Genomic DNA, 461,373 nt, shown 5'->3' on the forward strand with positions numbered 1-461,373 from the left:
GCCGGAGCGGCAGATCATTCTTGAGGTGCTCGAAGCGAACGGCTGGAATCGCAACGCGACCGCGGACTCGCTCGGCGTCAATCGCACGACGCTCTATAAGAAGATGAAGCGGCTCGGGCTTGAGGACGAGCAACTGGCGGAGCACTAAAGTCGTTGTTCAATTCTCAGCTTCAGAGAAAACGAAACGATGAGGTCCCCTCCCCTTGAGGGGGAGGGTTAGGGAGGGGTGAGTGAAGCGGGTACCAGGGTTCCACCCCCTCCCCAGCCCTCCCCTCAAGGGGGAGGGAGCCGCAACATTCACATTGGCGGCGCAAGTTGCCGCTACCGGAATCGGATGCTCCCGGAGGCAGGTGTGCCTCCGACTATCAGGCGTCCGCTCAGCACGGCGCGCGCCCGCAAAACGAGCCCATTTTCGGCCCGGTTGTGACGGTTCTGCCGCCTGCCGAGGCCGTTGCTTGACACTCTTCGGCAACGCGCCTACCGTGAATTAAGTTCTCGCCGCCGCTCGACTTCGGTTTCCGGCCGGCGAGGCGGTTTTATCTTCGTCTCTTCGAGATTGATTCATGACGCGTTTGTATGTTCCTGTCGCCGTCGCCGTAGTTCTCATTCTGTCGATGACGGCCTGGGAAAGCGTTTACTCCGATCGTTGGAACGGCTCCAGCATCAGTGATGAGCAGTTCCACCAAAAGTTCGCGAGTTTGCCTAAGAAGGTGGGCCCCTGGGTTGGCGTCGACAAGCCTGTTCCTGAGGAGACGTTGAAAACGGCAGGCGCCGTGAGTCACATTTCGCGACTTTACAAGAACGAAGAGACGGGCGAAGAAGTCGATCTGTGGCTGATCGTCGGTCATGCCCGCGACATTTCGCGCCACACGCCCGACGTCTGCTATCCAAGCCAAGGCTTTGCGATGGACGGCACGCAGTTGCAGCAGCGCATCAAGGCTGAGGGAACCGGCAAGGAAGGCGAGTTCCACACCGCGCGGTTCCGCAAGGAAGCCGCTCTCGGCGCCGGCGGGCCGCTGGTTCGCGTCTTCTGGGCGTGGAATCCCAACACCGGCGACCAAAAGGATTGGGTGGCGCCCGACGCCACTCGCTTGGCCTTCGGCAACAACACGGCGCTCTACAAGATGTACTTCACCGCGCCGATGAAGGAACGCGACGAGTCGGTCACCGACAACGTCGCCTACAAGTTCGCTCAAGCCATGTTGCCGAAGGTAAATGAGACGCTGTTCGCCGCCCCAGGCGCAACGCCGCTCGATGCCCCGGCCGAGGGCGCTGAAGGCGCCGCCGACGCTCCGGCTGCGGAAGCACCGGCGACCGAACCGGCCGCTGCTCCCGCTGCCTAACGCGAGCAGCGTTCACTGCAGGTGACCACGATTCGCCAAGGATGCTGCGCTCGTGTTCATTCAGACCGACTTGCTGTCGAAGCGCTATGGGCAGCTCGCCGCGCTCTCCGACTGCACCTTCGGCGTGCCACGCGGCGAGATTCTCGGCCTGCTCGGCCCTAATGGCGCTGGCAAGACGACGCTGCTGCGGTTACTGCTTGGCTACCTGAAGCCCACCAGCGGCACCGCCCGCATCGACGGGCTCGATTGTTACGCCGAATCGGTCGCCGTCCATAAACAGCTGGCTTACTTGCCGGGCGACGCGCGGCTCTTCCGCCAGCTGAACGGCCGGCAAACGCTCGCCTTTTTCGCGAAGCTGCGGCATGCTTCGCTGGAGCGCTCGCTCCGGCTCGCCGAGCGGTTGCAACTCGATCTCACCCGTCGCGTGCGGCATATGTCGACCGGCATGCGGCAGAAGCTCGCCCTCGCGGTGACGCTCACCCCCAACGTGCCGCTGGTGATTCTCGACGAGCCGACGGCGAACCTCGATCCCACGGTCCGCCGCGACGTCGTCGAACTCATCCGCGATGCCCGTAACGAAGGGAAGACGGTCCTCTTTTCGTCGCATGTCCTCTCGGAGGTCGAAGACGTTTGCGATCGCGTGTTGGTGCTGAAAGCGGGCCGCCTTGTCGATGCGGTTCGCGTCATCGACGTGCGGCGACAGCATCGCATCCAGGCGGTGATTACAGGGCCCCTTTCCCCTGCTCCGCCGCAGTTGGCCGAGTCGATCGAAATGCACGCCGGCCGCGATCAGGCGGTCTCGATCATCACCCGCGGCGAACTCGCCCCGCTGCTCGGCTGGCTCGCCGAACAGCCGCTCGCGCAACTGCAGATTGAGCCGATCGGACTCCGCAGCGTCTACGAACGCCATCACCCGGCGATCGGCGGTGACGAATGAACCGCGTGCTGCTCGGCAGATCGTTCCGCGACAGTTGGCTGCTGATGACGTGCTGCGCGCTACTAGCGCTCGGCTTCACCTGGCTGCGAGTGTGGGTGGCGTCGCACATCAAGGTCGATGCGTTCATCAAGTTTTTCTCCGAGGGGCTGCAGATCTTCCAAGGCCTGCTGCCGGTGCCGATCGAAGACCTCGCCTCGCCGCTCGGCCGAGTGGCGTTCAGCTTCGAGGAGTTTGGCCTGCTGATGTTGCTCGGGCTGTGGACCGTCACCCGTTCGACCGATTGCCTGGCCGGCCGCATCGGCGCCGGCACGATGGAAATGCTGCTCGCTCAACCGGTCCGCCGGCTGACGCTCGTGACGACGCACACCGCCGTGACGCTGTTCGGCGTGTTGCTGATGGCGGCCGCGAGTTGGCTCGGCGTGAAGCTGGGGCTGGAGTTCAGCAAGTTCGAAGACCCGCCGGCGTGGAACCAGGTGGCGCCTGCGGCGATCAACTTTGCCTGCCTCGGCGTCTTCATCACCGGCGCCGCGACGCTGATCTCGGCGCTCGTGCGCAGCCGCTCGCAAGCGGTGGGACTGGTGATCGGATTCTACGTCGTCGAACTGACGCTAATGATCATCGGCCGACTCAACAACCGCTTCGAGTGGATGAATAAACTCACGATTTTGTCGGTGTACGAACCGACGCTGCTGACGATCGGCATCCATCGCGATCCGGCGGCGTTCTGGCCTCTGTTCTGGCAGTACAACGGCTGCTTGCTGGGGCTTGGCTGCGGAGCCCTCGCCGCCAGCGCCGCGATTTTCTGCAATCGCGACGTTCCCGCCCCGTTGTAATTCGCCGCGCGAATTAGCCCCCGGTTCTTCAAACCGGGGGGCGTGCGCCGTCACCCCATCGCGCCGCAAACTCAAATCACCCCCGGTTTGAAGAACCGGGGGCTAAAACGCTCAACTACGGCAACTCATCGACATAGCGCTGCAGCTGCGCCGACAACAACGCGAGATCCTTCCCAAACGCCGACGTAAAATCTGCCATCCGCTCCTGCGGCGTGTAATCGCTAAACGCCGGTCGCGCGGCCACGCGTGCCAAGTAATTGCTGTACTCCTGCGGCCGCGTCTCGCACAAGTAGAACGTCAGCATCCACGCCTCGGCATACGCGCTGACGGCATGGCTCTGAAACGGCGCATCGCTCGCCACGAGCCGCGTCAGCCAATCGGCCGGGCGGTTTTTCGCGCCGCTGCGGAAGTCGCCGAGGCGTTCTTGATTGATCCGCGCCGCCTGTTGCTGCAGCGAAGCGTTGTCCCACACGCCGCGGGCTTCGAACATCATCGCCAGCCCTTCCAACAGCCACCGCGGCTGCACGGCAAAGCGACGATGCACGCCGACGTTGTAGGCCGTTTGATGCGTCGCTTCGTGGATGATCGTTTCAGCATTCGTCGACCAGTCGGCGTCGCCGTTGTTCTCGGCCGTATCGAACAAGAAGACGCGGTTGCTGATCGGCGAGTAGTGCCCCAGCGTGCCGGCCGGCAGCGGCGTGCCGTCGGCGGCGGCGTGGCGGTAATAGTCTTCCTGCGTGCGGAAGACGACCGCCACCAGCGGCGTCGCCGGTTCGGTGAGTCGAAAGCCGCGGACGCTCATGTAGTGGGTGAACGAACGGTAGAGCGCTTCCAGCCGCTCGCCCCACTCGCGCCACTCGCCATGCGGATGGACGACCACAAAGTGGGGCGTCATTGAGATCTCGAAGCTGCGGTCGAACTCGTCGCGCAGCTTGTTCTTCAGCTCTTGAGCACTGTAGCCGACGAAGCCCTTGCCGTAGCGCTTCGCATTCTTGGCGTCGCTTGGCTTGAATTCGTTGAGGGCGCCGTCGCGGCCGAGTAAATACATCTGCTGGTCGTTCCAAACGAGCGGCTGGCCGTCGACGGGTTTGCCCGCGACCATCGCCTGCATCATGAACGGCGCCGGAATGCTCGCCACTTGCTCGGCGCCAGCGGCCATGCAGGCCCAGAGGCTGCCGAGAACAATCGCGCCGATTGAGATTCGCCGGGTCGGTTTCATGTTCAACTCTAGATCATTTCCGCCGGGCGGCGTGCGTCCCGGCGGCGATTGACGGTACAATCGGTGCGACCCCACTCGTCGCCGGCCCGCCGCCGGCCCCGTCCCCTTTCGCACCGTTGGGCCTGCACGACTCCTATGCGATTCGCCACTCCCCTCCCCTGGGCTGCCCTGTTTTGCTCGATCGCGCTGCTGGCCGCGTCGATCTCACGGGCCGATGAACCCGCCGCTGAGAAGCCAGTTGCCGAAGAGTCTACCGCCGCTGAGAAGAGCGAAGCGGCGCCGGCCGACGACCCGCAGGTCGACAAAGCAGCGGTGGAAAAGCTCGTCGAGCAACTCGACGCCGCCGACAAAGCCGCTCGCGACGCGGCAGAGCAACAACTAATCGAATTGGGCGCGAAAAACGGCGTCGCTGCCGCGAGCGAGGCGTTCGTCAACCTGCTCCCCCAGCCCAACGACGAGATGCCGCAAGAAGTCCAAGTGCGGCTCGCGCGGATCGCCAACGAAATACGCCTCCGCATCGCCCAGCGGGCGATCGAGGGGACGACGCTGACGCTCGACGTCGCCGACGTCCCGTTGGCCGACGTGTTCAAGCAAATCGAAAAACAAACGGGCAACCGCCTGATCGACTACCGCGACGAGTTCGGCCAGCCCGACGCGGAGAAGAAGGTCACCTACCGCGGCGCGAAGGAGCCGTTCTGGAAGGCCGTCGATACGATCCTCGATAGCGTGCAAATGTCGCCCTACAGCGACGCGGGCGGCGAATCGCTCGCGATCATCGACCGCGATCAGGGCGTGCTCCGCCGCGGCGCCGGGCGGGCCGTTTACTCAGGCCCCTTCCGCATCGAACCGACTGGCGCCTCGTCGCAACGCGGCATCCGCAATCCCGACCAGAGCGGCCTGTCGATCGATCTCGAAATTTCGTGGGAGCCGCGGCTGCGGCCGATTGGCCTCTCGATGCGGGCCGAGGATCTCAAAGCGACGTGCGACGATGGCCGCCCCACGCCGGTCGTCTCGGAAGACATCGTGTTCGACGTCGAGGTCCAAGCCGAAAGCCGCGCCGTCGACGTCGTCGCCTCGCTGCAGCTGCCGGCCCGCACCTCGCAAAAGCTCGCCACCGTCGAAGGACGGATGACCGCGCTCGTGCCGGGACGGTTGGCAGAGCTGAAGTTCGACAACCTCGCCACTGCGAAAGACGTCACGAAGCGGGCTGGCGAAGTGGCCGTGACCATCGAACGCGTCACGAAGAATCAGGCCCTGTGGGAAATCTACATGCGGCTCAAAGTCGAGGGGAGCGACGCCGGCCTCAGCGCCGACGGCGGCTGGGTCTTTCAGAACACCGCGAAGCTCGTCGACAAGAAAGGCCAATCGCTCGACAACGCCGGATTCGAAACGACGATGCAAACCGAAGACGAAATCTGCTTCGCGTTCTTCTACGAACTCCCCGAAGGCCGCGAGCTGAAAGACTACGACTGGGTCTACCGCACCCCGGCGTCGGTGGTCTCGGTGCCTGTCGATTTCAAACTCGAAAACGTGCCGCTGCCGTAGTCAGAAATGACGAATGCTTAAATGACGAATGAAGGACGCAAGCGTATTGCATTCGTCATTCGTCATTCGTCATTCGATCATTACCTGCTTGCGGCAGAATGAGCCCGCCAAGTTCCACGATCGGCGCCCCCGCCGTGCGGATTTCGTCGATCCACCCGCCGAGGCCAAGCGGATCGCTCGGGTCGCAGCGGAGCAGGTGTTCGATCACCTCAAGCGCCATGTCGCGCTTGCCAAGTTCCGCGAGGCACCACGCCAACCCGCGGCCGGCGTCGAAGAAGGGGCGATTCGCCGGATGGAGCGCCGGCACCGGCGTCGGGTGCTTCGCCTTCGCAAGGACGCGCTGCCCCACCTGATAGCCAAATCCAAAGTGCCCGCGGCCGAGGGCCACGTCGCCCATCGATTCGACGGCGAGCTTGCCCAGTAGGTAATGGGCCTCGATCATCTCGGGGCACGTTTCGACCAGCCAGCGGAGTTCGTCGACCGCCACGTCGGCTTCCCCGACGGCGATCATCTCGCGAACTTCTTCGAGATCTTCGGCGCACTCCATCACGTCGCGCGGATGGACGAGCACATACCCCTGCCCGCTGCGCATCCGTTCAACGGAAACGTGCGAGCTAGAGCGTGAAGATTTCCCTGAACGGCGTTTCGCCATCAATAACTGGTTCCCATGTCCCTCGAATCAAATGTGGCGAGGGGTTAAATGCGTTGCCCGCGAATGACGCGAATGTACGCTAATGAATTGAACTCAAATACTTTCAACACAGAGGACACAGAGATCACGGAGAAGTGCACCGAACTTAACGCCGCAAGTCTTCTCCGAGTCCTCTGTGCTCTCTGTGTTAAATCTCCCCCGCATTTCTTTCGCGACCATTCGCGTCATTCGCGGGCTATTCCTAAAGCTCTTTCCCAATCGCATAAATCTCATCCGCATCGAGCACCAGGTCGTTGCGGGTAAACAGCTTCGCGATCGCCGCTTTGTGAATCTTCATTTTCGTCCCGCCGACGCCGAGGGCGCCGTAGCAGACGATGGCGCCATGGTGCGTCGCCTTATCGGTTGGCGCCACGTCGCCCAGGCCGTGGGCCGGCACGGCGTTCAAGTCGATCGCCGCCTGCAGGCCCGCCGCTTGGGCGAGGTAGCCCTTCGGCAGCAGCTCCACCCCGGGCGGGCCGCAGGCGATCACCGCCTGGGCGCCTTCCACCGCCGTCGCCGCGGCCATCGCGTTTTCGTTCGTCCATGCCGTGAGATCGGCGCCCGGCACGATCCGGCTGATCTTGTCGCACGTCCCCTCGGCATGCGTCAACTTGCGAGAAGCCACCCGCACGCGAGCCCCTTCGCTCGCCAGCAGCCGCACCACTCGCCGACCGACGGCGCCCGTCCCAGCCAGCACGGTGACGATCGCTCCCGAGAGCGGCACATGCCGCCGCGCCGCAAGCACCGCCGCGGCCGCCGTCGTGTTCGCCCCGTTGGCGTCGAGCATCACCGACACCCGCATCGGCCCGAAGAACGCCTCGGTCGCCGCCTTGAGCAGCCCTTCGGCCACTGTTACGTCCGACCCGCCAATAAACACGGCCGTATTCTTCAGCTCCTGCGGCCCGCGCGTGAACATGGCGCCGTACACCAAGTCGCGCACCTGAGCCGCCGCCACGCCGCCATGGCGAAACAAAAAGTCGACGCCCGAATCAACCGCCACCACGCCGTCAAACACGCTCGGCTGCGGATCAGCGTCGAGGCAGACCAGAATCTTTTTGAGAGACATAGATGTGAGTGACTGGTAACTAGTGACTGGTAGCCGCGGGTCAACGACCCGCCGGAGCGACTTCAAATGGGGAATGTCGAATGTGGAATGGGGAGCAGCATCCCCTCCCCCATTCCACATTCAGCATTCCCCACTAAATAAAAAAGCCACGCGCCGCGCCCAGCGCGACGCGTGGCCCATTCTCATTTCCAAGCAGCTGACTGCTGAACGCTGACAGCTGATCGCTTGATTTAGAACCCACGGAACGGATGCGCCGCCGCATCCTTCCCAGCGAGCATTTCGTCGACGTTCGGCTTCCCTTCCATGGCGTTCTTGATCGCCATGACGGTCGCTTCGTAGTTGTAGTCGTAAATCTTCTTGTCGTCGGCCGCTTCCCAGTGGATGAACACGCCGCAGACGATCACCAGGTTCTCGACGTCGCCCTTCTTGATCACGCCGTTGGCGACCGAGTCGGCCACGGCCTTGGCAACGGCGGCTTGGGCCGGGCCGAACATTTGCACGGCTTGCTTGGCGCCCTTGATTGTCACCTTGGTGATCATCACGGTCGCGGGCTTCACAGCCAGGTTCGGCGTGAGCACGGCCAGCAGGTTGCTGTGACCTTCGCTCTGACGGGCCAAGGCGTTGGCGAACGCCACGCCGACCGGACCGGCCTTGTCGCCGATCAGCAGGTCGATATGGGCAATTTCATTTCCTTCGCCAGCCAGTGCCTCTCCGATGAACATCGACATTCCTAGATTCTCCCACGCGAAAGGTAAGTTCGTTGATCGGCGAGCCGGCGATCGGCTCCCGGCTTCTGCCAGAGCGTCGCGGCCAGTCCCCGAGTCATTCGCCGGGGTAGCCTCCAGAGCCTCCGCCGCATCGCGGCGAGCCTAGCAGGATACCAGGGCCTGCGGGCGGTGTTAAGGATGCCGGTATTGGCGGCATTTTCGGCAAGGTTTCACGAAACGCCGCCCCGCCGCAACGGTTTTTAGCCCCCGGTTATTCAAACCGGGGGCGTGCGCGACTGCCCGATCGCGCCGGTGGCCCAAATCACCCCCGGTTTGAAGAACCGGGGGCTAATCCCCAATCGACGCCACGCTCCAATCGCGTCGCGCTCCCTCCGAACGATTCGCCCCCTTAATTTCCCGCCACTTATCCAAATAAAGTTGACGCGCAACGCCGATCTGTGAAATACTCCCGCCAGCAAGCGTCCGATCGGCTGGTAATTCTTTGGACAGAGGCCCAGCCGCGACGCGCTCGCGCCACATTCTTATCTCTCCAACGGAACAGGGAGTACAAACATGGCACATCGTGTCCGGGGGCGCCGCTGCGCCTTCACCTTGGTAGAACTGCTGGTGGTGATCGCCATCATCGGCACGCTCATGGGCTTATTGCTGCCCGCCGTGCAGAACGCTCGCGAGTCTGGACGCTCGAACGCTTGCCGATCGAACTTGGCGAACATTCAAAAAGCGATGACGACCTACGAGGTCGCCAACAAAGAGTATCCCGGTTACATCAATCCCATCGGAATCATGGGCGACGGCCGAGCCAGTTGGGGGGCGATGATGCTGCCCTATATCGAGCAAACGCAATTGTGGGACGAACTGGTCGCGGGCCGACAGGCGGCCGCCCCAATCGACGTTTACATTTGTCCCAGCAACCCGCCTCGCACCGAGGGCGGGCCCGCGATGTCCTATCTGGCCAATACGGGGTCGATTCAGGATGAGAAAATCAAAGATGAAAACGACGATTGCAGTATCGTCGAGAACCCCGGCAACGGGCTCTTCTTCGATCGAACCCGCAGCATCGGCCCGCCAGATGTCCGCGATCTGGAGCCAGACTGTCAGAAGCCCCAACGCGATCCGATCATTCGCATGACGGCCGCCAGCGTTCAGGCGCAGGGCGACGGCTCAACCCACACGCTGATGTTCTCCGAAGGGATCAACGCCCTCGCGTGGACCGGGCTCGCCCAGTCCGATAAAGCTTGGCACTACGGCTTTTGCTGGGAAGATCCGCTGACGATCAAAAACGCCACGACCAACGGCGTTAGTTCGCCCGAACTCGTCGCCGATGCAAGCTACCGCGTGATCAACGGCGTCAAGGAGATCCTGCCGGAGTATCAAGGCGATAAGGCGCCAAACACGGGCGTCGCCTCAAGTTTTCACCCAGGCGGCGTCAACGTCGCCTTCGTCGGCGGAGCCGTCCTGTTCCTGAGCGACCGGATCAGCCCGATCGTCTACGCCCAACTGATGACGTCGAACCGGAAACTCTCGGACCTGGCCTACGGCGGTAAGCACGACCGCGATATGCCGACTCCGGGGCCGGACGACTACTGATCTGCCGCGTTTTGGGCCTCGGCGGCTTGCCTCGCCGCCAGGCGATCTCCAGATTCCCGCAAAGCCGCGGCTGACTTCTCCGTCAGCTGCGGATTTGCTGGACTTTCCCCCCGCTATTTGCGACAATTTGGAATGCAGGGTCGCGCACCCGGTGCGCCATTATTTCTCGTGTATCCTCGACCTGCGCGACCCAGGCCAGGGGCACTCGTCATTCGGACAGAACAGGGAGAATCGCAGAGATGAGGCTATCTAACCGTAAAGCATTTACGCTCGTCGAGCTACTGGTGGTGATCGCCATCATCGGCACCCTCGTCGGCTTGCTGCTCCCCGCTGTCCAAGCGGCCCGCGAAGCAGCTCGCCGTAACACCTGCGCGGCGAATCTGACGCAGCTGTCGAAGGCGCTGGCGATTCGCGAGACGTCGACCAAGGATCTGCCCGGCTACATCAATACGCTGGGGATCAAAGGCAGCACGAAGATGGTTCGCGCCCCGTGGTACGTCACTATCTTCCCGCAGCTCGAGCAGAATCAGCTCTACCAGAACTGGAGTTCTGGAAACATGAGCTTCGACTTGGTGGAAGGCGGCAATTTCGCTGCACTGGAAATTCTCAATTGCCCGAGCAACCCGCCCGTGATGCAAGGTCAGCCGCTCACGTCGTACGTAGCCAATACCGGTTGGCGTAATAAAGAGGGCTTCACCGGAAAGTCGGGCCACGTGAATCTTGAGAACGCCGCCAACGGCTTATTCTTCGACCGTACTCGGACGAGTGATTTGAAGAACCAGACGCCAACTCCGAACTGGGTGACCTCGCAGGATTACCGCGACTCGAACGGCGCCCCGAAGGTGACCATGTCTTTCGCCTACGTACAGGGCAAGGGCGACGGCAGCACGAAGACGTTGATGCTCTCGGAAAGCTTGGCGTCGCTCTACTGGGCGTATGCCAATAGCAACGATTACACCACGGTCCAGGATCAGCCCTACCATTTCGGTTTCGGTTGGGAGCGTCCGGATTACATCGCCACCGACTTGAAGTCGCGAATCAACGGGTCGCGTGATCCAATTGCTTACGACAGCTACGCGCAGTCGTCTCAAGGGATGGATCAAATGTTTAATACCGCCCCGTCAACGGGGGATTTGAATCCTCGTCCCGGCACAGCGTCGAGTAACCACCCCGGCGGCGTGAATGTCGCGTTCATGGCCGGCCAGGTCGAACTGCTCACCGATCAGATCGACCCGTTCGTCTTCGGCCAGCTGATGACGTCGAATCATAAGCAGTCAGATTTGCCGACGGACGCTGTCTCCGTCGAACCGAGCGACGACGCCTTCTAAGACGTCGCCGCGTTGCAGATCAACCAACGACCCACGGGGCGCCCACTCGGCGCCCCGTGGTTTTTTGTGCGCCCTAACGACCGCACGCGTCATTCCCTAGCCCGGGGCTCTGCCCGAGGGACGGCACCCATTCCGACAGGCCTCACTGCGCGCAAAAGCCATCCCCGGGCAAAGCCCGGGGCTATTTTTTTCGGCCCACTTTTGTGTTGAAACTGGGCCACCCATTTCGCTAGCCTGAATTAACGCTCTCGCCTCGTTCCCACGCTCCGCGTGGGAACGACCTGTCCGACGCTCCGCGTCGCGGGCCGAAGCCGGGCAGAGAGAGGCCCAAAGGGCGCCATGTCGTCGCGCAGCGTCGACATGCGAACGATCGTTGGATGTCGAGGCGCAGAGGGGCGACTGCGGCTCCCGCTCAGGCAGGACGCGACGCAGCGCGTCGACTCAAACGTTCCCACGCGGAGCGTGGGAACGAGCAGCCAGACGGCTCTTTGACAACCGATTCGCCGCTGTCGCCGGCCCCCCCCGAACGGAGGGTAAAAGCGACACGACACGCGACACTAAACTCGCAAAGCGAGCACGGGGAAGAACTTACCGCGAGCGCTTAGTGTCGCCTAAAATACGTTTTTCGCACGGACGCGACGCGACACGACATCAACGCGGCCCGCGACGCAGCTCCGCACCCCCGTCGCCATCGGCCTGAGTCGCTTCAGCGACTAGGCGGCGCCACGCCGCGCGCAGCCTCATGCTCACGCCGGAGTACCGCCGAGAGCATACCACCCGGCCGTCGAGGACGCCCCACCGCCCTATGAGAGCGTTTGGCGAACCATCCCGCTAACCGCGAACATGAACGCTGAAAGCGTTCCAGCATCCAGCCCGGGGTTGATTGCGCAGCAATCTACCCCGGGACAGCGGCGCCCCGGATACCAACCCTGAAAGGGTTGCAGAAGCTTCAACCCTTACAGGGTTGTGCGGCTCGTTGGGCAACGTCCCCGGGGTAGATCGCACCGCGATCAACCCCGGGCTGGGTGATGAAACGCTTACAGCGTTGAAGAAGCAGCCAGACTGACCAGGCCGCCTCTTGGGGGGGACAGCACGCGACGCAGAGCGTCGCTCACGACGTTCCCACGCAGAGCGTGGGAACGAGGCGACAAGGCATTTCCTGAACCCCGAACCCTCGCCCCTGAACCCTGCCGACCGCTTTAGCGGTCGGCAATCGCTGGAATCGGCCGTTCGGTCGGCCCGGTGTATACCTGCCGCGGACGGCAGATCTTCTTCGCCGGGTTGGCGTGCATCTCGACCCAGTGAGCAATCCACCCCGGCAGCCGGCCGATGGCGAACAGTACGGTGAACATCTGCTCCGGAATGCCGATGGCGCGATAGACCACGCCCGAGTAGAAGTCGACGTTCGGGTAGAGCTTCCGCTCGATGAAGTAGGGGTCGTTGAGGGCGACCTGCTCGAGCTCCAACGCAATGTCGAAGATCGGATCCTTGATCGCCTGCTTCTTGAGGATCCGGTGGCAGGCCGCCTTAATGATCGTCGCCCGCGGGTCGAAGTTCTTGTAAACGCGGTGGCCGAAGCCCATCAGGCGGAAGTTGTTGTTCTTGTCCTTCGCCATGTCGACGTACTTCTTGACGTTCGAGCCGTCGCGGCGGATCTGTTCGAGCATCTGGACGCAGGCCTCGTTCGCCCCGCCGTGCAGCGGGCCCCACAAGGCGCTGATGCCGGCCGAAATCGAGGCGAACAGGTTGGCGTTCGACGAGCCGACCATCCGCACCGTCGAGGTGCTGCAGTTCTGCTCGTGGTCGGCGTGGACGATCAGCAGCAGGTTGAGGGCGTCGACGAAGTCCTGGTCGACCTCGTAGTTTTCGCTCGGCACGGCGAACATCATCCGCAAGAAGTTCGCACAGTAGTCGAGCGAATTCTGCGGGTACATTTGCGGCTGGCCGACCGACTTCTTGTAGGCAAAGGCGGCGATCGTCGGCAGCTTCGCGACGAGGCGAACGATCGAGGCGTCGACTTGTTCCGGATCGTGCGGGTCGAGCGAATCTTGGTAGAAGGTCGACATCGCCCCGACAACCGAGCCAAGGATCGCCATCGGGTGGGCGTCGCGGGGGAAGCCGTTGTAGAACAGGCTCATGTCCTCGTGCAGCATCGTGTGCCGCGAGAGGGTGTCCCGGAAGTGGTCGAGTTTGGCCTGCGTCGGCAGTTCGCCGTAGATCAGCAGGTAGGCGACCTCGATGAAGGTGCACTTGGCGGCGAGTTCTTCGATCGGATAGCCGCGGTACCGCAGGATCCCCTTCTCGCCGTCGAGAAAGGTGATCGCGCTCGTCGTGGCGCCCGTGTTGACGTAGCCCTCGTCGAGGGTGATATACCCGGTCGAGCCGAGGAGCTTGCTGATGTCGACCGCCCGCTCTTGCTCGGTACCGACGACGACGGGGAGCTCGAGTTGCTTGCCGTCGGGGGTAGAGAGCTTGGCAACCTCAGACATCGGACGATCCTTTCGGCGAACACGGCGGGCTAGACAGGCAGATGGGAGTTCCGCAGAAGAACCGTTGCCTGGAGAGGCGAAACGGGGCGAAATTGCGGAGCTATGAAGTTTACCGGCCCTACGGAGCCGGTTCAATCCGCGACGAAAGGGTTCAGGCGGGAGGGTTCAGGGTTCAGGAAATACGGCTTGTACCTCGCCAACGGCCTCGTTCCCACGCTCCGCGTAGGAACGGACTATTCGACGCTCCGCGTCATTTTCCTGCTACCTGACGACGTTGTAATCCAGCCATCCGGATGGCCGCAGAGCGGCGGGGGCGGCGTTCCCACGCGGAGCGTGGGAACGAGGGGAGCGTGGAGAACCCGCATAGGAGCAAGGGTTCAGCTGTCCTCCCCGAACCCTGAACCCCGATAACTGAACCCTCGCTCAACGCCTCACCGGCTTGTTGTCGAGCAGTTCGGTTAACCGCGGCCCGTTGAGATCGCCGTGGAAGATCGTCCAGACGCGGGCGTTCTTGCGGAGCTTAACCAGTTCCTCGGCAACGAGGACTTCCTTCTGCTCCGCTTCGAGGAGTTCGCGAATCTTGGCCTGAGCCTCGGTAAACGGCGTCCGCCCCGGCGGCTTGCGATCCAGCACGCGCACAATGTGGAAGCCTTGCGCGCTTTCGATCGGGTTGCTCATCCGGCCTAGTTCAAGCGTTTCGAGCGCCGAGTTCAGCTCCTCGCACATCAGCGAGCCGGGGGAAGTTTCCTGCAGACCCCCTTCGGCGGCCGTGAATCCTTGCGACTTTGCCTTCGCCACGTTGGCGAAGACGGGGCCTCGCAAACCGGGGGTGATCTTCACGATCGCCCAAACTTCATTCCCCATGCCGGCGAGCTGTTGCCAGGCCTGATCGCGATCGCCGCCGCAGCGGTCGAAGCGAACCATCAGCTCTTCCCACTTGATGCTGCCGGGGTATTCGTACTCTTTCAGATGATCCTGGTAGTAGGCGACCATTTCCTCTTGAGTGACGACTTTGAGCTTCGGCATCCGCTGCCGCAGCCATTCGCCGGCGACTTGCTTCTCGACGTACTGCCGCTGAACGTCTTTGAGCGACGAACCATGAACGGCAAGCGCCGCGTCCAGTTGCACGCGGTCCTTCACGCCGTAGACTTCGTAAAGCTTCGGGAGTTCGTTCGCTTCAAACGGCTCGGCCAGCGTCTTTTCGACGTGGGCGAGATTTTCCGGCGGCAACGTCCGGCGGAAATCGGCGAACAGCAGCTTGGTGTCGATCAGGTTCGTCACCATCTTTTCGAGGTAGAGCCGCTCGACCTGGGCCCGCTGCTCGGGCGGCACCTTCATGTTCTTCGACTTCTCGGCCGAGTCGATCAGGCGGTGGACTTGCCACAGCACGTCGCTGGCGAGAATCACTTGGTCTTCAACGCGGGCGACGATCTCGCTGCCGGTGATCGGTTGAGCGTCGGTCGGGACGATCGGCGGACCGAGCGGTTCGGTCGCCGCCACTGACGCTTGGCTCGGGGCGACGAAGGTTGCAGCTGGGGCGCCCGCGGCGCCGGCGGGCATTGCCGGGCTCTTCATCGGATCGACGTTGTCTTGCACGCCGCGAACGGCCGAGGCGCTCGGCGACGACGGGCCCGCCGCCATCGAACTAGGCACCGGCGGCGGTTCAAACGACGACTGTCCGCGCGCAGCAAGCGGCAATAGCGCTGCCGCTAACCAACCGCCGATCAAGATGAGAGTTCGTCGCAGCACGAAGCTGTTCTCAGTTCAAACAATGGACGACAAGCCGCGAACGCCGCCGGAACAGGCGGCGATGATCGCGCGCAGGATCGCTGAAAGACTCCGCCGGGGAGCCCAAGGCGGCGGGATTCTAGGGAGCGACCCCCTCTGGCCGCAAGAGAGATTTCAGCCGCGATAGCACCCGCTCCGGCTCGTCGGCGTCGGGGCCCAGCACGAGGTACGCCGAACGGGCGTCCGCGACCCGCAACATCCCGCCGCTCCGCTCCACCAGTCGGCTCAGCGGGCCGCGATTCGTGTAGGTGAGGACGGCGTACTTCCCTTCGAGGTGGATCGCCTCAAGCAGGTTCTGGTGAGCCCAAATTCGCAGGCGGGCCAGTTCCACCAGTTGCTCGACCGGCGGCGGCACTTCGCCGAAGCGGTCGGCCAGTTCGGCGTGCAGGTCGTCGAGGTCGCCTTCCGAACCGATCCGCGCCAGGCGGCGGTAGAGATCGATCTTCGTCCGCATGTCGGGAAGATACCGCTCCGGGAAGTAAGCGGCGACTGGCAGATCGATCGAAACATCGACCGAATCCTTCGGCGGCAGCTTCTTCAGTTCGCGGACCGCCTTCTCCAGCAGCGCGCAGTAAAGCTCATAGCCCACGGCCGCGATGTGGCCGCTCTGCTGGGTGCCGAGCAAATTGCCGGCGCCGCGGAGTTCAAGGTCCCGCATGGCGAGCGCGAAGCCGGCGCCCATTTGGCTGAACTCCTCAATCGCCCGCAGCCGCCGCGCCGCCTCCGGCGAGAGGTGCTTCTTCTGGTCGACCAGCAGGTAGCAGTAGGCCCGATGCTTGTACCGCCCCACCCTGCCCCGCAGCTGGTGCAAGTCGGCCAAACCGTAGCGGTCGGCGTCGTCGATGAAGATCGTGTTCGCGTTGGGAATGTCGAGGCCGCTCTCGACGATCGTCGTGGCGAGCAGGATGTCGAACTCGTGCCGCACGAAGCCGAGCATCACCTCCTCAAGCTCGGTTTCGTGCATCTGGCCGTGCCCGATGCCGATGGTCGCTTCGGGGACGATCCGCTGGAGCTCGTGAGCGACCTTCTGGATATCGTGAATCCGGTTGTGAACGAAGTAGGCTTGCCCGCCGCGATTCAGCTCCCGCAAGATCGCGTGGCGGATCAGCGTATCGTCGAAGCGGGCGATCCGCGTTTCGACGGCGAGGCGATCCTTCGGCGCCGTCTCGAGGTTCGAGATGCTTCGCACACCAAGGAGCGACATGTGGAGCGTTCGCGGGATTGGCGTGGCGGTCATCGTCAGCACGTCGACGCTCGCGCGGAGGGCTTTCAATCGTTCCTTCACCGCGACGCCGAAGCGTTGCTCTTCGTCGATGATCACGAGCCCCAGATTCTGGAACTGCACGTCGGCCGACGCGAGGCGGTGGGTGCCGATCAGCAGATCGATCGTGCCGTCTGCTGTCTTCTTGAGAATCTCGCGTTCTTCTTTCGCGGTGCAGAACCGCGAGACGGCGCCGATCTGGAACGGGAACTCGGCCATCCGCTGCGTGAACGTGCGGCGATGCTGCTCGGCGAGGATCGTCGTCGGCACGAGCACGGCCACCTGGTAGCCAGCGTCGATGGCTTTGAAGGCGGCGCGGATCGCCATCTCGGTTTTGCCGAAGCCGACGTCGCCGCACAGGAGGCGGTCCATCGGCTTAGCGAGCTGCATGTCTTGCTTGATCGCCGCGATCGCGGTGAGTTGGTCGGGCGTTTCCTGGTAGGGAAACGCGGCGTCGAATTCTTGCTGCCACGGCGTATCGGCGGGAAACGAAATGCCGGGCCGTGCTTCGCGGGCCGCCTGCACCTGCAGCATGTCGACGGCGAGGTCTTCGACCGCCCGCTCTGCCGCCTTCTTGTGCCGCAGCCACGCCGTGCCGCCGATCTTGGCGAGCATCGGCTTCGCCTTGCGGCCGCCGACGTACTTCTGCACGAGCTCGATCTTGCTCGTGGGGACGAAGATCCGCGTCCCTTCGGCGTATTCGAGTTCGAGATGCTCCTCAGCGCCCGCCTCTTTGTCGAGCAGCTTCAGCCCGCGATAGCGGCCGATGCCGTGGGCGAGATGGACGACGAGGTCGCCCTCGCGGAGTTGCAGGAAGCTGTCGATCGCGCGGCCGGTGGGCCGCTGCGAGGGACGCGAGAGTTCGGTGCGATGGAAGAGCTCGGCGGCACTGACGAGGATCAGGCCTGTTTGATTTGCAACACGCTCTGAGTTGATGGCCGCATCCGCTTCTGCCCCCCTCCCCAACCCTCCCCTCGAGGGGGAGGGAGCCTCAGGGTTCACGCTGATCACACGAAAGCCATGGCTCAGCCGTCCCCGCGCGAAGTGGAGCCGGCCCTCTTGCGCGAGCCGCGTCTCGCGGAAAACCTCGCCGAGGCGTTCGACCTCGGCGTCGGTATCGCACACGAGGTAAACGTGCTGGCCGACCGAGGCCGATTCGAGTTCGCCGCGGACGCGGGCGACGTCGCCGCTGAATTGCTCGACCGATTCGAACTGCAAGTGGGCCGTTGTTTCGTAGGAACCGGCCGGCACGCCCGCGGCAGTCACCGACGGGAACTTTAGCATCTCGGTCATCGCCACCGACGTGGCGAAGTACTCCTCGGGATGCTCAAGCCGGCGATGGTAATGCTTGCCCTCTTCGTCGAGGTCGGTCGGCTCGACGAGCATGAACCAGCTTCCTTCGGGCAGGTAGCTGGCATAGTGCGTGCGGAGTTTGACGTCGGCCGTCAGCACGGTGACGTCGGCGGTCGGCAGGCTGGCGAGACTCCGCTGCGTCGCAACGTCGAACGTGCGGATCGATTCGACCTCTTCGTCGAACAGCTCGATCCGCAGCGGATCGGTGGCGTCGGGCGGAAAGACGTCGAGGATGCCGCCGCGGAGGGAGAACTCGCCCGGCAGTTCGACGGCGGTCGTTCCCTGGCAGCCTCGCTCGGCGAGCCAATGGGTGAACGCATTGAGGTCGAGCCGCTGCCCGACGGCGATGCGGTGGTTGGCCGCGTCGAGTTGCTCCTCGCTCGGCAGCGGCTGCAGCAGCGACTGAATCGAGGTGACCACGATCGACGGCGCGTTGGCGGCAGCGAGCCGTTTGATGAGCCGTTGCCGCTGGCCGAAGTTCTCGTCCTGCACGATCCGATTGCCGGCGTCGGCTTCAGTGGCGGGAAAGGCTTCCGCGGCAGCGTCGGTAAAGACGGCGAGGTCGTCGATGAGTTGATCAACGTCGGCCGCGTGAGGCAGGACGACCGTGAGCGTCCGCGGACAGCGGCGGGAGAGCGCCGCGGCGACCAGCGCGCGAGAAGACCCCCAGACTCCGCCGAGCGTCCCCGCCTGGCCGTTGGCCAAGCTCGTCAGGACTTCGGAAAAGTCGGGATGCGTCTCAAGTTGAGCGGGCAACCCCCGCAACGCCGCTGCGGCGTCGGCGAGTTCCCCCGCGGCAGTTTCCATCGCCACGGAGGTGATTGTAGGCGGCTACGCGCGAGATGAGTAGCCGCGGCTCAACGAGCCGCCGGAGCGAACTCGAATGGGGAATGCGGAATGTGGAATGGGGAGTTGGATAGCTACCGCAACGATGGAGTGGAGAGCAACGCTCGCCCCATTCCACATTCAGCATTCGCCATTTACTCAGCACCGCTCCGGCGGGGCGTTGACCCGCGGCTCACGCGGCGCGGCGTTCGGCTTTGGCGATCGCTTCGGGTTCGACGTCCTTTTGCTGCAGACCGTGGTGGAGTTCCCACAGGCGAGCCTGCTTCATAAATGTGTAGAACGCGCTCATCCACGAGATCTGCAGCCCCACCATGCCGTCGAGGCAGCCGCGGTGGAGGATGTAGTCGCGGAAGAATCGTAGCGGCGGCGAGAATAGCATGCGGGCGTAGCTTGGCCGGCGGCCACGAGCATACCATTGCTCCGCTTGCACGCGGGTGTAGCGATCGAACTTGTGAAGATAGGTCGCCCACGACCAGAGCGTGTAGTGATCGAGCAATGCGGTGAGCGAGCCGCAGCGTTCGCTCCGCACTTTCACATTGCCGTGATCGCTGGGGCCTTCGTAGCGGCCCTGATCGCGGCGGAAGAGCCGCACGAGTTGATCGCGAGCCCAGTCGGTGTAGTGGACGCGGTGACCCATGAGGTGGTTGGCTCGGCCGAGCCAATAACCATCGCAGTCGGGATTGCTGTCGATGGCTTTACGGATCTCGGCGGCCAGCGCTGGCGAGACGCGCTCGTCGGCGTCGATGATGAGCACCCACTCGCAGCTGGCTTGGGGAATCGCCCAGTTTTTGAAATCGCCGGCCGTGATGTATTCGCGCTCGATGACGCGGCAGTCGGGTCGGCTGCGGGCATACTCCAGCGTGCCGTCCGTCGAGCCCGAGTCGGCCACCAGAATCTCGTCGGCCAGTCCAGCGACGCTATCGAGGCAGGGGCCGATGTTCGACCGTTCATCCTTGCAGGTGAGTAGAACGGTTAGCTTGGCTGGCATGCGCCGGTCTCGCGAGGAGGGAGGACGAGGGAGTTCGAGGCGTCGCGATGCTACCGATTGTCTACTGGCGGCTCAATATGAGCTGGCCGGCAATTGGTTGCCGGACAATCGGCACAGGTGGCGTAAGCGGTTTGGGAGGGTCAAGAACTCGTTGGGGAGGCGGGCGGCCTGGGTTCAGGACGCTAGCACTCCCTTCCGATATCAATTGATGGAAGCCGCGGATCTAGGACCCCCTTTGGTCCCGCCGGCGGCCCCTCCCCTCGGCATGGAGTCCCGACCAATGTTTCGCTCAATGTTTCTGGCGCTCGGCGTTTACAGCTGCCTGCTGGGAGTCGAGGCGTTGGCTGTCGAACGAGCCGTTCTGAAGAAGCCCGAAGGCGTCCCGTCGGCCGAGCAGAAAGTGGTCGTGCCGCCCGATTGGGCGCCCTGGAGCCTGATGGGCGGCGGAGCGGTGGTCGTCCTCTACTCCTTCACGATTCCCCGTCGGGTTAACGGCTAGCCCCTGCCGGGCCGCACTGGCTCCCCTGCCCCGAACCTTCTGCCGGCGGCCCGCCTCCCTCTCCGTACCGCCGAAAAGTCCCGTGGTGCGGGATTTTCCGGCCCCGGCATCCCCCGAGTTGCCGCTAGCCGCCAGGGCTGGAAGGTTGTTTCCGGCCACCCATCCGTTTACCATAAACAGGTTTACGGAGCACTTTGCCGCGGCTACTGCCGCCGTCGCTCCCCGTCCTATCCCGTTTTCGAAGACCTGAGGCGCCTCCTATGGCAACGATCGAGAAACCCCGCGTGAAAGAAGAATTAGTCAGTGGCGCCGATATCTTGGTGCAATCGCTGGTTAATCACGGGGTAGAGACGATCTTCGCGTACCCTGGCGGCTGCAGCATGCCGCTGCATCAGGCCCTCACTCGCTTTGGCGATAAGCTGCGGACGATCCTCCCTCGCCACGAACAAGGCGGCGCGTTCGCCGCGCAAGGTTGGGCGCGCAGCACCGGCCAAGTCGGCGTTTGTATGGCGACCAGCGGTCCTGGCGCGACGAACCTCGTCACCGCGATCGCCGACGCGAAGCTCGATAGCATTCCGCTCATCGCGATCACCGGCCAAGTCCCGACCGCCGTCATCGGCACCGATGCGTTCCAAGAGACGCCGATCGTCGAAGTCTGCCGCGGTATCACGAAGCATCACTACTTGGTGACCGATGTGAACGATCTCGCCCGCGTCGTGCGCGAGGCGTTCATCATCGCCACCACCGGCCGTCCTGGCCCGGTGTTGATCGACATGCCGAAGAACGTCCAGATGGACTCGTGCGTGCCGAACTACCACGAGCCGCTGAACCTCCCCGGCTACAAGGTCGAATCGCCGAAAGCTCGCCCTGAACAGATCAACCAAATGGCGGCCGCGATCAAGCGGGCCCGTCGGCCGATCATCTACGCCGGCGGCGGCATCGTCACTGCCGAGGCGAAAGAGGCGCTCCGCAAGCTCGTCGCCAAGACCGGCATTCCGATCACCACGACGGTGATGGGGCTCGGCATCTACCCGTCGACCGATCCGCTCTGCCTCGACATGCTCGGCATGCACGGGTCGATCTACGCGAACTACGCCGTCGATCAGGCCGACCTGTTGATCGCGCTCGGCGTCCGCTTCGACGACCGCGTTACCGGCAAGGTCGAAGAGTTCTGCAAGCATGGCAAGATCATCCACGTCGACATCGACGCGTCGGAACTCAACAAGAACAAGCCGGCTCACATTCCGGTCTGCAGCGACGTGAAGTTCGCCCTCGACGAACTGAACAAGATCGTCGAAGCCCCGGAAGATATCTCTGAGTGGGTCGACCAGTGCATGCGTTGGAAGAACGACGAGCCGTTCAAGTACAACGAGCAGTACCCCGGCATTCTCCAGCAGCACGCGATTCGCACGCTGTGGGAAATGACGATCGAAAAGGATCCGGTCATTGCCGTGGGCGTCGGCCAGCATCAGATGTGGGCCGCACAGTTTTACAAGTTCCTCGAACCGCGTCGTTGGCTCTGCAGCAGCGGCCTCGGCACGATGGGCTTCGGCCTGCCCGCCGCGATGGGCGCTCAGGCTGCGAACCCCGGCCGCCTTTGCTTCGACATCGACGGCGACGGCAGCTTCCTGATGAACATCCAAGAACTCGCCACCTGCGTTTGCGAAAAGCTGCCAGTGAAGGTGCTGCTGCTCAACAACCAGCACCTCGGCATGGTGGTGCAGTGGGAAGACCGGTTCATGCAGGGCAACCGCGCCCACACCTACCTCGGTCCGATCGATAACCCCGAATGGTCGGGCCAAGGCGACGGCATCGGTTCGCTGAACCACGCCGAGCGCTATCCGAACTTCGTCGGCATCGCCAAAGGCTTCGGCTGCGGCGCCGCGTACGTCGACAAGAAGTCCGACCTGCCGGCGGCGATCGAAGAGATGATTGCCTATGACGGGCCGTACGTCCTCGACGTGGCTGCTCCTTATCAAGAGCACGTGCTGCCGATGATCCCTGGCGGGAAGACGGTGCGGGATCTCATTAAAGAATAATTTTCCTCACGTATAGCGTACTAAAACGGCTCGCTGCGATTCGATCGCGGCGAGCCGTTTTTCGTTTCACGAGATTCACAGCGATGAGCTCCGGGTGCGCACGCTCGCATTCGATGATCGCATTTGCTTGAGCGGATCTTAGAATCACAGACCGCCGTGGGGAGAAAATCATGTAGACTACTGGTCATCTGCCACCGCTAATGCATGCCGTAGGAAGGAAACCGACCATGCCCGCCGCCGTCAATCAGCCGCAAACGAAGAATCGCGAACTCCTTGCCTGGGTCGACGAGTTTGCCGCTCTCTGCCAGCCCGAAAAGATTTACTGGTGCGATGGTTCGCAGGCTGAATACGACCGCCTGTGCGAGGAGATGGTCGCCAGCGGGACGATGATTCGGCTGAACCCGAAGCTGCGGCCCAAGAGTTTTCTCGCCCGCAGCCATCCGAGCGACGTGGCTCGCGTCGAGGATCGCACGTACATCTGCTCAGTGCATCAAGGCGACGCGGGGCCGACGAATAACTGGATGGCGCCGCCGGAGATGAAGGCGCTGCTAACGCCAAAGTTCGCCGGCTGCATGCGCGGGCGGACGATGTACGTCATTCCGTTCAGCATGGGGCCGGTCGGTTCGCCGATCGCGCACATCGGCGTGCAGCTGACCGATTCGCCGTATGTCGTGGCGAACATGCGGATCATGACTCGCATGGGCGGGCGCGTGCTGGAGGTGCTGGGCGACGGGGAGTTCGTGAAATGCCTCCACTCGGTCGGAGCGCCGTTGCAACCAGGCGATACGGATGTCGCGTGGCCTTGCCAGGCCGATCCGAAGAACAAGTACATCGTTCATTTTCCTGAAGAGCGATCGATCTGGAGCTACGGATCCGGCTACGGCGGCAACGCCCTGCTTGGCAAGAAGTGCTTTGCACTGCGGATTGCCTCAGTGATGGCTCGCGACGAGGGGTGGCTTGCCGAGCATATGCTGATCTCGGGCGTGAAGAGCCCCGACGGCGAGAAGAGCTACGTCGCCGCCGCGTTCCCCAGCGCCTGCGGCAAAACGAACTTCGCGATGCTCATTCCGCCCAAGCACTTCAAACAAGAAGGCTGGGAGGTGACCACCGTCGGCGACGACATTGCGTGGATCAAACCGGGAAAAGACGGCCGGCTCTATGCGATCAATCCGGAGGCGGGTTTCTTCGGAGTCGCTCCGGGGACGAATGAAGAGACCAATCCCAACGCGATGGCTTCGATTCGCGAGAACACGATCTTCACCAACGTCGCGCTTACCGACGACGGCGATGTCTGGTGGGAGGGAATGACCGCGGAACCGCCGGCGCATCTCATCGACTGGCAAGGGCACGATTGGACGCCGGCAAGCGAAGGGAAGTCGTCGCATCCGAACTCGCGGTTCACGGCGCCGTTCGACCAATGCCCTTCGGCCGACCCCGCCCACAACGACCCGGCTGGCGTGCCGATCACGGCGTTCATCTTCGGCGGTCGCCGGCAGACGACGCAGCCGCTGATCACGCAGTCGTTCAATTGGCAGTTCGGCGTGTACGGCGCCGCGACGATCGGTTCCGAGCAAACGGCCGCTGCCTTCGGCAAGATCGGCCAAGTGCGTCGCGATCCGTTCGCAATGCTGCCGTTCTGCGGCTATCACATGGCCGACTATTTCAGCCACTGGCTCAGCTTTGGCCAACAGCTGCAGAACCCGCCGCGGATTTTCATCGTCAACTGGTTTCGCAAAGACGCCGAGGGGAATTACCTGTGGCCAGGCTTTGGCGACAACATGCGGATTCTGCAGTGGATCGTTCGCCGCGCGAAAGGCCAAGCGCGGGCGTTCGAAGGTCCGCTCGGCTGGACGCCGAAGTATAGCGATATCGACTGGCGCGGCCTCGACTACACGAAGGCGCAGTTCGACGAAGCGATGCATGTGAACCGCGACGAGTGGTTTCAGGAGATCGCGTCGCACAACGAGCTGTTCTTCAAGCTGTACGATCGCCTGCCGCGCGATCTGACGGCGATTCGAGATTTGCTGCTCGCGTCGCTCTGCCGCATTCCGGAGAAGTGGGCGAAGGGCTGAGCTTCGTCTGATCGAACACGATGGATCATCAACTCCACGACATCGCGCTGCCGGGAGCGAGCGAGCCGCCGCAGGTCCTCGACCCGGTCTGCGGCATGACCGTCAATCCGGCGACGGCAAAGCTGCATGCTGAGCACGCGGGGCAGACTTATTACTTTTGCAGTCGCGGTTGTTTGGAGAAGTTCACCGCTGATCCGGCGAAGTATCTCGATCCATCGCGAGCAAAGACGGAAGCGGGCCACGGCAGTTGCTGCCACGGCGGCGAGTCGAAGCGCATGCCGAAGCCGGCCGGCGGGCATGCCGCGTCGGGACAGTACACCTGCCCGATGCATCCCGAGATTGTGAACGACGGCCCCGGCGACTGCCCGCTCTGCGGCATGGCGCTGGAGCCGATGATGGTCGCCGCGAGCGACGAGCCAAATGCCGAACTCGTCGACATGATGCGGCGGTTCTGGATTTGTGCGGCGCTCACGGTGCCGCTGGTTGCGCTCGCCATGGCGCGGATGTTTTTCGTAGAGCAGTTCCACGCGTGGTTTCCAGGCCGTGCGTTGCCGCTGGTGGAACTTGCCCTCGCGACGCCGGTCGTGCTGTGGGGCGGCTGGCCGTTCTTCGTGCGGGCATGGCGATCAATCGAGAATCGCGCGCTCAATATGTTCACGCTCATCGGCGTCGGCACGGGAACGGCGTACGTTTACAGCGTCTTCGCTGCGTTGGCGCCGCAGTGGTTTCCTGAATCGTTCCACATGCACGGCGAGGCGGCCCTCTATTTTGAAGCGGCCGCGACGATCGTCACGCTCGTGCTGCTGGGGCAAGTGCTGGAGCTACGGGCGCGCCATCAAACGGGCGCTGCGATTCGTGCGTTGCTCGACTTGGCGCCGAAGCAGGCTCGCCGCATCGGCGCTGACGGTCGTGAAGAGGATGTGCCGCTCGACGAAGTGGCCGCTGGCGACCGGCTGCGTGTTCGGCCGGGCGAGAAAGTGCCGGTCGACGGGCAAGTTGTCTACGGTTCGAGCTATGTCGACGAATCGATGATCACCGGCGAGCCGATTCCTGTGGAGAAAGCTATCGGCGCCCGCGTCATCGGCGGTACGGTCAATGGGACCGGTTCGCTGGTGATGACGGCTGAGCGCGTCGGCAGCGAAACGATGCTGGCGCAGATCATTCAAATGGTCGGCCAAGCGCAGCGGAGCCGGGCCCCGATTCAACGGCTGGCCGATCAAGTGGCAGCCTACTTCGTGCCGGCGGTGCTCGCCGTGGCGGTCGTCACGTTCATCGCGTGGGCGACGATTGGTCCGCAGCCTCGGTTGGCGTATGCATTGGTGAACGCGGTGGCCGTGTTGATTATCGCCTGCCCTTGTGCGCTCGGACTTGCCACGCCGATGTCGATCATGGTGGCTGTGGGCCGCGGCGCCCGCGCCGGGGTGCTGGTTCGTGACGCCGAGGCGTTGCAGACGCTGGAGCGAGTCGACGCTCTCGTCGTCGATAAGACAGGGACGCTGACCGAAGGAAAACCGCGGCTTGTGGCGGTAACTCCAAGCGAAGGTTGGAATGAAGCGGATCTGCTGCGGCTCGCCGCCAGCGTCGAGCGGAGCAGCGAACACCCGGTCGCAGCGGCGATCGTTCACGGCGCCGAGGAACGCGGTCTCGAGGCGCCCGCAGCGAGCGACTTCCAATCAACCACCGGCCGCGGCGTGGTCGCCGTTGTCGACGGTCTCCGCGTTGCCGTCGGCAATGCGTCGTTGATGACTGCGGAGCACGCTGCGATCGATGCCGTGCAGGAACTTGCCGAGCGTGGCCGCCGCGAGGGGCAGACGGTGATGTTTGTTGCCGTCGATGGCCAGTTGGCGGGGCTGCTCGGCGTTGCCGATCCAGTGAAGGAATCGACGGTCGAGGCCCTGCGGATGCTTCGCGAGGAAGGGATTGAGATCGTGATGCTTACGGGGGATAGTCGCGGGACCGCTGAAGCGGTCGCCGCCAAGCTGGGGATCACGCGGGTTGAAGCAGAGGTGCTGCCCGAGCAAAAAGTTGACGCGGTGCGGCGTCTCAAGAGCGAAGGTCGCACGGTGGCGATGGCAGGCGACGGCGTCAACGACGCCCCTGCCCTGGCGGCCGCCGCCGTCGGTATCGCGATGGGAACCGGCACCGACGTCGCCATGGAGAGCGCCGGCGTCACGCTCGTGAAAGGCGACCTTCGCGGCATCGTCCGCGCCCGCCGACTGAGCGAACATACGATGAGCAACATTCGCCAGAACCTGTTCTTCGCGTTCGTTTACAACGGCCTCGGCGTCCCGCTCGCCGCCGGCGTGCTGTACCCGGTTTTCGGCTGGCTGCTGAGCCCGATGATCGCCGCTGCGGCAATGAGCCTTAGTTCCGTGTCGGTGATTGCGAACGCCCTCAGACTGCGGCGAATCGACCTGTAATCAGAGGGCGAGCAGTAGCTCTCGATCGTTTAACTGCCGTTTTCGTCGCTAGCCGGCTCGATTAGATTGATCTCCGTGGCGGAGGGCCGTTTCGTTCCGACGCCCAGCATTTCACCAGGGAGGGAGCAGCAATGAAACGATCTTCTTATTGCCTCATAGCGAGCATTCTGGCAGTGAGCGTCGCAGCCATTGGCGGCGATACCATCGCTCAGGTGGTCGTCGAAACCCCTGCGGTCGTTGAGGCGCCGGTCGTCGTGGAAGCGCCGACCGTGGTTGAAACGCCGGTTGTTGCCGCTCCCGCAGTGATCGAGCCAGTAGTCGTCTCGCCGACGTACATTCCGGTTCCAGCGCCGCAGCAGGAAGTGATTACTCCGGCGCCTTCGACGGGCGGCGTCTGGGTGGCGGGGCATTGGGATCGTACGCCGGATCAATGGGTCTGGAATCAAGGCGCCTGGGTGGAGCCGCCGTTCAGCAATGCGTATTGGACGCCGGGATACTGGCAACATCAAAATGGCCAGTACGTGTGGGAGGACGCTCACTGGGCCGCGGCGAATCAAGGCGTCGTCGTGGCGAAGCCGGTGGCCGTTCCCGAAGCGTACGAGGAAGTTGTGCCGGCGGCTCCCGCAGCGTCGACCGCGATGACCTGGCAGCCTGGCCATTGGGAATGGCGCGGCACCTGGGTGTGGATCCCCGGCGCCTACGTGGCGACTGCCGTGCCGGCCACGACTTGGGTGAACGGCGCCTGGGTCGAGGGCGTCGACGGCTGGCATTGGATGCCGGGGCATTGGCAGGAGTAGGCCGGCCGGATTGCTCCAACCGCAGGTCAATCAATCCGCGAATCGCTTGACGGCTGATTGCCGGCACGATCCACGGTAGGCTGAATTCGGATGCACAACCAATAAAGTCGATTTATACTGCGTGCCGCAGTCGGCTAGAGTTAGCGCTGCGATCGGCGATTCGTCGAAAGCCCCCTGGCCTCGCAAGGCAAATCGAAGGTGCGTGCAAATGAGCCTTGAGTCATCCCTCGCAAGAGCCATCGTTCGCCTGATTTACGAGCAGCACGGCGAGAAGGTCGCCGCTGGGTGGATGTCGTCTGCATGTGAGATCTGCGGACGGCAGCGACCGTGCGAAGCTGAAGAGTACACTGGGTACACGCGATGGCTGTGGAACCGAACTGAGCGTCGCTGGGTATTTCTGCATTGCGATTTCTGCGGAAAGAAGTTCAAGCTGATTCCGGAAGGGCCTGTTTCGCTTGAGCGGAATTGGACTTCGCGCGGGGAGACCGCGGCCCAGTTCGCATCGCGGACGCAGCCGCCAGGCCTCGTGAATAGCGGGCCTGAAACCAACGCCGTTCTTTTGTCGGCGCTTAAGCAAGCCGGGAAGAATAAAGATCGTTGGAAGGGAACAATTCAGCTTAGCTGGATCGGAGCGGGGGTGGGATTGGTATTGGGCGTTGGCGTCTCGCTCGCCATCCACTTTACTGGGCTAGATAAGTTGTGGCAGTTTGAGGATGAGAGCGGCAGTCCGCTGCATTTCCTCATTCTCCCTGGATTTGTCATCGCTGGAATGCTGATGGGCGCCAAAGACGTCGGGCCCACAATTCAGCGAGAAAAGTTAGAATCTCTCATCAAGAGATATGATCTTGATACGACGAGATTGCTGGACTTAGCGAAGCAGCATGGGCTGTCCGGCGCGGAAAAAGTGCTTAGGGAACTTCGCCAGCGACAATCGTAGGAACCTGTTCAATCGGCGATGAGTCGACGCCGTCGCATCGCTAACGCGGAGCGGTCATCGTACTTTTTTGCGGCCTTTTTTGCATGGAACACAGACGCCTCCGCAAAGAGCAAGTTTGGCTGGCCGTCGGGTCGTTGATGATCCTGGCCACCGTCGCCCTGGCGTTTGCGCTTGCTTACACGCGCGACGTGATGATTCCGTTCGTGCTGGCGATCTTCATCACGACGGTAGTGGCGCCTTTTTTTGACTACCAGGTGACGCGGCTGCGCTTTCCGCGATGGATCGCGGTGGTGACGACGCTCTTGGTGGTCGCTGCGTTGATATCGCTGCTCAGTCTGGCGTTCGTCGCCGCGTTTCAAGCGATGGTCGCCGTTGCCAGCGACTACGGGCAGCAGGTCGGCGATCTGAGCGAACGGCTGTTCGACAGTTTGCAGTCGCGGCACATTCAAATCGATCAGGCGAAGGTCGTCTCGCTGATCGAGGAGCGCGTGCCGCAGTACGTCACGCAAAGCGCCGGTCTGCTGATGGGGGTGATCTCGCACACGCTGCTGGTGATTATCTTCGTCGTGTTCCTCCTGTTCGGGCGCGATTCCCATAAGCGCCGCACGGGCATCATGGCCGACATCGAGCGGACGTTTCGCGAATATCTGGTCGAAATGACCATCATCTCCACGCTCACGGCGACGCTGGTCGGTTGCGTGCTGTGGATGCTGGGCCTGCCGATGGCGTGGCTCTTTGCGTTTCTGGTGTTCATCCTCACGTATATTCCGAACATCGGCGGGATCGTCTCGACGCTCTTGCCGATTCCGATCGCCTTCGCGGCGTTCAACAACCCGTGGCTGATCGTCGCCGTCGTGGCCATTCCCGCGGCAATTCACGTCGTCATTGGGAGCTTCGTGGCGCCTCGGTTGATGTCGCACGGCCTGGAACTTCACCCGGTAACGATCCTGCTGTCGCTCGCGTTCTGGGGGTTGCTGTGGGGGATCGTCGGCATGTTCTTGGCGGTGCCGATCATGGCGATGCTCCGCATCGTGCTGGCGGAGTTCGAGACGACGCGGCCGCTCGCGGAACTGCTGAGCGGGCGATTGCCGGGGCGAGATGCAGCGCGCCGTTAACCGGCGCGTCGGCGGATGCTTGAACCCATGGCCGCTGCAACCAACCAGCAAGCGAGGCACGCAGCGCTCGGTTCGGGGACTGCAGTCGTCGTAGCGGAGCCGGTTCGCGCGACGCTGGACGCTGGCTGATAGTTCCGCTGCCAAACTAAAAAGTCGGCCCCGTCCGTATCGCCGTCGCCGTCTGCGTCAGCCTGATTGCCAACGCCAAAGTTAGTCTTCCAGCGGGTGAGGTCGTCGCCGTCGACGTCGCCGTCATGATCGAAGTCGCCGGGCGTCGCCGTGCTGAGCACCGCCATCGGATCCCAAAAATTGCCGGTCACGGCGAGCAGCGATTGCAGCGTCACGGCGTCGCCGTAGTAGTCGCCCGTATTGTGCGATTGGTAAACGCGACTGTAGAGGCTGTTGAGCCACTGCTGATCGACGGCGCCCTCGCCGGTCATCGCGGCCACGGCCAGCGGGGCGATGAAGAAGATGTCTTGCCAGCTGTTGAGCGGCGTGCCGTCGAGCTTATACCCGCCGCGAACTTTGTTGGGGTCGCCGCCGGTGCTCGTGCGAGCCCAGTCGGAGATCTTTTGCACTTGCGCCAGCGTGACGGGATCGTTGTTGAGGATGGCGTCGACGCCGAGCCGCCACGGATCTCGACCGGCGTTGTACCAGTAGTTGCCGTCGTTGGCGCCTTCGAGCAAGTTCGGCGCGGGTTGCGGATCGCGCGAGGCGCCGACGAGCTTGATGAAGTCGGGGAGCAGGCCGGTGTTGGCCGACTCGTTCGACTGGATGTCGGTGACGACGTTTTGCGTCGCGGTGACGACGCTGTTCCAGAACGCGGGATCGCCGGTGGCCTCGCCATACGCGCGGAAATGGCCCGGCATGAAGTCGGACGATCGCGTGGTCCACTGGCTGTAGGTCGAACCGTTCGGACTGACCCAATCGCCGAGCATTGGCAGCCGGCTTTGCGGGCCGATGGTCGAGGCGCGGATGCCGGCGATCACATTTCTCGCGGCAGCGAGATAATCAATAGCGCCGCTGCTGCCCCATTGGGCGTGGGCCATCAGCAGGCCGTAAGCGATGTCGGCGTCGCCGTCGAAGGCGCTGTCGTTGCCGTCCGGATTGGGGACTTCCCAGTCCATGAGGCGACTGTCGATTGTACTGGGGTGCGCGAGCCGGAACTTCCACAGGCCGTCGAAGATCGTTTTGGCTTGCGGATCGTGCCCGGCCATCGCGGCGACGATCACCATGCCGTATCCCTGTCCTTCGGAGACGGTGCGGCCTGAGGAGTCGGACTTCACGCGCCAGCCGCTGCTGGCAGAATCGGCGGCGAGCCAGCGGCCCTTCCAGACGTCGTAATAGTTGGCGACCTGTTGGTTGAGCTGCGTGCGCGTGAAGTTGGTGGGGGTGAGAGTTCCCGGGCGGTAGGCTTGATGCTGCGTTCCGAAAGGAAACTGCTGAGCGTGAGCGCTCATTGCTAACAAGGGAATCGAGCAGAACAGAATGGCGAACAACAGAGCGCGCTGCAGACGAGCGCGCACAGCCCCCGTGAGCGGGGCGAGACGTGGCGACGATGGCATGACGAGCAATCCTAGATGGGTCGGCGATTGCGCGGTTTGCCGAATTGAGGAGACGAGGAGTTTTGGAACGGTTTTCCAGTATAGCTAGCCTGGAGACGGGGGTGTGAACGACGAATTTCGTCGAGAAAATCGCCTCCATTGGGAGGCTTCATCAAGTTTGACGCGCAATTTCTCGCAAATGCGCATTCGCGGGAAAGTAAATTTGACAGGAGCGCGTTATGTCGAGAGGATGCGTCGCGACGGCTCGGCTTCGGCGGCCACGACGAGCGATTCGGTTGTGCAGATTTCATTCCTCACGGCTTTCTTGCGAGTTGGCACATGAAGATTTCTCCGCTGCGCGTTTGCATCTGTCTCGCCGCGTTAACGCTTGGGGCAGCTAGTGCCAGGGCACAAGTTCTGTTCAGCGACAACTTCAACGTCAATTCGAGCGCTTCGTGGACAATCAACGCCGGGCCGGCGGCGAGCATCCCGAAGCAATCGGCGACGTTCGCGTTTGACTACAGCGCACTCGGTATTCCGGCGGCCCCGGGATCGGGCGATACGCTCGGCCTACGGTTGCGGGCGAACATACCCGGCACGCCTGAAGCTCCGGTGACGACGCGGCCGACTGGTACGATTTCGGGCCTCTCGTTGTCGCCGACTGGGAAGAGCTTTGGGACGAGCTACAAGTTGGAGTTTTATGCCTGGGCCAACTACTTTGGCTACAACGGCAACCTCGGCGATAACGTCAATTCCCAGGGCGGGACAAACAACGTCTATTTCGGCGTAGGAACTGCGGGGGCTACCCCGACGGTTTTCGGTCAGCCAGGGGCAATAGCTACGGGAACCACCGATGGCGTCGCATTCGCGACGACAGGCGACGGCGGCATTGCCGATGACTATCGCGCATTTTTGCCAGGCGTGACGGCGCCAATCGCTGGAACAACGGCGGGCGTCTACGCGGCAGGCGCCGCTGCAGATGCTCTGAAAAGCGACAGTGCATTCTATACGAACCTGTTCCCTCCGGTCTCAGCTCCGGCGGTGCAGCAGACCATTGCTGCGAATGAGTACACGGAACCTACCACGCCGACCCCGATCGCCAACCCAATGATTGGGAATTCTGCAGCTGGTTCGATCGGCTTTGCCTGGCAGAAGATCACGGTGACCAAGGATGGCAATACCGTCACCTGGACGATCAATGATAATTTGATCGCCACGGTGGATGCGGCAAGCGTCACGCTCGGTGGTCAGAACATTCTGATTGGCGCTTCCGACGTGAACACCAGCACCGCTCGTTACCCATCGTTGGTCTTCACGTTGTTCGATAACCTGACCGTTACCAGTCTAGCGCCTCCTGGACTGGCTGGCGATTTCAACAGCGACAACAAGGTGGACGGCGCCGACTTCCTCGTCTGGCAGCGCGGCGGCTCGCCGACGCCGACCAGCCCCGCCGATCTAGCGACGTGGAAGGCGAACTTTGGCCAAACCGCGCCGCCGGTGGCCGCAGTGCCGGAGCCGGGAACCATCGGCCTCAGCCTACTCGGCGTCGCTGCTCTTAGGCTGGCCGCTCGTCGGCGGAGCTAGTCGCTGAGCAAGCTCTCGTTGGATAAGTTCTGGTTGCGCGCGTCGCGGGCGTTTGGGGAACGCCCGCGACGCGACCAGGCTTCTCGCAAGATCGCTGCGTCGCATTCTGCTCAACGCAGCGAATGAGTGAAGCGAGTTCTAAGCTCGCTCGGCTCCCGGGCGACCTGCGGCAACGGCGAACGTCGCCAACTTCTCGACTTTGCTATCGGCCTGCGTGACGTCGTCGACCACGAAGTAGTCGCTTCGCCACTCGTCGGCGTTGAGCTCGCAGGCAACGTAGCCGCGTTGGCGGTCGTGGAACTTCACGCAGGCGTTCTCGCGCTGCAGTTGCTCCATCGCCTTCGAGTCCTTCGGGCCGTTGCCGCCGCTGGAGATCGACGTGCCGACGAATTCAGTCGCCACGACGGGGGCGCCGGCGTCGAAGTCGTCAACGCGCAGATCGTTCACCCAGTTCGAGTGAATGTCGCCGGTAATGACGACGGGGTTCGGGACGCGCCGCTCGGCGAGGAACGACATCAGGCCGTTTCGCTCGTGGAGGTAGCCGGCCCACTGGTCCATCGCGAACTCTTGCTTTTCGCCTTTTTGATGGTCGACGGTTCCCATCATCACCTGTTGAGCCAGGACGTTCCATGTTGACTGCGACTGCAGCAGCGATGACTCGAGCCATTGGCGTTGTGATTGGCCGAGCATCGTCGCGTCGGGCGACCGGCAATCGTCGTTGATCGCGTGGCCGCGATCGTCGTTAGGTTGGTCGCTGCGATACTGCCGCGTGTCGAGGACTAGCATGTCGGCGAGATTGCCGAACGACAGCTTGCGATAGAGCCGCATGTCGGGGCCGGTGGGCAATGAACGCCGCCGCAGCGGCATCGCTTCGTAGTAGGCTTGGTAGGAGTTCGCGCGGCGAATCAAAAATTCGATTGGATCGACGCCGTGCTTCTCTGAGATCGCTCCGGCGTAGTTGTTGTCGAACTCGTGATCGTCCCAAGTAACCATCCACGGGCACTGCTGATGCATCGCCTGCAGCAGCGGATCGCTGCGATAGAGGGCGTGCCGGATGCGGTAGTCGTCAAGCGATTCAATTTCCTTGCCGACGTGGCGCCGGACGCCGTCGTTGCCGGCCTTGCCTTCGTAGATGTAGTCGCCGAGGTGGACCACCATGTCGAGATCTTGCTCGGCCATGTGGCGATAGGCGGCGTAGTGGCCCGATTCGTAATGTTGGCACGAGGCGAAGGCGAACTTGAAGCGGTCGGGAGTCACGTGAGCCGCCGGCGTAGTGCGCGTGCGACCGACGGGGCTCACCTCGTCGCCGACCATGAAGCGGTAGTGGTACCAACGATCGGGCTGCAGCCCGTCGGCGGCGACGTGGACCGAGTGGCCGAGTTGCGGCGTCGCGGTGACGCGGCCTTTGTTGACGACCTTGGCGAACTTATCGTCCTCGGCGATCTCCCAGCGAACTTGCACGGGCTCGGGCTTCATTCCGCCAGCGGGCTTGAGCGGCTGCGGCGCGAGTCGCGTCCAGAGCAGCACGCTGCTGGCGTCGGGATCCCCCGAGGCGACGCCGAGCTGAAACGGATTGTCGCCAAGCGGGGAACGAGAGCCAATTAAATCGGCCGCTCGCACGAGGGGCGCGGCGGTGAGGCTGCCGACGAAGGCCATGAACAGACGACGGTCGACGCCGCCTGAGCGGCGAGCGTGGCGGCGAAAATCTTCAGCGGAAAGCATCTTGCGATCAGCCTGGGGCGACGAAGTGGTGAAGAACACTTCTCAGCCTAGCCGGGCAAGATGAAGAGAATGCGAACGTGGCGCGAAGGACGTTCGTCGCTTAGCCCGCTTCACGCATCGGCGGCCCGTTGTTGCTGGGCGTCGAGATAATCCTGGCCGTGAGCGTAGCGCGTGTTCACCGGAACGCCCGCTCGACACAGGGGGCATTCGGCCGCAGTCCAATCGGGAATGTCATATTCCATGAGGTAGCGGTACTCTGGCACGCTAAGCCCCGCCGCGTCGACGTTGCCGCGATGGACGAGCGCCGCTGCTGCCACGACCTCGCCGCCGGCGGCTTGCACGGCGGCGACGGTTTGTCGAACGGAGAGCCCCGTGTTGACGACGTCGTCGACGACGAGCACGCGGCGCCCCGTTACGAGGCGATCGTAGCCGCGGTGGAACGTAAACTCGCCGCGCAGCTGCTGCGAGGTGCGCGGTTGCGTGTGCTCGGCAAAGACGGCGGGCAGGCCAAGTTCGTAAGCCGTCCACTGCGCGACGATCAAGCCGCCGGTCGCCGGGCCGCAGAGGATCTCAGTCTTGAGGTCGCGGACGGCGGCGGCTAGTAACTGCGTGAGCTGCCGGACTCGCTGTAAGTCGACGAAGATCGCGTCTTTGTCGACCCAGCCGCTGCCGTGATCGCCGGAGATGTACACGAAGTGATCGTCGGCGAGCAGCGCTCGGCACTCGACGAGCATCTGTTGCGTTTCAGCGGCGGCCTGCGCGGCGTCTGATTGATCTGGCATGAAAAGCTCGAAGAGTGCGTGGAGTGATTGAAGGTCATTCTAACAAGCGAGAGCCTGCCCGTTTCCAAGCCGGCGCCGGCTACTTCCAGCGCCGGCGAACGAGCGCGGCAATCGCCAGCGGTACCGCAATGCTCGCGGCAAGTGCGATAGGGAGCCAGCCTCCCGAAGCGGCTTGAACGCCAAGGACCGAGTACCCCGCGGCGATCGCGATATTGCTGACGACGACCGGCGGCAGGAAGGTTCGCCACGACATTTGCAGCGCTCCGAGTACCAAGGCCGCCGCTTCGGCGATGATCGGCAGCGGTCGCGTGAATGCGAGTACCCACGGGCCGTGCTCCTGGCACGCGCGATCGGCGTCGGCGAGGGCTGCCGGCGAGGCGAAGCGCTCCGCCAGCGGTCTGCCCCAACGTCGCGCGAGGGCGAAGGCAATCGCGGCGCCGAGCGTCATGCCAAGCGCCGATGCCGCCGTCCCCAGCGCGAAGCCGAGTTGGCTCCCCGCGAGCGTGCTCACCGGGCCTGAGGGAATCGGCAGCAGGACGTCGCTGGCGAGGATGGCGACGACGGCCAGGGCGAGCATCGGCCGCGGCGGGGGATCGTCCCGCCATTTCTGCAGAGCGTCGGCGTACGCCTCGCCGTGAAACGCGAGGATCGCCAGCGGCAGAACCAGCACGACCGTCACGAGCAGCAGCGGTTTCAGCAGAGAGCGGTCGATCATGCGCGGCAGGCGGCGTCGGTTTTTGACTTGGGTTGGCGAGGTTCTAACTTTGTGCAACTGCGAGCAACGAGTGGCGATGCGCACCGATCGTCGGTCGGTGCGTGCGGATGTTGCCCGCGGTATTAATTTGAGCGGAAAGTGCGGGGACGGAAATCCCCAATCTGTCTCGCGCACGAGCGGGAGCGGGCAAGGAAACGCGGCGAGGATGGCCAATCAGCGATGGCGAGGGCAACAATGAGTGAGAGAATGACGACGATTGTGAGCGCCTTGGTGGCGCTCGGAATCTTGGGCCTAGGCGTGACGGCGCAGCCGACTGGCGAGGGAGACGGCGTCCGCGTCGAATCGCTCGCGTCGGACGTGCGGTTCCAGATCGAAATGTCGTGGCGACACGATGGGCGGACGCGGACGGCGCGGCAAGCTGAGTTGGAACAGACGCTCGCAGCCTTCGCGAAGTCGCCGCAGTCGCCGGCCGATGCGCAGCTGCTAGAGCAGTGGCTGCGGGCCGCGGTTGTAGCCTCGTTGCCGGGCGAGAGCGGGAAGTTTCCCGCGACGCCGGCGTTCGGCAAGCCAGTCGTCGTTGCTGAGCTGCCTGCGACCGACTCTCCTGTCCCGGCGCCTCCGACAGCTGCAGCAGCGAAGGCGCCCGCTGCGCAGCCAGCACAACCTCCGCGCGACGTTACCCTGAAACCGAATCAAGCGTACACGCCGCCGCGAGCGAAAGAGATTCGTTTGACGCCGCGATCGCACCAGGCGGAAGCGTCTGCTCAGCCGGAGGCGCCGCCAAAGCGCATCGTCGCGGCGAAGCCGGTCGTTCCTGCACCGGCGCCAACTTCCCCTCCGACTTCAGCTCCAGCGGAAAAGCCACGAGTCGCGCTTGCTAAGGAGACTCCGCGCCAAGCCCCCCCTGCCCCGACGCCGCCGGTGGTTGCTGCCGCACCGCAGCAGCGCGCGAGCGAGAACGCGCAGCCGCTCGAACAACCGCCGGTGATGAAACCTGCCGCCCCCGCACCGGCTGCCGTGGCAGAACGGTCGACGCCCGCAGCAGCGCCCGCCGAGACGCAGCTGAACGAACTCACTGCTCCAGCGAAGACCGTCGTCGAAGCGACGCCAACGCCGACGACCCCGGTCACGCCCAAGGTTGCCGCGAAGCCGCCAGTCGTCCCGCCAGCTCCAGCGGAGCCGGTGACCGTCAACTTGGCCGAGCTCAACGCCCAGATCCGCGGCTATCACGAAGGTCTCAATGAAATCGACGCCACGATCGTCGCCCGTCGCGGCCAGCTGAGCGAAGGCGAGATCGCACGATTCGTCGAGCAACTCGAACAGCTGGCGGCGCACCGCTCGTTCGTGCGGCTTTACTACGACGGGCTCAGCAAGAGCGAACGCCGTTTCGTCGCCGCGCCGCGAGCACTGCACGAGACGGTCGAGCTCGTGCGGAACGAACTTGCCGCTATCAATGCCGAGGAAGAGGATTTTTTGACGTCGCTCGAAGGGGCGGCCGAAGAGGATGAGCTCACCCGGCGGTTGGATGCGCTCACGAAGGACGCCGACCAGGAAGATAACGAAGCGCCGGCCGCGAAGGGCGAGCGCTAGCGGTCGGAGTCGCAGGACGCGGCGATTGCCGCGGGCGAACGCCGGTGGCTTTTCATCGCCAGGAGGGTGGAGTAGACTTGGATAGTCTTGCGGGTGTAGTTCAATGGTAGAACGAAAGCTTCCCAAGCTTTAGGCGAGGGTTCGATTCCCTTCACCCGCTCTTGGCCGCTTGATGATTCGGGGTTAGATGGCCGCGATCAAATGCCCGCGATCGACGATCGCGGCTTTTTTATGCGCGGATGGATCGCGGCTATTGCGATGATGGCCAGCGTGGCGGCGACGGGTTCGGGGATTGGTTGAACCGCTGACGCCGCCGCCCCGCCGAACGCGGCCTTCCAGATGTTGAGATCCGCCGCATCGATCTTGCCGTCGAGATTCGCGTCGCCCTCTTGATGCGTCGCATTCGCGGCGAGCCCTGCACCCCGCTGCCACTGCAAGAAATCGGCGCCGTCGATCGCTCCGTCGGCGTTGAAGTCTGCCGAGGGAACGAGGTGCGCCGTGAACGCGACGAGCGTGTTGCCGCTGGAACCATCGCCGTTGTCGACGACGCCGATGAGCGACCAGTCGCCGTTAGGGAGTCGCGGGCCGAGCGTCAGCCCTTCCATGTTTTGGCCGAGGCCGGCGTCGATGGCGCCCGACCAGAGCAGCGACTTGCCGACGGCAGTGAACGATTTTCCTGAGAGCCCCGCATCGTAGGGAGCAACGCTGACGTCGGTAACGCCGGTGAAATCGACTTCGTAAATTCGATCGCGGTAGATTGGCGTCGTCACGGCGACCGAGCGTTCGAGCGCGAGCAGCGTGCCGTCGGGCATGAGCGTCAGGTCGGAGAGTCCGCTCTGCGGCGAGCCGAGCGTTGACGTCCCGTGAATCGGATCAACCTGGTAAGCGAATTGCGAGCTGGGCGTCACGGCGTTGCCGTCGACATTCAGCTTCAAGAGTCGCACCGTCGTTCCAGCCGCGGCGGTCGCCGTCGGGCCGTCGACCGTGAGGGCTTGCTCGTTGGCGGTCCACATCGCTCGGCCGTCGGCGGCACGGGTGAGCGATTCAAAGCTCAGATTCGCCCGGGCGTTGGCGAATACTGCGGGGAGCGTGACGTTCTGCAGATTGGCGCCGGTCGCAAGGCTGACTTCGCGGAGGCCGACGCCATTCTCCGAGGCGAGGAAGACGCTGTTGCGAGCCGGGTTCGTGTACGCGATCCCCTCAAAATCGTTTGTGGCGACGAGATCGATCGGCGTGATGTTCGTAACGCTGGCGATGCCGCCCGCAGCGTTGAACGCGAGATCGAACTGGATGAGTTCGCCCTTCGTTTCTTCAGCGGCGATGAATCGGGAGAGGCCGTCGACCTCGCCGACGTAAGTGACGCCGCTCATCTCGGCGACGGTGACGCCAGTCGGCGGCGTGAGCAGCGTGTGATTGACGCGGGTGACCGCCCAATTGGCGGCGTGACCGAGCTCCGCGCACGCGGCGGTCAGCAGCAGAGCGAGAGTCGAGCAGGTGGTGAAGCGAGCCGCTGGCATGGTTTGATTCTAGCTGAAGCGAACCATTCCGGCTGCCAGCGAGCACGCAGCTGAGAGTTACTTCGGCTCTTCCAGCGGCGGGAGACTTCCTGGCCCCGGTTTGCCTTCCGGTTTCGGCGTTGCTGGCGGCGGGGTCGGAGCTTCCCCTTCCTTGGGCGGCAGCGGCGTTGGCTTTATTGGGACGGGAGCTGGAGCCGGGAGGGGCGCCGTGGGATCGGCCTCTTTCATCGGCTGATCGGGGACGGCGCCGGGAGCGGTCGGCGACGGCGGGGCCGGCGCGCTGGGCTGAGCGGGCGCCGCGCCGGCCGCAGGCGCGCCGGCGGCTGGTTGCCCTGCTGCCGCCGCTGCGGCAGGATCGATCGCGGGATCTTCTTGCTCCACCGGTCGCCAGCCGGCGTCGACGACCAAGTAGCCCGCCCAGAAGAAGGGGTGCTTGGCGGTGAACTCGACTGGTTCCTTACCCTCCTTCACTCGCAATTCCGCGGCGGGGTCGACGGGCGTTTCACGGATGAGTTGCACGCTCCGTTGCCAGGCGCTCGCCGCGGCGTTGTGGGGTAGATCTTGGATAAACTCGCGCACTAAATCGAGCGTCGTTTGCCCGCCGACGCGCCAGCGGCTGAGCAGCAGCGTATCGGCTCCGGCCGACATCAGTCCGCAACTCGCGAAGAACAACTCGTCGCCGGGGGCCACGGCGTCGTCGCCGCCGCGGCGCCGACGCGACGCTTTGCCGCCGCGCTCAGCGGCTGTGTGCATCCCTGGCAGCAGGATGCGTTGCGGTCCGTCGCCGGGAATCGCCATCCACTGATCGAGAAAACCTTGTTGCGCCACGCGGTCGATTGGCAGCGGCGACCAAGAAAGCGGATCAGCGCCAAGTGCGTCGATTTCATCGAGCACGACGAGCGCATCGAGCAACGTCGCCAACAGCGGCGTGGCGGCGGGCGCTGGCGTTGTAAGCGGCATCGGGCCCGGAATCGCCTCCTGCAGTGCGGCAAGCGCCTCTTTCTCTTGCTCAGGTTCGTCGCCCGGAATCATGGCGCCGGCGACGAGACCGGTGCGCTGGATCCGCCGCCACGAGCCGTCGAAGCTGAACGCCAGCGCCGCGGTGGGGGCGTAACGAATCGTCGCGATCTCCGACAGCAGCTTCGGTTGCGAGTCGACCTTCGCGATGAGCGCTTCAAATGGCACATACCACAGAACGCCGTCGGGGATAACGATCAACTCTTTGAGCGCCGCCGGATCAATTGAGGCGCCGGTGAAGATTGCTTTGTAGAGTTCGGCGCTGCTCGCCTGCCATTTGTCGGAGGCGAGCTCTTCAACGGGAACCTCGTGATTCGCGTCGACGTTGCCGATCGCGCGGAGGAATTCCGATACCTGACCTCCGAGTCGACTCGAGGGGCCGAGGTTCCAATTCGTGACCGCCTTGTTCGTGAGCAGGATGGCGAGCATACCGTCTGGCGTATCGTGGAAGACGAGTAGCGCCTTGCCGGGTTGGAGATTCGACTGGAAATCGATCGGAGCCATTGTCGGCGGGAAGGAGACGTCAGCCGGCATGCGAGCCAAGCCCACGTTGGCGATAATATCTTCGCGGCGGGCGACGGCGTCGCCGTAGTCGCTCCAAAGGCGCGGCAGACGCTTCATGGCGGCCTCGTCGGCGCCGGGGGTCCAGGCAGCGCTCAACTGCTGCTGCAGGCGGGCCGCTTCGGCGGCCGCATCGGCCAGCGCTGGGTACCGTGCAAATATCTCGGTTTGCTGCTGGTGCTGTTGCGGAGTCAGGCGATTGACGGGAGCCAGCGCCACGTCGCGGAGCGCAGCGAGCCGGCCTCCCCAAGCGAGATTGCTGTGGAAGCGGCGGCGCTTGGCGAAGTCTGTGACCTCTAAAACGGCGGCGATGTTCTTGCGATCAATGGCTGCCAAAATCCACCGGTCGAAGGCCTGCGGTTGCGCCGTCGCCGCGGCAGCGATCGTTTCGATCGGCCGCGTCATGACGTCGATCGGCCGTGGATCGGAGAGCAGGACTTCGTAGATCGACGACGCCGAACGCATCGGGAGAGTTTGGTCGTCGAACATCCGGTTCGCGAGACCAATCTGAAAGAGCTGATGCGAGATCTTCTGCTGGCCGGTGATCGCCGTGGCCATGGCCGCATCGGCCGAGCCGCGACCCTGGGCGAACTGCAGGCGCGCGTCGAGATACTGAGCGTAATTGCCAAGAATGCCGGTGCGGGCGTCGCGCAGCAGCGCCACGCCGGCGGTGAGTGCGACCGCCGCATTTTTGACGTCCCCGGCCGTCAGCAGTTCGTCGGCCATCGAGAGACTGAGCCGCGCCGAGATCAAGTCGTAGCGTTCTCGCCGCGCCCAAGCGGCGGCGTTGACGAGCGGTTGGTTCGGATCGACGACGCCCGCCGCGAAGCGCGCGAGCTCTCTGTTGCGCAGAGCGTCGTCGACGAGGCCGACGTCGCGAAATAGGTACGCGGAGTAACTGGCTTCCGTGAAGAAGTCGGCCGCTGCCGCGGCGTCGCCTTGATCGAGCGCCAGCCGTCCTTGTTCCAGGAGCGCCACGCATGTGAGCGGGTGATCGAATTGGCCAGCCACGAGCATGCCGCGTTCGAGGCGCTGCTGCGCTTGCTCGCGATCGCCGACGCCGACCAGCGCGATGCCGTAGAGAACGTCGGTCCAAGCGCCCGACCAATGGTTGGGCGGATGCCCGCCGCGGGCGAGCGCGGCCGCCACGTTTTTCGAGATGGCGTCATGCGGTCCGAGCGGTCCCAGGATCTCGTTGCGGCGACGCAGAGCGAGCGCCGTGCAGCGAACGACCTCGACGACGTCGACGGGCCACAACTGAGGCGCCTGAACGACGCCGCCCTGTTGGATCTGCTGACTGGCATCGACTTGTCCCTGCGAGATCGGGAGCGTTGTCGGATACTTGCCCGGGACGAACCGGCGCTGGGGAACGCCCCAAGGAATGACGACCCGCGTCAGCGACGCATCGGCATTGATTTGTGGATTGAATTGCACCCGCATCATCCACCGCGGGTATTGCAGGAAGAGCGTGCAGGCTTGGTCGAACTGCTGCAGAGCCAGCTGCGGTTGCCCCCAGTGATAGAGGGTTTCGCCGAGCATCGCGTGATAGCAGATCGCGTCGATCCAACGAATCGTGCCCGTCGGACCGAGCGTCTTCACGCTTCCGGTGAACGATCGGGTGAAGGTGCGCTGCGCATCGCGCAGGTTGCCGCGGTAGAGCTCGTCGATGCCGTTGTAGTACGCGCGCGACGGTATCGTGTCGCCAAGCTGAGCCTGCGCCGTGCGGGAACTGGCGGCGATCATTATCGCCGCCAGGACTGTCCAAGGCGCGAGCTTCAGCCCGCTAGCTGATGCTTGCATGATTGTTTTCTCTGTTCCGGGGCCGAGGCGGCCCGCTTCCATCAAGTCGGCGAAGGAGCGGAGGCGTCAGCAATGGCGCCAAGGCGAATGCGGGGAGCGCTTGGCACTGGCTTTCATTCTAGCAATCCGCCGTAGAAATGCTTGCAATTAGGGCTTAATAGAGGGATTCAAGCGGGTGAATCAGCATGCTGGCTGCGGGTGATTCGGAACCGTCATTGACGAGCGATGGTTGGCCTGAGGGCTGGGCGTCACGGCCAAGAAGCAAAAATTATGGCGGAAGTGAAAGTTTGCGGGTCGTGCCGCCGATAACGGTTGTAAGGTTTGTCGTCGCCACGCTGGCGCCGCGAGCTACGGGGCACGCCGGAAGCGGCGACCGTGATAGAACAGACTCCTGTTGGGAGCCCATCGTGAACATTTCGACTTCCAATCGCTCGGGGCGGTTTCAAATGCTGGCAGGCGGCTTGCTGCTGCTAGCGTGCGGCATGTCGACCGGGTGTCAGATCGACGTGGCGGGGCAAACGCTCCCCAGCCCCTACCATCTGACTGATGACGTGCAGTACTACGCTCCTGGTCCTGAGTTCAAACTCGCGAACGAGGCGGCGGCCTTGTCCGAGGCGCGGGCTCAGGAAATGAGCGAACCGCAGGCGGCGCAGAAGCCGTAACGTCGCAATCGTGCGGCACGCTTCTCGCAGCATTCAATTCACGCCCCTTAAGCCGCGGAGTTCGCTCCGCGCGCCAGCCGTCATCGCTCGGCCCGTGGGTGCACAATGTTCGTTGCAGGCAGGTCGGAACCGGTACGGTTCCGTTTTGGTGGGTTCAACGCCAGTCGCCAGTGGTTGCGCACGCCTGCGCGGCCGTTGGCGACAACTCGGGGGGGTGGCGCCTAGCGTGGCAGGCGTCTGAGGGGTCGTAGCGCTGGAAACAGCGCGGCGCCCCTCAGGCGTCTTTGCCCGCGGGGCCAGCAGAGGGTTCAGCCGTCGGGGTTCAGGGTTCAGGAAGGAACTCTGAGCGAGCCGGGGCGTCCTCGCCCCCGGCCATGTCCCAGGTCGCGACGCTGCCCCAACCCGCAGATCGCACTGCCCGCATCTTGAGCCTTCCGGCCGTAGCGTTCATGCTGAACGCACTCTTTGGCCCCTCCCCTACCCTTCGTTGCTGATTGGATCTCAATCGTGGCAACTGTTCCCGACGATTCCGCGGTAGCTTGGCCTGCCGTTGCCGCGCAAATTCATGCGAGCGGCCGGCAAATGGTGCTCGCCGTGACCGGCGGCGGCACGGGCGCCGTGAGCGCCTTGCTCCAAACGCCGGGAGCGTCGCGCACAATGCTTGAGGCGGTGGTTCCGTATGCCCATGCGGCGCTCGTCGACTGGATCGGCGCCATGCCCGAGCAAGCCTGCAGCGCGGCCACCGCGCGAGCGATGGCGATGGCGTCGTTCATGCGGGCGCGCGAACTCGCTCCCACGGCCGATCAGCGTTTGCTGCTGGGAGTCGGGGCGACGGCGAGTCTTGCGACCGATCGGCCGAAGTTGGGTGGCCGGCGGATTCACGTCGCTTGGCAAAGCGCGGAGCAGACGTGGGTCGAGTCTTACTGCCTGGCGGACATTGCGCCGAATCGCGCCGACGACGAACGCGCGTCAACGAGTTTCCTGTTGTGGATTATCGCCGGAGCCTGCGGCGTCAAAGACGCCAAGCTCTACCAATCGCTGCCGACGAGCCGCCAAGACGAACTTCTGCAGGTAAGCGGCGGCCGCGGCGAATTGCCACAGCAAGAACTGTTGATGGGGAAGCGGCGGCTCGCCGTATTGAAGGCGGAATCGTCGTTCAACTACTTCCCGGAGTCGGAGAGTCCCGCGGTGGGCATCGTCTTTCCGGGGGCATTCAATCCTCCGCACGCCGGGCATCTGCGGATGATGGAAATTGCCGAGCAGCGCGTGAAAGCGCCGGCTGCTTGGGAGCTTTCGATCACGAACGTCGACAAGTTGCCGCTCGATTTCATGTCGATGAAGGAACGCATCACCGCGATTCGGGCGAGCGACGACAAACGGCTGGTCGCGTTGACGCGCGCCCCCACGTTCCGAGAGAAGTCGGAGTTGTTTCCGCGAGCGACGTTTGTCGTCGGCATCGACACGCTCGCGCGGATCGCGGAGCCGCGCTACTACGACGGCGACGAAGTCCGCCGCGACGCGGCGATCGCGGAGATCGCCGCGCATGGCTGCCGGTTCCTGGCGTTTGGCCGGATGATTGAGGGTAAGTTCACGGTGCTCAGCGACCTAGAACTGCCGCCGGCGCTCACCGCGATTTGCGATGAAGTTTCTGCCGGCGAGTTTCGCGAGGACGTTTCCTCAAGTGAATTACGCTCAATGTCTGCCGATGCGTAACGCCCGTTTAGCCCCGCCGCTCGCGGCGGGTTCGCGGTCTGTCGCCCGCGGCTAAATGGCGTTGGCGGGATGGAGCGCTGGTTACCACTCTGCCCCTGGTCCCAGCCGGTGTATTGCGTGACGGGCCGCCGCCGCGGCGATAGAATGGGTGGCTGTTCTCCACAGCGTTCTCCCTCGGCTTTCGTGCCCGGAGTCTCTGATGCGATTCGCACTCGTCACGCTCGTTGCCCTTGGTTGGCAGTCCTCAGTCGTCGCTGGTGACAACTGGCCGCAGTGGCGCGGGCCGAATGCCGCGGGGGTTGCCGACAAAGGCAACTACCCTGTCGAGTTTTCCGGTGACGATGGCGTCGTATGGAAAATCGACGTGCCGGGCGTGGGCAGCTCCTCGCCTGTAGTATGGGACGACGCGATCTTCCTCACCACGAGCGACGGCGGGCAGGACGTTCTGCTGTGCTACGGCTTCGACGGCAAGGAGCGTTGGTCGAAGACGCTCGGCCCTGGCGACGAGGGCAAGCATCCGAAGGGGAGCGGCGCCAATTCCTCGCCCCTCACCGACGGTAAGATCGTCGTCACCTACTTCAAGGGTGGCCGCGTCGCTTGCCACGATCTTGCGGGCAACGAGAAGTGGCAGTTCAACCTGCAGGAACGCTATGGCGAAGACACGCTGTGGTGGGACCTCGGCACGTCGCCGATCTTTGCGGCGGGGAACATCGTCATCGCGGTCATTCAAGCGGGCGACTCATATCTCGTCGCGTTCGATCCGAAGAACGGCGAGGAAGTTTGGAAGGTGAAGCGGCAGTATGAACGGCCTGAGGAGTCGGATCAGGCGTACACGACGCCGCAGGTGGCGAACATCGGCGGCCGCGAAGTGATCGTCACATGGGGCGCCGACCATCTCACTGGCCACGACGCGAAGACGGGCGAACTGATTTGGGAGAGCGCAGGTTTCAACCCGAAGGACGAAGGGATGTGGCGCGTGATCGCCTCCCACGCGATGAACGACAAGGTCGCCGTCGTGCCGTTTGGCCGCGGCAAGTTCCTGGCGGGCGTCAAGCTCGACGGTTCAGGCGACGTTACCGAATCGAACCGCTTGTGGGAAGAAGAAGTCGAAGGCCCCGACGTGCCGACGCCGATCATTGCCAACGAAAAAGTCTACACACTTTCGGACAAAGGCAGGCTGGAGTGCCGCGACGTCAACACGGGTGAGGAATTGTGGTCTGGCGCGCTGCCCAAGGGAGGCGACAAGTATTTCGCCTCGCCGGTGCTGGCCGGCGAGATTCTCTACTGCGTGCGGGAGGATGGGACGGCGTTCGTCGTCGACGTGAGCGATGGCTTCAAGCTGCTGACCGACAAGAAAGGAAATGAACTCGGCGAGCGCGTCGTGGCGACCCCGGTGCCGGTGCGAGATCGCTTGCTCATCCGCGGCGATGATCACCTCTTCTGCTTTGGCGCCGACGAAGACGGCCCCGCCGCCAGCAAGTAGCCGCGCCCATGTAGCCGCTGGTCAACGACCGGCCGGAGCGGGAGACGAATGCTGAATGGTGAGGAAACTCGCGGCTTACAGCGACTCTTTTCCCCATTCCCCATTCAGCATTCGACATTTCTTTACCACTGCTCCGGCGGCTCGTTGAGCCGCGGCTACAGTCACGATGCGATCGCCAGTTCTCGCAGCTGTTCGTCGCGGATGACCGACAGCTCTAACGGCTCGCCTGCCGGGGCGAGCGACACGATCCGCGTGAGGTCGTCGACAGTCATCGTCACGCGTCCCGCGGCGGCGACGATCAGATCGCCCGCTTGCAACCCCGCGCGGGCGGCGGGGCCGTTGGGATCAACGCTGAGCACTTCGATCGCTTCATCGGCCAGTAGATCGAGTTCGCGGACCAGACTTCGCGGCAAGCCAACCGTCGTCCCCGCGATGCCAAGCCAGCGCCGGCGGACCTCGCCATGAGCGAGCAATTCGCCGACCACCCAGTGCGCAGTATTCGACGGCACCGAGAACCCGAGCCCTTGGGCCATCGCGATGATCGCCGTGTTGACGCCAACGACGCGGCCGCGGGTATCAACGAGCGGACCGCCCGAGTTGCCAGGGTTCAATGGCGCGGTGTGCTGAATCACGTTCTCAATCAGCCGTCCACCGACGCCGCGCATCGCCCGGCCTGTGGCACTGACGACGCCGGTCGAAACGGTCGAGCGAAAGCCGAGCGGATTGCCCATCGCGATCACGAGTTGGCCGACGCGCAAGCCGTCGCTGTCGCCGAGTTCCGCGAACGGCAGATCGCGAGCGGCGAGTCGCACCAGCGCTAAGTCGGTGAGCGGATCGTCGCCAACCAGTTCGGCGTCGAGGCGGTCCCCTTCTTCGGTCACGGCGGTAAGTTTGCTCCGCCCGTTCGCGACGTGGCTGTTCGTGAGGGCGTAGCCGTCGGGAGTCAGCAGCACGCCCGAGCCGCTGCCGCCGCGGGTATCGCCGCGCGGGCCTTCGATGCAAAGCACGGTCGGGCCGAGGCCCTCGACGACGCCAATCACGGCGCGAGAGTAGGCGTCGAGCAGGTCGAGATCGCTAGCAGCGGCGGCGTCCCCTTCGGGACGAGCCGGCTGCGGACGGTCGGCAGAGGGCGAATCGCCGGCGGCGAATTGCCAATTGGGGGAGATGGGGCGGGGCATGGCGGGGGTCCAAAGGCGGGTGTACGAATGTTTAACTGGGGAATTGTACGGAGCAGTCAAGCCAAAGGTGCGGCGAAGCAGCCGCCGGTCACCGCTCCGGCGGGTCGTTGACCCGCGGCTCCACGCTCGAATTGCGGGTCTGCCACCCCCCCCGTATACTGGCTGGCTTGCTCGAATTCCCTTGATTGACAGTAGTTGCGGCGATTTCCTCTCCCGGGCTTGCGATGGCTGACACCTCTCAATTTCTCACCGCGGCGGCTGCTCGGCGGCCTCTGCTGGTTGGCGTCGACGTCGGCGGCACGAACATCAAGATTGGGATCGTCGACGATGGCGGCCGGCCGGTCGCTTATCGGTCGATCCCGACTCACGAAGAGCGCGGTCCGGCCGACGCGGCCGATCGCATCGGCGCCGCCGTCCGGTCGTTGGTGGACGAGTCAGGCCTGCATCAAGGCGACGTCGCGCGGGTCGGGCTCGCCACGCCTGGGCCGATGGACCTCAAGGCCGGCATGCTGCTGGGCCCTGGCAACTTGCCCCATTGGCACAACTCGCCGATCCGCGATCTGGTGAGCCGCGCCTGCGGTTATCCGGTTACCTACGTGAACGACGCCAACGCCGCCGCCTACGGCGAGTACTGGGCCGGCGCCGGGCGCGAGTATCGCAGCATGGTACTGTTCACGATGGGCACCGGCATCGGCGGCGGCATCATCGTCGAAGAAATGCTGGTTGAAGGCGTCCACAGCTGCGGCGGCGAACTGGGCCACATCATCATCGACTGCCACCCCGAGGCGCCGATCAACTCGCTCGGCATCCGCGGCACGCTCGAAGGCTACTGCGGGGCATACGCGTTCATCCGCCGGGCGGAGGAAGCCCTGTCGCACGGCACGCCGAGTGCGTTGCGGGCCCGCATTGAACGCGGCGAAGAGCTCACGCCGAAGATGATTGCCGAGGAAGGCGAGCGCGGCGACCAGCTCTGCCTCGACCTGATCATGGAGACGGCCCGCTACATGGCGATTGGTCTCGTCACGGCTGTCCACTCGATCGATCCGGAAAGCGTCGTCATTGGCGGGGCGATGACCTTCGGCGGCGACGGCAATCCGCTGGGCGAACGGTTCATGTCGCGTCTTCGCGAAGAGGCGACTTCGCGGATGATCCACAGCCTGCGCGGTAATATTCACATCGACTTCGCCCACCTCGGCGGCGACGCCGGGTACATCGGCGCGGCGGGCTGGGCTGGGCGGGAGTACCTGCTAGCAGCAACGGCGAGGTAGGAAGGAAAATGACGAATGACGAAATCCGAATGACGAATGAAGCGCTCATCGCGCCGAGTTGCCTTCGTCTCCCATTCGTCATTCGTCATTCTGGTTTCGTCATTAAATCGTAATCGCTCCGGCGGCTCGTTGAGCCGCGGCTACTATATCGACGTTATATGATTGATCCAAAGTTCATTCGCAATTTCTCGATCGTCGCTCACATCGACCACGGCAAGAGTACGCTTGCCGATCGGTTAATGGAGATCACCGGCGCGGTGAGCAAGCGTGAGTCGAAGGAGCAGATGCTCGACGACATGGCGATCGAGCGGCAGCGCGGCATCACGATCAAGGCCCGCGCCGTCACGATGCACTACACGTACAACGGCCAGAAGTACGAGCTGAACCTGATCGACACGCCAGGCCACGTCGACTTCCACTACGAAGTCTCGCGGTCGCTTGCCTGCTGCGAGGGCGCGGTGCTGCTCGTCGATGCCTTCCAAGGGGTCGAAGCCCAGACGGTCGCCAACGCCTTCGCGGCGATGGAGCATGATCTCACCATCGTCCCGGCGATGAACAAGATCGACCTGAACCACGCGCGGCCCGATCAGGTCCGCGAGGAAATGGTGCAGACGCTCGGCCTCGACGCCGACGAAGTGCTCGGCTGCAGCGGCAAGACGGGGCTTGGCTGCGAGGACGTCATCAAGGCAGTAATCGATCGCGTCCCGGCGCCGACGGGCGATCCGAAGGCGACGCTTCAGGCGATGGTCTTCGACGCCCACTACGACGAATTCCGCGGCGCCATCACCTACGTTCGCGTCATGAACGGCACGGTGAAGAAGGGCCAAAAGATCAAGTTCATTCAGCAGGGAACCACTCACGAAGTCGTCGAACTGGGCCACTTCGCGCCGCAGCGCAAGGCCGCCAACCAACTGAGCGCCGGCCAGGTGGGCTACCTGGTCTGCAACATCAAGTCGCTCGGCAACGTGCAAATCGGCGACACCGTGACGGTTCCCGGCGATCACCCGGCGGAAGCCCTCCCCGGCTACGAAGAGCCGAAGCGGATGGTCTTTTGCGGCCTCTATCCGTCCGATGGCCAGGACTTCAAGCAACTCCGCGAAGCGCTCGAAAAGCTGCAGATCAACGATCCCAGCTTCGACTTCGAACCGGAAACGAGTGACGCGCTCGGCTTCGGCTTCCGCTGCGGCTTTCTCGGCCTACTGCATATGGAAATCGTGCAGCAACGGCTTGAAGAGGAAGCCGACATCGACCTCGTGCAGACGGCGCCGAACGTCACCTACGAGATCCTCACCAAGGCAGGCGAGACGCTTGAAGTCCACACGCCGCAACGCGTGCCTGAGCACGGCGACATTGAAGAGTTCCGCCAGCCGATCGTGCGCGTGAACTTCATTCTGCCGACCGAGTATATCGGCGGCATCATGAAAATCTGCGCCGATCGTCGCGGCATTTACGTGCGGACCGAATACCTTTCGCCGACGCGGGCGATGCTCGTCTACGATCTCGCGCTCGCGGACGTGATCTACGACATGCACGACAAGCTGAAGAGCACCACCCGCGGCTACGGCACGATGGATTACGAAATCCTCGGCTACCGCGCCGACGACCTCTGCCGCATGGACATCCTCGTGAAGGGCGAGCGGATCGACGCGCTCAGCATCGTCTGCAACCGCGGCGACGCGGATTCCCGCGGCCGGGCGATCATCAAGAAGCTCAAGGAAGAAATTCCGCGGCACATGTTCGAAGTATCGCTGCAAGCGGCTATCGGCACACGGATCGTCGCCCGCGAGAACATCTCCGCAATGCGGAAGAACGTTACCGCCAAGTGCTACGGCGGCGACATCAGCCGCAAACGCAAGCTGTGGGAAAAGCAGAAGGAAGGCAAGAAGCGGATGAAGTCGATCGGCCAGGTCGACATCCCGCAGAAGGCGTTCCTCGCGGTGCTGGAAACGGGCGAGGAAACGGGGCAGAAGAAGTAGAAGTAGAAGTAAATGACGAATGACAGAAGCACGAATGACGAATGAATCAAAACATTCGTCATTCGGTATTAACTTAGCTGCTCGATCATCAGCTTCGTCGCCGCTTCCACCGCTCGCTGCCAATGCTGATCGCCGAATTGCTCGGCGTATTCTTTTCGCGCGTGAGCGAAGATAATCCCGCGGCTGTTGTTGATCACCGCGCCGAGGCCGCCCGAGTCGAACGCCGGGGCGACGTCTTTGGCTGCACCCCCCTGGCTGCCGAAGCCAGGGACCAAAAACCAGGTGTGAGGCATCGCGGCGCGGAGCTCGGCGAGTTGCTCGGGGTAGGTGGCGCCGACGACGGCGCCGGCGAGGCCGTAGCCTGATTCGCCTGCGGTCTCGGCGGAGAGTTTTTCGACCAGCGACGCGACGTGGCGATAGACTGTTTGCTCGTTCGCAACGAGATCTTGCAGCAGGCCGCCGCCCGGATTGGAGGTTTTTACCAGGACGAAGAGACCGGCGCCGCGATCGCGGGCGACTTCGACGAACGGCGTGAGGCTATCTTCGCCGAGGTAGGGGCTTACCGTCAGGCAGTCGGCGCCCCACGGACTCACGCCGCGGCCGAGCAGCCCGCGGGCGTAGGCTTCGGCGGTCGAGCCAATGTCGTTCCGCTTGCCGTCGAGGATCACCAGCAGCCCGCGCTCCTGGGCGTAGCGAATCACCTCGGCCAGGGCCGTCATCCCGCTGGGGCCGAGCTCCTCAAAAAACGCCATCTGCGGCTTCACGACCGGCACGAGCGGCGCGACGACGTCGATCACCCCGCAGCAGAAGTCGAGGTAGGCGTCGGCATGTCCGTTCGGCTCGTTCTCGCGGCCGGTGGTAATCGGCCAGGGAAGTTGTTCCCAGCGAGGGTCGAGGCCCACGCAAACGGCGTTTCCGGTGCGCCGAACGGCGGCGGCGAGTTGGTCAGTGAAGTGGGGCACGGCAGGCGTCGATCTAGTACGAGGCAAACGGCGCCGTGATCTCCCCAGGCAATACGGGAATAAGAGCCACGCGGCGCTGCAAGGGCTGAGGAAATCGGGCGATGAAACCGCCCGTTAGTCCTTGAACTCTTGCACGGTGCGATTGTACTGCCGGGCCTTGGCGAGTGCAGCCCGCGATTCGGCGGCTTTGCCCTGCTTCGCGAGAACATAAGCGCGGGCTGCGTAAACCTGATCTAGGTTTGGAGCGTTTGCCTCCAATCGCGTCAATTCATTGAGCGCTTCTTGGTGCTTTCCTTCCGCACCCCAGCAAACAGTCCGCTTAACTGTTGCGGCACCATAACTGTCGGAACTCAGTCCATGCTCAATGGCGGTCGAAAAAAGCTTGGAAGCTTCCGCGAAATTACCCGCTGCAAAAGCGGTTTCAGCGCCTTCAAAGGCTTGAATTGCGAGCTGCCGGGAGTTCCCGCTTTGAACAGGAACACGATTGCACCCGAGTGCTGAATATAGAATTGCCAAATGGCACGTTACCGCCAGTCGGAATGCAGAGCTTTCTTGCAACATCACCTACCCGTAGCCGCCTTAGAACTGTGCGTCGATGGACTCTTCTCCATTCCGAGTACCGATTGCGCGCCAGACCACTAAGTCGACTGAGTCGGTCATAATCGCGGTGTGGCCGTCGCCAAAAGCGACTACAACGCTTCCGGGGTGCTCGCTTCGAGGGGCAATAATCGCATGCTCGCCCGGAGTGTCAGAGATTGCGCTGTAGAGGCCACAGTCCTGCCCCGCCCAGTTGGGCGGAGCGACGTGATTGTATTGGGTATTTGCATAACCAGCGAATGGCCAACCGTTTGAGAAGTCTTCGCCGTCAGCCCATCGCCCCGGGGTTAGGAAATTGAAGCTATCAGCCACGGGAGCGTAGGTCTGGCAGGCTGTGAAGTGCTTATCGCGAAACGCGGCGAGCGTGCTTGAAGTAGGAAATCCGGCTTCGCGCTGCGGCGAGGTAACCATGTCCGATTTTGCTGGCGAAGCGCTAGCGGCGGCGCCTCCCGTGCCTTTGGTGCGTTCTGAAAAGAATACGGTGTTGGATAGGCCGTCCGTGTACTCGCTAGCTCGAAGCCCTTCGGTTCCGATGCTGAAGGCCCCGTTACCGCTAGCTGGAACGCCATCCGCAGTGGTCGCCGTGTAGTTGCTCTGGGCAGAATTTGAGAGCGCTCCTCCGAATGGAGTAGAACCGCCGAAATTAGCACGGTAATTGTTTTCTGAAATCACTCTGCCTGTGAACGGGTCGCTTGGGCAGATAAAGAGGCCTGCTGCTGTGGCGTAGGCGTTATAGTTGACGTTAAACGGCGTCGTTCCTCCGCCGGTCGTCATTTGTAGGACTTGGCCGACTTTAAAGTTGATCATGTTGTATATATTTGCCTGCTCCATATAGGGCAAAAGCCAGATATGTACGGAGTAAAATCCAGTTTTCGTGCTGGCGTTCTGCTGGACGGAATTGTAGTTCGTGTAAGAGCCCTGGGCTGCGCCATTGACAGCCCAGTCAGGCGACAGCCGCCCTGGCGGGAATGCCTTTTTGGCCGACTCGTAGTTGGCGGCGCCGAGCGCCATTTGTTTGACGTTGTTAACGCACTGTGTGCGACGCGCCGCTTCACGCGCGGCCTGAACGGCTGGAAGTAGCAACGCCACAAGGACGCCGATGATTGCGATGACGACCAGCAACTCGACCAGGGTGAATCCGTGCGCGGCTCGCTTGTGGCTCATACTTACTCGCGTGGGTCTATTCCGCGCGACCAGCGCGGAGGCGTCTTGAATTGATTTCGAAAGAAGGGCGTCACGCAGGCCGTCGCTGCCGCGGCGCCGACCCGGCGTAGTCGCCACCCATCCTAAGGGAGGTGGCGAAATTCGCCAAACGATTTTTCGCGACGCGGATTGCCGCAGAGTCGATCGGCGACACGGTTCTCGGACGTCAGTCTTTGAACTCTTGCACGGTGCGATTGAACTGGCGGGCCTTGGCCAGGGCGGCGCGCGATTCGGCGGCCTTTCCTTGTTTAGCGAGAGCATAACTTCGCGCGGCGTAGATTTGATCAAGATTGGGAGCGCCTGGCTCCAGCCGATCGAGTTCGCCTATCGCTTCGGTCGTCTTGCCGGTTGCCACCCAGCAGACTGCTCGCTTGACGGTTGCATCGCAGTAAAGATCAGGGTTAAGTCCGCCGATTGTCAATGCGGCGTTGAACTTCTGTCCTGCTGCAGAGTAGTTCCGCGCAGCAAAATCGGTTGCGGCGCTATCATACTGCTCCTGAGCAGAACGGCGCACGTCTTCAAGCTTATCTGCAGGCGAACTGCAGCCGTTAACGCCTATCGCCATACCTGCGAATAGCATCGTAGGGCCGAGCAAAAGTGCTTTCAGCTTCATCGGCCATTACAATTCGTTGTCAATTGTTTCGGCGCCATTGCGAGTTCCGACTGCGCGCCACACTGCCAAGTCGATGCCGTCGCTCACGATCGCCGTATGCCCGTCGCCGAAAGCGACCACAACGCTGCCGTTGTGCTCGCCGCGAGCGGAAATAATGGCATGCTCTTCCGGCGTATCGGGAATGCCGCTATTGCTTCCACAATCCTGTCCTTGCCAATTTGGCGGCGCCACATGATTGTATTGCGAGCAATCATAACCGGCGAAAGGCCAGCCATTGGACCAATTGTCGCCGGGGAGCCATCGGCCGGCTCCTCCGAGGTTTCGGCCGTCGGCGACTGGCTTGTAATTGAGGCATTGCGTAAAGAGGGACTCGACGCGAATTCCAGAAACATTGTTGCCGCTTCCCATCCCCACAACATCAAACTTTGTTGGCGGGGTCGAGCCAACATCAATTCCGCTGCCTTTAGTTCTCTCAGAGAAAAACGCAGTCTTAGAGAGGCCGTCAGTGAAGTCCTTCGCCCCTAATCCTTTTGCGCCGAATGAGAAGGCGCCGTTGCCTCCTGATTCAAATCCTTCGGGATTCTGTATTGTCGAGTCACGAGTTCCCGCTTGAACTCCGGCAAACGGAGTCGATCCTCCGAAATTGCAGCGGTAGTTGTTCTCTGAAATCACGACGCCTGTATTAGGACAGCTAGGGCAAATGAACAGTCCCTGCGCTGTCGCGTATGCTTGGTAGTGGGGATTGATCGGCGTTGTGCCATTCGTCATTTGCTTCGACTGGCCTTTGCTGAAGTCGATTAGGTTGTAGACGTTGGTCGCTTCCATGTACGGAAGAATGCGTACGTGAACCGAGAAGTTTTGATACCGAGTAGTTGTACTGCCACTCCAAGGCGGGTAGCTGGAGCCCGATGAGGCCGCCGGAACCCATGCGCCGCCGCTCTTCGTTTCGTAATCAGGGTTGTTTCTGCCCTGAGGGAAATAGCCCTTCGCAGACTCGTAATTTGCTGCCCCGAGCGCCATCTGTTTCACGTTGTTAACGCACTGAGTGCGTCGCGCCGCTTCGCGCGCGGCTTGAACCGCAGGGAGCAACAGTGCAACTAGCACTCCGATGATGGCAATCACCACCAAGAGTTCAACGAGCGTGAATCCGCGTAAGCGACGCGATTGCATGGCCTTGTCCTTTGAGTGTCAAAGCCGCCCTGACGATGCACGAAGTTTTATCCGATTTCGTCGAGCGGCTGCCTGGGACCGCCCTGCATCGTAACCGGTCTATGTTAAGGGAACGTGCGGAGATCGCAAAACGTTTTCTTGTTAGCAAGCTGCAACATTTGGCGGCTACAACTCAAGGTCGACCCAGACTAGGCGGTGGTCGGAACTCGGGAACGGGTGGGTTCCCACCAGTGGAAAGAGCGGGTCGTCTGCCGTCGGCCAAAAGACTCCGGATGCGGTGACTTTGAGGTCTGCCGACGGTAGGGCGTAGTCGATGTGGAGATTGCCGGGGCCGGGATCGTCGGCGGGGTCGCAGGTGTCGTGGGCCGGGTCGCCCCGGTGGCGGGCGTTGGTGCCTCCTTGAAGTTTGGCCTGCTCGACGGCGCCGAGTGAGGCGGGGGGCGAATATTTCAATAGCTGCGGGGCTGCCAACAGCGCGGCAATACCAGCGGGGCCGTCGCCGTCGAGCGGGTCGCCGTTGAGGTCGCCGAGAATGACGAACGAGGCGCCGGGGGCGGGACGCGCCTGCTCGCTTTGGGGAGCAGCGAGGCCGCCTTTCGCGCCGTGGTCGTCCACGATGTAGGCGCCCTGCTCCGCCGGTCCTATGTAGTCGACCCAGAAGCGAATTTCGTCGTGATTTCGCTTGCCGTTGCGATCTTCGGGGCCATCGAACGTCGGCGGCGTCGGGTGTGATGCGAGCAGGTGAATCGTGCGACCGTTGACGACGATCGGCACGTCCCAGTGGCTCTTCGAGGAGAGCGGAAACTGTTCCAGCGCCGCAGCAGAGTACCAGTCGTGCGGTTCTGGCGTCGCCGGATCATCGGGTAGCTGGGCGTCGGGCATGTCGCGCCAGTGGAAGTTCTGGAACGTGCGAATCTTCGCCTCGTCGATTGGATAGCGAGAGAGAATCGCCATGGCGTACTGCCCTGCGTATCGGCCGTAGCCCCAGGCGTCGGCCCCGTAGGCATCGCTCCCCGGCGTGGCGTCGATCGTGCCGTTGCGGCCGAGGTCGAAACCGGAATGTCGGCCGGTGTTTACGGCAGCGGTGTAGCGATAAGGGTATTGGATTGCTTCGGCGGGCCCAGCGGGTGACTGCGACGCGTGCTGCGGGACGGTGAGGTAATTGTCGCAAAAGGCTTTGAGAACGGCGCCGTCCGGATCGTGGTCGATTTCGTTGAGGAGGATAACGTCGGGCCGAACTCGTTGAATGATTTCCGCGAGATGCTGGGCCTGAGGATCAGTTTTGGACTGCAATCTGGCCAGAATTTCCCCGCCAGTTTGGCCGTACAGCGAGAGGTTGAACGTGGCGATGCGGAGGGATGGAGCAGCGTTCGCAGCGCAGGGGGTGCTGAAGACCAAGCACGCTGCCAGCAGCATCGGCAGGGCGTAGCAGCGGTCTCTTGACGGAAAGATGGCGGGGCGGTCCATGGGAGCCTGCGGTTGAGTTCGTGCCTTGATGCGTTGCGGCGTTTGCTGGGAGAACAGGCACGCGAGGGTCAATCTGCGTGGTGAAGCGACCAGCCGTCGATTCTACCAGCGAATAGTTAACAAACCGCGTGGCTGGAGGGGCTTCCGTTAAGCCCTTTTCCGCCAACACGTTACGGTTTGCCAGCCCATTCGACGGAGTGGGGCGAACGGCGACGAGAGCTCATGCAGGACCCTAAACGGTCACGCGGGCATACCCTTTGCTGCAACTGGAGGGCCGATTCGTCGCGATGATGCGCGCCGAGCGGCAGGCGTGCGTTGAGGCGGGCTATTCTCGCGGCAGCTCGTAAAAAGGTTGCTTCGTCTTCATCAAGATGACACAACTTCCAAGTAGAACAGGCTGGGGCCGGATTTGCCCGCAGCCCACGGCGTTGGCGGATACTTCCGCCGGCGCGATGACTTGTTGGGCGAACGCCGCGTTGATTGTTCAAATTTACGGACCTGTTCAGGCTGGGAGTTCGATACTCGTCGCGACTATCGAAGCACTGCCGTGAACAGGCAATATCTCGAATAAAGTACCTCGAATCGCTATTACGATGCAGTCGAAGTCATCGCAACATTAGAAGTGAGGAATCGTCGATGAGTCAGAGATTTGTTTCCGCGTGTGTGTTGAGTCTTTTCGCCTTGGCGACGGTCTGTTCCGCGCAGGCTGCCGTCTATATCGAGGATGATTTTAACTATCCCGATGGCCAACTCACGAGCGCCGACGCGACCAGCACTGGCACCGGGGCGAACGTATCCGGCGGACTTTGGGCCTCTCACAGCGGCACGCAAGAGTTCATGCAGGCTGCGGGCGGGAAGGCGATCGTCCAGATGTTCGGAACTGAAGACATCAATCGCGCCACCTCGGGCGGGCAAGTTTTGGCTGACGGCGATACTTGGTACTACGCCCTGAAATTCACGGTGAAAGACATGCGACCCGAAGGCGATATCGCAACCGCTATCGGCAGCAACTACTTCATTCACTTCAAGGACACCGGGACGTTCAACTTCCTCGGTCGCCTGTATGTCGCTGCGCCGACCGACCTGCTGCAGGACAAGTTCACGCTTGAACTTTCATCCTATTCGGTAAACGGCACCGGCGGGCAGCGTGTGCGTTGGGGAACCGACTTGTCCTTCGACACGGAGTACACCGCAGTCGTGTCGTTCACGGCCCCAGATGACGACGCGGGCACGACGACCGACGGCTACTCGTCGCTATGGGTTAATCCGACGACCGAAAGCAGCACGTCGATTACCGACACGATGCCGCACCCCGATTTGTTCATTCAGCCTGATCGCGACGACGTTTCGCAAATCGCTTTGCGGCAGGCCAACGCAGGGAATACTCAGCCGCAGGTGGAAATCGACAAGCTAGCCTTGGGCGATAGCTTCGCGGACGTGTTGGCTTCCGTCGCCGGCGGCGGGACGTTCAGCCCTGCCGACTTTGACCATAACGGCTTCGTTGACGCCAACGATCTTGCCACCTGGAAAACTGCCTACGGCTCGACGCCCGCCGGCGATGCGAATGGCGATAACGTCACCAACGGCGCCGATTTCCTGATTTGGCAGCAACAGTTCACCGGTGCGGCCCCGCCAGTGGCGTCGGTTCCCGAGCCGGCAACCATTTCGATCGGCCTGGCCGCAGCCGCCGGGCTGATTGCGGCCAGCCGTCGCCGCCGGGCCTCGTAGCAACCGGGCGACTGCCGAAAAACTGAAACCGCAGTTCGGGCCCCGTCTACTTCGGACGGGGCCCTTTTCGTGCGCTGTTCCGCTGCGGTTAACCGAGCGCGAATGGCTTGCGGATTTTCGAGAGTGTGAATTTCCTTTCAGGAGCCTTGTCCGGCAGGTATACTGTGGCTCGCGTAGCCAACCGCCCCGCGTTGCCCGCCGCCGGCAACATTCCCCACGATCCCCCACGTGCTTCGCATACGGAGCATGCCGGTCGCCTCTCGGGCGATTGAGTTTCTGGAAAGGGGATTCCCGCCGTCCACGCGCTCTCGCAGATGCTTGAGAGTTTTCAACAAGCAGTCGAGGCACGATCGCTCCGCTGCTGAGGCGCATGGATCGCGAAGAGTCGACAAGATCGTCGGGATCAATCGTTCAGCGAACATGATGAATGCATACGTGTCGTGATCAATCGTTTTGAGTCCGGTGGGAGAGATCGATGAGCAAGAGTGCATGGAAACAAAAGTTAGTTCAGTTAACGCTGGGCGTCGTGGCGTCGGGTCTGATCGCCGATGGCGCCGTAGCTGATTTGTACGTGGTGCGCGTCGGCGATGGCGCTGCGGCGTTGTCGAGCGGTGCAACCGCCACGTTTGTGGAGAAATTTGCGGACGCCGGCGGCTCCCCGCTCTCGACCATTGCGATGCCGACGACGGCTTCGGGCGGGAATTTCAGTCTCACGAATTCTGGTACGGCGACGTCCGAAGGATTTCTGTCACTGTCGGGTAACGGGCAGTACTTGCTACTGGGCGGTTACAACGCAACCATTCCCACGGCCAGCGTGGCTACCACGGATTCGGCAACGGTGAATCGGGTCGTCGGGCGCATCAACCTCTCGACTAATGCGATCGACACCACGACGGCGTTTTCGGATAGCTCCTTCACGGGCGGCAACCTCCGGAGCGTCGCCTCCAGCGACGGCGTCAATCTGTGGATGACCGGTACCGGCAGCACCCCGAGTTCGAACGGCGGTTTGCGGTACGCCACGTTGGGAGCGACGACTTCGACGGCAATCATCTCAACGCCCACTAACGTACGCGTCGCCAAAATTGCCAACGGGCAATTGTATATCAGCAGCGCCGCTCAGTCGGTGATGGGCGTGAGCAAGGTGGGAGAGGGCTTGCCGACGGAGGCCGGTCAAACTGCCACTTCGGTGACGGGCCCCGCAGAAACCAATTCGAGCTATGATTTCTGGTTTAAGGACGCTGATACGTTATACGTTGCCGGCGATGCGAATGCTGCGAATGGCGGCGGCATCCAGAAGTGGACGCAGAGCGGCGGGACTTGGTCTTTCCAGTACACTCTGCTCAATTCAGGCGCCGCGACGACTAGCGTTCGTGGTCTGACTGGCGCCGTCGACGTTAACGGCAACGCCGTCTTGTACGCGACGACGACGGCGACGAGCGCGAATCAATTGATCTCGGTGATCGACACCAGCGCTGCGGCAACGGCCACAACGATTGCAACCGCGTCGGCCAACACCGCATTTCGCGGCTTGGCGTTTGTCTCCTCCGGCGTCACCCCGCCGGCGAACAACGCCGACTTCAACGGCGACAACGTCGTCGACGGCAAGGATTTCCTCGTCTGGCAGCGCGGCTTCGGTCTGACTGGCCAGCCGAATAAGTCGACGGGCGACGCCAACGGCGACGGCAACGTCAACGCCGCCGATCTCACCATTTGGAAGTCGAAGTTCGGTGGTCCACCGGCCGAAGTGGCGGTCGGCGCCGTGCCGGAGCCGGCGACCTTGAGCATGATCGGCGTCGCGCTTGCAGTCTTTGCCGGCGTTCGTCGCCGTGCCAAGTAGTTGCCGATTGCGATCGTTGTGATTTCAATGAGATGGGCCGCACCTGTCGTTCGATAAGCGACCGGTGCGGCCGTTTCTATTTCATGAGCGTGAATTCAATGCGTCGTGCTGGCAGATTGGCGAAGTGCGTGGCAGCGCTCGGCGCCGCGATGATTTACTTGTGCGTCGCTTCGCCAGCGACTGCTCAACTGAGGATTGTCACTTACAACACCGCGACGGGGCAGAATCCCGGAACTCAGACGGCGCGGCCTGAGACGTCGATCATCCTGCAAGCGATCGGGGCCGAACTGAAGGCGGGGATCTCAAAGCCAATCGACGTCCTGCTGCTGCAAGAGCAGTTTTCGATGCAAGTCACGACGCAGTCGTTCGTTGACATGCTCAACGGTATCTACGGCGCCGGCGTCTACGCGCGCAGCACCATCAATGGATCGACCAGCGACCCGCAGGCGCGCGCTGGGCGGCCGGGATTGGTCTACAACACGCAAACGGTCCAGCTTGTCAGCGAAATCGCCTTCGGCAACGTCGGTACGAACGACGGCCTCGACGGCAATCCGGCTCAGCAGCCGCGCTCGACGATGCGGTACCAGTTGCGGCCGATCGGCTACGATTCTTCAGCCGACTTTTACGCTTACGACAGCCACTACAAGAGCGATACCGGCACCGACAACAACAATCGGCGACTGGTTGAAGCTCAGGCGATACGGACAAACTCCGACGCTCTGGGCGAAGGGACGCATGCCATTTACGTCGGCGACTACAACATTCAGTCGAGTAGCCAGGCGATGTATCAGCACCTGCTTTCCGCGGGGCCGGGGCAAGCGTTCGATCCGATCAACTCGCCGGGCAGTTGGACGAGCAATTCAAACTTCACGTCGATCCATACGCAAAGTCCGTCAAACTCGACGCAATTCTCGGGGCAAACGATCGGCGGCGTCGATGATCGTTTTGATTTCCAACTGATGACGGGCGAGATGCTCGACAACGAAGGCTTAAGCTACATTCCTGGCACGTACCGCGCGTTCGGCAACAACGGCACGCATGGTTGCTGCAACAATTCGATTGCCGACGGGACGGGAGCGGCGCCGGCAGTGCTCGATGCCCTGACAAAGGCGAGCGATCATCTGCCCGTCGTCGCCGACTATCAACTGCCGGCGATCATGGGCGTCCAAGTGGCGGCGATGCCGACGACGGTGACGCTGGGGGCGTCGATCTCCGTCGGCATTACGATCTCGAACATTGCCAACGTCGTTGCCGTGAATGGCGCCGACGAACTCGACTACACCCTGAGCGTCAGCGGCGACCTATTCGGCGGGGCGACGGGGATCGACTTCGCGATAGGCGGCGGGAATGTGCATCAAGTCGGTTTAAACACCGCGACCCCCGGCATGAAGAGCGGCGTGATCACGGTTTCAAGCAGCAGCCAAGGCGCCGCCCATGCACTGCAAACGTTCCCCGTGAGCTTCGAGGTTCTGGCGCCCTTTCTGGCCGCCGATTTCAACGAGGACGGCTTCGTCGACGGAGCCGATCTAACAACCTGGAAAACGAGCTTCGGGCTGGCAAGCGGAGCGACCAAAGCGACTGGCGACGCGAATCTCGACGGCGCCGTCGATGGCGCCGACTACTTAACGTGGCAGCGGCAATTTAACGCGGCCGGCAGTGCGGCGGTATCTTCAACCGTGCCAGAACCTGCAGCCGGCGTGATGCTTGTGGCGGGATTCGCCCTGCTCTTCCAGCGGCGACGCTCGCACAGGTAACGAGCGAGATAAAATCCAGCCGGAGGCCCACGGCCTCCGGGCTGTAGCGGCGACGACTAACCTCGCCGGTTTGTGGCCAGGCGCGAAGCGTTGGCTAGGCTTCGCCCGGACCGCGTGGCGGTCCGGCTAGCGGGCAACGTGCGAGAACCTTGCTCAGGGCATTCCTTGAGAATGCCGCGGCGGATCCTAGTCCTGCCCGCCGGCGGAGGGATCATACTCGAAGTCGCGCCACTTCATCGCCCGGCGGAATGGTTCGATGCGCAGCATCACTTCGCCGTTCTGAAACAAGCGAACCGTGCCGTTCGACTCGCTGACGCTAATGGCGATTGCCTGTGTTGCGCGGCTGATCGACGCCGCGGCCCAATGGCGGGCGCCGAGGCCCTTGCTGAGCGTGATATCAGCAGCCGGCGCCGAGACGTGCTGGCAGGCGGCGACCACGGTGCCGTCCGAGGCGACGACGAACGCGCCGTCGAGTTGCGCGATTTCTTTGATCGCTTCCCGGACCTTCGAATCGTTGAGCTGTCGTTCGTGCGTGCCGTAACCCTTCACCGGGTCGAAGCCGAGCGGATGGCAATGCTTCAGCACCATGCGGTGGTCGCCGACGACGAACAGCGTGCCGACCGGCTTGCCCTCGCGCCCTTCGCGGCCGATGGCGACGGCCAAGTCGACGGTCGTCTTAAGCGTATCGAGCGGGACGCGAGTTTCGAGCTGCCGCAGGTCCTGCGCGGTGAGGCGGCCGAGATGCTCGTCGAGCCGAATGACGCTCAGCGAGTCGATCACCCCGGCTTCGAAGCCGCTGTACATCGCGAGGACGCAGGCGGCCGGATTGAGCAGATCGTCGGCGACGCTTTCGAGCAACGCGCGGGTGAGCTGTTCGTAAACGGGGCTGTCGCCGGCGACGAGCTGGATGACGCTAAACCCCGCATCGGCGGCGCCGGCGAGATCAGCGGCCCGGTCGGCGGCGAGGAGGACGTTGAGCCCTTCCGTGGCTTGGCGGAGACGCGCCCAGTCGAGAGGCGACTCCAGTAAGAACAGGAGCGAGTCGGCTTCGGCGGTCTTGGCAATCTGCCGCGCCACGTCGCAAAACGTGGCGAGCTGATCAGAGAATTTGGGTGGAGGTGACATCGCAGCGCCGCCTAAGGGACGAAAGCCAGGACGGTGCGTCCCCCCGTGGCGAAAGCGATTGCGAGACTCGGCGCCAGCAGCGGCGTCGGCCGAGGTTGCCCCACGCGATCGGCGGCGAGAGAGAGCATGCCGTCGAGATGCTGCAGTGTAGGCGAGCTGGAGCGTTCGTTCAATGGCGAGTCGACTGTCAGGAGTTCAGCAATAGGGAGTTATGCGCGCCCCGGTTCACCCGTCGAACCACTAAGTAGCCGAATCTGGACTTATCTAAGCCACCGGCTTTGTCGGCGGACGAACTGCCAGTTCGCCGTGCTTTTGCTGCGTCCACCGGCGGAGCCGGTGGGTTGTATTGCCAAACCTCAACGCCCGCGAGCTACCGCTGAGCCGTGCCCGGCTTCTGAGCGACAGGCGTCGGTTGGGGCGCCGCGTCGTACGGGCCGAAGGCGAGCCGATCGTACAGCACCAAGGCGTGGACGGCGTGGCCCAGCGGGCCGGCTTCCCAGTCGCGCGTGCGGTTGGCGTGCATGATATTCGTGAGATAGTTGACGGCGCGAACGGTGCGGTAGTTGTGCAGTTGTTCGTCCGAGCCAGCGTACATCAGCAGTTCTAGTTGATGGCCGGTAGTCTTCAGGCGGCGATCGATGTCGGGATCGGCGCCGGGGCCTTTGAACCAGTCGGTGCTAAAACTGCCGTCGCTGTTTTGCAGGCGGTAGCAGTAGTTTTGGTAGTTGGCGACGAACTTTTGAGCGGCGGCGTACTGGCCGTCGATCGGCTGCCCTGAGGCTTTGCGTTTCTTGACCGCCAGCGCCAGGCCAGCCAACCGATGCGTGCCGCCGCAGGCCGCGGTGCGGACCGGCTGAGCCATTTCCTCAGCGATCAGCTTGGGGAAGTCCCACTGCATGCCTTGGTCGTTGACCCAGGTGTCGTTGATGTCGAGGTAACGTTGCAGGCCAATCAGCTTGAACGTCAGTTCCGTCTTCGGGTAGCAGGTGAGTTTCTCGACTTCGATGAGATCTTGAACGGTGAAGTCTTTGCCCTCGACTTTCAACGGATAGTCGGAGCGAACGCGAGCTTGGGCCAGAATGGCGAGCAATTGGCCATGATGGCCTTGCAGCGCCGGACCGACTTTCGCGCGCAGATCGCCGTCCTCGTTGAGGTACATCAGCGTGCGGTTCTCGCACGGCTGATTGAAGCAGAGCCAACCGACCGCTGTGATCGGTTGCTTGCCGGTCCCTTGCAGCACGCGGCTGTGGACTTCAAAGGCCAGCATGCCGTGCATCACTTCCCATGGGCTCCGTTCCGCGGCGTTCAGCGGACGGCTGTAGTAGTACTTCAGCACCTGGCGGACTTTGTTCCGCAGCATGATCTGATTTTTCGTGAGCGGCGGCAACGCTCGTTGCTGCTGAGCCGGAGTCGTCGGTTCGTCTGAGTCTTCGTAATCCTTGGCGTCGGTCGGATTCTCCACGCGGTCGCTGGGACGAGAATAGCGGTCGGGTTCACCGAGTGCGATGTTGCCGGCGGTGGAGCTCGTTTTGGGAGCTTCGCTGAGCGGCCGGGCGGAACCGGCCGACGGGTCGGCGACGGCGGCGCCGGTCATCTCTGGTTCCTGCGGATCACCCGGGGCGTCGGTATCGGGCGCTGGCGTCTCTGAAAGTTCGTCGATCGGCGCGAGGTCGTCCTCCGCAGCGTCGTCATCGGCGCCAGGCGACGGAGCGACCGTGGGGCCGCTGAACTTGATCGGTGCGTGGAGGCGAGCGCCTCCCTGCTCTGCCGGCGCCGTCTTCGGCTCGGCGGGCGTGGTGGGCAGCGTCGGCGTCGATGCCGTCGGGGCGGCGAGCTGCGGTGCAGGCGCGGCGGCTGCGGGCGCCAACGAGAACGAAGGGCCTTCGCTCGGCGCGGCGACAGCCGGCTCCGGCGTCGTCGGTAGCGATGGGAACTGCGGTTCGGAGAAAGCCTCCTCAGCCGCTTTTTGATTTTTCAGGCTGCTCGAACCGGCCGGGCGCCATTGCCCGGAAGCCGTTTCGGCCGGGGCGTTGGCGGCGACGCGCTGCGGTTGCAGTGTGGGAGCGGGCGTCGTTGGCGCGGCTGCCGACGGGAGCGTGAGCACCGGCGTTGATGCTGTTGGCAGCGTCGGAAACGACGGTTCCGGCGTTGGCTGTGCGACCGTTGCGGAAGTCGTCGGCTTCGATGCCGCAGCCGGCGTCTGCGTTTGCGACGACGAATGAGCTGGACGCAAATCGGGCAGCTTGCCGCGACTGACCATCGACGCAATTGTCGCGTCGAGATCGTTCGACTTGGGCGCTACTTGGGGCGCGAGCGTCGAGGGCGCATGGAACGAATCGTCGATCGCATAGCCGCTTGGCAACGTCCCGGCGAGAATTCCCGCCGTCGCCATGAGCCAACCTGCACGAACGTTCTTCAATGCAAATCGTGAGCGCACCGACTTCATCGTTCCCCCCTCAAGCAACTTCCCAATCGAGTGCGCGACGACGTTGCGGCTGACGAGGCGCCGCTGCCATGGCGGCAGCGAAGCGTAGTGCCGACAACCATGCGGCGTTTTCGCCTAGCATCCCTTCCGAGGATGGCAGGCACGCACGATCGCGCAGCGGGCCGAATTTAATCCCGCCTCCTTGGTATCGGGCGGCGCAGGCCTGAAATTCAACCTGATTGGGGGTGAGAACTCGGGGGTTACAGAGAAGTAACTCGCTGGAGAGGGCGGAGCCGCGCGTCTGTCGCGCGGCGCAGCAAATTGCCGGGAAATATGCTGCTTGCCATACCTCTCAGAGACCAGCCGAACCAGTTTGAGGTCGCTGGCTTCGTTAGATTGCCGAGGCTGCCTCGCCTCGCGCAGTTCTCAACGCACGATAAACGCTTGGCAATCGTCGCGTCGACGAAGAGACGGTTATTTTATTTAACCGTCGTGTCGGCAGGCTGAGTTGCGATGCTAGCGGCCGGCGCCGGCCCGGCGATGCGGTCTGCGTATTGACGCCATGCTTGCACGTCGTTGCCGAGGTCTTCGTCGGAGACTTTCTTCATGGCCTCGACGCCAGCATACTGCATCGCGGGGTCGCGATCTTTGAGCGCCGCGGCAAGGCTGGCGATGCTTTCTTTCGTTTTCATCGCGCCCAGGGCGTCGACGGCCGCCAGGCGAACGTCGAGATCGGCGTCCTTGGCGACAAGGTTGCCTAGCGGGGCGATCGCCTTCGGTTCCTTGCGTTTGCCGAGTTCGCGGCAGCAAGTGACTTTGACGTCGCGGTCTTCGTCGTTGAGGCCGGCGATGAGCATCGCGCTGGCCATCGGCGTCTCAAAATCGGCGACGGTTTCTTGGATCGCGCGGCGAACGATTGGATCGGGCTCTGTGCGGATCTGCAGGGCAAGCTGCTCGCAAGCCTTCGTCTGAGCTTCGCTATCGCCATCTTTCGCGCGGGGGCCCATCTCGCGGATCGACGCCGCCCGCATGCCGGGAGTGATAATCGTCGTGTTTTCTTTCGGATCCCACGGCCAAAGCATGCAACCCGGCGTCGACGCTAGCAGCGCGACGAGAGCCGCGTGCGGGGCTGCCGCGCGGAGAGTCGTCAGAAGTCTCGTCGACATGGTAGATCGGCGTGCTTCGGGCATGGTTGGCTGGAGCGAAAGCGGCGTTTTGGTACGAGCGGGCGGACCGTAACAAAACCGCGAAAGCGTCGCCAGGGCAGGTTGAGTGCGGCGCGCTGACCCACCCCTGCTGCTATCGCCATGCAACGCATTGCCGGCTGCCGCCCCACAACGCCCATTTAGCCTCGTCGCTCGCGGCGGGCATTTACGCCCCAAGTGCCTGATCCAAATCGGCGATGAGATCGCGCACATCCTCAATCCCGCACGAGTAACGCACCAGCGTTTCCGGAATGCCGAGCGCCGCGCGCTGCTCAGCGGTCAGCTCAACGTGAGAGCCAGTCGCCGGCGGAGCGACGACTGTTTCGACGGCGCCGAGATTCGCGGCACGGTGCGCCAGCTGCAGTCGTGGCAGGAACCGCTTCACGGCGTCGAATTCGCCATGCAACTGAAAGCTCAGCACGCCGCCAAATCCGCCCGTCATCTGTCGCTTGGCGACGTCGTGGTTCGGATGGTCTTCGAGGCCAGGGTAGAACACTTGAGCGACGCGCGGGTGCTGCTGCAAATGCCGCGCGACGGTGAGGGCGTTGAAATTCTGCCGCTCGACGCGGAGCGCCAGCGTCTTCATGCCGCGCAGCAGCAGATACGCCGCTTCTGGGTGGAGCGTCGCTCCGGTGATCTCGCGGCGTTGGTAAACGCTGCGGACAAGTTCCGCGTCGCCCGCCAGCACGCCGCCGAGCGCGTCGGCATGCCCTCCCAAAAACTTCGTGGCGCTATGGATCACTAAGTCGGCGCCAAGCTGCAGCGGCTGCTGATTGATCGGCGTCGCGAAGGTATTGTCGACGACGACAATCGCTCCGCGCTCGTGCGCCCGCTGGGCGAGCCGCGCGAGATCGAGCACCTTACAGGTCGGGTTCGTGGGCGTCTCGAGATAGAGCACCCGCAACCCTCCATCGATCGCCCGTTCGATCGCTTCCGCATCCTCGGTTTGGCAGAGCTCGACGACGACGCCGACTCGGGGCAAGAATTCGCTGAAGAGTCGGTTGGTGCCGCCGTAGGTGTCGACGACCGAAACGACGCGATCGCCCGGCGCCAGTAGCGTGAAGAGCGTGTCACTGATCGCGGCCATGCCGGTGGCGAAGCTTGTCGCCGCCGCGGCCCCTTCGAGCAGACGGACTTTTTCCTCAAACACCTGCACGGTGGGGTTGGTGTTCCGTCCGTAGATGTGGCCCGGCGTTTCGCCGAGGGCGACGCTCCGCCATTCGTCGCAATCGCCGTAGCCAAACGAGACGCTGTTGACGACCGGCGTCTGAGTCGCACGTTGCCAGGTCGTGCCCCCCTCCCCTCCCCAGATGGCTTGCGTCGCGCGTTGAGCGGAGGCGAGTGGATTTGGTTGGTCGGCGGGTGGCTGCGGCGAATGGCTCACGGCGGCAGAATTCCTGGGCGATCGTTTGGCAAGGGAAGGTCAGCATTGGCCGGCAAACGATCTGCAGGCGTGCAGACAATTTAAGCGACGGCCAGGATCCCATGAAGTGGGCCGCAGGTGCGGGTGGGCGTAAGTCGAGGCCTGCAAACGGGACGGGCGAGGAAAGAACGGCGCCGCCAGCATTCCAGATGCCGACGCATGTATCTGGACGGGGAACTCGCTAGAATCAGACGGCACGGAATCGTTTTCGCGTTGGAGAAGCAGAGATGAGGAGTGAGAGCCGTCGAACGTCGAGCGCTAGTGCTGCGCTATGCCGATGTTGGCTGCTCCTGCTCTTGATCTTCGCTCCCGTGGCGTCGCTTGCCGGCTGCGGCGGGTGCAGTCAGCAAACCCCGGCCCAGCAAGCGGCCGAACGCAAAGCTCGCGAGCTCAAAGAAATCGAGGAAGCGAAGAAGCGGCTCGAAGAGGAACGCAAGAGCAAGCCGTTCATCGTCGGACATCTGACGCCCCTGTTGAGCGAGAATCTCATCGAGGCGGAAGCGGGCGTCTCGCTGCGATTGGCGAAGCCGGGACACTGGGCGACGACGGTTCAGCCGATGAAGGCGAACCTTGGCGACTTCGAGGGACGCATCACCGTCGCCGCCGTCGATGCCCGCGGCAACCCTCTGCCGATTCCCCACACCTCGTACGAGATGACCTCAAGTCGCCCCGCCGTGCTCGCGAAGGGAATCTCGAAGCGCGTAGAGAACGAACTGCTCGTCCCCAGTGCCGTCGAGAAGTTGAACGTTTCCTCGGAGCTGATCAACGCCGGCGGCAGCATTGCCGACGCGCCGGCGACCGAAGCGTGGACGCTGATGCCGTCGCATCAGTATTTCCTCATGGTGCTCGCCCGCGAGCCAACGCGATATGCGTTCCTGAAAGTCACTGACTCGGTGCAAGCTCCTTACGAAGACATCAACGGCACGGAGTTGCCTCACTACCGCGTCGTGCTCGCCGACGGTAACAAGCCGCTGCCGTTGCCGCCGAACGTGCTGACGTGGACGAGCGTCGCTTACGTCGTGTGGGATGAGGTGAATCTCGACCAACTCGATCCCTCGCAGCGCGAGGCGCTCGTCGATTGGATTCACTGGGGGGGCCGGCTGATCATCAACGGCCCCGATTCGCTCGACGCGCTGCGGGGAAGTTTTCTGAAAGAATATCTTCCGGCGGATGCGGGCGAGCGGACGACGTTCGATCTGCAGTCGCTGGAAGAGTTCTCCACTGGCTGGGGCGCGCGAGCGAACGGCAAGCCGACGGCGGCGATCTCCGTCACGCGGCCGTGGTCGGGCGTCGAGTTGCAACCACGGCCCGGCGCCAAGGCGTTGCCATTCGCCGACAAGTTGTTCTACGAGCGTTCGGTTGGCGCGGGGAGCATCGTCGTCTCTGCGGTGCAACTGGCGGAGCGCGACCTGGTGAACTGGCCTGGATTCGACGGCTTCTTGAACGGCGCCCTGCTCCGCCGCCCGCCGCGAGAATTCAGCGTGGAGGAGGGTGGCGCTTGGACGGGGTTGCAAACGCGTTGGGCTGGCGCTCGCGACCGCGTCCGCGACGCTCACTTCACGACGCCGCTGCGGTGGTTCGCCCGTGACGCCGCGACGAAGGCGAACGCTCGCAACGTTTCCGGCCCCGTCGATAGCTCTGCGAACGCACAATTTACCTACCCAATGAACGCCCAATTCGCCGAGACGCGGCTCGAGGTCGATCGCGCGGGCGGGCTCGGCGATTGGGATGAGTTTGGTCCCGTGGCCACTGCCGGCCGAGACTCGTTGGTCGAAGCCGCTGGCGTCCGCGTGCCGGCCGCCAGTTTCGTGCTCATCTGCCTGGCGATTTACCTGGTTGTGCTTGTGCCGCTCAATTGGATGGTCTTCTACGCGCTGGGCCGCGTCGAGTGGGCTTGGATCAGTGCACCGCTCATTGCGTTGGTCGGCACGCTCGCTGTCGTCCGGCAGGCGCAGCTTGATATTGGCTTCGTCCGTTCGCAAACCGAGATCGCAGTGATGGAACTGCAGGGCGATTTGCCGCGCGGGCACTTAACACGCTTCACCGCGATCTATTCGTCGCTCTCCGATACATACGATTTGGAGTTTGAGAACAGCTCAGCCGTCGCCTCGCCGTTTCCACGCGACGATCGTTGGAATCCCGCGATCGGCGATGTGTTGTCGACCGTTGCGTTCGAGAAGTACGACCAGCCGCGGTTGCGCGGCGTCGAAGTTTCTTCCGCGACGACGCAGATGATCCACAGCGAACAGATGTTGCCGCTCGACGGCCCGATTCGGCTTTCGTCGCAAAGCAACAATCCGCGCCTGCTGCAGGTCGACAATAAGTCGGGCTTCGATTTGACGGACGTGGCGATTGTCTTCCGCGATGGTTCTACCGCCGTGGAGCCTGCCGCATCAGATTCTGCCGCAGAAGCGCAGCGGAAGAGTTGGAGCAAGCTAAAAGGCTTTTGGATCGGCGACTTGGCGAGCGGCGACGGCCGGTTGCTGCAGAAGCTTGAAACGCTGTCGGTGGCCGAAGGCGAGCTGCCGTTCGCCGAAGAGCGGGCGGCCGCGAACGAACTGACGAGCCGCAAACCACTAAACGTCGACCCGCTGCTGCGACTGGCGTTCTGGTTCCCGCAGCTTGACGACCCGATCCACGGGGCTCGCGACGAGTACCGCCTGATCGGTCGCATTAATAAGGTCCTGCCCGGCAGCGTCGTTTCGCCGAGTGCCTCGCAATCGACTGGTTCGACAGTGGTGATCGCCCACCTCCGCTTGGGAGAAGCCGCCGCCGCCGAACCCGACCGCAACAGCCCCCGCGACGTGCAGCCGGCTGGGCAAAAGAATGCTTATGAGGAAGAGCCGCCTACTGAGGATCCTCCGGCAGAAGAACAGGAACAATAGCGAGGCCGTCAGTTGTCCGTGGTCAGTTGTCAGTTGCTTGGGACTTGGACTCGCGAAGAAACAACTGACAACGGACAACTGACGACGGACCATCTTCACATGATCGAACTAAAAAACTTCGGCAAGCAATACGGCGACTTCACCGCCGTCGAGAACCTCAATCTCAAAATTGAGGCGGGGGAAATGTTCGGCTTCATCGGGCCGAACGGCGCCGGGAAGAGCACGACGATTCGCTTCCTCGCGACGCTGCTCAAGGCGAGCCATGGCGAGGGGACCGTCAACGGCCACAGCGTGACGAAAGACCCGATCGCCGTGCGGCGGAGCGTCGGCTACATGCCCGACAACTTCGGCGTTTACGACGGCATGAAGGTCTGGGAGTTTCTCGACTTCTTCGCCGTCGCCTACCAGGTGCCGAAGTCGCGCCGCAAGGCGGTGCTAACCGACGTGCTCGAACTGCTGGACCTCACGCACAAGCGGGACGACTTCGTCAACGGCCTGTCGCGCGGTATGAAGCAACGGCTCTGCCTCGCGAAGACGCTCGTGCACGATCCACCTGTACTGATTCTCGACGAGCCGTCGAGCGGCCTTGACCCGCGGGCTCGCTTGGAAGTGAAGGCGTTGCTCAAAGAATTGCGGCGGATGGGCAAGACGATCCTCATTTCTAGCCATATCCTCACCGAACTCGCCGACTGCTGCACGTCGATCGGCATCATCGAACGCGGTCAGTTGCTGCTCCACGGGCCAATTGAAAAGGTCTACCGCCAGATCCAGCGCAACCGCACGCTCGAGGTCCGCTTCTCCGGCGACCCCGCGGCCGGAGTGAGCTTGATTCGCAGCGATCCGAAGGTGCGGCAGGTGATCGAGGATACGCGCAGCTGCACGGTGGAACTCGACGGCGGCGACGACGACGTCCAGCGGCTGCTGCGTCAGCTCGCGCTCGCCGAGTGCGGGCTCGTGTCGTTCGCCGACAAAGAGCCGACGCTGGAAGACGTGTTCATGCTCGTCACCAAAGGTCTGGTGACTTAACAAGGGGCATGAAAGCCACCGGCTCCGCCGGTGGACGAAGTGCCCCACAGCGTAGCGTGCTCGCGAGCCTTGCCTCTGTTCCGTCCACCGGCTCCGCCGGTGGCTTTTAAGTGATCCCAGCCAACTCGCGTACCTTTGCGGCAATCGCCGCGATATCGCTGCGCGGCACGCGCGGAATCGGCAAGTCAATCGCGTCGTCGCTCACAATCGCCCGGATCTGCGGATCGTGCGGCGCCATCGGCTCTGAACCGACTACGGCTCGCCAAACCTCGATCTTCGTTCCCTCGCAGGTCGTGTCTCCTTCGACGAGCACAAGATCGCAGCCGGCGAAGTGGGGCGCAAATTCCGCGTATCGATCGTAGGTTCCCTTTGCAGCCGCTTCCTCGCGCGGCCGCTCCGGCGGCCAGAAGACGGCGTTCATCGACCGCGACAAGATCGCCGAAACGCAGGCCCCTGCTTCGCGATGCCGGTGCGAATCTTTTCCTGGCGTATCGAGTTCATGCGCGTGATGCGTGTGTTTGATCGTGCCGACCCGCAGCCCGCACGCCGTGAGATGGGCGACGAGCTCGACCATCAGCGTCGTCTTACCGTTGTTCTTGCGGCCAAGGATATGGATGCGCTTCATCGATCGAAATAGCGAAATTTGCAGAGAGGATCAGCGATTGCGGATTGCCGGGAGGCTCGTTTTGCGGGCGATTTGCTGCGATCGGTCGGGTTGACGCGATTGTGCGGGCACGCCTCAAGATAAGCGTCGCGGCTCCCCTACGGTATTCCACTTGTAACCTAAGTTTACATCACTGGAGATTGTTGCTCCCCCTGGCGGACATCGTATGCGCGCAAGCACCCTGGAACCACCCAAAGACGACCTGCTCGAGTCGCTGCTAGGCGGCGATGCGTACCGACCTCCCGAGCCGCAAACGCTCGAGGAAACGGGCCTATCGCCCGTGGTGATTGAGACGCTCATCCTGAAGTATTTGCTGCAGGTCGGCTCGGCCTCGGGCCGCGAGATCGCCGCCCGCATTTGCCTGCCGTTCCGTCTGCTGGAAGAGCTGCTGCTTAGCCTCCGCAGTCGGCAAATGGTGGTTCACAAAGGCCAGTCGCAATTGAGCGACTACTACTACGCCCTCACCGACGTCGCTCAGGAGCGTGCTCGCGTGGCGGCTGCGGCCTGCGCTTACGTCGGCCCGGCGCCAGTGCCGCTCGACGACTACATCATGTCGGTCGAGGCCCAAACGATTCGCGCTGAAGCGGTCCGCCGTCGCGACGTCGAACAGGCCTTCGGCGACGTCTCGGTCGACGGCCCGACGATGGAACTCCTGGGGCCCGCGATCAACTCCGGAGCCGGCCTGTTCCTCTACGGCTTCCCCGGCAACGGTAAGACGACGATCGCCAAGCGGATCACGCGCTGCTTCGGCCAGCACATGTGGATTCCGCAGACGATCGTTGAGGATGGCCAGATCGTCAAGTTGTATGACGCAGCGTTCCACGAAGCGGTGCGGACGACCGAGTCGAATATCATCAAAGTCGCTGCTCACGATCAACGGTGGATCAAAATTCGCCGCCCCACGGTCGTCGTCGGCGGCGAGTTGACGATGGACAGCCTCGAAATTCGTCACGACGCGAACACCAACGTCAGCGAAGCGTCGCTGCAAATGAAGAGCAACGGCGGCTGCTTGCTGATCGACGACTTCGGTCGGCAGCGGATCGAGCCTGCGGCGCTCCTTAATCGCTGGATCGTCCCGCTCGAAAATCGACACGACTACCTGACGCTCGCCACTGGCAAGAAGATCCAAGTTCCGTTCGATCAGCTGATCATCTTTTCGACCAATCTCGAACCGACAGATCTGGCTGACGAGGCGTTCTTGCGGCGTATTCCCTACAAGATCGAGATCGTCGACCCTTCGATCGAAGAGTTCCGCAAGCTCTTCCAGTCAGCTTGCCTGGCGATGGGCTGCCCCTATCAGCCGCAGGCGGTCGATTACCTCGTACAGACCCATTACCGGCCGTATGGCCGACCGCTCCGCCGTTGTCATGCTCGCGACTTGCTCGCGGCGGCGGCGAATTACTGTGTGTTCAACGACACGCCGATGCAGTTGACGCCGCAGCTGCTCGACCGCGTCGCCAAGAGTTACTTCACCGCCCTCAACGGTTAACCAACCACCGCTGGACGCTTTCGTGAACGATCCCGACCGCCAACCGCCGACATTGCCTGGCTACACGCTGACCGCGCGCCTCGGTGCGGGCGGCTATGGCGAGGTTTGGCTTGCGCAGGCGCCGGGCGGCGTGCCGAAGGCCGTGAAGTTCATCTTTGGCTCGTTCAACGACCGTCGCGCGGAGCATGAACTGCGCGCTCTGCATCGCATTAAGTCGGTGCGGCATCCATTCTTGCTGTCGCTTGAGCGGATTGAAGTGGCCGACGACCGACTGGCGATCGTCACGGAACTCGCTGATTCGAGCTTGAAAGATCGCTACGACGAATGCCGTCGGCAAGGCCTGCCCGGTATTCCGCGCGCAGAACTGCTCGGCTACATGCACGATGCGGCCGAAGCGCTCGACTATCTCAGCGAACGGCATTCGCTGCAGCATCTCGATGTGAAGCCCGAAAATCTGTTGCTGGTCGCCGGCCATGTGAAGGTCGCTGACTTCGGCCTGGTGAAAGAGGTCGGCAAGACGCAGGCGTCGCTTGTCGGCGGATTGACGCCGCTCTACTCGTCGCCCGAAGTCTTCCAAGGCATGCCGGGGGCCCGCAGCGACCAGTACAGCCTCGCGGTCGTCTACCAGGAAATGCTCACCGGCATGCCGCCGCTGGCTGGCGCCAATGCCGCGGAGCTGACGATGCAGCATCTGCAGGGCGAGGCAAACCTCACGCCACTGCCGATGCAAGATCGGTTTGCCGTCGCCCGCGCACTTGCGAAAGATCCGACGCAGCGATTTTCGAACTGCTGCGCGATGGTCGATGCGCTGCTCGCTCAGCCCGGTGACGGTGGTCACGCGACAGGCGAGTCGCAGTTCGCAGGGGCCGAGATTGCAGATGAGCGAACCTTTGGCGATTTCGGTTCCGCACTCCCGGAACGCCGCGCCGAACAACGGCCTGGGCCGATTGAACCACTGTTCGCCGGTCCGCATGCCGAGACGCAGTTTGAAGGGGCATGGGGCGAGCCTGCCAGCGACTGGGGCGCGGCTGAATCGTCGCCTGCCGAACCTGCGGAGCCGCAGTGCGTTGAATCGGTCGAGTTCAACACAGCTGATTTTGCCAGTCGCCCGACGCTAGTGATTGGCATCGGCGGGGCTGCCGCTAGCGTCATGCGACGTTTCCGGGCACGGTTGGTGCGCGAGCTAAGCGAAGAAGCCGCCGAGGCGGTGCAGTTGCTGCTCTTCGACAGCGATCCGCGCGAGATCGCCGCGGCGATGCAACCGAACGGGCGGTCCGCGCTCCGACCAAGCGAAGCGCTGGCGTTGCCGCTGCGTCGGCCGCAAGAATATCGCGAAGACTCCGCGCTGCTTATGCGGTGGCTGAGCCGTCGCTGGCTCTACAACATTCCGAAATCGCTGCGGACCGAGGGGCTGCGGCCGCTCGGACGGCTCGCGTTCGTCGATCACGCGCAGCGCGTCGAAGAACGGCTGATTGCCGCGATCCAGGGAGCGGTCTCCGCCAGCGGCGCCATTCAAGGTCCGCCGCGGATCTACCTAGTCTCGAGCGTGTCGGGCGGCACCGGCAGCGGAATGTCGCTCGACCTCGGCTACGCCGTGCGTGCGGCGCTGGCGACGCTCGGTATCGACAATGGCGAAGTTGTCGGGCTCTTTCTCCATTCCACCCCGCGCGACCCGAGGCAGGCGGAGCTTGCCCGCGTGAACTCGTGCGCCTGGCTACGCGAATACAATCACTATCATCGCGCCGCCGGCGCCTACCCAGGCGACGAAGCTTGTGGCTTGGCGCCGCTCGCACCGACGTGCAAGGCGTTCGATGCGGCGTACTTCCTCAACCTGGGGAGCGGACTCGAGGACGCGGCGTGGAGCGAAGCGATCGCCGACGTCGCGGAATACCTTTACCTCGACGCGGTGACGCCCGCACAACGATTCTTCGACGCCTGTCGGAACCAGGCTGAACCTGGCGAAGAGGCCGTCTTGCGGTCGTTCGCCGTGACGACGGTTTCCGCAGCCGCAGACGACGCGATCGACGCGGCAGCTCAGCTCATCAGCCGAGCCGTCATCTGTCGCTGGCTAGGCCTGAAAGTGGGCGGCGACGGCGCCAAGTTCGCGGCAACCGCGGCTGACGCTTCAGCTGGCGGCAAGCTTCCAAATCTCGAACAACTGGCGTCGCAAACCCGCGAGCTGATCGCACAAGCGATCGGCGTCGTCGCTGAACGCCAACCCGCAGAAGAACTCGGGCTGCGCGAGCGGATCGCCGCGATCGACGCCGACTTCATACCGCCCGACGATCGACCCGGTGCATTCGCGGGTGGCCGGCCGTTGGAAGAAGTCGCCGCGCCCATCGCTCAGCGAATCGCCGCGACGATGGCGGCCGAAGTGCTGGGGCAGATCAACGCGTTCGGCCAACGCTTACCGGGAGCTGAACTCGCGATCGGCGGCTGGCGCGGCGAACTGCAGCAGCTTGACGCCGAGGCGTCGCGGCTAGCGTCGGCACTCGCGCAGCAAGCAGCAGCGATGGCCATGCAGATCGATCGTTGGCAGCGCGAGCGAACGAGCGCCAGCGCCACCACAGCCCGCGAGCAAGAGCTGTGCGAAGGCTACCGCGGGCTCCGCACGGACCAGCATTCGCTCGTGGCGGCGGCGTTGGTCGCCAAGCGACTGCTGGCCGAGTTGCGTGCGGTCGGCGATCGCACCGGCGAACTCGCACGGCATCTCAAGGGAATGCTCGCTCGGTTCCCAGCGCCAGCCGAAGAGATCGAACAGGGCGCTTTTGCCGAACTCGTGGCGATGCAACTCGGGTCGCTCGGCGAGCGCGTCGACGAGCGGTTGGAACAAACATTCATCAATCCATCGGGCGGGCTGATTGCCGTCACGATGGGGAGCCCGCGGGTGCGCGACCAACTGCTCGCTGAACTAGCGAAACTGGCGACGCGACAAGCCGAGCAACTGGCAAGCTCGCCCTCGTTTGCTGCAGGCGCATCGTTCGTCGAAGCGGCTGTTGGCGGCAGCGACGGCGTCGACGCAAGCCAATATCCCGCGGTGTTGCCGGTGGGCTCGACGTACGCTGTCCTCGAAACTCGCCCCAGCGCTGTGGCGGGACTCGCGGTGCAGCAAGCAAGCGCCGACGGTATGACGACGCTCGTCGGCGTCGGTTCCCAGACAGTTCGCTGCATTGAATCGTGGAATCTCTCGCCGTCGCGGACGGCGTTCGAGTTGGTCGATCGTCGCCGCGATTGCCTGGAGTTCGCCGATCGAGTGAGCAGTCGCTGCGACGTCGATTGGACGCCGTTGCTTGCCCCGCCGCGTCGCGTGCCTGCGCCGGCTGCCGTTTCGTTTACTGCATCGCCGATGGCGATGACGCAAGTCTTGTAGATCGCATCGATGAAGAACTCGCCGACTATTTCGCCGCGCAACGACGTGACTTGGCTGCTGACAGGACAGCTGGGAGCGGACCAGGTTGCGCGCACCGTGACGATCGCGAGTTGGCCCTTCGTCATTGGACGCAGCCCCAGCGTGACGCTGACGATTGCCAGCCCGACGGTATCGAGCCAGCATGCCGAGTTGCGTTTGGAAGATGGCGGATTGCTCGTCCGCGATTTGGGAAGCACCAACGGCACCTTCGTCAACGGCACGCGCGTCGCGGGCGAAGCCGCGGTCCATGCCGGAGACCTGTTGCAGATTGCCGAGATCGTGTTCCGCGTAACCGAGCAGCGCGGCTACGTAGATTGCAAAACAATCGCGGGCGACTCGACCGATCGCGCGCTAGCGATGATTCAGTTCGACAAACTCATTGCCGAACGCGCCGTGCTGCCGCACTACCAGCCGATTGTGGAGATGAACAGCCAACAGACGATTGGCTTTGAGGTACTGGGGAGAAGTCCGCTGTTCGGGCTCAAGACGCCGCACGCGATGTTCTCGGCGGCGGCGTTGCTTGATCTTGAGGGCGAACTCAGTCGGATGCTGCGCGACGAAGGGGTCCGTTCAGCCCTGTCGCTGCCCTCCAATCCTTTGGTGTTCGTGAACACCCATCCCGCCGAGTTGGAAGATGCGTCGCTGCTGGAGAAGTCGCTACGCGAACTGCGCGCAGCGGCCCCGCGTGCGGCTCTCGTCTTAGAGATTCACGAAGCCGCGGCGACCAGCGTTCCGCAAATGCGAGCGTTACGGCAGCTACTCACCGAACTCGGCATGCAACTCGCTTACGACGACTTCGGCGCCGGGCAAGCAAGGTTGGTGGAACTCGGCGACGCCCCGCCCGATTTTCTCAAGTTCGACATCCAGCTGGTGCGCGGGATCGACCACGCGAGCGCCGAACGGCAAAGAATGCTGGAAAGTTTAGTGAAGATTGTCGCCGATCTCGGCATCGTCAGCCTGGCCGAAGGCGTCGAGACGGCTGAAGAGCACGCCGTCTGCAAGGGCATGGGCTTCGTTTACGGCCAAGGGTTCTACTACGGCACGCCCGCATCGGCCGGGACGTTCACGACGTGCGAGGCCCGCGTCACGCCCTGGCGACTATAGGCCCGAGGCTTGGCAACCGTTATCTTGGAGGGAACTTTTGCTTTCCCCCACAGGCGGTCTGCTGAGAGGAACCTCGATGAAGCCGTGGTCGTTAATTGTCACCGTCGCCCTGTCGTTCGTTGCCTCTGCGGCATGGGCTCAGCCCGCGATTGCTCCCGAAGAAGGCCGCCCTGTCGTCATGTGGGAAGACGCGCGGCCGTTAGTCGGACAGGTCGCGTACGTTTGCGGCAAAGTGATCGGCGTGCCGACCGTCGGCAAGATCACCTTCATCAACTTCGACGCGCAGCGGCCCGTTCGCTTTGCCGGCGTGATCTTCTCAGACAAGTTGACGAATTTCCCGAAGCCCCCCAGCGAAATGTACAACGGCAAGATCGTCAAAATCCGCGGCACGGTTTCGATGTTCAAGGACCAACCGCAGATTGTGGTGACGAGTCCCGAGCAGATTGAGATCCTCGACTCGATGCCGAAGACGACGAAGCCGAAGCAAAACGCGGCGATCGCTTCGAAGCCAGGCGAAGTCGTCGTGGCGGCGTATAACATTCTCAATCTGTTCGACGAGCATGACGACCCCTACAAGGAAGATGAGGGCACGCCAGCCAAGCCACGCGCTCAATTGGAGCACTTGGCGGCAAGCATTCGTGCACTCAACGCCGACGTGATCGCCGTCGAGGAAGTCGAGAATCGGTTTTACTTGGAACGGTTCGTCAATACGTTCCTGCCCGAGATGGGCTACCGCGACGTGGTGCTGTTCGAAGGCAACGACGGCCGCGGCATCGACGTCGGATTAATTTCGCGCATCCCCGTCGGCGAAGTCCGTTCGCGGCGTCATCTGCGCTTCGAGGGACACGACGGCGGCGAAGCTCGCTTCAATCGCGATGTGCTGGCGGTGACGCTCGAACCAAAGGATGCGAAGCCGTTTGAGGTGTGGGTCGTTCACTTGAAGAGCAACTCGGGCGGCCGAGAGGCGGCCGAACCAATCCGGCTTGCCGAAGCCCGCGAAGTCCGCCGTTTGCTCGACGCAGATCTGGCCGAGAATCCCGAGGCCCGCATCATCGTCACCGGCGACTTCAACGACACGCCGGAGAGCGCCACGCTGCAGACGATCGTCGGCAACGGCGATAAGGCGCTCTGGTCGGCGGGCAGCGACCAGCAAGACCCCGAAGCGGTGACCTACAACACGGGCCAGTACCGCTCGGTCATCGACTTCATTCTCTGCTCGCCCGCGATGCAAAAGCAGTACATCAAGGGCTCGCTCCGCATGCCGCAAGGTTCGATCGAATCGAGCGGTTCGGATCACAATCCGATCTCGGCGACGTTCAAGCTGAACTGAAATCAGCGAGGCGTAGCTTCCGGGCGCATGCGATATCCGAGCGGCAATCGGCTGTAGGATCCGTCAGGTTAATCTTCGGCGAGCGCAGCCGGGGTGCGCCTGTGCGCAAAATTGCAAGAATTGAGGGTGGCCGTGACGTGTATTTGGCGGTAGTTGCGTAGAATCGGCTAAAGAGCCCCGCACCGCCCAACGATCGCCCGCCCCTGGAACAGATATGCGTTTTTCGGTCCGCCTGTTGTCAGCCGCTTGCGCCGTCCTCGCCGTTCATGTAGTCCATAGCACCTGCCACGCGCAGTACACCTATGGAATCGACGTCTCCAACTATCAGTCGAGTGCGAACTGGACCTCGCTGAAAAACGCGGGCACGATGTTCGCCTTCGTCAAGGCGACCGAAGGCGTTGATTTCATCGACGCCAGCTTCACGAAGCACATGACAAACGCCAGTAACGCAGGCGTTTACGTCGGTCCTTACCACTTCGGGCGCATCAACAGCAACACGTCGAATCCCAACGACGCGATTGACGAGGCCAATGATTTCGTTGACGCGATTGCACCGTACTATCAGCAGCCAGGACGGTTCTTAAGACCGGTGCTCGACGTCGAAAATACTCCCGGCTTGAGTACGACCGCCGCGAACAAAGCGTACATCTCCGAATGGGTGCGAGATTTTATCGGAGTGGTGCAGGACCGGCTGGGAATGGATCCAATTATCTATTGCAATACCAGCTACGCCTCGACTTACTTCACGACGGATCTTACGCAGTACGATCTTTGGGTCGCCAACTACAACTACGCCCCGCCCGCCATTCCGCCCGCCTCGATCGACGGCGTTTGGAACGGCTGGGATCTCTGGCAGTACACCGACTCGGGCGCCGTTTCCGGAATTACGGGCGGCGTGGATCGCGACGTCTACCAAGGCACGATGGATGAGTTTCTGACGCAATTTCTCGCTGTGCCGCCGACCGGCGACTTCAACAAGGATGGCAGCGTCGATGGCAATGATTTCCTTATCTGGCAACGCAATTTGGGACGCACCTCGGGAGTGTCGCTCGCCACCGGCGATGCGAACGGCGACAAACTGGTGAACGACGCCGATCTCCAAATTTGGAAGACCGGATTCAGCGGAGCGGCGGCCGTTGCCAGCGTGGCGGCGGTTCCCGAACCGGCGACAATGGCCTTGGCGATGGCCGCGGGTCTGGCGATGCTGAATCTCCGCCGTCGCAGAATGTAGCATCGACCGTTCCGGGAGACGCTAGTCGACTGCCGCCCGTTGGCTTACGCTATCGGCAGTCTTTCACTCGTCTCTTGGGAGCATTCTCGATGCCGCACGAAGAATCACTCAGCCCGCGCTCCGCGCTTTCTCGCCGTCACTTCGCCGCCATTGGGGCCGCGACGCTTGCCGCGGCCCACGGCCTGCAAGGCCGCGCGCAAGGAGCGGAAGCTACCGGCGGCTCGCCGTTGAAGCCCGGTATCACGCTCCTTTTCCAGGGCGACTCGATTACCGACGCCGGCCGCAGTCGCGAAGCGGCGGGCGAGGCGAACTCGCAGCCCGCTCTTGGCAACGGCTACGCTTGGCTGGCCGCATCGCAGTTGCTCGTCGATCGCCCTGGCGATGGCATCAAAATCTTCAATCGGGGTATCAGCGGCAACAAGGTGCCCAACCTCGACGAACGCTGGCAGGCCGACTGCGTCGACCTGAAGCCGAACGTGCTGAGTATCCTCATTGGCGTCAACGACATATGGCGGACGTTCGACCGGGGCGAGAAGGGGACCGCTGAGATCTACGAAGAGGGGTACCACGCCCTTATCAAGAAGACGAAAGCAGCGCTCCCCGACACGACGCTCGTCATCTGCGAACCATTCGTCTTGAAGTGCGGCGCCGTCACCGACGCGTGGTTTCCGAAGTTCGACGGCTACCGCACCGCGGCCAAACGCGTCGCCGAACAAGCCGGGGCGATCTTCGTGCCGTTCCAGACGATGTTCGACGAAGCGTCGAAGATCGCACCTCCAGAACGCTGGGCCGGCGACGGCGTCCATCCCTCGGCCGACGGCGCGGCCCTGATGGCGCACACTTGGCGCCGCGTCGTCGACGGCGGCGGGGTGTGAGCTTTCATGAATCATCACAAGCGAGCCGAGTCGTCCCGACCCCGGCGCGCTCGGGATGTTCCAATAAGACGATCGAGCCAAGAATAAAAAACGCCGGGGGCGAGACGCCCCGGCTCGCTGTTCTCGCTTTGCTTATCAACCAAACAGCAGCGGCGCATCGCCGTCGCTCTCGTGCTGCTCCCACTGCCGCCGGACTTCGCCGAGCCCATAGACGCAAAGCTCAAAATTGTCGCTCAGCCGTTTGAGCACCTCGTCCGTCGCTGGTTCCTCCACCGCGGGCGGCAGCGTGCTCGCTAGCAGGTAGTTCCGCTTGCCTTGATCGCGGTAGTCGATCAGGCTGTCTGCCCTTCCCTGCCGCATCCGCTTGGCAATCTCTGGATAGACGCCCAGCCAGAAGAGCGTGAAATCGCCGATGTGGCGATGCGCTCGCCGCCGGGCCGAGCCTTGCCTCGCTTGCGCCTCGGCCAACATGTCGGCCACCTGCATCAGTCGCTCGCCGCGCGGCGTTCGCATGCCGTACATTGCATCGTTGCGAACGAATCGCACGAGCATCTCGGCGACATAGTCAACGAGCGGCGGGTCGGCGACCCCCATGCGAACCGCGAAGGCGTGCTCCGTGACGCCGGCGAAGAACCGGCGCAGCAGCTCATTTCGGTCGGGCAGATCGGCAGTCATCGGCAGACGCTCCCAAGGCGGTGGCGGAACGTGTCAGTACCGCGACCCAGGCGCCTTTGGTCCCTCAGGCGTCTCCGGTGGTGAGCGTCGAACAGAAGCGGACGACCCAACCACCGGATGGTGGGTCGCTATATAGGGCGGGATCGAGCCGACTCGCGATCCACGCGAGAGGCCCAACCCGCTCAATTATAATTTCGGTCCGCTGCGGAGGTCAAATCCAGTTTTGCTGCGTGACCGCATTGAAGACTGGACAGGATCACAGGATATCGCGGATCGACGGGATGAAAGACAAGTCAGATGCCTGTTCCCGAGACGGCTTTGACCTTACTCGCATCAAATCCTGTCAATCCATGACATCCTGTTATCCTGTCAATAATCAGCAGACTCAGCCTGCCGGCAGCGCCTTAATAAGAGTCTCGACGTAGTCGCCGACTTCTTTGAGAACTTCCTCACGCGGCCGCTCAGCAGCCGTCGCGATGCGGCGGACGATCGCCGAGCCGACAATGAGCCCGTCGGCGGCGGGGGCGAGCAACCGCACATGCTCCGGCTGGCTGACGCCGAAGCCGATGCAAATTGGCAGCTTCGTCTGCTCGCGGAGCCAGGCGACGTTCTCCGCCAGTTCCGGCGGCAGTTGCGTTCGTTCGCCGGTGATGCCGGCGACCGAGACGTAGTAGACGAAGCCGGTCGAGGTCTCGCAAATCCGCAGCGCCCGGTCGCGCGGCGTCAGCGGCGTCACTAACTGAATCAGGCTCAGCCCGCGCTCGGTGCAGATTTTCAAGAGTTGCGGCGACTCCTCCACCGGTAGGTCGGGAACAATGAGCCCAGCCACCCCGGCCGCCTTCGCGTCGTCGCAGTACTTCTCGACGCCGTGGCGATAGACGATCGCGTAGCTGACCATCGTCACCGCGGGCGCCGCGAGCTTCGGCGTCGTCTCGCCAAGCATCGTCAGGATGTCGCGCAGCTTGATCTTCTTCTCCAGCGCCCGCGTGTAGGACGCTTGAATCACCGGCCCGTCGGCGATCGGATCGCTGTAAGGGATGCCGACCTCGCACATGTGGGCGCCCCGCTTCACCAGTTCCTGCAACACGGCGGAGGTGAACGCCACGTCGGGATCGCCGGCGGTGATGAACGGCATCAGCGCCTTACGGTTTTCGGAGCGGAGCTTGGCGAAGAGTTGGTCGATCGAGGACATATTTTTTAGGAAAGCAGAAGCTTATAGATTCTTACGGTTAGGGATTACCCGAAATCCGGCATGGGTGAAGTCATCGTCGAACGTGAAAACATCGCTTATCCCCAGCCGTTGCATTAGGGAGAAAGAAATGCAATCGGTAAAGCTAGCCTTCACGCCAGCCATGCGTTCAAACCACGCGACTGCGTCGATTTCACTTTGCTCCGTAGCTCGCAGAATGGTGAACTGCGTCGACGCGTAGAGTCTGCGGGCCCGCTCGGCAGCGAATTTGTAGTCGGTGCGTCGTCCCAGTAACGTTAGCGTCTCGACGACGACATGGCAGCTGGTCACGAGCATTGTTTCGCTTGAAAGAAGTTCTGCCCAACATTCGCGAGCGGCAGCGAAATGTTGATCACGCTCCACGTACCGGGCCAACAAAGCACTTGTATCGATGAAGATCATTCTGACTCGCCGTAGAGATAGTCATCGTGACGCTCTGACAAATCAGACGGCGCATCGCCTCGAAAGACATCCAAATCCGCAAAGAATGGATCTGATGCGCGGTTTCCTTGTCCTAGGGTTGCCACGACGCAGTGTCTAACAAATTCGTCAAGTGACAGTCCACGGTCCGTGGCTGCACTCTGCGCTTGATCTTTTAGATCTTCCGGCAGAGGGACAATTATATTGACCATTGTTAGCCCCAAAAGAATGATGCGACAGTCGCTACTGGCAATTATACCCTACCCAAACTTCACGCCCTTAATCCTCGCAATCTCGCTCGCATCCTTATCCCCACGCCCGCTGAGGCACACCACGATGACGTCGTCCTTCGCCCGCCCCTTCGCTAGCTCCATCCCCTTGGCGATCGCGTGCGAACTCTCAAGCGCCGGCATGATTCCCTCGGTCGAGGCTAGCGCATCGAACGCCCGCATCGCCTCGTCGTCGCGGCAGCTGGTATAGCGAACGCGACCGGCATCCTTCCAGTAGCTGTGCTCCGGGCCGACGCCAGGATAATCGAGCCCCGCCGACATCGAGTGGACGTCGCTCGTCTGTCCGTCTTCGTCCTGCATCACATAGCTGAAGCTACCGTGCAACACGCCGGGGCTACCGTAGGTGAGTGGCGCCGCATGCTCGCCGGGATCGTTGCTCCGGCCGCCCGCTTCAACGCCAACGAGTTCGACGTCTTTGTGCTCAACGAACGGGTAGAACATCCCCGCCGCGTTGCTGCCGCCGCCGACGCAGGCGACCGCCATGTTCGGCAGTCGACCGATCCGGGCGATCGACTGCTCGATCGTCTCGCGACCGATGATCGCCTGGAAGTCGCGGACGATCATCGGGAACGGATGCGGCCCTACCACCGAGCCGAGAATGTAGTGCGTATCGCCGACGCTCGACATCCAGTCGCGCATCGCCTCGTTCACCGCATCGCGCAGCGTCCGGCTGCCGCTGGTCACCGGGCGCACCTCGGCGCCGAGCAGCTTCATCGAAAACACATTCGGCGCCTGTCGGCGGATATCTTCCTCGCCCATGTAGACGACGCATGGCAGGCCGAAGTGAGCGCACGCCGTCGCTGTGGCGACCCCATGCTGCCCGGCGCCCGTCTCGGCGATGACCCGCTTCTTGCCCATTCGCAGGGTGAGCAGCGCCTGGCCGATCGTGTTGTTGATCTTGTGGGCGCCCGTGTGGTTCAGGTCTTCCCGCTTCAGCCAGATTTGGGCCCCGCCCACCTGCTCGCTCAGCCGTTTGGCGTGGTATAGCGGCGACGGCCGGCCGACGAAGTACTTCAGCAACTCGTCGAGTTCCGCCTGAAAGGCCGCATCGGCCCGCGCTTTCTTGTATTCGGCCTCAAGCTGGTCGAGGGCGTAGACAAGCGTTTCCGGGACATATCGTCCGCCGAAGCTGCCAAACCGCCCCTGATTGTCGGGGACGGTCGCCGCGGAGTCACGCTTGGTAGCGCTGTTTGTTATATTGGTGCTCACCGTTCAGATTCCTCCAACCCCCGATTGTCGATGGCGGCCGACGATCTAGCAAGGCGTGGGGGTAGCCGCGGGTCAACGACCCGCCGGAGCGACCCGGAAAAGGCAACCGCCAAGAGCCAGATCCCGAAGAAATACGGGGAGATTAACCACGAAACACACGAATCACACCAAAGAACTCAGCACGAGCGGCGCCAAGCCGTTTCACATTTTGTGTGCTTCGTGTGTTTCGTGGTAAAAAGCATTCCTCTCGGCACTCTCGGGCTCTTTGGCGGTTCAAAGGATACCTGTTTTGATAGGTCTTTTGAGGATCAACGCTCGCATCGAACCCACTCCAGTAAGGCTAGAAAACGCCATGACGATAGTCGGGCGCGATGAACTGACCGCAGCGGGCTTTCGAGTTCTTCGTGGAGCGTGGGCCCTCGCTTTGGCGTTGGTGCTGTTTGGCCATTCCCTTGAGGCAATCGCTCAAACCCCGCCCCCCGTCGACGCCGACATTCTCCTCCGCGGGGGACAAGTCCTCGACGGCACAGGTTCGCCCGCCGTGGCTGCCGACGTCGCCATCATCGGCGACCGCATCGTGGCCGTCGGCCAACTCACGCCGGGCAAAATCGGCGAAACGATCGACTGCACCGGCCTGATCGTGGCCCCCGGGTTCATCGACCTCCACAACCACAGCGACGAGTCGATCGTCGCCGACGACACCCGCACCGCGGAGAACTACATTCGCCAAGGCTGCACGACGCTGGTCACCGGCAACTGCGGCGGCGGGGCGGTCGACGTCGCCAAGTATCTCGCCGAGATCGACGCCCACGGCGCCGGCACGAACATCGCCCACCTCATTCCGCACGGTTCCACTCGAGCCTTGGTGCTCGGCCGACGACAAGTCGATCCGACGCCCGAAGAGTTGGCCAGGCTGCAAGAACTCGTCGACAAGGGGATGCGCGAAGGCGCCTGGGGCATCGCGACCGGCCTCATTTACATCCCGGGAGCGTATTCGAAGATCGACGAACTCGCCGCGATGACCGAGCCGGTCGGCCGCCACGGCGGCTTCTACGCCAGCCACATTCGCAGCGAAGACAACGCCCTGCTCGAAGCGGTCAGCGAGGCGATCGAAATTGGCCGCCGCGCGAATACGCCTGTCCACATCTCGCACCTGAAGGCCTCCGGCAAACCCTACTGGGGCATGGTCCGCGCGGCCGCGAAGCTGATCGAAGACGCCCAAGCCGCGGGGCAGCGCGTCACCGCCGATCAGTACCCCTACACGGCGAGTAGCACCTCGCTTGAAGCGATGCTTCTCCCCGACTGGGCTCGCGAAGGTGGCCGCGAAGCGACCATGGCGAGGCTCGCCGATCCAGCGCAGCTCGAAAAGATCCGCCCTGCCCTTCAAATCGCGCTCGACGAACGCCCCCACGTTCGCATCGTCTCGTACGGTCCGAAGCCCGAGTACACCGGCAAGGCGATCCACGAAATCGCCGCTGCCGAGGACCGGCCCCAGATCGAAGTCGCCATCGAACTGCTGAGAGACGGCAGCCCCGCTGCGATCAACTTCGGCATGACGGAAGAAGACGTTCGCTTCGTGATGCAGCGCCCCTGGGTCGCGACAGCTTCCGATGGCTCGGTGAAAGAACCAAGCGGCGACATGGTTCACCCGCGTAGTTTCGGCACGTTCCCGCGGAAGATTGGCTTCTACGCCATCAAAGAAAAGGTGCTGCCGCTTGAGCAAGCGGTAAGAAGTGCGAGCGGCTTGCCCGCAGACGTGCTCGGCTTCGTCGACCGTGGCTATCTGAAGCCCGGCCAATTCGCCGATGTGGTTGTCTTCAACCCAGAGACGATCATCGACGGGGCAACGTTCGACCAGCCGTTCGAAGCGCCACAGGGAATTCCGTGGGTCTTCGTGAACGGCAAAGCAGCCGTTAAAAACGGCGAGCCGACAAAGTCGCTCTCGGGGCGGGCGCTGCGACATCCGTCGAAGCTTCCGCACTAAGAGCAACTCGTCGGCTCAACCTTCTCTGTTATTTCTATTGCTGTGCGTTTGTCGCACTAGCTCTGGTCGCTAGACAACTGGCGGACGACGTCCCGCCACCAAGCTCACCAGGAACAGCACGATGAAGACGATGAACAGTACCTTGGCGATCCAAGCGGCCGTGCCGGCTACCGCACCGAGGCTTAGCGCCCCTGCCACCAGAGCCACGATCAGAAAAATAAGTGCCCAGCGTAACATGGCGTCCTCCGAAGCAAGCGCTAAGTGACGCCGTGGTCGATGTCGGGGCCATGCCCGATCTTTTCCATCGCCGCGGCGTTGATTGCTAGCGGACGCAATCGCCGTGCCATTCCGCGGAGCCGTCGCTTCTCCCGGATAACCGTCACCGGCCCGAAGTTTGCATAGCCGCTGAGCGTTCTCCAACCAAGGAGTTCCCTTCTAACTGGTTTCCAATCGAGCAACGGAGTCGTGCCATGGGCACTGTCGGCGCCATTATTTCCTGGATCGTGTTTGGGTTTGTCGTAGGGCTCCTCGCCCGGGCCCTCTACCCCGGGAAGCAGAAAATTGGCGTCCCGAACACCATCGCCCTCGGCATCGGCGGCTCGATCGTCGGCGGTCTGATCGCCTGGGCCCTCGGCTATCGGCCAGATGGCGGGGCGTTTCAAGGCGCGGGTTGGATCATGTCGATCGTCGGGGCCTTGATCGTCGTGTGGGGAGCCACCGCGATGGGGGGTAAACGAGCAGAATAGCGGCCGAACCCGCCGGCCATTCCTGCGTACAACGCATTGACTTGGGGCGTAACCCCGGCGGCGAACGCCCGGGGCGGCGGAGAGCGTACGTGCCGGCATACGGTATGCACTCGCGGTTCATTAGATGCGGTTGCTCTTAGGCGGGCTTCCACTCTTTTCGCGCTTCACCTCCAGATTTAGGCAGCTTGAGCAGTGGTCGCCGCAACGGAGCAACACATGGCGGAACAGGGGGCAAGACGCGTCAAAATCGCGCTGGCCGATGACGAACCCGACCTGCGCTCAACGATGGCGCGGCTACTCGGGCTGCTTGGCCACGAAGTCGTCTACACTGCGGCCAACGGAGCGGAACTCCTGCAGGCATGCGCGGAGCAGCCGGTCGATCTGGTGATCCTCGACCTCGATATGCCGGTGATGGACGGACTCACCGCGGCGGAAGAGCTCGCCGAGCGCGGCATCCCCGCGGTGCTCGTCTCGGGCCATCCCGACATCGAAGAAGTCGTGCTTGAACACGAGCCGGTCGTCACTCGCATCATGAAGCCGGCGACGGTCGACAAACTTCGCGATGCTATCCGCATTGCGCTGTTGCGACGATAGCACTCCCTTGTCATCCTCGCTCCCCTGTCATTCCGAGCGGAGCGAGGAATCTCGAAGTTTATTTGAGCCACTAGATCCCTCGCTCCGCTAGGGATGACAGAGCTCCGCTCGGGGTAACAGGTGCCACGCTCAGCCGAAGATCACTCTAGGCATTGCGCAGCGCCGCGGCCGTAGCCGCCACGCTATTCTGCACAACGACGCGATACTCTGCGCCGTGAAAGAAGCGTTGATCGCACAGATTGATCGACGCCGTCGGCGCGATCGACCGATCGTCCGCCGGCCCCGAAGCCCCGATGTGAACTTGCCGCAGGCCGGACGCGGATAGCACGTCGCCAACATTGTCGGCGTTGATGCCGCCCCCTGCCATCAACTCGATTCGTCCCGCGGCTCGCGTCGCCAGTTCACGCAGCTTCGCACTGCCAGCCAGTGCCGCCGGTTCGCCGCCGCTGGTGAGGATGCGCGTCGCCTTCAATTCGATGAGCGCCTCAAGCGTCGCGAATTGATCTGCCGTGAAGTCGAACGCCCGATGCATTACCGTTTCGCGCGTTCCCGCGCGGGCAACGATCTCGCGCGAGCGGGCGACGTCGAGTCGGCCTTGCTGGTCGAGGATCCCAAACGCTACGCCTGCCGCCCCCGCCGCCAGAAACCGCTCGGCGTCGCGGAGCATCGCCGCGAACTCGTCGGCATCGTAACAAAACCCGCCCGCCCGCGGCCGCAACATCGCAATCACTGGCACGCTGCTCGCCGCGACCACTGTCTCGACCAAGCCGATCGAGGGCGTTAGCCCGCCGACCTCGAGTCCCGAGCAAAGCTCCAATCGGTCGGCGCCTGCGGCGATCGCGGCCCGCGCATCGGCCACCGAGCCGACGCAAACTTCCAGGGTGATTTTTTCGGCAGGTACGGCGGTCGTCATAGCGTCGGCGGCTCAGTAGGCGGCGTGGGGCGAAGCAGAGCGAGACAATATATCGCCTGCTCCCGCCCGCCGACGAGTCCCCGACCGCCCCTCACGCCTCCGCGGCTGCGAGTTCCGCCTTCGGCCCGAAAAACTCGTAGTGAATCCGCGCGTCGTCGACTCCCTCCGCCCGCAGGCAGCGGATCACGCTCGACATAAACAGCTTCGGCCCGCAGATGTAATACTCGGCGTCGAGCGCAGGAGCGATCGATTTCAGTAGCGCGGCATCGACGACGCCGGTGCTGTCGCAGCGCCGCTCAACAACGTCGTCTGCGAGCGGAGCATCGTAGCGGACGTGCACCGACACGTTCGGCGCGGCGGCCGCCAAACGGCGAACCTCGTCGACATGCGAATGCACTCGACTATTCCGTGCGGCGTGGACAAAGTGCAGCGGCCGCGTGGCGCCCTCGGCCGCGAGCGCGTGGGCCATCGACAATAGCGGCGTGATCCCGATGCCCCCCGAGAGCAACACCACCGGCGTCGTTGTAGCAGTGTCGGAAGCAAGCGTGAACTCGCCGCACGGCGGCCCGACGTTCAGCGTTTCCCCCACGCGCACATTGTCGTGCAGATAGTTCGAAATCAGCCCGCCCGGCGCGCCTGCCGCAGGGCTCGCTTCGCGCTTCACGCTAATGCGATAGTAGTCGCGCCCCGGCCGATCAGAGAGGCTGTAGTTCCGGGGCGACGTCGGCGTCACCGGGTGATCGATCTGCACGGTGATGTACTGCCCAGGCTTGAACGCCGCGATCGGTCGGCCGTCCGCCGGCTTCAAGTAGAGCGACACGACGACGTCGCTCTCAACCTCGCGGCGATCGACGACGAACGGTCGATAGCCATTCCAGCCGCCCGGCGTCGCCGCTTGCTCGCGATAGATCTCCGCTTCGCGATTGATGAAAATCTCAGCGAGGAATCCATATGCTTCCCCCCACGCCGCCAGGACTTCCTCAGTCGCGGCGTCGCCAAGGATGTCGACGATCGCCAACAGCAGATACTTGCCGACAATCGGGTAGTGTCCTGGCTGGATGCCAAGCGAGCAATGCTTCTGGGCGATTAGCTCGACCGCGGGACCGAGGGCGCCGAGGTTATCAATGTTCGCGGCATACGCGCAGATCGCGCCGGCGAGGGCCCGCTGTTGGCCGCCCGAATGTTGGTGGGCCTGATTGAAAAAGGCCTTCACTTCAGGGTTCCCCGCGAACATCTGCGCGTAGAAGCGGCGGGTGATCGCCTCGGCATTCGCGGCGACCGCGGGGGCAGTCTGCTTAACAATCGCAATCGTCTGGTCGGTGAGCATGGCAACCTGCTGCGTTGAAGGTGCGAAAGAAAATGACGCAATGGTCGCCGGCCGGCTGTCTCTGAATGATAGAATGAAAATACTTCACGTCAATATGCAGATTTGGTTGAGGCGATTCTTTCTCGCTACGACAAATGCCGCCGCTCACCTAGAATTGAGGAAAGCCGGTCGCCCTCCGCCCTGCCCCACAGACTGACGATGCTCTCGAAAACCGCCGAATACGCCCTCCGCGCCGCCGTCTGGATGGCGAGCGCCGAGCGACCTGCCGCTGCCGATCAATTGGCCGAGGTGACGAAGGTGCCGCGGCGCTATCTCCACAAGGTGCTGCAGGATCTGGTGAAGGCCGGCCTAGTGCGCTCGCAGCCGGGGCCTGGCGGCGGCTATTCGCTAGCGGTCGCCGCCGAGGAAGTGACGATCCTCGCCGTCGTCACCGCGGTCGCGCCGCTCGAGCGCATCACCCACTGCCCGCTCGGGTTGCCGTCGCACACCAAGCTCTGCCCGCTCCACAAGGAACTCGACCGCGTCTACGCCTACGCCGAAGAAAGCCTCGGCCGCGTGACGCTCGCGCAGCTGGTCAACTCGAAGAGCAAGATCGTGCCGCTGTGCGACATCAAGCTCTAAGTCGGCCGTCGCGCCTAGCGCGTAAAGTTATCTCCTAGCGCGTAAAATCATCGGGCCGCAACGCCACGCGCTCGCTCGACTCCGCCGCAGCGCCATCGCGCTCGTCGCTGGAGTTCGACTCGGGCAGTTCGTCCTTGCCTTCAAACTTAGCGACGACGTGGATGCCGGTCATCTGGTGATCGACGGCAATCTCCGCCGTCTTGCATCCGCTCAGATAACTGCAAGTGGTCGTCGTTGCTAGCAGTAGCCACGTACGCATGGCTCCCCTCCTTTGCTGGCACAGCCCGTCTGGGCTGGCGAAACGGAGTGATGCACGTCGCGTGCCGTGTAGCGGATATTGTTGTCCGCCAATGGTTTCCTGCCGAGGGAGGCTGTGTTTCGCCTTTAGGAGACGCGCAGCGATGCTCGCAGAACTCTCACGACGTGCGCCAACCGTCCAATCGCCGGGGATTTCCGTAAAAATCGTCCCCGATCGATGAAAGATTAAAGTGAGCGCCGCTCGTCTGCCGACGAGCCGGCGCTACTTCTTCGCTTTGGCTTCGAGCCGTTTCTCGCGTCGCTGCAACTCGCGTCGCGCCTGCTTCGCGAACGAACGATCTAGCCGCGCCAGCCGCATGCGGCGAACGTCGAGCACCTTCCCCTCTCGCTGCGGCGTCTTCACCAAGACGAACGGCAGGCAAATGCTGACCACTTCCAACGGCTCCGCTTCGTCGCACGGCACGCTGCGGATGCGCACGAGTTCGTCGCGCGGGTGGAGCGCATCGTCATCGTCCCAGTACCACGACGGCCACTCGCTCACGACGTGTAGCGCCGTCACGTAATCGCCACGGCGGATTTCTTCCGGCGCGAGCGACTTCGCTAGCGAGGCGGCGCCACGCGTCGTCGAGGTGTCAGCGGTATCGGAACAACGGCCCATGCCGAGCAGACAGCCGGCGCACCGCGAAAGTTCGCGGCGCCCCGCCGGCTTTTACTCGAAGGGCGCTAGCACGATCCTGTTTAATCCCAACTTAGCGTCGACGCACTCTGGTACTCCGTCACGCGCGTCTCGAAAAAATTCTTCTCCTTCGCTAGGTCCATCGTCTCGCTCATCCAAGGGAATGGATTAGACGACCCATACTGTGGCGCGAGGCCGATCCGTTCCAAACGACGATCGGCAATGAACTGCACGTAGTCGCGGAACAGATCGCCGTTGAGCCCCAGAATGCCCCGCGGCAGCACGTCGTGGGCATAGGCAATTTCCAGTTCCACGGCGAGGCGTACGCGCTCGATCATCGCCTCCTGAAATTCCGGCGTCCACAGCTCGGGGTTCTCGTAGCGGATCCCGTTGATGAGATCGATGCCGAAGTTCAGGTGAATCGACTCGTCGCGCAAGATGTACTGAAACTGCTCGCCGATGCCGGTCATCAGGTTCCGGCGATGGAACGACAGCACCATCACGAAGCCTGTGTAGAAGAAGATCCCCTCCATGATCAGGTAGTAGCCGATCAGGTTCTTCAGAAACGCTTGCGCCCCTTCGAACGTATCGGTCGTGAAGTCGGGGCTGAGAATCTCTGCCGTCAGCTCCATTTCTAGCTCGTCCTTGCGGGCGATCGACGGCACCTCGTGGTACATGTTGAAGACTTCGCCCTCGTTGAGCCCAAGGCTTTCGACAATGTAGAGGAACGTGTGCGAGTGCACCGCCTCTTCAAACGCCTGCCGCAGCAGATACTGCCGGCACTCGGCGTTGGTCACGTGACGGAAGATCGCCAGCACTAGGTTGTTGCCAACCAAGCTCTCGGCCGTCGAGAAGAAACCGAGGTTGCGGAGGATCACGCGGCGTTCATCGTCGGTCAGCTTGCTCGACTTCCACGTTTCGATGTCTTTGTGCATCGGCACTTCGGTCGGCATCCAGTGGTTCGCGCACCCGTTGAGGTAGTGTTCCCACGCCCAGCGGTACTTCAGCGGCATCAGCTGGTTGACGTCGACTTCGTTGCAGTTGATCAGCCGCTTCGCACGGGCGTCGACGCGGCCAGTGGCTGGAGCAGCGGGGAGAGAGTTCGGGGCATCGGCAGTCAGAAACATATCGAGAATCGCTTTCGCTGATAATTTTTGAAGTATGTGATGGAGCGGAACTGGAAGTCGCCAGCCCGTTTACTGGCAGGCTTCGCACGTCGGATCGTCGAGGCTGCACGCCGCCGTGGCGACCGGCTCGCTCTCACGGTGAATCTCGACGTCGCTCGAAGCGCTCCGGTTCTTCATCCACTTCGGCTGCACGCCGAACCGATTGACGTCGAGCGTCGACTTTTCGACCTGCGTTGCCGCGAGCGTCCGCAGGTAGTAGGTCGTCTTGAGCCCCAGCTCCCACGCCAACTGGTACATGTCGTGCATCTTGCGGCCGCTCGGTTCGGAGAGATATAGGTTGAGCGACTGCCCTTGGTCGATCCACTTCTGCCGCCGAGCGGCGCACGCGATGAGCCACTTCGGCGCCACTTCAAACGCCGTGAGGAATCGTTGCCGCAGTTCGAGCGGAATCCGGCCGATGTTCTGCAGCTGGCCATCGTGGTACTTCAGTTCGTCGAGCATCGCCCCATCCCACAGGCCGCGGCGCTTGAGCTCCGCCACCAGCGGCTCGCTCACTTGCGTGAACTCGCCCGAGAGGTTGCTCTTCGCGTAGAGGTGCTTGTACGCCGGCTCGATCGATTGCGAGACGCCAATGATCGTCGAGATCGTCGCCGTCGGCGCGATCGCCAGCACGTTGCTGTTCCGCATGCCGTGCGCCGCGATCGACGCGCGGACCGGCGACCAATCGAACCACCCCGCGCGGTCGATCGGAATCGGCACGTCCCGCGCTTCTTCGAGCAGTTGCAACGTATCAATCGGCAGCAGCCCGCGATCCCACTTCGAACCAGGGTAACTCTGGTAGGCGCCTCGCTCCGCCGCGAGTTGCGACGACGCGAGCAGTGCGTAGTACGAGATTGCCTCCATGCTTCGGTCGGCAAAGGCCACCGCGTCGTCGCTGGCGTAGCTCAGCCCGAGCGCGTAGAGGGCGTCCTGAAAACCCATCAGCCCCAGCCCCACCGGGCGATGCCGCTGGTTCGAGTTGGCCGCCTCAGGCGTCGGGTAAAAGTTGACGTCGATCACGTTGTCGAGCATCCGCACCGCGACGGTGACGGTCGCTTCGAGCTTCGCCAGATCGAGCGCCCCGTCAACGATGTGCGCTGCCAAGTTGACCGACCCGAGGTTGCACACGGCCGTTTCGTCGGCCGAGGTGTTCAGCAAAATTTCCGTGCAGAGGTTGCTGCTATGCACCACGCCCACATGGTCTTGCGGTGAGCGGATGTTCGACGGATCTTTGAATGTGATCCAAGGGTGCCCCGTTTCGAACAGCCGCGTCAGCATCTTGCGCCACAAGTCGGCGGCGGGGACGCGGCGGAAGAGTTCGATCTCCCCCTCGTCGGTCATCCGCTCGTACTGCTCGTAGCGAGCTTCGAACTCGCGGCCGTACAAATCGTGCAGGTCGCTCACTTCGTTGGGGCTGAAGAGCGTCCAATCGGCCTTCTGCCGCACGCGCTTCATGAACAGGTCGGGAATCCAGTTGGCCGTGTGCATGTCGTGCGTGCGGCGGCGATCGTCGCCGGTGTTCTTCCGCAATTCGAGGAACTCCTCGACGTCGAGATGCCACGTCTCAAGATAGCTGCAGACGGCGCCCTTCCGCTTGCCGCCTTGGTTCACTGCCACCGCGGCGTCGTTCACCACCTTCAGGAACGGAATCACCCCCTGGCTGCGGCCGTTCGTGCCGCGGATGTGGGAGTTGGTGGCGCGAATGTTCGTCCAGTCGTTCCCGAGCCCGCCGGCCCATTTTGATAGCAGCGCGTTGTCGGACACCACTTTGAAGATATGTCCCAGATCGTCGCTTACGGTGCTGAGGTAGCACGAGCTCAGCTGCGGATGCGGCGTGCCGGCGTTGAACAACGTCGGCGTTGCTGAAGTAAACCGGAACGTCGACAGAATCTCGTAGAACTCGATCGCCCGCTCTTCGCGGGCCGCTTCCCGCAGCGCGACGCCCATCGCCACCCGCATCCAAAAGTACTGCGGCGTTTCGATCCGCCGGCCGTTCACGTGGAGCAAGTAGCGGTCGTAGATCGCCTGCAGGCCGAGGTAATGGAACTGCGCGTCCCGCTCCGGCTTCATCGCCGCGGCGAGTTTTTCTATATCGAACTCGCGCAGCTCCGCCGACAGCCGTCCGGCACGAATGCCGTCGATGATGTAGTGCTCGAACTGATGCTGGTGGAGCCGGTCGAGCGATCGCGCATCGGGCGTTTCGCCGAGCGCTTCCTGGTAGATAACGTTGCGCATCAGCCGCGAGGTGACGACGTCGTAGGCTGGATCGCGTTCAATCCGCGAGCGTGCGGCCAGAATCTGCGCCCGGTAAATCTCGTTGATCGAGATCCCGTCGAAGACCGATCGCAGCACCTCGTCGACAAGTTCGTCGACGTCGACCACCGCTTCCCAGCCGGCCGCCGCTTCGGCGAGCCGCTTGCGAATCCGCCGCGCATCGAACGGCACGCGGCTGCCGTCGGCGAGCGTCACCTGCACGGTCGGCGGCGCCTGAATGATCGCTTCGCCCCGAATCGCTCTCATTTTGGCGTGTTCGGCGCGGTAGATGATGTACCGCCGCGCGACGCGATAATGCCCGCGGGCCATCAGCTCCATCTCGACGATGTCTTGAATCCGCTCGACGCTGACCCCTTCGCCCTGATTCACCAGCGGCGAGACGTCGTCGGAGACCGACTGCAGCACGCCCGCCACGTCGGCGGCCACGTCGTCGTCGAGCGGCGCACTGGCGGCGATGTTCAGTTCCGCGCGAAACGCATTGGCGATCGCGCCGCGGATGCGGTCGAGTTCAAACGGAACGTGACGACCGTCGCGTTTGCGGACAATCCATTCGTGGGGGGCGCACAGCATGAGAGTGACTCCTCTCCCTATCGACCCGATAGGGGACAGCGGGTTTCCCGGAACCAAACCGGTGAACGCCGATCGAGGAATCGTGCGAGAGTGCAGTCGCGAGAGTGCCAGCGCTCAACGGCGAGCGGAAGCCAGCGAGTAATGACTGCGCGCAGCAGAATATCAACATCCTCGACCGTCCTTTCCCGAGAAGGTTCGGTAGACAAGCGGCCCAGTCCGATGACATCCGGTCATCGCAATCCTGTAATTCTGAACCGCTCAGTCGCTGGCAGGTCTTCGGACTTGCGGACTGGCCGGCGGGCCTCGAAAGGTCCTCCGGCACCTACTAGCCGTCGCTTCCCAGCCCTTGCGAGCCAGTGCTTAATGACGGCGTTCGTTTCCGCTTACCGCTGCGGGGCAGCCCTGGATTTGCACCAGGTTCCCTCTTGTCGCGACCACAATCGCTTGTGGTCGACCAGCAACGGGCGTCAACATACTGCGGGTCGGGAGCGATGTCCAGCGTGTTCGGGGAGAAGTTTTTTGAGCTTGGTTTTAAGCTCTGCGAACAACCGAGCGACTCTTTCGATCACGCTGACTGCGCGCCGTTGACCGGTGACGCACATGCGCTGGTCTCGCTACTTCGCCTTCCCTGCGTTCAACTTCACCGCCGCGCGGATGAGCGCCTTGAACGGGGTCGCCTTCACTTTGTCTCCTTCAAAAAAATCGATCGCCCGTCGCGCGTTGCCGTCGAGGCTCGAATTAAACAGACCGCTCGGATCGGGGAGCGCCGCCCCCTTGGCGAACGTCACCTTCACTTTGTCTTTGTACGTCTCGCCGGTGCAGAGAATCCCGCCTTGCGACCAAGTCGGCACGCCCGCGGGGTTCGACGGCTTCCGCCATTTTACTTCTTCGACCGCATCGGGCGCGGCTTGCGCGATGAGCTCGCGAATCCGTTCGAGCGTTTCAGTTCGCCAATCGTCGAGATTATCGGATGCTTTACTCGCCATATGATTTCTCCGTGGATTGATTACATCCGCTCCAGTGGCAACTTACTCGCCTGCTTCACCCACTTGGCGAACTGCGCTTCATCAAGCTCGTCGTCCTCGTGGATATCTAGATACCGCACCTCCTTCTGCTTCGACTCGCCCGGCGGCAGCGGCCGCAGCGCGGCGCCTTTGAAGAACGCGACTTTCACGTACTTCGCGAAGCAGTGGAAGCTGAGGAACCACCCTTCCCCGTCGCGGCCATAGAACGGCGAGTTCCACTTCACCGCCTTCGCCACGTCGGGCAGCGTCCGCGTGATGATCGCATCGAGCCGTTCGCCGAGCTCGCGCTTCCACTCTGGCATTGCCGCGATGTAGGCCTGCACCGGTTCGTCGCCGTAGCCCTTGGCGATTTGAGGATTACCGCCGGAGAGGAGCTTTGGTTTTGTGGCGGCAGGCTTCGCACTGGCACGCTTGGGCGCGGGCTTCTTTGGCGTTTTCTTGGCCATGCGATTTTCTCTCTGTCACGCTAGGTAGATCGATCTCGCCTGATTGCTAGGCGCCAGCCGCGCTGGTCGAACCGCGGGAAAGCAATCGCCGCACGACATGGCCCTTCCACATCCACAGTCCCGACAGGACGAGGAGCGGCAGGAAGACGTATCTCGTCGCGGGGGCGTAGTTGGGAATCTCTTCGAACGGGCTGTAGACGTAGCCGATAATCGGCACGCTGAAAACGATGTGGATCCAGCGGAGGATCGTCCGCTTCGTGCTTTGGGTCATGTGGATGATCCTTCGGAGGTTTGGCTGTCGGTGTTCGTGAGGATGGCGACGAGCTGCTTGAGCATCTTCGCCCACCCGTACTCGGCGCCCTTGAATGCTTGCTCGCCCCATGGCGCCGCGAGGTCGAAGCCAGCGTGTTCGAGCCGCAGTCGCGTCCCCGCGCCTTCTTCTTCAAGCTCGAAGGAGACGCGGGTGTCGACCAGTCCGCCGGCGGTCCACGAAAACGCGAGCCGGCGGGGAGGTTCGCACTCCAGTACGGTGCAGCGAACAGTGAGCCCGTCGAAATTCGCCTGGGGATTGGGCGGTACTTCGAACGTAAACTGCCGGCCGACTTGCGGTGCGAAGTCGTTGGGGAACATCCACTCGGCAAGCGTGGCGCTGTCGGTGACGGCCTGCCAGACCTCTTCGCGCGACTGTGGAATCAGGATTTCTTTGCGAATCATACGGCTCATTGTTTGCCCTTCTTCTTCGCGAGCACATTCTGCAGCTTCTGCAGACGATCGTCCCAAAACCGCTCGTAGAGCGCGAGCCAATCTCGCACGGGGGCGAGACGCTCAGGAATGAAGTGATAGCGGCGTTCGCGTCCGTGCCGCTCCTCGGTCACGAGGCCCGCGTCGAGCAAGATGCGGAGGTGCTGCGAGATCGCCGGGCGACTGATTTCGAAGTGCGACGCGATCGCACTGACGGATCGATCGGACTCTGCAAGCAGATCGAGAATGTGCCTTCTGGCGGGATGGCCGATGGCTCCGAAGACGTCGGCATCGGGGTTTCGCGTGCTCACCATGCCGCCACTATAGGTAAGTGATTGCTTACGAGTCAAGCGGGCTGGTTGCGGGGCCAGCTTTTTTATATTGAAGAGGGGCGTGGTTCCTAGGGCGGAACTGTGTCACGCGGTTGGCTGCGGTCGCGCTGGCCGCGGCGATACGATGAATTGACTGGCGAGCCGAGAGCCACCGCTCGCAGCGACGGATGACGATGAATGAGCGCTGAGACCTACTCCCCCGGACCGAGTCCCGACACCGTCCGCGCTCCGGACGGAACCTTGCTGACGGCCCCTGCCGATTGGTCGCTGCTGCCGCCGGGCGATGCGGCGCTGACCCGCCGCGTGAAGGCCGCGGGCGACCATTGGGTCGTCGCGGAGAAGCGGGGCCGCAAGATGTTCTCGCGCGGCGTCTGGGCGCCTGCGGCGACGATCGCGCGGATTCAAGCCGATCTCGAAACGGAGCGTTCGACCGAGAGCTTTGCGAAGCGGAAGGTGGCCGATGCTCAGCGACGGGAGAAAGTTCAGGCGGAATACGTCGAAGATTTTCATGGTGCGGTCGTCTCGTTTCTTGCGTTTCACTCGGCCCATGCGCCGCTTGCTCAGCGATTCGCCACTGCCGTCACCGAGCATGCCACGCCGGTCGGCAGCGGCACGGTGGCCCGCACGAAGCGGATTCCGATTGAGCGCCGCGCCGAAGCGGCGGTCATCGCCTGGATGCGGCACCAAACGACGGCGTACGATTCGATGAAGATCCCGCGCGAGAAAGGGAAGCGGCGCGAGGTACGGCGGATGCTGGCGCAGCGGTCGAAAGAATTGCTTGAGCAATATCGCCGCGGCGTTGGCGCTGGCGGGCCTTGCCCGCTGCTGACGGCGCTGCAAGCCTCGCTCGCCGATCATTAGAGCCCTCCACGCTATCTATCGAAACAACTTTGCAACAACACTTTGAGGTCCCCTCCCCTTGAGGGGGAGGGTTAGGGAGGGGTGAAAGTAGCGGGTACCAGGGTTCCATCCCCCTCCCCAGCCCTCCCCTCCAGGGGGAGGGAGCCACACGTTTCTTTAATCCGTAAAATCCGCACTCTCATCGCTTCCAAGCCTCACTTCTTCCGCCGGCGATGCTCAGCTACGGCCCATACTCGCAACTCGCCAAATAGCTTCGCCAACGCCGCCGGTTGATAGTGCGCATTGAGTCCGCTCGGGTTCGGCAGCACCCACGCGTGGCTGCCGCCGAAGAGGTCTTTTTGTATGCCGACGCTCGCATCCTTCACGCCGGAGACGATGCGGTACGGGCCGATGCCGACGAAGGCGACGACGGTTGGTTGCCAGCGTTTGACTTTCGCTGCGAGTCGCTTGCCGCCGGCGCGGAGTTCGTCGTTCGTGAGTTCGTCGGCGCGAGCGGTGGCGCGCGAGACGACGTTGGTGATGCCGAGGTGGAGGTCGAGGAGCGAGTCGCTTTCAAACGGCGAGAAGAGTCGTGGCGTAAAACCGCCGCCGTAGAGCGCGGGCCAAAAGCGATTGCCGGGCCGGCCGAAGTGGCGGCCGATCGCGGCGGTGTAGAGCCCGGGATTGATCCCCGCGAAGAGGACGATGAGATCCTTCGCGAGCAGGTCGGGGACGCGCTTGTTCTGCGCGGCGGCGAGTTGGGCCTTCGTGGGCTTCCAGGGTTCTTGAGCTTTGCGTTTCATGGACGTTGGTTGCGGTGAGTCGCACTCTTGCGGCGCGGCTGTCGGGCTGAAAGACCAACCTACCCGGCGTTGCGTCGTCTGGAGGCTGCGGCGCGCTTCTTGGCGGCTTTTTCTTGCTTCGCGAGCTGCCGCTGCTTCCGTCGCGTCGTGATGTCGGTGGATGTCGCGTTGCTTGGTGTCGCTTTTTCTATTTTAGGCGACAGCTGCGCGGCGGATGAGTGGGGGCTCGCGATTGCGGGGAGAAGACGAGCGGTGTTTCGTGGCGATTTGGGCGCCGTTGCATCGTTTGGCTTCGTGTCGTCATCTGTCGCCTCGGCGATTTTAGGCGACAGTTCCGCGACGGCTTCCGCCGCTTCGTCGGCGAGCGGCGTGGCGGGGAATTGGGCGTGCTTCGGGCTCTCGCAGCGATCGGGTTGTGGAAAGCATTTGTGAAATGCTTGCTCGACGGCGGCGACGACTGGTTGGTAGAGCGCGGCTCGCTGTTCGGGGGGCGTTGCGGCGAGGGCGGCTTCGAGCACCAGGTCGAGCGCGGCCTCGACTTCGTGCTTGCGGGCCGTGTTGGCGCGGCGGCGGCCGAAGCGGTCGGGACGTTCGCGTTCGAGGAGCCACGCGGCGGCCCGCCAGTGGGTGCGGGCGGCGCTTTCCATCAGCAGCAGCGGGTTGGGGTGCGACTGTTGGGCGGCGCGGACGTCGCGATCGAACGCTTCGTCGCGTTGGCGTTCGCGCTGCACGGTGCGGAGGGAAACGTCGAGCTGCTCGGCGGCTTCCTCGAGCGAGTAGCTGTCGCGGACGAGCTCGCAGAAGCGCTGCTTTTTCGAGGCGTCGATGATGCGGCGACTGGCGTAGCTGGTGGCTTGCATGAGATCGGTCCTCCTCGGTGAGCGCGCGGGTGCGCTGGGAAACGTGGCGTGGCGCCGTGCCCCCGGTTTGAAGAACCGGGGGCTAAGGGAATGCGCAGCACGGTGGTTTACGTTAGAGGAATGGGTGGCCTAGTTTCAACACAAAAGTTGTGGGAATTATTTTGGAGGTTCTGGGGAGAATTTTGGGGGGCGCGGCAGATTTTGGGAGGGGTGCGTGCGGATTTGCCGCGCGGGATGGAGAGCGGTGGGCGCTGCCGACTGGTCGCTGAAGCGATCGGTCCCGGCTATCGCGTTTGGAGTTTGCGAGTGCGGCCGCGGGTTGCGAGAACGGGGGCGGCGGCGAGGAGGAGGAGCACTGCGGCGGCGGGTTCGGGGACGACTTCGCCGGCGGTGAGCGTGAACTGCAGGATGTTTCCCTTGTACGCGAAGACGCCGTCGAGGCCGTGGCTGTTGGTGAACTTGAAGTCGGCGATCGCGATCGTCGTTGAGTCGAAGTTCACCAGGTCGTAGGTCGTGCCGATGTTCCAGTTGTTGTTCGTGAAGGTGAATGCGTAGGTGGAAGCGAAGCCTTGCAGACCGCCGACGGTGAGGGAGTCGGACTGAGCCGGCGTGGCGCCGAGGTCGAAGACGAGGTTGCCGGAGGTCCAGAGGAGGTTGCTGGCCGTGAGCGTGCCGGCAGAGTTACCGGCGACGAGGTTGCCGGGGGCGAGGTTGCCGCCGTTGAGGGAGACGTTGCCGACGAGGCCGCTGCCGCCGAGCGTGGCGCCGGCGTTGACCGTGGCGCTGCCGAAGCCGAACGAGAGCGAACCGTTTACTAGGAGCGTGCCCGCGTTGACCGTCGTGCCGCCGATGAACGCGGTTTGGCCGGAGAGGGTGAGCGTGCCGTTTGAATCTTTCACGAGGCCGCCGTTGCCGGCGATGTTGCCGGCGAAGTTGCCGGCGTCGACGACGAGCATGGTCGCTGCATTGGAGCCAATGTTCACCGTGCCGGCGCCGAAGAGGGCGCGGACGCCGCCGGTGGAGAGATGGTCTTGGAAGTTGAGCGTGGCGCCGCTCGCGACGGTGGTCGACGCGGCGATCGAGGTGATGAATTCGAGGCCGCCATTGTCGGCGACGAGTGTTCCCGCGGCGACGTTGAGGGTCGCCTCGGCAGTGAGCGCCACCGCGCCGGTGGGGGCGAAGACGACGGAACCGGTTTGGCCGCTGCTGCCGACTTGCATCGTGGCGCCTTCGACGAGGAGGAAGTCGAGCGGCGCGAGCGTGAGCGTTTGGTTCGGCGCTGCCGAGAAGACGCCGGTTTGGTTGGCGGCGACGGAGACGAGTTGGATGCCGCCGTTGAGATTGCCGGCGAGGGTGGCGCTCGCGTGGGCGCGTAACTCGGCGGAGCCGAGGGCGACGTTGCCGGCGCCGAGGGCGGCGTTGTTCGTGACTTCGAGCAGGCCGGCTGAGACGGTGGTGCCGCCAGCGTACGTGTTCGGCGCGGTGAGCCGGAGCCGGCCGGCGCCCGTTTTCGTGAGGCCGCCGGCGCCGCTGAGGATCGTGGGGATTTGAGCGTTGCCGCCTTGCGTGTCGACGGTGAGCCCCCCTGCCCCGATGACCGCCGCATCGGCGGCGAAGCCATCGATGAGGGCCGTATCGACGACCGACGATCCGCCGAGGAGTTTTAGTTGGACGCCTGAGAGTGAAAGCGACGCCGTGCCGGCTCCGCGGATGATGTTCTCTGTGGTGATCGTTGTGTTGACCGCGCTGAGCAAGCCCGTGACGTTTGCGCTCTCGGCGAGTTCGATCGTTTGCGCCGTCACGTTCGCGCCGTTGGTCGCGTAGAACTCGCCGCCGTTGCCGCCGACGCCGATGGTGAGCGTTTGCTCGGTCGTCCAACTGGCGTTGCCGACGTTGACGACGCCGAGCGAATCGCCGGAGAGGCCGACTTGCGCCCACTTCGAGGAGATGGTGCCGCCGGTCATCGTGAGCGTTCCGCCGCCGTTGACGCCGACCGCGAGCGTGTTGGTCATTGCCCACGAACCGCCGGTGACGTTGACTTCGCCTTCGCCGGTCGCGTCTTGGCCGATGTAGCCGCTCTCGCTGTTGATGACGCCGCCGGCGCCGAGGTTGAGCGTCCCCTTGCCGGCAGCGCCGACGAAGATCGCGAGCTTGTTGGTCCACGTGGCGTCGAGGACGTCGATCGTGCCGGTGGAGCCCACGGCGAAGCCGATGTTCGCTTTGTTGGTTTCGAGCGTGCCGCCGCCATCGAGCGTGAACGTGCCGGCGCCGCCGTAGCCGACGTGGAACTCGCCGGAGATTGCCAACTCGCCGCCGGAGAACGTGGCCGTGCCGGTCGAGCCGCCATTTTGGGCGACGAAGAGTTCGGGAGCGGCGAAGTCGGCGTCGGTCGCGTCGAGCGTGCCGTTGCCGTTGAAGCCGATCGCGGCGACGCCCATCACCTGGACGGAGGCCAGGTTGGTGAGCGTGAGACTGCCCGTCCCCGCGGCGCCAACGGTGAGGTTTTCCGCAGTGGTGATGTTGCCGCCGTCGGCAGAGACGTCGCCGGTGGAACCTGCGTTGGCGGCGAGGATGAGGTTGTTTACCGAGAGGAGCGAGCTCGTGGCGTGGACTTCGCCCTTGCCGCTCACGCCGACCGTGACGTCGCGGGGAATGCTTTGGTTCTCGGCCTTCCAGGTGCTGCTCAAAAGATTCACGACGCCGTGCGAGCCGGCGGAGTAGCCGACGTAGCCGGTGGTGCTTTGCAGCGTCGAGGCGTTTTCGAGCGTGACCGTCGCGTTGCCGCCGTAGCCGAAGTAGACGGTGAAAGGAGATAAGTAGCTACCGTTCAAGTTGACGGTGCCGGTCGCGCCTTGATTGTAGCCAGCCCAGAAATCGCTCGTGCCGATGAACGCTTGCGTTCCGGCGGTAAGCGTGCCCTGTCCGCTGTAGCCGACGTAGAACTCGTTCGCCTGCAACTGCGTGTTGTTGCCGGAACCGAGTTCGATGGCGCCGGAGCCGGCTTGCCCGAGCGTGACGGTGCTGACCACGTAGCCGTTCGCGCCGGCGATTTGCGCCGTGCCGCCGTTGGCGATGACGATCGACTCGCCTTGGATGGGGACGGCGCCGCCGCTCCAGTTGGCGCCGGCGCCGAAGTTACCAGTGCCGCCGATCCAGTTGATGTCGGCGTGCGCGGGGGCGAGCGTGAGCGAAGAGATGGCCGCGAGGGCGAGCGCGATCGCGCGAGGGCGTCGAGCGTGGGCGGTGCGGCGGGCGAGGTTCAGGCAGCGCTGGGAACGGCGGAGGATTCGGTGAGGCATGGAGGACTGGCGTGGGCTCGGTGCGCTACGGCGGCGGTGGGAAGCAGGCGAGGGAGTGCGAATCTGCTAGGCATCGAATCTGCCAGGCATCCAGGATAGTTGGTTGAAATTGGCGGTCAATTTACTGGGGCGGTTCGTGGTTTTACGCGCTGTTGGCTCTGGTACGGTTGTGCGCGTTGGGCGGTTCGAGGCTTTGGTTGCTCTGCGGGTTGGATGTGGAGGAGCGGGTGTGATGGCGTTGCCTCTTGCGGCTGCGCCGCCCTGGTAGGCGAGTACGCCAACCAGGGCTACCCTGCGGAGAAGTTGGCGTTACCGCGTGATGTTCATGAACGGTCGCGGGAAGCCCCATGCGGCGGCCAATGCGTCGGCGGCTTCTTCGGGATCGAGGATGTCGCCCCAGGAGCCGTTTCGTAGATACGCATGGGCGAATTCGTGCGCGATCACGTAATGAGCGAACGACTCGTCGCAATCGGAGAGTCGCGGTCTGAGCACCACGCTGCGGCTGCTGATGCCGGCATCGTGCGGGGCGGCCATGAAGACCGACGAGCCCTCGCCCGGGACGTAGTTGTCGAGGGAGACCGTGAAGGAGGCGTCATTCACGAAGTCTTGCTGAACTTCCGTCGGTAGTGCCTCAAGTACCAGCAGGACGCGCTGGCCCAGCGGTTGGTGACGCTCGAATGATTGAAGGTAGGCGGCGAACATTTTCGGGCGGGCGTTTAGAGATGCACTGGAACGTAACGGATTTGCTCGTGCTCAAGTGGCGGCGGAGGGGGATCGATCCACGGCATTGTCTGCTGCTGTTCGTGCATTTTCGCGACGCGCGATTTGAACTCGCGAGTTAGTTTGAACAGCACGTCGCGTTCGGAATTGCCGTTGGCGACGATTTCGCCTGCGTCGCCGCCGGCGAGGTTTGCGACGCGACCGTTCATTGAGCCGTCAGCGGTTTTGCTGACGTAAATGATGCATGAGAAGGCTGGGACGGGAGGCTTGGCGCCGCCGGTGATCTCAAGTGGTTTGGGGGCGGCGGGGTTAGGTCCACTTGCGCTCGATGGTGTGGTCATTGTTGTACGTTCGATCTGCGAAATTAGCTTGCTGTACTCGGGGGCGTGCCAGCGACTGGAGGCGCAGGACATTGGCGGTGGCTTGCCTCTTGCGGCTGCGCCGCCCTGGTAGGCGAGTACGCCAACCAGGGCTACCCACTCAATCGTCCTCGGCACGCAGCACGGCGATGAACGCTTTTTGCGGGATGTTCACGCTGCCAAACAGCTTCATTTTGGCCTTTCCCTTCTTCTGCTTCTCGAGCAGCTTTTTCTTGCGCGTTACGTCGCCGCCGTAGAGTTTCTCGGTGACGTCTTTGCGATACGGGTCGACCGTGGTGCGGGCGATGATCTCGCCGCCGATGGCGCCTTGGATCGGGATTTTGAATTGATGCCGCGGGATTTCCTTGGCCAGCTGTTCGCAGTAGTGGAGCGCCCGCGTGCGGGCCTTGTCGCGGTGGACCAGGTACGAGAGCGTGTCGACCGGTTCCTTGTTCACCAAGATGTCGACCTTCACCACGTCGGTCTGGCGGTACTCGATCGGCTTGTAGTCGAACGAGCCGTAGCCTCGCGTCAGCATTTTCAGCTTGCCGTAGAAGTCGAAGAGGACCTCGCCGAGCGGCATGACGCTGGTGACTTCCATCCGCTTGGCGGAGAGGTAGTCCATCGTTTGGCTTTCCGAGCGGTGCTCGCGGCAGAGTTCCATCACGCCGCCGACATATTCTTCGGGGGTGATGATCGAAGCCTTGATGTACGGCTCGCTGGCCGATTCGATCGACATCGGGTCGGGCCAGTACGTCGGATTGTCGACTTCCATTTCCGAACCGTCGCGCAGCTGCAGCTTGTACTTCACCGACGGCGCGGAGATGACCAGGCCGATATCGAACTCTCGCTGCAGTCGCTCTTGGATCACGTCGAGATGGAGCAGGCCGAGGAATCCGCAGCGGAAGCCAAACCCGAGCGCCGCCGAGCTGTCTTTCTCGAAGGTGAGCGCGGCGTCGTTGATCGAGAGTTTTTCAAGCGCCTTCGTGAGTTCCTGATACTCGCCGGTATCCATCGGGTAAATCGATGAGAAGACGACCTGCCGCGCCGCTTGATAGCCGGGGATCGGTTCGTCGGCTGGCCGATCGAGCAGCGTGAGCGTGTCGCCGATTTCGATGTCTTGCACGCTCTTCACGCCGGCGACGATGTAGCCGACTTCGCCGGCGCTGAGTTGCTGACGCGGCACGAGTTGGAACTGGTTGTAGCCGACCTCGTCGACCTTGAAGTCGCGATTCGCGTGCATGAAGTGGATCGTATCGCGCGGCTTGAGCGTCCCCTCCACCACGCGGCATTGCAAGATCACGCCGCGGAACTTGTCGAAGTGAGCGTCGAAGACGAGCGCCTTCAGCGGCGCGTCGGGATCGCCGGTCGGGGGCGGCAGCTTTTCGACGATGCCTTCGAGGACTTGGTCGATGTTCACGCCGTTTCGGGCGGAGATCGGAATCGCAGCGAACGGATCGAGACCAAGTTCGGCGTCGATCGCTTCTTGAGCGCGGTCGATGTCGGCGGATGGCAAGTCGATCTTGTTGATGATCGGCAGCAGTTCCAAATTGTGTTCCATCGCCATGTAGAGATTGGCGACCGTTTGGGCCTCGACCCCCTGCGACGCGTCGACGACGATCAACGCCCCTTCGCACGCCATCAGCGAGCGGCGGACTTCGTGCGAAAAATCGACGTGGCCAGGCGTGTCGATGAGATTCAGCAGGTAGTCTTTGCCGTTGAGAGCGCGATAGTTGAGCGTGATCGTGTTGCTCTTGATGGTGATGCCGCGCTCGCGTTCGATGTCCATCGAATCGAGCATCTGCTCGTGGAGATCGCGCTGCGCGATGCCGTTGCAGTTCTGGATGAGCCGGTCGGCCAGCGTCGACTTGCCGTGATCGATGTGGGCGATAATGCAGAAATTGCGAATGTGTTCCATGCTGCAATTTTAGCAGGATACGCCGTGCCGCAGCAGGGCCGACCTGGTTGTCCTGCGACTTCACGCGTGTGGCGCAGCCTTATGCGGTAGTACTGCGGCGATGGTTTGGCTTCTTGCGGCTTCGCCGCCCTGGTAGGCGGGTATGCCAACCAAGGCTACCCACTTCGCGCTTGCTGATTAGCTTGGCGCTTGGGCGAGGTCCCACACGTAGCCGAACGGGTCGCGCAGTCGTGAGCGTAGGTCTCCCCAGATCTCTGTGCGCGGCGGGAAGATTTCCGCGGCGCCCTGCTCTTTCATCCGCGCGCTCGTCGCGGCGACGTCGTCGACGTAGAGGTAAAACTGAAACGGCGGCGCGTGGCTGGAGTCGGCCGGCGGTTGGCCGTCGAAATCCCAACCGGTTTTGTTGAGGGTGAAGTTGCAACCGCGGTAGCGCATCCGCGCGAAGAGGAGTTCGCCGTTCTCGCCCGGCAGTTCGAAAATCGCGACGAAGGACAACGCCTGCGCGTAGAAGTCGACCGCCCGCCGCACGTCCGCACACGCTATCGCGGTGGTGAGCCAATTAAGCCCCGGCCAGGGGTGGGGGCGATGCTCGACGTTGTCGAACCAGTTCAGGTTGTCGGCGCTCATGTTGGTTTTCGTCTATTGAGTGTGGTCGTTGGCTGGGCGATGCTGTGCAGCGGTCGGAATCGCAGCTGATCAGTCCGTTGCGAATTAGAGGCTCTCGGTGACGTCTCAGCTAGCGTGAGCGCTGCGCATGTTACCGTCGCCTCTTGCGGCTGCGCCAGCCTGTGGCAGGCGAGTACGCCAACCAGGGCTACCCGCTGGATTCCGCAGCAGGAAGTAAGCTCACCGCCCCACCCTGCTCTTGCGATGGCCACCCATAATCGGCATTGATCTAACTACTAATTGTTTAGTAAATAGTGGCGCGACCGGCGGAAATGGTAACGCTGCCAGGAGATCCACGGACTTCGTGCGGGACTTTCCAGCGCGTCTGGGACGACGCTTTCGTTGCATTATTAAGCTCGCGCGGCTGGCCACTGGCCATCACGTTGCATTCGGTTTTCAAAAAAGAATCGTGCTTATGTGTAATAGTCGAATTTAAGTTCAGTACCTGCGGTTGGGCCGACAGCTGGGAACTGAGGAAGCGCGTTGCATCTTAGATTTTCGTACGTCCCGTTTTACGCGATTTGCCGATAACCAATAGTCGGCGTGTAGTGCCCAGCTTTCCAAGTACTTGACCCGCATGGATGCGAGGTATGTTTCAAAACTCAAGCAAAGCGTTAGCAAGGGCAGCGACTCCGACGTCAAACGGCATTTCGCTCGTCCTACCTGCATGGAATGAAGCTGAATCAATCGAGCGCGCCGTTAGTGAAGCTGAAGCCGCACTGGCGACCGTTTCAGACTGCTTCGAAGTCATTGTTGTAGACGATGGGAGTTCTGACGAAACTGCCGTACGCGTGACAGCGATGGCAGCCACAAGACCTTCCGTGAGGCTGATTCGGCATGAAGCGAATCGCGGGTACGGCGCTGCATTGCGATCTGGATTTGAGGCGGCCAACTTCGAGCTGGTCGCATTTACTGACGCCGACTGCCAGTTCCACTTAACTGAATTAGATCGCTTCGTTTTGCTCTCACGAGACTACGAAATCGTTTGCGGTTATCGAATTGATCGCAAAGATTCGCCGCTTCGTTGCCTCTACTCTCGCGTCTACAACCAACTGGTGAGATTGCTGCTTGATACAGGCGTGCGAGACGTCGATTGCGCTTTGAAGATGTTCCGGCGCGAGACGTTGAACGAGTGCGACATCACGGAGAATGGATTTCTGGTCAATGCGGAAATCATCTCACAGGCTCGACGGCAAGGGCGATCCATCGTCGAAGTTGGCGTTTCGCACCGGCCGCGCGAGGCCGGGACGAGTACGGTGTCGATTGCGCACATACCTGTAGTGTTGGCGAGTCTGGTTCGACACTGGTGGAATAAGGTGCAGTTTTCAGCAGCTGACGGCCAATCAGCAGTGGAAGCGAAACTATCGCCAGAGAAGGCTGCAAGCGACCGCCGCTTTCGCTTTGCAGAATTTATTTTGATTTTGGTTGCCGCGATACTCCTGCTCTCAAATCTCAACTATCCTCTGATCGATCGAGATGAAACTCGCTACGGCGAAATACCTCGTGAGATGATTGAGTCAGGCGACTGGACGCTGCCAACGCTCAATTTCCAGCCGTACTACGATAAGCCGGTATTGCTCTATTGGTTGTGCGCGACGAGCTATTCAATATTCGGAGTGTCGCCAGGAGCCGCTCGGATCATTCCAGCAATTTGCGGTTTGGCGACGCTGCTCGCGACAGTCTGGTTGGGAAATCGGGTATTCGGACGCCGAGCAGGATTCTTTGCGGGGCTGGCGCTCTTCCTTTCCGTTGGATTCTTGGGAGGAAGTCGAATTCTGTTGCTCGACGGGTTACTGACGTGCTTCACGACCATTTCGTTTGTGGCCGCATATGAAGCAGTGAAGAGTGACAAGCTAAATTGGAAATGGTGGACGATAACGGCGCTTGCAGCCGGGCTTGGGTTTTTGTGCAAAGGCCCAATATCCGTCGTGCTACTGGCTCCGCCGCTCGTTATGCATTGTTGGCTAACGAAGAATCCCGCGCGTTTACTAGTGCGACACTGGGCGTATCTATTTGCGATCGTCGTCTTCGTGAACGCTCCTTGGTTCTACGCTGTTTCGCAGCGAGACCCGGCGTTTATTGGCGAGTTTTTCTACCGTCATAATCTGCAACGGTTCGCTGGCGCATTTCATGCTGAGCCGTTCTGGTACTTTGTGCCTATTTTGCTTGTCGCCGGGCATCCCTGGACGTTCATGGCAATTCCGTATGCGAGTTTTCTGTGGTCCAAGAAAGACCCGATCCGGAAGCTCAGGTCTCGATCACTTAGCTTCCCCGTACTTTGGAGCGCTTGGTGCTTCGCTTTTTTCTCGATGTCGAGTTGCAAGCTGCCAACCTACATACTGCCGGCCGCTCCAGCTTTTGCTTTGATGATTGGGCATTATCTAGATCGTGCAGTGTTTGCGTCGATCGGCGAAATTGGCGCTGAATTCTCAAGGCGCTGGTCGCCTTGGCTCGCGAGCATGGCGACTTGCTTGGGTGGAATTGGGTTCACCATTTTCATGCTGATGAGCGGCCTAGAATCCTGGACTGCAGGAGCGGCAATCTCGAGCCTCTGGATTCTTCTGGCGGCCGGAGCGGTTCTTTCAATGCGGCGCTGGCCGACGCCGGCATTCCAGTGGTCTGTCTGCGTTTCAGTCACGCTCATTCTCAGCGCGGTTGTGCTGCACCGAAATATCCCGCGCTTCGCGTTCGCAGAGACAGTATTTGGAAGTGGTTCGCCGGTCGCGTTGGACGTGAGGGGCACGATCCCAATGGCGACGATCGGTCACGAGTGGTCGTCCGTGCCATTTGATCTCGACCGAAACGACGTTCAGCACTTCGAAGCGAATTGCATGAGCGACTTGATCGAGTACGCGGGGCAGCACGAGCAGGCGATTTTAGTCTTGAAGACGGACCAGCAAGTTGAATACCTGCGGAAATCGCTTCCTCCTGGCAAGCATCTGATAAAGGTCGCCGATCGAGGACCGGCCAAAGTGGTACTGGCCGTAATGGACGCGCCTGGAGAGGCCGCCCTGATTGGCGCAAAACCGGTCGCCAACATCAAGAATATTCGTTGAGCCATTGGCGCAGGAGACTGCGCGCAGTGCACTCTTCCGACGCGAGCTTTGTCGCGAGGCCAATCCGTCGCGCTGGCCCCGACGCTCGGGCGCGGACCGCGCCCCATCGACCAACGCATTGTCGGCCGCGTGTCGGGGTCGCGCCAGCGACAGGAGGCGTATGGCATTGACGCCGCTTTGCTTCTTGTTGGCTTCGGCAACACCGACACGCTGGCGTTTGTGCGTTGGCGGTAGCCGACGGCTGTGCGCCAGAATGTCGTCGCTACCCGCGTGGCCTCTTGCGGCTGCGCCGCCCTGGTAGGCGAGTACGCCAACCAGGGCTACCCGCTAGGGCTACCAGCTCCTTTATCTATGGTCCCCGTCGAGCGGGCGACGCTCAGCGAGTTGGCGCCCTAGCGCTCATGCAAGCAGCGGCAGGCTCTGGTAAAGCGGGTGCTGAAGTAGGATGTTGCCCGAAATCGCCTTCGTACCCCGCGATCGGCCGGTTCCGATTGTAACGGCATGGGATTCGCTTTCCGTGCGCTCTGTGCCTGTTACGGCAGGGATGCACCGCCCAGGCACGAAGCGAAATTCCTTCTTTTTGCCGATTTCGGCCAAGGAATACTCAAGTGGAACTCGGTCTTAAGTTTGGAAATCAATTGAGCGTACGCTCCGCAATGACTTGGCTGCGTTCTAACCTCCCGGTGACAGCAGCGTCGCGGATTGCCGTACAGATTTCTCCGGAGCTTTGGGAAAGCACTCGCCGCAAGCTTGGCAAGAGCTCCGCCGGCAAGAATGGGTTGCGCGATTATGTGCAGACCCGCGCGGCGCAACTTGCTCAAGTCAAAGTCGATGAGATGGTTCGCTCCAAATCATCTCTCTCGGGTCGCGCCGCGAACAAGCTGATTTTGAAAGCGGCGAACGCGGCGACGAAGATGACGCTCGAGAAGGCCGCTCACTACTTGAACTGAGCTGACTACCCGGGAGCCGGGAGGAAGCCTCAGAGCTATTGATTGCGGCGACGGCGCTTGTTGGCGAAGAGGGCTAGAGCTGAGCCGCACATGCTGGCAAGACCTAGCGTGGCGGGCTCGGGGATGCTGGCGTTCGCAGGCGTGGCGGCGACGCCGCTGCCGAATTGTCGTTGCCACAGAAGAAAATCAGCGCCGTCGATGAGATTGTCGCCGTTCGCGTCGCCTGCGTTGCGGCCGCCTGCGGCGCCGTAGCCCGTTTTCCAGATCGCCAGGTCGGCAGCGTCGACTTGGCCGTTGGAGTCGAAGTCGGCCGTGAAGCTCGGCGCGAGCGAGATCGTGCCGGTCGTGAGCAATCGCGACGTGTTCCACGCGAAGCCGTCGACGTTCGGCAGGCTGAGCGCGTTGAAGTTGCCGGCGACCGTGCCCCAATCGAAGAGATCGAACGACAGTGGGCTGGCGGGCGTGAAGCCATTGATGAACTGCACGGCGATCGCGCCGCCGAGGGTGAGCTTGCCGGCTACGTCGAGATGGTCGTACTCGGTTCCCTGATCATCGCCGCCGATTTCCATCAGCAGCAGCGAGGTGTTGGCGAGCGTGGCGTCGCCGGCAAACGAGACCGCCGCGGCGCTGTTGCCGGGGCTGAAGGCGCCATCGAATTGGACGGCGCCGGCGTAGGAGCCAGCGCCGCTGACGGAGCCGGTGAGGCGAATGCCCCCGCCGCCGGCGGCGCCGTTGACGGTTCCTTGGTTCTTGAAGGCGCCGTTGATCGTGCCGTTACCGGCGACCGTGCTGCCGGAGTCGAGCTGAATGCCATGGAGACTGGAGAGCGAGCCGCCGGCAAGCGTGGTCGTTGCGCCAAGCTTGGCGACGCCGGCGCTAAGCAGATTGACCTGCTGCGCGCCCGTGTTGAGCGTGCCCTGGAAGGCGTCGAAGCCCGTCGCAAGTTTGGCGTCGCCGAGGGTTAGCGGTCCGCCCGCTGCGGTGATGGAACTCGTAGGTGCGCCAGTGATGCGAGAGTAGATGGCGCCGTAGCCAGTAGCCGCTCCGGTGAGGGTGACTCCGGCGTCGGCGACGATCGAGCCGCCGGCGAGCGTGGCGGAACCCACGGCGACGGCTTGGGTGGCGGTGAAAGCGTGCCCGCCGATGGTCAGCTCGCCGCTGATCGCGGTAGTCCCGGTGACGGTGGCTGGGCCGATGAGCGCGACGGAACTCGTCGGGTTGCTTTGAAGATTGGCGTTAATGGCGCCTTTGATCTGCAGCGTTCCCGCCGTCACGTTGAGCGCCGGCGCCGTGATGCCCTGGTTCAAGACGGCGACTCCGGCCGTGGTTTTGTTCACGGCGCTCGCGGCGATGACGGGGGCGTCGATCGTGCCAGACTGGAGGGCGAGCGTGGCGGGGACGAGAACGCTGCCGACGGCGCCGCCGACCGTTCCGCCCTGCAGCGTCAGCGTGCCGGTTTGCTGAACGTTTCCGGCGAGATTGAGCGTGCCTCCAGCGACGTTGACCGGTGCGGTCGAAGCGAGCGCGTTGGCAGTCGCCAAGCTGAGCGTGCCGGCTTCGATGCGCGTGCCGCCGGTGTAGGTTTGCTGCTTGGTGAAGATCTGCTCGCCCGGCCCTTGCTTGACGATGCCGCCGGGGCCGCTGGCGGCGTTCGAGATGACGCCGTCGAACGTAGCTGGGCCGGGCAGCGATGCCGGCGTGGTGATGGTCAGGGCGGGCGTGTCGCCGTTGTTATCGAGTTTGATGCTGCCGACGACGCCCGCTTCGTTAGTCAACGCGCCAATGCTGGCGGTAGCAGAGTCGACGGTGAGCGAGCTCGTAGACGAGAAAAACCTCAATTCGCCGGAAACAGTCAGAGAGGCGCGGTCGCTGATTGTCGCCGTGCCCGTGCCCCCCTTCTGGGCGGAGTTGTAACCGCCTAAGGCGAGGGAATTCGTTGTGAGCGCCGACGAGGCATCCTCGACCGTGAGCGTGCCGGTGACGCCCGTGAGCATGCCAACGGCCATGGCGCCTGTATTCACCGTGGCCGCACTGGAGACCGTAACGGTCGCGCTGCCATTGAAGCCGGCGACAAACAAGCCGATGTCCCGCACCTTCGCGTCCTTGGTGACGGTGAGGCTGTTGCCGCTCGTGCCGCTCGCGCCCATGAAGAGCTGGTTGAAGGTGGCGACCTCCGTCTGCTCGTCGCGGATGATCAGGTTCGAGCTGCCGGCGCCGGCAGATTGCAGGACGAGATTTCCCCCGCTGGTTCCTTTCAGCTTCGCGCGGTGGGAAACGGTGACCGTTCCCTCGGCCATATACATGGCCGAGGCGGCGTCGAACGACGTGCTCGTGAGCGTGTAGGTTCCTTCGAAGAACTCAGCGCTCCCAGCTTGGTGCAGATAGTTCTTGATGACGTTCGTCGCGCCTTGGTTGAGAAAATCGAGCGAACCGGCGCCCGTCTTGTTGATGCCGAAGGCGTTGCCCGCGGTGGAGTTCACCGACCCGTACACGGACAGCTTGCCGCTGGCGATATTCCAATCGGCCTCGCCGCCGAGAAGGACGTTGCTGTCGATACGATGATTGCCCTGTAGGCTCGTGACGTCGCCGCTGGCAATCGTCAGCTGATCGTTCATGAGGCGGTAGGCGTTACTGCTGTTGAACGTCACATCGGCGACGGTGCGATTCCCGGACAAGCTGATGGTGCGGTTACCGCCGGCGGTGGGGAACTCAACGGAATCTCCGCTCGCGGGGGCGCCTATGGGCGACCAGTTGCCAACGAGACTCCAATCGCTGTTCGTGCCGCCCGTCCAGGTTTTTGTTGCGGCGCGAGCGCTGCCGGCCGTGGCGGCGCTGGCGAGCAAGGCTGTGAGGAGGAGCAGCAGGCGAGCGCGCACCGGGAGCGAGGCAGCGGATGGCGAGACGAGCATCGAAGAGTTCTCAAAAAGGAGGGACGGACGGGCGGGATTGGCGTCGTCCCGGCGGCTGAGGGAAGCATTGAAGTTAGTCGGACGGTCGCGCCGGTTCAATCGTGAGTCGGGAGGTGGCCGATGGGTCTCTTGCGGCTGCGCCGCCCTGGTAGGCGAGTACGCCAACCAGGGCTACCCGCTCTACCCGCTGAATGCGAAAAAGCCCGTCCCGACGTCTTACGAGCGTTGGAACGGGCTTTTGCAGGACTTAGCGGACTTTTCAGTCGAGTGGAGGCGGCGGGAATCGAACCCGCCGCCAAACTCAACAAAGCCCCAGAAGGAGCGCAATTCTGGAACGTGACGCACTCCAGGACGCACGCGGTTTGCGTCCCATCTAGTCAACCGAAGATCTACGGGCACTCGGTTTCGGAGAATCGCTATCGACTGGGAAAAGCCGCTGCCTGCAGGAGGACGAGCAAGTCGATGGACTCCAGTGGCGGGATGCCAGCGGCCGACAGGGTACCGAACTTGTGGACCACCTGGACATGCGAGTTGACTCAACTCGCGGTAGGGTATGACCCTCATATTATCGTATCACCTGCAAAAGCTCTCGACCCAAAGTCGCGGTCGTTCACGCCCAGAAGGGCGCAGGTAAGAACTGCTTCTGAGCTGCCTCAGATTCCCGCACCACCCACCAAGAAGGCGTCGGTTAAACTGCCTCCGCTGCACGGCTGGAACTCAGATCGCTTGGCCGAGAGTACTTTAACGAACGCTGTACGAGCTACATTGATAGTCATCCCGAGTCTATTCCCGATAAGGTCTGATCGCTATACGAAGAAGCCCCGCTCTACCCGGGAACTCGACGTCGTCATGATCGAATGTGATTGGAAGTTCCCACGTAAGGAAGGGGGCACAAAGATGTTCATCGATCACGGGATTTGTCTGAGGTTGTCGAAATCCACATTTCCAATAAGGAGCCCGAATTGTGGCATGCAGCTTACCGCGACCATAGCTGCGAGTCGAAGCTCTAGTATGCATTGAGACGTTCATCGTGATGGTGAGAATTGGAGCAATCCGTCTCGCAAGAACTTCAGGAGTTCGGGATGTCCGCTCCCTCCCCAGAATGGAGTGTTATTCACATCGATGACAAAGTATGAATTCGGAGGTTCAAACACAATATCGAGGGCACCGTATTCGAGCTGAAAAGCAGCCAGAAAGGTGAATAACGTTTGCAGCAAACTTCGCGGGCACTCGAACTGCCCCGCCACCAGTGCTAACGCAGTCGGCTTCAGCAAGAATGTTGCCGTCTGCCGCTCGATTCCAACGGGCATTTTTTTGATCGGTTTTGGATCAATCACCTTTGAAACAGCGACGTGTCGCCCCGCGACATACACTCTGTAGAAAATGTGGTCTGGATTCTCCACAAATCGCTCAATGCACAGCTCTGGTCGATTCCACCATGCGTCCGGAATATTGCGTCGGGGGACAACTTTATATTTCTTAGCGTTTAACACAACGTTTGAAATGCAGGTGAGACCCAGAAGCGTTCTCAGCTCCGCGGATAAGGCACGTTCATTATTTGCGCCATAATTGTAGTTGGTTTTCACAATGAGCTGCTGGGTGGGCGGGCTATCCCGCGTCGCTTCGGCTACCGGTAAGTCGGCCGCCCGACACACATCCTGGATGTGTCGCTTTGTAACATCGAATACATGCTCGTTCACGACGGCAACCCTGCGATCTCTCAGGGCACTTAACAAGTGGTCCCGCCGAAGTGGAAAAGCATGAGTTTGGGATACCGCTAGGTGGAGAATAAAGCGGTCAACGGATTGCGGCAGGCGATTGATGACTTCCACACTATCTTCACCGGGAATTGCTTGAATGAATGTCGCCTCGGGAATCAGTGATGACAATAGGAAGCCAGATCGTGACTGCCAGTAGTAAACAGTAGTGCCGGTCTCACTACTCGGTGGTGTATCTTCGTGCATCTTTCGAGAACCTATAGGGGAAGATCGATAGCCACTACGTATCCTTGACGGCATTTCATCGCCAGCTCGAACTCATCTCCAGCCTTTGTTCCTTATTTTACGGCGATTCATTTTTTGCCGCTGTGACGACGATCGCATGACGACCGGTACGCAGATGGGCTGGAGCTGCAATCAATCCGGCTAGGCCAGCAGCGCCTGCTGGCCATGAGTTGATAGCGGCGAACGAAGATAGTTGACTCGCAGCGTCACTCAATTGGGCATCAGTAACTTCAATCGCCCCTCCGCCGCTTTCACGCACTAGCCGTACGACGTCCTCAGCATGCGCCGACCTCCAGCTTATGAGCGGTTCGTTGAAGCTAGTCGGGCAGATATCAGCGGGCTGTAATTCCACAACCATTCCAGCCGCTACGCTGGCACATGCAGCATTGTTCCCAGCACTGCTAACGGCATACATCCGGGCAACTTTGTTCTTTGCTCGGAACCCTTCGTAAATACCCGTGATCGTCGTTCCATCTCCGACGGGAACCCATACTGCAGTAATTCCATGGACTTGTTCATGCAACTCGGCGGCAATAGCCCTGTAGGAACGGAGGATTAAGTCGTCCGCAAAACCGCTGGCGTTGCAGTCATACGCGCCAGATTGAACCGCGAATTCTCGGCTGGAGGCTACGGCATCTTCGTACGTGCCTTCGACGAAATGAACTTCAGCGCCGTATTCGAGCATCTCTGCCGTTCTCGATCGCGCATAATTTGACGGAACAAAGACGTGGCAACTCGCGCGACTGGCAGCCGCCTCGAATGCTATCGCAGCGCCATAGTTTCCGCAGGAACCGACTGTCACGACGGCAAATTGACTGCGTACAGCATGGCGAATCACCGATCGGGCGGCGCGGTGCTTGTGCGTTCCTGTCGGGTGAACACCTTCGAATTTCAAGTAGACCGCGTCGGCGCCGATGATAGCCGCCAGTTCGGGAACATCAATCACAGGGGATGCATTGCTCATGCTTCTGGCGCGATACTTGCAAAGCGTTGCCCATCCAGGCTGCTTCGAAGGCGCGCGGCCCGTCCTTTGGAAAAGGCGAATAGCAGTGAGTCGTGACATGGTCACGTCACCTTCGCAGGACCAATTGCGAGTGGTGTCGTTCGACTGCCACTAGACGATATCCCGAGTATAGAAGTCCCTGAGAAGATAGATGCGCGCGTTTTCCAGCCAATAGGGCAATTAGCGAAATTCCGTTTGTTACCTGATGCGTATTGCTAGCGTATGTAGTGCGTGCAAGAGGTTTCCAGCCAACAGCCACGAAAGCGGCTCTGGCTTGACGACGAATCGTGCGTCAGGCTAAGCCGAACGCAAAAGGTCACGCCTGGAGCGACCACTTCGTCGATGATCGCACAGCGATGGCTGATCGATTCGCATGTTGATGGATCGACGAGTGACGCGCGAATGTTTAGCGATCGACCTGGCTCGAAGCCTTCAAGAGCGAGGAAGCTGGACCGATCGAGCGATGTCTTCGCCCGTGACGTCCCCCCGTTTCTTCGTCCACGCGGAATGCAAGATTTTAGTAAACTTGCATTCTGAAGGAGTGCCGCAAGCTATGCCGAGAAAGTGTTTTACAGAGGAGAAGATCGCGTTCGCGCTGCGTCAGCACTAGGGCGGCGCCCAGGTCGCGGATATCATTCGCAAGCTGGGGCGACGGAGCAGACGCTTTACCGCTGGAAGAAGAAGTTCGCGGGCTTAGGCGTCGCTGAGCTACGTCGCCTGCGGCAGCTTGAGGAAGAGAACAAAAAGCTCATGGCCCTCGTGGCCGACCTGAGTCTCGACAAGAAGATGCTGCAGGACGTCGTCTCGGGAAAGGTCCAAGGCCCGATCGTCGGAAGATCATGGTGAAGCGGCTGCAAGCCGTTTACTGCATCAGCGAACGTCGCACATGCCGAGCGTTGGGCTTCCCTCGTTCGACGCATCGCCACGTGGGCGTTCGTAACGGTCGGGCCGAACTTCGGATCAGACTTCGCGACTTGGCCGCCAGCCGCGTAAGGTACGGCTACCGCCGTCTCCATACGCTGCTGAAGCGCGAAGGCTGGTAGGTCAATCACAATCTGGTGTATCGGCGGTACATCGAAGAAGGCTTGCAGGTGCGGATCAAGACGCCCCGACGACGCAAGAGTTGCCGAGCCCGGGTACGTTAGTCGATAACTTTACCAGGGAGAGTCTGGCGATCCGGCTCGGCCAGCGGCTCACCTGGGACGACGTCTTGGCAGTTCTGGAGCACCTTCAAGCCGATCGAGGCACGCCGCAGTCGATTCGCGTCGAAAACGGCCCGGAGTTCATCTCGAAGTCGCTCGATTGATGGGCATACTTCAACGAGGTAACACTCGACTCCAGTCGGCTCGGCAAGCCCACCGATAATCCGTTCATCGAGTCATTCAACGGTCGACTGCGGCAGGAATGCCTCAACCAACACTGGTTCCAAGACCTGCCAGAAGCCGCGGCGACGGTCGAAGCTTGCAGTGTCGATTTTAACGAGTAACGTCCCCACAGTAGTCTTGGGGACCGCACTCCGAAAGAGTTCGCGGCTTGCTTCGCTTCGGCTACGCCTCAGCGAAGTAAGCCGATTCCTAGCATTCCGACTGGATCAGGATTCGGGTGAGGGTCAAACGACTTGGATTGTCGCTCCAAGCGTGGGCTCTTTTGAAGGGGGAAGGTCATACCTCCGTTGCGGCCACGGCGCAAGAGACTGCGGATAGACACTCTAGTCGATGCCTTGATCAAGGAGAGTCTTGCGATTCAGCTCCACCACGGCTCAAGGGAGGCGACGTCGTGACAGATCTAGGGCAACTTTAGGCCCAGCATGGCGAGCCGCGGTCGATCCGCGTCGTCAGTAAGTTTCGACCTTATAGTCGAGTTCCCTCGCAGTCACCAGCTCGCGACGTCAATTGAGCGGGCTGCGTCGATCAGAGCAATCTCGGTTAAGCACTCCGCCTGGGGGAGGTGGGAAAGAAATCCTATGCATAACCAGCATCGGTTGATGTTTTGTCTATTTGAGTCATGTTTGTGTTGTATGGCAGGCAGATTTGTCGCGATACTGAATCGCCTCATTCAATGCGATTAAGTACAAGTCTTTGGATTGCTACGATAGCAATCGCAACTAAAACTCCAGCAGGTATGCCCACAAAAACCGCACTGGTCGTGATCTCAGTCGTAGACAATTGAGGGGGCATAGGGTGTGCCATATGTCGCAGTTGCAAGAGCGATACGGCCACGAACGTGCTACCAAATGCGCAACTGATTATCGAGCACAAGTAAATGCCGCCGAGTTTAAGCGACGTTACAGCACCCGCCCCCCACGCCCCCAGCAACAGCATGCCCATAATGGACAATTCTGCTTTCGCCGCGGCTAACATAGCGATCGTTAGAATCGCCAACCATCCGAACAGTTCCAGTATTGAGTGACGCATGATATTTTAACCGAATCCGTCAACAATGTACCTTGCTGGCGATCCAAGGATCGAGTGAACGTTAGCTTTGGTAATCTCTACTGCGGCTGTCCGGCTGGAGCGTTCGATTTCGCGACTTATCGCTCGGTTCACGGGAGTGCCCGAATGAGAATCCTCCGATGGAAAAATCCGCTGATTGTAGACTCAAATACGGCACCAGGCCTCGCGTCACGATTGGTGATGCTTCGGGTCGCCGAATAAGTCCCGTTCGCTTTTCGATTATAGCTATGGAACCAATGAATGCCACCATAGACAGAAATATCCGTTAAGTCCTGCGACATAATGCCGAAATCGGTGCTGGTCGTCACCTTGATGTCATCCGGCGCCCCAGCTTGGCCAACACAAGCAACATAAGTTTCAAATTCTTGCTTGAAGCTCGACACAACTACCGTTCCCCATAATCCTGGGTAAGTAGGTATAACCCCTGGAACATCCTCTATTGAAAGGTGGGGGGTGCTTTGCGGATTACCTCTCACCGGGCCTGGCAATATGTCGCTGTTATATAAGTAAGTTGGATCTGTCGTGCTGGGTGTATCAACCTTCCACGAGTAATTGTGTGCGTAATTGGCTGGGTTTGAGTTGGTGTTTGCCGTCTGCTTGACAATTTGAACTATACCGATCTCGGAGCAGGATGAACAACCATTTGCACCGAAGGCGGATGTATCGACGTCCCATCCCGCATTCATGAAGGATTGAAGGGACTTTAGCCCCAGTCCTCCATCGAGGCGGGGCGGCAGCGGGATCACTGAAGCGGACGAAAGCGTCACCCGCCCCTCCTTGAAATGGACAGTAACTGTGCCACTGGGGTCAGTAGCTAGGCATGGTGTCGAATTCGCGTAAGCGTACAAGTTCGGCCAACTTCCTTGATACCCCACCGGGTCACGGGCTACCCAACGTCCCAATTGCAAATGTAAATGCCGCATGCGATTTATCTGCAAGCCGCTCTCTAGGTCGAGCTTTCTTCCAGTAAACCTATGCTCCCACTCGTAGTCCGTTCCTGAATCGGAGGTGAAGTCGGGGGCGAGCGATTCACTGTGTCCGTAGGGCCGGTACGAAAAACGCTCCTGAACGATAGCATTGGTGTCAGTGAGGGCGACCACGCTGAACAGCACATCCTGCAAAGCATATAGCCGCTCGGTGGGGCGATCCCGCAGTACGAGGTCGTCGACATAGCGTATTCCCCACACAAATTGCTGTTCCGCGTCCTCAGAGGAACCAACTCGCTCTTCAAGCACTTGCCAGGCATCTGAGAAATAGTACCGCCTCGCCTCCACGGGGGTGCCCGATGTATAGGTCACCTTAACCGAACGTCTGTTCAATCCATCGTACTGATAGCTAGCGATGGGTCGGAACGAGCTTAACGAATACTCCTCTTCAAGCTCAACCAATCGGCCCCATGCATCCCAGGTCGCTCGATAGACGTCTTCGAGATCGTCTGGCCTCGGGATTGCCACCATGTTGCCGGCGTGATCGTATTGCGGATCAGCCCAATTGGAGATTGAGGCAATTTCATTCGTCTTCGAATGCGTGCGGCTTTGAGTAAAATCCCAGCCACTAGTTCCGTCAACATCTTCCCTAAACTGACTCCAGTTTCCAGGGGAATCCAACTCCCACTCCAGTACTGCTTTCCTGGAGCCGCCAACGAGCCCTGTCCTCGTACCATTAAGTGTGCCGCGATCCATCGACTTCAATCGACCTGCCTCGTCGTATCCGTACAGTTCATCGTAGTGCTTGCCGTGGCTTTTTGCCCTGAGATCTTCCCTGTAAACACGACTTCCGAGCAAATCATAGCCGTACCTTAGGTGCACTAACTCTGCATCAGGGTCGCCAGATCCAACATCTAAGTTCTTGAACCAGCAGTGATCGACAACGCGATCGAATCTGTCCAAGCCAGAGTATGCGAAATTCCCGTCTGGATCGTACGTGAGCATGACGCCAGGTTTATGTAATTCAGTGACAACGGGCAAATGCAATCCGAGGTACTGATATTCAACGAGAACGAATCCTGAGCCGCCCGAAGCACTGTCTCGAATTCTCGCAACACGATTTAGACCGACACCATCGACGCTGTTGTAGTCGTAGGTCAACGCCCTCCCATTTGGATAAACTAACGCTTTGCGTCGCGCTGCCCGGATGAATTCGCCATTAACGGCCGTGTAATCATACTGGTAGGATACCGTCGGCACTCCAATGGCCACTGCTCCTGTAACTGCTTGCTCCTCCGATATTAGCTGCCCCAGCCCGTCGTACTGCCGGGCCACCTGGTTGACCTCATTGCCTAACGCATCATAAGAAGTAATCGCACCGACACGACCGTATTTATCAAATGCAGTAGTAATCTTGACAACGGACTGATCAATTCCAACGCCAAATGCAGTTGCCTCATCACTAACTTGGCGACCTAATTTGTCATATCCAAATGCATGACACGTTCCATTCTGATCTTTTTTAACAATCACCTGCCCCTGCCGGTTGTACTCATACTCGATGCGATCATATAAACCGTCAGCGCCATTGCCAGACAGGTCTTCGGAATCGTCGCTATCAGCATAGATCTCAGCCCGCAGAAGATCGTTTCGATAAACTTCAGGCGTGCCGTCTCCTTGGTCGGTGCCGTAGACATAGTGAGTAACTTGGTCGTCAGACGAGTTTTTTTGTAAGGCGGTTAAAGTCGCTACTCTACCGGCCGGCCCATAGGATGTATCGATGGCGACGTTCTGGTCCGAAGTGCCCGTCCTTGGGCTGCCTGTGCCGACAACATTCTGAATCACACGCGTCACGCGCCCCGCATTGTCACGCATGGTGGCATGTGTTCTCCCGGCATGATCTACTTCTAAAGTGAGATCACCGGAGTCGTCGTACTGCGAACTGCTCACCAAGATGTTTGAGGAGGTAATGGTCGGACGCGCAATAGCACTTCTATCAAAACCAACTGAATCGTCCCCTTGATTCCCATAACGGGCGTATGTCACGACTCTCCCCAAAGCGTCGTACCACGTCGCCGCATAATCGGCCCGAGCATTCTCTCCGGCCACTAGCAAACCGACCGAAAACGAGGAGGGATGGTAACGCCGGAGTGAAATAGTCGCGATCACGTTGCCGGCACTGTCGTAAATCGTCTCGCCTTGCTCTACAAGGTTGTCCTGGGCTAGGGATGCCGCCGCGGCATAATCGGACTCACCATTGAAGTCGAATCCGATGTACGTTTTGTAATCACGCCCAAGGCTATCGTAGGTGGATTTCGTAAATGCACCACCTCCTGCTGGCTGACGCTTAATCGCATTTCCGCAGCAGTCATACCAGGTTCGCTCGATCATTTGCGAACCTAGAACGCCGTCTTCGATGCTATAACGAATCTGTTGATAAACGCGCCCACGGTTGTCGTATCTCGACTCGCTCTTGTCGAGAAGTTCATCGGTGCCCACGTTCTCCAAGAATCGCTCGACGGCAATCACTCGATTGGCGTTGTCATGGCTGAAGCTCGTGTACGTCACCCGACCCTCAGCATCCGATGGTGCAATAGCCCTTACTTGCCGGCCTCGCCAATCGTGATCAAATGTCGTGATGCGATCGTTGCCGGAATCGGCATCGACGTAATGTGTCTTCTGGGTCACGAGGCCGTTGCCTACGCCACCCGCATCAAACTCAGTCGAGGTGACTTTGGCAAGATTGGCTCCAGCCGTATTGTCAGGAGACCACGCTCCAACAGTTGGCGTGTCATCGGTGCCAACCCACGCCTCAACGCTTCGTCCAAGCAAGTCGAACACGGTACGGCTAATCGTCCCGTCAGGGGCTTGCACTCTTGCCTGACGCCCAAGATCATCGTATGCATAGAGCGTTTCATCGTAATTCGTGCCGACCGTCCCTGCCCCGCTCGCTGGAATCGCATGATAGACTTGCGATTTCTCCAGCTGCCCCTGTGCGTTGTAGAATTGCCGCGACCAACGAACCCAATCGGTCTGAACATCGAAATCGTCTGTATCCGGATCTAGAAGCGACGGTGCGCTGTCATACTTGGCGACAATTGCTTCGGTTGCCATCCCGTCAGTAGATCGACGAGTGATTGATACTGGATTCACTAGAACGACTGACGAATCACTAGCCTTTTGGTAACCTTGCGCCGACCACGTTTCGTGATCGCTCTTGTAGAACATCCATGAAGCACGACGAAGCTCAATCTCGTCTCCTTCGGCGTCGATGGCATTGTGAAGAGGCCCCAGTGTCTGAATCAAGCGTCCCTGGACGTCATATGCATAGTCGGTAACGTAGTGCTTTCCCCAACCGGCCGGAGTGCTCCAGGCTTGGCCGTCCGTGCTGGGCACGTCCGACATCAGCGAAACGTCGACGTCTTCGATCGACTGCAGTACCACGCCTCGAGCTTGATCGTACTTCTTGAAGCGAATAAAGCCGCGAGCTCCGCGCTGCCAAACCTCTAACCCGTTACGATCAAAGACTTGAACGCTGGAGTCCACCGTCGCCGCTCCCTGTTGAGTCGCGGTTACGACTGGCATCAGCGTCTTTCGCTGTCGAATCTGCGAGGTACTCAGCAGCGGATTAGAAACGTCCGCGTGCCACTCGTACTCGTAGCTAGTGGTGCTAGGATGCAAGCCGTCTTCGCTTTGGTGGACGGTCTCCTCCGCGAGAGGATAGGTGTCGCGACCGTTCAAGTCCAAGTGCTTGTAGTAGGTTATCTCGCGTAAAGTCACCTCCAGCCCGGAGTTTCCTTTACGCAGTTTCTGTTGTTTCGGGTGGCCTTTGACATCGCCCGCCGTCGACTCACTCGCTGTCGTCGCAGACCCATATTCAGTAACCTGAATCAGCCCGTCTGTCGTAGCAGAGACGCTAAGGACATTTTCGCTTACTGAATAGGAAGCCACCGCCGCCGGAGTCCATTGCTCGGTAAGACGTCCTTCGTCATTATAAACTTTGTATTCGATCCATTTCTGCTGGCCGATCGCTCGCTCCTTGAGGAGAACCTGCCCGAGAAAGTTGGCGAATACAGTGTTCGTCGACTGGTCGGGCAACGTTTCAATCGTCTTGGTGCGCCACTTATTGAAGTCTTCGACCTTTGCTTGCCGTTCGTAGCTAAAGCTGTAGGCGCGGGCGCCTCCCTTGACCTCTTCGTGGTTGACTCGCCCCTGCGAATCGTACTCGTAGTAGTAGTCCGCGTAGGCTTTCAGTTGGGAGTCGGTTGCCGCTGCCACGTTTAGCAGATTGTCTTTTGCACGCTCGTAAGCCGATGGGCTAAGAACGAGTTTCAATAGATTGTTCCCGTCCGCATGATACCGATAGTGGTAAGAGCCGGTTGTAATCCACGCCGTGCCGTCGTGTTCCTGTTGGTCTACCTGCTGCAATTGGTCAGCGTCATAGGTATAGATTGCGCGACGCAGGTTCTTTTCAGAAGCGACGCCAATCTTCTGGGTGAGCGTGACGCTAGCGATCAGATCAGCGCTGTAGGCGTAGGCCAACTTGTCGACCACGGTCTCGGCGCCGTCAACTGTCGTTCGTTGCATGTTGTCGAGACGGCCATCGACGTACGCATACTCAATTTGCAATGCGCCTCCAGGAGGCGTAACGCGATGCAGTTGACCTTGGGGGGCGGCGGTCTGCTCGAAATCGTGAAATTCCCAAAGCGTTCCACTCGAGTCGAGGAATTTGAAGACGGCTGTCCCGCGAATTAGCATCTGTCGCGCGCCGTAGCGGCCGACATATTCTGGCGGTCCACTAGTGGCGACGTTATCGAAGACAATAATGCTTCGTGGAGCAACGACCACTCGAATGACGCTGTTATCTCCGTTGTCACGAAGAAGCCGGGGCTGTTGGCGGGTCATCCACCGTCGGCCGTTGGTCAGGGGAAGATTGGATCGACGGTTGCTATAGCTCCGGCTATGCGATAACGCTCTCCCGCCTCCCGTCGCCGAGACGTCTGTGGTGCTTAACTGCAGTTCACCCGTGCCGTAGTAAACGGGCTCATCGCTCGCATCTTTCCCGCATTGTCCCTCATCGTTCGGTGGCGGATCGTCTTCTCCGCCTCCGTCGCCGCTCGAACCTTCTGACGAGCTGCTGTCGTCCGAGCCGCTGCCCGAGCCGCTGCCGGATCCACCACTTCCCGAAGCGCTACTGCTGCTGCTAGCGGAACTTGATTCGCTTGAACCGCCAGAGGAACCGCCGCTCGAGCTGCTTTCCGAGCCAGAGCTGCTCGAACTACTCGAACCGCTGTCGCTACTGGAGCTCGACCCGGCTGAGCTAGATCCGCTGCCGGATCCGCTTTCGCTTCCTGACGATGAACTGCTGCTTGAAGTGGAGCTGCTTCCTGAGTCGCTGCTCGACGAGTCACTTCCGCTACTACCGCCCGAGCTGCCATCAGATCCCGATCCAGTCATCGCAAGAATGAACTCATCCAACGGATCATCGCCGGACGGATCGGCATAATTAGTCGAAAAATTTGTCATGATAACTCCTTTGAGAATTTCTTTATTGTGCAGAGTCGTAACGCCAACACGTCGACTCCCGAAGATCTAAGTGCGAGTGGCACTCATTTGGCCGCCTTTGACGATATTCCGAAGATAGAGCACCTCTAAAAGAATGATGCGCGAGGTTTCCGGCCAGCAGCGTGGTTTTTGAAGTTCCATCCGACAGCCAAGCGTTTTCTGAGCTGCGCGCCTGTTCGTCTTGGCGTGCCACGAATTGCCGTGCGTCTCCATTTAAGGATTAGCTTGCAGAAAGCGAATAAATCAGTCGTTAATTTGCCGACCGGTAATGCATTGAGTCCAACGAGCAAGAGCGGGTAAGCTCGCACTACCCTTAACCCGCTGGGCTGAGATGCCATCGGACGCTGGGCGTCAACCGCAGAACTGTGAGCGTATCGATCGACTGTACCTATTCGCCCTATTTGACGAACGACTACGACTGCTCGAAGTGCGCCCGATATCTCATGACTCGCTCGATTTCCGCTAACGGTACTCTCATCTGGGGGTAGCGAGTGCGAGCTTTCGCCACATGATCCCAGAATGGAGGTAACGCAGATTCCAGACAGGCGCGGCCGTACTTTATCTGGCAAAACTCCTGGGGACAGTGAGGCCCCCACGCGTCGACAGGACCAAACTTTAGGCGTCTAAGCGGAATCACTTTGTCAATGGGAAATCGATCAATCCCTCCCCACATTGACCGGTGACAAAGCTGGTCTCCGTCTCGAAAGCTCTTAAGAACATCCAGCGATAGCGTTCCAGGAGGTACTCCACTAGAGGCCCCCTTTGCAGGCCGAAAGATTTTCACAAGTTGGGCGCAGTGTTGTCTTGCCGTTAACTCGGGTAAGCGCGACTGCAACCATTGGCGATCGACATCTTCTAGAAGAAGAACATCGACGTCGTCGTCCCATGGAAGCACTTCCCCGTATAACACGGCCCCTAGTAGCGATCCCGCATAGAGGATGTACTTAACCCCGGTCGCATCTAATCGCGCCAAATTGTCGTAAATCTCCTCACACTGCGCCAACGATAGACGGCGTGCAAAACGCATTCGTATCTGCTCTTCAGTCATTGTTCCATTGCCTCGCAAACGGCCTTGCGACACATTAAATCTCACTTGCCCTGATGCACGGAAATCACTGCCGATCCAATTTGCGTGTCACTGGGGTGATGAGGAAGCCACTTCGCAATTCTCTCGACTTGTGCCAACGGGTTGCTCTTCAACTCCTCAAAATCGATATGGAAAATCTTTGTCGGATTGTTGAGCACGGCGATCTCCTTCATTTGCCACAATGCCCCCAATCGTGCGGCTGCCAGAACCATCGCCTGAGCTGAATGATCGGGCGCCGCTTGCTGGTACTTCATGAACGATTTCATTGCTCCTTCGAGGGGGCGAACGACGTTAATTACATGGACGTCGGGAATCTGCCAGAACTTCTCGTCCGTCGCCCCCCAATTGACCCAGCCCTTGCAACCTAGTGTCATAGCCGAAGTAGGTTGTCGGCGACGAAACGCTACGTACTCTTGAATCGCCAATGCAGTTACTTGAGGCGATGAAGTTGGAAGAGGGCGATGCCATGGGCAGTGGTGATTTACGACTCGCCTGAAGAATGCCTCGTCTTCACAGGTGCTGTATGAGCGGCCATGCGGCCCTTTCGTGGTTGGGATTCTCCCCATATCAACGCCTAGTAGGCGCACTAGGTGCGCCACGCAAGATGTACCGCCGCTCGGAACTCCAAGCACGAAAATGAACGGCTTGACTCGTTCGTGAAAGATTTGCCTTGACTCCATAATTCCAATCTCACTTTCTCGACTGCTGGAACAGCTTTGTTGCCTTCAACAACAGGTCAAGCGTCGCCCTCGTAGACCGCAATCAAACGTCGACTGCCTGCGCGATTGGGTCGCTCGGTTACGACTAGGCTCTCAAGCGGTTGTCGCCCCGTGATCCGATGGAGCTTGCGTTCGTCGATTGGATCTTGTTTGTGATGGCGACACTTGTTGCGGTCCCACTTGTAGGGGACGGAGATGATCACCAGCCGGCCGCTGCTAAACAATTTTTCTGCGAAAGGGCGAACCAACTCGTCTTCAAGGTGTTCGAGAACTTGAAGGCACAACACGACCGAGGCTGGCCGCGCCGGAGTGAATTCCATCCAATCGGACCGCACTGATCGGACGCCCTCGATCGATGGCGTAACGTCTTGATCAATCGAGAGTCGCTCTCTGAAATGGCCATAAGTTGCGACCGGAGTGCTGCCCCCACCCACGTCAATGATCAACTCTCCCGGGCCATGATCTTCTAGGAGGTGCCGAACTATCTTGTAATAGCGAAACTGTGCGCGTTGGCGCCAATACTCAGCGTTCAAACTTCATCCTCCTTGCGACCTAAAAAGTAGTTCGCGATGGATTGATGCAGATCGGGTTTGCAGCTGCCCCACTGCCAAGCCCCTTGCGGACCTAACTTGATATCCGAGAGCGGCCTGAAGTCGTCCAGAATCTTGTGCCGGGCGCCATACTGCCGATTGCTCCTCGTTCCATGGGGAAGCAAATAGGCCGTCACTTCATCTGTGCATCCAACTCGCCAAGGCCCCCATGACCTCCGCGCCCAGGCGATGACATGTTCTCTAAAATCCGCGTTCATGCCTTGCATACGGGGGCCGTTAAACTGCCACGACCATATTCGAGGATTCTCCTGCCCAAACTCAAGAAACACCTTTGCCATCATGGTGTCTCCGCCGCCGACAATGCAGTGCTGATATAGCTCTACCCGGCGCCAGAATTCGCAGGTAGCCGCCCAGCCTCCGCCTGCACTCAATGACTTTGGGTCCTTCGCTGTCGCGATCGATGTGCGATAGCCAGGCCCGTGGTAGCTAACCAGCCGATCGAACGTTTGGACGCAGTCAAAGTGCTCCAACTGCCTAAGGACGGACTCATGCCAGTCAAGTTGCCCAAACACGATGTCAGCATCCAGCCATGCAACTGCGGTCTGGCTGTCCGCAATAAGCAGATCGATGCCGTATTGCAGTAGTCGCTCCTTTTGCCACATTACGTCGCCCCCGAGTAGGGTAATGACGTCGCCATGCCCCCCTAGCTCGGACTTGTCGTCCTCGCCGAAGAGCAACTCGATCGTTAGCAGCGAAACGCCGCTACGTTCAATCCGTCTACGGAAAGCATCGTAGTTGCGACGCCTTGCGGCATATCTGCACGGATTGAAATAGCAGCACACGGCGGCAAGTTCGGACATTTGACAGCCTTAAATAAGCAATATTAGGGTCAAAAAATATCTAATAGGCTGCGATTCGCATGCGATTACGCTAAGATTGATCGCTATAGGCAATGTTTAAGGCAGCACCGCCGCCGTCGACTACGCGTCACAACCAGATCTATTAGCAGGAACTCGCAGGCCAATATGGTGGGGCGTGCGAACAGCCCAATGCATCCCGGCGTTCATAAGGCCACATTAGTGATCACGTATTCTCTGTGGCTACCCATCACCGGCCGCCATGTCTATCCTGCCTGCAACTGAATCGCCGACGTTCTACTTGCGTTAACGTATGCGCACGCCATCTTAAGCTGTTCTTCAGTAGGAATTACTCCTGCTATATCCGCCAACTGTGTCGCTGCGTCCATGGGATTACCACGCAGGTCGTCAAACGTAATGACATGATGCTTATGTTCGTCTAGGAAGGTATCGCGTGCGGCAAGAAGACGCTCTTGCGCCTCTTTGGCGCCAACGCGAAACGTCGGCCACTCCATTGCTTGTAGACTTCTTACGGATTCTTCTAGCGCACGTTGCACGGATACGAACTGAACGTTGTCCTTGCAAACGTCTACTAAATCGCGCCCCATTAGCGATAGCAAGGGATGCTTGACGATCGCAAACGGATGATTTCGCCGCGCCGCGTCGAGCCGATGCTGCGACAACCAATTGCGAAGCAATCGAACGCGACCTCGGCTGGGGACGTGCTCAGTAAGTGCAGGTTCCGTAAAGCAGCTACGACAAAGATCCCGCAGGTCGCGGTCTTCCATGTAGGGATTGTCCACGTTTCCCCGATAGCCACCGAGTTGACTTAGAACTCCTGCTGCGAGGCCGCACCCGCTGCGGTAGGGTCCCATTAGCACAATCAATGGAATTCTCTCGGCAAGTTCGAGAGCGTTCTTATCGAGCTGCGGCTCGTTCTGCGACGGCACGCGTATCGAGTTATCCCACTTGCGGAATGACTCTTCTCGTCCGGTGATGTCACTTGAACCAGCCGCCTGGCCGACAAGCCAGGGATTCGGGGCGTAGATATTATAATCTCCTCGAAGATGCAACGTCCCGAGACGATGGTCGACGTGATGGGAGGGGGCGAGAAGATGCTCAGCAAAATTACAGAGATGCTGGTAGGCTGCGCGGATATAGCGTCCCTGCAAGGCATGAGCGTGCGTTCGGTTGCCGTTCAGAACACGAACGACTCCATCGCTTACGTAGTGAGGGCGCATCAAGTGTTGGCCGCCCAAAAGCAAACCGTCCCAATTGGACGGAACACGGCCCAGAAATTCCATGGCGCGCTGACGAAAATCAGGGGCGAAACACAAGTCATCTTCAAGAATCAGCAGAGAGGTGACGCCGTCGAGCAACGCTTCTTCCAAAATACGCAAATGCGACATAAAGCATCCCCACGCACCATTGCCGCATTGAACCCAATCAGGAGAGCCGACGCGATCGCCGTCAATGGCACGAAATCGTTGCACATCGGCGAATGGCCATTCAATGGCAGAGAGCTGATCGATGAATTCCTTCCATCGATCAGGACGACGATCGAGGTTGATGCAAACGACTCGATCAAACGTCTCTCGCAATGATGAGTTAGCTTGTCCCATTGAAGAATCTTCTCCACGAATCGTGACTGTAGTTGCCATTGATTACTATTGAGTGTGGCGGTTCTCTGATTTTGAGCTACCGGGGTTTTCCGGCCATCGTCGTAACTAAAGTCGCGGAAACTGATGTAACGCAGCGCAATCTACTGCGACGCCCCTGTAGGGCAAATTTCTGCACTCGAACATCGTTCGTCGGCCTGCTGTCGACGTCTTAGCTGGCAAGCCTGTAGCGCTACACATCGATGAGCTAAGCCGGCTCTTATTCCAGCCGCAGCTTTTGGAAAGAATTGCGAAGATGGTCGCAACCATCGCGGCGGCGATCGCCGGATGAGAACTAGGGCCTCACGGCATTGATTTGGCCGATTGGATCGACCGCAACGAAGCGGTAGGTTCCAGGCTGCCCGCTAACGGTGCGAATCTGCATACGCACCAGCGTCTTCGCTTCCGGGTGGGCGTTTGCGCGAGGCAACTCCAGATTGGCAAACGACGCCCCTTCAGCTGCGGAGATTAGTCGGATTATCATCTCTCTCGTGTCCGCATCGTTGTCGGCGATGTCTGCGATGGGACGCCCGACCATCTCTTGGCTTGTCCTTCCTGTAAGCTCCGTCATGCCGCGATTCCACGAAAGAATACGGCCGTTGGAGTCTAGAATGACGCGCCCGAAATCGAGAGAAGCGTCAACCGCTTTTAACGCCTGCTGCTTGCGGCCGCCGGCTTCAATTCTAAATGCTCTCTGAGCCGCGTTCTCGTAGGCCAGGAAAGCCAGTATTGCGCCGACTGAGAAGTAAATCATCGCAAATAGTCCCCGAGCGCGATGTGAAATCGGCATGGGACAGTCAATCGCCTCACGAAGCGTCTTCACGGTTTCGAGTCCTCGCTACTAAGCATGCGTCTAGCGACAGCCGCGACATCGGATACTTTGATGGCGCCGACCCCTAGTAGCGCCGCGAAGCCAATAATCCGCCACGGCTTCTCCTTACCGCCGATGTATTCAAATCCGGTCATTGCGAATCCACAGCCCGCAACCCCGTAGTAAACAAGGGCTTTGCCGAGCGATCGCAACGTAATTGGTCTGTCAGAAGCGAGCAGAGCTCCAACGCCGCCAATCGCCGCTGCGGCATAGGAAGCCATAAAAATCTGCAAGGGAGTCCACGCTTCCATTCATTTCTCATTTCACGGTCGGCCGTATCTAAAGCGCCGGCGGCTGCCAGACGTATCTGTGCAACAGCCGGCGTATTTCAACATGGATCAACTAGTATCCGCGTGTGACAACTCGCTCCACGCTCACGGATCGAGATCGACGTGGCTGTCGAATTCGCTCCGTCTGAACGAGACGCTGAACAGACGCCCGTCGAGCGCGATCGACGACTACCTCCTGTTGGACAGGGACTACTAGTCGCTCCTGCACAATCTGGCGTTGAGTAAATGGCTGTACATACTGGTAGTCGACTTGCTGGCGAAGCACGAAAGGAGCGGGCGCGTAGCCAATGTCCAATGCCTGGACGGCGTAGGGCTCACAACTTGCGGCATATTGAGCCGCCAAGCCTACAGCGGCAAATGCCGCCACATTCAAAATTCGACGCATCATCTTCTCCTCATTCGAAACTAATGAAACAAACACGAACCACTACTCGGCCTTGACGCCGTGAACTTCATCTTCAATCTCTTCTCGTATCTCCGGACTCAATCGCTCGCCTTCGTTCAAAGAAGGAGGCATGAGACCAGTTCGGACAGCATGCACGATCGCATCGCGTTTCTCAGCCATTTCCGGGGTGTCGTACCTAACGCTTCCATCCAGCCAGACATCGCCCTTCGGAGAATCGCCGGAGTGGCACTGACCGCATTGTTGCGAAAGCGTCGGGTAGGGAGACGTCGGTGCCGAAGTTTCCTGCGACCGGCTTTTCTCTGGAGTGACATGGCCTGCTGGCCTGGTTGTCGTTTCCAGTGCTGACATGCGAGTTTGCGTTTCCATCACTTGATTCAGACTCTCAATGCCGGCCCGGAAACCTCGCAGCTGCTGCAACTCGATATATTCGTCGGACTGGCGGAAGCCGTAAGTCGCCGCGGCCTCGCTGCGAAGTTCTTGTCCGACGCGGTAACGAATAATTGGATGGGCAATCCCGCCGGAAATGAGAGGGGCGCGTGTAGTCTCAGGCGGACGGCACGCGAATCGTGGCTGTCCCCCGTGAGATGCTTGCGGCGGGAACTCGAAGACAACTCCCAGCGACAACAAGATTGCGATGGCCGACATAAAGCGATTTGATTTTCTTAGTACGGTCACTGAGATTTCCTCCATGCATCGCATGCTGAGCGAAGCGTGTTGTATTGCTCCTCGAACGCCTCTCGAGGAATTGTGTTTTGGGGGGCATGGGTCATCGCGGCGAACCATCCGCTAATCTGGTAGTCTTTGGAATCCATCCAAGCAACGGCGCGCCTTAATTCCGAAACGGCGAAATCCAGTTCGATTGCCGCTCTCTCTAGCGTGACGTCGGCGTCGTAGCTATTGAGCGTCGATCGCAGCGCTTCAACCGCATCTTCAGATTCCACGCCGGTCGCCTGACGGACGATTGCACGATAATCATTCGATTCGCGTCTCATTTGTTTACCCAAGTCAGTAAAATGAAACGCCTCAATTGCTTCCTGGTCTTGATAACGATAGACGTCTGCTTCGGCGCCACTGGCAATGATTCGTTTCAAGACGTTTTGACTGGGACCGTTCGGCCCAGACTGATGGCAGCTGAAGCAGCTTAGTCCGGCGACGATGTGAGCGAAGCCTCTCGTCTTGGAGTAGTCTTCAACCAACGCGGTATCGGCTTTGTCGACAGTGTTACCCTTCCCGTCGAATAAGAATCCAACCATCGTCACCCCGCGAACGCCTGTTGCCATATGGAGCTTCGGCGAGGCAACTAGCAACTCTTCTCCGTCATGTGGGTACTTGCCGATAGGAAATTGCAGCGGGTCTCGGTCGCCTGCGATTTTGAAGGCGTCTTCAGTGAGGTAACTCCAGCCTCGGAGAACCGGCAGGCTTCGAACGAACCGTATCCCCGATTTACTGACTCGGGACCCTCCGGCGATCTGCCCGTACTGATATTGAGGATCGTCAATAACTCCGAGCTTGAGGAAGACTTCCTGGCGGTTCTTCGGACGCCTCCCTAGCAGCAAGCGATAATAGGCGTCACTCGCCGACGCGTCGGTGATGGTCAGCAGGAGCCAGTCTGCGCGCACCACGAGCGGATGGCGGCTTCCCGTCCGGTGGTACGGGTAGGACGCGATGATGTGACGCCAATTGTCGAGCGACCACTGCAAGTCGGCGAGATTAAGCCGCCAAAGTGTAGGGCCAACCTGGACCGGCAGGCAGCGTTCCAGCACGGTTTGACGGCTCAGGTGTGGGACAACTAGCTTGAGTGCGTACTCTTGGTGCTTCCTTTCCAGTTCATCAATCGCCGACGACGTTGTCACATAGTAAAGAAATGGCTGTGCCGTCGGTGGCGATGACAGACGGTCTTCGAGCGCGGCAGCTCCATCGTTAGCTACAGCCATCTCGGCTAAAAACACCCAAAGCATTACTGACTGCACGAATCGCATTAGAGCAACGTTTTCGTAAAGGTGGCGGTGTACACTCCGAACGGCATTTCAAGTAGCCCTGAAAACTGATCCAGTATTGCGCCGGGCGGTACGGAGGGAGCGGTAGGTGTGGGTTCCTCGACCGGCGGCCCGTAGCGATCTCGAGCCTCCGCAATATCCCACTGCTGCGGCGTCCGTATTGCCGGATCGTAGTACGGATTAAGTAGATTGCCCGGAACGGTTGTGTGGCTCAGCCCAATGCCATGTCCTGTTTCATGGCAAGCCACCGCAACTAGATCGATCTTGCCGCCAGGCGGACTGGTCGTCGTCCAGCTTTCGCCGACGTCGTACCAGCCTCGCAGCTGCCGATCGTCGCCCATCGGCAACTCGTGCTCAGCCAGCGTGCCTCCTGACCCGTCGATTCGCCGTGCGAGAACTACGATGTCAGCGTCGCTAGACGTCATGGTTTGCTCAAACACGAGCCCGCATACAGATTGCCAGTTCGCGTAGGCCTGAGCATAGGCGGCAGTTAATGCATTAAGCGGGATTCCCGCGAGTCGATCGGCCAAGTACCACCGCAGCCGTCGCTTGCTCCTCCAGGCTGCCTGTCGCCGCCGCGCTTCTTCAAGCAGCGATTCCTTAACCCCACAGAATCGAAACCCTTCATTGTTCGAACGAATCGTTGAAGCAGACATACTCTCTCTCCGATCAAAAACCTGACGATGCAATGGCCTGGTCCACGAGCAGCCTGTGGCTTCATGCTCGCTCGACTTACTGGGCAACTGGCGTCTGTGATTTGCCGAACAGCTCTTGTAGCGTCGTGGCGAGCTGAATCAGCAGCTGCATCAACTTGATGTAGCCCCCAGGCGTCGAAAGCCGGCCGGCCTCGCTCGACCAGCGTCGCAACGAATCGACGACAACTTCAGGAGGCGCTGTCACCGCCGATGGAGCCGGCGGTACGAATGTTTCGAACCACTTCAGGATAGTGGCGTCGGTACGCGCCCACTTGAGAAAGCAAATGAATGCATCGTCGACGAGCCCTGGAAGAAACGGCGCCAGAAACTCTCCAGCCGAAATTGTCTTGTCGATTACAGTCAGGACTTGTTCTTTGGTCACCATAAGAGCACCTTAGATGGGAGTTGGTTAGCGTGATTGGCCAGCCACCGAGTGGAAATAAGTTTGTAGTTGCGTTTAGTAGCTAGTCTTCCAGTCTTTTGTCTTGAACGATATCGACCAGATCAACTAGCGCGGGCAATAGGTCGATCAATCGGTCCCATTTAATGCCGGCCTGCTCGACTTCCTGTCGTAACTCAGAGGTCGCACAGACCTGCGCGACTTCACGCACGGGATGCACTTCCACGACGCTCAGTACCAAATCGCCAGCATTCTTTAGGAGATTCCATTTGTCCTGCCGTCTCGGCGCGCTTGACAGGTTTGCTGGTAACTTTAGGAGTGGATTCAATCGTTCTCGATGACAGACAAACCACTTGAGATACTTAACGTAGCCGGCGGTGGGCATAATTCGATTTCTCCTAGTGAGGTGGTTTGCGGTCAGGCACAGATTGGACTCCGGATGTTCGCCGCGGCGGAGCTTTCGGGCCAGAACGGCCAGATACCGTTCGCGGTGCGGAGGCAGTAAGTCGACGCCGAGGGCAATTGATCCATTGGGGCTGCCGTCCGCAAACCGCTGTGCAAGCGACTTCTGACGACGCATCCGCCGCAGCTTGCATCGCAGGCATGGGATCACATTGATGCGGTCTCCGCACCCATGACATCGAATTGGCTCAATCTCCTTCGACGTTAGCGCTGCAACAGCTTTCTTGTGTGCATGAACGTCAAACCGCGAGCCGGTTGCGATTCTATTCACTGTCTCGCGATTGACCCCAAGTCGACGCGCAATCGCCCGCTGGGACATTGGGGTCGTCTTCAGGAGGCGATTAATCTCACTAATCATTTCTTCTGTTAACACGTATACCTCTTGGCGCAATGCGCGCAGTGTGAGCGCAGAAGTTACAAGCCTATGCCACAACAACAGATGAATGCCGGACTTAGCTCCGGCCTTGAGGGCTCTCGCCAATCGAGTGAGGCGAGGATAGTCGGCCGGCAGGATTAACTGCTCGTGACGAACGCTAGCCAAGGTCTCTCGCTAAAAGTGCTATTAAATATCTTGTGTGCATTAAACGCTTGCATGCGTGCTCCTGTCGCTTTAACCACAGAACCTACCCTAACATTCTCGTCTCGCGACTCAATTCGAAAATTCCGGCCAACTAATGCATAAGTGCCAGTGCAATAAAGTGCCTCTCACGTCGCAGCACGGCATGAGCTGTGCCAATATCCATCAATGCATGTCGATACGTCTCCTTCGCGTGTTGTCTTGAGTCAATTGGCCTTGTGAATAGCAGTCAAGGATCGCGCAAATGCGCGCCGCGCATTGATCAGCATGTTTGCTATTGCACGGTTTCGGGAGGTAGTGGATAGTTCTCGCCGCTTTCGAATCTACAAAAACGATTGCCGATATTTCATTCGTGCGAGATGATATTAAAGAGTGTACGCATGAACACGTCACCTTCAACGATTATTTTCGGCCACCCTGAACTCAGTCAGGAATAATCTGTCGTCGCCTCGTTTTTGCGGGCTTTTTGGTCGCCATATGCGCCATAGCAAGTCTTAACGCGATTTGTGCGCATTGCGGTCTGCACTGATTGAATGGACGCAACCGCGGCTGCCTTGAAGTGAAGTGATATTCGCGGGATCGCAAAACCTGGAGGCAAGTGGTTAGGCGGTTGGTTGAGTGCGAGCTTTCTTGACGCAAGTGATAAAGGTTGTGAGCACCGCAGGCAGAGCGACTACCGCGGTCGCGTGAGAATCTTCGAACTATTGAACGTCGACGATGCTGTGTGAGACGGCATTCAATAGCGAGCAAACGCCACAGAGATTAGAGATCGAGCGGTGCGGGCCGGCATGCGGTCACTTCGCGACGATGGTCTGCTCAAAATTGCTTTGGGGATGACGACCCCCGGCGAAGTACAGCGTGTCACGGTGCGATCGACGTTGTAGGCGCCGATGTCGACGCGAGGCGCCTCTCCGGCATTGTTGCGGTCGAGCTTCTTGTTGGAGGCAGGTAGCCCATTCTTGGCGTCGAGAATATCTCTTCGATGATTTCGAACTGATGGGGGCAGCCGCGGGGCCCATCCCTGCCCTGCGGCGTTTCCGAGGGCACGAAAAGTCGTAAGAGCTGGAACGCTGCGAGGCCTCTGTGAGCCTTTTCACGCGAAGAACGATTCCGACGGGTCACCGCTCTGATAGTAGCTACCGCGGCCGGCGTCGCGACTTGCATTCGCCCTCCCCCGCCCAGCGTCGAAGAGGTCGCTAGTGCTCCAGCCACTGCAGGAGCTGTCGACAGGCATCGCGATTGCCGGGAGTCCGACGCCGTCTTCAGCCGCGAAAAGGTAGTGACCGCTTGCTTGAGGATGAGTTGCTTGGGTGCGATTCCCACGGTACGCAGCTGTCCACCGTGTGAATTTCGCTATTCGAAATAGCGACTGCAAGCGACTCGAAATCCCACGACGGGTCAGGACGCGACGCGGATTTTGCTGCGGGATTTCCGTCGGCAACTTCTTGCAATGATCACTGCGTCGAGCGAGGCGAAGTGCCGCCGAGGCGCTCACCGCGATGGCCGTGAAAGCCGGCGCCGCGATACCCAGCCTCGCAAATTTCATCACCGTTGAGTTGGAGTTCGACGGACGTGGAGCAGCGTGTGAGCATCGCTTGGCAAATTAGTTTCCGCTTCGGAAGTGCCTACAAGCGACAGGTAGCGACAAATCAGCGAGCGTCCCAGTTCACCTCTATTGCGACCGCGTCCAGCCCCTTAAAGTCGAAAACATGACGAGCCGGTGGCATTAACCATCCGTCACCAGTTTTACCATTCATTAGAAGGAGATTGCCCACTCCAACACCAGTATTGATCGCGAGCCCAATCGCGTGGAGCCGCACCGACCAACCTCCCCCTGCCTAGATAAACGTCGCCGATGCGACCCGTGCGAAAGGGCTCCATCTTAGGCGTTCTTGAAGAACACACCATTGCCCGCGCTCGCACGCCGTACTGCCAACTGCAGGTGGCAGGATAGCTGTGTCGAGTCAGTACTCAGTTTTTCACCCGACCGGGACATAGGCAAACGCCATTGCCGTTGCCAGGGCGTATCCAATGTCCAGTCGTTGCTGGCGGGAGCTGCAGCGTCGTACCAGAGCCGTCACGCATGTCGTCGCCCCGACGACCTCCTGTGGCTCGCATTCGTAAGGAGTTTGATCATCGATAACTTTAATGACAACGAAGTCACAGGACGCCCGTACGGAGGGCGGAAGACGACCCACCCGTTAGTGCTGTCTGTCTTCAACCAACGGGCATCCTTGCTCAAGATGGAATCGCTAGAGCTGAAGGTGCACTACATTCCTGGCCATCCGCAGCCGATGATTCGCTGCAACAGCGACACTAGTGACGGTTGTTCGCTCTGCCGAGCCGGCTACCCCGCATTGACGCGCCACCTCATGATTATGTGTGACTGGCCCGACAGCCGCTTGTGCACGCTGGCAGTCCCCGGAAAGTTGAAGGACGCCCTCTTCGAAGAAGCCCTTTGTCTCCCGGAGAACGAGTGGAACTTTTTATTCAACTGGAACGGGTTCGAGTACAACCTATGTCATCTTGATCCGGAGCCTGGCGATGAGTTCGTCCGGACTATGGAGGAGCATGCCCAGTTGGTGGCGTTGGCTAAGCTGGTCGATCTCGACCAGGCGATTCCTCGTCTGACGAATATGGCTATGCTCCGTTTGCCGGCAGTGATGCTGGCTGCCGCCTGCTTCGGACTTGATGGCGAAGACCAGAGCGAGTTCAACTACACCGAAAAGCGCGCCATTCAGTGGCGTGACCCGGACGAGCCGCAAGACACTTCTGATGTGGCGGCATTCTCCGAGCAAGGCGGAATGCTTCTACAACTATTGGGCGACGTCACGCTTGACCATGGCGGCGACCAGCCCGAGCGCAGAGAGTTCCTTGAGCTCGCACACAGTTGGCGGGACCTCGAAGCCACTCTGATCGTGCCCTGTCGGGATCCCGCCGAGTTGTCGTTGCGGGAACTTACACAACGTGCGCAACGGGAAATGGAACTCCTCAACGTAGTTTGCAAGGACTTGCTCCAGTTCGTCGCCCGTCGCCTTCTTCCGGATTCGCCATAGCCCGGGCGTTTGAATGCTTGAGTTCTCCCATGTTGGCGCCGGCGGCCAGTCTGGTCGCCGGCCGGGGCCGCGGTGGCGGGCTGGCAGGCCTTGCCGGCGATCCTAGCCCCGCGAGCACTCGTGGCGTTGCGACTAAGGACGCACGATCGGCAATACAGTCATCTACTGAACCGTTGATAGTCTCACCGCCGAACCAAACAGCATTCTGCAGACTCAAGAACTAATCTCACAACCAGAAACTTACAGGAACCTATATGTTCGATAATGAAAAGACAATCCATACGGGCACCACGAAGCCCGCTCAACCTCTTACGTTGACAATGTTCACTGCCGATCAGCGGCTCCAAATCGACAGCGGTGCTGGCGATGCTGATGGCGACCATCTGATTGCGTTTGGCCGACAAGCCAATTTGTGGCCCGACGAAGGCTTGTTCTCCGTTGCAGTCGGTCCCGCCGCAAATCTTCAGGTCGTCGCACGGGGCTTGCGGAAGTGGGCCGACCTCCTTGAGCACTATGCGACGGCGATCGCTGAGCTTAACGGATCGGCGAATTTGTCCCTGCGTTCTCGGCGTGATGGCACGCTGGAATCGTTCGATGCGTCTCGCGAGGTCTACGAACAGCTCCACGCGTAAATTGGCGGTGAACCCCTACCTCTACCATCAAGTTCCAACCGAGGAGACCGTGCCCGAATGAATCCGATTGACTCTGCAACCGACGGGAGCAGCGCCGTTATCAACACTTCAGACGACGATCAACGAGTCGAATCCATTACCAGGTTCTTCAACTTCATCGGTCGCGGCAGACCGCTCGTGGAGTTGCGTACCCTATACCCATGCAGGGCTCTCTCCGGGTTCTTCGACAATTTTGAATTGGCAGCAGCTCATGTCGTGGCGGCGGGAGACGAAGCCAACATCTATTTCGGACTGAACCCGATCGACACGGGTTCCTCCATTTTGTTCAAGCGGCTCAATGATCTCCTTCCCGGCAAGACGGCCGCCGACGAGCATATTGTCGCTCGCCGACTGTTGCTGATCGACGTTGATCCCGTCCGCCCCGTCGACACCTGCAGCACCACGACTGAGAAGAAGAGTGCGGCGGCCATCACTGCCCAGGTCGTCAAGTATCTTCGCTCGACCGGTTGGCCTGAGCCCATTCTCATCGATAGCGGCAATGGGCTGCACCTGCTGTATGCGATCGATTTGCCGGCCGATGACGGTGGCTTGGTTGCTCGCGTCCTCCGTGCCCTGGACAGGCAGTTCTCTACGACTGCCGCCAAGATTGATGTCACGGTGGCCAACCCTGCCCGCATCTGCCGGGCGCCATTCACCTGGAATCGCAAGGGAGAACACACAGAAGATCGACCGCACCGCCTGTCTAAAGTCATTCGTTATCCGTCGCAGTTCGTTCCCGTCCCATCCGCCTGCCTTGAAATGATTTCACAAGAAGGCGCCTCTCCGCCGCAGGTAGTTCCTGCTGGTCCATTGATCAAGACAAAGCAGATCGCTCAAACGACCGACGCCGTGCTCGAACAGGCACGGGCCCGTCTTCACTCGCTGCCAATCGCCGTCGATGGCCAGAACGGCAGTAAGGCCTGCTTTCACGCTGCCTGTTTATTGGTCGTCGACTTTGGTTTCTCTGTCGAACAGGCGCTTCCACTACTGAAGGAGTGGGGAGATCGTTGCCAGCCAGCTTGGTCGGAGAAGGAGCTTCGGCACAAGCTGCAGGACGCAGCTAAGAAGGCGGAGGCTAACCCTGACGAGGTTGGCAAGCTCGTGGCGCTGAAGCAGGCGAAGCGGAAAACGGTGGTCGAACAGCTGTTGGAACTTGCCGAGAATCGCTGTCAGTTTTGGCATGACCGCGAGAACAAAGAGCCTTTCGTCACTATCGATATGCCCAATAAGGTTTCAAACGGCAAGTTAAGTACACGTGGCCGATGGCATCAGCGACATCTTCCAGTGAAATCGACGGAGTTCGCGGATGCGATTCGAGCTGCCTACTACGCTGCCACAAAGCGTACCCCAAGCGGCCCGCAAATGAGGACGTTCATCGACACTGTTGGCGCCAAGGCCCGCATCGACGGCACTGCCGAGACGACCTATCTGCGGGTAGCACGACGCGGAAAGAAGGTGTACCTCGACCTAGGCGGTCCCAACTGGAAGTCCGTGAGGATCACTACCGATGGCTGGAAGATCATGCGTCGCGCCAAGCCGAAGCTTCGTCGTGCGGGACGTACCCAATCCCTGCCTCGTCCCAAGCCAGGCGGTTCGATTACACTTCTCCAGCAGCTCTTGAACTTGGACAGCCTCAGTGATCTTCAGTTGCTAGTTGGCTGGCTAGTCACCGTGCTCGGAGGCCGAGGGCCATTCCCCATCTTGGTGCTTAGTGGCGAGCAGGGAAGCGCTAAATCAACAGCAACGGAGCTCATCCGCGGGCTAGTTGATCCGATCAAAGCCGGTCTAGGCTCGATTCCCAAAGAGGAGCGGGATCTAATGATCGCGGCGCAAAACTCGTTCGTCGTCTCGTTCGATAACGTCAGTTATGTCGATGCCAACCAGTCGGACAGTCTTTGCCGACTAGCGACCGGTGCAGGATACGGAACCCGCAAGCTCTATACCGACGGCGAGGAGTTTTTGATCCAGGTTTGCCGCGGCATTATGCTCAATGGAATCGGCGAATATCTGTACCAGGCGGACGCCCTGGATCGCTCTGTGATCGTGTCGCTCCCTGTCATCGACGACGCGAATCGCCGCACTGCGGAAGAGGTCAGGAGTGAGTATCGGCGGGCACGCCCGTACCTCTTGGGCCTGTTGCTCGAGGGCGTGGCGATGGCGCTCAAGAACTATAGTCGGACTAAGCCGAACGCGTCCCACCGCATGGCTGATTTCGAACGTTGGGCGGCGGCCTCCATGCCTGCCTTTGGTTGGACAGAGCAAGAGTTCTTTGATGCTTACGCAGCCAACATCCGGCGAGCGAACGCGGTGGCGATAGGCGATAACCCCGTCGTGGACGCCATCGAGTCTCTACTTGCCCAATATGGTGGCACGTGGCCGAAGGCCGGGCAGGTCGTGGGATCTAAGGGACTGCTGGCGGAACTGGAATACTTGGCCGCCGATCCCAATATCAAAACGAAACAAAACTGGCCCAAGACGCCACAGGGGCTTGGAAAGTCCCTGCGGCGTCTCGCTCCCGCATTACGCCGCTGCGGCATCGTCGTGACCATTGATGACCGCGACGGTGGAGGCAAGCGTTTGACGCGAATCACGATTGAGGAGGTCCGCACCAAGACCGCGGTCAGCGATGAATCCGTGCCTAAGGTCGAGGCGTGAACGCCCCTCGACGGTTGCGACACGTCGTGACGCCGCGTGCGACGCGGCATTCTGCGGTTTTTAGCAGCTATGGCGAATGAGGTTCGAAGCCAGGCGGCGAAGGAACTTGCCAACGATTACCAGCACTCGTTGGATCTTGCGTCCATCTCGGCGTTCCGGTCGTCGCGACGCCGCGAAGGACGAGGGTTTTGCCAACTTTTAGATCTATGGCAAGAGAATAATGCAGAGTGGGCTGCGGAGGTAGTGAGCGGGAAGCGGGGAGAGAGGAGTAGACATAGACCGGCTCGTGCGTCCGTTGCGTCCTCGCGTCGCTAGGCCTTGCCGGCCACGATCAGCGGTAGGTTGCCCTAGCCGGTGAAGCTCGTGTATGTCATGTCGTTGGGATGCTCTACGGCGATGGCCGTCCTTCTCCGGCAGGCACTAGGTGGAGCGCTCTTGCTGAGTGAAGATCGGCTGGCCCCCTGCCCTCTCACACTTCTTTCGCCGCCTCGGCTACTGACACTGAACTCACGTCTCCGATTCTACTCGGCGAGAGTGGTATGCCCGTCGATCACTGGGCACGTCATCAACGTCGTACTCAGGATTGCCGTGCGGATAAGTCTCACACTAGGCTTTAGCGGCGGCTGATACGATGTTTGGCGGGCCTGGCTCGCCTTGCCCTAGTAATCCGGCGTGCTGGTATCGACGTTGACGCTCAACCTTTGCAAACATCGAAGCCGGGGTTTCCCCGGCTTTAGTTCTCCCAGTCTTGCGTAGCATGACGGATGGCACGACGAACTACCGAATAGACGTGATCGAAGCTAACGTCTTCGAGTTCATCCGGATGGGCGATGAGGTCGTTGACGAACAACCAGACGGATTGCTCAATCTCATTAAACGGTGATTGAATTAGCCGTTCTTCGGCTTGATCAACGAATAGTTTCGCTGTCGATGGGTCGCTTAGTATCGCAATTACTTCGGCGGCCGACTTGCTGTGCTTGTTTTCATCGGACCAAGTCACTCTCGATCGCATCTCTGCGGCTTGCTGGTCCATTTTTCTAGCGTTCGCCAGCAATTCATCTCGCTGGGCATCATTCAGTATGCGTCTTGTCATCTTAGTGCTCAAAAGGGGTTTCGAAGGTCGGTAGTGTTGTGTTTCTCTATGGTCCCGGTTTCTATTTACTCGCCCCGGCCGGAAGACGTGCTGTTTTGGATTTCTGTCGGCTTAATTCGACTGTGAAATCGTCAGCGAATGCCTCGATTAGAAATCCTCGCCCTTTAAATACGCCCGCGAGATAGCTATGCATATGCGATAGCTTTTCGACTCCGGATGGGGGCGGCCGGATCACCGATAGCAAAATGCCAGCGATCCCAACTGTTGCCCGTCGCGGTCGAGGCGGGCCGAGTAGACGCCTGCTTCCGTCGACGAAGGAGGTCTAAGCTAGAAAGATTAGGACAGGTAGGGCGCTGCTTCTGGGGCGTTGTCCGCGACTCGGCTATCTCATGAAATCATCTAATCCCCGCAATTTGGAGGCAGATTAGTCTTACGAGCAAGCATTACTGCGATCCTGCGCGACTTATTCGCTGATTCCAGCGGCCTGTGACACGTTGTGACTTCGGGCAGTGATGGGGCCGAGCAACTAGCATTCCAGTGCCTCACCGCTAAAAAGGTGTTAAACACTGCTTACAATTTGGTGTAAACTGGCCTTTAGCGGGTACTGGCAAATCTCGTTGCGGAGCAACTCGATATTAACGATGGCGGAATGTGCTGACGGAGTGGCCCTCGCCCAGCGTGCTATGTTGGGACTTTCTCATGCGTCTTGGCAGGCTGCTCACTTACTTCTCGACGTCGCCTGCCATCCGACTGCTTCACGCAACAAATGCGCCTTTCATTATCACGTTCTTCGAACAGGTCTTTAAGCAGGCAAGCCGAATCACGCTTCCGCATTCTGAACTTTTCACGGCGCTTGTTGCTTATCAGGAGGAGCTGAGTGAGACGCATCCCGGAGTTCTTTCCAGCAGAGCTGACTCTTACCTGAATGATTGGTGCTCGGCCGAGTCGCGGTGGCTACAGCGCCTTCTTGAATCCGGACGCGATGAGCCGCTCTATCAACTAACTCCTCACAGCGAGGATGTGCTCGTCTTTCTAGACCGTGCGCTCGACAAGGATCTTGGGTTCGTCGGCACTGAATCGAGGTTGAAGCTGGTCATAGATACGCTTTCTGATCTTGTCATCGGCTCCTCTGACGATCCCGAAGTACGCCTACAACATCTTCGAGCAGAGTACGCGCGCATTGCTTCAGAGATCGAGCAGATTGAGGCAACGGGGCAGGTGGCCAAATACCAGCCTGGTCAGATTCGTGAACGCTTTGCAACGGCAGTGACGCTGTTACGACAACTCCAAGGAGATTTTCGAGCAGTTGAGGAATCTTTTCGTCGCATCACTGTCGAGGTCCAGCAACGGCAGATCGCTGGAAGCGGCTCGCGCGGCGGCATTCTCGAGTTCGCCCTCGATTCTGAAGATTTTCTAAAGCGGGAAGATCAGGGAGTTAGTTTTTACGCTTTTGTGAGTCTCATACTCTCGCCCCAGCAAACAGCGAAGTTGGAAACGGTTATCCGCGGAGTTCGCCAGATCACTGAACTTACCCAGCAGCATGAGGGATTAGAAACCATTCGCAGCATGGTCACGCTCCTACAACGCGAAGCGGAGAAGGTGATGCGAACCAACCATCGACTGTCGGCCACGCTCCGGCGACTTCTCGACGACCGCACGCACGCTGATCGCCAACGCATTGCTCATCTATTACGCGAAATTCAAGGACAAGCAATATCTCTCGCTGGATCTCCCGCATCCACTAGCGTTGGTCTGACGCTTGATCTGGAACTGACGCTTGAGTCACCCCTGCGTCGAGCATTCTGGACCGAGCCGCCGAAGTTCGAGGCGGTGGACCTAACCTCCTATCAACCGGACGCCGATGCCCGTCAGCACGCTTTTGAGCAATTGGCCGCCCTTCACCATATTAATTGGCGGGAATTGCGCGTCCGGATTCGACAGGCGCTCGCATTGGAACATGCGCCTACGCTGCATGACTTATTGGCAATCCATCCCCTCAATGGGGGCGTGGTCGAGGTAATTGCCTATCTGCAGATTGCGATGGACGACGGCCATCAGATTGATCGGCGGGCGAGTGAAACGTTGATTCTTCGTCCGAAGACTCCGCACGGCCGTTCATTGTTGATCACAGTTCCTAGAATTACCTTTCTTTCAACCCAGAGAAACGGCCATGCGCGGTGAACTCCCTGAATTCCGCGAATGGAGCATTGCCGCCGTCCATCTACTTCGCGGCGTTGTTGAGGCGGAAGACGGCCGCGCTTGGAATATTCTCCTCAGTCACCGCTCGTCGGTCGAAAGCTACTTCGCTCGTATCGGCCTCCTCCTTGTCGTCGACGAGTCGGAGGGATTCTCTTACTTACGGCAATTCCCAGAGGAGCAGCTGCCGGACGGCTACGAAGCATTACCTAAGCTGTTCCACGCCACACGGCTGAGCTACGGACAAACGCTGCTCTGCGTGCTGCTCAGGGATGCGTTGCGTCGCTTTGAGGAAGAGGAAGTGCTCGACGAGCGATGTGTCGTGGATGAATCGGAACTACTTGAAATCTGGAGGACCTTTTCCCCCCAGCAAGTCGACGACGTCAAGCAGATCCGCGAACTTCAGACCAATTTGCGCAAGCTTGAGGGAATGGGTTTTGTGCGGCCCTTCGGTCAGGAACCAGGGAGTTGGGAAGTACGCCGAATTCTTAAGGCCCGCGTGAATGCCGACGAGTTAGAGCATCTTTACCGTCAATTGTCGGCTGTTACCGGTGCGTCGGCTCCTGATGGCGCGATCGCCGAGCTCGATTGAGTTGCTTCACGTTGACCGCGTCCTTACACCTTCGATAATTTTCGCATGACACTCAATAGTCGACTATCGTTTGCGCCGCCCTCCGATCGGGGGTATCGACTGCATAAGCTCGAAGTACTCAACTGGGGGACCTTCGACGGTCAAGTATTCACCGTTCGCCCAGCGGGCCAGTCGGCTCTTCTAATCGGTCAAAACGGCTCGGGAAAATCGACGCTGGTCGATGCGCTGTTGACCCTTCTCGTCAGGCCGGGAGTCCGAAACTTCAACGTGGCGTCCGGCGCCAAGAAGCGAGAGCGCGACGAGAAAAGTTACCTGCGAGGCGCTTTTGATCGTGGCAGCGACGAAAGCGGCGAAGGGATTGAAGTCAAATTCCTACGCCCCAGCGGTGATCAGTACGCGGTGATCTTGGCGTGGTTTAGCAACGCTGACACTGGTAAGTCGTTCTCGATTGCTCAGATCCTTTATCTGAACGGCGATCAAAGCGTCGAGAAAATCTACTGTCTCGCTGATGGCGAGCGATCTATTCAGGCGGATTTCGGCGAACTGACTTCAGGCGACAAGATACTCAGATCGCTCCGCGAACGCGGGCTCAAAGCGACCCGCACATTTCATGAGTTTGAAGGTTGGTTCGCGAGACTGACCCATGTCAAACCGAAGGCGATGGAAGTCTTCAATCAGACGGTCGCGGTCAAGGATATTCAGAAGCTTAACGACTTCATCCGCGATCACATGCTTGAGCATATGAATTGGGATGAAAAAGTGGACCGCTTGTTAGGGCATTTTGCCGAATTGAGCGACGCCCACGAAAGTCTTGTCCGCGTTCGCCAACAGCGCGATCTCTTGAATCCGATCGCCTTGGCGGCGATCGAGTACCAGGAACATGCAGCTCGGCTTGAACGCGCCGAGGGCGTGCTCGCTGCGATTGATCTCTATTTTTCTCAGAAAACGGTCGCGCTGTTTGCGCCCGTCGTTGAAGCCTGCCGGCAGGAGTTAGTTCGCACTCGCGCCGCCAAGGCGGAGCTTACAAGTCAGCTTGTCGCGTCCATTGAGCGAATTCGTCAGCTAAAGAATGAGATTGACCACGCCGGGGGCGATCGTCTCAGACAAATCCCCCGTTTGATCGAAATCGAGCAACTTCAATCTTCTAGCAAACGGTTGGCCCATGACCGATTCGCCGCGTCTCTCATCACGTTAGGAATTACACAAACCATTGACAGCGAGATCAAATTCACCACCGTCGCCAAACGTCTGCCAGTTCTTGCCGCGAAGATTAGCGACGAGATTTCGGAGGGCGCTGTCGATCACGCGCAAGCAATTTTGAAACGGGGAGAGTTGCGGAAGTCGATAGCCGAGGTGCAGCAGGAATTCGAAGGCTTGCAACAAAGGCGGGACAACGTCCCCCAGTGGTGCGTGGCTGTGCGGTCATCTCTCTGCACACAACTTGGCTTGATTGCGAAAGAGCTTCCGTTTGCTGCGGAGTTGATCAGTATTCATGAGACCGAGCGTGAATGGGAAGCGTCCATCGAGAAGGTGCTTCGCGGCTTTGCACTGAGCATGCTGGTCCCGGAAAGGCACTACCAAGTCGTCGCTCAACATTTGGACAGGAGTCGCCTAACTCATGATGGCCGCGGGCAGCGACTCGTCTATCTTCGGGTTGTGCACCACGACCAGGAAAGCAAGGGAGCCACGTCTCGGCCTACATCCCTTCTGCGGAAGCTCGTGTTGCGACAGGGGCATCCGCTCGTACCCTGGGTCGCGGGCGAACTCTCCCATCGGTTCGACTACGAGTGCTGCGACGGCATCGAAACGTTTCGGGGGTATCGGGGCTTGGCGCTGACCATTCATCGTCACGTTAAGTCTAGCCATTCTCGCCACGAAAAAGACGATCGCGAACAGGCGTTGGACCCACGAAACTTCGTTCTCGGTTGGGACAATCGGGAGAAGAAATTGCGTCTCGCCCAGGAGATCAGCCGCCTGACGCAGGAGGAAGTCAACGCCGAGCAGGCCGTTGTCGCCATTGAGAATCGGTTGGACGATCTGCGCCTCCGCGCGAACGCAACGACCGAGGCCATGCGACTGACAGCTTTTGCCGAGATCGATTATCCACTGCACGCACTTGAAATTGCCGCATTGGAGAAGGAACGGCAAGCCATTGAAGGAAAGTCGTCGAGAGTCAAGCTTCTGAAGGGTCGGCTCGAAAAGGCCGAGCTGGACGATGCATCGCTGCAAGAACGCCGCGACGGCGCCGTCGCCCGTGAGCGCGAACTGGACAATGAGATCGCTGGGGGTGAGAAGCTTTTGGCGAAGGCCGAAGCCGACCTCAGAACCCAGGCTGCCAGTGGCGACCTCGAGAGGCATGCTCAATGGTTCTCGACGATTGATGCGGAGTTAATGCTGCCGCCGCTAACATCCAACGATCTGTTTCAGCGGAGAGATGGATTTCGAGCTTCGCAAGACATGACGATGATTCAGCTTCGCAAAGCCATCGCTCCGGTCTTGGGACGGCTCGTTGACGCCATGTCGAAATACCTCCGGCATAGCCCCGAGAGCACCAACAACCTGCATGCGTCGGTCGAGTATCTGGAAAGCTTTCTAGGACTTAAGCGAACAATCGAAGAAGACGATCTGCCGCGGCACGAACGGCGATTCAAGGATCGACTCAATCAGAAAGTCATTGAAGAGATTGGCTTGTTTCGCAACGCCCTTGAGCAGGAGCGGCGGGGAATCGAAGATAAAATCGAGTTGCTCAACGTATCGCTCAAGAAACTGCCGTATCGGCCGGGAACTCATATCCAGCTTGAACCGCGCGCGATACGAGACCCTGAGATCGTCGATTTTCAACGCAAACTACGGGAGTGCATTGAAGGCAGCTTCGAGGATTCCGCGGAGGCTAATGAGTCGCGCTTTGTGAGAATTCAGGAACTAGTCGAACAGCTACGGGATGACGGAAACCGACGCTGGCGGGACAAAGTGACCGATGTTAGGCGTTGGTTTGATTTCTTGGCGATCGTCGTGGATCGCGATACGCTCAAGACCGTTTCGATCTATCAGGATAGCAGCGGCCAGTCAGGGGGCGAAAAAGCCAAACTCGCGTTCACCATTCTGGTGGCTGCCATCGCGTTTCAGTACGACTTGGATCCCGAACATCCTGTCAGCGACCGCTTTCACTTTGTCGTCGTGGACGAAATGTTTTCCAAGGTCGACGACCAGTACGCGGAATATGCCTTAGACCTGTTCAAGCAGTTTGGGTTGCAATTGTTGATTGTGGCTCCCCTGGACGCCAAGGCGCGGATCACGCAACCTTATGTCGGGAACTATCTTCACGTCGTAAAGCAGGGAAACCGTTCGGCTATCTTTGAAATGACGGCCAGGGAATTCGAACAATCTATGCTTGGGGAGCATGATCTCGGCATCACAAGTGAGTTTACCGAGGCATGATTGAGCCCCATGAGATTCGCCGTAAGGCTGAAAAGTTGTACTCCGCGTTCCTCGTTGCCTGGATGGCCGATGAGGAATTCTTTCCTCGCAGCGTCCCCAGCGATCGGTCGCTTCCTGAGAGCCTAACAGCGGCGGCCGCATCGATCCAACGCCTGCGCGACGGGTCGAAGGCGGCGCTGGGTTTCGGATACACCATTGATTGGAAGGAACGCAATTCACGTCGGCACGGCCGGAACTTCTTTCCGCGCAGCATCTACTTTGAGTCACCCGACGATCTATTACGATTTATTGGCAAACAGAAGGCGTTCAGTGCGTTTACCGCGACCGTTCAGAAGATCCGTTCACGGCACCCAGGCCTAGATCGCTGGATCCGGGCAAATCGCCGAGCTGTCGCAGACGCGGCTAGCGGCATCGACGGACTGTTGGAGACGGTGGATTATTTCCTGGCTCATCCTCGCCCGGAGATGTTTGCTCGCGAGTTGCCACTGTCAGTCGACACCAAGTTCATTGAGCGAAATGCAGGACTGTTGCGAGCCTGGTTGGATATTCTTTTGCCGTCGTCGGCGATTGTGGCGGACGAGGAACATTTTGCTCGTCGCTTCGGCCTGAAGTACGCCGAGCCGTTGGTCCATATCCGCTTTCTTGATACATCGCTTCCCCAGGCGGCTTCAATTCCATCATTCGAATGCGCGATCCCCCTGCATACGATGGCGAGGTGGGAGATCGAGGCGAAAAATGTGGTGATCGTGGAGAACAAGACGAACTTGCTGACTCTCCCTCCTCTTGCAGGGACCCTCGGCATTTTCGGCATGGGAGGCGGCGTTACAGACCTGCGTTACGTCGGCTGGTTAGCTCGGCGACATCTGCGGTACTGGGGAGACGTGGACGTCGACGGCTTCCGCATCCTTTCGCGACTCAGATCCGTTTTCCCGCATGTGCAGAGCTTTCTAATGGACGACGCATGTCTCACGGAGTGGGCACTCCTAATCGCAGCACCCGGTAACGGCAGTAAGGGAGAGGTTTTACCGAACCTAACAAATTCCGAGCGACGTGCTTATGAACGTTGCGTCTTGAACAATCTACGTATTGAACAGGAAAGACTTCCGCAATCATATGTGGTTGATTCGATCGCTTCCGTACCTGAGTTCCACATCTAAAAATGTCTCCGAGCATTTACGAGTTGCGAATATAACACCACGCAGATTGCAAGCGACCCGACAGCGCCGATGAACGTGCCGGTAAACGTCGAATGCGAAAAGCAATCGATCGCCGAAGGTCGCGTCCGGTCAGCTGTCGAGATCATCTGATTTAGCGATGTCTTCACTGGTCATCGCTCTTCCGACGTCAGGCGGCTTCTCTTATCAATCGCCAGCATTCGGTATCTCAGCGTCGCTCCGCCTGTTGCAGGCTTCTTACGGACCAACCAGCAGCTCGGCTACGCTCGATTTTCGCCAATCTTCGTCGTGCTAGAAGGATTTGGAAAGGCAGACGCCTCAGGCTTGCTCTCGATGCCAAGCCACGATGAGGATTTCGATGCCGCGTGAGAATGTCGCCGCCCCCACGCTCCTAAACGGCTCCAATGCTTCACAGGCGATCTGGAACGCTGGCGGCACTCATTTAACAAGCGACTGATCTACACACCTGGTGTCCAGCATTTGGCGGAGAGGGCCGGGGCCTATTGGCTGATCGACGCGATCTCCAGTTGGCTGCCCTCATCGCAGTTCCAAGCAGCGGTCCGCCGCAATCAGTGGATTAGCGAAATCCACTTCTGGAAGCTTGAAGTCGGCGGCGATCGCTCGGCCGTCCTCACGGCGCTTGCCGATTCAGGAGAGGAGTCGGTCATCCGGCAGGCGATCGAATATACGGATTTTCCGCTGCCGGAAATCGATCTCTATTGTGCGTTCGAGGGAGAGCATTGGACATTGATGCTGCCGAGCGAGTATTGAGGATGCAAGGCCTCTCCAATTTCCCGAGTTTCACTACGTATTACTGGTCTATAGCACGTTAACTATGGGCCGATATCGAGATTGTTGTGACTGGCCCATCAAGTCGGTCTGAGGCGCGACATACATTCTCTCGCGCGTGGGGGATCATCAACTTCATAACATAGCAGGCACTTGTGCAATTGTATCGAGATCATCCCGGGATCGCCCAGACAACCTTCCTCCTGTTCACTATTTATATTCAACGCCTGTCGGCGTCAAAGGATCTCTCACACTAAATACCCATGTACTGAGGGTAGTTACCGTTGTGCTCAACGCCTGTCGGCGTCAAAGGATCTCTCACCAGTTCCGCCCCCTCCACTGCCGCCTTCAGGTAGATGTGCTCAACGCCTGTCGGCGTCAAAGGATCTCTCACTAATGCTCACCACTCACACCGGCGATTGCGTTGAGTGCTCAACGCCTGTCGGCGTCAAAGGATCTCTCACGTAGGCCAGCATGGTAGGCCAGCATGGTAGGCCAGGTGCTCAACGCCTGTCGGCGTCAAAGGATCTCTCACATGGGACCCCGCCAAAACCTGTCGCGCGGAGCTTGTGCTCAACGCCTGTCGGCGTCAAAGGATCTCTCACACTAGGCATCAACCCATGTACCGCATAACCCCACGGTGCTCAACGCCTGTCGGCGTCAAAGGATCTCTCACATTCCGCTGAACATACCCGCCGCAGTTGTAATCCCCGTGCTCAACGCCTGTCGGCGTCAAAGGATCTCTCACGACACCATCGGCGCCGTTGACATGATTCAGGGTCGGTGCTCAACGCCTGTCGGCGTCAAAGGATCTCTCACCATCGGAGGCATCGACGTAGGTCAAGAGGGACTTCGTGCTCAACGCCTGTCGGCGTCAAAGGATCTCTCACTGGGACTAGGCATCACTGCGGCTGCAATGGCTATGTGCTCAACGCCTGTCGGCGTCAAAGGATCTCTCACGACTTCACGCCATCATCTCCGCAACCGTCTTCGCACGTGCTCAACGCCTGTCGGCGTCAAAGGATCTCTCACTTGACCGCCGCGGCGTCATCCGGGGCGCCGTCGGTGTGCTCAACGCCTGTCGGCGTCAAAGGATCTCTCACCCAATTCGCTACGAATCGACTCATCCAACAGGTCGAGTGCTCAACGCCTGTCGGCGTCAAAGGATCTCTCACACGGACCATCCGTGATCGGTTCAGAAACATTCCACGTGCTCAACGCCTGTCGGCGTCAAAGGATCTCTCACGACATTCGGGCGGGTCTCTCTCGCTGTCCATCGTCTGTGCTCAACGCCTGTCGGCGTCAAAGGATCTCTCACACTGCGGTGCAAAGCTCCGGTTCTTGCCCGCAGAGTGCTCAACGCCTGTCGGCGTCAAAGGATCTCTCACCTCGCCAGCTGCAGGATGACCATCGCTGCCTCCGTGTGCTCAACGCCTGTCGGCGTCAAAGGATCTCTCACGCATTCCCTTTTTGCCGATGACTGCGTTGCGGAGCGGTGCTCAACGCCTGTCGGCGTCAAAGGATCTCTCACCACCGATGTACGACAGGTAAAAGACAAAGTCGCAGTGCTCAACGCCTGTCGGCGTCAAAGGATCTCTCACATTCCGGCATCGCTGGAACCGGCCGGCGTGGCAGTAGTGCTCAACGCCTGTCGGCGTCAAAGGATCTCTCACGCTACTTGTGCGGCTCGAACAGCAACAACTGGCGGTTGTGCTCAACGCCTGTCGGCGTCAAAGGATCTCTCACACTTCGCGTACTTAACGTGCTTAACGGGTCAATTCCGGTGCTCAACGCCTGTCGGCGTCAAAGGATCTCTCACGGGACGACGAAGAAACGGGCATTCGCTGCAAGGCTCGGTGCTCAACGCCTGTCGGCGTCAAAGGATCTCTCACATCGTGCCCCGCGAGACGTTCAATGTGTCGCAAAGGTGCTCAACGCCTGTCGGCGTCAAAGGATCTCTCACAGACTCGCGCGGGGCAATTTGAGGCGGCCAGTTAGTGCTCAACGCCTGTCGGCGTCAAAGGATCTCTCACCCGGTTAAGGGGCGTGATCGAGTTAGGGGGTGGAGGCGTGCTCAACGCCTGTCGGCGTCAAAGGATCTCTCACCTCTTCACCGTCTCGGCGGATGTCTTCGAGGTCGGTGTGCTCAACGCCTGTCGGCGTCAAAGGATCTCTCACTGATGGCGCCAGGGAAGGACGATTGGTCACTCCTTGTGCTCAACGCCTGTCGGCGTCAAAGGATCTCTCACGAGGCCCGATATCGCATAATGTTGCCGGTGTAATTGTGCTCAACGCCTGTCGGCGTCAAAGGATCTCTCACTCGTGCGTTTACGTCGTCATACTCACGCAACACCGGTGCTCAACGCCTGTCGGCGTCAAAGGATCTCTCACGCGGCGACGAGCAAGGCGAAGATAAACGCAAGTTGCTTGTGCTCAACGCCTGTCGGCGTCAAAGGATCTCTCACGTGGGGATCCGGCATCCAGTGATGCGACCGGCCCTCGGTGCTCAACGCCTGTCGGCGTCAAAGGATCTCTCACCGCCGTCAGCTCAACAATTGCTCGCTCAGGGTCGAGTGCTCAACGCCTGTCGGCGTCAAAGGATCTCTCACCACCAAACAATTCGCTTTGGTGGTGCAAGGCCAGCAGTGCTCAACGCCTGTCGGCGTCAAAGGATCTCTCACGTTCCCTTTAATTGGCGGGTCGCCACGTGTTGGGCGTGCTCAACGCCTGTCGGCGTCAAAGGATCTCTCACGCAACTGCGGTGCAAAGCTCCGGTTCTTGCCCGCAGAGTGCTCAACGCCTGTCGGCGTCAAAGGATCTCTCACACTGGCCTCACCTTGTAGTAGGGTCGGAACGCTGAGTGCTCAACGCCTGTCGGCGTCAAAGGATCTCTCACGGAAAAATGATACCGATCAGGCAGGTGCTGCTGAGTGCTCAACGCCTGTCGGCGTCAAAGGATCTCTCACCTGAAATCGATCGACGAAGAGAACCGCGAAGCCGAGTGCTCAACGCCTGTCGGCGTCAAAGGATCTCTCACCACACTTGTGGCAGGGAAGAACGACCAGTCCGCCGGTGCTCAACGCCTGTCGGCGTCAAAGGATCTCTCACGCGCGAGGAGAGCGATGGTGCGGTCCTTGCAGGTGTGCTCAACGCCTGTCGGCGTCAAAGGATCTCTCACCAAAGCACACCCTGGCGTCGGAATAGTAGCGGACAGGTGCTCAACGCCTGTCGGCGTCAAAGGATCTCTCACCATTACCGCAGCTGATTCGCCACAATGGTCCGCCATGTGCTCAACGCCTGTCGGCGTCAAAGGATCTCTCACCCGGACGGCACGATCTGGAACAAGCGGCTCAAGGCTGTGCTCAACGCCTGTCGGCGTCAAAGGATCTCTCACGCCGGATATATATTCGGTAATTAAGTAGCTGATTGTGCTCAACGCCTGTCGGCGTCAAAGGATCTCTCACAGGCCAACACGGCGTACTGAGATGCGCGCGAGAGTCGGTGCTCAACGCCTGTCGGCGTCAAAGGATCTCTCACGCATAATTGTCTCTGATGAATGAACTACTTAGTTACGTGCTCAACGCCTGTCGGCGTCAAAGGATCTCTCACCAAGCGGGCCGACGAGAAGGCCCGCAAAGCCTAGTCGGTGCTCAACGCCTGTCGGCGTCAAAGGATCTCTCACTCGACGGTCGCAATCGTTACCAAGCATGCGTCGAGTGCTCAACGCCTGTCGGCGTCAAAGGATCTCTCACGGCAGCGATCGATGCGACCGGCTAGCTGGCTAGGTGGTGCTCAACGCCTGTCGGCGTCAAAGGATCTCTCACAACTTGTACGGGCCGAACGTCGGGTTTGCCGTGACGTGCTCAACGCCTGTCGGCGTCAAAGGATCTCTCACTTCGGTCCACCATCATTGCGAATCAGGCGCGTCTGGTGCTCAACGCCTGTCGGCGTCAAAGGATCTCTCACACGACCGGAAGAACATCGGCATGTCGCGAAAAGCATCGTGCTCAACGCCTGTCGGCGTCAAAGGATCTCTCACAGACGCCCGAGTCGTGGATCGTCACTGCCGTCTTGTGCTCAACGCCTGTCGGCGTCAAAGGATCTCTCACCGATCCGCTGGCTCTGTCGACAGACCAATGCGCGTCGTGCTCAACGCCTGTCGGCGTCAAAGGATCTCTCACGTCGTCGTCCTCACAATCGCCGTTGTCGGGGCAGCGTGCTCAACGCCTGTCGGCGTCAAAGGATCTCTCACGTTCTTCGGCGCCGCCGTTCCATAGGGGCCGGCGATGTGCTCAACGCCTGTCGGCGTCAAAGGATCTCTCACCTGGCGAAGAGTCCCGCCAAGATCACGCTGCTCGAGTGCTCAACGCCTGTCGGCGTCAAAGGATCTCTCACGGAGAACCAGCCATGGGCAACCAGGCCGCAGTCACGTGCTCAACGCCTGTCGGCGTCAAAGGATCTCTCACGAGCCTCCCGCAACCGTTCGGACATGCGGCTCTGGTGCTCAACGCCTGTCGGCGTCAAAGGATCTCTCACCCAATTGCCGCCCATGCAGTAGACGCGAAGGGCCTCGTGCTCAACGCCTGTCGGCGTCAAAGGATCTCTCACTACCGCCAGATGGACCATCGCAGCATCGGGTCCAACGTGCTCAACGCCTGTCGGCGTCAAAGGATCTCTCACTTGACTGGCGGACGCCATAACTGTAACCTCTTCGTTAGTGCTCAACGCCTGTCGGCGTCAAAGGATCTCTCACCAGCTCGGCTTGGGCGTTCACCCGCAACGTGGATTTGTGCTCAACGCCTGTCGGCGTCAAAGGATCTCTCACCAGAAGACCGCCCAGACGATCGCCAGACCAGCGAGGGCGTGCTCAACGCCTGTCGGCGTCAAAGGATCTCTCACGCCGGCCGCCGTCGTGTTCGTCGTGGTGAGCGTCACGTGCTCAACGCCTGTCGGCGTCAAAGGATCTCTCACGGTGCGAGTAGCCGCCGTAGATCAATCGCATCAGGGCGTGCTCAACGCCTGTCGGCGTCAAAGGATCTCTCACGCCGACGAACGTCTCGTCGCTCTCGACGGTCCCGCTGTGCTCAACGCCTGTCGGCGTCAAAGGATCTCTCACCGTGCAACGGCAGTCGACCGCAGACCGTCGCTTGTGGTGCTCAACGCCTGTCGGCGTCAAAGGATCTCTCACCTCATGGTCGTCAGCGAAGCAACCGACACCCTCGAGTGCTCAACGCCTGTCGGCGTCAAAGGATCTCTCACGCCGACGAACGTCTCGTCGCTCTCGACGGTCCCGCTGTGCTCAACGCCTGTCGGCGTCAAAGGATCTCTCACAGGGTACACGTCATATTCATACTGCGGCCCCGCTTTGTGCTCAACGCCTGTCGGCGTCAAAGGATCTCTCACCGCACCAACTCTAAGTTGCCATGTGGCAATGACTTACGAGACACGAATTCACGCATCTCCGTTAAATAGCCCAGGCACGGACAAAATCGAGTCTCAATAGATGCGAGGGACACCTTATCGCTCCTGTTTTCTCGGATCCTTCATTGATTGCCAAGCAGTCATGGATCTCAAATGATATGGCTAACGCAGAACCTGCTACTGCATAAGGACTTCAGATGACAAACCGCTCACCTCTCTACACCACCCAGACGTTACTGACCTGCTAAACAATCCTGAATGTAGGAGGATCTGCAGCCCACGCAGACTGGTCGCCTGTCGAATGCAAGGGAACCCTTTCGGCACATCGACTGCACATCGGCATCACCAGCAAATCGTCATTGGCAGCCATGATCTCGGCCAGTTCCCAGCATAACTTCTCCAGTGCGAGCCGATCCATTCGGCACCTGAAGACACTGTATTGTAGCCGTTCTCCATAGCCTTCCAACTTCTTGGCCACCTTGCGAAGCCGTTTCGGATCACGAACGTCGTAGGTGATGAGATGCCACGATTTCTCAGCCATAATGCTACCTCATTCGCATGCGAGCGTAGAGCCCTGGGGCGTTTGACCATTCCTTTTCCAGCAGACGCGATTCCAATTCCACGATCCTGGCGTAACTCATCGACTGGCTGGTGAATGGATGTCGATACATCTCCGTGAGTCGCTCTTCAAATAATGCAATCGCCTTTTTCCGGCCATCGTCCGAGAGCCAGACTTGTCGTCCAGCGATGGTAAAGTCGCTGTCCGGGTTCCATTGATTGCGATTGACGCTGCCGACGACCGGCATGTCGACGAGCGGGACGCGAAATATTTCCACGACATCCATCACGAGCGGAGGCGCCGCAGAGCGAGGTTGATGGAAGAAACCGAGGGCCGGCTCCAGCCCGACACCCAGCAAGGTTCGATGCACCAAAGCGAACAACATCCCATATCCGAAGCTGAGCAATGCATTAAAGCGATCTTCGGGCGGATGTTTCGATCGGCCGTTGGGAATCAGTTGGGGATCAATCCGCGACGACAGCAGTCTTGGCAGGGCAGCAAAGTAATCCTTCGCGGCAATCCCTTCCAATCCTCGCAAGGAATCAATGCCGGCCGCCTGATCAACCTTTGACAACGCAGCGCGGATGCGATCGATCGGCTCTTGAATCGACTGCCGCACGGCACCGTCAGTTCGCGATGCGCGCAGCAGATACTTTAACTGCGATTCCACTTTGGCGTGAACCGTCCTTCGCGACAAATCAAGGCACAGCGCCTCATTCGTGAGGGCGCGATACTGGCGAATTCGCTGCTGGACACGTCCCGGCGACGCCGAAGTCCCTGCCATGAAGCGGCCGCCGAACGTCAGCCAATCGACGGCCACGCCTCGGTAGGCGCACAGATGAAGGGCCTGCGTCGTTAGTTGGCCATAACCGTGAATCAGGATCGAATCGATCTGCTCGATTGGAATTTTCTGCTTGCCAGTTTCCGATTCCACGAGAAGAGACTCGCCGCTACGGCCGACCCGAGTCTTGGCGGTCGTCACGTGCAACGTGTGTCGCTCTCGGCTGGAGGGAAACAGCCGAGGCGGCAATTCGTCGGCATGGTCCAATGCCAATCGCTCTTCCTCCGGCAAACAAACCACCGCCAGAGAGCATTTGGGGCAGAGACGAGTATTCTCAGTAACGGGCGGTCGCTCTGTTGATTCTCGCAACACGCGAGCCCGGCGAATGGCGGTCCGTAAGTCATTACGAGCCGCATCGTCGATGTCGAGCAACACGGTAACGTTGTCGGCATGATAACGAACACGGGCCTGTTTCACTGGCTCGCCGAGTTGCTCCTCGACGAGCACCGCGTAGGCGACGGCCTGAATGCGATCGCTGGGCCATGCCAGCGGTTCATTGCTCTCGCCGCGGCGACATCGACCTTTCTTGTGTTCATACGCAATCCAGACGCCATCCCGCTTGCGAACCGCGTCGACCTTGCCGACGACCCCCCAGGCTTCGCTGCTCACGTCGTACGAGCGCATCTCGGGCGTCTCGTCGTCGAGTGAGACGCGTTCGAGATGGAGTCGACGGCCAGCATAAACGTTGCCGTCGGCGACGCGGATCTCTTCGACCTCTTCGAGATAGAAGAGCCGCTCGCAGTAGAGCAAGGCGTGGAGAGCCATCACGCGAATGGGGGGCTCGTCGCCCAAGTCGGCGGCGCGAATCATGACAAGAACTCACGGAGGAATCAGGAGTAATCCATCCGTGGAGCGATTTCCGGCATGCCCTTTTAGGATTATCTGCCATGCGTCCCATTGCAATAGGCGCCGCGTCAATAATCGGGCGAAATTGTCGGCATCGACGCTAAAAGCGGCATGGTGAGCGCCGAGGTCTCGACCAAATCGCCCGTCACGTACCGAGTGCCGGCGGAGCCGACGTGGTCGACCCATACCGGCAACGTCAGCCGGCCGCGTTCGGCCCGCAGAAAGGCTCGGCCCGACCGATCAGCAAGCCGGGTTTGCGGGGACGTCACTAGACTCACTTCATCGACTAAATGAGTGCTTTCACCGAGTGAAAGGCCTCCAAATCGGGATATCGTCGCCGGGTTGGCCAATGTCTCGCGTACGCGCTGCTCTAGGCCATCGTCGGCCTCTTCAGTGGAATCGAGCCAGATCACAAGTTCGACGCCCGTCAACAATTGCTGGTAATCGGGGCGCGTGTTTCCCGACGAACCAAGCGGCGTTTTCTTAACTCGCCAGACTGTGCGTAAAACAACGCTGGTCGCTGGCTTGCTGATCAGCACTGGCGCCACGCGAGCGCCAATGTGGCGACGACGGTCCGTTTCACCTACGAGAGAGAGTAAAAATCCGTAACATGTCGCTGGCGGCGGCAATGGTTCCGTTTCGAGATACTCCCGAGCAAGTCCCTTGCGGAAGCAGGCCACTGGGACGGTCACATAGAGGCCAAGCATGGTTAGCCTTTGATTTTAAGTTCAGCATTGATGCGGTTGACGGCCTCTTCGCAGGCTCGCTTCACGCCAAAAACAGCGACGCCTCGTGCCTTCAAGCTCGCAACCAGTTTTGAGTCGAGGTCGCCGGCGCCGAGAATCAGTTCCTTTGGATTGATGTCCTTCGAATCGATTCGCTTGACAAGGGCGTCCGCGTTCAGAGTCTTGCCGTTGTCGGTCGTGTCAAAGCTATAAAGCAATCGAGGAGCAGGGTCTGACGTGATGCGGAGGACGACGACGTCGGGGGAAAAGTCAAATAAGAACCGACCATGGTTGCCTGCGACCGTGCCAAGGTTGCAAAGAGCGTCGATCGCCTTGGCCGCGCGAGACTTGTCCCGGAGCCGCTCTGGCGTGAGTGCAATCCCATATTGGTAACGAGTGGCATGGACCTCGGTGCCGTATGGAACCGGATTGCGTCCCTTTTTCTGGGCTGACGGCGTAGCCCCTGGGGAGGCGGCATTGAAGGTCACATCGCCGGACCACGGTGTCAGCGATACGGCCCGAGTGACCTCAAGAACAGCTCGACGAATATTTGCCGAACCTGATTCGCCTTCCTCCTTTGCGGCGTCTGCCTTCATAAATCCAAGCAGATCGTCGTCAATGAATGTCTTGCCTTTGTCGCCGGACCATCCTTTGAATTCGGGATCCTCCCATGCGTTCACGCATTCGATTTCGTCCCATTCTCGATTGGTAGACTCGGCGCTGGCAAGCCGCCTTCGCAGGGCGAAGCGAATCGCCTCGGCAGAGACGGTGCTATGAGTTTCGCCTAGCCACAATAACTTTTGGAGGGTGGTAATGTTGCCTTCGGTTTCGGCACGGTTATTGGCGGCCGTGCCGAAGGGAGTTACAAAGTTTGCGAACACATGAAGCGACATTCGGACGTTCCTTTCGAAGAGTTATTTGGATTCGAGTCCGGGTACGGCAGAATCGTCATTGCGGCCCTGATAACTGCATAAGGCGAGCAATGACAGGTCGCGGGCGTGTTTCCAGTTGCTAGTCCGAAGCATTGGCAATACGGTATCCCAAGATTCTTGCAACACTGAGTTTCGACCAGCACGACTTAAGAGGTCGCATAGTGCTTTGCGAAACTGATCTGGAGTTTTTGCACCTGCGAATGCTAGTCGCCACTTGTCATACTCACCACCGAAGCGGTTCTTCATGGCAGCAGGGTTGGTTTTATTCTCATCCGCGATTTGTGCATATCGCCTACGAATAGCTTCATGGACGGCTCGCACAACGACGCGTTCAGCGTCTTCGTCCCACATTGTGTCGTCGGCAATCATGTCGTGCAGCCCCTTTCGTTCGAATTGGAGTTGATCTCGGAATGGCTTCTCTGTCGCCGGATTGATTTTGGTCAGCAGTTTGTTGAATCCGAAATACCACTTGCGCCCGAGAGCCAAGTTCTCGGCGACAAGCGGGCGAACTACGCTATCCGCACGAAACGATTCCTGCCGTTCTCTAGGGACCTTAGCTTTGCCTTTTCCAGTTGATTCCTTAATTGTGCGGACGACGATTCGAGCAGACAAATACTTGGCGGCTCGATCATATCTGTCGAGGGTTTGATCATTTCCCGCCGGCACATAGATTGTTGCAATCCGCGATTTTTGCTGACTGGCCCACGGCGTGGGCGTGAAGGTCATGGCATAGCAACCTGTACTCGCAGAACCGACAACGCTCTTTCTAGCGCGCGACTGCACCTCAGCCGTCCGACGCGGATTTCTCCTCACTCGCACTTGTGCTCGAAATACAGCATCGGCTGCATTTGCGATTTGGCAATCAATGGCAGTCGAGGGCGTCATCGCGGGGCGATCGTAGACGAATTCAGTCAGGTCGGTGACGTCTGGCACGAGCAGCGAGGCGACTCCGCGATTCACCGGCAACGATAAGCAACCAACAATTGCGAAGTACAAAGGCAACATTCGATCGAGAGGATCTTCGGCGCCTGTATCGCCGGTAAAAGCAACATGCCGGACAACCGTGCCTGGACTAATGGGTCCATCCACTCGGATTGTTCCGGAAACCAAGCAGCCTTTTTTGTCGACCAGGTTTTGCCAGCCGTTTTGATGTTTGAATTCTGAGCAAGCTTTGTACTGAACGACGACGCCGGGCACGCCTTCAACCTCCGAGTCATAACTCGTCGCGGTCAGCTCCTTTGCCAACTTGCGTACTTGTCCGTGCTGAAGGAACGTCAATGTAAAGCCTGCTTGTAAGTCTGCGAGTATTGCGGCGTGCGGCTCGGCATCGAACTGCTGTCCTGGAAGGCTGATGAGCCCGTCTTTTCGGATGCCAAACGCGAAAGCAAATAACTTCCGCAAGTATTCCTTAGCGTTTTCTGGCTTGCCAAACCGAAGCGAAACGGAATGTTCGTCGATCTCCCACGGCGGCGTGTCGTTTACGAAGGTTGCGGGCAGTTCTTTCTTCGCAATCCGGCCGTTCTTAAATCGTCGCTCTATCGCGGCGAGGGTACATGCCAACCCGCCTAAGCCGGCGCGGTGTAACGCCGTCATGCCGGGGCCAAAGAGATTCATCGTTAGATGGTCTGGGGCCTGCGGCTTCTCGATTTTTGGTTTGTTTACTTTCGCCATTCGGCGCCTTGCATTCGGTCGTAGGTGATTGCTTCTTTAGGTGCGAGCGGAAGACCTCGCTCTCGCGGCCAACTTTCCCATCCGGGGGTGGGGAGCATCGGTAATGTCAGCTTGCCCAGTTCTTTGCGATTGGCATTCACACGGGGAAGGTCTTCCTCCATCAGCACCGTAATGCCATGCGACCCATCGCGAAGCTCCTTCACGGTCGTGCTTGGCCCACCGTCAAGCCAAGCACTGTCAACCCGTTCTGGTGGATGATTGCTCGTCTGTTCCCATGCTTTAGCCAAATCAGTTTGGCAAATGTTGTCGTTCGGTAACCTGCCTAGCCAGGCACGAGCGGCGTCTAGATCTTCTGAGCTATATGGCAGCGGGTTGGTCAATTCGACAACGACGAACGGTCTTGGCGGGATCGGCGCGTCGGGCGTTGTGCGACGATTAAGCCGACCGAGTCGTTGAATTAGCGCCGGCACGGTTGCCAGATCAGTGACGAGGAGATCGGCCGAAAGATCGAGGGACATTTCCGCAACTTGGGAGCAAATGGCGAGCGCCGGTCCGTCTCCCCCGAACGCATCAATAACGGCCTTGTGCCGACTAACTCGATCTTCATACTTAAATCGGCTATGGTAGATGAGCGGATGGCATTCACTTAACCGCTTCGCCGCCTCCATCACACGCGCTACCGTATTGCATACCCACAGGACCTTGCCGTTGTTACGAAGCGTCTCGCAGATGAAGGGCAGCGGATCGTTTTCCGCAGCAATCGCCTTTTTGTAGCGGGGAAGTTCTTCCAATTCCTTCGGCCCGGGAATGGGGTCGAGTTCAATGCCTCGATCGTCCAGCATGGTGCGTAAGGCGTCTTCGCGGGCCTTCGGCAGGCTGGCGGTCATCAGAAGAATAGGGAGACTCGGTAAGTCATTCAGGAATCGTAACAAAGCCCCAAACAATCTATCATCATACGCATGGATTTCGTCGAACACGAAGGCGCCTTGGGCGAGCGCTGGCCATGCAAACAGTCCTCGCTTGTTGTTTTGGACGATGCCAAGCACCGTATCAACAGTGCAGGCTACAATCGGCGTGGACCAAGCATCGAGCGAGTCGATCTGGATTGCTTCGTCGGCGTCTGCGTTCTCAGCATCGGCGCCGGTTGAGAGAATGATCTCAAAATCCACGTCTCGCCGACTATGGAACAAATCTGCCCTGACGTCTGGCTCAAATAGATAGTCTTTGAACCCTTCCGTGGCGGTGCCGGTAGTCGGGTAACAGAAATAGAGTCGTCGCATCGGGTGATTCTTCGCGGCCCACATATAAGCGGCCAATGTCTTTCCGCTGCCGCACCCAGCTTTTACAAATGTTACCGGTGCCGACGAATTCTCGACTCGGCATTGGAAAGTGCGCGGAGCATTGTCCCTCAGTCGATGCGCGACGATTGCTTGGAGCTCGCCGGGATGCGGTTTGTCGGAAAATGACGCGGTGATCCAGTCCCAACGATTAGGATCGTTCGGGGCAACCTTCGGCAATGCTGATCCTGCGACGTCTGCGGCCACGAGACAGTTCTTGACAGCAGCCACCAGTCGTTGATCGTTTCGGTGCAACTTATTCCAAATCTTGTGCGCTGATTTTTCCCACGTCCTAAGCACCGGAAATACATCACCAAGGGTGCTGAGGTCGAGAGTAACGTCTGACTGCAACGGGGGTTGTTCCAAACCGAATTCGACCGCCAACCAATCCAGGGCAGAGCGAAAGTCTGCATGACTTAGTGAAAACTTGAGCTCCGGCTTCGACCCGCTCGGCGAATCTCGCGGCGGGCTTGCGTGGGTAATAGCCGGGTGGTGGCCTGCGACAGCCCACTCAACGAACGCAAAATCAACTTCGCTATTGCCGACGGCCGGAAGCAACCACGGTTGCAGCCGCTCTATCATGAATACGGTCACCCATTCGTGACGAAGCCCCTGAGAACGATCGCAACGCTCGCGAGTGCGACAAATCATACCCTGAAAATGATCGTTGGCTTTGCCCAGATCATGCACTGCCGCTGCTAATAAGACGCATCGACGGAATCGATCACGATAGACCTCGGGGCATAGATCCAACGCGATCAGTTGATCGTCGCCAGTTGCATCCAGAATCCGCACCGCGGCCTCGTAGACATCCTGTAGATGTTGCGACAACGACATGGAGGAATGAAGGACTTCTCCATCCCTTGCGCTCTTAGCCCACAAGCGATTGGGGTCCATCACGGCATCACCTTCTCGCCCAATGGCAAGAACACCCCGCACCCCATATGCCGCTTCCCTCCGATTCCATTCTCCTGCAGTGCAATCGACTCCTCCGCCGTCAGCCCCTCGACGATCACTTCGTAGCCGACCACCTCGCGCTGCTTCATGCGCAGCGTGCGGCGTTTGCCGATGCTTAACATCACCTCGGAGGAGATCGCGAGTTGCTCCATTTGCTTGCGGGCCGCGGCCGCGAACGTTTCTGCGGTGAGCGCGGCGGCGTCGGTGTGGGCCACTTTGATGACTACCAATCGGCTCCGCAGCGCCGTGGCGGGCGCGAGCGTGCGGACCTCGGGAACTCCGACTCGCACCGTGGCGTCGTGCAAAACCAGTGACTTGCCGGCAAGCGACAACAGCACGGGAATCTTTTCCGCGGCCACTCGAAAGGAGAGCGTACTCCACGGCATCAGAGTCATCTGCCGATCGCCATTTTGCCGCCCGCCAATGGGGTGAATGGCAATGCCGTTCTCGGCATGCACCTCGGGGAGCAATCGCGACACCGACGCGAACAACGCATAGCCATGATCGCAATGAATCGGCTGATTTCCGCTGAGACGATATGACAAGTCAATATGCATTGTAGATCGCCCCCCTAGATATCGTGCCGACAAGGCCCGCAGTTTAGTCCATGGACCGCCTAGCAGAAATAGTTGGAGTGGTAGAAAGCGAATTCGGAGGTATGAGATCAGCCTGTGACTTTGACAATTCTGATACCTTTTAGTCGCACAGTTCTCTTCCAGTGGAGAAATCGCTGGCCAACGTTCGACAACAATGAACTGAAATTACGGGCTGATGGATTAGCCTATTGAATCGCTCGCAACGGAATCACTGATTTCGCTTTACAGTGAAAAATTTCGCGGCAGTTTAAGTACCCGCCCCGCAACAATGCGGGTGCTCGGCAATGACTCTCCCCACATCCGCCGGTTAAATGGCAAGGCAACGATTGAGGGTGCCTCTTAAGACTATTCGCTGACTTCTTGGCCCGCTTAATTAGCTTCGAGACCGGCAACTTCGGCTTTCGGCAGAGTTTCTCCAGTATCTCCACCCGTCGGCGACTTCTGGTCATTCTCTAGATAAGAAATGTACGTCCGGTCGACGTCGGCCGCGAACGCCTCCAAATCAGGTCCGTTCTGAATGCAGTGTTTCGGCACTCGATAACATGTTGAGAGACATGAGGTTGCCAAAGCAGCACGAACCCTGAGGCGAGACGGTCTATGACTTCCCCCGTCTTAGGGCAACAGGGGCTCGAAGCCGTCGACGACGAGGAATCTCAGGTCTTCCGGACAGCCCTTTCGAACGCTTCCACAAACCGCCCCAAGCTAACGCCCATCGCCTTGCAGAATACTCGCAGCTGGACCAGATCGATCCTACGTTCGCCCCGTTCGACTTTGCTGACGTATGACTGCGTCTCTTTAATTCTCTCGGCAAACTCCACCTGCGTCAGTCCAGCTTGCTCCCGGTGCTCTCTCAGGAGCCGGCAGAAGACTGCGTACTCGGCGGTGAAGGTTGATTTCTGCATGGCGGCGCTTGATAAGCGTTCACCGCCAAGTTAAAGTCTCCAATGGAATAGTCCCATTTGGACTATTCTTGGGCGTGTCACCGACGAGAACTTGCTCTTGCATCCGCCTGGCGTTCATCTCTCGCGCAATAAATACATCGGGGCGTCGCTCGGTGCTAGTAATCAACGTCCACTGGAAGCAATACATCTTCAATTCAAAAGGGAAGCTTATATGGCAGCACCCCGCCTCCGCCGCGTCAGCTCGAAGAAGGAACTCGAAAACATGCTCGACGACTACATGACGCAAGGTTACGAGATCATTGAGCAAGGCCAAACAACCGCGATGGTCCGTCGTAAGACCTGGGGGTCAGCCGGCGGCCACGTCCTGTGGGGGCTCCTGACGATCTGGTTCACCCTCGGCTTCGGAAACCTCGCCTATGCCCTCGTCGCCCACTACAACGCCGAGAAAGTGATGCTCAAAATCGACGCCGACGCCAAGGGCTAACCCCCCCTACCCTTCTCTGACGTGGGATCTCCATGCCAAACTGGTTCGTTACGATGGCCGGAACCGAACTCGGGCCGCTCACCGATGCGCAACTCCGCCAATTGGCGAGCCAGGGAAAGCTCGGCCGCGAGGACCACATACGGAAGGAGGGCATCGCTGCAGCGACGACCGCCGGCAACATTCAGGGGCTATTTCTGCCCCCGAATCCCCCTCCCCCGCCCATCGTCTTACCCGAGAAGGCCGGGACCTTCTCCGAGTGGTACGGAGAACATGCAGGCAGGTGGGAAGTACCGTTTCAAGTGCTCGCCTGGATCTTTTACGGCTTCCTGTGGATCCCGGCGTGGTGGGGATGGGCGTTGTGGAATCACCAAGAGCTCATGTTGCAAACGAAGGGAAAGCGTGTGCTGGGGCTCGTCGCTGCCGGCTTCGCGGTCCTGTTAGTCTTCGCGGCAGCGGGGCGAGCGAATCGACCGCCGCGCGCAGCAACGCCGATGACGAGTTCCCCTGTCAACGAGAGCCGAATCACTCCCGAAATGTCGGCACAAGCAGAGCTGCTCCGACAACAAGTTGCCAGTTCTCCGACAGCCCAAATGACCGTGGATCAATTCCGCCAAGAAATACTTGGCCGTGATTTCATTCCCAAGCAATCGTTCTACGAAAAATATGGGCGTCCCATCAGGATGTTCACCGTGGCAGACGACACCTATCTCACCTATAAATGTCGCGAGGGATTCGTCACGGTGAAATGCCCCGCTGGACCGTTTCAGTATCAGGATGACATTGCTCCTGTCGCCGTCGACGAGAGGTAACCGGATTCTTCGGATTCGATCGAATGGCACGCAGCACGAAGGATCTTCCACTCATTGGCATTTGGTGGGATGACGGCGATAGAATCGCGGCACTATCCCACCTGCCGGTGGTAAGCGGTCCAATTGCGGGCGGCTTCATCGACAGCCACCTTGAACATTGGAGAGAATGGCCGAATGTTGCTCCCCAATTCGGGCGATCAGCCAATGACGAGTTCTTTCACGTGCCCCGTGGTCGGGTGCTCATGCGTCGGCAGACCGGCCAAGGGATGATCTACCATGGGTCGGCAACCACTCAGGCGAGATTGGCACTCATTGCCGCAGAGTTCAAGTTGGAGAATTGGAAAGCTGCAGTCGATTTGCATTACGAGGTTGGGGACGCCGCCGACGCGTTGTTTGATGATGATTGAGATGGTGGTTGGGCGTAACCGGAGACCCTCACGTTTCCGAGAAAACCATCCTCCGCCGCCGATCAGAGCATGCCGTGGTGTGGGGGGGGGCTCGCACCGTGGCCCGAGCTACCGCCAGCTGAGATCAGCCAACCCCGTCGTGGGTTCTCGCTACGTTTCGGTGGTCATGACGTGAGCGGCTGAACCTGAGGACGCTCCCGCGCCCAGGCATCATCGAAGGCAAAGGAAACGCCTCCCTGGCGCCGAAGACGCTATAGGTGGCGCCAACAACGTCGTCTGGCATCACCCACCCGTGACTCCATCGAATGCTGCTTCAGGCTGTGAATGTGGAAAGGCAGACCCTCTCCGAGCTTCTTCCCGGCCTTCCCTTGGCCTTCAGCTATCAAACCCGCCTGAGATAGCCACGGAACCTTCGCTGCCAAGGAAGAGCGAAGGAAGGCCGTCGGAGAGCATGTGGTAAGGCGAGGTGTTCCGCGCATGAACGTCGGTTGCAGCCGGCGGACTTCCTCGACTTGCTGATCACCCCGCTAACCACTGGAAGGTCGCGTCTCGGGATACAGGATTCGATCTCCAGGCTAAGCGGACTTGATGGTGATCGATTAACGAGGGCGCGAATTTCATCGTCATCAGGTTAGGATCATCCCAGCAGAACCCACAGCAGTAATGATCACCAGTCAGAGACATCCAGCATGTAGTAGCCGATGAAGCACAGCAGGAGTTGATGTCTTAGATGTCAGTCCAGATAGACATTCAAGGTAATTATCAGTCAGGAGGTCGGGATCAAGCCACCTTGGCTGTTAATGTTGGCCGCCCTCTTACCGACAGGGTAACTTCTAATTGTTTTGTATTGTTGGCTGTGTCCCCCCTTTAGGGACACAGCCAACATACAACATACGTTGTCGGTGTAGTGTTGTTTGTAGGTTTTTAAACAGCCAACGTAAACAGCCAACATATTCCTTGAGGGTATCATCGGCATTTGAATTTAAATGAGCAGTGAAGTGAGTAGCTGCTGGCAGTTACCCATTCCGGCTCTCCGGTGTTTACTCAGACTTCATCTGATATTCAAAGGTGGGATTTCCTCTGACCAAGACTGGAGTCTCCGTGATCATTTCAGCGGCTACCAGCTGGCCTAGCAGCTTCACTAGCCGGTCTTTCCCAATCCCTAAAACCCTGAGTTTACTGGCGGTAGCTTTACCAGATTCTCGCAGGTGATCTAGTATCTGAGTACAGCCCTCGTGGTCTCGATTGCGTTGATCTTTAGCCTGTTTAGTGGCCAGTCTCGCGGGATCTGCTTGTTCATCCAATCTCCAGAGAGGGTACTGGAAGTGGAGAACCTGGGGCTGAACGGGCTTGAATGAGCGGATGGCCGCATCGAGGACGACCTTTCCGTCGTCCTCGTGGTCGCGGAGGATGATGTGGCAATCGGCTGCCCGGCTTTGGGCGCCAGCTCCTGATCCCACGTCCGTGACTCGCTTCTCGGTCTGGTCGCCTTTGGTGGAATGATGGACGAGGGTGATGGCCGCTTTAGTGGAACCGGCGATTTCGCTCAGCATGGCGTAGAAGCGAGCTTCGTCGGCGTTATCATTCTCGCTGGCGTCGGCTTCGACGAACTTGTACTTGGCGTCGAGGATGATGAGGTTGTACTGTTTTGGTTCAAGGGCCTTCAGTCGTGGCCGCAGCTCGCTCAAGCTTTTCGGAGCGTCGCGGAGCGTCCACACGTCGAGCCCCGTTAACGACACGCCCAATTCCTTCGAAACGCTCCGAAGACGAAAAGAGAGGTCTTCGGGCTGTAGCTCGTTGTCCACCAATAAGACGCGACCTTGTTGGGTGGCATGGCCAAACCAGGGATGGCCGCCGGCGACGCAAAGTGCTAATCCATACATCAGCCACGACTTGCCTACTTTGCTGCTGCTGACGATGTTGGCGATTTGGCCCTCTCGAAAGAAGCCGTCGACTACTGCTGGCCGTTGTTCCGGGAAATTGGTTAATAGTTCAGAGGCCGAGAATGAATCTTGGATGTCGCCGTTGCGAAATCTGTCGTACTCTGCATAGATTTCGCTGACCTTAGCGGCGGTGAATACGGCGTCGTTGGCTGCCATGAGATCAAGCATCTCATCGCTAGTGAGGCGATTAAGGATCCTACTGCCGACGAAGCGGTCTAGCTCTTGAACGACGAAGGGAACTTCTCGCGGGGTAGGCTTCCTATCCACCAAACCGAGAATGTCTTCGTAGGGATCGTCGACAGTTAGTTGCTTCGACAAGCGAGATCGTAGTAGCGAGCGGGTGGGTACGACGCCGTGCTCCGCATAGTCGGTGGCAATTTGGGCCATGACAAACATGCAAGCCATTGACTGGAAGAGATTCGGCCTGAGATATGGGGTGGCTTTGGCGAAGAGATCGGGCTTTTCGATCAGGACGGAGACTAAGCTCTCTTCAAAGGGTTGCCCCCAGTCGGTTGGACCTTCATCAAGTCGTTGTTCCTGGCTTAGTTCACGTAGTTTGTCTGAGAGGCCCATCGTTGTCTTGCTCCGTATACAGCACGACCCCGGCGGGTGAGCAAGACAAAGGTGGCCCGCCGGGGCCGGTTAGTTGGTTTGGGATGCGTCTTGCTTTGAGGTGGGTCGCCGGGCTGTTATCCAACTAACGGCCGGCGTCCACGGTAGGTTTGCCGAGGAGGCAGTTGATTCGTCGGGATTCCATGGGGCCAACGAGGGCGATGTTAGATTCCATAGAGGAATGCCGACTCCTCACGAACGTTAGTCGACCGAACGAGAGACGGGTAGAGGTGAAGGAGGGCATCGACGAAGATGTCTCGTCCTGTCGCTTCTAGGCGCCAATTATTTTCGGCGTCGGCCTAACCGACCTACTTAAATCCACGGACGACGATTCGAGAAGCCAGAGGTGAAGCCATGGTCATCCGACTTTCGCAGAAGCTATCAAAGAGGGTGGGCGAGACGCCAACGAACGTCCTGCCGCTCGACCAGAACCTGCTGGCTGATTGGTCGGGGCATTTGTTCACCGCCGATCGAACCCAGTACGTCATCCTGACGAACACCGCCTCGCTCTATTCGGCGGTCTTCTATGGTCGAGGCGTGACGGATGGGGGGCGATTGATCCAACGTGGCCTGGAATCCGTTCGCGGCGTGATGGTGGACGATGGACTGGGGTTTCTCTACTTGCGGTTGGTGGCGCTGTCGGCGGCGAGCGTCATTTTCTCGAAGTCGCTGAATAGATCCGTCACCGGGTCGATGAACGATCTGATCAACTGCGCTAAAGTCTGGCTAACCGAAGCGGAGCTCTCACCCTACGACACCTCCTTCAAGCTCAACGACATGCCGATGTCGGCGATCAAGTACGCAAACCCCCGCGAAGCGCTGAAGTCGCTGTCGGCCGAAATGCCGGAGACGGCATGAAGTTATGGGATATTCCCAAAGGGTCGGCAGGCGGACGCTATTCTCAAGGGTGGTCCAACGCCAATTCCTCAACGGCGGCGCCGAACCTATTCCGACGCCTCCTGACGGAGTTATTCTCAAATGGTCATTTGAGAATAGGGTCATACTTCTATCATCTCATTGCATCAATATTGTAGTTGGGACTTGATCGTAGGTTCTCTAGTACAACTTCCCAATCCGCACCTTCATGCGGCGGCAACTCGCTTACCGCATTCAACCAATCTGCTACTATGTCTCGCAACATTTTTGGCCAACGAGTATCACTCAGAGACAAATTTCGTTGCTGTTTGGGGTAGCCCCAAAATGGTGGCCCGATATTGGCTCCGCTACAGACAATTTGTATCTCGTTCGACATAATCGTAAGAGTTGCCCAGCCTGGGGCGGGCCACCATTTCCACACTTCGAAGACATTTCCATCGAGAGTGCAGCGGGGCAATACGCGAAAGCCCTCGTGCTCCAGCTCGTCCGACAAGATTCTCCACCAACTCCTATGTGACATTTATCTGAAATCCGATTTTAGAAAGTTTGAAAACGGGAACAGCAGCGGATTATGCGCATTTCACAAGTGTATTCAACTTGACGGTTGAAATTGTTGCGAGGGACTTGGTTAGAGCATTTAAGGAAGTACTTTCGAAAAGCCGTTCGTGCTAGAAAAAGCAGTTCCTCTTCAACCCTCTGGAGCTGCCCATTGCGCCGATTCAATTACACGAGCTACCTCGCGCCGAACGATCCCAAACGCCAGCGAAAAGAGCTTTACGGCAAGTTCCGCACAGCCGCAGCGAGTCCGCACGATGTTGCCAAGGAGTTTCTCGCGACCCTTCACGATGCCGTGCTACTGAACGTTGAGGGTCGCATCGACTCAGAAGTCCTGTCGAAGAACAAACTGCGACTTACCTACTCGTTCGAATCGCCCTTCTCTGGCACAGCCCTCGTCGAGATGCAAGAGGTCGAAGAGGCGGCGACGCACCCGCTGACTCAAGAGGGTTTCATTGCCTGGGCGGAAGATCGTGTTGAGGCCGAACCAGTAGTCGACGGCAAACCTAACTCTGTAGAGTTAGAATTGGCGGGCGTCCTGCACGAGCGGCTTGTGGAACGATTGTACGAAGAGAAGGCCAGGGACTTACAGGCTTGGCTCAGCGACATTCTCTGGTCCGGCCACAGAGGCTACAGCGAGATGCCGCGCGAAGAATTGTTGAATCAGTTGCAAATCGAGTTCATCGAAGACGCCGAAGAGTCATTCGATACGGTCGAGGACGCCCTCGAATAACTCGGAACTGACGGCATCAACGTCAACGGCGGAGGGGGCTAGCAGCCCCTTCCGCCGTGACTGTATCCATATAGTTACCAACTTGCCGCACTACTCGAACGGCTTGATTTCTTCCGGAACCATCGAAAGTTCGGTGAGGACGTGACCCATCGCGTCGCAGACGTCGAACCCGCTCCACTCCTTCGCTGGGTCCCAGAGGAATTTATCGGCTTCCTCGTCATACCGGAGGTAGAGGGCCTGCTGCAACTCATTAACGATGCGTTCCAGTTCGTCGCGGCTGAGATCTTTGGGACGTTGCATGGCGTCTCTCCAGGTTGATGTCGATACGATCACGATTTGGAGTTGCTGTCGTCGGTGAAGAGTCGGCGAAGCAAGAGAATCAGTCCGGCGGCAACGGCCGCATCGATCCACCCGCGTCGCTTTCGGCCGTAGTTGACGGGCTTCAAGTCCCCGCTGTAATCCAATCCCCGCAGATCAGCCACAATCCATTCGAGGACCGTGGCGCACTCTGCCAACTCGGCTGCATTAGCTCCTGGCCGACGCATCCGTCGAGCCACATCGGTGAGCGTATCTTGGAGCCAATCGGCCTCGACATCGGGATCGATCACGAATACGCCTCCATGAAGTTAGGCCAGTGGGAAACGTCTCGACTCTTCCAGCCATAGCGTTGTGGCTGGTACGCAGACCAGTCGACCTCCTCAATCCTTTTACTAGCACCGAGGGCCGCTTCATCAACTTTGTCGAACGGGGCCGGGCAAAGGGGTTGTTCCAGCGCCCGTCGACCAATCCAGAGGCTGTCGGGTTTGCCATGCAGCTCCACGCCTTCGAGCCAATGAGTCGGTAGAACTGGTTCAACGTCCTCCGACGGTTCGATGAGTGCGCACCAAGGGCGAGCGACTCGCAGCTTCCACCCGGTCTCGGGAATGCGCACTCCCGATCCGGCAACCGCCTCTAGCAGCTTTAGAACGCTACTGTTGGCAAGTCCGAGTCGATCGAGGCCGAGACTGGCGAACCGTCCCGCGAAGAACTCCCACTCAGCGGGCAATTGTCGGGCGAATCGACAGACTTGCACCCAACGCAAGCACATCTCGCGCATCTCGCCGTCGAGTCCATGGATGTATTGAAGATACGTTGACGTGGCCCAGGGATTCTCATCTAGCGGATCACGCGGTCGCTCAGTCGGCGGCTTGAAGAAGGAAGGCGGCATATCTTAAAAGTCGAGACGATCGTGCTCGCTGACGTCTGGATCCCCTGTCCTCAACGCAGCGTAGTGAGCGAGAAGTGATTCGAGATCGGGCGCCTTAAAGTCGGGGCCCTTGAATGCTTTGCCACATGCAGTCGTCACGAGCGGCAGCTTTGACCAATTGCTTTCATGCACCGCCTCGAATACTTCGGGGAGTGGAATGCCGGTGGCCACAGCGTCGCCAAGCAATACGTAAAACCGGTCTCCAAGTGCGTCGGCGGTTTTAAGGAGATCTAGCTTGCCATTCGCTGCAAGCCACTCCCCCAGTTCCTCCACCGCCATCGCCGCCCGACTAAGTAGAGCATCCTCCGTACCGTTGGCAGCTCCCACCAGTTCCTTCGATAGCGCCATCAGTCGTTCGCTAAACACCAAGGCCGATGCCGGATCGCATTTTAGAGTTTGGGGCGTCGCGGCGATCGGGGCCTTGATGCGTTGATGGAAGCGTCGCACCAGGCCGACGCAAGCTCGTAGCGACAGGAGATCGTCGTCAAATGGATATGGGGGCAACGATCTATCCACCTATAGTAGGGGTAACCATGGACGATAGTAGAAAAATGCACCCTATATATTGTCAAATGCCTCTTCTGCCGAGACAAAGGTTTCTCGCGTGTAACGAGCCTCAGGCATTCAGCTCTGTTCCGTAAACGTCGAGCGTTAACGCGAGAAAGTAGCCTCGCTGCTCGTCGTGGTGAAACGTCGCGATCACCGGTACTTTGGCTTCCTCTGGCGGCGGGCCGATCGAATACCGAAATCTCGTCATGCTGGGGAATCGGTCGAGCAGGAATCGCAGCCCAATCAGTACGAAGATGCCCAAAGGCTCCTGACGATGGGCTCGTTCGAACTCGACAGGATCGATCTCCCGTTCCACCAGCGTGCGAATGCGAGGGTCGAGCAGCACGGGGTATTTGATCCCCGCCATGGCTGCTGAAATTGAAATGTTTTCGTACTCGCTCCAGGCGAGATCGATGGCAGGAGGTTGGTCGACGTTGGGCTTCGGGTTCAAGTCGTTCCCTTCGAGTTGGACTTTGATCTTCGCTGACTTCGAGCCGTTTTGGCACAATCAGGGCATCGAGTCACTTGGAAAACGTCCGAAGTGTGAACTAATCGCCGGTTCTTGCAGCCTTCGGCCTGGCATTGAATCTCGACTGTTCGCCGCCCCTTGTGCGGACCATCGGCGTGGGCAGCGAGCGTCCCGGCGATGACGTGAGGGTATTTGGTTCGCAACTGCTTTTCTGCCGCGGCGAGCTCTTGAGGAACTCCTGCCTTTGCCGCCTTCGTCGTTCGTTTTGGCTTGGCGGTCTTCGGTTGCTGAGCGAGGATGGAGCGAGCCTTACGAAGGGAAAGGCCATGTTCAGCGGCGTAAACTCGTGCTCGTTCCCAGGCGGCTTTCAGCGGTTCAGAGTTCGCAGCCATGGCGGATTCTGTAGCGAGAAATGGAGCGTCATCGGTCTTCTGGCATCAAGCGGCTCTTGCGTGAACCCCGGTTAGATATGCAGAGGTCAGTCGGTGAGCGTCAGCATCTCCACGCCGTTTGCGAGCTTTTGACGCTGCTTGGTCGGGACGTACTGTTCGTGGACGAAGGCGTTGAGCCGGCCCACTCCGACTCCCAAGGCTTTGGCGATCTTGATCTGACCAACGCCACGATCAAGCATCTCAGTCGCCTTCTTAGGGCAGAGATAGTTCTTCCGCGGTCCGATCTGACTGCCACGGGCGCGGGCGGCACGCATGCCGGCCTTGGTCCGTTCGCGGATAAGGGACAGCTCATACTCACTGAGCACCGCCAGCAGGTTGGCCTGCAGTCGGCCGACTGGCGTGTTGATGTCAAAGCCTTCCCGCAGGCTGATAAGCGTGATATTGGAGTCGTTGATCGCACAAAGGATTTTGACCAAATGCGGCAACGATCTGCCAAGGCGGTCAAGGGCCGGAATCACCACGATGTTTACGCGTCGACGGCGGATCGCTTCCCAGAGCTCGTTCCAGGCGGGACGTGAGTCCTTAGCACCACTCTCGCCGAGGTCGATGTACTCGATGACTTGCTTCCAACCACGATTCTGAGTGTATTCGCGCAGATCCCTGAGTTGGGCGTCTGGGGATTGCTCGCCGGTTGAGACTCGGGCGTAGACGGCGACTTTGGGCTGGCTCGGCATCTTTCAGTCCTGGCGTGTGGATCACAACTTCTAGCCACAAAATCAACGAATAACAATCAATCGTTGCAGTAGCGGCTCCACACGCGAGGGCCATGCTCCGATTGGACCCATAACGCTCCGTGAACTGCCTCCACTACCGTCGCTAGAGCATCGGGATCGGCCACCGAGATCTTGGGCGTCAAATGCAATTGGCCGGGCCAGGTGGTAGGCCAAGGCGGCAGGAAAGCCAACGTATTGTCTTTACAGACAAGACGTACGCTCAGCGACGGATGATACTTAATGCTTGCCACAACTGTTGTAATACCCGCGAAATTTGCTGATTCGACCGCGTAGTATTTCGATAGCTCGCGGGCGATGGCTTCTAAAATCAACATGCTTCACCTATTTGGGACTAAACCAAATTGAGATTCACCCGGCCGAAGTCGCTTGAAGAACGCTGGGCAAGGGTATCGCCATCGTGCAAGCCGTAATCTCGCTCTGCGGGATCTTGGCGTAGCGATCGAGCAATGCTTCACTGGATAGCCGCACAGTAGCGAGCACGACGCGGCTGTTAGCCCCCGAGAGAACTGCCTGCGTCACCCTGAACGCTCTGAACGAATGGAAATCCACTAGCGCCACGCCATCCGGCGTCTCTACTTCACATGGAATACCGGATGCCTTCAAGTCTTCTCTAAGTATCGACGCTGCCTTGTACCACCACGAACGGCTGCCGCCCCACAAACGCTCTTGGCGAGGCTTGCCATGCAACCACGCAGCGAGGAGTAATGCGAAGTCAGCTCGCAGTTCTATGCGGTCCAACGTTCGTCTTTTCGATACTGTGCAATCGATTTGAACGAAGGGGGGCACTGATTTGAGATGGAAGCTGTCGGGCGTAAGACTGTTAAGCTCCTGTGCCCGCAGCCCCGTTTGTGATGCGACAAGGTACAACCAGAATCTCAACTCACCCGAGAGATTCCGAACTGGTCGTGCCTTCCGCGTCACTTCAAGGAGCGTACTGAATTGTCTCTCGCTCAGAATCGCACGGCGACGCGAGCTGTTAGAATCGCCCTTGAATTTCGGCATCTCTTCCAGCACATTCGTTGGCCAGCGGCCGTGGCGTTTCATCCAGCGCGACCAAGCGCGGAGGCCTTCGCGATAGCGGTTGGCCGTGGTGGTGGTTGAGAATTCTCCCTTCTGCTGAAGTGAGGCGATTGCCTTCACTGCTTTAACGGCGTCAAGTTGCGAGTACTCCGCAATCTTGGCCTCGGCTAGGACGCGTTCAATTCGCCGTTGGACAAGACATGCCTGACGACGGGTATTACCGATCGCTACAAGATCCTGAACGTATTCGCCCAGGGATGCATGAACTCCGCATGCTAGAGTACGGGCGTGCGGGTCTCGCTCTTGGATAATCTCTTGAATTCGACTTTCGACGAAAGCGACGGCGCGGCGGCGAGCCACCGCGCCGTCCTTCGTCTTCAAAGACACGCTGCGAATGCGGGAATCCAAGCTGTTCAGCAGCCGAAATCGCTGCGTATAGAACTTGGCCGGAACGCCGCGTCCGTTGACGTAGCGTCGCGGCGACCCGATCAGCTTATATTCCGGTATTGCGATTCTACACTCCTTTTATAATCCCCCGGGGCATCAGAATTTAGCGGACTTTCCGCAACAAGTATTTCAGGAGCGACCGCCACCCCTTTCGGCATATTCATACATGGCTTTCCGACTATAGCGCCGGTGCCGACGCTTGCGATTTGGCGGCGATATTGATTTCGGCATATCGTCATTAGGATCGTCGTCGCGCCAGCGTATCGTTTTAGTGCAGTAGCCCAGTAGTTTCGCAACCTCTTTTATTGACATTGATTCATCCTCTTTGGCGACCGCGATGGGTCGCGGTTTCCGTGTGGTTCGCTTTGGTTTCAATGACATTTCAAGGCCTCCGATAACGGCGGCGCAGCCATAGGTGGGCTGGGCCGCGTGAAGTGAAATCGGAGCTGCGAACGCAGAAGTAGATGCTCACGCCACGGAGGCGGGAGGAGTTCTGCAGTAAGAAGCGTCCGATGGAATAATTACCGTTTAGAAAAAGCCAATCACCCAATGCGCGCTAGCGGAGTACTTACCGCATGCGGCATCGCTTGATCGGCCTTGCTTGTACGGCCATCGGACACGGATACCTCAGGATCTAACCGACAGCGCTGATGAAGAGCAGCAGAGCGTCGGTATCCAGGCGACGGACGGTCCTGGCTTAGCAAGGAGGCGGATATCCGCCTATGCTAAAAGGAAGGCTGTTCGCCGTTCATCGGCGAATGCCTAAATCGAAGTTTTATTTCATCTCGCCTCCTTCCCACTTGGCTCCATACATCAGGTCTTTCGGCGAGTAGCCTCCAGGCCGCTGCGCCGCTGGATGAACCGTGCCCCAAATCGCATGGATCAGCTCCTGCTCCACGCGCCGTCGCTTCCATACATCGCTCTTGATGTGGGCTTCGGCGTACGCGGCGTAGTGGTCATCCCACGAGACCCAGGCGCCTTCTGCGGAGCGGATTTTGAAGTTCTTCCAATCCACCTCAACGCCGCGTGCATCACCCGCCCGAATCAGCCTCTGCTTAATTTTCCACATGAACTGTTTGCGGGTCACCTTGCACTTTGTCTCCCCGGCACCGTACCAGGGATTTCGATCCCAATTCGCCATTTTCGAAACTCCTACAAGGGGGCTCGGGCGACCAATTGCCCGACGCTGATTTTCAGGATAGCGAACCGAATTGCGCGCAGCGAGATTGGAACATCAAGATTTTCGGGCGCACTCGTGGGCGCACCTGACGCACTTCCTTTGCTGTGCGTTAACGATGCTTAGAGTCGCAAGTGGCTGGCGAATGGTGAAAAGAAAAAGCCCGTCCAGAGGCCCTTTCGGAGCGTCTGGACGGGCCCTAAGTGGACTGGACGAGACTCTTCGTCCAAGTGGAGGCGGCGGGAATCGAACCCGCGTCCCGAGATATCTCCACGGCAACTTCTACGTGTGTAGTCGATGAAATTGATTTCGCTCGCACGGCGCCTCGTCGACAGGGCTCCGTGGTCGCTAGTCGGAAACTTTATTTCGCCGCACGTGTATCCAACGTTTGCCGTGCGACTAGTCGGGATTGGTGACGGACGTCCGGACCGACCCGACGTCAGTCCTTAGTCCGGGATGCCTATTTAACTAGGCAGCCAAAGCGTAGGAACCTTCAGCAATTGAAGATTGTGATCAGCTTTTAACGTGGCCAACTGATCAACCACGACACGCCGCCGACGCTTCGCCTATCCGGTCGAAACCTGTTCGCCCCCGATATGCGGCCAAAGCCGGTGAACTTCAGAGATTATATTCGGCTGGGCGGCGGGGGATAGTGAGGTATTGGCCGCGAGAAGGGGAAACGGACTGAAAGCCACCGGCTTTGCCGGTGGACGAACTGCCGGTTCGCCCTGCTTTCGCTAAGTCCACCAATATTGCGTCCACCGGCAGAGCCGGTGGCTTTTATGGGGCGCTTGGCGCTGAAGAAAAAGGCGCCGCCAAGGCACGAGTCCCAACCAAGAAAACCTCGCGCCTTGGCGGCCATCGCAGTCAATAAGACGAATCGCCGAAGAAGCTGTCGGGGATCGTCCGTTCAATGATCCGGCCCATTTCGTCTTGCGTCCGGCGTTGGCCGACCGTGTGCCAGGCCGAGACTTCTTTCAGTTCTGGCATCACCTCGACCAATTGGGTAATCAGCATCGCGGCGAGGCGTTGCACCGGCGCTTCGGTGGCCGATTCGGAGATGGCTTTCACGGTCTTCATCACCCGGAGCATTCTGGCTCGCTGGTTCACCGGTTCCGACAACGGGCCGGAGCTGTCGACGAGCAAGTCGGCGAGCGGCACTTCGAGCACTTCTTGCCAGCGCGAAAGCTGCGACAGCGGCAGGTCATGGCAAGGGTTCTCCTGCTCGCGGACTTCCTGCATGGAAATGCCCAACCGCCGCGCGGCTGAGCGGATCGAGACTCCTTGTTCTTGCCGCACGTCGCAGATGCGGTGGAGTTGTCGCCGCGTTCCGGTCGTCGAGGGGACGACTGGCGACGGGGCGGGAGAGTGAAAACCGCCAAGATTGAAGTTGTATTCCACGGTACTCATCGCTGGGGCGCCTCCACTCGCCGACGAGAATAGTCGGCGAGGTTCCGAGAAGGGGTGTCCTGGTGCTTCACATGTTCGACCGGAGCGACAACGCCCACGCGCATCCGAGCGCAACGCCGCCGCAGGGGTATGGAACGAGGAAGCAAAAAGTCGGCATAAGAATAGAATGCTGACTCGCCGCAATCAGTGCGATGCGAGACGCCTGTTGGGACAGCCGCCAAACCTACCAGCCGAGTAAGGTTCTTGCCCTGGCGACCGTCGAGCGAAGAGAGCCAGCTGGCCGGCACAGCTCTCTTCAATGCACACTTATCGTAGGCCCGCTATTGGGGGGAAACAAGTGGCGGAAAGACGCACTCCCCCGCTAGCGCCCGCTACTGATGGCAGCAGCCTTCAGTGCAAGTGGTTGAGGATGACGCGATCAATTTTTTTGACCGCTGGCGGGCGTTGTTCGTTGGACGATCGAAAAGAAATTCCGGTTGTCCGACAAAGCTTGTGGACAATTCGCGGCGCGGGAGGGCACCCGCGCGAGGGCTGAAAAAGCGGGCTATTTCCGGCCTGCGGAAGGGAGGCCGAACGAGTTCATCGCTGGCATCAAACCATCGAGCGCGGCGCCAAGGACCGGCGTGCCGGGACGCATGCGGCGCGGGGCGGCGGGTTCGTCGATCCGCAGCCAGCGGAAGGCGCCGCCAGCGCGTTGCGACTCGGCAATGCGGGCGCTGAGCGCCGGCAAGGCAGCCGTACGGCGCGTGCCGCGGTTGTCGACGGCCGCGGCGGCGGGACGCGCTTGCGGCGCGCCGCCGATGATGGCAAGCAGCTCTTGGTGGTCGATCTCCCCTACCCCGTTGTGGGCGACGACGTCGGTGACGCCGAGGCGCGAGCGGACTTGCTCGAGCGCCGAACCGAGACCCCGTTGGTAGGGCTGCCGCAACACGTGGAGCTGCGGGAACTCGCTCGCCAGTTCGCAGGCGACTTCGTAGGTCGCGTCGGTCGAACCATCGTCCACCACCGCCACCTGCAGCCGGCGGCCGGTCGTCTCGGCCAGCTCCATCAACCCCAGCAACGAGGAACGGAGGGTGCGCTCGGCGTTGTGGACCGGCAGGACAATCGTGACGGGTTGGTTCAAGGGAGGGCTCCGTCGGGGCGAACGTGGGAGAGGCCGCAGGACCTGTTCTTTTCCATCGGCGGCTGGCGGAACTGCCTCCACCAGATCGGCGAACGCTCGCGTTGGGCCTAAGTTGCCAGCGGCGCGGGTCGTGCCGACGACGACCGGCGCCGAGGGTGAATGGCCTAGCCGTGCGTAGACGCCTGCCGGTTGGGACGGGTATCCTGGGGCTGCCGACAGTTTTTTTCGATAGGGTGCCACTGGCGTGTCGCCAGTGTGATGTGCTGAGCGAGTACCCGCTTCAGCACTGGCGACACGCCAGTGGCACCCTAAGAAGCTCTCGGTTTCCCTCAACCTCGATAGCTGACTGATCCCACGTGACCACTACCCTACCCAACTTCAAGTCGCCGGATGGGCTGATCACCGCCGTCGTGCAAGACGCCGCGACCGGCAAGGTGCTGATGCTCGCCCATATGAACCGCGAGGCGTGGGACGAAACGGTCGCTACTCGCCGGGCCTGCTACTTCAGCCGCAGCCGCAATCGGCTGTGGCGCAAGGGCGAAGAGAGCGGCCACGTGCAGCAGGTGCGGGAGATTTTCATCGACTGCGACGGCGACGCCGTGCTGCTGAAAGTCGACCAGACCGGCGCCGCTTGCCACGAGGGGTTTGAGAGCTGCTTCTTCCGCCGCGAGGCGGGAGGAGCATGGGAAGTGGTGGGCGAGCGGGTGATTGATCCGCGGGGCGTTTACAAGGACAAGAAAGACTAACCGCCAAGGACGCCAAGAGCGCCAAGGAAATACAGGATGGAACCGCTGATGAACGCGGATAAACGCGGATGAGGTTCTGGTTCCGAGTCATTCCTATTAGCGTCCATCGGCGTTCATCTGCGGTTCCAACATGTTCTTGCCATTCCCCTTGGCGCTCTTGGCGTCCTTGGCGGTTCAAAACTGAATCATCACTCTGAGTAAGTTAAACATGGAAAGCTTCGAAGCCCGTTTTGCTGCGTTGAATTTGGAACTTCCGCCGGCTCCGAAGGCGATTGGCGTCTACAAGCCGATCGTGGAGATCAATGGGCTGCTGTATCTGTCGGGCCACGGGCCGCTGTTGCCGGATGGGACGCTGATCAAGGGCCGCATTGGCGCCGATATGGACGTGGCCGCGGGGTACCAGGCGGCGCGGCAAACGGGGCTCGCCATTCTGGCGTCGTTGAAGAAGCATTGCGGCAGCCTCGACCGGATTGCCCGGCTGGTGAAGACGTTCGGGCTCGTTCAGGCGACGCCGGAGCTGGTTGATCATCCGGCGGTGATCAATGGCTTCAGCGAGCTGATGCGGGACGTCTTCGGCGAAGAGTGCGGCATCGCTGCCCGCAGTGCGGTTGGCGCCGCGTCGCTGCCGGCGGGGATGTCGGTGGAGATTGAGGCGATCTTTGAATTGGCGAAGTAGATGCCTGCCAAACGAAACGCTGAGGTCCCTTCCCCCTTCCCCCTGCCGCAGGACGATGCATCCAGTAGTGGGATAGGTTGTTGGCTGTATTGGCCCCGGAGGGGCCGAGTAATGTAGCCAGGGGCGCGAGCCCCTGGTTTGCGGGCTGAACAATTTGCTCAGCCCCGTGAGGGGCGGCACCGTTCGTCATCGCGGCGGGGAGTTGTGTCGCCCCTCACGGGGCTTTGGGCATCTGGAGGCTTCGAACCAGGGGCTCGCGCCCCTGGCTACACCATGTCGCCCCTTCGGGGCTGATAGCCGGCGCAATCTCTTTGCAGGTGGAAGGAAGCCACAGCTTCGAGTTGCAGTGGCTGTATGCAGCGCGCGGTGATGTGGCTCGGAGTGGCGGGCGACCCCCGGGCGGAGCCCGGGGCTAGAATGCGCCGCCTGAAGGCGTCGTTTCTACTTCCGGGCGACGGGGCGGCGTTTGCCTTCTTCGGGCTGGCCCGTCTCGGAGCGGAGCTTCGCGAGTTGGCTGCGGAAGTCGGCGATGCCGGCGAGGAGCTGTTGGTCGAGCTCTTCTGAGCCGTCCGCGCGGGCGACGCCGTCTTCGCCGGTTCCTGCAGTGGCGGTGGTCGAGGCGGCTCCGGCAGTTGCGGTTGCTGTACTGGCACTTGGCGTTTGACCCGAGGCGGCTTGCTCAGTCGTGGTCCCGCCTGCGGCCGCGGTCGTGGCGGCTTGGTTGTCGGTCGCTGTTTGGGTGGAGTTCGCCGACGATGTTGTGGGGTCGGCAAACAGGCCGGATGCTTGTTCACTCGTGCTCGAACGATCGGCGGGGCGTGGCTGCGGACGGTACTCTGCGTCCTGCGACGCGCGCATGAGGTAGACCGCCAGCGCGTAGCCGAGGAACAGATTCAGGATGGTGGTGCCAATTAAGAATGCAAGCATGACCGGTGCGACCTCCGGCGTGAGCAGCGCCGGTAAGGGTCAGTGTCGACCGCTTCGTCCCAACATTGCTACAGGTCGAGCATGGCGCGCCTGCCCCGCTGATTTCAGCGCGGAGGTTTGCCGCAACTCTCCCTGCGTCGTAATCGTAAGTCACGCACGGGAGTATGCACCGGCAGGCCGGCGGCAGCGGGCCGATCGGCGGAGGGTTGGTGGAGGCGCCGGTTGGGTTGTGACGAATGTGCCGGCGAGATCGCACCGCAGTTCGGTGTTGCGCTTCTAGCCCCGGGCGGGGGAGACTACCTAGTAGCCAACCTCCGGAGCGCGCGGGAAATAAAACCTTGAGGTCCCCTCCCCTGGAGGGGGAGGGTTAGGGAGGGGTGGTTGAAGCGGGTACCAGGGTTCTACCCCCTCCCCCCGCCCTCCCCTCAAGGGGGAGGGAGCCAGAGCATTTCTCTCAAGAGGCTAGCGGAGGAGCGAGTTGCCGGGTTGCGTGGCGATGCTCGCAGCCGACGAGGGCTGCTTACTTTGCTGCACGGTGCGGATGAACTCCGGCGAGGCGGAGTCGAGCGTGAGGATCTCGCTCTGCCCCGAGCCATCTTTGCGGCGGATGATCATGATCACTTCCGAGTCGCCGCCGCGGCGGCCCATCTCTTGGATCGCGGCCCGCTCGTCGGTCGAGAGGCTGCCGGCGTCGACTGCCGCGGACTGCGTCGGTGCGGCAGAGGCAAATGGATTCGCAGCATTCGGCTCGCTGGTTGGCGGGACCGAGGCATTTTGGCCGCGGACTTCGAACGGTGCCGGGGCTGGCGATGGCGCGGCCGCCAGTTGTGGAGCGACGGCCATCGGCGCGGGCGCTGCGGCAGGAGGTTGGGAAGCGACTGGAGCTGGGCCGGTGGGGGTCGCCGGCGTTTGCAGCGTCGCGGTCAGTTGCAGAGCGTCGAGCTTTTGATAAATCGACTCGATCGACGAGTAGAGCCCTTCGTTCCCTTGCGGGTCGGCGGCGAAGCAAACGCCGATCAGTTGGCCCGCGGCGTTGAACAACCCGCCGCCGCTGCGGCCTTCTTCGGGGGCGCGAGCGACCTCGACGTTCGGGTGGCCTTGGTAGCGATTCACCGCGGTGATGCGGCTCTCCCAGGGAGTCGGGTTGTCGCCATGGCCGCAGCCGACGCTCGTCACGGGAGCTTCGGCCATGAGCTGCGTTTGCCGCGGAGCGATTGGCGTCACCGCGACTTGCAGGTTGCTGGTTTCAAATACGAGGAGCGCGAGGTCGCGGTCGAGATCGAAGTCGATCACTTGCCCTTGAGCGGAACCAGCCGGCTCAGCGCCGTTGGGGCCCGCGCGGAAGAGCGTGATTTGTACGGGGCCCTGCCCTTTCGACTCGCGGAACAGGTGGCCGCAAGTGAGGACGAGCGCTTTGCCGCTGCGGGCGTCGATGACCGTGCCGGTGCCAGTGCTTTGGCCGGCGGCGTCGGCGATGGTCAACCGCACCGTCGAATTGACGAGCGGCCCTGATCCGCCGATGCCTGGCGGCGCTTGCGGGGCGCTGGCTGCGGGGGCGGCTTGGGCGCCGAAGGGATTCGCGACGTGCGAGGCGACTGTTGTCGTCGTCGGCGACGACGTGGCGCTGCCAAGCGTCGTCACGCGGCCCGGCTGCGGCTGCTGAGTCTGGGCGAATGGGTTGGCCGCTTCCGGTGCATTGCCGACGAGCGACACCGGCGCTTGCGTCGTCTGCAGCGGCGTGCTGGGCGTTTGCGCCGCGATCGCCGTCGCCTTGTGAATCATTTCCACGAGTTGTTCGTGCGTTGTGCCGCCGACGAGCCGAGCGTATTCCTTGCCGTCGACGAATACGAGGAACGTCGGGAACCGATCAACGCGATATTGATCGCAGGCTTGCGGCTGGCTCGTCGCATCGACCTGGCGAACGGCGTAGCCTTCCGAGGCAAGGCGCTGGATCACGGGACGCATCCGCGCACAGGGGCCGCAGTTTTGCGTGGTGAATTCGATGAGCACCGTTTCGGCGAGCGCTTGGGCGCCGGCAAGTGAAACGATGAGCGTGAGAGCAAGTGTACGCAGCCAGACCATTGCTTCCCTCCATGGATGCTTCGGTCAGGGCGGTTGAGCGTGAACTCGTCCGCAGTGTCGTGGCAGGTCGGGGCGGCAGGAAGCGCGGGCCGCGGGCAGAGGCTCGTCGCGTCCGCAGGATGGTTGCCTGCGAGGCGGCGGCGTCAACGCGCGACTACTTCCGTGTCGTCCGGTCGACCTGTCGGCGCCAACCATGTTGCGTGCGAGTGAAAATCCTTTTCACGGTCGCAGGCAGATTGGCAGCCTGTCAGTTTTGGGAGTACGTCAGTGTGGCCGTTTCAGCGCGGCGGGAGCTCTTGCCTCCACCGCGCGGGCCAATTTGTCCAAGATTCGTAATTCTTACAAGGGCAACCATTGGCGAGCGTCCGCGAGATTGCGGCGATTCACCAGAGTTGCCGGGGTTTCTGCTCGTTGCCGCGAGGATGCTAGCGGCGAGGAGTCGATTCGCAGCGATCAAATTGCATATCGCGTGCCGTGAGCTGCGCGAGCCGCGGCGGCGTGAACCTGCGGCGCTGGAAAAGGCTCTGTTTTCCGAGCGAAACGGTTCGCGCGGCGTGGACTCCCGAGCGGTCGCCGTCGCCGGTAGAATGGCCGCTTCCAAGGCGTTGCCTAGGAGGGTTTTTTTGTGGGAGGCGTCTCCGACGCCGATACCTGTTACCACCACAGGCGATTGTGGTGGCTCGAAGTTGCTTCGGGGTCGGAGACCCCTCCCACAGATTTTTTGAGTAGCCGTCGCTTCTTGTAGTGGCTGTGCGTGCTAGCAGTGAGCTGCTGCGAGGGGCTGCCCGGACCGCGTGGCGGTCCGGCTAGTTTGAGATGAATTGTTTGTAAGCGTTTTGATTTCGCCGATCACGGATCACCAGTCACCGACCACTCCCCCGCCATGCCCCGTCGCCTGCTCGTCACCTCTGCCCTCCCCTACGCCAACGGCCATATTCATATTGGCCATCTGGTCGAGTACATCCAGACCGACATCTGGGTGCGGTTCCAGAAGCTGTTTGGGAACGACTGCCGCTACATGTGCGCTGACGACACGCACGGCACGGCGATCATGATTCGCGCGCGGCAGGAAGGCCGCAGCGAAGAAGAGGTGATCGCCGACATGCAGGCGGCGCACGAGCAAGACTTCGCCGGCTTCGGCATCGAGTTCGACAACTATGGGAGCACCCATAGCGAAGAGAACCGCGCGCTCTGCCATGAGATTTGGTCCGCGATTCGCAAAGCGAATCTCGTGAAGGAAGAGTCGGTCGAGCAGCTGTTCGATCCCCAGGCGGGGACGTTCCTGGCCGACCGCTTTGTCCGCGGCACCTGCCCGAAGTGCAAGTCGGCCGATCAACCGGGGGACAATTGCAGCGTTTGCGGCCACCACTACACGCCGATCGAGCTGATTGATCCGGTGAGTACGCTCACGGGAGCGAAGCCAGAGGTGCGCTCGGCGCTGCACTTGTTCATCGAGCTAGAGAAGCTGCACGGCTTCCTGGCCGAGTGGACGCAATCGGGCGATCACCTGCAGCCGGAGATCGCTAACTACCTGCAGGGTCACTTCCTCGGCGACCCGCTCCGCGATTGGGACATCTCGCGGCCGGCGCCTTATTTCGGGTTCGAGATTCCCGACAGCCCCGGCAACTACTGGTACGTTTGGTTCGATGCGCCGATCGGCTACATCGCCAGCACATGGCAGTGGTGCAAGCGGAACGGCCAGAAGCTCGACGATTGGTGGAAGTCGCCCGACTGCGAAGTCCATCATTTCATCGGCAAGGATATCACTTACTTCCACACGCTCTTCTGGCCCGGGATGTTGAAGACGGCCGGCTTTAGCTTGCCGACGAAGGTTCACATCCACGGCTTTCTCACCGTCGATGGCGAGAAGATGTCGAAGAGCAAAGGGACGTTCGTCCGTGCTCGCACCTACTTGAACCACCTCGATCCGTCGTACCTGCGGTACTTTTACGCGACGAAGCTGTCGTCGCGGGTCGACGATCTCGACATGGCGATCGACGAGTTCATCGCGAAGGTGAATACCGATCTCGTGAACAAGGTTGTCAATCTTGCGAGCCGGACGGCGAAGTTCGTCGAGAAGACGGGCTTGTCGGCAAAGTATCCCGACGACGGCGGGCTATTCGCTGCGGCCGCCGCCGCGGGCGACGAGATTGCCGCTGCGTACGAAGAGTGCGATTTCAACAAGGCGATGCGGCTGATCGTGGCGCTTGCCGATCGCGCGAACCCGTTCGTCGAAGAGAACAAGCCGTGGGAACTGCGGAAAGATCCGGCCAACGCCGAGCGTTTGCAAGATGTCTGCACGATCGCGCTCAATTTGTTCCGCCAACTGGCCATTTACCTCGCCCCGGTGTTGCCGAAGCTCGCGCAACAGACGGGCGATTTGCTCAACGATCCGATTACCTCTTGGAAGCAAGCTGCGACGCCGCTGGTCGGCACGCCCGTTGCCAAGTTCACTCACATGCTCCAGCGCGTTGAAGAAAAGGACCTGCTCGCGATGATTGAAGAAAGCAAAGAAGAAGCTGCCGCCGCCACCCCTCCTGCTCCCGCCGGCGGCGCTGCCGACAAGTGGAACGACTCGGGCGACGCCCTCGCCGCGGAACCGCTCGCGCCGGAATGCACGATCGACGATTTTGCGAAGGTCGACCTCCGCGTCGCCCGCATCATCTCGGCGGAAGAAGTTCCCGATGCCCGCAAACTGCTGAAGCTGCAACTAAGCCTCGGCGGCGGCGTGACGAAGCAAGTCTTCGCCGGCATCAAGGCGTACTACGAGCCGGAGCAACTGGTCGGCCGGCTGGTGGTGTGCGTGGCGAACCTCGCGCCGCGGACGATGAAGTTCGGCGTGAGCGAGGGAATGATCGCCGCGGCGGGGGGCGGGACGGAGGCTTATTTGCTGACGCCTGATTCGGGCGCGAAGCCTGGGCATCGGTTGCACTAATCGTGACGGTGGTACAGCCCTGGGCAAGCTTGCCCAGGGCTAAGGGGGCGACCGACGCGATAGTCACTCGACTCTGCATGGAGTTCTCATCATGAGCGGCGTTCGGGTTCTTGTCGGCACGCGCAAGGGGGCGTTTATCCTCACGTCCGACGGCCATCGACAGAAGTGGGACGTCTCGGGCCCTCACTTCGGCGGGTGGGAGATCTACCACATGAAGGGCTCGCCGGTCGATCCGAACAGGATCTATGCGTCGCAATCGAGCAGTTGGTTCGGGCAGGTGATCCAGCGTTCGAGCGACGGCGGCAAGACGTGGGAGCCGGTCGGCAATCAGTTTGCCTACGAGGGGGATCCCGGCACGCACCAGTGGTACGACGGCACGCCTCACCCGTGGGAGTTCAAACGGGTGTGGCATTTGGAGCCGTCGCTCACCGATGCGGACGAGGTGTACGCCGGCGTCGAGGATGCGGCGATCTTCCGCTCGCGCGACGGCGGGCAGTCGTGGCAAGAACTCCCCGGCCTGCGAGCGTGCCAGGGGCCGAAGTGGCAGCCGGGCGCCGGCGGGATGTGCCTCCACACGATTCTGCTTGATCCGCAGAATCCGCTGCGGATCTTCATCGCCATCTCCGCGGCCGGCGCGTTCCGCACCGACGACGGCGGCCTAACGTGGCGGCCGATCAACCAAGGGCTCCGCTCCGAATACATTCCCGACCCCAACGCCGAGATCGGCCACTGCGTTCATCGGATCGCATTTCATCCGTCGCGGCCCGACGTGCTGTTCATGCAGAAGCATTGGGACGTCATGCGGAGCGACAACGCCGGCGACTTGTGGCGCGAGGTGAGCGGCAACCTGCCGAGCGACTTTGGCTTTCCGATCGACGTGCACGCTCACGAGCCGGAGACGATTTACGTCGTGCCGATCAAGAGCGACTCGGAGCATTACCCGCCGGAAGGGAAGCTGCGGGTGTATCGCAGCCGCACTGGCGGCGGCGAGTGGGAGGCGCTCACCAACGGGCTGCCGCAGCAAGATTGCTATGTGAACGTGCTACGCGACGCGATGGCGGTCGATCGCTGCGATCCGTGCGGCGTCTACTTCGGCACGACCGGCGGGCAGGTCTATGCGTCGCCCGATGGCGGCGACACGTGGTCGGCGATTGTGCGCGATTTGCCGGCGGTCACTTCGGTGGAAGTTCAAACTCTCTAACGCAGCGGCGGCGTTTGTGCGCCGATTTCTCAGTCATGGTTCGCGTCATCTTGCCGCTGCATTTGCGAACGCTCGCCCGCGTTGACGGCGAGGTCGAGGTCGCCGTTGAAGGGGCTCCGACGCAGCGGACGATTCTCGACGCGCTCGAAGCTCGCTATCCGATGCTCCGCGGCACGATCCGCGAGCATGGCACGCAGCAGCGGCGGGCGTTCCTGCGGTTCTTCGCTTGCAACGAAGACGTTTCGCATCAGTCGCCTGATGAACCACTCCCCTCCCCCGTCGCGGCGGGCGTCGAACCGTTCATGGTCGTCGGCGCCATCTCCGGGGGCTGAAGCGTCCGCTCTCAAATTTCTGCGTTGCAGTTCGCGCTGCCCATCGCTTGATCCTTCACTGCCGTGGCGACTTGCTCACGTCGCGGCCCAGCTTGAAGGAGTTTGCGATGAAGGTTCGTTGTTTCGCGTTGTTGGCCTTGTGCGTTTCCCTGGCGACGGCGCCGCTCGCGCAGGCCGCGACGATCATGCTCGGCGCCAGCAAAGATGCATCGATCTTCCAAAACAATGTTGGCAACAGCAGCGGCGCCGGCAACGGGTTGATTGCCGGCACGAATGCTCAGAGTTCGCCGCGACGGGGGGCGATTGCGTTCGATATTGCGGGCGCCCTGCCCGCGGGGGCGATCATTCAGGATGTGAAACTGCACCTCACGCTGGCGAGCGTCGCCGGCAGTGGCGGCGGCGACGGCGGGAACTCGCCGACGAACGTGACGGTCGACTTGCGTCGGCTGACGAAGGATTGGGGCGAAGGGACGACGCTGCAGCAGATGCCGCCGACCGACAACGTCGGCGGCCAGGGCCAAGGCGCGGTCGCCGGCAATGGCGATGCGACGTGGAACTCGAACTTTCACGGCACGTCGCTCTGGACCACTCCCGGCGGCGACTTCGCGTCGCCGAGCGCTTCGCAACTCATCGACGCGCTGACGAACGTCGCGAAAACATGGACGAGCGCGGCGATGATCACCGACGTGCAGTCGTGGCTCACAAACCCCAGCGGCAATTTTGGTTGGATGCTTGTGAACCAAAGCGAAGCGGCGTCGAGTACGGCACGGACGTTTTACTCGAGCGAAGTCGCGACGGCGGCGTTCCATCCGCAGTTGGAGATTACCTACGCGACCGCGACCGTGCCGGAGCCGGGGACGATTGTGCTGGGACTGGCGGCGAGCGGGTGCTGCTTGTTAGTTGCTCGCAGAAGGCGGACGGAAAACCTGGAAGCTTGATGTTCAAGCGTGCAACTCGGCGAGCCGTGGCGACCTCAAGCTGGTCGCCGCGGCTTTTTTCATGACTAAAGATTTCAGACCCCAGCGTCCGTCAATTCGTCAATCGCTAAACCTCGAGGGGAGTGCATTCTCGATCAGCGGTTCGTCGCCGTAGATGACGCGTCGCATGGGCGTGGCGAAGTTGGAAAGGTTGATGCTTCCGGGGCCGGCGTTGATGAACTCGTCCTGGTACCTGGGCGTGACGCGCGAGTCGGCATGCAACGCTAATTTCGCTCGCGTTAACGCCGTCGGCACTTTCACGACCAGAAAGGTCTTGCCGCCCCGAGCGATCAGATTGGTGGCGCCATTCCAGTACGTTGGTTTCTCGTCACCGTTGGGGATCTGGCCGCTCACGTCGAATTCGCCGTAGTAACTGACCGGTCCTTTCGCTTGGCGGCGATCGATCCATTCGAATTCAACGTCGACGTGCGGTTCCGCTTGGATGGTTCGTTCGACGGTTCCCGACGATTCTGGGAGCGTGATCTTCTGATTGACGAAGACTGCTTGCACGTCGCGGGAATTGACTTCGTCTGCTGCATTCCGGCGTCTCGCGTCGATCGACATCGTGAACGTGCCAGGCGACATAGGCGCGAACTCGTAGGAGCCGTCGGCTGCGGAAGTCGCCGTGCGTCCCGCGTGCGGACCGTGACGATTCGACGTGGTGAGATGGACGCCAGCCAATGGGGCTCCAAGTGCGTCGACGACGCGGCCCTTGAGGACGACCCCTTCGCGGAACTGCAACGTGCCAAAGTCGAGCACGCCGGCGGATTCGTTGATGCGAAGCGAATCTTTGCGGCCGTTGGCTTCTACCTCGAATGGAGCGTAGCGGACCAGCGGGTGGGTCTTGTCCTTCTCCTGCAGGTGTGAAGTTTTGATTGCTTCGAATCCGAGGCCTGTGGTGCCGATACGCACCCAATGCCGCACGTCCGAGGGAGGAACTGCGATCGAGAACGAGCCATCGTCGCGCGTCACCACCGAAGCGTGCCAGTTGGGCCATTGGCCGCGGTCCCACGAGTTGTAAATTCTCGGGGAATCGTCGCCCTCTTTGAAAGGCGACTCGTTGTAGATATAGACGCCGACTTTCAGCCTTACCGCAGCCGCAGGTTCGCCAGTCGGCGTCAACAACTTGCCGGTAACGTTCGTACCGCGCCACAGACGGATCTTGCGTCGTTCGTCGTCATTGCCACCAGCGACCGTGCCATCATTATCCTCGTCGAATCCTCCAACGATGGGCCATCTGTAGGTCCACCACTTCGGGGAGGCGGAGTGAACGGTCGTCACCTCGCCAGGTAACAGAGGGATTTGGATGTTGCCCGAGTCGTCGGAAGTCAGCTCGATGTTTTGCGACGGTTCGTCCGGGTGTTTCTTGACGTTGACGGCGACGGTGACGCCTTTGAGAGGAGTCTTTGATCTGGCTTCGACGAGCGTTACTTGCCACAGCTTGGGCTCTGGCGCTGCAGCAGCGCGTGCAGGTTCGGCGTTTGCGGCGGGCTCCTCGGCGCTCACTGCTGGCGGAAAGCCGGTGATGATGAGGGTGAGTAGCAATCCGGCAGCGAGCGCTCCCGCGATGTTGCGGGAACTCATTGCAGAAAGGCAGCGAAGAGGAGCGGGCATTTCAGACCTCGGCGGCTTGAAGAGGTCTCGATTCTAACGAACGCAGCGAGGTTACGTCTTCGCCAGTTCGTATGGGGCGGCGATTTGCAGTCGGTGGAGGAACTCGCAACTCGTTGTTGCGCTTTAGCCCTAGGCTCCGCCCGGGGGTAGTCGTACGCGGGGCGAAGTCTATCGGGGTGGTTGCCGACCCCCGGGCAAAGCCCGGGGCTAGATGGACTGTTGCCGTAATGATCTATCCCAGGAATCGGGCCAGTCGTTGCTGCAAGGCAGGCAGCTTCGCCTTGCGGGTTTGGCATTCCCACACCACGAGCACGCTCCAGCCGAGGCGGCGGAGTTTGCGGAGATTTGATCGGTCGCGGGCGACGTTGCGGTCGAACTTCGCTTGCCAGTAGTCGACGCGCGTCGCCGGCGTGGACTGGCCGGCGGCGCAGGCGTGGCGGTGCCAGAAGCAGCCGTGGATGAAGATCGCTTTGCTGAGTCGCGGCAGGACGACGTCGGGTTTGCCGGGCAGGTCGCTGCCGTGGAGGCGGTAGCGGAATCCCATGCCGTGCACGAGGCGGCGGACGATAAGTTCCGGCGTCGTGTCGCCGCTCTTCACCGCCCGCATGACGCGGCTGCGCTCGGCGGGGGTGAATTGGTCCATCGGAGGGTTCAGGTGTTGGGGTTCGGGGTTCAGGAAGAGGAATTAGGAGTCAGGATGCGGCGATAGGTTTTTTGCCGAACCCTGAACCCTGACCGCTGAACCCTTCGGCAGCTTCGAACACCGGCGTCAGCATGTGACGGTCGATCCACTCGATCACCGGCACGCACACCGCGTCGCCGAAGCCGAAGAGGCCTTGGATCGTGTTCACCGGCAGTGCGTAGTCGCCGGCGCCTTGGAGTCGAGCGTATTCGCGCGGCGTCATCCACCGCATGCGCAGTTCACCGTTGATGAGGGCGAGGATGATTTGTTTCGCGCTGCCGCCGCGCGGGGTGCGCAGGCAGCCGGCGACGCCGTCGAAGCGGACTTCCATTCGCTGCTGTCCGAGACGAACGCGGCGGAACGCGGTGAGCGCCACCGGCTGGCCGCGCCTGGCGCGAAGCGCTTCGACTTGTTCGGCGTGGCGGTCGAACATCATCGCGTAGTGGCGGTCGACCTCGGCTTGCTCCCACCATGCCTGGTCGTCGCCGAATTCGATGACGTCGCTGATCGTGAGTCGCAAGACGCTGGGGTTGCCGCAGTCGATGGTCGCCCAACCGGTGGCGGGGTCGATCGTTTCCATCGCGGCGCGAAGCCGCGCGGGCCGCAGCTTTTCTGCTGCGAGAATCGCCGCGTGCCAGGGATCGTTCGCGTCGCCGTTTTTCGAGCCCTTTGGTTTGACGACCAGCGGCGGCGATAAGAGGTCCGCTTGGTACCCGACGAGGAACATCCGCGGCCGACTCTGCGGGACGAACCACTGAGCGTCGATGATGAAGCTATCGACCCAGTAGCCGAGTGCGGCGAGCTCGTTCACGGCGGTGGCGAAGTCGCGACCGTCGTGCGAGGTGAGGAAGCCGGGGACGTTCTCCAGCAGCACCGCGCGGGGGCGGCGCTCGGCGAGTTGCTCGATCACCTGCAAGAAACCGAACAGCGAACCCGATTGCTCGCCCGCCAAGCCTTTGCGTTTGCCGGCCAGCGACATGTCCGTACAGGGAAACGACGCCGTGGCGAGGAACGGCCGACCCGGGATGCGGGCGATCACTTCGTCGACGCGCCACACGTCGCCCTCGTGGTAGTGGGGCGACGGGCCGTAGTTGCCCTCGTACATCTGCCGTTTTTTGGCGTCGATGTCGTTGGCGTAACCGCACTGCCAGCCGCTGCGGCGTAACGCCTCGTCAACGAGGCCGATGCCAGCGAAGAACTCGCAGAAATCCTTTCCGACGGGGCCCTCTTCCATAAATCTCTTCTGCTTGCTGCGGCGAATGCGTAACGAATAGCGGGGCCAAGACGCTGCATTATAGGGAAATGCTTCGCGATTGCACGGGTTGCCGTCGCCAGTCGATCGGCGCGTGTGCGGCGGCAACCGCGAGGCCGAACGTTGCCTTTCAACTTCCCCGTGCGATAACATAAACCCCGGCTTCGAGTTTTTGGCTCGCCTCAAGGATCTCGGCGATGATGCGTCTCGCAAGTTTATTAACCAGTTGTTGTCTGGTTGTTTCCTCGCTACTCACGGGCAGCGCTGCTACGGTTAACGCCACTGACGCGGGGGCGACGCGGATCAGCGACTTCACGCTCAACGATCACGCCGGCGCCAAGCGCTCGCTCAGCGAGTGGAAAGAGAAGCCGGTCGTCGTCGTGGTCTTCCTCGGCACGGAATGTCCGCTCGCGAAGCTCTACGGCCAGAAGCTCGGCGAGATGGAACAGCAGTTCGCCGAGCGCGGCGTGCAGTTCGTGGGCGTCAATCCGAATCAGCAAGACACGCTGCAAGAACTGGCCGGCTACGGCGTGAAGTTCGGCGTCAAGTTTCCGCTGCTGAAAGACCCCGGTGCGAAGATTGCCGCGCAGTTCGGCGCCACGCGGACGCCGGAGGCGTTTGTGCTCGATGCAGATCGCGTCGTGCGTTACCGCGGCCGGATCGACGACCAATACGGCGTCGGCGCCGCTCGCGATCGTGCAACGAAGACCGAACTTGTCGACGCGATCGAGTCGCTGCTCGCCGACAAGCCGGTCGCCGTGGCGGAGACGCAGCCGGTGGGTTGTCTCATCGGTCGTCGCGAGGCGAAGCAAACGTCGAGCGACGTCACCTACGCGAAGCACGTCGCGCCGATGCTGCAAAATCGTTGCGTTAGCTGCCATCGCGACGGGCAGATCGCGCCGTTCACGCTGACGAAGTATGACGACGTCGTGGCGTGGGCGGACATGTGCCTCGAGGTGATCAACGACGGCCGCATGCCGCCGTGGAGCGCGAACCCCGCGCATGGCGAGTTCCTCAACGACGCCCGACTCACGTCGGAAGAAAAAGAACTGTTCCAAAAATGGGTCGACGCCGGGACGCCCGAGGGCGATCCGAGCGACATGCCGCCGCCGCGGGCGTTCGTCGACGGTTGGCAGCTCCCCAAGCCCGACGCGGTCTACAAGATGCCGGTTGAGTTCGAAGTCCCCGCGAACGGCACGGTGCCGTACAAGTATTTCATTTGGGATCCGGGGTTTACGGAAGACAAATGGGTGTATGGCGCCGAGGCTCGGCCGGGCAATCCGGAAGTGGTGCACCATTTGTTCCTGTTCTACATTCCCCCGGGGCAGGAAAAGCATCGCCCGCAAGATCCGCTCTACAACGCGATCGCGGCGTTCGCGCCGGGGATGCCGCCGATCGTCGGGCCGGAGAAGTACGCGGTGCGAATTCCGGCGGGCTCGAAGCTTGGTTTCCAGGTTCACTACACGCCTAACGGCAAGGCGACGACCGATCGCAGCGAAGCGGCGGTGGTCTTTTCCGATCCCAAGAAGGTTGAGAAGGAAGTTCGCGTCGCCGCGGCGATGAATTTTAAATTTTTGATTCCGCCGCATCATCCCAACTATCCGATCGCGGCGGAGAAGACTTTCAACGAAGACACCTACCTCTACACGCTGACGCCGCATATGCACTTCCGCGGCAAGGCGTTTCGTTTCACGGCCCACTACCCCGACGGCAAGGAAGAGATCTTGCTCGACGTGCCGCGGTACGACTTCAACTGGCAGATCGTTTACCTGCTGAAGAAGCCGAAGTTTTTGCCGGCCGGGACGGTGATGAAACTGGAGGGGCACTTCGACAACTCGGCGGACAATCCGCTGAATCCCGACCCAGCGCAGTTCGTCCGTTGGGGCGATCAGACGTGGGACGAGATGATGCTCGGCAGCATGACGGTGAGCGCGGCGAACCAGAATTTGCAGGCCGAGCGCGAAGCGGCCGAGACGCCCGTTTCGTCCGCGGGCGGCGAGTGAGTTGCATTAACGGGATATGAGGATCGCTATTTAAGTCGCATCATTGATGCGAGACTCAACCGCGCTAGCGCACAGTCTCCCTTCGCCGACAACTAGTGATTATCGGCGAATTAGTTAAATTGGGGCGACCTCGTAAATAATTGCGGCGTCGATATTTGCGACGCCAGTGCGCGCGACGTAACTCTTGTGAAAACCGCGAGTTAGCGGACTCGTTGCAAGAAACCGTAACGAAATCCCCAGATTCTGTGCGTAGTCGTTCAGCGCGTTTGCGCATCAAATTTTAGAAAAGGGTTGTCAGGCCCAACGTCAGCGGTTTAGGTTTGGTCCATCACAGCGATCAACTTACCTGCCTTTGACAACGTCGTTCGAGTTCATTGATCGAACCGGCGACGTTCCTACCCCCGCGATCGCCGCATACGGCGGCATTCCCTCCGCGACGATCGTTAGTCCCCAGTGGAGATGTTTTTTATGGCAAGCCGACGAAACAATCGCATGGCCCGCGGTTTCACGCTTGTGGAACTCTTGGTGGTGATCGCCATCATTGGCATGCTGGTCGCCCTGCTGTTGCCGGCCGTCCAAGCGGCGCGTGAAGCCGCTCGACGCAACTCATGCGTCAACAACATGAAGCAGATCGGTCTGGCCGTGCAGACCCATCACGACGTGAAGAAGCAGTTCCCAATGGGCCGCGACGGCACCGTGCAAACGGCGACTTCTTGGGCCTTCCAACTGCTGCCGTACCTTGAGAAGGCGAACATCTATCAATCGCTCAACAAGCTCAAGAAGGTCACAGACGACTTGAACTCGACCGCCATGCGGACGCCCGTCGAAACCTTTGCTTGCCCGAGCCGTCGCACGGCCGCGGCTGATCGTGATTTCGACAACAACGACGCTCCGCCGGAGCCGCAGCACCGCGCCGCCGCCGCTTTGGGCGACTACGCCGCCGTGGCCGGGCTCGACTTCATGAACGGCGTCATTGGCGTCGGCGTGAACGGTCCTGACAGCGATCTGCGTCCCGACCTCCGTCCCGAGTCGAACGAGAGCGGCGCCATCTACAGCTACTCAAAGGTTCGCGCGAAGGACGTCACCGACGGCCTGTCGAACACGCTCGGCATCGGCGAGAAGCACAAGCCGCAAGTGCCGACGAACAACAACCCCGACATGCTGCACTACGAGCAAGGCGACAACGCCTTCCTCGCCGGCGATTCGCCGAAGACGATCTTCGCCGGCACCCGCTTCGGCGCCCCGGGCAGCACCGTCTCGGGCATCGCGCAAGGCCCCGACGACGGCGCCAACACGAAGTTCGGCAGCGAGCACAACGGCCTCACCCACTTCGTCTTCCTCGACGGGCATGTCCGCGGGCTGAAGAACGAAGTCGACTATCAAGTCTTCAACGCGGCCGGCACAATCGGCGGCGACGAAGTCGTGCCGGATGATGCGCTGTAGGTTTTCGTATCGCTACATTTGCGATCGCATGTGACGAGTCGCCGATGCTTTGCATCGGCGACTCTTTTTTGCTGGTTGCTTAAATTTCGCTATCACTTTTCCTTGTCACTTTTCCTTGCGGGGCTCAAGTATATAGCGGCTAACAGCCCCCAAAGGGGCGGCATGATGTAGCCAGGGGCGTTAGCCCCTGGTAGGAAGCGTCGCGATGATCTAGAGCCCCGTTAGGGGCGACACCGCTCCCAATTATTCACACGAGGAGTGTCGCCCCTAACGGGGCTGAAAAGACTGTTCAGTTCTGGAACCAGGGGCTTGCGCCCCTGGCTACATTACTCAGCCCCTCCAGGGCCAGCACAGTCAGCTATTCACGCCGATCGACGGCGCATTGCCTAGAGGAGAGCAACTCTGTCGCACGCTTAAACCACTCCTCTCTAACCTTCTCCCTCATGGGGAGGAGAACTTAGGATTTGGTTATTTAGAGCCACAGCATCAGCCGGCCGTCGAGCATGTCTGGCAGCGCCTTGCGCACCATCCGCTCTACCGACGAGGCGCCGTAGCGGGTGCTGAGGTGCGCGGCGATCACGAGTTCGTTTTTGAACTGGTCTTTGCGGTCGACGAAATCGTCGAGGTGCATGTGGCCGAACTTGTGGATCTTTTCTTTGCGGTGTTCGGGCGAGACGAACGTCATTTCGCAAATGAGGATCTTCGCCTCGTACATCGCGGGGCAGGCGTCGAGGCCGGCGGGGGCCGTGTCGCCGACGTAAGCGACGAGCGGTTGGCGGACTTCTTCGGTCACGGCGGCGCCCGACATGCGGAGGTCGCGGATTTGGTCGCCGCTCAGATCGCGGTACTCCGACTTCAGCTTGTTGCGGCGATCCCACACGACGTATCCGAGCGACGGCACAGTGTGCTTGGTCGCGCTCACGGTGACGACGAGTTCGCGCGAGAGTTCGATCTCGTCGCCCGGCACGAGCGGGCGGAGGTCGCATGGCATGCGGCCGCGATCGAGGCGGACGAAGTTCTTGAGGATCTCCTGCACCGGTGCGATCGTTTCCTGCGGCAGGTAGATGACCGGCGGCTCCATCTTCATCATCCGCCGCCGGGCGACGTATACCGGCAGCGCGGCGATATGGTCGAGATGGCCGTGGCTGACGAACCACGTTTCGGTCCCCATGAACCCCCATGGTTGGGCGCCGAGGTCGAAGCCGATGCTCAGTTCCGGTAGCCGCCAGTAGCTTTGCACGGCCGCCCGCGAGTAGCCCTCGATGGTGAGCGGGCCATGTTGAATCGTTTTGACGGGGGCGTTTTCGACCATCGAACCGAGCGGTAAAGGCAGGGATGCGGCAGCGGCGGGGACTACCCAATGTAGAGGTAGAGGGGGCTGGGCGAAAGGATGTTCACTTGGGCGATTGGGAATCGACGCCGCAGAGTTTTTACCACGACTGCACGGCGACCACGACGGCACGGCGACCACGACGGAATGCAGAGAAGGGGAAGAGCCCGCGAATGACGCGGATGTGCGCGAGTGAGGAGTTGGTCACTGTGAACGATTGCTACATGCTCGTCGCTTGGGATTCCAGGCGGCGCTCTCATTCAGTAGTAAATCTCACGAAGAAATGTGTGGCTCCCTCCCCCTTGAGGGGAGGGCTGGGGAGGGGGTGGAACGCTGGTACCAGCTTCTTTCACCCCTCCCTAACCCTCCCCCTCAAGGGGAGGGGACCTCAGGGTTATATTTTCCGGTTGGTTGGCGTCACGCCGCCGCTTCTGTAGCGATTGGCTGCGGAGCCAGCACCCAGATTTCGCCGAACAGTTCTTCCTGCTCGACGCAGGCATGATGGTGGCGGATCAACTCCAGCACCGCGAGGAACAGCCCCACCATTCGCGAGCGGTGCATCCCAGGTTCGAAGAAGTCGGTGAAGAGAATCCGCCCTTCGGTCGCCAGCCGTTCTTTGATCCGCTCCATGTGGACTTCGATCGGCGTGTCGTCGTAGCGGATCTTCGTTGCGACTTCGACGCTCTTCTGCTTGATGACGCGGCTGAACGCGCTCACCAAGTCCCATAGCTCGACTTCGTGGATCGGCTGATCTGCCGGATCTTGCGACGCCTCGCTGAGGTCGTCGGCGCGGCGCTCGTAGCGGAGTTGCCACTGCCGGGCCCGTTCTTCGAGCTGGTTAGCGGCTTCCTTATATCGTTTGTATTCGAGCAGCCGAGTGACGAGCTCTTGCCGCGGGTCGTCGACCGTCTCTTCCTCGATTTCCTCATGCCGCGGCAACATCAGCCGCGACTTGATTTCCATCAGCTGCGTCGCCATTTCGAGAAAATCGCCGACGGCGTCGACGTCGATGACCTCGATCACCGCGAGGATCTCCAGGTACTGCTCCGCGACCCGGGCGATCGGGATCTGCAGCACCTCCAGCTCGTGCTTTTTCACGAGGTAGAGGAGCAGATCCAACGGACCGGCGAACATGTCGAGTTGAACGCGGAAACGCATCGGGATACAACAGAGGCGGGGCGGGCATTAGCTGGCGCCGCGGATTATGGTGAGAACCGGGCCGCGCGACCAGAGCATCGAGACTCTAGCTAGCAGGCGAGTTCTCAGCGGCAATTTGCCGCCCGCGGGCGTTCGCCGGATCGAGACAATGGACGAACAACGCCTTTGGGCCCCTTGGCGAATGAACTACATCGCCGGTGCGAGGGGCGTCGAACCGACCCCGCTGGAGCCGATCGCCTGGCTCCCCGGCGCCGAGCCGACCTGTTTCATCTGCAAGGCGGCCGCCGCCTACGCTGACGAACGGGCGGCCCGTCAGCAGAACCTCGTGCTTGAGGTGAGTAATCACACGATTACGCTGCTGAATCTCTACCCGTACAACAACGGCCATCTGCTTGTTTCGCCGCGGCGACATGTGGGCGAGTTCGGCGACCTGACCGATGCCGAGCATCTCGAGGCGATCCAGTCGCTGGTCCGCTACACGCAGCGCTATCGCGAGGTGATCAATGCCGAGGGATTTAATATTGGGTTGAACCTCGGCCGGCCGGCGGGGGCTGGCGTGCCGGGGCATTTGCATTGGCACTTGGTGCCGCGGTGGAACGGCGACAACAACTTCATGCCGGTGACGGGCGACTCGCGGGTGATTTCGCAGTCGCTGCGGGAGCTGTGGGAAGCTCTCACGAAGTCGCATTGAGGATTTCCCCTCCCTGGCAGGGAGGGGCTAGGGGAGGGATTCCCGACGTGTCCGTGACGCAGCGGCGTGAACTTCACTCAGCGTTGGGAACTTCGTGACGCAACAGCTTCGGGCCGTTTTTATGGATCGCTCCGGCGGCTCGTTGAGCCGCGGCTACTTCGGCGATGCTCGAAAGTTTGAGCTACGTTAGAATGGCTTGATTCTTGCTTCCCGCCCCTTCCGATTCAGTGCTTTCGTGGAAACCGATTCCGCTTCCGACCCCGACGCCCGCCTTGCTCCTTACGCGATGCATGGCCGCGACACGGCTGGGCGCGTGCACGACGAACCGACGCACGCCTACCGCAGCCCTTACCAACGCGATCGCGATCGTATCGTCCACTCAAGTGCGTTTCGCCGACTGGCTCACAAGACGCAAGTCTTTACCGGCACGATGGGCGATTACCATCGCTCGCGGCTAACGCACACGTTGGAAGTGGCGTCGATTGCCCGCACCGTCGGCCGCACGCTGGGGCTCAACGAAGACCTGATCGAAGCGCTCGCGCTGGCGCACGATATTGGCCACCCGCCGTTCGGTCACGCTGGGGAAGACATCCTCAACGAATGTTTGGCGGAGCATGGCGGGTTCAATCACAACCGCCAGGCGCTACGGATCTTCGAAGTGCTGGAGACGCGCTACCCCGACTTCCCGGGGCTCAATCTCTCGCGCGAGATTCTCGCCGGTCAGCAATCGCGGAGCGACAAACTGCGACCCGTCGACGCCGGCGGGCGGCTGCTTGAGGTGCAAGCCGTCGACTCCGCTGACAGCATTGCGTACAACGCTCACGACGCCGACGACGCCGTGGAGCTGGGCATGATCGACGTCAACGAACTCGACGCGTCATCGATTTGGCGATTGGCTTCCGTCAATGCACGACGCCGTTACGCGAATCTCGACGCTCACCAGTTCCGTCGCGCAGCGGTGCACGAGTTGCTCGACCTGTTCATCGGCGATCTCATCAAAGCGTCGCGTCAGCGGCTCGCCGAAGTGAATCCCTCGAACGCGCTGCTTGCCGCGTTTCAGCCGCACGCGCTCATTGCCTCGTCGCCGGAGCTCGCCGAGCAGAAGATGGAGCTGCAGCGGCTGTTGTTCGAGCGCGTGTACCGCCACCCGATCGTGCTCGACCAACGCGCCAGAGCTGGCGCGGCGCTGCGCGAGATGTTCGCTCAGTACGTTGCCGACCCCGCTCCCCTGCCCCGCCGGTTCCTCGCAATCGCCGAGTCCGAAGGGGTCCACCGGGCGGTCGGCGACTATCTCGCCTGCATGACAGACCATGCGGCGCTCGAGGAGCATTCCCGAGGAATCTGATCGATATCCCCTCCTGGTCGGCGTAATCCCACCTTTCGGCGGCCCGCCGAGGCGTCGGAAGTTGGGTTCTGCTAATTGGTTCCGCCATCTGGGGGTGGTAGAATCGAGTTTTCGGGGGATACATATTTTAAGGCACGCGCCGCACCATCATCGCCTGTGCGACGGTCCCCTCGTGCGCCATCATCCCGCCTTCAGCCGAAATTTTTATGGCACTGGTCATCCTGCGCTGCGTCTTCATTCTGGTCGCCGCCGGCGTTGGCTTTCAGATCATTCAGGCCGATAAGCTGCCGCAAGAGCCGTACGTTCCGTGGCTCGTCGTCGGCGGATTGATCACGCTCGCTGGAACGGTCATCGCGATCGACGTCTTCTCCGGTCGGAAACGCCTCGACACAATCACTGCCGTTTACTTCGGCCTGATTATCGGACTGTTCCTCACGTACGTGCTAATGATCGCGCTCAGCCCGTGGCTCGAGCCCGACACGCCGAAGCAGATGAATTGGGCGCCGTGGACGACGCTGATCCTCGGCATGCTCCTCTGCTACACGTGCATCAGCATTTTGATGCAAACGAAGGATGATTTTCGGTTCATCATTCCGTACGTGGAATTCGCCAAAGAGATCAAAGGGCTGAAGCCGCTGGTGCTCGACACGAGTGTCGTTATCGACGGCCGCATCGCCGACGTCATCGAAACCCGCATTATCGACAACCAGTTGATCATGCCGCAGTTCGTGGTCGCCGAGTTGCAGGCGATCGCCGACTCGAGCGACAAACTCAAGCGCGGTCGCGGTCGGCGGGGGCTCGATATTCTCAATCGCATTCGCAGCGATGCGAAGGTCGACCTCGTGATCTTCGACCGCGAACTGCCGCAGTTCGCCGGCCAGCCAGTCGACCAGAAGCTCGTGCTGCTAGCGAAGCATCTCGAAGGCAAGGTCGTCACCAACGACTACAACCTCAACAAGGTCGCGAAGCTCCATAGCGTCGGCGTTATCAACCTCAATGAACTGAGCAACGCCCTGAAGCCGATGTTCATGCCGGGCGAAACGTTGCAAGTTCGCGTCGTCAAGCCGGGCGAAGAATCGGGGCAAGGCGTCGGCTACCTCGAAGACGGCACGATGGTCGTCATCGAAGGGGGCCGCGAACATGTGAGCGAGAATGTCGTCGCGCTGGTGACGAGCGTGCTGCAGACGAGCGCGGGGCGGATGGTGTTTGGGCGGTTTGAGCATCGCGTCCCCGTCGCTGCCAAGGCCGACGCCTAGCGCGGAGGCCGTGCGTGGCCGTGTGGACTGTAAAGACCGTGGGGATAAACCCCACGGCTCGCTTGCAGTGTATGGCGAGCGGCGGGGCTTGTCCCCGCGATCACCTGTAACGCCTGTGACGAACATGCAGCAGGCTTTCGCCTCGCACCGCTGTGGCTGGCCACAATCCACCGGCCGGCGCGACGTATTCTTGACGGTGATCACCCTTGCGCTCCGCCCCTCGCGGAGCCGCGCCTTGTCGTCGCCACGCTGAGATTCCGTCATGCCGCCAGTCGATTCGTTGCCGTTCGCCGGCGAACTCAATTCGCCCGCAGCGCACCCTGGCTCTCCGATCGCCGCAGAGATTCGCCTTTCGGAAGTGATCGCCGCGATGTCGTACGCACTCGACATTACCGAAGGCCAACCGCAAGGCCACGCCGCGCGGACCTGCCTCATCGGCATGCGCATCGCGCGCGAGATCAAGCTGCCTGCCATTGATCAGTCGGCATTGTTCTACGGATTGCTGCTCAAGGATCTCGGTTGCTCGAGCAACGCCGCCAAGATGTGTTACCTGTTCGGCGCCGACGACCGTCAGGTGAAGCGCGACATCAAGACCATCGACTGGCCGAAGATGACGGCCAGCATCCAGTTCGTGCAGAACCAAGTGGCGCCGAACGGCACGCGTCTCGAGCGTCTACTGAAGATGGTGTCGATGGCGCTGCAAGGTCCGTCGGGCCCGAAGCGGCTTGTGCAGACGCGTTGTGAGCGCGGCTCGATGATCGCACGTCAACTCGGCTTCCCTGAAGCGACGGCCAGCGCTATCCATCAACTCGACGAACACTGGAACGGCAAAGGCCATCCGCTCGGCTTGAAGGGCGAGCAGATCTCGCCGCTTGCCCGCATCATGGGGCTCGCCCAAACAGTGGAAGTCTTTTTCTCGCAGCAAGGCTTGCTGGCGGCAATCGACATCGCCGAGGATCGCCGCGGTCGGTGGTTCGATCCCGAACTCGTCGATGCGTTTCTCGCCACGCGCGACGATTTTGATTTTTGGCGGCGAGTTCATCATCCGAATCCGCACCAGCAGGTAGCGGCGTTCGAGCCCCCCGATGCCGCGCTCATTGCCGACGAGCCGCAACTCGATCTGATTGCAGCGGCGTTTGCGCAGGTGGTCGACGCCAAGAGCCCCTGGACCTACAAGCATTCGGCCGGCGTTGCCGACATCGCCGTCGGGATCGGCGAAGTCCTCGGCTTCAATCCGCTAGAACTCCGCGGCATTCGTCGCGCGGGACTATTGCACGACATCGGCAAGCTCGGCGTCTCGAACCTCATCCTCGATAAGCTGGGGAAGATGACCGACGACGAATTCACCGAACTGAAAAAGCATCCGAGGTTCACCGAGCAGATCGTCGGCCGCGTCGCCGGACTAGGCGGCTTGGCGGAGATCGCGGCGGCTCACCACGAAAAGCTCAACGGACGCGGCTACCATCGCGGCATCATGGCCGCGGATCTGCCTCTCGAAGCACGTTTGTTGTCGGTCGCCGATATTTTCGAGGCGCTCTCGGCTGCTCGACCCTATCGCGACGGGATGCCGATCGAGAAGATTTACGAGATCATGGACCGCGACGCTGGCTTCGCCATTTGTGAAGAGTCGTACGCCGCACTCAAGCATTGGGTCGATCGCCGCACGTTTACTTCCCGCGTTAACGACCAGCTCGACGCGGTGGAAAAGCTCGTTGATGAAATCTGATGTTGTTGGCGCCAATTCCGCGTGCTAGCAGATGCGCGCGTCGCGCCGCGCGACAAATCTTTCCATGCTTCCTCAATGGGGCGCTTTTCGCTCATTGATCAAGCCCGCCCCCATGCGGCTCGATCTGTTGATGGAAACACACTAGCGGCCAGCGTATTCCCGGCTGCTAGCAGCTTGAGCAATCGCACGTGCAGGATTCGCAGTTGCGAATCGAAGCAGTTTCCAACGATCGATGGATCGACCCATGAAAAACGGCTTCGCCACGCTCGGCCGCCTCGCACGCCCACTCTCCGTATGCACGTTGAGCCGAGGCGCGATCCTGGCTGCCCTGTTCACGGCGAACTCGCCAGCCATCGCCGCGGACGACCTGATGAGCGCGGCCGCGTCGCGTTACGACGAACCCGCATTGTCGTCCTCGCCGCTCCTTGCTGACGCCGCCGTCGTTGAGGCTTACGCGGAACTCCCTGTCGCCGGCGACGTCGACCTCGCGTCGCACGAAATCTACGCCCCCTACGCCTGGAACTGGCGCGACACGCTCAGCCTGTTCGTCGGCTACGAAGGTTCGAAGCAGCCGCAAGATTTTGGCGTGAACGCGCACTTCGGCGGACGCTCGCACCTTAACTTTGGCATGCCGGTGCTTGAGGAAGCGGGCCTCGGTCTGCAGATGGGAACCGCGATCAACGCCACCGCCAACGCGGTGCAGGTGAATGACCGATTGATCGACAATTCATCGCGTACGCAAAGCTTCACGACCGTCGGCCTCTTTCAGCGAACCGACGCGGGACTCATCTGGGGTCTTGGGTACGACTTTCTTTACCAAGAGTACTACGATAACTTCACGCTTGGCCAGTATCGCGGCCGGCTCGGTTGGCAAGTGAGCCCGGCGAACGAGTTTGGCGTCCAAGCCGCAATCCGCGACAACAACGACGCCGGCCAGTACGGCGCCGTGACGGTGCTGCTCCGCCCGATCACGCAAGGGAGCGTCTACGCCCGTCACACCTGGAAAAACCAAGCCGCGATCGGCTGTTGGGTCGGCGTCGCCGAGGGGCACAGCGAAGCCAATGTCCTGGGCGACTACCCGCCGCAAGACGAATGCCTCGTCTTCGGGTCCGACCTGTACGTGCCGCTCGGCGACTACGTGGGATTGTTCGGCGAGTCGAACTTCATGACGCCGGTCGACACTGGCGCCGTCGACGCGTATCTCGGTTTCGAAATTCATCCGTGGGGCGGCGCTCGTCTCGCGCGGCACAATCTTTTTGCTCCGGTGCTGCCGGTGGCGAACAACACCTCGATGACCGTCGATCTGTTGCGCCGCTAGAGGCGACAATGCGAGCCGCGGGGTTTATCCAAGCGGTCTTGCGCCAGAACATTTGGCGTCTGGCACAAAGAGTCGCTAGACTCTTCTTGTCTTATCTGACTCTGCTCAACTCATGCGAATTCTGTTTTAGAGCAAAACTCACATGCCGAGTGCGACGATTAAACTGTTTCTCGTTCAAGGCGACGCCAAGCGGCTGCGCTCCGCTGAACTGTCGAACTGGAATGGAAAGGCTGTCGCTGGGCCCAGGAGTGAATTGGATAGCCTGCTTTCGAGGGAGGAGAGCCTGAATTCCGGCGTCTATTTCCTGACCGGAGTCGATCCTGAAACGGGCCGTAACGCTGTGTATATCGGCGAAGCGGAATGTATTCGAGATCGTCTGAAATGCCACAATGAGAAGGAATTCTGGAATCACGCGACGTTCTTCGTCAGTAAGGACGAGAACCTCACCAAGTCCCATATCCGGTACCTTGAAGGCCGGTTGATCGAGCAGGCGAAGGCGGCTGGCCGATCGTTAGTAGTAAACGGGCAATCAAGTGGAGCGAAATTGCCCGAGTCCGATCGCGAGGATATGGAGATTTTTCTCGATCGCATTCATCAATTGCTGCCAGTTCTGGGCGCTGATTTTTTACTGCCTACGTCGAGCTCGCCGCAGTCTCGGGCAGAGCGGCCTCTATACCACACCGAGTTGAAGGGCCTCCGAGCCAGTGGGCATGTGTCTCCGGAAGGCTTTGTCGTATTGACGGGTTCTCAAGCTGTGTTCGTCGAGTGGCAATCCTGTCCAACCTACTTGAGGTCGCTTCGTCAGCGGCTTGTTGGTGAAGGCGTATTGAGTTCAAACGACAATTGCTGGATCTTCACGGAAGACAAGGAGTTTTCTAGTCCAAGCGCGGCGGCCGCGTTAGTTCATGGTGGGCCAGTGAACGGCCTTCTCTGCTGGAAGACAGAGGAGGGGAAAACTCTGAAGGAAATTGAGTCGTTGCATCAGAGTTAGCGTGGCGTACTTGAAGACCGTGGGGATAAACCCCACGGCTCGCCATGATCGCAGCGCTTTCGGTGAGCCGCGGGGCTTGTCCCCGCGGTGTATCGCGGGCGGGTGCTGCGTCACTTCAGTGGTACGATTGCATTGTTTTCGATTGCCGCGAGCATCCGGGCCTGTTGTGCGCCATAGTTCACCGCCGCCGCAATCGCTTGCTCGCCGTGAAGATACCGATCGCTGCCGCCGCGCGTCCACCACGACTTGGGGCTGCCGACGTAGTCGTTCAGTTTGGCCTGGCTTACCCCCTTCAGCACGCGTCGCACCGCTGAACCGTCGTCTGGGCATTCCGCGACGACCACATGCACATGGTTGCTCATCACCGCGGCGCGGAGGATGATCCACTCGCGATCGACTGCGGCTGCGAGCAACGCCTCGGCCGTGATATGTGCGAGTTCTTCCGTGAGCCATAGCGCGGGATGTTTTTGCAACGATTTCGCGCGCCGTAAAGTCGCTGCGTCGTCGCGATCGTAGGTCGTGCCGCGGACGTTTTGCTTCGCGCGATAGCCTTCTTCAGTGAGCGTGTTGGAGACGTAACCGCGCGGGTCTCCGGGGAGCCACTGGCCGTAGCATGTCCAGGTTTCGAGCAGTGCGAAAGCTCGGTCGCTGGGCATAGTGCGCTTCTCCCCGGATGGTGATGCAACGGTTGATGGCGAGCCGCAGGGTTTATCCCTGCGGTCTTAATGCCATTCGTTGGATGGTGATTCGTGAGGGCCGTGGGGACAAGCCCCACGGCTCGCCTTTTTTGTGAATTGTCGACGATGTCCGGCGAGCCGCGGGGTTTACCCCCGCGGTCCTCTGCGGTTCGCAGAGCTCAAATCCCCACGCGAGCGCTGGTTGTGCACAGCGCGCCATTGGGCCATCCTGTAACCAGCGGCGACGGCAAACCGCGGCTCACTCGCTCCCAGGCAGCTTCATCATGAAACACTTCGCACTCTGCGTTTCGCTCGCGTTCATCCTTGGTGCATTTGGCGTCAGCAGCACCGCCCACGCCGCCCACGCCGCCGACGCTCCCAACCGCCCGAACGTCGTCGTCATCCTCGTCGACGACATGGGCTTCTCCGACATCGGCTGTTACGGCAGCGAGATTCCCACGCCGAACATCGACGCCCTCGCGCAGCATGGCGTGCGCTTCACGCAGTTCTACAACACGGCCCGCTGCAGTCCGACGCGGGCGTCGTTGCTCACTGGTCTCTACCCGCATCAGGCGGGGATGGGGCATCTCGACAACATCGTTCACGAAGGTTCGAAGGGAACCACTGGTCGGCTTCGCGACGACGCCGTCACGATGGCCGAGGTGCTGCACGACGCCGGCTACCTCACCTGCATGACCGGCAAATGGCACATGGGCCAGCAGCACGGAACGCCGCCGTGGAAGCGAGGGTTTGATCGCTCGCTCAATTCCCCGAGCGGCGGCATCTACTTCCGCAAGCAGCCGTACCGTCCGGAGATTTTTCTCAACGGCGAGAAGAAGATGAAGGACGATCCGCTCTTCGGCGAGAAGTGGTACAGCAGCGATCTATGGACCGACTGGGGGATGAAGTTCATCGACGAAGCGCGGGCGGAGAAGAAGCCCTTCTTCCTGTACCTCGCGTACTGCGCCCCGCACTTTCCGCTGATGGCGCCGGCTGAGGAGATCGCCAAGTACCGCGGCAAGTACAAGCAAAACTGGGAGAAGCTGCGCGAAGCGCGTCACAAACGGCAGATTGAACTCGGGATCGTCGACGCGGCGTGGCCGCTCAGCGAGATTCCGGAGCAAGTGCCGAACTGGGATGAACTGAGCGACGAAGAGAAGGATCGCTTCGATCACATCATGGCGATTTACGCGGCGATGCTTGATCGGGTTGATCAGAACGTCGGCAAGCTCGTCGCGGGTTTAAAAGAGCGGGGCGAGCTCGACAACACGATTATCTTCTTCATGTCCGACAACGGCGGCAACGCCGAGTCGGGCCCGCGCGGCATTTACGAAGGCGAGAACCCGGGCGGGCCGAACTCGCGGGTGTTCCTCGGCCAGAGTTGGGCGACGCTCAACAACACGCCGTTCCGCCGCTACAAGCACTTCACGCACGAGGGGGGCATCTCGACGCCGCTGATCGTCAGTTGGCCCGACGGCATCCCGACCGCTCGCGACGGCAAACTCGTGAAGGAGCCGGGGCACTTGGTCGACGTGATGGCGACTGTCGTTGACGTCACCGGCGCTAAGTATCCTACCGAGTACCACGGTCACCAGATTCAGCCGATGGAAGGGGTGAACCTGATGCCCGCCATCGACGGCGAGAAGCTGGAGCGGAAGAACCCGATTTACTTCGAGCACGAAGGGAATCGGACCGTTCGTCGCGGCAAGTGGAAGCTGGTGATGAAGCACAAGGGGCCGTGGGAACTCTACGACATCGACGCCGATCGCACCGAGCAGCACGACGTCATTGCCGAACAGCCGGAGTTGGCGAAGGAGCTGATCGCCGACTGGGAAGCGTGGGCCAAGCGGGCCGACGTGGGACCATGGCCGGGGAAGGCTCGGCAAGAGTGGGGCGATGAGAAAGCCCCTGGGAAGAAAGCCAAGCAGAAGGCGAAGCAACGAGCGAAGCAGCAGAAGGCTGCGGCGACGTAACGGCTCCACTCGCCTACCAACACGAATGCTCTGGCTCCCTCCCCCTTGAGGGGAGGGAACCTCACGATTTTTAGTTCTACATCCGCTCAACAACTTCGATGCCGAGCAGGTCAAGGCCGCGCGCCAGCGTTCGCGACGTGAGGTCGCACAACAGCAGCCGGCTCGTGCGCAGGTCGTCGTTCTCCGCTTTCAGCACCGGGCAGTTCTCGAAGAACGACGAATACTTCCCCGCCAATTCGTACAGATAGTCGGTGAGGTAGTTCGGCCGGTAGTCGCCGACGACGCGGTCGAGCGCTTCGCTGAACTGCAGAATCGCGACGCCGAGGGCCCGTTCGGCCGGATGGTCGACCGAGATCCGCGCGCCGCTCGCTCGCAGCTGGTTCGGATCGACGCCACCCTTGCCAAAAATGCTGCTGACGCGGGCGTAGCTGTACTGCATGTACGCCGCGGTGTTGCCGGTCATCGCCAGCATCTTGTCGTAGCTGAACTTGTAGTCGCTCGTGCGATTGTGCGCGAGGTCGGCGTACTTGATCGCCCCGATGCCGACCCGTTCGGCGACGATTTGCCGCTCGTCGATCGAGAGCATTGGCTCGGGCCGCGCGTCGTCGTTCGCGCTGACGATCGCTAGCGCTCGCTCGACGGCTTCATCGAGCAGTCCGCTGAGGCCGACCGACGAGCCCGATCGCGTCTTGAACGGTTTGCCGTCGTCGCCGAGCACCGTGCCGAAGCTGATGTGCTGGAACTCGACGTTCTCGATGCCCCACAGTCGCGCGGTGGCGAACAGCGAATCGAAGTGGAACGACTGCCGATGGTCGACGACGTACAGCATCGCGTCGGGCTTCCACTCCCGCATGCGGTAGGCGATCGTCGCGAGGTCAGTCGTCGCATAGAGAAACGCCCCGTCTTTCTTTTGCACGAGGAACGGCGCCTCTTGCCCCGGCAGGAAGACGCACATGGCGCCGTCGCTCGGCTTCGCGAGGCCCTTGGCTTTCAGGTCGGCAACGACGCCGGCGAGATCGCCTTCGTAAAAACTTTCGCCAAGGGCGTAATCGAACGTCACGCCGAGCCGCTTGTAGGTCTCTTCGATTTCCGCGAGGCACGGCGGCAGGAACCGCTCCCACAGCGCGCGGTTCGTCGCGTCGCCCGCATGGAGCGCGGCCGTTTCGGCGAGCACCGCTTGGCCGATCGTCGGATGTGCGTTGGCGAGCGCCTTTTGCTTCGTGTCGGCTTCGAACTCGGTGATCTTTGCTTCGAGTTCCTTGTACTCGCGCCGTAGGTCGGCGAGTTGGCCTTGGGCCTGGCTGATGCGCTTGGCGTGCTTCTTCTGCTCAGCCGGGTCGGCAGGCGTCGGCGCGAGTTCGAGCTGCGAGACGCGGCTTTCTTGCTCGCCGACCTTCGTCGCCGCGGCCGGCAGCGCTTCGTCGCGCACGGCGTGGTACTCGACTAGCGAGTTCACGAGCCGATAGAGCCGCGTCAGCTCCGGCACCGGCGTCTTTTTGAACGCCGCTTCATCGCCGAAATGCTTCCAGCCGTAGATGATCATCCCGAACTGGGTGCCCCAGTCGCCGATGTGGTTGTCGCTGATCGTCCGATGGCCGACGAACTTCAGCACGCTGCAGAGGGCGTCGCCGATCACCGTCGAGCGAATGTGCCCGACGTGCATCGGCTTGGCGACGTTGGGCGACGAGTAGTCGACCACATACGTCCGCGGCGCCGCGACGGGGGCGATGCCGATGCGGTCGACGTCGGGGAGCGCTGCCTGCAGCTTCGCGGTGACGAACGCATCTTTCAGGCGCAGGTTGATGAACCCGGGGCCGGCAATCTCGGGCGTCTCGCAGAGGTCGGCGACGTTCAGCTTCTCGACGAGCGCCGCCGCGACCTCGCGCGGCGGCTTGCCGAGCCGCTTGCCGAGCGGCATCGCGCAGTTCGCTTGGTACTCGCCAAACTTCGCATCCTGGCTGGGGAGCACCATCGCAGCGAGCTCCGCGACCCCCTGCTCGGCGCCCGCCACCTCGACCAGCGCGGTTGCGACGCGTGCTCGCAGTTCAGCCAAAATGTTCATGCGACATTTTCTCTTTGTTACTAGAAGAAGATCTCACGCAAAGGCGCGAAGGCGCAAAGGAATGCAAGAGTTTAGACAGCGACAAGTGAACGGCTCCCGATACGCGTTGAATCAATTCTTCTCTGCGTATTTCTTTGCGCCTTCGCGCCTTTGCGAGAGACTTATTCGCCAGCCTTCTCAGCAGGCGCCGATTCCTCAGGCTTCCAAGGCAGCGGGACGCGCTGGGCTTCGCTCCAGAAATCTTCAAGCGCGTAGAACTCGCGCGTTTCGCCGTCGAACAGATGGATCACCACGTTGCCGTAGTCGAGCAGGATCCAGCGGCTTTCCTGGTACCCTTCGATTCCCATCCGCTTGTCCTTCAGTTCGTCCTCGAGCACGTGCTCGATTTCTTCGCTGATGGCGTGGAGCTGCCGGCGGCTGTTGCCGGTGCCAATGACGAAGTAGTCGAACACCGGCGTAATCGTCCGCATGTCGAGGATGACGATGTTCTCGGCGCGGTTTTCTTCAGCCGTGCGGGCGGCGGCGATCGCCAGTTGGTAGCTGCGGTCGGCGGCGGACTTCAATGGATCGGATGACGTAGCGATAGCTCAACTCGTTGGCCGCGGGGCGGCGCGTAAACATGAAGCGGTGCGACGTGCGGCCCGGCCTTATTAGCCAAGGGCCAGCGCGTTGCGCGAAAGCCTGAAATTGTAACCTATTTTCGTGTGCAAAGGGAGTGCCGAAGCGGGCGGGCAAATGCCGGTAAATCTCGAAAAAGTAGCCTTCGACAGGCAGCCCGTCACGCCTGCTGTTCCCGCTCTGCGAGCGATACAATGCGGCGACCACTCCCACCGCTGTCACGCACTCCAGGAATTCCCGCGATGTCCGACTGGATTGAACCCGGCCAAAAGGCGCCCGCTTTCACTCTGACAGCCGACGACGGCTCGAAGGTTCGCCTGGCCGATCTCGCCGGCAGCCCGGTCGTCCTTTACTTCTATCCCAAGGACGACACCCCCGGCTGCACGAAGGAGGCCTGTGCCTTCCGCGATCTCAAGAAGGATTTGCAGAAGCATGGGGCCAAGGTGTTCGGCGTTAGCGCCGACGACGTCGCCAGTCATGTGAAGTTCCGCGACAAGTTCAAGCTGAACTTCCCGCTGCTCGCCGACGTCGATCATGCCGTCGCCGAAAAGTACGGCGCGTGGCGCGAGAAAAATATGTACGGCAAAGTGTCGATGGGTATCCAGCGCAGCACCTACCTCATCGACGCCACGGGCAAAGTGGCGAAGGTGTGGAAGCGAGTGCAAGTCGACGGGCACGATCAAAAGGTTCTTGAAGCGCTCGGTGAGCTGCAGAATGACGAATGACGAAATCCGAATGACGAATGGAGGACGCAAGCGATTGCCAATTCAGCGTCCCCGTCCTCCATTCGTCATTCGTCATTCTGGCTTCGTCATTTCTTCCCCCGCTCTGGTCTAGTCCCGCAAAGAACCGCGCATGCCGCTGCCTAACGCATTCCGCGCGCTCGCTCATCGCAACTACCGCCTGTTCCTCGTGGGACAGGGGGTGTCGATGATGGGCACGTGGATGCAGACGACCGGCTTGTCGTGGCTCGTCTACAAACTGACGAACGACTCGTTTCTGCTGGGGCTCGTTTCTTTTTGCGGGCAGATCCCCGCGTTCTTTCTCTCGCCGCTTGCCGGCGTCATGTCCGATCGCTTTGATCGCCGGCGGACGCTGTTCGTGACGCAGACGATCTCGATGATCCAGGCCGTGTCGCTCGTGGCCCTTACCTGGACGGGGCACATCGAGATCTGGCAGATCATCGCGCTTAGCGCCGTGCTCGGCATGGTGAACGCGTTCGACATGCCGACGCGGCAGGCGTTTTTGTCTGATATGGCGCCGACGCGGGTCGATTTGCCGAACGCGATCGCGCTCAACTCGTCGATGTTCAACCTGTCGCGGCTCATCGGCCCGGTCATCGGCGGCGCCATCCTCGCCAGGTGGGGCGCCACGGCCTGCTTCTTGGCGAACGCCATCTCCTACACTGCGGTGATTGCCGCGCTGGCGGCGATGACCAATTTGCCCATCCGCGTCGCTCCGCGGCTTGGCCGCGTCAGCAGCGGTTTGGCGGAAGGGTTTAAGTACGCGTTTGGCTTCGCACCAATTCGCGCGCTGCTGATGATGATCGCCATGGTCAGCTTGCTCGGCATGCCGATCTCGACGTTGCTCCCCGTGTTCGCGAAAGACGTCCTACATGGCGAAGCGCAGACGTTCGGCTACTTACTCGCGGCGTCGGGAGCTGGCGCTCTCACTGGGGCGCTCTATCTCGCGAATCGCCGCAGCGTCGTTGGGCTCGGCAAACCAATCGGCGGCGCCGCGGTCACGTTCGGCGCCAGCATGATCGCTTTTTCCTTCTCGCAGAGCGTGCTCCTGTCCTGCGGCATCTTGCTGATCGCGGGATTCTCGATGTTGCTGACGCTTGCCGGTTGCAACACGCTGTTGCAGACGATTGTCGACGACGACAAGCGGGGCCGCGTCATGAGCCTGTATGCGATGGCGTTCATGGGAACCGTGCCAGTTGGCAGCTTGCTCGCCGGCACGCTGGCCAATCAGTTCGGCGCTCCGCTTGCCGCGCGGATCAACGGCGTGCTGTGCATCGTTGGCGCCGCGGCGTTCATCTTGCGACTGCCGGCGTTGCGGAAGCAGGTGCTGCCGATCTACCAGCGCGTGGGCCTTGTGCCGCCGATCACCGCGGCGGTGGAAGCGGTCGCTGAACTTCAAGCGGCGCCCGAAGACGCGTAGGTTCGACTTCTAGCTCGCCGGCAGCACGCAGTGGCTTCTATTCTTTTCTCACTTCAGTACACACGCTACGCGGACGATCGCGCACGTACATGCGCGTCGCGGTAGGCCCGTCGGGCGTGCACTTCTGTCGGGCTAAAAGCCGAATCTGCGCTCGTTTTCAGAGTGACACACTACTGTCACTCAACTCTCATCTGCCACATAGTTGACGCGTTTTGACTGTCCGTAACAATCGACCTCGCTTGCTCAGTTTCACATCGCGTCGCCTCGTTGCAGGAGCTGAATGATGGGTCGATCAACCGGGAGAATGGCACTCAACTTGTTGCTGGCAGGCTGTTGCCTCGTCGCGAGCGGCGGCCGCGTTGCGGGGCAAACTCCGTCACTGGAGGATCCGAGCGCTGCGATCTCCGGCCCAATTCTCGTGGGGCATGAGGCGTCGACGAAGTCGTCGACGCAAGTCGTGCCTACGGCGCATGAAGAAGCACTCCCCTCCCCTGCAGCTCAACCGCTGCCTACCGTTGCCGCGCCGCACTCGCATTCGGCGCCTGCCGCGTCGCCGCCGATCACCGACGTCATCATGTTGATCGACGCCACGCAAACGATGGCTTGGCCGTCGGGCCGCGAGCGTCGCATGGCGATTGCGCAGTGGGCGGCGCTCGACATCGCCGACGGCGTCCCGGAAAACATTCCCGCCGCGTTCGTCGCGCTGCATGACGAGGCGACCGCGCTGCGGCAACTGCTGCCGCTCACCACCGATGGCCGCGGCCATCTTCGCCGCACGGTGATGCGACTCGTTCCTGCCGGCGAAGGGAAGCTCGACAAACTGCTGGTTGAAGCCCGCCGCTTGCTCGCCTCGAAGCCAGACGCCGTGCCGCTCATCGTGCTGGCGACCGACGGCGTCGATTGCGATCCCTTCAGCCACGGCGCCCCGATCCGCGACTTGGCCCAAGCTTACGGCGACCGGCTTTACTTCCAAGTGATCGGCGTTGGCGACAACCACATTATTTCGGCGAAGCTGCGCGATCTCGCCAACCAAGGCGGCCGGCACGGCGAGTACAGTTCGGTGAAATCGCACGCCGAGCTGCCGACCGCCCTCAGCCGTTGCCGGCAACTCTTTGAGCAAATCGCGCTGGACCGCGCCGCCCGCGCGAAACGGCAGGCGGCGGATCTCGCCCACTGCCGCATCGATCGCGTTTCGTTGGAGAAACAGCTGGAAGCCCTGACGCTGGCGAACGGAAAACTGAACGAACAGCTCCGCATCACGCTCGCCAAGAACACCGAGCTGTCGCAGCAAGTGAAGGATCTCACCCGCGAGCGGAATGCATTTTCCGATCAGGTTGTGATCCTCAAAGCAGAGAAGGAAGCGCTGCAACTCGAGAACGCGAACCTCGCGACCGACAACCAACGCCTCGCACTAGAGAATACGAAGCTTACCGATGAAAGCGCCGCTCGACTTGCCACGATCGAACGCCTGACGACCGAAAAGCACGACGTCGAACTCAGCCGCGACGGTTATCGCCGCGCCTACTGGACGTGGCTGGTGCTCGCGCTCACCTTCTTGGCACTGCTCATACTCGCCACGCTCCTGTGGTGGTTCCGCACGATCCGCTTGCTCGATCGGCTCGCCGGCGTCACGAAAGAGCGCGACGACTGGAAGAACGACCATGCCGGCCACTCGGTGAAACTCGACGAGCAGGCCGAGGAGATTCGCTGCTTGCAGCACAAGCTGGCCGAGTGCCGCGACCGCGCCGGCGACCTGCAGGGCGAACTCGACCGCTCGCGCGACGACAACGAACGGCTCACCGAGCAGAAACGACACCTCAAGTGCGAACTGGAAGAATGCGAAACGCGCGGTCACGAACTGACGCGCGAACTCGATCGCTACAAGGACGAATGCGGCGATCTGGGCCAAGATACGACGCAGCTGAAGGCTCAGATCGAGGAAATGTCCGACCGTTACAAGCGGCTCAAACGTAAGTACGAGGAGCTTGAGCACCGCGCCCACGCCTCGCACCACGAAGTCGATCAAACACGCAATGCCCTGCATGAATGCCGCGCCCAAGCCGGCCGCCTGGAAGAACGGCTCGACCACTGCTCGCAGTCGAAGGGGGATAAAGATCGCCGGATCCATGAGCTAGAGCATTTGGTGAGTGCGTCGCGCGAAGAAGCCCAGCGGCTGAGCGACAAGCTCCGGCGCTGCCATGAACGAAGCGAACAGCACTCGCAAGAACTGCTGCGCGCCAGCACCGCGGGAGCGGCGGCGGAGAGCCGCGCTCAGCAACTTGAACGAGCTCTCCATGAATGTCAGCGCGGATCGCTCATTTCATCCGCCGCCGCCTCGCGTGCTGAGCAAGAAGCCGCTTTTGCCGCGACGCTCGGCGCCACCCGCGAAATGGCCGCGAACGGTCGGCAGCATCACGATTGCTGCCACAACCACGCTCCGGCTCAGGCGCCGGTGATCGTTGCTCACAACACTCCCTCGCATTCCGCGGCGTCGCCGCTGAGCGGTTCGGCCCCTGTGGGCGGCGGCGTACCAGTTGGCGGTGCGCCAGTGGGAGGAGCGCCGGTAGGCGGAGCACCGGTTGGCGGCGGCGTCCCCGGCGCCACTGCGGCGGGCGGGCCGTCGGCGCCAGTCGCCGGTGCTGCTGGCACCGGCGGCGTCGCTGCGGGGGCGCCTTCAGCTCCCTCCGCCCCGACGGCCGCATCTGGCCCTGCCTCTGGCGGAGCCTCGGGCGCCGCGGGATCGGCGCCAGCCTCGAGCGGCCCGGCTGGCGCTACCGCCGGTCCCGCGGCTTCCGGCCCCTCTGCCGCCGGTTCGCCAGGAGGCGCGTCGACCGCTGGCGCAGCTGGCCCAGCGGCGGGGCCTGGTCCTTCAGGCGCGGCCGCCGGTCCGGCTGCAGGTCCAGCTGCAGGTCCGGGCGGAGCAGCAGCTGCAGGCGGCGGGGCGGCTGGCCCCGGCGCAGGGGGCGGCTCGCCTCCTGGCGGCGGCGGTGCTCCCGGCGGCGGCGGTGGAGGACTCGGCACGTTAGTCGACTTGGCTGGCAGCGTCCTGGGGATCTGATCACGCTCAGCGCCGCCGAGCGTGATGGTCGTCCCATGAAACAACTACCAAGAGACGCCTGATGAAACTCCCATCGCCTAATCTCGCCGTCTATCCCGCCATCGAAGGCAATCTGGAAGGCTTCGACGAGGTTCGTTTAGAAATTCAAGTCGACTCGCCCAAATTCGCACTCGATCCACTACTCAGCATCGAAGAGCTCCGGCGTCGCATCGAGGCGACGCTCAAGCGGGCGGCGCTGATCGTCAATCCCGTCGCTCCTCAAGCGCTCGTCGTGGCCATCTACGTCGAGCCGCGCGACTTTGCCGTTGCGACGGCGCAGAGTCAAACGGTTGTGTTCTTCGTGTCGACCGCGATGCGCGAAGTCGGCGGCGTGACGCGGCAGAAGCTCGGTCAGCCATCGAAGTCGCTGGAAAGGATCGTCGATAGTTGGCGTCACAAAGGATTGCGAGGATTTGCGCCACTGGACATTGCCTTGCAGCGGCTGGCGACGATCCTCGTCGCCGAGGTCGATTTGCAAGTCGACGAGTTTATCGCCGCCTGGCGTCGCGATTCGAACGTGGCCGCCTTCATGCCTCCCAGTCCGGCGCCGATCGATCCTTTGGCCGGCCTACGCAGCGTCAAGGTGTCGCTCGGCAAGATTGATCTGGGCGATGAGCAAAAAGTGGAAACGATCACGATCGTCAATCCAATCCCCACCCCGATCCCGGTGCCGCCGATCCCAGTACCACCGATCCCAGTACCACCGATCCCAGTACCACCGATCCCAGTACCACCGATCCCGGTGCCGCCGATCCCGGTGCCGCCGATCCCGGTGCCGCCGATCCCAGTGCCGCCGATCCCAGTGCCGCCGATCCCAGTACCGCCGATCCCAGTACCGCCGATCCCAGTACCGCCGATCCCAGTACCGCCGATCCCGGTGCCGCCGATCCCAGTACCGCCGATCCCAGTACCGCCGATCCCAGTACCGCCGATCCCAGTACCGCCGATCCCGGTGCCGCCGATCCCAGTACCGCCGATCCCAGTACCGCCGATCCCAGTGCTGCCGATCCCAGTACCACCGATCCCAGTACCACCGATCCCAGTACCACCGATCCCGGTACCACCAATCCCAGTACCACCGATCCCGGTACCACCAATCCCGGCGCCTGCGTCGGTAAACTCAACAATCGAAATCAAGTTCGTGCGGAGCGTTACGGCAGAATTGCATGCGGAAATTCTCGGCCCTTCGGCGCTGATCGACGGCGCCAGGCCGCTGATCACTCAAGCGGCTAAAGAGGCCGCTGCGAAAGTGACGCTCGCCACGATTGCCAGCGATCCAGTCGCTGCGACCCCGGCGTTCCGCGATGAATTTCTGGACCGCGTCAGCAAGGCGTCGGCGCCGTTGGCGGTGACTCCCGCAGTTACTCTCGGCGTCGTCAAGACAACGGGCGATTGGAAAGCCTTTCAATGATCGCGCTCCGCAGTCCTGCTCACGTGCCGTCCGCTCAGAGGTCTCCAAATAATTCACTAGATTTATGAACTGAATCGCGCGCAATTCCCCTCGAAACTGCCGCCGCCTGCAGAGATACTTGAGGTCCACGCCGAATCGATCGCTCGGCGTTGTGCCCTAGCTTTGCATTAGAAGTCCCTGGCGCCAGTTTCATGCATTCGCTTCCGACACGTCGCGTCGCGCTCACCCTGCTCGCCCATCCCGACGACGCTGAGATTCTGTGCGCCGGCACGCTCATTCGCCTCGCGGAGGCGGGTTGGGAGATTCACATTGCCACGGTCGCCAACGGCGATTGCGGCACGACGATGTACTCGCGGGAAGAGATCGCCCGCATTCGGCAGGCCGAAGGGATCGCCGGCGCCGCGTGCATCGGGGCGACTTACCATTGCCTCGAAGAGCCCGATCTCAACGTCGTCTACTCGCAGGAGACGATTCGTAAGACGCTCGACCTGTTCCGCGCGGTGGCGCCGACGCTGCTGTTCACCCACCCGCGGCACGACTACATGATCGATCACGAGCAGACCCACCTACTCGCTCGCGGCGCTGCGTTTGGGTACGGGGCGCCCAACTCGTCGACGTTGCCGCTGCTCGAGGGCTCGGCGATTCCGTGGCTTTACTACTGCGATCCGGTCGGCGCGACCGACCCCTACACCGGCGAGGTCGTTACGCCGTCGACCTACGTCGACGTGACCGCGCAGATGCAACGTAAGGCCGAGATGCTGGCTTGCCACGCCTCGCAGCGCGAATGGCTGCGGGCTCATCACGGCATGGACGAATACATCGACGCGATGCGTCGCCACAACGCCGACCGCGGCCGCGAAGTCGGCGCCGAGTTCGTCGAAGCCTTCACGATGCACCGCGGGCATCCGTTTCCGCAGCATGATTTGCTCGCGGAATTATTTGGCGGGCATTGGCAGACGGTAGCGCCGTAGGGGTGTCAGTTGTTTATTGTCAGTGGTCCGTCGTCAGTTGTCAGTTGCTAAATGCGAATGCAGGCCAGCGCCCTGCGAGAGCAGCAACTGACCACGGACCACTGACAACTGACCAATCATCACATCGTCGCAATTTGCGCGTTGCCAATATTCCGTCCGTAATACTTCTTGCCGCGCACTTTCCGCACCAAGTCGGCGATGACGATCTCGGCGAAGTCGACTCCAGTCGCTTGCTGAGCGCTCCCCAGTCCGCCGGGCGTGAAGACGTTGATCTCCATCAACTTGTCCTTCACGATGTCGAGCCCCACCAAGAACATCCCGTCGGCGATCAGTTTGGGGCCGACCATCTCGACGAGTTGCAGCGCATCGTCGTCGATCTCCACCGCTTCGCTCTCGCCGCCGGAGTGCATGTTGCTGCGCATGTCGCCCGTCTTGTTCACGCGGCGAAACGCGGCGTACTTGCCCTTATGCTCTAGCGGCCGGCCGTTCATTACGAACAGGCGAATGTCGCCCTCCTTTGCCGCGGGCAGATACTCCTGCGCGATGCAGTAGCCGTCGCGAATCACCGCCTCGATCATCTGGTTGAGGTTCGGCGCGTCGGCCTTTCGCACCAAAAAGACGCTCGAACCGCCGGAACCTTGCAGCGGTTTGATGACCCCCTTCCCTCCTTGCGCGGCGATGAACTCCTTGATCTCTTCCGGGTCGCGGCTGATGCAGGTCTTCGGCCGCACCTGTTCGGGAAAGTGCTGAAAGTAAGTCTTGTTGAGCGCGTTCGCCAAATTGCTCGGATCGTTGACGACGATCGTGCCGCGCTGCGCTGCGAGCTGGCCGAACAGAATGCCAGTGGTTTGGGCCCAAGATCGCTCGGCCGTGTCCTCCGACGGATCGTTCCGCAGCATCAGCACGTCGACGTCGTCGAGCGAAATTTGTTCCTGCCGGGCGTCTTCGCCTTGAATCTCCGTCATGTACTTTTCGAGCGAGTCGTATTCCTTGCCGCTCGCAGCGCGGGCGTTCGCGTGGATCGAACCGTCGGGCTTGTAAACGAAATCACCCACGCCGAGCGTCCACGCTTCGTGCCCGTGGTTAGTCGCGCACATGCCGAGCCGCGTCGTGGTGTAGCTCGCCTGCTCGGTGGCGACGTCATTGACGACAAAGCCAATTCTCATAGGAGTTGTTCCAGAAGTTCGACGAGAGACAAGCGGCGGCAAAGCGCGAGCCGGGCTCGATAGTTCGGCTCATCCCAAAACCGCGGCAACAGGGCCGGCGGTTGGATTACTCCCCGACGACGCAATTCTTGGACCAATCGGACCTCTTCGAGCGAAATCTTGCCGACGTAGAGAGGTTCGAGCTCGTGCCCCTCCCGCAAGTACGTGAGCAAGTCCCGCAATCCGCGCAGGTAGATTGCGTCTTTGCTCAACCCGCCGCCACGATGGACCCGCAGCGCGGTCATGAAGGCCGATCGCGGGCCAAGGTGGTGCTCGTCGTGGAGGAGTTCGAACGTTTCCATGAACGATTCGCCGCGGAGCATTGATCGCACGGCGAGCACCCGCGCGGCCAGCGTTCGCGTCCGCCCCACCGACAGCCCGCCAACCAGGTACTCGGCGAGAACGGCGAGCCCCTCTTGCAGCGCCTCGTAGCCAGGGAAACCGGCGTACAGCTGCCGCAGCGGCTGCTGTCGGCCGTTGAAATAGGTGAGCAAATGGGTGCCGACTTCGTGATGCAGCAGCGGTTCGAGCCGCTGCGGGCGGATGCTCGAACGCTCCGAGATGAACAGCCGGTCTTGGGCGACCATCAATGCCGACGCAATCGTGTCGCAGACCTGCACGCTGGCTTGGAAGTCGGGAAGCCGCTGGTGGTAGTAGTCGATATGCTCGCGAGCCGCCGCAGCGACCTGATCCGCGGGGACGCAGTTTTCGTGAATGTCGTCCGCCGCTGCGCGGGTGTGATCGAGAATCGAGTCGGCGAGCCGCACCAGATCTTCGTCAGGCGAGCCGTAGAGGTGGAGGCTATCGTAGAAAAACGCACGCGTTCCCAAGTGCTTGAGCGCATCAAGCTGCTTGTCGAGTTCGTCCTGCTTCTGCTCGAACAACTGCACCAGGCTGGCGTCTTCGACATGCTCGATCGGAATCGAGTAAAGCTGCCGTTTCAGCAAACTCGGATGGTACGGCAACGGCCGGTAGTGGAGCGTCGGCGCCTTGGCGTAGCCGCTCGCTTCGAAATCTTCCCACGCCTTCTCGGCGTTCACGGGCGTCACTTGGAGCAGGAAGTCGAACGACTGTGAAATTTCGGATAACTGTTGATCGACGGCCCGCGCCGCCTTCGGGATCGTTGACGGACCGAGCGCTTCGTAGTGGGCGAGTGGTTGCGACTTCTCTCGCCCTGTGAAGGCAAAGACTCCTTTGCGGAGCGCCACGGCAAGTTGCCGCCGCAGCGACTGTAGCACGAGCGGATAGAGTTCCCCAGTCGCGGCGTTGCGATAGACAGGTCGCACGCCGATGCCGATGGTCAGGCAGCCGTCGGCCGCGCATTGCCGCGATAGGCTCGGCAGGCCTGGCGCCCCAGGTTGATCGTCGTCGATCACTTCCACATCGGCGCGAAGGCCGTGGAGCTTGATCGCTCGCAATCCCTCCGCGAGGGCGTCGACTGTGCTGGCCAGCGTTGGCTCGGCGGACGCTGTGATGCGAAAGCCGGGGCGCAGTGCGGTGCGCGACTTGGCCGCGTCGTCGCCGTCGTCGAGTGACCAAAGTTCGAGAATCAACAGCGAGCCAAGGTGATCGCGGAGCACTTCGTTGATTGCGGCGCAGAGTTGGCTGAGCCTTTCGGCGAACTCCGGCTCGCCGCTGGCGAAGAGGTAAGCCGCTTCGGTGGTGACGAGTTCGGCAGCGCTGCGGTCGCGCGGCTGGTCGGCTGGCGATTCGCCTTCGGCACGCGGCGGGGTGCGGTAAACGCACAGGAACGGCAGCTGGCGATCGAGTCGCAGCCGGCCGCCGCCGGGGAGGTTTCGCCGGATGCGCATGTTGCGGCTCAGCCGATCACGCACGATGGCGATGAGGGCATCAAAATCGGCGTCGGCGGGGCGGGCGGGCATCGTAGGTTTGTCAGTCGAGATGAAGTGATCGGTTGGTTCATTGGGTGCCACTGGCATCTTGCCAGTGTGATGTGGGTACTCGCTCGGCACTTCTGCACTGGCAAGATGCCAGTGGCACCCGTTGAGCGTAGTTGAGATTCAAACGACGAACTAAATGAGTGGCTCACCGCATCGCGGCAAGGCGTTCTTCGATCCCCGGTACGCAGCCGCGCAGGGCGTCGCGCAGCTTGATGAGATGCGGGTGATCGACGTCGCCGGCCCACTCGTCCATAAACGTCTTCTTGAACTCGATCGCCGGCGCGCAGACTGTCCGTGGAAACTCACGGTGAATCCAACGCGAGAAGTATCCTCCTTGGAACTTCACGTTCTCACGCACGTCGAGCGGCCGGCCGTTGATTTCGCAGGTGCGCATGCAGGCGATCATCGGGTCGACGATTGGCGCCCAAAATTCCCGATCCATCGAGCCGGTGCCGATGTTGACTTCAGGATTTCCCGCTTCGTCGGCTGCCGGTTCGTTGCGGCCGTCGCGGCGATGGTTGTACGAGTGGACGTCGAGCAAAACGACGTGTCCGTAGCTGGCAACCATCTGCCGGAGTAGGCCTCGCATCGCGCCGAAGAACAGGTCGTGCAGCTGCTGCGAGCGTTCGATCTGCTCGGCCGGAAGCGGTTCGCGCCATACCTTCAGGCCCCACGCTTGCTCGGGTGTCGTGTAAACCGATTCGTCGCGCGGCCGGTTGAGATCAATCTCGAACCGCGACCGCTCGCCGACGATTCGCGTCGACGCGATATCGGCCAGCACATCGGTGAACGGATCCTCCTCGCGGAGCCGCTCGGCTTCGGTGAGGGCGACATAATCGCTGAGCTCCGGTCGGAAGGCGTGTCCGTTGTGAATCGCGGCCGACGCCAGCGGACCTTCGCCGACTGTCAGGTGAAATAGTTCCATTGGTAGGCCTCAAAGTGTTGACGGGCCAAATCCATCCCTGGCGGTTCGATCTGCCTCTGCTCGATTCCTCAACGGTGCAACTCGATGAATCTATTCAGCATGGTTACTCGGCAGCAGCCGTTTCCTTCAGCAGGTTGCTGCCAGGTTCCAGTTCTCTCGATTGCTTCACTTGTTCGCGGATTACTTCGCGTTCGTTGCGCAGGCCTCCTTCTGATCGCGTGACGATCGGCGGCGCCGGTTCGTGGGCCTCTTCCTCTTCGCGCTCAATTCGCTGGGCCTCGGCTTTCTCTGGTTCGATTAGCGGCACTCCGAGCGGGAAGATCACTTCGCGGGCGTCGGGCATCGTGATGCCCGCCTCCGCGAGCGCCGCCACGATCTGCCGCAACGTCGCCGAGCGGACCCGCGATCCGCTGAAGTCGCGGCCGTTTATCCAGAAGTAGGCGTGGATGTTGATGCCGGTGGCCGTTAGTTCCTCCACCAAAATGAGCGGTTCCGGATCGGCGAGCACCGCGGGATGCTCGCGCAGCACCTTCAGGACGATCTCCTGCGTCCGCTCCATCGAGTCGTCGTAGCCAATGCGGATGATGTAATCGAGCCGCCCGTTGGGGTTGGCCGAGTGATTGCGAATAACGCTCTTGTAGATGGTCGCGTTGGGAATTTGCACATGATTGCCGTCGAGCGTGACGATGATCGTGCCGCGGGTCGTCACCTTTTGCACGAAGCCGTGGTGGTCGGTGATCGTCACCAGATCCCCTGCTTGAAACGGCCGTTGCATGCTGATGAGGATGCTGGCGAGAAAGTTCTCGGCAATGTCGCGAAATGCGATGCCGATGATGATGCCGATGAGCCCCGTGCCGCCGAGTACCGTCGCCGCGATTTGCGTCAGCCCCGACACCCGCATCGCGAGGTACAGGCCGATGATGATCACCGGAATCGCCGCCGCGCGGGCGGCTACTTCACTGAGGAGCGCATTGCGAAACTTCTTCGTCCCGAATCGTCGCGCCATCCGCGTGGCGAGGATCGTGGCGAAAAACGTGAGGACCAGCACGAAGATTGAAATGATCGCCGCCGGCAGCGACTGCACGGCCGTGCGGCCCATGACGCGGAGCTGTTCCCAAGCGGGCGAGAAATCCCACGCCGAACGTTCGACGACGGTCATCCGATTGACCACTGCGACGACGTCTTGCGTGCTGCCAGCGAGCTTGGTCGCCCACTCTTTGCTCGATTCGCGGTTCGCCTGGCCGTCGAGAAACACGACGCCTTCTTGGACGTCGACTTTCGGGTCGACGAACCACTTCGTCGCGATCATGATCCGCTCGAGCCGCGACGCAATGTCGACGTCGTCGGCAAGCGGCTGCACGTCGACCTTCGGCGGCACTTGCGCGGCGGCTTCGACTTCGGTCGCCGGCACGATCGGCTTGGTCGCTTCGGCCGGGGCGGGGGCTTGGCCGCGAGCGCTCGAATTGTCGGCGATGATAGCGAGTCCAATCGCGATAAACGTTAGAATCGCCGCCGTCGTTCGGCAGGCGGGCGAGGTTGGTCGATGAAGTAGTTGGCGTGTGGAATGCATGCGGCGTCCTCTGGCGGAGGCTGGCGGTTGCTCCTCCCAATGGGGGGAACGCATTTGCCGTGCCGGTGCCGTTGCGGCCGCCAACACGCCTGTTCGGACGTTAAAACGGCTCATTTTTCCGACACTTACGGTAGCTGCTGGCCGGCAGTCGCCCCGATTGATCAATAGCCAGCCGCCCCGTCTATGATTGCCGCCTTCCGCAACTTTTTCGTTCGCATCTGGAACGCCTACCATCACTTCGCCGATCGCGGCGGCACGATGATGGCGGCCGCGGTCGCCTATTACCTCGCCTTCTCACTCTTTCCGCTGCTGCTGGTGCTGGTAGCCGGACTCGGTTGGGCGTTCCGCGCGACGGCCGTCGGTCACGACGCCCAGCAGCGGGTCCTCGCCGCGATCGCCGAGCAAGCGTCGCCGACGCTGCGAGATCAGATTCAAGAAGCATTCAACGCGGTCGAGCAGAAGGCGGGCGCCAGCGGTTCGGTCGGCCTCATCGTCCTGCTGGTGGCGTCGGTGGCGATCTTCACCGAACTCGACTACGCCTTCGACCGACTGTGGGATCGCCCCAACGCGGGCGAGCAAGGAATTCGTAAGGCGATTACGAACCTGGTTTTCGTGCGGTTGAAGGCGCTCATCATGCTGATCGGCGTCGGGGCGTTCGTGATCGCGGTGATGATCGTTTCGATCGTCTGGCAAGGGGTGGAATCGATCGTGCAGTCGACGGTCGAAGTTCCCGCATGGGTGCGGCAGCTGACGCAGCCGGTGATTCACATCGCGCTCAACTTCCTGGCATTCACGACTCTTTACGCGTTCGTGCCGAAGACACATGTCCGCGCGAAGGCGGCCTTCGCGGGCGGGGCGCTCGCCGCCCTGCTGTGGGAAGTCGGCCGCCAGGTGCTGGCGATGTACGTGCTGCGGAAGAATCTGCCGACGGCCTACGGCGTGATCGGCTCGTTCATGGCGATCATGCTGTGGACCTACTACGCGATGATCGTCATTCTCTTCGGGGCGGCGTACGCGAAGCTGGTGAACGACGAGCAGGCTGCGACCAAGCTCGATCGGCCGGATTAAGATTCTCCGCTTCTTGATCTCCTCACGGCGCGAGGTCAATTGGATTATTGACAGGATTACAGGATCGCGCGGATTAACAGGATTTTTGAAAGAGTAGAAGAAAGCTCTGCTCAACGGCGCTCGTCCCGCAATTAATCCTGTCGCTCCGCGAAATCCTGTAATCCTGTCAAATCTTCCTCAGACGCAGCCACCTCAAAAACCGGCATAGCGTGTGCAGCGATTGGCATACTTCCAGCCAATCTGCCTCCAGGACGCCCGCTTGCTTGAGAGGGGGCCGACCACGATGTTCCGTTTCCTGCCATGGAAGTCGATCGTTAAGCGCGCCGCCCGGGCTTACGGTATTGCCGACCCTGCCCTCTGGCTCGCGCGGATTCGCAGCTTTGCCCAGCCTTCTGAAGTGGCCGAACCGATTGAACTCCTTCGCGCCGGCGTGCTCTTCCATGCTCGCGGCATCGTCAACACGAAGGCAATCCAACACAACCTCGACTGGATTTGGCCCTATTGGGTCCAACGGCAGTTCGACCCCAACGACGTCTCGTTCATTCCGCGGGCGTTCTCGTTCAGCCATGTGAATCTCACTCACCGCAACTGGACCGCGGTAGGGCTGCCCGAGCTTTCGATCTACCCAATCGTCGACCCCCGCGGCTTGTTCACGCCGCTGCAAGATGGCTGGTCGATTGATTGTTGGATCGTCGGCGACGACGGCCGGTTGCTCGCCCCCAGCCGATTGCCCGATGCGGCCGTGCGGCAGGAACTTGCGATCGATCAGAGCAACGGCAGCGGCGATCTCGCCGTGTTGACGCTCTCGCGCCAGCACGGGGCGACGCTCAAACAAACCGCTCGCGTCGTCATCGAACACGATCAACCGGTCGCCGAACTGCAGATCGTCGCCACTGCCGAGTCGGCCGCTAAACTCGTCGTAGCGCTCCGGCCCTACAATCCCGAGGGGGTGCAGTTCATCGACACGATTGACGCCAGCGAACCGCAAACCGGCTGGCTCGTCAACGACAAGACCGAAGTGATGCTCAGCCGCGCCGCGGCGCAGATGCTCGTTTCCGACTACGCCCACGGCGACGTGTCGAGCTTGCTGCACGGCAGCACCGAGCGGATCGGCGGAAATCACGATCAACCCCACGTGGCGTGCAGCGTCGGCATGGCGACCGCCGCGGCGGTTTATCCGATTGCAGGCGAAACGACGCTCACCGTGCGCGTCCCGTTGCAGAAGGAACTCGCCGCGCTCGGCAATCTTGAACGCTTTGATCCGCGCGTTACCTGGAGCGAAGCACGCAAGCCCGTCGCGAAACTGCAAGTCCCCGATCGCAAGCTGCAGTTCCTCTACGACGCCGCGGTGCAGACGATGCTGCTTCTCTCTGCCGACGAAGTCGTGCCGGGGCCGTACACCTACCGACGGTTTTGGTTCCGCGACGCTTGCATCATGATGAACTCGCTACTCGCCGTCGGCATGGTCGACCGTTGCCGGCGGATGATCGAGCAGTTCCCCGCCCGCCAACTCCGCAACGGCTACTTCCGCTCGCAGGAAGGCGAGTGGGATTCCAACGGCCAGGTGCTGTGGTTCTTCGATCGCTTCGAACAACTCACTGGCGAGCGGCTCTCGGATGAATTGCTCGCAACCATTCCACGCGCGGTCGACTGGATTCACAATAAACGTGTGATGGACGACGCCGATCCGCTCCACGTCGGCCTGCTCCCTGCCGGGTTCAGCGCCGAACATCTCGGCCCGAACGATCACTACTACTGGGACGATTTTTGGGCCGAGGCCGGCTTGCGCAGTGCCGCTGCGATTTACGCCCGCCGCGGCGATCAGCGCGACGCCGATGCGGCGACCGCGAAGGCCGACGATCTCCGCCGCGCGATCGATCGCAGCATCCACCGCATTCCCGCGTGGCGTTCGCTGAGCGGCATTCCCGCGTCGCCTCACCGCCGCATCGACGCCGGCGCCGTCGGTTCGCTGGTGGCCGACTACCCGCTGCAGTTGTTTGCCCCCGGCGCCCCGCCGATCATGGCGACGGTCGACGCCCTGCTCCGCCGCTGCTTCCTGCACGGCGGATTTTTCCAAGACATGATCCATTCGGGCGTGAACGCGTACCTCACGCTCGACATTGCCCAAACGCTCCTCCGCGCGGGCGATCCCCGTTACCGCGATCTCGTCGAAGCGGTCGCGCGGCTCGCCTCGCCCACCGGCCAATGGCCCGAAGCGATCCATCCGCAAACCGGCGGCGGCTGCATGGGCGACGGACAACATGGTTGGGCCGCCGCCGAGTGGGCGATGATGATCCGCAGCCTGTTCGTCCGCGAGGAAGCCGATCGCCTCGTCATCGGTTCGGGGCTGTTCGCCGAATGGTTTGAATCGGACGATGTGCTGCAATTCGGTCCGACGCTCACGCCGTGGGGCGCCGTCACCGTGACGATCACGAACCCGCGCGTGGAACCAATGCTCCGGATCGAGGCCGAGTGGCGCGGCGCCCTGCCCCGTTTGGAAGTCTCCATCCCCGGCTTCGAACGAATCGTCGCCGCCGACGCGAACGTCGACCTCCCGCTCGTTCGCGACGATACAATGCCGATAGCCGCCGCGGACGACCATCACGCCCGCCCCGCGCGGCACGATCATGCACGGCACGACCACACCCTCGCAGAAGGATCGCAGCGGTGAGAATCGCCATGTTCACGAACACCTACCTCCCGCACGTGGGAGGGGTGGCTCGTTCTGTTAGCACGTATGAAGAGGAATTCCGCCGGCGCGGCCACGACGTGCGGGTGATTGCGCCGCAGTTCGAGGGCGCCGAGGAATCGACCGAGTTCGTCCTCCGCATCCCCGCGATTCAGCACTTCAACGGCAGCGATTTCTCCGTGCAGCTGCCGCAGCCGCTGCTGATTTCCGACTACCTCGACGAGTTCCAGCCGCAGCTCATTCACAGCCACCACCCGTTCCTGCTCGGCGACTCCGCCCTCCGCGCCGCCTGGACGCGGCGGCTGCCGCTCGTCTTCACGCATCACACGCTCTACGAGCAATACACCCGCTACGTGCCGCTCGATTCCGAAGCCCTGCAGCGGGTCGCGATCCAAATGGCGACCGAGTACTGCAACCTCTGCACCCACGTGATCGCGCCGAGCGAATCGATCGCCGAACTGCTCGGGCAGCGGCAAGTGACGCAGCCGATCTCCGCGATTCCGACCGGCATCGATCTCGAACGCTTCGGCGACGGCGACGGCCGCCGCCTGCGCGAACGCTACAACATCCCCGCCGATGCGCTGTTGATCGGCCATGTCGGTCGGCTGGCCGGCGAGAAGAATCTCGCCTACCTCGCTCGCGCGGTCGGCTACTTCCTCGCCAAACATCCCGACGCCTACTGGCTCGTCGTTGGCTCCGGCGAATCGGCGGCCGAGATCGAACAGACCGTCGGCGAGTTGGCCGCTGCGAAGCAACTCGTGATGGCCGGCTCGCACACGGGGCAAGACTTGGTCGACGCTTACACGGCGATGGATCTGTTCGCGTTTAGTTCGCAGTCGGAAACGCAAGGGATGGTCCTCGCCGAAGCGATGGCCGCCCGTACGCCGGTGGTCGCGCTCGACGGCCCCGGCGTTCGCGACGTGCTGAACGACGTCACCGGCCGCATGCTGCCGGCCAACGCCACGGAAGAAACATTTGCCGACGCGCTCCGCGAGATCTCGCACGATCGCGCCGCCCTCGCCCGCCGCGGCGACATCGCGCGGCAGTCGATTCGCTCGTTCGGACTCGACGTCTGCGCGGATCGCATTTTGGAACTGTACGAGTCGCTCGTCGCCCAGCACTCGCAACGCCCCGACGCCGACCCCGGCCCGTGGGACCGTTTGCTCGGCCGGCTCGAAATCGAGTGGAACCTGTTCCTCGAAAAGACGAGCGCGCTGGCCGCCGCAGTCGTCGAAACTGAAGCCACGCGGAGCCACCTTGATTAGCCCGCTCGTACTGTTGAAGCGTCGCTGGCGCCGCAAGATCAGCCGCACGCGGTGGATTGCGCGGTTGCTCAAGCGCGATCTCTCGGCGCCACACGGCGACGAACCGGGGCTCGTCATCTTGCAGATCGACGGCCTCGCCCGCACGCAACTCGATCGGGCCCTCGCCGACGGGCGGATGCCGTTCCTGAAGAAGCTCGTCGATCGCGGCCACTTCGAGCATCTCAGCTTTTACTCCGGCCTTCCTTCGACGACGCCAGCCGTGCAAGCCGAGGTGATGTTCGGCGCACGCTGCGCCGTGCCGGCGTTTCAGTTTCTCAATCGCGAGTCGGGCGAGACGGTGCTCATGTACGAGCAGGAGTGGGCCAAGCGCGTCGGCACGCGGCTCGCCGCCGAGCATCAGCCGCTGCTCGAAGGAGGCCGCTCGTATTCGAACATCTATGCCGCCGGGGCCGTCGAGTCCCGCTTCTGCGCCGAAACGATGGACGCCGCCAACCTCCGCGACATGACGCGGCCCTGGAAGCTCGCGATTGTCGCCGCCCTCTACTTCTTCACGATCTTGCGGGTGACGGCGCTGGCGATCCTCGAATTGTTCATCGCCGTCGGCGACATGATTCGCGGCCTCGCCGGCCGGCAACATTGGCGGGCTGAACTGCACTCGATTCCATCCCGCGTCGGCGTTTCGATTGTGATGCGCGAATGGCTCCGCGTGATACTCAAGCTGTCGATCGAGGAAGGCGCCCCGATTATTTACGGCAACTTCCTCGGCTACGACGAACAGGCCCACCGCCGCGGGCCCGACAGCTGGTTCGCACACTGGGGGCTCAAGGGCATCGACGGCGTTATCGAAGACGTCTTTCGTACGGCCCATCGCTCCGATGCTCGCGACTACGAGGTGATCGTCTTCTCCGACCACGGACAAGAGCGAACCGCGATTTACGAAAACGAAACCGAGGCGACGATTCATCAGGCGGCGGAACGGGCATTCAGCGCCGGCACGCTCGCCGGTCGCAAAGTTCGCGGCCTCGACGATTATGGCGCACGCGGGCCTGAGACCGATCAACGCGACCGCCATCTGCTGCGGATGAAACGCGGACGCAAGGACGTGCCGCAGGCGACCACTGAAGAGTTGGAGAACGATGTCATCGTCACGGCGCTTGGTCCGTTGGGGCACATTTATCTGCCAGTTAAGTTGTCGCACGCGGAGCTGCGCGACTATGCTCGTCGGCTCGTGCAGGAAGAGCACGTTCCGCTCGTGCTGTTCCGCGGCGAGCATGGGCGGCTTGAAGCCCGCAACCCGCTCGGTGAGTGGCGGCTGCCGGAAGACGCTGTGCAGATTTTCGGCCCGGACCACCCGTTCCTCGCCGAGGCGGTGGGCGATTTGATGCGGCTTGCCGAGCATCCCGACGCCGGCGATCTGATGTTCAGCGGTTGGAGCAACCAGCGCGAGCCGAGCACGTTCGTCCACGAGAATGGCGCCCACGGCAGCATCGGCAGCGAAGAGACCCGCGGCTTCGCGCTGATTCCGCACGCGATCCACTTGCACCATCGTCGCGCGGCTGACGGCCAGCGCTATATTCGCGGCGTCGACCTCTACCGCGGCGCGTGGCGGTTCGTGCATCCCGATCGGCCGCTGGCGCATCATCGCGATCACGATGCCATACCTGGCTCTGCCTCATTCGCACCAGCGACCGACGACCAGTCGCCCCAACCGCTCCGCGTGATGACCTACAACATCCACAGCTGCATCGGCATCGACGGCAAGATCCGCCCCGAGCGGATCGTCTCGGTGATTCGCTCCTGCCGCGCCGACGTGATCGCGTTGCAAGAGGTCGACGCCAACCGTCATCGCTCCCGCCGGCACGAGCAGGCTCGCATGATTGCCGAGGCGCTGTCGATGAGCCACCACTACTACGCCGTTGCCGATTGGGACGGCGAGCAATACGGCCTCGCCGTCATCAGCCGCTTCCCGCTCGAACATGTGCAGTCGGCTCACCTCACCGCCGCCGACCACGCCAAACGGAGCGAAGCCCGCGGCGCCATGTGGGTGAAGCTACAAACGCCCGCCGGCGTCGTGCACGTGATCAACACCCACTTCGGTCTCCGTCGCGCGGAGCGGCAACGGCAAACGGCGATCCTGCTCGGCGATGATTGGCTCGGCAAGATTCCGGCCGACGAACCAGCGCTCCTCTGCGGCGATCTCAACGCCGGCCCCAAGTCGCCCGTCTGCGCGTCGCTCGGCAGAAGACTCGTCGACGTCGCCTGCCGTGCGCCGAACTACAAACCACGCGCGACGTTCATCTCAACGATGCCGGTGCGACGGCTCGACTACATCTTCGCAAGCGAACACTTTGAAGTGGTCGCGATTCGGCAGCCTCGCACGCCGACGGCGAAGCTGGCGTCAGACCACTTGCCCGTTTGTGCGGAGCTGCGTCTTCGCAACGAGTAGCCACGTTACTCTAGCCCCGGGCTCCGCCCGGGGGTTGGCTACCATGCCGGCAGGCGTAGTCGTTCGCCGCGCTACCCCCTGGCGGAGCCAGGGGCTACGAATAACTTCGAAACGCCCAAGCCGACCAGGAAGATTACGAGCGTTCCCACCACGATCGTAAGGTTCGCATCGAGCGGACTCCGCACCTCCGGTGGTACGTCGACAAACGACGGCAGCATCATCCACGCAATGACGATCAATCCCGTCACCGTGCCGATCAAGCTCGCGACATTGTTCGCGCGGGTCATCAAGCCGAGTAAAAACAGTCCCACGACGCCGCCCGAAAACATCCCCGCCAGTTGCCACCACGCGTCGAGCGCACTCTCAACGCGGATCATCGCCAGCCCCATCGCCGTGCCGGCGACGCCCCAGAACAGAGTCGCCAACCGCAGCACGTGCAGCGATTCCCGCTCGCTCGCCGCGGGGCGGAAGTAGCGTTTGTAAATGTCGCACAGCGTGAGCGTCGCCATGCTGTTGAGGTTCGAATCCATCGACGCCGCAAAGATTGCCGCCACCACCAGCCCCGCCATTCCCGCCGGCAGTTGCGTCGCGATGAAGTGGGGAAAGACCTTGTCGGCCTTCGTGATTCCGTCAAGCAGTTCCGGCTGCACGCGGTACAGCACGAACAGTCCTGTCCCGATGAAGAAGAACACCGCGGAAGTCGGCACGTAAAGCGCGGCCGTCAGCCACACGCTCTTCGCCGCTTCGCGATCGTCGCGAGCCGTGATGTATCGTTGCACGTAACTTTGGTCGGTCGCGAAGTTGCTCAGGTTGATCACGAGCCCATAGGCGAGAATCACCCAAAACGTCGGCATGCTTAGCGAGGCGCCAAAACTGCCGAGGCTGAACTTGTCAAACTCCATCCCGGTGCGAGCAATCTCCGCAACGCCGCCGGGAACCTTCCACACGACGGCCAGCACGCACGCCGCGGTGCCGGCCACGAGCACCAAGCTTTGCAGCGCCCCGATCCACACGACCGCCTTGATGCCGCCGGCCATCGTGTAGATCGTCATGAGCGCACCGGTGCAAACGATGGTCGCGGGAATTGACCACCCCGTGAGCGGCGCCACCGCCATCCCGAGCAGCAGCACCACCGTTCCCATCCGCGACATCTGGTAGAGCAGAAAGCACGCGACGGCGTACGTCCGCGCCCACGGCCCGAAGCGATGTTCCAAATGCTCGTACGCCGACACCTCGCCGCTGCGGCGAAAGAACGGTACGAACCACTGCACCGCCGCGGCCGCTGCGATCGGCGTGGCCAGCGAGAAGACAAACGCGTTCCAATTGCCGCCGTACGATTTGCCGGGGTTCGCGAGAAACGAAATGCTGCTCACGTACGAGCCGAACATCGACAACCCGACCGCCCACCCAGGCAGCGAGCGGCTGGCCGACATGTAGTCGTCGGCGCCGTTCTGCCGTCGCGCGAACCAGACGCCGAGGCCGATCATCGCGACGAGGTACGCGACGAGCACGGCGAGATCGACATGAGCAAGATGAGCGTCAGCCATGCATTTGAGCAGAAAAAGATTTCAACACAGAGGACACAGAGAGCACTGAGAAATACAAAATGTCAGCCTTTGTCGTTTTCTCTGCGTCCTATGTGCTCTCTGTGTTAAATGTATTTTTTGAAAAGGGGAATGACTACGGCGACAACTGCGGAGGCCGCTGCTCCAAATAATAAAAATGCCCATCCTCCGCCCCCAGCAACAACTCCCGCACGCCATCCCCGTCCCAATCAACCGTCGTCGGGCTCGTATCATGCCCCGCGAGTCTTAATTTGTCGACCGGCCCCAAATTACGAAACGTCGTGACTCCATCCGCCTCGCCAACGTTGAGCAGCACGTTCGCATTGATGCTGTTCACAATGAGATCGAGCCGGCCGTCGTTGTTCCAATCGACGACGCACAGCTTCCGCCGGCCACTCTTCCCGGCCGGGAGCGCGTTGAGTCGCAACCCCGTCGCATCTGTGCCGATCCGATTGTGATTGCCGTCGAACGCCGCATCCCCTTCGATCCGAAACGCCCGTCGCCCTGGTTTCAATCGCAACCGATCGCCGTCGCGGAACCGTTCGAATAGCGCGAGATACCCTTCGTGATCAAGCATCACCAAATCGCACAGCCCGTCGCCGGTCCAGTCGACCGCGACCGGCGTCGTCCGCCATTCGGGGGCAAGCTCCGTCTTCCCTGGCGTCCACCAAGTCCACGCCGGCTTCGGCGGCGCTTGGCTTTCCGCAAGTTCCCACGCCACATCGACTGGCTCCGCCGCTGCGAGCCGCGGTTCCGTCCGCGTGCCGATGTTCCGCAGCCACTCGACGCGGCCCAAGATCGAATTCAGCACAATATCGGCGAGCCCGTCGCTATCCCAATCGGCAACGCTGAACGTCGTGTATCCCCACTTCGCTTCGCAAGGGCCTTGGATGGAACCATTGGCCCCGGCCTGAATGCGAAACGGTTTGCCCCCTGCCTGCAGTAACACCGGCGGCGCCCACCGCGGCGGATTGCCGCCATCGAGGTTTTCAATGAACCCGATGTGTCCTGCCGTGTTGCCGCACAGCAGATCTTCGTCGCCGTCCCCGTCCCAATCGAAACTCACCGGCGTCACGAGCGCCCCGAACTTCACCGCGTCGGCTTCCTGTTGAAAATAAACCGGCGGCAGAAACTGCGGCAATCCATCGACTACTTGGCCCGTGTGTTCCACGAGCGCCACGCGGCCATCTTCGTCGCCCACCACGAGGTCGAGATCGCCGTCGCGATCCCAATCGACCGCCGCCGGGATGATCATCTGCAAATCCATCGCCAGCGGCCGCCCGTCGTGCATCAACCGCCGCCCCGCCGCATACTCGGGCGCCGTGCGCGTGCCGATGTTTTCAAAATAGTTGAAGCCATCCATAAATTCGCCGCAGAGCAGGTCGAGGTCGCCGTCGCCGTCGAAGTCGCCGAAGTTCAGCGTTGGCGCTCCGTAGACATCGATCACGGCGCCGCCGGCCGCTAGCTTTTCCGGTTTTGCGTACTGCGGCTGCTCGTTCGTCCCGCCGTTACGCAGCAAATAGACGTACCCATGTAGAGGGCCGTTGGTCCACTCGCCGGCCGCGTTGAACGCATTGTCCCAGCCGTACTCGCTCCAATCCCCGACGCCGACGATCAGATCGCGCACGCCGTCGCCGTCGTAGTCAACGAAGCGCCACTGGTTGCCGCGGACTTTCACGGGGTGAATGTTGTCGAGCGGATGGATGCGTTTCTGCTGGCTTAGTTGGTTCTTGCGAAAGTCGATCAACTCATGCCCCGGCACAAGCAACCGCGTCTCGCCCTCGACGTCGCTTGCCTGAATGTCGTGAAACCCAGGGCCGACGCGTACCGGCGGCTTGAACACCGGCAGCTTCGCGTCGCCGCCGGGATTCTCAAACAAGTACGTCCCATTGAACGGCACATCAGGGCACGACACGACCAAATCAAGATCGCCGTCGCCGTCCCAATCGAACGCCATCGGCCACGCCCACAGCCCAACGCCCAGATCGACCGCCGGGGCGCCCGCACCATACTGCAAGCGTTGCAGTCCCTCGCCCGCCAACACTGGCGCTTCAGCAAAATGGGCTGCCGCCAGCAGCGCCGAGACGACAAGTAAAACGGTACGTCGCATGGTAGACTGACGCCGGTTGTCGGTGAGTCGAACGGCCGGCGGGCGATGCGTTTCGCCGCGGACCAGACAAGATGAGCCGGCATTCTAAATGAAACCGCACGACCGTGGTAACCTCTTCCCGATGAATCAACATTCAGCGCAGAACCTTGCCGCCGCTCAGCGCGATTGGCCCCGTCCCTTGCGCGGCATCATCCCGCCGCTGGCCACGCCGCTCAAGTCGCGCGACGAACTCGACGCGGCGGCGCTCGAACGTCTCACCGAGCGCATCATCGCCGGCGGCGTCCACGGGCTGTTTGTGCTCGGCACCACCGGCGAAGCGGCCGCACTTTCCGTGCGGATGCGTCGCGAGATCGTCGAGCGCGTCACGCGGCAAGTCGCCGGTCGCATCCCCGTGCTCGTCGGCGTCTCCGACACGTCGCTTGTCGAAGCGCTCGCCGCCACCGAGCATGCCGCGGCCGTCGGCGCCGACGCGATCGTCGCGACGACGCCGTATTACGTCCCGCCCGAGCAAGAAGAATTGCTCGCGTTCTTCAAGGCGCTGCACGACGAGTCCCCCCTGCCCCTCTACCTCTACAACATGCCGGGGCTTACGAAGACGTGGATTTCGCTCGAAGTGGTTCGCGCCGCGATGGAATGGCCGAACGTGCACGGCTTGAAAGATAGCTCGGGCGATCTCGCGTACTTCCGCGAGGTGGCGAACGAACTCCACCGCCGTCCCGATTGGTCGCTGCTTGCCGGCTCCGAGAGCTTGCTCGTCGACACGATGGAAGTCGGCGGCCACGGCTGCGTCAGCGGCGGTGCGAATGTTTGGCCGCAACTTTACGTCGGGCTCTACGAGGCGGCGCTGCGCGGCGACGACGCGGCGATCGAGCAGCTGCAAGCGCAGCTCAACCAATTCTCGGCGATCTACGAAGATGGCCAGTACGGCGCCTGCGCGATCCGCGGCATCAAGACGGCGCTCGCGCTGCTGGGGATTTGCGACGAGCAAATGGCTGCGACGTTCCGCCCCGCGACTGCCGAGCAGCGAGCGACGATCGCCGCTTGTCTCCAGAAGCTCAACGTTCCCCGTTAGAAGGCGTCACCCCATTTCACAGGGTGGGTGCGTGCACCCACCTTACGATTTCACGGCGTTTCAATCTCATCCAGCAAAACGCGGGCTTCGCTGGTTTTCAACGCATTCAACAGTTTCGCAACCCGATCGAGCGACTCCGTCTTCGCCGCATCGCCGGCATGTCGCTGCCGCGCTTCGTAAAGTCGGTAAGCAATTTCGAGGTCTGCTTCGTTGTGCGGTACGCCGGTGAACTTCTGCACCTGCGCGAGATAGTCGAACCCCGTCTCCGCGGTTGGCTCGAACATCGTCCCCTCGCCAAAATCGTTCCATGTGGCCAGCTGCAGCATCGCGAGTTCGTCGCGGTGCTTGTTTGCGAGTTCGAGCGTGCGGGCGAGTGTTTGGCCGTCGTCGTGCGCGATTTCAAACGGCACGACGGCGCCGTCGCCTCCCTCCTCGTAGTAATCGTTGAACCCGGGATAAGCGACTCCGCATACAGTCTTCAATTGCGGCGCCCGGTTCTTGAGGAAGTCGGCGAGCACTTCGATTGCGTTGTCTTTCGTTTCGTCTTCCCAAATCCACTGGAACTCGCCGCTGGCATTGGCGCCCGCTTCGGCCGATTCGTACGGCAGCGTTAGCAGCGTAAGCGGTTCGCCCGCTTCGGCGACGATCGCATCCCACTCAGCCGGCTTTTGAAACGTGATTGGCCCGAACACCAGCACCAGCGGCCGCTGCTGTTTTCCGTAGCGAATGTACTCGGGCCGTTGGAAGTAGTGCTCGCGGAGATAGCGCATGTTCGCTTGCGCCTGCCCGAGGTTCGCGGCGAAGCGATCTTCGAACACGACGGCGAACTTGAGGCCGTACTTGCCGACGCGCTCGACGATCGCGTTGGAGTTCTTCAGCAACTGCGCCACGTCGCCGTTGGTTCCTTGCTCGCCGTACCAGTTGATCAGTACGCCGTCGACGCCGGCGAGCTTCATGAGCAGCAGGTGGTACTCGATGACGTGGGGATCGCTCGACGCGTAGGGGCCGATCTTCGGGTAATAGTGCGAGGCGATCTGCCGGCGGCCGTTCGAGTCGATGACGTTCGGGTCGCGGTTGCGCATCGTCCAGTGGTGGCCCCAACCGTCGCCGACGGGCGCGGCGGGGGCGTCGAACCAGGGCATGTAGTGCATGTAAACCGGCAGCGGGTTGGTCTTCGCGACGGCTGGCGGGGGCTCGGCGCGGGCGGTTGCCGCGAGGAGAGAAGCGGCAAAAACGACGAGCCAATGGAGTGAAATGCGCATGGCGACGCGACCAGAAAGGGGGGTGGGGAGGAGGCCCAGGCCGGTCCGCCAGCGTTACCAAGAACAGGCGGGCAGGCTGCAGCTGGGAGCCCCAGTTTACCCGCTAAAGTGCCGATTTCACGCAATTCTCAGTGAGAAAACTCTGCGCAAAAAAGGCAGCGCTCCCCCTGTTGGAGGGAGGGTGTTCCGAGTACCCTTTTAGGAACTGAGACTCAGTATCAAGAGTCTCGTGCTAAGAAAGCGCAGCGAAGCCAGCTAGGCCGTTCCCACCCGCCTGTCAGCCACGCCACAGCACACGTCTCGTCGGACGCGACGTCCCACCCGGGCTGACCTTCACTTTGAATACCGTTGCGTTGCGTTTGCGAACGCCGCGCAACGCGATCCATGGTTCGCACCAACAACTGCAACAACCGCCGCGTAGGCTTCACGATCGTCGAACTGCTGGTCGTCATCGCGATCATCGGCGTGCTGTTGGGCTTGTTGTTGCCTGCCGTGCAATTGTCGCGAGAGGGAGCACGCATCACCTCCTGCTCGAACAATCTTCGGCAATTCGGGCTAACGACTCACCAGTATCGGGAACTTAACAACGGCTTCTTTCCCAACTCACGAATTACAGGCGGTTACGCCTACCGCCTAGCGCCCGGAATGAAGACGATCGGCGATCCGGGGGCGCTGCCCGAAAGTTACGGACTGCAAGCAGTTTTCGAGGAGAAGCGATTTATCGAAGCGGGTTCCGGAATCTGGATTTGTCCATCCCAGCCTGACTACATGCAGCTCTACAGGAACACCTACGCCTTCAGCACCGCGCCGAAGCTGGACGAGCGCAACCCGGAAGATCAGGACACCAACCCCTGGGTTTGGGATAACTTCAATTTCAAGCCGGGGCTCAGCGGCTTTCGAGGTCCTTTCGGGCAAGGTTACACGCTTCCTAAAGCCGAGCAGGTCTATCCGCATCAGTCGTGGAAGCAGGATGGATATAACTTGCTTTATCTGGACGGACATGTCGAATATAAGTCGTTGTGAGGCGGCGCGTCGTTTGATCATCGCTCGCCGTCACAAGAACAAACTGCGATACATCTAGAAGTTACACGCGAGGAGTTTCACTAATGTTTACCGGCCGATTGATCATGAAAATAACGCTGATCGCGTTGCTGCTTGGCGTCAGCTTGTGCGCTGCACCAGCGTTCGCCGCCGTCGACTCGCTCGTGCAGATCGTGAGCGGACCCGTGGCGACAGGGGGATCCAATAGCATCGCTTCGTTCGGATACGATCCGATCGGCGACGTCATGTACGTGAGTAGCTTTGGAGCCGGCGGTTCGCTACGCAAAGTCGTCGACGTCAGCACAAATCCTGTCGGGACGACGGTGGTCTTCGAATCAAGCTTGCAACTCTACTATCGCGACGGCGACGCCGATCGCGGCGTCGGCAGCCCCATGCAAAGCGGGATTTCGTTCAATCCTTTGCCGATCGTTAACGGGAATAACGTCATCGCTCCCTACTCCATGGCGATTATCGCGGACGCCAGCACAACGTACAAACCTGGATTTTCGAGTGGAACGGCGAACCGCGACCCCGCTGCTTCGAAGCGATTCTACACCTACAACCGCGGCGAGCTGCTGAGCGGCGGAAACGCGTCGGCCGTCTACACGACGATCGCTACGATGGCCGACCTCAATAACGCCGCGGGCGTTCCGTTAAATACCACCACCAATAACGGCCGGCAAGTCGCTTGGTCCGGCAATGGGCAGTGGGCTTACTTTGGCGAGTCCAGCGCTGATCACGGCGGCATCTGGAAGCTCGATCCGCTGACGGGCGACATGGAGCGTCTTGTTACCGGCGACGCGAATACCGAACCAGCCGTCGTCCACAACGCCGGCGTCGACACGATTTTTTTCCGTGGCATCGCTTCCACCGGAAACGTCGGCGGCATCGATAAGATCACTTACGACGGCACGACCGCAAGCGCCGCGTCGGTGGCTGTTTCCATCGCTGACCTACGAAGCTTTCTTGAAGCCGACTCCACGATGACGCCCACCATCTTCGCGATGTCGTCCGACAGCGAAGGCAATGTTTACTTCAGCCACAGCGACAGCACCCCGGAACGACGCGGCATCTTCAAGCTCGATACGGAAGGGCGATTGGCGAAGGTTGCCACGCAGGCTGAACGAAATCAGTATCTGACGGAATTGCTGGGCGCCACGACTGCCGCGAACTCGAATACTCTTCGCATGCAGCCGCGCACCATCCAGCATCCGACGGCCGGCGCCATCACGCAGATCCTGTATGCGGAGAACGCCACGAACGGCGTTACCGGCGTCAACGTTTTCAAAACAGGCGATTTTGATCGCAACGGAGTCGCGGGCCAAGCCGCCGACATGTCGCAGTTTAGCGCTGCTCTCAAGGTTCGCGGGGCCGCGATCACGAACGTCGACAATCACAAGTTCGATCTCAACGCCAACGCAGTCGTCGACTGGAAGGACGTCAAGATCCTCCAGCAGTTCGTCGACCTCCCCAACGGCGATGCGAACTTCGACGGCGTGCTCGACCTCGTCGATCTCGACGTTGTCGGCGCCAACTACTACACCGCCAGCCCGACGGCCAACAAGACGTGGGCGACCGGTGATTTCGCCAGCGTTGATCCGCTGTACGCCACGACCGCCGTCGATGCGAACATTGTGAACCTCGTCGACCTGCAGTTGTTCGCCGACACGTGGCTGAACGTCCTCGACCAGCCGATCACCAAAACGCAGCTCACGAGCCGCGGTTACGTCGGCCAGTTCCTGGACGACGTGCTCGACGTCTTCGGGTTCAACACCGCCCTGGCGGGCGACTTCGACCTGAACGGCGTCGTCGACGGCGCCGATTTCCTCGCCTGGCAGCGGCAGTTCGGCACGAACGTCACGCCCGGCACGGGCGCCGATGCGGATGGCGACGGGCTGGTCGATGGCGACGACCTCGCGGTCTGGCAGGGTAACTTCGGCGCCACGGCCGCAGCGCCCGTCGCGGCCGCGGTGCCGGAACCGTCGGCATTGCTGCTCGGCACGCTGGCGGTGGCTGGCGTCGCGGGCCTCCGTCGTCGACAATCGGTGCGTTAACGTCACCTCTTTACAACTAGAAGCATGTCACTTGTGACTCGATACCGTGTAAGCGCGCCGGCCGCATTCATGCGGTCGGCTGCGCTCGTTTTGTCTCTGGCAGTTGGCCAAGCGTCGCAGTGGGCCAATGCTCAAGCAGTGGCGACCCCGCCGGCGCCCGCGGCCGAGCCTGCGAACGCAGCGGCCAGCGAATCATCTGCTGACGATGGAACGACAGCGGCAACGCCCGCTCCGCAGCGCCGTCCGCTACCGCCGACGGTGCTTCGCCGTTTACCGCGTCGTCCAGAGCGAACCGACGAAGAACGCCAGGAGCTTGCCGCCCAACTCCGCGAAATCTACCGCAAGACGCCGTCGACTTGGCCGGCCCCTGCCGTCGACGCCGGCGTGAAGTGGCAAGAGATCGGCCTGTTGCCTGATGTGCAGCACCCTGAGGACAACCCGCTCACCAAGGAGAAGGTGGCGCTCGGCAAAATGCTCTTCTTCGATCCGCGCGTCTCCGGCAGCGGGCAGATGGCGTGCGCGTCGTGCCACGATCCTGACCTTGGGTGGGGCGATGGCCGGACCACCTCGTTCGGCATCGATCGCAAGCCGCTCGATCGCAACGCCCCCAGTTTGATGAACGCGGCGTACCACACGTCGCTCTTCTGGGATGGCCGCGCCGAGTCGCTCGAAGATCAGGCGAAGCAGGTGCTGCTGAACCAAGACGAAATGCGCTCGGCGCCCGCCGACCTCTCGGCAAAGCTCGGCGCGATCCCCGGCTATCGCGAAAAGTTCAAAGAAGTCTTCGGCTCGGAAGAAGTGACGATCGAGCGCGTGACGCAGGCGCTCGCTTGCTTCGAGCGGACAATCACCGGCGGCCGCACGCCCCTCGATCACTTTCTGAAGGGTCGCAAGTCGGCCCTCAGCGACGAGGCCATGCTCGGCCTCGATCTGTTCCGCCGCGAGGCCCGCTGCATGAATTGCCATCACGGGCCGCTCATGTCGGACGGCGAGTTTCACGAAGTTGGCCTCAGCTATTATGGCCGCAAGTTCGAGGACCTCGGCCGCTACGACGTCACTGGCGAAGCGGCGGACGTCGGCCGGTTCCGCACGCCGTCGCTGCGGAATTTTAAAGAGTCGGGGCCATACATGCACAACGGCCTGTTCCCGACGGCTCGCGGCGTGCTGAACATGTACAACGTCGGCATGCCGACGATCCGCCGGCACGCCCACCAACTGGAAGATCCGCTCTTCCCGAAGAAGTCGTCGCTGCTGAAGCCGCTGGGGCTGAACAATCAGGACTTGTCCGATTTGGAAGCATTCCTGGAAGCGGCGTCGGAGCCGTATCTGCGGATGCGTCCGCCGGAACTGCCGCCTGCCGAGCCGCAAGAAACGGCGGCGAAGTAGTCACTGGGTGGCATGGCCTCGACGGTACTCCGTTGTGGCCATGGGGCTCGGCCGCGGCGAGCGTTTAGCATGCTCACGCCTTGAAGGCCGAGAGCATGCCACCCCAGATTTATCTCTTCTGGTCCCCTCCCCTTGAGGGGGAGGGTTAGGGAGGGGTGACAGCAGCGGGTACCGGGGGTCTTCCCCCCTCCCCAGCCCTCCCCTCCGGGGGGAGGGAGCCACAGCATTTGTGAATAGGCAGTGCAACCCGTCCTCGCTACAGTTCCACCTGCGCCCCAACTTCCACCACCCGCTCCGCCGGCAGCTGGAAGTACAGCGTCGCCGCGTGGGTGTTGCGCACCATGTACGCGAACAGCTTCTCGCGCCACCGCCACATGCCGCCGTTGTTCTGGCTCGGCAGGATAATTTCGCGGCTCAGAAAGTAGCTGGCGTTGCTGAGGTCGACCGGCTCGTCGCCAAGCTTGGCGGCCGCGAGGTCGGCCGGGATGTTCGGCCGCTCGATAAATCCGTATCGCAACAGCGCCCGATAGACGCCTCCTTCGATCGCCTGCACATGGAGCCGATCGCCCGGCGCCACGCGCGGCGTCTCGACCGTTTCGACGCGGAGGATCACCACATGCTTGTGCAGCACGCCGTTGTGGACGACGTTCTGTTGCATCGCGATCGGCGTGCCATGGGCGTTGGCTGTGAGGTAGATCGCCGTGCTCGCCGGCTGCAACAGCGGCGTCGTCAGGCCCGCGAGGTACGCCTCGGTCGGCAGAATGCTCGAACCCTTTTCATGGAGCATCAGTCGGCGCCCTTCGCGCCAGGTGCTCATCACCAGATAAATCAGCCCCGCCATCAGCAGCGGGAACCAACCGCCGTTGATCACCTTCACCAAGTTCGCGGTGAGGAACGACAAATCGATCGGCAGGAACACGAGCACGAACGCCCCGGCAATCCATCGCGACCACTTCCAGTGGAACGCGATCAGCGTGAAGAACAGCACGGTCGTCGCGGTCATCGTCATCGAGATCGCGATGCCGTACGCCGCGGCGAGGTTCGTCGAGGTGCGGAAGCCGAGCACCAGCGCGATCGTCGCCGCCATCAGCAGGTGGTTCACCGCGGGAATGTAAATCTGCCCGCGCTGCTCGGCCGAGGTGTGTTTGATCTTCAGTCGCGGGCAGAAGCCGAGCTGAATCGCTTGAAAGGTGAGCGAGAACGACCCGGTGATAATCGCCTGCGACGCGATCACCGCCGCCATCGTCGCGAGGACGATCATCGGATAGAGGGCCCAGTGCGGCGTCATTTCGAACAGCGGGTTCGCCATCGCCGCCGGCCGCTGCAGCAGCAAGGCGCCCTGGCCGAAGTAGTTGATCAGCAGTGCGGGGAACACGACGGCGAACCACGACAGCCGAATTGGCCGCACCCCGAAGTGCCCGACGTCGGCGTACAGCGCTTCGCCGCCAGTCACCGCGAGGAACACGGTGCCGAGCACGAGGAACCCGGCGGTTCCGTTGTTCGCGAAAAAGAGGACCGCATGATGGGGGCTCACCGCCGCCAGAATGCCGGGCGACTGCATAATGTGCCACACGCCGAGCCCGGCGAGCACGGCGAACCACGCGAGCATAATCGGCCCGAAGAGCGTGCCGACCCGCGCGGTTCCCTTCGCTTGCAGGCGGAACAGTCCCAATAGAATCGTGATCGAGATCGCAATGATCCAGTACCGCTCGAGCGTTGGCTCGGCGAGCCGCAAACCTTCGACGGCGCTGAGCACCGAAATCGCCGGCGTGATCATGCCGTCGGCGTAGAGAAATGCCGCGCCGAACAGCCCCAACGTGATGACGATTTCTCGCCGGCGCGGACTCTTCGCGAGCGGCGACAACAACGCGGTCAGGGCGAGGATGCCCCCTTCGCCATGGTTGTCGGCCCGCAGAATGAAGATGACGTACTTCACCGTCACGACGAGCGTGAGGGCCCACAAAATCAGCGAGAGGACGCCCAGAATGTTTTCGGGGCGCGTGGCGACGGAATGATCGCCGACGAAGCAGCTTTGCAACGCGTAAAGCGGACTGGTGCCGATGTCGCCGTAGACGATGCCGAGCGCCGCGAGCGCGAGGCCGCGCGTCGGCAGGTTGCCGCAGTTGGCCGGATGGCGGCGGAGCGCTGCATCTTCGCACATGGAAGCGGTGGCGGAAGCGTTCATGCGGAGCGACCGTAAGCGACGCGGCCGAGGATTCGCTGCATGCCTGCCAGCCGCTGCAGGACGGCAAACTATACCCCGCCGGCACGACGCGACGCGCTGGCGTGCTTAGAAATGCCGAACTCCGCGGGCGTTGCAGGCGGTACAATGCGCACGTCGCACATGCGATTCTAGCCCCTGGCTCCGCCAGGGGGTGGCAGCACGCCAGGTTACGCCGATCAGCATGGCGACCGACCCCCTGGCGGAGTCAGGGGCTAGAAATTCGGCGTTACGCCAGAGCTACAACTCCACCTGCGCTCCGATTTCCACCACCTGCTCCGGCGGCAAGTGAAAGAACAGCGTCGCCGGCTGCGCGTTCCGCGAGAGGAACGAAAACAGACTTTCGCGCCACATATACATCCCCGACCGCGGCGTCGCCAGCAGCGTTTCGCGGCCGAGGTAGTAGCTCACCTTTTTCAAGTCGAACCCCGCGCCCAGGCACTCCAGCTTCGTAAGGTCAGCCGGCACGTCGGGCTCTTCCATGAAGCCGTACCGCAGCGTCGCGCGGTAAAAACCTTCGCCGATCTCTTCGGTCTCCAGCCGCTGCTCATCCGGCACGTGCGGCGCCTCGGCCGTTTGCACGCCGAGGATGATGCTGCGGTCGTGCAGCACATGGTTGTGGGCGACGTTCTGCCGCAGCGCGAGCGGGGTCCCCATCGGATTGCCTGACATGAACACCGCCACCCCCGGCACGCGGATCGGCGGGTTCACCATGATCTCGGCGACGAACAACTCGGTCGACAGCATCGACGCCCGCAGTCGCTCGGCGAGCAGCCGCCGGCCATCTTGCCACGTGCTCATCAGCACGTAAATCGCCGCTGCAATCACGAGCGGGAACCAACCGCCGTGGAAGATCTTTAGCAAGTTGGCGCCGAAGAATGACAGGTCGATCCCCAGAAAGAATCCGGCGAAAAGCACCGCCACCCACGTCGGCCATTTCCAGTGGTGATGAATCAGCACGTAGAACAGCAGCGTCGTCACCACCATCGTGATGGTGATCGCAATGCCGTACGCCGCGGCGAGGTTGCTCGACGATTGGAAGCCGAGCACCAACGCAATCGCCGCGATCATCAGCGATCGATTCACCGCTGGAATGTAAATCTGCCCCTTCTGGTCGGACGAGGTGTGCTCGATCCGCAGCCGCGGACAGTAGCCAAGCTGGATCGCCTGCAGCGTCAGCGAGAACGAACCGGTGATCACGGCCTGCGACGCCATCACGGCGGCCAGCGTGGCGATCACCACCATCGGGTAGAGAGCCCAGTCGGGCGCCATTTCGAACAGTGGATGAATGGCCGCTTCGGGGTGTCGCAGCAGCAGCGATCCCTGGCCGAAGTAGTTCAGCAGCAGCGACGGGAACACCACGGCGAACCACGACGCCCGAATCGGCAGCACGCCGAAGTGGCCGATGTCGGCGTAGAGCGCTTCGCCGCCGGTGACGACGAGGAACACGGTGCCGAGAATCAGAAAACCCGTGACGCCGTTCTCAACGAAGAAATGGAATGCGTATAGCGGGTTGATCGCCGACAGCACGCTTGGCATTTCGAGGATGTGCCACACGCCGAGCGCCGCCAGCAGCAAAAACCAGAACAGCATGAACGGGCCGAACAGCGCGCCGACCTTCGCGGTGCCGCGCGACTGCAAGCGGAACAAGCCCAGCAGAATGACGACGGCGATGATCTCGACGAACCACGTCTGAAAAATATCTTCCGACGCCAGTCGCAACCCCTCGACCGCGCTGAGCACCGAGATCGCCGGCGTGATCATGCCGTCGGCGTAGAGAAACGCGGCGCCGAACAGACCGAGCACGACGACCCACGTCCGCCGCGAGATGCCGCGACCCGCGGGAGCAAGCAGCGCCATCAGCGCGAGGATGCCTCCCTCGCCGTGATTGTCGGCGCGCAGGATGAAGACGAGGTATTTCACCGCGATCACGAGCGTCAGCGCCCAGAAGATCAGCGATAGCACGCCGAGGACGTTCGTCTCGTTCACCGCGAGCGCGTGGCTGCCGTGGAAGCACTCACGCACCGAGTAAAGCGGGCTCGTGCCAATGTCGCCGTAAACCACCCCGAGAGCGGCCAGGGCGAGAAGTTTCCAACGACGGGGATCGGCCGAATCGTGCCCCCCGTGAACCGGCGACGCCGGTTCTCCCCCGGAGGCTTCAACAGCAGATGGCATAAAGGTTTTGCGAAGGATGCGTGCGGCCAACCGTGGCGGCAGGAAAATAGAAGCTCCCAATCGTAGCAGACGACTATCCCCGCCGCCTCTCCCTATTTACCCTGAAAGTCGACTTGGCGGCGTCCACGCATAGGGGTTGCATTGATGAAATCGTTCCGTTCGTTGGTTTACTTCGCCGCAGCCGCGGCCCTCTTGCTGGCCGCCCGGCCCGTTTTTGCCGAAACCAAGGCCCAACTCCAAGCGGCGCGGGAACTTATCGCCCAAGGCGAGTTCCGCGAGGCTGAAAAACTGCTCAAGCCAGCCGTCGATCCGCAACTCCCCGCGACTTCCGAAGCGGCGGTGATTTTGGAGGTCCTCGACCGCACCCGCGCCGACTTCCCGCATGACGAAGCAGAGATCACCAAGCAGGTGCGTGAATCAATTCCGGACGTGAAGGAAACCGAGATCGAAGAGTGGCGCGACGCCGGCAAGCTTCACTCGAAGCAAATCGACGGCGAGCATAAGTACTTCCGCAACGCCGCGGCCAACCTCTTCCGCGTGAGCGAGGAGGCCCGCAAGCGCCGCGAAAAGACGCCGGCTGCTGAAAAGCGGTTCGACCTCGACGGCCTCATCGCCGAGTTGAACACGATCGCCAAGACGGCCGATACGCCAGCGATTTACCCGGTGAAGCATCACGTCGTTTACACGCTGACGCTGAAGGAAGGGAACAAGCGGTTGAAGCCGGGCGCCACCGTACGGGCGTGGTTGCCGTTTCCGCAGGCGTATCGCATTCAGCAGACGGACGTGAAGCTAATCAAGCCGGTGATTGAAGTCGCTGGCGATGAAATGGGAATGGGCCGTCCGATGGGACAGCTTCAGCAAGTTACCACCGATTCGGGAGAGCAGTCCGTGGAACTCTCTCCCGCGAGCGCGCCGCAACGCACCATCTACTTCGAGCAAGTCGTCGACGACAAGGGAACGCCGCCTAAGTTCGTCGCGGAGTTTGAATTCACCACCGCTGCGTATGTCCCGACGCTCAAGCCGGAGATGGTGAAGCCGTACGACGAAGAGAGCGACGTCTTCACCGAGTTCACCGCGCAGCGACTGCCGCACATCGCCTTCACGCCTGAAGTGAAGAAGCTGGTGAAAGAGATTGTCGGCGACGAGAAGAATTCGCTGAAGAAGGCGCAACTGATCTTCAACTGGGTCTCCGAAAACCTGCCGTGGGTTTCCGAGATGGAATACAGCACGATCCCCAGCCTGTCGAAGAAAGGCATCGCCGCCCGCTGCGGCGACTGCGGCGTGCAAAACACGACGTTCGTCACGCTCTGCCGTGCGGCTGGCATTCCGGCCCGTTGGCAATCGGGCTTCGGCACGAAGCCAGGCGAAGAGGGGATGCACGACTGGGCGGAAATCTACATCGAACCGTGGGGCTGGCTCCCCGCCGACGCCTCGTACGGCGCCCGCAAGAGCGACGATCCCGCCGTACGCGATTTCTTCTGCGGCCATATGGACCCGTACCGGTTGATCGTCAATCTCGACTACGGCCGCACGCTCCACCCCGCGAAGACGAGCTTCCGCAGCGAGCCGATCGACTTCCAACGGGGCGAAGTCGAAGTCGACGGGCACAACCTCTACTTCAACGACTGGGAATGGGACCTCGACTGCAAGTCGGAGCCGCTGGAGAAGGCGGCGGATAAAAAGGAAGCCGAGAAGGGCGAAGAAGAAGAGTAGGCCACGAGATGAAATAGAATTCGCTTCTGGTCCCCTCCCCTTGAGGGGGAGGGTTAGGGAGGGGTGACTGGAGCGTGTACCAGGGCTCTTCCCCCCTCCCCAGCCCTCCCCTCCAGGGGGAGGGAGCCACAGCTTTCAAATAGCGAGCGCAAAAGGTTCCCGACCCCTTCGCTCAGCACTCCGTCACCGCGACCGCCAACCCGCCGCGGGACGTCTCCTTATACTTCGTGAGCATGTCGCGGCCCGTCTCGCGCATCGTACGGATCACGCGATCGAGCGAAACGCGATGCTCGCCGTCGCTGCCGAGCGCCATCCGCGACGCGTTGATCGCCTTCACCGCCCCCATCGCGCACCGCTCGATGCACGGCACTTGCACCAGTCCGCCGATCGGATCACAGGTGAGGCCCAAGTTGTGCTCCATGCCAATCTCGGCCGCCATTTCGACCTGACGCGGCGTGCCGCCAAGCACCTCGGTGAGCGCCCCGCCCGCCATTGAGCACGCGACGCCGACCTCGCCCTGACAACCTACCTCGGCTCCGGAGATCGAGGCGTTGAGTTTGTACAGAATGCCGATCGCCCCCGCAGTGAGCAGAAACTTAACCACTCCCGCGTCGTCGGCGTCGGGCGTGTGGCGCCGATAGTAGTGGAGCACCGCGGGAATGATTCCCGCCGCGCCGTTCGTCGGCGCGGTAACCACTCGACCGCCGGCCGCATTTTCTTCGCTGGTGGCGAGCGCGTAGAGATTCACCCAATCGAGCGCTGCGAGCGTGTCGTGATCGCCGTTGTTTGCGGCTGCCGCTGCACGTTGCTTCGCCGCAAGCCGCCGATACAGTTCCGGCGCTCGCCGCTTCACTTTGAGGCCGCCCGGCAGCGTCCCCTCTTCGCGGCAGCCCCGCTCGACGCACGCTTGCATCACGCGCCAAATCCGCAGCAGCCGCTCCTCGATCTCCGCACGGCTCCGCCACCGCTCTTCGTTCGCGAGCGTCATCGCGCTGATCGACAACCCTGTCTCCGCCGCCATCGAGAGTAAATCGTCGCCACAGTGGTACGGGTACGGCAACCGCGTCTCGTCGCCGCTCACCACGTCGCGAGCCGCATCCTGTTCGTCGACAACGAACCCGCCGCCGATTGAATAGCAGACGTAGCGGTCGAGCATCTCGCCGGCAGCGTCGTACGCAGTGAACTCCATCCCATTGGGGTGATAGGGCAAGCTCTCGTTTCGCAAGAAGAGCAAGTCACGCGGCTCGTCGAACCGAATCCGCCGTCCACCCGGCAGCGTCATCTCGCCATCGCTGCGAATCGATTCGACAATTCGATCGACCTGATCAGGGTCGACTCCCTCCGGGGTTTCGCCGACGAGGCCGAGCAAGATTGCCTTGTCGGTGCCATGCCCTTTGCCCGTGAGCGCGAGCGACGCGTAGAGCTTCACTTCGATCCGCTCGCACTTTTCCAGCAGGTGCGCGTGCCGCAGCCGCTCGAGAAATCGCCCCGCCGCGCGCATCGGTCCAATCGCATGCGAACTCGAAGGTCCGATGCCGATCGTGAACAGATCCAAAACGCTGAGGGCCATGGTTGGTATCGCGGAAGAGCGGTGCGTAAGCGGCTGACAAGGAATTATACGCCGCTGCCAGCCGGTCGTTGGTCGATCGTTGGCGGCTGGCCGATCGATCTTCGACGCACCACGCGGGACGCTACGCCAAGCCCCGGAAGGGGCGGCATGTTGTAGCCAGGAGGCGCCAGCCCCTGGTTGCGAGCATCTCGCATAGTTGAAGCCCCGGAAGGGGCGGTACTGTTCTCCGAAGTTGAGGAGAGCGATGCCGCCCCTCGCGGGGCTTGAATGTCACACACCGACCGCCTACCAGGGGCTCGCGCCCCTGGCTACATCACCCGGCCCCTCCGCGCCAATGCGGGCGCTAACTTACGACGTTCGCCAACGTATTGGCTAAGCTTTCCCACAGCTCGCGGCCCGGTCCGCACGGGTAGGCTCAGTCAGAGGTATATCACCATGCGCAACGATGCGTCGATATTACGCACACCCCGTGACGCCGCACGATCCAACGATGTAGTCACAACCACGCCGCGACCACGGCGCCGCCGCTCCCCCCGCAGCGCTCCACTCCGAGAAAAGCAGGCTATTCTGCGCGGTTATCCAAGATCACTGCGAACAGCATGCCAGCGTCGCGAGCGACCCGAACGCTGCGCCTCTCGCTAGCGCCGCGATTTTGCTCGCACTGCGCCGCGACGCCAGTCATGCTACACTGCTCCCAGTGAAGTGATCCGAGTCGACGCGCGGCACGCCGACGACTTGCCGTGAGGCGGCCCATGAATCTCCCTCCGAAGCACTCGCCCGCCATGATTGACGAGACTCGCTCGCTCCCCAGCGTCGATCCCGCGACGCCTCCCGCCGTTGCCGCCGTACCCCGGCCACTTGATGTCGCCGTGCTCGTCGAGTTCGACGACATGTGGGGCCGCAACGTCCTCGAAGCGATTTCCTGCTACGCCCGCGACGCCGGTTGGCGGCTCCTCGTATCGCCCCGCGACGAGCAACGCCGCCTTCGCATTCCCGCGAAGTGGCGCGGCGACGGCGTCATCGTCATGCTTCGCGAACGTTCGCTGCAAGAGCACATCCGCAAGCTCGACCTGCCGACTGTCGACGTCGGCGCCACCTTCCTCAACGATACCGCTTGCGGCCGCATCGCCACCGACGACGTCGACCGCGCTCGGATGGCTTTCGAGCATTTTCGCAGCCGGCAGCTCGTCCATTTCGCGTACTTCTCCCCCGCCGACGATCGTTACCCGCAGCAGCGTGGCGAGGAGTTCCGTCGCGTCGTCGAGGATGAGCGGTTCAGCTGCTCCGTCTATTCGCCGGACCCGTCGGTCGACGCCAACGATTACGACGCCATCGGCGACTGGATCGCCGGCCTGCCAAAGCCGGTCGGCATTTTCGCTCCCGATCCGTTTCCCGCACGGCAACTCGTCGAAGCGTGCCATGCCCGCAAGATCGACATCCCGAGCGAAGTCGCCGTCCTTTCCGGCGACGAGGACGAACTGCTCTGCAGCATGGTCCTGCCAGAAATCACGAGCATCGAGCTGGCGACGCATCGCATCGGGTTCGAAGCGTGCCAGATGCTCGCCTCAATCATCGACGGCGGCGCCATCCCGGAAAAGCCGCTGCTGATTCCGCCGCTGCGGGTCTGCGCCCGCCGTTCGACGGAAGCATTTGCCGTCGACGACCCCGCGCTGGCCGCGGTGGTGAAGATGATTTGGGAGAAGGCGAGCGCCGGCATTCAGGTCCGCGATCTCGTTCGCGCGTCGTCGATGTCGCGGCGAGCGCTCGAGCTGCGCTTCCGCCGCGCCTTGGGCCGCACGCCGGCCGAAGAAATCCGCCGCGTTCGACTGGAGATCGCCCGCCAGCTAATCGTCACCACGTCGATGAGCGTCGGCCGCATCGCGCTGGCCACCGGCTTCTCCAGCGGGCCGTACCTGACGCACGCCTTCCGTCGGCAGTTCCGCGTGACGCCGAGTGCGCTCCGTGTGGGACTGAAGTTCGTCTCGGCGTTGCCGTCGCGAACGAAGACGCCGCTCCGCCGGCCCGAAGCGCCGGCTGTGCCTGAAGCTGCGAACCGCCTACCCCGCACGGTGCCGACGAAGTAACGGGCGACGAATCGGCAGCCACCCGACGGCTTTTCAAGAGAAATCTTGTGGCTCCCTCCCCCTTGAGGGGAGGGCTGGGGAGGGGGTGGAACCCTGGTACCCACCGCCGTCACCCCTCCCTAACCCTCCCCCTCAAGGGGAGGGGACCTCAGAGTTTCAACTTCTCCATGCTTCACGCAGCTAGCTATTGAATAAGCTTCAGTAAAGGTCAGCAACCTACTCCCCCGCTCCCGCCGCCGGCTCCAACTTCCCCTCGAAGTAATCCACCGCGGGCCACTCCTCCACCGTATCAATCGCCCGCATCAACTCCGCACTCGCGGCTTCAGCGACGCGATCGGTCGTCGGCGTTTGCCGACCATTAAACAGCACGGCAAAGTTCCGCCCATCGGCCCGGCGAACCATCTTCGTGTTTGTGCCGTCGAGCGAACCCCCATGCCCCACCGAGGCCATCTTGCCATCCTTGTCGCACTCGACGCGCCAGCCGGCCGAGTAGAACCCCGGCAAGTCCTTTCCTTCCTTGTCATGCCCCGCGAGTCCCGGCGGCCGCGCGAACATCGTCTCGATCGTCTGTTCCTCCAGCAGCGGGCACTCGCTCGCGTCGTCGAACGCGGAGGAGAACTTCACCAGGTCGACTGCCGATGCAATCCAAGCCCCGTGCGAATCCATCGCCTCCAAATCCCACGCGCCGTACGCCACTGGTACGATCTTCTTCTCGTCGCCGCTGAAGAGCGACTGCCCGCGATACGGGGCGTAGTACCGCACCTCGCCATCCTTACGCCCCTCGAGCAGCGTCGCCCCGATCGCCATCCGATCGACCTTCACCGGCGCGAGCACATGTTCCTTCACATAGTCGTCGTACTTCTGCCCCGTGATCTTCTCGATGACGCGGCCGAGTAAACAGTAGCCGTAGTTCGAGTAAGCAAACCGTTCACCCGGTTCAAAGTCGAGCGGCGTCCCCAGCATGCAGCGGATGATTGCCGTGTGGCTCGCCGGCGTCTTCTCGCCGACCGCCTTCGCAAACTTCGCCGACTGAAACATCCCGTCAAACGACTTGTCGCGATCCCACCCGCCGCGATGCTGCAGGCAGTGTCGAATCGTGATGTCGCGCTGCCGCTTGTCGAACTCGACCCCCTCCGCGAGGTACGGTTCGTACTCGTTGAGAATGTCGTACACCTTCGCATCGAGGTCGAGCTTCCCCTGCTCGACGAGTTGCATGACCGCCGTCGCGGTGAGCGGCTTCGAAATGCTCGCGATGCGGAACAAGCTCTCCGGTTCCACCGCTTCGCGCTTCGCCACGTCGGCGTAGCCGTAGCCACGGGCGTACACCAGCCGGCCGCCATCGGTGATCGCCACCGCCGCTCCCGGCACCGGGTGCCGTTCCATGAACCGCCGCATCACGCGGTCGATTGATTCCAACCCCGGCCCCACCTTGCCGGTCGCCACCGCATGCGGAGCCCGTGACCGCTGGTAACCCGGACCGCGCAACACGCGCCCCGGCCGCTTGTCGGTGAGCTCACCGTTCTTCAACACCGTCGTGCCGTTCACCAGCACATGCTTCATCCCGGTCGACAGCTTTCGCGGCTCGGCCGGCGTCGAGTGATCTTGAATCTCCGCCGCATCGAACAGCACGAGGTCCGCCGCCAACCCTTCGGCAATCCGCCCGCGGTCGTACGCCATCACTTCGTTCGCCGCGACGGCGCTCGCCTGCGACACCGCCTGTTCCAATGAAATCACGCCCAGATCGCGCACGTATCGCGACAGCACGCGCGGGAACGCTCCCGCCGCCCGCGGATGCGAAACGCTTCGCGATTCCCCCGCCGGACCGACGTCGGTGCAGTACGAAATAAAATCTTCTTGCATCGCCGCGATGATGTTCGCATCGCTCATCGTCTGCGGCAACGCGAACGACTGCGCCTGCACCAGATCAAAGAACGTATCCCACGGATCTTGCTTCATCTCTTTCGCAATCGCCGCGACGCTCTCACCCCCCAACCGCGCGTACTTCGCATCCGCACAATTGCCGATGAGGACGCGATTCCAATCTTTCCCCACATGCCGATACCAATTTTCCCACTCGCCCTCCCCTTCCATCTCCGCACGAATCTCGGCCCGCAGTTCCGGCTTATCGAGTTGCGACAACAACTGCTCGCGTCCCTTCGCAAAGTGCCGCGGATGAATGAACGCCTCAAGCCCCAGCCCATTCATTTGGTAGGGGTACACGTCTGCCGCGATCTGCATCCCCGCCGCACGGGCCGCTTTGATCCGCGCGATTGCCAGCGGCATTTTCCCCCAGTTCGCGCGGCCCGCCGCCTTCAAATGGTAGATGTGCACCGGCGTTCCCGCCGTCTCGCCGACGTCGATCGCTTCGTCGATCGCCTCCAGCAGTCGTGCCCCCTCGTTCCGCATGTGCGTGTAGTAACGGCCGCCATACTGGCCCGCCACCTTCGCGAGCGCCGCAATCTCTTTGGTCGTTGCGTAAACTGCCGGCGGATAGATGAGAGCCGTCGAAACGCCGATCGCTCCCGCTTCCATCGCCTCGCGGACCATCGCTTCCATCTGCGCGAGTTCCTCGTCGCTCGGCCGACGATCTTCCTCGCCGATGACGATCGTCCGAATCTGCGTCAGCCCCACCGTTTGCACAACGTTCAGCGGCAGCCCTTTCTGTTCGAGCGCGAGAAAATATTCGGCCATCGTCTGCCAACCTATCTCGGCCGCTTCCCTGTCGCCCAGCGGCGCCGCCGAATCTCCCTCGCCAGCGTTGATCGTCGTGATTCCCTGCGTCAGCAAGTTGAGCGAGGTCTTCGGATCGTCGAACATCGGGTTCGCCGTCTGCCCCATCATGTCGATGAAGCCCGGCGCCACGACGAGCCCGGTCGCGTCGATCGTCTCGCGGCCCTTGGCGCCCTCAAGCCGCCCAATCGCCGCGATCCGCCCGTCGCGCACGCCAACGTCGGCCCGATACCACGGCGCTCCGGTGCCATCGACGACGCGCCCGCCGGTGATCAACACGTCGAAGTGCTGCGTCGGTTCATCGCCCTGCCCCATCGAGATCCCCAGCAACAACGCCATCGGCAACACGCACAACGTCTTTACGGAACTTGGCAATATCACGAGTTAATCCCCCAGCGCATTCGCAACTGACAACGGACCACTGACAACTGACGACCGCCCGATTGTCGCACGAATTCCCTCGTCGCGGCGCACTGTGCGCAAAATCGAACCCGCGATGCGTACCGCAGGTGCGTTGGCCCTCGACGGCATTCGAGGCATAATGTCTCGCACGGCGGCGTCATTGCGCAGAAGTCATCACAGGAGGTCCCCCGCGTGAGCATCATCCGAACCCCCCGCGCCGCCATGCTGCTCGCGTGTACGATCCTCGCCACTCTCGGCGCGCACCAGAATCAAGTGCTCCACGCCGCCGACGCGCCTGCCCCGCAAGCGGACGTCGCCCCCGGCTACGAAGCGATCGCGGAAAAAATCGCCGCCTTCGTCGCCGCTGAACAAGCGTCAAAGAACCTCCCCGCCGTCTCGATCGCCATCGTTTCCGGCGACCAAATCGTTTACGCCGCCGGCTTCGGCGAGCAGCACGCCGCCGACGGCTCCCGCGCCGATCGCCACACGATCTACCGCGTCGGATCGGTGTCGAAACTCTTCAACGACGTTGCCGTGATGCAACTCGTCGAGCAGGGCAAGATCGACCTCGACGCCCCCGTCTCGAAGTATCTCCCCGACTTCAAACCGGAAAACCGCTTCGACAAGGAGCCGACTGTCCGTCAGTTGATGAACCACCAGTCGGGCCTCATCCGCGAGTCGCCCGTCGGCAACTATTTTGACGCCAACCAGCCGTCGATCGCCGAGACCGTCGCGTCGCTCAACGACACAGCCCTCGTCGACGAACCCGGCGCGAAAACCAAGTACTCAAACACCGCCGTCTCCGCCGCCGGCCTCATCGTCGAGCGCCTCGTCGGCAAACCATTCGCTGAGCATTTGCAAGCAACGCTGCTCGAACCGCTCGGCATGGAATCGAGCTCCTTCCTCCGCGCCGACGTTCCCGCGGAACAAATCCCCGACGCCTGGATGTGGGCGCCCCACTTCCCGCACGACCCGCCGCGAGCCCGCTTCGCGGCGCCGACCTTCGACCTCGGCACGCTCCCCGCCGGCAACCTCTACGCCAGCGTCGACGATCTCGCCAATTTCCTCATCGCCCTGTTCGACGGTGGCAAATTCCACGGCCAGCAGATCATCTCCCCCGCCACGCTCGCCGCGATGCTCAAACCGGTCGGCGCCGGCAAAGAAGCAAAACCGCTCTACGGCGTCGGCTTCCGCGTCGACCAGTTCGACGGCCACCCCACCTTTGGCCACAATGGCGCTGTCTACGGTTACTCGACGAACCTCATCGGCCTGCCGGAAGAAAAGATCGGCGTCGCCACGGTCTGCGCGCTCGACGGCAGTGGCGGCTTCGTTCACCGGCTTACCGAGTATGCGTTGCGGCTGATGCTCGCGCAGCGCGCAGGGAAGCCACTGCCTGCGATCGACCTCACGACGCCGTTACCCGCCGGACAGGCCCGCGCGCTCGCCGGCCTCTACCAGAATGGCGACCGCACGCTCCGCCTGCTCGCCGACGGCAACCAGCTGTTGTTGAGCCACGACTATCTTCTCAGCGAAGTCCGCGCCCTCGGCGAGCGGCTCATCGTCGACGATCCACACACTTATGGCCCCGAGATCACACCTGCCGACGACGGCCAATCGATCGCGATCGCCGGCGAAACGTGGACGCGGCTCCCTGACGCGAAGCCCGCCCCCTGCCCTGCCAAGTGGGAAGGCTTCCTCGGCGAATACGGCGAAGATCACAACATCCTCTATATCTACGAAGACCGCGGCCAACTCTGGGCGCTCATCGAGTGGTTCTACAACTACCCGCTCACCGAAGTTTCGGAGAATGTCTTCGCCTTCCCGAACGCCGGCCTCTACCCGGCCGAGCAAATCGTCTTCAAACGCGACGCCAACGGCGCCGCGACCGAAGCGGTTGCCGCCGACGTGACGTTCAAACGCCGCAACTTCGGGGACTTCCCCGGCGGCGTCTTCCAGATTCGCCCCCTCCGTCCAATGGAAGTGCTGCGGACCGAAGCCCTCGCCGCAACGCCGCCGAAAGAGGCCCGCCCATTCCGCAAGCCCGACCTCGCCGAGCCGAGCAAGCTCGACCCGACGATCAAGCTCGACGTCCGCTACGCCACCGACCGCAACTTCACCGGCGTGCCCGTGTACGAGTCGGCCCAATCGTTCCTGCAACGCCCCGCCGCCGAAGCGACCGTCCGCGCCCACCAAGTCCTCAAAGAAAAAGGCTACGGTTTGCTGATCCACGACGGCTACCGCCCGTGGTACGTCACGAAGATGTTTTGGGACTCGGTTCCCGACAACTTCCATGGCTTCGTCGCCGATCCCGAAAAGGGCTCCCGCCACAACCGGGGCTGCGCGGTCGATCTCACGCTCTACGACCTGAAGACGGGCGAGCCAATCGAAATGGTCGGCGTCTACGACGAGATGTCGCCGCGATCGTTCCCGCTCTACCCCGGCGGCACGTCGCTCCAACGCTACCACCGCGAGCTGCTGCGCGAAGCGATGGAAGCTCAAAACTTCACGGTGAACCCGATCGAATGGTGGCACTTCGACTACAACGATTGGCAGCAATACCCGATCGTCAACAAACGCTTCGAAGACCTCTCAAAGTAACTTCCCCAGCGAGCCCCCCGGTTCATCCGGGGGGCCCCGTCGCCCCGTCACCGATGCGGTCGCGCCGTGAATCGCAACGTCCCCTTTACTCCCGGCGTCCTCTCGGTCGTATCAATCGGAATCGAAAACTGCACCATCTCTCCGGCCGTCGTCAACGCGGCCGTTTGATCGGGCACGCCAATTTCCTTCTCCGTCTTTGCGGAGCCCCACTTCACGCTCCACTCGCTGCGCGGCGGCGTCGCAGCCGCGTCGGGAGGAGTCGCCGTGAAGTGATATGCTTCCGACAACAAGTCGCCCCCTTCAAAGTGTTGGTCGAGCCAGAGCCTTTTCTCAACCACGTACTCCGGCACCTTAATGGCCAACGTCATGCCGAATCCCAAGCTGGGGTCGTGCTCCTTGATGCGCGACTTGCTCCGCAAGTAAAGCGAGAAGAGGTGCTGAATTCGCTTCTCCTTGTCATTATTCCCGACGAGCTCGTCGTACTCGCGGAACGAAGCCGACCCGTCGCTCACGGCACGGCGATGAAATTCCACCCCCATGCCGCGAATCGTGACCGTACATTCCGTATTGTACGACGCTCTCACCTTTTGCCCGGCGGCCTTCTCCGCGGCAAGCGGCGCCGGCAGCGTCACCGCGTCGAGTTCAAGTTGGCAGTCGACGCGCACGTCGCCGAATAGAAACCGCGCGAGATTCTGGTAGCCTTCTTCGCTGTTGACGATGCCGAACGGCCCCGAATGACTGCGGTGCACGAACGCCCGCGGGCACTGCTGGGCATCGGCCGCCGCCGTCGCCTGGCTGTGAAGCGTCGCGTTGCCGATCCGCACCAGCCCGTCGCTCATCGGCCCGACCAAGCGTTGCGACCAACCATACAGCACCGCGTAGTCTTGATGGTTCGTGCCCACAAGCGTGAAGAACCGCTCCGCCGGAAACTTGCCCAGCAAGTTACCGATCTGCCCTCCGTCGACGCTCCACTTGGGAAGCGCGAGATACTCCGCCATTCGCCGCCGATTGAAATTGTCGGCGTCGCCTGCCGTGAAGAACGACGGCACATTCCCCAGAATCTCGAGCTCGATGCCGTTGTGCGGCGTTGCGTAAGTAAAAACCTTGTCGACGCACGATTTCGCCGTGATGAATTTCTTCTCCCACGCGGCCGTGTATCGTTTGCGGACGTCGGTTCCGCCCGTTCCGACGAATTGCAAGAAGCTGCGGATGATCAACCCGCCCATCGAGTGCCCAACGAGGTGCACCTTGAAATCCGCCTTCAACTCGGCAGGCACGTGCGGCGACGCTTCGTAGCGTTTGCGGAGTCGCAGAATCAACTTCCCCAAGCCAGCGGCAAAGTCTTCAATGTCGCGTCGCTTGCCGACGACCTCGTTCTCCTCGCGCGAACGTTTCGGCTTGATCCCCGCCAGACCGTCGTCTTCGTCGTCGCTTAATTCGTCGTAGAACTGCCCGTCGTAATAGCGATAGATGACGATCGGGCGCGCCGGCAGCGGCCGATCAAGCGGCATGTAAACGCCGTCGGTGTAAACGTCGCTGTAGCCGAAATCTTTACCAAGTCGCACGAGCGGCGACTCAAAGTAATGCCGCCGCACCACCCCTTGGTGATTTTGCCGGTACTTGGTCGCTCCCAAGTTGAATCCCATGTAAGGATCGGCGACCGTCTCTTCGATCTCATTCTCCGTCCCGGCGAAACCGCGGACGTAGATGATCGGTCGCAGCCGCAAATCGACGCCAGATTCCTCGCTCGCAACAGGCATGACAACTCCTCGCCGGTGCTGGCAACTGGTTCAACTCGCCTCGTTCGTGGCCTTTGTCGCTGACCCTAGAAAAAGCGATTCGAAGCGACCGTCTTGTGGTTAAGGCCACAAAGAAAATAGTAGATATGCAAAAATAAGCAATGGTTAGCCGACAAATCCCCGCCGTTTGCGTGGTAGCGTCAATCCCCAAATACCGGCCACCAGTCCGTTTTGTTCGCCCGAGTTTTGCTAACGTGAACGCCGGTTCACATCGCAACATGCAGCGCGCGCACTTTCTCAAGCGAGCCCCTGGTTTATCCAGGGGGTCGTCCGCAGTGCCCTCCGCATTGCCAATCGCAACGTAGCGCACGCCGAATTCCCCCCCGGACAAGCCGGGGGGCTCGCCATCACTCGATCACGCCGCGCCAAGCGCGCTTCTTCACTTACTCACCTAAACACCTACTCACCAACCAAACCAAACGATTCAACAACTTCAGTCACACGTTCACACAGAGGAGAACCTTCCCATGCAACGTCAATACATCCGCCAACGCGAGCGGGTCTTCACCGAAGAAATGAAGGTAAAATTCTGCCGACTGGTGCGAGAGAGCTACTCGCTCGCCGAGGCCGCTCAAGGAGTCGGCGTCACCCTCCGCACGGTGCAGCGCTACCGCCGCGAGGAAGAAGACTTCGACCAAGAAGTTCGCATGGCGAAGCTCTCCAAGCCCGATCCGCTCAAGCTGATGGAATCGGCGGCGAGAACGCACTGGCGGGCCGCGGCCTGGCTGCTCGAGCGTACCAAACCCGAGACCTACGCCCGCAAGCGCGGCGACCTCGCCTCGGGCCTCAAAGTCACAAAGGCCTTACGGCTGATGATGGAAACCGCGCTCGCGAACACGCCGGAGGAAGCGCGCAGCGAGCTCTTCAAGCATCTCGACAAAACCTACGAACACGCGCTCGACTGCTGCTTCCCCAGCCTCGGCCCCTGGGACCGTCCGCGCGAGCCAAAGATGGCCGACACGCCGCTAGTCTTCCGCGAGCGCGCCAAGTCGGCGCCGGTGATCCACAACTACGGCCTCGGCACGCCGGACGAATGGTCCTTCGCCGCGCCGGAACCTCGTTCCCACGCTCCGCGTGGGAACGCAACCCCCGACGCTCCGCGTCGCGAGACCGACGTACCCGCTGCGCCTTCACGACTAGAAACCGCATTGCCGCAGGAGCGGCCAGAAGAACATTCCCACGCAGAGCGTGGAAACGAGGAGGCGCAGCACGCCGCCAGTTCAGACCTCATGTCGCCGAAAATGCAAAATGCGACATCAGCGACACGACGCGACACGACACGCGACATTACCGACGCACGCCCAGCGCCAACGCCGCCTCGGCCGTCAACGTCGGCCGATAGCAGTTCGCCTTGCAATGAAATTGCGGCGACCACTTGGGACCAACGTCCGTCAGCGACTCCGACGAACCAACCAGAATCCAGCCGTTCGGCTGCAGAATCTGCCCCATGCGGGTGAAGATGTTCTTCCGATCCGCCGCCGTGAAGTAAATCGCGACATTGCGGCAGAAGATCACGTCGAACGGACCGAAGCCAGCGAACGGATCGTGCAAATTCCGCGTGCTGAAGTTGCACATCGAGCGGATTTCGTCGCTGATCTTCCAGTGCGCGCCATGCTTCGTGAAATGTTTGTTCAGCCGCTGCGGATCCATGCCGCGGCCCATTTCCATGTCGCTGTACATGCCGCGGCTGGCCGTTTCGACCGAACCAGGCGAGATGTCGGTGCCGACGATTTGCACGTCCCAGCGGTGGACGTCGGGCACGACGTCCGCCAGCGTCATCGCGATGCTGTACGGCTCCTGCCCCGTGCTGCAGGCGGCCGACCAGATGCGGATCCGTTTCGGGTACGGCGTCCCCGCCTTCGCGTCGATCAGCTCCGGAAAAATCTTGTGCTTGAGCGCCTCGTACGGCGAGTTGTCGCGGAACCAGAGCGTTTCGTGCGTCGTGACCGCGTCGATTACCTCGCCGCGCAGTTGCGGCAGCAGGTTCGCTTGCACCTTGCGCGCGAAGTCGCCGTAGTTCGCGCAGCCGCTGCGCTTGAAGATGTTCGATAGACGTGCTTCGATGAGGTAGCTCTTCGAGCTATCCCAACAGATGCCACACAGGTTGTCGACGAGGTCGCAGACGGCGTCGACGTCGGCTGGCGTGAGATTGCTCATACTCCGGCTCCTTGCAGCACGGATTCATTGATGCGGCTCGCGATCGTCTCCAGCGGAGCGACGACGTCGACGAGGCCCGCCTCGGCGACCGAGCGCGGCATGCCGTAGACGACGCAGGTCGCTTCGTCCTGGGCGAAGATCGCGGCGCCTCGTTCCTTCATCGCGCGGGCCCCGAGCGTGCCGTCGTCGCCCATGCCGGTGAGGATGGCGCCCCACGCGCGGGAACCGTACTCCGCGGCGATCGAACGGAAAAGGTAATCGACGGCCGGCCGGCAGTTGCGTTCCGGCGGGTCGTCGGTGATTTGAACGGTGGTGCGGAACTCGTCTCGCACGATTCGCATTTGCTTGCCGCCCGGGGCGATGATCGCGCGACCCGGCTGAACCACCATACCGTGCCGGCCTTCGACCACTTCGATCTGGCAGCGGCGATTGAGATCGTCGGCCAGCGTCTTCGTGAAGATCGGCGGCATGTGCTGGACGAGCACTACCGGCGGCGTCGCGGGCGTCAGCAGCGGGAGCAACTTGTGGAGAGCGACCGGGCCGCCGGTCGAGACGCCGATGCCAATGATTTCGGGAGTCTTGCGAAGCGAAGCGCACGGCAGCTTCGGCGGCGCGGCGGCCATGCGGGCGGCGAGAGGCGCCCCCATCGCAGCGGCAGCGGGCGTCCGTGTCTCGCCGCCGGCCGGCAGCTTGCCGCGGCTGATGATCCGGCACGCCTCGATCCGCGGAGCGAGATCGGCCCGCAGTTGCCGAGCGTTGGCTTCCATATCAGGCAGCGTCGGCTTCAGCACGAAGTCGAACGCACCCAACTGCAGCGCTGCGCTCGTCGCTTGGGCGCCCGCTGTGGTGAGCGTGCTGATCATGATCGCCGAGAGCTTGATCTGCCGCTCTTTCAACTCGCGGAGTAGCCCGAGCCCGTCGAGCTCCGGCATCTCCATGTCGAGCGTGATCACATCGGGCTTATCGGCAATGATGCGATCGAGCGCGAGCCGGCCGTTCTGGGCGTGGCCGATTACTTCAACGTTCGGCAACTGTTCGACGACCGACCGCACGACCTTGCGATACAGGGCGGAGTCATCGACGACGAGCACGCGTAGCGGAGCGGGATTCATGGCGAGTCATTTACAAACACGGATGTCGAAAAAGTCAGCAGACAAGGGAAGCCTACTACGGCTTTCCGGTCGCGCAACAAGAAGGGGGAGAACTTGCGGGTTCTCCCCCTTCGTTGGCATTACGCGGGGCGCGCGTCGTGGGACTACGAGCGCCCGTCAGCCGTTGCGTCCTGGCTTACAGTTGGAACTGAGCGACCATGCTGCGGAGTTGTTCCGACAGAGCCGACAATTCCGAACCAACCACTTGCGTCTGCGAAGCTCCTTGAGCAGTCTGCTTCGCGGCCTGATCGACGCCCACCATGTTGCGGGTGATCTCCGCACACGCGGAAGCCGACTCGGTGACGGCGGTCGACACCGTGCTCGCGGCAGCGGCCGTTTGGTTGACGTTCGACGCGATCTCGCGGGTGGTGATGCTTTGCTCTTCCACCGCGGCGGCGATCGTGGTCGACGCCGAGTTCACCCGTTGAATCGCTTCGCCGACTTCCTTGATCGAGCGAACCGCTTCGCTGGTCGAAGCTTGGATCCCTTCGATACGGCTGCGGATGTCTTGCGTGGCGCTGGCGGTTTGCTTGGCCAGTTCCTTGACTTCCGTGGCGACCACGGCGAAACCCTTGCCAGCTTCGCCGGCGCGGGCCGCTTCGATCGTGGCGTTCAAGGCCAGCAGGTTCGTCTGCTCGGCGATGTCCTGAATCACCTCGATCACCTTGCCAATTTCGTCGGCAGCCGAGCCGAGTTGGCCGATCGTCACGTTGCTCGAGTCGGCGAGCTGGGCGGCCGTGTTGGCGATCGCCGAGGTCTGGCCGGCCGTCTTGGCAATCTCGCCGATGCTGGCGGTCAGCTCTTCGACGGCGGTCGAGACGTTCTTCACGTTCGCGGTCATCTCTTCGGTCGACGCGGCCATGTTGGTCATGTTCGTCGACATTTCTTCCGCAGCAGCGGCCACCGTGGCGGCTTGGCTGTTGGTCTCTTCGGCGCCGCTGGCGAGTTGCGTCGCCGTGGCCGAAAGTTCGGTCGAGGTGGCGGCCAATTGGTTGGCGTTGTTCGTCAGCCCGCCGAAGACATGCCGCAGGTTTTCGCCCATCGCGTTGACGGCGCCGGCGATCTTCGTGAACGTCCCCCACACTTCGCGGGTGTCGTCATCGGCCGCGGCCACGTCGTACGACCTGGTGAGGTCGCCCGAGGCAACCGCGCTCAAGACGGTCGAGACCTTCGTCACTTCCGCTTCTTGGTAAGCGGCCAGCTTCGCCGTGCGAGCCAAGGCCCGCTCCGCAGCGTGCTTCTGCTCGGTGACGTCGGTGGCGTATTTCACGACCTTGAACGGCTTGCCGTTGAGGTCCATGATCGGATTGTAAGAGGCTTGAATCCAGATCTCACGACCACCCTTGCCAAGCCGCTTGTATTCAGCAGCTTGGTATTCGCCGCGATTCAGAGCTTCCCAGAAGGCGCGGTACTCGAGCGACTGAGCGAAGGCCGGCTCGCAGAACATGCGGTGATGCTTCCCCTTGATCTCGTCGAGCGAGTAGCCGAGGCAAGCGAGGAAGTTGTCGTTGGCCTCGACGATCGTGCCGTCGAGATTGAAGGAGATCACCGCTTGAGCCTTGCCGATGGCGGCGAGCTGCCCTTGGTAATCGGCGTTCTGCAACTTCGCAGCGGTGACGTCGGTGGCGTACTTCACGACCTTGAACGGCATGCCAGCAGCGTCGAAGATTGGGTTGTACGAAGCTTGAATCCAGATCTCGCGGCCGCCCTTGCCGATTCGCTTGTACTCGGCTGCTTGGTACTCGCCGCGATTAAGGGCGTCCCAGAAGGCGCGGTATTCGGCCGTCTGAGCGTAGCCGGAATCACAGAACATGCGGTGATGTTTGCCCTGAATTTCGTCGAGCCCGTAGCCAAGGCAGCTCAGGAAGTTTTGGTTTGCCGTGATGATCGTGCCGTCGAGTTCGAACTCAATGACGGCCATCACCTTGTTGATGGCGTTGATCTGGCCGAGCAACTCGACGCTGGCGGCGCCAGACTTCGGGCTCGTCTTGGTGGTCTTCGCCTTCGATTGAGGCGCCTTCTTGGTCTTAGCGTTCAGCGTAGCGGCGGGCATGGAAGTCACTCCTGGAAAACGTTGGAGGCAGATTGTTTTGGTAACGGATGTCAATGCGAGGCGATGGCGTTAGGCGTCGGCGCGTTGGTCGGCGAGTACCTTTTCAATGTCGAGCAGTACGAGGATGCCTGTCGGAAGCGTATGGACACCGGCGATGAACCGTCCGTCGAGATCGTCGACGTTGGCTGGGGCCGGGCTGATTTCATCGGAACGAAGCGTCAGGATGTCGGAGATGCGGTCGACCAGCAGGCCGATCGCTTCGTCTCCCGAATGGACGATCAAGTTGCGGCGATCGCGATTGGCGACCGTGCGCGGCAGGCCGAGCACCGATCGCAGGTCGATCACCGTCGCGACGTCGCCGCGCAGGTTGATCACGCCGCAGACATATTCCGGGGCGTGCGGCACGTGCGTGATTTCGTTCTGGCGATTGATCTCTTGCACCACCCGAATATCGACGCCGAGCAGCATGTGCCCGACGTAGAACGTCGCGAACTGCTGTTCGACGACGCCCTTCTGGCGGTTAGGCGATTTAGCGGCAACCATAAAAAACGACTCCCAAGGACGATGCGACGCGGCGTCGGCCGGCGTCGACGTAGTTCAGTGCTAGGCGGATTGCAGGCAGCGGCGATTGGCGCCCGCCTTCGCGCCGGTAAAGTTATGGAGCGCGGTCAACAACTTCTCGCGATCCATCTTGATTTGGTAATCGTCGATGCCGACGTCCATGCCGCGTTGCATGTCCGAGGCGCCGGCGAGCGAGGTCAGGGCGATCACCGGCACCTTCCCCCATCCCGAGGAATCCTTGATCCGTTGGCAGAGCTCGAAGCCGTTCATGTTCGGCATCTCGATGTCGGTGACGACGACGTCGATCTCGAGTTTCTCTTCGTTCAAGCGATTCCAAGCGATCTGACCGTCTTCGCAATCGATGACGGTGTAGCCGCGCTCTTCCATCATCGCCTTCACTTGCTTGCGGAAGAACGTCGAGTCTTCGGCGAGCAGCACGACCGGCGCCTTGCCTGGCTCGCTCGTCGGCTTCGGCTGGTCGGCGAACCACTCGGGGTGGACGCGTTCGGCCAGCTTGAACAGATCGACCAAGCGCGTCGCCCGGTCGTTGATCACCAGCGAGCCGATGACGCCGACTTCTTGGAACGTCTGGGTGTCGACGTCGGTCGGCACGCGGCGAATGTCTTCGAGATTCGGCGCCACGAGGCCGACTTCCTTCGCGCCGATGGTAAACACGATGACGTACACCCAGCTTTGGGGATCGGTCGGTCGCGTGGCGATGATGTTTTCCAAGCGGAGCAGCGGCACGCTCGATTGGCGGTACTGCACCAGTTCCTGACCGCCAACGGCGTCGATCTGGTCGCAGCGAATCCGCTCGATCCGCGAGACGACGTCCATCGAAACGGCGAAGTGTTCCTTCGGGTGGTTCGTGAACAGGAGGACCGATTGCAAGTCGGCGTTGACGCCGGCGCCGTCGTCTCCCTTGCTCGCCATCGCCTCTTCGTGAGCAGCGCGAATTTGCTGATGGATGGCGATGCCCGCCACGTCGAGAATCAACGCCACATGCCCGTCGCCAAGGATCGTCGCGCCCGAGAGGCACGGCACGTTCTTGATGTGCCGGCCGAGGGGCTTCACGACGATTTCTTCGGAATCATGCAAGGCGTCGACGACGATGCCGAACCGCTGTTGACCCGATTCGACGACGACGATGTGCGTCGTCGCCCGTTCCCAGGCCGCTTCGCCGTCGGTCGAGCCGTCGGGGTTCAGGACGTTGTTCAGACGCACCAGCGGCAGCAGCGAGCCGCGGAGCCGCAGCACTTCAGCCGATTTGACGCGATCGAGCCGTTTACCAATCTCTTCGCGACGGAGACGCACCAGTTCCGAGATATTGACCTGCGGAATAGCGAACCGTTCGTCGCCGCACTGAATGATCAGCGACGGGATGATCGCCAGCGTGAGCGGCAGCGTGATTTGGATCGTCGTGCCCATGCCGGGGCGGGAATCGACGTCGACGGCGCCGCCGAGCTTTTCGATGTTCGTGCGGACAACGTCCATGCCGACGCCGCGGCCGCTGATATCGGTGATCTTCTCAGCCGTCGAGAAGCCCGGGTGGAAAATCAAGCGAATCGCATCGCGATCGCTCAGCCGCGAGGCTTGTTCAGCGGTGACGACTCCCTTCTCAACAGCTTTCGCCCGCAGCTTTTCCGGATGAATGCCGCCGCCGTCGTCGGCGATGTCGATGCGAACTTTGCCCGCCTCGTGGTACGCCCGCAGGAAGATCGTCCCCATTGCCGGTTTGCCGGCCGCGGTGCGAACTTCAGGCCGCTCGACGCCGTGATCGATCGAGTTGCGCACGAGATGCGTCAGCGGATCGCCGATGGCTTCGAGGATCGTCTTGTCGACGTCGACCTCTTTGCCGTCCATGATGATATTGCATTGCTTGCCGAGCTTCGCGCTCAGGTCGCGGATGACGCGAGGGAACTTGCTGAAGACGGCGCCGATCGGCTGCATGCGAGTCCGCATGATCGCTTCTTGGAGTTCCGTCGTCACCTGGTCGAGCCGCGAGGCGACCGCATCGATGCCGGCGTGTCCGTCGGCGTTCAAGGCTTGAATCAACTGATTGCGACCGAGCACCAACTCGCCGGCCAGATTCATCAGGCTGTCGAGGACGCCGACCTGCACGCGAATGCTCGATTCGGCGGGGGCCGTCGTTGCGCCGTTCGCGGCAGGAGCCGCAGGCTGATCGCATTCGTCGGAGCGATTAGCCGCTTTAGCCGGAGCAGTGATTGGCTGTGCGGCGGGCATTTCGACGATCGGCGCCGGGGCCAGCGTTGCTTCGCACTCTTCGACGAACATCGCTTGCTCGACGAAGTCGACCGCCGCTGTCATATCGAGTTGGCGTTGCTCCTCGGCAGAGACGGCGACGTGCGTCGTCACGGCGACGGTTTCGAGCGTCAACTGAGCGCCGGCGAAGATATCGTCGAGCTGGCTGACGTGTTGATCGATGTCGGCGCCTTCCGACGCGGCGGGGTCGTTCACGAGCTTCGCCAAGGCATCCGACGCGCGGAGCATGACGTCGACCTTCACCGAGTCGGGCGTCAACTCGCGGGTACGCATCAGGCCGAGGACGTTCTCCAGACTGTGGGCGAGCCGATTCACGGTCACCAGGCCGAGGAAGCCCGCAGCGCCTTTGATGGAGTGAATGCCTCGAAAGACCTGGTTCACGAGGTCGACGTCGATATCGGCCCCATTGGCTTCAATTTCGAGAAATTGGCCTTCAATGTTGCTCAGATGATCGCGCGATTCGGCGACAAATTCTGCAATCAGGTCGAGATCGTCGTCGGCCATATCAAGTTTCCGTAGTTCGCTGAGGGCTCGCCGCGCTAGCACGCTCAAAACGTGCGGGTTGACGCGTGGCGAGGTTTGCGGACAAACGAAAGCTAGGTCAAGCCGGTGTATTTGCTTGCGAGATGATGAAAATTTATGCGCATCAAAACTGATACGATCGTTACCCCACAGTTCGGGGGTGGTAGTATCTTCCCACGTTATTCCGTAATAGGCATGTGCTAGGTTTGACAATCACTCAGACATAAGCCGCGAATGGTCCATGAGCTGATCGATAGAACCGTGAAAGCCGAGCACATCAATCCGTTCCTCAGCGCAGCCGTGGACGTCTTCTCCACGATGCTGAACTGCCAACTGCAGCGCGGTCCGCTCGCGCTGGGGACGAACTTTCAGCCGGCGCACGAAATTAGCGGAGTGATTACCCTCTCGGGGAAGGCCAGCGGCACAGTGGTTTTCAGCGTCGAACGCGAGGTCGCGCTCTGCGTGGCGGAACAAATGCTCGGTGAGCGGCCCGAGTCGCTCAACGCCGAAGTCGCCGACGCCATCGGCGAAGTGACGAACATGATCGCCGGTCGCGCGAAAGCGGGGCTTGAGCACTTGGAGATGCGGCTCGGCCTGCCGCGCGTCGTCGTTGGCAGGAACCACGCGATCGACTTCGGCAGCGTGCTGCGGAAGATCAGCATCCCGTACGTCTGCCCGTGGGGCGAGCTGACGGTCGACGTGGGACTGCTCGAGCGGGTTGAAGAGACGAGCGGTTCGGAGATCCGGTTCAACTTTGCGAACGCGTAGCGGCCATGCCCGCACTCTAGCCCCGGGCTCCGCCCGGGGGTCGGTCACCACACCGCGCGCCGTTGCGTAATGTTACGCGACCCCCGGGCGGAGCCCGGGGCTACAAGAAACGCGCGCCCGGCTACTCCTCAATCTGATGCCCCGCCGCCGAATCCTCAGCCGCTTCACCAGACGCCTTCCGTCGCGAGCCAAGGAACGCCACCAAGTCGCGCAGATCGCGCGGCGACATGTACTTCATGAGATCTTCCGGCATGGCCGAGAGTCCCTGGACGCGGTCCTCGACCGTCTCCATATCAACTTCAACTTCCTTGCCGTCGGCGTTCAGCAGCACGGCCCGCTTGTCGTCTTCGCTGCGGATGATGCCGGTGACGACCATGCCGGTGTCGAGCAGCATCGAGGTGGTTTGGAAACCCTCGACCACCTTGGCATTGGGGCGGGTGATCGATTCGATGATCTCGCTCGGCGTCCGTTTGGCGCCGACGTCGGCGAGGCTGGGCCCGACGAGTTGCTCGCCCGGCTTTAGCGAATGGCAACGCCGACAAGAGAGCGATTCGTTCGAGAGAAACAACTCGCGACCATGGGCGCGGTTGCCGCCCGCGAGCGAGCTGGCGTAGATCTCCGCGGGGACGTCGCTGGCCGCTTGCTTGGCAGCGAATCGCTCGGCTCGCTCCACGAGCGACTTGTCGGACGACGCTTTGGCGCCGTCGAGCACCTCGAGCAGCAGCTCCGGCGGGCAGCTGCCATCTTCGACGCGAGTCATCCAGGCGGCGATCACGTCGCGCGCCTCGGGGAGATCGATCTTCGCGAGCGTTTCGAGCGCTGCTTGCCGTTCGGCAGTCTTTGCTTGCTCGGCGGTTTGCTTAAGATGTCCCACGGCCTTTGCTGGGAACCGCTTGGCGAGCAATCGGCCCGCGGCGGTGCGGGCTGCGGGCGACTTTGATTGTAGACCGATCGCAATCACTTGTTCCGCAATCGCGTCGTCGGCGTGGTCGAGCGCGGCGATCGCGCGGGCTTGCAGCGCGCCGTCGAGCTTGGCGTCGGCCAAGAGTTTTGGCAGTGCGTTGAGCGCCGCCGGCAGGCCGAGTTCCGCGGCAACGACGGCCCCGGTCGAATCAGAGAACTCCGCCCCTTCCCCTACCGGCCACGCCGCCGCAAGTGCGGCGACTACCTCCGCTTGCGGCTGCGGGGCGAGTGGCCGCCACTGGCCATGGACCGGATCGCGCGGCGACGGTTCGGCCCAGTGGCCGACGAGGTCCCAAGCGTGCTCGCGCATCGCGGCGGGCGCCTGCGGATTGCGTGCGAACTCGATGACTTGTTTCAAATTCGCCGCGGTGCGCATCGCTTGATTCGCAGCGAGGGCGCGGCGGACCAGCGGCTCGTTGGTTGGCTTGACCTTGTTCAGCACGTCGGCCAACGCCGCGTTCGCTGCTGGAATCGGCACGTCCCAGATCTCGCGGGCCGCTTCGAGGACGACTGCTTCATCGGCGTCGTTCAGAAACTTGGCCACTTCCGCCGATTGTTGCTTGCCGAGCGCGAGCGTCAGGATGATCCGTTGCGTAACGTTGGCGTCTTTCGCCGCGGCGACGAGCGCTGCGGCCGGCTGGCTCCCCGCGAGGCCGACGACGATGCCGGTGCGGACGATCGGGTCGCTCGCCGCGGCGTCTGTGCCGGCTGCTTTTAACAACGCGGCGAGCGCCGGTTCAAACTTGAGGGAACCAAGCGAAGTGGCTGCGGAGGCTCGCACGCGGAGCGAAGCATCTTCGAGCAGCGCGACGAGCGTTGGACCAAACTTGCTAGGCTCTTGGTTGGGCAAGTGGCGAGCACGTCCCAAGACGCGGGCCGCTTGGTTGCGCACTTCGGCGTCGGAGCCTTGGCAGAGTTTGGCCAATTCGTTGAACAGCGCCGGCTGCTCGATCGCGAGCGAGCCGAGCGCCCAAATGCTGTGGAGCCGAGCGAGCTGGTTGGCTTGCTCATCGGCAGCGAGTTGTTGCAACGGTTGAGCGGTATCGGAGCCGATGGCGACCAGCCGTCGCTGCGCTGCCTGCCGCACGCGGAAGTTCGCGTTGCTGAGCAACGCGATCAGCTTGTCGACGGCGAGCGACGGAATCTCTTTCAGCTCACGCGCCGATTGCTCGCGTGCGGCGACGAGTTCCGGTTTGTCGTCGGCAATCCGGTAGAAGCGGCCCATGCCGGTGCCGTTCCAACCGTCGATCCAGTCGGCGACGTAGAAGTTGCCGTCGGGACCGAAGTCGCAATCGGTGGCGAGGATGCCTTTCATGAACATCGAGTGGTCGGCCAGCTTGTAGCCGGCGCCCTGCTGTTCGAGGCGAAATCGCATGATGCCGCTCGCTGCCGCGCCGCCACGGAAGTCGGCGAGGAAGAAGCAGTTCCGGCAGTCGGGCGTCATCCCCGTGCCGGGGTAGTAGCAGAGGCCCGATGGGCCGTCGCTGATGTGGGCAATCGGCGGGACGATGCCGCGCGGCTGCTCGTCGTTTTGCGTGTGCCAAATCTTCTCGCGGTTGAACGGGCCGCGATCGGGAAGGTATTGGTACGACATCCGCCAGCCGGTGCGCATCCCTTCGACGATCTGAATGACGCGCGCGCGGTCGCCCGAGTCGGAGTTGTTGTCGACCGAGAAGAGGTCGCCATACTCGTTGAAGGCGAGCTCCTGCGGATTGCGCAGCCCCGTGGCGAACAGTTCCAATTCCGAACCGTCGGGATTGCAACGCAGCACGGAGCCCGAGTCAGGATTCGTCAGTACCCCGTTCGGCGTCTCGACATGGAGTCCGCGATCGCCGAGCGAAAAGTAGATCTTGCCGTCGGGACCTTCGGTTAGACCGTGCAGGTCGTGTCCGAACAGCGCGAAGTGAACGCCGAAGCCCGAGGCGAGCGACTTGCGCTCCTCCGCCTTGCCGTCGCCGTCGGCGTCGCGCAATTCCCACAGATTGGGGATGCAGGTGAACCAGAGCCGATCGCCCAACCATAGCACGCCGGCCGCGGCGCCATCTTCGATCTGATTGTAACCCTCGGAGAAGATGCTCGAGTGATCGTAGACGCCGTCGCCGTCGCGATCTTCGAGTAAGCAGACGAGCTCACTTGATTCGGTGTAGTGGTTCAGCTTGTCGGCCATGCGGCGTTCGATGTACGCGCGACGCTGGGCGACCGTTTGCGCGGCGAGATCGTCGTCGAGCCAATCCATGTGGTTGCGGTTGTCCTCGGTGCCATGGTGCACGCGATGCGTCTCGGCGATGAAGATGCGGCCTGCGGGATCAAAGCAGAAGGCGACTGGGTTGGCGAACAGCGGTTCGCTCGCCACGGGAGTGACGGTGTAGCCAGGTTCGACTTGAAACGACGCGGCGGAGAGTTTGGCTGCTTGCGAGATGGGCCCGTCGCTCTGCGGTTCTTCAGCGAGTGCCTGCGCAGCCAAGCCAGCAGCGGCGACTAAAACAGCGAAGCCTACGAGCGAAAACCAAGTGAGCCGAGCGGAAACAGCGAGCCGCATCAAACGCGAAACTTGCATGGTGGCCTGTTCTGCATCTATCGGAGGAGGATCAGCAAAAGCGAGCGGCGGACCGCAAGCCAGCATTGTACTCGGGAACGTGGGGGCAAGTTCAGCCCCCAAAACGCGGTAATCGCGGCCCTGCTCGCCCCGCCGCACGTGGAGTATGCTGGGCCTCACCATGCGACGCATTCATTTCGACGTGACCGACTCGACCAACACGCAGGCCCGGCTGCTCGCCGCGATTCATCCCGGCGAGCGCGTGCTGGTGACCGCGGCGGAACAGACTGCTGGTCGCGGCCGGCAGGGGCGGCAGTGGCTGAGCCCGCGCGGCGGGGCGTGGATGACGATCGCTTGGCCGATGCGGCTGGAGCCAAGTACATACCGCACCGCGTCGCTGGCAACGGCGGTAGGCGTGCGGCGAGCGCTACTGGAACTCGCCACGCGCGGCATGCCGGCCGAAGCGGCTGCGTTTGCACTCGATGTCCGCGTGAAGTGGCCGAACGATTTGCTGATCAACGACGCCAAGGTGGCCGGCATCTTATGCGAGCAGTCGGTCGGCGCGCAGCACGGCGGCGACGCGATTTTCATTGGGATCGGCGTGAACGTTGAGTTCAGGCAGGAGATTCTCGACGAACCGGCGAGCGGCGAGCCGCTGCGGCATCGCGCGACGACGCTGTCGAATGCGGCCGGGCGTCTCGTCGACGTGTCGGAAGTCGTCGAGCGGACGGCGCTCGAGGTCGCGGCGGCGATGGAACAGCTGGAAGCGTGCGGCTTTGCTGGAGCGCCTGCAGATGGCGGACGGTCGTTGCTGGACGAGCTGCGCGACGCACTAGCCTACGTCGGGAAAATACGCCGCTGGCGTTCGCCGCGCGGCGACGTAACGGGCCGCGTTCTCGGCATCGACGACGACGGGCGGTTGCTGCTGGAAGGGGACGCCGGCGTCATCGTCTGCGATGCCGGAGAACTCGAAACGAACGATCGGCCGCGGTGACCGGCGAACTCATGGCGTTGCTTTGACGGCTCGCGGCGGCGTGGTTAAGTTGGAGCCCAAAGGCGCGGGCCCGTTCTGGCTTTTCGCCTCCCCTCCTCTCCAATCGCCGCATGAAGCAAGATATTCCCAAGGTGGCCTTGCTGATCGAGACCTCGCGCGGCTACGGCCGGGCGATGCTCCGGGGCATCGTGCGCTACGGCCGACTGCATGGGCCGTGGCGGTTCTACGTGACGCCGGGCGATTTTGAACAAGCTCTGCCGCAGATGAAACAGTGGGGCGGCACGGGAATCATCGCCCGGATCGAGACGGCGAAGATCGCCCAAGTGATCGCCGCGGCGAAGCTGCCGACGATCGCGCTCGACATCTCGCAGAATCTGCCGACTGACCTGCCGCAGCTCGCGAAGTTCAGCGAAATTTGCTCCGATTCCGTCGCAGCGGCTCGACTGGCTGCAGAGCACCTCATGGAGCGCGGCTTCCATCAATATGCGTTTGTCGGCGAGCCAGGGCGGCTGTGGTCGCACAATCGCGAGCGGGGGTTCTGCGAGCGGCTGGCCGAAGCGGGCTTCAAGCCGATTGTCTACGATTGTCCGCGGCGTCGGCATGGCGGGCGGTGGGATCGCGAGCAGTCGATCCTCGCAGATTGGTTGTCGCAGCTGCCCAAGCCGATCGGGCTGATGGCGTGCAACGACGATCGCGGGAGGCAAGTGCTCGACGCCTGCCGCGCGGCGGGGATTTCGGTGCCGCTGGAGGTGGCGGTGATCGGCGTCGACAACGACGAACTGCTGTGCGAGCTGGCCGATCCGCCGATGTCGAGCGTGGCCTTGGCCGCCGAAGCAGGCGGCTATCGGGCGGCTGCACTGCTCGACCGCATGATGAGCGGCGAGGTGAAGAAACGCGAACGGCTCGTCGTCGAGCCGACCTACGTCGTCGAGCGGCGTTCGACCGAAGCGTCGGCGGTGCACGATCCGGAAGTGGCCGAAGCGTTGCAGTTGATGCACAACCACGCCGCGGAGCAGATTGGCATCGACGACATCGTCGAGCATCTGCAGATTTCGCGGCGGGCGCTGGAGCTGAAGTTCAAGAATACGATCAATCGAACGCCGTACGACGAACTGCAGCGAGTGCGGCTCGTGCGGGCGCAGCGGTTGCTGTTGGAGACCGACTTTCCGATTCCGAAAGTGGCGGAGCTGTCAGGCTACGGCAGCGGGGCGTATTTGGCGCAGGTGTTTCAGAAGCAACTGCACAAGACGCCGGCGCAATTTCGCCGCGAGCATCGGCACTAGAGTAGATTGCAAACTTACTTCTAGCCCCGGGCTCCGCCCGGGGGTTGCGTTGCGCACCGCGACATCGATCGGAGTGGCGGCTGACCCCCGGGCGGAGCTCGGGGCTAGGGATGCAGCCGCCGCCTAAAGGAACGCAGCGACCCGTCTCTCCGAGGCTGCCCCTGCGAGCGGCTCGGAGAGACGGGGCTTCTACTACGTCAGTTAGTGTGACTTGCGGCGGCCCCCCGTCCGCATGCCGCACGCGATGACGACCGCACCCGCTGCGAGCAGCAGCGAGCTTGGTTCGGGAACGGCGACGATCGGCCCGGTGGTGACGTAGCTCACGCCGCCGCCGCTGAGCGCCGGATCGCCCTTCACGCCGTACTTGAAGGTGAGATTGCCGTTCTGCCCGGCGCCGAAGATCGCCGTGTTGAACGCGTTGCCAATGTTGAGCTGCGCCCCGGGAGCAAGCGTCGTCGAGCCGTTGAGAAAGAGCTCGGCGAGGGTCGTGTTCGACGAACCGGCCGATTCGTCCCAGCTATCGCCCTCGCCTGCCGTTTGGCCGAACTGCTGCTGCCAGAGGAGGAAGTCGGCGCCGTCAGTCTTGCCGTCCTTGTTGGCGTCGCCGTTGGCGTTGACGCCGAATGCCGCTTTCCAAACGGCGAGGTCGGCCGCATTAACGCCGCCGACGCCGTTGAAATCGGCCGCCAATGTGCCTCCGATATTCTGATCGCTGAGGCTGTTCCAGCCGGCGACGCTGAGCGCCCCGCCGGGCGTTCCGCCGGGGCCATCGGGATCGGCGCTTTCGATTTGATAGTAGTCGAAAGTGATTGGCGCGGCGCTCGTGTTCTTGATCGCGACGGCGCCGGTGTTCTTGTTCACCGTGAGCACCATGTTCGGCTGCGGCTTGAACAGAAATTGCGTCGGGTCGAGGGCCACGTCGCTGAAGCGGACTTCGTCGATGTAGCCGAACCAGCGATCGGCGTGGTTGTCGTTGGGGTTATCGCTCGTGCCGTAACGGCCGCGGCCAACGGTCCAACCCCAGCTATCGCCGTTGACGTCGACGCCAGGGTTGATCATCGCCCGATTGGCGCTCGCGCTGATATCGGTCGAGGCCACCATTTGATAACCGGCGCCATCGAGTTGGTCTTTAAACAGCTTGAGCGTGTTGCCGTCGCTCGTGGCTGAATAGTGGTACCACTGATTGGTCGTCATGGGATTGGGGTCGATTGCCGCGTGGGGAATTCCCGCTGCATCGACGAACTGAATCCGGACGTGGTCGACGTCGTTGAACGCGGTGTCCGGCAGATCGGCGCCGATCTTTTGGAAGTAGAAGGGCGCTAGACCTGCTTCGTTGGGGTTCACGTCGTTCCCGTCGCGGCCAACGAACGTCCGCCAGCCGCCGAGCGTCGTCGTGTTGACCGAGGCTTCGATGGTCCAAGCCGCCGGGGCCCAGGTTTGGACGTTGACGCCGCTGGGGTTCGATTGCTGCGACCAGGTGAACGACGCGGGGAAGTTGCCGTTGTTCTGGATGCTCCAGTTGTTCGACAGTCCCGACTGCAGCACGGTGGTTTGCGGGGTGTTCGGGCGATACTGGTGCCCGGTGGCGTTGTTGTCCCACGTGTAGAGGGTGTTGCCGTTGCCGGAAACGTCGATCACGGGGATGCCGTCAGGCTGAACGGCGGTGCGGCCGTTGGTGTCGCGAACGAAGGCGCCGTCGGTGGGCGTGGTGACGCCGTCGCCTTCGAACCGCCAGTAGGCGACCGTCGCTGCGTGGAGCGGCGCGGCGACGGCGCCCGCCGCGATCGCCAGCGAGGCCGCTGCAATTCGTCCTGCTCTGAAGTAACGTCGTTGTCCGAACATCTGCTGTATCCCCTATGCGCTTATGGCGTTGAGTTCAATGTGCGAATGCTGTGGTTTCAACCGTCGCGGGCGGATCAGACCGTCGTGCGGCGGCGTGACGTTCGTCCGCTTAGGAGCAGAGCGCTGACGGCCGAGAGGCCAATGGCGAAGCTCGATGGTTCCGGCACGGCGCCGACGAGCGCGCTGAGGGCGCCGACGCCGTTGGCGGCGTCGAAGTCGGCTTGGAACACGCGGAAGTCGAGGAAGTTGCTGACGCCGTCGCCGTTGAGATCGCCGAGCGCAGCCGTTTGGGCGTCGGAAAGGTTCGGGTCGAGCGCGACGAGGTTGTTGTTGCGGAAGACGATCCAATCGTTGCCGTTGATCACGTTGTCGAAGTTGAGATCGCTCCGCTTGAAGGGCTGACCGCCGTTGCCAACGTACTTGATGTCGGGGATCAGCGTCGTCGGCACGCCGTTGATGAGCGCTTGCGTGGTGATGGCGACGTCTTCGCGGAACGATTTGATCCAGCCGCCGTTCGTGCTGAACGTGACCGTGCCGAGCGTGCCGCCATCTTCGGCCCCGCCGTCGCCGAAGGGTTCTTCTTCGGTGATGGCCGTCTTGGTGAGTGCGGTCGTCGACCAGGCGTCGTTCGAGTCAAATGACCCGTTGCCCGCGGAATCGAAATGTCCGGCGACCGTCGTCCAGCTTGCAGGGTTCAAGCCGCCCGAAGCGGAGGTGATCGAGTAGGAGAAGACTTGAATCGCCGCCTGCTGATTGGAGAGGGTAACGGCGCCGGTATCGCGGTTGATCGTGAGCGTTGGCCCTGCCAGACCTGCGGGGCCGGCGGTGGAACTCGCCGCGATTTGGGCGGGCGTCAGGACGTCGTTGTGAATGCGGAACTCGTTGATCGATCCGGTGAAATAGGGATCATTCGCGTAGACTGATTTGCCGAGGTAGGCGACGGCGTTGCCGACGTCTGCAAGGTCGTCGGTTCCGTTGGCCGTGCCGATGAGGGCGCCGTTGATGTAGTAGGAGAGCGTCGTGTTGTCGACGCCGGCGGAAGAGTCGATCGTCACGGCGAGGTATTTCTGGCCCGTCCCGGCGAGGATCGAGCCGTTGACGCCGGTCTCTTCGCTGTAGGTACCGTCGGTGATCGCCGCGCGGCTGAAGAGTTCGCCGGCTCCGCGGGTTGGCTGGACCATGATGTAGTCGTAGCCGAGGTTGGCGTCTTCGCCGGCGCCGGCGCCGGCGTTGCCATGCCGACCGAAGGCGGCGGCCATGGTGAACTGATTGTTACTCGCCGGGGCGGCGTTGACCCATAGCTCCAGCGTCGTCTTGGTGTAGGCGTTGATGCCGATCGTCGCCGCGGGGAGGTTCGCGAACTGGCCGCCGCCGCTGAGCGTGAGTTGGCCGGCGACGATCACCGCCCCCGCTTCGAGCGTGCCGTTGGCGCCGCCGACGCTGTCGGTGACGGCGCCGTCGTTGAAGGTGTAAAGATGCTTGAGCGCAGCTGAGGCCGAGTTCGACAGCGTCGCAACCGCGGCAAGGCTCAGACAGAATGTTCGTATCGCCATCGTCTCCTCCGATAGGGAAACTGTTGTGAGTTGAAAGTGCGATGAGTTGGTGATGAGTGGCCGGATGGCTCCGCGCCTAGTCGCTTCTCGGAACGACGCTTACGCGCGACGGCGACTCGCGACGATTCCCATGGCGGCGAAGCCCGCTAGTGCGAGCGTCGCCGGTTCCGGAATCGCGACGAACAGCATCTGTGCCGGCGCGAGCGCGGCGTTGCTGATCCGTACGTCGTCGATGTATCCATTCACGCGATCGCCGTGGCCGTCGTTGTACATGCCGCGGTGCGTCGTCCAGCCGTATGGCGCTACCGTTCCCGTTCCTTCGAAGCCGGCTTCGTTCAAGGCGGCCATGGAGCGATCCGTCGACAGCGTCGTCGTCATGTCGAACGACTTCTCCAGCACGCCGTTGACGAACAGTTTGAGCGAGTTGCCGTCGCTGGTCGCCGACAGGTGGTACCACTGGCCGATCGCGGCTTGCGTCGTGCCGTCGGCGATGTGGACGTAACCTTGGACGTCGACGAAGTTGATCCGAAACACGTTCGTATTCGTTTTCTGCAGGTAGAGAATCGCCTGCCGCGTGTCGCCGTTCGTTGCTTCGCCGAAGCCGTCTTTACCGACGATTGTTTGGTAGCCGTTGACCCCTTTGAAATTCACTGAGGCCTCGATCGACCATTGCGGCAAGGCGCCGATGTTGACGCCGCCGACTTCGAGATCGTCTTGCGTCGACAACACGCCGCAACAAGCGGTCGGAGCGTTCTCGATGCTCAGCGTCGTTCCCGATTGAGCATTTGGCGCCACAACGTTGCTGAACAGCATCGCCGTGAAGCTGCCGTTCTGGGCGAACGCCGACAGGTGGTTGCCGTTGCCCGAGAGATCGGGGATCGCGTTGTCGTGCAGGCCGTTGGCCGAGGGGTGCGAGACCGTTTGCCCCGTCGTCGCCGAGCCGGCGATCATGTCCGTTTCGAACGTCCAGTGGGCGATCGTGGCAGCCGATGCCCCGCTTGCCGAAAGCGTTCCGGCAAGGACGGCGGCGTGACGAACCCAGCGGCAGACTCCGCCGCGACGAGCACCAGCGATACGACTCAGTTTCATGAGAACAGACCTCAGTTGAAGACTCAGAGAAGATGCGTCGCGAGCGACGCGCACAGTGCCTCGTCACGAACCGAACGACTACGACCCGACGGGTCTGCACGGCGACGCTGCCTGCGCGAAGCATTTCACGCGGCGAGAAAGCAGTGCATGACTTGCGTGCGAACTAACGTCGGCGATGCATGGTTGCGTCGCGCGACGCTGCATGGAAAAGGGATCGACAAGCGTTGAAGCGAGCGACGCGACTGGCGACAGTCGAATCAGATAACTTCAGCGCTCGTATGATGATTCGATCGTCGCTTTGTCGCAATCGGATATCGCGGAAATAAATTTAGAGATTGCGCAACGATTTTGCATCGAGCGCACTGTGGGGTTATAGATAGCTTCGTTGCGCGAGGGCGGTTGTCGCCGCTCGCGCGGCCTCTTCTGCTTCTCGTCGAATGTTCGATCGGCTTGCTCTCTTCCGAGGATCCAACCCGTGACGATGCCCCGTCGAATCGCGGCGGCGACGCTGCTTGTCGTTGCCGCGCTATCGCTCTGCGTCCGCCCGCTTGCCGCTGCCGGCTACCATGTGAAGCGGCTGACAGACGATCTCCACATCCCCGTCTATGCGACGACGGCGCCGGGCGACAACAATCGGATTTTTATCGCGCAACTCGGCGGCGTGGCAGGCGATGGAACCGACGGCAGCCCAATCACGAGTGCTCTGGGGCGGATAGTCATCTACGATCGGACGACGGGACTCGTTGATTACAACAATCCGTTTCTAACGATCAACGACACGAGCCTGCTTGAGGAATACGCCGTTCCCGAGGTCGGGCTGTTCGGGATGACGTTTCATCCCGACTTCCAGACGAACGGCAAGTTTTACGTCAACGTGGCAGTGAATCACGTCGGCACGCCGCCGACAGTTGACGGCAGCGTGTCGGAGTTCAAGACGGTGGTGCGCGAGTACACGGTTGATCCCGGCAATCCGAACTTCGCCAACCCGTTGAGCGCCCGGACGATCCTGTCGCTGAACCAGCCCCATTCAAATCACAATGGCAGCTGGCTCGGCTTTAGCCCGCAGGAAGTCGCGGCGGGCGAGCGGAATCTTTACATCACGCAAGGCGACGGCGGGATGCAGCGCGATCCGTCGAACCATGGCCAGGACAAGAACAGTTGGTTCGGCAAAGTGATGCGCGTCGATGTGAGCGGCGACGCCTTTCCAGACGACCCGGAGCGAAACTACGCGATTCCCGCCGACAATCCGTACGTCGGCGTCGATGGCGCCGATGAACTGTGGGCGATTGGCCTCCGCAATCCGTGGCGGGCGAGCTTCGATCGGCAAACGAGCGATTTCTGGATTGGCGACGTTGGACAAGATCGCCGCGAGGAAATCAACTTCCAGCCGGCCAGCAGCGTTGGCGGCGAGAACTATGGCTGGCGGCTGCGCGAGGGAAGCGTCGCGAGTCCCACCGGCGGGATCGGCGGCCCGCCGCCCGTGGGCAACGTGAACCCGACCTATGAATACTTCCATCCAGGGCTATCGCCCGATCCGAATTTTCAAGGGAACTCGGTCACCGGCGGATACATTTACCGTGGGCCGGTGAGCGAGCTGCAGGGGCGGTACGTTTTCGGCGACGCGGTTTCCGGTCACGTTTGGTCGTTCAATCCTGCCAACCCGAGCGGTACCGTGCAGAACATGGATGCACTGTTTGCCCCCGACGCGGGGCAGATCGTCAGCGTCACTTCGTTCGGCGAGGATAATCAGGGCAACCTGCTGATCGTCGATGGCGCCGGACAGTTGTTTCAGGTGATGCCGAACTTCGCAGTGACGCTCACCGTCAATCGCGCGACGGGGGCGATGACGCTCGTCAACGAGACGGGTGCTGTCACGGGGATTCGTTCGTACTCAATTTCGTCGGATGTGGGGGCAATCAATGCCGCTAGCCTCCAGACGATAGCGGGGAATTTTGATGCGCCACCTGGCGGCAACGGCTCGATCGATCCAAACGACGATTGGCAGGTGACGTCGGCCGCTGGGAATCGTGGTTTCTTCCGCGAAGCGTCGCTCGGCGACGGCGGCACGCTTGGCGTGGGCGCCCAACTCAATCTCAGCGGCAGCGGCGGGTGGATTCGCTCGCCGGTGGAAGATTTGGCGCTGTCGATCACGCTGGCCGACGGCAGCATCGTCGCAGGAACTGTCGCGTACGTCGGCAACGGCGGGCAGCCGTTGGGCCGGAGCGATCTCAACTTCGACGGCCAGCTGACGCTCGCGGACTGGAGTGTGTTTCGCAGCTTTAACTTGACGAATCTCGCGGGGTTGAGCGACGCCGAGCAATATGGCCGCGGCGATCTTGATGGCGACGGGCTCAACAATTTTAAGGACTTTAGACTGTTTCAGGCGGACTACGATGCGGCTAATGGCGCTGGGGCCTTCGCGGCGGCGACCGGCGTGCCGGAGCCGGGCGGATTGTTGTTATGCTGCTTGGGATTGTCGGCGCTGGCGATGCTGCGGCGAGTTAGGGCTACTGGACCGCGAAGCCAATTCAGTAGCTGTTAGCCACCAAGAAAACAAAACTCTGAGGTCCCCTCCCCTTGAGGGGGAGGGTTAGGGAGGGGTGGATGCAACGGGTACCAGGATTCCACCCCCTCCCCAGCCCTCCCCTCAAGGGGGAGGGAGCCAGAACATTCAGAGAAGGCAAGCTCTCTAGCAAACTACACGGCATCACGCAGTTAAAGCTACATTGACGACCGCGATCCCTCTCACTAGTTCCTCACAGCTTGATGCATAATACGACGCGGCTACTTGCCACTATTCTGTTTGCGTTGGCCTTCATTTGCACCACCGCAGCGCATGCCGCCGAGGGTTCTTTCCCCGTCGAAATCCGCGTCGACGCCGCCGCCACGCGCGGCCCGCTGCGCCCCATCTGGCGGTTCTTCGGCGGGGACGAACCGAACTACACCTACATGAAAGATGGCGAGCGGCTCCTTGCGCAACTCGGCGAACTGAAGCCCCGCGAGGTTTATTTTCGTACGCACAATTTGCTCACCTCCGGCGACGGGACGCCGGCACTGAAGTGGGGCAGCACCAACGCCTACACCGAGAGCGCGGCTGGCGAACCGATCTACTACTGGACGATCACCGACCGCATCTTCGACACGCTCCTCGAACGAGGCGTGCGGCCATACGTGCAAATCGGGTTCATGCCCGAGGCCCTCTCGACGCATCCGCAACCATATCGGCACGAATGGCGGCCGGGGTTGCCGTACAACACGATTAGCACTGGTTGGCGGTACCCGCCGAAAGACTACGACAAGTGGCGGGAATTGGTCTACCAGTGGACGCGGCATTGCATCGAACGCTATGGCGTCGACGAGGTGAATGGCTGGTATTGGGAAACGTGGAACGAAGCGAACAGCCTCCCCGACGGCTACTGGGGCGGGACGCGCGAGGAGTTTTTTAAGCTGCACGACTACGCCGTCGACGGCGTGCGGCGGGCACTGCCGACGGCTCGCGTTGGCGGGCCCCATTCGGCGGGCGACGGGGGCGATTTTACGCGAGCGTTTCTGGAGCATTCGATGCGCGGCAAGAACTTCGCCACCGGCGAACGCGGCACGCCGCTCGATTTCGTCGCTTTCCACGCCAAGGGCGCCCCGACGCATGTCGATGGCCATGTGCGGATGGGGATTGCCGCGCAACTCGCGACGATCGACCGCGGGTTCGGCATCGTCGCCTCGTTTCCCGAACTGAAGCAGACGCCGATCGTCATTGGCGAGTCGGATCCTGAGGGGTGCGCCGCTTGCCAGGGGCCGATGTTCAGCTACCGCAACGGTACGGTCTACTCCAGCTACACCGCGGCAAGCTTCGCACGGAAGCATGACCTGGCCGACAAGCATGGCGTGGCATTCGACGGCGCCGTCACGTGGGCGTTCGAGTTCGAAGATCAGCCCTACTTTGCCGGCTTCCGGCAACTGGCGAGCAACGGCATTCCGCTGCCGGTACTGAATATCTTTCGGATGTTCAGCCGGATGGGGGGCGATCGACTGGCCGTGACGAGCAGCGGCGAGATTCCGCTCCAGGAGATGATCGAGCGCGGCGTCCGCGACCGGCCCGACGTGGCGGCGCTTGCCAGCCGCGCGGGGGACGAGGTGGCGATTCTCGCGTGGCACTACCATGACGACGACGTCGCCGGCCCCGATGCGGAGGTTGCGCTGACAATCGACCAACTACCCGCTGAGTGGGCGGCGGCTGAAGTCCGTCACTACCGCATCGACGATCTGCACAGCAACGCCTATGCCGCATGGCGACGAATGGGCTCGCCGATCGCGCCGAGCCAAGAGCAGTATCGCGAACTGCAAGCAGCGTCCGAGCTGACGCTGCTGGAGGACCCGGCAGCGATCGAACTCGCGAAGCAGGCTGGGCGACTGGCATTCCGCCTGCCGCGGCAAGGCGTTTCGCTGCTTCTCATGCGGCCGAAGGCTTCGCCCTAACGGCGAGAAGTCGAGAAATGGCATTGCGCGAAGTCTAAAACTTTCTACGCAATTCTAGATGGGGCGCACTCCTTTCATCTGCCATAATGCGAGGGCGACGCAAGAGGAATCGTGACGAAGCATCACGCCGTTCGTTGCTCGCAACTCATCACGCGACTTGTCCTGGGCGCCTGCCGTCGGCTCGCATCGACTGGTTGAGGCGACGCTAATTCTAACTGCAGGTGGTTCTGTGGTCATGCGATTTGTATCGCTGCTTGCGCTGATCGCGACGTTCTGCTGGTGCACCGGCTGCGGCGGCAGATCATCGACCGGGAATACGGCGCATCTCCAAGGCCAAGTCACGATCGGCGGCCAGCCATTGCCTGCCGGAGCAGATGGAGCGATTACTTTCCGTACGACCGCCGGCGGCGCCGTCACGGTGCCGATCGCAGAGGGGAAGTACGATTCTCCCGCGACGCCGAGGGGCGCCGTGAAGGCGTACTTCAGCATCAACAAGCCGACCGGCAAGACATACAAGAGCGCGCGAACTGGGACCGACGTCGCGGAGACGGTCAGCATCGTTCCGGCCAGCGTGAGCAACGGGGTCGAAGTCGAGGTGTCCGGCGATAAGGCGGACCAGAATTTCGATCTCGGGAGTTAGCATGTTCGAGCGAGGCGAGTTGCGTCGCCGAAGCGCGGTGCTTCAGCGAGATGACTCAAGGAGATTTCGATGGTTCACGATCGTCAACGCAGTGCGGGATTCACGTTAGTGGAGCTGCTGGTGGTCATTGCGATCATCGGCGTGTTGGTGGCGCTGCTGCTGCCCGCCGTGCAAGCGGCCCGTGAGGCGGCGCGACGCGGGCAATGTCTCAACAATCAGAAACAATTGTCGCTGGCGTTCTTGAACTACGAGAGCAGCAAGAAGGGGCTGCCGCCGATGGCGAAGTTTTGGTGGAACACGGCCACCCCGGGACAAGAGAAAGGGTATCTGGACGTATTTCCCGCCGGACCCGGCGGTTGGTACGACGACCATGGCTGGTACTTGCCGGTGATGCCCTACATGGAGCAGGCGGGGCTTTCGAAGCTCGCCAGCCCGAGCAAGTCGTTCAGTGATGCGTCGAACCTGGCCGCGCGCACGGCGTTTGTGCCGATGCACCAGTGCCCCAGCGATATTGGCCTCCAGCGCAACGAATGGGACGTCCCCACCTGGGCGCGCGTGCGGTCGAACTACGTTGTCAACGCCGGCAACACGGTGTACGGCCAACACGATTTGTCGACGGTCAACGTGATCTTCGCGGGAGCGCCGTTCCGGCCGCGGATCGACACGCCGCTCAGCATGATTTCCGACGGAACGTCGAACACGCTGATGACCTCTGAGGTGAAAGTGCTTCCTGAGTCGGCGGCGTGGGGTGGGCCTTACTCGGATGCTCAAACGGCTCTCGGCGGGCAGATCTTCACGGGTTGGAACACGCCGAATTCAGCTGCGGCGGACGCCCTCTGCCGGCAAGGGGAATGGTTGGCCAACGTCGAGACCGGATTTGCTCAACAGGGGGTCCCGAAACCGCTGACGGCGACGGTTAGCGCGGCAGGCGATGTGACACTCGGCCGGCTGGCGGGAGAAGCCATTCAAGATAGCAACGGCCATAAGCAGCAACACATCGCCGCGCGGAGCCAGCATGCCGGCGGCGTGAACGCTTCGCGTTGCGACGGCTCGGTGAAGTACTACGCCGACGGGATCGATCCGCTGTTGTGGCGAGCCCTCACCTCCGCCGCGGGCGATGAAACCTTGAGCGACGCGCCGTGATGCCACAGAGATCCAGGTTGATGTACTGCTGCAAGCGGGGCATTGTTCGTCGATTGGCGGTTGCCGTGGCGCTGTTGGTTGGCGTCGTGGTATCTGCTAGAGCTGGCGAAGTCCGCGTCCGCGATCGCGTCGATCCTAGAATTAAACTGCTGGCTCAATCGTTCGAGCCGGGCGACGTCAAACTCCTGCCCGGCCCCTATCGTCACGCGATGGAGCTCGACGCCAAGTTCCTGCTCAGTCTCGACGCCGATCGTTTGCTCAGTTGGTACCGCAAAGAGGCCGGTCTGCCGGAGAAGGCGCCGAACTACGAGGGGTGGGAAGCGCAGGGGATCGCCGGACATTCGCTCGGACATTATCTCTCGGCCTGCGCGCGGATGAGCCGTGCCGCCGACGACCCGCAGTTTTGCGCGCGGGTGGCGCACGTCGTGGCAGAACTTGCCGAGTGCCAGGCGGCCAACGGCGACGGGTTCCTCGGGGCGATGCCGAACGGCAAGCAGGTCTTCAGCGAAGTCGCGCGCGGCGAGATTCGCTCGGCCGGCTTCGATCTCAATGGTTCGTGGGTTCCCTGGTATAACCTCCACAAACTATTCGCCGGCCTGATCGACGCCCACCGCTACTGCGGCAACGAGCAAGCATTGCAAGTCGCTTGCGGCTTAGCCGATTGGGCGGGTCACGTTACCGCCAAGCTCACGCCGGAGCAGTGGCAGCAGATGCTCGCCTGCGAGCACGGCGGTATGAACGAATCGCTGGCCGAACTTTACACGCTCACCGGCAACGAGGCTTACCTCGACCTAGCGAAGAAGTTTTATCACACGCAAGTGCTCGACCCGCTCGCTGCGGAACGCGACGAACTCGCCGGCAAGCATGCGAACACGCAGGTGCCGAAGGCAATTGGCGTCGAGCGGATTTACGAGCTGACGGGCGACGAGCGGTTTGCGCGGATCGCTCCCTTCTTCTGGCGGACGGTGACCGAGAATCACACCTACGCCAACGGCGGCAACAGCGATAGCGAGCATTTTGGCCCGCCGCGTCGGTTGAGCGACCGGCTCGGCCATGCCACCAGCGAAACGTGCAACACCTACAACATGCTCAAGCTGTCGTCGGCCCTCTTCTGCCGCGAGCCACAGGCGGCGTACGCCGACTACATGGAGCGGGCGCTCTGGAACCACATCCTTGCTTCACAACATCCGGAGACGGGGCAGGTTTGCTATTATGTGTCGCTCCGTTCGGGCGATTTTAAGAAGTTCATGGGGCTGCTCGACTTCACCTGCTGCAACGGCAGCGGCATGGAGAACCATTCCCGCTACGGCGACGTCATCTATTTTCACTCCGGCGGCGACGAGCTGTGGGTGAACCAGTTCATTGCGGCAGAACTCGACTGGCAAGATGCCGGCGTGCGTGTGACTCAAGAGACGGAGTTTCCTCGCGGTGACACGGTGCGGTTGAAATTCGCCGCCGATCAGCCTAAGCGGTTCATTCTCAACCTACGACGCCCGCCATGGGTGGCAGGCGAGTTGGCGGTGGCGCTCAACGGCGAACCTGTGGAAGCGAACGCTTCCGCCGGCGGTTATGCGACGATTGATCGCGAGTGGCAAGACGGCGACGTGATCGAGTTTCGATTGCCGATGTCGCTGCGCAGTGAGCCAATGCCCGATCGAGCCAATCGCGTCGCCGCATTCTACGGTCCGATCTTGTTGGCGGGCGACATGGGTACGGCGGAGAGCCGGCCCGAGACGCCGATCATCGTCAGTACGAGCGAGGCGGCCGGCGATTGGATCGCCGCGGAGAACGCCACGGTGCAGGGTGCAAATCAATCGCTCCGCTTCCGCACGCACGAAGCGAGCCAGCCCGAGGATGTGTTACTGAAACCCTTTTACGACACGTATGATCATCGCCACCTTGTCTACTGGGATCGCCTCACGCCGCCGGAGTGGGAAGTCCGCCGCGCCGAGATTGCCGCCGAGCACGCGCGGCTGCAGGAGCTTGAGGCGCGGACGATCGACCAGTTCGCGATCGGCGAGATGCAGGCCGAACGCGATCATCAACTCACCGGTGAAAAGTCGACGCCGCACGAATTCAACGGCCGCAAGCTGCGGCACGCCGTCGATGGCGGCTGGTTCGCATTCGACATGGCGGTGTCGCCCGACGCAGCGACCAATCTCGTCGCCACCTACTGGGGCAGCGAGTCTGGGCCGCGGGAGTTCGACGTGCTCGTCGACGGCGAGCGTGTCGCCACGCAATCGCTCCATCAAGATCGGCCCGAACGGTTCTGGGATCAAACGTACAAACTGCCGCAGAAACTGACCGCGGGCAAACAGAGCGTCAACGTCCGCTTCGCCGCGAAGCCCGGCAACTACGCCGGCGGCGTGTTCGGCATCCGCACCGTCCGCCGCGAATCGACAGGCGCATCCAATCCACAGTAGTACTTAGTCGACCAACTACCTCTTTCTCCCATCTAGAGATACGCCATGAGAACCTCACCCGCCTTCGCGTTCGCCGTGGCGGCGATTCTTTGTTCCTCGCCTATCGCACGGCTCGATGCCGCCGATGCCGTGTCTGAACCCGCAGCGTCAGCGCCTAAGACTGCGACAACGGTGAAGATCAACGCCGCTGAGCGCCGTCCCGATATCAATCCCTTCATCTACGCTCAATTCATCGAGCACCTCGGCCGCTGCATTTACGGCGGCATCTGGGCCGAGATGCTCGAAGACCGCAAGTTTTACTTCCCGATCACCGAGAACTACGCTCCCTACAAGTCGCTGGAGAAGACCGAGTTTCCCGTCGTCGGCGCCTCGCCGTGGCAAATCATCGGCTCCGCCGATGGCGTCGCGATGACGAAAGAAAAGCCGTTCGTCGGCGAGCAGACGCCGCAAATCGCCGCGGGACACGGCATTCGCCAGCGCGATCTCGGCGTGGTGCAGGGGAAGAAGTACATCGGCTACGCGTGGCTAAAATCGGCAGGCGACAAGCCGGCTGCCGTGGAAGTGGTGCTCAAGACGAGCGACGACGCCAAGCCGACCGCGCACAAAATTGCCAAGCTGACCGGCGACTATCAAAAGTATCCCTTCGAGTTCACCGCTGATGCGACGACTGATCACGCGAATCTCGAACTCAACGCCGTCGGTGAAGGGAACGTCCTCGTCGGCACGATTTCGCTGATGCCGGCCGACAACGTGAAGGGAATGCGGGCCGACACGCTCGCGCTGCTGAAAGAACTTGACGCCCCCATGTATCGCTGGCCGGGCGGCAACTTCGTGAGCGGGTACGACTGGCGCGACGGCATCGGCGATCGCGATCGTCGTCCGCCACGTAAGAATCCGGCCTGGACAGGCGTCGAGCACAACGACGTCGGTCTCGACGAGTTCCTCGTCTTCTGCCAAGAGGTTGGCGCCGAGCCGCTGATCGCTGTGAACACCGGCTTTGGCGACGATTACTCCGCCGCTCAAGAAGTCGACTACTGCAACGGCGCCGCCGACACGATCGGCGGCGAGTGGCGCGTGAAGAACGGCCGCGTCGAACCCTACGGCGTGAAGTATTGGTGCGTCGGCAACGAGATGTTCGGCAACTGGCAGCTCGGTTACATGGCCCTGCCACAGTACGCCCAGAAGCACAATCTCGTCGCGAAGGCGATGCTCAAGGCTGATCCGACGATCGAACTGATCGGCGTCGGCAACTTCGATCCGAAGGACAACGCCAAGTGGTCGGAGGGGATGCTCAAGGATTGCCACGAGCATATGGATTACATTTCCGAGCATTTCTACCGCGGCCGGACGCCGTGGGGCGAAAAAACCCCCGACGACGTCGCCCAGCATGTGGCGATGCTCAAGGAAGAGGTGAAGAAAAAGGCCGACGGCCATCGCGACATCCAGAAGCGGCAAGGGCTGCTACCCGATCGCACGATCCCGATTGTGATGGACGAGTGGAACTACTGGCACAACGACTACGTCTACGGCGAACTTGGCTGCGCGTACGACTTGGCTGATGCACTTGGCGTCGCCGCGGGCCTCCACGAGTTCTTCCGCAATACCGACATCATCCGGATGGCGCACTACGCTCAGACGGTGAACGTCATCGGCTGCATTAAGACGACAAAAACCGATGCGTTCCTCGACACAACCGCGTATCCGCTGATGCTCTACCGCAAGCACTTTGGTACGCAACCGGTGGCGGTCGACTACGAGGCGGGCGAGCAGAATCTCGACGTCGCCGCGGCGCTCAGCGAAGACGGCAAGACGCTAGCGATCGGCGTCGTGAACCCCTCGAATAAACCCGCGCAGCTGAAGTTCGACGTCGCCGATCTGAAGCCGAGCCAAGCGGCAACGCAATGGATCGTCGCCGGCAAAGATCCCCGCGCGACGAACGACGCCGACAACGATCGAATCAAAGACGTGCAGAGCGACGTCGAGTTCGACGGCAACTGGGAAGTCCCCGGCTTCGCCTTCGGTATCTTGAGCATTCCGCTGCAATAGCATGACCGTTTGAAAGACGCCGGGCCAGCTCCCCACGTTGGCCCGGCGTTGTGCATTTTCTCGCAGAGAGCAGGCAACATGATTTTCTATCGATCGATTGGTCGGCGTACCCTCGCGGGCGCGCTGTTGACGTTGGCGTTCATTTGCGGTGCCTCCCCTGCCCTGGCGGCTGACCCGACCGGGTACGTTTACGCCTACTTCAAAGGGGGCTGGCCGACCGGCGGATCGAGCGGCGTCTTCCTTAGCTTCAGCACCGACGGGCTGAACTTCACGCCGCTGAACAACGACCAGGCGGTCATCACGCCGCCGCGGGCGCCTGCGTTCCCCGCCGGCGAAAACCAAATGCGCGATCCGTCGGTCGTCCGCGGGCCCGACGGCAAGTTCCACATGGTGTGGACCACCGGCATTACGACGAAGACGATCGGCTACTCATCGTCAGACGATCTCGTCACCTGGTCGACGCCGAAGCGAATCGAGGTGTGGGGCGCCGGCGTCAACGTCGCCAACACCTGGGCGCCGGAACTTTACTACGACGAAGAGCAGGAGAAATATCTCGTCGTCTGGGCGTCGAACCTCAACAACGGACCGCACAAGCTTTACTCGTTCACGACGACCGACTTCGATACGTTCAGCCAGCCGAAGGAATTTTACTACGCTGGTCAAACGGTGATCGACGGGATGATCGCTCGTGACGAAGCGAACGATCGCTACCTGATGGCCGTGAAGGACGAGCTAAACGGTTTCAAGAATGTTTGGCTGGCGACGAGCGACGAGGCTCAAGGGCCTTATGTGCGCGGCGCGGCGCCGATCATTGGGCCTGGCTCGGCAATCGAACCAAATGCGGTCGAAGGTCCGTCGATCATCAAAGTTGGCGACACTTGGCAGTTGCACTACGACGCCTACGGCGCTGGCTACCTCGGCGTGGCGACTTCCACTGATTTGCAAACATGGGTCAATCGCACAGCCGAAGCGAAGCTGCCGAACACGGGCAACCCGCACCATGGCACGGTCTTCGCCACGCCGATTTCGGCGATCGGCTTCGACCTGCCGTTTGAAAAAAGCGATCTCAACGGCGACGGCGCCATCAACCTGCAGGATTGGTCAGTGTTCCGTGCGAATCACCTCGTTGACCTGAGCGGATTGACGCCGGCGCAACGCGCGGCTCGCGGCGATCTCGACGGCAACGGCCGCATCGGCTTCGCCGACTTCCGGCAATTTCAGGCAGACTACAACTTCCTGAACGGCGCCGGCGCCTTCGCGGCGATGCTGGCGAGCGTGCCGGAACCGGCGTCGGCCCCGATGCTGGTAGGCGGGCTGGTGCTGGCCGGTTGGCATGCGCGGTTGCGGCAGTAGGTGATCATTTCATGTTGAATTGGCGATCACTCCTGCTCGTAGCGCTCTCGACTGTCGCTCTCCTCAGCGGAGAGCGCACGGTCATGGCAGTCTATTGGAACGCCGATCCAGCGTTTGGTTCAGCGTCGGTCGGCGGCCTAACGAACCGCCCGCTCTGGTTCGAGAACGTCCACGTCATCAACAACGGGACGAACAACACCCGCGGCACGGCGATGTTGCTCGATTCGCAGTGGGCCCTCACCGTGCGGCACGTCGTGCAGAACGGCGGCAACTACGGGGCGATCGCTCCGGCGGGGCAAATCTCGGTCAACGTCCTCGGCACGATCTACACGGGGAGCCAAGTCTTCACGCCCGACGGCGGTTCAGAGATGGCGCTCGTGCGTCTCTCGGCGAACGTCCCCGGCGTGCAGCCTGCGGCGCACCTGTTGAACTCGACCTTCGACGAGCCGGGCCGCATTCTGAACATCGGCGGCTACGGCCAGTGGGGGACGATCAACACGACCAACGCCGGCGGTACGGTCGCGGGGACGAGCAGCAGTGCGGTGAGCTTTCATCATGCCTACAACACCGGCACGATCGCCGGCAACGGGCAGATTCAGATCGTTGCGAACGGCGAGCCGCTGCTGTCGACCAATCGGCTCGTCGAAGGATTGGCAGGCCCTGGCGACAGCGGCGGCCCGATGTTCGGTTTTTACGGCACGAACTTCGGGACGCAAGCAAGCGATCCCAATCAGTGGCGGATCGTGGGGCTGACAGCGACGAGCAGCAACCCGACGGCATGGGGCGGCGCTTCGCACTACACGCGCGTCGCCGCCTATCGGAACTGGTTGGTAAGCACGATCACCTCGCGCAGTGATCTGAACAACGATCGCTTCGTCAACGGCGCCGATTGGGAGCGGTTCAAACTCTACAACCTGACGGATCTCAGTGGACTTACGCTGGCCGAGCGTGCCGCCCGCGGCGATCTCACCGGCGATGGGTTCAACAATTTCGCCGACTTCCGCATGTTCCAACGTGATTTCAATCTCGTGCATGGCGAAGGAGCGTTCGCTGCATTCTTGGCGAGCGTGCCTGAACCGAGCGGCGCAGCGTTGCTTGCCGTTGCATTGGCCTGCTTCGGCCGCCGTCGTCGTTTTAGCAGACTTAAGGCGTTGCGTTGCACTTTGCTCACCACGTTACTCATCGCGATGGCGACGTGCGTTGCGAAGATGGATGCGACGCAGGCCGATCCGCCCGGCGCCGGCTGGCATCTCATCCATGCAGACGAGTTCTCGACGGCGACGGTCGATCCGGTGAAGTGGGACACCGACTACGCCTGGGGCCGTACGCACAACCACGACGCTTACATGCTCGACTCGAACGTGACTCAATCAGGCGGGGTCCTCAGCCTCACCGCGACGCGCGAGGCGACGGGTGGCAAGGGGTTTAGCTCCGGCGTCATCAGTTCGCACAACGACTTCCGCTACACTTACGGCTACGCCGAGATGCGGATCAAGATGCCGAGCAAACGCGGTTCGTGGCCCGCCTTCTGGATGCTCGACGCCGGCTGGCCGCCGGAGATCGACATCATGGAATACGTGCTGTTCACCAATGAAACGATCAACGATCAGTACTACGCGAACAGCCATTGGTCGACCAGCTCGGGGAACGCGTCGAACGGTCAGTGGATCGACCGCAACGTCGATCTCGGCGCCGCGTTCCACACCTACGGGCTCGAGTGGACTAGCACGCAGCTGAAGTACTACTTCGACGGCGTGCTGGTGAAGACGGCGTCGAATCAAGCGTCGTTTCAGAACATGTACACGATCCTTAATTACGCGGTCGACGGCTGGCCCGGCGCCCCGTCGCTCGCGCAGTGGGCGGCCGGTTCGAGCGACGTAACGCAAGCCGATTGGTTTCGCGTGTGGCAGAAGCCGGCGAGCGTTCCGAACACGGCTTGGACGCTCGCGACGGGCACGACGGGCGCGTGGGACGCCGACGCCAATTGGTCGAATGGCCGCGCTCGCTACGAACGCCAGCGGGCTTCCTTCGGGACGACAGCTGCGCGGCGGATGCTCGTCACCTGGAGCGGTAGCCGCACTGTCGGCGAGATTCATCTCGATGGCGCGACGGCCTATGTGCTAGGCGAAGCGGGGGGCGCCGTCGAGAGTCTCATGTTCGCCGATGCTCCCGACGGTTGGTCGTTGCTCGCGGTGGATGGTGGCTCGGCGGGCCATTTCATCAACAGTCGGCTCGACGTCTGGTCGAATCTGGAAATCCGCCACAACGGCGCGGCGCCATTGCGGCTGCAGGGCGACCTCATCGGCCAAGCCCGACCAAACGGCGACTCGTCGACCGGCGGCATTGTCCTCTTCACCGGAGCCGGGCAAACCGTGTTTGCCGGCAACGCCAGCTCGCAGCGGGATACGCGGTTGGAGAATGGCGCCAACGTGCAAGTCACGGGACGGCTCTACCAGGAGAACACTGTGCAGCGCGGCACGGCCGTGAGGATTAGCGGCGGCTCGCGGCTTGAGTTGCGCAACCTCAACGACAACGGCGTAGCAGGCGCGGCGCTGGGATTCTTGCCGAATGGTTCGAGTTCAATCTTCATCAACGACGGCACACTCGCGATCACCGAGAATTCGCAATCGACGCGATCGCTCACGATCCTCGCGGGCGGCGCGACGGTGGAGGCGAATGCGACGTTCGAGTGGAACGACTCTGGCGCCGCCGACTTAGTCTCGTTCGAAGGCGGGCGGCTTACGCTTTCCGGCAGTGGCAACGGCGTGTTGAACAAGCAACTGAACGGCACGGGCGGCCTGACAAAGCGCGGCAACGGCCGCTGGGAACTTCGCAAAGGAAATCTGTACCAAGGGACGACGCTTGTCGACGCCGGCGCGCTGGAAGTGACCGGCGCCACCGGCGCGGGTAGCGTGAGCGTCGCGGCGGGCGCCACGCTGAGCGGTACGGGGCAGATCGCCGGGCCGCTGGCTATCTCGGGAACGCTCGCGCCGGGAACTGCGGCGGACTTTGCACCATTGCACGCGGGCGATGTCGCGATCGAGACCGGCGGCGAACTGCGCATTGAGATCGAGACGACGACGGCGTTCGATACACTTGCCGCGATGGGGACGCTGACAATCGTCCCCGACGCCAAACTGCACGTCGCTTTCGCCGCTAGTTCGACGTACGTTCCGACGGCTGGCGACGAGTTCATCATCGCCACTGCCATTGGCGGCGTGGCGGGCGGCTTCGATCAACTAGAGCTGCCGAGCGTCGACGGACTCGCGTGGAACCTTGTGACCGCCGAGAACAGCCTCACGCTCGAACTGGTCGCGGCGATTTCTGCTGACTTTAACCTCGACGGCGTCGTCGACGGCGCCGACTTTCTTGTCTGGCAGCGCGGCGCGAATATCGCGAGCGGTGCAGAGCCTAGTGACGGCGACGCCAACGGCGACGGCCGAGTTAACGGCGAAGACCTGCAAATTTGGCGAGAGCAATTCGGCGCCGTCGCAAATCTCGCAGCCTCGCCAACGGCTGGCGTTCCCGAACCGGGCGGAATGGTGCTGTTGGGCTTAGCCATCGTCGTCGCTGCTCCGGTCCGTGCGAGGTTGCGAGGCAATCGCTACAATGTCCGTTCTTAATGGACACTGTCTCCTCAGCGATCATCGACCATGGCTTCTCGCGAAGTGCTGCTGTTGGCCAGCGGCGACCAACGACTCTCCGCTAATCAAAACTGCTGGGCCGCTCAGCACGAGATGGAAGAGCGACTCGGCCAGGCCGTCGCAGCGCTCGGCTACACGCTGCGGCGGGCTCACCCTTACAAGGAGACGGAAGGCCATGGCTTTCTCGCCAGCCAACGCGAAGGGATGGAAACGTTCCGCTCAATTCCCCCCGACGCGCCTCTCATCGTCGCCGAGGCGGTGTGGCAATACTCGCATCACGTCCTCGCCGGCCTGACGACCCATCGCGGGCCAATCCTCACCGTGGCGAATTGGTCGGGCCAATGGCCCGGGCTCGTCGGGATGCTCAACCTCAACGCCTCGCTCACGAAGGCGGGCGTGCGGTACTCGACGCTCTGGAGCGAAGACTTCACCGACGACTATTTTACCAGTCGCCTGAAGTCGTGGCTGGAGACTGGACGATGCGACCACCGAGTTGACCACGTCCACCCGCTGCTAGCGGCCGGTCTGAAGAGCGACGCCGCCGATGCGGGACGCGGTCTCGCCGAGGAACTCCAGCGCGACAAAGCGATTATGGGAGTGTTCGACGAAGGCTGCATGGGGATGTTCAACGCGATCATTCCCGATCATCTCCTTCACCGCACTGGAGTGTTCAAGGAACGCCTCAGCCAGTCGGCCCTCTACTATGAATCCCTCCAAGTCGCACCGGTCGACGCAAAGGCGGTCTACGACTGGATCCGCGAGCGCGGCATGCGGTTCCATTTCGGCGTCGATGGCGCTTCCGAATTGACCCAAGAGCAAGTCTTCCGCCAGTGCCGGATGTATGTCGCGGCGGTCCGACTCGCCGACGATTTTGGCTGCAGCCTCATCGGCATCCAATATCAGCAGGGGTTGAAGGATTTGTTGCCCGCGAGCGACCTCGTCGAGGGGATGCTCAACAACGCCGATCGGCCGCCGGTGCGCAGTCGCGACGGCAGCCGCGAACTATTCGCAGGCGAACCGGTCGTCCACTTCAACGAGGTCGACGAGTGCGCCGGGCTCGACGGCCTCATCACCTACCGCGTGCAGCGCGCGCTTGGCCAACCAGTCGAAAGCACGCTCCACGACATTCGCTGGGGCGACGTCGATCGCAGCGGCACGGTCGACGGCTACGTCTGGGTGCTGCTCATCAGCGGCGCCGCGCCGCCGGCGCACTTCATCGATGGCTGGGCCGGCGCCGAAGGGTTCCGCCAGCCGGCGATGTACTTCCCCAGCGGCGGCAGCACGCTCCGCGGGGTCTCACGGCCGGGCGAAATCGTCTGGTCGCGGATTTACGTTGCTGACGATGCGCTCCACATGGACCTCGGCCGCGGCACAGTCGTCGCATTGCCTGACGAAGAAACCGAACGTCGTTGGCAAGCCACGACCTACCAGTGGCCGATCATGCACGCCCAGCTGCATGGCGTGAGTCGCGATCAACTGATGGCAAAGCACCAGTCGAATCACATCCAGGTTGTTTACAGCGACGAAGCCTTGGCGGCTGATCAAACGCTGCAGGCGAAAGCGGCGATGGCCCTCGCCCTCGGAATCCGCGTGAACCTGTGCGGCGTCACGTTATAGCGACTCGCGATTTGGAACCGCCGATGAATTTAGATAAACGCAGATAGGGATAAAGCCAAGGGAAGTCGTCCCTTACCGCTACTCCTTGGCTGCGTTCATCTGCGGTTGCACTTCTCAGCTTCCTGGCTTTCTGTCCGCTGAGATGCCGAGTTCGATCGAGATGGCGATCAGCTGAGGGAACGTATCGGCGCCAAGCTTCGACATGATCTTCGAGCGGCGGTTTTCGACGGTGCGCCGGCTGACGTTCAGATCGTCGGCGATCTGCTTGTGATCGCATCCCTGGATGATCAGTTCCAGGATATGCCGCTCGCGCAGGCTTAGTTCGCTATACCGCGCGAGCAGCGCTTGGCGGCGTTCGTAGGCGGCGCGTTGCACCGCGTCGCGAGCAAAGGCGGCGTGGATCGCTTCCCACAACGACGTTTCCGAGAAACAGTGCCGCTGCAGGTAGGCCGCAACGCCAAGCTGCACCGCCCGAACCGCGGGCGGCACAGAATTGCAATCGGTGACGACGATAATCGGCAACGCGTCGGGTAGCGTCGCCAACTGCTCCAGTACGCCGAGGCCAGTGTACGCAGGCGCGGGCAGCGACAGAATCAGGCAGCCGCGTCGCCCTTGCGCCGCTCCTTCGAGAAATTCCGCGGGCGACGCGAACGTCACGGCGACGAAACCCATCGAGGCAACGAGCTTCTGCAACGAGTGACGTGAATCATCGTTGCTATCGACAATGTGAGCGGCAGGCTGAAAATCCACCAACGATGTCCTGTGAATGCTGAACGCCATGCGGCGCTGGCGGCGTGAAACGACCTCGCGAGGTCGGCCCGCGAGAGCTTCGATTCTATAGACAGTGGAGAAGAGCAGAGTGAATGCTCACGCGCATGCGCCCGGGCGCCCGTCGCCGGGGCGCGTCGTGACATCGGCATGCGGGAGCCTTCGCTCTCCCTTTTCCGACGGATCAATGCCGCCATGGTAGACGGCGGAGGTTGGGAAAAGGAATAGCCATCTCCACGGGTGGGACGTGTTTTTCCACTTGCCGCCGGCGAATGCAACGCAGCGGTTCGAAGACCTAGCGAAGACGCTCAAAAAACGCAGGGCTTTCCGGTGATTCGCGTCCACGGCGGCAAGCGCCCTACTTCAGATGTGCGAGCCGGCCTCTAGGGAGATGCGCACCAAGTCGGCAAGCGTGTCGACCTCCAACTTCATCATGATCCGGGCGCGCCGGTCCTCCACCGTCCGGCGACTTACCCCCAGATTGGCGGCGATCGACTTATTCGCTTCGCCTTGCAGCACCTGATCGAGAACCGCACGCTCGGCCGCCGTGAGTTGTGCGAACCGCCGATCGATGGCTTCCTTGCGGAAATACGCAGCGCGGGTGCGGGAGTCCTGCTCTAAGGCCCGTTGGATCGCGTCATACAGTTCCGACTCCTGGAAGGTCTTCTGCAGGAAATCGACAGCGCCCATCCGCATGGCCCGCAGTGCCGTGGGAACCTCGGCATGGCCGGTCATGATGATGACCGGAGGGCTCAACGGCAGGCTGGCTAGCCGCTCTTGGAGTGCTAGGCCGCTCGTCCGTTGCATGCGGACGTCGAGGATCAAGCAGCCGGGAATTAGCGGATCGAACTGCTCGACGTAAGCGTCGGCGGAGGGAAACGTCTGCGCACGAACGCCCATCGATTGAACTAAAACCGCGAGTGAATTCGCGAACTCTGCGTCGTCGTCGATGATGCAAACCAATGGTTCAACGGCCATAGGGCGGCGCCGGTCTTCCGTGTCGAACTGGTAGAAGCGTGAGAAAAGCCGCGGCGAGCCGTTTGAACCCGCCGGGGTGCTGCTGAGTCTGATGATCGCATGCGGTAGAAAAATGTCCAGCCAAGTTTCTGCTAGAGGACTGGTGGGATTCGACTACGGCGAACCGCGTGACCGCTGCGATCGCCCTCGCGTATTTGCGGGCTTGGCTTGGCGGCTAGCGCGGAATTAACGGTCCGTCTAAGTGGCTGCTGCCTCGGCATTCGTCGCCAAGGGCGGAACGCCCCGAGCAACTGTTTCACAGCGACCATCCGCGGGTGAAAGGGAAAATTTGAGCTGATGACTGCATGAACGCGGGGCGTTTCATTGAGTGTGTTGCCGGACGCACAAGTCCGTCTGCGGGACGACGAGGCGGCGGTTTAGGTCTCGCTGGGGCGTTCGCACCACGGCTTACTACAAAACTAGCGTGCCGAATTCCGCACTCGCGCGGTATTTAGGCGAGTCCTGTCGGAATTCGTGCGCGATCGCGCACGCGGCGCGATGCACAACTCCGCGAGCCGAACGCAGCGACCGGCGTCTTGTATCAGCTATGCGGAGGAGCGTTGGCTGCGATCCCAGGCGCACGGGAACCCACAAATTAAATATCAGGGGTGCATTCGGGATTCCGTTAGCAATGTGAGCCTTATGTTTCGACAGGCAAGCGAGAAGTCGATGCACGCTTCGACGTTTTGCCGCAGCGCACGGAAACCGCAGACGCCGACTAGCCGGCGAGGCGAAGGATGTGCGCGATCATCGAACGGCGGTTGCTGGCCATTGACGCAGGCAACCAACCAACACAGGGGCGAAACATGTCGAACAGCGAAGTCAAACTTGCGCCGCAAAGCCAACGGCAGGCGGATGCGGGGACGATTCAGGTCGTCAGCTTCAGATTGGCGAACGAAGAGTACGGAATCGAAATCACCAAGGTGCAGGAAATCATCCTGGTGGGAGAAATCACGCGCGTGCCGCAGACGTCTCCTTACATCAAAGGACTGATCAACTTGCGAAGCACCGTCATCCCGATCGTCGACCTGCGTCTGCGATTCGGCATGCCCGAAGAAGCGGCGACCGATGAAACGCGGATCATGGTGATGAACGTCGGCGACAAAACGACGGGTATCATCGTCGACGCAGTAAGCGAGGTGCTGCGGATTTCCCGAGAACAGATGGCGCCTCCCCCGCCGACCGTCTCGGGTCTCGGCCGCGACTATTTGACCGGCTTGGCGAAGCTTGAGAAGCGGCTATTGATCTTGCTCGACGTCGACCGCTTGCTCTCGGAAGTCACCGCCGCGACGTCGACTGCTGCCTAGCTCGCCTCGCAGGGCTGAAAAGATCGCATCCTGGGGCAGGCGTCCTTGGCTGCAATACTCCGCCCCTTCAGGGGCTTTTACAAAAAGCTCAACCAACCAAATCCAGGAAACTCACATGGTCGCTACTGCCAAAGCCCTCCGCAACGGGAAACCGGTCGCCTCGAAGTCAACGAAGGCCAACGCCTCGAACTCGATCGAAGCTCTGCGCGAACAACTTACGCTCAACCGCGCGATGGCCGAGAACTCGCCGATCAACATCCTCCTCGCCGACCGCGATCTGAAGATCATCTATGCCAACCCGGCGAGCCTGAAGACGCTTAAGACGATTGAAAAGTACTTGCCGGTGCGAGCAGAAGAAGTGGTCGGCCAATCGGTCGACGTCTTCCACAAGCAGCCGGAACACCAACGCCGGATTCTCAGCACCGACCGCAACCTGCCGCACCGTGCCGTGATCGCAATCGGCCCGGAGAAGGCCGACCTGCTCGTGTCGCCGATCTACGATGAGGCAGGCGAGTACCTCGGTCCGATGGTGACGTGGGAAGTGGTGACCGAAAAGCTCGCCATGGAAGAGCGAAGCCTCGACTACACCAACCAGATCGCGGCGATCAGCGCGGCTCAAGCGGTGATTGAATTCCAGTTGGACGGAACGATCGTCACCGCCAACGACAACTTCTTGAAGGCAGTCGGCTACAGCCTCGACGAAATCAAGGGCAAGCATCACCGGATGTTCGTCGATCCGAACTACGCGCGTACGGTCGAGTACTCGCAATTTTGGGAGAAGCTGAACCGCGGCGAGTCGGACGCTGGGCAGTATCAACGCTTCGGCAAGAACGGTAAGGAAGTTTGGATCCAAGCCCGTTACAGCGCGCTGCTGAACGCCGAAGGCAAGCCCTACAAGGTCGTGAAGTACGCCTCGGACATCACCGAGCAAATTCGCTTGCAGGAAGCCCAGAAGGAGCAAGAGCAGCGCGAACGCGAAGTCCAGGCCGAGCTCCGCCGCAAGGTCGACGAGATCCTCGTCGTCGTGAATGCCGCCTCGCAGGGCGACCTGACGAAGCCGCTGACCGTGGATGGCAACGACGCCGTCGGCGAACTCGCCAACGGATTGCGGAAGATGACAACCGACCTGCGGGGCGTGATCACCCAGGTGATCGAAGGCGCCGCTCAGTTCACCGAAGGCGCCCGCGTCGTGTCGGAAAGTGCTCAAACGCTCGCCCACGGCGCCCAAACGCAAAGCGCCTCGGTCGAGGAGATGAGTGCGACGATCGAAGAGCTGACCCGCAGCATTGAAGCAGTGAAGGAGAACGCGACCGGCGCCAGCGGCGTCGCTCAGCAAACGAGCGCTCTCGCCGGCGACGGCGGCGCCGCGGTTCGCAAGAGCGTCGAAGCGATGGAGCGGATCAAGACCTCCTCGACGCAGATCTCTGAGATCATCCAGGTGATCTCGGAAATCGCCAGTCAAACGAACTTGCTCGCTCTCAACGCTGCGATCGAAGCGGCCCGTGCCGGCGAACATGGCCTTGGGTTCGCGGTCGTCGCCGACGAAGTCCGCAAGCTGGCCGAGCGTTCGAGCGAAGCCGCCAAGGAGATTTCGGCCTTGATCAAGGAATCGACCCAACGGGTGAGCGAAGGCGCCACGCTGAGTGCTCAGACCGGCGAGGCCTTGGCCAAGATCATCGATAGCGCCGAGTCGACCGCCAAGAAGATCACCGAGATTGCGACGGCCGCCGTTGAGCAAGCTCAGAGCGCCGTCGAAGTCTCGAAGGCGATTCAGATGATCTCGCAGGTGACTGAGCAATCGGCCGCCGGGAGCGAAGAGATGGCTTCGAGCAGCGAAGAACTCGGCGCCCAAGCCGCTTCGCTTCGCGAGCTTGTCTCGGGCTTCAAGGTGAACTAGTAGCGAGTTCCGAGTAACGAGTTGCGAGAACATCTGAGCAGCGGGCAAAGGTTGGACCTTTGCTCGCTACTCACGACTCGCCGCTCGAAACCTTCCTCTGGAATTTAATAATGCTTTCGACCCCCGCCAACCCAGCTCCGCCGACGTTGTCGACGGTCGTCGACGTAACGCCCAAGCAGCTGGAAAACTACGCGAAGCTGATCTACGAAAAGATCGGCGTCACGATCTCGCCTCAAAAGACGACGCTGCTGTCGAACCGGTTGCGGCGTCGGCTGCGGGCGCGGGGGCTCGCTTCGTACGACGACTACTTCAAGCTGTTGAAGAGTGCGCCAACGAGCGATCCCGAGTGGGAAGCGTTTCTGCAGGAAGTGACGACTCACGAAACGTATCTGTTTCGCGACGAGAACCATTGGAACTGGCTGCGTGACAAATTTGTGCCCGAAATGATCGCTGAGCAAAAGGCGGGCAAGCGCCGCCCTGCCCTGCGAGTTTGGTCGGCAGCGTGCAGCACCGGCGACGAAGCGACGACCATCGCCTGCTGCCTGATGGATCGCCTTCCCGCGGCGCCGGCGTGGCAGGTCGAGATTCTCGGCACCGACGTCGGCGCCGGGGCTGTTGCTCAGGCTCGACTCGGCGCGTTCAGCGAGCGTGCGATGCGGCTCGTTCCCAAAGCCTACCGGCAGCGTTTTTTCGAGGCGGGCACAGGCGGAGCGTGTGCCACGATGAAGGCTGCTTACCGAAAGATGCTGCGATTTGAGACGCACAATCTGCTTGAGCCGCTCAAAGAAATGCCGTTCGACCTCGTGGTGCTCAAGAACGTGCTGATTTACTTCGACGCCGAATCGAAGAAGCGCGTGCTGTCGCAGATCAAGCGAGTGCTGCGGCCAGGCGGGTACCTGATCACCGGCGCCGCCGAGGGAGTGTCGGAGTTGGTCGGCGAATTTGAATCGACTTGCGGCTGGTTGCACCGGTGGCCGGGATCGAAGTAACGCGAACAAGACGAGCGAACCGCAATCACGGCGAGCGATATGAGCAACAACGATCAAATGATGGACGAGATCCTCGGTGACTTCCTCGACGAGTCGACCGAGCTGTTGCAGACGCTCAACGCGCGGCTGTTGCAGCTGGATGAGTTCACGCAAATCCCCGATGCGTCGCGGCCCGCCTACCCCTGCCCCGACCTGCTCAACGAGATGTTCCGCGCGGCCCACAGCCTCAAAGGGCTGTCGGGCATGCTGCGGCTCGACAACGTGAACGGCCTCACCCACCGCATGGAGAATCTGCTCGATGCGGCCCGTAATTCCGAACTGACGGTAACGGCCGAGACAGTCGACGTCTTCTTTAAAGCGGTCGATCGGCTCGAAGGGATGATCGAAGCGCTCCGCGCCGAGGAAGAGGACGGCGGCGATTCGCAGGAAGTGATTGAATCGATCGAACGTCTGCTGGCCCGCGAAGGCGTGCTCAAGGAACTCGCATCCGCCGCGGAAATCGAGCGTCGCTTCGCCCAAGGCATGGCCGAGGCGGCTGAGGCGACCAGCGTCGTCGTCACCGAAGGCGAGATTGAAATCGACGGAGGCGTCGCTCGCGTGAGCGTGACGCAAGTCGCGACGCTGCCGGTCATTGACAACAGCGATGATCCGCTTGCCGACGTTCGTGACGACGAAGATATTCCGCCGAAGTACCTGGCGATCTTCCTCGATGAGAGCGAACTGACGCTTGACGATTTGTCGGAGGTTCTCGTCGGCGGGCCAGACGTTGCCGCGAACGAGATGCTGCTGGTCAATTGCCATCGCATCAAAGGCTCGGCGTCTTCGATCGGACTCCATCGCGTGGCGCGGCTTGCCCACCGCATGGAGGACATCGTTCAAGACTGCCGCCGTCAGCAACGCCCCGTGCCAGGCGAATCGGTCGATGCGATGCTCCGCTGCGCGGATGCGATTCGCGCGTTCACCGGCGGCCTGCGGACGGGCGTTGCGACTGATTGGTTGAGCAGCGCCTATCAACTCCTCATGTCAAGCGGCGGAGCAGGCTACGCCGACGGCGCCGCGTGCGAGATCACGCTCGCCCCGTGCAACGAATGCGGCGACGCCCATTTGCCGCTGGCACGCGCGGCCTTCCCACGCAACGGTCAGGGCTTCGTGGGCCATGTGAAATTCGAAAGCGATTTGCCGCTGAGCGAACTGAAGGCCATTCTGCTCGTCGATCGACTCCGCAGCCTTGGCTCATTCTGCTACTGCCATCCCGACGAAGCCGACATGGTGCGGATGAACGGCGTGGCTTGCCTAACGTTCGGCCTGTCGACGACCGAGTCACTCGAAGAGATGCGCCGCACGCTGACCGTCGACGGCGTCACCGAAGTGAAGCTGGCCGCCGTCATCGACTTGGCGAAGGCTTGCGAAACGACCGCCTTCGCCGTCGAAACCGACCGCTCCAGCGATGACGCCGTCGTAACGTCGCGAGATCTCACCCCGTCGCGTGGCCCCGCGGCCGAAGGCGGTAGCGACGCCGGCGACGGCGAGTCTCGCTCCAGCGGCAAGTCGAAGCCAGTTGAAACGCTCCGCGTCGATATCGACCGCCTCGATCAACTGATGAACCTGGCGGGCCAGTTGGTGATTAATCGCGCTCGCTTCGGGCAGATTGGCGCCAAGCTCAAAGGCTTCTCGACGATCAAGTCGACGCTGAACACAGTCGCCTCGGCTCATCGCTCGGCATTGCGGTTGACTAGCGGCTTTGACGAGTACTACGGCTCGCAGACCTCGCCCGAGATCGACGAACTGCGAATGATCGCCAGCCAGATGCGCGACGATCTTGAGTCGCTGCAGCATGACTTGGGCCAGTTAACGCAAATGCGGACGGCTCTTAACGATCTGTCGGAAGCGGTTCACCAACTCGATCGCGTCTCCGACGGCATCCAGAACACGGTGATGGACACCCGCATGGTGCCGATCGGGCCGCTGTTTATGCGGTTCAAGCGGGTCGTCCGCGACCTTACCCGCACGAGCAACAAGCAGATCGAGCTCGTGATTATGGGCGAGTCGACGGAGCTCGACAAGCGGATGATCGACGAACTCGGCGATCCGCTAATTCACTTGATTCGCAACTCGGCCGACCACGGCATCGAGAGCCTCGAGGCGCGGATCGCCGCTGGCAAGAACCCGCAAGGGACGATCACCCTCAACGCCTTCCACCGCGGCAATCGCATCGTCATTCAGATCACCGACGACGGCAAAGGCCTCGACGCCGAACGCATCCTCGCGAAGGGTATTGCCAAAGGATTGGTAAAGGAAAGCGACGCCGAGCGGATGACGCCGCAGCAGATTTACCAATTGATTTGGAACCCTGGTTTCAGCACCGCGGAGAAGGTGACGGAAGTTTCGGGCCGCGGCATGGGGATGGACATCGTCCTCTCGAAAGTCGAAGGGCTCAACGGCGCCATCGAGCTACGCAGCGAGCCTGGCAAGGGCACGACGTTCGAAATCAAACTGCCGCTGACGATGGCGATCTTGCCGAGCTTGTTGACCGTCATCGACGGCGACGTCTTCGCGATCCCGGTCGAATCGGTCGTCGAGATCGTCCGCGTTGGCGCCAGCGAGGTCGGCACCGTCCACGGTCAACGGACTGCGCGGGTCCGCGATCGCGTGATTTCCGTCATCGAACTAAATGAAGTCTTCGTCTGGAACCAGCCGGCGCCGAGCGAACTGGGCGCTGCCGAGCAGTCGACCAGCGACGATCAAACATTGGTGATCGTCGGCGTCGAAGGGAGCGAGCTAGGGTTGCGCGTCGACGCGCTTCTCGGCGAGCAAGACGTCGTCATCAAATCACTGGAAGAGAACTTCGAGAACGTCGGCGGCGTGGCGGGGGCGAGCATCCTGGGCGATGGTCGCGTCTCGCTCATCCTCGACGTCGGCTCGCTCCTGGCCATGTCTCAGCAGGGGCAGCGGGCACTCGAAGCGGAAGAAGCACTCAGCGTCTAACTGAGATTTACCCAAAGAAACGGCAGGAAGAGAATCGTGACCGCGAACGTCATCAACAACGCGCATGCGAAACGGGCCTGGGAGCAGGTCTTCGCACCGGCGATCGAAAAAGCCTCGTCCGCGATGAGCGCCTGGACTCACGGCGAAGTAACGCTCGCGCTCGACGAGGTCCGCGAAGCCGCGGTCGAAGAGGTTGCAGTGACGCTCGACCTGACCGATGAGCTATCGACCCTGGTCATGCTGGCCGTCGGCGGCGATCTAGGAGGGCAACTGATCCTCACGTTCGATCGCGTCAACGCCTGCCGCTTGATCGAGTCGCTGCTTGGTCGCGACATCGACGCGACGTCGGCTTGGAGCGAACTTGAGATTTCCGCCTTGCAAGAAACGGGAAACATCCTCGGTTCGGCTTACCTCAACGCGATGACCGCGCTGACTGGCCGCCGCTTCTGGCCGTCGCCGCCGCTAGTGACGGAAGATTACGCGATGAGCGTCGTCCAGCAGGCGGTAATGTCGCAAGCGATGACCGAAGATCGCGTCCTCTTGTGTCGCACAAGATTTTCGCGACTGGGGCAGCGAGTGGAGTGGAACTTAATTTTCGTTCCGTCGCCAGAATTATTGGAGCTACTTCGAGAGACTGCAGAAGGGCTTTGAAGAATGTCAGTGGTCCGTCGTCAGTTGTCAGTTGTCAGTTGCGAAACAATTATCCAACTACCGTCTTCCCAGTAACTGACCACGGACCACTGACAACTGACGTCAAGAAAAGAAACGCAACAGAGCAGAGACCCAATCAAAAATGTCCGCCACGCTCACAATTCGACGCCCCGAAACCATGGTCGGCATGGGCCAGATCGCCGTGTTGATCGGCGAGGAACGGGCCAGCGCCGTTCTCGGGTCGTGCGTCGGCGTGGCGCTATACGACGAGAAACGCAAACTCGGCACGCTTGCTCACATCGTGTTGCCGACCTCGGCCGGCCGACCGGGACTGCCGGGGAAGTTCGTCGACACGGCGATCGTTTGGATGCTCAACGAACTCAAATCGCGCGGCGCCGACCCGCGGCGGTTGACGTGCAAACTGACTGGCGGGGCGACGATGTTCGCCTCCAACGGCCCGTTCCAGATCGGCCAACAGAACATCGACGCGACGCGGCAAACGCTGCAAGCGGCGAACGTCAGAATCGTGGCGGAACACCTAGGCGGCTCCAAAGGTCGCCGCATCACCTTTGACTGCGAATCGTTCGCCGTCGTCGTCGAAACGGCGGGCGAAGCGAGTGCAACGCTGTAGCGCCGTTGCGCTGCGAGTTAGATCGAGGAATGAAATCATGAGCCATACGTTGCTGGTGACCGACGATTCAATGATCGTCCGCGAGATGATCAAGGATCTGGCGATCGAAGCCGGCTGGACTGTCGTCGGCGAGGCCGTGAACGGCCAGCAGGCGATCGAGAAGTATCACGAGCTGCGCCCCGATGCGATGACGCTCGACTTGGTGATGCCGGAGTACGACGGCCTGCACGCCCTCCGCGGCGTTCGGGCTCTCGATCCGCGGGCGAAGATTCTGGTCGTCAGCGCGATCGACCAGACCGACGTGCTCCAAGAGGCGCTCAAGCTCGGCGCCGCCGATTTCATCGTGAAGCCATTCGCCAAGGATCGCGCACAACGCGCCCTGGCGACGTTGTTCGGCGAGAAGCCGATCTTGATTCATGAAACGGCGGTCTCCGCCGGAGGTGCGAAATGAATTGGTCCCACTCCCTCCCCTCTGAAAACGCCATTCTGCTGCAGAGCGGGACGAACGAAGTCGAAGTGCTCGTCTTTCGCGTCGGCGGATTCACGCTCGGCATCAACGTGGCCAAGGTCCGCGAGGTGCTGACCTCGCCGCGCACCACCGCCCTCCCCGACTCGCATCCTTCGATCTGCGGCTGCTTCCGGCTGCGCGACTCGGTAATTCCCTGCCTGTCGCTGCACCAGCACCTGAACGAGCCGCCGTCGTGCGCTCCGGAAGAAGCCGTCGTCATTCTCACCGAATTCAACCAGCATCAAATCGGCTTCCTTGTCGACGTCGTCGAACGGATCCACCGTATCAGCTGGACGCAGGTGTTGGCGTCGCCGGCGATCATCGCTCAATCGAAGGCGCCGGTGACGGCCGTCAGTCAGATTGACGGGCGACTCGTGCTGATGCTCGATTTCGAAATGATTGCCGAGCAGGTCGCTCTGGGAGAGTCGGTCGGCAGCGTGATCGCCAACGATCTTGGCGTGGAGCGCGAGAGTAAGAAGGTCGTTGTCGCCGACGATTCCACCACAGCCCGAAATGCGGTGGAGAACACGCTGCGGCAAAGCGGTTACCAAGACATCCATTTGTTCGTCAACGGAGCCGAGGCCTGGAATTGGCTCGCGGCGTCGGCCGACTCCCGCGGCGATCAACCGCCGGTCGATCTGGTGATCAGCGACGTCGAGATGCCGCAAATCGACGGCTTTCACCTAACAAAACGCATCAAGGACCATCCGCAACTGCGCGACGTGCCGGTACTGCTCTATTCCTCGATTCTCACGCCCGACAACGCGAAGAAGGGTAAGGCCGTTGCGGCTGACGCGCAGATTGCGAAGCCGGAACTCCATCGCGTCGTTGAGATGGCGGACAAGTTGATTTTCGCGGCACAAGAAAAGCGGACTGCTCCGCAGGCCGCCGCGAAGAAGCCCGAGCTTGCGACAGTCTGACCGTAGTTCTCTATGAGCGGCTGAACCGCGGTCCGAGAAGGTGAACATGGCACGAAAACCGATTCGAGTGCTGGTGATCGACGACTCGCGACTTGTACGCGAGTTGATCGTCGACTTGCTCTCGTTGCACGCCGACCTGACGATCGCCGGTACGGCGAGCGACGGCGACGAAGGTTTGCGTGCTCTCGAAGAGCTTCAGCCAGACGTGCTCACGCTCGATCTGCAAATGCCGCGGCGGGACGGGCTTGCGACGCTCGACGCGATTCTCGAACGCCGGCCGACGCCGGTCATTGTCGTCAGCTCGCTGACGCAACGTTCGGCCGAGTCGGCAGTCGAAGCGCTCGAACGAGGCGCGATGGACTATCTCGCGAAGCCCGAAGGCCTTGCCGCGATGCGGCAAGCGTTCGGAGAAGAACTGCCGACCAAGATTCGCAACATGGCGGGCATCGACGTCGGGCACGTCCTGCATGTGAGGAAGGCCCGCCAGCAGCGCCGGGCCGCGATGGCCGCCGCTCCTGCCAGAAAGCAAGACGAAGGCGCCATTGCTCGCAACGCCGCCGGCTGCATCGCGATCGGCGTCTCGACCGGCGGGCCGCCGGCGCTGACGCGGTTGTTTCAAAGTCTCGAACCTCCGTTGCCGCCGATCGTCGTCGTGCAACACATGCCCGAAACGTTCACCAGTACCTTCGCCAAGCGGCTCGACGGTCTGTCGAAGCTGAGCGTCAAAGAAGCCGCCGACGGCGACGTGCTGCAACCAAACTGCGTCTATGTCGCCCCCGGCGGTCGGCAACTTGCCGTGCGACGCCGCGGCGAGAACGGCGTCATCGAAGTCCGCGACGGCGAGTACGTCAGCGGCCACAAGCCGTCGGTTGACGTCATGATGCGCAGCGTTTCGATGATCTACGGCAATCGCGCGATTGGCGTCATCATGACCGGCATGGGGCGCGACGGCGCCGAGGGCTGCCGGGCGATTCGCGACGGCGGCGGGTTTGTACTCGGGCAGGACGAAGAATCTTCCGATGTTTACGGCATGAACAAAGCGGCTTGGGCCGAGGGGGGCGTCGATCTGCAGGCGCCGCTTGATCGCTTGGCCGAGGCGATCGTCGTCCGCGTTGGTCAGCTGCCGGGGCATCGGCGGGCCGCGACCGCACAGTTGACGCCGCTCGGTGCATAGCGAATCGGCTGACGGCCGGTCGTGCCGATCGTAGCGATTGGGAAATAGCACGCTAAAAATGTGACTTGCCGCCGCAGAGCGACCTATTGTTACGCGTCGCATCACGGCGCCGCGGGGCGCCGGATTTGTAGGCTTTCATTTACCGAGAAATGTCGCAGCCCGGCGTCGAACGCCGGCTGTGGAGACTCACATGAGCTACCAGCCAATTAAAGTCGAGTTCGTCAACCCATTTCTCGATGCGACGAGCGCGGTGTTCAAGACGATGCTCAACACCGAGCTGAAGCGAGGCCAACTCTATCTACGGCAGGGCGTGCCGCAATCACACGAGATTAGCGGCATCATCGGCCTCTCCGGCAAGGCAAAAGGAACTGTGCTGATCGGCATGAGCTCCGACTTTGCGATCGCGGCGACCAACCGACTCTTAGGCGAACAGGCCGACGGTCTCACGCCCGAAGTGATCGACGCGGTCGGCGAACTCGCGAACATGATCGCCGGCGGAGCGAAGACGCGACTCGAAGAACTGAACATGAGCATTAGCTTGCCGAGCGTGATCGCCGGCAAGAATCACTCGGTATCATTCCCGTCAGGCGCCGTGCCGATTGGAATTCCCTTCGAATCCGAACTTGGCTCGTTTGCGGTTGAGGTCAGTCTGGTTGAAGTGACTTAAGCCGAAGCTTGCTTCATTCAGCTACGCTGAATTCCACGACAAACTCGCGGGCGAGTTCGTCAAGCCCGGCTTCGTCCTCGGCCGAATGTTCGGCAGACTCCGTTGCGCTAAATCGCGCTGCCCAGCCTTGCGCGGTTGGCGTTGACGCCAACGGCCGCTGTGCCGCCCAACTCTGCAGACCGGCGAATGCAGCATCGACTGCATCGTGCTTCCGGCCGGTAGAACGCTTTGGCAAAACCGTGCTGAGACTTGCCGACGACGCGGACGCAAATGCCCCGCGATCACTCGCCAGCGCGCCATACCAGGGCTGCGCGGGATCAGCGAGCTTAGCGCTAGCCGCTGCATCGCTGGCTGCACGTTGCTCTTCTTCAGCGACGAGCGCAGCCACGGCGAACGGCGCAGCAGTCGCGCTTAATGCGGCAGCCGCTTCCGCCGGAGGGACGGCCGGCGTCACGCGTCCGAAGTTCGACCTCCATACCGCCAGATCATCGCCATCGACGTCGCCGTCGCGATTTCCGTCGGCGTCACTGCCGACTGGCTCAACCGACTGCCCGAACCCACGCTGCCATGCGAGGAAGTCAGCGCCGTCGACAATCCCGTCGCTGTTGTAATCGCCCGAGAGTTCTTCGGTAATAATCGTCGTAACGGCCAGAGCTGTTCCAATCGAGTAGCCAGCCAGCGGTTGAATCGTCAGCGCCACCGCTTCGTTCATTTCTTTCACCGCATCGTCGATAGGCGTGACGATCACCTCGACGACGTCGACGCCGTCAGCGAACGTGATCGTCCCGCTTGTCGCGTCGAAACTTGCGGCGCCCGTCACGGCGTAGTCGACGCCGAACCTCGCCGCGCCGCCGACGGCGAACGGAACCGTGATTTCCCCAGTTAGGTTGCCGGTGCGCGTAAAGGTGAAGACGATGCTCTCGCCGTTCGCCTCGCGCACTTCAGCAGGAGCGGCAGTCACGGAGACCTGGCGATCGGTTAGCTCGTGCCAGGCAAGGCCGTAGTTCATTATGCCGTCGCGCGACGAGATGTTCGTCACGAGGTCGAGCTTGCCGTCGCCGTTCATGTCGGCGAGCGAGGCTAGTCCTCCTTCGTTCATGACGAGGTGCTTCACGAAGGCCTCCGAGCCGTCGTTTTCAAACCAAGCCGTTTCAGTAGAGCTGGACGTCAACACGTCGAGGTCGCCATCGCCGTCGACGTCGGCTGCGATGAGGGCGTAGGGTTGACTCTGAGAGCCGGCGTCAATGACTCGGCGCGTGTAGCCCATGCGCCCGTCGTTCTCCATCCAGACGAGGCCCTCCGTGGCGTTGGAGACGTTCAAGATGAGGTCGAGATCGCCGTCTTGGTCGAGATCGGCGGCGGCGACGTATCGAATGACCTCGTTGAAGCCGGGCAGGACGTTCGGTTGAGTGAAGCCGTTGATCACAAATTGGGCGGAACCAAGGTTGAAGTCGCTCGAAAAACGATTGCTTATAAGGACATCGAGAAACCCGTTGCGATCGACGTCGGCGAAGGCGGTTGCGTACGTCGAGTTGCCATATGAATAGAATGGTAGTGAGCCGCTCGACGTGGTGGCAAGATTAGGAGACCATTGCCCTGCCCCCAGTAAGTCGACGTCGCCGTCTCCCTCGACGTCAGCGAGCACGAAGTCGCGCAGATTGGGGTCGGCAGAGTAGCCTCGAACAACGCGTGGGGTGAAGACTTGCGAGCCGTCATTGGCAAACCAATTCACTGAATAGCCGCTGACGTCTCGAGCGACCAAGTCGACGTCTCCGTCCAGATCGACGTCGGCGGCTTTGAGCGTGACGAGTGAAGTGATCACGCCTGTCGTACCTTGCAGCGTGCGAGCAGTAAACTGCCCGGCGCCGTTGTTGTCGTACCACACCAAGCCATTGGCGGCGTACGAATGCACCACGACGTCGTTGTCGCCGTCGCCGTCGAGATCGACGATGACGCTGGCGTTCCGATAGCCAAGGTACGACTCGTCGATCGCATGCAGCTCGAAGAAGGGGCCGGTCGCCGCCGTCGGCGGGCTGATCACGACGGCGTGGTCTTCGACTTCGCCATCGATTGCCGCGCCGATGTAGCCGAGTCCCCCGATCGTGCTGACACGGAAGCGAGCGTAACTGGCGCCTGCCATCGCCCAGGCGGGGACGTCGAACGCGATGACATTATCGCCCTCGGCGAGGGCGAGGCTAGCAGCAATTCGCTCTTCGGCCCGGCTCCAGTTGCCGTCGCCGTCAAAGTCAATCCACGCGTCGAGCTTCGCGCCCGCCGGCGCGTTTTGGAGGTTGACCGTCAGCGTGGCGCCAAATTGCCCGACGCGGAACGGGGTGATCGTCACGCCGTCATCGTCTGGGCCGTCTCCGGCGCCAGTGGGCGAATTATCCGCCGCCTGTTCTACATCACGGTCATTTCCCAGTCGTGGCCCAGTCGCAAGGTGAGTTGGACCATTCGCGCTTGCTGTCACAGGATACGGAAATGGAGCGTCGCCATAGTCAGCCGTCGCGGCGGCGATTTGCCTGACCCAGCCCACGGCAGAAGTGAGTTGCGACGCAAACGCCACGTCGAGATCAGAATCGCCGTCGAAGTCGCCGAGCGCGATACCCGTCGGGAAATTGCCTACTCTCGTCAAGTCGGCAGTAACTAGCCGAGCGATAAACAGACCGTTGCCGACATTCTCATGCCAATAGACGCGCTCGTAGGCGAGGTAAGACGTGACGAAATCAAAGTCCCCGTCCCCATCCACGTCGGCAACGACGGTTTGCCGGGATTGCCCCAGCCCTTCGGCCGCAAGGCGATAGTCGACTTCGCCATTGCCGCGGTTCTCGTACCAGCCAACGCTGCGGTCGTAGCCCGCGTAATCTGCGAACGTCATGGCGAGATCGACGTCGCCGTCGCCGTCGAAATCGATCGGCGCCAGCATGCGAGTTCGATCGCTGTTGCTAAACGCGCTGCTGACAATCACTGTTCCCGAGAACGTCCCGTTGCCGGCGTTGCGGTACAGCATGAGTTGCGTCGTGTAATGATCAGGCGCCAAGTAAACGTCTAGGAGTCCGTCGCTGTCAGCGTCGGCCACGGCGACCGCCGTGACGCGGCTAAAGTTAACTCCCGTTCCGAAGGCGAAGAGTTGCCGCGCGGCAAACGTTCGGCCTCCAACGTTCTCAATAATCTGCACGCCTTGATTCGAAGACCCGGCGAGGACGATGTCGACGTCTCCGTCGCGATCGAAGTCGACGACAATCGGCTGTAATGCGCCCGATACGGCCGTGGAAAGTTGCGTGGAGCGGAACGTTTGGTTACCAAGATTTTCGTACCAGGCCAAAATGTTCGGCGTCTTTATAAGAAAATCGAGGTCTCCGTCGCCATCGAGGTCCGCAACTTGAAGGCTTTCGGCTAGGCCATAGCTGGTGAGAGTGATACTCTGACGCACGAATTCGCCATTGCCGGTGTTTCGATACCAGTTGGTTGGACTAGTGCCCGACAAGATGTCTAGCTTTCCGTCGCGATCCAGATCAACGGCAACGACAATCGTCCCGCTAGTTCCGGCCGTCAGCGACGTGCGAGAACCAAAGAGTCCGCCGTCGCTGCCAGGCGGGCTGATCGTCACCGCATAGTCTTCGACCTCGCCGTCAACTGCTGCGCCGAGCGGGCCGAGAGTGCCGCCAGCGCGAGTGAGACGAAAGCGAGCGTAGGTCGACCCCGAGGCAGCGTCGGCGGGAATCGCGAACATCATCGCGTTATCCCCCTCCGTCACCACGCGACTCGTCGCGATCCGCTCGTTCGTCCCGTTGAACGTGCCGTCTCCGTCGAAGTCGATCCAGGCGTCGAGCTGCGCACCGGCCGGGGCATTCTGCACCTTGACGATGATCGACGCGGCGCTGTCGCCGACTTGCAACTCGCCCAACGTCACCCCGTCTTCGTCGGCTCCGTCTTCGGCCGACGGCGAACCGCCGTCGATTTCGGCGTCGCGTCCAGCGCCAAGCATCGGGCCGACGGGATAGTGTCGAGCGCCGTTTTGGGCGAGCGTCGTTCCATAGCTGGCGGGGGCGTCGCCGAAATCAAGGGTTGCCTGCCGCCGCAGCAGCGCCAAGTAACCAGTTCCGTTCGCCGTTCCGCTTGAGCCGCCGACGGCAATCTCTAGGATGCCGTCGCCGTCGAAGTCGCCGGCAGCGATTGTTTGAATCCCCACGAGCGAAGAAGTCGGTAACGTGCTTTCCGCGAACGCCTGTTGCCCGTCGTTCGTGAGCAGTTTGGCTCCCGCCGCTCCCGCCGCAACAAGCAGGTCAAAATCACCGTCGCCGTCAACGTCGGCGTGGTTGAGTTCAACGACGCCGGAGATCGTCGCCAGCAGGTGACGCGTGAAGCTTTGGGCGCCGTTGTTTTCAAACCACTCGATTTCACCGTCGCCCGCGGCGTAAGTGAGGACGTCCAGGTCGCCGTCGTGGTCGAAATCAACGAGCGACGCACTGGAAACCCCCGAGACGTCGGTCGAAATGACCCGCCGTGCGTATCCCGCTTGAGCGCTGAGGTACTCATACCACGCGATCGTGTTATCGCCCGCCGTGCCGCCGATGAAATCAATGTCGCCGTCGCCGTCAACGTCAGCCGCGTCAACAGCGGTGGCCGGCGTCGTCCCTGTTGCAGCGTTCGTCGGCGAAACGGTGCTGGAATCGCGGAGAATACGGAATGTCTGCGGATTGGCGCCAGCGACCAACACGTCGAGTCGCCCGTCTTTCGCCATGTCCGCGGGGACCGCGGCGCGACCGTCGATCAGCGAGGTTTGTGCGTACACGCCGCTGGTCGTCTTCCAGACCCAAGTGGCCGTCGACCCTGACCTGACAACCAAAATATCCATCTGGCCGTCTGAGTTGCAGTCGGCCGCTAAGACTCTTGAGTTGAGTCCATTGGCGTTGGTGGTTAGCTGAGTAAACTTCCCGCCATCATTCCTGTGCCAAGTGATCTGACGTAAATCGACGTCGTTGACGACTAGATCGAGGTCGCCGTCGCGATCCATATCGACCGGATACAACGACGAAGCCCCTTTGTTGCCGTTGACGATCAGTTGCTCTAAAAAATTTCCAGAGCCGGCGTTTGGCGCCTGAATCTGAACGGCATAGTCTTCGACTTCGCCCAAGCCGCCGTTGCCGCGCGGACCGGTGGAGCCGGTGGATGAAAGCCGGAATCGCGCGTAGGTCGCCCCTTGAGCGGCGTCTGCCGGGATATTGAATTGCAGGAGGTTCTGCCCAGCTGATACGGCGACGCCCGTAGCGATGCGTTCGAGAGCGCCGCTGAATGTGCTGTCGCCGTCGAAGTCGATCCAGGCATCGAGTTTTAGGACCGGCGGATTACTCGACGAGGGTTGTGTGACGAACACTCGCGCGACTGCTTCGACGCCCGCCCGCAGCGGGCTGAACGTCACGCCGTCTTCATCGGCGCCGTCGCCGTCAGCGAAGGCGGTCGGAGCGCCATCAGCTTCCGTGTCCCTCGTCGCTCCCAGGAACCACGTCGCCGATTCATGATACGCTCCGCCTGCCGCGATCGACGTGCCGTAAGTATCGGGCGCGTCGCCATAGTCTGCGGCCAAGAGCAGCCGACATTCCAACTGCTCAATGCCAAGTCGCGTTGCACAAGTGCGTCCGAGCGTTCGATTGGCGGAAGCGTGAGCCGTGGAGCGATGGCGATGCGATGAGCGTGAGCGGCGCGACATTGATGCTGGCGTCAAAGAAGGAAAGGCGTGGGGAGGCGACGGCTGCGCTGCCGATCGCGAATTCCCATTGTAGCCGATCCTGCCAAGCTTCAAAATCGAATTGAATGCCCGAAATAGAGGGAAATTTGACGCGGTTTCCGCCGGCTCGTCTCCGCGACCTCCCGTTGCTTAGCCCAACTAGAAGGGCCGGTTTACTGGCTGAGCATGTGCCGACGAGCGAGGTAAATCAACAACGAAGGTGCGAGTAGAAGCCCACTCGTCGGTTCGGGAACGGCTGTTGTCGGCGCTGTGGGCGTCGCATGGCGTTGCCAGATGAGAAAGTCGGCGCCGTCGCTTCGCTCGTCGCCGTTGGCGTCGCCTGCCGTTGTGCTGGCGTTGAACGCCCCTTTCCAAATCTCTAGATCAAGCTGCCCGACCGCGCCATCGCCGTCGAAGTCGCCGGGAACTGCGCTGAGGCTTTGGTTTGTCTCGTAAGCCCGCCGCAGCATTGAGTTCGCGCTAGTTGGCGCCAAGTCTTGCGCTAGTTCCCAGATGATGAGGTGCTGCAGGCCCGCTGCATGTGCCGCTTCAACGCGATCCTCAACCATGTCGAGGCTCGGAATCCAGACGTTGGAGCCGTTGTAAACATAATCGCTGCCGTTCGTCGTCGTGCCGCTCGTCGCCAGATCGCGATAGGTCACGGCCACGTCGGCGCTCGAACCGTTGAACCCGCGCCCATAAAACGGCAACCCTGCTCCGAGTTTCGCCGCAGCAACGCCACGGCCCCAGGTTCCGAACACCCAAGGCCGTTGATTGGGCGAACCCGGCGCGTCTGTCCACGCTTTCACCGAAGCGTCGACATACTCTTGCAGCGAGTGCTGTCCCAAATTTTGATCGGCCGGATCGCCGGCCCACCAACTAAGGTCGTAGGTCATCAGCGAGACGCCGTCGATGGCGTTGGCGCCGGTAAGCGTGCTCGCGGGAATCATTACTGTCGGGTCGACCGTGGCGTAGACGCGACGGTTGGCGCCAAGCTCTTGCTTGGTACGCGTCAGCATCGCAGGAAACTGCGTGTTGCGTTGGACGCCCGCCGAGGGGTGTTCCCAGTCTAGGTCGACTGCCGAAGCGCCAGTCTGGTTCAGCAGCGCGTTGAGATTGATTGCGAACTGATCGCGGAGCGTCGAACTCGCCGCGACTGGCCCGAACCCGTCCGAGGTCCCTGCCCCGCCGATCGTGATCCCCAGGCGCGGCCGCTGCGCCGCTGGCAGCGCATCGATTGCCGACTTGATCGATTGCAGGTTGCTGAGATCGGCCGCCGTCGTCGTGAGCGTGCCGTTGCCGTTGACAGTGATTCCGAAGTAACGGATCTCGTCGAGCATCGCCAACTGCCCGGGAAGCGTGTTGGCGATGTAATTGGCGTTGATGCGATAGTTCGGCAGATAGCCGATTAAGTCGAGAGCGACGGCATCGTGCGCGTGAAACGTGCAAGCGACGACTGCCATTAGGATGCAGCATGCTCGCAACGGCCGACGTAGTTGATGATGGACCATGCTTCGATGATACCCCGCGAGTCGGCGGAAACGCAAAAAAAGCGTGGCGTGGTTCGACCGGGCGAACCACGCCACGCGGTAGTACTCATGGGATTCGCGGAACTGCTAGCTCTTGCGACGCATGGCGAGGAGCGCTACGCCGCCGAGCGACAACATCGCAACGCTCGCCGGCTCGGGAACGAGATTGGTGCGAATATTATCGATGTAGAACGTCAACGGTGCGTCGTTCGATTTGCTGACGAAAATCTGGAAGCCGGTCGGGATCTGCACGTTCGGCCCATCGCCGACTTGGCCGAAGATCTGGTTGAAGGATTGGCCAGTCGAGAAGTCGACTTGGTTCGTCGCCGAAGCGAGGTCGATTTGCACGGTGTAGGTGCCGGCCGCTTTGCCGCCGAGGCTTTCATAATCTGCGAACTGGGCCTGCAGCCCGAATAGTTGCGAGGGGAGATGATCTGGCTGCGAGGCGCCAAAGATCGTGACGCCGATATCGGCGAAAGCGCCAGCGTATGCCGTGGGGAGCGTGACGTCGAAGTAGATCGTCGTGACGCCGGGAGGATCGTTGATCGGCGCTGCAACCGTTCCTGACAACGCGCCAACGAATGTCGCCCCGCCGACGACGGCAACCTTCAACGAGCCTGTTCCATTGGTGGCGCCAATCGTATCGCCGGTCACCGTAACGCCGCCGCCGTTCGGGCCGAAGCCGTCAGTACTCCCCTCGAAAGAGTAAGCCAGCGCTGCATGCGCTGCGTTGCCGTTGCAAGCCATCGCCGTTGCGGCAAGTAGACCAAAGAATGTGCTTCTCATCATTAGTTCTCTCCAAGTTGATTAACGCGATACGAATCAACGATCAGGGAACGCCTACTTTGTTTCAATGCTACGACTCTCTGCAGGCTGGGCGTCGAAGCCCGCAGCGTCGGTTAGTGCTTGCAAGTGACGCGGCGGCGGATTGCAACGAGCATCGCAGCCGCGGCGCCGCCGAGCGAAAGCGTCGTCGGCTCGGGAACGGCGCCAAGCGGGCCGGCCGTCGGCGTAAACTGTCGCTGCCAAATCAGGAAGTCGGCGCCATCGCTGCGCAGGTCGCCGTTGGCGTCGCCTGCTACTGTGCTGCCGTAGGCGCCTTTCCAAATTCCAAGGTCGAGCGCATTGACGAATCCGTCGTCGTTAAAGTCAGCGTCGACAGGCGGCGGCAACATGCCGACGCGAATGTTGTCGATGTATCCCGTCCATGCCGCCGTCGAGGATTTGTTGATGTAGATCTGGAATCCCGTCGGGATGACGTCGTTGATCCCAGTACCCAAACCGCCGAAGATTTGGTTAAACGTCTGATTAGTATCGAACGTCAACGGGTGAACGGCGTGCAACAGCGGCATCGTGATCGTATGGGTGCCAGGCGCTAACCCGCCGAGCGAGACTTGGTCTGCCTGAAATTGTACGCCCAGTCCTTCAAGCTGGCCGCCCGGGAGGTCGGGTTGGCTTGAACCGAAGAACGTGATCCCTGCATCGACGAAGTTGCCGAGCTCCGTCGGAAACTGCTGCGTAATCGTCAGGTCGAAGACGATCGCGTCCATTCCTGGCGGATCGCCGACCTCTGGCTTCAAATTGCCTGTGAGCGCGCCGACAAACGTCGCCCCTTGCACGATCTGCATCCGCAGCGAACCTGTTCCTACGGTGGCGCCAATCGTGTCGCGAGCGATCGTCACGCCGCCCCCGTTAGGACCGAAGCCTTCGGCGTCCTCTTCGAAAGAATAGGCGAGCGTCAACTCAGCGAATGCGCGACTTGGACTCACGAGCGCGAGCATCGTCGCCAGCAGGCAAAACGAAACAAAGCAAGGCACAGGCTGCACACGCATAGATGCTCCTCATGCTCATTCGTCGGGCGGGAGTTTTCGGCGACTGCGGGCACGAAGCGGCGTCGCAAAAACCGGGGCTCAGTATAGCGGCGTTGCTAGAGAATCAAGAAAAAAATGGCAAAGTAGCTCCGCAAACGATCTCGCTAATTCAAGTAACTTGTTTCTCGTTGTTGAGTGATATGGTACGCCGCTGCGGGCTCGCGATGACTTGCTGGCGCTGATTGCGTTGAATCAACGTTCGCGTCGACGAACTCGCGCCAGATTTTATTGACAGAACGCCGCAATCGCAGTCTTATTGCACTCAGCGCACGTCCGTCGCAAGCGGACGAGCGCGGCCGAGTTACCAAAAAAGGGATCGAGAAGTGTGGAAATGCGCATTCGCGGCATTGGTCTTGGCAATCGGATGCGGTCCGAAGACTGACCGGCTCCCGCTCAGCGGAACGATCACGCTCGACGGCGCTCCGCTCGACAAGGGAAAGATTGAGTTCGCTTCGATCGGTGATGCACCGCTGCAATCGACGGGAGCCGTCATTCGCGCCGGCTCGTACGAGATCCCAGCAGAGAAAGGCTTGCTCCCAGGGACTTTCCACGTCGAGATCAGCTCGCCAGATACCGAAGCCAAGCCGGTCAAAGTTAGTGGATATCCCGGTGGGCCGACGATCTCCGTGGCGCCCGACCGAATTCCCCCTGAATTCAATGTGGATAGCGAGAAGCGAGTCGACGTGACGCGGGAAGGCGACAATGTCTTCGACTTCGACGTCACAAGTGCAAAGAAATAGCGAATAGTTTCAGCTAGGCGGCAAGCGTCCCAACGAGAGGCATCGCATGTCCGTTAGAAGTCGAAGCGGTTTTACGCTGGTCGAACTGCTAGTGGTGATCGCCATCATTGGCGTCTTGGTGTCGTTGCTGCTGCCGGCCGTGCAGGCGGCGCGCGAATCTTCGCGGCGCAGTCAGTGCATCAACGGCCTGCGGCAGCTCGGTATCGGCATGCAGAATTACCATGACTCCAAGAAGCAGCTTCCAGCCGGCAACTTCAGCTGCTGCTGGGGGACGTGGCAGATGCTGATCCTTCCTTACATCGAACAGCAGCAGCTCGGTGCGCTCTACACGTTTCTGCCGAAGAGCGCGACGTCGCCGGGAGACTACAGCTATTCATACTATGCGAGCGCGCCCACGGCTAACCCGCCAATCAACAACTTACAGGTTGTGCAAACTCGCATCGCCATGCTGACGTGTCCCAGCGACGAACCTCAGATCGATGCTCAAAAGGTCACGTTCCACAACTACGTCGTAAACTACGGGAACACGAACCACATCGGATGGGACCATCGTCTCCCCACTTCGCCGGCTTACGTTCGGTACGAGAAGGGGCCATTCGTCGGCGACGACTGGAATGCCCACCCGAAGATCGAGCGGAATTTTAAAGAGATTACGGACGGCTTGAGCAACACGATGCTCGCTTCGGAGACAGTGCAAGGCCAAGACGTCGTCGATCCTGTTAATCCAGTCGCAAACGCACGCGATCTGCGTGGCTTGACCTGGTGGGGATGGTCTGCCGGCTTTGAAACTCGCAACGGCCCCAATACATCCTCCGCGGATACGATGCAGCAGAAAGAGTACTGCTCAAGCGCTCCGCCCAACCCCCCCTGCGATTCGCCCTCCTCAGCGGCCAGCTACCACTGGGCCGCTGCCCGCAGCCGCCATCCCGGCGGCGTCAACGCGGCGATGTGCGACGCTTCAGTGCAATTCGTCACCGACGGCGTCGACCTAGCGGCCTGGCGCGCCGCGAGCACGATGCAAGCCGAAGAGGCTTACGGCAGTCTGGGGCCGTAGGCAGCCACGGAGAGGACTCTAAGTCCGAACGGCGTCAATTCAAAGAGACTGCTGACGGATTGAGCAAAGTCTCGCTCACGTCGGGGGTAACTTGAGGTCGCGATGGCGACTACTGCGGGCGGAGTTGGCGGGATTGAGAACTGCTTTTGAAGCCTACGACTTGCCCGGCTCTACCGAGACGCTGATTGGCGGGCGAGGGCGAGCAGGAAGACGAGCGTTTGGATAAGGCCGCTTGGCTCAGGTACTGAATGCAGCCGGCCGCTCGTACCGAGAAGCGTTGCCTGGTAAGCACTCCGCCAAGCGTTCAGATCGCTGGCGTCGACGACCCCGTCGCCATTGTCGTCAGCTTTGCTTAGCGGCTGCACCGTTGCGCCGTACGACCGCTGCCACTCCAAGAAGTCGGCGCCGTCGACGACGCCGTCATCGTTGAAGTCGCCGCGTTTGGCGAGCGTCGCCGCCGCGTCGTCGAAGACGACGGCGCCCTGCCGGAGAATGCCGTCATCGGCGAGGTAACTAAGTTGCAAGTCCAGCGATCTACTCGCATTCCACACGACGCCGAGGCTCGTCTTGGCATGCGGCGCAAGCTTCATGACGCTCAGCGGATTCAGTTCGCTGAGATCGTACGAAGTCGGGTTGGCCTCGTGCCAAGCACTGTTGCCGCGATCGCTGAAGCTTTCCCAACTTGTGTCGAGCGCTCCACTGTCCGAGTGAATTGTGAAGCTGACAAGCTGGAGCGTTTCGTTGGAATGATTTTGCAGTACGCCGCGACCGGTGGCGAGATCGACGACGAGCGTGAGTCCCGTGTCGGCGTTCAGATTCCAACGGATCGCCGGCGTCACCAGTTGCTGGTAGCCTGCGAAGTCAGGATGCGTTCCGTCGGCCACGTACTTCTGGAAATCCGCCGGTGCTTTCTGCTGCAGTTTCATCCACACAGCGTTGTGGTCGATGAGCGTTAGGCCGCGATCAGCGGCGACTTCTCGATAGCCCTGATAATACTGCGCAAGTTGCGGGCGTTTCGTCGCGGAGCCGTTGCCGTTGGGGGCGTTCCACGAGGGATTCATCGTTTGCAGGATCACTTGCGCGTTTGGGTTCTGCGACATAATCGCATCGATCATTGCATTGAGGTTCGCCTTCGACTCCGCCTGAGTAATGTCGTAGTCGACCTCGCTCGGCTCGTACGCCGTGAATGCGTCGTTCATCGCAAACTCAATGAAGACGGCGTCGGGGTTCTTCGCGAGGACTGTCGAGTTGAGCGCTGCGACGCCGGTGGCCGACGCTTTGCCGCTTTGGCCTGCGTTGATCCAAGTGAGTTGACCGGGATAGGCAGCATTCAGCGAAGCGGAGAGTTGCGAAACCCATGCGCCGCCGGCAGTGAGACTGGTCCCGTAGACGACGACTGTTTGATGTTGTCCCGCTTCCAGTCGGTCGATGAGCGGCGAACTCAGCGCAACGTTCAGGCATGAACTGCCGAATGCGATCGCGATGAGCGCAAGTTGCAGCACAATGCGGCGCTCTCTGCGACGGCATCGAATTGGAATCAGCATTTAACGGTAAGCAAAAGAGGAACTCGGAGGCCTCAGCGACTGGGGCGATTAGCCTCCAATGATTGCTCGAAGTGGCGAAAGGCTCGTGACGAAACACTTGTTGGTCAGCGAGAGGCTCGCCGACGGCGCATGGCGACGCCGGCGAGCGCTCCCACGGCCAGCGCCCCCGTGGCCGGTTCGGGCACCGAGGCGGCCGCGACGGCGGCGCCTGGATTGGTTCCGAATTGCGTTTTCCAAATCGTCAGATCCGCGGCGTTGACGGCGCCGTCTCCGTTAGCGTCGCCCGTCGATTTATTTGGTTGGCCCGTCAGACCAAAGCCTCGCTGCCACGTGAGAAAGTCGGTCCCGTCGACGATGCCGTTGCCGTTGAAGTCGGCGTTGTTCGCCGGAACGATCACCGCTTTATCGCCGAAGGAAACGACGCCGTCGTGCAAGACGCCATCGGCGGTTTGATAGCTGAAAGTCAGATCGCGCTGATTTCCTGCCGTTTGCCAGAGGGCGCCAAGCGAAAATTCGGCGCCAACGGCCAGCGGCGTCGCGGCGCCTGTGTTCAACTCCGACACGTGAGTCGCGGTTGGATTTGCTTTGAACCAGTTGGCGACCGGCAGCCCCTGCATACCCGCGAACGTCGATTTCAAGGAGCCGGCTTCCGAAGAGATCGTATAGCCGATCATGTCGAGGTTCTGCATCGACTGGTTTTGGATCAACGCGGAGCCGGTGCTCGGATTGACGACGAGCGTCAGATTATTGGCGCGACCCACCGGCTCAATCACCGCGTTGATAAGTTGGCCTGTCGGCGATTGATATTGGAACGAGACGTCGGCGGTGTTCACTGGATTCGTGCCGAAAGGAACGCTGGGGTTCGCGTTGATCGGCGTTCCCAGGTCGCGGCTTTGCCCCGAGTTGAGCGCGAGCGAGCTCAGCGGGTTGAGTTCCGACAGTTGCGTGCCCGTGGGATTCGCTTCGAACCAACCGGCGACGCCGCCGTCCTCAAGCGAGTTCCACCGACCATTGGCTCCGCTGACGCCGTTGGCGACTGAGGTCAGCGTGTAGCTGATCATCGGAATGCTCACGGCGTGGCCGCTGGGATTCACCAGTTTGGTCGCGCCTGTGAAGCGATCGACCTGCAGGACGAGCCGCTGCTCGACGTTCACTGTGAGGGTGTTCCCGCTTTTCGACGCGGTAAAGACCTGGCCGGCATTTCCGCGGAGCGCCGGATCGACGGAGATCGCGTCGAAAGAGCCGGTTACCGGAGCGCCCTGCATGATTGTCCACGAGTTGCCGGCGGCGGCGACAAAGCTACTGCCGGGACTGCGCTCGATGCGCAGCGTCCCGTCGATGGCGACGGAGGTCGACGCCGTGATGTGATTGGCGAACGTCCCGGCGCCTGACAGTTGCGTGACGAGCGTCGAAGCGGCGTTCTGCGTGTAACGCTCGATCGAGACCACGCCCATGTTGTCGCGGAGCGTCAGCGTTCCGTAACCCGCGCCGCCGTTGGCTAGCGTGCCCGAGCCGGCTGAGCCTGTTTGGATGTTGATGGTTCCGCCATTGCGAATCGCCAGCGCGCCGGTGAAACCCGCGAGTTCGCCGATGCGCAGGTCGGCCGGCGAGACCGCGATGGCGCTATCGATGACCGCGATGCCGCCGTTAGAGATCGAGCCGTACTCGCCAAACGTCCGATCAGGCTGCAGGCTTGCCGCGGGCGGCCCGGGATTGAGCCAATTGACGGCTTCGCCGGCGCCGAGGTCGCCTTGCTTGTAGTTCGCTTCGACGCCGACGGGCCCGACCCAGTCGTACCGCGTCTGCGCGAGGGCATCGCGGTTAGCGCTCGCTAATGTTACGGCGAGCGCCGCAACAAACGAAATTCGAGGGAGAAGTTTCATTGTCTTGAGAGGCTCCGAGTTGACGCCGTGAGACCCGAACGGCCGGCGACAGCTTGAGTGGATAAGTGAAGCTTGCGTGGAGAGAGACGAGTTGCTCGGCTCGCGAAGTCGCATCGAGCGTCGCTAGCGACGGCGAACCAGGCCGATGCCGTAAGCCATCAAACCGAGCGAGCCGGCGATTGCTGCGCTGCTCGGTTCCGGAATCGACAGCGACAAGCCTTCGAGGCTGCCGCCGGCGGTGACGAACGCCGTTCGCCAGAGGAAGAAGTCGGCATGGTCGACCTTGCCGTCGTAGTTAGCATCGCCCTGAGCAAGCGCCGTCCCGGTGAGAAAGTTCGACTTCAACACATTGAAGTCGTCGATCGTCACCGAACCAGAGTTGTTGAAGTCGGCGTTTGGCGCGAGGAAGGGCGCCACGTCGGCGAATGTGTCGCCGATGCGAATATCGTCGAACGAGTAATCGATGGCGTTCTGGCCGGCGAAACGAATCTTATTGAAGTTCGTCATCGTGATATTGCGGCCAGCGCTTGCCGCGGCGGGCAGGCCCTGCCCTGCCGTTGGATTGACGTAGAGGTAGACCGCGCTCGTGCCGGTTCCACCGAGGTTGGGGTCGGCCACGTTCCAGACGATGCGTGCGACCAAGAAATGAACGGCGTTGGGCGTGATCGCAACGGCAGACTCCGACGCCGTCGATCCGCCAAGATCCAGAACGCGCCAGACGGGAGTTGCGCTGTTGACGCTGCTCGCGAAGCTCACTTCGCCGTCGGCCGTTGCCGTGCCGTTGGTGTTGTAAAACGACACGCCCGCAAACAGGTTCGATGCGGTCGTTCCGTTGCGACGACCGAGAAAGCTGACCCACGTTTCAGTTTCGCCGTCGCCGTAGGTGTTGCTCAGCGTGCGGAAGCTGATTGTGGTGGCCGCGCCGCCGTCAGCGGTCCGCACGGAGCCTGGCGTGGTGGGCAGGCCGCCGTAGCTGAGGCCTGCCGTTTCGATCACCGTGCTGTTGCCGGTATCGGTGTACGCGCCAGCCCAACCGACGCCGCTGTTCTTGCCGGTGAGGTCGCCCGTCGTGTAGTTGAATGGATCGTTGGCAGTGAGCGCCGCTTGAGCGAGGCTAGCGCCCGCCAACGTAATCGCGAGGGCTCCACAGAAAAGATGACGCATGGAGTGGCTCCTTGGAGAAATGACGAGAATGTTTCGAGAAGGTTGATTGAGTGAATTGAAGAAAGAGATCAACGAGCGACTGTGGTTGCCGGTCGAGAATGCTCGCTGCAGCCGACGATCTCTCGCGTTGCCGGCTGCCCGCTGCGCGTCGTTGACCAGAGGTGCGAGAGCAGCGGAGCGAACACCAGCAGTTCCGCGGCCAATGAAGGCTCGGGAACGGTCACGCCGTTCAGCGCCGCCAAGCTGCCGCCGCCGGCTAGATAAGCGCTTCGCCAGAAAAAGAAGTCGCGGTGATCGACTCGGCCGTCGGAGTTGGCGTCGCCGCTGACTCCGAGCGAGACGTTATTCAAAAAGTTCGCGCGAATCAGATGGAAGTCGTCAAGGTCGACCAGCCCGTCGCGATTGACGTCGGCGGAAAGCGGCCCCGCAAGCTTGACGATCTCCAGCGTGTTGACGAAGCCCCGCATCTCGCCGGCTGTGAGCCCTTCGACGACAATGACGAGGTCTTGGTTGGCGCCGATCTTGATCGTCTCGGCGACGACGCTTTCACGATGGCGCCATGCAACGTCGATGCCGTGCGAAAGCAGGATAGGAGTTACGTCACCGTAAGCAGTTGCCCCCGAATCAGCGTCGACCGCGAGCGCGTAGACGTTGTACTGCTCCAGCAACTGCGCGTTTGTATTTTTAGCAGTAACAAACGCGTCGTAGATTCCCTCCGTGAGACCGCTGACGCGGACGCCGAGATCGACTCGGCTATCCTTACCGTCGTTGACGAACATCGCACTGCTGGCATTGCCCGCGTAGAGACCCGTATTGAACGAAGTTCCTTTTAAGATCGTGCCAAAGCCCCCCGCGTTCCAATCAATCGACTGCGCATCGGGTGCGCTCTTGCCGAGGTTGACAGCGACGGCAGTTTGCTCGCCGCGGGAATTGACGATGCCGCCGGCAACGTCTCCGCTGATGAGATTCCAATTTTCGCCTGGAATACCGCCGAGCGCATGCCCTGGACTATTGGCATTGTTGGCGACGACAGCGCCAAAGTTGAGCGAAATACCCGCGTCGGGCGATTTGTAGGCGGCGCCGAGAATCTGCTCTTCGCGAATCATGCGCGAGCGGAGCAGCGCGTAGGGAACGTCCCGCGCAGCGACCGCGTGGTCGCCGAGCAGGACCGCGGCGGCCCCGGCCGATTGGCCAAGCGTCATAAACACGGGCTCCATGCGAATCGAACCATAGGCAATGTGCGTGGCGCTCAACGCAACCGGCACGATCAAGTTGTCGGCCTCGCCCTGCTTCGCGACCATGGCGCGGTAACTGATCGGGTACGGCCCCTTGGCGGGAGAGACCTGGACGTCGCCTTCGTTCATCACGAAGCCGTCGGGACCAACGATCCGCTGAACATGATGGGAGTCCATGTTGTAGCCTCCCATGCCCACCGAATCAGAATAGATGCCATCCTCTTGGTCGACGTGCGTTTGGTCGATCGTCAGTTCACCGACCAAGCGACGCGCTTCGCGCACGTAGAGCTGGCTCGGCCAGTTGTTGTTGTCGGTGAACTCGTCGGCAGGCAGGCCCCACATCGCCCAGTTGTTGCGAATATTCGCCGGCACGCGCGGGCTGTTTTGCAGCGACCAAATCAGGCCGAGCTGGAAGTCGCGATGGGCGGCATTCATTGCTTCGCGCGTGGCATAGTCGGCTTCAGCGTAGTTGACGTTGCGCGCCAGATCGTAGTTGCCGCCGATGAAGTCAGTCGAGAAGCCGCCCGTATTGTTCGAGTCGGTTTTGTTGTTGGGCATCGCATCGAGTTTGAAGAAACCGCCGGTTTGGCCCGCCTCGATGGCGCGGAACAGCAACTCGTAGTTCGCTGCGTCGTAGTTGGCCGGTTTGGCGATCGCCACGCGATTCTCCGGCTTGTTGGTCAGCACCATTCGGTAGTTGTAGGTTTGCAGACGATTGTCGGCAGACCCGTCGACGCCGCCGGCATTGGGATTCACTCCCGGCAGTAGGCCGCTCGCCGGATCGCCTTTGACGATGTAGGGATCAATCCCGGCCGGAAGCTGGTTCTTCGTGGAGCGCGCGACCTGAACGCCATTAAGCGTTTCGCCAAATTTGGCGTTTGCCTCGCGCCCGATCTCGTAGGAAACTCCGGCCGCGGCGAAGAGGTCGCCTTCGTACGTGGCGTCGATGAACGCCTTACCAGAGTACACCGCGCCGCCTTCGGTGCGGATGGAGGCAATGCGGCCATTGGCCATCGTTACGCCACCCGAAGAGCGATCGAGGCGGCCAGCGGCGACGGGGACGTTTGCCTCCGCGACCATCTCCTCGAAAACCTGCTTTGCTACTTTTGGCTCGAACGTGAACATCATCTGACGGGCGTTGTCCGGATCGAGCGACGAGCGGTTGATGTAGGTTTGTCGCGATTCGGTCGTCCAAGCGTCGGCTTCGAGATAGTGTTCGTAGATGCGTTGGTAAAACTCGCGACTTAGTCCGCCGATCGTGTCGCGATCGCCGATGTCGGTCCACCCGAGACCGTTGGATGTCATGCCGCCCAGGTGATGGTCGGGGGAGACGATGACGACCGACTTTCCCATGCGCGCGACTTCAATCGCGGCAGTGACGGCGGCGCTCGTACCGCCGTAGACGACGACGTCGTATTCTTGCGGAGCCTGGGCAGGCGACTGCTCGGCAAGGCAAGCAAGCGTCAGCGCGAGCGCTGCGAGCAGGTAATATTGAAGTGCGATGCGAGGCATGTTGAGTCGTTCTGGCGTGTTGAGGCGGAGAGTCAGGGGCGGGCAGAATCGGCAAAGCGGCGGAGTCAGTGCGCAGCGGGGGCGCCATTTCGCCCCGTTCGAGCGAAAAACAGGGGCTTTCCTGCTCAGTCAGTGAGCTTGAAGACGAACGGCTCGTTGCCGTCCGGTTTCACGTCGGCGGTGAGTCCGCTCGATTCGAAGGTTCCATAACGTTCCGGAATGAGCGACTTGCCGAGCGCGAGTTCGGCATCGCCGCCTGTGGGAGTGGCTCGGCTGGCGATGCGAACTTTGTTGAGTCCGATCCGGGCGCCTGCCTCGCGGCCGGGCGTCTCAAGCTTGAACGCGCCGGCGACGACGTCGGCGCGAGCCGGCGGGCCGTTCGGAGGTTGAAACATGATGACGCCGGTTCCTAACGGCTGCTCCTTATAGAAGACCTGGCCCTCAACGGGGACGAACTCAGCTGGTTTCGAACAGCCCGTCGCGATCACTGCGACGATGCAAAGCGCGAGATGCGTGGAGTGACTCCTGTTCATCACAGCGTTCCCCCCAGCGTTTCGCCTTCGTTGATTGTGCAAGCCGCTTTGTAAGCGTCGACGTCGACGTCGTCGATAATGAACCGCACGCTAGCGTCGGCGAGCCCGAAATGCGTGCCCCCGGGATGAAAGCTACCAAAGGGGAGATGATTGTAGGGAACAACGTCGGCAGCGCGGTCGATTGGCGTATTCGGCGCGTACTCGGCGACTTTCATCGCGTAGGTGGGACGCTCATCAGCGCTGCCAACTGCCGGCGACCCGCCAATCCAGGTCCGAATATTGCCGGGGAGATCGTGATAAAGTCCCGGCATCCGATCGGTATGAATGAACTCGCCGATCGCCAGCGAGTTCGACGTACCGTCGGTAAAGTCTTTGAACTTCCGCGGAGTAGCGCCCCACATAAAGGCGCCATTCAGCGGCAAGTCGCCGTAGCCAGGCGAAGTCAGCCTCTCTTGTCGAGCTCGCGGTATATCAGTGCGGAAGGCGCCGCCCACCGCCTGGTAGGTGGTGATCGCCCCGTTGCGGGTCGCATCTTGGTACTGCGGCGACTCGGTGTAGTTTGGACAAAGGTACGCGTCGATCACTGTGATCCGCATCGGCGACGAGTCGGGCGACGCTTTCAGATCGATCTGGCTGAAGACTTGCTGCTGCTCAATGTATGGCAACAGATAAGTGAACACGCCGTGTTTCCCCTGCCCCGGACTCCCCGGCGGCAACTCGTCGTCTTTGGCAGCCGCGTAGTTTTGCACGGCGAGCGCTTGTTGTCGCAGTTTATTGCCGCACGTCGATCGCCGCGCCGCTTCCCGTGCCGACTGCACCGCAGGCAGCAACAGTGCGACAAGCACGCCGATGATGGCGATGACGACCAGCAGTTCGACCAAGGTGAACGCTCGACGGGAGACGCTCATAGGTGCCTCTTCCTTATTCCTGTGATTTCAGCGGCGCAGCGGGGGCCGAGCGCATCATGGCGACGTGGCGACGGATTTCCTCCGCCGACAGGGCGCGGGCGTAGATTGCTAATTCGTCGATGTGACCAACGAACGGCCGCACAGTTCCGAACGAAAAGAGCTGGCCGATGACCAATTGCAGCCCTCGGGGCAAACGGGTGGCATCGACCGCCGAGGCGACAAGCTCGCCGTTGAGATACACATTGAGTTGATCGCCGCGCTTCACCGCGGCAACATGCTGCCACGATTGGGCGCGATAGAATGCGCTCGAAAAGCACGACGTGCCCCCCCGTTCTTCGCTGGGCGGGCTGCGATGAAGGAATCGCAACGACTTGGCCGACCCCTCTGGCGGCGCATTGGCGCCTTGGAGTTCGACGATCAGGGCGTGCCGATCGATCTCGCCCTCTTCGTCATGGTCTCGCTCCAGCAGCGCGGCGAGCGTTCCCCATTGATAGTGGCTCGGCTTGACCCACATCTCGATCGTGTAGTCGCCGTCGAGTTCGTCGAATGGCTGGGGCGAAGTCAGGCATGCCGCGTCGTCGCGCAGCACAAATTCGGCGACGCCGCCGCCGTCCCGCGGGGTGATCCGCACCCCGTCCCCCTTCACTTCCAGGGCGTGTCGCGGCCCCATTTCATTCTTCACGACTTCGGCGTCGGCCTCTTCGAACCGATAGTACGCCGCCGGATCGTTGGCGACGATCATCGCAGCGTACTCCGGGGCGACGGTGATTTGGTCCGAAGCCATTAGTAAATCGAAATCGAACGCCGTTGAATTGGCCTGCAGCGAAGTGAACACGATCTCCGAGCGAGCGCCGCGTCGCGCCCGCAGCCCGTATTTAGCCGCGATCACGTGTTTCTCGGTCGAGCGCAGAGGCGTCAATTCCGCTTGGCCTTCGAACGCATAGACGAACACGTCGTCGCCGTGCCCGTCGACGCCCACATACGAATCAGGAGCGATCGTCGTCGTCGCGAGCGGCAGCTCCAGTGTGAACGGCCTGTTTCCCTGATTCGTGACGATCAATCGCCCATACTTCATGTGAGCGATCCCTGCATCGTCGATTGCTAGTAAGGCCGGGCCTTTCAGCCGAATGCTCACGGCGTTACTGAATTCAACTTCTGCGACGCCTTCGAATAGTGCAACGCTGCGGCCCGCGTGAATCGCGTCGCCCGTATTGATGGCATGCCCGCCCTGCGAGTCGATGAGGTAGCTGGTGTTACTTACCAATCGGGCGACGGCCTGAGTCGCGGGACGCGATGGTTCAAGCTTCTCAGCAACGAAGACGTCGTCGATCCGTTGAAAGCCGAGGCGGAAGACGAGCAAGAGCGTCGCCGCTACTCCGAGCGAGAAGGCGGCGACAGATCCCCAAGAGTGCCGCCACAGCGACCAATGCGAGGGGACTTTTCCCGCGCGTCGAGCGCGGTTGGCGTGATGGGGGGCTGGAGCAACCGCCGCCGGTTGGTTTGCCGACGGGCCCGCAACCGCATTGAATGCCGGCATCGACTCGCGGACTTCCCACTCCAGATCCGACATCTGCGTGACCGCGTCGACGACGCACTGTCGCGCGAATGAGTCGTCTCGAACCAACGCATCGAGACGCGCGCACTGCTCATCGCTCGCTTCGCCGGCGGACATGGCGACGAGAATACGGCAGATTTCGCGGCGGAGTCGCACGTTGTCGTTCAAAGAGATTTCCTCAAGAAACTTTCCGCTGGACGCAGATCAGCAGCAGATCGTGAATGCGCGCTAAGGCGCGATAAACGGAGGCGAGCGAACGGCCAATCTGCTGGGCGATTTCCGGCGGCTTCCGATCGCCGAAATAGCGTTGGTCGATCAGAGTTCGATCGGCGGCCGGCAACTTGTCGAGACATTCCAACAGGGCGTCGATGCGAGCTGCTGCGTTGTCGTCGCGACTCTGGAACTCGGCCGAGAGGGCCTCAAGCGATTCGTCGGAGAATATTTTGGCGCGGGCCTTCGCATCGCGGAGCTTGCGGACCTCGAACATTGCGATTTGGCAGGCCCACGCGAAGAAATTGGTGCCCGGCAGGAACTCGTCGAATTTGTTCCACAGCACCAGGCTGACGTTTTGATACACCTCGTTCGCGTCATTGACGTTCGGCGCCAAGGTGCGGATGTAGCCGTAAACTCTCCGCGAGTTCTTAGAAAACTCGACGATGAATTCGTTGTAGCGCGGCGCCGGTGCCGCTGCGAATTGGTCCATCGTTGGCGTTCCTGAGGAAGTCTGAACGCCGCAAGTCCGCCGTCACGAACGGTTGTCAGCAACGACAATCGTTCGCAGATTAGGCGGCGTCGCGGATCGGAAGTACTAAAATAAGATGAAAACGAGAGGGGGCGATTGCCTGCTGAAACGAACTCGCTGTTCGCTTAAAGTTGGGTTGCCCTAACTTGCCGAGGAGAGTCGAACCTGCGGATGGCAGCCAAGCTGGTCGTCCCCGCTAGTCTCTTCCCATGCATACCCGCCGGTCAGCCGCATTTTCGCAGAAATTCACAATAATTTTGTGGAATGCTCGCCAATGCGCTGGAGTGGTCGCTTAGATGGTGAGATTCTTGGCGGCCTGTGAAGACGGCTGGTCGCCTAATTGCATACCGCCAGAGAGCGAGCACAGCAGGTCTCGTGCTCGCTCGATGCAAGCATGGACGGCCGCAAAAGCGATATGTTGCGATCGGATGTTGGCGTGTTCGCCAAAATTGCTATGCTTAAAGCGTGCAATGGAGCCTGCAACACTCGACCATAAGGAAATCGTCGAATGTCTATCGAACAAGAGATTCGTCAGTATTTGGCCAAGCGATTCCAGTGCGACCCTGTCGTCGACGTGCAAATTTACGGCGACGTCGTGGATGTACGCGGAACGATGCCCAACACCCACGCTCACGGCCAGTTTTGCGTCGGCAGCTTGGATGACATCGAGAACGCGATGCGTCGTGAATCGGCGACAGAAGTTGCCGTAGAAGCTTAAGTTGAAGTCGCGCCTGAGGCGGCAGCAGAAGCTCGCCTAAAAGTTCAACTCCCACTGGACGTACGTAAAATCGGCGTCGTGCGGAGCGGTAATCTTATTACCGCGCCAGAAGTGCGAGTAGCCGAATAGAATGTTCGAGCGCGGGCCGAACGTGTACTTCGCGATCAAGTCGAGTTCTTCGCCCAGGTCGGCGCTGGTGAGATTCTGCGTTTCGGTTGCGGTGATGGCCGGGACGATGTCGCCCCGTTCCGCCGCCCGGAAGTAGTACATCCACGCCAGGAATTCCCAGTTCGTATCTTTGGGCTTCGCCGTCAACTGGATATTCGGCGAGAAGATATTCGACCGCTGCACCGCGTCGATAAAGCCTAAGTAACGATGGCTCCACGGGAATAGCTGGTTGTACCGCGTCCAGTCGTCGCCGCCGTCGTTGCCCGAGGCGTAGTCCAGATAGCCCCAAATCTGCGGCTGCAAATCGTTGTCCGCATACTTGCGGCCGAGGCCGACCGTTGCGTAGCCGGCTTTCTGGTTCTTGCCGAGCCCGCTCTGCCGGCCAAGCTGGACGCCCGCTTCCGTTTCGAACATCCAGCCCTCTTCCAGCGTCCGGAACAACCGCGAGCCGAACGTGTGAAGCGAGAAGTCACTCGTGATTGCGCCAGGATGGCGATTGTCGTAGCCAAGGTAGTAGAGATCGAGCGTATTGTTGGGCGACTCGGTGTAGACGGCGTACGTGCCGTAAAAGGGTTGCTGCCAATCAGCCTTATCGAGATCGTTGGCGAGCACCGGCACGAACGAGGTGTAAAACGTGTCGACTGACCAAGGGCCGTCCTCGTACAGCAGCATCGCGCCTTCGAAGGTCCGCCGGCTATTTTGCCAGTCGGTGATCGACACCAAACGCTCGGCGCCGTACACGAGTTCTTGCCGCCCCACCCGCGCCGTCCAGACGCCGTCGTCCCACGAGTGGTCGACGAACAGGTTCAAAAAGTCGCCGAAGTTGTTTTCGAAAACGCGCGGGTTGTAGGTTCCGTTGTCGCGATTGATCGAGGCGTAGTGGAATTCGCAGTACGCCCGGGTTTGTTTCGTCGCCTGCCAGTTCGTGTAGAGGCGGGTACGATTTAGAAACAAATCGAACGACGTATCTTGGAACCGCGTTTGGCCAGGTGGAGCCACCGCGTTGCCCATGCCGACTTCGTGTTTGTATTGCAGACGTTCCTGACCGCCGATGTCGAGCGTTCCCCAATCGCGGTAAATGCCCAGCGGCATCAACTTCAGTTGGTCGCCCAAGCAGTGGCCGTGGTAGTCGGGATCTTCGAGGTAACTGAAGTCGTTTAAGTAAAACAGCTTCTTGTGCGATTCGGCGCACGGGTTTTTTGGCTTGGGCTTCGGGTAGTCGCCCGACTCGTTCGGATCTCCGTAGCCTTCGTCGCTAATGGCGGCGTCTTCGCTTTGGGCGTCGTCATCGCCTTCGGCTTCTTCGGCGTCGCCCGGCTGCAGCATGGCCACTGGCGTCGCCATTCCGGGGGCGAACGTTTCGCCGGAGAGTGCCCATTCGGGCAGCCCCTCCTCGCCCCGCCCTGTTGGCGCGCCCGTGACGGAGTATGGCTGCCCGATCTCGTTTGACGGCTCGAACCCGTGCGATTTGCTAGAAGCGACCGCCAGAACCCCGGATAACAGGATAATTCCTTCCAAAACTACCCATTTGGTCACTGGCATCGACATTGCTAACACATCCTTAGCCTGAGCTTAACGTTTCTCCGCCAGCGTCTTCAGCACGGCGGCAGTCGCTCCGCTAGCTCAGGTGACAAATGCCGTAAAAGCAGTGTCGTCGCCCGCTCGTTCTGGATTTGAGGCTTCTCTCCATCGCCCGCAAAGTCAACCGGCAAAACAACATACGAACGACGCCAGCCAGCAGATTTGGGCGTTCCCCCCAGCAAATTTCCACGCCAACCATGACTGAACAAGAACTCGGCACGCTGATCCTCACCTTTGGGGTCTTCCTCTGTTTTGTCCATGTGCTGGGCTACCTCTTCGAACGCCTCCGCCAGCCGCGGCTGGTGGGCGAGATCGTCGCCGGCATTCTGTTGGGGCCATTTGTTCTCAAGAAGCTGGCGCCGCAAGTCTCCGACTTTCTCTTCGCGAATCCTGCGCTGGGCGAAGATCGCACTAAGGTAATCCTTGGCTTTATCTACTGGCTCGGCATCTTGCTGCTGATGTTCATTTCCGGCAGCCAAGTGAAGCGTTTGCTCTCGAAAGAGAATCGCCGCGAGACCGCCTGGATTCTCGGCATCGGCACGCCGTTGCCGTTCCTGCTCGTGATGGGCCTCGGCCTCGCCGGCATCATCCCGGTTGGCCCGCTGGTCGGTGTCCAGGGCGTAGCAATCTCGGCGCTGTTGGTGCTTGCGAGCGCGGTCGCGGTCACGTCGATCCCGGTCATCTCGCGGATCTTCAATGACTTGGGAATTCTTCACACGCGTTTCGCGAGCTTGATCCTGGGCTCGGCTGTGCTTGAAGACATCGCCCTCTGGGGCGTGCTGGCCGTCGCCACGGCGCTCACGCGGCAAACTTCCCTCGCCGAGCAAAACATCGTCGGCTCAACGGCTCAGCATTTAGTCATCACCTTCGCCTTCATGGGCGCGGCGATCTTGCTCATGCCGCACATGTTGCGAGTATTGGGAAATGCTCGCTGGAACATTCTGCTGCGTGCGTCGCGGCTCGCGTACGCCATTATCATTCTCTTCGCTTACGTCGGCTTGGCCGCGTATCTGGGAGTAAACCTGGTCTTCGCCGCGTTCCTCGCCGGCTTCGGGTTGGCGGGCGGAATCGCCGGCGGCGAGCGCGAGCATTACGCCGATGCGCTCGAATCGATCAGTAAATTCTCCTACGGCATCTTCATCCCGGTCTATTTCGCGTTGGTTGGCTACCGCCTAGTGTTCGGCCGCGACTTCTCGCCGACGATGCTCGTTGCGTTCTTGCTAGGCAGTTCGCTCCTGTCGCTTATTTCGGTCGGGCTCGCTGCGAGACTCGCGGGCTTCCGCCGCCTCGACATCCTCAACCTCGCCATCACCACCAACGCCCGCGGCGGCCCGGGAATTGTATTAGCCAGCGTGGCCTTCGACGCCGGCATCATCAGCGCTGCGTTCTACACGACGCTCGTGCTGACGGCGATCATTACTTCGCAGATGGCCGGGCTGTGGCTCCGCTACGTGTTGAGCCGTGGCTGGCCGCTGCTATCGACCGATAACGACGAAGCGCCTGAGCCGCTGTTACCCCCGCTGCCGTCGGGCCAACGCCTCGCTGGAGCCAATGCGAGCGCTTCGGTTTCTTGAAACGCCTCCGAGCTTTCTCTGTCATGAGAGAGTCGCTCGCGCCAGTTAAGCCCTTAAACAGTCGTCCGTCCGCCCCATCTGAGTAGTTCAATGCCAGCTCGTCGCATCGTCAGCGTCCTCTGCACCCTCGGGCCGTCGTCGCTCAATCGCGGCACGATCGAACGCCTGCAGTCGCGCGGCGTGGATTTATTTCGCATCAATCTTTCGCACACGCCGCTTGAGCGCGTTGCGGAAACGATTCGCACGATTCAATCGTTTTCGAATGTGCCGGTTTGCTTGGACACCGAAGGCGCCCAGGTTCGCACCGGAACGATGGCCGCCGATGCGGAGGTTCACGACCGGCAGCATGTCGTGCTCACGGCCGAGACTATCGCTGGCAACGCCAGCCGGTTCACGCTCACGCCGCCACGCGTGTTTGAGAACCTCAAGCCCAACACGCTGATCGGCGTCGACTTCGACGGCGTCGTGCTGCTCGTCCTGCAGGCGAATGCGAACGGAGTCGATACGGTGGTGTTGAATGGCGGCCGCATCGGTTCGAATAAGGCCGTAACGGTCGACCCGGCGCCCGTGTTGCCGCCGCTCTCAGCGAAGGACGTTCAAGCCGTGAAAATCGGTTTGGAGTACGGCGTCCGGCACTTTGCCTTGTCGTTCGCCAACTCCGCAGACGATGTCAAGCAACTGCGTGAGTTGGTGGGCCCCGACTCGACGATCATCTCGAAGATCGAAAGCAAACGCGGTGTGCGAAACATCGACGCCATCTTGACGGAAACGGACGAGATTCTCATCGATCGCGGCGATTTGTCACGCGAAGTGCCGCTTGAGAATCTTCCCTTCCTGCAGAAAGCAATCATCCGCAAGGCGAACATCGCCAAGGTGCCGGTGAACGTCGCGACCAATTTGCTAGAGTCGATGATCGTCAATCGTAAGCCGACGCGCGCGGAACTGAACGACATCGTCAACACGATGCTCGACGGCGCGAACGGCTTGGTGCTCGCTGCGGAAACGGCGATCGGCAGCCATCCGGTTCGCACCGTCGACATCGTCCTCGGACTGATTGAGCGTTACCGCCGTTCATTGGAAGGGTTTCGAATTGCCGATCTGTTGGACGGCGGTTCGGTGCTGCTCCCGTCGCCGCACGGCGAGCCTTCGACGCCCTCGCCCGTGGCGTTGTCGCAGGATAGCGCGGCTCGCCGTCATTCGTCGCGATATCCGTCAATCGAGATCGATCTTGAAACGGCGATGGACGTCGAGCAAATCGCCCATGGCGTCTATTCGCCGTTGCGCGGCTTCATGACGCGCGACGAACTCGAAAGCGTGTTGAACCGCCATCGGCTTCCCGATGGTCAGGTTTGGACGATGCCGATCGTCTTGCAGGGAAAGTCGCAAGAGTTCGCCGCCTTCCAGCCCGGGCAGTCGATCCGATTAATCGACCAGCGAACGGGCGAGTCGACGGCCATCCTCCATCTCGAAGACAAGTACGAAATCGAGTTGGAGAACGTCGCGAAGCGGTGGTTCGGTACCGCGGATCGCGCCCACCCTGGCGTCGCCAGGTTCATGAGCAAAGGCGTGACGCTGCTGGGGGGCCCGATCGAGTATTTGGGGCCCGCGAGCGTCGCCCGCTCGCCTTACCAACTCACGCCGCAACAGACGCGGATGGTGTTCGATATCAAGGGCTGGACGAAGATCGTCGCGTTCCACACGCGCAACGTGCCGCACCGCGGGCATGAGCATGTGATTGCCAATGCGTGCGAGCGGGCCAGCGCCGATGGGATTTTTATCCACCCAGTCATCGGGCCAAAGAAAGCGGGCGATTTCACCCAGCAAGCGGTGATGGGAGCTTACGAGCGCCTGATCTCCGCCCGCGTGCCGAATGCGTTGCTGGCGGCATTTAGCACCTACTCGCGCTACTGCGGCCCGCGCGAAGCCGTCTTTACCGCGCTCTGTCGCAAGAACTTCGGCTGCACGCACTTTGTGCTGGGACGCGATCACACCGGCGTCGGTGGATTCTACACGGCCAATCAGAATCGCGACTTGTTCGAGGAACTCGGTGACATTGGCATCACGCCGGTGTTTTTCGATTCGGTCCATTTCTCCGACGAAGCAGACGATACGATCGAATCGGCCACCCTCGGCGACGGCAGAGCCATTTCCGGAACAGCGGTCAGGGACCTTTTGGTGCAGGGGCAAGCCGTTCCCGATTGGTGTATGCGATCTGACATCTCCAACTGGCTGCTTGAGATGCAGGGAAGCGGTCAGCCGTTGTTTATTGACTAGCATTAAGTTTTTCAACGTCTGTGCGAATCATGCTCCGTGCGCTGCTTAAATACGCTCAGCTTTCAAGTCGCTTCTATCTGACAGGTAGAGCGCCGACGATCGTCTACTCGAAGGAGCGGACCGGCAGCGTTGCGCTTTACCATGCGCTGCGGAACGCCGGAACTCACGCGATCGCAACCCACTATCTCGACCCTGCCAAGGTCGCCGAGGGCAAGCTATCGGGAAGCGCGCGCTGGGCGTCGCGGCACGTCGTCGTCCCGCGGAAGCCGGCGAAGTTTATTTCACTCATCCGCAATCCTATCGATAACTTGGTATCGACCTTCGCCAGGCAGGAGTTCGTCGACAAACCAACGGCCGAGGGCCGCTCGCTCGCAGCCGCGCTCGACGTCAGCGCGGCGCAGTTGGCCGATCGGTTCCAGCGGCATTACTTGGACGGAGGCGAGTATCGCCGCGAATTGAACTGGTTCGACGCGGAACTGAAGGTCGCCCTTGGGATCGACGTCTTCTCGCACCCGTTCGACAAGACCGCGGGCCATGGCCGCATCGTGGCTGGTACGGTCGAGTTGCTTTTGCTGCGAACCGAACTGCCGGACGACGCCAAGGCGGCGGCGGTCGCCGAATTCCTGGAGCTGCCGGGCTTCAAGATCGACGGGGGGCCGGAGAACGCGAACGGAAGACCAGGCGTCGCCGGTGAGCAGTCGGCCTACTGCCAGCACTACCGTGAATTGAAGAATCTAGTTCGCATTTCTTCGCAACATTGGGACGCGATTGCCAACTCGAAGCTAGTGCGGCACTTCATTGGCGACCGCGAACTCAGTGAGAGCCGGGCGAAGTGGGCTGTGGCGCCTGCTGCCGAACGATCGCGGGGCAGTATCCCGGCAAACATCCGCTACGCTTCTTCAGAATTGGGACGCCCTTAGCATGACGACCGCGGCTCCTCCGAGCGACGAAACATCGATCGGCGACACAGTGCCTGGCTCCGCGACGCAGGGGATCGAGCATGCGCTGCGCATGATTTCGCGCAGCGACAACGAACTTCTGCAGCAGCCGATTATCGTCGTCGGCGCCGGCCGTAGCGGGATGAATTTTCTCGGTGACGCGATCGCGCAGCATCCGCGCCTTGCGGTCGCGCACGAGCCACGCCTCATTTGGAAGCATGGAAACGATCGGCTTTCCGATGCGCTGCAGGCCCGCCATGCCCGGCCGGAAGTTATCGCCGACATCCGTGCACGCTTCGCCTCGGTCGTGCGCAAGGCCGGCAAGGAACGGTACATCGACGTCACGCCTGGCAACTCAGTGCGCCTCCCTTTCGTCGACCGCGTGTTTCCAGATTGTCGCTTTGTCCATTTCATTCGAGACGGCGTCGACAACGTCCTCTCCATGCGTCGCTTCTACGGCGTCGTCGCGAGATCGCTGCGGTCGAACACTCCCAAGCTCCGCGATAGTTTCATGGCGCGCCGTGCGAAAGAACTGCGATTGAAGCAGGCGCCTTACATGGCCATGGAAGCGATCAGGCATTTGGCTCCTCCCTGGTTGTTGCCAATCGTAGGGATGCCGGTGGTCGGTGTGCGCCTCCCAGCGATGTCGGCGATGCGACGCGAGATGGATTTGCTCGACGTCTGTTTTCTGCAATGGAGAACGTCCGTCGAATGGGCGTGTCAGTTCGGCCGCAGCTTGCCTCCGGGGCGATACATCGAGTGTCGCATCGAAACGTTTGGAGAAGACGACTTGCGGCGCATCTACGATTTCCTCGGGTTGGAAATCTCGCCGCAGGCGGTCGAGTTCGTGCGGCGGAATTTCGAACCGGGAAGAATTGGTCCTGCGATGCAGGACTGCTTTCCTGAGGAACTGGAAAGACTACGACGGATGGTTGCGCCGACGATGCAGTGGATTGAAGCGAACCCACACGCCGCGACGCCCACCGCGAAGTAACGCTGCGAAGTAACGCGACTACCGCACGCCAGGCCTCTTTGTTTCACGAACCGTATTCTTCGACGAGTCACGCCATGTCTGACAGCGAGACAAACTGGATTGATAGCCGATTGGAAGAGGGCGTGCGGATCGTGACAATCACTGTCGGGCGACTCAATCCGAAGGTGCATCTTCGCAAAGAGTTCGCGCAAACGCTCGCCGACGCGGTGGCAGCGGGTGACCGTCGTTTCGTCCTCAACTTGTCACAGGTGCGGTACACGAACCACACGTACGGAATCCTGCAATTGGCGTTCACTGCCGGCAACGTGCTCCACGGCACGGGGAGCCGGATTGCCGTGTGCGGACTGAAGGGGCACCCGCGGCGGGCCTACCTCTTCTCCGATATCGAGCAGTTCATTCCGGAGTTTCGTACCAAGCGACGTGCGGTTGCCCACGTGAGTCAGCCAGTGCTGGCTTAGGCGGCGGGTGTTCGTGCCGCTGCAGCCCCTCGCCGGGCGCCGGCTTCCCAGCAACGACGCTGGGAAACTCCATCCGATCTCACGGTGGCGTGAATCTCGCCATGTGCCGCGGCCAAATTCCGCCGACTTGGCGCAGTTTCGACGTTCGCCCCGAAGCGGTACGACGTTTGCGTTTCCCCAGCGCGGCGGCGAGTTGAGCGCGCAATAGTGCGTTGACGTCGTTCGCCGCAGGGCTCCCGCTCTGCCCGCCGACCGCTAGCAGTGCGGCGGCCAGCCATTCGTCTCTGCGTAGCCTACTGGGAAGCCGGAAGCTCGCTGCCAAGATCAGGATTCTTGCACGATGCACCTCCCCAACGTTCCCGCTATCGCCTTCCCGCCGCACCCGCCTCGGCTGCCGTCCTGTTGTTGCTGTTGTCGTTAGCAACTAGGACGCGTCTCGCAAATTCGTCGAGACGCTTTCTCTCGCCGGCAAGTTCTGCTGGCAGGGCATTGGCGACTTGTTCAGTCGCTGCAGCCACGACTTCACTCATTTGGAGATTTCCATGAAGACCTTTCATCGTCGCTTACTGGCGACCCTCTCACTCTTGTTCGCATCGTCCGCCCCGTCGTTTGCGGCCGAGTCGGCGGCGCCAACTTCCAAGCCGAACGTCATCGTCATTGTCGCCGACGACCTCGGTTACGGCGATCTCGGCTTCCAGGGCGGCAAGGACGTGCCGACGCCGCACATCGACAGCCTTGCGAAGAACGGCGTTCGCTTCACCGACGGCTACGTCACCGGAACCGTTTGCAGCCCGACGCGAGCTGGTCTGGTGACTGGCCGTTACCAACAACGATTCGGTCATGAGTTCAATCCAGGCGGCGTCGACCAAACCGCCGGCACGCTCCTCGGGCTGCCGCTCAGCGAATCAACCATTGCCGACGCACTGAAGAAGGTCGGCTACAAAACGGCTCTCGTCGGTAAGTGGCACCTTGGCTCGAATGAAAAGCTACGTCCGCAACAACGGGGCTTCGATGAGTTTTACGGCTTTCTCGGCGGCGCTCATCCCTACGTGCCGAACGACACAAACACTGCCGGCGGCGGCCCCATCTTCCGCGGCAACGAAGAAATCGACGCTCCCGCCCACCTGACGGCAGCCTTCGGCAAAGAAGCGGCGGCGTTCATCGAACGCCAAAAGAAGGGAGATCCCTTCTACCTCCAACTCACCTTCAACGCGGTTCACAATCCGCTGCAACCCGATGCCGAGCACCTCGCTCGCTTCGAGAAGATCAGCGATCCGAAGCGTCGCGCTTACGCAGGCCTTTTGAGCGGCCTCGACGACGCCGTCGGCGACGTTCTCAAGGCACTGCAAGATTCGGGGCAAGAAGAGAACACGCTGGTATTCTTCATCAGCGACAACGGCGGTCCGCAGCAAGGAAACGGCAGCAACAACGCCCCGCTCACCGGCGACAAAGCGACGGTGCTCGAAGGCGGCATCCGCGTGCCGTTCGTCCTGCAGTGGAAAGGCAAACTGCCGGCCGGATCGGTCTACAAGCAACCGGTGATCTCGCTCGACATCCCCGCGACGGCTGCTGAGCTGGCCGGCGCGACGCTCGGTTCGACGGAGCGCCCGATCGACGGGGTGAACATCATTCCTTACGTCCTCGGCGAGAACCAAGCGGCGCCGCACAAGTCGCTCTATTGGCGGGCGGGTCCGCAACATGCCATCCGTCAAGGCAACTTTAAGCTGCGTCAACAGGCCAACCAACCGCCGAAGTTGTTCGACGTGATTGCCGACGTTGCCGAGCAGAAGGATCTTGCATCGGCGAAGCCTGAAGTCGTGAAGGAGCTCGCCGCCGCCTACGACGAGTGGGACAAGCAGCTTGCCAAGCCGCTGTGGAAGGGAGGCCCGCGCAAGGGGCGTCAGCAGAATGCGGCTCAGCGGGCCGCCCGCGCTGAACGCCGTGCAAAGGCTGCCCCTACTGTTACGCCGGCGCCAGCGGCAAATCCTAGCTGAGTTGCTGATCGCGTCGTTTCGCAGTGACCGTCGGCCAGACTCGCTGGCCGACGGTTTAGTCTCCGCAAATTGTTTCGCGATCACCGAGGGCCAGTAGCTCAGAGCCGTCGAATCATCGGGCAATACTCCCTGGCTTCGCAGGAAACGCGTTAGAATCTGAATCCAAAATGAAAATCAAACAGCAACCAATCTCTGGCTTCACGCTTGTAGAACTACTTGTCGTGATCGCCATCATTGGCGTCCTGGTCGCGATGTTGCTTCCAGCGGTGCAGGCAGCGAGAGAAGCGGCACGTCGCAACGACTGCGCGAATCGGCTTCGCCAGGTCGGGCTCGCGTCCCTCAACTTCGAGGGGGCGAAGAAATCGCTCCCCATGGGGCGCCAATTGCCCGGAGCCTGGGGCGTCCACTCGAAGCTGCTCCCGTACCTTGAGCAAACCACCATCTACAACACCGTTGATTTTGAACAAGCAGTTGCCGAGGCAGATGCGCGTTTATTGGACGTCGCTGCTTTCGTTTGCCCCACTGATTCGATGGATCGCCTGGCCGATACTCCCTTAGCTGACAATCAGGATGGTTGGGGGCGGAATAGTTACCGCGCCAACGCAGGCAGCGACACCGGTGAAATGACCGGGACCGGCGTGCCGAAGACGCAGATCGAACGAAATAACGGCATGTTTGTCACGAATCGCGCCATCCGACTCAAGGAGGTGATCGACGGGACGTCGCATACCGCGCTGTTCAGCGAGCGGGTGCGCGGCGACGGAGACAATACGGCGGTGGAGATCGCCAGCGACTGGTTCCGCATTTCCGAAGGCAACGCCACCGCCGATCAAGTCGCCACGGCTTGCCTGGCGCTCAACGTCTCGACGATGAACAAGGCTCAATCTCAGTTCTCCCGCGGCGGACGCAACTGGCCGCTCGGGAACTACGCCGTGTCGCGCTACAACCACATCCTCCCGCCCAATGAACGGAGTTGCTCTCGCGATAGCGGCGGGGGGAATCTCGGCGCCAACTTCAATGCCAATGGCGGCGCTACGACCGCAACGAGCTGGCATTCCGGCGGCGTGAACGTCGTCAGAGTCGATGGAAGCCTGCAGTTCGCGACCGACGGCGTCGATCCGGCCGTTTGGCGTGCGATTGGCTCTCGCGACGGCGAGGAAGTCGTTGACAGCCAGCTGTGAACACGTGCGATGAATGTCACAACCGCCGCAGGATGCGATCGACCCATGAACACCGTAAGCCAAAGTGTAACGCCGCCAAGACGCCAGTGGCGGCAGACGATGGGCGGCAGGACGCTCCTCTGGGCGGCTGTTGCACTCAGCTTCACCAGCAGCGCGTTATGCCGCGCTGAGCACACAGCCGAGCAACTCGAATTCTTCGAACAAAAGATTCGCCCGCTGCTGGTGGAGAACTGCTACACCTGCCACTCGGCCGATACGAACGCGCAAGGCGGCCTACGCGTCGACGATCGCAACGGCCTGATTGCAGGCGGCAACCGCGCTGCCGCCGTTGTGCCAGGCAAACCAGAAGAGAGTCTCCTGCTGCGGGCGGTAAGCTACGCCGACAAGCGACTGCAAATGCCGCCGGGCGAACAATTGTCGTCGGAGCAGATAGCCGATCTCACTCAATGGATTGCCGACGGTGCCGCTTGGCCGAGCGAGCATGCGTCGGTCGACGTCTCGGCGCCCAATGCTGAGTACGACCGCCTGCGCCGCGAGCACTGGGCCTGGCAGCCGCTGCAAGCCGTCGACCCTCCGACGGCGGAGCCCCAGTCATGGCCTCGCGACGCGGTCGATCACTTCGTCCTCGCCAAACTGAACGCCGAGAATCTTCAGCCGGTCGCAGACGCGGATCGGCTCACGTTGATTCGGCGGGTGACGTTCGACCTCACCGGGCTGCCGCCGACCTTAGCGGAAGTCGACGCCTTCCTTGCCGACCAATCGCCCGATGCTTACGAGCAGGTTGTCGACCGTTTGCTCGCTTCTCCCGCGTTCGGCGAGCGTTGGGGCCGCCACTGGCTCGACGTCGCTCGCTACGGCGAATCGACCGGCTCGTCGCGCAACGTGCCGCTGCCGCACGCCTGGCGGTACCGCGATTACGTCATCGATTCGTTCAACGCCGACAAGCCGTACGACCAGTTCATCTGCGAACAAATCGCCGGCGACCTGATGCCGGCCGCGTCGGAGGAACAGCGCCGCGAGCAACTGATCGCCACCGGCTTTTTGGCGCTCGGCGTGAAAGACGTCAACCAGCGATTCAAAGTCCGCTTCATCATGGACAACGTCGACGAGCAGATTGATACGGTCAGCCGCTCCGTCTTGGCGCTCACGGCAAGTTGCGCGCGTTGCCATGATCACAAGTTCGACCCGATTCCGGCTCGCGACTATTACGCACTTGCCGGCATTTTCCGCAGTAGCGAACTCTGCGCAGGCGTTCGCAACAAGATGGGCGGCGGCGGCCTCGACTATTACGATCCACAGGCGCTGCTGCGACTCGGCGGCGAGGTGAAAGCCCCGCCGGCTGCGAAGGTTGCCAAGGCCAAAGCACGGCTTGAGGAGGCGCAGGCGGCGTGGGAGGCGATTCGCGGCACGCCCGAAGGCCTCTCGCGCGGTCCTAACGGTCGACCCAAGCAACGCGCATTTCGCGTGAAGTTCGACGAAGCGCAGCAAGCGTATTTGGAGTTGAGCGATCCGTCGCTGCAGGGCCAGGCTGCCGTCGGGGTTCGCGACGCGAAGGAAGTTGGCGACACCGAGTATCGCATTCGCGGCGAAGCTGAACTGCTCGGGCCGGTCGTGCCGCGCGGCTTCCCTGCCCTCGTGCAAATTCCCAATGCACCTGCAATTCCCGCAGAACAAAGCGGAAGGCTCGAATTGGCCCAGTGGCTGACGAGCCGAGACAATCCGCTGACCTCGCGGGTCATCGTCAATCGCGTATGGCGCCACCTGTTCGGCCGCGGCATCGTGTCGAGCGTCGACAACTTCGGCACAACCGGAGACGTGCCGACCCACCCCGAACTCCTCGACCATCTCGCTGCGAGTTTCGTCGACGAAGGCTGGTCGATCAAGCGACTGGTCCGCCGTCTCGTGCTGACGCGAACATACCAACTCGACTCGACCGCACTAGCAGCAAATGTCGCCGTCGACCCCGCCAACCGCTGGAACTGGCGGCACACGCCGCGGCGGCTCGATGCCGAGGAGCTTCGCGACGCTACGCTCGCCGCCGCTGGCAAGCTCATCGCAAGCCGGCCGGAGGGATCGCCAGTCACCGAACTTCGCGTCATGGAACTGCAAAACAATAGCCGCCTTGCTCGCAACATTGAAGAAGCGGCGAACGAGAGCCAGCACCGCAGCGTTTACTTACCTCTGGTTCGCAGCCTCACGCCCACCTCGCTCCAGGTGTTCGATTTCGCTGAGCAAGGTATGGTTTCCGGCAACCGCGACGTCACGACGGTTGCGACCCAATCGTTATATCTGCTCAACGATCCATTTATTCGCAGACAGTCGCTGAACCTGTCGCAGCAGTTGCTCGAGGGAGAAGCTCTCGACGATGCAACTCGGGTGAACCAAGCGTATCGCAAAATTCTCGGCAGAAACGTGACCGCGGAAGAGGCGACCCGTGCAGCAGAATACCTGCGCGATTTCGAAGAGGCAGTCGCGGCAAATGGCGGCATCGAGCGACAACTGGTTTCAACGCCGTCGCGAGCGGCAGGCGGCCCTGCAGCCCCGCTGGATGAAGCTCCGGCGACGACTGGTGCATCAACTGCGAACGTCGCCGCAGAGCCGCCGCCCGATCCTGACCAGATCGTCTACTCTGACGCCCCGGTGAAGGCGGAGTCGCTCGGCCCGATCTCGCCGCGCACCGCGGCGTGGATGACCTTCTGCCAGGCGCTCTTTGGCTCCGTTGAATGCCGGTACTTGAAGTAACTGCGTCTCGATTGCGACCTATCCCCTCACGCATCGTCCAAGAACGAGCGGAAACGGCCATGTCCAATTCTCAACAACGTGCCGCGGTCGGCTTCCCAGGAATCTCGCGCCGGCAACTGCTGCGCGGAGCTGGCGCCGGGTTCGGCTATCTCGCTCTCGCCGGCATGCTCGGCCGGCACGCACCAGCTGCATTCGGAGCAGCGGCGACCGAGACGAAAGGGCCGCTCGCTCCCAAGGGATCTCACTTCCCGGTCCGCGCGAAACGCATCATTTTCTTGTTCATGCAAGGCTCGATCTCCCAAATGGATACGTGGGAGTACAAGCCGGAACTTCAACGCAACGACGGCAAGGTCGCTCCCGGCGGCGGCAAGCTCACGGCGTCTAAGTTCAAGTTCGCTCAGCACGGCCAAACCGGAACGTGGGTCTCGGAACTCTTCCCGCACACGGCGCAACATGTCGACAAGTTCTGCTTCTTGCGTGGGCTACACACCGACACGCCGGCGCATCCGCAGGCGGTCATTCAGCTCCACACCGGGACGGCGCTCGCATCGCTCACGCGTCCTTCGATGGGCGCCTGGATGATGTACGGCTTGGGGACGGAGAACCAAGATCTGCCGGGATACATTTCGATCAACCCGCCCCCGAGTTTCGGCGGCGCCGGCAACTACGGCAGTGCATTTTTGCCAGCCTACTACCAGGGGATGAAAATCAACGATGTCGGCTACGTGCCGAACCTTCAGGCCAAGACAGACCTCGGACTCCAACGGCGGCAGATCGACCTCCTGCAGTCGATGAATCGCGACCTTGCCGCCTCGCCGAGTGCGCCCGATCATCTGCAAGGAGTCATCGAGTCCTACGAGCTGGCGTTTCGGATGCAAACGAAGGTGCCGGAGTTGCTCGACCTCTCGCGCGAACCGGAGCATGTTCGCGAGGCCTACGGCGTGAAGGACGGACCTGCAGGAAGCTTTGCCCGGCAGTGCCTGATGGCCCGCCGTCTGAGCGAAGCAGGCGTTCGCTTTGTGGAGATTTGCCATCCTGGCTGGGATCAGCACAATAACCTGCACAAAGACCTCATCAAAAACTCCGCCGCCACGGACCAGCCGACGGCCGCGTTGTTGGCCGACCTCGAACAGCGCGGCCTGCTCGACGAAACGCTCGTCCTCTTCGGCAGCGAATTCGGCCGGCTTCCCACGTCGCAAGGTCCGGACGGCCGCGATCACAACATCACCGGCTACCCCATGTGGCTGGCCGGCGGCGGCGTGAAGGCCGGCTACACGCATGGCGCCACCGACGAACTCGGCCGTCACGCCGTCGAAGGCCGGATGCACACAATGGATCTCCACGCCACCCTGCTCGCGTTGATGGGACTCGATCACGAGCGTCTGACCTACAACTACGCCGGGCGAGATTTCCGCCTCACCGACGTGGGCGGAAATGTGGCGACAGAAATCTTCGCGTCGTCCTGAGCGATGCCAAGCCGCTGTCTCCTGCTGCAACGTCCGTTACCGCAGGCCTGAAACGCAGGTGATTGAAAAAGTCTTGATGTGTTTCAGGCGGACGTCATCGCGTCGCGCGAGCGTTGACGGTTGTGCGGCTGTGACGAGTGGTCGCTCAACCTGCGTGTTGGCTAACCGCTGCGAATGCGCCGCCCGCCGAGTCGCCTTTCGAGCGAACTCTTCTGCCCCTCCGGGGCATCGTTACTCACGCCGCCGCGTTGGCTGAGCGGATATCTATTCAATCGCTTTTGCGTAACCCGCTCGCGCTTCTGCTGCGGGGCGCCGGCAAATTCGATCCCAAGCGATGAAATTAAATCATTTTTATTGACTCACGCCCGTATATTTTTTAGATAGGCCTAACGCAAAACGAAGTAACTAGTATTGTATTAGCGAAGCCGCCCCAATCGGTCGTGCGGCGTCATCTACGAGAGTGTGCCGAAGTGCTCAAGCAAGAGATTCGTAACGTCGCGTGCCTCGTCATCGCATTAGTCGTTGCTGCGGGGTGCGGTCCGAAAACTGATCGCCTGCCGATTAGCGGCACGGTGACTCTCGACGGCGCACCGCTCGACAGCGGCTCGATTCGCTTCAATTCGAGGCCCGGAGAGAAACTGCAGTCGGCCGGCGCGATGATTCACGACGGCGCGTATGAAATTCCAGCGGAGCAGGGTCTGCTTCCGGGGATCTACATCGTTGAAATGAGTTCTCCTGATACGAAGGCGCCGCCGATCATGGTCGGCGGCGACGACGGCAGCCCTAAGTTTCCGGTGGCCCCTGATCGTATTCCTCCAGAGTTTAATAGCGGCGGCGGGAAGACAATCGAACTGAGCCGCGATGGAGACGCCAAATTCAATTTTGAGGTAACGAGCTCGTCTAAAAAGTAGATTGGATCGGGCAAGAGTGCGAATCGAGCGGGTTGCTCAGGTTTTTGAGGGTTATGCGATATGCGACGCAATCGAGTTGGCTTTACGTTGGTGGAGTTGTTGGTCGTGATCGCAATCATTGGCGTGCTCGTGTCGCTGCTGCTGCCTGCCGTGCAAGCGGCGCGTGAATCAGCGCGGCGCTCGCAGTGCACCAACAACGTCAAGCAGCTTGGCCTGGGGATTCAGAATTTCCACGACACGAAGCAGGAATTGCCGTATGGAAATGTAAGTGCTTTGTACGGGACGTGGATGCCGCAGATTTTGCCGTTTATTGAGCAGCAACAACTCGGCGCCCAGTACACGTTTCCGCCGGCTTCGATTACGAACATCAACGATACGACGGCTTTGGCGCCATACACTTATGCGGCGAACAGACCGGCCAACACTCCGCCGACAAACAACCTTGGCGTAGTTCAAACTCGCATCCAAACGCTCACCTGCCCCAGCGACGAGCCGCAGAGCGTCTACACTTACTCAATGCACAACTATCTTCTCAACTACGGCAATACCAACCATCAGAACTTTGCTCAAGGCTCGGGGGCCACGCTTCTTAACCCTCTCAAAGGACCGTTTGTGGGCACTGAACTCGTGCTCCATCCGATCGGCGTTAAGTTCAAGGAGATTACCGACGGTTTGAGCAATACGCTTCTCGCCTCCGAGACACTGCAGGGACGCGACGGCGATCTCCGCGGACTCTCGTGGTGGGGATGGGCTGCAGGATTCGAGGCCTACAATACTCCGAATACCACGGCCCCAGATTATATTCAGCGAGCCGATTACTGCTTCGCCCCGCCGCAGTATCAGAACCCTCCTTGTCAGGCGCAAACCGGAAACACGTCGGTTAGGCTTTATATGAGCGCCGCGGCTCGCAGCGGCCACCCTGGCGGCGTAGTTGCGGGCCTCTGCGACGCGTCAGTGCAGTACGTTTCGGATGGCGTTGATCTAGCTGTATGGCGTGCAGTGAGCACCATTGCCGGCGATGAAGCGGTGAGCTTGACGAACTAGCGCCTTCGATTGGGCCGGTCCGGCCGCTTCGGCGGCTGCTACTCGGCGTCGCCGGCGTCCGCACGCAGATCCCGCAAGCGATACCCGACCCCCTGCTCCGTCACCAAATACTTTGGCTGGCTCGGGTTATCCTCGATCTTTTTTCGAATGGTCGCCATGAACACGCGCACGTGGTGCGGTTCGTGCGGCGCCCGCGGTCCCCACACGTCGCGAATGAGTTGGTGATGAGAGATCACCCTGCCCAGATTGCGTGCCAAGATCGAAAGCAAGTCGAATTCGATCTTCGTCAATCGAATCTCTCGCCCCGCCTTGCTCACCTTTCGGCCCGGCAAGTCGATGGCGAGGTCCCCAAGCAGCAACGGTTTGTCGTCAGCGTCCTTCAGCAAAGGCCGCGTCGCGCGCCGCATCGACGCCCGAATTCTCGCGAGCAATTCAGCTACGCTGAACGGCTTAGAAAGATAGTCGTCCGCCCCGGCGTCGAGCGCGGCGACCTTTGACGCTTCTTCGCCGCGAGCGGAGATGACGATAATTGGCACCATCGACCATTCGCGCGTTTGCCGAATGATCTCGACGCCGTCCACATCCGGCAGGCCCAGGTCGAGCAAGATGATCGCGGGCGCTTGCTGCGTGATAATGCGTAGCCCTTCGCGCCCGTCGCTCGCCTCCGCGACGGCAAAGTCTTCAACTTCCAGCGACGCTTTGAGAAAACGTCGAATCGGGGCTTCATCCTCGATGACCGCCACGAGGGGTCGCGATCCAATCATGGCGTCGCTTCTCCCGTCGATTCAATCGGCGCTGGCGGAACGCCGCCGCACGGTAGCTTTACCCGAACGATCGCGCCGCCGCCCGGCCGATTGCTCGCTTCGATTTGCCCCTGATGCAAGTCGACGACCGCGCGGCAAATCGCCAAGCCGATGCCGGTGCCCCGTTGATCGGGCCTAGCCGTTTCGCCGCGATAAAACAAATCGAACACTTTTTGCTCGTCGCCAGGTTGAAAGCCTCTGCCGCGATCAGCCACTTCGATCTCGACGTAATCGCCGCGGCCTTGAGCAGACACCTCGATCGCGGATTCGCGCGGCGAGTACTTGGCCGCGTTGTCCACGAGATTTATCAGTAATTGCTCGACCAGGGAAGCATCGATGTTAACCATGGGAAGAGCAGCGTCCAGCGTCGTCTCGATTTTTCGATCGCCCAGCTGCCTTTCCATTCTAGTCAATGCGGAGCCGATGACCTCCTCGATCAGATGCCACTGCCGGTCGAGATGGACCTTTCCGCTGGACAGTCGCGTCATGTACAACAATTTTTCCACGAGACGCGAGAGCGAATCAGCTTCTTCGTTGATGGTTGCCAGCAGCTCCGAGCGCGTTTTGGCGTCGAGCGAATCGTAAGCCAGGGCAAGCGCGCTGCTCGCTCCCGCGATCCCGGCCAGCGGCGTGCGGATGTCGTGGGAGACGGCGCTGAGCAGCGAACTCCTGAGCTTCTCCGTTTCCGCCTGAGTTTGCGCATGCTGAGCCGTGAGCACTGAGTTGTCGCGCTCGATCGAGAGCGCTAGCAGACTCGCGCAGGTTTCGAGCAATCGCTGCTGTTCGGGGTCCAGGAACTTATTGCTGTCTGTCGGCCGCACGCCCACGGCGCCGATCGTCTCTTGCGAGCCGATGAGCGGGACGAACGTCGCCGTCGCGTTCGGCAACGTGTCGGTGCCGGCGCCCGCAATTTTTCCTTTGTCGGCGACCCACTGCGCAACGTCTCGGTTGTGCGGCGACGAGGCGATCGACGTCCCCTCGCCATATCGTAGCGCGAGTATGCCAGCTGAATCGCGAATATACAGCACCGCTTCGCCATTGAAGATTTCCTCCAGTTGCCGGCCAGCCGTACGCACGAGAAACTCGGTCCCTGAGAGCTCGCTCAACTGGCGTGTGATCCGGAACAACTGGCTCGTCCGCCGCTCCTGCTGCTGCGAGGCGACAAGTTGAGCTCGCTGCCGCGACGCGAACCCGACGATCAGCAAGCCGATGCCAAGCATGACGCCGAACGTGATCAGATACTCGCTATCGCTCACCGAAAACGTAAAGTGCGGCGGAACGAAGCAATAGTCGAAAACAATCACGCTGGCGACCGTCATGGCGATCGACGGACCGCGGCTCAAGCGGGTCGACGCCAGTGCCACCCCCGCCAGGAAAAACATGACGATGTTCGTCTCAGCCAAGCCGAAATGGTTAGCCAACGCGCCCAACATCGCACACGTCGCCACCACCGCCGCCGCGATATAGTACTCGCGGTTAGCGACGTTTACCGAAATGGCTGGCTGCGGACTTGGCGGAGGTCCATCGCCATCGCCCGAGACGACGTACACGTCGATCGGCCCGCAACGTTTGAGGAGCTCGTCAACGATGGTTCCAAACAGCCGCCGCTTCCACCAAGCTTGGGCAGTCTTACCAACGACGATTTTCGTAACGTTCCGCTCACGGGCAAAATCGATGAGCGTTTCCGCGACGTTGCGTCCAATGAGCGTATGCGTTTCCGCTCCTAATCGCTCCGCAAGCCGCAGATTGAGTCCGGTGGCTCGTTCTGTTTTGCTAGAAACGTCTCCGCTGACGCCTGTGTTGACGGCCACGGCAATCCAATCGGCGCCCAGCGACGCTGCGAGCCGTTTGGCTGAGCGCAAGATCTTCGCGCTCGACGGGCTTGGCCCCACGCAAACGAGGAGCCGTTCGTTAGTATTCCAAGGCGCCAGCACTGCGCGTTCGTTGCGCGCCGCCTCGACGTCGCGCTGCAGTCGCCGCGCCGCCTGCCGCAGCGACAGCTCGCGCAGCGCGACAAGATTTCCCTTCTGAAAAAAGCTCTGCAGAGCCTGCTCGGCCTTCTTCGGGACGTAGACTTTTCCTTCTTGTAGCCTCTCGACGAGCTCCGCCGGCGTCACGTCGATCAGCTCGATTTCGTCGGCATGCTCCAAGACCGCGTCCGGCAGCGTCTCGCGGACGACGACGCCGGTGATTTGGGCGATAATGTCGTTCAGGCTTTCAATGTGCTGAACATTCAGCGTCGTCCAAACATCAATGCCCGCGTCGAGTAGCTCAATAACGTCTTGCCAGCGTTTGGCGTGCCTGAGGCCTTCAGCATTGGTGTGCGCGAGCTCGTCGACGAGCAGCAGCTCGGGCTTCCTAGCGAGTGCAGCGTCGAGGTTAAACTCCCGAAGCTCCACGCCCCGGTACGGAACAAACAGGTACGGAATCGCTTCGAACCCCGCAGCCAACGACTCTGTCTCGACCCGACCATGCGGCTCCACATAGCCGACGACGACGTCGACGCCTTCCGCGCGCTCGCGCCGCGCGGTCGACAGCATCGAATAAGTTTTCCCGACCCCAGCGGCATAGCCGAAGAAGATGCGCAACCTCCCGCGACCAGCCCGATGCTCCTCAAGATGGAGTTGAGCCAGCAGTTGATCGGGATTCGGTCGCGAGTCGGTCACGTTCTTCCTTTTGGCTAGTCAGCCGATTGAGCGGCGTCCAACGCAAGATTCAGCTCCAGCACGTTGACGCGAGGCTCGCCCAGCAAGCCGAAGGTTCGGCCCGCGGTGGCCTGGGCGACCAACGGACGAACCTCGTCGACTTTCATCCCGCGCTGCTTGGCAACGCGTTCTAGTTGGTACTCAATCGCCGCCGGGCTGATGTGCGGATCGAGCCCGCTGCCCGACGCCGTTACCAAATCAATCGGCACTCGCTTATCCGCTCCATGGGCGGCTTGCATGGCTTCAATCCGACCTTTCACAGCGTCGAGCTGCGCCGGATTCGTCGGGCCCAGGTTGCTGCCCGTCGATGCTGCACCATTGTAGCTTGCCGCCGATGGTCGGCCCCAAAAGTACTTCGGATCGGTAAACCCTTGGCCGATGAGGCTCGAACCAACAGCCTTTCCGTCGACTTCGATCAAACTGCCTTGCGCCTGGCGCGGAAACGCTACGTTGGCGACCACCGTCACGACGAGCGGGTACGCCACGCCGGTCACGGCCGTGAGCGCCAAGAACACGACCAACGCTGGGCGAAATTGCGATAACATAAGTATTCTCCTTTATGCCAAGCCGCAGGCGGCAAGGGCAACGTCAATAATTTTAATGCCAATGAAGGGGACGAGCAGACCGCCCAGGCCGTAGATCAGCAAGTTGTCCCGCAGCAAACGCGCGGCGCCGACGGCCCGGTAGGGAACTCCGCGCAGCGCCAGCGGCACCAGCATGATGATGATCAACGCATTGAAGATCACCGCCGACATGATCGCGCTCGACGGGCTGGCCAGTCCCATGACATTCAGCTTGTTGAGCACCGGGTAGGTCGTCGCAAACGCGGCCGGAATGATCGCGAAATACTTCGCCACGTCGTTCGCAAGGCTAAACGTCGTCAGCGATCCCCGCGTCATCAGCAACTGCTTGCCGATCTCGACGATCTCGATCAGCTTCGTTGGATTCGAATCTAGATCGACCATGTTGCCCGCTTCCTTCGCGGCTTGCGTGCCGGAGTTCATCGCCACGGCCACGTCGGCCTGGGCGAGCGCGGGCGAGTCGTTCGTGCCGTCGCCGGTCATTGCTACCAGGCGGCCGCCCGCTTGGTACTCGCGAATCATCTTGAGCTTTGCCTCGGGCGTTGCTTCCGCAAGGAAGTCGTCGACGCCCGCTTCCGCCGCAATCGCGGTCGCGGTGAGCGGGTTGTCGCCGGTGATCATCACGGTCTTGATGCCCATGCGGCGCAGTTCGCCGAACCGCTCTTTGATGCCCCCTTTGACGATGTCTTTCAGATAGACGACGCCCAGCGCCCGACCGCCGTCGGCGACGACGAGCGGCGTGCCGCCCATTTTCGACACGCGTTCCACGGCCTCGCGCACATCGCCTGAAAGCGCGCCGCCATGCTCAGCGACGAACTTGGCGATGCTGTCCGTAGCCCCTTTGCGAATCATCCGTCCGTCGAAGTCGACGCCGCTAACCCGCGTTTGAGCGGTAAACGGAATGAACTGAGCGTGCAGTTCGTTCACGTTGCGTCCGCGCAGGCCGTACTTTTCCTTCGCCAACACGACGATGCTGCGCCCTTCCGGCGTCTCGTCGGCGAGCGAGGCAAGTTGCGCGGCGTCGGCCAGCGACTGAACCTGCACTCCGGAGGCGGGAATCAACTCCACGGCTTGCCGATTGCCCATGGTGATCGTTCCCGTCTTATCGAGCAGTAGCACATCGACGTCGCCCGCGGCCTCGACGGCGCGACCCGACATGGCGATAACGTTCGCTTGGATCATGCGATCCATCCCCGCGATGCCGATGGCGGATAGCAAACCGCCGATCGTCGTCGGAATCAGGCAGACCAACAGCGCCACGAGCACGGTCACCGTGATCGGACTCCCCTGCCCTGCCGCCTCGACGCTGTACTTCGAGAACGGCAATAGCGTTGTGCACACCACCAGGAAGATGATGGTCATCGCCGCCAGCAAGATGTTCAGCGAGATTTCGTTCGGCGTCTTTTGGCGTTTGGCGCCTTCGACCAACGAGATCATGCGATCGAGGAAGGTTTCGCCGGGATTGGCCGTGATTCGTACAACGAGCCAGTCCGAAAGAACCCGCGTGCCGCCGGTGACGCTGCTGCGATCGCCGCCGCTCTCACGAATCACGGGCGCGCTTTCGCCCGTGATAGCGCTTTCGTCGACGGAGGCGACGCCCTCGATGACTTCACCGTCGCTGGGAATCAACTCTCCGGCTTCGATCAAGATCACGTCGTCTTTCCTCAAGCTCGACGCGACTGTCAGTTGATGACTGGCGCCGTAGCGAGGTTCGTTGAGCTTCTTCGCTTGCACGTCGCGACGCGTCGAACGCAGCGAATCGGCTTGCGCCTTGCCGCGCCCTTCGGCCATCGCTTCCGCGAAGTTGGCGAACAGCACGGTGAACCATAGCCACGCCGACACGCCGAAGATGAACGCCGGCGACTCGCTGCCGCCGTTCGCAAGAGCGTAGAAGCCGAGGCCGGTGGTCAGTACGCTGCCCACGAACACCGTGAACAGCACGGGATTGCGCAGCTGGCGTCTGGGGTCGAGTTTCTTGAAGGAGTCGATGACCGCGCCGCGCACAATCGGCGGGTCAAAGAGAGGTCGTGTTTTAGGAGCAGTTGACATAGGTCATCGGTCTGTTGAGACCGCTAAAAGATTTGATGGGAATACCTCGAGGTCCGCTGGCGCTTGCATCAGGAAGCGATCATTTGTAAGTGCTCCACAACGGGCCCCAGTGCGAGCGCGGGCACGAACGTCAGGGCGCCGACCAGCAACACGGTGCACACCAGCATCACCACGAACAGCGGTTGATGCGTCGGCAGCGTGCCAGCGCTCGGCGGCGAGTACTTCTTGCGAGCCAGCGATCCGGCGATCGCGAGCACAGGAATAATCAGCCAGTACCGCGAGGCGAACATCGCGATGCCGAGCAGCACGTTGTAAAATGGCTCGTTGGCGGTCAGGCCCGCGAAGGCGCTGCCGTTGTTGTTGCCTGCCGAAGACAGGGCGTACAACACTTCCGAGAAGCCGTGAGCTCCCGGGTTGTTGAGGTTGCCCTTCACTTCTTCGCCAGACAGGTACGCCAGGCCAGGGCCTGCAACAGCGATTGCCGTGCCGACCAGCACCATGCAGCACGGAATGAGAATGACCAATGACGCCATCTTCATTTCGAAGGCTTCAATCTTCTTGCCGAGGTACTCCGGAGTCCGGCCCACCATCAGGCCGGCGATGAACACCGCGACGATTGCGAACATCAGCATGCCGTAGAGGCCGCTGCCCACGCCGCCGAAAATAATCTCGCCAAGTTGCATCAGCCACATCGGAATCAGCCCGCCGAGCGGCGTGAACGAATCGTGCATCGCGTTGACGCTGCCGTTCGACGCAGCCGTCGTCGCCGACGCCCAAATCGCGGAATTGACGATGCCGAAGCGAGTCTCTTTCCCTTCCATGTTGCCGCCGGACTGAGCGTCCGAGACGACGTCGTCGGCGCCCATCGCCGCATACTGCGGCACGCCCGATTGCTCGGCCACGATCACGCCGAGCGTGAGCGGCAAGAAGATCACCAGCATCGCGGCGAAAATCGCCCAGCCCTGTCGTACGTCGCCGACCATCACGCCAAATGTGCAGCACAGCGCCGCTGGAATCAGCAGAATCGCGAGGACTTGGAGGAAGTTCGACAGCGGCGTCGGGTTCTCGAACGGGTGGGCGGAGTTCACATTGAAGAATCCGCCGCCGTTCGTGCCGAGTTGCTTGATCGCGACCTGCGATGCGACAGGGCCCATCGCGAGCAATTGCGTGGTCGTGGGATCGCCTTCAGCCGACGGAATCGGTTCCGCAAGCTCAACGGTCTTGTAGGCGTCGAAGTTTTGGATAACGCCCTGAGAGACGAGCGCTACCGCCCAGATGACGGAGAGCGGCAAGAGTATGTAGAGCGTCGATCGCACAAGATCGACCCAAAAGTTGCCAATCGTCGTCGAGGTGCGACGCACCAAACCGCGAATCAGCGCGGCGAGCACGGCGATGCCCGTCGCCGCCGAGACGAAGTTCTGTACCGTCAGCGCGAACGCCTGCGACAGATAGCTCAGCGTCGTTTCGCCGCCATAGCTTTGCCAATTCGTGTTCGAGGCGAAGCTTACCGCCGTGTCGAACGCCAGGTCAGGAGTCGCTCCCGGAAATTCCTGTGGATTGAGCGGCAACGCTCCCTGCAGACGCAACACGGCGTAAACGGCGACGATGCCGATGAGGTTGAACGCCATGACGCCGAACGCGTACTGACGCCAACCCATCTCGCTACCGACGTCGACGCCGGCAATGCGATAGATGCCTCTTTCGCACCAGCCAAGCAGTCGTTCCAGCCCGCCAGGTTTACCTTCCAATACGCGCGCCATGTACGCGCCCAACGGCTTCGCGAGCGCGGCGAGCACCGCGACGAACAAGCCAAACTGAATCCATGCATTAACGTTCATTCGAACCACTCCGGCTTCACGAGCGCCGCGGTCAGATAAAAAAACAGTCCGGCGGACAGGACCAACGCGATCAGTTCTACGCCGTTCATTACTTGCCTCCCATCAGCCGATCGCACGCGGCGATCATCAGCCAAGAGAGCACGGCGCAGATGCAAAACATCGCCGCCATGGCTAGATCATTCATGTTTCACGTCACTCTGGATGCGATAGTGCTTACGGCGCTCGAACATTGAACGCCTTCGTAAGTATCGCGAGATCGCCGTCAAGCGCGCATCAAATCTCGAAGCGGCGGCATCAAGATTTCGTCAAGAAGGCAATTGAAAGCGGCCAGATCGGCCGCTCGTGACCATGCGCTGGTGGATATGCCCCCAACGGAGCAGTGTGCAGGATTCGTCTGTCTGACGACTTGCCCAGCTACAAGAGAAGAGGCGAGAAAGCGGAAGGCGCAATGCTCGCGCGCTGGCGATCGCTTAGAAGCGGCCGCTTCTTTCCATCATGGTCACGCGTGCTTAGTTCATGCCGTCTAGCGACGTTGCGAACGCGACGCGTCGAATGCCGATCATGTAGGCCGCTAACCGCAGCGAGATGTTGCGGGCGTCCGCCTCGGCGGAGACTTCGTCGTAGGCGGTCGTCAGCGTGCGCTCGAGTTCGCTACGAACGCGTTGGAGATTCCAGCGGTAGTGCTGGCGGTTCTGCGCCCATTCGAAATAGCTGGCCGTCACGCCGCCGGCATTGGCCAGAATATCTGGCAAGATCGCAACGCCGCGTGCATTCAAATAGCGATCCGCCTCGGGGCTAATCGGGCCGTTCGCCGCCTCGACGATCATTGGCGCCTTGATGCGAGTCATGTTCGCCTCAGTGACCACGCCGCCAATAGCCGCTGGAATGAGCATGTCGACTTCGATTTCCAGCAGTTCATCGTTGGAGATCAGGTTGCCTTCGTTCAGTTCCTTGATGGAAGATTTCTGCTGAGCGACGTGTCGCAATGCTTGCCCGACGTCCAATCCTTGAGGGGCGTAGCGAGCTCCGTACTGATCGCTGATCGCGACGATGCGACACCCTGCTTCGCTTAGGAAGCGGGCGACGTGCGAACCGACGTTGCCGAACCCTTGCACGGCGACGCTCGTCTCGCGAGGATCGCGGTTGAGACGCTGCATGAGCTTGAGTGCTAGAATCCCCGCTCCTCTGCCGGTCGCCTCCGCACGACCCGGAATGCCATAGTGTTCCACGGCCTTGCCGGTCACGACTCCCGGATTGAATCCGTGGTACTTATTGAACTGGCTCATGATCCAGGCCATCACGCGCTGGTCGGTGCCGATGTCGGGAGCAGGGATGTCGACGTCGGGTCCAATGATGTCGTGGATGCCGTCGATGAAGCGTCGGGTGATGCGTTCGAGCTCGCGCTCGCTGACTTTGGCGACGTCGACGACGACTCCCCCTTTGGCTCCGCCGTAGGGAAGGTCGACCACCGCGGCTTTCCAAGTCATCAGCGACGCTAGCCCGCGCACTTCGTCCAGATCGACGCCGGGGTGATATCGCAAGCCCCCTTTCATGGGGCCGCGAGCGCGATTGTGCTGCACTCGATAGCCGACGAGGCAAGCCGTTTTCCCGGAGTCCGTTTCGTAGGGGATTTGCACTTGCACCTCTCTCAAGGGGGTTGAGAGCAGGTCGCGCAGACTGTCGTGCACCGCGAGTTGGTCTGCCGCTTCGTTGAAGAAGTGTTGCGTAGCCTCGAATAATCTCATTTGGCTGGGGGGTTATGTGATTAAGGGGCAAACAAATATTAGTTTTGAATGCAGACGTGGCGCGATGCGTAAGAGAAAGCGGCGCTTGCCAATCGTTTGGCCAGCGCGAGCCGACTCGATCCTTCGCTCGGCGCGGATTGTTAGATTGCGACGGTCGACGTGGTCGCCGTCAGTTGAGAGATTGCGGGCACGCGTTGCTCTGAACCCAAGCTCTCGCACATGCCGAGCGCGAACGCCATCCCAGACGCTCTGCGTTGGGCTTCGCTCACGTTCACCGGCAAGCTTTTTAGCAGGGCGCTGGGATGAACACGTTCCCAACGCCCAGCCTCGCTTACTTCGATTCCTTGGCGAGGCGGTCTGCGGTCGCCTGCATCGCTTTCACGAGATTGGCCGAGGCCGATTCCGCGATCGCATAGTCTTCCTTGATCTTCGCGAACGGCGTGGGGGCGTCGATTTCGGGATGCAACACCGCGTTTATTTCCGGGGCGTCGAGCTTCGCGAGCGCGTCGTCCAGACGCTTCCATTCGAAAATGACGCGGCCGCGGTAGCCGTGGCGCTCTTGCCATTGGCTGAACTGTTCGACAAAGGCGGCGAACAGCTCGTTGGCGTCGGCGCTTTCCTGTTCCTGGGCGACGATGAACTTCTCGCCAGCCGCACGCAGCCGCAGTTGCATGGCGATGTCGGTCAGGAACCGCTGCGGATCGCCGAACATGAGTCCTTTCAGCGGGCCCGTTTTCAGATCGCCCGCCGCCAACTTTTCGAGCGAGGCGGCCGTGGCGAGCATGTGTTCCGTGTCGACGCTCGTGAGCGCCGTCCAACCGGCGACGATCTCGGCGCCGTGGCCGGGGAGCAACTGGTCGGCGAACTCGACGTAGTCGGCTTCGGCCAGCGGTTTGCCTTGGGCGCCGCGAGCGAACGCAAAGATGTACGGCAATTGCAAGCAGTGCGTTTGGGCGTTCGCCATCACGCCGCGGCCGGTCGGTTCGAGGCCGGCTTGGTAGGCCCGGTCAGAACCGAAGTTCGTCAGCGGGAACGTCGGCTCGCCCTCGACCGATCCGTAGCGGTAGTCGATGGCGCGATCGGTTTGGCCGACTCGGTTGGCATGATGGATATTGCCGGCCAAGCCCCATGGCTCGGGGTTCAACTCCTTGAGGTGTTTGAGCGCGGCGTCGAATTCGGCTTCGGTGCTGAACTCGAATTTGCCCGTTTCATACCAACGGCAGTAACCCGGCCAGCCGACGTGCATCCAGTAGAGCATTTCGATGCCGGGGCGGAGTTGGTCGAGCATCTTGCGATGAGCGCCGAGCAGCGCGACGAACTCTTCAGTCGTCGAACCGGGATAACCTCCCGGATCGCTGTCGATCACGACGAATGCATCGGCCTGGGCGAGCGGGCGAAGTTGCTTTTCGCGGCGCTTCATCATCCGCTCCATCGCTTCCGCGTCGCCCGGGTTGACGCGCAGGTCGCTGAAGAAGAACACACGGTCTTCGAATGTCATTTGGCCCGCGACGGCGTCGTCAGCGATCACGTTTGGGCAGAGACAGACGAAGACCTTCATGCCCTTGGAGTGGATCATGTCGATCACTTGGCGACACTTCTCCAGGTATGCCTCGTCGCTCTTGGTGAGCGGATCGGGCATCGTGTCGATGACCGGCCAGAACTGGATGACGTTGTAGCCGAGTTGCTTCACGCCATCGACATACCCTTCCCAATCTTCGAGCGACCATTCGCGGGCGGCGTACGGGTGGTTGTACGGCCAGTGCTGGTGGACGTAGATGCCGATGATTTTTTCCGCAGCGGGCGGCTGCGCTGGTTCGGCGGTTTTGTCGGCCGCATGAAGGGTCGGCGTCGCGAACGCGGTGAGCAGCAACAGACAGATGCCGATAATCGTGCGAATTGCGGTCATAAGATTCGATGGAGTCGAAGGTGGAGATAGCCGTCAGCGTGCGGCGGCGGTCCCCCACGAGAGGCGCCGCAGCGACTTCGTAAACGAGTGGAAGCTAAGCGTTGGGATTGGCGACTAATTCGTTTTCAACGAAAGGGCGCTCGGCCCGATCGGAGTCATGCAGCCAGAAGCCGCCGATTTCTTCGAGCGTTTTGTCTTTCGTCTCGGGGATCCATTTCCAGACGAAAAGTCCCCCCGCCAGGCAAATGCCGAAGAAGATCAAGAACGTTCCCCCCGCGCTGCCAAAGTGGGCGCTGAACCAATTCGTGAGCACGGGGAACAAGTTGACGGTAATGAACGACGCGGTGAACATCGCGCAGGTGGCGATCGACATCGCCTTGCCGCGGATGCGCGTGGGGTAGAGTTCGGAGACGACGACCCAACTCAGCGGCGCGAGCGTTAGCGTGAACGCCCCGGTGGCGACGATCATCGCCAGCAGCGTCATTTGCATCGGCAGCTGGAAGGCGAAGTTGGCGTACATCAGCAGATGCCCTACGCCCATCGCCAGCGCTCCGACGATGAGAATCGGGCGCCGGCCAAATTTGCTCGTCAGCCAGAAGGCGATCACCGTGCAGATCGTGATCCAGCCGTCGATGATGACGCTGTTCAGAATGGCGTCGGGAGCGTCGGTGATGCCGGCTTCCATGAACAGCGACGGCGTGTAGAGCAGAATCATGTTCACGCCGTTGATTTGCGAGAAGACCATCAGCACAAGGCCGATGATCACCGCCTTCAGAATGCCGGGGCGGAGCAACTCGGCGAACCCGCCGCTCTCTTCGCCCAGCTCTTGCTTGATGGCCCGCAGTTCTTGTTCCGACTGCTCCGGCGTGTTGATGCGGTTGAGCACGTCGAGGGCTTCCGCGTCGCGATTCATCATCGCCAGCCAACGGGGGCTGTTCGGCACGAAAAACAGCCCGCCGAAGAGGCCGACGATCGGGATGGCCTGAGAGAAGAACATCCAGCGCCAGTGACCGCCGAACGAGAGAAAGTAGGCGACGACGACGGCCATCGAGAGGCCGATGACGATCGCCAGTTGGTTGATGATCACCATTCGACCGCGGAGCGGAGCAGGCGAGATCTCAGCGATGTACATCGGCGAGACAGTCGAGGCGAGGCCGACGCCCATGCCGCCGACGAAACGCCACAAGATGATTTGCCAGACCGACGGCGCGAGCGCGCTGCCGACCGCCGAGATCATGAACAACAGGGCGGCGAGCAGCAGCGACCACTTGCGGCCCTTCACGTCTGCGAGCCACATGCCGCAGAGCGGGCCGAAGGGGCAACCGAGAATCGCGCTGCCGGTGACCATGCCGGTCCAGAAGGGAGTGAGTGCGAATTCCTTCTGTAGGAAGATGATCGCCCCGGAGATGAGCGACAGATCGTAGCCGAACAGAAAGCCGCCGATCGCGGCGATCATCGTGATGCGATAGAGGTAACCGCTGTCGTGGCCGCCTCCCGGCGGCGACAGGAGCCCTGCCCCAGAACCTGCTCCTGTCGTGCCGGAAGAATGCATCATGTCGAAATCCTTCGATACTTGGAGACGCGCGGTTCAGTCCGCAGCAGACGTCAATGGAGCCACTCTCACGCAGAGGCCGGCACACCGATGTTGCGGTGGAGCCAGGCCATCGCTTCCGGCTGCTCGAACACGTTGTCGCTCGGGTCGCACGGCATCGAAAGTTCGAGCATCAGCGTGGGGCCGATCCCTTCGAACGAGTGAACTTGGTTCGGCGCGATGGCCAGCGTCTCGCCTTCTTTCAACACGAATTCTTCGTTGTCCATCGTGACGCGCAAGGCGCCCTTCATTACGAAGAACGTCTCGTGCTTGATGCGATGGCAGTGGCGCGGGCACATTTGCCCGTCCTTCACGAACATGTACTTGCCGCAGTAGCCGGCTTCCATTTCGTTCGCAATCCAGAACTCGTACAAGCCGAACCGGTCGAAGTCGCCCAGGCCGAAATCGAGCACGAGCGGCACGGCGGGCGGCATCGCCACCTTCCATTCCGAAATGTGTTGGTAGCATTCGTCCAACGCGGCGCGGCGTTCTTGCGGCGGAATCTGCAATGAATCAGGAATCTCTGGCATCGTTGCCTCTCCTTATCAGTTGAATCGTTGATGGCTCGAAAGTGTTAGGCAAAGCCGAGTTCGCGTTCGGTTTCGCCGATCGATTCGTCGATGATGTCGAGACCCTTGAGCAAGGCGTCTTCGCCCATGACGATCGGCGGGCTCATCCGCAGGATATGTCCGGCCGGGATCCACGCCAGGCCTTTGCGGAAGGCTTTCTGATAAACGCGGACGCCCGCTTCGTTGAACGGCGTTTTGGCTTCGCGGTCTTTGACGAGCTCGATGCCCATCAAGCAGCCTTTGGCGCGAACGTCGCCGATGATCGGGTGGTCGGCCATCATTTGCTTCAACCGCCGCAGCGCGACGTCGCCCAGATACTGGGCGTGCTGCAGGAGGTTCTCGTCTTCGATCACCTCGGTCGACGCCAACGCGGCCGCACAGGCCATCGGGTTGCCGCCGTAGCTCGATGAGGCGCTGATCGATTCGAAGCTTTCCTTGTACGGCTCGCGAACCGCCACGCACGTGACGGGGAAGCCGTTGCCGAAGCCCTTGCCGATGGTGACGATGTCGGGGACGACGTTCCAGTACTCGGAGCAGAGCCACTTGCCGGTGCGTCCCCAGCTGGTGAGGACTTCGTCCATGATCAGCAAGATGTTGCGATCGTCGCAGAACTTGCGGAGCTTCGGGAAGAAGTCGTCGGGAGGCATGACCGAGCCGCCCCAGCCTTGGATTGGCTCAAGGATGAACGCCGCGACGTCGTGGACGGTTCCTTTGTCGATGTACTGCTCGTAGAACCAAATGTATTTGTCGGTGTCGATCGTGCCGTCGCTCTTCGTCCAAATCGGGCGATAGACGTCGGGACGCGGCACCATGTGGGCGCCGGGAGCGCGCGTCGCGCCGTAGACGCGGTTGCTAATTTGGCCGTGCGAAACGGCGCCGTAGGTCTTACCGTGGAAGTCGTTGAAGCAAGAGATCGTTTCGTTGCGCTTCGTCGCAGCCCGCGCGACGCGAATGGCCGCTTCCACGGCGGTGGTGCCGGAATCGTAGAACTGGAACCCGTTCAAATCGCCAGGCAGGACTTCCGCCAACTTCTCGCACAGCGCCGTTTTGATGGGCGTCGTGAAATCATGGGCGTTCATCAACATGGAGGCGTAACGGCCAATCGCTTCGCTGACCTTCGGGTGGCAATGGCCGAGGGTCGTCACGTAGATGCCCGACGAGAAGTCGAGATACTCGTTGCCGTCGACGTCTCGCAGCACGCAGCCTTCGCCCGACTCGAACGTCACGGGGAACAGCTTCACCTGCCCCGAGAGTCCCTTGAAGTACTGAGTGCAGCGCTCGTGATACCGCTTCGACTCGGGCCCCGGCGTTTCGCCGTCAATTTGCGGGCAATTGGCTAAGTCGACTCGCGCCCATTCGAGGCTCGAGAAGGTGGACGGCACATTCGGCGAAGAAAGTGCAGATGACATGCGAAGGGTTCCTAAATCGAAGGCGTTATCAACAGGATAAATAATTCAGCGTGCGAAAGCGGCTGGCGAGTTGGAGCGACTTCGCACCCGCAGAGGAATCAAAACGTCGTTACGGCAGCGCCACCGGCTCGCCGTCTAAGGCGTTGCACAGCCGGGCCCAGACGAGCTCGTCAATGCCGCCGCTAAGCGATTGAATGCTCCCGTCGACGAAAGCGGCGTTCATCGTCGAGTGGGGCGTTTGGGCTCGATCGACCAAGCAATTCGAAATCGCGTTTGGTTGAGTCTGAAACATCAGGGCGACTGGAGCGACCGGATCGGCGTGGCTGGCAACCTGATCGGTCGTGTTCGTGCCGAACAACGGGCGGCTGCCAGGATTGGAGTCAGACCACAGGTTCGCGTTCGCCTCATCGCTGACGCCCGTGTTTCCGCAGGTGCCATAGCGCTCAGCGAAGGCCAACGTTTGCGACAGCCCGTCGGGAAACTGCGAGAACTTCTTGGTCGCTTCGACGCGTTTGGCTTTGCCTAGCGCCAACCCGATGGAAAGCGGAACCTCCGGATCTCCAAACGCTTGGTAGTTGGCGGCGTAGTTGCCCACCGTCCAAGGTTCGGGCGCTCCGTCGACGACGACGCGTCCCTTGTAGCTGTCGGGAAGCCCGTTCGGCGAACTCGATTCGGAAGGGCACAGGAACGTCGGAATCACATAGGCCTTGATGCGAAGACCGCCGACGTACGTGTTCACGTTGGCTTCGGCGGCTTTGAAGATGTTCCCCTGCTCGATGTATGGCAGAAGCCAGTTGAAGAACGTGTAGCCGGTTGCCTTTGCATATGGGCCGGTTTTGAGCGAGGAGTAGCCGAAAGTTTCGCCTTGCGTCATCAGCGGAGGCAAGACTCGATTCGTGTCGTGCAAATTATGGAGGGCAATCCCCAACTGTTTGAGATTGTTCGTGCATTGCGAGCGGCGCGCCGCCTCCCTGGCAGCTTGCACCGCCGGAAGCAGCAGCGCGACGAGCACGCCGATGATGGCGATTACCACCAGCAATTCGACCAACGTAAAGCCGCCGCTAAGCAGTGCACGACGACGGTGCGTCGTCGCACCGGCCGTCGCCCCAAGTGGCAAGACGGTAAATTCCATTGTTGTTGACCTCTGACTCTCTGCGATGATTGTGTAGCGGGCATCGGCGTCGCCTAAGAATCGATGCACCGTAATAAACGAGGGCCTTAGACGACCCTCGGTGGTAATGACGACTGGAGAAAAGCGATTTCATCACATGCTTGCTTCACTGCCGTTGCCTCGGCGTGAAACTGGATCATTACTTCGAACTCTTTCTCCTCTGCTGCACCAAGCGAAACGACTCGTCCCGCGCGGGACTCAAGCGTTCGCTGATTCGGGTAATTCGTGCCGGGTTCCAAGCCGGTGACGCGGAATTTTTCTGCTCCTAAACGATCTTTCCACAGCGTAAAGTACGGGAGCTGACGAACGTTGAACCGCACGGAAACCCCAAGCTGGCCTGCGCCGTTCTTGAGCAGTGCTTGCGTGTTCCCTTGCGCGTCAGCGGCTAACTCCAGGAAGTAGACTTCTTCAGCAACCGTTTCATCTCGAGCGCTGTAACGGTCCCAGTCGTTCAACCCCGCGGCAGAAATCTCGTCGCGAGGCGTGAGCCGGGCCGCCGGGGCGATGAACTGCGAACCTTCATCCAGCAGCGGAGATCCAAAGTTGATGTGATACAGCAGTTGGCAATCGGCGGGCCGCGATGTGCGGTTTGCCACTCGATCGTTCACCCGCAAGGCCGTCTCGCCGAGTCGCGTGCTGATGCGCGACGTCAACTGCAGCGAGTAGGCTCCGAATCGTTGCTCGCAAACGATTCCCTCGATGGCAATCTCTTGCGATTCTTCGTCGTACGACGCTTCCACCCAGTGGGCCGGCGAATTGGCGATGCGGCCATGAAGCGGGTTTGTCAGCCGACCATCTGCTGCAAACTCGGACGGGCCGTTGGAATGGAGCCCGCAGCGAGTCAGTAGCTCGTCAAATCCTTCCAGCCACCCTGCCCCGCTGGCTTCTTCCAGAGGGACGAACTGCGGATGGACTGGACCTTCTACCGGGGAGGGCCAGCTCAGCTCGCGCGACCCCAGCCAACATTTCCAAACGTTCATGCCGCGAGTCGGCACGACGACGAATCGCATGGCGCCGTTGTCGACTTCAATGACGTCGACGCCGTCTTGCCGTCCGCCGCGAAGCGTTTGCGTTTCGATGCTCCACATTGACGACGACGTGGAGACCGCCGCGGATGAAATTCGCTGCGGCTCCGCGTAATGTCGCTGCTTCGCGTCGCACAAGAGCCAACGATGGACAGCCATAACGGAGACTATTTCTTTCGTCGCTGCGTGGCTCGACCGACTCTCGTCATGCCGAACGTTGCGAGCCGTGGGGGCCGCCCCAATCCGAACTCTTGTGTTCGATATAAACAGATGTTATCATAAACGAACAATCGGTCAAGCGTTTTGCTCCTCATGCTCTGAGGAGTTTTCGCGTTTGCAGGAAGTCGCAAGAAGTTGCGACGGTCAGCCAGATTTCGGCGGGCCGCTGCAACGAACCCCCGCCCATTCCTCTCGCCGCGAGCCGGCGGAGCCGCTGCGGCTTTCCGCGAAGGATGCCGTCGGCTTACGAACATCTGCGCAGCGCTGTGGGCCCGCGCAATGCCATCACCACCTATCGAAGGGTTGAAATGTCCGTCGTCCCGCGTCTCCGTCGCCTGTTTGCCGCTGACAATCGCTGCCTCAACGTGGCCGTCGATCACGGCTTCTTTAATGAGTGGCCCTTCTTGCAAGGGATCGAAGATATGTCGCGCGCCGTGCAAACGCTGCTCGATGCCAAGCCGGATGCGATCCAGCTCACGGCTGGCCAGGCGAAGCATCTGCAGTTTGCCAGCAGTGATGACAAGCCGGCGTTCGTGTTGCGCACCGACGTGGCCAACGTCTACGGTTCGGAGCTGCCGCGCACGCTGTTCAGCCATGTGATGGACGACACCGTCGAGCAGGCGCTTCGTCTCGACGCGGCGTGCGTGGTCGTCAATCTGTTCAGAATTCCGAATCAGCCGGAAGTTCACCAGCAATGCGTCGAGAACGTCAGCCGCCTGAAGCCGCTGTGCGAGCGGTACGGCATGCCATTGATGGTCGAGCCGCTGGTGATGCAATCGAACTCCGCGGCCGGCGGCTACATGGTCGACGGCGACATCAAGAAGATCGTGCCGTTGGTGCGTCAGGCGACTGAACTCGGCGCCGACATCATCAAGGCCGATCCGTGCGACAACTTGGAGGAGTACCACCTTGTGGTGCAGGCGGCCTCGGGCTGCCCCGTCCTGCCGCGCGGCGGCGGAAAGGTGCCGGACGACGAAGTCCTCCGCCGTACGAGCGTCTTGATCGAGCAAGGGGCGTCGGGGATCGTCTACGGGCGCAACATCATTCAGCACGCCAATCCGGCCAAGATGACGCGGGCCCTGATGGCCATCGTGCACGGCTCGTGCGATCTGGAGCAAGCAAAGCAACTGCTCGTGTAGGGCCTCAGTTGCCTAAGGCGTTAGTGCGGCGTTGGCGTCGTTCGCCATGGCTGCGTACTGAACGACGTTGTTGGCAATCGGCAGAAGTGGGTGTTGCAAACGCACCCACTTCTGCGTCACTTCTGCTACCGGCGAGTTGCTGAGAGTCGCTTCGGCGAGAATGGCGGCGCCGAGGCTTGTCGGTTCTCCGTAGGCCGTGGTCGAGACGACCAGGTTGAGCACATCGGCTTTGATTTGCAGCCAAATCGCGCTGCGCGAGCCGCCGCCGGCCGAGCGGACTTCCCGCCAGTGCGCTGCGGACGAACCTTGCAGGCGCTGCAAATGCTCTCGAAGCGCGGCCGCCACGGTTTCCATGATGGCGCGCACGACCTTGCCGCGCGGTTGCACGTCGACGTACGGCGCTAGCGCGTCGGCCGGCGTCGCGGAGCTGCGATCGATTGTGAGGCCATCGGCCCCGGGCGCGACGCTCGTGGCCAGCGGGGCCAGGTCATCGAACTCCGGCAGGTCGGGAAGTTGGTCGCGATACCAGTGCAGGTAGTTCGCCGAGACGCTGCCAAACGACATCCGCCAATAGAGGCCATTCCGATAAGCGGGGCCTTGGTAAACGCCCGGCGCGGGGTTGTCATCGAGTTCCGCGGCGCACGCCACGGCGGCCAGCACGGTGCCAGTGGTTTCAGAAAGCATGCCAGGTTCGACGCTGCCGACGCCGATCGCGCCGGCGTACTGATCGAGCGTCCCCACGATGAAGCGGCAGGCGTTGTCGATGCCCAAGCGCTGCGCCATCTCGGGCAGAATGTTCCCCAGATCGGTGCCGGCGTTCACCACCTGCGGCAGCCACTCGGCGTTCAAACCAAAGCGTTCGAGCGCCGGCTGCCACCAGTCGCGCTGCTCGATGTCGACCAACCCGGTGAGACCGGCGACGCCCGCCTCGGTCACGTGATGGCCGGTCATCAGCAGCGTGAGGTAGTCGCTGATGAGGCAGATTCGCGCGGTCTGTTTCCAAGCGTGCGGCTGTTCGCGCGCGAGCCATTGCAGTTTGGCGACCATGAATTCTTCGTTGAGCGCCGGAATGCCGGTCGTCGCCGAGAAATCAGCAAGTCCCGCAGACGGCGCGAGCTCAGCGCCGATGTCGGCTGCACGCCGATCGGACCACAAGATGATCGGCGTCAGCGGGCGATTCTCCGCATCGAGCAGCGTGAAGCTGTTGCCTTGCGTCGCGAAAACCATCGCGTCGACGGTAGCGCGACGAGTGCCGTTCGGCGCCAGAACTTGCTCGATCCCTTTGCAGATCGCTGCTTCGAACTTCTCCGCCGGAATCTCCACCCAGCCAGCGTGGGGAGACCTCGCGGACGGCGTCACCCGGACGGTGCGCAGGAGTTCGCCGCGGCGGCTGAACAGCGTGAACTTGAAGTACGTCGTCCCAAGATCGATGGCGAGAATCATTGCAATCGACGAGCTCTCTGCTCGTCGCCGTTAGCTCTAGTTTTGAGAAAGTAGTTCCAGCGTGCGACCGACGAGCAAATTGCCCGAGGCGGGGCTTTCGAAAATCGCGTTGAGCGACTCGTAGGTTTTGTCGCGCACCGCGTCGGCGGTCACGAGATATCCCTGCAGGTCGCCGTTCGCCATGCTGATGATGCAGCACTGCGGATAGCGGGCTTTGATTTCGAGCGAGAACTCGACAAACTGCTCGCCTGGCCAACCGACGTAGTGCCAATCGCCGATCTGGAAGATCGACAGCTCGGCAGGCAGCACCTCCTCGGCGGCTTGCGCCACGAAGCCTTGCTCGGAGGCGCGGCTCAAGGCCACGGTTTCTTCCGCGCCGAACAGTTTGCATTCCGCCGTGCGAATCGTGCGGGGATCGGCCGCGGCGGCTTGAAGTTGCCGGAAATCGGCTTCGGCTTGATGCAGCAACTCGTCCGCGGCGTCGACGGTGGGAAACTTCCGTAGTGGGAATCGCAAGCTGTCCGACCGGCAACTGAGTCGCAGCGTCGAGGAGTATTCAATGCTACGCATCGCTGCTTCGACGGCGGCGCCGAGCAGATAGCCGAGGCGCGTCGCTTCGGCGACCGTGTTTTCGCGGACGACGTGCCGGGGGCTCAGGTTGCCGCATGGGCCGGTGTGGTAGATGACGGGAATCTTGCTGCCGAATGTGCGCTCCTGCAGGTATTTGCGGGCGAGTCCGGGAAAGTCGCCGCTGACGAGCGTCGACGTTTCACGCAACACCGTGGGGTGCATCGAGCAGACGAGCAGCACCGCGATCGGCGCGTGGCTTTGAGCGCAGCGCACCGACATCACCGGCGCGGTCGGGTCCGACGGTCCCGATGGGTCGAGGCGGTTGCTTCCCACCGCCGAGGCGTCGGCGACGGCGACGCCAAGCTCCGCGGGACGCTTTGTTTCGTAGGCTTGCACAGCGGCGGCGACGATGCCGTCTTCGAGCGTTTGCACGAACGCAGGATCGATCGCGGGAACACGCGGATCCGCCGCGTTGCTGAGCATCGTCATCGTCATCGGCGCCGAATGTGTGTGCGTCGCCGAGATCAAAATGTGGGCGGCGGGGATTCCCGTGGCACGCTCGATGCACGCTTTCGCACGCAGCGCCAGCCCGCGCTCGACGAAAATGACGTCGCACGCCACGAAGAGCTGCGCGACGTTTCCGTCGCTCAGATAGAGTGCCGAACAAAGAAGCGGGTCGTTGACGCCCGTGCTGTTCCGTTCGACGTTCGGGTAACCGAACAGGAAGAGGCTGCGGGTCGGACTAATGTCGACCGCTGCGGCTCCCGCAACCAACGCATAACTTGAGCTCATCGTGCCAGCAAGTTCTCGCGCGGTTGCTAGGCGCCTAGCTACGCGAGCAGAACTTGAACCCCTTTCTTTGCGAACGATTCGACCAGCTTCTTGTCAACGCCGCGGTCGGTGATGATTCCGTCCCAATCTTGTAGTTTCCCGCAGCGACAGAGCGCGGTCTTGCCGAACTTCGAGCTATCCGCGACCAAGTACACGACCTTGGCCGACTTCACCATCGTGGCCAGCATCTTGGCGACTTCCGGCGATTGCTGATAAACGATGCCCTTGTGGTCGATGCCGGCGGCGCCGATGAAGGCGATGTCGGCGCACAGTGATTCGAGGTTGGATTCTGTCAACGCGCCGACTAAGTCGGGCGACGTTGGTCGGACGTAGCCGCCGAGCAATAACACCTCCACCTTCGGCGCGTACTGCAACCGCGAAGCGATCGGCAGCGAGGTGGTGACGACGGTGATGTTCGGTTTCGCACGCAACTGCGTGGCGATCGCGAGCGTCGTCGTGCCCGAGTCGAGGAGCACCGATTGGCCCTCTTCGACCTTGCCGGCCGCCAGCTTGGCGATCGCCTCTTTGGCCTCTTGGTGTTGGCCGTACTTCTTCAGGAATTCAAAACCAAAGCTCACGCTTTCCGCCATGGCCGCCCCGCCGTGGGTGCGAATGATCTTGCCGCTTTCGGCGAGCGACTGCAGATCGCGTCTGATCGTCATGTCGCTGACGCCCAATTCCGTGGCCAACTGATCGATTGAGCATTCGCCGTGGGCGGCGATCATCTCAATGAGCTTTTTGTCGCGAACCGCATTTCCCATAGGACGTGACGCATGAAGGCTGTGGGTGGCAAACCGCAAAAGCGGAAACTCCGCATGTGGAAAGTACCCCATGCGCGTTCCGGGTGAAAGTCTGCCACTGCCGCCGACGAGCTGTTGCGCATTAAATGCGCCTCATTCGTCGCTGCTCGCGTCCTGCTCTTCGATCTCCGCAACGGCGATGTTCGCCATCGTGCGGTCTTCATCTTTTCTTGTCGGAACGATTACGAATCGTTGACACGAATGTTTGACTATGTTAATGTTTGTTTACATCGAACACAAGCCGATTCCAAAGAAGATCGTCACGTGGGAGATGGAAAAGACAGGCATGCAGCGGTCACCTATCGTCTTGGGCGGCGGGAGGTAAATGTGTGCGGACGCCATTTTTCTTGTCGCCGTTAGTTCAGAATTGCTCGCGAAGAGATCGAAGTAAAGCTTTTCTTGCGAGTGGAGATTCGTCTCTTTCATCGCATCAATGCTCGAGCGGTTCTCGCTCGGGATTGCTCCGTCTCTCGCTGCGCGCCAGGCGCGGCGTCGCTTCAGGCTGCTCGCGTTTTTGAACCATTTTTCTATGGGTTGCGGACGCTCGGCGGCCACGCCGTTCGCGCGCCCGTCAGCCAGATTGCAGTTACAACTAAGTTACATCCCCGAATCTCAAGAGGAGACTCCCTGATGAGTACCGAATGTCCAGTCTCTGAAGTCGCCTGCGCGGCCAGCGTTCAGCGGGGCCAGGGGCGTGCGCCACAACGAGCGCGGAGACTGACTCTTTCGCCAATGCTGCAAGCGCTCGCCGTCGCGTTGAGCGCCGCGATCGTTGCCGCGCCAGCGGTGGCCCAAACGACGCGGCATCAAGTGAGCAAGACGAACCCCACCGGGCAGAACGACGTGGGAATTCGCTACTTTAACGGCACCTTCGACGTCGGTTACAGCGCTGGCGACGCTGCGTACAGCGCCGCCGCTTCCGACGGCTACTCGCTGCTGCTGTTCGATCAGTCGGAATACAACGCGCGGTTGATGGCGAACGCCGGCCGGGGCCCCGCGTATTACGGCTCCGCCGAACTCCGTTTGCCGTTCGTCGGCACCGGTCTCGACGTCCTCCAAATCAACGACGCTGCCGGTGAAAGCTACGACTGGGAGATCGTCACTTCAGGTTCAAACAACGAGTTCCAAGTCGTTTCTTCAGGCACCGTCGATACCTACACCCCCGGCGCCCCGGTCGGCCAGAAAGTGACGCTTGCTGCGCAAGGAACGCTGACTGCCGACAAGATTTACATGCTTCGCCTGAAGGTGAACGATTCCGACGGACTCAACGGCGGGCAAGGCGGCAAGTGGCGGGCGTTCATCGACGCCTTCGACGTCTACGACGAGACGCCCCTGACGTTCGACGACGACAGCAACTTCTCGGGGAACTGGAACTACGTCGACCCATCGGCCTGGGATATCGGGGTCGGCGACTCGCCGGTCTATGAAGGAACGCGTTCCGGTACGCCGGGAGCCGACGAGAAGCTCGATATCAGTTTCACGGGCACGGCCTTCGCGCTCTACGGTTTCAACTGGGGCGGCATCACCGGCGTCTACGATTGGGCCGTCGACGGCGGACTGGGAGGTTCGGGAACCGTCGACCAAACCCTCGACCTCGACGTGCACGGATTTGCCGTGCGTTGGCCGGAGTTGGTCGTCAACGGACTCTCCTCGGGCGAGCACACCCTGAGCATCACGGTCAGCGGCTCGAGCGCCGGCGGCGCCATTCCCACCGGCTTGGGCTACAACATCTTCGATGCGCTCGCGGTGTATGATTCCGGCGTCGTCATCCAGAACAACGCCGACTTCAACGTCGACGGCGTCGTCGACGGTCGCGACTTCCTGATCTGGCAGCAGGGCTTCGGTTCTGGTTCGACGCTGCAGCAGGGCGACGCGAACGGCGACTCGATCGTCAACGCCGCTGACCTTGCCATTTGGAAGACGCAGTTCGGCGCCGCCGCCACGACCGTCGCGGCCGCCGTGCCGGAACCGGCGGCGGGCGTGATCGGCTTGCTCGGCCTCTCGCTGCTCGCTTGCTTGCGGAATCGTCGGCAAGCATAAACCTCGCTTGGTTGGGGACGGAGCGGGCGGTCGTCAACCCGGACGGCCGCCCGTTCTCGTCATTCTGGTTGCACCATTGATTGACGCCTTGATTCGACATGAACTTCTCGCAGTTGCGGCGACGCACTCTCCATATTGAACTGCTGGAGCCGCGACAGCTCTTGGCTGGCGACGCGCCGGTGCTGGATGTGCTTGCCGCGGAGACGCCGGCTGCTGAGCCTGCTGCCGATCTCGCCGCAGATTTCGCGGCCATGGCGACCGCAACGGAAGACGCCCAGGCGCAAACACAGCCCTGGGCGACGACTCGCGGCGTGTACGTCTTTACGCTGAGCGCGTACCAAGGCGTGTGGGCGCCGAAGGACTGGACCTTCGCACAGTGGGAGACCTGGCTCGACCAGATGGAGTTCTTGAACTTCAATCATCTCCAGCTGATGCGGGCGCCATGGTCGGAACGCCCGGCTCAAACGCCGGCGGAATTGGCGAAGGAAGCGTTGTGGGTGCAGGTGCTGCAATCGGCGAAGCAGCGCGGGATGACCACTTCAATCGTCTTCGGCACGACGTGGCACGGTGATCTCACCAATCCCTGGCGGATTTTGTCGCCGGGCAATAGCCCTGCGGATCCCAACTGGCAGACGCTGCTCGGCGACTACCAATACTGGGCGAACAAGTATGGCGCCTGGGTCGATGAGTGGGTGATGGGGGGCGAGGACCCCGGCGGCTCGCCTTCGAGCGCCGGCATCAATTACGCATTCGAAACGCCGTCGCCGCTCGGGAATCCGAGCAACGTTTCGGAATTGGTCTCGCTGCAAATCGCGATGCGGTACGCCGCCAGGCAGGTGAATCCGTCGGCCAGCGTCGTGGCGGAAACATGGGGCCTCAACTGGTGGGGCACGTCGCCCGGCTACAGTTCGCAGCTGGCTGAATTTTTGGTTCAGCAGTCGCGCCTGCCGAGCGACGTGCCGCTGAGCACGCACGGCAACGACGACGCGCTCACCAATTCTTTGCAAGCCACGGGGCGGGACGTCGACGCGTGGCCCTTCTTTCTGATTGATCACGAATTTCCCGTCGGCCACACGAAGCTGCACTTCGATTGGACGAGAAACTATCTTGGAAAGATCAAGGCGCAGGGCATCGACAGTGTCATCGCCCACATCTCGCACCCGACGGAACAGTTGCCGTCGCTGTACGTCTACTCGCGGCTGCTCGATGACGTGAATCTGAGCGAAGCAACGCTGCTAAAAGAATTCGCCGCGTTTTTGGTCGAGCCGCCGGCGCAGCAGACGGCGCTCGCCAATGCGATCGGCAGCCTCAGCGATTTTTGGGATTCCGTGAGCGGCATCGCCAATTGGACGGCCGCCGCGTTGCAGCCGGTGAACGTGGCGGCGCCGTTTACCACGCGCTACAGCGCCGCTCAGCTCGGCTACTTGAACTCCGCGTTGGCGAACATCACCGCTGTGACCGATCCTCGCGCTGTGTCGCAGATTCCGATGCAGATCACGGCCGCCGCGTGGGTGCAAATGCTGCGGGATCAGATTCAGTTCTTGCACGACGCCGCCTACATCGGCAATTTGGCAGCTCAATCGCAAAGCTACCTCAACGATCAGTACCCCGCAGTCGCGGCGTTGATCGCGCCGCTGAGCCGGGCGGAAGCTGCTGAAATGGAGGCTGCCTTCCATTCAGCCGGCTCGGCGGGGGCCTTGCAACGCATGGAGGCGTATCTTTCGCAGTTCTGGCAGACGACCACCAATCAGAACCATCCGCTGGGAATCATTTACGATTTCCTCCGCCTGAACATTCCGACCTCCGTCGCCGGATCGGTAGGGTTGTCCGGGGACTACTTAGAGTTTGCTGCGCCGGCCTACCCGACGCTCTTCAAACAACTCGACGGGCGCGTGGAACAAACGGACGGCAGTTTTTCGTACGCCCGCGACACGCAGTGGACGACGGAATCGTCTGCTGCATTCTCCGGCGGCACCGCGATCAAGAACTCGACCATTAACAGCGAAGTGAACATCGTGTTCTCCGGCAGCGGCGTCTCGCTGATTCACTCGCTGTGGCAACAAGGGGCGACGGCTTCGTGGTCGATCGATGGCGGCGCGGGCGGATCGGGGACGATCCAGATGAATGCCGCCACGCGGACCGATCAAGTCGAAACGCTGCTCGCCACGGGTTTGGCGCAGACGCTCCATGTGTTGACGATCAAGAAGATCGGCGGCGCGGCCAGCACGGCCATCCAAATCGACGGCGTCGTCGTTCAGAACAACAATCGTTTGCGTCGCGAGGACGATCGCCAACTGCTGACGTACAGCGGGCAATGGGCCTCCACCAACGAAGGGACGCCTAGCGGCGGTTCGTGGCACTTCACGACGGAGAACGCCGCCTCGGTGACGATCCCGTTCACCGGCACGGCTGTCGGCATCGCCGCCACGTTGCGCGGCGATTATGGCGTGATTGCGTGGAGCATCGACGGCGGCGCCGGCGGTTCAGGGACCGTCAGCCTGCAAAGCTCCAACTATACGAATAAGATGCCGTTCATCCTCACCAGGGGGCTAACCAACGGCAATCACACGCTGACGCTCACCAAGCAGAGCGGGTTCCTGATCAACATCGACGCCGTCGATTCGGCTGTCGAGCAATCGGCCGACTTCAACAACGATGGCATCGTCGACGGCGCCGACTTCCTGGCCTGGCAACGAGGCTTCGGGGCGTCGGGCAACGCAACGGCAGCCCAGGGAGACGCCGATCTCGATCGCGACGTCGATGCCGACGACTTGGCTATCTGGCGGACGCGATTCGGGCAAAAGGCTGCCAGAACCGCAGTCTCGTTGGCAGTCGCCGCGACCGAGGCGAGCGTGAGTGAACGTTCCAGCGTCGCAGCTTCGGAGTCGTCGGAATCTTTTAGCGCCGCTGCGAACGTTGAGGGGCAAGACTCGGCGTCGGCTCTGGCTGCGTTGAATGGTTTGGAGTTGCAGTCGTTTCAACTTCAATCAAGCCGCCCAGCGATTGACCGCTTGATGGCGTTGTTTGCCGAAGAGCACTCGCAGAAGTCTCGCTCGATTGCGAACGAAGAGGCTGGATGGACGGCGCCCCGTCCGAGACGTGGCGAAGTGACTAGTGCCGGTCGGCCGGAACGCGATGAGCAGCTGGCCGACGACGCGATCTACCGCTGGCTCGACGGCTCGGCTCTGAACCGCTTGCCATCGGTTCCGACCGCCTTCACTGATTAAAACCTCCGCCTTAGGGGAAAGTAGATGACGATCCTCCGCATGTTCATTGCTCTCGCGGCGTGCGTCACGAGCGCCTCCGCCGCGATCGCCCAGGCGGACGCTCGGCCATGGCTGATCGTCACCGGTACGAACGAATCGCCGGCCGTCGTCGAGAACATCACCGCGCTGCAGCAAGGCGTCGCCGCGCTGTTGGGAATGCCGGTTTCGGTCGTCGCCGACACCGCACTTACGGCGGAGCAGCGCGAATCATCTAATCTGCTCGTAGTGGGCCAGTGCGATCACAACAGCATGGCGGCTGAGCATTTGGCTGGTCGAAAGCTCGAGGCGGCGCTGCGTGACGAACCAAAGTTCGTGCAGCAGCAAGGCTATGTGGTAAGCGTCAAACCAGCCGCCGGCGACTCTGGCAAGGTGATCGTCGCCGCCGGTTGGAATCCCTTGGGCGCCATCTACGCCGCGTCGCACTTGCGGACGCATTTGCAGCGCGACCAGGGCGAGTTGCTGCTGCAAAAGGAACGTACGGCCAAAGAGGGGGGCTATCACGAAGTCTTTCGCCCCAGCTTCGAAGAGCGCGGCGTTTACTACAACGTCGCCTGGCAAGATTTGGGCGATCTCACGCCGATCAATTGGACCGACGAGCAGTGGCGCCACTGGGTCGATAAGGCCGTTTGCGCTCAGTTCACGCACATCTACTTTTTCCTGTGGTCCGAGCATCTTTGCTTCGACAAGTCGCCCGCGACGAATAACAAGTTCAATCGCACGTTGCACGAGCGAATCGCCACGATGATTCGCTACGCGCACCAGCGTGGCTTGAAGGTCACGCACCAGTTCTCGCCGACGCTGATCCCGCGCGACATCTTCAAAGCGAACGAGCTAACCGCGAAGGCGTCGATCGAATACGCCAAACATGGTTTTCCAGTCGCCTGTTGGGCCGCTCCCGATCGTTTGACGCTCGGCCCCTATTCCTGGAACGGCGTGCGCGATCTGGCGACCGACGCTTACGCCAGCGAGGTGAACTGGTTCCGCGAGGCCGACGAGTTTAGCCTTGTCTTCTACGATCCGGGCGGCTGCTTCTGCGGGCCCGACCAACAAAATTGCCGCGAGCATCAGGCGCTTCGCATGATGGAGCAAGTCGACGCCTTCCGTTCGATCGTGAAGCAGGCCAATCCCGCCGCACGCTATCAGGTTCATCTGTGGGCGATTTGGGCGTTGGAAGAAACCTACAAAGTCAAATGCCAGGATCAGTTCCTCGATCTGCTTCAGCGATATCGAGACGCCGACCCCAAGTCGGAGGTGGAACTGACGGTGATCGACCGCCTCACCAACGGCGGCACGACGCTCGAGCCGGCCATGAAGCGCGGGCTCCGCCGCAACGGGTTCATTTTTCCCACGAACGTGGAGAGCGGTTGCAACCTGTTGATTCCGATGCTGGGTTACTTTCCCCCCACGATGGAAGCGGCTCGCCAGTACCAAGTCGACGCCGTGCATCACATGCGAATTGAAGAGCCGAGCAAGTTTGCCAATTCGTACATCGCGTCGCGGTTCTTCTGGAACTCCTCCGCCGATCCGCACGAGGCGTTGCGCGAGTACGTGGAGTGGATCGCTAACGACAACGCCGAGGCGGCCGATCAGCTCTACGAGGCGCTCGTGTTGCTCGATTCGTTCATGTGCGAGGGGGCCGAGAATCAAGATCATCTCGCGAAGGGAAAGCAAATCGAATCGCTCGTCGCCTCCGCGTTGAATTCGCTCGGCCCGCAGAAGGCGGAAGAGCTGGAGTGGCTCGCCACGACTTCGAAAGCTATCGCGCTCATCGGCGCCGCGATCGGCGAGCCCGATCGCACAGACCAGCTCTCGCAGGAATTCGCTGCGCTGATGGCGTCGTCGCCGACGTTCGCCGCGACTCACACGCCGCTCGGCAACTACGTCGGGTGGATCAAGAAGGGTTGGAATCGCGAAAACTTTTAGCCCGCGCTGAGGCCACTGGGCGATCCAATTGCCGTTCCTAGGGAAATGAAAACATGAACCGACGATCGTATAAACATGACGCCGGCACGCCGGCCGAGCAAACGTCGAGTACCAGTTCCCGTCCGTCGCGTCGTCAGTTCAATGCCATTAGCGCCTCCTTGTTCGGAGCGGCGGCAATGGCGCCCGCATTGGCGATCGCGGACGAGCCTGCAGCCCCCGCTTGGCCGACCGGCCGACGGATTCTCTTTCAGGGTGACTCAATCACCGACGCCGGTCGGAAGCGGGACGCGAGCGCCGGCAAATCGCTTCCAGACGAGCTAGGCAATGGCTACGCGTGGTTGGCCGGATCGCAACTGCTCGTCGACTACCCCGATGCTGGGATTGCCCTGCTCAACCGCGCAGTCAGCGGCTCCACGCTACAAGGCATGGCTGAACGCTGGCAGGCGGATTGCATCGATCTCAAGCCAGACCTAGTTAGCGTTCTCATCGGCGTGAACGACGCCTCCCGCGCGTTGGAAACAAACACGATTGAGCAGTCGCTCGAAAGATTTGAGACCGACTACCACGCCTTGCTAGCGCTTACGAAGCAATCCTTGCCCGGCGTGAAGCTGATCGTTTGCGAACCTTTCGTCCTCCGCTGCGGCGTGATCAACGACAAATGGTTTCCGATGTTCGATCAGTTCCGTCAAGCGGTTCGCACCGTCGCCGCACGCGCCGACGCGGTGCTGGCTCCGCTTCAGGAAATGATGGACCGAGCCGTCGCCCTGGCCCCGCCCGAACGCTGGGCGGCCGACGGCGTTCACGCCACGATGGACGGAGCGTCGCTGATGGCTCACGTTTGGCGGTCGGCGCTTGACGCGAGCATCGAATGAATGCGGGGCCGTCGGCCGCAGCTTCGTCGCGCACAGTCACACTGCGCCGATTCATCGACCGAGGAGTTTCTAAGATGCCGTCGAGTCTGCCAAATCAATCAGTCAATCGCCGCGACTTTGGCAAAGCCTGCTTCGTAGGGGCCGCCGCTTCAAGCCTTTCTTTCGGCGCAGCCAGCCCGCTGTTTGGTGAAACAAAGCCGGCGCCCGCTGCGCAGGAGAAGCCAGGCGCGGGTGGATTCGACCTCCGCGGCGTCTATTTCCACGACGGGTTTACCGCCGACCCGCAGCGTCTGGCGCCGCTCCACTGGGAGGAGGCCCAGTGGAGCCGACAGATCAAGTGGCTCTCGGCGTGCGGCGTCAACGCCGTCGAGTTCTCGACGATGCTCGAGTTCAACCGGTTGCCGTCGACCGAGTTGGAACGCAACAAGATCGCCGATCGATTGCAGGTGCTCGATCTTGCTCACGAGCTTGGATTGCAATTCGGCTATATCTTGTCGAACACCGTCGTCAGCACCGTGCCCGCGGATCAAGAGCCGGGCGACCAGAGTAAAAACCGCGCCGTGCAACTCTGCCCACGTCAGGGCGACAACTTCCAGAAGACCGTCGATTTACAATCCTGGTACATGCAGACGTACAAGGAGGCCGACTTCTTCGAAGAGTTCGCCGCCGACTGGGGCGCCTGCAACTGCGGCGCGTGCGGCGTCAACGACTACATGCGGTACGTCGAAGAGTTCGCCCATCGCTTGCAGAAGCAGAATGCCGCTGCGCCGCTCTACGCAAACACGTGGTCGATCTCGTTCTGGGGCGAGTATCCGATCCCCAAGGGTTGGAACAACGTGTTCTCCAAAGAGACCCCCGGCAGCCAAGCCGTCGTCGCCGCGCTAAGCGGCATGCCGGCGAACGTCCACCTCGCCCTGCCCTGCCATAATCTGTACCGACCGCTCGTCTTCTCTTCGTTCGGCGGCAAGCAGCAGACCCCTGTGTTCCCGACGCTCGCCGACGTGCAGTCGATTCTCGATTCGGGTCGGCACGTGATGGGCTGGCCGCACTTCCTGATGGACGACGACACAGCCCGGGCGCCTCAATGGGGGCTGGTCCACGTCGAATTGCGTTACATCAAAGCGATGCTGCAAAGCCTGCGCGCGGCGGGCCTCGATCGCGTCATGGGCAATCTCTATCTGCCCAATCTGCAGCTCGCCAATACGTATGGGTTCGGACGATTGGCTCAAGACCCTGCCGCCGACGTCGCCGACGTGCAGCGAGAGTTCGCCCGCAACATTGTCCAACCCGAAGACGTCGCGGCGCTCGCCGACGTCCTCTCGTGGCTCGACAACAACAGCTACTGGGATCAACAGATGCCGCCGGACGCCCGCGAGGCGCCATTGCCGTGCGATCTCAATCGTGACCGCGTCGGCAGTGTTCTCGCCGGCTTGCGGCCGCTGAGCCGCCCAGAATTACCGATACCGGTCGACGCTTCCCAATGGCTCGACGACCTGCGCGCGACGATTCCTCGGATGACGTGGGCGACGTAGTCGCGGCTCGACGAATTCGATCGAACTGATCGTCGCCCCGCAAACAACCAGCGGCGAAACCACGCGCCGCCTGTGGCCGTTACTGATTGCGACATCATAGGACGAATGTGAGAGGTCGACTCTTACATGACTGTCGACAAACGCGTCACCCTACCGCGACTCTTGCTGTCCCATTCACTGGGACAAAAAAAGCGGCCGCTGTAAGTCACTACGAGTAGATGACTTACAGCGGCCGCTTCGGAAAACAACGTTTCCATAGAGAGCGGAGAGGACAGGATTCGAACCTGCGAACCAGGTTTCCCCGGTCACCGATTTAGCAAACCGGCGCATTCGACCACTCTGCCACCTCTCCAGAAGGGGCGGGGGCGGCTCAGCCGGTCCCGCGGTCGTTCGTCAATTCTAGGGCATTCCGCCCGCTTCGCAAGGTCGCTCCTGCAGAGCGTTTTGCAGCTCGCTTTCGGCCACTCAATGCGGCATGGTGGACGGGTGTTTAGTTTCTGGGCGTTGCTCCGCATGGCGAGTGAAGCGTAGAGGCGGAGCCAACCAAAGCCACCGGCTCCGCCGGTGGACGAAGTGCCCTTTCGCCTCCGTCGCTAACTAATGTCGCCTCTTAGTGTCGCGTCAAAAGCGACAGATAGAGCACGATAAATCGCCGAAGTGACGCAAGCAAAAGGAGTTACAGCGAAGCCTTAGTGTCGCCTAAAATCGCATTCGCGCCGCGAAGCAAATGCGACACGACACCAAGACTGGTTCTGGTTAGCGCTCACCGCGCCGTCAGCCGGCCCGCCGTCTGGCAACTCGCCAAGTCGTCGATCCAGTTCTCCAGCAGCGTCGACTGGTTCGCGTTGCGGTCGAGTTGCTCCTCGGCTTCGAGGCAGCGATCGATCGCGGCGAGCGTTGCGTCCGCCGAGCGACCCTCGCTGGCGAGTTGGCGCAGCGAATCGCTCAGCCGCGCCGCGACCAGGGCGAGCAGCTGGCGGAATCGCTGCCGACGGGCGTCGGCCTCTTTGCCGGCGGCGTTGATGAACTCGTCGACCTCGCGCGTCAGCCGCGCGGCGTCGAGTTCGCCTGACAACCACTGGGCCGCGAACCGATCACGCATCTGCCACAGCGAAGCATCCGCCAACTGCCGAGCTAACGTGAGACTGCCATGACTTCGACTCGCCAGCTCAGCCGCCGCCTTTTCGTCAGCCGCGAACCCTTCGGCCAACGCGAGATTTTGGACCGCTTCCTCAGGCAACGGTCGGAATCGAATCACCTGCGAACGCGACAAAATCGTCGGCAACTGCCGGCTACGAGCGGTGCCAATCAGCAAGATGACGGCCCCCGGCGGCGGTTCTTCGAGCGTTTTCAGCAGGCAGTTCGCACTCTCCGGCGTGAACCAATCCGCGTCGTCGATGATTGCCACGCGACGCCGGCCGAGCATCGGTCGCAGGGCGATGTCGTGGCACAGTCCTTCCTGGTTGCGGCGTTCGCGCGGCCCGACGAACTGCTCGATCTTCAGCGACTTCGAGCCGGGCGGAGCGGCGATTTGCAGCAGATCGGGATGGTTCCCTGAGGCTGCCAGTCGGCACGATTCGCATTGGCCGCACGTTTCGAGCGCCACGGGATCGCTCGCCGTGCAAAGGAGAGCCTTGGCGAGCTGCAACGCAAACGACCGCTTGCCGATCCCCTCGGGCCCGACGAACAAGTAGGTCGTCGCCAGCCGTCCCGCGGTCAGCGAGCGACGGAACTGCTCGACAACTTCGTCATGTCCCTGAATGCCTTGCCACATCGTACTATCCGCTGAAATCTCGCCATTTTGCCAAACGAATCGCCGGCGCCATAACATCAGCATACCGGGCCAATGCCCCTCTACGAATAGGCCGAGGAGAGTTCCTGTTTTTCCATCTTGAGCAGTCGTCAAAAACTTGCCCGATCCAAGCCACTCATCGCCGCAGTTCGTGAAGTGCCCCGCGTGCGGCACGAAGCTTACCGTGCGCGCCGAGGACGCCGGCCGCCGCGGCCAATGCCACGTGTGCGACAAAGTCTTCCGCATTGGCGCTCCGCCGGCCCCAGCCGCGTCAGCACCGGTTCCGCCGCCAGCTCCCTCATCCCCACCGCCATCGCCGCGCTCGATGGCCGACATCTCGAACGATCATCTCCACCCGCTCCACTGCGAAGTCTGCCAGACGCTGATGTACGCCACCGACGACCAAGTCGGCACGCAATTGAAGTGTCCCGACTGCGGCCATCTCAACCTGGCGCGTCCGCGACCGGCGAAGCGTCCGCCGCCGCGCGTGATGGTCGACGACGGCGACGAGTATCAACTCGACGAGACGCACGTCCCGCCGCCGACGCCTGTCCTTACATCGATTGAATCGCGCGAAGCCGAAGGCCGCGCTGCTGCCCGCGCTCGCATGGGAGTTCGAGCACTGGAGCCTGACCCGTTCGACGACGATGTCGAAGAGCCAGCCGCGCAACCCGCCGCAAAGCCAGCTTCGCGCTCGCGTCCTGCGAATGCACCTGCTGCAAACTCCCCTGCTCCGCGCCCCGCGGCAGCTCCGTCACAGTCCGCTCGCAAGAAGCCGCAGCGTTCGCGCCATCGCCCGGCGGTCCCCGTCGTGCAGGGCGTTTTCTCGATGATCTTCTCGGCGGAGGTCATGGTCCGTTGGGTCGCGCTTTCGCTCACGCTGACGGGCCTGCTCTTTCTGTTAGCCTCAGCCGTGAACGCGATGGGGACGCAGGCCCTGTACCTGCTGCCGTTCTACGCCGGCGGTTGCATCGTCGCAGGCTTTTGGATGATCAGCGCGGCGCCCCTCTTCGTGGCGATCATCACCGAGAGCAGCGGCGGCGCCGACGAACTTCACGACCCGCCCGGCTGGATGGCGCTCGACTACGCCGAGACGGGGTTCATCATCATCGCGACGATGCTCAGCGCGCTCCCCGGTTGGCTCGCGACGAAGGCGGCGGTGGGGATTCCAGATGAGCAGCGGTTTGCACTCGCCGCGGCGATCTGGTTGATCGTCTTTCCCTTCATTGTGCTCTCCGCGCTTGAGCAAGGCTCGATGTTCGCGATTTTTTCGCCCCGAATCGCCGCCAGCGTAGTCCGCTGCTTCATCCCCTGGGCGACGTTTTACATCGTCTCGGCGCTCGCCGTAGCGGCTGCGGGGGGCGTTACATATTTCCTGCTCTCACAGGCCAATCTGCTCGCCCTCTTCCCCATCCCATGGCTCGCCGTCGCGCTCGTCCTGCTCTACATGCGCCTCATCGGCCGCCTCGGCTGGTGGATCGCCGATGCGATGCCCCCGCCTGCAGAAGCTCCGAAAGAATAAGTCTCACGCAAAGGCGCGAAGGCGCAAAGAGAGTGCAAAAGTCTTTCTGTCTTTCCTTTGCGCCTTCGCGCCTTTGCGTGAGATCTTTCTTATTCAAGCAAAGTAACCAACAGCGTTCCGAAATAGCTGCAACCCAGCCCCTTCGTCGAACTTCGCCCGCCGCGTCCATTGCGGATGCTGCGTGCGGTCGATGAACCGTTCGGGGTGGGGCATCAGCCCAAACACGCGGCCCGAGCGGTCGCACATGCCAGCGACGTCGCGCGCGGCGCCGTTGGGGTTGTACGGCTGTGAGTTGCAGCCGCCGTCCGCTTCCGCGTAACGGAGCGCCAGTTGACCAGCGTCTTCGAACCGATCGAGCGCCGCATCGTCGCGCCCGAGGAATTGTCCCTCGGCATGAGCGATCGGCAGCTCGATGCTTTCGATTCCCTGCAGAAAAACGCAACGATCGCTGGCGACGCGGAGGTTCACCCAGCGATCAATAAACCGTCCCGACTTGTTCCAGTTAAGCGTCGCCGCCGGGCCTTGCTCGTCATCGATGTCGAGCAGCCCCGACTTCACGAGGATCTGAAAGCCATTGCAGATGCCGAGAATCAATTTTCCGCGATCACGAAACGCCGCCAGCGAGTCGGCGAGGTGATGCCGCAACTGATTGCCGAGGATCCGCCCGGCGCCGAGGTCGTCGCCGTAGCTGAACCCGCCCGGCAGGCAGAGGATCTGATAGTCGGCCGCCAACTGCGGCGCCTCCAGCCAGCGGTTCACATGCAGCCGCTCCGTCGTCGCGCCCGCCTGCTCGAAGGCGTAAGCCGTTTCAACGTCGCAATTGGAGCCCGGGGCCCGCAGCACAAGCACGCGTGGAGTCATAGAGAGGGTTCAGGGTTCGGGGTTCAGTAGCCGCTTAAGTGAGTGCCACTGCTGGACTAGCCAGCAGTGGCACTCACTCAACGTTAATACCGCAACGGGCTTTGCCAGGACTCTTTCAATTGATCATTCGCCACATTCACCAGCGTCTCAACGCCCGCCTTGATCGTCACGAGCGGCGACTCGACAACGACGCCGACCTGCGCCACGGGCAAGCTGGCGAATTGCCCTTCGAACACGGCCGCATGTTCGGGAGCCACTTCGCACAAGAATCGGCTGTTCGACTCGCTGAACAACTTCACCACGGGCGAGAGCGAGGCGGTGCCAGTCGGCACGCCATCGAGTTGCACCTCAACTCCCAACCCGCCGGCGAACGCCATCTCCGCCGCCGCCGCGGCGAGGCCCCCTTCGCTCAGGTCGTGGCACGAGACAATCGACCCGTCGCCGATCGCCCGGTGCACCGCGGCAAACGTCGCCTTCGCCCGCAGCCCGTCGACCGTCGGCACGGCGCCTCCGTCGAGGTTATTTACCAGCGTGTAGTGCGAACCGCCGAGTTCGTCCTTCGTCTCGCCGACGAGGTAGAGCAAGTTGCCGGCCCGCTTCAGGTCCATCGTCACGCACTGGGCGACGTCGGCCACCTGGCCCATCGCGCTGATCAGTAGCGACGACGGAATGGCAATCGTCTGCTTTTGCCCCGCGTCGTCGAAGTAGCTGAACTCGTTGTTCAGGCTGTCCTTGCCGCTGATGAACGGCGTCTCGAAGATCAGCGAGAGGTCATGGCACGCGATCGCCGCGCGGACGAGGGCGCCGAGCGTTTCGCTCCGTTCGCAATCGCCCCAGCAGAAGTTGTCGAGGATCGCGATGCGAGCCGGATCGGCGCCGACGGCGACGCAGTTGCGGAGGGCTTCGTCGATCGCGCTCGCCGCCATGTGGTAGGGATCGAAATCGCCGTACCGCGGGTTCATGCCGCAGGAGATCACCACGCCGCGCCGCGAACCGAGCACCGGCCGCACCACCGCCGCATCGCCGGGGCCGTCGCACTGCACGCCCACCAGCGGCTTGATGGCGCTGCCGCCCTGCACTTCGTGATCGTACTGGCGAATGATCGACTCTTTGCTTGCCACGTTGAGCGAACCGAGGATCGCCTGCAGCGAATCGGCGACGCTCATCGTGTTCGTCGTAGACAGCGGAGCGACTGGCTTCGACGTGTACGACGCTTGCCGCACCACTGGCGGCCGGCCGTCATGGAGGAACGCCATCGGCATATCGCCCACGACGTTGCCGTTGTACTTCAGCACCAATCGGCCGGTCGGTTCGAACGTGCCGATGGCTGTCGCTTCGACCCCTTCGGACGCGCACAGCTGATGCAACTCGGCCCAGTTCGCTTCGGGCACGCTGAGGACCATGCGCTCTTGCGCTTCGGAGATCCAGAGCTCGGTGTACGACAGACCGGCGTACTTCACCGGCGCCTTGTCGAGGTGGACCTCGGCGCCAATCTTTTCGCCCATTTCGCCGACAGCGCTACTGAAACCGCCGGCGCCGCAGTCGGTCATCGCGGTGAACAGGTTGCGATCGCGAGCTTCGAGCAGCACGTCGAGAACCTTCTTCTCCTCGATGGCGTTGCCGATTTGCACGGCCCCGCCGGAAAGTGATTCGCTCTCGTGGGTCAGCTCGGCGCTGGAGAACGTGGCGCCATGGATGCCGTCGCGGCCCGTCTTACCGCCGACGGCGACGATGAGGTCGCCCGGCTGCGGTTCCTTGAACGACTTGTCGCACGGGATCAGTCCGACGTTGCCGCAGTAGACAAGCGGGTTGCCGAGGTACCGGCGATCAAAGTAAACGGCGCCGTTGACCGTCGGGATGCCCATCCGGTTGCCGTAGTCGCGGACGCCTTCGACGACGCCGCGCATCACCAGCTTCGGATGCAGCACGCCCGTCGGCAGGTCTTCGACCGCCGTGTCGGGCGGGGCGAAGCAGAAGACGTCGGTGTTGCAGATCGGCTTGGCGCCGAGGCCGGTGCCGATCGTATCGCGAATGACGCCGCCGATGCCGGTGTTGGCGCCGCCGTACGGTTCGAGCGCCGACGGGTGGTTATGCGTTTCGACCTTGAAGGCAACGTTGAACTGGTCGTCGAACTTGACGATGCCGGCGTTGTCCTTGAACACGCTGACGCACCAGTCGTTCTTCCCCCAGCGACGCCGCAGTTCTTGCGTCGCGGCGAAGATCGTCTCCTTGAGCATGTTCTCGAACTGCCGATCGCCATCCTCGTCGCGGTAGGCGATCCGCCCGGCGAGCGTCTTGTGGCTGCAGTGCTCGCTCCAAGTTTGGGCGACTGTCTCAAGCTCGATGTCGGTCGGTTCGCGGCCGAGCTCGACGAAGTAGCGCTGAATCGTCTCCATCTCCGCCGGCTGCAGATAGAGCTGGCCTTCCTTACTGAGGCGGACCAAGCCAGCGGCGTCGAGATCGCGAATGGCGACGGTCTTCAGCTCGAACTTGTACGCGCTTCCCGATTGCAGGCGATCGAACGGCAGCGGGCCGACGATCACTTGCTCGATCGCATCGTTGGCGAGGAGCTCGCTACTAATGGCGCGAACCTCTTCGGCCGTCGCGTCGGCGATCCAGTACTTCCGCAGCGTGCGGACCGCATCGACTTCCCAGCCGAAGTCGCGGACGCCCGCTTCGGCGCTTTGAGCCACCGGGTCCATCACGCCGGGCTTGAGCAGCACCTGCACGAGTTGCGTTCCCTCGCCGGCGGCGATCCTCTCGGGCGCGGCGGCGAGCTTTGCATCGCTCACCTGGCCGACCAGATATTCTTCGGCGACCGTGTCGGCAAATAGCTCGCGGGCGAGCCGTTCGATCCGCTCGGGCGACAGCTCGGGGCCTTGCACCAGATAGCCGCGCGACGAGGCGACGCGCACCTTCTGGGCGAGTCGCAGCGCGATCACGTCAGCGGCGACGCCGTCGGCGTCGAGGTCGGGGAGTCCGGCACGGGGGTGGAGGTCAATCTCCCACAGCATCTCGAATCCGTTTCGCTTCCTGGAGCTCAAGGGTGAGGGCGGGCACGTCGCCGCCGCTCAATGCGGCATCGAACTGTGCAAGTCGGTGCTCAAACCGCCGCAGCGCGTCGAGCACCGCCGCACGGTTCTGCGTAAAAATCTGCGTCCACAGCTGCGGCGAGCCGGCGGCAATCCGCGTCGTATCGCCCCAGCCGGCGCCGGTGAGTTGCAGCCATTCTTCTGGCGTCGCAGACGCCAGGGCCGCGGCAATCAGGTGGGGCAAGTGGCTCGTTGCGGCCAAAGCGCGGTCATGTTCCTCGGGTGAGAGCAGCACCACCTCGGCGCCGAGGGCTTCCCAAAACTCTTTGGTTCGCTCGACCAATCCCGGCGGCGTGTTATCTTCGGGCGTGACCAGCACGAGGCGGTCGACTAGCAGGTCGGCGCGGGCATGTTCGGGGCCGGTGCGATGGCCGCCGGCGAGGGGGTGGCTGCCGATGAAGTGGGTGCCGGGGGCGGGACGCCCCGGCTCGCTGGGGGGGAGTTGTTTGATCTCGCGGCAGATCTGGGCCTTCGTACTGCCGGCGTCGGTGATCGTTGCGCGGGGGGCGGCCGAGGCGACGGCCGTCACAGTGTCCACGATCGAGTCGACCGGCGTGGCGATAATCACCCAATCGGCGTCGGCGACTCCCTCCACAAGGTTCGTCGTGCCGCGGTCGATGGCGCCGAGCTCGCGGGCCTTCTCCAAACTGGCCATCCGCCGGCCGACGCCGACCACCTCTTGGGCGAGTCCGCGCTGGCGCAAAGCCAAGCCGATCGATCCACCGATCAGGCCGACGCCAATGATCGCGACGCGAGGAGGGTCGGGCATGCCAAGGGCGGGCGTTTGGAGGGAAAACGGTCAGGCGGGAAGCATGCCGGGGCAGCCGCTCGGCCAGCGAGGGCGCCAAACTTCCCTGGAAAACCGGCATTCTATCAAACGGCCCGGCGGTTGCATGGGGGTAATACCGAGGGAAGGCTGGATGCGCAAAGTTTTTGTGGGTTTTCGCCGATGCATCTGACTTCGATTCACGCTTAGACAGCAGAGGAAGGGGGATCTTCCTAATTCCAGGGCTGGAGCCGATGGCCGTCGTGGTTCGCCACACGGTCCCGACTCCGGCCCACTCAGCATGACTTTCGGAGGACCGAAGGGCATGCCGCCGGGTGCGAATCTCCAGTAAAGTTGCCGCCGACCGCAAGGTCTGGCTAACCGGCACAGGCGATTCCCCCCAGTTTACCTAGGGAGAAAAAATCTCATGCTGTCGCTCCGGTTTATCTGCAAAGCGCCGATTACGCACTACAATACCTTGCGCAGAGCGGGGTCGATTAGTCTGTCGAGCAAGGGATACCGTTCGATGGGGTTACCACGAGGCGAAGGGAATTGCGCAGTCTCACGTCGTTCGCTCGAATTGGAGGGCGGTCAAGTGTTGCGCAGTATGGGGTTAGCTCTGCTTGTTCTTCTATCTGTCGCCGGCGGCGCGCAAGCGCAATCGTGGGCGGAGAAGATGTTCCCTGTCACCGATCACAACTTCGGCACGGTCGCCCGCGGGGCCGACACGTTCTACAAGTTCGAGGTCACCAATCCTTATAAACAGGACATGACCCTGACCGGCGTTCGCTCGAGCTGCGGTTGCACCTCGCCGACGCTGGAGACCGCCGACGGCAAGGCCCCCGAGAATGGCCAGATCGTTCTGAAGAGCCATGAAAAAGCGTACGTGATGGCCCGCTTCAACACGCGGACGCACGTCGGCCAGAAGGGCGCCACCCTGACGGTGAGCCTCGGCGGCCAATACGGCGGCGAAGTTCAGCTGCACGTTAGCGGCAACATCCGCAGCGACGTCGTCTTCAATCCAGGCGCCATCGAGTTCGGCGAAGTGAATGAAGGCGAAGCCAAGGAACAACGCGTCACGGTCAACTATGCCGGCCGCTCGGACTGGGAAATCGTCGACGTCACCAACGACAACGATAACTTCGAAGTCGAACTGCTCGAAGCGAACCGCACCGGCGGCAAGATCTCGTACGACTTGGTCGTCCGCCTGAAGAACAACCTGCCCGCCGGTTATGTGAAGGACCAACTGACGGTCGTCACCAACGACAACCGCGCTGAGAACCAACGCATCCCGCTGATCGTCAGCGGCAACGTGCGGCCGGAGTTCTCGGTGACGCCTGCCCAACTCGCCCTCGGCGAAATCCAGCCAGGCGCCCACGTCACGAAGAAGATTGCCGTCCGCGGCAAAGAGCCGTTCAAGATTGTCGACGTCAATTGCGGCGAAGATTGCTTCGGCTTTAAGACTGACTCGGAAGAGGCTCGCAAGATCCACTTCGTCGACGTCACCTTCACTGCCGGCGAAGCCCCTGGCAAGCTGCAAACGCCGATCCAGATTGTGACCGACCGCGACAACCGCGGCGCCACCTGCGTCGCCTCGGCGACGGTCGTTGCGGAAACGGTCGAAGCCCCGGCTGCGGCCGCTGCCGCCATCGACGACGATGCCGTTCGCACGGTGTCGGCCCAGTAAGACGTTGCGGCGATAGCACTGCAGTCGATCGATCTACAACATTCATCTAGCCCCGGGCAAGCTTGCCCGGGGCTATTTGCGTTTACTGGCGCAATGCGTTTACTGACGCGAATCGCTCCGCTGCTGCAGGCTGCTAGCGTCCGCCGCCAGCTTCCGTTGACGCCCCTCAGCCTTCTCGCCATACTCCCGCCGCTTGTCGGCCGGCGCGTGCGCATGCGCTCTGCCTGCCGACGTGAGCATTGGCGTCTCTTCACTCGAAAAAACCTGGCGATTGAGCGGCTCGCATGGAGCTGGTCACCAACTGGAGTCGATGGTTCGTCCCGCGCGCTTGCGTCGCGGCGGCGATCGTCTGCGCCGGTTGGTGGGCAGCCGCAGCAGCCAGCGGGCAAGAGCTGGAAGCTTCCGAGGAGTTCTACGACGTTCAGCAATCGCTCGGCGTGAGCGAACCTCTCTTTCCTGACGAAGGATCGGTGCTTCAGGAAGAGGTGCTGCCTCCCGCCGATGGCGAGCCATCGTTCCTCGATGGGGACGACGTCCCTGAGCCCCTCGACTCGTTTGGCGGCGTTGATCCGCTGGCACGGCCGCACGAGCACCTGCGCCCCTTCGACTACATGCGTCACTGGGGCTTCCACCATTCGTCGACCGAGGGACGCTTCACCGACAAGAACGTCCCGCTTAATTTCAGCAGTTGGCTGAATCGGCCGTTCCACATCGATTGGTTCGCCGGGCCACTGCTGAGCGATAGTCCGAACAAGACGATGCACGTCAAGCAGACGAACGCCCTGTTTGGCGGCCTGCGGTTCGGTTGGGACTTCGATTACTACTGGGGAACCGAGTGGCGGTTTGCATGGTCCGATCCTGAAATCTTTTACGAAGGCTCGTCGGACCGTCAGCCAGGGCAATACTGGGCGAGCGACGTCAACATCCTCTACTACCCCTGGGGCGATACGCGAGTCCGACCCTTTTTCGTGACTGGCGTCGGCATTAGCCAAATCGGCTCGCTCCATAACGACGGCGGCGGCCTTGAGGCAAATCTCCTCGGCACGCCGTTTGGCCTCGGCATTCAGTTCCAACAGACGCCATGGCTCGTGTGGCGGGCGGAGATCATGGACAATCTCGCCTGGGGGAGCGAAGGAATCAGCACTACACACAACGTTTCGTTCACCGCGGGGATGAACATTCGCTACGGCGCTCGCAAGCCGTCGTATTGGCCGTGGCGAACGTCGCGGAGCACTTGGTAGAATTGAGGCAGAGGTCGCTGTCTTCTAGCCCCCTGGCTCCGCCAGGGGGTCGCGCTCCACAAGGCAACGCGTCGCGTTATTGAAGCCCACCCCCTTGCGGAGCCAGGGGCTAGAATGCTCGCGTCAACAATCTCCTGCAAGTCCCCCCTGCCCCGCCGCACGCTTTGCCTTCCTCCGTCGACCCATCAACGCACGCTCAACCGCCGCGCATCGCGGTCGTCGGCGGCGGCATTAGCGGCCTAGCGGCGGCCCATCGGTTGCGGAAGCTCCTTCCCCGCGCCGAACTGCAGCTTTTCGACGCGAGCGACCGGTTGGGCGGTCCGCTCTACACGCTCGCCCATGACGACGCGCTGCTCGAGCAAGGGGCCGACAGCTTCCTCATCAAGACGCCGTTCGCGCTCGATCTCTGCCGCGAGTTGGGGCTGGCCGATCAACTCATTCCCACGAGCGAGCAACATCGCCGGGCGCTCGTCGTTCGCGACGGCCAACTCGTGCCGGTGCCGGAAGGCTTCGTGTTAATGAAGCCGCAGTTGCTCAAGCCGATGCTGCAGTCGCCGTTGTTCAGCTTGCTCGGCAAAGCGCGCTTGGCGGCCGAGCCGCTCGCACTGGTCCCCGCCGAGGTGAACCGCCCCGGCTACGACGAGAGCGTTGCCAGCTTCGCCACTCGGCGGTTGGGACGCGAAGTTTACCAACGGCTGGTTGAGCCGCTGATCGCCGGCGTCTACGTCGCCGACGCACACAAGCTGAGCTTGGCCGCGACCTACCCCGAGTTCCTCGAAGCGGAACGGGTCCACGGCAGTTTGTGGCGGTCGGTGCGCAAAGCGCGATCGCTGGCGAAGCCGGAGGAGCCGGGCGCCGCGCCGGCGACGGCCGCCCGCTATGGGCAGTTCGTGACGCTCCGCGGCGGATTGCGAGGATTGGTCGATGCGCTCGTCGCAACGCTGCCCGCCAACGCCCTGCGGCTCCGCACGCCGGTGATGCAGGTCGAACGTCACGCCACCAACCACTGGACCTTGCGAACAACCCCCGGTGCACCGCTCGAGCATTTTGATGGCGTGATCGTCGCGGCTCACGCACCGCAGGCGTCGCCGCTGCTGAAGCACCTCGACGGCGACCTATCAAACGAGTTGGCCGCCATCGAATACGCCAGCAGCGCCGTCGTCACGCTGGTGTACCACCGCCAAGATATCGATCATCCGCTCGACGGATTCGGCATCGTTGTGCCGGCGATCGAGCGCCGGCCGATCGTCGCCGCGAGTTTCCTCACTGTCAAATTCCCGAGCCACGGGCCCGCCGGGCGAGCAATCGTTCGCGTCTTCTCTGGCGGGGCGTTGCAGCCCGATAAGGTCGATCGCGACGACGCGGAGCTGATCAAGATCGCCGCGGAGCAGATGGCCGACTTGATTGGGGCTCACGGCTTGCCGATCGAAACGCACGTCATGCGCTGGCGCGACGCGATGCCGCAGTACCATGTGGGGCACGTCGCCCGCGTCGAGTCAATCGAAGCACGGGTCGCGTCGCACAACGGCTTGGAACTGGCGGGCAACGCCTACCGCGGCGTCGGCATTCCACAGAGCATCCACAGCGGCCGCAACGCCGCCGAGCGTTTGGCGAAGCAACTAGCCAAGTAGCCGCCGGTCAACGACCGGCCGGAGCGAGTACAAAACCAGGCTCGCCCTTAAGCCAGCAAGCACGGAATCATTTAAGCAAGTAGCCTCCACCGATCATCGCTCCGGCGGGGGCGTTGCCCCGCAGCCGCTAGCGCCACTGCAGCGTGGCGCCGGCGTCGGTCATGCGGGCTTGCAGTTCCCAATCCGCAGGCGAGACGCCCGGATCGAACTGGCTTTGCAATTCCGCCAACCGCTGCAAGTCGTCCATCAGCTGCGGATTGCTCTTAATGGCCGCTTCGATCGCCGTGGCGCTGTGATGGCCGTCGACGCGCAGCAGTCCCGTGGTTTCGTCGAAGCGAATCGACGCCTCTTCGTCGGCTTGCACGCCTGCCGAGGCGAACAATTCTTGCAGTTGCTTGGAAACTCGCTGTTCCAGCGAGGTCGCTTCCGAGGCGGCGGCCTTCGCGTCGGCGCTCGCGGTCGAATCGCTCTGATCGACTGCCGTCTGGAAGAATGAGCCGAACGGCCGCGACAACGCCCCTAAGGCGCTTTGGAGGCCATGCGTGGCGGTGCTGGCCGCCGCGGGCGCAGCCGCAATTCCGAAGAGGGCGTTCATGCTGTTTCGATCTGCGAAGAGTCAGCGGCACGAGAGACGAGCGGCCGTTCCGCGCAGCGCGCAGAACAAGGCCATCCTCTTCATCGACTCAACCATCAGCCGCCGGTGAGGCGAACTGCGTAGAATCTGCGGCTGCTAGCAGCGCTTCTAGCCCCGGGCTCCGCCCGGGGGCCGGTCGCCATTACGAGGGACATCGCCGCGCGTGGTGCTGCCCCCGGGCGGAGCCCGGGGCTACAGGCGACTTGTAAGCCCAAGGTGCAACAACCGCGGCTATTGATTCGCTAGCCGCGACTCCGCGCGATGCTGCTCGGCCAGCACCGTTTGGCGGGCGTCGATCTGCCGCCGCAGGAACGCCAGGTCGGCGTCGCTGAGATCGGCGAACGCCACGCGCGTCATTCGTCCGGCGTCATTCCGCAATGCAACGCTGCCGTCGGCGACGCCGACGACGCGAGCGGTCGTCAACGATTGGCCGTCTCGGTTGTTCCAGTCGCGCGAGGCGTCGCTCGCCCAGCCGCCTGGTTCGGTGAGCACGTCGTTCGAAGCGCTCGGGAAGAGATCATTGAAATCGACGTCGTCGTTTTTCTTGTCTTCTTCCGCGGCGGGTTTGGATTCTCCAGCCGGGGCACTTTCTGCAGCTGGGGCAGCGTTGGCGGGAGCACTTTCGGCCGGCGGCGTCGTCGAGGTCGATGGCGTGATCGGCTCGCCAAACAAGTCGGTCGCATCTGGTTCGGCTGGCGTCGTCGCGGGTTCTTCCGCAGCGGGTTCCGTCGGTTGGGCGGCCGGTTGTTCAGCGGCCGGCTCGGCGGGCTTCTCCGTCGCGGGCCCGCCGAACAGCGAGTCCATCGGATCTGCCGTGGCTTCCTCCGCGGGGGTAGCCTCCGGTTCCGCGGCTGGCTCAGCAACTGGCGCTGGCGTCGCTTCGACTTCCGGAACAACAGCGGCCGGCTGCTCCGTCAGCGGTTGCTCGGTAGCAGGTTCCCCGAACAGATCGGCCTCGACCGTTTCTTCTTCGGTCTCGGTGAGTGGCGCTGCCGGCGTCGTCGCTTCGGCCGGAGTTTCGGTGACTGATTCGGTAAACGCCTCTTCCTCAACTGCGGGCGTCGACGATTCGACGGGCGTCGCGGGAGCGGCAGGCGTGACGGGCCTCGACTCCATTCGCCGGAGCGGATCGGCGTAGCGGTCTTGCGCCGCGGCTGGCGCTACCGGTGCAGCGGCGGGAGGCGTCAATGGCTCGGGGGCAGGCGTCTCGACGATCGTTGGCGTCGCCACGTTCGGCGGCGAAAGCGGTTTGGCGGCCGACGATTCGATTGCCGCGGCCGGCTCAGCTGGCTTCGGGCTGGGTTGCGCGGGTTCGGGCTTCGTCGCGGCCGGCTTCTCGGCAGGCGTAGGGATCGCTTCCGCCGTTGGCGTTGGCTTGGCGTCGCTCTTGCTCGGCGCAGGCTCGCAGCACGCATCGGCTTCCACGGTTTCCACCGGCAGGCAGCAATCGACGACTGGCGCCGGCTCGCAGCAAACCGGGGCTGGCATGCAGCAAGGGGCGATTGGCCCGTTCGCCGCGGCCAAACGCACCGATATTCCCGCCAAACCCAACAGGGCGGCCACCGTTCGCTTCATCGTTCGTACTTTCATCTCAATCTGCTCCAGTAGCGGAAGCCCCAGTCCTCCGCGGCACGCCCGCCATCGTAAGGCGAGCGGCCATGCGATTCAAATCACCCGTCGCCAGCAGCGCCGGCGGCTACCAATCGGGCCGTGAATCCCCTGCTCATTCACCCACGTCGCGGGGATTGCAGCGTTGCCGTCTACTGGACGGCGCCATCGACGCCCGAGAAATTTCCATGATCCAGATACGATTGCACCGCTTGATGCTTGTCGGCCAGCAGCCGTTCTTCCATCTGATGCTGCGTCGCCTTGCTCTGCCAGGCTTGTGCGAAGGGGCCGCTTAGCTGCGCCGACGGCGCGTCGGTCAGCAAATCCATCGCTCGTTTGAACAACTCGGCGCCCTCTTTGTGCCAGGCGAGCGCCTTCTCGGCGTACGACGAAATGTGCCCGTCGACTCCGCGGGTATCGAGCTTTTCGATCGCCTCCGCCGCCGCCTGATGTCCCTTCTGGCGCAGCGTCAGGTATTCGTAGAGCGCCCAATTCTTCGAGCGATGGGTCGCCTTCACGGGGCGCGTCGCAGGTTTCGGTTGCTTGGGCGGGCCCTGGTTGCGAAGCGTCAGGTAGTCGAAGACTTCGAGGTCGGTCGATTTGGCATTCGCGGCGTTGCGGCCGGCGAGTTCGTTCTTCATGCACTCGTCGATCGCCTTCCAATAGGCGAGCGTCAAGGCATGACGCTCGGCCGCCGGCAGGGCGAGCGCGTCGGCCAGCGCCTTGGGCTGCTCGGCGGTCGTGGTTGGCAACCCTTTGCCGTCGAGCGTGGCGCCGACTGCTTGATGGATGTCGACGCTCACTGCCGCCGGATCGCCGACCGCTTCAGACGGCGCGATCACTTCGGCGTGCTGCAGCGCTTTGACCGTCACTTCTTGGACGTTGATGCCGTAGTACATCGAGCCGAGGATCAATCCGCCGATGAGCGCCACGGCGCAGCCGATGATTTCCAGCACGATGCCGCCGCGCCGTGCGCGCGAACCATAAATGTAGCTAACCGGCAGCGATGAGCGGTGACGCATCGGATCTCATCCTCAAAAGGTGACGACGCCCAAGGGCGTTTTGGTGCGAGCGCCTGCTGCGCTCCGCATCAAAAGCATAGGTCGCACCATGCAGAATGGGGGGCCGCACGCTAACCGGTTGTAACGGTTGTAGGCAGGCAAAAAATAACCCGCGGCAAGCTTGCCGCGGGCTATTGAGGACTGCGATTGCTTCACGGTCGGACGACTGCGGTCGTTAGACCTCTAATGCCGCCGCTTTCCGCGATTCGCGCTTGCGGTCGTTTTCGTTGAGCATCGTTTTCCGCATGCGGATGTTCTTCGGCGTGATTTCGACGAGTTCGTCGTCTTCGATGTACTCAAGGCACGCCTCGAGCGACATCTCGCGGACCGGGCGGACCTTCGCGTTGTCGTCCTTGCCCGAGGCGCGGACGTTCGTGAGCTGCTTGCCGCGAACGACGTTGACTACCAGATCACCTGCACGGCAATTCTCGCCAACGATTTGGCCGAGGTAGCAATCCTCGCCCGGGCGAACGAAGAAGATGCCGCGGTCGTACAGGGCGTCGAGCGAGTAGGCGGTCGCCGAACCCGATTCGTTCGAAATCAGCACGCCGAGCTGCCGCTTGGGGAGTTCGCCCTTCATCGGCTCGTAGCCGAGCAGCGTGTGATGCATGATCGCCTGCCCCTTGGTGGCGTTGAGCATCCGGCTGCGGAGACCCATGAGCGAACGGGCGGGAATGCGGAACTCCATGTGAATGAAGCCGCTCGTCGACGAGCGATGGCCCATCTTCACCATTTCGGCCCGGCGGTCGCCGAGGAGCGCCATGACGGCGCTCTGGCAATCGTCGGGGCAGTCGACGACCAGCTGCTCGATCGGCTCGCACTTCACACCGTCGATTTCACGGTAAATCACCTGCGGCTTGCCGACGCAAAGTTCGAAGCCTTCGCGACGCATGTTCTCGATCAGGATGCCCAAGTGCATCATGCCGCGGCCCGAGACGCGGAACTGCTCCTGCGTCGGACCCGGGGCGACGCGGAGGGCGACGTTCGAGCGGAGTTCCTTTTCAAGCCGCTCGCCAATCTGGCGGCTCGTGAGGAACTTGCCGTCCCGGCCGCTAAAGGGGCCGTCGTTCACACGGAACATCATGTGGAGCGTCGGCTCGTCGACTTTCGTGTGCGACATCGCGTGGGGTTGATCCGCGTCGGCGATCGTATCGCCGATTTCAATCGGCTCCATGCCGACGACGGCGCACAAGTCGCCCGCCGCGACTTCGTCGACTTCAACCCGCTCGAGGCCTTCAAAGGCCAATAGTTGGACGACATTCTTGCGGGTGACTTCGCCGAGATGGTCGATCACGGCGACTCGCTGGCGCTTGCTGATGACGCCCGCATGGACGCGGCCGATGGCGATCCGGCCGACGAACTCGGAGTAATCGAGCGAGGTGACCTGGAACTGCAGCGGTTCGCCCGAGCGGTTTTCCTTGTCCGGCGGCGGCACGTGACCAATGATCGATTCGAACAGCGGAATCAAGTTGCTGTTTTTATTGTCGAGATCGGCCGTGGCCCACCCGTCGCGAGCCGAGGCGAAGATGACTTGGAAATCGAGCACATCGTCGGGGGCGTCGAGGTCGACCAGCAGGTCAAAGACTTCGCTGACGACTTCGTGCGGGCGCGAGTCGGGGCGGTCGACTTTGTTCACGACGACGATCGGCTTCAGGCCGCGCTCGAGCGACTTCTGCAGCACGAACCGCGTTTGCGGCATCGGGCCTTCGTAGGCGTCGACCACCAGCAGCGTGCCGCTGGCCATGTTGAGCACGCGTTCCACTTCGCCACCGAAGTCGGCGTGGCCCGGGGTGTCGATCAGGTTGATGCGGTAGGTTTCGCCGTCGGCGGCGGTGTAAGCCACCGCGCAATTCTTGGCGAGGATCGTGATGCCGCGTTCGCGCTCCAGATCATTGCTGTCCATGATCAGGCCGTGCTGACCGCCGGCGAGCTTGTCGAGTTCCTCATTTCGGTACAGGCCCGACTGGTAGACCATCTTGTCGACCAGGGTGGTTTTGCCATGGTCGACGTGGGCGATGATCGCCACATTTCGAAGGTGCGACGGCGGGACGACAATTCGACTACGGGCCATAAAAAGGTCTCAAGAAACGCGGGAAGTGCGCCGCCAAGCAGAGGCGGCGCGCAGAGGGGCGGGGCCGCAATTGTACGGGATTCCACCCCCGAGGTGCAGCCCTCGCGGGGACCCGCGGGGGTCGTTGGGAACAATTTCCTCGTTGCACGCGGTGCAGTCGTACGTTTGCAGCGTCTACGTCAACCTTGTTGCCGGCGCCTGCCGACTCTATACTTTTAGTGGACCAAAGTGATACTGGCGAGTTTCCCCACCCCCGCACCTCGCCGCTGGTTCGCAGCATCCACGAGACGCCCCTCCCTTGGATTAGCGTGGTGTTTGAACCTCAAGCGTCGAAAAGCTCGGCGTCCACCAACGCCGCAGCCACAGAGCGGACGAAGATTCTCTATCTCGGCGGCGCCCACGATGCGCAGCTGCATCTCCAAGAGCGCCTTGGAGATGACGTAGAGATCGTCCCCCTCGATTCGACCCTCAAGGCCCTCGCCTTGATGGGCCGGGGAGAATACGCCGGCGTTTTTGTCGACGCCGACCACTTTTCCGAGGCGAGCGACGTTGGCCGCCTCCTGCAGAACGACCGCATCCTTCAAGGGATGCCCGATGGCGTCGTGCTGCTTGATTCCGAGAATTGCGTCGTCTGGGGTAACGGCCGCCTCAGCGAATGGACGAAACAGAAGGGCGTCCTGGGTCAGAACTTTTACCAGGTGCTTGGTAGCCCCGAGATCATGGGGCCCGACTTCTGTCCCTTCCACACCGCCCTGTCGACGCGGAAGTCGAGCGCTTCGGTCCTCCGCTGTAACGACAACAAATATTATCGGCTCCACGCGGCGCCTTTGCTCGATTCGAGCGAGGCGCCGACTCATTTGGTAGTCACGGTGCACGACGTGACTGCCGAAATGCTGCAGCAGCAGAAGCTCGAAGCGATCCACCAAGCCGGCAACGAACTCGGCGACTTGGCTCCCGACGACGTCGCCGATCTCGACTACAACGAACGCGTCGCGCTGCTCAAAGAAAACATCCTCCACTGCATGAAGGACGTGCTCCATCTCGACGTCATCGAGATCCGCATGCTCGACCAAGAGACGGGCGAGCTCAAGCCGCTGATGGCCTTCGGCATGGAGCCCGAAGCCGCTGCTCGCCAATTGGAAGCCTCGGAAGAGGGGAACGGCGTTACTGGCTACGTCGCCTCCACCGGCAAGAGCTACATCTGCGGCAATGCCCAGGACGACCCCCTGTACCTTGAAGGGTGCAAGGGTGGCCGCAGCTCGCTCACCGTTCCGCTGTTGCTGCAAGAACAAGTTATCGGGACGCTGAATGTCGAGAGCCCGGAAAGCGACGCCTTCGACGACAGCGACCAGCAGTTCCTCGAGATCTTCGCCCGCAACGTGGCGATGGCGCTCAACACGCTGGAACTCCTCGCCGCGGAAAAAGCTGCCGTCGCCGCTGCCAGCGTCGAAGCAATCCACGCCGCCGTCGCTTTGCCGGTCGACGACATCCTGAACGACGCCGTGAACATCATGGAGCGTTCGGCGAATATCGATCCCGAAATTGCTTCGCGGCTGCAGCACATTCTGCGGAATGCTCGCGATATCAAGCGGGTGATTCAAAAGGTCGGCCAAAACATGGCGCCGGCCCAAGCGCATCCGACCCTCGGAGCGGAAAACCGCCCACTGCTGGCTGGTCGTCGCATCTTGGTAGTCGATGCCGACGAGGCCGTGCGTTCGTCCGCCCACGAATTGCTCGACCGGTACCACTGCTTCATCGAGACGGCCCACGACGGCGCCGAAGCCCGCTCGATGGTCCGCAACGTCGCTCCCGAAAAGTACGACGTCATCATCTCCGACATCCGCCTCCCCGACATGAGCGGGTACGAGTTGCTGCTGAAGCTGCGAGAAGTGACCGATCACGTCCCGCTCGTGTTGATGACCGGCTTCGGTTACGATCGCGACCACACGATCGTCAAAGCCCGCCGCGAGGGGCTGAAGTTCGTCCTCTACAAGCCGTTCCGGCTCGATCAGCTCGTCTCGGCGATTGAGCACACGATCGAGGAACAGCAGAAGCAGGCGTCGCCAGACGTGCTGCTCGCGGATGATTGATTGCGGCGCTTTGCCGGCGGCGAATCACTTTTCTCCCCCCTTTAGCCGGCATGTAGCGGCTACCCAGAGAATGCTATAGTTCGGTCACGCCGAACTTCATTCACCCTCAGCCGCAACCTGCCATGACAGCCGTTCTCGTCTGGACCGGACTGGCCGTCGCCGGCTTGGGGCATGCGCTGCTCTGGCTCGGCGTCGCGAACCGGCTGCACGGCTATGGCTTGCCGCGGCCGTTGGTGAAAACGATCGTGCCAGTAGCGGGAATCGTCGGGATCGCGGGAATTATGCTGCTCGCCCAGCGATTCCTGACGCGGGGCGACGAGCCTTTCAATCCGTTTGTCGTTCACGATGCGGTGGCGGTCTATTTGTGGATCTGTGCGACGATTGGCGCGGGGGCGTTCATTCTGAAGCCGTGGGTCGAATCGCAGCGCTACGACCGGACCGTGCTCCGTAGCTGGACGGCTGCTCGTCGCGACGTGGTGAAAGCGCTCGGCCATCGACCGCTTCGTTCGCTCAAGTCGCGGCTGCTTGCGGCGTTGCCGTTCAATGAAGCGATGTCGCTCTCGATCGATCGCAAGAAGCTGGCGATTCCCCGCCTGCCGGCGGAACTCGAAGGCCTGACGATCGCCCACCTCAGCGACCTCCACATGACGGGCGACGTGGGGCGGGAGTTTTTCGACTATATGGTGCGGCAGGTGAACGACCTGCGGCCCGACGTGATCGCCATTACGGGCGATATTATCGAAGAACCGGAGTGCTACCCGTGGATTCACGAGTCGCTGGCGAAGCTGTGCGCGCCGCTCGGGGTCTACTTTGTCCTGGGAAACCACGATGCGTTTATCGACGTTCGCCGCACGCTTGAGGAATTGAAGCATGCAGGTCTGATTCATGTCGGCGCCCGGCCGATCCGCGCGGATTGGAACGGCGTCCCCGTAACGCTGCTCGGCAACGAAGCCCCCTGGCTGCCGGGGCCGAAGGTCGGCGAACTGCCGGCTCGCCGCGCGGACGTGGAGGAATTCCGCCTCGCGCTGGTCCACTCGCCCGATCGAATCGCCTGGGGCCGGCAAGTCGACGCCGATCTCGTGCTCGCGGGGCACACGCATGGGGGGCAGATTCAGTTGCCGATTCTTGGCGTCGTCGCGAGTCCCAGCATCCACGGCGCCCGTTACGCCTGCGGCGTCTTCCGCCGCGGCGACGCGGTGTTGCATGTGAGCCGCGGCGTCAGCGGCGAAACGCAACTGCGATGGCGTTGCCCGCCTGAGATTGCGCTGTTGGAACTAACGGCACTGAAGTGACGGACTCGTCAGCTCGAAGATTCTCGCGAGCTCACGCTACGCCGTCAGCGCTGGCTCTTCGCCCGCGAGTTCCGCATGCAGCTTCGCCAGCTCGCTCCGTGCATCATCGCCGCCGAACGCTCCGCGAACTTGCAGTCGACGGATAACGCCTTTCTCCATGAACTGCGGTCCGAAGTTCCAGAACGCGCCGCTGAACCGCCGATCCGTTTCCGCGGCCGTCGCCGTGAAGTCGCCGAGGCGAGTCGCTTCGCAGTAAACGGCTCCCGAATCGCTAATGCACGAGATTCCCTCGCCGAGAACGGCAGCGGCGCGAGCGAACGCGCTGGAACTCACCGTCACCTGCGGATGCGCTTCCCACAACGGCGTCTGCACCGAGCAAATCAAATCGACCGTTGGCGTACCATCCGCCGCATCGATCGCGCGCCAGTAAAGCTGCAAGTTGAACGGCAGCTCCCGCGGCTCGCGGTAGCTCGCGACCAAATCGCGCCCGCGAATGTACGCATCGGCAATCGTCCACGGTTCGTCAGCCGACGTGCCGCGCGTTTCAGTTGCAGAAACGTCGACTCCCATCAGCGAACCGACGATCGCCGCCCCGTCGACGCGAATCGCCGTCAGCCCGTGCGAGGGCTGCGCCAGATCGATCATGCCGACGAGTCGTCCCGTGTGGAGAATGGCGCGATGGCCGTCGAGTTCCCAAAAATCTGAACGCGCCGCGCCGCCGCTCTGCAAATTCCCCGACATCGCCTGCTCCGGGCCGATTGGATAGTTGGATTCGTCGCCACTTATTTTGCGGCTCCCCTCCCCCAACGCGAGGGCCTGCGCGGCGCGAGACCAAAAAAAACCCCGCCGTTTCACCGAAGTGAAGCGACGGGGCCGGAACAGAGAAGAGGCCGGTTGTCTGTTGTGGGGGGATAAAGAAGATCAGTCAATGGCCTATCGCATCACTGCGAATGGTTATGCTGAACAGACTTCCAACCACATCCTCCTCGTTCACTGTGATCATACCCGGTCCAATCCTCATGTCCAGCTTTTTGTCGCGAGACTCCGCAGGAATTTTTCGGGAGACCGCACGAGATTCGCTATAAATAATCGCTACTTCCTAACCCGTAAGGTTTTGCGTCAAAATAGGTATCCCGACCGTCAAGTCTTGCCAACAGGTGCATTTCCGCCGATGAACGCCGCGAATCCCACTCCCGCCGAATTGCTGGCCGTCTGCGAACTCGCCGCCCGCGCCGGCGCCGAGCAACTCATCGCCTGGCGCGGCCGATTCAAGACCCGCGAGAAGGCCCCCCGCGATCTCGTCACCGACGCCGATTACGCCTCGGAAAAGGCCGTGCGGGCCGTGATCGCCGAGCATTTCCCGGATCACGGCATCCTCGGCGAGGAAGCCCCCGCGATGGAGCAACTCGAGCGGCCCTACTGTTGGGTCGTCGATCCGCTCGATGGGACGATCAACTACGCCCACGGTCTACCCTGCTATGGCGTCTCCGTGGCCGTCGCCAGCGGTGGAAAGCTTTTGGCCGGCGTGGTTTACGATCCCGAGCGAAACGAATCGTTCGCGGCCAGTTTGGGCGGCGGCGCCCGGCTCAATGGGGAGCTGATGCATACCAGTTCCGCTCAAACGGTCGAGGAATCGCTTGTCGCGGTCAGCTTCCCGCCGCGGCTCGATGATATTTCGCTCGATCTGCGGGCATTTATGCAGGTGGGGCCGCTCTGCCAGGCGATGCGGCGCACCGGTTCCGCGGCCTTGAACTTGGCCTATGTCGCCTGCGGGCGGCTCGATGCCCACTGGGCCCACGAAATCCACCCCTGGGACGCTGCCGCTGGGGTGTTGTTGGTGAGCGAAGCCGGCGGAGCCGTCACCGCAACCGACGGCCAGCCGTTCGATCTGGTTCGGGCCGATTACCTGGCCGCCTCGTCGACCCCGCTACACCAGCAGCTGCTGCCGCTCATCGGCTAGCGAATCGCTGCAACCCCTTCCAGTGAAATCGCTTACGGCTGCTTACGGAGAGGCGTCTAACCTGCCGCGCACGGTCCGTCGCAGCCCGCGCAATCCGCCGCAGATGCTGGTTTTTGCGACATTTTGCGGCCCACCGCCGCGTTGGTGAATGCTTTTACCTGGCCGCATGCTGCCTACAATGGAGGGACGCTCCCCTCTTTTCGCGTCGCTCGGCTGCCGCTCCCCAAACTGCGACACCCTTTTCGCCGTAGAATAGCCAGCTGCCGCCCTTTTCGCCTTTGTCCCTGAACGGTCGCTTCGACGTGCCCTGGTTACGCTTATTTCTGGCAGCATTCGTGCTAGCAGTCGGTTCGTCGCCGCTGCGCGCGCAGGAAGCAGTTCCAGAAACGCCGCCAGCCGTCGTCCCCGCTGGCCTTCCGCCGACCGTTACGGCTCCGCCAGTTGCCGCGCCGGCACCGGCGCCCGCGACCGTCGTTCCGACCACCCCTTCCCCTGGCGCCTTGGGACCTGACGTTTTCTTCCTTCCCGACGCGAACGGGAATCTCCGCCGCGTGCTCGGCTACCGCTACGAAGATTTCTTCCAGTCGTGGAGAGCTGCCCAAAGCCAGCAAGACGAAGTTCGCCAGCCAGAGTTCGCGCTCCTCGACCTGAGCGCCAACGCGACGGCCGAAGAAGACTTCGTTGCCATCGATCTGCGGATCGAAGTTGAGATCCAGTCGAGCAACTGGGTCGAAGTGCCGCTGCAGCTCGGCGCGCTGATCATCGACAACTGGAAGTCCGGCGGCAAAGACTCGCGTGACTTCATCTTGTTCGACCCCGTGCGTCAAAGCTACGTCGCCTGGATCCAAGGCAAACCGGGCGACCGTCGTGAGATCGAGCTCACCGGCAAACTCATCGTGCAACGCGACGGTGACAGCCGCCAACTGGAGGTTGAACTCCCCGCTGCGGCGACGTCGCACGTCGACTTCACCTCGTCGGGCGAAGTGGAGATCGAAGCGCCGAAGCTCGCCATCCATTCCACCGTCACCGCCGACGACGGCCGCTACACCTCGCAGATTGAAGGAGCCAAAGGTCGGCTCGCGTTGCGTTGGGGACCGCGCGTCGTCGAGCAGTTCGATCGCGCCGCCACGCTTAGCGCCGGCGTCGACGCCACGGCGACGATCGATCCAGGCCGCATCACCTACGAAGCGGTCGTCGCGCTCCGCAGCTTTGGCGAACCGCTCGATCGCGTTCGCATCCGCTTGCCGCGCGGCGCCGCGGCCGCATCGCTGCCCGCCGGGGCCGGTTACGAACTGATTCCGATTGCCTCAACTTCCGGCCGAAATGGCTCATCGCTGGTGGAGGTCCGCTTCGACCAGCCCTCCGCCACCCCGCCGCCAGTGCGGCTGGTCGCGGAGCAAACCGGCGGCGCCGACGCCGCAGCCCCGATGACTGCGACTCCGTTCGAGGTCGTCGGCGCGTTTCGGCAGCGAAATCAGCTCGTGATCCGCGTCAACGAGCTCCTCCATGCCGACTTCCATGGCGAGGGGCGGATCGAGCAGATCGACCCGCTGGAACTGCCTGAGAACCTACGAACGCCCGCGCCGCTCGCCGCCTTCTCTGGCGCCGGCGCCGACTGGGAACTAGCGATCAGCACGCAGCCGCGGCAACGCAAAGTCCGCGTCACTCCCACCTACGCAATGAATCTCGGCAGCCACGGCGCCACGCTCGACGTGACGCTCGACTACCAATTCCTCGGCGGCCGCACGTTCGAACTGCGAGCCGATTTGCGCGGCTGGGAACTGACCGAACAGCCGATCGAATCAGGCGGCGTCGTTGATCTCATCGAGCAGCATGTCACGCCCGCGGGCGTATTGGTGTTGCCGCTGAAGGAGTCCGACCTGCAGCAGACGCGCGTCCGCTTCACCCTCCGCCGCGAAGCGGGCTTGGGCCTGCACGATTTGCCGCTGCCGCAGCTCCTCGAGGCTTACACGCTTCCGGGCGTCCTCTCGGTAAGTTGCGACGATGCTTGGCGGGCAACGGTGCAAGTCGAAAACTCCAGCGGCATCACCTCCGCAGAGTCGAATGGCCCGACGAATGGAACCGCGAACGGCGTCGCGAATGGAGCTGCCGCGACTCCCGCTTCGGCGATCGCGGCAACGCCCGCGCTGGATGTGCCGGCGACGCCGCCTTCGCGCCGCGACGCCGCAGCCCGTCGCTTCCAGATATTCCTCGAGCGGCCGCGGGTCGCCATCGACGTCAGCGAGCGCGAGCAATCGATTGCCGTTGATTCCACCGTCGACGGTAAGCTCGCCGACGGCCGGCTCGAAGTCGAGCAACGACTCCGCTACGACATTGCGTTTCAACCAGCCAGCGAGCTAACCGCGACAATCCCGGCGGCGTTGTCGTCGAATTCCGCGTTTCAGCTATTGCTCGACGGTCAGCCGCTGCCGGCGACGGCGTTCGAGATTCAACCGCTTTCCGCAACCGCGACGGCAACCGAGCTCAGTCGCCGACTCGTGGTGCGGCTTCCGCGCGCGACCGTCGGGCGGACCGTCCTGCAGCTACGCTCGGCGTACGCGATCGACGAATCGCAACAAACGGGACGTGCGAAAATCACGTTGCCGCTCGCCATCCCCGCGCTGCCAGCCGCGACGCGCGCGAACATCGCTTCTGCCGCGGGGCAGGCGCGAGTGGCGTTATGGTCCGACGCCGAGACGGAGCCGTGGCGCTCCATCGCTCCCGACTCGACCGGCGTCGGCATCGACCAGCAACCGACGTTGCTGCAGGCCTCCGCGGCGAAGCCCGTCGGCGAACTTTCGCTGCGATTGGAGCCTGCCCTCGGCGACGCGCCAGCGGAGGTGCGCTGCGATGCGACTTGGGTGCAGACCTGGGTCGTCGGCGGGCAGCGGCAAGATCGCTTCGTCTACCGTTTCCGCACGAGCGCCCCGCAGGTGGAGCTCGTGCTTCCAGAAGACTTCGAGGGGCGTCCGCTGGAGGCGGTGCTCGATGGCCAGGTGATTCCCGCCGATCGCAGCGGAGCACGACTAACCGTCGTCTTGCCGCAAGGCGACGGGTTGCAAACGCACACGCTTGAGTTGCGCCGACATGCTCCGCAGCGAATCGCCGCGACCACCGGTCTGAGTGCGAGCTTCCCGATGATGGAGAACGTCCAAGGGACGCGTCCCTTCTTTTGGCAACTGATCGTGCCGCGCGACATGTCGGTCGTGACGACTCCGGCTGGCATGAATGGCGAGTACAAACTTGGTTGGCGCGAGTGGAGCTGGGGCCGGCAGCCGACGCAGGGGCAAGACCAGCTCGAAGAATGGACAAATGCGACTTCCGCGCCGGAACTGCCTGCCTCGACGAACGAGTACCTGTACAGTGCGTTCGACTCGCCGGCGGCGGCCGATGTGCAACTGGTTCGCCGTGCGTGGTTGATTATCGCCGCCGGCGCAGGAGCGCTCGCCGTCGGTTTGGTCGCTCTCTACACGAACCTTGGTCGCACCGCCGGTTTCTGGCTCGCCGCCATGATTGCCGCGGTCGCTTCGCTCGCCGCCTACCCCGAAGCCGCCGTCATGCTCGTGCAGGCGATCTTCCTGGGCGGCGCGTTCACGATTGTTTCACTGCTCACGCGTTGGCTATTGGCCGATGTTCGCATCCGCCGTTCGGCGCCCCCGGCCCCGCCGAGTTCCGTCGCCAGTCTGACGGCGACGCAGCCGTGGCTCGGCGAACGCCCCGACGATTCCATCGTCGCGACGACTTCCGGCTCGACGCGCCAAGTCAGCGGGACGTCGCCATGAGCTGCGCGCGCCGTTGGTTGCTCCTGGCATTGATCGCGACGTTTGCAGCGCCGTCGTCTCGCTCCGCCGTCGCTCAGCTGGCGCCCTCGCCAGCCGCAAACGCCGCCCCCGCGACGGCGATCGAGTATCGCCGCGTGTTCGTGCCGGCTGATCGCACCGCCGATTGGCCGACCGGCGGTGCGCAGTTCCTGCCGATCGAACGGAAGGAATTTGAGCGTTTGGTCGAGCAAGCCGAACAACGCCGCCAGTTGGACCGAGTCGGTGGAGCGCAGCTCGAGTCTGCGGAGTACACGGCCCGCTTGGCCGAAGGGGATGCTCTTACTGGCTCTGCCAAGCTGGCAGTAAAGCTGGTTGAGACCAAGACGCCGGCCGTCTTGTCGCTTGCCCCTTGGAACGCCGTGTTACTACGAGCACGCTGGCAGAACTCGGCGGCCGAGTCGTCTCCGGCCACGATCGGTTTGTGGACGGCCGCGGCGGGATCTCCAGCCAAATACGGCTTGCTCGTCGAGCGAACCGGTGCGGTCGAAATCGACTGGCAACTGGCCGTGGAGCGCCAAGCCAACGAACTTGAATACCTGCTCGAACTCCCGAACGCCGTCACGCAGCGACTGACGCTGGAACTTCCGCCAGGGGCCGCGCCGTCGATCGCCACGGGACAATTGATTGCAGGCCCCGTGGCCGCGCCCGGCGGAAATCAGCGGTGGGTGTTTCAACTCGCCGGCGGCGGCGAGCATCGCATCCGCATCAGCCGGCCGATGGCCGCCGGCGTTGCCGAGGCACTTGATGCGACCGCGTCGCTGCCGCTCGCGGCGATGACGGAGGCGTATCACCTCACCCCCGATGGCGCCGACTACGAAGGCGAACTCCGTCTTCAACCACGCGGGACGCCGCTCACTGAGTTGCGTCTGCAGACCCCGCCTTCGCTGCACATCGCCGAAATCAGCGTTGATCGACAAATCGTCGAATGGCGGCGCGATCCCGACGAAGCCGGCGTCATCACGGCCTTGTTGCCAGCGCGGCCGAGCGGCGTCGGCGACGCTGCGGTTGTCGTGACGATTCGCGGCGCCGCGGCGGCGAACTTCGAATCGGCGTGGAAGTTGCCGAACATCGTGGCGGAGCAAGTTTTTTGGACCGAAGGAACGACGACGCTCTGGATCGATCCGGCGCTCGAGCTCCGCGCGATCACCCCGCGCGAGTGTAGTTTGCTCAACGTCGTTGGGGTTGGCAGCGGCGCCGCGGGCGAGGTGTATCGGCTGCAGTCGTGGTCGTCCGCCGCGGCGGCGGAAATTGTCGTTGGCGATCGTCGCGAGGTTGGGCATGCTCGCAGCGCCACAGTCGCGGAATTTTCGGACCGCGAAATCGTTGCTCGCAGCCGTACCGTTTTCTGGGCGGAGGGGGGGCGTACGTTCCATGTGATCGCGCCTTTGGTTGCTGATTGGAACATCGAGTTGGTCGAGGGGGCGCCGGCCGACGCGATTGTCGAATGGCACGTCGAAGAGGGCGAGCACCGCCAGCTCCACTTGCAGTTACGGCGTTCCCCGACCGCGGCCGAGCCGCTGACCGTCGCGATCTCCGCCCGCAAACCATGGCGGGCTTGGACGCGGATGGCGACGCTCGGCGATTTAGAGTTTGTCCGATTCCCGAGCGCCGGAGACCAACGCTGGTTACTGGTCAAGGATCGACGCGGTAATCAAATCATCCCCGACGCCGAGCTTGCCGACGCCGTCGCTGCGGCCGCTGCGTTGCCTGTCGACGCTCAGCCGCTGTTGGGCGACGCCGTCAGCGGCCTGCTACTCGACTTGAACGACGCCGATCCCGCGTCGCTCGTCACCGTCGCCTCGACGGCGGCGCGGTTCGCGGCCGAGGCGCGGCTCGATCTGACCGCGGCAGCCGCTGGTTACGAACAACGGGCCGAATTTCTTTGCCGGCCGCTCGCTGGCTCGCTCGTCGAACTGAGGTTGCTGGCTCAGCGGCCGCTCCCTGCCGACGCTGAGTGGGATCTCGAATCGGGCGAAGTGCTCAGCGTTGAACCGATCGCCAATGCGACGGCTCCTCCGCCGAATACGGCCGCAACGGCCGACGGAGCGAAGGCCCCCGTGCAGTATCGCTTGAGGCTGCCTCAAGCGCGCACGGCGCCATTTCGGTTTCACGTTACTTGGCGTAGCGCTGCGGCGTCGGACGCCGTCGTAAACCAGCTGACGCTGCCCGATGCCGAGAATTGGCAAGCGTGGGCGATCTTCCGCGGCCGTGCGGAGGCGGTGGACGTCGATTCCCGCGGCGCCGCCGCTGCTCCCGTGCTGCCTCCTGCAGCCGCCGGTCAATTGCCAGCGCTCGCCTGCCTCCGCTTGGGCGATGATCCTGCCATGTTGATCGCCGACGCTCCCGGGTTTACCACCCGTCTGCTGACGACTCAAGCGTTTCCTCCTGCAGCCGCGGCAGCGGCGAATCAGCTGCAGCCAACGGAAAAGCCAGCGAGCGAGACTGAAAATAAGCCCGCACAAACGGGCGTCATTGCATGGAGTTGCCATGCTCAAACGCAGCAGCTCGCGGACGGCACGCAAAGCCATCGCATCGTTTACGCCGTTGAGTCTCCGCAACCCACCGACGTCCAGCTGACGGCGCCTGCAGGCGCATCGTTTGTTTCCGTTGCGGTCGACGGTCACGCGCTCGTCGCCGCGCCGGCAGTCGTCTCCCATCGCGTCCGCTTTCAACTTCCTGGCGTTGCCGCTCGCCAAGCGCTCGTCGTCCAGTTGGAAAGAAAGATCGCACCGCTCGAACGCCATGCTCAAATCGAACCCGCGCTACCGGAGGCGTCGTTTCCCGTCGTCCGCGGCACCTGGAACCTCCGCTGGCCGGCCGCATACAACGCCGTCGCCCAGGACGGCTCCGTCGCGAGCGCGAAGCGAGCCGGTCTCGCCGCGGCGAGCGTCTCGGCGAACGATTGGCTGGCGCGATTGTTCGGTCCGGTGTCTGGTCGCGGCGGCGAACGTTGGTACGACGGCATGCTGCTGGCCCACGTCGACGCCGCCTCGCCGGTAATTCCTGCCACTTCGACGCGGCTGGCCGCGCCCGGCGGCTGGACGACGCTCACGCAGTCTTTCGTTGACCATCCCGCGCCGGTCGCCCTGCGTCTGGCGAGCGGCGAACAAGCCAACTGGCACGTTGCGTGGCTGATCGCCGCCGTCGCTTCCGCCTGGCTGTGGGCTCGCTCGCGTCGCGGCGTCGTCACACTCGCCGCTGCTGCCGCCGCAATCTGCTTGACGGTTCCGCTGCCGCTCGTCCCCTTGCCGCAAGCGGTGTTCTTAGGGGTGCTCACCGGCGCCGTCGTCCGCCAATCGGTCAGCTTCCTGACGCGGCAGCGCCGCGAGACCGATCGCTCGCTCGCCGCCCACGCGGCGGTCCTGTTGTCCTTGACGTTAGGCTGGCAGGCATTGGTCGAAGAGAACGCAGCAGCCGCTCAAGAAACGGCGCCGCCGCAAGTCTTCTTCCCCGTCGATGATCAGGGGCAACCTGTCGGCGACGACGTTTACGTTCCCGCCCCGATGGCCGCGAGCCTGCTGCCGACTACGGCCGGCGTGGCCGAGTCCGCTACCTTGGTCGATGCGAACTACCAAGTCGAGCTCGAACCGTCGGCAGGCGTCAACCAGATCGTCGCGACGCGAGTCGTTCTCCGTTTTCGTTGGAAATCAGAACGCACGAACGCCGTCGTCGAACTTCCGCTCCACGCAGCAGACGGATTGTGGGATGCCGCTCAGTTTCTTCTCGACGGTCAGCCGATTACGCCGAGTTGGAACGTGGCGGGAACCTCTATCGCTTTCACGCTGGCAAAGTCGGGCGATCATGAACTCACGGCGCGCATGACTCCCGTCGCTGCATCGTCATCGGCGGCGCAGGTCTCGCGGCTGCAACTTTCCGTTCCGCCGCTGGCGGGCGGGACGCTCGAGGTGCTCCATCCAGCCGGCCTGATGGCCGTGCACGCGACTGCCGCTACGCATGTCGCCAGCGAATCGAGCGCTGCCCGGACCCTGTTACGACTGGCGCCCGCCGAGACGCTCGACCTCGTCTGGCCTGCTCGGCTTGCGAACGACGGCGCCGCGATCGCCGTCGAACAACTTTCGCTGCTGGAGGTCGATCCCGCGGCCGCGCGCCTCGACGTGCGGTTGCGGCTCAGCGGCGACGGCGCCGTCGACGCCATTCGGCTGCTCGCATCGCCGCAGCTGAAGCTCCTGCCGCTGCCGGAAGGTTCGCCGCTCGAAATCTCGCCGAGTTCGCTGAGCGAAGCGAATCAACCAGGGCTAGTGGAGCTTCGCTTTCGCTCGGCCGCGACGTTGCCGCAAACGGTCGCGTTGCAGTTCCAATTGCAGCGCACCCTCTCGGTCGGCCGCATCGACTACCCGTGGGTCGACGTGTTAGGGATGAATGTTCGTTTGCGTCATTTTGCGGTGATCGCCGATCCGCGGTTGCGGGTTCGCGACAACGCCGGCGCCGGCCTGGCGCCCGTCAGCCCTGCCGAACTCGAACCATTGTGGGGGCCGGCTGTTTCCGCCTCGTCGCTGCAGTACGCCGCGTCCGTGGCTAACCCGCAGTGGTCGCTAGACGTAACGCCTACTCCGCCGCGATTTTCGTCGCGCGAGTCGCTCGAACTCCACTGCGATGATCACGATGTGCGCGTCGTGTACACGGCGGCGATCGCCGAGCTAGGCGGCGAGTTGCTTGCTCATCGTTTGTCCGTTGCGCCTGAACTGCAAATCGAACAAGTCTCCGTCACGCTTGAAGGCGTTGGCGGCGACATTCCCGTACGTTGGGCGCGTCCGCGGCCAGATCAGGTGCAGCTCTTCCTCAGTCGGCCGCTCACCGAATCCCACGTCATTCGCGTTGCCGGACGGCTGCACGACATGATCGTGGCGACGCCCCCCGCCGCCGCAACGGCCGACGCGGGTACGCTTCCTGCGATCGAGCGTCGCGTCCAAGTGCCGCGAATTGGCCTCGAAGCGAGTCCGACGGCGCCGATTGATTTGCTTCTGTTCCGCGCGAGCGACCTGCTCGTCGGCTGGGCGGACGCAGCGCCGCCAGCGAAAGCAACGCCCGTCCCGGTCGATTCGAACCAAGGCCTGCTCGTTGGGCAGTACGCCCTGGCCCGCGGAGCCGCCGCGTTGCCGGAACTTGTCATCAGTCCCAACAACGCCGAGTTCGACGCCGACGCGCTGCTTATGCTCGAACTCGATCCCGCTGAAACTGTCGCCGAGTGCCGCCTGCGAGGCGAGGCGAGCCGCGGCCTCGTCGATACGATCGAGTTGATCGTCGACAAGAACTGGCGGGGCCCGTTCGCCGCCGATCAAGGCGCCCGCGTCACAGTGCGCGATCTGCCGGCCGATCCTGATCGCCAACTCCTGGAAGTTCGCTTGGCCGCCCCGGTTGCGGCGGGCGGTTCGTTCGGGGTGCGCGTCCGCGGGCCTGTCTCACTGGAAACCGACCAACGTATTCGCTTTCCTTCCTTCCGCATCGCGAATGCCAAGCAGCAACAGGCGTTTCTCGTGTTGCCCCCCACCGCGGGCAATCTCACGGCGGAGTGGACGCTCCGCGGTCTGCAACCGCAGCGACTGCCGAAAGAGCTCACTACCGCGCTGGGAGTGGAAAAGTCACCGCAAGCGTACCGCGTTTTGCGCGAGCGGTTCATCGCCGAGCAGCGAGTTTTCCCCGATGCGATGCGCGTCGCTGCGTATCGACAGGCCGAGAATCGCCTCGAGATCGACGCCGCGGGGCATGTGGCCGCACAATCGCAACTGATCGTCCAAGCCGGCGGCGGCGACGTCTGTCGCGTCACGCTTCCGGCTGGCGCGGAGCTTGAGTACGCCTCCGTTGACGGCGTACCGCAGGCGGCGCCAACGGTCGCCGACGGCGTCTGGCAGGCGCCCGCCGGTTCCAGGTTCCTGCCGCGAGTGTTTCTGCTGAGCTATCGCTTGCCACGCGCGAGCATGAAGTCGTCGCGGCACTTTTCTGTGCCGCAAGTCGCCGTCGACGGCCGCACGTTCGCGCCGCAACGGTCGCTGTGGCAAGTCGTCGACGCACGTTCGGTCGAATCGACCGCCAAGGCCAAGCCGCTCGGCGCCGCCGAATTTGCCGCCGCCGCACGCCGCGGCCAGATCGACGCCTTCCTCGACGCCTACCCGTTGGCGTCGCAGCTCGCGGAGTGGGAACTGCAACTCTGGCGGCAACCCTGGTTCGATCGACTCGACGCGACGGCTGCGAGCGACGATCCCGAAGCCTGGACGCGATTGCGCGAGCGTTTCGGCAGAAGCTCGTCTTCCAAGAAACCGCCGGCAGACGTAGCCGATGCGCGGGAGCTTCCGTCGCACGAATCGTTGCTCGCGCGTCATTTCCAAGGCGACGATGAGGGCGCGCTGGAGTTAGTTCCGCAACGCGAGCCCCTTCCTTACTTCCGTTGGTTCGGCGCGTTCGCCCTTGTCGCCGCGATCGGCTTCGTCTGGCGGCACCCCGTAGCGACGCATACGATCGCGCTGCCGGTCCGCCGCTGGCCCTACGCCGCCGTCGCTGCCGCGGGCGCGCTCTGGTGGTGGTACCTCACCCCCGCCCTCCCGGGCCTCGCGATCACCGCCGTCGCCGTGATCGCGTATTGGAAGTCCCGCAAGACGCTGTGATCGAAGCAACTTCTTTCAGCTTGCGATGGGACTTTCTTTCAGCGGATACGAATGCCGCACAGATGCAAGATCAGCGTCAATACGAACCACACTAGAAACAACGATCCAAGGCCGCCCACACCCACGCACCACCAGGCCCGCCATTTTCCATAGAGCATGCCGTCGGCGCGGCGAATTGCCCGCAGCGCGTCGATGCCGATAATAAGAGAGTAAAGTGAGCCGATTCCGCACAGCCAGACGAATGAAAAAATCACGCCGCGATAGAGCCGTGCACTTATTCGTTGTTGCTCGGCCAGGAGTTCAGTATCTGTCATCGCCCGCCGATTAGCTTGGTGTGATTAAGTAGCTAAGCAGTAGTCAGAATGTCGCGGTGCGAGTATCTGCAGCCTTCCGCGAACATATAAATTTCACTCCAGTGTCGCTATTTAACCAAATGGATACGGCGTTGTCTACTTAATGTTAGCGAGCGTCATGCCTCGCCAATATCGGACTGGTCGCTTCAGCGACCAGTGGCGTTTCAAGATTGATAGGCCGGCGGCCGCTGCACCACCGGCGCCGCCGCTTCCAAAATCTCCCGTCGATCGCCCCCGCGCGGCGGATAAATCCGCTCGCAGTTAATCACCCGCTTCGTCGCCTTCGCCGTGGCGCCGACCGCGACGACATGCCGATCCCACCCTTCGGTGTATAGCGCTCCCCACGGGCCAAGATCGAGCACGGTGACATACCAATCGATCCGCAGCGGCAACATTGGCAAGCCGAGCAGATCGCACACGACGTTGTGGCCCGCGAACCGCCCCATCGGCCGGCCATGTTGGCACGACATCACCGAGGCGTGCTGCTCGTCCATCATCGCCACCGCCGAATCGCCGGCAGCGAACACATGAGGCATGCCCTTCACTTGTAGGAACTCGTTGACCGGTAGCCGGCCGAGCCGGTCGCGCTGGACAGGAAAGAGTTCAGTCAGCTGATTAGCCCGCATCCCCGCGCACCACACGATCGTTCCCGCGGGAATGAGTTCCCCCGATTCGAGCGTCGCCCCGGCAGCGCTCAATGCTGAGACGCGCACCCCAGTCCGCGTCTCGACGCCGAGCGCAGTGAGCGCCTCAGCGATTACCGGTTGCGCCGCCGCTCCCATGTCGGAACCAATGTGATCGCCATGATCCGCCAAAATCACGCGGACTTCCCTACCCTCTTCACCGCTCGCATCGCGCAACGCCCGCAACCGCCCCGGCAACTCCGCCGCGGCTTCAATCCCCGTCAACCCCGCCCCCACGACCAACACCACCCACCGCGCCCGATCCCCCATCGTCGGACTGGTCGCTTCAGCGACCAGTCGCCCCAGATGCGACTCCAACCGCGCCGCCCCGTCATACGTATCAATATCAAACGCATACTCTGCAAACCCCGGCAACGGCCGCCGCACCAACTCGCTCCCCAGTGCAAAGACCAGCCGATCGTACGCCAGCACCACCGCTCCGCCGGCGCCCTGCACGTCGACCGTCTGTCGTGCAAAGTCAATCGACCGGACGTCGCCCTCGACCAGCCGCACGCCAATCGGATCGAGCACCTCGGACAGCGGCACCCGCGTCGCCGCTAAGTCGGCCTCGTAGTTGCGAACGCGAATGCTGTGATACGCATCGCGGTTGACGAGCGTCACCTCGACGTCAGTGCCGCCGATGCCGAGTTCATCAAGCTTCCGCGCCGCTCCGGCCGCGCTCCACAACCCCGCGAAGCCGCCGCCTAGCACCAAGATCCGTCGCATACCAGCTCCTGCCGCCTTGTCGTCCGTATGATGGCTATCTCAAGAATGCTTCCGCTGCCGCCACTCGTTCCAAGCATAACGCACGAACGCTCCGAGCCCCGCGAAGCGGTACGTCGGGTCAACGTAGTGCTCAATCACGTAGAACGCAAAGTAATACGCCCGGCAGAACGCCCACACCGCGATGCCCACGAGCAGCGCCAACTGCCAGTCCGGATACTTCACGAGGCACAGCCCGACGGCGAGCGTCCCGAGTGCGACGAACAGCGCTCCCTTCGCGTAGAGGACGCGCTTGCTGGTGATGTCACCCATCGCTCCACTCCCTGCCGCCGGTCGGCCAAGCCGCTCAGAAGTTGTTCGAGAAACCAAAAACCTAAAAGTTTCCACTCGAAAACGGCTACTCAATCTGTAATGCTCATGCTGTGTAATTGTTGCCTGAGCGAGCAGACGCTTGAGTTGTTGCGGATCGATCGTTCAACCGCGAGACCGCATGACAATTGGTCGTTAGTGACGCGACTTGCGAACGCTGGCGACAAAATCTTGCGCCTTGCTCATTGAACGCAGGCGCCCGCCTAGACAACAAGTTACGACGACGCCTCACGACGCAAGTCGACAGCCTCCTTAATTATGTCGCCAAAAACGAACATGACGACAAAATCACGACAAATAGCAATGCAGCCCCCAGCAGCCGCGGGTCAACGACCCGCCGGAGCGACCCTCAACAAGCTCCGCCCCTCACACCTTCTGCTCACACTCGTCACCGCAATCACCGCCGGCTGCACCCCGCCAGTCGCCGAGCGTACCGAACCAATCCGCCCGGTGAAGACGATGGTCGTCGCCGCCGGCGGCGACGTTCGCACCCGCATCTTTCCCGGCGTCGCTGAAGCCGCCCGCCGCGTCGAACTCGCCTTCCAGGTCCCCGGCGTCCTGGTGAAGTTCCCGGTGAAGGAAGGCCAGCGCGTCGCGAAGGGCGAGGTCATCGGCGAGCTCCGCCCGGACGAGTTCCAGGCTCGGCTCACGCAGCTGCAAGGCGAGCTCGACCAAGCCCGCGCCGTCCTCCGGCGGCTCCAATCGGGCGAACGCCCCGAAGAAACGCTCCGCCGCGAATCGCAAGTTCGCGCTGCCGCGGCCCGCATGGCCAACGCTCGCGCTGAGTATGGCCGCTTCGAACAGCTCGTCCGCAACAGCGCCGTCTCGCGATCGCAGTACGAAATCGCCGAGACTGCCTATCAAGTCGCTCAAGAGGAATATCAAGCGGCCGTTCAATTGCTCGAGAAGGGAGCGATCGGCCGCGAGGAGGATATCGACGCCCAAGCGGCGACGGTTCGCGGCCTCGAAGGTCGCGTCGTCGAAGCCGCCCTGCAACTGAGCGACGCCACGCTCGTCGCGCCCTACGACGGCGTCATCGCTCAACGCTTTGTCGAAGAGGGGCAGAACGTCCGTGCGAAGGAGCCGATCGTTCGTTTCCAAGATGTGGAAGAAATCGAAGTCGTCGTCGACGTTCCCGAAACGGTGATGGCCGCCGACATTCGCACGGCCGACGTGATCGATCTGCAAGCCGAGTTCAGCGGCGCCCCCGGCCTCCGCTTCCCCGTCGAAATTCGTGAAATCGCCCAGGTCGCCGACCCGACGACGCAGACATTCAAAGTCCGCACCGCGATGCAGGCGCCGACCGACGTGACGATTCTCCCCGGCATGACGGGCACGGTGACCGCCGACTTCCGCCGCGCCAGCGTGCTGGGCGATCGGTTGCTCGTCCCCGTCTCGGCGGTGGTGAAGAAAGACGCCGGCGACCAGATCGTGTGGGTGATTGAAGGCGATGGAGATGCCCAAAAGGTCGCCAAACGCACCGTGAAGCTAGGCGACGCCAGCGGCGGCGACATCGAGATCGTCGATGGCCTGGCGCCCGGCGATCGCATCGCCATCGCCGGCGCCTCGCGACTCCGCGACGGCATGCTAGTTCGCGACCTCGGCGATCAGCTTGGGGGCGCGCAATGAATCTCGGCGTCCTCACCGTTCAAAAAAATCGCATCGCGTTCGTCTCGATGCTCCTCATCGTCGTGGGCGGCATCGTCGCTTACCAGCGGATGGGGCGGCTCGAAGATCCCGAATTCACGATCAAAGAAGCCCTCGTCATCACTCCTTATCCCGGGGCCAGTGCCGAGGACGTCGCCCGCGAGGTGACGAACCCGATCGAAATCGCCGTCCAGCAACTCGGCCAACTCGAACGGGTCGAGTCCGAGTCGTCGCGCGGTCGCTCGGTAGTAAGCGTCGTGATCAAGGATGAATTCGACAAGCATTCGATCCCGCAGGTCTGGGACGAGCTCCGCCGCAAGATCGCCGACGCCCAGCCGCAGCTGCCCCCCGGCGCCCGCGGGCAGTCGATGGTAATCGACGATTTCGGCGACGTTTACGGCATCTTCCTCGCAATCACCGGCGAAGGTTATTCGCAGCAAGAACTCCGTCGCTACGCAGAATTTCTCCGCCGCGAACTGTTGCTCGCAACTGATGTGAAGAAGGTCGATCTCTTCAGCGAGCAGCAAGAACTCGTTTACCTCGAACTCTCGCGGCATCGCCTCGCGCAGCTCGGGCTCAACGAGGAAGAAATCTACGCGCAGCTGCAAGCCCGCAACGTCGTCGCCGACGGCGGCCGCGTCCAGGTCGGCGACGAGCATTTGGCGCTCGATCCCAAGGGCGGCTTCAACTCTGCCGACGAAATGCTGGAACTGGTGATCGGTTCCGACCGCTCCGGCCGGCAACTCATCCTGCGCGACGTGGCGACCATCGAGCGGGCCGACCGCGATCCGCCGCGGCGGATCCTGAAGTACGACGGCCAGCAGGCGATTGGCCTCGGCATCTCGACGGTGCAAGGGGGCAACGTCGTCACGATGGGCCAGGCCGTTCGCGCGAAGCTCAATGAGCTCAAACGCAACCAGCCGATTGGCATCGAGATCGAAGAGATCAACTTCCAGCCTGAAGCGGTCACCGCCGCTACCAGCGATTTCATCTTCAATCTCATCAAGGCGGTGAGCATCGTCGTCATCGTCCTCATGTTCGCGATGGGGCTGAAGACCGGTCTCATCATCGGCATGGTCCTCTTCCTCACGATCATGGCGACGTTCCTGGTGATGTTCCTCGACGGCGACATCCTCATGGAGCGGATCTCGCTCGGGGCGCTGATTATCGCCCTCTGCATGCTCACCGACAACGCGATCATCATCATCGAGGGGATCAAAGTCGGCATCGAAGCGGGCCGCGAAAAGATGGAGGTCGTCCGCGAGGCGGTCTTCTACAACCAGTGGCCGCTGTTCGGCGCGACAGCGATCGCGGTGATCGCGTTCGCGGCGATTGGGCTCTCGAACGATAGTACGGGCGAGTACTGCAACTCGCTCTTTTGGGTGATTTTCATATCGCTCACGCTCAGTTGGATTTCGGCAATCACGCTCACGCCGCTGCTGAGCAGCATGTTTTTCTCACCGAAAGCTCCCGCAGCCGCCGGCGAGACTGACAAATCCGATCCTTACGGCGGGCCGATCTTCACGGCGTACCGCAATCTGCTCGCACTTTCGCTCCGCTGGCGCGGCCTCGTCATGGTCCTCTCGGTCGTGGCGTTCATCGCCTCGCTGTGGGGCTTCGGCTACGTCAAGCAAAGCTTCTTCCCGCCGGCGACGCGGCCGCAATTTATGGTCGACGTGTTCCTGCCGGCCGGGACCCACATCCGCGAAACCGAATCGACCGCCGCCGCGATCGAGGCCTACATCCAAGAGCAGCCCGGCGTCAGCAACGTCACCACCTTCGTTGGCGGCGGCGGGTTGCGGTTCATGCTCGTCTACTCGCCCGAACGCGAGAATCGCGCCTACGTGCAGTTTCTGGTGGACGTAAGCGATCCGAACGACATCAGCCAGCTAATCCTCGATATCCAAAAAGAACTCGACGAGCGCTTCCCCAACGCCAACGCCGTCGCGAAGAAGTTCCTGCTCGGCCCGGGCGCCGGCGGCCGCGTACAAGCTAGGTTCCAAGGGCCCGATCCCGCCGTGTTACGGCGCCTTGCCGATCGCGCGGTGCGAGCGATCGAAGACGACGGCAACGCCATCGGCGTGCGGCACGATTGGCGTGAGCGCGAGAAGGTGATTCGCCCCGACCTGTTCGAACTACAAGCCCGTCGCAACGGCATTACGCGGGTCGAGGTGGCCCGCGCACTCGAGTCGGGCTTCGAAGGCCGCCCCGTCGGCTTCTTCCGCGAGCCAGGCGCCGACCGCGGGCTGTTCCCGCAAGAGACGCGGCTGCTCCCGATCGTCGCCCGCCCGCCGCTTGCCGAGCGGAACGACGTCGACGCCCTGCGCAGCATGCAGATCTGGAGCCCGGTGGCGGGGCGGATGATTCCGCTCAGTCAGGTCGTCTCTTCGGTCGACGTCGGTTGGGAAGATCCAGTGGTGATGCGTCGCGACCGCTTCCCGACGATCACCGTCCACGCCGATCCTCGCAGCGGATTGCCGAGCGAACTCTTTGGCCGCATTCGCGCCGACGTGGAGAAGATCAAACTTCCCGCTGGCTATTCATTCGAATGGGGCGGCGAGTACGAAGACTCAAGCAACGCCCGCGCGGCCCTCGCCAAGTCGCTCCCCGCGGCGCTCGCGCTCATGGTGCTGATTGTCGTTTGCCTGTTCAACTCGATCCGCACGACGCTGGTGATCTGGCTGATCGCCCCGCTGGCGATCATTGGCGTGACCGTCGGGCTACTGCTTACCGGAATGCCGTTCGGGTTCATGGCCCTGCTCGGCGTCCTGTCGCTTGGCGGCGAGCAGATCAAGAACTCGATCGTCGTGCTGAGCAAAGTCTTCCAGGAGATTCAGCGCGGGGCCGATCCCTACCGGGCCCTCCTCAGCGGCAGCGTCGCCAAGCTGCGGCCGGTGATGATGGTTGCGATCACCACGGTGCTCGGCATGATCCCGCTGACGCAAGACCCGTTCTTCGCGTCGATGGCCGTGGCGATAATGTTCGGCCTGTCGTTCGCGTGCGTGCTCACGCTGATCGTGGCGCCGGTGCTGTTCGCGATCTTCTACGGCATCCACGAACCGGCGCCGGTGAAGAAGAAGCGGAAGTAAACCCTAGCGCCGGCGGGAAACGCGCCGCACCGGACCGGCCACGTGTCCCGGATACTGCTTCATCGCGGCGTCGACCGCCTCGAGATTGTTGCGGCCCGTGACAACGACCCACAGCGGAGGACCGAACTTACCGGCGGCCGGATAGAGCGTCACTTCCCACAGCGAAGTGACGCCCGCCTGGATCGCCTGCATGTTGAGCTGCAGCAATGCGATCTGCCGCTGCACTTGCTCGTCTTGTTGCCGCGCGGCGGCAAGCGACCGCAGCAAGAAGCCCATGTCCTCTTCTGCTTCGTAGTCTTGCTTGGCATGCGCGGCGAGCCACTTCTCCCAGCCCGGCTGGAGGAGCTTGAGGTCGGCGTCGCTAAGCAAAAAGAACGGCACGGCAAACTCATCGCCGCTCTCGGCTTCGATGACGATGCCTTGCACATGGAAGGTCTGCGGCTTGTCTCCCTCGGCGATCAGCCAGCGACGCAACTCGCGGCCGTTGGCTTGGGCGATCTTCCCCTCATGGGCGACGAGCTGCGGCACGATTTGCTGATAGAACTCCGGCAGGTTGTTCATCAACCGGTCGTTGACGAAGATCCGATTGCGGCGGCGATCGATCGTCACGTCGCGATCGGCGAAATCAACAACCTTCCCTTTGATGGTCAGCCCGCTCTTAAGGGTCCACTCCTGGGCCGCGTCGAGCGACTTGGTCGAGCTTTCTTCCGCTTCCTTCGACTTGAGGTATTCGCGGTCCGCGTCGGAGAGGTCGGCGATGGCGAACGCCGCGAGCTCGTGATCGCCGCGCCGCAGCACGACCACCTCGTCGTCGAACGACACAAGGTCGGCCTCCAGCGAGTATTCGCCCGACTTGTCGGCCCATTCACGGGCATCCACGGGGCTCAGCACGAGGGAGCTGCAAACGATCGAGGCAAACGCGGCAGTCGAAAAACGCACGGCAGGGCTCCTGCGCCGGTGATCATCAAGTTTCAGAGGGACTTTTATATTACTTCAAGCAGCGGGCCGCGTCAGCCTTCCCGGGCGGCGGGAGTGTCCCGGCGACGGGCCCGCCATTTCCCCGCACCTGCGGCGGCTTTAGAATCACTCGCTCCCCTCCCCCGCGTCTCGATTTCGGCCGACGATGAAACGCATCCGCATCATCCACGATACCCACTACTCGTACCACGAACCGGTCGAGTTCGGGCCCCATCGAGCGATGATTCGGCCGCGGGAGGGGCACGATGTCCACATCGCGGCGATGGAGCTCGCCATCGAACCCGCCGCTAAGGTGCGCTGGCTGCGCGACGTGTACGGCAATTCGATCGCGGTGATCGAGTTCCTGGAACGGGGTGCCGAGCTGCGGATCCACTCGGAGATCGACGTCGACCTGTTCGACGATCGGCCGATCGACTGTGCGATCGATCCGCAGGCGGCCGAGTATCCGTTTCAATATGGAGCTGATGAGCAGATCGAGATCGTCCCGTACCGCCTGCCGAGCTACCCGCACGATGGGCCCGCGCTGCAGAAGTGGTTACTCGATCTTTATCGCCCCGGGCAACTCGCGAACACCGCCGATCTGCTGCTGGCGCTCAACACCCGCATCTTCGAGGGCTTTCAGTACATCCCGCGCGAAGAGGCGGGGGTGCAGCTGCCTTGCCAGACGCTGGCGTTGGGTTCGGGCTCGTGCCGGGACTACGCCGTCTTCATGATGGAAGCAGCCCGGCATTGGGGTTTTGCAGCGCGCTTCGTCACCGGTTACATCCAGATGGCCGACGGGCAGCATGGCGCGACGCATGCCTGGACCGAGATCTACCTCCCCGGCGCTGGTTGGCGGGGTTACGATCCGACCAACAATAAGCTTGCCGGCAGTGAGCATGTATCGGTCGCCGTCGCCCGCGAGCAAGACAAAGCAATGCCGATTTCGGGCGGCTGGTTTGGCGCTGGGAACGCATTTAAGGGGCTGAGCGTTTCCGTCCAAGTCGTCGGCGTCGACGGCTGAGTGGGGTTTGAATCGCGACAAGCTCGGCGTCGCCCGATGCGAGCAACAGTCGCAATCGGCATGTCCGTTACGACCGGGCTCCCCTTTTGTGCGACATGGCGAGAGGCCTGAGGCGACGTGCGCAACGCCGGCATCTGCCTAAATTGCGGCCGGTTCCTCGATTTTTCAACGGATTTGAGGCGGTTTTGCCTCACCTCGCGGCCATCAGACGTTATTTCACCCGCCCCGTCCTGCGCACCGCGTGAACTAGAGTTTCTTAGCGATTGGCGTGCATGCGACGGTCATAGCGTATTGGTGCTATGGGTATTTGTCGATGTGCGCGTCATTAATTAAGTCGTGATGCGTTTCTCAAAGGTTACTGAGATGACCACCACCCAGTTCGATGCCTTGGCCAAAGTGATCAACGTCGACGACCTGATGAGTCGTTGTATGGGGAACTTGGACTTTGTGGAACGCATTTTGACGATTTTCCAATCGCGTTGCGAAGCCGATGTCGTGGAGTTGGAGGAAGCGATTCAATGCGCCGACCTGCCTCGCGTGCAGCGGATTGCCCACCGCCTCAAAGGCGCCTGCGCTAATGCCGGGGCCACGAATCTTAGCCAACGGGCGAATGAACTGTGGTCTGCCGCGAATAAAGAGTTTACCGACCTGCTGGCCGCTCGCTTCGTTCAGTTCCGCCAGGAATGGAACGATTGCACGGCCATCCTGACCAACGACGCCTCCCAAAGCTCGCTGCCAGCCATGGCGGCGACGCCCTGAGCGAGGCGTCCGCGATCACCGCACCATTTGACGGGTTCCTGCGATGCATGTGCTAGTAGTCGACGACGACGTGGTTTCCGCCGAGTTCCTCGCGAACACGTTGGTCCATTTTGGCTACGAAGTGACCGTCGCGTCGAACGGGCGCGAGGCCTTCCACCTCATTCGTACCGGCAAGTACTCGATCGTCGTCTCTGATTGGGAGATGCCGGAGATGAGCGGCCCCGAGCTCTGCCGCCAGATCCGCTGCCGCCAGTGGAGCGGCTACATCTTCTTCATCCTCGTCACTTCGTACGGCGCCGAGCACGTCGTCGAAGGACTCAAAGCGGGCGCCGACGACTTCCTGACGAAGCCGTTCCAGCCGAGCGAATTGCGGGTTCGCCTCCGCACCGGCGAGCGGATCCTTTCGCTGCAGAGCCGGGACGTGATGCTGTTCACGCTAGCCAAACTGGCGGAATCGCGCGATACCGACACGGGACTTCACCTCGAACGGATGCGAGAATACTGCCGCGTCCTGGCCGAGGAACTGTCGACCTGGGACAAGTACCGCGACGTCGTCGACGGCGACTACGTCCAGCTGATGTACCTCACGAGTCCGTTGCACGACATCGGCAAGGTCGGCATCCCCGACAGCGTGCTGCTCAAACCGGGCCCTCTTACCAAGGAGGAGTTCGAGATTATGAAGCAGCACGTCACCATCGGCGGTGAAACGCTCGCCGCGGCGACGAAGGCTCATCCCGACGCCAAGTTCCTGACGATGGCCCGCGACATTGCCTTCACCCACCACGAACGTTTCGACGGCACCGGCTATCCGTTTGGGCTGCAAGGCAAGCAGATTCCACTGTGCGGCCGGCTCACCGCGCTGTCGGACGTGTACGACGCGCTGCGTAGCCAACGGGTGTACAAGCCGAAGTTCAGCCACGAAAAGGCCCGGCAGATCATCCTCGACGGGATGGGAACGCAGTTCGACCCCGACGTGGTCGAGGCCTTCCTCCGTCGCGAAGAGGAAGTCGTGCGGATCTCTGAGACGCTCGACGAGCCGATGCTCGCTGCGGAAACTCGCACCGAAACGGCTCCGCCGGAGCCGGCTCTCGTCTAAGTTCGCCCGAGAGTTTTCTCAACCGGCAAGGTCGACGCCAGCACCGTCGATTTGAGCGACGCGACTGCTGGAATTGCCTGCGCGCAGCCTGTCTGGTTTGCCGATCTTCACCCCTAAAGCTCTGCACTGTTTAGACTTTAGGGATGGCTGCCGATTCGCATTGGCGGCAAAGGAGGCTCCGTGCGACGCCCTCGGCGATTCTTGGCAGGGGCCGCTTTGTGCCTATCGTGCGCCGCACCCGCGGCTGCCGATGGCATCATTCTCGACGGCGTCTCGGCGTTCACCATCGGCCGCGGCGGTACGAATATCGCCTTCGCCGACAACGGTTCGATCCTCCACGACAACCCTGCCGCGATGGGGCAGATGGAAAGCGAGGGGATGTTCCAGCTCGGCGCCACCGGGCTATGGACCGAGTTCCAATACTCCGACGCCAACAACCCAGACACCGTCGGTCAGCATCAGTTCTACGTCCTGCCCGAGATTTCCTACATCCGCAAGATGTCGGATGAGTGGGCGTTCGGCGCCGGCATCTTCTCGCCGGCCGGGTTCGGCTCGATCTTCAATCTCGAAGGCCAAGCGCCGTTTCCCGGGCCGCAACGCTACAAGTCATTCGGTTCGCTTTCGAAGCTATTGTTCGGCGCTTCGTACACGCCGACCGATCGGTTGTCATTTGGCGCCACGATGGGCCCCGCCCTGTCATTCGCGAACTTCGAGGGTCCGTACACGCTACAAGGGCCAACCGCTCCCGGGCTGCCGACGCTGCTCGACATGGAAGTCGATGGTTTCGCCCTCGTGTGGTCGGCCGGCGTGCAGTACCAGCTGACCGACAGCACGTCGATCGGCGCCTCGTACCAAAGTCGCAGCAAGATCGAGGCGAGCGGCACCACGACGGTCGACACGCCGCTTGGTTCCACCAGTTACGATACCGACGCGACCATTACTTGGCCGCAATCGGTCGGCTTGGGCGTGCGTCAGCAACTGACTTCACGACAGGTCGTTTCGGCGGACGTGATTTGGTTCAACTGGGCCGATGCGTTCGATTCGTTCGACATCACGCTGACGAATCCGAGCAATCCCGCGTTCCCGCCGATCACCGAGCAATTCCCGCTGTTGTGGCAGGACAGCGTTTCGACGCGGCTTGGCTATGAGTACCACTTCGACGGCGGGCAGGTGATTCGGGCCGGTTACGTCTACCACCGGAACCCCAGTCCGGCGTCGACGATGACGGTGTTCATCCCCGCCGCGCTCGAGCAAGCTGTGTCGATGGGCTACGGCTGGATGTGGCGCGACTGGAACGTGAACCTCGCGTACATGTACTCGTTCGGCTCGCACGAGTACGAGACGACCAGCCAGTTGATCGGCGGCGACTTCGACAACAGCGTTCACTACGACCAAACGCACGCCGCGGCGATCAGCTTTACGAAGCTGCTCGGTCCGAAGCAAGGCTGCGAGTGCTCGTCGCCCATACGGTAGTCGTTGGCGCTAACGCGGCTGCCGTGGGAGATCGGCCACTGAGTTCATCGCTCCCGCACTGCCGTTGCGCGCCATCGCGCCGTGGCCGTTCATTGCAAAGTGCGGCGTTGAGATGCTCGTCGTCGCTCCGTCGAAGCGGGCGGCTTGGAACGTCAGCGGCGTTTCATCGGCGTGTGCCGCCTGTCGGCTTACCAAACAGAACTGGTAGACCGAGTAGACCGGATCGTCTTTCTCCGGCAAATAGAGGTCGGAGGTGACGGTCTCCAAACAGCGAAGACCCGTCGACTGTAGGAAGTCTTCCGCGTCGTCGACGCCAAAAGTAAAGGGCTCGCCGAGAATCCGCATCCCGCGCATGAACTGCTGAATCGACGCGGGGAAGTTCTCGGGCGTTTCGACCGGTTCGCGATCGACCAGATCGAGCCACAGCAGGCTGTCGGGGTGGCTGAGCAGCGGTCGCATGCCGGTGAGGATGTCGCGTACTTCCTCTTCGCTGAAGTACATGCTCATCCCTTCCCAAGCCAGGAAGATCGGCTGGTCGAGATCAACGTTCCCGGCAACAACCTCAGCGAGCGACATTGTTCGCAGGTCGATCGGAATCTCGACGCGGGTGACGCCTGGTTGCTCGGCAACTTCCGCCGAGGCGAGGCGACGACGACGTTCTTCGAGCGTCGTCGGGAAGTCGAGTTCGAACAGCGTCGTCCCTTCCGGCAGGTCGAGACGGAACGCGCGCATGTCCCAACCGACGCCGACGTTGACGATCTGCCGGCCGCCGGCGCGGAGGTAGTTCTTCAGCGCGTCGTCGAGATGCCGCGTTCGAGCCGCGACCATCCCGCCGAGCTGCGGCGTTCGATCGCAAAATCGATTCGCGATCGCAACGCCGTGTTGGCCGGCCATGTGGTAGGCGTACGGGTCGGTAAACAATCCGCCGGTTTCGCGGGCGCGAACGCCGGCGATCATTTCCGCGGAAGAAGTCAGTTTGAGCTGGTAGAGCGTGTTAACTCGCTCAGTGGAGATTCCCTCAGCGCGAAGCATATCCGATTGGCGAGCGAAGTACGTTGCCGTCGCTTCGGCCACCGGCGTGTCGCCGTTGCGGAACTCGATGGCGATCGTCTCGACGACCGTCTTGCCCTCAAAAAATCGCTTTTGGATTCGTTCGTGCAGATCGGGATCGATCTTGGCCGTGACAGTCAGATCAGAGACGCTGGGGCGGAGGAACTTGATGTCGACCTTCAGCAGCCACATCGAGACGGAGTAGCGCGACGTCACCGGGTGAACGCCGAGCACAGGCCAACCGGTGAGGAGCGAGGCGAGCGCCACCCCGCCCGTGTAGTCGGCGGCTAGCACGAGCAACGCGGCCTGGTGCGTGAAGTGCTGATTGGTCGAGGGGGCGTTGAGCGGCAGCACCGTTTCGGCGGCGCCATGATCAACCTCTTTGATCTCCCACTTCACGAACTCCAGGACCGGCACTTGCTCGCGGAGGAGTTTTGTGAACTCGATTGGCTCAAGTCGCGTCGCGCGATCTTGCTCCCAGGTGACGTCAAACAGCTTCGTCTCGTGGGCAGCGTCAAAGCGGAGTTTCTGCATTGCTCTCTCCGTGCGCAGCACGACCGTATCGCCGCCTCCAAGGCCTAGCGACCGCGTACTAGAACGCAATTAAACGGAACCGTGTATTGTCCGGTCGTTTCCAACGACAACCGATGTGCGGATCTGGTTGTGCAGTAACTTGCGTCCGTTCGAAGCTGCAGGTTGCGATCCAGCCTTGTCGCGGCCTGCAGATAAGATCTCACTCGATTCGCCGACTCAGCCAGCGTGCGACTATCTAAATGAGAGAGCTTCGCCCTAAAACCCTTGTCAGAGCACGAGACCTATTTTTGACAGGTCAGCCAAAGACCGCAACTTTTATTGTGGCATTTTTGCCACATTGCTCATTACCGCCATGGCTGACCCCCTACGACCGATCAGCCTTGCACAATCGGCGCCGTTTGCGCTGCAGGAAAAAAGGTAGGGTTGCGACGAGCAATCTGAGGGGCGCTTGCGCGCGAGCGTCGGGTGCTCTGGTACGCCAAACGCCCAGCATGGCGCCCGCGAAGCCAAGAATCGTTAACCACTCCCCTGTATTCGACTTGTGACGATGCCCAGTACGCCCATTCATCCTGGCGACGACGAGCCATCGGGCGTTCAGCCAATGGTTGCTGGGAGATTTACGCGCCAGCGGCGGCTTGGGCATCGCCAAGGGATGGATATCTATACGGCGAGCGATGTCGAAACAACCGACACCGTCGTCTTGAAGACAGCGTCCATCTCGAACTACACTCCCGGCTCGTTGATGCGGTTGGAGTACGAGGCCGGCGTCATTCGGCACCTGCACAGCGACTGGGTGGCGCCGTTGGTCGATTTTGGCCGCGATGGCGAGACGGTCTTCGTGGCTTGGAAGTACTTTCCAGGGATGCCTCTTGAAGAGCGGCTGAAAGCAGGACCACTGACGCTGCTCGAGACAATGAATCTCGCTCGGTCGCTGCTGTCCGCCCTCCGCGATCTGCATACCAGCCAGATTCTCCACCGCAGCGTGCGGCCGGCGAACCTGATTCTCGGCGATCGCGAGGCCGATGGGCGGGCGACCCTCGTTGATTTTGGCCCCACGCGAGCCATCGAGCCAGACGCCCCGCTCAATCGGCAACCGCTCGACGTGGCACTTTATGCCTCGCCCGAGCAAGCGGGGTCGATCGACCACGACGTGACGGCGTCGTCGGACTTGTATTCGGCCGGCGTCGTGTTGTTCCACTGTCTGACGGGACGGCCGCCGTTCGAGGGGAACTCGGTCGGCGCCATCTTGTTCGAACATATGACCCTGCCGGTGCCGCCGATTGGCGGCGCCGAGGGACGCGGGCATGTGCCGCGGGCGATCGAGGAACTGGTCGAGCGGCTCCTCAAGAAAGATCCCCGCGATCGTTATCAAGCGGCGGAAGCAGCGCTCGCAGATCTTGAGGCGATTGCGGAGCAGCTTGCCGCCGGCGTCGAAGAACCGAGCGTCGTCATCGGCGTGAGCGACCGTCGGGCGACGTTGACGGAACCGGCGTTCGTGGCCCGTGGGCAACAAGTGGCGGCGCTCGACGCGCAGATCGAGCGGGCGATCTCTGGGCGCGGCGCGGTCGCGCTCGTGGAAGGCGAATCGGGCGCCGGCAAATCGCGCCTGCTGGCGGAGACGCTTCGTCGTGCCGCGCGGCGTGGTTGCTGGGTACTGCGTGGACAGGGAACGAGCGACGTCGCTCAGCGGCCATTCAATCTGCTCGACGGCATCGTTGAAGGCTTTCTCGCAGCGGTGCAGTCGCGTCCGGAACTCGCGGTGCGCGTGCGCGAGGAACTCGGCGGTTACTGCGATGCGGTCGCCGCGGCACTACCGGCGCTCGCAACCGTGCTGCAAGTCGATGCCGCGAACAAAACGGCGCCGGAAGAGACGGGCGAAGCGCGCACGATTCAGGCCCTCTCGCATTTTCTCGACGCGATCGGCTCGGCGCAATCGCCCGCGTTGATCCTGCTAGACGACTGCCAATGGGCGGACGAGCTAACGTACAAACTCATTCGCCGCTGGCACACCGATGGCGAACTGCGGCCGGGCTTCCATCGGTATGTGTTGCTCGTCGTCGCCTTCCGCGCGGAAGAAGTCGCCGAAGATCACCTGCTCAGACGATTCAATGCGGCGGCCCACTTGCAGCTTCCGCCGCTCACAGCGGAGGAAGTGCGGCAGCTGATTGAATCGATGGCGGGCGTGCTGCCTGCCGAGGCGATCGACGCGGTGATTCGGCTTGCCGAGGGCAGCCCCTTCATGGCCGCCGCGGTGCTGCGGGGATTGGTCGAGTGCGGCGCGCTAACGCCGGCGGCCGAAGGCTGGGCGGTCGACGCCACAGCGATGGCCGACGCCGGTTCGTCGAGTCGCGCAGCGTCGTTCCTCACGCGCCGGCTCGATCTGCTGCCGCCGGAGACGATCGAATTTCTGTCGGCTGGGGCCGTGTTGGGCAAGCAGTTCGAGCTAGAAATGGCGGCAGAGCTCTCGGGAATGAGCCCCGCCGATGCGATCGCTGCACTGAACGAAGCTCGCCAACGGCAACTTGTGTGGATTCGACCGGACGGCGCTCAGTGCGTTTACATCCACGACAAAATTCGCAGCGCGTTGCTCGATCGCTTGCCGGCTGAACAACGGCAGCAACGGCACGAGCGGGCGGCGAACTACCTGCTCAAGCACTCGCCTGAGCGCTATTCGGAACTCGCCTACCATTTCGACGCCGCCGGCGATCGCGCGGCCGCCCTCCCCTTCGCGCTGCGGGCCGCCGATCAGGCGCGGTCGCAGTATGCACTGGAAGTCGCCGAGCAGCAGTATCGCATTGCGCTGCGTGGGGCGCAGAACGATGCGGTGCGGTTCAACATTGTGGAAGGCCTCGGCGACGTGCTGTTGCTGCGGGGCAAATATGCTCAGGCTGGCGAATTTCTCGAAGCGGCCGATAAGCTGGCGGACGACGGTCTCGCCAAAGCAAAGATCCGCAGCAAGATCGGCGAACTGTCGTTCAAACGCGGGGACATGGATTCCGCGATCCGCGATTTCGAACAGTCGCTGCGGCTACTGAATCGGTATGTGCCGCGTCGCGGGTGGATCACCTGCCTGTTGCTTGCCTGGGAAGGCACCGTGCAGGTACTGCACACGCTCTTCCCGCGGATGATGCTCTACCGAATCAAGCGCGAGCCGAACGATGCTGAACGGCTGGCCCTGCGGCAGTTGAGCAATCTCGCGCACGGCTATTGGTACTCCCGCAACGTGAAGATGGTGCTGTGGGCCCACTTGCGCAACATCAATCTTGGCGAACGTTTGCTGCCGAGTGCGGAGCTAGCGCAGGCCTACTCCGAACATGCCCCGGCGATGACGCTCGTCGGCTACTACAGTCGCGCCGTGGCGTACGCGCAGAAGTCGCTCGATCTACGAAAAGATATGGGTGACCTGTGGGGCCAGGGGCAGTCGCTGGTTTTCTACGGCATCACGCTCTTCGCCGCGTCGCGCTTCGACGAATGTATCGAGAAGTGCCGCATGGCGATCCGCATCCTTGAGCGGATGGGCGACTACTGGCAGATCCACATGGCCCGCTACCAAATTGCGGGGTCGCTCTACTATCTCGGCGACCTGCAAGGCGCGGTGCACGAGGCGCAACTCAATCACAAATCGGGGCTCGAGACAGGCGACGAGCAGGCGTCGGGAATTATTCTCGATGTGTGGAGCCGCGCTTCAACGGGCGCCGTTCCGCGGCACATCATCGACCCGGAGCTCAAGCGGCCGCGCACTGATGCGCAGGGTACCTGCCAACTTATGTTGGCCGAGGGGGTGTGCCGGCTTGCCGGCGGCGACCTCGACAGCGCCGTCGAAGCGTTCGATCAGGCGGTGCAAGTGGCGGCTGACGTTGGCGTGAAGAATGCTTACACGCTCCCCGCATTGGCATGGGCGGCGACGGGCCGCCGGCTCCTTGCCGAGCATTTGCACGAACTAACGCCGCAGCGGAGAAACCAACTACTGGCCGAGTCGGCGCGTTTCGCTCGGCGTGCGATCAACGCCCGCTTTCTCTGCGCGAACGACGTTCCGCAAGCTCTCCGCGAGTACGCGGTGATCCTGGCGATGCAAGGCCGACTGCGGAAGTCGCGTCGCATCTTCGCCTGGGCGATCAGCTCGGCGACGAAGCTCAAAGAGCGCCGCGAACTCGCGCGGACGCTCATCGCATCGGGAGAAATCGGCGTCGAAGCAGACTGGCCAGACGCGGAACTCCATACTCGCCAAGGCGAAACGCTGCTCGCAGAACTTGCCGCGCAAGGAGACGTGGCGACCGACGTCGATTCGTCGCGCGATCGCGAAGCGGTCAATCTTTCGTTGGTCGATCGATTCGATACGGTACTCGACTCAGGCCGTAAAATTGCTTCGGGTCTCGCCGCGGATACTATTCACGAAGCGGCCCGCGGCGCAGCGCTACGGCTGCTACGCGGCGAACGCTGCTATGTGATTCCGCTCGATCCAATCGATCAGACGGGCGACCTTACGGGCGTGCCGGCCGCGCACACGGCGACCTGCCAGCGAGCGATCGACCGCGCGCTACTCGCGCGGCGGGCCTTGGCATGCGTTGACGAAGCGGCGGATAGTACTGCCGACGACGGCCCCGAGCGCTCCGTCCTGTGCGTGCCGATTTACGTTCGCGGCCGCGCGGTGGCCTGCTTGTATGTCACGCACGATCAGATTCGCGATCTGTTCGGACCCGACGAAGAGCGGTTAGCCGACTTCGTGGCGACGATCGCCGGCGCCGCGCTGGAGAACGCTGAAGGCTTCGCCGAGTTGCAACAACTCAATGCGTCATTGGAACAACGCGTCGCCGAGCGGACCGCCGCCGCTGAGTCGCGAGCACGCGAGCTGGCCATTTCGAACAATGAACTCGAACGGACCGCGAACGAACTCCGCGCGGCCGAGGAAGAACTTATCGGCGCCAAGCTCGCGGCCGAGTCGGCCAACCAAGCGAAGAGCCGCTTCCTGGCGACGATGAGCCACGAAATCCGCACGCCGATGAACGGCGTGCTCGGCATGACGGAGCTCGTCCTTCACACGCCGCTTAGCGATCAGCAGCGGAACTACGTCGGCGTCGTCAAGGACTCGGCAAACGCGCTGTTGATGTTGCTCAACGACATTCTCGATTTGTCGAAGATCGAAGCGGGCCGGATGGAGCTTGAATCGATTCCGCTCAACCTCCGCGAAGTCGTGGCCGAAGCGACGCGACTGCTCGGCGTTGCGGCGACCGGCAAGGGGCTCGAACTGCTGTGCCGCATTGCGCCGGACGTGCCGGAAGGCTTGCTCGGCGATCCGAGCCGTTTGCGGCAGATTGTCGTCAACCTGGTGAGCAACGCCGTCAAGTTCACCGCCGAGGGAGAGGTGTTCGTCGATGTGAGCCTCGTCCGTCGCGAAGATGGGCGAGCCGTCGTGCGGATGGCGGTGCAAGACACCGGCATCGGCATCGCGAAGGACAAAATCGACGCGGTGTTCGAAGCGTTCCGGCAGTCCGATAGCTCGACGACGCGGCGTTACGGCGGCACCGGGTTAGGCCTGTCAATCTCGATGCAACTCGTGCAGTTGATGGAAGGGCGGATTTGGCTCGAGAGCGAACTCGGTCAGGGGAGCACGTTCTTCTGCGAAATTCCGTTTGCCACGAACACGGAGTTCGCCCCCGCAGTCGCAACCCCGTCAACGCCTGTCGGCGAAACGTTATTGGTGAGCAGCAACGCCCACTCGCGGATGATCTACGGCGAGATCTTGCAGCAGTGTGGCGTCGAGGTCCAAGCCTTCGCAACGAGCGAGTTCAGCGGCTCCTCGACGGCGAAGCTTGCCCTCGTCGACCTGAACGCCGCCTGCCAAGACGAATGGGATGTCGTCGAACAATTGACGCTCGCACCGCAGGAACGTCGCCCCGCGATCGTGATGCTCATTCCAGCCGGCCAAGTGGAGGCCGCCGATCGCTGTCGCGGGCTCGGCATCGAGCATGTGCTCGTCAAACCGGCGAAGCTCTCCGAAGTACGCGCGACGATCCAGTCGATTTCCTCGCGCGGCAGTCAGCCAGCCAAGGCGACGACGGCTTCGTCGTCGGCCCTGACGGAACAGCGACCGCTGCGCATCCTCGTCGCGGACGACAGCCCGGTGAACCAGGAAGTCGCTCGCGGATTGCTCGAACTCTGCGGCCACACGGCGTCGGTTGCCGACGATGGCTTGCAGGCCGTCGAGCTGTTTGAACGCGAGATGTTTGACCTGATTCTCATGGACATCGAGATGCCGGAACTCGATGGTCTTAGTGCTGCACGGCGGATCCGCGCGATCGAGGCGGAACGCGGTCAGCCGCGAACACACATGATCGCGCTCTCGGCCCACGCGCTCGTCGGCTTCACGGCGGAATGCGAAGCCGCCGGCATGGACGGCTACATTGCCAAGCCGATTCGTCCCGACGAATTGTTCGAAGCGACGCGGAAGATCGGGGCGGCCGTCGAACTCGCGGCTTATTGACCGTACATCATCGGCATGCCGTAGCTGACGCCCTGGCCGCCAACCGGAACCGTACCGGGGGGGCAAACCTGCGGGCAGACTTGTGGGCAGACGGGGATGCAGGCTTGAGTCGGGGCAGGCGTGTTGCGTCGGCAGAGCGACGTACAGCCAACCGTACTAAGAGCAACCGCCAACAGGGCGACGAGCGATTTCCGTTCCATCCGAGTAGCCTCCTAGCGCATCTCGCGCGAGCTTCTTGCCAGGCGAGACTCAACCGCGAGTCATCGCCTAGCAATCATTACCCGCGCTGAGTCGACGTGCCGGAGCGCTGGAGGGAGAAATTCGACAATCGTACCGCCAAGTTGGTAAGCCTTGGCGGTGGCGCCGCGTGTGGGGTGCTCTAGCCCCGGGCTTTGCCCGGGGGTGGGCAACCATTCCGGCACGCGTCGTCGCGCGTGAGGCAACCCCCGGGCGAAGCCCGGGGCTAAAACATGCTAGCGAGTTTGCTGATCGGCCGGTTGGGCGTCGATCGGCGCCGCGGCCGCTTGTAGCGGCTTTGCCGTGGCGGCCGAAGCGACTGGGCTAGCTGCCAGCAGGTCGTTGAGCACCTCTTCAGTGATGTCGGCGCCAGGAGCGACATCATAGAGAACGTTGTCGTTGCGGGTGACGATCACCGTCAGCCCACGCTTTTGGGCAACTCGGCGGGCCACCGGCTTGATCTGTTCGCGGAACTGGGCGATCAGCGTTGCCTGATGCTTCTTCAGGTCGGCTTCAGCTTGCTGCTTCACCTTATTGAGGTTGGCGTTCGCCTGCTTTTGCCAGCTGGCGACGGTTACCTCGGCTTGCTCAGGCGTCGTTTCGCCGAGCGTTTTCTTCTTTTCCGCAATCTGTTCGTTGTACGACTTCGCCAAGTCGACCAACTGCTGGCTGAGCGACGATTGCCGCTGAGCGATGGAATCGACAATTTGCTTGTCGCTGCCGAGGCGTTGGGCGATAGCGTCGAGATCGATGACGGCGACGGCGCCGGTCGTTTGTTGTTCAACGACTCCCGTCGATTGATTGCATCCCGCGGCGAACCCCAATCCCAGCACGGCCGCAGCCGTCCATCGTCCCACTACTCGCATCGTCGCATCCTTCCATAGACACGGTAAAAGTCGCAGCTCAAGGGCCGCGGTCGCCCGTTCCGCAGGGTTCGACCGTCCCTCTCAGGCCTGCTCGCCGGCCTAGCGCCACGCGGAGGATAGGAAACGTCGCCAGATTTCGGCAGACCACTTTGCGTTGAACGCTGGCGCCCGAATTTCCTTCCCAAACAACCAATTTTGAGAGAGTTCGACTGTTGATGATGCGAAGGGACGCCGATACAGACCCAGTAAGCTGCACCGACTTTGCGGATTGTACGGATCGTACGGCCTGAAAGAGCGGCCAAGTCGGCTGCGGAACGGGTGCCAAGGGCATAAGGAGTTTGTCGTGTCGAGTTGTTTCAACGGCGATTGGCATGGACGCCACGTAGGGTTGACCGCTGCAATGCTGGCGCTGCTGGCGTGCGGCTCTTCGGCGAACGCGCAAAGTAGCGTTTCCGACGGCCTGCCCTTCGAGTCGTCCGCCAGCGGGCGGATCTACAACGGCACCACCCCCTTGCGGCTCTGGCATCAGACCCGCGGCTACGGTATGGAGGCCTCGCAGACGGCCTTCGGCGGTCGCATGGCCGTTGATCTCGTCGATGCCATCGGCTTCCTCGACGGGCAATTCCGCGTGTCGAACGAGAGCCAGTTCGGCATGGACTTCGGCGGCGGCTTCCGCTGGATGGCCCCGAGCCTGCTTACCGGCGACACCCGCGTGTTCGGCCTCACCGGTTGGTACGACGGCCAGGAGACGACGCTCAACAACTACTACAATCAGCTCGGCGTGAGCTTCGAAAGCTTGGGCGAGCAGATCGACTTCCGAGTGAACGCCAACATCCCGCTTGAGAACGTCAAGTCGGGCGACACGATTATCACGACCGATACCGTCAGCTACTCGGGCAACTTCCTGTCAATCGCGACGCTCATCCCGAGCGACGTCGCGTTGCGAGTCGTCGACTTCGAAGCTGCCCCGCGCATTTTCGACCTTAACGCCTGGGTCTATGCCGGCGGCTATCAGATGGATGGCGACAACGTCAGCAAGATGGGCGCCAAGGGCGGCGTCCGCGGCTACGTAACGAACGACCTCGCCGTCGACGTTGGCGTTCAAGACGACGATATCTTCGGCACGAACACCGTCTTCCAGGTGATTTGGACGCCTGGCCGCACCGGCGCCGGCCCGACCTCGTGGGTCCACACGCTGGCCGACCGGATGCGCGAGCAAGTCTACCGCAACAACTACATCGCCACGACGCAGGTGCAAAAGCAAGGCGCGATCAACCTCACCGACGTCGACGGCCAAGACATTCGCATCGTCCACGTCGACTTTGCCAACTCGTCGCCTGGCGACGGTACGGTGGAGAATCCGTACACCTCGATCAACAGCGTGAACGGCACCGGCTCGCAGCAGGGCGACATCATCTTGGTGCACGCTCAGACTGGCGCCAACGTCTATGCCGGTCAGTCGCTCTCACTTAAGGACGAACAACGCTTCCTCGGCGAAGGCGGTGGAATCTCTCACACTGTCGTAACGCAGCAGATGGGAACCGTCACGCTGCCTGAAACGTTTGCCGGGGCTCTCAACGCCACGCGGCCGACCATGCAAAACTCGTCTGGTTCGGCTGCGGTTACGCTCGCCGGCAGCAATCAAGAGAGCGAAGCGTTTGCTCAGATGGAAGTCTCGAACTTCACGTTCGACGGCGGCGCGAGTGCGATCATCTCCGGCACGGACGGCGTCGCCGCGGTCAACATCAACAACGTCGAAATCGAAAACACCACGAGCCACGGTATCAACCTGGCTGACATGACGCAGACGCTGGCGAACGGCACGACCCGCTCGCGGTTTGCTCCGACCATCGACAAGGTCACGTTCGACAACGTCGGCGGGGATGACATCCTCCTCACCTCGACGACGAGCGAAACCACGATCTCGCACGCCACCGCGATCTCGAACATCACCAGCACGAACGGTCACGGCGTCGGCATCAACTTGGTGCAGAACCAACGCGCCGCGACGATCAACAACTTCGACTGGAACGGCGGTACGACCGGTCTCGGCGCCCTCCGCATCTTCGAGGCTGGCACGCAAGGCACTGTCACGCTTAGCAATTCGGCCAACGCGGATGACAACATCATCACTGGCGGTCAGGTGGGTACGGCATACGCAATCTCGCTGGAGAACAGCGCCGCGACTCACACCGTTACCGGTACGAAGATCCAGCAGATGGGCGGCGATTCGATCGTCGTGAACGACGGCGCCGCGAACCTGAACTTCACCGGCGAAATTTCGCAGACCACCAACGCTCAGTCCGTCTTGAGCGTCACGGGCGGCCACACCGGTACGCTGACCTTCGTCGAACTCACCGCCAACAACGGCGTCATCAACGCCACCACTGGCGACGGCTTGCAGTTCAACGATGCTGACGGCAACTATATCTTCACCGATACGGTGACGCTCACCGGCACGTCGCAAGCCATCAACGTCACGAATGATTCGGACGGCACGCTCACCTTCCAAGACGCCGAGATCACGGACACGACTGGCACCGCCATCGCCTTCGACGGCGGCGACGCGAGCATGAGTTTGACCGGCAAGATCACGCAAACGACCAATGCCACGGTCTTGAACGTCACCAACGAGCACAACGGCACGTTGACCTTCAACGAACTGACTGCCAACGCCGGCGTGATCAACGCCACCAACGGCAACGGTCTACAGTTTGACAACGCCAACGGCGCCTACATCTTCAACGACAAGGTCACCCTGGCTGGCGCCACGCCGGTGATCAACGTCAATGCCGCCGACGATGCGGCCACCTTCACCTTCAGCGAAGTCGACATCGACTACACCGGCGCCGGCTCGGCCGTCACGATCGCCAATAGCGACCTGCAAGCCTTCACCATCAGCGGCGACATCGACGTCACCGCCGGTGGCGGACGGCCGGTTACGATCAACAACAACACCGGCGGCAGCATCACGTTTAACACGACGATCGACAGCACTCAGAACGGCATCCTCGTGACTGGCAACAGCGGTACGACGATTCGCTTCGCCGGCCAGACGACGCTTGCCACCGGCGCCAACAACGCCGTCACGCTCACTAACAATACGACCGGCGGCGTGCGGTTCGATGCCATCGACATCACCACGACTGGCGCCGGCACCGGCTTCGTCGCCAGCAACACCGCGAATCTTACGGTTCAAGGGACTGGCAATACGATCACCACCGCCAACGGCGTGGCCTTGTCGCTCACCGACGTCGAAGTCGGCTCTGCGGGCGTGACCTTCCAATCGGTCACCTCCACCGGCGGCACGAACGCTGTAGTTCTTGACGATGTTACCGGCGGGACCGTCACGATCAATGGGGGTACGCTCAGCGGTCAAACTAGCGACGCCATTGCGATCATCGGCGGGGCGAACCTCTCGATCAACAGCATGTCGATCACTGGATCCGGCGGCGACGCGATCAACATCGACCTGACTACCAACGTCGCCTCGACGATCTCTGTCACCAACACGACGATCAACAACGCGACCGGCTTGGGCATTGATTACAACCGCGGCTCGCTGGTTACCAACACGACCCGCCTGACGCTAACTGGCAATACGATCGACACGACGGGCGGCCAGGGCATCGGGATCGACATCAACGGCTCCGGCACTTCGAATGTGACGATCAACGGCAACAACCAGGTCTCCAACACCAGCGGCGACGAAGCCTTAGCGATCGCCACCGTCGGCGGCTCGGGTAAGACGCTTAACCTGCTGATTGACGGCAACAGCTTCAACAATGACAGCACACTGTCGGCAGCGAGCATCAATACGAACGGCGCCGGTACGGTCAACGCCACGGTGACCAACAACAACTTCAGCAACAGCAACGGCGCCACAGGACGCGGCTTCACCGCGGCCACCAACTCGCCTTCCTCGACGCTACGGCTCAACCTCGATGGCAACAACGCGACGGCGAGCGGTGCGGCTGATCCTTACTTGCTCGACCAGAACTCCGGTACCTTCCGTGTCGAAGACCTCGCTACGGTGCAAACCCGGAACAACGGCGCCATCGAGCAGCAAGGCACCATTACCAACGACAACGGCCCGATCCCGACTCCGTAGTCGGGACCAGGCCGGTGAGTTGCGAACGGAATGTTGGATGACGACCTAGCGAGCCGAACGACTGCGGCGGCTCGACAGGAAGGCCCCGAGGAGGCCCAAGGCTCCGAGGGCGACGGTCGAAGGCTCAGGCACTGCCGAAACTGGTGGGGCCGCAGCCGCCAGCGGATCGACCGGCGGCGCTAACAGCGCCGCTTGTGCGGCGGCAGCCGCCGCGGCTTCGTCAGCGGCAACCTGCTTCAGATGGTTCATGATCGGGCCGACGAACGAAAAATCGGAAGCCGCGTTCACCACTTGCACGCTCTTCACGACGACGATGTTGCCGTCTGCAGTGATCGGCACGTCGCTGAGGGCGAGATTGCCGTTCTGGCCGAGTTCACTGGCGAGGTCGCGCTGATTGAGCTGCATGATCTTGTCGATCGTCGTCATGTCGCTGATGCGAGCGAACGGCACGAAGCCTTGGCTATCGAGGAAGTTGTTGTCGCCGAGGTTGATGAAGAAGCTGCTCGTACCGCTGTTCGGCTGGCCCGACTGCAGCGCGAGCGACACGGTGCCGCGGGTGTTCGAGATCGAGCTGAAGTCAACCTGTCCGTCGCCGTCGGCGTCGACGACGACGCCGTCATCGAGCTTCTCGATCGACGTATTCATCGTGGCCCAGAAATCGGGATTCGTGGGGAAGCCCATGAACCCGCCCATCTGCAGCACGAAGTCGTCGGCCGTGCCGGCGTTGCCGTCAGCGGCGCGATTCACCGAGCTAAAGTGGTACTTGCCCAGGCCGATGTAAGCGACGATGTTGTCGACCAGCGGCTGGAGATTCGGATCGTTGTTGGGGTTCAACTCCATGTCGAACGAGCCGACGCTCGTGTTGAACCGCATCGTTTGGGCGAACGCCCCGGTGGTGGTCAGAAGGGCTAGAACCGTAGCCAGGCCAATTCGGGTAAGCATGCCTCTGCGCCGCTCTCGTGAAAGTGAATCGATGGTGTTCCGCGGTCGGACGCCTGCTGAGAAGAGGCGCCTGGAGTCCTGATTATAGTTGGGGCCCGGAAAAGCGTCCGGCTTTTTGCTGGGGATTTGCCGTTCGCCCGCCCGTTTTACCGGAAAAACCGGTCCCCGGTTGCGGTTTCTGACGGCGGGTCGGGCTTCGGGACAGTTGCCGCGAAGCCCGAGTTTCTCCCGGGAAATGGGGAGAGAGAGGCTCCAGGTTACGTTACGTCGGCAACGTGCAATTGGTTCCAAACGCTCTCGTCGGCGGCTGGAACTTGTCGGACAAATGTGACCTGCCGACCATCGGGGGAGAAGACGACCGCCTCGGGGCGCGGGGCCTGGGCGGCATCCGGTGGCGGCGTGAGCCGTCGCGATTCGCCGGTGGCCGCGTCGGCGACCATCACGCTCCCGTCGGCAACGTAGGCGATGGCTGAGCCGTCGCGATTCCAGGTGAATGCCGAGGCGACGTCCCACGGATCGCGCGTAAGCTGCCGCGGCGAGCCGCCGTTGGGTGAGACGAGCCAGAGCTGCACGACGCCATTGTCGTCGCGCATCAAGCAGGCGATTTGCGAGCCGTCGGGCGAGCTTCGCGGCCAGTGGCGGACTCCCTGAATGCCCGGGTACTTCCGCTCGGCCGTGAAAGTGAGCCGCCGCTGCACCACCGCGAGCGGCGGCTGCGGCCGCAGCGTCGGCGTGCCTTGCAGCGGGCCGTCGCCAGCCTTCCGTATCCCGTGGAGCGGCGGCAAGTCGACGATGAACAGCTCCGTCAGCGGTTTGCCATTTTCGCCGATGGCATCACCGAGAAATGCGAGTGCTCGCTCCTGGTGCGAACCATTGGCGCGCTGATAACCGGCGACGCCGACCCACGCATCTTCGTAAGCCTTGGCGATTTCGTCCGAACCAGGCCGCGGCTGCCGTACCGTGCGGGTGACGAGCGTCGAGTAAAACGCGCCGTCATGGTTCCGCGGATGCGAGCGCGGCACGCTCACCCCGCCGAGCGGCACGGCGACGCCGACGTTGCGCTGGTTGAGATCCCCCTGCCCCGTCGGCTCGCGGGTCGTTAGAACATGGTCGTCGTAGGTAAAACTGATCCACGCGCCGTCGCCGCTGAAGATGTGGACGTGCGTCCCGCCGCGGAGGGCGCCGCCCGTGAACGGCGGCGTCAGGTCGCGGGCGTCGAGGTTTAGCGCGACGCCAGGATTTGCTGCGTCGACGATGACGCCCTGCCGATGATGCGGCCCATACTCCCAATCAGGCGTCGGATCTTCCGGCCCGAGGATGAACGCCACGCGGTCGTCAACCGGCGAGTAACTCGCCACGCCGCAGCAGGCGCCTCGCTGACTCTCGTAGAGCACTTCCACTCGCCCCGTCGGCACGTGGACGCGCTCAACGCGAGTCCCGTCGAACACGCTGCCGGCCGCATCGCTGCGGATGTCGTACACGATCCACTCGCCGTCCGGCGACCAGACGTTGGCGTTGGTGAGAATGTGGCCATGGGGCGCCGTGGTGAGCTGCCGTTCCATGGCTGTTAGCCGCCGTAGCCGTTGGGGTGCGACTTGTGCCACTTCCACGCGCTCTTCACGATCGGCTCGATGCCGACGTACTTCGGCGTCCAGTCGAGCGTCTTCCGCGCGAGCGAGGCGTCGGCCACGAGCTCCGCTGGATCGCCGGCACGTCGCGGCGCCACCTTGTGCGGAATTGTATGCCCTGTCTCGCGACGGCAGGCGTCGATCACTTCCATGACGCTCGCCCCGGCGCCGGTGCCGAGGTTGAGTTTCAACCCCTTGCCCGGTTGCAGGCGTTCGAGCGCGGCTAGATGCGCGGTCGCCAAGTCGTCGACGTGGATATAGTCGCGAACGCACGTGCCGTCGGGCGTCGGATAGTCGTCGCCGAAGACGGTGATCTCTTGGCGTTGGCCGAGCGCCACCTGCAAGATCAGCGGAATGAGGTGCGTCTCGGGCTTGTGATCCTCGCCGATCGTGCCATCCTCGGCCGCGCCGCTGGCGTTGAAGTACCGCAGCGCCGCGAAGCCGAGGCCGTAGGCGTGGGCGTAATCGTCGAGCGCCCGTTCGATCACCAGCTTCGTGTAGCCATATGGGTTGATCGGATCTTGCTTCATCCCCTCGGTGATCGGGGACTTGTCGGGCGTGCCGTAGGTGGCGCACGTGCTGCTGAAGACGATCTTGTTAACGTCGGCCGCCCGCATCGCGTCGAGCAGGTTGAGCGTGCCGACGACGTTGTTGCGGTAGTAGGTCGCCGGATCGGTGACCGAGACGCCGACGTATGCTAGCGCCGCGAAGTGCATCACGGCGTCGTACTGACGTTCAGCAAAGACTTCGGCCAAGCGGTTCTGGTCGAGCAGATCGCCCTCGATCAACCGGCCCGCCGGCGTGGCGGCTTTGTAGCCGTTCATGAGATTGTCGAAGATCCAAACGTCGTGCCCCGCCTTCGTCAGCAGTCGCACTGCGTGAGAACCGACGTAGCCTGCTCCGCCCGTAACGAGAATTTTCATCGCGAGGTCTATCTTTTGCGTCTAGCGTGTAGGCGACGCTAGCCGCACCCTCCGGGGCGAGGCGTCGAGCGCCGCATCATCCAGTGAAATAGAGGTAGGCCGCCACGATGGCCGCGAGGACCGCCACGGAAGAAACGACGTCGACTGCCGACCAACTGGCCCGCGATTCCCGCTTCTGTTCGTCCGTGACTGTGGCGAAGGTGAGCCCCTCGATCTGACGTTCGTCCGGCGGGGCTGTCGCGTAGCTTACCACGATCATGGCAATCATCGAAGCCAGCAAGATGAGGATGCTGAAATACTGGAAGTAGATGTTGTTGACGATCCACAGGAACGAGTCTGGCGTGTAGCCATTCTCATAACCTTTGAGTTTCAGGCTCACCGGCGTATCCACCACCAGGCGGAAAATACCAAGCGCGAAGCCGACGAGCATCGCCGCCATGCATCCCTTCGCGTTGAGCCGCTTCCAAAAGACGCCCAGGAAGAAGACGACGAAAATTGGCGGAGCCAGATATCCCTGCACCCCCTGCAGGTAGTCGTAAAGCCCCTTGGCGCCCTTGATCACCGGAATCCAGGCGATGCCGATCAGCACCATCACCACGGTGGCCATCCGTCCGACCCACACGAGGTGGGCCTGCGACGACTGGGGGCGATACTTCTGGTAGATGTCCATCGTGAAGAGCGTCGATGAGGCGTTGAACACGCCCGCGAGCGAGCTCATCAGTGCGGCGAGCAAGCCGGCGACGACGATGCCGCGGACGCCCAGCGGCAGCACGTAGAGCACCATCTGCGGGAAGGCGCTTTGGGCCTGCTCGGCGACCGCCTTGCCGTTCTCGCCGATCATCGCCCCCATGCCAGGCGTGCCCGACTTCGCCAACCCAAACGCGATGATGCCGGGAATGATAAACAGAAACACCGGCAGCAGCTTGAGCATGCCGGCGAAGATCGAACCGCGGCGAGCCTCGCGTTCGTCCTTGGCGCCGAGCGCCCGCTGGACGATGTACTGGCAAGTGCACCAGTACCACAGCCCGATCACCGGGGCGCAAATCATCATCCCCAGCCACGGGTAGTCGCCGTTGAAGTACCACGCCTGCCGCACGACTTCGCCGGCGGAGTCTTTCACAATTTCGGGCGCCCAGGTTCCTTCAACTCCCTCGGGGACGATCGGCTTCCAGAGATTGAACATCTCGTCGCCGACCGTTTCGCGCAGCTTCTCCCAACCGCCGATCGCCTTCAGGCCAAAGATAGTACAGAGCGCCGAGCCGACCACCAGGATGATCGTCTGCAGCGCCTCGGTATACACGACGGCCCGCATGCCGCCCAGCATCGTGTAGATACCGGTGAGGATGAGTACGAGGATCGAGCCGACCCAAAAACTGTCCATCACCATGAAGCCGAGGTTGAGCGACAGGTCCGGCAGCAGCGTCCGGAACACGACGCCGCCGGCGAAGATGCCGACCGCCACCTTCGAGATGATGAACAGAACGAGCGAGATAACCGACAGCATGTAACGGGCGCTGGTCGAGAAGCGACGCTCAAGGAACTCGGGCATCGTGTAGACCATCGACCGCATGTAGAACGGCACCATCACCCACGCGAGCACGAGCAAGCACCAAGCGTGCAGCTCGTAGTGGGCGAGCGCGACGCCGTCGGTGGCGCCGGAACCGGCGAGGCCGACGACATGCTCGGAGCCGATGTTCGATGCGAAGATTGATGCGCCGACGAGGAACCAGGGCAAATGCCGACCGGCCAGGAAGTAGTCGGTCGCCGTTCCCTTGTTCTTCTGAATGACCCACCAGGCCAACCCGGCCACGGACATGAAGTAGAGGCCGACGACCACCCAATCAAGCGTTTCCATGCAGGGATTCCCGCGCATTGTGAAGAGGAGGATTTCTAAAGAGACTACAGAAAAGGCGAAGAGTTCAAAACTGGCTGTGGGAGGCGTCTCCGACGCCGATAACGCTCACCATTACAAGCAGTTATGGCATCGCCGCGTCGTTTCGGGGTCGGAGACCCCTCCCACAAATTTGCAAGCAAAGTGTCGCCGCTGCTTCAATCGTCGCTACGCCCGGCGATACACGCCAGCGTCGTTCCATCGCAAAATATTTTTGAAATCGCGCAAACGGGTCGCCTCGTCGATGACGACGAATTCGACCCCCCACATCTCGGCGAGGTCTTCCCAATGCTCGGCGGTGAGCGCCTGGCTGAACGTCGGATGATGCGAACCGCCGGCTTGAATCCACGCCGCCGCCGCCGTTTTGAGATCGGGACGTGGCTTCCACATGGCGCGGGCGACTGGCAGCTTCGGCATTGGTTGCTCGGGAGCAATCACGTCGACTTCGCTCAGCACCATCCGGAAGCGATCGCCCAAGTCGACAATCGTCGTGTTCGTCGCCGGGCCGGGCGGGGCGTCGAACACGAGTCGCACGGGATCGTCCTTGCCGCCGATGCCCAGTGGGTGAATCTCGCACGAAGGCTGAGCGGCGGCGATCGACGGGCAGATCTCCAGCATGTGGGCGCCGAGCACCTGCTGGTTCCCTTGCGGCAAGTGATAGGTGTAATCCTCCATGAACGACGTGCCGCCCGGCAAGCCGGCCGACATGACTTTCGCCGCCCGCAGCATCGCGGCCGCCTTCCAGTCCCCCTCGGCGCCGAAGCCGCAGCCGTCGGCCATCAGCCGCTGCGAGGCGATGCCGGGAAGCTGCTTCATGCCGTGGAGATTCTCAAACGTGTTCGTGTAGCCGACGAAACCGTTGTCCTGGATGAAGTACCGCAGGCCGAACTCGATACGGGCGGCGTCGCGCAGCGATTCGCGGCGGTGGCCGTCGCGGCGCAGCTCGGGGGCGAGTTGGTACTGCTCCTCATACTGGCCGCAGAGCCAATCGACCTTTCCCTCTTCGATCGCGTCGATGTACTTCACCACGTCGCCCAGGCCGTAGCCGTTCACCGAGTAGCCGAGGCAGATTTGAGCGGCGACTTTATCGCCCTCGGTCACGGCGACTTCGCGCATGTTGTCGCCGATGCGGGCGATCCGCGCGGTGAGCGCATCGTGCCGGGCCGCTGCGGCGCGGGTCCAAACGCCCACCGACTGCAGCACGTCTTCATCCTGCCAGTGGCCGACGACCACCTTGCGGGCGAGCCGCAGCCGCGCGCCGATGAACCCGAACTCCCGGCCGCCGTGGGCCGATTGGTTCGTGTTCATGAAATCCATGTCGATCGACGACCACGGAATGTCGCGATTGAACTGCGTGTGCAGGTGCAGCAGCGGCTTTTGCAGCAGCTTCAGCCCGGCGATCCACATCTTCGCCGGCGAGAACGTGTGCATCCAGGCGACGATGCCGATGCAATTCGGCGCCGAATTGGCCTCCAGCACTACGTCGCGAATCTGCTCAGGCGTCGTCAGCACCGGTTTGAAGACGACCCGCACGGGGATCTGTGCCGCGTCGTTGAGCGCCGCCGCCACCGCCATCGAGTGCTGCTCCACCTCGCGGAGCGTCTCCTCGCCGTAGAGATGTTGGCTGCCGGTGACGAACCAGACTTCAAATTTGTCGAGGCGGATAGTTGGCATGGAATGCACCGGAAGACGATTTCGTCGGGGAGATAACTTAGGTTGAAAACTCAGCGCTGGCCGTAGTACGCATCCTTGCCATGCTTGCGTAAGTAATGCTTGTCGAGCAGGAACTGATCGACCGGCCCCGTCTGCGGCGCCAGGGCAAGCGTATCGATCGCCATCGCCGCGACCGATTCGAGCGCCACAGCATTGTGAACCGAGTCGGCCGCGTCTTTGCCCCACGCAAATGGCGCGTGGCTCGCCACGAGCACCGCCGGCATCGCCAACGGATCGAGTTCAGCGAATCGCTCGACAATGACGCGGCCCGTGTTCAGTTCGTACGCTTCTTGGATCTCTGCGGCGGTGAGCAGTCGCGTCACCGGCACGGTCCCGTAAAAGTGGTCGGCATGCGTCGTCCCGAAGCAGGGAATCTCCCGCTGGGCCTGCGCGAACGCCGTCGCCTTCGGGCTGTGGGTGTGGGTAATCCCGCCGACGCCGCTGAACTTCTGGTACAGCAGCCGATGGGTGACGGTGTCTGACGACGGCTTCCACGCCCCTTCGACGATGGCGCCCGTCTCGATGCTCACCACCACCATCTGCGCGGGCGACATGCCGTTGTAGGGAACGCCGCTCGGTTTGATCACCATCAACTCGCGATCGTCCGACAGGCCGCTGACGTTTCCCCAGGTGAGCGTTACGAGTCCTTCCGCGACGAGGTCGAGATTCGCCTGGCAGACCTGTTGTTTCAGTTCTTCGAGCATCGGTCGTTACTTCGCTCCGCAACGGGCTTCGTGGCGGATTGCGATGAGGTCCTTCATCACGCCGGCGAGCGAACCATGGAACCCGGTCGAACCGAACGCATCGTGCAGTGTTTTGTAGACCGCGTACAGCTTCGCATAGACAGCGACGTTGGCGGCGATTGGTTCGTAAACCGTTGCCTTCACGCCGGTCATGTTGGCCTGAGCGGCCTCAACGGTCGGGTACGCGCCGGCGGCGACGGCGCCGAAGATCGCTGCACCGAGCGCGCATGTCTGAGCGCTGCGGCTGATCTTCATCGGCCGGTTGCAAACGTCGGCGTAAATTTGCATCACCAGCGGATTCTTCTCCGCGATGCCACCGCAGACGATCACCTCGGCGACGTGGACGTCATATTCTTCCACGCGATTGATAATCGTGAGCGCCCCGTAAGCGGTCGCCTCGATCAGAGCCCGGTAAATCTCGGGCGCCGAGGTGTGGAGCGTCTGCCCCACGAGCAGGCCGGTGAGGAGCGGATCGACCAACACCGTGCGGTTCCCGTTGTGCCAATCGAGCGCGACCAACCCCGACTCGCCGGGGCGGAGCTTCGCCGCCGCTTCGGTCAGTTTCACTTGGGCGTCGCCGCCGCTACCAAACTCAGCGGGCGCCAGCCGCTTAGCGAACCAATTAAAAATGTCGCCGACCGCGCTTTGTCCTGCCTCGAGGCCGTACATCCCCGGGATGATCGACTCGGGCACGATGCCGCAGACGCCCGGCACGTCGGGGAGCCGCTTGGCGAGCGGCGCGACCATGCAGTCGCAGGTGCTCGTCCCCATGATCTTTACGAGCGTCCCTTCGCCGCAGCCGGAGCCGACCGCTCCCATGTGAGCGTCGAAGGCGCCCGCGGCGACCGGAATCCCAGCGGGCAGGCCCACCTTTTCCGCCACCTCGGCGCACAACACGCCTGCCGGATGATTCGAGGGGACAACCTTCCCAGTAAAACGGAACCGCGACAGCCCCGGCTCGATCGAATCGAGGAATTCGGCGCTCGGCAGTCCATTCCACTCAAGGTGGTACATCGCCTTGTGCCCTGCCCCGCAGATGCCGCGGACGATCGCGTCCGGATGGAGATTGCCGGTGACGTACGCTGGCACGTAGTCGGCGAGTTCCACCCACGCCGCCGCCGCCTTCGCCACGTGCGGCGCATTGCGCATGCAGCGGGCAATCTTCGACCAATACCATTCCGAAGAATAAACGCCGCCGCACTTCGCGAGGTACGGATACTCGCCCTCGCGCGCCTTACGGGTGATCTCCTCCGCTTCGCGATGAGCCGTGTGATCTTTCCACAGCCACGCCTGAGCGGCGAGATCGTCTTTGAATTCATCGAGCAGCGCGAGCGCTACGCCCTCGCCGTTCACCGGCAGTGGCGTCGAGCCGGTTGTATCGACCCCGATGCCAACCACCTGCTGCGGCGAGAAGCAGGCCGTCTGCTCTGCCTTCCGCACAGCGCCGGCGACCACGGCATGAAAACCCTCGATATAATCGGCAGGGCTTTGCCGAGCGAGATTTGGGTCGGCGGCGTCGAGCATCACGCCCGCGTCGCCCCGCTTGTAGTCGTAGACCTCCGTCGCGATCTCGGCGCCGTTGGAAATGTTCACCACAAGCGCTCGAACGCTGTTGGTGCCGTAGTCGACGCCGATCGCAAATTGCTGAGCCATGATCACTGACGAGATGTCGGCTGGTGAAAAGCGGTGCGGGCAGCCTATCAGCCGTCCCGCGGAATGAAAAGCAGCGCGGCGGAGCGGCCCGTGCCACCACATCTTAAACTCCGAATCCGCGGTGTTGGGGGCGAAATTGCGGCGGTTTGGCGAAGTTACGCAATCTCTAAATCAAGGCTGCGCTTGAACTAAAATTCTTGCCGTCTTCCCGCGAGCGGCGATTTCTCCGCTGGAAAGGCACGGGCGCTGCTCCGTTCACTCTGCCGCGTCCACAAACTTTTCCAACGATTCGCCAATCCTGCACCACGGTTTCGCGTGATCAGCAAACCGCCTTTTGTCATACTAGGGAGGTCGTATTGATGACCCCCGGCAGATGAGATCGCTCGCCAGCCGCGTCAGAGGTTCCTTACCCGTTCGCATCTCGTCACTGGTAACGATGCCGCGCTTTCTAGTTCTCATTGCTCTTGGTGCGGCAGCGTTTGGGATCGTGCGCCATGCCGCGGCTGCCGACGCGTCGGTTGAACGCGTCGACTTTAACGACCAGATTCGTCCCATCTTCGCCAAGCATTGCGTCAGCTGTCACGGCGGCGTCAAGCAAGCCAGCGGCCTTTCGTTCATCTACCGCGACCAAGCCCTCGCGGAAGCCGACTCCGGCCTGGCGGCGATCGTCCCCGGCAAGCCGGACGAGTCATATTTGATCGAGCGCGTCGCCGACGCTGATCCGGAAACTCGCATGCCCCCTGGGGATCACGGCCCGCCACTCGACGCCGAGCAGATCGAACTCCTCCGCCGCTGGATCGAGCAAGGCGCCGAGTGGGAGCAGCACTGGTCGTTCACGCCGCCGGTCGAACCGTCGTTGCCGGCAGTGAACCGCACCCATTGGCCGCGTGACGTGCTCGACCAGTTCGTCCTCGCGAAGATCGAAGCCGCGGGACTCGCGCCGGCACCCGATGCCGCCCGCAGCGAGTGGCTCCGCCGCGTATCGCTCGATCTCACCGGCTTGCCGCCATCGCCGCAGGACTACCGGTCGTTCGAACTCGACAATCGTCCCGAGGCCTACGAGCGCGTCGTCGATCGCTTGCTTGCCTCGCCTGCGTACGGCGAACGCTGGGCGTCGATGTGGCTCGACCTGGCGCGCTACGCCGACACATCGGGCTTCGAGAAAGATCCGAACCGCAACATATGGCCCTTTCGCGATTGGCTGATCCGCGCGCTCAACGACGACATGCCCTTCGACGAGTTCACCATCCGCCAACTCGCCGGCGACTTGCTCCCTGACGCGACGATTGCCGATCGGCTGGCGACGGCGTTCCATCGCAACACGCAGATGAACACCGAAGGTGGGACGGACGACGAAGAGTACCGCCTCGCCGCGGTGCTCGATCGCGTCAGCACCACCTGGCAGGTGTGGCAAGCGTCGACCTTCCGCTGCACGCAGTGCCACGATCACCCGTACGATCCGTTCCGCCACGAGGAGTACTACAGCTTCATCGCGTTCTTCAATACGAGCCGCGACGCCGATCTTAACGACGACTCGCCGACGCTCGCGATTCCGGACGATTTGCAGCAGTGGGATAAGGCCGCCGGACTCGACCGCGAGATTGCGGCCCTCCAACAGCAGCTCTACGCATTGCAGTCTCCGCTGGCGGAAGACGCGACCCGCTGGCAGCCGCTGACGCCGCTCACCGCCACGACCACCGGCAGCGGGACGATGATCATTGCCGCCGACCCGGCCGACGGCGTCGCCGAGGTTCGCGGCGAAGGGACGGTCTCAGCGTGGAGCTTGTTCAAGATCGAGTTCGATCTCGCCGGAGTCGAACGCCTCACTGCGCTCCGTATCGACGCCCTGCCGAAAGACGCGGCCGCCGCATTAAAAATTCCCGACGAAGGCTTCGTGCTCTCGAAACTTGACGGCGAACTCGTCGCCGCCGACGGCGCCGTGCTTAGCAAGGTGCCGCTCGCCGTCGCGTTTTGCGATGAAGCGGCCCCGCTGAACGATCCTCAAGCGAGCTTGCGGAAGGACGCCGACGGTTGGGGGGCGTTTTCGCGGCTTTCATCGCGGCGCTATGCCGTCTTCATCCCCAAGCAGGCCGTGGAGGTTCCGCCGGGAGCGCGCTTGCGACTCGCCGTGCGGTTCGACCTCACCGACTCGGGCGGCGGCGGGCTCGTGATCAATCGCGGCCGCTACTCGATCTCGTCGAGCGACGATTGGATTCCCTTCGCCAACGATTCGCGTTACAGCGAACTTCGCCGCGAACTCGCTGCGAAGCGTAAGGAGCGGGCCGCCATCGCATCGCTCGCCGTGCCGGTGATGGACGAGCAACCGGCCCGGTTCGCCCGCCATACGCAAGTCTTCGGCCGCGGCAATTGGCTCGATCGCGAAGCCGAGGTGACCGCCGGCGTTCCCGCCGTGCTGCCGCCGCTGGCAAGCGAGGGACCGGCCGACCGCCTCGCGATGGCCCGCTGGATCGCGTCGCCGCAGAATCCCCTCACCGCGCGGGTGATGGTCAACCGCATCTGGCAGGAACTCTTCGGCATCGGCATCGTCGAAACCGCGGAAGACTTTGGCACCTCCGGCGAGCGCCCCTCGCATCCCGAACTGCTCGACCATCTCGCGCTCCGCTTCCAAGGCGAGCAAGCGTGGAGCGTCAAGCAACTTCTCCGTTCGATCGTCCTGTCGTCCGCCTATCGCCAATCGAGCGGCGCGTCGTCCGACAAGCTCGCGGTCGATCCTCGCAACCGGCTCGTCTCGCGCGGCCCGCGGACGCGGCTCTCCGCCGAGATGGTCCGCGATCAGGCGCTCGCCCTCTCGGGCCGGCTCTCGGCGAAGATGTACGGCAAACCGGTGATGCCGCCGCAACCTGACGGCGTCTGGCGAAGCGTCTACAACGGCGAAGTTTGGACGAACGCCGAGGGCGAGGATCGTTACCGCCGCGCCGTCTACACCTATTGGAAGCGGACGAGCGGTTACCCCAGCATGGCGACGTTCGACGCTCCCAGCCGCGACATTTGCACCGTCCGCCGCATCGCGACGAACACGCCGCTCCAGGCGCTCGCGACGCTCAACGACGAAGCCTACATCGAACTGGCTCAAGGCTTTGCCGAACGAATGGCCGCCGCGGCGAGTGAGCCCACAGCGCAAATCGCCTCTGGGTATCGGCTGGCGACCGGGCAAGCGCCGCACGTGGCGAAGCTCCAGCGATTGCAGCAACTTTACGACGAAGCGGCGCTGGCTTACGACGCTGATCCGCAAGCGGCCCAGTCGCTCGCCAAAGATCGTTCTCATTACGCCCTCACGATCGTCGCCAACGCGATGCTCAATCTCGACGATCTGCTGACCAAATAATGCGTAACTCACTATTCAACGAACTGGCGCAAGCGGAACTCACTCACACGACGCGGCGGCTCTTCCTGCGTGACGGCGTCGCCGGTCTGGGCGCGGCGTGGCTTGCGTCGACGCTGGGCAATTCGCTGCTCGGCGGCAGTGCTCAAGCTTCAGGCACTGGGGCGGTTCGCGATCCGATGCGGCCCCTTGCTCCGCAGTTGCCGCCGCTCGTCGCCAAAGCTAAGCGGGTGATCTACCTCCACATGGCAGGCGCCCCGAGCCAACTGGAACTCTTCGACTACAAGCCGGAACTAAAAAAGCTCGACGGCCAAGATTGCCCGCAAGAGTTCATCGCTGGCAAACGCTTTGCGTTCATCCGCGGCGTGCCGAAGCTGCTCGGCCCGCAATTCGAGTTCGCCCAGCATGGCGAATCGGGCGCGTGGCTCAGCGATCGCTTGCCCCACTTCGCAAAGGTCGTCGACAAGGCCTGCTTCGTCCGCACGATGGTCACCGACCAGTTCAACCACGCCCCCGCGCAGTTGCTGGTTCACACCGGCAATCAGAACCTCGGTTACGCCTCGATGGGCTGCTGGGCCACGTACGGCCTCGGTTCGGAGAATCAGAATCTTCCGGGCTTCGTCGTATTGCTCTCCGGCGGCAAGTTCCCCGACGCCGGCAAGAGCGTCTGGGGCTCCGGTTTCCTACCGTCGGTCTATCAAGGGGTGCAGTGCCGTTCGAGCGGCGAGCCGGTGCTGTTCCTCTCGAACCCGCCGGGGATCGATCGCACGCTCCGCGGCCGGATGGTCGACGCGATCGCCGACGTCAACCGCAAGACATACGACGAGGTGGCCGACCCTGAAACGCTCACGCGCATCGCGCAGTACGAGCTTGCCTATCGCATGCAAATGTCGGCGACCGACGCGATGGACTACAGCCAAGAGCCGGCCCACGTCCATAAGATGTACGGCACCCAGCCGGGGCAAGAAAGCCTCGCGAACAACTGTCTCCTCGCGCGGCGGCTGATCGAACGGGGCGTCCGCTTTGTGCAATTGTTCGACTGGGGTTGGGACTCCCACGGCGCCGGCGAGAACGAAGCCCTGCATCACGGGTTCAAAGACAAGTGTCGGCAACTCGATCAGCCGGTGACCGCGCTGTTGCTCGATCTCGAACAGCGCGGGCTGCTCGACGAAACGCTCGTCGTCTGGTCGGGCGAGTTCGGCCGCACGCCGATGCGCGAGAACCGCGGCGGCAAAGAAATGACGCTCGTCGGCCGCGACCATCACCCGCACGCTTTTACGTTGTGGATGGCCGGCGGCGGCGTCCGCGCGGGTCATAGCTATGGCGAGACCGACCCGATCGGCTACGCACCGATTACCGATAAGGTCGAAGTCCGCGACCTGCAGGCGACGATCCTGCGGCTGCTGGGGCTCGACCACGAACGGCTCGTCTTCCCGTTCCAGGGGCTCGATCAAAAACTGACCGGCGTCAAACCGGCCCGCGTCATCGATTCCATCATCGCGTAAGCCCCGCCAATAAAACTCAAGCCCTCCCAGTAGCCGCGGGGCAACGCCCCCGCCGGCGCATTCCGAAAAGTTCAACCCTCCAAGCCATTTTGCGGGCTCCCTTTTCCAGCTGCGGCTAGTCCCCTTTTCCCGCAGCGACCCCAGATGAGTAAACTGGAGGGATGCTCTTCCGCTCCTTTCTATCCCTGCTCACGCTCGTCGGCGGCTTGCTGCTGAGCGGCGTTGAACTGTCCCAAGCG

The 461,373-nt window shown here is 61.7% G+C and carries 317 protein-coding genes, 2 tRNA genes, 1 other RNA gene, 3 pseudogenes, 1 CRISPR repeat array and 1 riboswitch (2 of these 325 only partly in view); of the genes and pseudogenes, 147 read left to right on the plus strand and 176 right to left on the minus strand.

Translation table 11 applies throughout. The annotated features are described in order from the left end of the window. The 4 genes from PLANPX_RS02385 to PLANPX_RS02400 all read left to right on the plus strand — a co-directional run. Nucleotides 1-148: the end of a sigma-54-dependent transcriptional regulator gene (locus PLANPX_RS02385; RefSeq protein WP_152097177.1), read on the plus strand. Its footprint begins 1,232 nt before the window's first position; 148 of the gene's 1,380 nt are visible here — the last part of the coding sequence; its start codon lies beyond the left edge, outside the window; it ends in the stop codon at nt 146-148. Between the two features lie 415 nt (nt 149-563). Then, nucleotides 564-1,343 carry an exosortase-associated EpsI family protein gene (locus PLANPX_RS02390; protein WP_152097178.1) on the plus strand — a complete coding sequence of 260 codons (780 nt, stop codon included), beginning with the start codon at nt 564-566 and terminating at the stop codon, nt 1,341-1,343. Nucleotides 1,344-1,395: 52 nt separating this feature from the next. Beyond that, entirely contained in the window at nt 1,396-2,280 is an 885-nt protein-coding gene (locus tag PLANPX_RS02395) for an ABC transporter ATP-binding protein (RefSeq protein WP_152097179.1), read from the plus strand. Continuing rightward, a complete protein-coding gene (locus PLANPX_RS02400) occupies nt 2,277-3,113 on the plus strand; it encodes an ABC transporter permease subunit (RefSeq protein ID WP_152097180.1) in 837 nt (278 codons plus the stop codon). The genes PLANPX_RS02395 and PLANPX_RS02400 overlap by 4 nt, the downstream gene beginning before the upstream one ends. Before the next feature lie 115 nt (nt 3,114-3,228). On the opposite strand, the gene PLANPX_RS02405 is transcribed toward PLANPX_RS02400, so the two are convergent. After that, nucleotides 3,229-4,332 carry a DUF1570 domain-containing protein gene (locus PLANPX_RS02405; RefSeq protein WP_152097181.1) on the minus strand — a complete coding sequence of 368 codons (1,104 nt, stop codon included), beginning with the start codon at nt 4,330-4,332 and terminating at the stop codon, nt 3,229-3,231. Between the two features lie 135 nt (nt 4,333-4,467). On the opposite strand from PLANPX_RS02405, the gene PLANPX_RS02410 reads away from it, so the two are divergent. Beyond that, a complete protein-coding gene (locus PLANPX_RS02410) occupies nt 4,468-5,877 on the plus strand; it encodes a hypothetical protein (RefSeq protein ID WP_152097182.1) in 1,410 nt (469 codons plus the stop codon). A gap of 55 nt (nt 5,878-5,932) precedes the next feature. Here the strand turns inward: PLANPX_RS02410 and PLANPX_RS02415 are convergent, their stop codons facing one another. The 3 genes from PLANPX_RS02415 to fae all read right to left on the minus strand — a co-directional run bounded on the left by PLANPX_RS02415 (nt 5,933) and on the right by fae (nt 8,362). Continuing rightward, nucleotides 5,933-6,529 (minus strand): hypothetical protein, encoded by a 597-nt coding sequence (locus PLANPX_RS02415; RefSeq protein WP_152097183.1) that lies wholly within the window; start codon nt 6,527-6,529, stop codon nt 5,933-5,935. 241 nt (nt 6,530-6,770) lie between these two features. After that, nucleotides 6,771-7,634 carry an NAD(P)-dependent methylenetetrahydromethanopterin dehydrogenase gene (locus PLANPX_RS02420; protein WP_152097184.1) on the minus strand — a complete coding sequence of 288 codons (864 nt, stop codon included), beginning with the start codon at nt 7,632-7,634 and terminating at the stop codon, nt 6,771-6,773. 230 nt (nt 7,635-7,864) lie between these two features. Then, a complete protein-coding gene (fae, locus tag PLANPX_RS02425; protein WP_152097185.1) occupies nt 7,865-8,362 on the minus strand; it encodes a formaldehyde-activating enzyme in 498 nt (165 codons plus the stop codon). Between the two features lie 552 nt (nt 8,363-8,914). Between fae and PLANPX_RS02430 the strand changes: the two genes are divergently transcribed. Further along, nucleotides 8,915-9,949, plus strand: a complete 1,035-nt coding sequence (locus PLANPX_RS02430; RefSeq protein WP_152097186.1) for a DUF1559 domain-containing protein — start codon at nt 8,915-8,917, stop codon at nt 9,947-9,949. Nucleotides 9,950-10,188: 239 nt separating this feature from the next. Next, complete coding sequence (locus tag PLANPX_RS02435; RefSeq protein ID WP_152101770.1) at nt 10,189-11,277, plus strand: DUF1559 domain-containing protein; 1,089 nt, start codon at nt 10,189-10,191, stop codon at nt 11,275-11,277. A gap of 1,199 nt (nt 11,278-12,476) precedes the next feature. On the opposite strand, the gene PLANPX_RS02440 is transcribed toward PLANPX_RS02435, so the two are convergent. From PLANPX_RS02440 to PLANPX_RS02455, 4 genes are all read right to left on the minus strand, one after another. Further along, on the minus strand, nt 12,477-13,766 hold the full coding sequence (locus PLANPX_RS02440; RefSeq protein WP_152097187.1) for a citrate synthase: 1,290 nt from the start codon (nt 13,764-13,766) through the stop codon (nt 12,477-12,479). A 423-nt stretch (nt 13,767-14,189) separates the two neighbouring features. Continuing rightward, a complete protein-coding gene (locus tag PLANPX_RS02445; RefSeq protein WP_152097188.1) occupies nt 14,190-15,515 on the minus strand; it encodes a peptidylprolyl isomerase in 1,326 nt (441 codons plus the stop codon). A 118-nt stretch (nt 15,516-15,633) separates the two neighbouring features. Continuing rightward, the gene (mfd, locus tag PLANPX_RS02450; protein ID WP_152101771.1) at nt 15,634-18,975 is read right to left on the minus strand and encodes a transcription-repair coupling factor; all 3,342 of its coding nucleotides are present in this window, start codon (nt 18,973-18,975) and stop codon (nt 15,634-15,636) included. A gap of 211 nt (nt 18,976-19,186) precedes the next feature. Beyond that, nucleotides 19,187-20,002, minus strand: a complete 816-nt coding sequence (locus tag PLANPX_RS02455) for a glycosyltransferase family 2 protein (RefSeq protein WP_152097189.1) — start codon at nt 20,000-20,002, stop codon at nt 19,187-19,189. Nucleotides 20,003-20,282: 280 nt separating this feature from the next. Between PLANPX_RS02455 and PLANPX_RS02460 the strand changes: the two genes are divergently transcribed. The 7 genes from PLANPX_RS02460 to PLANPX_RS02490 all read left to right on the plus strand — a co-directional run bounded on the left by PLANPX_RS02460 (nt 20,283) and on the right by PLANPX_RS02490 (nt 29,881). Continuing rightward, entirely contained in the window at nt 20,283-20,501 is a 219-nt protein-coding gene (locus tag PLANPX_RS02460; protein ID WP_152097190.1) for a hypothetical protein, read from the plus strand. Nucleotides 20,502-20,761: 260 nt separating this feature from the next. Further along, the gene (gene ilvB, locus PLANPX_RS02465) at nt 20,762-22,540 is read left to right on the plus strand and encodes a biosynthetic-type acetolactate synthase large subunit (RefSeq protein WP_152097191.1); all 1,779 of its coding nucleotides are present in this window, start codon (nt 20,762-20,764) and stop codon (nt 22,538-22,540) included. Between the two features lie 227 nt (nt 22,541-22,767). Next, complete coding sequence (locus tag PLANPX_RS02470) at nt 22,768-24,612, plus strand: phosphoenolpyruvate carboxykinase (GTP) (protein ID WP_152097192.1); 1,845 nt, start codon at nt 22,768-22,770, stop codon at nt 24,610-24,612. A gap of 20 nt (nt 24,613-24,632) precedes the next feature. Further along, entirely contained in the window at nt 24,633-27,032 is a 2,400-nt protein-coding gene (locus tag PLANPX_RS02475; RefSeq protein WP_152097193.1) for a heavy metal translocating P-type ATPase, read from the plus strand. Nucleotides 27,033-27,163: 131 nt separating this feature from the next. Further along, the gene (locus PLANPX_RS02480; RefSeq protein ID WP_152097194.1) at nt 27,164-27,829 is read left to right on the plus strand and encodes a YXWGXW repeat-containing protein; all 666 of its coding nucleotides are present in this window, start codon (nt 27,164-27,166) and stop codon (nt 27,827-27,829) included. A 526-nt stretch (nt 27,830-28,355) separates the two neighbouring features. Then, on the plus strand, nt 28,356-28,766 hold the full coding sequence (locus tag PLANPX_RS02485; RefSeq protein WP_152097195.1) for a hypothetical protein: 411 nt from the start codon (nt 28,356-28,358) through the stop codon (nt 28,764-28,766). Between the two features lie 83 nt (nt 28,767-28,849). After that, nucleotides 28,850-29,881 (plus strand): AI-2E family transporter, encoded by a 1,032-nt coding sequence (locus PLANPX_RS02490; protein WP_152097196.1) that lies wholly within the window; start codon nt 28,850-28,852, stop codon nt 29,879-29,881. Here the strand turns inward: PLANPX_RS02490 and PLANPX_RS02495 are convergent. Then, the gene (locus PLANPX_RS02495; protein ID WP_172991815.1) at nt 29,878-31,341 is read right to left on the minus strand and encodes a glycosyl hydrolase family 8; all 1,464 of its coding nucleotides are present in this window, start codon (nt 31,339-31,341) and stop codon (nt 29,878-29,880) included. The two genes, PLANPX_RS02490 and PLANPX_RS02495, sit on opposite strands and share 4 nt — an antisense overlap. 423 nt (nt 31,342-31,764) lie before the next feature. Between PLANPX_RS02495 and PLANPX_RS02500 the strand changes: the two genes are divergently transcribed. Beyond that, entirely contained in the window at nt 31,765-33,009 is a 1,245-nt protein-coding gene (locus tag PLANPX_RS02500; protein ID WP_152097198.1) for a PEP-CTERM sorting domain-containing protein, read from the plus strand. Between the two features lie 138 nt (nt 33,010-33,147). On the opposite strand, the gene PLANPX_RS02505 is transcribed toward PLANPX_RS02500, so the two are convergent. From PLANPX_RS02505 to PLANPX_RS02515, 3 genes are all read right to left on the minus strand, one after another. Continuing rightward, the gene (locus tag PLANPX_RS02505; RefSeq protein WP_152097199.1) at nt 33,148-34,731 is read right to left on the minus strand and encodes an alkaline phosphatase D family protein; all 1,584 of its coding nucleotides are present in this window, start codon (nt 34,729-34,731) and stop codon (nt 33,148-33,150) included. Between the two features lie 110 nt (nt 34,732-34,841). Continuing rightward, nucleotides 34,842-35,513 (minus strand): phosphoribosyltransferase family protein, encoded by a 672-nt coding sequence (locus tag PLANPX_RS02510; protein WP_198421838.1) that lies wholly within the window; start codon nt 35,511-35,513, stop codon nt 34,842-34,844. A 79-nt stretch (nt 35,514-35,592) separates the two neighbouring features. After that, the gene (locus PLANPX_RS02515) at nt 35,593-36,228 is read right to left on the minus strand and encodes a TVP38/TMEM64 family protein (protein ID WP_152097200.1); all 636 of its coding nucleotides are present in this window, start codon (nt 36,226-36,228) and stop codon (nt 35,593-35,595) included. Nucleotides 36,229-36,474: 246 nt separating this feature from the next. Here PLANPX_RS02515 and PLANPX_RS02520 point away from each other — a divergent pair, with 246 nt between their 5' ends. Further along, entirely contained in the window at nt 36,475-37,818 is a 1,344-nt protein-coding gene (locus PLANPX_RS02520) for a hypothetical protein (RefSeq protein WP_152097201.1), read from the plus strand. An 89-nt stretch (nt 37,819-37,907) separates the two neighbouring features. Continuing rightward, nucleotides 37,908-37,978 (plus strand) — tRNA-Gly (locus PLANPX_RS02525). Nucleotides 37,979-38,015: 37 nt separating this feature from the next. On the opposite strand, the gene PLANPX_RS02530 is transcribed toward PLANPX_RS02525, so the two are convergent. Both PLANPX_RS02530 and PLANPX_RS02535 read right to left on the minus strand, forming a co-directional pair. Beyond that, nucleotides 38,016-39,335, minus strand: a complete 1,320-nt coding sequence (locus PLANPX_RS02530; protein ID WP_152097202.1) for an esterase-like activity of phytase family protein — start codon at nt 39,333-39,335, stop codon at nt 38,016-38,018. Nucleotides 39,336-39,392: 57 nt separating this feature from the next. Next, nucleotides 39,393-42,713, minus strand: a complete 3,321-nt coding sequence (locus PLANPX_RS02535; RefSeq protein ID WP_172991816.1) for a CHAT domain-containing protein — start codon at nt 42,711-42,713, stop codon at nt 39,393-39,395. A gap of 407 nt (nt 42,714-43,120) precedes the next feature. Here PLANPX_RS02535 and PLANPX_RS02540 point away from each other — a divergent pair, with 407 nt between their 5' ends. From PLANPX_RS02540 to PLANPX_RS02550, 3 genes are all read left to right on the plus strand, one after another. Further along, entirely contained in the window at nt 43,121-43,375 is a 255-nt protein-coding gene (locus PLANPX_RS02540; protein WP_232536283.1) for a hypothetical protein, read from the plus strand. 507 nt (nt 43,376-43,882) lie between these two features. Beyond that, complete coding sequence (locus PLANPX_RS02545) at nt 43,883-45,088, plus strand: hypothetical protein (RefSeq protein ID WP_152097204.1); 1,206 nt, start codon at nt 43,883-43,885, stop codon at nt 45,086-45,088. A gap of 199 nt (nt 45,089-45,287) precedes the next feature. Beyond that, nucleotides 45,288-46,571, plus strand: a complete 1,284-nt coding sequence (locus PLANPX_RS02550; RefSeq protein WP_152097205.1) for a PQQ-binding-like beta-propeller repeat protein — start codon at nt 45,288-45,290, stop codon at nt 46,569-46,571. 161 nt (nt 46,572-46,732) lie between these two features. On the opposite strand, the gene PLANPX_RS02555 is transcribed toward PLANPX_RS02550, so the two are convergent. Then, the gene (locus PLANPX_RS02555; RefSeq protein ID WP_152097206.1) at nt 46,733-47,749 is read right to left on the minus strand and encodes a S1C family serine protease; all 1,017 of its coding nucleotides are present in this window, start codon (nt 47,747-47,749) and stop codon (nt 46,733-46,735) included. Nucleotides 47,750-47,973: 224 nt separating this feature from the next. On the opposite strand from PLANPX_RS02555, the gene PLANPX_RS02560 reads away from it, so the two are divergent. Continuing rightward, on the plus strand, nt 47,974-49,017 hold the full coding sequence (locus tag PLANPX_RS02560) for an ROK family protein (protein ID WP_152097207.1): 1,044 nt from the start codon (nt 47,974-47,976) through the stop codon (nt 49,015-49,017). A gap of 158 nt (nt 49,018-49,175) precedes the next feature. Further along, the gene (gene lepA, locus PLANPX_RS02565) at nt 49,176-50,993 is read left to right on the plus strand and encodes a translation elongation factor 4 (protein WP_152097208.1); all 1,818 of its coding nucleotides are present in this window, start codon (nt 49,176-49,178) and stop codon (nt 50,991-50,993) included. A 68-nt stretch (nt 50,994-51,061) separates the two neighbouring features. Here lepA (PLANPX_RS02565) and pyrF read toward each other — a convergent pair whose 3' ends face one another. From pyrF to PLANPX_RS02595, 6 genes are all read right to left on the minus strand, one after another. Next, nucleotides 51,062-51,955 (minus strand): orotidine-5'-phosphate decarboxylase, encoded by an 894-nt coding sequence (gene pyrF / locus PLANPX_RS02570; protein ID WP_152097209.1) that lies wholly within the window; start codon nt 51,953-51,955, stop codon nt 51,062-51,064. Between the two features lie 114 nt (nt 51,956-52,069). Continuing rightward, a complete protein-coding gene (locus PLANPX_RS02575; protein WP_152097210.1) occupies nt 52,070-52,516 on the minus strand; it encodes a tetratricopeptide repeat protein in 447 nt (148 codons plus the stop codon). Between the two features lie 18 nt (nt 52,517-52,534). Continuing rightward, nucleotides 52,535-53,716 (minus strand): DUF1559 domain-containing protein, encoded by a 1,182-nt coding sequence (locus tag PLANPX_RS02580; RefSeq protein WP_152097211.1) that lies wholly within the window; start codon nt 53,714-53,716, stop codon nt 52,535-52,537. Nucleotides 53,717-53,921: 205 nt separating this feature from the next. Beyond that, complete coding sequence (locus PLANPX_RS02585; RefSeq protein WP_152097212.1) at nt 53,922-54,335, minus strand: hypothetical protein; 414 nt, start codon at nt 54,333-54,335, stop codon at nt 53,922-53,924. Between the two features lie 39 nt (nt 54,336-54,374). Next, on the minus strand, nt 54,375-55,538 hold the full coding sequence (locus PLANPX_RS02590; RefSeq protein ID WP_152097213.1) for a DUF1559 domain-containing protein: 1,164 nt from the start codon (nt 55,536-55,538) through the stop codon (nt 54,375-54,377). A gap of 165 nt (nt 55,539-55,703) precedes the next feature. Then, nucleotides 55,704-57,005 (minus strand): endonuclease/exonuclease/phosphatase family protein, encoded by a 1,302-nt coding sequence (locus PLANPX_RS02595; RefSeq protein WP_152097214.1) that lies wholly within the window; start codon nt 57,003-57,005, stop codon nt 55,704-55,706. A 636-nt stretch (nt 57,006-57,641) separates the two neighbouring features. On the opposite strand from PLANPX_RS02595, the gene PLANPX_RS02600 reads away from it, so the two are divergent. The 3 genes from PLANPX_RS02600 (at nt 57,642) to PLANPX_RS02610 (ending at nt 62,324) form a co-directional block, all read left to right on the plus strand. Then, nucleotides 57,642-58,733: a PEP-CTERM sorting domain-containing protein gene (locus PLANPX_RS02600; protein WP_152097215.1), complete on the plus strand. Its 1,092-nt coding sequence runs from the start codon at nt 57,642-57,644 to the stop codon at nt 58,731-58,733. A gap of 475 nt (nt 58,734-59,208) precedes the next feature. After that, nucleotides 59,209-60,570 carry a dockerin type I domain-containing protein gene (locus PLANPX_RS02605; protein WP_152097216.1) on the plus strand — a complete coding sequence of 454 codons (1,362 nt, stop codon included), beginning with the start codon at nt 59,209-59,211 and terminating at the stop codon, nt 60,568-60,570. A 98-nt stretch (nt 60,571-60,668) separates the two neighbouring features. Continuing rightward, nucleotides 60,669-62,324, plus strand: a complete 1,656-nt coding sequence (locus PLANPX_RS02610; RefSeq protein WP_152097217.1) for a dockerin type I domain-containing protein — start codon at nt 60,669-60,671, stop codon at nt 62,322-62,324. 186 nt (nt 62,325-62,510) lie between these two features. On the opposite strand, the gene PLANPX_RS02615 is transcribed toward PLANPX_RS02610, so the two are convergent. The 5 genes from PLANPX_RS02615 to PLANPX_RS02630 form a co-directional block, all read right to left on the minus strand. Continuing rightward, nucleotides 62,511-63,449, minus strand: a complete 939-nt coding sequence (locus PLANPX_RS02615) for a DNA integrity scanning protein DisA nucleotide-binding domain protein (RefSeq protein WP_152097218.1) — start codon at nt 63,447-63,449, stop codon at nt 62,511-62,513. Between the two features lie 11 nt (nt 63,450-63,460). Beyond that, nucleotides 63,461-63,622: a hypothetical protein gene (locus PLANPX_RS27115; protein WP_172991817.1), complete on the minus strand. Its 162-nt coding sequence runs from the start codon at nt 63,620-63,622 to the stop codon at nt 63,461-63,463. A gap of 197 nt (nt 63,623-63,819) precedes the next feature. Further along, the gene (locus tag PLANPX_RS02620) at nt 63,820-65,895 is read right to left on the minus strand and encodes a hypothetical protein (protein ID WP_152097219.1); all 2,076 of its coding nucleotides are present in this window, start codon (nt 65,893-65,895) and stop codon (nt 63,820-63,822) included. Between the two features lie 458 nt (nt 65,896-66,353). Continuing rightward, complete coding sequence (locus tag PLANPX_RS02625; RefSeq protein WP_172991818.1) at nt 66,354-67,040, minus strand: HEAT repeat domain-containing protein; 687 nt, start codon at nt 67,038-67,040, stop codon at nt 66,354-66,356. A gap of 205 nt (nt 67,041-67,245) precedes the next feature. After that, nucleotides 67,246-68,463 (minus strand): cystathionine gamma-synthase family protein, encoded by a 1,218-nt coding sequence (locus PLANPX_RS02630; protein WP_152097221.1) that lies wholly within the window; start codon nt 68,461-68,463, stop codon nt 67,246-67,248. Between the two features lie 350 nt (nt 68,464-68,813). Between PLANPX_RS02630 and PLANPX_RS02635 the strand changes: the two genes are divergently transcribed. Together PLANPX_RS02635 and PLANPX_RS02640 are read left to right on the plus strand one after the other, a co-directional pair. Then, the gene (locus PLANPX_RS02635) at nt 68,814-71,387 is read left to right on the plus strand and encodes a hypothetical protein (protein WP_152097222.1); all 2,574 of its coding nucleotides are present in this window, start codon (nt 68,814-68,816) and stop codon (nt 71,385-71,387) included. 99 nt (nt 71,388-71,486) lie between these two features. Continuing rightward, entirely contained in the window at nt 71,487-72,413 is a 927-nt protein-coding gene (locus tag PLANPX_RS02640) for an ABC transporter ATP-binding protein (RefSeq protein WP_152097223.1), read from the plus strand. A 106-nt stretch (nt 72,414-72,519) separates the two neighbouring features. On the opposite strand, the gene mobB is transcribed toward PLANPX_RS02640, so the two are convergent. Next, nucleotides 72,520-73,038, minus strand: coding sequence for a molybdopterin-guanine dinucleotide biosynthesis protein B (gene mobB, locus PLANPX_RS02645; RefSeq protein ID WP_152097224.1), 519 nt, complete (start codon nt 73,036-73,038; stop codon nt 72,520-72,522). Nucleotides 73,039-73,243: 205 nt separating this feature from the next. Between mobB and PLANPX_RS02650 the strand changes: the two genes are divergently transcribed. The 6 genes from PLANPX_RS02650 (at nt 73,244) to PLANPX_RS02675 (ending at nt 82,515) form a co-directional block, all read left to right on the plus strand. Further along, nucleotides 73,244-74,566: an AAA family ATPase gene (locus tag PLANPX_RS02650; protein ID WP_152097225.1), complete on the plus strand. Its 1,323-nt coding sequence runs from the start codon at nt 73,244-73,246 to the stop codon at nt 74,564-74,566. A 22-nt stretch (nt 74,567-74,588) separates the two neighbouring features. Beyond that, the gene (locus PLANPX_RS02655) at nt 74,589-77,936 is read left to right on the plus strand and encodes a tubulin-like doman-containing protein (RefSeq protein ID WP_152097226.1); all 3,348 of its coding nucleotides are present in this window, start codon (nt 74,589-74,591) and stop codon (nt 77,934-77,936) included. A 9-nt stretch (nt 77,937-77,945) separates the two neighbouring features. Next, entirely contained in the window at nt 77,946-79,079 is a 1,134-nt protein-coding gene (locus PLANPX_RS02660) for an EAL domain-containing protein (protein ID WP_152097227.1), read from the plus strand. Nucleotides 79,080-79,155: 76 nt separating this feature from the next. Further along, nucleotides 79,156-80,409 carry an endonuclease/exonuclease/phosphatase family protein gene (locus tag PLANPX_RS02665; protein WP_152097228.1) on the plus strand — a complete coding sequence of 418 codons (1,254 nt, stop codon included), beginning with the start codon at nt 79,156-79,158 and terminating at the stop codon, nt 80,407-80,409. Between the two features lie 214 nt (nt 80,410-80,623). Continuing rightward, complete coding sequence (locus tag PLANPX_RS02670; protein WP_152097229.1) at nt 80,624-81,640, plus strand: GH25 family lysozyme; 1,017 nt, start codon at nt 80,624-80,626, stop codon at nt 81,638-81,640. Nucleotides 81,641-81,729: 89 nt separating this feature from the next. Next, complete coding sequence (locus PLANPX_RS02675; RefSeq protein ID WP_152097230.1) at nt 81,730-82,515, plus strand: SGNH/GDSL hydrolase family protein; 786 nt, start codon at nt 81,730-81,732, stop codon at nt 82,513-82,515. 135 nt (nt 82,516-82,650) lie between these two features. Here PLANPX_RS02675 and PLANPX_RS02680 read toward each other — a convergent pair whose 3' ends face one another. The 4 genes from PLANPX_RS02680 to trpB all read right to left on the minus strand — a co-directional run bounded on the left by PLANPX_RS02680 (nt 82,651) and on the right by trpB (nt 86,325). Next, complete coding sequence (locus PLANPX_RS02680; RefSeq protein ID WP_152097231.1) at nt 82,651-83,190, minus strand: hypothetical protein; 540 nt, start codon at nt 83,188-83,190, stop codon at nt 82,651-82,653. A 385-nt stretch (nt 83,191-83,575) separates the two neighbouring features. Continuing rightward, nucleotides 83,576-84,382 (minus strand): tryptophan synthase subunit alpha, encoded by an 807-nt coding sequence (gene trpA / locus PLANPX_RS02685; protein ID WP_152097232.1) that lies wholly within the window; start codon nt 84,380-84,382, stop codon nt 83,576-83,578. A 21-nt stretch (nt 84,383-84,403) separates the two neighbouring features. Continuing rightward, entirely contained in the window at nt 84,404-84,820 is a 417-nt protein-coding gene (locus PLANPX_RS02690) for a type II toxin-antitoxin system VapC family toxin (RefSeq protein ID WP_152097233.1), read from the minus strand. Between the two features lie 278 nt (nt 84,821-85,098). Then, nucleotides 85,099-86,325, minus strand: coding sequence for a tryptophan synthase subunit beta (trpB, locus tag PLANPX_RS02695; RefSeq protein WP_152101774.1), 1,227 nt, complete (start codon nt 86,323-86,325; stop codon nt 85,099-85,101). 364 nt (nt 86,326-86,689) lie between these two features. Between trpB and PLANPX_RS02700 the strand changes: the two genes are divergently transcribed. After that, a complete protein-coding gene (locus PLANPX_RS02700) occupies nt 86,690-88,321 on the plus strand; it encodes an N-acyl-D-amino-acid deacylase family protein (protein ID WP_152097234.1) in 1,632 nt (543 codons plus the stop codon). Nucleotides 88,322-88,390: 69 nt separating this feature from the next. Here PLANPX_RS02700 and PLANPX_RS02705 read toward each other — a convergent pair whose 3' ends face one another. Next, nucleotides 88,391-88,558 (minus strand): DUF1328 domain-containing protein, encoded by a 168-nt coding sequence (locus tag PLANPX_RS02705; RefSeq protein ID WP_152097235.1) that lies wholly within the window; start codon nt 88,556-88,558, stop codon nt 88,391-88,393. Between the two features lie 233 nt (nt 88,559-88,791). Here PLANPX_RS02705 and PLANPX_RS02710 point away from each other — a divergent pair, with 233 nt between their 5' ends. Together PLANPX_RS02710 and PLANPX_RS02715 are read left to right on the plus strand one after the other, a co-directional pair. Continuing rightward, nucleotides 88,792-89,067, plus strand: coding sequence for a GlsB/YeaQ/YmgE family stress response membrane protein (locus PLANPX_RS02710; RefSeq protein WP_152097236.1), 276 nt, complete (start codon nt 88,792-88,794; stop codon nt 89,065-89,067). A gap of 192 nt (nt 89,068-89,259) precedes the next feature. Beyond that, a complete protein-coding gene (locus PLANPX_RS02715) occupies nt 89,260-89,661 on the plus strand; it encodes a response regulator (protein ID WP_152097237.1) in 402 nt (133 codons plus the stop codon). Between the two features lie 145 nt (nt 89,662-89,806). Here PLANPX_RS02715 and PLANPX_RS02720 read toward each other — a convergent pair whose 3' ends face one another. Next, nucleotides 89,807-90,574: a copper homeostasis protein CutC gene (locus PLANPX_RS02720; RefSeq protein WP_152097238.1), complete on the minus strand. Its 768-nt coding sequence runs from the start codon at nt 90,572-90,574 to the stop codon at nt 89,807-89,809. 91 nt (nt 90,575-90,665) lie between these two features. Beyond that, on the minus strand, nt 90,666-91,901 hold the full coding sequence (gene hmpA / locus PLANPX_RS02725; RefSeq protein ID WP_152097239.1) for an NO-inducible flavohemoprotein: 1,236 nt from the start codon (nt 91,899-91,901) through the stop codon (nt 90,666-90,668). A 198-nt stretch (nt 91,902-92,099) separates the two neighbouring features. On the opposite strand from hmpA, the gene PLANPX_RS02730 reads away from it, so the two are divergent. Further along, nucleotides 92,100-92,522, plus strand: coding sequence for an RrF2 family transcriptional regulator (locus PLANPX_RS02730; RefSeq protein WP_152097240.1), 423 nt, complete (start codon nt 92,100-92,102; stop codon nt 92,520-92,522). A gap of 34 nt (nt 92,523-92,556) precedes the next feature. Here PLANPX_RS02730 and PLANPX_RS02735 read toward each other — a convergent pair whose 3' ends face one another. The 9 genes from PLANPX_RS02735 to PLANPX_RS02775 form a co-directional block, all read right to left on the minus strand. Beyond that, on the minus strand, nt 92,557-92,781 hold the full coding sequence (locus PLANPX_RS02735; protein ID WP_152097241.1) for a hypothetical protein: 225 nt from the start codon (nt 92,779-92,781) through the stop codon (nt 92,557-92,559). Between the two features lie 261 nt (nt 92,782-93,042). Continuing rightward, nucleotides 93,043-93,438 (minus strand): hypothetical protein, encoded by a 396-nt coding sequence (locus PLANPX_RS02740; protein ID WP_152097242.1) that lies wholly within the window; start codon nt 93,436-93,438, stop codon nt 93,043-93,045. A gap of 80 nt (nt 93,439-93,518) precedes the next feature. Beyond that, a complete protein-coding gene (locus tag PLANPX_RS02745) occupies nt 93,519-94,583 on the minus strand; it encodes a ribonucleotide-diphosphate reductase subunit beta (RefSeq protein ID WP_152097243.1) in 1,065 nt (354 codons plus the stop codon). 69 nt (nt 94,584-94,652) lie between these two features. Continuing rightward, nucleotides 94,653-97,466: a ribonucleoside-diphosphate reductase subunit alpha gene (locus tag PLANPX_RS02750; RefSeq protein ID WP_152097244.1), complete on the minus strand. Its 2,814-nt coding sequence runs from the start codon at nt 97,464-97,466 to the stop codon at nt 94,653-94,655. Between the two features lie 249 nt (nt 97,467-97,715). Continuing rightward, nucleotides 97,716-97,940, minus strand: a riboswitch (cobalamin riboswitch). A 140-nt stretch (nt 97,941-98,080) separates the two neighbouring features. Beyond that, nucleotides 98,081-98,452: a DUF1801 domain-containing protein gene (locus PLANPX_RS02755; protein ID WP_152097245.1), complete on the minus strand. Its 372-nt coding sequence runs from the start codon at nt 98,450-98,452 to the stop codon at nt 98,081-98,083. Nucleotides 98,453-98,472: 20 nt separating this feature from the next. Then, nucleotides 98,473-98,937, minus strand: coding sequence for a DUF1801 domain-containing protein (locus PLANPX_RS02760; protein WP_152097246.1), 465 nt, complete (start codon nt 98,935-98,937; stop codon nt 98,473-98,475). A 46-nt stretch (nt 98,938-98,983) separates the two neighbouring features. Further along, the gene (locus PLANPX_RS02765) at nt 98,984-99,208 is read right to left on the minus strand and encodes a hypothetical protein (RefSeq protein WP_152097247.1); all 225 of its coding nucleotides are present in this window, start codon (nt 99,206-99,208) and stop codon (nt 98,984-98,986) included. Continuing rightward, a complete protein-coding gene (locus PLANPX_RS02770) occupies nt 99,205-99,660 on the minus strand; it encodes an SRPBCC family protein (RefSeq protein WP_152097248.1) in 456 nt (151 codons plus the stop codon). Before PLANPX_RS02770 ends, PLANPX_RS02765 begins: the two co-directional genes overlap by 4 nt. Beyond that, the gene (locus PLANPX_RS02775) at nt 99,657-99,992 is read right to left on the minus strand and encodes an ArsR/SmtB family transcription factor (RefSeq protein ID WP_152097249.1); all 336 of its coding nucleotides are present in this window, start codon (nt 99,990-99,992) and stop codon (nt 99,657-99,659) included. Before PLANPX_RS02775 ends, PLANPX_RS02770 begins: the two co-directional genes overlap by 4 nt. Nucleotides 99,993-100,187: 195 nt before the next feature. On the opposite strand from PLANPX_RS02775, the gene PLANPX_RS02780 reads away from it, so the two are divergent. Continuing rightward, nucleotides 100,188-100,871 carry a DUF2293 domain-containing protein gene (locus PLANPX_RS02780; protein WP_152097250.1) on the plus strand — a complete coding sequence of 228 codons (684 nt, stop codon included), beginning with the start codon at nt 100,188-100,190 and terminating at the stop codon, nt 100,869-100,871. 194 nt (nt 100,872-101,065) lie between these two features. Here the strand turns inward: PLANPX_RS02780 and PLANPX_RS02785 are convergent, their stop codons facing one another. The 7 genes from PLANPX_RS02785 to PLANPX_RS02815 form a co-directional block, all read right to left on the minus strand. Next, complete coding sequence (locus PLANPX_RS02785) at nt 101,066-101,653, minus strand: mismatch-specific DNA-glycosylase (RefSeq protein ID WP_152097251.1); 588 nt, start codon at nt 101,651-101,653, stop codon at nt 101,066-101,068. A gap of 59 nt (nt 101,654-101,712) precedes the next feature. Then, nucleotides 101,713-102,513: a hypothetical protein gene (locus tag PLANPX_RS02790; protein ID WP_152097252.1), complete on the minus strand. Its 801-nt coding sequence runs from the start codon at nt 102,511-102,513 to the stop codon at nt 101,713-101,715. Between the two features lie 284 nt (nt 102,514-102,797). Then, on the minus strand, nt 102,798-105,812 hold the full coding sequence (locus PLANPX_RS02795; protein WP_152097253.1) for a beta strand repeat-containing protein: 3,015 nt from the start codon (nt 105,810-105,812) through the stop codon (nt 102,798-102,800). A 309-nt stretch (nt 105,813-106,121) separates the two neighbouring features. Beyond that, a complete protein-coding gene (locus PLANPX_RS02800; RefSeq protein WP_152097254.1) occupies nt 106,122-106,514 on the minus strand; it encodes a hypothetical protein in 393 nt (130 codons plus the stop codon). Between the two features lie 14 nt (nt 106,515-106,528). Then, nucleotides 106,529-106,873, minus strand: coding sequence for a hypothetical protein (locus PLANPX_RS02805; protein ID WP_152097255.1), 345 nt, complete (start codon nt 106,871-106,873; stop codon nt 106,529-106,531). Between the two features lie 139 nt (nt 106,874-107,012). Next, nucleotides 107,013-108,809 (minus strand): translation elongation factor 4, encoded by a 1,797-nt coding sequence (gene lepA, locus PLANPX_RS02810; RefSeq protein WP_152097256.1) that lies wholly within the window; start codon nt 108,807-108,809, stop codon nt 107,013-107,015. A 177-nt stretch (nt 108,810-108,986) separates the two neighbouring features. Further along, complete coding sequence (locus PLANPX_RS02815; RefSeq protein WP_152097257.1) at nt 108,987-109,436, minus strand: VOC family protein; 450 nt, start codon at nt 109,434-109,436, stop codon at nt 108,987-108,989. Nucleotides 109,437-110,065: 629 nt separating this feature from the next. Here PLANPX_RS02815 and PLANPX_RS02820 point away from each other — a divergent pair. Both PLANPX_RS02820 and PLANPX_RS02825 read left to right on the plus strand, forming a co-directional pair. Beyond that, the gene (locus PLANPX_RS02820; RefSeq protein WP_172991819.1) at nt 110,066-112,531 is read left to right on the plus strand and encodes a glycosyltransferase; all 2,466 of its coding nucleotides are present in this window, start codon (nt 110,066-110,068) and stop codon (nt 112,529-112,531) included. Between the two features lie 683 nt (nt 112,532-113,214). Beyond that, entirely contained in the window at nt 113,215-113,481 is a 267-nt protein-coding gene (locus PLANPX_RS02825; RefSeq protein ID WP_232536284.1) for a hypothetical protein, read from the plus strand. Between the two features lie 35 nt (nt 113,482-113,516). On the opposite strand, the gene PLANPX_RS02830 is transcribed toward PLANPX_RS02825, so the two are convergent. The 3 genes from PLANPX_RS02830 to PLANPX_RS02840 all read right to left on the minus strand — a co-directional run bounded on the left by PLANPX_RS02830 (nt 113,517) and on the right by PLANPX_RS02840 (nt 119,456). Continuing rightward, nucleotides 113,517-116,390, minus strand: coding sequence for a beta strand repeat-containing protein (locus PLANPX_RS02830; protein WP_152097260.1), 2,874 nt, complete (start codon nt 116,388-116,390; stop codon nt 113,517-113,519). Nucleotides 116,391-117,415: 1,025 nt separating this feature from the next. Then, on the minus strand, nt 117,416-118,354 hold the full coding sequence (locus PLANPX_RS02835) for a hypothetical protein (protein WP_152097261.1): 939 nt from the start codon (nt 118,352-118,354) through the stop codon (nt 117,416-117,418). A 97-nt stretch (nt 118,355-118,451) separates the two neighbouring features. Beyond that, on the minus strand, nt 118,452-119,456 hold the full coding sequence (locus tag PLANPX_RS02840; RefSeq protein WP_152097262.1) for a pyridoxal-phosphate dependent enzyme: 1,005 nt from the start codon (nt 119,454-119,456) through the stop codon (nt 118,452-118,454). Nucleotides 119,457-119,949: 493 nt separating this feature from the next. Between PLANPX_RS02840 and PLANPX_RS27875 the strand changes: the two are divergent. Beyond that, nucleotides 119,950-120,879 (plus strand): annotated as a pseudogene (locus PLANPX_RS27875) (transposase); the annotation flags it as partial. Nucleotides 120,880-121,938: 1,059 nt separating this feature from the next. On the opposite strand, the gene PLANPX_RS02860 reads toward PLANPX_RS27875, so the two are convergent. From PLANPX_RS02860 to PLANPX_RS27885, 13 genes are all read right to left on the minus strand, one after another. After that, the gene (locus PLANPX_RS02860; protein ID WP_152097265.1) at nt 121,939-128,301 is read right to left on the minus strand and encodes an RHS repeat domain-containing protein; all 6,363 of its coding nucleotides are present in this window, start codon (nt 128,299-128,301) and stop codon (nt 121,939-121,941) included. Nucleotides 128,302-128,752: 451 nt separating this feature from the next. Beyond that, nucleotides 128,753-129,388: a LicD family protein gene (locus tag PLANPX_RS28380; RefSeq protein ID WP_152097266.1), complete on the minus strand. Its 636-nt coding sequence runs from the start codon at nt 129,386-129,388 to the stop codon at nt 128,753-128,755. 41 nt (nt 129,389-129,429) lie between these two features. Then, on the minus strand, nt 129,430-130,107 hold the full coding sequence (locus tag PLANPX_RS02870) for a sulfotransferase (protein ID WP_152097267.1): 678 nt from the start codon (nt 130,105-130,107) through the stop codon (nt 129,430-129,432). 56 nt (nt 130,108-130,163) lie between these two features. After that, nucleotides 130,164-130,466 carry a hypothetical protein gene (locus tag PLANPX_RS27880; RefSeq protein WP_232536285.1) on the minus strand — a complete coding sequence of 101 codons (303 nt, stop codon included), beginning with the start codon at nt 130,464-130,466 and terminating at the stop codon, nt 130,164-130,166. Between the two features lie 209 nt (nt 130,467-130,675). After that, entirely contained in the window at nt 130,676-131,557 is an 882-nt protein-coding gene (locus PLANPX_RS02875) for a hypothetical protein (RefSeq protein WP_152097268.1), read from the minus strand. A gap of 263 nt (nt 131,558-131,820) precedes the next feature. Next, on the minus strand, nt 131,821-133,215 hold the full coding sequence (locus PLANPX_RS02880) for a glycosyltransferase family 25 protein (RefSeq protein ID WP_152097269.1): 1,395 nt from the start codon (nt 133,213-133,215) through the stop codon (nt 131,821-131,823). Between the two features lie 292 nt (nt 133,216-133,507). After that, a complete protein-coding gene (locus tag PLANPX_RS02885; RefSeq protein WP_152097270.1) occupies nt 133,508-134,035 on the minus strand; it encodes a PAS domain-containing protein in 528 nt (175 codons plus the stop codon). Further along, nucleotides 134,032-134,334 (minus strand): hypothetical protein, encoded by a 303-nt coding sequence (locus PLANPX_RS02890; RefSeq protein WP_152097271.1) that lies wholly within the window; start codon nt 134,332-134,334, stop codon nt 134,032-134,034. The genes PLANPX_RS02885 and PLANPX_RS02890 overlap by 4 nt, the downstream gene beginning before the upstream one ends. Nucleotides 134,335-134,800: 466 nt before the next feature. Beyond that, on the minus strand, nt 134,801-135,469 hold the full coding sequence (locus PLANPX_RS02895; protein ID WP_152097272.1) for a hypothetical protein: 669 nt from the start codon (nt 135,467-135,469) through the stop codon (nt 134,801-134,803). Continuing rightward, entirely contained in the window at nt 135,451-136,758 is a 1,308-nt protein-coding gene (locus PLANPX_RS02900) for a hypothetical protein (protein WP_152097273.1), read from the minus strand. Before PLANPX_RS02900 ends, PLANPX_RS02895 begins: the two co-directional genes overlap by 19 nt. After that, nucleotides 136,758-137,432: a matrixin family metalloprotease gene (locus tag PLANPX_RS02905; RefSeq protein WP_152097274.1), complete on the minus strand. Its 675-nt coding sequence runs from the start codon at nt 137,430-137,432 to the stop codon at nt 136,758-136,760. The genes PLANPX_RS02900 and PLANPX_RS02905 overlap by 1 nt, the downstream gene beginning before the upstream one ends. A gap of 76 nt (nt 137,433-137,508) precedes the next feature. Beyond that, on the minus strand, nt 137,509-137,856 hold the full coding sequence (locus PLANPX_RS02910; protein WP_152097275.1) for a hypothetical protein: 348 nt from the start codon (nt 137,854-137,856) through the stop codon (nt 137,509-137,511). Nucleotides 137,857-137,935: 79 nt separating this feature from the next. Next, complete coding sequence (locus PLANPX_RS27885) at nt 137,936-138,256, minus strand: hypothetical protein (RefSeq protein WP_232536286.1); 321 nt, start codon at nt 138,254-138,256, stop codon at nt 137,936-137,938. A gap of 2,783 nt (nt 138,257-141,039) precedes the next feature. Here PLANPX_RS27885 and PLANPX_RS02920 point away from each other — a divergent pair. The 3 genes from PLANPX_RS02920 to PLANPX_RS02930 all read left to right on the plus strand — a co-directional run bounded on the left by PLANPX_RS02920 (nt 141,040) and on the right by PLANPX_RS02930 (nt 145,292). After that, entirely contained in the window at nt 141,040-141,966 is a 927-nt protein-coding gene (locus tag PLANPX_RS02920; RefSeq protein WP_152097277.1) for a hypothetical protein, read from the plus strand. A gap of 320 nt (nt 141,967-142,286) precedes the next feature. Then, complete coding sequence (locus PLANPX_RS02925) at nt 142,287-142,598, plus strand: hypothetical protein (protein WP_152097278.1); 312 nt, start codon at nt 142,287-142,289, stop codon at nt 142,596-142,598. Nucleotides 142,599-142,655: 57 nt separating this feature from the next. Beyond that, a complete protein-coding gene (locus PLANPX_RS02930; RefSeq protein ID WP_152097279.1) occupies nt 142,656-145,292 on the plus strand; it encodes a hypothetical protein in 2,637 nt (878 codons plus the stop codon). Between the two features lie 733 nt (nt 145,293-146,025). Here PLANPX_RS02930 and PLANPX_RS02935 read toward each other — a convergent pair. Continuing rightward, nucleotides 146,026-146,325, minus strand: coding sequence for a hypothetical protein (locus tag PLANPX_RS02935; RefSeq protein WP_152097280.1), 300 nt, complete (start codon nt 146,323-146,325; stop codon nt 146,026-146,028). Nucleotides 146,326-147,084: 759 nt separating this feature from the next. On the opposite strand from PLANPX_RS02935, the gene PLANPX_RS02940 reads away from it, so the two are divergent. The 5 genes and pseudogenes from PLANPX_RS02940 to PLANPX_RS02960 all read left to right on the plus strand — a co-directional run. Further along, complete coding sequence (locus PLANPX_RS02940; RefSeq protein WP_152097281.1) at nt 147,085-148,566, plus strand: DUF3375 domain-containing protein; 1,482 nt, start codon at nt 147,085-147,087, stop codon at nt 148,564-148,566. Then, on the plus strand, nt 148,556-149,173 hold the full coding sequence (locus PLANPX_RS02945; protein WP_152097282.1) for a DUF4194 domain-containing protein: 618 nt from the start codon (nt 148,556-148,558) through the stop codon (nt 149,171-149,173). The genes PLANPX_RS02940 and PLANPX_RS02945 overlap by 11 nt, the downstream gene beginning before the upstream one ends. A gap of 45 nt (nt 149,174-149,218) precedes the next feature. Next, entirely contained in the window at nt 149,219-152,611 is a 3,393-nt protein-coding gene (locus PLANPX_RS02950; RefSeq protein WP_152097283.1) for an ATP-binding protein, read from the plus strand. After that, nucleotides 152,608-153,768 (plus strand): Wadjet anti-phage system protein JetD domain-containing protein, encoded by a 1,161-nt coding sequence (locus PLANPX_RS02955; RefSeq protein ID WP_152097284.1) that lies wholly within the window; start codon nt 152,608-152,610, stop codon nt 153,766-153,768. The genes PLANPX_RS02950 and PLANPX_RS02955 overlap by 4 nt, the downstream gene beginning before the upstream one ends. A gap of 423 nt (nt 153,769-154,191) precedes the next feature. Beyond that, nucleotides 154,192-154,557, plus strand: a pseudogene (locus tag PLANPX_RS02960) (DUF6876 family protein); the annotation flags it as partial. Between the two features lie 234 nt (nt 154,558-154,791). Then, nucleotides 154,792-159,978: direct repeats of the CRISPR family, unit length 36 nt; unit sequence GTGCTCAACGCCTGTCGGCGTCAAAGGATCTCTCAC. A gap of 262 nt (nt 159,979-160,240) precedes the next feature. Here PLANPX_RS02960 and cas2 read toward each other — a convergent pair. From cas2 to PLANPX_RS03000, 8 genes are all read right to left on the minus strand, one after another. Further along, nucleotides 160,241-160,537, minus strand: coding sequence for a CRISPR-associated endonuclease Cas2 (cas2, locus tag PLANPX_RS02965; protein ID WP_152097286.1), 297 nt, complete (start codon nt 160,535-160,537; stop codon nt 160,241-160,243). A gap of 4 nt (nt 160,538-160,541) precedes the next feature. Continuing rightward, the gene (locus PLANPX_RS02970; RefSeq protein WP_152097287.1) at nt 160,542-162,206 is read right to left on the minus strand and encodes a type I-MYXAN CRISPR-associated endonuclease Cas4/Cas1; all 1,665 of its coding nucleotides are present in this window, start codon (nt 162,204-162,206) and stop codon (nt 160,542-160,544) included. A gap of 104 nt (nt 162,207-162,310) precedes the next feature. After that, complete coding sequence (cas5, locus tag PLANPX_RS02975; RefSeq protein WP_152097288.1) at nt 162,311-162,949, minus strand: type I-MYXAN CRISPR-associated protein Cas5/Cmx5/DevS; 639 nt, start codon at nt 162,947-162,949, stop codon at nt 162,311-162,313. 2 nt (nt 162,950-162,951) lie between these two features. Further along, the gene (gene cas7i, locus PLANPX_RS02980; RefSeq protein WP_152097289.1) at nt 162,952-163,860 is read right to left on the minus strand and encodes a type I-B CRISPR-associated protein Cas7/Cst2/DevR; all 909 of its coding nucleotides are present in this window, start codon (nt 163,858-163,860) and stop codon (nt 162,952-162,954) included. Between the two features lie 21 nt (nt 163,861-163,881). After that, a complete protein-coding gene (cas8a1, locus tag PLANPX_RS02985; RefSeq protein WP_152097290.1) occupies nt 163,882-165,570 on the minus strand; it encodes a type I-MYXAN CRISPR-associated Cas8a1/Cmx1 in 1,689 nt (562 codons plus the stop codon). Beyond that, a complete protein-coding gene (cas3, locus tag PLANPX_RS02990; RefSeq protein WP_152097291.1) occupies nt 165,558-167,804 on the minus strand; it encodes a CRISPR-associated helicase Cas3' in 2,247 nt (748 codons plus the stop codon). The genes cas8a1 and cas3 overlap by 13 nt, the downstream gene beginning before the upstream one ends. Continuing rightward, nucleotides 167,804-168,421 (minus strand): type I-MYXAN CRISPR-associated protein Cas6/Cmx6, encoded by a 618-nt coding sequence (cas6, locus tag PLANPX_RS02995; protein ID WP_152097292.1) that lies wholly within the window; start codon nt 168,419-168,421, stop codon nt 167,804-167,806. Before cas6 ends, cas3 begins: the two co-directional genes overlap by 1 nt. A gap of 692 nt (nt 168,422-169,113) precedes the next feature. Then, complete coding sequence (locus PLANPX_RS03000) at nt 169,114-169,362, minus strand: helix-turn-helix domain-containing protein (RefSeq protein WP_152097293.1); 249 nt, start codon at nt 169,360-169,362, stop codon at nt 169,114-169,116. A gap of 211 nt (nt 169,363-169,573) precedes the next feature. Between PLANPX_RS03000 and PLANPX_RS03005 the strand changes: the two genes are divergently transcribed. Genes PLANPX_RS03005 through PLANPX_RS03015 form a run of 3 tightly spaced genes read left to right on the plus strand, consistent with a single transcriptional unit; the run spans nt 169,574 to nt 171,062 of the window. After that, nucleotides 169,574-169,846 carry a hypothetical protein gene (locus PLANPX_RS03005; protein ID WP_152097294.1) on the plus strand — a complete coding sequence of 91 codons (273 nt, stop codon included), beginning with the start codon at nt 169,574-169,576 and terminating at the stop codon, nt 169,844-169,846. Nucleotides 169,847-169,878: 32 nt separating this feature from the next. Then, nucleotides 169,879-170,655, plus strand: coding sequence for a DUF4339 domain-containing protein (locus tag PLANPX_RS03010; protein ID WP_152097295.1), 777 nt, complete (start codon nt 169,879-169,881; stop codon nt 170,653-170,655). Nucleotides 170,656-170,678: 23 nt separating this feature from the next. Then, the gene (locus tag PLANPX_RS03015; RefSeq protein ID WP_152097296.1) at nt 170,679-171,062 is read left to right on the plus strand and encodes a hypothetical protein; all 384 of its coding nucleotides are present in this window, start codon (nt 170,679-170,681) and stop codon (nt 171,060-171,062) included. 1,040 nt (nt 171,063-172,102) lie between these two features. Here the strand turns inward: PLANPX_RS03015 and PLANPX_RS03020 are convergent. Continuing rightward, entirely contained in the window at nt 172,103-173,578 is a 1,476-nt protein-coding gene (locus PLANPX_RS03020) for an AAA family ATPase (protein ID WP_152097297.1), read from the minus strand. A 393-nt stretch (nt 173,579-173,971) separates the two neighbouring features. Here PLANPX_RS03020 and PLANPX_RS03025 point away from each other — a divergent pair, with 393 nt between their 5' ends. Together PLANPX_RS03025 and PLANPX_RS03030 are read left to right on the plus strand one after the other, a co-directional pair. Then, entirely contained in the window at nt 173,972-174,475 is a 504-nt protein-coding gene (locus PLANPX_RS03025; RefSeq protein ID WP_152097298.1) for a DUF6933 domain-containing protein, read from the plus strand. 727 nt (nt 174,476-175,202) lie between these two features. After that, nucleotides 175,203-175,781 (plus strand): hypothetical protein, encoded by a 579-nt coding sequence (locus PLANPX_RS03030; protein ID WP_152097299.1) that lies wholly within the window; start codon nt 175,203-175,205, stop codon nt 175,779-175,781. A 90-nt stretch (nt 175,782-175,871) separates the two neighbouring features. On the opposite strand, the gene PLANPX_RS03035 is transcribed toward PLANPX_RS03030, so the two are convergent. The 12 genes from PLANPX_RS03035 to PLANPX_RS27125 form a co-directional block, all read right to left on the minus strand. Further along, nucleotides 175,872-176,081, minus strand: a complete 210-nt coding sequence (locus PLANPX_RS03035) for a hypothetical protein (RefSeq protein ID WP_152097300.1) — start codon at nt 176,079-176,081, stop codon at nt 175,872-175,874. 29 nt (nt 176,082-176,110) lie between these two features. Then, nucleotides 176,111-176,389: a hypothetical protein gene (locus PLANPX_RS03040; RefSeq protein ID WP_152097301.1), complete on the minus strand. Its 279-nt coding sequence runs from the start codon at nt 176,387-176,389 to the stop codon at nt 176,111-176,113. After that, nucleotides 176,386-176,988: a hypothetical protein gene (locus PLANPX_RS03045; protein WP_152097302.1), complete on the minus strand. Its 603-nt coding sequence runs from the start codon at nt 176,986-176,988 to the stop codon at nt 176,386-176,388. The genes PLANPX_RS03040 and PLANPX_RS03045 overlap by 4 nt, the downstream gene beginning before the upstream one ends. 3 nt (nt 176,989-176,991) lie before the next feature. Then, a complete protein-coding gene (locus PLANPX_RS03050; RefSeq protein WP_172991824.1) occupies nt 176,992-177,531 on the minus strand; it encodes a nucleoside triphosphate pyrophosphohydrolase family protein in 540 nt (179 codons plus the stop codon). Nucleotides 177,532-177,643: 112 nt separating this feature from the next. Then, complete coding sequence (locus PLANPX_RS03055; RefSeq protein WP_152097304.1) at nt 177,644-178,027, minus strand: hypothetical protein; 384 nt, start codon at nt 178,025-178,027, stop codon at nt 177,644-177,646. Between the two features lie 496 nt (nt 178,028-178,523). After that, nucleotides 178,524-179,171, minus strand: coding sequence for a recombinase family protein (locus tag PLANPX_RS03060; protein ID WP_152097305.1), 648 nt, complete (start codon nt 179,169-179,171; stop codon nt 178,524-178,526). 56 nt (nt 179,172-179,227) lie between these two features. Beyond that, complete coding sequence (locus tag PLANPX_RS03065) at nt 179,228-179,545, minus strand: hypothetical protein (protein ID WP_152097306.1); 318 nt, start codon at nt 179,543-179,545, stop codon at nt 179,228-179,230. A 34-nt stretch (nt 179,546-179,579) separates the two neighbouring features. After that, a complete protein-coding gene (locus PLANPX_RS03070) occupies nt 179,580-180,659 on the minus strand; it encodes a site-specific integrase (RefSeq protein WP_152097307.1) in 1,080 nt (359 codons plus the stop codon). 814 nt (nt 180,660-181,473) lie between these two features. After that, complete coding sequence (locus PLANPX_RS03075) at nt 181,474-181,839, minus strand: hypothetical protein (RefSeq protein WP_152097308.1); 366 nt, start codon at nt 181,837-181,839, stop codon at nt 181,474-181,476. 264 nt (nt 181,840-182,103) lie between these two features. Next, nucleotides 182,104-182,468: a transfer-messenger RNA gene (gene ssrA, locus PLANPX_RS03080) on the minus strand. Nucleotides 182,469-182,742: 274 nt separating this feature from the next. Then, complete coding sequence (locus PLANPX_RS03085) at nt 182,743-183,285, minus strand: helix-turn-helix domain-containing protein (protein WP_152097309.1); 543 nt, start codon at nt 183,283-183,285, stop codon at nt 182,743-182,745. A 544-nt stretch (nt 183,286-183,829) separates the two neighbouring features. Further along, nucleotides 183,830-184,408, minus strand: coding sequence for a glycosyltransferase family 2 protein (locus PLANPX_RS27125; protein WP_172991826.1), 579 nt, complete (start codon nt 184,406-184,408; stop codon nt 183,830-183,832). Nucleotides 184,409-184,764: 356 nt separating this feature from the next. Between PLANPX_RS27125 and hisI the strand changes: the two genes are divergently transcribed. Both hisI and PLANPX_RS03100 read left to right on the plus strand, forming a co-directional pair. Next, on the plus strand, nt 184,765-185,154 hold the full coding sequence (gene hisI / locus PLANPX_RS03095; RefSeq protein WP_152097311.1) for a phosphoribosyl-AMP cyclohydrolase: 390 nt from the start codon (nt 184,765-184,767) through the stop codon (nt 185,152-185,154). Nucleotides 185,155-185,362: 208 nt separating this feature from the next. Continuing rightward, nucleotides 185,363-185,830 carry a RidA family protein gene (locus tag PLANPX_RS03100; protein WP_152097312.1) on the plus strand — a complete coding sequence of 156 codons (468 nt, stop codon included), beginning with the start codon at nt 185,363-185,365 and terminating at the stop codon, nt 185,828-185,830. A 441-nt stretch (nt 185,831-186,271) separates the two neighbouring features. Here PLANPX_RS03100 and PLANPX_RS03105 read toward each other — a convergent pair whose 3' ends face one another. Next, complete coding sequence (locus PLANPX_RS03105) at nt 186,272-186,757, minus strand: hypothetical protein (RefSeq protein WP_152097313.1); 486 nt, start codon at nt 186,755-186,757, stop codon at nt 186,272-186,274. Between the two features lie 462 nt (nt 186,758-187,219). After that, the gene (locus PLANPX_RS03110) at nt 187,220-188,839 is read right to left on the minus strand and encodes a trypsin-like peptidase domain-containing protein (RefSeq protein WP_152097314.1); all 1,620 of its coding nucleotides are present in this window, start codon (nt 188,837-188,839) and stop codon (nt 187,220-187,222) included. A gap of 883 nt (nt 188,840-189,722) precedes the next feature. On the opposite strand from PLANPX_RS03110, the gene metG reads away from it, so the two are divergent. The 4 genes from metG to PLANPX_RS03130 all read left to right on the plus strand — a co-directional run bounded on the left by metG (nt 189,723) and on the right by PLANPX_RS03130 (nt 194,245). Continuing rightward, nucleotides 189,723-191,774 (plus strand): methionine--tRNA ligase, encoded by a 2,052-nt coding sequence (metG, locus tag PLANPX_RS03115; RefSeq protein WP_152097315.1) that lies wholly within the window; start codon nt 189,723-189,725, stop codon nt 191,772-191,774. 91 nt (nt 191,775-191,865) lie between these two features. Continuing rightward, the gene (locus PLANPX_RS03120) at nt 191,866-192,975 is read left to right on the plus strand and encodes a WD40/YVTN/BNR-like repeat-containing protein (RefSeq protein WP_152097316.1); all 1,110 of its coding nucleotides are present in this window, start codon (nt 191,866-191,868) and stop codon (nt 192,973-192,975) included. 35 nt (nt 192,976-193,010) lie between these two features. Continuing rightward, the gene (locus PLANPX_RS03125; protein ID WP_152097317.1) at nt 193,011-193,307 is read left to right on the plus strand and encodes a MoaD/ThiS family protein; all 297 of its coding nucleotides are present in this window, start codon (nt 193,011-193,013) and stop codon (nt 193,305-193,307) included. Nucleotides 193,308-193,414: 107 nt separating this feature from the next. After that, complete coding sequence (locus PLANPX_RS03130) at nt 193,415-194,245, plus strand: DNRLRE domain-containing protein (protein ID WP_152097318.1); 831 nt, start codon at nt 193,415-193,417, stop codon at nt 194,243-194,245. A gap of 99 nt (nt 194,246-194,344) precedes the next feature. Here PLANPX_RS03130 and PLANPX_RS03135 read toward each other — a convergent pair whose 3' ends face one another. From PLANPX_RS03135 to PLANPX_RS03145, 3 genes are all read right to left on the minus strand, one after another. Further along, nucleotides 194,345-195,868: a carboxypeptidase-like regulatory domain-containing protein gene (locus PLANPX_RS03135; protein WP_172991827.1), complete on the minus strand. Its 1,524-nt coding sequence runs from the start codon at nt 195,866-195,868 to the stop codon at nt 194,345-194,347. 262 nt (nt 195,869-196,130) lie between these two features. Further along, entirely contained in the window at nt 196,131-196,541 is a 411-nt protein-coding gene (locus tag PLANPX_RS03140; protein WP_152097320.1) for a very short patch repair endonuclease, read from the minus strand. A 49-nt stretch (nt 196,542-196,590) separates the two neighbouring features. Next, nucleotides 196,591-197,814 carry a DNA cytosine methyltransferase gene (locus PLANPX_RS03145; protein WP_172991828.1) on the minus strand — a complete coding sequence of 408 codons (1,224 nt, stop codon included), beginning with the start codon at nt 197,812-197,814 and terminating at the stop codon, nt 196,591-196,593. 215 nt (nt 197,815-198,029) lie between these two features. Here PLANPX_RS03145 and PLANPX_RS03150 point away from each other — a divergent pair, with 215 nt between their 5' ends. Together PLANPX_RS03150 and PLANPX_RS03155 are read left to right on the plus strand one after the other, a co-directional pair. Beyond that, complete coding sequence (locus tag PLANPX_RS03150) at nt 198,030-199,835, plus strand: redoxin domain-containing protein (RefSeq protein WP_152097322.1); 1,806 nt, start codon at nt 198,030-198,032, stop codon at nt 199,833-199,835. 468 nt (nt 199,836-200,303) lie between these two features. Beyond that, nucleotides 200,304-201,278: a DUF1559 domain-containing protein gene (locus PLANPX_RS03155; RefSeq protein ID WP_172991829.1), complete on the plus strand. Its 975-nt coding sequence runs from the start codon at nt 200,304-200,306 to the stop codon at nt 201,276-201,278. Nucleotides 201,279-201,750: 472 nt separating this feature from the next. Here PLANPX_RS03155 and PLANPX_RS03160 read toward each other — a convergent pair whose 3' ends face one another. Continuing rightward, nucleotides 201,751-202,590, minus strand: coding sequence for an MBL fold metallo-hydrolase (locus tag PLANPX_RS03160; RefSeq protein WP_152097324.1), 840 nt, complete (start codon nt 202,588-202,590; stop codon nt 201,751-201,753). Nucleotides 202,591-203,025: 435 nt separating this feature from the next. Then, on the minus strand, nt 203,026-203,766 hold the full coding sequence (locus PLANPX_RS03165) for a segregation and condensation protein A (RefSeq protein ID WP_198421839.1): 741 nt from the start codon (nt 203,764-203,766) through the stop codon (nt 203,026-203,028). Between the two features lie 148 nt (nt 203,767-203,914). On the opposite strand from PLANPX_RS03165, the gene PLANPX_RS03170 reads away from it, so the two are divergent. The 6 genes from PLANPX_RS03170 to PLANPX_RS03195 all read left to right on the plus strand — a co-directional run bounded on the left by PLANPX_RS03170 (nt 203,915) and on the right by PLANPX_RS03195 (nt 211,093). Then, a complete protein-coding gene (locus PLANPX_RS03170; RefSeq protein WP_152097326.1) occupies nt 203,915-204,457 on the plus strand; it encodes an HIT family protein in 543 nt (180 codons plus the stop codon). 235 nt (nt 204,458-204,692) lie between these two features. Then, entirely contained in the window at nt 204,693-205,802 is a 1,110-nt protein-coding gene (gene dgt, locus PLANPX_RS03175) for a dGTP triphosphohydrolase (RefSeq protein WP_152097327.1), read from the plus strand. 206 nt (nt 205,803-206,008) lie between these two features. Then, nucleotides 206,009-207,058, plus strand: coding sequence for a PIN/TRAM domain-containing protein (locus PLANPX_RS03180; RefSeq protein ID WP_152097328.1), 1,050 nt, complete (start codon nt 206,009-206,011; stop codon nt 207,056-207,058). Between the two features lie 262 nt (nt 207,059-207,320). Continuing rightward, nucleotides 207,321-208,784, plus strand: a complete 1,464-nt coding sequence (locus tag PLANPX_RS03185; RefSeq protein WP_152097329.1) for an HD-GYP domain-containing protein — start codon at nt 207,321-207,323, stop codon at nt 208,782-208,784. A 244-nt stretch (nt 208,785-209,028) separates the two neighbouring features. Next, complete coding sequence (locus PLANPX_RS03190; protein WP_152097330.1) at nt 209,029-210,102, plus strand: DUF6666 family protein; 1,074 nt, start codon at nt 209,029-209,031, stop codon at nt 210,100-210,102. A 142-nt stretch (nt 210,103-210,244) separates the two neighbouring features. Then, nucleotides 210,245-211,093 (plus strand): GIY-YIG nuclease family protein, encoded by an 849-nt coding sequence (locus tag PLANPX_RS03195; protein WP_152097331.1) that lies wholly within the window; start codon nt 210,245-210,247, stop codon nt 211,091-211,093. A gap of 110 nt (nt 211,094-211,203) precedes the next feature. On the opposite strand, the gene PLANPX_RS03200 is transcribed toward PLANPX_RS03195, so the two are convergent. After that, nucleotides 211,204-211,749: a hypothetical protein gene (locus tag PLANPX_RS03200; RefSeq protein ID WP_152097332.1), complete on the minus strand. Its 546-nt coding sequence runs from the start codon at nt 211,747-211,749 to the stop codon at nt 211,204-211,206. A gap of 305 nt (nt 211,750-212,054) precedes the next feature. On the opposite strand from PLANPX_RS03200, the gene PLANPX_RS03205 reads away from it, so the two are divergent. Next, the gene (locus PLANPX_RS03205; protein WP_152097333.1) at nt 212,055-213,743 is read left to right on the plus strand and encodes an arylsulfatase; all 1,689 of its coding nucleotides are present in this window, start codon (nt 212,055-212,057) and stop codon (nt 213,741-213,743) included. Nucleotides 213,744-213,819: 76 nt separating this feature from the next. On the opposite strand, the gene argS is transcribed toward PLANPX_RS03205, so the two are convergent. Continuing rightward, nucleotides 213,820-215,805 carry an arginine--tRNA ligase gene (argS, locus tag PLANPX_RS03210; RefSeq protein WP_152097334.1) on the minus strand — a complete coding sequence of 662 codons (1,986 nt, stop codon included), beginning with the start codon at nt 215,803-215,805 and terminating at the stop codon, nt 213,820-213,822. A 161-nt stretch (nt 215,806-215,966) separates the two neighbouring features. Then, complete coding sequence (rsfS, locus tag PLANPX_RS03215) at nt 215,967-216,368, minus strand: ribosome silencing factor (RefSeq protein WP_232536290.1); 402 nt, start codon at nt 216,366-216,368, stop codon at nt 215,967-215,969. Between the two features lie 297 nt (nt 216,369-216,665). Between rsfS and bcp the strand changes: the two genes are divergently transcribed. From bcp to PLANPX_RS03240, 5 genes are all read left to right on the plus strand, one after another. Beyond that, nucleotides 216,666-217,148 carry a thioredoxin-dependent thiol peroxidase gene (gene bcp / locus PLANPX_RS03220; protein WP_152097336.1) on the plus strand — a complete coding sequence of 161 codons (483 nt, stop codon included), beginning with the start codon at nt 216,666-216,668 and terminating at the stop codon, nt 217,146-217,148. Nucleotides 217,149-217,278: 130 nt separating this feature from the next. Then, the gene (locus PLANPX_RS03225) at nt 217,279-218,586 is read left to right on the plus strand and encodes an MFS transporter (protein ID WP_152097337.1); all 1,308 of its coding nucleotides are present in this window, start codon (nt 217,279-217,281) and stop codon (nt 218,584-218,586) included. 2,636 nt (nt 218,587-221,222) lie between these two features. Beyond that, nucleotides 221,223-221,612: an EspF repeat-containing protein gene (locus tag PLANPX_RS28385; RefSeq protein ID WP_420844078.1), complete on the plus strand. Its 390-nt coding sequence runs from the start codon at nt 221,223-221,225 to the stop codon at nt 221,610-221,612. 93 nt (nt 221,613-221,705) lie between these two features. Continuing rightward, the gene (locus tag PLANPX_RS03235; RefSeq protein WP_152097338.1) at nt 221,706-223,094 is read left to right on the plus strand and encodes a hypothetical protein; all 1,389 of its coding nucleotides are present in this window, start codon (nt 221,706-221,708) and stop codon (nt 223,092-223,094) included. A 191-nt stretch (nt 223,095-223,285) separates the two neighbouring features. Next, nucleotides 223,286-224,065 (plus strand): PIG-L deacetylase family protein, encoded by a 780-nt coding sequence (locus tag PLANPX_RS03240; RefSeq protein ID WP_152097339.1) that lies wholly within the window; start codon nt 223,286-223,288, stop codon nt 224,063-224,065. 119 nt (nt 224,066-224,184) lie between these two features. Here PLANPX_RS03240 and PLANPX_RS03245 read toward each other — a convergent pair whose 3' ends face one another. The 4 genes from PLANPX_RS03245 to PLANPX_RS03260 form a co-directional block, all read right to left on the minus strand. Further along, a complete protein-coding gene (locus PLANPX_RS03245; RefSeq protein WP_152097340.1) occupies nt 224,185-225,231 on the minus strand; it encodes a glutathione synthetase in 1,047 nt (348 codons plus the stop codon). Then, nucleotides 225,228-227,210 carry a flavohemoglobin expression-modulating QEGLA motif protein gene (locus tag PLANPX_RS03250; protein ID WP_232536292.1) on the minus strand — a complete coding sequence of 661 codons (1,983 nt, stop codon included), beginning with the start codon at nt 227,208-227,210 and terminating at the stop codon, nt 225,228-225,230. Before PLANPX_RS03250 ends, PLANPX_RS03245 begins: the two co-directional genes overlap by 4 nt. A 106-nt stretch (nt 227,211-227,316) precedes the next feature. Beyond that, nucleotides 227,317-228,096: an N-formylglutamate amidohydrolase gene (locus tag PLANPX_RS03255; RefSeq protein WP_152097341.1), complete on the minus strand. Its 780-nt coding sequence runs from the start codon at nt 228,094-228,096 to the stop codon at nt 227,317-227,319. Nucleotides 228,097-228,199: 103 nt separating this feature from the next. Next, nucleotides 228,200-229,666, minus strand: coding sequence for a mechanosensitive ion channel domain-containing protein (locus PLANPX_RS03260; RefSeq protein ID WP_172991830.1), 1,467 nt, complete (start codon nt 229,664-229,666; stop codon nt 228,200-228,202). Nucleotides 229,667-229,849: 183 nt separating this feature from the next. Between PLANPX_RS03260 and PLANPX_RS03265 the strand changes: the two genes are divergently transcribed. The 4 genes from PLANPX_RS03265 to PLANPX_RS03280 all read left to right on the plus strand — a co-directional run bounded on the left by PLANPX_RS03265 (nt 229,850) and on the right by PLANPX_RS03280 (nt 237,134). Continuing rightward, nucleotides 229,850-230,734, plus strand: a complete 885-nt coding sequence (locus tag PLANPX_RS03265; protein WP_152097343.1) for a YihY/virulence factor BrkB family protein — start codon at nt 229,850-229,852, stop codon at nt 230,732-230,734. 283 nt (nt 230,735-231,017) lie between these two features. Beyond that, a complete protein-coding gene (locus PLANPX_RS03270; RefSeq protein ID WP_194175116.1) occupies nt 231,018-233,405 on the plus strand; it encodes a hypothetical protein in 2,388 nt (795 codons plus the stop codon). After that, nucleotides 233,402-234,688, plus strand: a complete 1,287-nt coding sequence (locus PLANPX_RS03275; protein WP_232536293.1) for a glycosyltransferase — start codon at nt 233,402-233,404, stop codon at nt 234,686-234,688. Before PLANPX_RS03270 ends, PLANPX_RS03275 begins: the two co-directional genes overlap by 4 nt. Next, nucleotides 234,681-237,134, plus strand: a complete 2,454-nt coding sequence (locus tag PLANPX_RS03280; protein WP_172991831.1) for an endonuclease/exonuclease/phosphatase family protein — start codon at nt 234,681-234,683, stop codon at nt 237,132-237,134. Before PLANPX_RS03275 ends, PLANPX_RS03280 begins: the two co-directional genes overlap by 8 nt. Before the next feature lie 71 nt (nt 237,135-237,205). On the opposite strand, the gene PLANPX_RS03285 is transcribed toward PLANPX_RS03280, so the two are convergent. Both PLANPX_RS03285 and PLANPX_RS03290 read right to left on the minus strand, forming a co-directional pair. Next, nucleotides 237,206-238,681: a sodium:solute symporter gene (locus PLANPX_RS03285; protein WP_152097345.1), complete on the minus strand. Its 1,476-nt coding sequence runs from the start codon at nt 238,679-238,681 to the stop codon at nt 237,206-237,208. A 133-nt stretch (nt 238,682-238,814) separates the two neighbouring features. After that, on the minus strand, nt 238,815-240,809 hold the full coding sequence (locus PLANPX_RS03290) for an FG-GAP repeat domain-containing protein (RefSeq protein WP_152097346.1): 1,995 nt from the start codon (nt 240,807-240,809) through the stop codon (nt 238,815-238,817). 121 nt (nt 240,810-240,930) lie between these two features. Between PLANPX_RS03290 and PLANPX_RS03295 the strand changes: the two genes are divergently transcribed. After that, complete coding sequence (locus PLANPX_RS03295) at nt 240,931-241,881, plus strand: dihydrodipicolinate synthase family protein (protein ID WP_172991832.1); 951 nt, start codon at nt 240,931-240,933, stop codon at nt 241,879-241,881. A gap of 50 nt (nt 241,882-241,931) precedes the next feature. Here the strand turns inward: PLANPX_RS03295 and PLANPX_RS03300 are convergent, their stop codons facing one another. Further along, a complete protein-coding gene (locus PLANPX_RS03300) occupies nt 241,932-243,143 on the minus strand; it encodes a glycoside hydrolase family 71/99-like protein (RefSeq protein WP_152097348.1) in 1,212 nt (403 codons plus the stop codon). Between the two features lie 384 nt (nt 243,144-243,527). On the opposite strand from PLANPX_RS03300, the pseudogene PLANPX_RS27895 reads away from it, so the two are divergent. The 3 genes and pseudogenes from PLANPX_RS27895 to PLANPX_RS03315 form a co-directional block, all read left to right on the plus strand. After that, a pseudogene (locus PLANPX_RS27895) lies at nt 243,528-243,731 on the plus strand (type II secretion system protein); the annotation flags it as partial. Nucleotides 243,732-244,249: 518 nt separating this feature from the next. Next, nucleotides 244,250-246,238 (plus strand): hypothetical protein, encoded by a 1,989-nt coding sequence (locus PLANPX_RS03310; protein ID WP_152097350.1) that lies wholly within the window; start codon nt 244,250-244,252, stop codon nt 246,236-246,238. A 33-nt stretch (nt 246,239-246,271) separates the two neighbouring features. Then, the gene (locus PLANPX_RS03315) at nt 246,272-247,624 is read left to right on the plus strand and encodes a cytochrome-c peroxidase (protein ID WP_198421840.1); all 1,353 of its coding nucleotides are present in this window, start codon (nt 246,272-246,274) and stop codon (nt 247,622-247,624) included. Between the two features lie 256 nt (nt 247,625-247,880). Here the strand turns inward: PLANPX_RS03315 and PLANPX_RS03320 are convergent, their stop codons facing one another. Beyond that, a complete protein-coding gene (locus PLANPX_RS03320) occupies nt 247,881-249,809 on the minus strand; it encodes a potassium transporter Kup (protein ID WP_232536294.1) in 1,929 nt (642 codons plus the stop codon). A 276-nt stretch (nt 249,810-250,085) separates the two neighbouring features. Further along, nucleotides 250,086-252,020, minus strand: coding sequence for a potassium transporter Kup (locus PLANPX_RS03325; protein WP_152097351.1), 1,935 nt, complete (start codon nt 252,018-252,020; stop codon nt 250,086-250,088). A 144-nt stretch (nt 252,021-252,164) separates the two neighbouring features. Between PLANPX_RS03325 and PLANPX_RS03330 the strand changes: the two genes are divergently transcribed. Then, nucleotides 252,165-253,733 carry a transglutaminase-like domain-containing protein gene (locus PLANPX_RS03330; RefSeq protein WP_152097352.1) on the plus strand — a complete coding sequence of 523 codons (1,569 nt, stop codon included), beginning with the start codon at nt 252,165-252,167 and terminating at the stop codon, nt 253,731-253,733. Between the two features lie 172 nt (nt 253,734-253,905). On the opposite strand, the gene PLANPX_RS03335 is transcribed toward PLANPX_RS03330, so the two are convergent. Beyond that, on the minus strand, nt 253,906-255,303 hold the full coding sequence (locus PLANPX_RS03335) for an L-serine ammonia-lyase (protein WP_152097353.1): 1,398 nt from the start codon (nt 255,301-255,303) through the stop codon (nt 253,906-253,908). 782 nt (nt 255,304-256,085) lie between these two features. On the opposite strand from PLANPX_RS03335, the gene PLANPX_RS03340 reads away from it, so the two are divergent. Continuing rightward, nucleotides 256,086-257,387: a xylose operon transcription regulator XylR gene (locus PLANPX_RS03340; protein WP_172991833.1), complete on the plus strand. Its 1,302-nt coding sequence runs from the start codon at nt 256,086-256,088 to the stop codon at nt 257,385-257,387. A gap of 216 nt (nt 257,388-257,603) precedes the next feature. Here the strand turns inward: PLANPX_RS03340 and PLANPX_RS03345 are convergent, their stop codons facing one another. Further along, nucleotides 257,604-260,498 carry a serine hydrolase gene (locus tag PLANPX_RS03345; RefSeq protein ID WP_420844071.1) on the minus strand — a complete coding sequence of 965 codons (2,895 nt, stop codon included), beginning with the start codon at nt 260,496-260,498 and terminating at the stop codon, nt 257,604-257,606. A 213-nt stretch (nt 260,499-260,711) separates the two neighbouring features. On the opposite strand from PLANPX_RS03345, the gene PLANPX_RS03350 reads away from it, so the two are divergent. Further along, nucleotides 260,712-263,117 carry a serine hydrolase gene (locus PLANPX_RS03350; protein ID WP_152097355.1) on the plus strand — a complete coding sequence of 802 codons (2,406 nt, stop codon included), beginning with the start codon at nt 260,712-260,714 and terminating at the stop codon, nt 263,115-263,117. A gap of 47 nt (nt 263,118-263,164) precedes the next feature. Here PLANPX_RS03350 and PLANPX_RS03355 read toward each other — a convergent pair whose 3' ends face one another. From PLANPX_RS03355 to PLANPX_RS03380, 6 genes are all read right to left on the minus strand, one after another. Continuing rightward, nucleotides 263,165-264,877, minus strand: coding sequence for an esterase/lipase family protein (locus PLANPX_RS03355; RefSeq protein ID WP_152097356.1), 1,713 nt, complete (start codon nt 264,875-264,877; stop codon nt 263,165-263,167). Between the two features lie 1,326 nt (nt 264,878-266,203). Continuing rightward, nucleotides 266,204-267,073 (minus strand): CheR family methyltransferase, encoded by an 870-nt coding sequence (locus PLANPX_RS03360; protein WP_152097357.1) that lies wholly within the window; start codon nt 267,071-267,073, stop codon nt 266,204-266,206. Then, nucleotides 267,070-268,185 (minus strand): protein-glutamate methylesterase/protein-glutamine glutaminase, encoded by a 1,116-nt coding sequence (locus tag PLANPX_RS03365; protein WP_152097358.1) that lies wholly within the window; start codon nt 268,183-268,185, stop codon nt 267,070-267,072. The genes PLANPX_RS03360 and PLANPX_RS03365 overlap by 4 nt, the downstream gene beginning before the upstream one ends. A gap of 175 nt (nt 268,186-268,360) precedes the next feature. Further along, nucleotides 268,361-270,277 carry a methyl-accepting chemotaxis protein gene (locus tag PLANPX_RS03370; protein WP_152097359.1) on the minus strand — a complete coding sequence of 639 codons (1,917 nt, stop codon included), beginning with the start codon at nt 270,275-270,277 and terminating at the stop codon, nt 268,361-268,363. 69 nt (nt 270,278-270,346) lie between these two features. Next, nucleotides 270,347-270,820, minus strand: a complete 474-nt coding sequence (locus tag PLANPX_RS03375) for a chemotaxis protein CheW (protein ID WP_152097360.1) — start codon at nt 270,818-270,820, stop codon at nt 270,347-270,349. A 60-nt stretch (nt 270,821-270,880) separates the two neighbouring features. After that, nucleotides 270,881-273,625, minus strand: a complete 2,745-nt coding sequence (locus PLANPX_RS03380; RefSeq protein WP_152097361.1) for a chemotaxis protein CheW — start codon at nt 273,623-273,625, stop codon at nt 270,881-270,883. 279 nt (nt 273,626-273,904) lie between these two features. On the opposite strand from PLANPX_RS03380, the gene PLANPX_RS03385 reads away from it, so the two are divergent. After that, on the plus strand, nt 273,905-274,411 hold the full coding sequence (locus PLANPX_RS03385; RefSeq protein ID WP_172991834.1) for a chemotaxis protein CheX: 507 nt from the start codon (nt 273,905-273,907) through the stop codon (nt 274,409-274,411). Between the two features lie 121 nt (nt 274,412-274,532). On the opposite strand, the gene PLANPX_RS03390 is transcribed toward PLANPX_RS03385, so the two are convergent. Further along, nucleotides 274,533-277,931: a PVC-type heme-binding CxxCH protein gene (locus tag PLANPX_RS03390; RefSeq protein WP_172991835.1), complete on the minus strand. Its 3,399-nt coding sequence runs from the start codon at nt 277,929-277,931 to the stop codon at nt 274,533-274,535. Nucleotides 277,932-278,091: 160 nt separating this feature from the next. Here PLANPX_RS03390 and PLANPX_RS03395 point away from each other — a divergent pair, with 160 nt between their 5' ends. Both PLANPX_RS03395 and PLANPX_RS03400 read left to right on the plus strand, forming a co-directional pair. Next, nucleotides 278,092-278,904 carry a biotin--[acetyl-CoA-carboxylase] ligase gene (locus tag PLANPX_RS03395; protein WP_172991836.1) on the plus strand — a complete coding sequence of 271 codons (813 nt, stop codon included), beginning with the start codon at nt 278,092-278,094 and terminating at the stop codon, nt 278,902-278,904. Nucleotides 278,905-279,014: 110 nt separating this feature from the next. Next, nucleotides 279,015-280,187 (plus strand): xylose operon transcription regulator XylR, encoded by a 1,173-nt coding sequence (locus PLANPX_RS03400; RefSeq protein ID WP_152097365.1) that lies wholly within the window; start codon nt 279,015-279,017, stop codon nt 280,185-280,187. 201 nt (nt 280,188-280,388) lie between these two features. Here the strand turns inward: PLANPX_RS03400 and PLANPX_RS03405 are convergent, their stop codons facing one another. The 3 genes from PLANPX_RS03405 to PLANPX_RS03415 form a co-directional block, all read right to left on the minus strand. After that, nucleotides 280,389-282,029 (minus strand): LamG-like jellyroll fold domain-containing protein, encoded by a 1,641-nt coding sequence (locus PLANPX_RS03405; RefSeq protein WP_152097366.1) that lies wholly within the window; start codon nt 282,027-282,029, stop codon nt 280,389-280,391. 74 nt (nt 282,030-282,103) lie between these two features. Next, nucleotides 282,104-283,582, minus strand: coding sequence for a LamG-like jellyroll fold domain-containing protein (locus PLANPX_RS03410; RefSeq protein WP_152097367.1), 1,479 nt, complete (start codon nt 283,580-283,582; stop codon nt 282,104-282,106). A 99-nt stretch (nt 283,583-283,681) separates the two neighbouring features. Continuing rightward, nucleotides 283,682-284,671, minus strand: coding sequence for a LamG-like jellyroll fold domain-containing protein (locus PLANPX_RS03415; RefSeq protein WP_152101780.1), 990 nt, complete (start codon nt 284,669-284,671; stop codon nt 283,682-283,684). 481 nt (nt 284,672-285,152) lie between these two features. On the opposite strand from PLANPX_RS03415, the gene PLANPX_RS03420 reads away from it, so the two are divergent. The 9 genes from PLANPX_RS03420 (at nt 285,153) to PLANPX_RS03460 (ending at nt 302,010) form a co-directional block, all read left to right on the plus strand. Next, entirely contained in the window at nt 285,153-287,213 is a 2,061-nt protein-coding gene (locus PLANPX_RS03420) for a PQQ-dependent sugar dehydrogenase (RefSeq protein ID WP_172991837.1), read from the plus strand. 224 nt (nt 287,214-287,437) lie between these two features. Beyond that, nucleotides 287,438-289,144, plus strand: coding sequence for a GH39 family glycosyl hydrolase (locus tag PLANPX_RS03425; protein WP_152097369.1), 1,707 nt, complete (start codon nt 287,438-287,440; stop codon nt 289,142-289,144). A 235-nt stretch (nt 289,145-289,379) separates the two neighbouring features. Beyond that, complete coding sequence (locus tag PLANPX_RS03430; protein ID WP_152097370.1) at nt 289,380-289,784, plus strand: hypothetical protein; 405 nt, start codon at nt 289,380-289,382, stop codon at nt 289,782-289,784. Nucleotides 289,785-289,853: 69 nt separating this feature from the next. Next, nucleotides 289,854-290,927 carry a DUF1559 domain-containing protein gene (locus tag PLANPX_RS03435; protein ID WP_152101781.1) on the plus strand — a complete coding sequence of 358 codons (1,074 nt, stop codon included), beginning with the start codon at nt 289,854-289,856 and terminating at the stop codon, nt 290,925-290,927. Nucleotides 290,928-290,947: 20 nt separating this feature from the next. After that, nucleotides 290,948-293,350 (plus strand): glycoside hydrolase family 127 protein, encoded by a 2,403-nt coding sequence (locus PLANPX_RS03440; RefSeq protein WP_172991838.1) that lies wholly within the window; start codon nt 290,948-290,950, stop codon nt 293,348-293,350. A gap of 45 nt (nt 293,351-293,395) precedes the next feature. After that, nucleotides 293,396-295,396 (plus strand): alpha-L-arabinofuranosidase C-terminal domain-containing protein, encoded by a 2,001-nt coding sequence (locus PLANPX_RS03445; protein ID WP_152097372.1) that lies wholly within the window; start codon nt 293,396-293,398, stop codon nt 295,394-295,396. Nucleotides 295,397-295,474: 78 nt separating this feature from the next. After that, entirely contained in the window at nt 295,475-296,749 is a 1,275-nt protein-coding gene (locus PLANPX_RS03450; RefSeq protein ID WP_152097373.1) for a family 43 glycosylhydrolase, read from the plus strand. An 83-nt stretch (nt 296,750-296,832) separates the two neighbouring features. Next, entirely contained in the window at nt 296,833-300,372 is a 3,540-nt protein-coding gene (locus tag PLANPX_RS03455) for a family 16 glycosylhydrolase (protein ID WP_172991839.1), read from the plus strand. A 30-nt stretch (nt 300,373-300,402) separates the two neighbouring features. Continuing rightward, nucleotides 300,403-302,010, plus strand: coding sequence for a fucose isomerase (locus tag PLANPX_RS03460; protein WP_152097375.1), 1,608 nt, complete (start codon nt 300,403-300,405; stop codon nt 302,008-302,010). Between the two features lie 114 nt (nt 302,011-302,124). On the opposite strand, the gene PLANPX_RS03465 is transcribed toward PLANPX_RS03460, so the two are convergent. Together PLANPX_RS03465 and PLANPX_RS03470 are read right to left on the minus strand one after the other, a co-directional pair. Continuing rightward, entirely contained in the window at nt 302,125-302,760 is a 636-nt protein-coding gene (locus PLANPX_RS03465; protein ID WP_172991840.1) for a response regulator transcription factor, read from the minus strand. A gap of 381 nt (nt 302,761-303,141) precedes the next feature. Continuing rightward, the gene (locus PLANPX_RS03470) at nt 303,142-303,756 is read right to left on the minus strand and encodes a response regulator transcription factor (RefSeq protein ID WP_152097377.1); all 615 of its coding nucleotides are present in this window, start codon (nt 303,754-303,756) and stop codon (nt 303,142-303,144) included. Between the two features lie 845 nt (nt 303,757-304,601). Between PLANPX_RS03470 and PLANPX_RS03475 the strand changes: the two genes are divergently transcribed. The 10 genes from PLANPX_RS03475 to PLANPX_RS03520 all read left to right on the plus strand — a co-directional run bounded on the left by PLANPX_RS03475 (nt 304,602) and on the right by PLANPX_RS03520 (nt 315,524). Then, entirely contained in the window at nt 304,602-305,102 is a 501-nt protein-coding gene (locus tag PLANPX_RS03475; protein WP_152097378.1) for a chemotaxis protein CheW, read from the plus strand. 115 nt (nt 305,103-305,217) lie between these two features. After that, the gene (locus tag PLANPX_RS03480) at nt 305,218-306,999 is read left to right on the plus strand and encodes a methyl-accepting chemotaxis protein (RefSeq protein ID WP_152097379.1); all 1,782 of its coding nucleotides are present in this window, start codon (nt 305,218-305,220) and stop codon (nt 306,997-306,999) included. Nucleotides 307,000-307,109: 110 nt separating this feature from the next. Continuing rightward, nucleotides 307,110-307,988 carry a CheR family methyltransferase gene (locus PLANPX_RS03485; RefSeq protein ID WP_152097380.1) on the plus strand — a complete coding sequence of 293 codons (879 nt, stop codon included), beginning with the start codon at nt 307,110-307,112 and terminating at the stop codon, nt 307,986-307,988. Between the two features lie 39 nt (nt 307,989-308,027). After that, nucleotides 308,028-310,973 (plus strand): Hpt domain-containing protein, encoded by a 2,946-nt coding sequence (locus PLANPX_RS03490; RefSeq protein ID WP_152097381.1) that lies wholly within the window; start codon nt 308,028-308,030, stop codon nt 310,971-310,973. Nucleotides 310,974-311,009: 36 nt separating this feature from the next. After that, entirely contained in the window at nt 311,010-311,624 is a 615-nt protein-coding gene (locus PLANPX_RS03495; protein ID WP_152097382.1) for a chemotaxis protein CheC, read from the plus strand. A gap of 142 nt (nt 311,625-311,766) precedes the next feature. Next, nucleotides 311,767-312,255, plus strand: a complete 489-nt coding sequence (locus tag PLANPX_RS03500; RefSeq protein ID WP_152097383.1) for a chemotaxis protein CheD — start codon at nt 311,767-311,769, stop codon at nt 312,253-312,255. Between the two features lie 37 nt (nt 312,256-312,292). Continuing rightward, on the plus strand, nt 312,293-312,706 hold the full coding sequence (locus PLANPX_RS03505) for a response regulator (protein WP_152097384.1): 414 nt from the start codon (nt 312,293-312,295) through the stop codon (nt 312,704-312,706). Then, complete coding sequence (locus tag PLANPX_RS03510; protein ID WP_152097385.1) at nt 312,703-313,683, plus strand: chemotaxis protein; 981 nt, start codon at nt 312,703-312,705, stop codon at nt 313,681-313,683. Before PLANPX_RS03505 ends, PLANPX_RS03510 begins: the two co-directional genes overlap by 4 nt. 46 nt (nt 313,684-313,729) lie before the next feature. Beyond that, entirely contained in the window at nt 313,730-314,857 is a 1,128-nt protein-coding gene (locus tag PLANPX_RS03515; RefSeq protein WP_152097386.1) for a protein-glutamate methylesterase/protein-glutamine glutaminase, read from the plus strand. A gap of 190 nt (nt 314,858-315,047) precedes the next feature. Continuing rightward, complete coding sequence (locus tag PLANPX_RS03520) at nt 315,048-315,524, plus strand: chemotaxis protein CheX (RefSeq protein WP_152097387.1); 477 nt, start codon at nt 315,048-315,050, stop codon at nt 315,522-315,524. A 13-nt stretch (nt 315,525-315,537) separates the two neighbouring features. On the opposite strand, the gene PLANPX_RS03525 is transcribed toward PLANPX_RS03520, so the two are convergent. The 4 genes from PLANPX_RS03525 to PLANPX_RS03540 all read right to left on the minus strand — a co-directional run bounded on the left by PLANPX_RS03525 (nt 315,538) and on the right by PLANPX_RS03540 (nt 324,613). Further along, entirely contained in the window at nt 315,538-321,111 is a 5,574-nt protein-coding gene (locus tag PLANPX_RS03525) for an FG-GAP-like repeat-containing protein (protein ID WP_172991841.1), read from the minus strand. A gap of 314 nt (nt 321,112-321,425) precedes the next feature. Next, a complete protein-coding gene (locus tag PLANPX_RS03530) occupies nt 321,426-322,715 on the minus strand; it encodes a glycosyl hydrolase family 18 protein (RefSeq protein ID WP_172991842.1) in 1,290 nt (429 codons plus the stop codon). A 153-nt stretch (nt 322,716-322,868) separates the two neighbouring features. Beyond that, nucleotides 322,869-323,570, minus strand: a complete 702-nt coding sequence (locus PLANPX_RS03535; RefSeq protein WP_152097390.1) for a PEP-CTERM sorting domain-containing protein — start codon at nt 323,568-323,570, stop codon at nt 322,869-322,871. A gap of 110 nt (nt 323,571-323,680) precedes the next feature. After that, on the minus strand, nt 323,681-324,613 hold the full coding sequence (locus tag PLANPX_RS03540; RefSeq protein WP_152097391.1) for a hypothetical protein: 933 nt from the start codon (nt 324,611-324,613) through the stop codon (nt 323,681-323,683). Between the two features lie 392 nt (nt 324,614-325,005). On the opposite strand from PLANPX_RS03540, the gene PLANPX_RS03545 reads away from it, so the two are divergent. Further along, nucleotides 325,006-325,392 (plus strand): hypothetical protein, encoded by a 387-nt coding sequence (locus tag PLANPX_RS03545; RefSeq protein ID WP_152097392.1) that lies wholly within the window; start codon nt 325,006-325,008, stop codon nt 325,390-325,392. A gap of 46 nt (nt 325,393-325,438) precedes the next feature. Continuing rightward, nucleotides 325,439-326,446, plus strand: a complete 1,008-nt coding sequence (locus PLANPX_RS03550; protein ID WP_152097393.1) for a DUF1559 domain-containing protein — start codon at nt 325,439-325,441, stop codon at nt 326,444-326,446. A 170-nt stretch (nt 326,447-326,616) separates the two neighbouring features. On the opposite strand, the gene PLANPX_RS03555 is transcribed toward PLANPX_RS03550, so the two are convergent. The 8 genes from PLANPX_RS03555 to PLANPX_RS03590 all read right to left on the minus strand — a co-directional run bounded on the left by PLANPX_RS03555 (nt 326,617) and on the right by PLANPX_RS03590 (nt 337,483). Continuing rightward, nucleotides 326,617-327,948 carry a GDSL-type esterase/lipase family protein gene (locus PLANPX_RS03555; protein ID WP_172991843.1) on the minus strand — a complete coding sequence of 444 codons (1,332 nt, stop codon included), beginning with the start codon at nt 327,946-327,948 and terminating at the stop codon, nt 326,617-326,619. Nucleotides 327,949-328,094: 146 nt separating this feature from the next. Then, nucleotides 328,095-329,873, minus strand: a complete 1,779-nt coding sequence (locus PLANPX_RS03560; protein ID WP_152097395.1) for a dockerin type I domain-containing protein — start codon at nt 329,871-329,873, stop codon at nt 328,095-328,097. Between the two features lie 123 nt (nt 329,874-329,996). Next, on the minus strand, nt 329,997-331,037 hold the full coding sequence (locus PLANPX_RS03565; protein ID WP_152097396.1) for a hypothetical protein: 1,041 nt from the start codon (nt 331,035-331,037) through the stop codon (nt 329,997-329,999). A gap of 68 nt (nt 331,038-331,105) precedes the next feature. Beyond that, nucleotides 331,106-333,784, minus strand: coding sequence for an FAD-dependent oxidoreductase (locus PLANPX_RS03570; RefSeq protein WP_152097397.1), 2,679 nt, complete (start codon nt 333,782-333,784; stop codon nt 331,106-331,108). Between the two features lie 125 nt (nt 333,785-333,909). Continuing rightward, nucleotides 333,910-334,317: a hypothetical protein gene (locus PLANPX_RS03575; RefSeq protein WP_152097398.1), complete on the minus strand. Its 408-nt coding sequence runs from the start codon at nt 334,315-334,317 to the stop codon at nt 333,910-333,912. Beyond that, nucleotides 334,317-335,225 (minus strand): DUF1559 domain-containing protein, encoded by a 909-nt coding sequence (locus PLANPX_RS03580; protein WP_152097399.1) that lies wholly within the window; start codon nt 335,223-335,225, stop codon nt 334,317-334,319. The genes PLANPX_RS03575 and PLANPX_RS03580 overlap by 1 nt, the downstream gene beginning before the upstream one ends. Nucleotides 335,226-335,238: 13 nt before the next feature. After that, the gene (locus PLANPX_RS03585) at nt 335,239-336,948 is read right to left on the minus strand and encodes a LamG domain-containing protein (RefSeq protein ID WP_152097400.1); all 1,710 of its coding nucleotides are present in this window, start codon (nt 336,946-336,948) and stop codon (nt 335,239-335,241) included. Between the two features lie 10 nt (nt 336,949-336,958). After that, nucleotides 336,959-337,483, minus strand: a complete 525-nt coding sequence (locus tag PLANPX_RS03590) for a sigma-70 family RNA polymerase sigma factor (protein WP_152097401.1) — start codon at nt 337,481-337,483, stop codon at nt 336,959-336,961. A 547-nt stretch (nt 337,484-338,030) separates the two neighbouring features. On the opposite strand from PLANPX_RS03590, the gene PLANPX_RS03595 reads away from it, so the two are divergent. Next, nucleotides 338,031-338,240: a hypothetical protein gene (locus PLANPX_RS03595; RefSeq protein ID WP_152097402.1), complete on the plus strand. Its 210-nt coding sequence runs from the start codon at nt 338,031-338,033 to the stop codon at nt 338,238-338,240. A gap of 36 nt (nt 338,241-338,276) precedes the next feature. Here PLANPX_RS03595 and PLANPX_RS03600 read toward each other — a convergent pair whose 3' ends face one another. Continuing rightward, the gene (locus PLANPX_RS03600; RefSeq protein WP_172991844.1) at nt 338,277-339,752 is read right to left on the minus strand and encodes an alginate export family protein; all 1,476 of its coding nucleotides are present in this window, start codon (nt 339,750-339,752) and stop codon (nt 338,277-338,279) included. A gap of 434 nt (nt 339,753-340,186) precedes the next feature. Between PLANPX_RS03600 and PLANPX_RS03605 the strand changes: the two genes are divergently transcribed. From PLANPX_RS03605 to PLANPX_RS03655, 11 genes are all read left to right on the plus strand, one after another. Further along, nucleotides 340,187-341,563: a cation:proton antiporter gene (locus tag PLANPX_RS03605; protein ID WP_152097404.1), complete on the plus strand. Its 1,377-nt coding sequence runs from the start codon at nt 340,187-340,189 to the stop codon at nt 341,561-341,563. Between the two features lie 90 nt (nt 341,564-341,653). Continuing rightward, nucleotides 341,654-343,837 carry a pyruvate kinase gene (locus tag PLANPX_RS03610; RefSeq protein ID WP_152097405.1) on the plus strand — a complete coding sequence of 728 codons (2,184 nt, stop codon included), beginning with the start codon at nt 341,654-341,656 and terminating at the stop codon, nt 343,835-343,837. Nucleotides 343,838-343,866: 29 nt separating this feature from the next. Next, nucleotides 343,867-344,757, plus strand: coding sequence for a putative capsular polysaccharide synthesis family protein (locus PLANPX_RS03615; RefSeq protein ID WP_152097406.1), 891 nt, complete (start codon nt 343,867-343,869; stop codon nt 344,755-344,757). A gap of 1 nt (nt 344,758) precedes the next feature. Continuing rightward, nucleotides 344,759-345,769: a sulfotransferase family protein gene (locus tag PLANPX_RS03620; protein ID WP_152097407.1), complete on the plus strand. Its 1,011-nt coding sequence runs from the start codon at nt 344,759-344,761 to the stop codon at nt 345,767-345,769. A gap of 74 nt (nt 345,770-345,843) precedes the next feature. After that, on the plus strand, nt 345,844-346,227 hold the full coding sequence (locus PLANPX_RS03625) for an STAS domain-containing protein (RefSeq protein WP_152097408.1): 384 nt from the start codon (nt 345,844-345,846) through the stop codon (nt 346,225-346,227). A gap of 542 nt (nt 346,228-346,769) precedes the next feature. After that, entirely contained in the window at nt 346,770-348,221 is a 1,452-nt protein-coding gene (locus tag PLANPX_RS03630) for a sulfatase (RefSeq protein ID WP_152097409.1), read from the plus strand. A 167-nt stretch (nt 348,222-348,388) separates the two neighbouring features. Beyond that, the gene (locus PLANPX_RS03635) at nt 348,389-349,402 is read left to right on the plus strand and encodes a DUF1559 domain-containing protein (RefSeq protein ID WP_152101782.1); all 1,014 of its coding nucleotides are present in this window, start codon (nt 348,389-348,391) and stop codon (nt 349,400-349,402) included. 45 nt (nt 349,403-349,447) lie between these two features. Beyond that, nucleotides 349,448-352,144, plus strand: a complete 2,697-nt coding sequence (locus PLANPX_RS03640) for a PSD1 and planctomycete cytochrome C domain-containing protein (RefSeq protein ID WP_198421841.1) — start codon at nt 349,448-349,450, stop codon at nt 352,142-352,144. 59 nt (nt 352,145-352,203) lie between these two features. Continuing rightward, nucleotides 352,204-353,610, plus strand: coding sequence for a DUF1501 domain-containing protein (locus PLANPX_RS03645; protein ID WP_152097410.1), 1,407 nt, complete (start codon nt 352,204-352,206; stop codon nt 353,608-353,610). A 470-nt stretch (nt 353,611-354,080) separates the two neighbouring features. Continuing rightward, nucleotides 354,081-354,521 carry a hypothetical protein gene (locus PLANPX_RS03650; protein ID WP_152097411.1) on the plus strand — a complete coding sequence of 147 codons (441 nt, stop codon included), beginning with the start codon at nt 354,081-354,083 and terminating at the stop codon, nt 354,519-354,521. Between the two features lie 60 nt (nt 354,522-354,581). Continuing rightward, complete coding sequence (locus PLANPX_RS03655; RefSeq protein ID WP_152097412.1) at nt 354,582-355,565, plus strand: DUF1559 domain-containing protein; 984 nt, start codon at nt 354,582-354,584, stop codon at nt 355,563-355,565. A gap of 38 nt (nt 355,566-355,603) precedes the next feature. On the opposite strand, the gene PLANPX_RS03660 is transcribed toward PLANPX_RS03655, so the two are convergent. The 13 genes from PLANPX_RS03660 to PLANPX_RS03720 form a co-directional block, all read right to left on the minus strand. Continuing rightward, on the minus strand, nt 355,604-356,329 hold the full coding sequence (locus PLANPX_RS03660; RefSeq protein WP_152097413.1) for a response regulator: 726 nt from the start codon (nt 356,327-356,329) through the stop codon (nt 355,604-355,606). Continuing rightward, complete coding sequence (locus PLANPX_RS03665) at nt 356,326-359,034, minus strand: sensor histidine kinase (RefSeq protein WP_152097414.1); 2,709 nt, start codon at nt 359,032-359,034, stop codon at nt 356,326-356,328. Before PLANPX_RS03665 ends, PLANPX_RS03660 begins: the two co-directional genes overlap by 4 nt. Before the next feature lie 14 nt (nt 359,035-359,048). Beyond that, entirely contained in the window at nt 359,049-359,618 is a 570-nt protein-coding gene (kdpC, locus tag PLANPX_RS03670; protein ID WP_152097415.1) for a potassium-transporting ATPase subunit KdpC, read from the minus strand. A 12-nt stretch (nt 359,619-359,630) separates the two neighbouring features. Continuing rightward, on the minus strand, nt 359,631-361,703 hold the full coding sequence (gene kdpB / locus PLANPX_RS03675) for a potassium-transporting ATPase subunit KdpB (protein WP_152097416.1): 2,073 nt from the start codon (nt 361,701-361,703) through the stop codon (nt 359,631-359,633). Between the two features lie 68 nt (nt 361,704-361,771). Further along, complete coding sequence (gene kdpA / locus PLANPX_RS03680; RefSeq protein WP_152097417.1) at nt 361,772-363,541, minus strand: potassium-transporting ATPase subunit KdpA; 1,770 nt, start codon at nt 363,539-363,541, stop codon at nt 361,772-361,774. After that, the gene (locus tag PLANPX_RS03685; RefSeq protein ID WP_152097418.1) at nt 363,538-363,630 is read right to left on the minus strand and encodes a potassium-transporting ATPase subunit F; all 93 of its coding nucleotides are present in this window, start codon (nt 363,628-363,630) and stop codon (nt 363,538-363,540) included. The genes kdpA and PLANPX_RS03685 overlap by 4 nt, the downstream gene beginning before the upstream one ends. 420 nt (nt 363,631-364,050) lie before the next feature. Then, a complete protein-coding gene (locus tag PLANPX_RS03690) occupies nt 364,051-365,286 on the minus strand; it encodes a Glu/Leu/Phe/Val family dehydrogenase (protein ID WP_152097419.1) in 1,236 nt (411 codons plus the stop codon). Nucleotides 365,287-365,617: 331 nt separating this feature from the next. Beyond that, complete coding sequence (locus PLANPX_RS03695) at nt 365,618-367,192, minus strand: hypothetical protein (protein WP_152097420.1); 1,575 nt, start codon at nt 367,190-367,192, stop codon at nt 365,618-365,620. A gap of 94 nt (nt 367,193-367,286) precedes the next feature. Further along, nucleotides 367,287-368,747 (minus strand): sugar porter family MFS transporter, encoded by a 1,461-nt coding sequence (locus PLANPX_RS03700; RefSeq protein WP_152097421.1) that lies wholly within the window; start codon nt 368,745-368,747, stop codon nt 367,287-367,289. A 65-nt stretch (nt 368,748-368,812) separates the two neighbouring features. Beyond that, nucleotides 368,813-369,313 (minus strand): D-lyxose/D-mannose family sugar isomerase, encoded by a 501-nt coding sequence (locus tag PLANPX_RS03705; protein ID WP_152097422.1) that lies wholly within the window; start codon nt 369,311-369,313, stop codon nt 368,813-368,815. A gap of 44 nt (nt 369,314-369,357) precedes the next feature. Then, nucleotides 369,358-370,761 (minus strand): aspartate aminotransferase family protein, encoded by a 1,404-nt coding sequence (locus PLANPX_RS03710; protein ID WP_152097423.1) that lies wholly within the window; start codon nt 370,759-370,761, stop codon nt 369,358-369,360. 109 nt (nt 370,762-370,870) lie between these two features. After that, on the minus strand, nt 370,871-371,893 hold the full coding sequence (locus tag PLANPX_RS03715; protein WP_152097424.1) for a DUF1559 domain-containing protein: 1,023 nt from the start codon (nt 371,891-371,893) through the stop codon (nt 370,871-370,873). A gap of 86 nt (nt 371,894-371,979) precedes the next feature. Next, nucleotides 371,980-373,116, minus strand: a complete 1,137-nt coding sequence (locus PLANPX_RS03720; RefSeq protein ID WP_152097425.1) for an aldose 1-epimerase family protein — start codon at nt 373,114-373,116, stop codon at nt 371,980-371,982. Between the two features lie 368 nt (nt 373,117-373,484). Between PLANPX_RS03720 and PLANPX_RS03725 the strand changes: the two genes are divergently transcribed. Further along, nucleotides 373,485-374,315, plus strand: a complete 831-nt coding sequence (locus tag PLANPX_RS03725; protein ID WP_152097426.1) for a class I fructose-bisphosphate aldolase — start codon at nt 373,485-373,487, stop codon at nt 374,313-374,315. A 12-nt stretch (nt 374,316-374,327) separates the two neighbouring features. Here the strand turns inward: PLANPX_RS03725 and PLANPX_RS03730 are convergent, their stop codons facing one another. The 4 genes from PLANPX_RS03730 to PLANPX_RS03745 form a co-directional block, all read right to left on the minus strand. Beyond that, nucleotides 374,328-375,758, minus strand: a complete 1,431-nt coding sequence (locus PLANPX_RS03730) for an FGGY-family carbohydrate kinase (RefSeq protein WP_152097427.1) — start codon at nt 375,756-375,758, stop codon at nt 374,328-374,330. Nucleotides 375,759-375,794: 36 nt separating this feature from the next. Beyond that, on the minus strand, nt 375,795-377,120 hold the full coding sequence (locus PLANPX_RS03735) for a neutral/alkaline non-lysosomal ceramidase N-terminal domain-containing protein (protein WP_152097428.1): 1,326 nt from the start codon (nt 377,118-377,120) through the stop codon (nt 375,795-375,797). A 38-nt stretch (nt 377,121-377,158) separates the two neighbouring features. Next, a complete protein-coding gene (locus PLANPX_RS03740) occupies nt 377,159-377,920 on the minus strand; it encodes a DeoR/GlpR family DNA-binding transcription regulator (protein ID WP_172991845.1) in 762 nt (253 codons plus the stop codon). Nucleotides 377,921-378,184: 264 nt separating this feature from the next. Beyond that, the gene (locus tag PLANPX_RS03745; protein ID WP_152097430.1) at nt 378,185-378,514 is read right to left on the minus strand and encodes a hypothetical protein; all 330 of its coding nucleotides are present in this window, start codon (nt 378,512-378,514) and stop codon (nt 378,185-378,187) included. Between the two features lie 177 nt (nt 378,515-378,691). On the opposite strand from PLANPX_RS03745, the gene PLANPX_RS03750 reads away from it, so the two are divergent. The 5 genes from PLANPX_RS03750 (at nt 378,692) to PLANPX_RS03770 (ending at nt 387,592) form a co-directional block, all read left to right on the plus strand. After that, nucleotides 378,692-379,999: a dockerin type I domain-containing protein gene (locus PLANPX_RS03750; protein WP_172991846.1), complete on the plus strand. Its 1,308-nt coding sequence runs from the start codon at nt 378,692-378,694 to the stop codon at nt 379,997-379,999. Nucleotides 380,000-380,097: 98 nt separating this feature from the next. Continuing rightward, on the plus strand, nt 380,098-383,226 hold the full coding sequence (locus PLANPX_RS03755; protein WP_152097432.1) for a hypothetical protein: 3,129 nt from the start codon (nt 380,098-380,100) through the stop codon (nt 383,224-383,226). 39 nt (nt 383,227-383,265) lie between these two features. Further along, entirely contained in the window at nt 383,266-385,188 is a 1,923-nt protein-coding gene (locus PLANPX_RS03760; RefSeq protein ID WP_152097433.1) for a hypothetical protein, read from the plus strand. A 53-nt stretch (nt 385,189-385,241) separates the two neighbouring features. Beyond that, nucleotides 385,242-386,060 carry an SGNH/GDSL hydrolase family protein gene (locus tag PLANPX_RS03765; protein WP_152097434.1) on the plus strand — a complete coding sequence of 273 codons (819 nt, stop codon included), beginning with the start codon at nt 385,242-385,244 and terminating at the stop codon, nt 386,058-386,060. 74 nt (nt 386,061-386,134) lie between these two features. Beyond that, a complete protein-coding gene (locus PLANPX_RS03770; RefSeq protein ID WP_152097435.1) occupies nt 386,135-387,592 on the plus strand; it encodes a hypothetical protein in 1,458 nt (485 codons plus the stop codon). Between the two features lie 263 nt (nt 387,593-387,855). Here the strand turns inward: PLANPX_RS03770 and PLANPX_RS03775 are convergent. Beyond that, a tRNA-Ser gene (locus PLANPX_RS03775) sits at nt 387,856-387,944 on the minus strand. Nucleotides 387,945-388,355: 411 nt separating this feature from the next. Further along, nucleotides 388,356-389,720 carry an ATP-binding protein gene (locus PLANPX_RS03780; RefSeq protein WP_152097436.1) on the minus strand — a complete coding sequence of 455 codons (1,365 nt, stop codon included), beginning with the start codon at nt 389,718-389,720 and terminating at the stop codon, nt 388,356-388,358. Between PLANPX_RS03780 and PLANPX_RS03785 the strand changes: the two genes are divergently transcribed. Continuing rightward, the gene (locus tag PLANPX_RS03785; RefSeq protein ID WP_152097437.1) at nt 389,710-390,906 is read left to right on the plus strand and encodes a hypothetical protein; all 1,197 of its coding nucleotides are present in this window, start codon (nt 389,710-389,712) and stop codon (nt 390,904-390,906) included. The genes PLANPX_RS03780 and PLANPX_RS03785 overlap by 11 nt on opposite strands. Before the next feature lie 93 nt (nt 390,907-390,999). Here the strand turns inward: PLANPX_RS03785 and purQ are convergent, their stop codons facing one another. The 3 genes from purQ to PLANPX_RS03800 all read right to left on the minus strand — a co-directional run bounded on the left by purQ (nt 391,000) and on the right by PLANPX_RS03800 (nt 395,628). Continuing rightward, nucleotides 391,000-391,767, minus strand: coding sequence for a phosphoribosylformylglycinamidine synthase I (purQ, locus tag PLANPX_RS03790; protein ID WP_152097438.1), 768 nt, complete (start codon nt 391,765-391,767; stop codon nt 391,000-391,002). An 83-nt stretch (nt 391,768-391,850) separates the two neighbouring features. Beyond that, nucleotides 391,851-394,781 carry a phosphoribosylformylglycinamidine synthase subunit PurL gene (gene purL, locus PLANPX_RS03795; RefSeq protein ID WP_152097439.1) on the minus strand — a complete coding sequence of 977 codons (2,931 nt, stop codon included), beginning with the start codon at nt 394,779-394,781 and terminating at the stop codon, nt 391,851-391,853. Next, nucleotides 394,765-395,628 carry a prephenate dehydrogenase gene (locus PLANPX_RS03800; RefSeq protein WP_152097440.1) on the minus strand — a complete coding sequence of 288 codons (864 nt, stop codon included), beginning with the start codon at nt 395,626-395,628 and terminating at the stop codon, nt 394,765-394,767. Before PLANPX_RS03800 ends, purL begins: the two co-directional genes overlap by 17 nt. A 673-nt stretch (nt 395,629-396,301) precedes the next feature. Between PLANPX_RS03800 and PLANPX_RS03805 the strand changes: the two genes are divergently transcribed. Continuing rightward, nucleotides 396,302-397,312, plus strand: a complete 1,011-nt coding sequence (locus PLANPX_RS03805; protein ID WP_172991847.1) for a DUF1573 domain-containing protein — start codon at nt 396,302-396,304, stop codon at nt 397,310-397,312. 99 nt (nt 397,313-397,411) lie between these two features. Here PLANPX_RS03805 and PLANPX_RS27130 read toward each other — a convergent pair whose 3' ends face one another. Continuing rightward, nucleotides 397,412-397,552 (minus strand): hypothetical protein, encoded by a 141-nt coding sequence (locus PLANPX_RS27130; RefSeq protein WP_172991848.1) that lies wholly within the window; start codon nt 397,550-397,552, stop codon nt 397,412-397,414. A gap of 44 nt (nt 397,553-397,596) precedes the next feature. On the opposite strand from PLANPX_RS27130, the gene PLANPX_RS03810 reads away from it, so the two are divergent. Further along, a complete protein-coding gene (locus PLANPX_RS03810) occupies nt 397,597-398,553 on the plus strand; it encodes a hypothetical protein (RefSeq protein WP_152097442.1) in 957 nt (318 codons plus the stop codon). A 164-nt stretch (nt 398,554-398,717) separates the two neighbouring features. Further along, on the plus strand, nt 398,718-400,184 hold the full coding sequence (gene hemG, locus PLANPX_RS03815) for a protoporphyrinogen oxidase (RefSeq protein ID WP_172991849.1): 1,467 nt from the start codon (nt 398,718-398,720) through the stop codon (nt 400,182-400,184). Between the two features lie 127 nt (nt 400,185-400,311). Here hemG and PLANPX_RS03820 read toward each other — a convergent pair whose 3' ends face one another. The 4 genes from PLANPX_RS03820 to typA all read right to left on the minus strand — a co-directional run bounded on the left by PLANPX_RS03820 (nt 400,312) and on the right by typA (nt 405,558). Next, entirely contained in the window at nt 400,312-400,779 is a 468-nt protein-coding gene (locus PLANPX_RS03820; protein ID WP_152097444.1) for a hypothetical protein, read from the minus strand. 270 nt (nt 400,780-401,049) lie between these two features. Beyond that, the gene (locus PLANPX_RS03825) at nt 401,050-402,408 is read right to left on the minus strand and encodes a hypothetical protein (protein WP_152097445.1); all 1,359 of its coding nucleotides are present in this window, start codon (nt 402,406-402,408) and stop codon (nt 401,050-401,052) included. 170 nt (nt 402,409-402,578) lie between these two features. Next, nucleotides 402,579-403,448 carry a hypothetical protein gene (locus PLANPX_RS03830; protein WP_152097446.1) on the minus strand — a complete coding sequence of 290 codons (870 nt, stop codon included), beginning with the start codon at nt 403,446-403,448 and terminating at the stop codon, nt 402,579-402,581. Nucleotides 403,449-403,662: 214 nt separating this feature from the next. Then, nucleotides 403,663-405,558: a translational GTPase TypA gene (gene typA / locus PLANPX_RS03835; protein ID WP_152097447.1), complete on the minus strand. Its 1,896-nt coding sequence runs from the start codon at nt 405,556-405,558 to the stop codon at nt 403,663-403,665. A gap of 218 nt (nt 405,559-405,776) precedes the next feature. On the opposite strand from typA, the gene PLANPX_RS03840 reads away from it, so the two are divergent. Together PLANPX_RS03840 and PLANPX_RS03845 are read left to right on the plus strand one after the other, a co-directional pair. Beyond that, nucleotides 405,777-407,648, plus strand: a complete 1,872-nt coding sequence (locus PLANPX_RS03840) for a response regulator (protein WP_172991850.1) — start codon at nt 405,777-405,779, stop codon at nt 407,646-407,648. 122 nt (nt 407,649-407,770) lie between these two features. Further along, nucleotides 407,771-408,940, plus strand: a complete 1,170-nt coding sequence (locus PLANPX_RS03845; protein ID WP_152097449.1) for a metallophosphoesterase — start codon at nt 407,771-407,773, stop codon at nt 408,938-408,940. Between the two features lie 36 nt (nt 408,941-408,976). On the opposite strand, the gene PLANPX_RS03850 is transcribed toward PLANPX_RS03845, so the two are convergent. After that, nucleotides 408,977-409,681, minus strand: coding sequence for a hypothetical protein (locus PLANPX_RS03850; RefSeq protein WP_152097450.1), 705 nt, complete (start codon nt 409,679-409,681; stop codon nt 408,977-408,979). Nucleotides 409,682-410,111: 430 nt separating this feature from the next. Here PLANPX_RS03850 and PLANPX_RS03855 point away from each other — a divergent pair, with 430 nt between their 5' ends. From PLANPX_RS03855 to PLANPX_RS03865, 3 genes are all read left to right on the plus strand, one after another. Beyond that, the gene (locus PLANPX_RS03855) at nt 410,112-410,900 is read left to right on the plus strand and encodes an inositol monophosphatase family protein (protein WP_172991851.1); all 789 of its coding nucleotides are present in this window, start codon (nt 410,112-410,114) and stop codon (nt 410,898-410,900) included. Between the two features lie 302 nt (nt 410,901-411,202). Next, the gene (locus tag PLANPX_RS03860; RefSeq protein WP_152097452.1) at nt 411,203-414,682 is read left to right on the plus strand and encodes a hypothetical protein; all 3,480 of its coding nucleotides are present in this window, start codon (nt 411,203-411,205) and stop codon (nt 414,680-414,682) included. Then, nucleotides 414,679-421,341 carry a hypothetical protein gene (locus PLANPX_RS03865; RefSeq protein ID WP_152097453.1) on the plus strand — a complete coding sequence of 2,221 codons (6,663 nt, stop codon included), beginning with the start codon at nt 414,679-414,681 and terminating at the stop codon, nt 421,339-421,341. Before PLANPX_RS03860 ends, PLANPX_RS03865 begins: the two co-directional genes overlap by 4 nt. A 38-nt stretch (nt 421,342-421,379) precedes the next feature. On the opposite strand, the gene PLANPX_RS03870 is transcribed toward PLANPX_RS03865, so the two are convergent. The 3 genes from PLANPX_RS03870 to PLANPX_RS03880 all read right to left on the minus strand — a co-directional run bounded on the left by PLANPX_RS03870 (nt 421,380) and on the right by PLANPX_RS03880 (nt 423,412). Continuing rightward, nucleotides 421,380-421,655 (minus strand): hypothetical protein, encoded by a 276-nt coding sequence (locus PLANPX_RS03870; RefSeq protein ID WP_152097454.1) that lies wholly within the window; start codon nt 421,653-421,655, stop codon nt 421,380-421,382. A 203-nt stretch (nt 421,656-421,858) separates the two neighbouring features. Next, a complete protein-coding gene (locus tag PLANPX_RS03875) occupies nt 421,859-423,103 on the minus strand; it encodes an NAD(P)/FAD-dependent oxidoreductase (protein ID WP_152097455.1) in 1,245 nt (414 codons plus the stop codon). 39 nt (nt 423,104-423,142) lie between these two features. Then, on the minus strand, nt 423,143-423,412 hold the full coding sequence (locus PLANPX_RS03880) for a hypothetical protein (RefSeq protein WP_152097456.1): 270 nt from the start codon (nt 423,410-423,412) through the stop codon (nt 423,143-423,145). Between the two features lie 360 nt (nt 423,413-423,772). Between PLANPX_RS03880 and PLANPX_RS03885 the strand changes: the two genes are divergently transcribed. Next, nucleotides 423,773-425,098: an efflux RND transporter periplasmic adaptor subunit gene (locus PLANPX_RS03885; RefSeq protein WP_198421842.1), complete on the plus strand. Its 1,326-nt coding sequence runs from the start codon at nt 423,773-423,775 to the stop codon at nt 425,096-425,098. Then, nucleotides 425,095-428,205 (plus strand): efflux RND transporter permease subunit, encoded by a 3,111-nt coding sequence (locus PLANPX_RS03890; protein ID WP_152097458.1) that lies wholly within the window; start codon nt 425,095-425,097, stop codon nt 428,203-428,205. The genes PLANPX_RS03885 and PLANPX_RS03890 overlap by 4 nt, the downstream gene beginning before the upstream one ends. Nucleotides 428,206-428,208: 3 nt before the next feature. Here the strand turns inward: PLANPX_RS03890 and PLANPX_RS03895 are convergent, their stop codons facing one another. Further along, nucleotides 428,209-429,144, minus strand: coding sequence for an SHD1 domain-containing protein (locus PLANPX_RS03895; protein WP_172991852.1), 936 nt, complete (start codon nt 429,142-429,144; stop codon nt 428,209-428,211). Between the two features lie 184 nt (nt 429,145-429,328). On the opposite strand from PLANPX_RS03895, the gene PLANPX_RS03900 reads away from it, so the two are divergent. The 4 genes from PLANPX_RS03900 to PLANPX_RS03915 all read left to right on the plus strand — a co-directional run bounded on the left by PLANPX_RS03900 (nt 429,329) and on the right by PLANPX_RS03915 (nt 433,514). Beyond that, entirely contained in the window at nt 429,329-430,186 is an 858-nt protein-coding gene (locus tag PLANPX_RS03900; protein WP_152097460.1) for a transglutaminase family protein, read from the plus strand. 363 nt (nt 430,187-430,549) lie between these two features. Beyond that, nucleotides 430,550-430,945: an Hpt domain-containing protein gene (locus tag PLANPX_RS03905; RefSeq protein ID WP_172991853.1), complete on the plus strand. Its 396-nt coding sequence runs from the start codon at nt 430,550-430,552 to the stop codon at nt 430,943-430,945. Nucleotides 430,946-430,988: 43 nt separating this feature from the next. After that, complete coding sequence (locus tag PLANPX_RS03910; protein WP_152097462.1) at nt 430,989-432,041, plus strand: response regulator; 1,053 nt, start codon at nt 430,989-430,991, stop codon at nt 432,039-432,041. 180 nt (nt 432,042-432,221) lie between these two features. Continuing rightward, nucleotides 432,222-433,514 (plus strand): OmpP1/FadL family transporter, encoded by a 1,293-nt coding sequence (locus tag PLANPX_RS03915; protein ID WP_172991854.1) that lies wholly within the window; start codon nt 432,222-432,224, stop codon nt 433,512-433,514. Between the two features lie 9 nt (nt 433,515-433,523). On the opposite strand, the gene PLANPX_RS03920 is transcribed toward PLANPX_RS03915, so the two are convergent. Beyond that, the gene (locus PLANPX_RS03920) at nt 433,524-435,098 is read right to left on the minus strand and encodes an SAM-dependent methyltransferase (protein WP_152097464.1); all 1,575 of its coding nucleotides are present in this window, start codon (nt 435,096-435,098) and stop codon (nt 433,524-433,526) included. A 547-nt stretch (nt 435,099-435,645) separates the two neighbouring features. Here PLANPX_RS03920 and PLANPX_RS03925 point away from each other — a divergent pair. Further along, on the plus strand, nt 435,646-441,579 hold the full coding sequence (locus PLANPX_RS03925; RefSeq protein WP_152097465.1) for an ATP-binding protein: 5,934 nt from the start codon (nt 435,646-435,648) through the stop codon (nt 441,577-441,579). Here the strand turns inward: PLANPX_RS03925 and PLANPX_RS03930 are convergent. Both PLANPX_RS03930 and PLANPX_RS03935 read right to left on the minus strand, forming a co-directional pair. Further along, a complete protein-coding gene (locus PLANPX_RS03930; RefSeq protein WP_152097466.1) occupies nt 441,573-441,779 on the minus strand; it encodes a hypothetical protein in 207 nt (68 codons plus the stop codon). The genes PLANPX_RS03925 and PLANPX_RS03930 overlap by 7 nt on opposite strands. Before the next feature lie 273 nt (nt 441,780-442,052). Then, a complete protein-coding gene (locus PLANPX_RS03935; protein ID WP_152097467.1) occupies nt 442,053-442,682 on the minus strand; it encodes an OmpH family outer membrane protein in 630 nt (209 codons plus the stop codon). 343 nt (nt 442,683-443,025) lie between these two features. Here PLANPX_RS03935 and PLANPX_RS03940 point away from each other — a divergent pair, with 343 nt between their 5' ends. Beyond that, nucleotides 443,026-446,793 (plus strand): beta strand repeat-containing protein, encoded by a 3,768-nt coding sequence (locus PLANPX_RS03940; protein ID WP_152097468.1) that lies wholly within the window; start codon nt 443,026-443,028, stop codon nt 446,791-446,793. A gap of 45 nt (nt 446,794-446,838) precedes the next feature. On the opposite strand, the gene PLANPX_RS03945 is transcribed toward PLANPX_RS03940, so the two are convergent. The 7 genes from PLANPX_RS03945 to PLANPX_RS03975 form a co-directional block, all read right to left on the minus strand. Then, nucleotides 446,839-447,735 (minus strand): peptidylprolyl isomerase, encoded by an 897-nt coding sequence (locus PLANPX_RS03945; protein ID WP_152101784.1) that lies wholly within the window; start codon nt 447,733-447,735, stop codon nt 446,839-446,841. 257 nt (nt 447,736-447,992) lie between these two features. Next, nucleotides 447,993-449,297 carry a DUF3748 domain-containing protein gene (locus PLANPX_RS03950; RefSeq protein WP_152097469.1) on the minus strand — a complete coding sequence of 435 codons (1,305 nt, stop codon included), beginning with the start codon at nt 449,295-449,297 and terminating at the stop codon, nt 447,993-447,995. Between the two features lie 5 nt (nt 449,298-449,302). After that, complete coding sequence (gene galE / locus PLANPX_RS03955; protein WP_152097470.1) at nt 449,303-450,286, minus strand: UDP-glucose 4-epimerase GalE; 984 nt, start codon at nt 450,284-450,286, stop codon at nt 449,303-449,305. A gap of 76 nt (nt 450,287-450,362) precedes the next feature. Next, the gene (locus PLANPX_RS03960; protein ID WP_152097471.1) at nt 450,363-452,141 is read right to left on the minus strand and encodes a sodium:solute symporter; all 1,779 of its coding nucleotides are present in this window, start codon (nt 452,139-452,141) and stop codon (nt 450,363-450,365) included. 204 nt (nt 452,142-452,345) lie between these two features. After that, nucleotides 452,346-453,851: an L-arabinose isomerase gene (araA, locus tag PLANPX_RS03965; protein ID WP_152097472.1), complete on the minus strand. Its 1,506-nt coding sequence runs from the start codon at nt 453,849-453,851 to the stop codon at nt 452,346-452,348. 50 nt (nt 453,852-453,901) lie between these two features. Beyond that, entirely contained in the window at nt 453,902-454,594 is a 693-nt protein-coding gene (locus PLANPX_RS03970) for an L-ribulose-5-phosphate 4-epimerase (RefSeq protein WP_152097473.1), read from the minus strand. A 6-nt stretch (nt 454,595-454,600) separates the two neighbouring features. Then, nucleotides 454,601-456,286 (minus strand): ribulokinase, encoded by a 1,686-nt coding sequence (locus tag PLANPX_RS03975; protein ID WP_152097474.1) that lies wholly within the window; start codon nt 456,284-456,286, stop codon nt 454,601-454,603. Nucleotides 456,287-456,722: 436 nt separating this feature from the next. Between PLANPX_RS03975 and PLANPX_RS03980 the strand changes: the two genes are divergently transcribed. The 3 genes from PLANPX_RS03980 to PLANPX_RS03990 form a co-directional block, all read left to right on the plus strand. Continuing rightward, nucleotides 456,723-459,632, plus strand: a complete 2,910-nt coding sequence (locus tag PLANPX_RS03980) for a PSD1 and planctomycete cytochrome C domain-containing protein (RefSeq protein ID WP_172991855.1) — start codon at nt 456,723-456,725, stop codon at nt 459,630-459,632. Beyond that, the gene (locus PLANPX_RS03985; protein ID WP_152097476.1) at nt 459,632-461,134 is read left to right on the plus strand and encodes a DUF1501 domain-containing protein; all 1,503 of its coding nucleotides are present in this window, start codon (nt 459,632-459,634) and stop codon (nt 461,132-461,134) included. The genes PLANPX_RS03980 and PLANPX_RS03985 overlap by 1 nt, the downstream gene beginning before the upstream one ends. A 161-nt stretch (nt 461,135-461,295) precedes the next feature. Then, nucleotides 461,296-461,373, plus strand: partial view of a PSD1 and planctomycete cytochrome C domain-containing protein gene (locus PLANPX_RS03990; protein ID WP_152097477.1) — the beginning only. It continues 2,361 nt past the right edge of the window; 78 of the gene's 2,439 nt are visible here — the first part of the coding sequence; the start codon lies at nt 461,296-461,298; the stop codon falls past the right edge of the window.

This window comes from Lacipirellula parvula (assembly GCF_009177095.1).
Taxonomy (GTDB): domain Bacteria; phylum Planctomycetota; class Planctomycetia; order Pirellulales; family Lacipirellulaceae; genus Lacipirellula; species Lacipirellula parvula.

Excerpts from the sequence above, each read along its gene's own strand:
- PLANPX_RS02390 (WP_152097178.1), top strand. The coding sequence starts at position 564 with ATGACGCGTTTGTATGTTCCTGTCGCCGTCGCCGTAGTTCTCATTCTG.
- PLANPX_RS02400 (WP_152097180.1), top strand. The coding sequence starts at position 2,277 with ATGAACCGCGTGCTGCTCGGCAGATCGTTCCGCGACAGTTGGCTGCTG.
- PLANPX_RS02405 (WP_152097181.1), bottom strand. The coding sequence starts at position 4,332 with ATGAAACCGACCCGGCGAATCTCAATCGGCGCGATTGTTCTCGGCAGC.
- PLANPX_RS02410 (WP_152097182.1), top strand. The coding sequence starts at position 4,468 with ATGCGATTCGCCACTCCCCTCCCCTGGGCTGCCCTGTTTTGCTCGATC.
- PLANPX_RS02415 (WP_152097183.1), bottom strand. The coding sequence starts at position 6,529 with ATGGCGAAACGCCGTTCAGGGAAATCTTCACGCTCTAGCTCGCACGTT.
- PLANPX_RS02420 (WP_152097184.1), bottom strand. The coding sequence starts at position 7,634 with ATGTCTCTCAAAAAGATTCTGGTCTGCCTCGACGCTGATCCGCAGCCG.
- fae (WP_152097185.1), bottom strand. The coding sequence starts at position 8,362 with ATGTCGATGTTCATCGGAGAGGCACTGGCTGGCGAAGGAAATGAAATT.
- PLANPX_RS02430 (WP_152097186.1), top strand. The coding sequence starts at position 8,915 with ATGGCACATCGTGTCCGGGGGCGCCGCTGCGCCTTCACCTTGGTAGAA.
- PLANPX_RS02435 (WP_152101770.1), top strand. The coding sequence starts at position 10,189 with ATGAGGCTATCTAACCGTAAAGCATTTACGCTCGTCGAGCTACTGGTG.
- PLANPX_RS02440 (WP_152097187.1), bottom strand. The coding sequence starts at position 13,766 with ATGTCTGAGGTTGCCAAGCTCTCTACCCCCGACGGCAAGCAACTCGAG.
- mfd (WP_152101771.1), bottom strand. The coding sequence starts at position 18,975 with ATGGAAACTGCCGCGGGGGAACTCGCCGACGCCGCAGCGGCGTTGCGG.
- PLANPX_RS02455 (WP_152097189.1), bottom strand. The coding sequence starts at position 20,002 with ATGCCAGCCAAGCTAACCGTTCTACTCACCTGCAAGGATGAACGGTCG.
- PLANPX_RS02460 (WP_152097190.1), top strand. The coding sequence starts at position 20,283 with ATGTTTCGCTCAATGTTTCTGGCGCTCGGCGTTTACAGCTGCCTGCTG.
- ilvB (WP_152097191.1), top strand. The coding sequence starts at position 20,762 with ATGGCAACGATCGAGAAACCCCGCGTGAAAGAAGAATTAGTCAGTGGC.
- PLANPX_RS02470 (WP_152097192.1), top strand. The coding sequence starts at position 22,768 with ATGCCCGCCGCCGTCAATCAGCCGCAAACGAAGAATCGCGAACTCCTT.
- PLANPX_RS02475 (WP_152097193.1), top strand. The coding sequence starts at position 24,633 with ATGGATCATCAACTCCACGACATCGCGCTGCCGGGAGCGAGCGAGCCG.
- PLANPX_RS02480 (WP_152097194.1), top strand. The coding sequence starts at position 27,164 with ATGAAACGATCTTCTTATTGCCTCATAGCGAGCATTCTGGCAGTGAGC.
- PLANPX_RS02490 (WP_152097196.1), top strand. The coding sequence starts at position 28,850 with ATGGAACACAGACGCCTCCGCAAAGAGCAAGTTTGGCTGGCCGTCGGG.
- PLANPX_RS02495 (WP_172991815.1), bottom strand. The coding sequence starts at position 31,341 with ATGAGCGCTCACGCTCAGCAGTTTCCTTTCGGAACGCAGCATCAAGCC.
- PLANPX_RS02500 (WP_152097198.1), top strand. The coding sequence starts at position 31,765 with ATGAAGATTTCTCCGCTGCGCGTTTGCATCTGTCTCGCCGCGTTAACG.
- PLANPX_RS02505 (WP_152097199.1), bottom strand. The coding sequence starts at position 34,731 with ATGCTTTCCGCTGAAGATTTTCGCCGCCACGCTCGCCGCTCAGGCGGC.
- PLANPX_RS02510 (WP_198421838.1), bottom strand. The coding sequence starts at position 35,513 with ATGCCAGATCAATCAGACGCCGCGCAGGCCGCCGCTGAAACGCAACAG.
- PLANPX_RS02515 (WP_152097200.1), bottom strand. The coding sequence starts at position 36,228 with ATGATCGACCGCTCTCTGCTGAAACCGCTGCTGCTCGTGACGGTCGTG.
- PLANPX_RS02520 (WP_152097201.1), top strand. The coding sequence starts at position 36,475 with ATGACGACGATTGTGAGCGCCTTGGTGGCGCTCGGAATCTTGGGCCTA.
- PLANPX_RS02530 (WP_152097202.1), bottom strand. The coding sequence starts at position 39,335 with ATGCCAGCGGCTCGCTTCACCACCTGCTCGACTCTCGCTCTGCTGCTG.
- PLANPX_RS02535 (WP_172991816.1), bottom strand. The coding sequence starts at position 42,713 with ATGCAAGCATCAGCTAGCGGGCTGAAGCTCGCGCCTTGGACAGTCCTG.
- PLANPX_RS02550 (WP_152097205.1), top strand. The coding sequence starts at position 45,288 with ATGCGATTCGCACTCGTCACGCTCGTTGCCCTTGGTTGGCAGTCCTCA.
- PLANPX_RS02555 (WP_152097206.1), bottom strand. The coding sequence starts at position 47,749 with ATGCCCCGCCCCATCTCCCCCAATTGGCAATTCGCCGCCGGCGATTCG.
- PLANPX_RS02560 (WP_152097207.1), top strand. The coding sequence starts at position 47,974 with ATGGCTGACACCTCTCAATTTCTCACCGCGGCGGCTGCTCGGCGGCCT.
- lepA (WP_152097208.1), top strand. The coding sequence starts at position 49,176 with ATGATTGATCCAAAGTTCATTCGCAATTTCTCGATCGTCGCTCACATC.
- PLANPX_RS02575 (WP_152097210.1), bottom strand. The coding sequence starts at position 52,516 with ATGTTGCAAGAAAGCTCTGCATTCCGACTGGCGGTAACGTGCCATTTG.
- PLANPX_RS02580 (WP_152097211.1), bottom strand. The coding sequence starts at position 53,716 with ATGAGCCACAAGCGAGCCGCGCACGGATTCACCCTGGTCGAGTTGCTG.
- PLANPX_RS02585 (WP_152097212.1), bottom strand. The coding sequence starts at position 54,335 with ATGCTATTCGCAGGTATGGCGATAGGCGTTAACGGCTGCAGTTCGCCT.
- PLANPX_RS02590 (WP_152097213.1), bottom strand. The coding sequence starts at position 55,538 with ATGCAATCGCGTCGCTTACGCGGATTCACGCTCGTTGAACTCTTGGTG.
- PLANPX_RS02595 (WP_152097214.1), bottom strand. The coding sequence starts at position 57,005 with ATGGACCGCCCCGCCATCTTTCCGTCAAGAGACCGCTGCTACGCCCTG.
- PLANPX_RS02600 (WP_152097215.1), top strand. The coding sequence starts at position 57,642 with ATGAGTCAGAGATTTGTTTCCGCGTGTGTGTTGAGTCTTTTCGCCTTG.
- PLANPX_RS02605 (WP_152097216.1), top strand. The coding sequence starts at position 59,209 with ATGAGCAAGAGTGCATGGAAACAAAAGTTAGTTCAGTTAACGCTGGGC.
- PLANPX_RS02610 (WP_152097217.1), top strand. The coding sequence starts at position 60,669 with ATGCGTCGTGCTGGCAGATTGGCGAAGTGCGTGGCAGCGCTCGGCGCC.
- PLANPX_RS02615 (WP_152097218.1), bottom strand. The coding sequence starts at position 63,449 with ATGTCACCTCCACCCAAATTCTCTGATCAGCTCGCCACGTTTTGCGAC.
- PLANPX_RS02620 (WP_152097219.1), bottom strand. The coding sequence starts at position 65,895 with ATGAAGTCGGTGCGCTCACGATTTGCATTGAAGAACGTTCGTGCAGGT.
- PLANPX_RS02625 (WP_172991818.1), bottom strand. The coding sequence starts at position 67,040 with ATGTCGACGAGACTTCTGACGACTCTCCGCGCGGCAGCCCCGCACGCG.
- PLANPX_RS02640 (WP_152097223.1), top strand. The coding sequence starts at position 71,487 with ATGATCGAACTAAAAAACTTCGGCAAGCAATACGGCGACTTCACCGCC.
- mobB (WP_152097224.1), bottom strand. The coding sequence starts at position 73,038 with ATGAAGCGCATCCATATCCTTGGCCGCAAGAACAACGGTAAGACGACG.
- PLANPX_RS02650 (WP_152097225.1), top strand. The coding sequence starts at position 73,244 with ATGCGCGCAAGCACCCTGGAACCACCCAAAGACGACCTGCTCGAGTCG.
- PLANPX_RS02660 (WP_152097227.1), top strand. The coding sequence starts at position 77,946 with ATGAAGAACTCGCCGACTATTTCGCCGCGCAACGACGTGACTTGGCTG.
- PLANPX_RS02665 (WP_152097228.1), top strand. The coding sequence starts at position 79,156 with ATGAAGCCGTGGTCGTTAATTGTCACCGTCGCCCTGTCGTTCGTTGCC.
- PLANPX_RS02670 (WP_152097229.1), top strand. The coding sequence starts at position 80,624 with ATGCGTTTTTCGGTCCGCCTGTTGTCAGCCGCTTGCGCCGTCCTCGCC.
- PLANPX_RS02675 (WP_152097230.1), top strand. The coding sequence starts at position 81,730 with ATGCCGCACGAAGAATCACTCAGCCCGCGCTCCGCGCTTTCTCGCCGT.
- PLANPX_RS02680 (WP_152097231.1), bottom strand. The coding sequence starts at position 83,190 with ATGACTGCCGATCTGCCCGACCGAAATGAGCTGCTGCGCCGGTTCTTC.
- trpA (WP_152097232.1), bottom strand. The coding sequence starts at position 84,382 with ATGTCCTCGATCGACCAACTCTTCGCCAAGCTCCGCTCCGAAAACCGT.
- PLANPX_RS02690 (WP_152097233.1), bottom strand. The coding sequence starts at position 84,820 with ATGATCTTCATCGATACAAGTGCTTTGTTGGCCCGGTACGTGGAGCGT.
- PLANPX_RS02700 (WP_152097234.1), top strand. The coding sequence starts at position 86,690 with ATGACGATAGTCGGGCGCGATGAACTGACCGCAGCGGGCTTTCGAGTT.
- PLANPX_RS02705 (WP_152097235.1), bottom strand. The coding sequence starts at position 88,558 with ATGTTACGCTGGGCACTTATTTTTCTGATCGTGGCTCTGGTGGCAGGG.
- PLANPX_RS02710 (WP_152097236.1), top strand. The coding sequence starts at position 88,792 with ATGGGCACTGTCGGCGCCATTATTTCCTGGATCGTGTTTGGGTTTGTC.
- PLANPX_RS02720 (WP_152097238.1), bottom strand. The coding sequence starts at position 90,574 with ATGACGACCGCCGTACCTGCCGAAAAAATCACCCTGGAAGTTTGCGTC.
- hmpA (WP_152097239.1), bottom strand. The coding sequence starts at position 91,901 with ATGCTCACCGACCAGACGATTGCGATTGTTAAGCAGACTGCCCCCGCG.
- PLANPX_RS02730 (WP_152097240.1), top strand. The coding sequence starts at position 92,100 with ATGCTCTCGAAAACCGCCGAATACGCCCTCCGCGCCGCCGTCTGGATG.
- PLANPX_RS02735 (WP_152097241.1), bottom strand. The coding sequence starts at position 92,781 with ATGCGTACGTGGCTACTGCTAGCAACGACGACCACTTGCAGTTATCTG.
- PLANPX_RS02740 (WP_152097242.1), bottom strand. The coding sequence starts at position 93,438 with ATGGGCCGTTGTTCCGATACCGCTGACACCTCGACGACGCGTGGCGCC.
- PLANPX_RS02745 (WP_152097243.1), bottom strand. The coding sequence starts at position 94,583 with ATGTTTCTGACTGCCGATGCCCCGAACTCTCTCCCCGCTGCTCCAGCC.
- PLANPX_RS02750 (WP_152097244.1), bottom strand. The coding sequence starts at position 97,466 with ATGCTGTGCGCCCCCCACGAATGGATTGTCCGCAAACGCGACGGTCGT.
- PLANPX_RS02755 (WP_152097245.1), bottom strand. The coding sequence starts at position 98,452 with ATGGCGAGTAAAGCATCCGATAATCTCGACGATTGGCGAACTGAAACG.
- PLANPX_RS02760 (WP_152097246.1), bottom strand. The coding sequence starts at position 98,937 with ATGGCCAAGAAAACGCCAAAGAAGCCCGCGCCCAAGCGTGCCAGTGCG.
- PLANPX_RS02765 (WP_152097247.1), bottom strand. The coding sequence starts at position 99,208 with ATGACCCAAAGCACGAAGCGGACGATCCTCCGCTGGATCCACATCGTT.
- PLANPX_RS02770 (WP_152097248.1), bottom strand. The coding sequence starts at position 99,660 with ATGAGCCGTATGATTCGCAAAGAAATCCTGATTCCACAGTCGCGCGAA.
- PLANPX_RS02775 (WP_152097249.1), bottom strand. The coding sequence starts at position 99,992 with ATGGTGAGCACGCGAAACCCCGATGCCGACGTCTTCGGAGCCATCGGC.
- PLANPX_RS02780 (WP_152097250.1), top strand. The coding sequence starts at position 100,188 with ATGAGCGCTGAGACCTACTCCCCCGGACCGAGTCCCGACACCGTCCGC.
- PLANPX_RS02785 (WP_152097251.1), bottom strand. The coding sequence starts at position 101,653 with ATGAAACGCAAAGCTCAAGAACCCTGGAAGCCCACGAAGGCCCAACTC.
- PLANPX_RS02790 (WP_152097252.1), bottom strand. The coding sequence starts at position 102,513 with ATGCAAGCCACCAGCTACGCCAGTCGCCGCATCATCGACGCCTCGAAA.
- PLANPX_RS02795 (WP_152097253.1), bottom strand. The coding sequence starts at position 105,812 with ATGCCTCACCGAATCCTCCGCCGTTCCCAGCGCTGCCTGAACCTCGCC.
- PLANPX_RS02800 (WP_152097254.1), bottom strand. The coding sequence starts at position 106,514 with ATGTTCGCCGCCTACCTTCAATCATTCGAGCGTCACCAACCGCTGGGC.
- PLANPX_RS02805 (WP_152097255.1), bottom strand. The coding sequence starts at position 106,873 with ATGACCACACCATCGAGCGCAAGTGGACCTAACCCCGCCGCCCCCAAA.
- lepA (WP_152097256.1), bottom strand. The coding sequence starts at position 108,809 with ATGGAACACATTCGCAATTTCTGCATTATCGCCCACATCGATCACGGC.
- PLANPX_RS02815 (WP_152097257.1), bottom strand. The coding sequence starts at position 109,436 with ATGAGCGCCGACAACCTGAACTGGTTCGACAACGTCGAGCATCGCCCC.
- PLANPX_RS02820 (WP_172991819.1), top strand. The coding sequence starts at position 110,066 with ATGTTTCAAAACTCAAGCAAAGCGTTAGCAAGGGCAGCGACTCCGACG.
- PLANPX_RS02830 (WP_152097260.1), bottom strand. The coding sequence starts at position 116,390 with ATGCTCGTCTCGCCATCCGCTGCCTCGCTCCCGGTGCGCGCTCGCCTG.
- PLANPX_RS02835 (WP_152097261.1), bottom strand. The coding sequence starts at position 118,354 with ATGCACGAAGATACACCACCGAGTAGTGAGACCGGCACTACTGTTTAC.
- PLANPX_RS02840 (WP_152097262.1), bottom strand. The coding sequence starts at position 119,456 with ATGTCACGACTCACTGCTATTCGCCTTTTCCAAAGGACGGGCCGCGCG.
- PLANPX_RS02860 (WP_152097265.1), bottom strand. The coding sequence starts at position 128,301 with ATGACAAATTTTTCGACTAATTATGCCGATCCGTCCGGCGATGATCCG.
- PLANPX_RS28380 (WP_152097266.1), bottom strand. The coding sequence starts at position 129,388 with ATGACTGAAGAGCAGATACGAATGCGTTTTGCACGCCGTCTATCGTTG.
- PLANPX_RS02870 (WP_152097267.1), bottom strand. The coding sequence starts at position 130,107 with ATGGAGTCAAGGCAAATCTTTCACGAACGAGTCAAGCCGTTCATTTTC.
- PLANPX_RS27880 (WP_232536285.1), bottom strand. The coding sequence starts at position 130,466 with ATGGAATTCACTCCGGCGCGGCCAGCCTCGGTCGTGTTGTGCCTTCAA.
- PLANPX_RS02875 (WP_152097268.1), bottom strand. The coding sequence starts at position 131,557 with ATGTCCGAACTTGCCGCCGTGTGCTGCTATTTCAATCCGTGCAGATAT.
- PLANPX_RS02880 (WP_152097269.1), bottom strand. The coding sequence starts at position 133,215 with ATGGCAACTACAGTCACGATTCGTGGAGAAGATTCTTCAATGGGACAA.
- PLANPX_RS02890 (WP_152097271.1), bottom strand. The coding sequence starts at position 134,334 with ATGGAAGCGTGGACTCCCTTGCAGATTTTTATGGCTTCCTATGCCGCA.
- PLANPX_RS02895 (WP_152097272.1), bottom strand. The coding sequence starts at position 135,469 with ATGGAGGAAATCTCAGTGACCGTACTAAGAAAATCAAATCGCTTTATG.
- PLANPX_RS02900 (WP_152097273.1), bottom strand. The coding sequence starts at position 136,758 with ATGCGATTCGTGCAGTCAGTAATGCTTTGGGTGTTTTTAGCCGAGATG.
- PLANPX_RS02905 (WP_152097274.1), bottom strand. The coding sequence starts at position 137,432 with ATGTCTGCTTCAACGATTCGTTCGAACAATGAAGGGTTTCGATTCTGT.
- PLANPX_RS02910 (WP_152097275.1), bottom strand. The coding sequence starts at position 137,856 with ATGGTGACCAAAGAACAAGTCCTGACTGTAATCGACAAGACAATTTCG.
- PLANPX_RS27885 (WP_232536286.1), bottom strand. The coding sequence starts at position 138,256 with ATGCCCACCGCCGGCTACGTTAAGTATCTCAAGTGGTTTGTCTGTCAT.
- PLANPX_RS02925 (WP_152097278.1), top strand. The coding sequence starts at position 142,287 with ATGTTCACTGCCGATCAGCGGCTCCAAATCGACAGCGGTGCTGGCGAT.
- PLANPX_RS02930 (WP_152097279.1), top strand. The coding sequence starts at position 142,656 with ATGAATCCGATTGACTCTGCAACCGACGGGAGCAGCGCCGTTATCAAC.
- PLANPX_RS02935 (WP_152097280.1), bottom strand. The coding sequence starts at position 146,325 with ATGGACCAGCAAGCCGCAGAGATGCGATCGAGAGTGACTTGGTCCGAT.
- PLANPX_RS02940 (WP_152097281.1), top strand. The coding sequence starts at position 147,085 with ATGCGTCTTGGCAGGCTGCTCACTTACTTCTCGACGTCGCCTGCCATC.
- PLANPX_RS02945 (WP_152097282.1), top strand. The coding sequence starts at position 148,556 with ATGCGCGGTGAACTCCCTGAATTCCGCGAATGGAGCATTGCCGCCGTC.
- PLANPX_RS02950 (WP_152097283.1), top strand. The coding sequence starts at position 149,219 with ATGACACTCAATAGTCGACTATCGTTTGCGCCGCCCTCCGATCGGGGG.
- PLANPX_RS02955 (WP_152097284.1), top strand. The coding sequence starts at position 152,608 with ATGATTGAGCCCCATGAGATTCGCCGTAAGGCTGAAAAGTTGTACTCC.
- cas2 (WP_152097286.1), bottom strand. The coding sequence starts at position 160,537 with ATGGCTGAGAAATCGTGGCATCTCATCACCTACGACGTTCGTGATCCG.
- PLANPX_RS02970 (WP_152097287.1), bottom strand. The coding sequence starts at position 162,206 with ATGATTCGCGCCGCCGACTTGGGCGACGAGCCCCCCATTCGCGTGATG.
- cas5 (WP_152097288.1), bottom strand. The coding sequence starts at position 162,949 with ATGCTTGGCCTCTATGTGACCGTCCCAGTGGCCTGCTTCCGCAAGGGA.
- cas7i (WP_152097289.1), bottom strand. The coding sequence starts at position 163,860 with ATGTCGCTTCATGTGTTCGCAAACTTTGTAACTCCCTTCGGCACGGCC.
- cas8a1 (WP_152097290.1), bottom strand. The coding sequence starts at position 165,570 with ATGGCGAAAGTAAACAAACCAAAAATCGAGAAGCCGCAGGCCCCAGAC.
- cas3 (WP_152097291.1), bottom strand. The coding sequence starts at position 167,804 with ATGGACCCCAATCGCTTGTGGGCTAAGAGCGCAAGGGATGGAGAAGTC.
- cas6 (WP_152097292.1), bottom strand. The coding sequence starts at position 168,421 with ATGCATATTGACTTGTCATATCGTCTCAGCGGAAATCAGCCGATTCAT.
- PLANPX_RS03000 (WP_152097293.1), bottom strand. The coding sequence starts at position 169,362 with ATGCAGAAATCAACCTTCACCGCCGAGTACGCAGTCTTCTGCCGGCTC.
- PLANPX_RS03005 (WP_152097294.1), top strand. The coding sequence starts at position 169,574 with ATGGCAGCACCCCGCCTCCGCCGCGTCAGCTCGAAGAAGGAACTCGAA.
- PLANPX_RS03010 (WP_152097295.1), top strand. The coding sequence starts at position 169,879 with ATGCCAAACTGGTTCGTTACGATGGCCGGAACCGAACTCGGGCCGCTC.
- PLANPX_RS03015 (WP_152097296.1), top strand. The coding sequence starts at position 170,679 with ATGGCACGCAGCACGAAGGATCTTCCACTCATTGGCATTTGGTGGGAT.
- PLANPX_RS03020 (WP_152097297.1), bottom strand. The coding sequence starts at position 173,578 with ATGGGCCTCTCAGACAAACTACGTGAACTAAGCCAGGAACAACGACTT.
- PLANPX_RS03025 (WP_152097298.1), top strand. The coding sequence starts at position 173,972 with ATGGTCATCCGACTTTCGCAGAAGCTATCAAAGAGGGTGGGCGAGACG.
- PLANPX_RS03035 (WP_152097300.1), bottom strand. The coding sequence starts at position 176,081 with ATGCAACGTCCCAAAGATCTCAGCCGCGACGAACTGGAACGCATCGTT.
- PLANPX_RS03045 (WP_152097302.1), bottom strand. The coding sequence starts at position 176,988 with ATGCCGCCTTCCTTCTTCAAGCCGCCGACTGAGCGACCGCGTGATCCG.
- PLANPX_RS03060 (WP_152097305.1), bottom strand. The coding sequence starts at position 179,171 with ATGCCGAGCCAGCCCAAAGTCGCCGTCTACGCCCGAGTCTCAACCGGC.
- PLANPX_RS03065 (WP_152097306.1), bottom strand. The coding sequence starts at position 179,545 with ATGTTGATTTTAGAAGCCATCGCCCGCGAGCTATCGAAATACTACGCG.
- PLANPX_RS03075 (WP_152097308.1), bottom strand. The coding sequence starts at position 181,839 with ATGGCGAATTGGGATCGAAATCCCTGGTACGGTGCCGGGGAGACAAAG.
- PLANPX_RS03085 (WP_152097309.1), bottom strand. The coding sequence starts at position 183,285 with ATGAGTACCGTGGAATACAACTTCAATCTTGGCGGTTTTCACTCTCCC.
- PLANPX_RS03100 (WP_152097312.1), top strand. The coding sequence starts at position 185,363 with ATGGAAAGCTTCGAAGCCCGTTTTGCTGCGTTGAATTTGGAACTTCCG.
- PLANPX_RS03105 (WP_152097313.1), bottom strand. The coding sequence starts at position 186,757 with ATGCTTGCATTCTTAATTGGCACCACCATCCTGAATCTGTTCCTCGGC.
- PLANPX_RS03110 (WP_152097314.1), bottom strand. The coding sequence starts at position 188,839 with ATGGTCTGGCTGCGTACACTTGCTCTCACGCTCATCGTTTCACTTGCC.
- metG (WP_152097315.1), top strand. The coding sequence starts at position 189,723 with ATGCCCCGTCGCCTGCTCGTCACCTCTGCCCTCCCCTACGCCAACGGC.
- PLANPX_RS03120 (WP_152097316.1), top strand. The coding sequence starts at position 191,866 with ATGAGCGGCGTTCGGGTTCTTGTCGGCACGCGCAAGGGGGCGTTTATC.
- PLANPX_RS03125 (WP_152097317.1), top strand. The coding sequence starts at position 193,011 with ATGGTTCGCGTCATCTTGCCGCTGCATTTGCGAACGCTCGCCCGCGTT.
- PLANPX_RS03130 (WP_152097318.1), top strand. The coding sequence starts at position 193,415 with ATGAAGGTTCGTTGTTTCGCGTTGTTGGCCTTGTGCGTTTCCCTGGCG.
- PLANPX_RS03135 (WP_172991827.1), bottom strand. The coding sequence starts at position 195,868 with ATGAGTTCCCGCAACATCGCGGGAGCGCTCGCTGCCGGATTGCTACTC.
- PLANPX_RS03140 (WP_152097320.1), bottom strand. The coding sequence starts at position 196,541 with ATGGACCAATTCACCCCCGCCGAGCGCAGCCGCGTCATGCGGGCGGTG.
- PLANPX_RS03145 (WP_172991828.1), bottom strand. The coding sequence starts at position 197,814 with ATGGAAGAGGGCCCCGTCGGAAAGGATTTCTGCGAGTTCTTCGCTGGC.
- PLANPX_RS03150 (WP_152097322.1), top strand. The coding sequence starts at position 198,030 with ATGATGCGTCTCGCAAGTTTATTAACCAGTTGTTGTCTGGTTGTTTCC.
- PLANPX_RS03155 (WP_172991829.1), top strand. The coding sequence starts at position 200,304 with ATGGCAAGCCGACGAAACAATCGCATGGCCCGCGGTTTCACGCTTGTG.
- PLANPX_RS03160 (WP_152097324.1), bottom strand. The coding sequence starts at position 202,590 with ATGGTCGAAAACGCCCCCGTCAAAACGATTCAACATGGCCCGCTCACC.
- PLANPX_RS03165 (WP_198421839.1), bottom strand. The coding sequence starts at position 203,766 with ATGCGTTTCCGCGTTCAACTCGACATGTTCGCCGGTCCGTTGGATCTG.
- PLANPX_RS03170 (WP_152097326.1), top strand. The coding sequence starts at position 203,915 with ATGGACGAACAACGCCTTTGGGCCCCTTGGCGAATGAACTACATCGCC.
- PLANPX_RS03180 (WP_152097328.1), top strand. The coding sequence starts at position 206,009 with ATGGCACTGGTCATCCTGCGCTGCGTCTTCATTCTGGTCGCCGCCGGC.
- PLANPX_RS03185 (WP_152097329.1), top strand. The coding sequence starts at position 207,321 with ATGCCGCCAGTCGATTCGTTGCCGTTCGCCGGCGAACTCAATTCGCCC.
- PLANPX_RS03190 (WP_152097330.1), top strand. The coding sequence starts at position 209,029 with ATGAAAAACGGCTTCGCCACGCTCGGCCGCCTCGCACGCCCACTCTCC.
- PLANPX_RS03195 (WP_152097331.1), top strand. The coding sequence starts at position 210,245 with ATGCCGAGTGCGACGATTAAACTGTTTCTCGTTCAAGGCGACGCCAAG.
- PLANPX_RS03200 (WP_152097332.1), bottom strand. The coding sequence starts at position 211,749 with ATGCCCAGCGACCGAGCTTTCGCACTGCTCGAAACCTGGACATGCTAC.
- PLANPX_RS03205 (WP_152097333.1), top strand. The coding sequence starts at position 212,055 with ATGAAACACTTCGCACTCTGCGTTTCGCTCGCGTTCATCCTTGGTGCA.
- argS (WP_152097334.1), bottom strand. The coding sequence starts at position 215,805 with ATGAACATTTTGGCTGAACTGCGAGCACGCGTCGCAACCGCGCTGGTC.
- bcp (WP_152097336.1), top strand. The coding sequence starts at position 216,666 with ATGTCCGACTGGATTGAACCCGGCCAAAAGGCGCCCGCTTTCACTCTG.
- PLANPX_RS03225 (WP_152097337.1), top strand. The coding sequence starts at position 217,279 with ATGCCGCTGCCTAACGCATTCCGCGCGCTCGCTCATCGCAACTACCGC.
- PLANPX_RS03235 (WP_152097338.1), top strand. The coding sequence starts at position 221,706 with ATGAAACTCCCATCGCCTAATCTCGCCGTCTATCCCGCCATCGAAGGC.
- PLANPX_RS03240 (WP_152097339.1), top strand. The coding sequence starts at position 223,286 with ATGCATTCGCTTCCGACACGTCGCGTCGCGCTCACCCTGCTCGCCCAT.
- PLANPX_RS03245 (WP_152097340.1), bottom strand. The coding sequence starts at position 225,231 with ATGAGAATTGGCTTTGTCGTCAATGACGTCGCCACCGAGCAGGCGAGC.
- PLANPX_RS03250 (WP_232536292.1), bottom strand. The coding sequence starts at position 227,210 with ATGCCAGTGGCACCCAATGAACCAACCGATCACTTCATCTCGACTGAC.
- PLANPX_RS03255 (WP_152097341.1), bottom strand. The coding sequence starts at position 228,096 with ATGGAACTATTTCACCTGACAGTCGGCGAAGGTCCGCTGGCGTCGGCC.
- PLANPX_RS03260 (WP_172991830.1), bottom strand. The coding sequence starts at position 229,666 with ATGCATTCCACACGCCAACTACTTCATCGACCAACCTCGCCCGCCTGC.
- PLANPX_RS03265 (WP_152097343.1), top strand. The coding sequence starts at position 229,850 with ATGATTGCCGCCTTCCGCAACTTTTTCGTTCGCATCTGGAACGCCTAC.
- PLANPX_RS03270 (WP_194175116.1), top strand. The coding sequence starts at position 231,018 with ATGTTCCGTTTCCTGCCATGGAAGTCGATCGTTAAGCGCGCCGCCCGG.
- PLANPX_RS03285 (WP_152097345.1), bottom strand. The coding sequence starts at position 238,681 with ATGGCTGACGCTCATCTTGCTCATGTCGATCTCGCCGTGCTCGTCGCG.
- PLANPX_RS03290 (WP_152097346.1), bottom strand. The coding sequence starts at position 240,809 with ATGCGACGTACCGTTTTACTTGTCGTCTCGGCGCTGCTGGCGGCAGCC.
- PLANPX_RS03295 (WP_172991832.1), top strand. The coding sequence starts at position 240,931 with ATGAATCAACATTCAGCGCAGAACCTTGCCGCCGCTCAGCGCGATTGG.
- PLANPX_RS03300 (WP_152097348.1), bottom strand. The coding sequence starts at position 243,143 with ATGCGCATTTCACTCCATTGGCTCGTCGTTTTTGCCGCTTCTCTCCTC.
- PLANPX_RS03310 (WP_152097350.1), top strand. The coding sequence starts at position 244,250 with ATGTTTACCGGCCGATTGATCATGAAAATAACGCTGATCGCGTTGCTG.
- PLANPX_RS03320 (WP_232536294.1), bottom strand. The coding sequence starts at position 249,809 with ATGAACGCTTCCGCCACCGCTTCCATGTGCGAAGATGCAGCGCTCCGC.
- PLANPX_RS03325 (WP_152097351.1), bottom strand. The coding sequence starts at position 252,020 with ATGCCATCTGCTGTTGAAGCCTCCGGGGGAGAACCGGCGTCGCCGGTT.
- PLANPX_RS03330 (WP_152097352.1), top strand. The coding sequence starts at position 252,165 with ATGAAATCGTTCCGTTCGTTGGTTTACTTCGCCGCAGCCGCGGCCCTC.
- PLANPX_RS03335 (WP_152097353.1), bottom strand. The coding sequence starts at position 255,303 with ATGGCCCTCAGCGTTTTGGATCTGTTCACGATCGGCATCGGACCTTCG.
- PLANPX_RS03340 (WP_172991833.1), top strand. The coding sequence starts at position 256,086 with ATGATTGACGAGACTCGCTCGCTCCCCAGCGTCGATCCCGCGACGCCT.
- PLANPX_RS03355 (WP_152097356.1), bottom strand. The coding sequence starts at position 264,877 with ATGCCTGTTGCGAGCGAGGAATCTGGCGTCGATTTGCGGCTGCGACCG.
- PLANPX_RS03360 (WP_152097357.1), bottom strand. The coding sequence starts at position 267,073 with ATGAGCAATCTCACGCCAGCCGACGTCGACGCCGTCTGCGACCTCGTC.
- PLANPX_RS03365 (WP_152097358.1), bottom strand. The coding sequence starts at position 268,185 with ATGAATCCCGCTCCGCTACGCGTGCTCGTCGTCGATGACTCCGCCCTG.
- PLANPX_RS03370 (WP_152097359.1), bottom strand. The coding sequence starts at position 270,277 with ATGCCCGCCGCTACGCTGAACGCTAAGACCAAGAAGGCGCCTCAATCG.
- PLANPX_RS03375 (WP_152097360.1), bottom strand. The coding sequence starts at position 270,820 with ATGGTTGCCGCTAAATCGCCTAACCGCCAGAAGGGCGTCGTCGAACAG.
- PLANPX_RS03380 (WP_152097361.1), bottom strand. The coding sequence starts at position 273,625 with ATGGCCGACGACGATCTCGACCTGATTGCAGAATTTGTCGCCGAATCG.
- PLANPX_RS03390 (WP_172991835.1), bottom strand. The coding sequence starts at position 277,931 with ATGCAAGTTTCGCGTTTGATGCGGCTCGCTGTTTCCGCTCGGCTCACT.
- PLANPX_RS03395 (WP_172991836.1), top strand. The coding sequence starts at position 278,092 with ATGCGACGCATTCATTTCGACGTGACCGACTCGACCAACACGCAGGCC.
- PLANPX_RS03400 (WP_152097365.1), top strand. The coding sequence starts at position 279,015 with ATGAAGCAAGATATTCCCAAGGTGGCCTTGCTGATCGAGACCTCGCGC.
- PLANPX_RS03405 (WP_152097366.1), bottom strand. The coding sequence starts at position 282,029 with ATGTTCGGACAACGACGTTACTTCAGAGCAGGACGAATTGCAGCGGCC.
- PLANPX_RS03410 (WP_152097367.1), bottom strand. The coding sequence starts at position 283,582 with ATGGCGATACGAACATTCTGTCTGAGCCTTGCCGCGGTTGCGACGCTG.
- PLANPX_RS03415 (WP_152101780.1), bottom strand. The coding sequence starts at position 284,671 with ATGAAACTGAGTCGTATCGCTGGTGCTCGTCGCGGCGGAGTCTGCCGC.
- PLANPX_RS03420 (WP_172991837.1), top strand. The coding sequence starts at position 285,153 with ATGCCCCGTCGAATCGCGGCGGCGACGCTGCTTGTCGTTGCCGCGCTA.
- PLANPX_RS03425 (WP_152097369.1), top strand. The coding sequence starts at position 287,438 with ATGCATAATACGACGCGGCTACTTGCCACTATTCTGTTTGCGTTGGCC.
- PLANPX_RS03430 (WP_152097370.1), top strand. The coding sequence starts at position 289,380 with ATGCGATTTGTATCGCTGCTTGCGCTGATCGCGACGTTCTGCTGGTGC.
- PLANPX_RS03435 (WP_152101781.1), top strand. The coding sequence starts at position 289,854 with ATGGTTCACGATCGTCAACGCAGTGCGGGATTCACGTTAGTGGAGCTG.
- PLANPX_RS03440 (WP_172991838.1), top strand. The coding sequence starts at position 290,948 with ATGTACTGCTGCAAGCGGGGCATTGTTCGTCGATTGGCGGTTGCCGTG.
- PLANPX_RS03445 (WP_152097372.1), top strand. The coding sequence starts at position 293,396 with ATGAGAACCTCACCCGCCTTCGCGTTCGCCGTGGCGGCGATTCTTTGT.
- PLANPX_RS03450 (WP_152097373.1), top strand. The coding sequence starts at position 295,475 with ATGATTTTCTATCGATCGATTGGTCGGCGTACCCTCGCGGGCGCGCTG.
- PLANPX_RS03455 (WP_172991839.1), top strand. The coding sequence starts at position 296,833 with ATGGCAGTCTATTGGAACGCCGATCCAGCGTTTGGTTCAGCGTCGGTC.
- PLANPX_RS03460 (WP_152097375.1), top strand. The coding sequence starts at position 300,403 with ATGGCTTCTCGCGAAGTGCTGCTGTTGGCCAGCGGCGACCAACGACTC.
- PLANPX_RS03470 (WP_152097377.1), bottom strand. The coding sequence starts at position 303,756 with ATGGCCGTTGAACCATTGGTTTGCATCATCGACGACGACGCAGAGTTC.
- PLANPX_RS03475 (WP_152097378.1), top strand. The coding sequence starts at position 304,602 with ATGTCGAACAGCGAAGTCAAACTTGCGCCGCAAAGCCAACGGCAGGCG.
- PLANPX_RS03480 (WP_152097379.1), top strand. The coding sequence starts at position 305,218 with ATGGTCGCTACTGCCAAAGCCCTCCGCAACGGGAAACCGGTCGCCTCG.
- PLANPX_RS03485 (WP_152097380.1), top strand. The coding sequence starts at position 307,110 with ATGCTTTCGACCCCCGCCAACCCAGCTCCGCCGACGTTGTCGACGGTC.
- PLANPX_RS03490 (WP_152097381.1), top strand. The coding sequence starts at position 308,028 with ATGAGCAACAACGATCAAATGATGGACGAGATCCTCGGTGACTTCCTC.
- PLANPX_RS03500 (WP_152097383.1), top strand. The coding sequence starts at position 311,767 with ATGTCCGCCACGCTCACAATTCGACGCCCCGAAACCATGGTCGGCATG.
- PLANPX_RS03505 (WP_152097384.1), top strand. The coding sequence starts at position 312,293 with ATGAGCCATACGTTGCTGGTGACCGACGATTCAATGATCGTCCGCGAG.
- PLANPX_RS03510 (WP_152097385.1), top strand. The coding sequence starts at position 312,703 with ATGAATTGGTCCCACTCCCTCCCCTCTGAAAACGCCATTCTGCTGCAG.
- PLANPX_RS03515 (WP_152097386.1), top strand. The coding sequence starts at position 313,730 with ATGGCACGAAAACCGATTCGAGTGCTGGTGATCGACGACTCGCGACTT.
- PLANPX_RS03520 (WP_152097387.1), top strand. The coding sequence starts at position 315,048 with ATGAGCTACCAGCCAATTAAAGTCGAGTTCGTCAACCCATTTCTCGAT.
- PLANPX_RS03530 (WP_172991842.1), bottom strand. The coding sequence starts at position 322,715 with ATGGCAGTCGTCGCTTGCACGTTTCACGCGCACGATGCCGTCGCTCTC.
- PLANPX_RS03535 (WP_152097390.1), bottom strand. The coding sequence starts at position 323,570 with ATGATGAGAAGCACATTCTTTGGTCTACTTGCCGCAACGGCGATGGCT.
- PLANPX_RS03540 (WP_152097391.1), bottom strand. The coding sequence starts at position 324,613 with ATGCGTGTGCAGCCTGTGCCTTGCTTTGTTTCGTTTTGCCTGCTGGCG.
- PLANPX_RS03550 (WP_152097393.1), top strand. The coding sequence starts at position 325,439 with ATGTCCGTTAGAAGTCGAAGCGGTTTTACGCTGGTCGAACTGCTAGTG.
- PLANPX_RS03560 (WP_152097395.1), bottom strand. The coding sequence starts at position 329,873 with ATGAAACTTCTCCCTCGAATTTCGTTTGTTGCGGCGCTCGCCGTAACA.
- PLANPX_RS03565 (WP_152097396.1), bottom strand. The coding sequence starts at position 331,037 with ATGCGTCATCTTTTCTGTGGAGCCCTCGCGATTACGTTGGCGGGCGCT.
- PLANPX_RS03570 (WP_152097397.1), bottom strand. The coding sequence starts at position 333,784 with ATGCCTCGCATCGCACTTCAATATTACCTGCTCGCAGCGCTCGCGCTG.
- PLANPX_RS03575 (WP_152097398.1), bottom strand. The coding sequence starts at position 334,317 with ATGAACAGGAGTCACTCCACGCATCTCGCGCTTTGCATCGTCGCAGTG.
- PLANPX_RS03580 (WP_152097399.1), bottom strand. The coding sequence starts at position 335,225 with ATGAGCGTCTCCCGTCGAGCGTTCACCTTGGTCGAACTGCTGGTCGTC.
- PLANPX_RS03590 (WP_152097401.1), bottom strand. The coding sequence starts at position 337,483 with ATGGACCAATTCGCAGCGGCACCGGCGCCGCGCTACAACGAATTCATC.
- PLANPX_RS03595 (WP_152097402.1), top strand. The coding sequence starts at position 338,031 with ATGTCTATCGAACAAGAGATTCGTCAGTATTTGGCCAAGCGATTCCAG.
- PLANPX_RS03600 (WP_172991844.1), bottom strand. The coding sequence starts at position 339,752 with ATGGCGACGCCAGTGGCCATGCTGCAGCCGGGCGACGCCGAAGAAGCC.
- PLANPX_RS03605 (WP_152097404.1), top strand. The coding sequence starts at position 340,187 with ATGACTGAACAAGAACTCGGCACGCTGATCCTCACCTTTGGGGTCTTC.
- PLANPX_RS03610 (WP_152097405.1), top strand. The coding sequence starts at position 341,654 with ATGCCAGCTCGTCGCATCGTCAGCGTCCTCTGCACCCTCGGGCCGTCG.
- PLANPX_RS03615 (WP_152097406.1), top strand. The coding sequence starts at position 343,867 with ATGCTCCGTGCGCTGCTTAAATACGCTCAGCTTTCAAGTCGCTTCTAT.
- PLANPX_RS03620 (WP_152097407.1), top strand. The coding sequence starts at position 344,759 with ATGACGACCGCGGCTCCTCCGAGCGACGAAACATCGATCGGCGACACA.
- PLANPX_RS03625 (WP_152097408.1), top strand. The coding sequence starts at position 345,844 with ATGTCTGACAGCGAGACAAACTGGATTGATAGCCGATTGGAAGAGGGC.
- PLANPX_RS03630 (WP_152097409.1), top strand. The coding sequence starts at position 346,770 with ATGAAGACCTTTCATCGTCGCTTACTGGCGACCCTCTCACTCTTGTTC.
- PLANPX_RS03635 (WP_152101782.1), top strand. The coding sequence starts at position 348,389 with ATGAAAATCAAACAGCAACCAATCTCTGGCTTCACGCTTGTAGAACTA.
- PLANPX_RS03640 (WP_198421841.1), top strand. The coding sequence starts at position 349,448 with ATGAACACCGTAAGCCAAAGTGTAACGCCGCCAAGACGCCAGTGGCGG.
- PLANPX_RS03645 (WP_152097410.1), top strand. The coding sequence starts at position 352,204 with ATGTCCAATTCTCAACAACGTGCCGCGGTCGGCTTCCCAGGAATCTCG.
- PLANPX_RS03655 (WP_152097412.1), top strand. The coding sequence starts at position 354,582 with ATGCGACGCAATCGAGTTGGCTTTACGTTGGTGGAGTTGTTGGTCGTG.
- PLANPX_RS03660 (WP_152097413.1), bottom strand. The coding sequence starts at position 356,329 with ATGATTGGATCGCGACCCCTCGTGGCGGTCATCGAGGATGAAGCCCCG.
- kdpC (WP_152097415.1), bottom strand. The coding sequence starts at position 359,618 with ATGTTATCGCAATTTCGCCCAGCGTTGGTCGTGTTCTTGGCGCTCACG.
- kdpB (WP_152097416.1), bottom strand. The coding sequence starts at position 361,703 with ATGTCAACTGCTCCTAAAACACGACCTCTCTTTGACCCGCCGATTGTG.
- kdpA (WP_152097417.1), bottom strand. The coding sequence starts at position 363,541 with ATGAACGTTAATGCATGGATTCAGTTTGGCTTGTTCGTCGCGGTGCTC.
- PLANPX_RS03685 (WP_152097418.1), bottom strand. The coding sequence starts at position 363,630 with ATGAACGGCGTAGAACTGATCGCGTTGGTCCTGTCCGCCGGACTGTTT.
- PLANPX_RS03690 (WP_152097419.1), bottom strand. The coding sequence starts at position 365,286 with ATGAGATTATTCGAGGCTACGCAACACTTCTTCAACGAAGCGGCAGAC.
- PLANPX_RS03695 (WP_152097420.1), bottom strand. The coding sequence starts at position 367,192 with ATGACCGCAATTCGCACGATTATCGGCATCTGTCTGTTGCTGCTCACC.
- PLANPX_RS03700 (WP_152097421.1), bottom strand. The coding sequence starts at position 368,747 with ATGATGCATTCTTCCGGCACGACAGGAGCAGGTTCTGGGGCAGGGCTC.
- PLANPX_RS03705 (WP_152097422.1), bottom strand. The coding sequence starts at position 369,313 with ATGCCAGAGATTCCTGATTCATTGCAGATTCCGCCGCAAGAACGCCGC.
- PLANPX_RS03710 (WP_152097423.1), bottom strand. The coding sequence starts at position 370,761 with ATGTCATCTGCACTTTCTTCGCCGAATGTGCCGTCCACCTTCTCGAGC.
- PLANPX_RS03715 (WP_152097424.1), bottom strand. The coding sequence starts at position 371,893 with ATGGAATTTACCGTCTTGCCACTTGGGGCGACGGCCGGTGCGACGACG.
- PLANPX_RS03720 (WP_152097425.1), bottom strand. The coding sequence starts at position 373,116 with ATGGCTGTCCATCGTTGGCTCTTGTGCGACGCGAAGCAGCGACATTAC.
- PLANPX_RS03725 (WP_152097426.1), top strand. The coding sequence starts at position 373,485 with ATGTCCGTCGTCCCGCGTCTCCGTCGCCTGTTTGCCGCTGACAATCGC.
- PLANPX_RS03730 (WP_152097427.1), bottom strand. The coding sequence starts at position 375,758 with ATGATTCTCGCCATCGATCTTGGGACGACGTACTTCAAGTTCACGCTG.
- PLANPX_RS03735 (WP_152097428.1), bottom strand. The coding sequence starts at position 377,120 with ATGAGCTCAAGTTATGCGTTGGTTGCGGGAGCCGCAGCGGTCGACATT.
- PLANPX_RS03740 (WP_172991845.1), bottom strand. The coding sequence starts at position 377,920 with ATGGGAAATGCGGTTCGCGACAAAAAGCTCATTGAGATGATCGCCGCC.
- PLANPX_RS03750 (WP_172991846.1), top strand. The coding sequence starts at position 378,692 with ATGCTGCAAGCGCTCGCCGTCGCGTTGAGCGCCGCGATCGTTGCCGCG.
- PLANPX_RS03755 (WP_152097432.1), top strand. The coding sequence starts at position 380,098 with ATGAACTTCTCGCAGTTGCGGCGACGCACTCTCCATATTGAACTGCTG.
- PLANPX_RS03760 (WP_152097433.1), top strand. The coding sequence starts at position 383,266 with ATGTTCATTGCTCTCGCGGCGTGCGTCACGAGCGCCTCCGCCGCGATC.
- PLANPX_RS03765 (WP_152097434.1), top strand. The coding sequence starts at position 385,242 with ATGAACCGACGATCGTATAAACATGACGCCGGCACGCCGGCCGAGCAA.
- PLANPX_RS03770 (WP_152097435.1), top strand. The coding sequence starts at position 386,135 with ATGCCGTCGAGTCTGCCAAATCAATCAGTCAATCGCCGCGACTTTGGC.
- PLANPX_RS03785 (WP_152097437.1), top strand. The coding sequence starts at position 389,710 with ATGGCCGACATCTCGAACGATCATCTCCACCCGCTCCACTGCGAAGTC.
- PLANPX_RS03780 (WP_152097436.1), bottom strand. The coding sequence starts at position 389,720 with ATGTCGGCCATCGAGCGCGGCGATGGCGGTGGGGATGAGGGAGCTGGC.
- purQ (WP_152097438.1), bottom strand. The coding sequence starts at position 391,767 with ATGACTCCACGCGTGCTTGTGCTGCGGGCCCCGGGCTCCAATTGCGAC.
- purL (WP_152097439.1), bottom strand. The coding sequence starts at position 394,781 with ATGCTGTGGGAGATTGACCTCCACCCCCGTGCCGGACTCCCCGACCTC.
- PLANPX_RS03800 (WP_152097440.1), bottom strand. The coding sequence starts at position 395,628 with ATGCCCGACCCTCCTCGCGTCGCGATCATTGGCGTCGGCCTGATCGGT.
- PLANPX_RS03805 (WP_172991847.1), top strand. The coding sequence starts at position 396,302 with ATGTTCCCTGTCACCGATCACAACTTCGGCACGGTCGCCCGCGGGGCC.
- PLANPX_RS27130 (WP_172991848.1), bottom strand. The coding sequence starts at position 397,552 with ATGCTCACGTCGGCAGGCAGAGCGCATGCGCACGCGCCGGCCGACAAG.
- PLANPX_RS03810 (WP_152097442.1), top strand. The coding sequence starts at position 397,597 with ATGGAGCTGGTCACCAACTGGAGTCGATGGTTCGTCCCGCGCGCTTGC.
- PLANPX_RS03820 (WP_152097444.1), bottom strand. The coding sequence starts at position 400,779 with ATGAACGCCCTCTTCGGAATTGCGGCTGCGCCCGCGGCGGCCAGCACC.
- PLANPX_RS03825 (WP_152097445.1), bottom strand. The coding sequence starts at position 402,408 with ATGAAAGTACGAACGATGAAGCGAACGGTGGCCGCCCTGTTGGGTTTG.
- PLANPX_RS03830 (WP_152097446.1), bottom strand. The coding sequence starts at position 403,448 with ATGCGTCACCGCTCATCGCTGCCGGTTAGCTACATTTATGGTTCGCGC.
- typA (WP_152097447.1), bottom strand. The coding sequence starts at position 405,558 with ATGGCCCGTAGTCGAATTGTCGTCCCGCCGTCGCACCTTCGAAATGTG.
- PLANPX_RS03845 (WP_152097449.1), top strand. The coding sequence starts at position 407,771 with ATGACAGCCGTTCTCGTCTGGACCGGACTGGCCGTCGCCGGCTTGGGG.
- PLANPX_RS03850 (WP_152097450.1), bottom strand. The coding sequence starts at position 409,681 with ATGTCGGGGAATTTGCAGAGCGGCGGCGCGGCGCGTTCAGATTTTTGG.
- PLANPX_RS03855 (WP_172991851.1), top strand. The coding sequence starts at position 410,112 with ATGAACGCCGCGAATCCCACTCCCGCCGAATTGCTGGCCGTCTGCGAA.
- PLANPX_RS03865 (WP_152097453.1), top strand. The coding sequence starts at position 414,679 with ATGAGCTGCGCGCGCCGTTGGTTGCTCCTGGCATTGATCGCGACGTTT.
- PLANPX_RS03870 (WP_152097454.1), bottom strand. The coding sequence starts at position 421,655 with ATGACAGATACTGAACTCCTGGCCGAGCAACAACGAATAAGTGCACGG.
- PLANPX_RS03875 (WP_152097455.1), bottom strand. The coding sequence starts at position 423,103 with ATGCGACGGATCTTGGTGCTAGGCGGCGGCTTCGCGGGGTTGTGGAGC.
- PLANPX_RS03880 (WP_152097456.1), bottom strand. The coding sequence starts at position 423,412 with ATGGGTGACATCACCAGCAAGCGCGTCCTCTACGCGAAGGGAGCGCTG.
- PLANPX_RS03885 (WP_198421842.1), top strand. The coding sequence starts at position 423,773 with ATGCAGCCCCCAGCAGCCGCGGGTCAACGACCCGCCGGAGCGACCCTC.
- PLANPX_RS03890 (WP_152097458.1), top strand. The coding sequence starts at position 425,095 with ATGAATCTCGGCGTCCTCACCGTTCAAAAAAATCGCATCGCGTTCGTC.
- PLANPX_RS03900 (WP_152097460.1), top strand. The coding sequence starts at position 429,329 with ATGAAACGCATCCGCATCATCCACGATACCCACTACTCGTACCACGAA.
- PLANPX_RS03905 (WP_172991853.1), top strand. The coding sequence starts at position 430,550 with ATGACCACCACCCAGTTCGATGCCTTGGCCAAAGTGATCAACGTCGAC.
- PLANPX_RS03910 (WP_152097462.1), top strand. The coding sequence starts at position 430,989 with ATGCATGTGCTAGTAGTCGACGACGACGTGGTTTCCGCCGAGTTCCTC.
- PLANPX_RS03920 (WP_152097464.1), bottom strand. The coding sequence starts at position 435,098 with ATGCAGAAACTCCGCTTTGACGCTGCCCACGAGACGAAGCTGTTTGAC.
- PLANPX_RS03925 (WP_152097465.1), top strand. The coding sequence starts at position 435,646 with ATGCCCAGTACGCCCATTCATCCTGGCGACGACGAGCCATCGGGCGTT.
- PLANPX_RS03930 (WP_152097466.1), bottom strand. The coding sequence starts at position 441,779 with ATGGAACGGAAATCGCTCGTCGCCCTGTTGGCGGTTGCTCTTAGTACG.
- PLANPX_RS03935 (WP_152097467.1), bottom strand. The coding sequence starts at position 442,682 with ATGCGAGTAGTGGGACGATGGACGGCTGCGGCCGTGCTGGGATTGGGG.
- PLANPX_RS03945 (WP_152101784.1), bottom strand. The coding sequence starts at position 447,735 with ATGCTTACCCGAATTGGCCTGGCTACGGTTCTAGCCCTTCTGACCACC.
- PLANPX_RS03950 (WP_152097469.1), bottom strand. The coding sequence starts at position 449,297 with ATGGAACGGCAGCTCACCACGGCGCCCCATGGCCACATTCTCACCAAC.
- galE (WP_152097470.1), bottom strand. The coding sequence starts at position 450,286 with ATGAAAATTCTCGTTACGGGCGGAGCAGGCTACGTCGGTTCTCACGCA.
- PLANPX_RS03960 (WP_152097471.1), bottom strand. The coding sequence starts at position 452,141 with ATGGAAACGCTTGATTGGGTGGTCGTCGGCCTCTACTTCATGTCCGTG.
- araA (WP_152097472.1), bottom strand. The coding sequence starts at position 453,851 with ATGCCAACTATCCGCCTCGACAAATTTGAAGTCTGGTTCGTCACCGGC.
- PLANPX_RS03970 (WP_152097473.1), bottom strand. The coding sequence starts at position 454,594 with ATGCTCGAAGAACTGAAACAACAGGTCTGCCAGGCGAATCTCGACCTC.
- PLANPX_RS03975 (WP_152097474.1), bottom strand. The coding sequence starts at position 456,286 with ATGGCTCAGCAATTTGCGATCGGCGTCGACTACGGCACCAACAGCGTT.
- PLANPX_RS03980 (WP_172991855.1), top strand. The coding sequence starts at position 456,723 with ATGCCGCGCTTTCTAGTTCTCATTGCTCTTGGTGCGGCAGCGTTTGGG.
- PLANPX_RS03985 (WP_152097476.1), top strand. The coding sequence starts at position 459,632 with ATGCGTAACTCACTATTCAACGAACTGGCGCAAGCGGAACTCACTCAC.